Genomic DNA, 461,373 nt, shown 5'->3' with positions numbered 1-461,373 from the left:
TGCGGCACGCTGGCCCGCATCCATCGCCGTGACTTTCACCTTCACGCCAACCTGCGCCAGCTGCTGCTGAGTGAACTGCAACACTTTCTGCGCGGTGCTGTGGTTATGTGATGACCAAAGCGTAGTTTCAAACCCGTTCGGATAACCCGCCTCTTTCAGCAACGCACGGGCTTTGGCTGGATCGTAGCTGATGGCCGGATAGGTCTGCGCAAAGTCGACGGCAGGCGGCACGATGCCGGTAGCGGGCGTGGCGTAACCGGAGAAAGCCACCTTCGCCAGCGCCTGACGGTTGATGGCATATTCCAGCGCCTCACGTACCTTCGGGTTGTCGAACGGCTTCTGAGTGACGTTGAGGCTGATGTAACGCTGCATAATGGAAGGTGAGGTCACCACATCCAGCTTGCTGTTCTTTTCCAGCAGTTTCACCTGCTCATAAGGCACCGGGAAGGCAAAGTTTGCTTCGCCGGTCTGCAGCATCGCCGCACGGGTGTTGTTGTCCACCACCGGACGCCAGGTGATGCTGTCCAGCTTCGGATAGCCCGGCTTCCAGTAACCGTCCCACTTCTTCACTTTCACATAATCGGTCTGGTTCCAGGTTTCAAACACAAACGGGCCGGTTCCTACCGGATGGAAACCAATCTCTTTGCCATATTTTTTCAGCGCGGCTGGCGAAATCATCGCCGCCGCCGGATGGGCCAGGTTGTTGATAAAGGCAGAGAACGGCTCTTTCAGCGTCACTTTTACCGTCGTCGGATCCACGACTTCCGTACTGGCGATGCGTTTAAACAGGTTGTAGCGCTTGAGATGGTTATCCGGGTTGCTGGCACGATCGAGGTTGACCTTGACCGCTTCCGCATTGAAATCCGTGCCATCCTGGAACTTCACGCCAGGACGCAGCTTGATGGTATACGTCAGGCCGTCGGCGCTGGCCTGATAGCTCTCTGCCAGCACGTTAGTCAGTTTCATATCCTTATCGAAGCCAAACAGACCCTGATAGAAGGATTTCGCGACCGCCTGCGACAGTGTGTCATTGGCGTCATAGGGATCGAGCGTGGTGAAGTTGGACGCGACGGCAATCACCGCATCCTGTGCTGCCCAGGCGGGCAATGTCATTGCGCTGCTTAACACGCCAGCTGCCAGTAACCCTTTACGCATAGTCATCTGCATCTTGTTCTCCTGTAATCCCTGTCGGGTTGGTCGCCGGGGCGACATTGTCACTGTTCAGGTCGCGCTGATAATGTGGCGGGCGACGAAATGGCCCGGAGCCACCTCCATCAGCGGCGCCACTTCAGGTTCATCCCCTAACGCATGGATCGGGCTGGGGATCTCATCGACCAGTAAGGCGCGTTCACGACGCCGGTGAGCCGGATCGGCGACCGGCACCGCTGCCATGAGTTTTCGGGTGTAGGGATGCTGAGGCTGTTCAAACACCGCCTGACGCGGCCCCATCTCGACAATCTGACCGAGATACATCACCGCCACGCGGTGGCTGATACGCTCCACCACCGCCATATCGTGGGAAATAAACAGGAATGCGATGCCAAACTCGCGCTGCAGGTCGAGCATCAGATTAATAATCTGCGCCTGAATCGACACATCCAGCGCCGAGACGGACTCGTCGGCAATCACCACTTTGGGGTTCAGCGCCAGCGCGCGGGCTATACAGATGCGCTGACGCTGCCCGCCAGAAAATTCATGCGGATAACGCTGAGCATGTTCCGGCAGCAGTCCCACTTTATCCAGCAACCAGGCAACGCGCTGCTCCGCCTCGCGACGCGGCATCGCCTTGTGGACCAGCAGCGGCTCCATAATGGAGAAGCCGACCGTCAGCCGGGGATCCAGCGAGGCGTAGGGATCCTGGAAGATAAACTGAATATCACGCCGCAGATGGGCCAGCGCGGCACCGGAGAGATGATCTATTCGCTGGCCGTCAAACGTCAGCGTGCCGCCCTGACTGGCCACCAGCTTCAGCAGCGAGCGGCCGGTGGTCGATTTACCACAGCCAGACTCCCCCACCAGTGCAAGCGTCTCACCGGCATAGAGATCAAAACTGACTTTTTCGACGGCATGAACCCGGCTTTTAACCCGATTCAGCAGACCACCGCGAATATCAAAGCGGGTGACCAGATCGCGCACCTGCAAAATCGGCGGCTGCAGGCGGCGTACCGTATCCTGCGGCACATCATCAACGGCATCACTGTGCAGCAAGGGGAATTTGGCGGGCAAAGGCTGTCCCTGCATCGAGCCGAGCTTTGGCACCGCCGCCAGCAGCGCCTGGGTATAGGGCTGCTGTGGTGCGCTGAACAGCTCGGCGACCGGAGCATTTTCCACTACTTCGCCGCGATACATCACCTGAACCCGGTCGGCCATCTCGGCGACCACGCCCATATCGTGAGTGATAAAAATCACCCCCATCTGCATCTCTTTTTGCAGCACGCGGATGAGCTGCAGAATCTGCGCCTGAATGGTGACGTCAAGCGCGGTGGTCGGTTCATCGGCAATCAGTAACGCCGGCTTGCAGCAGAGCGCCATCGCAATCATCACGCGCTGGCGCATCCCACCCGACAACTGATGCGGAAAGCGGGATAAGACATTCTGCGCATCGGGAATGCGCACCAGATCCAGCATCCGGCGCGCCTCTGCCAGCGCCCCGGCGTGGCTCAGGCCCTGGTGCAGACGAATGGATTCGGCAATCTGCTCGCCCACGGAGAAGACCGGATTCAGTGAGGTCATCGGCTCCTGAAAGATCATCGCCATATCCGCGCCGCGCACCCGGCGCATCTGACCTTTTGAGGCGCGCATCAGATCCAGCACGTCGCCGTTGCGACGGCGCAATTGCACTTCTCCGCTGACGATTCCGCCCGCCTGCTCAATCAGTCTCATCAGCGCCAGCGAGGTGACCGATTTCCCCGAACCTGACTCCCCCACCAGCGCCAGCGTTTCGCCCCGAAACAGATCGAGTGACAAATGACGCACCGCATCCGTGACGGTGTCTTCGTGCTGAAAACGCACATTGAGATCGCGCACCGCGAGTACCTGTTCAGGGGCCAGCGGCGGTAACGTTTGCCTGTCGCTCATCACTGCTCCTTAACTTTCGCGATATATCGCGACGTCCGCCGCTTCGCCGACGCGCCCAACACCCCGATACATGCCTTCGCTGTTAAACGGCAGCGCCACGTTACCTGCACGATCCACCGCAATCAGCCCGCCGCTGCCACCCAGTTCCAGCACACTGTCATGAATGACATTAACCGTAGCCTGCTGCAGCGAACGTCCGGCGTAGCGCATCTGCGCAGCCACATCGTAGGCCGCCAGCGTGCGCATAAAGACTTCACCGGTGCCGGTACAGGAGACGGCCACGCTGTCGTTGCTGGCGTAGCAGCCCGCACCCGGTAGCGGTGAGTCGCCGACCCGCCCGGCCTGTTTATTGGTCATACCGCCCGTTGAGGTAGCTGCAGCCAGGTTGCCTGCCAGATCCAGCGCGACGGCGCCTACCGTACCGAACTTGCGGTCCGGATCGAGCGGGTCGTCGCTGTGCGCGGCACCATCGTGGTCCAGCACCGCGGTATCGCTGTTCAGCGCGCGCTGCAACTGCTCCCAGCGTTCCGGCGTTGAGAAGTAATCTTGTGCAACCATTTCCAGCCCGTTCGCTACGGCAAACTGCTCTGCACCCTCGCCGATAAACAGCACATGCTCGCTTTTTTCCAGCACGGCACGTGCCGCCAGCACCGGATTACGCACCCGCGTCACGCCCGCGACCGCGCCCACATCCAGCGTACGCCCATCCATGATGCAGGCATCAAGTTCATGAGTGCCCTGATGGGTGAACACCGCGCCTTTACCGGCGTTGAAAAGTGGACACTCCTCCAGCAGTCGCACGGCCTCCGTCACCGCATCCAGTGCGCTGCCACCCTGAGCCAGTATCTGCTGACCCTGAGTAACAATATCGTGTAGCGCCTGACGATAGTGTTGTTCTTTTTCAGCGCTCATTGCTGCGCGCGAAATTGCACCCGCGCCGCCGTGAATGGCGATCACTGCATTGACCATAACGCTTTACCCTGTGGTTGCATCAGGACGAAAAACACTGATTTAAAATGGTTTTCACCCATTTTGGGTGATTTTTGACTATAGAAAGCCTGCTAAGTGTTGTAAAGCGGAAACTGTTCCTGTGGTTATAACCTTTTCTTACCACCCTGATTCATTTTTGCCATAACAACCGGCGCGTCTGACCGACACCGATGTGACTCAGCGGCTAATCCGACTCATAATAGGCAGCATCTGAGTTAACCAGGCTGGACTGTTTATGGAAAGTTTTACTGCAGGTTTGATCTCCCTTGAGGAGGCGCAACAAAAAATGCTGTCACAGCTGACGCCCGTTACCGACTCACTGAGCGTGTCGCTGGCCGACGCGGTCGGCCGCATCACGGCAAAAGCCGTCACCTCCCCGATCGCCGTGCCGCCCTTTGATAACTCTGCGATGGATGGCTACGCCGTCAGGCTGGCCGATGTCAGCAGCGGCCAGCCGTTACCCGTCGCGGGCAAAGCCTTTGCGGGCGCGCCGTTCAGCGGTGAGTGGCCGCAAGGCAGCGTGATTCGCATCATGACCGGTGCCCCAGTGCCCGCAGGCTGTGAAGCGGTGGTGATGCAGGAACAGACCGAATCTCAGGGCGATGCGATTGTGATTACCGCGCCCGTGCGTCCAGGACAAAACATCCGCCTGACCGGCGACGACATTCAGCCAGGTCATGTGGTGCTGGAAGCGGGAACACGTCTGGGTGCCGCCGAGCTGCCGCTGCTGGCTTCGCTGGGTATCGCGCAGGTGAGCGTGCTACGTAAACTGCGGGTCGCTATCTTCTCCACCGGTGATGAGCTTCAGCCGGTCGGTGAGCCGCTGGCAGAGGGCCAGATTTACGACACTAACCGTTTTGCGGTCTCGCTGATGCTGCATAAGCTCAACTGTGAAGTCATCGACCTTGGCATCATCAAAGATGATCCTGCTGCCCTTCGCGCCGCATTTGAGGAAGCCGATCGGCAGGCGGATGTGGTGATCAGCACCGGCGGCGTCTCGGTCGGCGAAGCGGACTTCACTAAAAATATGCTGGAAGAGCTGGGCGCGATTAGTTTCTGGAAACTGGCGATTAAGCCTGGCAAGCCATTTGCCTTTGGTCGTCTTAACAGCAGCTGGTTCTGCGGTCTGCCCGGCAATCCGGTCTCCGCCGCCGTGACCTTCTATCAGCTGGTACAGCCGCTGCTTGCCACCCTTACCGGCCAGCAAAAATCCGCCTTGCCGCCCCGCCAGAAAGTGCGCAGCGCCTCGCGACTGAAAAAGTCGCCGGGCCGCCTCGACTTCCAGCGCGGCATCCTGCGCCAGAACGCACAGGGTGATCTGGAGGTGGAGACGACCGGAATGCAGGGTTCACACGTCTTCAGCTCTTTTGCCCAGGCGAACTGTTTCATCGTGCTGGAACGTGAACGCGGAAACGTTGAGCCGGGCGAATGGGTTGAGGTAGAACCGTTCAACGCCTTGCTGGAGGCATAAATGGTGCCTGAATTAAGCGATGAGGAGATACTGCGTTACAACCGGCAGATTGTCCTGCGCGGCTTTGATTTCGACGGTCAGGAGCGGCTCAAAGCGAGTCATGCGCTGGTTGTCGGGCTGGGAGGACTCGGCTGCGCCGCCGCGCCCTATCTGGCGTCTGCGGGCGTCGGCAACATGACACTGCTCGACTTCGATACCGTGTCGCACTCTAATCTGCAACGGCAGATTCTGCACCATGATGTGGATATTGGCCGCGCCAAAGTGGACTCTGCCGCGCAAAGCCTGGCCGCTATCAATCCGCACTGCCTGCTGCATCCGGTCAATGGACAGCTGGAGGACGCAGCGCTGCTGGCGTTGATTGCCCGGCAGCAGGTGGTGCTGGACTGCACCGACAATGTTGCGGTGCGTGAGCAGCTTAACCGGCTCTGTCGGCAGCAGCGGGTTCCTCTGGTCTCGGGCGCCGCAATTCGGATGGAAGGTCAGATCAGCGTATTTAACTGGCAGCCCGGCACGCCCTGCTATCGCTGCATCAGCCGCCTGTTTGGCGAACAGACCCTGAGTTGCGTGGAAGCGGGCGTCATGGCCCCGCTGGTTGGCGTCATTGGTGCAATGCAGGCGATGGAAGGGATTAAAGTACTGACCGCCTTTGGCACACCCGCCACCAGCCGGTTGCTGATGTACGATGCGATGAGCGCGGAGTTCCGCAGCATGAAAGTCGCGCAGGACGCGCACTGTGAAGTGTGTGGCGGTGGAGATTAACCTTCTGCAGATATCCGTTCGCAGACAGCTCAAAACTTAAAGCGAAGGGAGCATACGCCTGTAGCAAAGCATCGCGCCGCCCGGATAAAAACGCCGGGAGCGTTTTTTGAACAACGCAATGCGTTGGCCGGGTTACGAGCGCACCTCAGGGATGAGGTGCGTAATCGCCCGCGCTGAGCATGCCAGTGACGGGGTCTTTTGTGTCTTTGCGAAACACGTATGCTCCCTGAAGCCCGCTCAGCTGATAAGAGTGTGAATGCTTAGCGATCAGATTGAGATCTGCTTCAGGAACACGGGCAGATCGGAAAGTCGCTTAAACCATCCATGGATGCTCGGCCCACGCCGTCCATGGCGTGGGACGCTTTCCTCCTCTGCCCGTGTTCCCTGTGCCTTGAGCATTTGCGTTGCTGTCAGATAACCTATGAGCGTGGCAATCAGCCCAACCCACACCCTCTGACAATCAATAAGCATTCAGCTCTCTCATCAGCACAAAAAAAACGGGGTGGCCTGCGCCACCCCGTTTTTATCAGACGATACCCTGACTGCGCAGGTAATCTTCATAATTACCGGTGAAGTCCACCACCTTGTCTGCTTTCAGCTCAATCACGCGGGTTGCCAGCGAGCTGACAAATTCGCGGTCATGTGAAACAAACACCAGCGTGCCTTCATACATCTCCAGCGCCATATTGAGTGATTCAATCGACTCCATATCCAGGTGGTTGGTCGGCTCATCCATAATCAGAATGTTCGGTTTTTCCATCATCAGCTTACCGAACAGCATACGACCCTTCTCACCACCCGAAAGCACTTTCGCCGGCTTCTTAATATCATCCTGCGAAAACAGCAGACGACCCAGAATACCGCGAATGGTCTGCTCATCATCGCCAGGCTGTTTCCACTGACTCATCCAGTCAAATACTGTCAGGTCATTGGCAAAATCATCGGCATGATCCTGAGCGTAATAACCAATGCGTGCGTTCTCTGACCATTTAACAGTGCCATTATCTGGCGTAAGCTGACCCACCAGTGATTTCAACAGCGTCGACTTACCAATACCGTTGGCACCGATGACCGCCAGTTTCTCACCGACTTCCAGCAGCAGATTTAAATTCTTAAACAGCGGACCGTCATCAAAGCCTTTCGTTAAACCTTCCACTTCCAGCGCATTACGGAACAACTTCTTGTCCTGCTCAAAGCGGATAAATGGGTTCTGACGACTGGACGCTTTCACTTCATCCAGTTTAATTTTATCCATCTGCTTGGCGCGTGATGTCGCCTGACGCGATTTAGAGGCGTTAGCACTAAAACGACTGACGAACGATTGTAAGTCAGCAATCTGCGCTTTCTTCTTCGCGTTATCTGATAACAGACGTTCACGTGCCTGCGTTGCAGCGGTCATATATTCGTCATAATTACCGGAATAAACCCGCAGCTCGCCATAATCCAGATCGGCCATGTGAGTGCAGACCATATTAAGGAAATGACGGTCATGCGAAATGATAATCATGGTGCTGTCACGCTCGTTCAGCACCTGCTCCAGCCAGCGAATAGTGTCGATGTCCAGGTTGTTCGTCGGTTCGTCGAGTAACAAAATATCGGGATTTGAAAACAGCGCCTGTGCCAGCAACACACGCAATTTAAAGCCCGGCGCAATTTCGCTCATCGGGCCGTAATGTTGCTCAACCGGAATACCCACGCCGAGCAATAACTCACCGGCACGGGACTCGGCGCTATAGCCGTCCATCTCACCGTAGAGCGCTTCAAGATCGCCGACTTTATACCCCTCTTCTTCGCTCATCTCGGGCAAAGAATAAATACGGTCGCGCTCCTGCTTCACTTCCCATAATTCATGGTGACCCATGATTACGGTGTCCAGTACGCTGAATTCTTCAAAGGCAAACTGATCCTGACGCAGCTTACCGATACGCTCATTAGGATCGTAAGAGACGTTGCCGCCTGAAGGCACCAGATCGCCACCCAAAATCTTCATGAAGGTGGATTTTCCGCTGCCGTTCGCACCGATTAAACCGTAACGATTACCGCCGCCAAATTTAACGGAGATATTTTCGAACAGTGGCTTGCTGCCAAACTGCATGGTGATATTGCTGCTAACTAACACGGCATTGACCTTTGTGAAGAGAATGGATGAAAAAACGGCGGCTATTATGCCAGATGTGACGCAGCGCACGCCAGCGTCAGGCGTGGATTCCTGGCGGGGTGATTGATATCCCGGCAGAAATAAAAAAGCCGGAGGGCCATATTGGCCCCCCGGCTCCCACTTACAAGGATTGTGTTGATCAATCGATCAGGAAACTGTCCAGGCTTTTACCGGAATCCAGCGCTTTTTTAATCGCTGCCGGGGTACGGCCCTGGCCAGTCCAGGATTTCTGCTCACCATTTTCGTCGGTGTAAGAATATTTAGCCGGACGCGGCGCACGCTTGGTGCGTTTTTTTCCGCTCTCCAGCGCACCTAATAATTCATTAGGATCGATGCCGTCAGCCAGCAGCATTTCGCGATATTTAGACAGCTTTTCTTCTTTTTCGCGATTCTGTGTCTCTTCCGCTTCTGCTTCTTCGCGGCGCTCAGTAACGACTACCGTTAATTTTTCCAGGATCTCTTCAAGATCGGTCAGTGGCAGTTCACGAGCCTGGGCACGTAATGTGCGAATATTGTTCAGTACCTTAAATGCGTCACTCATCACAATGTCCTTGATTAAGGGGGGTTAATAAAACTGTAGCGCCAAGACTACCTAATTCAAATAAAAAAATAAATTATTTTTACGCTACAGATAATTCCTAAGTTTTAATTTCAGTTAAAATCTTACTATTAAATCGGCAGTGGCTGGTAATTTATTAACGCTGAATTAACAACAAATCGCCCTTTTACTCAACCGATGAAAACGATTTCAGCCTTGTTATACCGGCAACAGGCGTTAACGATTTTCGCTAAACGCGCACTACAGCGCGTCATTAATTGCAATTAAAGGTTCGTTGATAGCTGATTAAACGCGTGCCCTGATTGAGATCTCTGTCACACCAGCTTACAGATCATGCCTGAAAAACCGCCTCCCCCACCTTAAATAGTGCAAAATTATTACCGCTCGCGTGTTTTTTTTAATTATCCCTCAGCGTGCAGCCAGCCCTTTTTTAACGGTGAGATTTCCAGCAGCGTCAGATTATTCGCAGCCCGACCGGCTGTGCAATAACTGTAGGGTCTGACTCCGCCTGGTGAATGATCACGTGCTCTCACCTTAACAGTCGTAAGTTGCATTAAAGAATCGTCAAAGAAATAAATTCAGAAAGGTGACACGGCTCAGAATCCAGGATGGCCGGTAACGTAAAAATAATTGCCGGTCAAAAGCGCTGATAATATTCCGGCTAAGACTGGCTGTTTATTTTCTGCAGTCCGGACCGGACGCGTTGGGGCTGCGATGTATGCTAATTCAACGGCTTAGACCATTGAGATCTACATTGAGTGGGTGAGAACCCTTAACTTAACGCGGTTAAAAGGGAGAGATAAAGCGGTCACTGCGCACAGGCAGCGACCGCGAAAGGATTAATTCGCCTGTGTGGCCGGACCAAATACCGGATATTGAGGCATCTCAACGTTCTGATACGTTTCCCATCCGCCGCCCAGCGCTTTATAAAGCGCCACTAAATCCAGAGCGCTCTGCATTCTCGCCTGAGTCGCCTGCTCCTGAGCCTGTGCCAGCTGGCGCTGCGCATCCAGCACGTCAAGGAAGGTCGAAAGCCCCTGGCGGTAACTGTCGCTGGCGAGGTTAAAGGCCCGCTGCAGGGCGCCGGTCGTCTCATCCAGCGCAGTCACGCGCTGCTGGTCGGCGCGGTAGCTGACCAGCGCATTCTCGACATCCTGTAACGCCGTCAGCACAGTTTGACGGTAATCCAGCGCGGCGCTGGCCTGCTGCGCCCGCGCTAACTTGACGCTCGATACCAGTTGTCCACCCTGGAAAATCGGGATCGAAAGCGAGGGGCCATAACTGTAGAAATGGCTGCTCCAGTTATCCAGATAACTGGCGTCAGTGTTGCGGACGCCCAGCTGTCCGGTCAGCGACAGGCTTGGGAAGAGCTGCGCAACAGACACGCCGATCTCCGCGGTTTGAGCATGCAGCGTCGCTTCAGCCTGGCGAATATCAGGACGACGACGTGCCAGCGTGGAGGGAATACCAACCGGTACAAACTGCGGCAACGGCGGTAAGGCTTTAGGTGTGCTGAGTTCAGCATCCAGTGCACCCGGTGTTTTGCCGAGCAGCACCGCTAATCCGTTCATCGCCTGCCGTGCCTGCGATTGATACTGCGGCAGCTGGGCCTGAAGCGTGCTGAGCTGGGCACGGGCATTTTCTACATCAGTTAACGGAGCCAGACCATTACGCTGCTGACTTTGCGTCAGCTCGGTCGTCTGCTGCGCCACATTAATCTGCTCCTGCAGAGTCTGAACGGTGCTCTGCGCGCCTCGCAGCTGCAGCCAGGCTCGCGCAACTTCGGCCTCAAGTGAGACCAGCGCATCGTTACGCTGCTCTATCGCTGCCTGCTGCTGGGCATTGGCGGCCTCAACCTGACGGCGAACTTTGCCCCACAGGTCAAGCTCCCAGCTGGCATCGAAGCTGCCCTGATAGAGGTTAACCGGCTGGGTCAGGCCATTGAGCTGGCTGGCCACGTTGCTGTCGAGTTGATCGGTGGCGCCATTGGACTCAAGCAAGCCTTTCAGGCCGAGCTGCTGACGGGTGACTTTAGCCGAACCGCTCAGACTGGGGAACAGGCTGCCCTGGGCCTGCGTCAGCTGTTCACGCGCGCCCGCAATCCGCAGCACTGTCTGCTGCAGGCTCAGGTTCCCCGCTATCGCCCGCTCAATCAGGCTGTCGAGCTGCGGATCGTTAAAGCTCCGCCACCAGCGGGAATTAATTGCGGCGTTTTGTGGCTTTGACGCCTCCTGCGAATCCAGCGTGTTGTAGCTACCCGGCACGGCAGGTTTCGGTGCCTGATAGTCAGGCCCGACAGCGCAGCCCGCCAGCCCCAGGGCCAGCAGTAAGCTCAGGGGTTTCAGGCGATGAGTATAAAAAACCTTCATGTTAGTGTGCTCCTGCACTGCCTTCGCTCTTGATAGGCGACAGCAGCCAACAAAATGGAATCAAAATCAGGGCGACAATACTCAGGCCTGAGAAGACATCGATGTATGCGAGAATACGCGACTGCGCAATCATCTCCTGATAGAGCTGACCGGTTGCCAGCGTAATGGGATCGCCCACCGCCGACGTGAAGTCGCGTATCGCCTGCGCCCAGTGCTCAAGCGTAATGTTGAACGGCTCGTTAAGCGGCGTCATGTTGTGCACCATATGCGCCGACCGCGCCTGTGCGCGCTCGGTAATGGCCGCGGTCGAAAGCGAGATCCCAATGGATCCGGCCACGTTACGGAACATGGTAAAGAGCGCGGAGGCGTCCGCGTTAAGTCGCTGAGGAATGGTGACAAAGGCAATCGTAGTCAGCGGAACAAACAGGAAACCCAGCCCGATCGACTGTGCGCTACGCATCATCACCAGCGTTTTGAAATCGACATTCGGCGTCAGGGTAGCAGAATAGAAAAACGCCATGGCCAGACAGCTGAAACCAAAGGCGATGATGTATCGCGTCTGCACAATCGGCATCAGTTTCAGCACCAGTGGTATGGTCAGCACAATAAGCACCGCGCCGGGCGACAACACCAGCCCTGACCAGGTGGCGGTATAACCCAGATCCTGCTGCGCCAGCTGTGGCAACACCACAGAACTGCCATACAGAATCATCGCCATTCCCGCCATCAACAGCCCGGCCACCCAGAAGTTGCGGTCTTTCATTACCAGAATATCGACCACCGGCTTACGCGCATACATCAGCCAGTAAATGGCGCCAACGATGCCAACCAGCGCCAGAACAGCGAACAGTACGATAAAGTGCGAAGCGAACCAGTCCTCATCTTCTCCGCGATCCAGCATCACCTGCAGGCACCCCAGGCCTAAGGTAATCAGGCTGATCCCGATGTAATCGATCTTCAGCTTACCTTTGGCCCATTTACGCTCCCAAGGCGGATCTTCCAGCAGCTGATAGATCGCCAGCACAGTCAGCACGCCCACCGGAATGTTAATAAAGAACACCCAGCGCCAGCTGTAGTTGTCAGTGATCCAGCCACCCAATGTCGGGCCAATCACCGGCGCGACGATAATAGCGATGGAGGAGAGACCAAATGCCTTGCCGCGATCTTCTGCCTTGAAGTAGTCCAGCAGCACGGACTGCTGAACGGGCTGCAATCCGCCACCAAAAAAGCCCTGCAGCACGCGGAACAGAATGATTTGCCAGAGTTCAGTGGCGATGCCGCACAGGAACGAGCAAATGGTGAACATCACAATGCAAATCAGGAAAAACTGTTTACGGCCAAACAGCCGGCTGAAGAACGCAGAGATAGGCAGCACAATGCCGTTCGCCACCAGATAGGACGTCAGCACCCAGGTTGACTCATCATAACTGGAGGAGAGCGAACCGGCGATGTGCGGCAGCGCCACGTTAACGATGGTGGTGTCGAGGATCTCCATAAACACCGCCAGCGTCACCGTGATTGCCACTAACCACGGATTACTGGCCGGTTTCCAGCTCTGCGCCGTACTCATTCCACTGTTACCTCGGGTTCAACGGAGAGACCCAGCGGCAGCGGATGGTTCGGATCCAGGCCCTTGTCGATAACGATTTTCACTGGCACACGCTGAACAATTTTCACGTAGTTACCGGTGGCGTTTTCTGACGGGAAGGTCGAGAAGCGTGAGCCGGAGCCCATCTGAATGCTGTCGACGTGTCCTTCCAGCTTCATGTCCGGCCAGGCATCAACGCTGATTTTCACTTTATCGCCAGGATTCATGCGTTCCAGCTGAGACTCTTTGAAATTTGCAGTAACCCAGATCTCAGGCGAAACCAGCGAGAACAGAGAGGAACCGGCCTGCACCAGCGTGCCCAGCTGAACGTTACGCTTGGTGATAAACCCGTCATAGGGCGCGCGAACCTGGGTATAGGAGAGGTTAAGATCGGCCGTACTTAACTGTGCTTTCGCCTGCTCAACCTGTTGCTGACGCGCTTCAACATTGGTCTCCTGCTGACGAATCTGCAGGGCAACCTGTGAAGCGACTTCAACCTGGGCTTTCGCACTCTGTAACTGTGCCTGCGCCGAACGTAGCTGCGCAGACGCGCTGTCGATATTACGCTGGCTGGTCGCACGTGGATCGACGCCACGCTGGCGACGATAATCCGCCTGCGCATTCAGCATATTGGCTTCTGCTTTCGCCTGATCGGCCAGAGCCTGATCGCGCTGAGCCGGATACTGTACTTTTGACAGCGCCAGCTGGGCCTGCGCCTGATGCAGTTGTGCAACGGCTAAACCGAGCTGCGCGTTAGCCTGTTCACGCTGGGCACGGTTGTCGCTGGGATCAATCTCCACCAGCAGATCGCCCTTCTTCACCCGCTGGTTATCTTTCACCAGCAACTTCACGACATAGCCGGATGCTTTAGGCGCAATAGTAACGGCATCGCCTTCGGTAAAGGCGTCGTCGGTGGTTTCAATATTGCGGGTAGATAACCAGAACCAGAGACCGACAATCAGCATAATCACCACCACCACCGCCAGAATAATCAGCGGCTTTTTACCGGGGCGTTTACGCTCAGGCTGCTGGTCGTTGTCCTGATTTTCCTCTGACTGACGGTTTTGATCCGTCGTGTTTTCTGCGTCCTGCTGATGTGGATCGCGTTGATTGTTCTCGCTCATAGTTCCCATCACTGGCTAAGGCCCTGATTCCGGGCATAAAGGTCCTGTTAACCTTATATCGGAAATTGACAAAATCCAGTGCAACTTTACGAAACTTGAGGAATGCCGCACATCCTGCCACCTGACAGCGATAGCAGGATGTATCGGGCCTAATTGAGCAACCGCAGCAGTAGCCAGCCGCTGGCCATTGACCAGGCCAGCAAAGGAAGGGAAAAGAGATGAAATTGCCACCATACGGCACGATCTTTCGCCATACGCAGAGCAATCAGGTTAGCCAGTGAACCTGGCAGCAGACCGAATCCACCGATGTTGACCGCCCAGGCGAGCACATCGGTTGGCGGGACTTTTTGCAGCAGCAGAATCGTCGCCGGGACATTGCTGATCACCTGTGACAGACCAATCGCCAGCAGATAGAGCTGCCCCTGGCCGAAATGCGCCACCGCATCAAAGTGAGCCTGCATCACCGGCAGACGTGTCAGCAGGAAGACGTCAATAAACATGGCGATAAACACCGCCAGCAGGCTCCAGTCGATACGTTGCAGCACCGGACGCGCCATTACCATAAAGGTGGCGAGGATAACCAGCAGTATCCAGCCGGTGATTTCCAGCTCCAGACCGGCGATAAACAGCAGGTATAACACCACGCTGACAATAAACAGCGGCTTCTGCCACTCCGGCTGCTCCGGGTTGTCATGTTTATCAATCGTCCGCTTTGAAAAGCTAAACCAGGTCAGCACGACCAGGCTCAGCAGCAGCCAGGCGGCCAGCGGCAGCATCTGCACAATGAATGCAATAACGCTGAGCTTGCCGTGACTCCACAGCAGAATGTTTTGCGGATTGCCGACCGGCGTCAGCAGCGACCCGGCATTCACTGCCAGCGCCTCGAAAATGATCAGTCGCGAGATAGGTAAATGAGAGAACTTCCGCAGCGTTAATGTCAGCGGCACCAGAATAAACAGCGCAACATCGTTGGTTAAAAACGTGGAGAGCAACGCGGCAGCCAGTACCATAAATAGCGCCAGCGCACGTTCGTGCCGGAAACGCGCAATCAGGCGTCCTCCCAGCACGTCAAAGTAGCCGCTGGTTTCCAGCCCTTTGGTCAGAATCAATAACCCGGTGAGTGTGATAATGGTATGCCAGTCTACGGCTCCGGGCAGATCGGCCCAGCGGAAATCCGCCAGGAATGCCAGAACTACACCAATCACGATTAATAAATGCAAAATTGAGTCATGCAAAAAAGATCGAAGCAGTTGTGGCATGGTGAGGGTACGCCTTAGCGTTAACGGGTTTCGGAGAACTTCTTAAATACAGCCAGAGTTTCATCACTGACGTGATGTTCAATACCTTCTGAATCGCGTCGGGCCGTTTCGGGGCTGATGCCTAACGCCAGCAGAAAACTTTCAACAATATGATGACGGGCGCGACTCTCCTCTGCCAGCTTCTCCCCTTCACTGGTCAGGAAGACACCGCGGTAAGGGACCTGCTCAACCAGCCCGGCACTGCCAAGTCGTTTCAGCATTTTAGCCACTGTCGGTTGCGAAACGCCCAGACGGGCTGCCATATCGACCTGACGTGCTTCGCCAAATTCACCAATTAAATCAGAGATTAACTCAACGTAGTCATCAATTAACTCCCGACGATGCGCTTCACGCACCTGCCGAAAACCTTCGACATGCTCTTCAATATCTTTCAGTGGTCCTTTCGGCGCAGAAACCACGCTTTTAGCACGACGACTCATTCAGCTTCCTCATTATTATTTCCCGTACTGACGCTGCTGTACGGATTTAGCTGCGCTCATTGTAAACCAGCCACAAAGAAGCTCAAATTTTTCGTCATTAGCCTTGGCTAAACGATATAGCCAGTGCTATCTTTGTTGATAATGTAAGCAGCCAACGCATGATCCCTAGTGATCTTCTGTTGCTCTGGTGATGATGACGCTCTCACCCCACGCTGCTGATTACCGCGTCGATCAGGCTTGGGAGGTAATTCTATGAGCACTCTGAAATGTTGCTTAGATTGCAGCAAATGCTTCCAGACAGAGAAGAAAACAACCACGGAGTTTAAATCCTGGCTGTGCCTGCTGACGCGTTCCCCTTTCACACTGCGTCTGATGCTGATTGAAAAACTGCTGGGCCATAAGCCTGCCGAACCTCGCTGTCCGAATCTTATCTGGCGCGGCTAATCCTGATTCAGAGCCTTTTTGCCTGCGGTTGAAAGGCTCACGCCCCTCTGTTTGTTCTCTTTGTTTTTTCCCCTCATAAGAAACTGCCCTGAGGCTGAAAGGGGCATGCCTGCAGATCAGCGTCTGCCAGAGAATGAGACGGGAGACCGACAGGTAAGTCGGGGTGGCGGGTAAAATCAGCACAATAAAAAACGGCCCACAAGGGGCCGTTTTTTTGCAGGTCAGCTAAGCTAAACTTAGAAGCTGTAACCTACGCCAGCAATCCAGGTACCGACGTCAACGCTACGGATACGGCTCTGCTCGTAACCAACGTCAAGTGCGATGTCCTGCATTGGGTTAAACTGCATGCCTGCGCCGTAAGAGAAACCTACGTCGCTGGTGTCAGTTTTATCACGTGATGCAGTTTCGTTGCCCTGGTATTTACCATAGCCGATACCGACAACACCATAGATGCTAGCCCAGTCGTTCAGACGGAAAGCTGGACCACCGGTCACACCGTAGTACTGGCCTTTGTTGTAAACGCCATCTTCGGTACGATCTTTTTCAGTGTAGGTGAATGAACCGATCCAACCCAGTGGGTTAGAACCGTCTTCGTAGCGGTATTTCAGGTTGAAGCCGTTAGCTTTGTTCGCTACGCCCTGATAATCGCTCTGAGCATAGCCACCAGTTACGGTGCTCTGTGCCATTGCTGAACCTGCAGATACTGCCAGTACACAGGCTAATGCTGAAAGACATGCAATTTTTTTCATAACCACCTCAAATGTGAAAATACTTCTCTCCTGACAACGCTGAAAATATAACAAAAAATAGCGAGAAACTCTGCCCGGATTTTGTTGTCTAACAGAAAGTTTGGTGTAACAGGACGTTAATGCGACATACTATGTCATTCATTTTTCTTATAAAATCCGTCATCTTCCTGCAATAATCTTTTTGTGCTCAATTTGCCGTTTAAGTTAATTCCTAAAAAAACCTGACATTTCTTTACCTAAATGGCACTGATTTTGGCCAAAATTTGCGCAGTTAAGGCAAATTAAAAACGCTGACTCATGATTTTTTGCCTGACATTTCCTTTACACTGGCCCACTCGTTACGTTGATGACCAGGAAAAGTACACAGGATGTCTGCCTCTCCCGCTTCTAAAAATCTTGCGCCAATCGTGTTGCCAATTGCCGTACTGCTGATTGCGATGCTGTCGCTGCAGGGCGGTGCTTCTCTGGCAAAAAGCCTGTTTCCTTCTGTTGGGGCGACGGGAATCACCGCGCTGCGTCTGGGCTTTGGCACCCTGATACTCTGTGTCATCTTTAAACCCTGGCGTTTACGCTTTAGCCGGGAACAACGTCTGCCTTTGCTGATGTATGGTCTGGCGTTGGGCACCATGAACTTCACATTCTATCTGGCGATTCGCACTGTGCCGCTGGGCGTGGCGGTGGGACTGGAGTTTACCGGTCCACTGGCGCTGGCGCTGTTTGGATCGCGCAGACCACTGGATTTTGTCTGGGTGCTGCTGGCGGTGATTGGTTTGTGGTTCCTGCTGCCGTTTGGGACAGGGATGACCGCGATTGATCCATTGGGCGCAGCACTGGCCGTGAGTGCGGGTGCCTGCTGGGCAATCTATATCCTGGCGGGACAGCGGGCAGGTGCAGAACATGGTCCTGCGACAGTGGCTATCGGTTCGCTGATTGCTTCGGTGATTTTTGTACCGCTGGGGCTGACGTTTGCAGAAAGTGGCATCTGGACATGGGCCGTGATGCCGATCGCATTGCTGGTTGCCCTGCTCTCCAGCGCGATACCCTACTCACTGGAGATGATCGCCCTTACCCGCTTACCGGCGCGCATCTTCGGCACGCTGATGAGTCTGGAACCCGCCATGGCCGCTTTTTCCGGCATGCTGTTTTTGGGCGAAACGCTGACCGGCCTACAGTGGCTGGCGCTACTGGCAATCATCATCGCTTCGGCAGGCTCAACGCTGACCATGCGACCGAAAAAGAGCCAGTTAAGCAGCGTGGAATTATCAGATTCTGGTCAGAAATAAACGCCTTTAGCCTGCCTTTGTGGTGGGCTAAATAACAATCATGCTCATCATGAGAATTATTCTTAACCATTCCCTGTCCAGGTTCTGACTATTTTGAAACAGACGCTTACCTGTTATTTACATGTAAAATTAAAGCATTGATTTAATTAATTAAATACAAGCGCTTTTATTTTAACATTGCGTTAACCTCGTCTGTGCCTTCCCGCATTTAATAAAGACCTGCACTATTTCATCTATCGATAAAGTCGTTTCTGCAAAGCTGAAAAGCGCTGCTATACTTATCCGGTACTTGATTAGGACAACCATCAAAGAGAGGACTGAAACGATGAGTACCGCTAAACTGGTTAAAACTAAATCTGCTGACCTGATTTATACCCGTAATGACGTGGCCGAAGATGAGAAGAAAGCCACCATCGCGGTGTTGAACCGTCTGGTAGTCGAGTTTATTGACCTGTCATTGATTACTAAGCAGGCGCACTGGAACATGCGCGGTGCTAACTTCATCGGTGTACATGAAATGCTGGACGGCTTCCGTACTGCAATCACCGAGCATCAGGACACCATTGCTGAGCGTGTGGTACAGCTGGGCGGCGTTGCACTGGGCACCACGCAGGTTGTTAACGATACGACGCCGCTGAAAAGCTATCCGCTGAATATTCACAGCGTTCAGGATCACCTGAAAGCGCTGGCAGACCGTTATAGCGTCGTGGCTAATGATACCCGTAAAGCCATTACTGAAGTGAAAGATGAAGATACCGCTGACATCTTTACTGCGGCATCACGTGACCTGGACAAATTCCTGTGGTTCATCGAAGCCAACATTGAATAAAACTCAATGCAGTCAATCAGGCGGGGAAACCCGCCTTTTTTACGTCTGCGTTACCGCATTTTTATGACCCTGTTAACAGTTCTTCCTTCCTTCGCTTCACAGCCTTAACATCTGAGGCACACTACCGCTTGCACCAAAACAGCCATATGCACCAAAACTGAGCACCCAAATGGTGCAAAGGCAGAATTAACTGCAAAATCGTGTCAGCTATGTTATTTAACTCTCTGATTTCGCGAAACTTGCAAAGTTGGCATAATTATTTCATATGACAAGCCGCAAACGCAGGCCCTGCCGCCTGGTAGTAAAAAAAGGAAAAATGATGAAGTCACTGTTAAAAGTTTCTGTGGCCGCGCTGGCGCTGGCCTTCTCCCTCTCTTCCACTGCAGCAGATAAGAAGCTGGTTGTCGCTACCGATACCGCCTTTGTTCCGTTCGAATTCAAACAGGGTGACAAATATGTCGGCTTTGATGTGGATCTGTGGGATGCCATTGCGAAAGAGCTGAAGCTGGATTATACCCTGAAGCCAATGGACTTCAGCGGCATCATCCCTGCACTGCAAACGCGCAATGTCGATCTGGCCCTTGCGGGCATCACCATTACCGAAGAACGTAAAAAAGCGATCGAGTTTTCTGATGGCTATTACAAAAGCGGTTTGCAGGTAATGGTGCGTAACAATGAAAACGACATCAAAGGCATCAGCGATCTGAACGGTAAAGTCGTCGCAGTGAAAAGCGGCACCGGCTCTGTGGAATACGCAAAAGCCCACATCAAATCTAAAGACCTGCGTCAGTTCCCGAACATCGACAGCGCCTATATGGAGCTGGGCACCAACCGTGCGGACGCCGTGCTGCATGACACGCCAAACATTCTTTACTTCATCCACACCGCCGGTAAAAGCCGTTTTAAAGCGGTAGGCGATTCGATTGAAGCGCAGCAGTATGGTATCGCCTTCCCGAAAGGCAGCGACGATTTACGTGAAAAAGTAAACGGCGCACTGAAAACCCTGAAAGAGAACGGCACCTATAACACGCTCTATAAAAAATGGTTCGGCACCGAACCTAAATAATAATTTGCCCGTTATCTGATTTCAGCAGGGAAACTTTTTCCCTGCTTTTTTCCATCGCAACATATCTGGAGTGACACCATGGAGTTTGACTGGAGCGTCATCTGGCCCGCCATGCCAGCGCTGCTTGAAGGCGCTAAACTGACTTTAATAATCTCTGTTATTGGACTGGTTGGCGGCCTGTTTATCGGGCTGATTGCCGGTTTTGCCCGCGCTTACGGCGGCTGGATCACCAATAACATCGCACTGGTGTTTATCGAAATTATCCGCGGCACCCCTATCGTGGTGCAGGTGATGTTCATCTACTTTGCTCTGCCGATGGCGTTCCCCGACCTGCGCATTGATCCCTTCAGCGCAGCGGTAGTGACCATCATGATTAACTCTGGCGCTTATATCGCGGAGATTACGCGTGGTGCCGTGCTGTCGATTAATAAGGGCTTCCGCGAAGCCGGACTGGCGCTTGGCCTGTCGAGCCGTGAGACGCTGCGCTACGTGATTATGCCGCTGGCGCTTCGTCGTATGCTGCCACCGCTGGGCAACCAATGGATTGTCAGCATCAAAGATACCTCGCTGTTTATCGTTATTGGTGTGGCTGAACTGACGCGTCAGGGTCAGGAGATTATTGCCGGTAACTTCCGCGCTCTGGAAATCTGGAGCGCCGTCGCGATCATCTATCTGGTGATTACGCTGGTGCTGAGCTTTGTGCTGCGCCGCATTGAGAAAAGGGTGAAAATCCTGTGATTGAATTTAAAGATGTCTCCAAGCATTTTGGCCAGACCCAGGTGCTGCACAATATTGATCTGAAGATTAACCAGGGCGAAGTGGTGGTGATTATCGGCCCATCCGGTTCCGGTAAATCCACCCTTTTACGCTGCATTAACAAGCTGGAAGAGATCACCAGCGGCGAGCTGATTGTTGATGGCCTGCGCGTGAATGACCCGAAAGTTGATGACCGCCTGATTCGTCAGGAAGCGGGCATGGTATTCCAGCAGTTTCATCTGTTCCCACAGATGAGTGCGCTGGACAACGTTGCCTTTGGTCCTATCCGGGTGCGTGGCGCCAGTAAAGAAGCGGCACGCCAGCTGGCGCGTGAGTTGCTGGGCAAAGTGGGCCTGGCAGAGCGTGCACATCATTTTCCGTCTGAGCTGTCCGGCGGCCAGCAGCAGCGCGTGGCGATTGCCCGTGCGCTGGCGGTTAAGCCAAAGATGATGCTGTTCGATGAGCCAACCTCAGCGCTGGACCCGGAACTGCGTCATGAAGTCCTTAAAGTGATGCAGGATCTGGCGGAAGAAGGCATGACGATGGTGATTGTGACGCATGAAGTGGGCTTTGCACAGAAGGTCGCCTCGCGCCTGATCTTTATTGATAAAGGCCGGATTGCGGAAGATGGCGATCCTGACAGCCTGATCAGCAATCCACCCAGTGACCGTCTGCGCGAATTCCTGCAGCACGTCTCCTGATCAAAACGGGCCGCTAAGCGGCCCGTTTTTTTATGCCCCTGGCCGCAGTAATAGCGTGCCTGCACCGGGAAAACCCTAACTTCCCAGACGACTCAGCAGTTTGCTGCGCGGTGCGGCAGGCATAAAACTCCATGCCAGAAAGCGGCTCTGTTTCTGACCCTGGGCCATGTTCACCACCCGCACTTCAGCAACGTCGAGCGCCTGCAGCTGCTTTTCCAGTGCCGGCAAGTTCTCTTTGCGCGACACCAGCGAGGTAAACCAGCCGATCTGACGACCCAGCGCCACGCTCTCGGCGATCATCTTGCCGATAAACGCCTTTTCGCCACCGGGATACCACAGCTCATTGTGCTGCCCGCCAAAGTTAAGTGGCGCACTCTTGTCCAGTCCGAGATTGCGGACCTTGCGCTGCGAACCTGCCACTGCCTCATCCGGCGACGCGTGGAATGGCGGATTACACATCACCGCGCTGAAGAATTCCGTTTTGCTGACCACACCCGCCAGCACCGCATCGCTGTTTTTCTGACGACGCAGACGGATCTGGCGCGTCAGGCGTGGGTTAGCCGCAACGATGCGGTTAGCGGCTTTGATGGCGGCTTCATCAATTTCGGTGCCGGTAAAGCGCCAGCCATATTCTGCCGCACCAATCAGTGGATAGATGCAGTTTGCGCCGCAGCCAACATCGAGAATGTCCGCCATCGGGATAACGCCGTTGTTATCCAGCGCCAGCAGATCGGCCAGGTAGTGCAGATAATCGGCGCGTCCCGGTACTGGCGGGCAGAGTGAGCCGGGAGAAAGCTGCCAGTCGATGTCGTAAAAGAGTTTGATCAGCGCCTGGTTCAGCAGCATCACCGCCTCCGGGTCCGCAAAATCCACAGACTTCACGCCATAACCATTAGGCCGGACTTTAGCCTTCAGCGGCGGATGAGCAGCGGTTAACGCGGCAAAATCGTATTCGCCCTGATGGCGATTGCGGGCGTGGAAGGGCGACGTGCTGGCTGACTTTTTCATACGTTCTCTCAATTATTCAGGCGCGCGTACAATACGCTGTAGGCGGCGGAAAATAAACCCGCACCATCCGCTTACCGCTTTCCGATTCCGTCGGGTGATGCTGTCGGGCTAAGATAAATAAAATCACCTGCTGGAGACGTTATGACCCGGAAACGCTATTCCTATGAACCCCGTGCTGGTCACGGTCTGCCCCACGATCCGCTCAACGCCATTATCGGACCACGACCAATCGGCTGGATTAGCTCTGTCAGCGCCAGCGGCCAGCGCAATCTGGCCCCTTACAGCTTCTTTAACTGCTTCAACTATCATCCGCCAATTATCGGTTTCGCCAGCAGCGGCTGGAAAGACAGCGTGCAGAACATTGCGGACACCAAAGAGTTTGTCTGGAACCTGGCTACCCGCCCGCTGGCCGAAGCGATGAACGAAAGTTCTGCTTCACTGCCTGCCGATCAGGATGAGTTTGCTTTTGCCGGATTAACCCCGCTGTCAGCATCACAGGTTGGTGCAAGTCTGGTGGCGGAAAGCCCGGTCAACTTTGAGTGTCGTCTGACCCAGCTGATTCAGTTGCAGGATGCCAGTGGCAATCTGGTCGACAGCTGGCTGGTGCTGGGTGAAGCGGTCGCGATCCACATCGATGAATCGCTGCTGGAAGCGGGCATTTATCAGACCGCAAAAGCCGAGCCGATTCTGCGCGCAGGTGGTCCCAGCGCCTATTACGGCATCAGCGAAACACAACGCTTTGACCTGGTCCGTCCCGACGCACGCCCTAAATAATCCTCACCCCACAAGCGCATCGGTCCGGTGCGCCCTTATCTGCGCCACCGCACGGTCGATGTCGGGTGCCAGCCAGCGATCCTGCTGCCAGCGCTCAACCACCTGCCGCAGATGCTGCCAGGCGCGCCGCGTGCCGGCTGCCAGCTGTGATTCACCGTGAAACTCCAGCGCCTGCGCCGCCAGCAGATACTCAATCGCAATGATGTGATCGACGTTGCTGACCAGCTTCAGCAGCTTCAGCGCCGACCCGGTGCCAAGACTGATGTGATCCTCCTGTAATCCTGAGGTGACATAGTTGTCGAGTACCGCAGGCTGGGCCAGCTGACGGTTTTCCGCGCAGAGCGAGGCCGCGACGTACTGCGCAATCATCATGCCAGAATTGACGCCAGGCTCGGCCACCAGAAACGGCGGCAGGCCACTGACCAGCGGGTTTACCAGCCGATCCAGTCGTCGTTCGGCAATGCTCCCCAGTTCCGCCAGCGCAATCGCCAGCAGGTCACAGGCCATCGCCACCGATTCACCGTGCGGATGTGACTGTGACACCACGCGCCACTCCTGCGGCGTGCCCAGAATCAACGGATTGTCGGTACAGGCGTTGAGTTCAGTCTCCACCTGACGTGCGGCGTGATCAAACTGATCGCGGCAGGCGCCGTGCACCTGCGGCATCGACCGCAGACTCATCGCATCCTGAGTGCGGATGCCGACGCTCGCGTTCAGCAGCGGGCTGTCTCTCAGCAACTGGCGCAGACGTTCACCACTGCGCTGTATTCCCGGGCTGGCCTTGAGTGCCAGCACCTCTGGATCAAACGCCACCAGCTGACCGCGCAGCGCTTCAAAACTCATTGCGCCTGTCACATCCGCCCAGTCCAGCAGACGCCCGGCATCGTCCAGCGCCAGGCAGGCTAAGCCGGTCATGCAAGGCGTGCCGTTGACCAGGCTCAATCCCTCTTTGGCACCTGGCCGGTAAGGCGCTAAGCCTGCCTGGGTTAGCGCCTGCTGCGCGGGCATGATTTCGCCGTGCCACTCCACCTCGCCGATGCCGATCAGGGCCAGACCGATATGCGCCATGTGGGTCAGATAGCCCACCGATCCCTGGGACGGAACCTGAGGGGTAATCTGCAGATTCAGTAGCGCCAGCAGCTGCTGCACCAGCGCCACTGACACACCCGATTTGCCATGACTGTAGTTGGCAATCGCGGCACACAGAATGGCGCGCACCTCCGCTTTTTTAAGCACCGGCCCGACACCACAGGCATGGCTCAGTAAGGTATTGCGCGACAGCTGGCTCAGTTCATCTTCGGAAAGAGTAATGTTGCACAACGCCCCTAATCCGGTATTAATGCCGTAGGCTACCTGCCCCGCCGCGACGATGTTGCCGACGATTTCACGGCTCCGGGCAATTCGCTGCCAGGCGCTGTCGCTTAGCATCAGAGTCGCGCCATGCCGGGCGACCTTCACCAGCTCCTGCCATTTAAGCGGACCATCGCCCCAGACCCGCGTCTGACTCATGACGTCGCTCATACCACCGGCTCCACCTGATGATGGCTGGAAATAAACTGCTTAAAGCGCGCCGATCCCGCCTCGCCGAACATCGCCTCTGGCGTGCCCTGACAATCAATCGTGCCCTGATGCATAAACACGACCCGGTTTGAGACGTTGCGGGCAAAGCCCATCTCGTGCGTGACCACCAGCATGGTGCGCCCCTCTTCGGCCAGGCTGCGCATCACCTTCAGCACCTCACCCACCAGTTCCGGATCCAGTGCCGATGTCGGTTCATCAAACAGCATCACCTCCGGGTCCATCGCCAGCGCGCGGGCGATCGCCACCCGCTGCTGCTGGCCGCCCGAAAGCTGAGCGGGATAGAAGTCTTTGCGATTCAGCAGGCCAACCCGATCCAGCAGCTGTTCTGCCTGAGCGATGCAGGCTTTTTTATCGCGCTTCAGCACGTAGTGCGGCCCTTCAATAACGTTTTGCAGTACGGTGAGATGCGACCAGAGATTAAAGCTCTGAAACACCATCCCCAGCCGGGAACGCAGCCGTTCAATCTGACGCGGGTTAGCCGCCAGCTGGTGCCCGCGTGCATGACGCTTCATCTCAATGGTTTCACCGCCCACGCTGACGACGCCAGAATCAGGCGTCTCCAGCAGGTTGATACAGCGCAGCAGCGTACTTTTACCGGAGCCGCTGGCACCGAGAATAGAGATGACATCGCCCTGATGCGCCTGCAGCGAGATGCCCTTCAGCACCTCCATAGCGCCAAAGGATTTATGGATATCGCTGGCCGACAGCGTGACAGGTGGCAGTTCAGACATTTTTTTCTCCTCCGGGGATCGGCTTAGCGGCCGGTAACGGCTTTTTTTCCGGTTTATGAACCGGTGTCAGACGCCGCTCCAGCAGGGCATACAGTTGAACAATGATGAAGTTGAGGATCAGATAGATCGCCGCCGCACAGAGAAACACCTCCATAGTGCGGTAAGTACGCTGGATAATCTGCTGCGCGACCCCGGTGACATCCCACACCGTCACCAGACTCGCCAGCGCGGTTGATTTCACCAGCAGAATCGCTTCGGTGGAGTACGCAGGCAGCGCATAACGCAGCATCACCGGTGCGATAATGCGCCGCAGCAGCAGGCCGCGCGACATGCCGCATGCCATCCCCGCTTCCACCTGACCGGGCGGGACCGCCAGCAGCGCGCCGCGCAGGATCTCCGCCGTGTAGGCGGCGGTACAGAGGGACAGGGCCAGCACCGCGCAGGTAAAAGGCTCACGCAGAAACGGCCAGAAGACGCTGTGGCGGATCACCCCAAACTGTCCCAGCCCGTAGTAGATCAGGAACAACTGAATCATCAGCGGCGAGCCGCGAAACACCAGAATGTAGCCGCGGGCGAATGCACTCAGCAGCCGCCAGCGGCTCATGCGCAGCGCCAGAATACCGACCGCCAGCACGCCCCCGCAGAGAAAGGCGCTGATAAACAGGCCGAGCGTGACCGGCAGCGCCGCGCTGAGTTTCAGGAAGGTGTCAGTAAGGAACGCAAAATCAATCATAACTCTCCTTAATGCTGTGCAGCGGTGCGGCTTTGCCAGGCGCGACCCAGACGGGATTCGGCGCGCAGAAAGGCACGATTCGACAGCAGCGTCAGCAGCAGATAACAGGCACCGCCCACCAGGTAAAAGGAGAAGTAGTCCCGGGTGGAACCGGCTGCTATCTGGCTGGCACGCATGAGCTCGACAATGCCGGTCACCGATACCAGCGCGGAATCTTTCAGGCTCATCTGCCAGACGTTAGACAGGCCGGGCAGCGCATAGCGCGCCACCTGCGGCAACAGGATACGTTGCCGGATGCGCCAGCGCGGCATGCCAATGGCGACGGCGGCTTCGATCTCCCCTTTCGCCAGAGCCAGCCGCGCGGCACGATAGACTTCCGCCTGGTAAGAGCCGGAGATAAGCCCGATCGCCAATGCCCCGATCAGAAACGGCGGCGCTTCGATAAAACCGTCTGCGCCAAACAGTTGTCCGATCTGCGTGATCAGTCCCGATCCACCGAAGTAGAACAGGTAGATCACCAGCAATTCAGGGATACCCCGAAAGATCACCGAATAGCTTTCACCCAGCCAGCGTACCGCCCGGTGCGGGGATAACTTTGCGGCGGCCACGCCCGATCCCACCACCGCGCCGACCAGCAGCGCGCAAAACGACAGCAGCAACGTGGTCAGCGTGGCACTCAGAATCAACCGTCCCCAGCCGTCCGGGCCAAAACTCAGCAGGCTTATCATCAGTTACCTCACTCAGGGTGTGACGTCAGTTTTGAACCACTTCTCACTCAGCTTTTTCACTGTGCCATCGGCCAGCGCGGCTTTAATCGCCTGATCCAGTCGGGCTTTCAGATCGTTGTCGGCCATGCGTACACCCATCGCCTCGCCCTCACCCCAGATTGGGCCGCCCAGCTGAGGACCGCTGAAACTGAGGTTGCGGTTATCCGGTCGTGCCAGCATCGACTGCGCGAAAGTCACATCGTCAAACACCGCATCAATGCGTCCGGCCTGCAAATCAAGAATCGCATCGGCTGAGCTGGTGTATTCACGCACATCCGCCACCCCTTTGAAGTATTTGTCGATAAACGGCGTATAGACCGTGCCAGAGGCGATACCAATCGTTTTGCCCTTCAGCGCTGCTTTCAGGGGTGCGATGGCAGGCTCAATGGTTTTTTCATCGTCAGTGAGTTTGATGATCTTGCTGTCAGCGGGCAGCAGTGACCCTTTTACCGTGATAAAGGTGGCGGGTGTTGAGGCGTAAGGCGCGGTGAAATTCACCACTTTTTTGCGGTCGGGCGTAATCACAATCGCATCCATGATGACGTCATATTTTCCGGCATTCAGTCCGGCGATCATCCCATCCCAGTTCTGCACCACCAGCTTGCACTGGATCGCCATGCGCTGGCAGAGATCCGCCATCAGCTCCGGTTCGAAACCGCCCAGCTTGCCGCCCGGCAGGGTGAGGTTCCAGGGTTCATAACTGCCTTCAGTGGCAATGGTGATCGACTTCCACTCTTTAGCCTGGGCGCTGACGCCACAGAGCAGCAGACTGGAAACCAGCGTAGTAAGACATAAACGACGAAGAGTCAGAGGGTGTGTCATACGGTTCTCCTGAAGTAGCGGCCTGGTGATCGCCCTGATGAGATTTAACATAAACCCCACAAGATGATATGTCATGTATATACAAGTTAACGCAACGCAGTTCATTGCCGGCTTTTTCATTTTGTGAGCCAGACGGAATTTATTCAGATAGAGCACGCACTGCAGTACTTGTACATACAACCAAGCAAAGGTTATGCCAGCTCTGAAAAAGCGAAGAATGGAGGCGGTAGCAAGGGAGCAGCCACACAGGCTGCCCTCACCTGCACCCGATTAGCGCAGCGCTGCACCGGCGTGGCGCATCGCTGATTTACTGCGGTTTAGCCTGCGCCAGCATGGCATGAATCATCGCCTTCAGCACTTTCTGTAACTGAGCGGCACGCGCCTGCTGCCAGGCGTAAGGAGGCATCTCATCCATGTAGTTGAGCTGCGCCAGCTCCAGCTGGACGGCTTCAATATGCTGCTGCGGCTGTCCATAAGCGCGGGTGATGTAGCCGCCTTTAAAGCGTCCGTTAATCACCCAGCTGTAGTCGTTCTGTGCGCTGCATACTGCTTCAATCGCCGCGCTCATGGCAGGTGTACAGCTTGCACCGTCGTTGGTGCCAACATTGATATCGGGCAGACGGCCCTCAAACAGGCGGGGAATTTCGCTGGCGATGGAGTGAGCATCAAACAGCAGCGCATAACCATGCAGCGCTTTAAGCCGCGCCAGCTCCTGCTGAATCTGCTGATGATAAGGCTGCCAGATCTGATCGATGTAGCCCTGACGCGCCGTGGCATCAGGCGTTTTACCTGGCGCAAAGGTCGGCGTGCCGTCGAACAGCGTTTCCGGGAAAAGGCCAGTGGTGGCCGTCGTGTAGAGCGGCTGGTTATCGGGCGGACGGTTAAGATCAACCACAAAACGGGAGTAGCGGCCAATTAACACGCTGGCCCCGAGGTCACGCACAAAATCATACAGCAGCGGGATATGCCAGTCGGTGTCAGGCAGGCCGCGCGCGGCCTCACTTAATCCAGCCTCCACGTCGGGTGTCAGGTCGGTCCCGGCGTGAGGAATGCTGACCAGCAGCGGCAGGCTGCCCTGGGTGAAATAGAAAGGGTTCATTGTGGTTCTCCACGATAAATAACGGTACAGGGCAGCTCACCACCCAGCCAGTAAACCAGTTCCGCGGGACGAGCCAGCGGCCAGTGCACGAAGTTTGCTACTTTTCCCGCCTCCAGCGAGCCGTGACTGTCAGCCAGCCCCAGCGCTTTTGCTCCCCACAGGGTGACGCCCGCCAGCGCCTCTTCCGGTGTCATGCCAAACAGCGTGCAACCCATATTAAGCATCAGACGCAGCGACAGCGCAGGCGAGGTGCCAGGATTCGCATCGCTGGCCAGTGCCATCGGCACCCCATGTCGCCGGAAGCTTTCCACCGGCGGGCGCTGGGTCTCACGCAGCAGGTAAAACGCACCAGGCAGCAGCACCGCGACGGTGCCATGCTCTGCCATCACCCTGGCATCCTCTTCCGTGGCGTATTCAAGATGGTCCGCAGAGAGTGCGCCGTAGCGCGCCGCCAGTGCTGCGCCCCCCAGTGCCGAAAGCTGTTCCGCATGCAATTTCACCGGCATACCCAGCGCCACCGCCCGGTCAAACACCCGCGCCACCTGCGCAGGGGAAAAGGCGAGATGCTCACAGAACGCATCCACCGCATCCGCCAGCCCCAGCGCCTGTACCTGCGGCAGGAGTCGATCGCAGATGATATCGACCCAGCTATCCGGGTCGTGCTTAAACTCCGGCGGAAAGGCATGTGCTGCCAGACAGGTGGAACGCACATCGGCGGACACGCTCTCTCCCAGCTGGCGAATCGCCCGCAGCATCCGCAGTTCGCTCTCTTCATCCAGACCATAGCCGGACTTAATCTCCACGGTGGTGACGCCTTCGGCCAGCAGCCGATTGAGCCGCCAGCGAGCCGACGCCACCAGCTCCTCTTCCGTGGCCGCGCGGGTGGCGCGCACGGTGGAGAGAATGCCGCCGCCCTGCGCGGCGATCTCTGCGTAGCTGACGCCATTCAGGCGCTGTTCAAACTCCTGACTGCGGTCGCCGCCAAACACCAGATGGGTATGACAATCCACCAGCCCTGGCGTCACGATGCCGCCTGGCAGTTGATGATGCTGATCGGCGACGAACGCGGGCATCTCCGCCTGCGGGCCCACCCATACCAGTTTACCTGCCCGCACCACCAGCGCGCCTTGCGGAATCAGATGGTACTTTCCGTCACGCATGGTAACCAGGTCGGCCCCGGTCCATACCGTATCTACACGCATCTCTTCTGCCATCGCTGCCTAAGCCTCCACCGTTTACACTGTGCCTCAAAGTATGTATATGTATATACAACCACATCCGGAGAGGATCAACCATGGTAACTTTTTTTGCCCCGCGTGCACTGCTGGCAGAGGGCTGGCAGCAGCAGGTTCGTATCACAGTTAATCAGGCGGGTTTTATCGATGCCATTGCTCCGGATAGCCATGCGGAGAATGCTGTCCAGCTCAACGGCGAGGTAATTCCGGCGATCGCCAACCTGCACTCGCACGCCTTTCAGCGTGCCATGGCGGGGCTGGCAGAAGTCGCGGGCGATCCTCAGGACAGCTTCTGGACCTGGCGGGATTTGATGTACCGCATGGTGCAGCGCCTGACACCCCGGCAGGTGGGTGATATTGCCGCCCTGCTCTACATCGAAATGCTGAAGGGCGGCTACACCCAGGTGGCGGAGTTTCACTATCTGCATCACGACCCCAGCGGCGCACCCTATGGTGATGATGCGATGCTGCAACAGCTGATCGAGGCGGCGGAGATCGCCGGTATCGGTCAGACCCTGCTGCCGGTGCTCTACAGCTACAGCGGCTTTGGCAGTCAGCCTGCAACGGCGGGTCAGAAACGTTTTATCCAGCAGACCGACCAGTATCTGCAACAGCAGGCGCGGCTGGAGGAGTGGCAGCAGCAGCGGCCACTGCTGAATCGTGGCCTCTGTTTCCATTCGCTGCGGGCAGTAAGTGAAAGTCAGATGCACGACGTGCTGGCGGCCAGCGATCCTGGGCTGCCGGTCCATATCCATGTGGCTGAACAGCAGAAAGAGGTCAATGATTCACTGGCGTGGAGCGGCGAACGGCCGGTTGCCTGGCTGCTTAACCGCTTTAACGTGGATACGCGCTGGTGTCTGATCCACGCCACGCATCTGGATGAGAGCGAACTGTCACGCCTTGCCCGCAGCGGTGCGGTGGCGGGTCTCTGCCCGACCACCGAAGCCAACCTCGGTGACGGCATTTTTCCGGCGGTGGAGTATATCGCGCAGGGCGGACGCTGGGGCATTGGCTCCGACAGTCACGTCTCGCTGAGCACCCAGGAAGAGCTGCGCTGGCTGGAGTATGCGCAGCGCCTGCGCGACCAGCGCCGCAACCGAATCACCCTGCCTGACCAGCCCTCGGTAGGCGATCTGCTTTGGCAACAGGCTACAGCAGGGGGTGCGCAGGCGTGCGGCATTCAGCAGGGTACGCTGGCGGTGGGACAACGTGCTGACTGGCTGGTGCTGCGTGATGAGGCATGGCTCGGCAGCGTGGAATCACACGCCGTAATGAACCGCTGGCTGTTTGCCGGACAGCGCGATCAGATTCGCGACGTCTATGTTGCAGGTAAAGCCGTGGTGAAAGATGGCGTGCATCCGCACCAGGCAGCGTGTGCCGCACGCTTTGCTCAGGCAATGGCGGCGCTGCGATGATCGCCCGGTTCGCATATGCCGATCTGGCAGTCAGCCGCTGGCGCAACGGTGGCGGTGAGACCCGTGAGATTATCAGTTTCCCGCCCGGCGCAGATCGCTTTGGCTGGCGCGCCAGTATTGCGACCCTGGCGCAGGATGGCCCCTTCTCTCCCTTTCCGGAGATTGATCGGGTTATCACCCTGCTGCACGGCGATCCGGTGTTGTTAACCGCGCCCGGCGTGCAGCATCTGTTGACGCCGCAAAAGCCGTGGGCGTTTGCCGGCGAACTCGCCTTAACGGCACAACTGCAGGGCAGCGTCAGCGAAGATTTTAATATCATGACGCGACGTGGTGAATGGCAGGCAACGGTGGAGGTGGTGACCACAGAGGTCAGCGCGCTGCATGGCGTCGCCTGGGTGCTGGCTGGCGCATGGCAGACGGCTGACGGAGAAAAGCTGAGCGCGCAACAGGGGACGTGGTGGGTCGATGATGAGACACAACTCAGCCCGTGTGACACGGATGCCCGGCTGCTGTTTACCCGACTTAACCGTGTCCTCTGAAGCGGCCCAGCAGTTTGTAACGTGAGCCGGGATAGAGCAATCGCGCATAGGTCACGATTTTCGTGTCGCTCCAGGTCTGACGGCGAATCAGCAGGCAGGGTTCGTGCTCATCCAGCGACAAATGCTTACGCTGACGCGCATCGGGCAGCACCGCTTCAACGATGTGCTCACCCGCCGTCAGCGGCGCGACCCGCATGAGATAGGTGTACGGCGTCATCTTCTCATAATCCTGCGTCAGGTAGTCGGGCGCGACCAGCGGATTGACCAGACGATCCTCCAGCTGCACCGGCAGATCGTTTTCGTAGTGCACAATCAGCGAATGGAAGAGCGTCTGCCCGGTAGTGAGACCCAGTACGGCCGCCTGCTCGGGATCGGCTTTGTTCTGACCGAGGGTAAGGATTTTTGCGCTGTGCTGATGACCGCGCTGGGCAATCTCATCGGCGATGTTATGCACCTCCAGCATGGCGGTGTAGCCTTTCATCTCCGCCACAAAGGTCCCGACACCCTGCATCCGCACCAGAAATCCCTCACTGGTGAGCTCACGCAGCGCCCGGTTAATAGTCATGCGACTGACGCCCAGTTCATTGACCAGTTCACTTTCTGATGGCACACGCTGATTCGCTTTCCACAACCCTTCACGAATCTGGCTGACGATGGCCTGTTTCACCCGCTGATAGATCGGTGCAGGTTCATCGCTCATTGCCGCCGCCAGTTGTGCCAGTGCTGTATGCTCAACCATTTGCTGTTCCTTATGCTGAAAGTCCCCTGAGTTTACTGTCTCACTGCGTGAATGTATATACATCCAGCAGAGCACGCGATGCTCCGATGGTGCAGCCTCCGCATCCTGATGGTGCAGCTTCTCCCACATGCTAAACACCCGACCCGCAGCACATGGAGATTCGATTTTTGTGATCGGCCTGGCACGTCCTTTGCTTCCTTTGTTTGATTGTATAGACAAGCATAGACAAGATTTAATGCTTATGTTTCACTCGAATTATCCCGCTGGTTCAGGGCAAGGGAAGCAGCTTCGCCTCACCAGCACACTTGTATCGACAGGAGTAGGCTATGTCAGGTTCGTTTCAGGCATTGCGCCTGGTGCCAGGCGAGGTGGACCTCGCCACATTACGCGCTATCTATCAGGGTAATGTCACATTAAGTCTCGATGAGCGTGCGCGTCAGGCGATTGCAGCGGCGCAGCAAACCGTAGATGCCATTGTCGCCTCCGGTAACGTGGTGTATGGCATTAATACCGGCTTCGGCAAACTGGCGCAGACCCAAATTCCGGCCAGCCGGCTGGCGGATCTGCAGCGTAATCTGGTGTTGTCACACAGCGTCGGACTGGGCGATCTGCTGCCCGACAATGTCACCCGACTGGTGGTCGCAACCAAAATCATCAGTCTGGCGCGCGGTCACTCTGGCGTGCGAATCGAACTCGTTGAGGCGCTGCTTGCCCTGTTTAACGCGGGTGTGATGCCCTGCATCCCGGAAAAAGGCTCTGTCGGGGCTTCTGGCGATTTGGCGCCGCTGGCGCACATGTCGCTGATGCTGCTGGGTGAAGGTCAGGTACGGCTCGCTGGTAAGCTGATCCCGGCAACAGAAGGACTGGCAAGCGTCGGCCTGTCGCCGTTTGTGCTCGGTCCAAAAGAAGGACTGGCGCTGCTCAATGGCACCCAGGTTTCGACTGCGCTGGCGCTGCGTGGCCTGTTTGAAGGTGAAAATCTGTTTGCTGCCGGTCTGATGGCGGGTGCGCTCTCGCTGGAGGCGATCAAAGGCTCGCTGAAACCGTTCGACGCCCGTATTCATAAAGCGCGTGGTCAGCAGGGCCAGATTGCGGTCGCCGCCGCCGTCAGCGCTCTGATAGAGGGCAGTGAAATTCTGCAGTCGCATACCCATTGCGGCCGCGTGCAGGACCCCTACTCCATCCGCTGCGTGCCGCAGGTGATGGGTGCCTGCCTGGACAATTTCAGCCACGCGGCGCGGATTCTGGAAATCGAAGCAAACGCAGCCTCGGACAACCCGCTGGTGTTCAGCGACAGCGGCGATGTGATCTCCGGCGGCAACTTCCACGCCGAACCCGTGGCCTTTGCCGCAGATATCCTGGCGCTGGCCATTGCTGAAGTCGGCGCCATCTCCGAGCGGCGCCTGGCGCTGCTGCTGGACAGCGGCTTATCTGGCCTGCCGCCTTTCCTGGTGCGTGACGGTGGCGTGAACTCTGGCTTTATGATCGCCCAGGTCACCGCCGCCGCGCTCGCCTCTGAGAACAAATCGCTGGCCCATCCGGGCAGCGTAGACAGTCTGCCGACCTCCGCTAACCAGGAGGATCACGTCTCAATGGCGACCTATGCCGCCCGCCGTCTCGGCAGCATGTGCTTTAACAGCGCCGCGGTGGTCGGTATTGAAGCGATGGCCGCCGCGCAGGGTATTGAATTTAACCGGCCGCTGAAAAGCTCTGTGCTGATTGAGCAGGCCATCGACACCATTCGCGAGCAGGTCGCTTTCCTTGAGGAAGATCGCCTGCTGGCACCCGATATCGAGGCCATGCGTCAGTGGGCAAGTCGCGCTGACTGGCCTCAGGCATTGACCGCGCTGCTGCCGAGCATGCGCCCAACTTCTTGAATTAAGGAATCTCTTATGAGCGAAACTCTTTCTCAGGCTGTGGCACGTGAAATTCGTGCGCCACATGGCACCACACTGCACTGCGCTAACTGGCTGATTGAAGCGGCTTACCGCATGATTCAGAACAACCTCGATCCCGATGTGGCCGAGCGGCCGGAAGATCTGGTGGTTTACGGCGGCATCGGTAAAGCAGCGCGAAACTGGGCATGCTTCGAGCAGATCCTGCGTTCGCTGCGGGCGCTGCAACCGGATGAGACGCTGCTGATCCAGAGCGGCAAACCGGTCGGCATCTTCCGCACCCACGCGGATGCGCCGCGCGTCCTGCTGGCGAACTCTAATCTGGTGCCACACTGGGCGACCTGGGATCACTTCCACGAGCTGGATAAAGCGGGCCTGATGATGTACGGCCAGATGACCGCCGGTTCCTGGATCTATATCGGTGCACAGGGCATCGTGCAGGGCACCTATGAAACCTTTGTGGAAGCGGGACGTCAGCACTATAACAACGACCTCAGCGGACGCTGGATTCTCACCGCCGGGCTGGGCGGCATGGGCGGCGCGCAACCGCTGGCGGGTGTGCTGGCCGGTGCCTGCGTACTGGCGATTGAGTGCCAGGAGTCACGCATCGATTTCCGTCTGCGTACCCGCTACGTAGACTACAAAGCCACCACGCTGGACGAAGCGCTGGCCATCATCAGCGAAGCCACTGCTGCGAAAAAAGCGATTTCAGTCGGGCTGCTGGGCAATGCCGCTGAAATCCTGCCAGAGCTGGTGAAACGCGCCCGGGCGGGCGGGCCGAAGCCGGACATCGTGACCGACCAGACGTCGGCACATGACCCAATAAATGGTTATCTGCCGATTGGCTGGGATCTGGCGCGCTGGCAACAGGCGCGCGTTTCACAGCCGAAAGCGGTTGAGAAAGCCGCGCGTGCCTCTATGGCGGTTCACGTCCAGGCGATGCTCGACTTCTGTCATATGGGTATTCCGACCGTGGATTACGGCAACAACATCCGTCAGGTAGCGCTGGATGAGGGTGTCAGCAACGCCTTCGACTTCCCTGGCTTTGTCCCGGCCTATATCCGTCCGCTGTTCTGTGAAGGCAAAGGCCCGTTCCGCTGGGTGGCGTTGTCAGGCGACCCGGAGGATATCTACAAGACCGATGCCAAACTTAAAGAGCTGTTCCCGCACCACAAAACGCTGCATCGCTGGCTTGATATGGCGCAGGAGCGCATCGCTTTCCAGGGCCTGCCGGCACGTATCTGCTGGCTGGGACTGGGTGAGCGACACCTTGCCGGTCTGGCGTTCAATGAAATGGTGCGCAACGGCGAGCTGAAAGCGCCGGTGGTCATTGGCCGCGACCATCTCGACTGCGGTTCAGTTGCCTCACCAAACCGCGAGACCGAAGCGATGAAAGATGGCTCGGATGCGGTCTCTGACTGGCCGCTGCTTAACGCGCTGCTGAATACCGCGGGCGGCGCGACCTGGGTCAGCCTGCATCATGGCGGCGGTGTCGGCATGGGCTTCTCGCAGCACTCTGGCGTAGTGATTGTTGCCGATGGCAGCAAAGAGGCCGATGCGCGTCTTGGTCGTGTGTTATGGAATGACCCGGCCACCGGTGTCATGCGTCACGCCGATGCAGGTTATGAGCTGGCGCAGAGCTGTGCTGCAGAGCACGGCCTGAACCTGCCAATGCAAAAATAGTCTGATATCGTTCACTAAACGGGGCGCGCTGTGGCCTGCCCCGTTTTTCTGACTTTTCCATTGTAAAACCCCTCGCTGAAATCACTTCCTTATTACTTATTCCATTTTGATTTAGCCTATAGCCATATTTAGTCCCGACAGCGATAGACGCCGCGCCACCCAATCACTAAAGTGAAATCTTCTCATTCTGTATGGAGCGCGACGCTGCATGACCCTTTCTCCTTCCCTGCTTGAAGACGCCCTGCACTGGCGCCGTGAGTTTCATCGCCAGCCCGAATTAGGTTACCAGGAACAGCAAACCAGCCAGTTTATTGCTGAAGAATTAGCGCGGGCGGGGCTGCAGGTGTTTCGTGGGCTGGCGGGAACAGGAGTCATCGGTACGCTGGAAAACGGTTCCGGTCCGGTTATCGGGCTGCGTGCGGATATGGATGCATTGCCGATTACAGAGAAAGGCGACGCTGAGTGGCGATCTTCGACGCCTGGCGTCATGCACGCCTGCGGCCACGATGGTCACAGCGCTATCCTGCTGGCCGCCGCCCGACAGCTGGCTGCCACGCGTCAGTTTAGCGGCACGGTGCATTTCATCTTTCAGCCTGCCGAAGAGAATCTGGGCGGGGCGCGCAAAATGGTGGAAGAGGGATTGTTCCAGCGCTTTCCGATGGATGCGATCTACGCGATGCACAACTGGCCGGGGCTGCCGCTGGGGTCACTGGCTGTTAATCCTGGCGCAATGATGGCATCGCTGGATTCATTCGAAATTACCCTGCACGGTAAAAGCTGCCATGCGGCGATGCCGGAAAGCGGCGCCGATCCGATGGTGGTAGCGGCCGAGCTGATTCTGGCGCTGCAGACGATTCCCTCGCGTCGGCTCTCGCCCCTTGCCTCTGCGGTGGTCAGTGTGACGCAGATCCACGGGGGTGAAGCGATCAACGTGATTCCGGAACAGATTATGCTGCGCGGCACAGTGCGCTGCCTGCAGACCAGCGTGCGCGAAAAAGTACGCGGACTGATTGATGAGTTTGTGACGACTCTGCCACGTCCGTTTGGCGTCAGCGGCGAGATTAACTGGCTGCCGGGCTATCCGGTCACCGCTAACCATGCGGCCCCGGCTGAGCAGGTGCGCGACGTGGCGCTGGCAACGCTGGGCGCAGAACAGGTTCACTGGCAGGTCAATCCGTCGATGGCATCAGAAGATTTTGCCTGCATGATGGAAGCCTGTCCCGGCGCTTACTTCTGGCTGGGCGCGGATGGCGAGACGCCCTCCGCGCCGCTACATAACGCTCGCTATGATTTCAACGACGCGCTGCTGCCGATTGGCATCCGTTTCTGGCAGAACCTGGTTGAACAGGCGCTGCCAGCCGCCTGACTCAGTATCCGGCAGCGGCAATCTGCTGCCCGGCCGCCGCCAGCGAGTCGCACTGGCCGCTGGCGCGCAGGCAGCAGGCGAGCTGCAATCGCAGTGACGCAGGTACCGGGCGCTGCTGATTCAGCACCTCATCAATCCAGCGCGCCGTCACCTCTGCCGTCTTGTCCGCCGGCAGTTCAACCGCCACTTCAGGCTGACGCTCGACCCACACTTCCGCTTCCACGCCTGCGCCCTGAATCATACTGATCGCCGGGCAGCGCTGCGGATTCGCATAGACTTCCCCTTCGGTGCCATTGAGCAGTATCGCTGGCGCATCAATGTCACTGAAGAATTTCGCCACGCGCGGCACATACTCCGGATGCGACACGCTCGACAGCCGCAGCGCCGCACGCTCTGCAAACGGGGTTGCCAGTTTTGCCAGCGTATGTGCGCTGTTACGGACGCCCATCCGCCAGCGCAGTGAGAGCTGTTTCGCCATCGGCGGGCAGAGGTGATCGATAGTAATAAAAACGAGTTCGCCCTGTTCGAGTCTCGCCTGCGCCGCTTCTGCGGTGGTGACAGGTGTTACACCCAGCGCGGCAAACACCGCCTCACTGGTGATACGCGTCGCGTCGTCGCTGACGCCATGTACCACCACCGGGAAGCCGAGTTTCACCAGCAGCAACGCCAGCAACGGCGTCAGATTGCCCTGGCGGCGCGCGCCGTTGTAGCTGGGGATGACGATCGGCATCGGCCGGTTTTCTGGCGCTCGCAGCTGCATCATCTGTGCCTGCATCGCCTGATAAAAGCCGCGCATCTCGTCTTCGCCTTCGCCCTTGATACGCAGCGCAATCAGGATGCCGCCCAGTTCCAGATCCGGCACTTCACCCGCCAGCATTGCGCCATACAGCGCCACCGCGGTATCAAAATCGATGTCGCGGGCATGATTTTTACCGCGCCCAATCTCTTTAATGATTTTATTCAGTTCCATCACTCGCTTCCGGTTAAGTGCGCGGCTTAGCGCCGCGTGGGACGTCGTTTTCGCACCGTGTTTTTTGGCGCCACGGTGACCGGTATCGCTTCCGGCTCTGGCGTTTCCGGCTGCGCAATCGGGAAGATCGGCAACGCGGCTAATAACCGACTGCCGTAGGATTTGCTCAGCAGACGACGGTCGTAAATAACGATTTCGCCATAACATTGATGGCTGCGAATCAGGCGCCCGACCTGTTGAATCAGGGTGAATGAGGCGCTGGGTAAGCTCTGCACCTCAAACGGATAACGCTTCAGGCTTTTAAGCCACTCGCCTTCGGTCAAAATTACCGGACTGTCCACCGGGGGAAAAGCGATTTTGTGAATATGCACCTGACTCAGCAGATCGCCCTTCAGATCAAGCCCTTCGGCAAAGGACTGCAGGCCAATCAGAATACTGGTTTCCCCTTTGGTGACGCGCTGGCGATGCAAATCGACCAGCCGGCTGCGCGGCTGATCGCCCTGCACCAGCATCGAGAGCCGCAGGTCAGGCAGACAGGCGACAAACTGCTGCATGGCCCGGTTGCTGGCAAACAGCACCAGCACGCCTTTGTGCTTTTTCTCCGCCATCTGCTGACGGAAGAAACCGGCCATCTCCGCAATGTGCTCCGCTTCGTGCGTCATCAGCGGCTCGAAGCGCATCTGCGGGATCACCAGCCTGCCCTGCTCTACATGGTTAAACGGCGAGTCCAGCGCCACAAAACGATCGCCTGCTTTTTCGCTGAGTCCCGACATCTCCTGCAGGCGGTTGAAACTGTTGAGCGATCGCAGTGTGGCAGAGGTGACCACCACATGTGGGATTTTGCGCCACAGCAGCTTTTCCAGCTGATCGCTGACGCGAATACCGGCGCAGTGAAACAGCAGATGCGCCTGACCTTCGCGCAGCTCGCGGGTGATCCATTTCGATACCGGTGCGCCAGACGCTTTTTCCATCGCCGCCAGCCGCCACAATTTGCTCACCGACTCAAACCAGCCAAACTGACGATTGAGCTGCAGCAGATTGCGATGCAATCGCACCACGTCCACCTTGCCAGTCTGCTCACTGAGTGCATTGATCAGGCCTTCGCTCAAACCGCGCAGCGCGTCGCTGAGTTTGAACAGCCGGGCACAGAGATCCAGCAGCTCCTGCGGAAGCGCACCCAGCACAAAGCGAAATTCGCCCGGCTGGTTATGCGGTGGCAGCAGCGGATTCAGCGCCTGCGCGGTCACGGTCAGCAGTTCGCGCAGCTCATCACAGTGTGCTTTCAGCCGCTCAGGGTTAGCCAGCGGCGGCGGCGATTTTGGCCGCATCTGCGTCATGATGCTGTCAACCAGCTTGATAAACAGGTCAAGTTGCAGGCTGTTCCAGCCCGGCGTAATGTCGGCGCTCATCTCCAGCGCATCGCGGGCTACGTCGGGCAAATGGTGCCCTTCATCTAACACCAGCATCAGGTTTTTAGCCGGTGGCAGCACCGACTCATTCTCCATCGCCGCCATCACCAGCGCATGATTCGCCACCACCACATCCACCTGCTCGATTTCGCGTCGCGCCACAAAGAACGGGCATTCACGATACCAGTGGCAGTGCGCGCCCAGGCAGCTTGCTTTATCGGTAGAAAGGCGCTGCCACAGGCTGTCGCTGACGTTCTCTTCGCTGTGATCGCGCAGGCCATCCCACTGATAGCGGTCCAGGGATTTTTGTAAGCGGCCACACTGCGTCTGTTCCTCTTTGGTGCTGCTGACCGCATCATCGTCCAGATAGAGCAGCAGATCGCCCTGCTGATCGGCGTCGGCTGCCATCGCCGCCAGATTGCGCGGACAGACATAGCGCCCGCGGCCAAAAGCAGCGGTAAAGGTGAGGTCGGGGATGATTTTCTTCAACAGCGGCAGATCTTTGGTGAAGATCTGATCCTGCAACGCCACATTGGCGGTGCTGATGACCAGTTGCTTTTCCTGGGCGCGGCTGGCCGCAATGCCTGGGATCAGATAAGAAAGAGTTTTACCCACGCCGGTCGGCGCTTCAACCGCCAGATGGCGCGAATCGTCACCGGCCAGGCATTTTGCCACTTCGGCAATCATCTGGCGCTGCGGCGCGCGCGGGATGAAATCAGGCACCTGCTCCTGAAGCGCTTTATACCATTGCGCTATCTGGCTTTTTACTGCGGCTGTCAGGGCCATGATTTGCGTTACCACACTGAAAATATGGCCTGTATTTTTACACAGTATCCCGGCGGCGTCAGCTTTCACGCCGAATTTTTCGTGCGCTGTCGTAAATTTCAGTGCGTGCCCGGCGGCGGTGATTTACGCCAGCACTTTGTACATTACGGTGGTGGCGTCCAGCACGCCTGCGGTGGATTCCGCATAAAACGGGATCGATCCCGCTACCTGCCAGCCCAGCGAGCGATAGAGATCGCTGGCGACATCGCCGCTGCGCGTATCCAGCACCAGCAGGGTTTTGACGCGCTCGCGCGCCCGCTGCTCGGCGCGCTGCATCAGTTCACGGGCGATGCCCTGTCGGCGTGCCTGCGGATGCACCAGCAGTTTGCTGATCTCCGCCCGGTGTCGGCCGTTTGGCATGCCGCTGCTATTGATCATCACCGTCGCCACAATGCGACCCTGTTGACGCGCCACGATTAACTCGCTGTCGCCGCCTGTGATGCTGATGATTCGCTGCTGCCAGAATCGCGTCATCAACTCACTGTCTTCAGCATCAATAAACCCGACGCTGGCCCCATCTGCCACACAGCCCTGTAAAACATGGGTCAGTTCGGCCAGATTCTGTTGCGCCTGGGTGGCGCTGAGGGTTACGTACTCAATCATGGTTTCGCCACCACCAGTAGATAGCGCGCGCCGTCGGTCAGGTGCGCCTCAAAAGCGGATTTTCCTGTCAGATGAAAACGTAAACAGTCACCTGGCTGCAACGTCCACGCCTGAGATCCCATCGTGACGGTGAGACCGCCCTCACGCAGCCAGATATGCTGCTCCAGTCCATGGATGGGTGGTGCATCGTAATCGATACGCGCCCCAGGCCGTAACCTGCCCTCAACCAGTTCGCATCTGAAATGAAGTGCAGGAGGGGATATATTGCGGCGAATAAATCCGCTGGCCTCATCCTGCCACACCGGCTGATGCTGGCTGGTGACCAGCAAACTGGACTCCTCCTCCACCTCACTCAGCAGGCGTGACATCGTTAATCCGTAGGCGACACACAGACGGTTAAGCAGTGCAGCCGTAGGGCTGGTCTCGCCTCGCTCAATGCGCGATAATGTCGCACGACTGATGCCCGTGGCCACCGCAAGTTCATCCAGCGACCAGCCGCGTTGCAGGCGTAACTCTGACAGCCTCACAGCCAGTCGTTGCTCAGTATTCAGCTCAGACATTACTTTTCTCACTTATGGGAAACACTCTCTCAAATGAGATATAGCTGAAAAGGGCCGTATCAGTCAAGTTGTACATTGAGAAATGTATTGTACAACTTAGTTTGCTTCGTTATGGTAATTACACTCAGACCAATCGAAAGAGGAATTTATGACCTTATACAGTATCGGTGACGTCGCCGAGCGCTGTGGCATAAACCCAGTTACCCTGCGCGCCTGGCAGCGTCGTTATGGCTTACTGAAGCCGCAACGTACCGAAGGCGGACATCGTCAGTTTGATGAAGAGGATGTGCAGCGTATTGAAGAGATCATGCGCTGGATTGAAAGCGGCGTGCCGGTCGGTAAAGTAAAGGCATTGCTGGAAGGTGGCGATGTTGATGCACACGATGGCTGGACCACACTGCAGGATGAGCTAATCAGCGTATTACGTCATGTCAGACCCGCTAAACTGCGTAACAAAATTGCTGCGATTGGTCGCGAACATCCGATTGATGCGCTAATTGATCACGTTTTCATGCCTGTACGCCAGAAACTGAGTCTGGACCAGAATACTGCCCGAACCATGTGCAGCCTGCTGGATGGTTTGCTGATCGACTATGTCGCTTTCTGTCTGACCGGCAGCCGCAAAAAATCGGGAAAAGATGCGCTGATCATTGGCTGGGGTACCGACGATCGTACCCGTATCTGGCTGGAAGGCTGGCGTCTTTCACAGCATGGCTGGCGGATTGATGTGCTGGCTGAACCGCTTGATGTCCCGCGTCCTGAACTTTTTCCTGGCATGAATATGTTTGTATTTACCGGTAAAAAATTAACCCGTCGCCAGCAGGAACAGCTGTCACACTGGCAGGAACAGGGCTATGCCGTGCGGTTACATGAACCCGGCTGATAACAAAAAACGCACGCCGGGCGCTTTGCCTGCTGCCTTGCGCGCGCTATTATCCCCGCCTCACTGTTAACAAGTTCAGGTTTCCGTCATGAATGTCAAAAAAGCCTTTTTCGCCACGCTGTTTTTTATTATGGCGGTTGGCGGCACCAGCGGTCTCATGCTGGTGGGATACTCTCTCATCGTTCACTCACGCTAAGCCGACGTTGCAGGCGCTCAAAGAGGCGGTCGCTCACTATCGCCAGCAGCGCCACCAGTAGCGCTCCCTGAATCACGTAGGCTGTATTAAAGCCGCTTAGGCCGATAATCACTGGCGACCCGAGACTCTTTGCCCCGACCGTTGAGGCGATGGCCGCGGTACCGATGTTGATGATCACCGAGGTGCGTATCCCGGCAATGATCACCGGCGCAGCCAGCGCCAGCTCAATCTGCCACAGCCGCTGCCAGTTGCTCATGCCTACGCCAATAGCGATCTCCCGGCTGCTGGACGGTACGCTATCAATGCCCGCCAGGGTTCCCTGTAAAATCGGCAGTAAACCGTAGAGCAGCAGTGCCACCACGGCAGGCCAGGCACCAAAGCCCATCACCGGCACCGCAATGGCCAGCACGGCTACCGGCGGAATAGTCTGGCCCGCTGCCACGATAGTTTCTATCAGCGGCCGGAACGCACGCCCTGCCCGCCGGGTTACCAGCACGCCACTGCCAATGCCGATGACGATCGCCAGCAGGCTGGCGGTGATCACCAGAAACAGATGCGCCAGCGTCAACTGCCAGAAACTCTCCTGTTGATAGAGTGGCCGGGCCAGTTCCGGAAACCAGAGATGAAACAGCGGCCCACTCAAAGGCATGAGCGTCAGCAGCGCGCCATAGAGCAGTACCAGCCACAACAGCGGATCCCTTAGCCTGCGCATGTTAATGCCTCGCGCTGTCGCAGAAGGTCGCCAAAGTAGAGCACGCCCAGCGGCTGCTCCTGATCGTCAATGACCGGGAGTCTGTCTGTGCCCCGTGCAATAAACTGCGACAGGGCGTCGCGCAGCGTCAGCCCTGCAGCAATCGGTTCACCCGCCAGCCACTCGCCGCGTCGCACGGCATTACCCACCTGCTCCAGCGACAAGAGCCGTACGCCCATTTCGCTGCGGCCAAAGAAGTCGCGCACAAAATCATTTTTCGGCTGGGTCAGCAACTCAACCGGCCTGCCCTGCTGAACAATCTCACCGTTATCCATTAGCACGATGCGGTCCGCCAGCGTCAGTGCTTCGTCGATATCATGCGTCACCAGCACGATGGTTCGCCCCGACAGGCGATGAATACGCAGCATCTCCTGTTGCAGCACGCCGCGCGTCACCGGATCAAGCGCACCAAACGGCTCATCCATCAGCAGGACTTCCGGATCAGCCGCCAGCGCACGCGCCACGCCGACACGTTGCTGCTGACCGCCTGAGAGCTGATGCGGATAACGATTCAGCAGGTGCTCGTCGAGATTGAGCAGCGCCAGCAGCGTCGTGATGCGTTCGTTGATCTTTGCTCCGGACCAGCCCAGCAGCACCGGCACCGTGGCAATATTCTTTCGCACCGTCCAGTGTGGAAACAGCCCTATCGACTGAATAGCATAGCCCATGCGTTGCCTGAGCGAGCGGGCATCGAGCTGACGAATCGACTCACCGGCAAAGCGGATTTTACCACTGTCATACTCCACCAGCCGGTTAATCATCTTCAGGGTGGTCGATTTGCCGGAGCCGGAAGTGCCGAGCAGTACACAGAACTCCCCTTTTGCCACCTGCAGCGACAGATCTTTCACCGCCGCCTTGCCGTTAAACGCGCGGCAAACGCTATCAAACTCAATCATCTTCTCTCTCCAGCAGTGAGATCAGCAGGCGGAACAGCGCATCGATGACGACCGCCAGCGCAATCACCGGGATCACCCCAAGCAATACCAAATCAAGCGCGCTGCTTAACAGCCCCTGGAAAATAATCGCGCCAAAGCCGCCCGCGCCAATCAATGCCGCAACCACCGCCATGCCCAGCGTCTGCACCACGACGACCCGCAGGCCCGCCAGCCAGACCGGTAGCGCCAGCGGTACATCCACCGCGACAAACTGCTGCCAGCCACTCATGCCCGTGCCGCGCGCGCTTTCGCGCACCTCCTGCGGCACCTGTTGCAAGCCCACCACCACGCTGCGCACCAGCGGCAACAGGGCGTAGAGCACCAGCGCGATCAAGGCTGGAGCCATGCCGATGCCGCTAATGCCCCAGTCACTGAGCCACGGAAAATGCTGCGCCAGTCCGGCCAGTGGCGCAATCAGCAGACCAAACAGCGCTACTGACGGCACTGTCTGAATAACATTAAGGACGCCAAACACACTGCCTTGCCAGTCGGGTCTCCGGAAAAGCGTGACGCCCAGCGGCAGTGCAAACATTAAGGCTGGCAGTACTGTACCCACCAGCAGAGTGAGATGACGGCTCAGTGCCGCATCAAACACCGCGTGACGGTTGGCATACTCTTTCAGCAGGGAGAGATCGCTGAGCTGGCCGCTGAACAGCAGCAACAGCGGCAACAGCCAGACCTGCAGATTGAGCAGCAGCTGAGCCAGCCGATGGGAAGTGAGTTGACGCACCTGATCGGTAATCAGCAGCAGAATGAGTGCACCACTGCACCATAAGCCACTGGCAAAGCTGGTTCGTGCCAGACGGCTGCCCTGCTGACTGAGTAGTGTCGCCTGATGACCGCTGAGCCAGAGCATGGCGGCCAGCAGCAGCTCTGCCGCCAGCAGGGCCAGTATCAGCGTAGTACGCCCAGGCTGACGCCACAGCAGCAACCACAGCATCATCAGCGGCAGCAGTAACAGCCCGGCGTTGCTGACCTGCCAGCTCATCAGCGGTTCACCCGCCACCAGCCGGTTAGGAGCGAAGTTAAGAAACGGCAAGGTCACCAGCGCCAGACTCAACAGCGTCAGCAGCAACAATGCTACCGGCTGCTGAGCCGGGCGGCGTATCGCGTCCCGCGCTATCAGCATCGGTTACAGCAGCTTTTTCTGCTGCAGCCACTCAGTCGCTACGCTGCTCGCATCCTGACCGTCGACCGCGATTTTCGCATTGAGCTGTTGCAGCGTCTTCTCATCAAGCGCGCTGAAGACCGGCTTCAGCCAGTCGGCAATCTGTGGGTAGGCTTTCAGCACCGATTCGCGGATCACCGGCGTCGGCGCATAGATCGGCTGTACGCCTTTAGGATCGCTGAGCGTCTGCAGGCCCAGTGCCGCCACCGGACCGTCGGTGCCATAGGCCATCGCCGCGTTCACGCCCGACGTCTGCTGTGCTGCCGCGCTGATGGTGACAGCGGTATCGCCACCCGCCAGAGACAACAGCTGATCCTGCTTAAGGTCGAAGCCATAGGCTTTTTCAAAGGCCGGTAAGGCATCGCTGCGTTCGACAAATTCGGCTGAGGCCGCCAGTTTGAAGGTACCTCCTTTCTTCAGGAAAGCGCTGAGATCGGCCAGCGAGGTAAGCTGGTTCTTCTCCGCCAGGTCCTTACGCACGGCGATGGTCCAGGTGTTGTTGGCCGGAGCCGGTGTCAGCCACACCAGATGGTTTTTCTCCGCATCCAGTTTCTTCACCTTTTCGTAGCCTGCGCCGGCATTTTTCCAGGCACTGTCTTTTTCATCGTTAAAGAAGAATGCGCCGTTGCCGGTGTATTCCGGGTAGATGTCGAGTTCGCCCGCCGTAATGGCGCCACGGACGACCTGGGTCGTGCCGAGCTGGATTTTATTGACAGTTTTTACCCCATGCTTTTCCAGCACCTGAAGAATCACATTGCCCAGCAGCGATCCTTCGGTATCAATTTTTGAGCCGACCCGCACAGGATCGGCCGCGTGTGCCATCCCCATGCTAAGCAGCAACGCGCTGACGCCCATCCAACCCCGAACTCTGACCATGGCCTTTTCCTTATCGCATTTTCGCGTGTTGTTTTTGTGTTTCATGAGTGCGTGATGACTTACAAGGCGTCATGCGCCTGAGGGTGCAGGCTGCTCTCCTGCCGCTGAGAGTGTTGCTGGCAAGGCGTGCAGCGATAAATTATCTGCTTTAAAAGCGTAGCCTGGCATAGCGGTGATGCAGCTGACTTTATCGAAAATTAATAACGATTTGGGATTATAATATTATCTTATATAACTGAAATGAATTTACGTCTGGGCGTCTAAACGGCTATTCTCGGTAATCTGTTTAAAATAAAAGATACATAACATCATGTCCGATCTGACTTCTTCCGCCCATGTGGCAACAGCAGGGAGTTCGCCCGGTGGCGAAACACAGTGGATTCGTAGCGCAGCTGACGTCTCCCGATTAGTCAACAGCGGCGACAGCGCCCGTAATAATGCCCGCATTGTGGTGGCGATTGCGCTGGGAGGCGTTTTTCTCGACGCCTACGACCTGGGTGCGCTGGCCTTTGGCATCAAAGACATCACACGCGAGTTTAATCTCACCCCAGCCGGCACCGGCATGGTCGCCTCGGCCATTACCTTCGGGGCGATTATCGGCGCGCTGATTGGCGGCTATCTCACCGACAAAATTGGCCGTTATCGGGTCTTCATGGCCGATATGTTCTTTTTCGTGGTGGCGGCTATCGCCTGTGCATTTGCGCCCAATGAATATGTGCTGGCTGGCGCGCGCTTCGTAATGGGGCTGGGCGTCGGGATCGATCTGCCGGTGGCGATGGCCTTTCTGGCGGAGTTTTCAAAGCTGCGCGGTAAGGGGAATAAAGCGGCCAGCGTGGCGATGTGGTGTCCGACCTGGTACGCAGCAATCAGCATCTCTTATCTGCTGGTGCTGCTGCTCTATGCGGTGTTGCCCGAAAGTCACACCGACTGGCTCTGGCGGCTGATCCTCGGTTTTGGCGCCGTTCCGGCGATTGTCATCATCGCTATCCGCAGCCGTTACATGAGCGAATCCCCGGTGTGGGCAGCTAATCAGGGCGACCTGAAAGGGGCCGCGGCGATTTTACGCAGTGCGTGGAATATCAACGCTCAGGTCGCGTCCGACGCCGCACTGACCGCTGCCACGCCGGTGCGTAAGGCAAGCTGGCGTAACTATGGTGCGCTGCTGCAGGGCGTCTATCGCCGCCGTACGCTGCTGGCGACCATTACCTCTATCGCCTCGTCGTTTGCCTATAACGCTGTGGCGTTTGGACTGCCGGTGATTATCTCCAGCTTCTTTGCTCAGTCGATGCTCACCACCATTCTGGTGTCGCTGGCACTGAATCTGCTGTTTGCCTTTGTCGGCGGGATTCTGGCGGTGCGACTGGTGCCGCGTCTGGGTGCGTGGAAGATGTCAGTGGCGGGATATGGTTGTCAGTGTGTGGCGCTGCTTGGGCTGGCGCTGATTGGTCGCCCGGAAGGCGGTCAGGAGGCAGCAATGGCTATCGCCATGCTGGCGTTGTTCCTGTTTGGTCAGGGATTCGGGCCTGGCTCGCACACCATGACGTTTGCCTCACTCAGCTATCCCACTTCACTGCGCGGCGTGGGCGTGGGCTTCAACCAGACACTGATGCGCGGCAGTTCAACCGTTTCGCTGTTTCTGTTTCCGGTGCTGGTCGCGGCGCTGGGCACTGGCGTGTTCTGGGTGATCTTCCTGGCGCCGCTGGCCGGTCTTCTGGCGCTGCTGGCCATCCGCTGGGAGCCGTCGGGCTATGATGTGGATGCGGAGGATTTTGAGCTGCCGCGTTAAACAACATTCCAGGCGTGGCGCGCACGCAGGCTCAGGGAACAAACGTCCTCTGCAAAGATGCAAAAGACGCCATCCCTGGCCCGCGATGCTTTGCGATGGACGTTTGCGCCCATCGCTTTGAATTTCAAACCGTCTGACCGCACCTTAGTGCGGTTTTTTTATGCCGTGACAGCCGGAAATGGAAACTGCTCCAGATAATCCGGGATACGCGGGAAGGTATGCAAAAACCACGGCGTGAACTGCTGTGGCTGCTGCTGCATCTGCTGCTCGATCATCGCCATCGGACGATAATCAAAGGCATCCGCTTCCTGAGGATTAAGCTGCGGCAGGCTGTCACAGATCGCAAAAAAGACATGACCATATTCATGCTCTGTCAGGCCATTGCTCAGCTTCAGGTTATAGCTCAGTTCAAACACCGGCGTCAGTGCCACTGTCATACCCATCTCTTCACGCAGACGGCGCTCGGCGGCGTCGCGGGTCGATTCATGGGGATAAGGATGGCCACAACAGGTGTTACTCCATAAACCACCACAATGATACTTATCGCTGGCGCGCCGCTGCAATAACAGCTCCTGCCGGGAATTGAAGATGTAGACCGTCACCGCGCGGTGCAGCAATCCTTTTTCATGCACTTCCAGCTTTTCCATTTTGCCGGTGGGACGATCGAGGTGGTCAACGAGGATAACTTCAATAGCAGACATGGCGTTTCCTTGAGATTATTCCCAACTATTCTGGCACAGAATGCGCAGTTTGGGCGGATCATCGCGGATTTTTTACCCAGGTCCGTCAGAGATAAGCGGATGAAGCAGAGGGGAAATCAGGCCAGCAAGGCTGGCCTGGAAGAGAATTACAGTCGGAAGCTCTGAACAACCCGCTCAAGCTGGGTACTCTGTGATTCCATCGCCTGCGCGGCAGCGGAAACCTGCTCCACCAGCACGGCGTTCTGCTGTGTGGTGCCATCCAACTGGGTAATTGCCACGTTGACCTGTTCGATACCCATGCTCTGCTCACGGCTGGCTGACATGATTTCGCTCATCAGGGTGGTCACACTGCTCACGCCCTGCATGAGCTCATCCATGGTCTGACCCGCCTGTTCCACCAGCGCGCTGCCGGTATCAATGTTCGCCACTGACTCTTCGATTAACTTTTTAATCTCTCGTGCCGAGTTAGCTGAACGCTGTGCCAGGTTACGCACTTCCGATGCCACGACCGCAAACCCACGACCCTGTTCACCGGCACGTGCAGCTTCGACTGCGGCGTTCAGCGCCAGGATATTGGTCTGGAATGCGATGCTGTCGATTACGCTGATGATATCGACCACTTTACGGGACGAGTGATGAATCTCACCCATGGTGGTGACCACCTGACGGACCACTTCGGTGCCACGCGCAGCCACCTGGGAGGCATCGCCTGCCAGCTGGTTAGCATGCGTCGCGTTGTCGGCGTTCTGACGGACGGTGCCGGTCAGCTGTTCCATTGACGCGGCGGTTTCTACAATTGAGCTGGCCTGATCTTCAGTACGGGAGGAGAGATTGGCGTTACCACTGGCAATTTCCCGCGATGCGGCGGTGATCGCCAGCGCACTATCGCCCACCTGCTGGAGCAGCCCCTGCAGATAGCTGATGAACTGGTTAAAGCTCTGCGCGACGGCATTGAACTCAGGGCTGTTGCTGGCTGGCAGACGCTGCGTCAGATCGGCGCCCCCTTTCGACAGCGCTTCGATGTTGCTGTTCAGCACGTTAAGACGCTTCATCATGGCGCGGACAAAGCCCAGCGACACCAGCAGCAGGATTACCGCCAGAGGAATCTGCACCAGACCCAGTCGGGTCAGCATGTTATGCGACTGCGCTTTCAGCAGGCTGGTCGGCAGACTACTGGCGAGATACCACGGGCTGCCAGGAATCGCCTGAACGAACAGGGTCTGCTCGCCTTCGCTGCTGTCATAGGTGGTTTCCAGCGGCTGGTTGCCAACACCGTTCAGCAGTGCTTTCAACGGCGCCGCCATCGGCATCTGCACGTCAGCCAGGTTCTCCAGCTTCGGTGCGGCATTGACCAGTGCGCCATTACCCACGACTTTGCCGTCGGCTTCAACAATCAGCACGTTGCCATGAATGGTTTCACCCATCTGCTTCGCCAGCTGATTAAAGAACCCCAGCGTGACATCGATAGTGGCAACACCCCAGGCCGTGCCATTTTTGTAGATGGCCATAGCACAGTTAGTACGCGGCTGCGGACTGGCGGCATCCTGATAGGCTTTAGCCCAGGCACACTGCCCTTTTGCAGCAGCCATGCCATCTTTGTACCAGGGTTGCTCCCAGTATTTGTCGGCGGCGTCGGAGTTCCAGTAGGTATTGACCTGCAGTTCATTGCTGGCATTACGGGCAAAGAAGCTGCTGTCTTTCTCTTTGGCCGGATCACGACGGTTTGGCAGTGGCCAGATACCGCCACCAAACACATTGCTGTCCTGATACTGGTTTACCAGCGTCGGTAACAGGGTGTCGATAGTCGCGCTGTCCATAACGGAGGCCGCTTCGGTAATCGCACGCTGCTGAGCCTGCACGCGGTTCATCTGTTCAACGATGCCAGAGGCCAGTGAATCAACCTGATAGCGAACCAGACGGCTTTCGCTGTCGACGAGCTGTGGTGCGACGAACTGATTAATCACCCAGACTGTAACGAGTAAAAGCGCAACAAAGAATGCGATCATTGTTGCGGTAAAGCGGGATTGTGTTGTTTTGAACATCTTCATGCCCCTGCCCCTGGTACGGCGCGATTGCCTTATTCGGGTTAACGGCTCGCTTAAGGGGAACTTGAGATGGGCGGGATCACATATTTAAGAAATGTATGATTTATGTGAAATTTAATTTCACTCCGGGACTATCACCTCCCCGACAGCCGCCGGGGAAAGTGTCTACAGGCGCGTCATTGCTGAGCTACTCTGGCGAATCGACCACCTGCTGGCGTGGACGGAAAACGTGATCGTTACCGTCTGCTGTTAACAACTCCCGTAACTTCTGGCCGCCGTGTTCATCGGCCTGCGCGAACTGCCGCTCCGCTTCAGTAATCGGCGTTGTCCAGAGCAGCGTCGGGCGATCGCCATCACGCTTGGGCAGCGTGAACTGCCCTTTTTCGGTTGCCAGTTCATTCGCCAACAGGAAGCTTTCAAAGCCGACCGGTGCCACTTCTGACGCCAGCGTATGGCCCTCGCCCAGCCAGGTGAGACGCGCCCAGGGCAGATGTACAAATTCCGCCAGTGCGCTGGCCATCTGCACCGCATTGCCTTCCGTCATGATTTCACCGTCAACCGCCATACCCAGTTCGATACGTCGATACTGCGGTGCCAGCTCATCAAACAGATAATCGACCTGCGGCATGGGCCGGATACTCATGCCAAGCGTCAGGAAATACCAGACGCCCTGATGCCAGTGCTGCGAGATTGCCATTGGCGGCCAGCTACCCTGATCAATCGCGTAATATTTCACCGACTCCCCGAAGCGTGCCTGATAGCAGGCCATGAGATCCTGCTGGACCTTATCCCACTCGCTGCCGTCGTGCCATTCACGCCAGAACTGACGCTGATGCTCCGCACGGGCATAGTAGTCATTGGTCGATGCCGACCCCAGCGGAGCCGTCAGCCGGTTCTTTTTAATGCAGCCCGCAGAGAAGCTTACCTGTTTCTCCTGATAAAGGCTCCAGCCGGGTATCACCGCCAGCAGCTGACCGTAGTACCACAGTGCCGCCCCATCATCAGAAGGCTCCCACAGGATCTGCAGACCGGCCGGATCCAGCGCAGGCTCCGCCTCCAGATTACGGCAATATTCGGCGCTGAGCAGCGGCGCTCTGCCCTGCTCCATCGCCTCGCGATCTTCCTGCGCCGGTGCAGACAGCAGATTTCTTAGCCAGCAGCCGCGCACCGCATACTGACTGCGGAACAGGTCGGTTGGCCAGATGTAAAAATAGGCAGTGCGCTCATCCTGTTCGACAATCGCGGTCAGGGTGCGCTGCTGATTGTGGACTTCAGCAATCAGGGATTTGTACGTCATAGTGCCTCGACAAAGCCTGGAGGAATCCATTTTCCCCGAGAATAGAGCAGGATCCTGGCTACGGCGATATGAGACAAGGGTAATAGTCTCAAAGTGCATCTCAGGATGATGTAGAGCGAGGAGCTGATGAAGGATTCTTGTACCAAAAACACTTTTACACGACCCGGATAAACAGTGTGAAATTCCAGAGCGATGCGATTTAAAAAAAGACTAAGGTTTTAACACAGGATGAGACGATCATCGCCTCATGCTAATCATAAAACCATACAGGGCTTTCTAAAAAAATAGCGTCTTTTTGCATCGATAATGATCGGCCCTATGCGTAAATCCGACTGCCTGATGTTCCTATGCAGAAACTGAGCAAATATCAATCATAAAAAATCAGCTGTGGCTGACTGCATCCTTTTTTCAAATAGCTCGGAAATCCTCAAAGAAATGATATTACCCTTGAGATGAATTCATATCATGTAAAGCATGATATATATCATTTGAAGCTTAAGGCAAAAAAACGTTAAATATCCCTATCGAACTAAATCCATGTAACCAAAGCGGAAGGTTGAATCCGGCACATCTGATTATAGTAGTTTTGCAATCCCCGACCTGTATTGCAGAATGTCATTCTGCGCATCCTGAACGCTAATATTTTCAATAATAATACCATTAACAATTACCCTATTCCCCCGTAACACCGCAGGAAAAATGAAATAACCCGAAAGCGGACAAAGAAACGCGAATATCCATACCGGAAAGATGTTAAAAATATAACGCACCATCCTGAATCAGCGCTAAAAATAAAAAACTCACAATTTTTCGTTCATACAAACGAATTATGATATCCGGACACGCCTGATATCGTCTATAGCCTGGAGTTAAAGAAAATATTATGCGTTTACCTTTAAACAGCAAAGCGATCATGATCATGACGCTCATCTGCTTTGTATGGGGACTACAGCAGGTTGCAATCAAGGCTGCCGAAAAAGAGGTTTCACTCACTCTGCAGATTGCTATGCGATCCGGTCTCGCGGCATTAGTAATATACGTTTATGCAAAGATTAAAGGAGAAAAATTTTCAATGGAGAAAATAACACTCTTCGCAGGCGTTTGTGCAGGAGTCCTCTTTGCGCTGGAATTTTTTTTTCTTTCTGAAGGACTACGCTACTCCAGCGCATCGCATATGGCGGTACTTCTTTATACTGCTCCACTCTATTCTGCTGTAGGCTTGCATATTTTTTCTGCCGAAGAAAAACTTACTGCCCGACAGTGGCTTGGTGTGATGATTGCATTTTTTGGGCTGGTGGTAAGCATGATCAATACAGTCGCTCATGCTGGCTTTGACAGCATTAATTATGGCGATTTGTGCGGACTACTTGCTGGCCTGGCCTGGGGATGCACTACCGTAGTTATACGTACAACGCCACTTTCTGTGTGCTCAGCAAAACAGACCCTGCTGTATCAGCTTTCAGGTGCATTTATCATTCTAATGACCATATCGCTCTTTAATGATGGTTATCATTTCAAGCCAGGTACAGTGGCATATGGAAGCCTGATATTCCAGACATTAATTGTTTCAGTAATCAGTTATCTTGTGTGGTTCAGCCTGCTGCGAAATTATCAGGTAGCCTCACTTTCAATGTTGACATTTATGACACCTTTTTTCGGAATACTTTCGGGCATAATAATATTGCATGAAAAAGTTCAGGCCAACTTTATTGCTGGCACAGTACTGCTTATTACTGGCCTGCTTTTTATTACAGTAAAAACGCATCAACAGCATTCAAAAAAATAAGTCAGTAGAATGAATTACGATATTTTAAGTTATAATATAAACTGCACTGGAGGTAATAACATTATGATTCAGGTAACAAATTACTCTCACGGTGCGCCTCTCATCACATTGAGTGACAATGCCAGCTTTGAAATCATGAGAAATAGAAAATGGTTTAGTCTTGCAAAAAATCAACGTATTGAGATACTTCGATTTGGCGACGATACAGCAATAGCATGGAACGAAACCAGGTCACATATCGATTATTTTAAACATGGAAAAATCTTCAGGTGCAATCTTATTTCCTGGTATAGCCCCGACACCTGGGCTAAAAAAAAATATTAATATACATCAGGCAGACAACTCAGGAATCGCTTAAAAGCCATGATTTTTGGCCACTGCCTGTCGGATATTATGCAGTTGAAGTAACAGTGCTCTACGGGCATCAGCATGCCCGGGAAAGGAAAAATTAATTCTCCTCTTTCCGTCCATTCCTGGACAAGATTAATTCTTCCCATCGCAATACCAAGATGCCGGGAAGCTGCAATCAGAGCCAAATCAGAACGGTCAAAGGATATTCCTTTTAGATCAGTATCAATATCAAGCTGAAAAAAACTTGACCAATTTGCCCATTCATTTTCACCTGAGTTGAAACGATCGTGCAGAAAGATACAATCTGACAGTTTTTCGGGATTGTTATAAAGACCATGATTTCTGGCATACCGCGGAGTACAGACCGGCGTTATGGCTTCTTTCATGAAGATCTCTTCTGTATAGCTTTCAGAAAACGAAGGTTTTCCGAAGTATATTGCCAGGTCTACTCCCCGATTAGCCAGATTAATGGCTTCAAGTCCGGTCAGAATCTTCAGCTGAACGGCAGGATTCTGTTCTATAAACTTATTAAGATGAGGAAGAAGAAGGCACTGAACGATAGACGGATGTGAATAAACAGTCAGATCACCTGTAAGCCCGCTATTCCTTATGTAATTAACCTCTTGATTTAAAAGATTAAAAGAATTTTTTAGTGCCCATTGCATCCGTTCTCCTTCAGGCGTGAGAGCTATTTTACGATGGAGCCTGTAAAACAAGCTGAAACCCAGTTCTTTTTCAAGCTGGCTGATACGATGGCTCACCGCGCTTGGGCTAACGAATAACTCCTCGGCAGCAAGCGCAAATGATAATCGCCGTGCAACACACTCAAAAGTATGCAAGCGGGAGAGCTGATAGCCGGTCAGAGAATTAAGTATCGGAATGTTCTTGCTGTCAGAAAACACTTTTCCCCCAGAGTCGTTAGTCAAAAGAAAATACTTATTATAAACGCTCACGGATATGCCCAACTTATCCTTTGCTGGAAACCAGGCCTGGAGAAACAGCCATAATCTGTCTCAGCCTGTAAGCTTTATGGCTGGCCCGGAACGATCAATTGTTGAAACTGCTGTACAAAAGATTATCAGTGTAAGACATGCAGAAGCCTGAACAGACTATAAACGTCAGAGCATAACCTGCTTTTTCGTGGTCATAGCTTCAGGAAACGCTGCTTGCTCTCGCGTGACATTTTCGGTTCTGCGGGAAGCCATAAAAGCGCCTGTAGGGTTACTTTTAAAGCACTGAACCCGCGTCGTTATGCTGATAAAACTTAACCATCTGACTTACTTAAAAAACGAGTAAAAAAGATACCAGTCACCTCAGTGCGGATCTCTCCCCATCCTTACCATCGCCCGATACCACGCTCCGCGCTGAATCGACCATCTCAACCCCAACGCGATGACATTAATCTTCTGTTCAATGATCGCCTGCTCAAAGCGGCCGATTTCTCTACCGGACATCGCCTGCGCCCAGGCTGGCATTAACCCGAAGCCTGATTTCAGCATGATTTTCATCACTGGTTTCGCCTGCCAGCTCGGTGCAGGGGCGTTCATCAGCAATCGCGTCACTTCGGCGGTACGCTCATCAAAGCGCAGCTCTGCTCGCATCTGTTGCAGGTAATCCGCCACATCAACAACGCTTTTCGGCACCTTCTCCGCGCCCAGCGCCTCGGCAATCTGCGCCGCTTCCTGATAGTACTGATCCTGTTCGGCGCGGCTGAGCTGCGGATTTTTATAGCGCAGATGGGCCGCCAGAAAACGGCTGGTCTCCGCCACATGCACCCAGGTCAGCAGATGTGGATCGCTGGCGGCATAAGGTTTGCCTTCGCTGTCGACGCCGCTGACTTTCAGATGAATGCGTTTCACCCGCTCAATCAGCGTCCGGGCATCCTGCGAATTCCCGTAGGTGGTCACGGCGATAAACTGACTGGTGCGCCGCAGGCGGCCCATCATATCTTCGCGGAAATTGGAGTGATCCCAGACGCCCGCCAGCGCCGCTGGATGCAGCATCTGCAACAGCAGCGCGCTGATCCCGCCGCACATCATGGAGGTGAAATCACCGTGGACGCGCCAGATCACGCTGTCCGGGCCATACAGGCCGGGATCGCCTGGCGGTTGAGAGAGGTCAAATTCATTCATCGACAGACCATTAAGGCGGAAGACCTGCTGCTGAATGCGGTCACGCAGATTAATCATAGCGGCTCTGATAGTGGATATGATGCGACGCGTGATAGCAGGACGCTCACGACGCGCCGCATCACCTTCCCCTGCATTCAGGGGAAAGGCTGACGGTTATTTGTAGTTGAACTGCGCATCCTGAGTACGCACGGAATCGAGTCCAATCATCACGTTGAATTTGCCTGGCTCGGCAACATGCTGCATCTGCTGGTTCCAGAATTTAAGCGCATCGACGTCGATCTTAAAGGTCACGGTTTGCGACTCGCCTGCTTTCAGCATGATGCGTTTGAAACCACGCAGCTCCTGCACCGGACGGCTGATAGAGGCGACCGGATCGTTCAGATACATCTGGACCACCGTCGCACCATCACGCTTACCGCTGTTAGTTACCGTTACGCTGGCCTTAATGCTGCCATTACGCGGCATGGTCGGTGAAGACATTTTTACCGGCGACACGGTGAACGTGGTATAGCTCAGGCCGTAACCAAACGGATAGAGCGGGCCGTTAACCGCATCATAGTAGTGCGAGGTGTACTTGTTCGGCTTCGCAAAGTTGTAAGGCCGGCCAGTTGGCAGATGGTTGTAGTAAATCGGAATCTGACCCACTGAACGCGGGAAGGAGACCGGCAGTTTGCCCGATGGGTTATAGTCACCGAACAGCACATCGGCGATGGCGTTGCCACCTTCGGTGCCACTGAACCAGGTTTCCAGCACGGCATCAGCCATGCGATCTTCGTTCACTATCGACAGCGGGCGGCCGTTCATCAGTACAATCACCAGCGGCTTACCGGTAGCTTTGAGCGCGGCTAACAGCTTCTGCTGGCTCGGCGGGATCACCAGATCGCTGCGGCTGGAGGCTTCGTGCGCCATACCCTGCGCTTCACCCACGGCGGCGACCACCACATCGGCCTGCTTCGCTTTAGCGACCGCGTCATCAATCATCTGTTGCGGTGAACGCGTATCAACAGAAACAGCCTGCTCATAGAGGTTCAGGAAGTCCTGAATCCCTTTGTTGTCGGTGACGTTCGCGCCCTTCTCATACAGCAGCGTCGCTTTGCCTTCGGTGGCATTGCGCATGCCCTGCAGCAGCGAAACGGATTGCTTCGCCACGCCCGCCGCAGACCAGCTGCCCATAATGTCGCGCTGACTGTCTGCCAGCGGACCAATCAGGGCAATGGTGCCCGATTTTTTCAGCGGCAGCGTTTCCAGACGGTTTTTCAGCAACACGATGCTTTTACGCGCGACGTCGCGCGCTTCAGCCCGATGCAGACGGCTTTCCGCATTGGTATCCTGCGGGTCACTCTCTTTCGGACCTAAATGGCTGTAGGGATCGTTAAACAGGCCCATGTCATATTTGACGTTAAGCACATGCCGTGCCGCATCATCAATTTCAGCCATGGTAACGTCGCCGCTCTTCACCAGCGCAGGCAGATACTTGCTGTAATATTCGTCGCTCATGCTCATATCGACGCCCGACTTCAGAGCGATGCGCACCGCTTCCTGCGGATCGCTGGCGACGCCATGTTTGATCAGCTCTTTAATCGCACCGTGATCGCTGATGGTGATGCCTTTGAATTTCCACTTATCACGCAGCAGATCTTTCAGCAGCCAGCTGTCTGCCGTGGCCGGTACGCCATTGATGGAGTTGAGCGCCACCATCACGCCGCCGCTGCCCGCATCCAGTGAGGCTTTGTAGGGCGGCAGATAGTCCTGGAACATACGCTGCGGACTCATGTCCACGGTGTTGTAGTCGCGTCCCCCTTCCACTGCGCCATAGAGTGCGAAATGCTTCACGCTGGTCATGACGCTGTAGCGATCGGCCGCGCTTTTTCCCTGCATCGACTGCACCATGCTGCTACCCATTTCGCTGGTGAGATACGTATCCTCACCGAAACCTTCGGAACCACGACCCCAGCGCGGTTCGCGGCTGACATCCACCATCGGTGCCCATGTCATATTCAGCCCATCGTCGGCCGCTTCATAGGCGGAGACGCGCCCCACCTCTTTCACCGCATCCAGATCCCAGCTCGACGCCAGGGCTAAAGGAATCGGGAAAATGGTGCGCTGGCCATGAATAACGTCGTAGGCGAAAAACAGCGGGATTTTCAGGCGGCTGAGCTGCATCGCCTGATCCTGCATCGCGCGGATATCCTGACGGGTCACAGTATTAAAGATCGCGCCAACCTGACTCTTCTGAATCATGTCGCGAATCACTTCTTTCGGATTATCAGGTCCGACGCTGATTAAACGCAGCTGGCCGATTTTCTCGTCCAGCGTCATTTTTTTAAGCAGTTGGTTAACGAAGGCATCCCGCGCCTGTTCGGTCATCGGGTGGTTACCTTGCACTGTCTCAGCTAAAGCGGGTTGCATCGCGAGGGAGACAGCGAGACTAACAGAGCAAATCCATTTCATCAGGTTGGGTTCTCTTAAGTAACTGCGCAATATCGAATTAACAGGCGGCAGTGTGCCACAAGATGAGAATAGCAGGTAGCGGTCAGGGTCACACTGCGTTGTGGTCAGTTGACGTGCTACAGTTAGGACGCACTGATAAGACAAGGGAATTGCTCATGACACAAACCTCTGCCCTGCTTTCTGACCTGCGCCGCCTGGTCGGCCCCTCTCATCTGCTGACAGAACCTGAACAGACCGCCCGCTATCGCAAAGGCTTTCGCTCCGGCGAAGGTGACGCGCTGGCCGTGGCGTTTCCTGGTACGCTGCTGGAGCTCTGGCGGGTACTGCAAACGCTGGTGAATGCGGATGTCATCATCCTGATGCAGGCGGCCAATACCGGCCTGACCGAAGGGTCAACGCCGCATGGCGACGATTACGATCGCCCGCTGGTGATCGTCAGTACCCTGCGACTCGATAAGCTTCAGCTGATTGACAGTGGCCAGCAGGTGCTGGCGTTCCCCGGCAGTACACTCTATCAGCTGGAAAAAGCGCTGAAGCCGCTGGGGCGCGAGCCTCACTCGGTGATTGGCTCCTCCTGTATTGGTGCCTCGGTGCTGGGCGGCATCTGCAATAATTCCGGCGGATCGCTGATTAAGCGCGGCCCGGCCTACAGCGAAATGGCCCTGTTTGCTCAGATTGATGCACAGGGAAGACTGAAGCTGGTTAACCATCTCGGCATCGATCTGGGAACGTCGCCGGAAGAGATTCTGGGGCGACTGGATGACGATCGCTGGCAGCCTAAAGATGTGCAGCACGATGGCCGTCACGCTTCCGATCATGAATATGCAGACCGGGTGCGTGAAGTTGATGCCGATACGCCAGCGCGTTACAACGCTGATGCGCGTCGTCTGTTCGAAGCATCCGGCTGTGCCGGGAAACTGGCGGTCTTCGCGGTGCGACTTGATACCTTCCCCACTGAACCGCAGCAGCAGGTGTTTTACATCGGCACTAACGAACCCGCTGTGCTCAACGATATCCGCCGTCACATGCTGGCGCATTTTACTCATTTGCCGGTGGCGGGCGAATATATGCACCGCGACATCTATGACATTGCGGAAGTCTATGGCAAAGACACCTTCCTGATGATCGACAAGCTGGGCACCGATAAGATGCCGCTGTTTTTCACGCTGAAGGGGCGGATTGATGCCTGGCTGAACAAGCTCTCCTTCGTTAAACCGCACTTCAGCGATCGCCTGCTGCAGCGCCTGAGTAAACTGTTTCCGGCGCATCTGCCCAAACGCATGAAGCAGTATCGCGATAAATATGAACATCATCTGATGCTGAAGATGTCGGGCGACGGCGTGGCAGAAGCGCGTCAGTTCCTGCGTGACTACTTCCGCGAAGGCGGCGGCGAGTTCTTTGAGTGTGAAGGCAAAGAAGGTGCGCACGCCTTTCTGCATCGCTTCGCGGCGGCAGGTGCGGCCGTGCGCTACCACGCGGTGCATGCCGATGAGGTCGAGGATATTCTGGCGCTGGATATCGCCCTGCGTCGCAACGATGCGGACTGGTTTGAAACTCTGCCCGATGAGATTCGCGCATCTTTAAGCCATCGCCTCTACTATGGTCACTTCTTCTGTCATGTCTTCCATCAGGATTACATCGTCAGAAAAGGGGTCGATGTGCACGCGCTGAAAGCGCAGATGCTGGAGATCCTTCAGGCGCGCGGCGCGGAATATCCCGCTGAACATAACGTTGGGCATCTCTATCAGGCGAAACCGCAACTGGCGGCGTTCTATCGCCGGCTCGATCCGACTAACAGCTTCAATCCCGGCATTGGCAAAACCAGCAAGCAAAAAGGCTGGGCGGTGAAACAGGTTTAACTCGCTGTTATCTGTCAGCCTGCCCTTCTCTGCAGGCTGACGTTCAAAACAGCCGAACCAGCAGACCCCATAAAACCTGCAGACTATTTGGTTATTCAGTTAATGAAATAGTCATCACTTAATCCAGCCTGACTGCTTTCCCTGATTACCGATTGCCCTTACCTTGTCTGCTAATAATATTTTAATAAAAAATTAACCCATCCTCCCATATTGAACCCACATTATTTTATGTCTCTGGGTTATGCGCAACGCCTCACAAAAAACCACCCTGACAATTGATAATTCGCGTCGCGAAAAATATATTCACGACACAAAAATAAAAAACCACAAATATTAATTTACCTCAGGGCAGGATCTTCCATGTCTAAAAAAAACTACACATTAGCATTGATGGAAATAATAGCGCTGTCAGCAGGCGTAACGGCAATGTCATCAACGCCAGCCTATGCTGCCGGATTTGTTGACGACTCAACGCTGACAGGAAATGTTTTTTACTGGCAGCGACAGCGAGACCGAAAAGAGAGCGATCCCGCCAGTCAGCATCAGGGAGAGTACCAGGCTAATTTACACCATACTTCACTCAACAGTAACCTCGACTATCAGTCCGGCTATGCCGGGGACTGGATTGGCATGGACCTCGCCGTGTTTGGCGCCGTTGAACTTTCCAATAGCGGTCCCGCCGCACCCAATGAAATTGGCTTCAGTAAATCGCATTCCCGCTGGAATGAAAAATGGAATGGCGACAGCAGTGGCGCATCGGTTTATAAAGCCGCACTGAAATTAAAACATAACGACTACTGGTTACGCGCGGGTTATATCCAGCCAACCGGACAGACACTGATTGCGCCTCACTGGAGTTTCCTGCCCGGCACCTATCGCGGATTTGAAACGGGTGCACTTTATGATTTCCAGCAAGCAGGCGCATTATCACTCTCCTGGATGTGGACCGATAAATATAAAGCCCCCTGGTATCGTGATTTATATAATTTCCGGCAGGCTGATAATAAAACGCCTGTCAGCTACCTGCATTCATTCGGCATGAAATATGACTTCAAAAATAATCTGGTGCTTGAAGGTGCATTTGGTCAGGCCGCACATTATATGGATCAATATTTTGCCAAAGCATCCTGGTCTGCCAGCCCAGGTGGTAACGAACTGCGCACCAGCTATCAGTTTTATGGCGCACGCGACAAAGTCTCGGGGGGCGCCGCAAACCCGCGTGATGTCTATGATGGCCTGGCCTGGTTACAGGCGATCACCGTCGGTTATACCGTCGGCCCGGTGGATCTCCGACTTGAAGGCAGCTGGGTTAAAGCTGAAGGGAATCAGGGCTTTTTCCTGCAGCGCATGACGCCGGGCTACGCCACCTCCAACGGACGAATGGATATCTGGTGGGATTCGCGTTCTGACTGGAACGCCAATGGTGAAAAAGCGATCTTTGCGGGCGCGATGCTCGATTTATCGCCGTGGCAGCTGACGGGCTGGAAAGCCGGCGCATCTTACGTCTGGGGCTGGGATGCAAAACCCGCCACGCTCCCCACCGTTGACCAGAGTCAGCGACTGAGAGAGTCGGCCTGGAACCTTGATCTGATCTATCAAATCCAGCAGGGCCGGGCCAAAGACACCCAGTTCCATCTTCACTATACCCGCTACAAAAATCACAGCGACCTGCCCAGCTTCAGCAATGGATACAACAACATTTTCCAGGACGAGAAGGACATCAAATTTATTGTTATCGCGCCGTTTACGCTGTTCTGACGCCCTGCGGACTTTCGGAACTATTTTCACCATTAAGGATGAATCAACATGTTCAAGTTAAGCCTTATCGCGCTCACTCTGCTGAGCGTTACCGCCACAGGCCACGCCAGCTCGTCAGGGCAGAAGGTGGTTGATCAAATCAGCCAGTTTGGCGTGACCTATCAGGTAACAGACAACCAGGCGGGACTGCACGGTACAGATTGCGCCGCGTTAGGCGCCGATTTTGCCTCCTGTAACCGCGCCATTATCACGCTGACCAATAACGGCCCTGCACTGACCGACAAAAACTGGGCCATCTACATGAGCAACATCCGCCAGACGCTGCGGGTCGATAACGATCAGTTTACATTGACGCATCTGGTCGGAGACTTAACGCGACTGGAGCCCACAGAGAAATTCACGGGTATTGGCGCGGGCGAATCAGTGCAGATCCCCATCGTTAACGAATACTGGCAACTGTTCGTGACTGATGTGATGCCGCGCTGGTATGTCACCTCCGGTGAGGCGACGCCAAAAATTATTGCCAGCACTGACTACGAAGATCCCAGCCAGTTTGTATTGCCGCTGGATAACCACTGGCGACGCAGTGCCGATGACAATAACGTCCTGATGCAGCCTGTCAGCCGGTTTGAGAAAAACAGCGATGTCGCCACCCTGCCAGCCTCAGCATTGCGGGGGCAAATCACACCCACGCCGCTGGACGTTAAACTTCGTTCGCAGGATGCCGATCTCAGCCGTGGCGTCACCTTGTCACTGACTGGACTGAGCCGTGAAACCGCTGAGGCAGTGAGACAGCGTATGGCACTGCTTGGCCTCAAAGAATCGCCTGATGGATTCGCTATTACCACGCAGGTCAAACCGGGTCACTTTAGCGGCAAAAAAGCGATATCGGGCGCATACGACCTCGATATTACTTCCCGCCGTGCGAGCATAGTCGGCTACGACGCTGCCGGTGCGTTCTACGGTCTGATGTCGATTCTGTCACTGGTCCCCTCAGAGGGCGCGCCACGGATTGCCACGCTGGAAGCCCATGATGCGCCGCGCTTTGCTTATCGCGGTGCCTTCCTTGACGTTGCCCGTAACTTCCACAGTAAACAGGCGGTGATGCGACAGCTTGATCAGATGGCATCGTGGAAGATGAACCGTTTCCATTTCCACCTCAGTGATGATGAAGGCTGGCGGATTGAGATTCCCGGCTTACCGGAACTCACGGAAGTGGGTGCGAAACGCTGTCATGATCTTTCCGAACAAAAGTGTCTGCTGCCGCAACTGGGTTCCGGCCCCTTCAGTGATAACAATGGCAGCGGCTATTTCAGTCGCGCTGACTATATAGAGATTGTTAAATATGCGCAGGCGCGCCACATTCAGGTCATCCCGGAAATTGACATGCCCGCCCATGCCCGGGCGGCGGTCATCTCAATGGAAGCGCGCTATCAGCGGCTGATGAAGGAGGGGAAACCTGACGAGGCTAACGCCTGGCGCCTGATCGATCCGACCGATAACTCCAACACCACCTCAGTGCAGTTTTACGACCGTACCAGCTATCTCAACCCCTGCATTGAAAGTTCACAACGCTTCGTGGACAAAGTGATTGGTGAAATCAAGGCGATGCACCAGGAGGCAGGCCAGCCACTCAGCGTCTGGCATTTTGGCGGTGATGAAGCGAAGAATATCCGGCTGGGCGCAGGCTACTCTGACAAAAACAGTCCAAAACCGGGTACCGGTCTGCAAGACCTGAGCCGCGAAGATTTGCCATGGGCAAAATCACAGGCCTGTCAGGCACTGGTGAAAAGCGGCAAAGTGGAAGATCTGGCCCATCTGCCGAGCTATTTTGCCCTGACCGTGAACGAAATCGTGAACCGGCACGGTATTGGCAAAATGCAGGCCTGGCAGGATGGCCTGAAAGATGTCAAACATGCCGGAGAGTTCGCGACGCCGCGTGTCGCAGTCAACTTCTGGGATACCCTCTACTGGGGCGGTTTTGACAGCGCCGGTGACTGGTCACAGAAAGGGTACGACGTAGTCATCTCCAGCCCTGACTACCTCTATCTGGACTTCCCGTATGAAGTTAACCTACTGGAGCGCGGCTATTACTGGGGCACTCGCTTCAACGATGAGCGAAAAATCTTTGGCTTCGCACCGGACAACCTGCCGCAGAATGCTGAAACTTCGGTAGATCGCGACGGTAACGTTTTCAGCGCCAAATCCGCGAAACCCTGGAAAGGGGCTTATGGTATTTCGGCCCAGCTGTGGAGCGAGACCGTGCGCACTGACGATCAAATGGAGTACATGAACTATCCTCGCCTCCTTTCAGTCGCAGAACGCAGCTGGCACCGCGCCAGCTGGGAGCGGGACTATCAGCCGGGTGAGGAGTATACCGGTGGCAAAACACAACTTGTTGATCAGAAGGCGCTTCTGAACGACTGGCAGCGATTTGCCAACCTGCTGGGACAACGGGAACTGGCAAAACTGGATAAAGCGGGTATTGATTATCGCCTGCCCGTACCGGGAGCAAAAATTGCTGATGGTATTCTGTTGATGAACGTGGCATTGCCTGGCATTACGCTGGAATACAGCCGGGACAAGGGTGAGAACTGGCAGCGCTACGACGCCAACAGACCGCCGCAGGTCAACGGTACTGTCGCCATTCGGTCGGTGAGCAGCGATGGCCAGCGCACCAGCCGTGAGGAAACGTTGTAGTCAGCGGGAGTGAGAAAACAGGCTTAAAAGCCCGTGTTTTGGACATAAAAAAGGCCGACAGACGTCGGCCCTTTCACCTCTGAAACGGGTTCTTTTAAACCAGCTTCTCTTCGGGTACCGGCTCCACATCTGCTATCTGCTGACGGCGCTCAATAATCATGGTCTGCGGAGTGGAGAGCAGAATGCCCTCTTTACGCAGACGCGTCAGAATATCGAACAGCAGATCGCTCTTCGCTCCTGCTATCTGCCGCTGACCGGCAACATTACCGGTGACGCTCAGGACAATCCCTTGCTGGGTCAGATCTTTAAACGAAACCGATGGCTCAGGTGTTTCCAGAATACGTTCGTTTTCGTTATAAACTTCCAGCAGAATATCGCGCACCTTTACCGGATCGATATTTAGCGGGAAGGTCAGCGTAATGGTGACCACACCCTGCGCATTACCCATTGTCGCGTTGCGCACGTTCTGCGAGATAAACTGCGAGTTCGGCACAATCACGGTGGATTTGTCGCCCAGCTGAATCTCCGTGGCACGCACATTAATCCGGCGAATATCCCCTTCAATGCCGCTGATGCTCACCAGATCGCCGACTTTCACTGGCCGCTCGGTCAACAGAATCAGACCGGAGATAAAGTTCTTCACGATCTCCTGTAAGCCAAAACCGATACCAACCGACAACGCACTGACGATCCAGGCCAGCTTGTTCCACTGCAGCCCCATAATCGACAGGGTCAGCAGAATAATCAGCACATAACCGATGTTGCTGAACAGCGTCACCAGCGACACCCGCATCCCCACATCCATGGTGGTTTTTGGCAGGAAATCGGTATCAAGCCAGCGACGCACCGAACGCAGCACATAGATGCCGACAATCAGGCAAATTATCGCATTCACCATATGCGCTGGCACAATGTTCAGGGATTCGAGGCCTTTACCGCCCCAGAACTCAATGACTTTTTGCAGCAGCTCAATCGGCGTTGAAGAGGCAAAGGTGCCGTTGACCAGCGCCAGCGCCACCACCAGCACCAGGAAGGTTTTACCGATGGCCGTCAGCAGCGTAGCCGTTTGCTGCAAATGACGCTCATTGATGTTAAGTGAACTCTGAATGCGTCGACCGGTGGCATTACTGGTCGAAAAGAGACTCTCACAACCATCCTTGAGCAGGTGACTCAGGAAGTAGAACGAACCAAACAGCAGACCGCACCAGATCACTTCATAACTCAGGAAGCGCGCCAGCGTAACGTAACCGATCAGCAGCGACACGAGGATGGCAACCGCGGTCAGCGTCAGGCCCATCTGAATCAGCCCGACCAGCGTTGAGCGTGCTTCCGGCGGTGTGCCCGCTTGGGTCAGGCGACGGCGTACGCGGTTGGTGCGCATGCTGATCGCCAGTGCAGTACTGCCAATCAACAGTGCCGTCAGGCCGTTGGCAAAAATGGTGGTATTCAGACTGGTGCCGACGCTGTAGTTAAACGCCTCGACCGTCTGGAAGATAAACACCAGCACAGCGGTGATGGGTGGAAACGGCTTTAATGCCATCGCCACTTCATTGGAGATAGCCGGTAAGCGCCAGCTGGGCCTGCGGGTAGAGAGGAATGCGCGCCCCAGTCCGGCAATCAGGCCACAAAAGACGCTTAGCTGCACCAGACGATCAACAAAGTCCTGAACGTTTTCAGACACCTCATCCCGGCGCGTAAAGGCCAGAGAGAGAAAGTTAAAGGTGAGGACAACAGCCGCCAGCGTAGTCAGCGCTACCGCTGCCGCCAGGAAACTACGACGCAGCTTCCCTTCCGGCAGTTTATTAATGCTGATCCAGGCCAGAAACTCTTCGCAGTAGCGACGCCCCACCGTCATCACCAGCATTGCCGCCAGCAGCCAGAAGACACTACCCACGCGCCAGCCCGGCTCCCATGAGAGCGCGGCGGTGTCCTGCAACTCCTGCAGGAACTCCCCAATTTTCTCGCCCTCCAGATCCTGAGCGCTGAGCAGCGGTGACCAGAAGCGCGCACCGAGGATACTGCCGGAGTTAAGCGCCAGCTGGCTTTTCAGCTGATCACGACGCAGGTTAACAATCTGCGAAGAGAGCATCAGCGCGCCATTTTTAATGCCTTCGGCTTGTTTAATCTGGTCGTCGAGTTTGCTTTTCTGACTCCCCAGCGTGTTTCGCTTGCGCGTCACTTCCGGTGTTTCTTTCACACCGCTGTCGGCTTTAGGGGCCGGCCCAAGCACCTGTAACTGCGCTTCCACCTGCTGGCGATCGGGCACCAATGCCTGGCCAAGTGTATCGGCGTTACCTGACAGTTCCAGCGCCATTTCATTCAGCTGTGTCAGCTTGTTCTCGCCGGCATCGACGGAGACCTGACTTTTAATTTTATCGAGGATCTTCTGCATTTTCGGCAGTTCCACCGCAGCATTCAGCTTCGGCGGCGCATCCTGTTCCTGAGCAGGCGTGGCCGTATCATCCGCGGCCAGCGCCAGCGCCGGGGCAAACCCCACCAGCGCCAGCATTAACAATGCAAAAAAGGATCGTATAAACATATGAGTAAGATTCCGGCAGCTTAAATCAGGCGATCTTCCCTCGCCAGTCGCGCGTAGTGTAGGGCTTTGCAAGGGAGGGCAATATAGGAATAACGGGCATTTTTTGGGGCTGATTCCGGGCGGTCAGAGGCAAAAAAGGGCCTGAAGCCTCTGACCACATTCTATTCTGGCATCCTGCTCAGCCTGCAGGCAATGCCTGTCGCGCAATACAACATGTCGGCTATTTTTACTCGACGCCGGCACTGCTGGCACCATTGCTGGCGACCTGGCCCGACTTCTGTTTTTTATAAGCCAGTGCGGCCGCAGGGACCGGTGCCGCTTTACCGGTCTCGATCCAGCTACGCAGACGGTTAGCGTCGGCGAAGTGGGTATATTTGCCAAAGGCATCCAGTACCACCAGCGCCACCGGACGATTATTAATCATGGTACGCATCACCAGGCAGTGGCCTGCCTCATCCGTGTAACCGGTTTTGGTCAGCTGAATATGCCAGTCATTTTTATAGACCAGATGGTTGGTGTTGCGGAACGGCAGCGCATAGCTCGGATGAGCAAAAACCGCCGTCTCTTCTTTCGTGGTGCTAAGCGCGCCCAGCTCCGGATATTCCCGTGTGGCTTTGAGCAACTTAACCAGGTCCTGTGCACTTGAGACGTTTTGCGTCGACAAACCGGTCGGCTCGACATAGCGGGTCTGTTTCATGCCCAGCGATCGCGCTTTCGCGTTCATTGCCCGGATAAAGGCGTTATAACCGCCCGGATAGGCGTGCGCGAGACTGGCAGCAGCACGGTTTTCCGAGGACATCAGTGCCAGCAGCATCATATTACGGCGGCTGATCTGACTGTTGAGCTTCACGCGTGAGAAGACACCACGCATTTCCGGCGTCTGGCTGATATCGACAGGTATCATCTCGTTCATCGGCTGATGCGCATCCAGCACGACCATCGCCGTCATCAGCTTGGTGATCGACGCGATAGGCCTGACCCGATCCGGATGGCTGGAAAAGAGCACTTTATTGGTGGTGAGGTCGACAATCATCGCACTGCCAGAGGCGATCTGCGGCTGAGCGATAGGCGCAAGTTGCGACAGTGTGGTAGTCGCCTGCGCCGGAAGTGAAACAATCTGCCCTGAAACGAGCAGCGCCAGCGAAAGCAGAGTAAAACGAATTTTTGCAGGCATCGTAGAAAAAAACCCGGTTATGAAGATGTACTGTGTCAGACCGACACAGGCCGCCCGCCTCAGTAAACTCGCAGCGCGGGCTGGCAGCGGTATCATACCCGTAAGGTTAAGAAATTTCCTGGTGAGATTGTTTCCGGGCGTAAAAAGAGAACTGCCGCCAGAGCGGCGGCAGCGTTCTATCAGAAAAGATGCGGTCCATATCCCCACAGCACGACAGTTAATGCCAGTAACACTTCAAATACCAGCACGCCGATGGCCAGCGTTGAGCCGGAAAAGCGCAGACTCTCTTCGCGGTCGATATTCAGAAACAGGGGGATGCCGATATAGAGCAGATAGCCGGTGTAAAGCAGCGCCAGCGCACCTGCCAGCACACAGAGCCAGACCAGCGGATACAGTGCGACAAGTCCGCTCAGGAACAGCGGCGTAGCGACGTAACCGGCAAAGACCGTACAGCGCTGAACGCCGGGACGCTGAGGGTAATCCCGCGCCATCCAGTGAATCACGCGTCCCATTACCGCCACGCCACCCAGAATAATCAGATAGAATAGAATGCCCAGCCCGATCCCGGTCGCCAGGTTAAGTTGCACATATTGCCCGTCGCCCAGATTCCAGCCCAGCTGAGTTGTTCCGATAAAGGCGCAGATCACCGGGATCGCCGCCATCAGCAGAACATGATGGGTGTAATGGTGCGATACGCTTTCATTCTCTTGCTTAATATGACGCATTTCCTGGTTCGGATGCGCCAGAAGTCCCCAGACATGGTTCATACAGTCACTCCTCTGATGCGATGGGCCGCCCGGTGATGCATGCGTCTTTGGGGGCAGCGTCTTCTCAAGTATAAACGGCAGTAAAACTTTCGTGGTGACCGGACAAAAAAACAGCGTAAATAAACCCCTCCATCGTGCACGGGCGGAAGGGAGGCCAAATCGCGTATAGACTGAAAGAAACCATCACCCAATGCACAGGGAGAGTCATTTTGCATCTGGATATCAACGCATTAATTACACAGTACGGCTATCTGGCACTTTTTATTGGCTGTATTGCCGAAGGAGAAACATTTACATTGCTGGGCGGCGTGGCCGCGCATGAGGGGCTGCTGCGTTACGTGGGCGTGGTGCTGGCCGCGATGGGTGGCGGCATTGTCGGCGATCAGTTGCTCTACTGGGTAGGCCGCCGCTGGGGCACGCGCATCCTGCGCCGCTTTAAAAAGCATCAGGATAAAGTGGTCAAGGCGAACCGACTGATTAAACGCCGTCCCAGCCTGTTTGTAATTGGCGTGCGTTTTATGTATGGCTTCCGACTGATTGGCCCGATTATTATCGGTGCCAGCCGCCTTAATCCAATGAAATTTTTCATTCTTAACGTTATCGGAGCGGCCATCTGGGCCGTGATTTTCGTGACCCTCGGCTATTTCGCGGGCGGCATCATCGCGCCGTGGCTGCACAAACTCGATCAGCATCTGAAACATCTGCTGTGGCTGGTGGGCGCGGTCATCTTTGCCTTTGTGCTGCGCTGGTTCATCCGCCGCTGGCATAACCGTCGGGCCGATCAGGAATAAATGAAATAAACAACGCCGTTGCCAGCAGGCGTCACTGGCAGTGAACGTCAGCAGGATCGCCAGACACGTATCAGCGCCCGGGCACCCTGCTGACCACGTCGTCAGTTTCACCTTCCCTGTTCTACGCGCTTTCCCTTCCCTGCCTTATTCAACCTTACGTTAACCATCTGTGCCCAACCGAAGCCGCATCGAATAGCTCAGCTATAGTTAGCAGGGACACTGACAGGGAGATGAGAATGAGTAAGGTAAAACGTAAGATTGAAGACCACGGTGTCATTGGCGATTTGCGCACCTGTGCGCTGATCGCCAATGACGGCACCATTGATTATCTTTGCTGGCCTGAACTCGACAGCCCGTCGGTCTTTGCCGCCCTGCTCGATAGCGATGACGCCGGACTTTTCTCTCTGGCTCCTGACTGGCCCAATGCACGACGTCAGCAACTCTACCTGCCCGACACCAACATCCTGCAGACCCGCTGGCTGGATGATGAAGGCGTGGCAGAAATCACCGACTACATGCCGATTTGTGATGACAGGGATAAGATGCCGCGCCTGATCCGTCGGCTCAAAATGGTCCGCGGCAGTGCCACCTTTCAGATGCGCTGTTCGCCCCGCCACGACTATGCCCGGGCGCAGACCCGTGCAGAAGCGCATAATGGCTGTATCGACTTTCATGCTGAGGGCCAGCCGTCGCTGCGCCTTGCAGCCTCGGTGGTGATGACGCTGGAGGATGAGAGTGCGACAGCCCACTTCACGTTACAGCCCGGCGAATATGCGCAGTTCGAATTTGGCAGCGTGGATGATGCGCATATCGAAGCGCTGGCCACTGAACACTGCTTTGAAGAGACACTGAATTACTGGCGACACTGGAGCAGCCACAGCACCTATCAGGGACGCTGGCGTGAAATGGTGCAGCGTTCGGCGCTGGTCCTGAAGCTCCTGACTTCGTATCAGCACGGCTCCATTGCGGCGGCGGCAACGTTTGGTCTGCCTGAAGAACTGGGTGGCGAACGCAACTGGGACTATCGCGCCTCCTGGATCCGCGACGCGTCCTTCAGCATGTATGCGCTGATGCGGCTGGGTTATATCGATGAAGCTAAACACTTTACTCACTGGGTGGGTCGCTGCGTTGAAAACAGCCATCATGATGAGATGCGCCTGCAGGTGATGTACCGTCTCGACAGCGGCACTGAGTTGCATGAGATGGAATTACTGAATCTCTCCGGCTATGCCGACTCCCGACCGGTGCGCATCGGCAATGATGCCTGGCAGCAGACGCAACTCGATATCTATGGCGAACTGATGGATGCGGTCTATCTGGCCAACAAATATGGCGAGGCGATCTCTCAGCGCGGCTGGCAACATGTGGTCAAAATGATCGACTGGCTAAGCGATAACTGGGATCAGCCCGATGCCGGTATCTGGGAGATGCGCGGCGAACCGGAGCATTTCCTGCATTCACGTCTGATGTGCTGGGTAGCGATGGATCGTGCGCTGCGTCTCGGCATGAAGCGATCCCTGCCGATGCCTTACGAGCGCTGGGATCGGGCACGCCGTGAGATCCGCGAAGATATCTGGGCGAATTTCTGGAACAGCGAACGCGGTCACTTCTCTTCGACCCGGCATGGCGAATACCTTGACGCCTCCATGCTGCTGATGCCGCTGGTACGCTTTGTTGGTGCCACCGATCCGGACTGGATTGCCACACTGGATGCGATCAAAGCCAACCTGGTCAGTGATGGTATGGTGAGGCGTTACAATACGCATGAGACGCCCGCCGACGGTCTTAAAGGATCGGAAGGCTCGTTTGGCGCCTGCTCTTTCTGGTATGTCGAATGTCTGGCACGCGCAGGGCGGATTCAGGAGGCGCATTTTGAATTCGAGAAGTTGCTGAGCTACGCCAATCCGCTGGGCCTTTATGCCGAGGAGTTTGACAGTCACGGCCATGCGCTGGGGAATACACCGCAGGCGCTGACACATCTGGCGTTGATCAGTGCCGCCTTTTTCCTGAACCGCAAACTCAGTGGCGAACAGACGCAGTGGCAACCTTAATCGGTGGTAACCCCGGAAAGCCCCATTTTTACCCTCCTGATTCACGGAAATGCGCTAACATCCGCGCTGAAATTACGTAAAGTATTGCAGGGAGGTTAAAATCCCGATTCACAACGTCAGTTTAATGAACATATAATGCGCAGCAGGTCACATTGGCCAGCATGAATTCGACACACTGAACAGCCTGAAATATGGCGATAAAGAATTGTAAAATATGAAAATCATTCGCGCTTTCGCTTCAATCGCACTGGCTCTGGCGGCGTTCAGCCAGTCAGCCTTTGCTGTGGTTTACCCGTTGCCGCCGGCCAACAGCCGTCTGATCGGGGAAAATATCGAAATTACTGTTCCTGAAGACAGCAAACTGCCGCTGGAAGCTTTTGCGGCACAGTACCAGATGGGCCTCAGCAATATGCTGGAAGCCAATCCGGGCGTTGACGTTTATCTGCCAAAGGCTGGCAGCAAAATGATCATCCCACAGCAGCTGATCCTGCCTGACGCACCGCGTGAAGGCATTGTGATTAACAGCGCGGAGATGCGTCTTTACTACTACCCGAAGGGCAGCAAAACCGTCGTGGTTCTGCCAATTGGTATCGGTGAACTGGGTAAAGATACGCCGATCAGCTGGACTACCGCGGTAGAACGTAAGAAAGATGGCCCGACCTGGACGCCAACCAAAGGTATGCATGCGGACTACGCGGCTCGCGGCGAAACGCTGCCAGCGGTGTTCCCGGCAGGCCCGGATAACCCAATGGGCCTTTACGCGCTTTACATTGGTCGTCTCTATGCGATTCACGGCACCAACGCCAACTTCGGCATCGGCCTGCGCGTGAGCCATGGCTGTGTGCGTCTGCGTGCTGACGATATCAAATGGCTGTATCAGAATGTGCCGGTTGGCACACGCGTACAGTTCGTTGATCAGCCCGTGAAAGCGACTGTAGAGCCGGACGGTTCACGTTATGTGGAAGTGCATAACCCACTGTCGACCACTGAAGAGCAGTTCAACTCACGTGAGCTGGTGCCGATTACCCTGACTCAGGCCGTGAGCAAAATTGTGGTTGATGCCAGCGTGAATCAGGATCAGGTTAATGCCGCGATTCAGAGCCGTACCGGTATGCCAGTAAAAGTGAATGGTGTGGAAAACAATGTCCAGACTGCGCCGATTCCGGTACCCGAAAATTCACAGGCTGCTCCTCAGGAAGAGCCAATGACGCCGGTAACGCCACAGGGTGCAAGCAGCGATGCTACTCAGCCGCAGCAGCCGCAGCAGCCAGCCACTGAGCCAGCTGCACCTGCCGCGCCGGTAACACCTGCAGCGCCAGCAGCAGCGGCAAATACCAGCTCGTAATTGTCACTCTGCCTTCTGAAGCCAGCGCCTGTCGCTGGCTTTTTTATTGCCTGCATAAAGGCAAATTGACGAATATTTCTCCTCTCCTTCCCCACGTGACCATCATTAATCTGTCATATAAAGCGCGTATCACACTCCGTTAACCCGATGCATATCAGCATCCGGCATCAGCCATATGAGGTACACCATGAGCGAAAACAGTCTCTCCTCCTCATCAGCCCAGGGACGGCCCGATTTCAACGGCAAGGGCAGTCGCTTCAGCAAGCCGCTATTTTTTATTCTGCTGGTCGCCGGACTGGCCTTCGCCGGACTCAACCTGGTCAATGACGTCGAACAGACCAATATGCCGGTCACCAGCTATCTGCCGTTCTTTCTGCTGGGACTGGCGTTGCTGATTGCGCTCGGCTTTGAGTTCGTCAACGGTTTCCACGATACCGCCAATGCAGTTGCTACAGTGATTTACACTCACTCGCTCACGCCCGGCGTCGCGGTGGTCTGGTCCGGTTTCTGTAACTTTATGGGCGTGCTGCTCTCCAGCGGCGTGGTTGCATTTGGCATTATCTCGCTGCTGCCGGTCGAGCTGATCCTGCAGGCCAGCAGCGGCAACGGCTTCGCCATGGTCTATGCGTTGCTTTTCTCCGCCATTATCTGGAATCTCGGCACCTGGTATTTCGGCCTGCCGTCGTCGTCGTCGCATACCCTGATTGGCTCGATTATTGGCGTCGGGGTTGCCAACGCCATGCTGCACGGGCGCAGCGGTGTGAGCGGCGTAGACTGGGATCAGGCGCTGAAGGTGGGCTACGCTCTGCTACTGTCACCGGTGGTCGGCTTTGTCTGCGCCGGGCTGTTGCTCTGGGTAATGAAGATCTTTATCCGCAATCGGCAGCTTTATCAGGCGCCAAAAAGCGATCAACCACCACCGGTCTGGATTCGTGGCCTGCTAATCCTGACCTGTACCGGCGTCTCATTTGCGCACGGCTCCAACGATGGGCAGAAAGGGATGGGGCTGATTATGCTGATCCTGGTCGGTACCATGCCGATCGCCTACGCCCTCAACCGATCGCTGCCTGCCGATCAGATCCCACGCGTAGCCGCGCTGACTGAAGTGACCGCGCATCAGCTGTTGCAGCTGCAACCGGCGACGGCGAACCCGCCGGCGGCCCGCGACGTGCTGACCGGCTTTGTCGGCAGTAACCAGATGAATGCCGATGTGTTGCCGGCGCTGGCGAGGACGCTGAACGAGGTAGGCGATCAGATTCGCCGTTACGGCTCCATGGACAATATTCCTGCTCAGGCGGTGACCAACACCCGCAACCAGATGTATCTGGCCTCAGAGTCGATTAAGCATCTGCAAAACACGAAAGTTGCAATGCCACAGGAGACGGAACGCAACCTTAAGGCGGTGAAAGCGGAACTCGACAGCGCCACCCGCTTTATCCCGATGTGGGTGAAAGTGGTGGTGGCGATTGCGCTGGGTCTTGGCACCATGGTGGGCTGGCGCAGAATTGTGGTGACAGTGGGAGAACGAATTGGGAAAACGCACCTGAGCTATGCGCAGGGTGCCAGCGCCGAACTGGTGGCGATGATGACGATAGGCGCAGCGGATGGCTTTGGCCTGCCGGTGTCGACTACACATGTGCTGTCGTCTGGCGTGGCAGGCACCATGGCGGCCAACCGCTCAGGTCTGCAGTTTTCAACCTTGCGTAATCTGGCTGTCGCCTGGATATTAACACTGCCGGTTTCTATTCTGCTTTCCGCCCTGCTCTACTGGCTGTTTACCCATTTCTGATGCATCTCTGGCTCACCACCAGTCAGGGGGTGAGCCAATGCTGACCATAATCAGGCGCTGAGCCGTTGTTGCCCATAGAGCCGCAGCGTAATCAGTAATGCGCCCAGCACCATCATCGCAGCAGCCAGATAAACCGACTGCATTCCCCAGTGTCCGATAAACAGTCCCGCCACCGGGCCGGTTAAACCCAGCCCAAGATCGAGGAAAGCGGAATAGGTTCCCAGCGCCGAGCCCTGATCCTGACGCTCAACCCTTTTTACCGCCTCAACACCCAGCGCCGGAAAGACCAGCGAAAAACCGCTGCCGGTCAGGAATGCGCCCACGCCCACCAGCCAGGCGCTATCCGCCTGCCAGATAATCAGCAGTCCCAGACACTCCAGCAGAAAAGAGAATAGCGACACACGCAATCCACCAAAGCGGGTAATAAAGCGACCAAACCCCAGCCGCACCAGCACAAAACCCAGGCTGAACAGCGTTAGCGCATAGGCTGCGCCCTGCCAGTCACGACTGGCAAAATAGAGGGTAATAAAGGTCGCGATGACGCCAAAACCGATCGTGCCGAAGCCCAGCGCCAGACCATAAAGCCAGACGCGGGAGAAGACGCGGTGAAACGGAATGCGCTCGCCGACGCTGACGGTGACCGACGGTTTGCGGCTGGCCATCAGATAACCGGCGACGCCCATCAGCGCAATCAGTCCGGCAAATCCACTCATGCCAAATTGATTGTTGAGCAGCACGCCCAGCGGTGCACCCACAGCCATCGCCAGATACGTGGCGACACCGTTCCAGGAGATGACGCGCGCGGTCTGCAACGGCCCGACGATATTCATGCCCCACAGCGTAGAGCCCGTGCTGCTGAAGCTTTCGCCTACCCCGAGAAACAGTCGCCCGATAGCCAGCAGCGCCAGACTCAGCCACGGCCAGCTGCTCAGCATTGCGGCCACGATAGTCAGCACCCCGCTCATGCCGCAGCAGAGCAGTCCCAGCATCACCACCCGTTTTGGCCCCAGCCGATCGGCCAGACGGCCCGACTGCGGACGACTGAGCAGCGTCGCAAAATATTGAATGCTGATAATCAGTCCGGCAATAAAGGAGCTGAAGCCAAGATGATTTTTGACAAAGCCCGGCAGTACGGCCAGCGGCAGTCCGACGGAGAGATAACAGAAGAAAGTGAAGATAATAACGGAGAGGATTCGTTTGTTGAGCTGGCTGTTGCTCAGTACAGCGGTGTCAGACATAGCAGGCTAGTGGTATAGGAAATTTTGCCCACTATACCGTCAGGTCGCGAAGGGGTCGCCTGATTTTTTATCACAAACCGTGAACAATCGCGTGACGATCGATTGCCTGCGCAATATCGCCGGAGTTTTTTAACGCGCGGATTTCACTGAATAAGCCATCGGCTTCGCCATAGGCTTTGCGCAGATAACCCAGCCACTGTTTGATACGCGCCACGTGATAGAGGCCGGTATCGCCCTGCTTCTCCAGCCGGCTGTACTTCTGCAGTAACCGCACCACATCCGTCCAGGACATCGGTGGTTCGTTGTATTTCACCACCCGGCTCAGGTTGGGGATGTTCAGTGCACCACGGCCAATCATTACCGCACTGCAGCCCGTCACTGCCATACAATTTTGCGCGCTTTGCCAGTCCCAGATCTCGCCGTTGGCAATCACCGGAATGCGCAGCCGCTGACGAATCTCGCCAATTGCCTGCCAGTTGATCGCCTCTGCGCGATAGCCTTCTTCTTTGGTCCGCCCATGCACCGTCAGCTCGCTGGCTCCCGCCTGCTGAACCGCATCGGCAATCTCCAGACTGCGGGCACTGGAATCCCAGCCGAGCCGCACTTTTACCGTTACCGGTAAATCCGCAGGGACGGCTTCACGCATCGCTTTCGCGCCGCGATAAATCAGATCGGGATCTTTAAGAAGGGTCGCGCCGCCTCCGCTGCCGTTGACCAGTTTAGAGGGACACCCACAGTTGAGATCAACACCCCAGGAACCCAGCTCCACCGCGCGTGCGGCGTTCTCGGCTAACCATTCGGGATGCTGCCCCAGCAGCTGCATACGCACCCGCGTGCCTGAAGGCGTGCGGCTGGCGTTATGCAGTTCGGGGCAGAGACGGTAGAAAGATTTTACCGGCAGCAGTTGATCGACCACGCGCAAAAACTCAGTGATGCAGAGATCGTAGTCGTTCACTTCCGATAACAGCTGGCGCACCAGTGAATCCAGCACGCCCTCCATCGGCGCCAGTAAAACCCTCATACTCAGACGTTACCGGTACGCTTCGCGGCTGCCGGACGACGCGGACGCGACGCGGGCTTATCGCCCTGAGGCGCGGCCTGGCTCTGACGACGCGCCTGAGGACGCTTGTCGCCGGATGAAGATGAACGCGATGCGCCTGCACCCTGTCCGCCCTGACCACGACCCCGGCCGCCGCCACCTGCACCGCCGCGAGACTGCTGCTGACGACCATTAATGATCGGCTCCGCTTTGATGCTCGGATCGGGTTCATAACCTTCAACGGCCAGACGCGGGATTTCACGCTTCAGCAGACGCTCAATATCACGCAGCAGTTTATGCTCATCGACGCAGACCAGCGACAGTGCGACACCGGTCGCGGCTGCACGACCTGTACGGCCAATACGGTGAACATAATCTTCGGCGACGTTAGGCAGCTCGTAGTTCACGACGTGTGGCAGCTCTTCAATATCCAGGCCACGGGCCGCGATATCGGTCGCAACCAGCACGCGAATACCGCCTGACTTAAAGTCGGCCAGCGCACGGGTACGTGCACCCTGGCTCTTGTTGCCATGAATGGCTGCAGCGCTGATGCCATCTTTGCCCAGTTGCTCGGCAAGGTGGTTCGCGCCGTGTTTGGTACGGGTGAAGACCAGCACCTGCTGCCAGTTACCTTCGCCAATCAGCTGCGACAACAGTTCACGCTTGCGCTTCTTATCAACGAAAGCCACCTGCTGCGCAACCTGCTCAGAGGCGGTGTTGCGGCGAGCCACTTCAATCATTTCCGGATTGGTCAGCAGTTTCTCAGCCAGACCTTTAATCTCATCAGAGAAGGTGGCAGAGAACAGCAGGTTCTGACGTTTCGCCGGCAGGCGCGCCAGCACACGACGGATATCATGGATAAAGCCCATATCCAGCATGCGGTCCGCTTCATCCAGCACCAGAACTTCGACCTGTGACAGGTCAACGGCATTCTGTTGCGCCAGATCCAGCAGGCGGCCTGGTGTTGCGACCAGAATATCAACGCCGCCACGCAGCTTGACCATCTGGGGATTGATGCTGACACCACCAAACACCACCATCGAACGCAGCGAAAGATACTTGCTGTAGTCGCTGACGTTTTCACCGACCTGCGCCGCGAGTTCACGGGTTGGGGTCAGGATCAGGGCGCGCACCGGGCGACGACCGCGGATTGGCGTGGCAGTGGCTGAGAGTTTCTGTAACAGCGGTAAAGTAAAGCCGGCCGTTTTGCCGGTGCCGGTCTGGGCACTCGCCAGCAGATCGCGGCCAGCCAGCACCACAGGAATCGCCTGGCGCTGGATAGGTGTAGGTTCGCTGTAGCCTTGTTCGGCGACCGCGCGCAAAATATCGGCACTCAGGCCGAGAGAGTCAAAAGACATTACGTGATTTACTCCGGTCCGCTCTGGCCGTGATTCACGGTGTAGTTTTCAGAGGGATAATGACGCCAGCTGGGGCTGACGCGTGAAAAGGGCACAAACTACGATGCGTAAGCGAGCGAGTGTATCAGCTTTATAGACAGTGTGCGAGATAGCTCACATTTACTGACACAACTTAACCGCCTGAAAACAGGAAGGCCACCTTCCGGTGGCCTTCAACTTAACTACGTTTGTTTTCGATTCGCCGCGGCGGCTCTTTCGCCAGCAGCGAGACCAGCGCCGGACCCAGCAACATCACTACGCCGAGACAGGCCAGCAGCAGGTTGTTGTGGTAAATTCGCGACACCAGGAACAGTGTCATCATGGCAGCGCCAAAGTAGTAAGTGGTGGTCGCTTCTTCAAGATAATCGCCGAGAGTACGTAAACGTGGGATGCGCTGTGTTACCAGCATGGCAACAAAAACCAGTGCATACATCGCCACCAGCGTACTGCAGACATCAACCAGAGCCTTGTGCTTCCAGCCCCAGATCAGCGCAGCGATCACCAGTAAATGCATAGCAATATGCAATAACGTTTGACCCGTGATGATTTGAATACGATTAGACCATTTCATTCAGTTCTCCTGGCAGACCCAACAGGTCGCCCAAGTGCTACCGGCAGAAGCCGGAAACGATTTCCTCAATGTAAAACAATTTTCGGATAACGCCCTAATTATTGCCCTCTTTCACCACCCATTTGTGACAAAGACTACACTTTGATTCTGATGATGATGAAAAGGAGTGCGTCGCGAGTATGCCACAAAACACGCAAGGATTTTCAATAAAAGTCCTGACGATCAATACACACAAGGGTTTCGCCCCGTTTAATCGCCGATTCATCCTGCCCGAATTACGCGACGCCGTTCGCGCAACAGAGGCGGATGTGGTCTTTCTCCAGGAGGTAATGGGCACGCATGCTATCCACGCCCTTAATCATGAGGCGTGGCCCGATTCTCCGCATTATGAGTTTCTGGCCGACACCATATGGAACGATTTCGCCTATGGGCGAAATGCGGTCTATCCGGAGGGACATCATGGCAATGCGGTGCTGTCACGCTTCCCCATCACCGAATATGAAAACCGGGATATCTCGGTGGCAGGCAGTGAAAATCGCGGCATGCTGCATTGCCAGATTGCCCTGCCGGAACCGCACGGCACGCTGCATGTCATCTGCGTACATCTGGGCCTGAAAGAAGCGCATCGTCACGCGCAGATGAAGAAAATATGTGAAATGGTTAACTCGCTGCCGCCCGACGCACCGGTCGTCGTGGCGGGTGATTTCAACGACTGGCAGCGACGCGCTAACTCAATTTTAAAACAGGGTGCGGGTTTGAAAGAGGTATTCAGCATGAAAACCGGACGCCCGGCGCGGACCTTTCCGGCACGCTTCCCGATCCTGCGACTTGACCGCATCTATGTGCGCAACGCCACGGTCAGTCATCCGTGGGCGCTGCCACGTAAACCCTGGTCACATCTGTCGGACCATGCACCGCTGGCCGTGGAGATCCACCTATGAATTTTAGCTGGCAGGAAGGCAACCGGCTGCTGTTGCTGGAAAATGGCGAAGCGTTTTTCCCGCGCGTCTTTGGCGCGATTCAGCGGGCAGAACGCACGGTATTAATTGAAACCTTTATTCTGTTTGAGGATGAGGTAGGCAACGCTCTGCACCGTGAGCTGCTGGCTGCGGCACAGCGCGGCGTGCGGGTTGAAGTAATGGTCGATGGTTATGGCTCCGCTGAACTCTCAGATAAATTTGTGAACAGCCTGACCAGCGCGGGCGTACGTTTCATCTATTACGATCCCCGTCCGCTGGTGATGGGGATGCGCACCAACGTATTCCGCCGTCTGCACCGCAAAACCGTGGTGGTGGATGATGTCGTCGCCTTTGTGGGCGGCATCAACTTCTCGGCTGAGCACAACACCGATTATGGCCCGGAGGCAAAACAGGATTACTCAGTGCAGGTCAAAGGCCCGGTTGTGGCCGACATCGCACGCTATCTGCAACAGGCGATTGGCAGCGAGCAGCCTACCCGCCGCTGGTGGGGCTCGCGTTCTCATCGTCCGGCAGTGAACGCTACACCTGGCGATGCCCAGGTACTCTATGTCTATCGCGATAACGACGAGCATCGCGACGACATCGAAGTGCATTATCTGGAGATGCTGCGCGAGGCGAAGCGGGATGTCATTATTGCCAACGCCTACTTCTTTCCTGGCTACCGGCTGCTGCGTGAGATGCGTAATGCCGCACAGCGTGGCGTCCGGGTACGCCTGATCGTTCAGGGCGAGCCAGATATGCCGATAGTAAAAGTGGGTGCGGAGCTGCTCTATAACTATCTGGTCGATGGCGGCGTCGAAGTGTATGAATATATTCGTCGTCCGCTGCACGGCAAGATTGCTGTAAAAGACGATCACTGGGCCACCGTCGGCTCCAGCAATCTCGATCCGCTCAGCCTCTCTTTAAACCTGGAAGCCAACCTGATCATTCACGATCATCCCTTTAATCAGACGCTGCGTGACAACCTCGAAGCGCTGCTGGCCAACGATTGCAAGCGCGTCCAGGAGGAGCACCTGCCACCGCGAAACTGGTGGCAACTGAGTAAAAGCGTGGTGGTGTTTCACTTCCTGCGCCATTTCCCGGCCATCGCGGGCTGGCTTCCGGCGCATACGCCCTTGCTGGCTCAGGTGAGTCCGCCGGTACAACCTGAAATGGAAACGCAGGATCGCGTTGAAGCTGATAATCCGGGAGCAAAATCCTGATGGCAAAAAAACATCCACGCTGGCAACTGGCGAAAAAAATCCTCACCGTACTGTTTTTCATCGCGGTGGTGGTTTTGCTGGTGGTTTATGCCCGCAAAGTGAACTGGGAAGATGTTTATAACGTCATCGTTAATTACAACCGTTTTGTGGTGCTGACCGCCGCCGGACTGGTGGTGCTGAGTTACCTGGTGTATGGCTGCTATGACCTGATTGGCCGCGCCTACTGCGGCCACAAACTGGCGAAGCGTCAGGTGATGCTGGTGTCGTTTATCTGTTATGCCTTTAACCTGACGCTGAGCACCTGGGTCGGCGGCGTAGCGATGCGCTACCGGCTTTACTCCAGACTCGGTCTCGATAGCGGCACCATCACCCGCATCTTCTCCCTGAGCATCGCGACCAACTGGCTGGGCTATATTCTGCTGGCAGGCGTGGTGTTCAGTGCGGGCATGGTCTCGATCCCCAGCGGCTGGTTTATCGGCGAGACCACACTGCGGCTGATTGGCGGGGTTCTGCTGGTGCTGGTGGCGGTTTATCTCTGGGCCTGCGCTTTCTCAAAGCAGCGGCGCTGGACGGTAAAAGGCCAGACGCTGCAGCTGCCTTCGCTGCGCATGGCGCTGCTGCAGTTCGCAGTGTCCTGCGCCAACTGGATGGTGATGGGCGCGATTATCTGGCTGCTGCTGGGACGTGACACAGGCTATCCGATGGTGCTGGGCGTGCTGCTGATCAGCAGTATCGCGGGCGTAATCGTGCATATTCCGGCGGGTATTGGCGTGCTGGAAGCGGTTTTCCTGGCGCTGCTCAGCGGTCAGCACGTCTCGCATGGCACCATTATTGCGGGGCTGCTGGCGTATCGCGTGCTCTACTTTATCCTGCCGCTGCTGTTAGCGCTGGTGCTCTATCTGGGGCTGGAGAGTCGGGCGAAGCATCTGCGTCAGAAGAACGAACAGAAATTGCAGAAGTCGTAAAAAAAGGGAGGCGCAGATAATGCGCCTCCCTGCTAATGACTCACTGACTTAACGGCGGTTGCCGAAAATCCGCAGCAGCATCAGGAACAGGTTGATGAAGTCGAGATAGAGCGTCAGTGCACCCATAATCGAGTAGCGACGCAGGTTCTCCGTGTCGCGGGCATCGATCTGCTCACCAATATTTTTCAGCTTCTGCGTGTCATACGCCGTTAATCCCACGAACACCACCACGCCGATATAGGTAATCGCCCACATCAGCGCCGGGCTTTTCAGCCAGAAGTTCACCAGCGACGCCAGTACAATGCCAATCAGCGCCATAAACAGCAGGCTGCCAAAACGGCTCAGATCGCGTTTGGTGGTGTAGCCGTAGAAGCTCATCGCACCAAACATCCCCGCCGTAACAAAGAAGGTGCTGGCGATGGAGGAGTAGGTGTAAACCAGGAAGATACTCGCCATGGTCAAGCCGGTGAGGGCCGAATAGAGCATAAACAGTCCGGTAGCCACTGCCCCACTCAGGCGATGCACCATACCTGACAGGAAAAAGACCAGTGCCAGCTGCGCGATAATCAGCCCGAAGAAAGTGATGCGATTGGCAAACACCATCTCCATCACTGCAGGCGTGCGCGCAGCATACCAGGAGACAAACGCGGTCAGTAACAGACCACAGGTCATCCAGCCATAAACCTGCGCCATATAGGCTTGTAAACCGCGAGATGCGGATTGAACGATGGAATCATTTCTTGGATATCGGTCCATGATGCACCTCTTGTTAGACGGATGAACAGATGCGCTCCCAACCGGGAGACATGCCAGTGGCTAAGTGTGGCACAGCTCAGCTCAACTGCGCCACAACATGCCGCTTAACGGCGCGACAGGCACTGCTGATAGCGGCTGTCAACGCGCTGCGCAAACCACGCCGTGGTCAGATTACGGGTGATTTTCGGGCTTTCCAGCTTGATGCCCGGCAGCATTTCACGCGGGAGTTTGCGACCCGCCATTTTGTCCGCCAGGGTAAAGACCTGTTTCCAGAGTTCACTGTCGCTGAACGACGCTTTTTCCCCTTTCTCCAGATCGCGGCGAATATCGCTGTTGCTCATGTCGATCTGCTTCGACAGTGTGCGCACCGCGAGTTCAGTCCCCCCTGCCGCATCCGATCCATAAAGAATCAGATCCCCATCCAGCGCCAGCTTCATGCCGGTGGCGCGTGACACCGCCGCCTGGAAGGCCGCATTGCGACTGGCGTACCAGCCCGCATTGTAATCGGCAAAGCGGTAGAGCGGCTGACTGTAGTCAGCCGGGTAGCCGAGCAGATGCATAGTGCCGAAGTAGATTCCGCCGTGACGGGTAAAGACTTCGCGGCGGATGGTGCCATCGATCGGCCACGGGTAGCCTTTGGCGTGTGCTTCGGCAAACGCAATGCTGACCTGCATCGGCCCGCCGGTGTGGATAGGGTTGAGATTACCGAACAGCGTCTGGCCCATCGGCACCATGTCGATCAGGTCATCAAAGATAGCGCTGAGATCTTTTTCACTGCGCACCTTGTCCAGACGGGCCGCGTAACTTTCCCCGGTCGGCGACTTGATCAGCAGTGCGGTGCGCACCAGGAAGGCCGGCACATGCACCTGCGCCGCACGGCGGTTGATCTCGCCCCAGGCAATTTTTGGCAGGCCCGGTACGGTGGCCTCCGCGCTGAAGTTGCTCTCCTGATCCGCTACGGCGATGACTGCGCAGAGATTACTGGCGCTGGGATCGATCTGCTGCGTGCGGAAGGTGGTGTAGATGTCGTCACTCCATGCGGCTTTATTACTGACGTGCGACGGCAGCAGTCGCTGGATCTGCGCTTTGACATCTTCGGGCTGCCGCACGGGCGCCTCAGGGGTTTTCTTGCTGCTACAACCCGCCAGCACCAGTGCGGCGACCAGTGTCAGACGTTGCAGAATCGGGGTGGATGACATGCCTGTCCTCAGAATGAACGAAAGCCCTACTCTACCATTGCCAGCGTTTCGCAGGCAGGCGAGAACTGAACTAAGGTTACCTTTTTTAACGTTAAAGGAACTTACGATGTTTAAACTCTGGCCTGTTGCGGCCTTCAGCCTGTTATTAACCGGCTGCGGCGCCAATAATACGCCTGCCCAGGTGCAGTCACCGGGCGCGCCTACCTCCTCCTCGCTTAAGGTGCTGGAGACGGGTGCCAGCGTGATGCAGTCACGTCCGCCTATCGACGCCATTAACACCTATCTCGATGGCTTCCATTTTTATAACGGCGACAGGAACGGTCAGATGGAGGCGCACCACTATGTCACCGTGCTGAACGACGATGTGATGCAGGCGGTGATTTACGACGGCAATACGCGCGACGCACGGCTGATGGGCGTGGAGTACATTATCAGCGAACGGCTGTTTAAGACCCTGCCGCCGGAAGAGAAGAAACTGTGGCACAGCCATCAGTATGAGGTGAAATCGGGCACGCTGATTGCGCCGGGCTTACCCGCCGCCGCCGACCATGCCCTGATGACACGCATCGCGAACACCTACGGAAAGACCTGGCACACCTGGCACACGGATCGTGATAAAACGCTGCCAATTGGCATTCCGGCCTTGATGATGGGCTTTACAGCGGATGGTCAGATGGATTCGCGACTGCTGGCAGACCGCGATCGCCGCTTTGACGTCGACAGTAAACAGATCCGTGCCGAACGAGCGGATATCGTAGCGCATCCGGCGGCACCGGGCGCCAATGCCTGGGAAAAGGGTCAGGTTATTCAGCTGAAGCGCACCACTGGCGGTGGTGAACACAGCCACGGCCAGACCGGGTTTGGCCCGGCGGAGCAGCTAAAGCAGCCTTAAGCGACGTGATAAGCGTGTTTTCTGGCAGTGGCGTGTGGATACACAGAGGAGACTCAGCGGGCGAAAAGGGTCTGGCCCGCTGAGCCATTAACGCCGCCTTAGTCCCAGCGCTGAGCTGCCTGGTGATCGCTGTCGCGGGCGTCCACCCAGCGATCGCCCTGCTCAGTCGCTTCACGCTTCCAGAAGGGGGCGCGGGTTTTCAGGTAATCCATGATGAACTCTGCGGCAGAAAAGGCGCTGCTGCGATGCGCACTGGTCACACCCACCAGCACGATTTCATCGCCGGGAAACAGTTCGCCGACGCGATGAATCACGGTAACCCGCTGCAGTGGCCAGCGTTCGCGCGCCGCATCCACAATCTCCTGCAGCGCTTTTTCGGTCATGCCGGGATAGTGCTCCAGCGTCAACGCCGCCACGTTATCACCCAGATTGTGGTTGCGGACTTTGCCGGTAAAGGTTACCACCGCACCATCTTCATCACAGGCCGCCAGCCAGCGATACGCTTCCGCCATATCAAAGGGTGCAGGGCCAACGCGAATCTGCGTTTCCATCTCAGCCTCCGGTCACGGGCGGGAAAAAGGCGACTTCATCCCCGGCGTGCAGCGGATGCGTCATCGGCACCAGCGTCTGATTGACCGCCGCCAGCAGTTTGCCTGACTCCAGCGCCAGCGCCCAGCGATCGTTGCGGTCGGCCAGCGCACTGCGCAGCGTGGCCACATCCGGGTAATCAGCACCGACCTCAAGTGATGCCGTGCCGGTCAGCTCACGCACCTGGGCAAAAAACAGCACCTTAATCATGCGCGACCGCCTGGAAATCGCCGCTTTTACCGCCGCTCTTGCTGATTAAACGCAACTGATCGATGACGATATCTTTCTGTACCGCTTTGCACATGTCGTAGATGGTGAGGGCGGCAACCGAGGCGGCCGTCAGCGCTTCCATCTCGACGCCGGTTTTGCCGGTGAGGCGACAGAGCGTGGTAATTCGAACCCGATTATGATCCGGTTCCGCTTCCAGATTCACTTCCACTTTGCTCAGCATCAGCGGATGACAGAGCGGAATCAGCTCCCAGGTGCGTTTTGCTGCCTGAATCCCGGCGATGCGCGCCGTGGCAAAGACATCCCCTTTGTGGTGGCTGCCTTCCATAATCATCTGCAGCGTTTCAGGCTGCATCAGCACCAGCACTTCTGCCCGCGCTTCGCGCACGGTTTCAGCCTTGGCGGAGACATCCACCATGTGTGCTTCGCCCGCGGCGTTAATGTGTGTGAGTTGAGACATACTTACCGTTCTTACCGTTTCTTCAGATGTGAGACAAAATTACAGGGCGCGGTGCGCGCATCAAGCTGATCAGCAATAATCCGCTCCCAGGCAGTACGGCAGGCGCTTGTCGATCCCGGCACAGCCAGAATCAGCGTCCCATTGGCCAGACCGGCAACGGCGCGCGACTGCAATGTTGAACCGCCAATCTCTTCATAGGAGACCATCCGGAACAGTTCGCCAAAGCCGTCAATCTCGCGATCAAACAGTGGCAGCAGGGCTTCCGGCGTGCTGTTTTTCAGGTTAAAGCCGGTGCCGCCATTAATAATCACCACCTGTACATCTTCACTGGCGATCCAGCGCGACACGGTGGCGCGGATGCGGTAGAGATTATCCGGCACGATGGCGTGATCAACCACCTCATGGCCCGCTTCTGCTGCCGCCTCGCGCAGGTAGTCGCCGGAGGTATCGTTGCTGGCATCGCGACGATCTGACACCGTCATCACCGCCATCTGCAATGCCTGAAATTCGCTGGCTGGTTTACCCATACTTCCTCCTGAAATTAGCCGCCAATGTAAGAGAGATTCTGTGTGATGCCGGTGTTGCCCTGATGCAGGAAGTGGGTCTGCTTTTTCTGCCCCAGGCTGCTGGCAATGCGCGCCTGCAGTTCGGCCTGCTGCTCATCGGACGCCAGCAGGTCGCGCAGCGGTACGCCGCCGTCACCAAACAGGCACAGGTGAAGATTACCGTGCGCTGAGACACGCAGACGGTTGCAGCTGGCACAGAAATCTTTGGCGTAAGGCATGATCAGGCCAATCTCGCCGACATAATCGGGATGGTAAAAGACCTGCGCCGGCCCGTCACTGCGTCCACTTTCGCGGCGCTGCCAGCCCTGGGCGATCAGTTGATCGCGGATCACCATGCCGGAAACGTGCTGATCGCGGAACAGCGTGCCGCCGTCGCCGGTTTCCATCAGTTCGATAAAGCGCAGCTGGATCGGGCGGGTGCGGATCCAGTCGAGGAACGTCGCCAGATTACGGCTGTTGAGATCGCGCATCAACACACTATTGACTTTGACCTGGCGAAAACCGGCGTCCAGCGCGGCATCGATGCCGCTCATCACCTGATGGAATTTATCCTGACCGGTAATAGCGTGAAACTGACGGGCATCCAGACTGTCGACGCTGACGTTAAGTGCGGTTAAACCCGCATCGCGCCACTGCTTCACATCACGCGCCAGCCGGTAGCCGTTAGTGGTCACCGCGATCTGGCGGATAGAAGCGTTTTCACGGACCGCCGCAATGATGTCGGTGAAATCACGGCGCAGCGACGGCTCACCGCCGGTCAGCCGCACTTTTTCGGTGCCGGCAGCGGCGAAGGCCCGCGTGACACGGCGGATTTCATCCAGAGAGAGAAAGCTTTTGTTACGAATTCCCTGCGGTTTGTAGCCGTCAGGCAGGCAGTAGGTACAGCGGAAATTACAGACATCCGTGACCGACAGGCGCAGGTAATAGAACTTACGCGCGTATGCATCAGTAAATTGTGACACCAGAACACCTTTCCAGATTGGGAGATGCAGTCATTTCTTCCTGCACCCTGGCAGCTCGATGGCTACGGCCTGAACCCCCTATCCGCAGACTTAGGCATTCAGGCTTGAGTGTACGCTGACCCGTTGATCAGCGCGGTAAGCATGATGGTAGCGTGTATTTCGCCACTCTTCCATGTGCTCTTTTCGCTATATATTCTTATACATATCGAATTTTCACCGCATGTTAGCGACAGGATACGTTAAAATGCGATCCAGATTTTGACGCATGTCATCCGCGCGGGCTTAGCGTTTAGAGCCTCGCCACGCGAATGGATTTTAAGGAGAAGTATGAATCGCACACTGGCCGATCTTGATCGCGTTGTGGCACTGGGAGGCGGACACGGTTTAGGCCGCGTGATGTCTGCCCTTTCCCCGCTGGGCTCGCGTCTCACCGGTATCGTCACCACCACCGACAACGGCGGATCAACCGGCCGTATTCGCCGCTCCGAAGGCGGGATCGCCTGGGGCGACATGCGTAACTGCCTTAACCAGCTGATTGCGGAACCCAGCGTCGCCTCAGCGATGTTTGAGTATCGCTTTGCCGGTAACGGCGAACTGGCCGGACACAATCTCGGTAACCTTATGCTGCGGGCGCTGGATCATTTGAGTGTACGCCCGCTTGAAGCGATTAATATCATCCGCAACCTGCTGAAAGTGGATGCCTTTTTAATCCCGATGTCAGAACAGCCGGTGGATTTGGTGGCGATGGATGCCGAAGGTAATATGGTTTACGGTGAAACCGCCATTGACGAGATGAAACAGCCGCCACAGGAATTGATGCTGCATCCCAATGTCCAGCCCACGCGGGAAGCATTGCAGGCGATAGGTGGCGCGGATCTGATCCTGATTGGTCCAGGCAGTTTTTACACCAGCCTGATGCCGATTCTGCTGATGGAAGAGATGGCGCAGGCATTGCGTCGCACGCCCGCCACCATGGTGTTTATCGGCAATCTGGGCCGTGAGCTCAGTCCCGCTGCCGCCAGTCTGTCTGTGGCTGATAAGCTTCAGATGATGGAGCGTTACATTGGCAAGCGAGTCATTGATGCGGTGGTGGTCGGCCCGTCAGTGGCAACAGAGGGCATTGAAAACCGTTTGATTGTCCGTGAACCGCTGGAGGCCGCCGACATCAAATATCGTCACGACCGCCAGCTATTACGGGTGGCGCTGGAACACGCCATTCAGGGCTTTGACGGCGCTACGAGGCCGCAATAAACAGCGTTCGCAGCTCATGCAGCTGATCACGCACATTTGCAGCCTGTTCGAACTCCAGGTTCTGCGCGTGCTGCTGCATCTGCCCTTCCAGCTCGTGAATCTTTTTCTGCAGAGCCTGCGGCGTTAGCAGCTTGAAATCGGCCAGTGCCTGGGCTTCGCCAGGACGTGCCGGTTTCGCTTTGCCGCGGGTTTTCACTATGTTGTTACCCAGTTCCAGAATATCGGTGATCTTCTTGTTCAGCCCCTGCGGCACAATGCCGTTTTGCTCGTTGTGCAGTTGCTGCTTCTCACGGCGACGCTCGGTCTCTTCAATGGCGCGTGCCATCGACGGCGTAATTTTATCGCCGTAAAGAATCGCCTTACCGTTGATGTTACGCGCCGCACGACCAATGGTCTGAATCAGCGATCGTTCAGAACGCAGGAAGCCCTCTTTATCCGCATCCAGAATCGCGACCAGAGAGACTTCCGGCATATCCAGACCCTCACGCAGTAAGTTGATGCCCACCAGCACATCAAACTCCCCCAGACGTAAGTCGCGAATAATCTCCATACGCTCCACAGTGTCGATATCGGAGTGCAGATAACGCACCTTCTCGCCATGCTCCGTCAGATACTCGGTGAGATCTTCAGCCATGCGTTTGGTCAGCACCGTGACCAGCACACGTTCGTTGATTGCCACGCGCTGACGGATTTCTGACAGCAAATCGTCGACCTGCGTCCCGACCGGGCGCACTTCAATGATGGGGTCCAGCAGGCCGGTAGGACGTACCACCTGATCGACCACTTCGTCGCCCGATTTTTCCAGCTCATATTTGCCCGGCGTGGCAGAAACATAGATGGTCTGCGGCGCCAGTGCTTCAAACTCTTCAAACTTCATCGGACGGTTATCCAGCGCCGACGGCAGGCGGAAGCCATACTCAACCAGCGTCTCTTTACGCGCCCGGTCACCTTTGTACATGCCGCCAATCTGCGGAATGGTGACGTGTGACTCATCCACCACCAGCAGGCCATCCGCCGGCAGATAATCAAACAGTGTCGGCGGGGCTTCGCCCGGTCCGCGTGCGGAAAGATAGCGCGAGTAGTTCTCGATGCCAGAGCAGTAGCCCAGTTCGCTCATCATCTCCAGGTCAAACTGGGTACGCTGGGTAATGCGCTGCTCTTCCAGCAACTTATTATTCTCAAGCAGCACCCGGCGGCGGTCCGCCAGCTCGACTTTGATATCTTCCATTGCCTGCAGAATGCGCTCGCGTGGCGTGACATAGTGCGTCTTTGGGTAAATGGTAAAACGCGGCACCACAGAATCGATCTGACCGGTCAGCGGGTCAAACAGCGACAGACGCTCCACCTCTTCATCAAACAGTTCAACGCGCAGCGCAATATCGTCCGACTCTGCCGGGAAAATATCGATCACTTCACCACGCACGCGGAAAGTACCGCGCTGAAACGCCTGATCGTTACGGGTGTATTGCAATTCTGACAGGCGGCGCAGGATGCTACGCTGATCAATAATCATGCCGCGGGTGAGGTGCAGCATCATTTTCAGATAGAGATCGGGATCGCCCAGACCATAGATTGCCGAAACCGACGCGACGACGATAACGTCGCGCCGCTCCAGCAGCGCCTTGGTGGCCGAGAGACGCATCTGCTCAATGTGTTCGTTAACCGATGCATCTTTTTCAATAAAAGTGTCCGAGCTCGGTACATAGGCTTCAGGCTGGTAATAATCGTAATAAGAGACGAAAAACTCGACGGCGTTATCCGGGAAAAACTCTTTCATCTCGCCATAAAGCTGAGCGGCCAGCGTCTTGTTCGGGGCCAGCACCATTGTCGGGCGGTTGAGGTCGGCAATCACGTTGGCGACGGTAAAGGTCTTACCAGAACCCGTCACACCCAATAAGGTCTGATGGGCCAGTCCATCCTCCAGCCCCTCTTCCAGGCGACGGATCGCCTCAGGCTGATCGCCCGAAGGTTTGAAGGCGGAATTCAATTTAAAGGCTTTGGTCATGAATGCAGTTCCTGCTGGAGAAGTCGGCGGGCAGGCACTTATTTTACTCTGCTATGGTGATTTTGCCAGAAAATAATACTGGATATAAAAACAGTAATGATGCATTGTTAATGTCAGCACAATGAGACTTTTTGAACCGGCGACGTCGTAGCGATTGCACAAAGTCTGTTGCGCAATGTTATCCCCAGACCCGGATCAGATTTAACATTTGTCAATAGAGCGTCACAAAATTACAGTTCGGTTACCTGACAGATAATTCGCAGGCTTGTTTTTTGATAACCTACTGATTTAATTTACTTTAGGTCACAAGGCCAGATTCTCGTCATAATGTTACCAGGCCGCGTATTTCCTCGCTTCCAACTGGTTTTCATTACCTAATGCACAAGGTTATCCACAGGAATGGTGGATAAGTGATGGCAGCCCCGCCGCCATCAGCTGTGTATAATTTTTCCCTGCTCCTTCATCGCCTCGAAAATAATTTTTTTTGCGTTAAATTTCACGTCAGCCGCTGACGGAATATTCTGCATTTTTCATTGTCCACCTGATGTATCACGCAAATTTTCATCAATCCACTAAGATTCTTAATCAGACTTATTGCCTCTTAACACACCGTCTGCACCAGAAACAGCGCCCCGAGGCACTGCAAAAGTGCAGCGGCGTGACCACCGTGGGGAATTGATAAGTTTTTCTCAACTTTTACCCCTTAAACATGGCATCCCGGCCGGAATCAGGACCGTTTTTAGATCTGGCCTGAGAATTGCAGGAGTGACTGGCGTCAACGCGCTTCACGCGCACTGTGCTGCAATAGCGAGACAGCTGTTGCTGATGACTTGTTTGCCAGACGACAGAGAGCGGATGCAATCAGGCTAATGATCGGGAAGGAGAGTGTCAGATGCTGAGTCTACGTTCGGTCAATCAATTTTACGGTCAGAACCATATTCTGTGGGATGTGGATCTGGATCTGGCACCTGGCACCTGCACGGGCGTTCTGGGTCGTCAAGGCATGGGGAAAACCACGCTGGTCAACTGCATCATGGGCAGACTGCCGATTAACAGCGGCTCTATCTCCTGGAAAGAGGATGGCTCACCGCCGGAAGATCTTCTGCTGCAGCCCGCTGAACAGCGAGCGCAGATGGGCATTGGCTATGTGCCACAGGGCCGCCATATTTTTACGCAGATGAGCGTGGAAGATAACCTGCTGATTGCCCTGCTGGCGGGGGCCAGCCAGCGTGATCGCCATCGCGCCATTCCCGAAATGGTATTTGATTTGTTTCCGGCGCTTTATTCACTGCGACAGCAGCGCAGCGGCGATCTGCCGATCGATCAACAGCAACAGCTGGCCCTGGCGCGCGCACTGGTGCTGCAGCCCAAACTGCTGATTCTGGATGAGCCGACTGACGGGATGTCGCCGTGGCTGGAAGAGGAGATGGGCAACCTGATTCGTCGTCTTAATCTCGACTACGGGCTGACCATCCTGCTCCTTGAACAGCGACTGTCGCTGATCCGTCGCGTGGCAGACTATTTTCTGCTGCTGCACCGCGGTCGCAATGTGGCGCAGGGCAGCATGGAACAGCTGGATGACCACACCGTCGATAAGTGGCTGACGGTGGCCTGAGGCTTACGCCGGAAGCGTCAGGTAGTGACCACATGACGCCTGCTGCGCCGCATCGGTAAGATACGGAATCGTGCCCAGACAGGGCGCAGGCAGTCGGTTTTTCAGGCTGGAGAGATACTCGGGATAGCGTTTGCCAGGCGGTTCCACAGTGTTGGCGATCCACCCCACCAGCGGCAGGCCACGCGCCCGCACCGCCTCTGCGGTGAGCATCGCGTGGTTGATGCAGCCGAGCTTAATTCCCACCACCAGAATCACGGGCAGCTTTTCGCTGACTACCCAGTCTGCGTAGGTGTGTGTCTCTGACAGCGGCGTGTACCAGCCGCCCGCGCCCTCCACCAGAATCCAGTCCGCCAGTGGCTCCAGCGCCGCCAGACCGGCTGACAGGGCCAGATGGGTAATCGGTCTGCCCTCTTCAGCGCTGACGATATGCGGCGAGGTGGGTTCCATAAACGCCAGCGGATTCACCTGCTGATAGGTTAACGGCACACTGCTGAATCGCTGCAACGCCAGCGCATCGCTGTTGCGGATCCCCTCTGGCGTCATCTCACAGCCCGACGCAACCGGCTTATAGCCCGCACAGCGAAAGCCTGCTGTGGCAGCGGCCTGCAACAGTGCGCCGCTGGCGACAGTTTTACCGACTTCAGTGTCGGTGCCGGTAATAAAAAACCGTTTCATGAAAGCGTGACTCCATAAATTAAATGGTAACTCAGGCGATAACCGTGCCGATCGCGCGGCCAGTGCGCCTCTAACTGGTTAAGCCGTCGCCGGGTGAGTATCTGCCCGTCGCGGCCCTGATGCAGATGGGTCGCCCCAATCCCCTTCAGGGATCGCATGGCGCTGAGCGCATCGGGGAAATGCAGCGTCACCTCCTCTGAGCTGCAACGCAGTTGCTCTGCCTGGCAGGCTGCTGCAATCTGCGGCTCGCTAAGAAAGCGGTTGGCGTGCGGCAACGCATCCAGATGAGACCAGGCTTCATGAACCTCCTGCAGCGAACCGTCGCCCAGCGTGGAAAACAGCAGCGTGCCATTGGGTCGCAGCACCCGCCGGAACTGGCGCAGCGCGCCGGGCAAATCTTCACTCCACTGCACCGCCAGGTTGCTCCATACCAGGTCGATGCTGTTATCCGCCAGCGGCAGCGCGTCGATGTCGCCCGCCAGATAGCAGTGCGCCGCGTCGTTATCCCGCGCCTGTTGCAGCATCTGTGGCGAGAGATCCAGTGCCGTCACCTGTTTGCCGCGTTCGCGCCACAGCCTGCTGTACCAGCCGGTGCCACATCCGGCATCCAGCAGTTGAACCCCGCTGTGAGCCGGTGCGAGAGCCAGCAGCGCATCGCCGCTAAGGCGTTGCAGCGCCGCATGGGCATCGTAATGGCTGGCCGCCCGGCCAAAAGCGCGTGCAACCGCCTGCTTATCAATCCGCAGCGTCATGCAGCACCTCCAGTAACCGATCGATATCGTCCGGGCGATGTGCCGCCGTCAGGGTAATGCGCAGCCGTGCCGTTCCCGGCGGCACGGTGGGCGGCCGGATGGCGCTGACCCAGCAGCCCGCTTCAGCCAGACGCTGAGAGAGGGTCATCGCATCGCTATTTTCACCCACCAGCAGCGGCTGGATCGCACTCTCTGAGTTCATCAGTTGCCACGGCAGTGAGGCTGCGCCGCGCCGGAAATGCCGGATGTTCTGCTGCAGCTGCTGGCGCAATGCATCGCCCTGCTGAATGACCTGCAGCGCCGCCTGCAGTGCAACAGCCTGCGCGGCGGGCATCGCGGTGGAGTAGATCAGATGCCGGCTGAACTGCAGGAAATAGTCGGCAGTCTCCGCATCACAGAGCAGCGCGGCACCGCTGACGCCAAAGGCTTTGCCAAAAGTGACCACCAGCAGTTCCGGTTTAACGCCCTGCTGCCAGCAGCTGCCGCGCCCCTGCTCACCCACCACACCGATGCCGTGCGCATCATCCACCAGCAGCCAGCCCTCAGCCTGGCGCGTCTGTTGCACCAGTGCAGCCAACGGCGCGCTGTCACCATCCATGCTGAAAACGCCCTCGGTCACAACCAGCGTTTCCCCCTCGCAGGGTAATGCGAGCCGCGCCGCCAGACTCTCGGGTGCGTTGTGACTGAAACGACGCAGCTGCGCCGGGCTGTGGCTGGCAGCGTCGAGCAGCGAGGCATGGCTGAGCTTATCGGCCAGAATACGATCGTTTTTCTCACCCAGCAGATGAATCACCGCCTGATTAGCCGCGAAGCCAGAGATAAAAAGCAGCGCACGGTCGTAGCCGAGCCAGTCAGCCAGTTGCGCCTCGAGATCGGCGTGCTGACGGTGATAACCGGTGACATGCCCTGAAGCGCCCGCCCCCGCGCCTGCCAGCGCCGCACCCTGCTGCCAGCCGGCTATCACCGCCGGATGGCGGGTTAAGCCGAGATAGTCATTGCTGGAGAAGTGAAGATAGTTGCGGCCACCGCTCTGCAGTGTGCGGGTCGATTGCTCATCGATAACCCGACGCTGCCGCCAGCCATCAGCCGCACGGCGCTGCGCCAGCCCCTGCCGGAGTCGTTGCTGCCAGCTCATTACAGTGCCGCGTTGTAAAACTGTTCAGTGTCGGCATGAAACAGCTGCTCGCTGAGTTGCTGTTCCTGCTGCTGATCGCCATGGTGGGTGTGAGTATGTTCCGGGTTCAGCCCCAGTTTGCGGAACAGCACGCGGTCTTTATCCTCTTCCGGATTCGGTGTGGTCAGCAGTTTGCAGCCGTAGAAAATCGAGTTCGCCCCGGCCATAAAGCACATCGCCTGGGTCTGCTCGCTCATCTGCTCGCGGCCCGCGGAGAGACGCACATGCGAGGTCGGCATCATGATCCGCGCCACCGCGATGGTGCGGATAAAATCGAATGGTTCGACGTCATCGTTATCCGCCAGCGGTGTACCTTTCACTTTCACCAGCATGTTGATCGGCACGCTCTCCGGCGGTGTCGGCAGGTTGGCTAACTGCACCAGCAGACCGGCACGGTCGTTCACGGTTTCGCCCAGGCCAACGATGCCGCCTGAACAGACTTTGATCCCGGCGTCACGCACTTTACCCAGCGTATCCAGACGTTCCTGATAGCTGCGGGTGGTGATAATGGATCCATAGAATTCCGGTGAGGTGTCGAGGTTATGGTTGTAATAATCGAGGCCCGCGCCCGCCAGGCGCTGCGCCTGGTCGTCGCTGAGCGTGCCCAGCGTCATGCAGGTTTCCATCCCCATCGCCTTCACGCCTTCGACCATCTTTTCCAGGTAAGGCATATCGCGCTCGTGCGGGTTTTTCCACGCGGCTCCCATGCAGAAACGGGTTGAACCAGCGGCTTTGGCCTGACGCGCGGAGGTCAGCACCTCTTCCACTTCCATCAGACGCTCCGACTCCAGGCCGGTTTTATAGCGCGCGCTCTGCGGGCAGTATTTGCAATCTTCCGGACAGGCACCGGTTTTAATCGACAGCAGGGTACTGACCTGCACCTGGCGCGGGTCGAAGTGCTGACGATGCACCTGTTGCGCCTGAAACATCAGTTCGAGAAAAGGTTGATCAAACAGCGCTTGCGCCTGTGCAATTGTCCAGCGTTGAGCCATTACTTACTCCAGAAAAGGGTGTCATCCCGACGAAAAGCAGGGGTATACTTGTAAACTATATTTTTTTATTTTGGTTTACAACTCCGATGACTACCCCTGTTTTTTCCTCAGATGATGCCCGTTTTGACCGCCAGCATATCTGGCATCCCTACACCTCAATGCAGGATCCACTGCCCTGCTATCCGGTTGTTACCGCGCAGGGTTTTCAGCTGCAGATGGCCGATGGCCGTGAGCTGGTAGATGGGATGTCATCATGGTGGGCGGCGATCCACGGCTATAACCATCCGCGCCTGAACCGGGCGCTGACGGAGCAGGTCACACAGATGTCGCACGTGATGTTTGGCGGCATTACCCACCCGGCGGCGGTGGCGCTCTGTCGTCAGCTGGTGGCGATAACGCCTGAGCCGCTGGAGTGCGTCTTCCTGGCCGATTCCGGCTCGGTGGCGGTGGAAGTGTCGATGAAGATGGCGCTGCAGTACTGGCTGGGTCGGGGCGAAACCCGCCAGCAGTTCCTGACGCTGAAGCGCGGCTATCACGGTGATACTTTTGCCGCGATGTCGGTGTGCGATCCCGATAACTCAATGCACAGCCTGTGGCGCGGCTATCTGCCCGAGCATCACTTTGCGGCGGCTCCCGCCTGCGGTTTTGATGATGAGTGGGATGAGCGCGATTTCGATGATTTCGCCCGCCTGATTGAACAGCATCACCGGCAGCTGGCGGCGGTGATTCTGGAGCCAATAGTACAGGGAGCGGGCGGGATGCGTTTCTACCATCCACGCTATCTGCAGCAGGTGCGGGAAGCCTGCGATCGCTATGGCGTGCTGCTGATCGCCGATGAGATCGCAACCGGCTTTGGTCGCACCGGCAAACTCTTCGCCTGTGAACACGCGGGCATCACGCCGGATATACTCTGCGTCGGTAAAGCGCTGACCGGCGGCATGATGACGCTGGCGGCGACGCTGACCACCCGTGACGTGGCCGACACCATCAGTCGCAGCGCGGCAGGCTGTTTCATGCATGGCCCGACCTTTATGGGCAACCCGCTGGCCTGCGCGGTCGCGGCAGAAAGCCTGACCATGCTGGCGGAAGGAGACTGGCAGCATAAGGTGGCCGCCATCGAACAGCAGCTGCGCGCTGAGTTGCTGCCGCTACGCAACTCACCGCAGGTGGCTGATGTGCGCGTGCTGGGCGCAATTGGCGTGGTGGAAACGCATCTGGCGGTCAACATGGCGGCGCTGCAGCAGTTCTTTGTCGAACAGGGCGTCTGGATCCGGCCATTTGGTCGTCTGATCTACCTGATGCCGCCCTACATCATCACGCCACAGGCACTGAGTCAGCTGGTGCAGGCGATAGGCGGCGCGCTGGAACATTCGCAACATTTTGCTGCCTGAAGCGGGCTGACCGCTGGCACTGGTGGCGCTTTTGGTTATGATGAAAGGCTATTCATCGACAATTGAGGAGATGTGATGCGCGTTTTTAGTCAGGATTTTAATGACGGCGAGAAGATGCCTGAAAAGCATGTTTTCAACGGCATGGGTTATCAGGGCGAGAATATCTCTCCCCATCTTGCCTGGGAAGCGGCGCCGGAAGGCACCAAAAGTTTCGTGGTGACCTGCTACGATCCTGATGCGCCGACCGGTTCAGGCTGGTGGCATTGGGTGGTGGCGAATATTCCGGCCAGCACCACGTCACTGCCACAGGGTGTCGGTTCTGGCAAAGCGTCACTGCCAGCAGGCGCAATTCAGACCCGTACCGATTTCGGTCAGGCGGGCTACGGTGGCGCGGCGCCGCCGCAGGGTGAAACCCATCGCTACATTTTCACCGTACATGCGCTGGATGTGGAGACGATTGAGGTGGATGAAGGCGCCAGCGGCGCAATGGTCGGCTTTAATGTGCATTTCCACGCACTGGCGAGCGCCTCGCTGACCGTGAATTATCAGTAATTCAGTAAGACTGACCACTGACAAGCCTAAAGCTGAATGATCTGGCAGCAACGCGTTAGCTTAAATTGCAGGGAACAGGGTCAGAGGAGGAAAGCGTCCCGTGCCAGGGACAAAAACGCCGGGAGCGTTTTTGAACAACGCAACGCGTTGGCCCGGCAACGGGCGCACCTCAGGGATGAGGTGCGTAATTGCGCGGGTCGAGCATGCCATGGATGGCGGCTTTTGCGTCTTTCCGATCTGACCCTGTTCCCTGTGTCTGCAGGATCTCACAGCTGGCAGCCACGCCTCTCCCGCCCGGGAGAGGCATTTTTCGTGGTGCGTTACGCCTGCAACTGATGAATCACGACCCACATCGGGCCCTGCCCTACTGCATAACGTCCCAGCGGCTGTAACAGCCCTTTTGGTTCGCTAATCGCATAGACTTCGATGTGATGCGATTTCTGTCCCGCTGCCACCAGATAGCGTCCGCTGTGATCGATATTGAATCCGCGCGGCTGTGTTTCTGTCGGCTGGAACCCTTCCAGGGTCAGCTCGTCACCCAGCTCGCTGACGCTGAACACCGCCAGAGTGCTGCTGGTGCGATCGCAGGCGTAGAGGAAACGGCCATCCGGCGTCAGGTGAATATCCGCAGCCCAGCGCGTACCGTTGAAATCCGGTGGCATCATATCCAGCGTCTGCACGCTTTCTGCTTCACCTTCACCCGTATTTAATGCCCAGACCTCAACCGTGCTGTCGAGCTCATTTACGCAATAAGCGAACTGACCGCCCGGATGGAACTGCATGTGACGCGGGCCTGCACCTTCTACTGTCGTGACCTGCGCCTGCTTACGCGGCGTCAGCTGACCGTCAGCGCCCAGCGAGAACAGACAGATACGATCCTGCTTCAGTGCCGGTACATACAGGGTCTTATTGTCAGTGTCGATATTGGCCGAGTGGCAGCCATCCAGACCGTTGATCACCTGCAGCGGAGCCTGCGGAATGCCGTCATCGCCAATCGGGCTGACGCTGACGCAGGCATCATTGTAGGAGCCGCAGAACAGGAACCGGCCCTCACGATCGGTGGAAATGTGGGTCGGACTGCCGGGCAACGGTGCCTGACCCGCTTCGGTCAGCGTGCCATCAGCGGCAATCTTAAACGCCAGCACGCGAAAATTGGGACGCACGCCGACATAGAGAAAATCGCGTTTCGGACTCACCACCATCGGCTGAACCTGGCCGGCGACATCGGTCACCTGAAGCAACGTCAGCGCACCCTCATCATTCATCTGCCAGACGTGAATCTGCTGGCTCTCGGGACTGGCGGTGTAAACAACCTGTTTCATGCATTCTCCTTTTTTGCTGCCTTGTCATGATCTTTGAATCACTGTAGCGCGTTTTATTGCCCTACGCTGGAATCATTTGTGCCCTGTTTTTTGTCTCCGGGCCGTGGTCAGGTGTAGACTTCAGCCCCTGCAAACCTGGAAAAACGTGAGGATTAATGAGCTACCGTGTAATTGCCCTCGACCTCGACGGCACGCTGCTGACCCCAGCCAAGACGATTCTGCCGCAGTCAATCGATGTGTTAAACCAGGCCCGACAGGCGGGCGTTCATGTCGCTATCGTCACCGGACGCCATCACTGCGCTATTCATCCTTTTTATCAGGCGTTACAGCTGGATACCCCCGCAATCTGCTGTAATGGTACCTACCTGTATGATTACCAGGCAAAAAAGGTGCTGGCGTCCGATCCCATGGACCCGCAACTGGCGTTACAGGTCATTGAGATGCTGGACCAGCAGCGTATTCACGGGTTGCTCTACGTGGATGATGCAATGCTTTATCAGACGCCGACCGGTCACGTGATGCGCACCCTGAAGTGGGCCGAATCACTGCCTGCTCATCAGCGTCCGCTGTTCATTCAGGTGCCCGACTTAGCGCAGGCGGCGCGTGACGCCGGTTCGATCTGGAAGTTTGCCCTGTCGCACGACAATCATGAGGAACTGCAGCAGTTCGCCACCCGCGCCGAAGCGGAGCTGGGTCTGGCCTGCGAATGGTCATGGCACGATCAGGTGGATATTGCGAAAGGCGGCAATAGCAAAGGCAAACGGCTGGCGCAGTGGGTTGAATCACTGGGGCTGGACATGTCTGATGTGATCGCATTCGGAGATAACTACAACGATCTCAGCATGCTGGAAACGGCCGGGCTGGGTGTGGCGATGGGCAATGCCGACGACGCGATCAAAGCGCGGGCGAAGCGGGTGATCGGCACCAACCTTGAAACCGGTATTGCCGATACCCTCCGTCAGTACGTGTTGTAATCAGGGCGTCACGGAGACGCTTTTGATCTGGGCATAGAGCCACTGATCCGGCCGGATGCCCAGTTCATCACGCGCCCACGGCGTAATGCGCGCCCAGAGCTCGCTGATACCAATACGCAGCTTCACTTCCACCTGATCGCCGACCTCCAGCAGTTCTACCACCTGCGCCGGTAAAATGTTGCGGATGGAGCTGTGTTGCGGCGGTTGCAGCGCCAGCGAGACATCAGAAGAGGCGATGCGAATACGCAGTGGCGTTTTCACCGGCTGATTCACCCGGCTGACCCAGATATGCTGGTCGCCCAGCGACAGCGCGGTCATCGGATAGTCGGGATGCTGCTCAAGCACCAGCACCCGCAGTACGCTGGTCAGTTCGCTTACTGGCAGCCACGGCCGCATCGCGCTGCTGCTCCAGACCCGCTCAAGCGGACCAAAGGCCTTGACCTTGCCCGCATCCAGCACCAGCACGTTATCCGCCAGATGCAGGATCTCATCCAGACTGTGAGAAACGTAAAGCATCGGAATATCGACCTGTTTCGCCAGTTTTTGCAGATACGGCATCAGTTCACGTTTGCGCGGCAGATCCAGCGACGCCAGCGGCTCATCCAGCAGCAGCATGTCCGGTGCGGTCAACAGCGCACGGCCTATCGCGACCCGCTGCTTTTCCCCGCCAGACAGCGACAGCGGAAAGCGCGGCAGCAACGCCTCCAGACCCAGCAGCGACACCAGGCTGTCGAACTGCGCTTTCATTGCCGGCGCCATACCGTATTGCAGGTTGCCACGAACCCGATAGTGCGGGAACAGCCGCGCATCCTGAAACACGTAACCAATGCGTCGTTTTTCAGGCGGCAGCGCAATTTTCTGCTCCGCATCAAACAGCAGACGCTCGTTAAGCTGGATCCGCCCGCGCTGCGGCTGGGTCAGCCCGCTAATCGCGTTAATCAGGGACGTCTTACCGGCACCGGAAACACCAAAAATAGCGGTGATCCCTTTGGCCGGGATCTGCAGGTCAACCTCCAGCTGGTGATCGCCCTGCTGCTGCATAAAGTTAATTGATAGCATCAGCTTCCCATCCGCTTACGGCCTGCGCGAGCCAGCCATTCCGACGCCAGCAGTGACGCCAGCGCCAGCACGATAGCGATAACGCACAGGCGCGCCGCCGCGCCCTCTGCACCGGGAGTCTCTATCAGGGTAAACATCGCCAGCGGAAGCGTGCGCGTCTCGCCGGGAATATTGGAAACAAAGGTGATGGTGGCCCCGAATTCACCCAGCGAACGGGCAAACGCCAGCACCGTCCCGACAATCACGCCAGGCAGCGTCAGCGGCAGCGTGATAGTGAAAAAGACCCGCCAGCGCCCGGCACCCAGCGTGCGGGCCGCTTGCTCCAGCCGGATATCCACCGCCTCCAGCGCCAGCCGGATGGCACGCACCATCAACGGAAAGGCGATGACGGCAGACGCCAGTGCGGCGCCACGCCAGCTGAAAGCAAAGCTGAAACCGAACCAGTCGAAAAGCTTTTCGCCAATGATGCCGCGCCGGCCCAGGCTAATCAGCAGCAGATAACCCACCACCACCGGCGGCAGCACCAGCGGCAGGTGGATCAGGCTGTCGAGCAGCGCTTTGCCGGGAAAACGGCAGCGCACCAGAATCCAGGCCATCAGGATGCCAAACGGCAGACTGCCCAGCACGGCTATGCCAGAGACTTTAAGGCTAAGCAGTACCGCCTGCCATTCGGGATCGCTGAGTATCATTTCGTCGGTGTGAATCCGTAGTGTTTGAAGATAGCCGCGGCCTGCGGTCCTTTCAGATAATCATAAAACGCTTTAACAGTCGCATTGTCGTGCTCGTTCACGATCGCCATCGGATATTCCACCGGTTTATGGCTCTTTGCCGGAAAACGCCCGACCACCTGCACGTTGTCGCTGGCAACAGCGTCCGAGCCATAGACAATGCCATAAGGTGTTTCGTTTCGCTCCACCAGCGCCAGTGCCGCACGCACATTATTGGCTGGCGCTAACACAGGCGCAACGCTTTCCCAGGCGCCCAGCTTTTGCAGCGCCTCTTTGGCGTAGATGCCGGCCGGAACATGGTCCGGATCGCCAACCGCCAGACGTTCACCGTGCAGCAGTGTTTTCCAGTCGGTCTTTGCGTCCAGCGTCACCGCTTTAGCTGGCGCACTGCGTGGTGCAATCAGCACCAGATCGTTGCCCAGCAGCGTGTAGCGAGTGCGGGTGATCACGCTTTTTTTCGCCACCGCATCATCCATCCACTGCTGATCGGCAGAGATAAACAGGTCGGCAGGGGCACCCTGCTCCAGCTGGCGCGCCAGCGTTGACGATGAGGCGAATGAAGAGACCACCGTCACCCCTTTTTCCTGCTTGTATTGACTGGCAATATCCTGCATCGCGTTGGTCAGTGACGCTGCGGCAAACACGGTAATGTTATCGGCGGCCACAGCCTGCCCGGCCAGCGAAACAGTGATCAGCGCCGCTGCGCCCCAGCGAGTGTAATTCAATGACATGATGTTCTCCGGCTATACGTTGTGTAGTGGATAATATAACGCAATGACCGGGAGCTTCAGTAAATTATCGGCAGGAGGAACAAAAGGTTAAATCAGAGAGGAATAATAACGACCACGCCCGCGACGATGGCGGGCGTGGCAGCAATTAATTGTGCGAACGGGCTGAGGATTTTTCGCGATGACCAATTTTAGAAATGACGTTAAACACTTCACCCAGGCCATAAATCATACCCAGCATCAGCGCCATCACCACAGGCACCATCAGGACGGCGAAGGCGAGGCTTTTCAGTAATTCCAGCATGGAGAGTCTCACTCTGCTAACAAAAAAGTGATTGTAACGGGTCAGGAAAATTTTGCGCAGCCCTTTTCGTGCTTTTACTTTGGTCACAAAACGCCGCTATCATCGGCCTTCGCCTTAACCCTTTGCCGGAGCTGTCATGGAAGCCGAACTGTCCCTTCATATCCGTTTACAACAGAAACTGTTTGCCGATCCCCGGCGTATTGAGCTGCTGAAACGCGTGCAACAGACCGGATCGATCAGTCAGGGGGCGAAGCTGGCGGGCATCAGCTACAAAAGTGCCTGGGATGCGATCAATGAGATGAACCAGATGGCGGATGAAACGCTGGTGGCGCGGGCAACGGGCGGTAAAGGCGGCGGCGGTGCCACGCTGACCCGCTACGGTGAACGCCTGATACAGCTGTTTCAGCTGATGGAACAGATTCAGCAGAAAGCGTTCGATGCCCTGCAGCAGGATACGCTGCCGCTCGACAGTCTGCTGGCGGCCATCGCCCGCTTCTCTCTGCAGACCAGCGCCCGCAATCAACTGTTTGGCACCGTGATCAGCAACGATGCGCAGCAGGTGGTCCAGCATCTTATGATACAGCTGGCTGATGGCGTCACACAGCTCAATGTGGCGCTGACCCAGCGCAGCGCCGATCGTCTGCAACTGGCGGCAGGTAAAGAGGTGCTGGTACTGATTAAAGCCCCGTGGATCCGTATCAGCCGTGACGCCGCTGAAGAAGACAATCAGCTTCCAGTCACCGTCAGTGCCATCGAGCCCGGTGAGCAGATGAGCGAAGTGCTGATGCAGCTCGCCAGCGGTGAAACCCTGTGCGCCACCCTGAGTCACGATCAGCTGCAGCAGTTGAAGCTGCAGCCAGGCGACGCTGTGATTGCCAGTTTTAACGCGGAAAATGCCATTGTCGCTACCCTGCTCTAGCCGTTGATTTGACTTCATTACGGGCAATGGTTACAACTCAGTGACACGATGCAGAAAATGGAACAGATCATGGCTTCATTGCAAATTTTGCAAGGCACGTTTCATCTTAGCGATACACGGACACTGAACCTGAATCAGGTGGAACTGCAGCGCGGCGAAAGCTGGGCTTTTGTCGGTGCCAACGGCAGCGGTAAATCCTCTCTGGCGCGTGCGCTTTCCGGTGAACTGCCACCACTGGCCGGTTCCGTCAGCAGCGATTTCAGACGGCCGGTCCGGTTATCGCTGGAGCAGTTACAGACACTGGTGGCGCAGGAGTGGCAGCGCAACAACACCGATATGCTCAGCGAAGGCGAAGAAGATACCGGACTGACCGTGGCAGAGGTGATTCAGGCGGAGGTGCAGCAGCCCGATCGCTGCAAACAGCTTGCCCGGCAGTTTGGCATTGAACCGCTGCTGTCCCGTCGCTTCAAATATCTCTCCACCGGCGAAACCCGTAAAACCCTGCTCTGCCAGGCGCTGATGAGCGAGCCCGATCTGCTGATTCTGGATGAGCCATTTGACGGACTGGATGTGGCGTCACGCGCCAGCCTGACCGACACGCTGCGCAGCCTGCAGCATCCCGCGTTTACCCTGGTGCTGGTGCTCAATCGCTTTGACGACATTCCCGATTTCATTCAGCAGGTTGGCGTACTGGCAGAATGTACGCTCACCCACAGCGGGCCGCGCCAGTCTATTTTAACGGAAGCACTGGTCGCGCAGCTGGCACACAGCGAACAGCTGATGGGAATGGCGTTACCGGAGGCGGATGCGCCGGATCAGTTACCCTCACTGACAGATGATGCCCCGCGCGTTATTCTGCGCAACGGCACCGTCTCCTACAACGATCAGCCGGTGATTCAGGGGCTGAACTGGCAGGTCAACGCCGGCGAACACTGGCAGATCATCGGACCAAACGGTGCCGGAAAATCGACCCTGCTCAGCCTGGTGACCGGCGATCACCCGCAGGGCTACAGCAATGATTTAACCCTGTTTGGGCGCCGTCGCGGCAGCGGCGAAACCATCTGGGAGATCAAACAGCATATTGGCTATGTCAGCAGCAGCCTGCATCTTGATTACCGCGTCAGCACCAATGTGCGAACGGTCATTCTGTCGGGCTTCTTCGACTCTATCGGTCTCTATCAGGCGGCATCTGACCGGCAAAAAGCGCTGACACAGCAATGGTTTACGCTGTTGGGAATGGATAACCGGCTGGGCGATGCGCCGTTCCACTCACTCTCCTGGGGACAGCAGCGACTGGTGCTGATTGCCCGCGCGCTGGTTAAGCATCCGACGCTGCTGATTCTGGATGAGCCACTGCAGGGACTGGACCCGATTAACCGCCAGCTGGTGCGGCGCTTTGTGGATGTGCTGATTGGCGAAGGGCGGACTCAGTTGCTGTTCGTTTCGCATCACGCTGAAGATGCGCCCGCCTGTATCACACATCGCCTGAGCTTTGTTCCCGATAATGGCGGCTACGTTTTTCAGCAGGAAACGGTGCGCTAAAGCTTTCACATCACGTCCTTCAACGCCGCTACCGCGGCGTTTTAAAGCACATCGGTGTAAGCGCTACCATTCAGCACCGTCTTTAACCCCGTATAACCGCACACAATGCCTCGAAATAAGAATATTCAGCTTGTGTAAACGATACCATTTATCCAGACTTGATCACGCTTTCGGGCGCGCTGATGTGCTACTTTTTACCGATACCTCTTTGGCTTTTGACGCTTACCAGGATCTCACATGGAAAAATTCAACCCGGTCGATCACCCGCATCGCCGTTACAATCCACTGATTGATCAATGGATTTTAGTTTCACCTCATCGGGCCAAACGTCCGTGGCAAGGCGCGCAGGAAACCCCGGCGGTCAATACTTTACCGGCGCACGATCCGGACTGCTTCCTGTGTGCCGGAAATACCCGCATTACCGGCGATAAAAACCCGGACTATGCGGGCACGTACGTCTTTACCAACGACTTTGCCGCACTGATGACCGACACGCCTGACGCGCCCGAGAGCGACGATATCCTGATGCGCTGTGAAAGCGCACGCGGCACCAGTCGGGTCATCTGCTTCTCGCCCGATCACAGTAAAACGCTGCCGGAGATGTCACTGAGCGCGCTGGAGGAAGTGGTGCGAACCTGGCAGGCGCAGACCGCCGATCTGGGTCAGCACTACCCGTGGGTGCAGGTGTTTGAGAACAAAGGCGCGGCGATGGGCTGCTCCAACCCGCATCCGCACGGTCAGATCTGGGCCAACAGCTTCCTGCCAAATGAAGCGCAGCGTGAAGATGATCATCAGCGCGACTATTTCGCTAAACATGGCTCGCCGATGCTGGTCGATTATCTGGCCCGTGAGCAGCAGGATGGCAGCCGCACCGTGGTGGAAACCGAACACTGGCTGGCCGTGGTGCCATGGTGGGCGGCCTGGCCGTTTGAAACGCTGCTGCTGCCGAAAGCGCACGTTAAACAGCTGACGGACCTCAGCGAAGCCCAGAGCGCCGACCTGGCAAAAGCCATTAAGCTGCTGACCAGCCGCTACGACAATCTGTTCCAGTGCTCCTTCCCCTACTCAATGGGCTGGCACGGCGCGCCGTTTAATGGCGAAGCCAACGATCACTGGCAGCTGCACGCTCACTTCTATCCTCCGCTGCTGCGTTCAGCAACGGTGCGTAAATTTATGGTTGGCTATGAAATGCTGGCCGAAACCCAACGCGATTTAACGGCGGAACAGGCGGCGGAACGTCTGCGTTCTGTCAGCGACGTTCACTTCCGTGAGGCACAACAATGAGCTTAAAAACCATCACGCAGCAGCTTTTTTCTGACGCATTTGGCTACGCTGCCACCCATACCATTCAGGCACCGGGCCGCGTTAATCTGATTGGCGAGCACACTGACTATAACGACGGCTTCGTGCTGCCGTGCGCTATCGATTATCAGACGGTCATCGCCTGTGCCCGCCGTGACGATCGCCAGATTCGCGTGGTCGCTGCCGATTATGAGAATGCGCAGGACACGTTCTCGCTGGATGAAGAGATTGTCAGCGTGCAGGAACCGATGTGGGCCAACTATGTGCGTGGCGTGGTGAAACATCTGCAGAAGCGTCACGCCGATTTCGGCGGCATCGACATAGTGATCAGCGGCAATGTGCCACAGGGGGCGGGCCTCAGCTCATCGGCCTCGCTGGAAGTGGCGGTCGGCACCGTGGTACAGCAGCTCTATAACCTGCCGCTGGATGGCGCAGCCATCGCCGTTAATGGTCAGGAAGCGGAGAACCAGTTCGTTGGCTGTAACTGCGGCATCATGGACCAGTTGATCTCCGCACTGGGCCAGAAAGATCACGCTATGCTGCTCGACTGCCGCACCCTGGGCACCCGTCCGGTGTCGATGCCGGAAGATATCGCGGTGGTGATCATCAACTCCAACTTCCGTCGTACGCTGGTCGGCAGCGAATACAACACCCGCCGCGAGCAGTGTGAAGCGGGCGCGCGTTTCTTTAATAAGAAAGCGCTGCGTGACGTTGAACTGGCCGAGTTTGAAGCGGCACAGTCGCAGCTCGATCCACAGGTCGCCAAACGCGTGCGTCACGTTCTGACCGAGAACGCCCGTACCCTGGAAGCCGCCGATGCGCTGACGCAGGGCGACCTGACCCGTATGGGCCAGCTGATGGCCGACTCTCACGCCTCAATGCGTGACGATTTCGAAATCACCGTGCCGCCGATCGATACGCTGGTTGAGATCGTGAAAGCGCAGATTGGTGAGCGCGGCGGCGTCCGTATGACCGGCGGCGGCTTTGGTGGCTGCATCGTGGCACTGATGCCACTGGACCTCGTCGATCAGGTTAAAGCCGCCGTGGCAGAACAGTATGAAGCCGCGACCGGCATCAAAGAGACCTTCTACGTCTGTAAAGCCTCTGAAGGAGCCGGCCAATGCTGAATGACGTCAACTCCCATGCGCCCGACGGTCAGCCGTGGCGCATAACCGTGCTGCGCAATGCCAACGGCATGCTGGCAACTTTTATGGACTGGGGGGCGACCTGGCTCTCTGCCCGCGTACCGATGCAGGATGGCACGGTGCGTGAAGCGCTGCTCGGCTGCGCCACGCCCTCTGACTATCTGCACCAGGATGCCTATCTGGGCGCCACCGTGGGCCGCTACGCCAACCGCATCGCTGGCGCAAAACTCAATAAACTTAACCGTCAGCTGGTGCCTAACCAGGGCGTACATCAGCTGCATGGCGGACCGGAAGGCTTTGATAAACGCCGCTGGCAAATCGTCAGTCAGTCTGACAGCGAAGTGCATTACCGCATCGATTCACCGGATGGCGATCAGGGCTATCCGGGCAATCTGATTGCTGACGTGCGCTATCAGCTGGATGATCAGAACTGCCTGAGCATCAGTTATGAAGCGCGTTGCGATCAGTCCTGCCCGGTCAATCTGACCAACCATGCTTACTTTAATCTTGATGCGCATCATGGCGATGTCCGCCAGCATCGCTTACAACTGCACGCCGACCAGTATTTACCGGTCGACAGCGAAGGCATTCCGAATGCGCCGCTAAAAGCGGTCGCCGATACCAGCTTTGATTTCCGCAACGCTAAAGTCGTGGCGCAGGATTTCCTGGCAGATGACGACCAGCGTGCAGTAAAGGGCTATGACCACGCGTTTCTGCTGAACAGCGCCAGCGACGAGAGTCAGCCTGCGGCAGAACTCTGGTCAGAAGATGGAAAATTACAGCTCAGCGTGACTACCTCGGCCCCGGCGTTGCAGTTCTACTCCGGCAACTATCTGGCGGGCACCCGTGCCCGTGAGCAGGCGAGCTATAATGCCTTTCAGGGCATTGCGCTGGAGAGTGAATTTTTACCGGATTCGCCTAATCACGCTGAGTGGCCTCAGCCTGATTGCTGGCTGCAGCCGGGAGATCGCTGGGAATCGGTGACGCGTTATCGCTTCACGCCACGCTGAGCCTCCGGCTGAAAAACGCGCAGTGCGTCACACACAGGCTTACGCGCTGCCCGCTTTTCCGTTATGGTATGGCGCAATCAGCTCGTGTATCAGGCGGGCAGCAGCAGGTTTCCAATCTCACAGAAACATCACAGTATTAAGGAGTTAAGCTATGGCTGTAACTAAGCTGGTTCTGGTGCGACACGGCGAAAGCCAGTGGAACAACGAAAACCGCTTTACCGGTTGGTATGATGTTGACCTTTCTGAGAAAGGTCGTGGCGAAGCCAAATCAGCAGGTCAGCTGCTGAAGAAAGAGGGCTTTGTTTTTGATTTTGCTTACACCTCCGTACTGAAGCGTGCCATTCATACGCTGTGGAATGTGCTGGATGAGCTGGATCAGGCCTGGCTGCCGGTTGAGAAAACCTGGCGTCTGAACGAGCGTCACTATGGTGCGCTGCAGGGTCTGGATAAAGCTGAAACTGCCGCCAAATATGGCGACGAGCAGGTTAAGCAGTGGCGTCGCGGCTTTGCCGTCACCCCGCCAGAGCTGGATCGTTCAGATGAGCGCTTCCCGGGCCATGACCCGCGTTACGCGAAACTGACCCCAGAGCAGCTGCCAACCACCGAAAGCCTGGCGCTGACCATCGACCGCGTTATCCCTTACTGGAACGACACCATTCTGCCGCGCATCAAAAGCGGTGAGAAAGTGATCATTGCCGCACACGGCAACTCACTGCGTGCACTGGTAAAATATCTGGATAACCTGAGCGAAGATGAAATCCTCGAACTGAACATCCCTACCGGCGTACCGCTGGTGTATGAGTTCGATGAAAACTTCAAACCGCTGAAACGCTACTACCTGGGCGACCAGGACGAGATTGCCGCGAAAGCTGCAGCCGTTGCGAATCAGGGTAAAGCGAAGTAATTCCTCGCTGAAAGGCAAAAAGGCCAGACGAAAGTCTGGCCTTTTTTTATTGATGACAACGTCTGGCCAGGCAAATCAAGCGCGGCGCTGTTTAACCGCTGCCGCCAGCTGACGCAGCACCTTGTCAGTATCTTCCCAGCCAATGCAGGCGTCGGTAACACTTTTGCCATAGACCAGCGGCTCGCCGCTCTCAAGGCTCTGGTTACCTTCCACCAAATGACTCTCAATCATCACACCGACAATCGCCTGCTCACCGTTAATCAGCTGCTGTGCAACATCGTCTGCCACGACCATCTGACGCTGGAACTGTTTGCTGCTGTTGGCATGGCTGAAATCGATCATCACCTGCTGTGGCAGACCCGCTTTTGCCAGACCCTCTTTGACCTCAGCCACATGCGGCGCGCTGTAGTTTGGCTCTTTTCCGCCGCGCAGAATGATATGGCAATCACCGTTGCCGCTGGTTTCAACAATCGCGGAGTGACCATACTTCGTCACTGACAGGAAACAGTGTGGCGAACCTGCCGCGTTGATCGCATCGATCGCGACCTTAATGGTGCCATCGGTGCCGTTTTTGAAACCCACCGGACAGGAAAGACCCGATGCCAGCTCACGGTGAACCTGAGATTCTGTGGTACGCGCACCAATCGCGCCCCAGCTCATCAGGTCAGCCACGTATTGCGGGGTAATCATATCCAGAAACTCGCCCGCCGCCGGTAAACCGCTGTCGTTAATGTCCAGCAGCAGCTTACGCGCCAGACGCAGACCGTCGTTGAGCTGATAGCTATTGTCCATATACGGATCGTTGATCAGCCCTTTCCACCCCACCGTGGTGCGCGGCTTTTCAAAATAGACCCGCATCACCACTTCCAGCTCGCCTTTCAGCTCATCACGCAGCGCCAGCAGGCGATCGGCATACTCTTTCGCCGCGTCTGTGTCATGAATGGAGCAGGGACCAATCACCACCAGCAGGCGGTCATCCTTGCCCTGCAGGATCTGATGAATCGCCTGACGGGCCTGTGAAACGGTCTGTGCAGCACGATCGGTCGCCGGGAATTTTTCGAGCAGCGCAACCGGAGGTAACAGCTCTTTAATCTCTTTGATGCGTAAGTCATCGTTCTGGTAATTCATACTGATTCCATTTTATTTCTGGCCCGGCGCCCGCCGGACACAACCTGCCCAATGTAGCCCGAAGCGCCAGGGGTGTAAATTCCCGCTGCGGGTTAAATGTGCGGGTCATATTTGCATTAATCAGGTTAGCGACTAGACTTTTTACTGGTAAGCACTGAGGAACATCCCGCTTACCAGATTTAATCACCCTGTTTAAGCCAACCGGCGAATTTTATTTCGTCAGGGATTTTATTACCCGAAATTGCACCTCTGGGCTTAAAGCAACTTCATTTATTAACGGGAGTATAATGATGAAAAAGTTTGCCTTAGTTTTTTTGACAGCAGCAATGACACTGAGCAGCGGTGCGGTACTGGCTGCGGACAGCAGCAGCAACAATGGTACAGCTAATCAGGCGGCCAGTGCAGGTGCAGCAGCGGGCGGCGCAAATGAAAATCTGCCGCCAAACAAAGTTGATAACGATAAAATTAATAACACCGGCAACAACACTAATCCTGCAACGTCTGGCAGCACCACCAGCAATGGTAATATGTCTGCTAACGAAATGGACCAGAACGCCCAGTGTAAAGATGGCAAATGTCCGAACATTAATAAAAAAGTTCAGACTAAAGTGGGCGGCGGTGACGTAGATACCAAAACCGACGGCACCACCCAGTAATTCTGTTTAACCCGGCGCGCTTCGGCTCTCCGGGTTTTTCTCCCCTCTGCCCCACTCTTCCGCTATGCTAATCCTGTGAAATTTACAGGGAATCCTTCATGGCTGTTTTGCTTCTGATAGACGATCATCCGCTGGTTGAAGTGGCACTTGAAGCCGCCCTGAGCCAGTCACCTATTCCGGTTCAGCTCCTCTCTGCCAGCAGTGAAAAAGCCGCCCGTCCCCTGCTTCAGCAGTCACTGGACATTATCGTGCTGGATATCGGCCTGCCGGATAGTGATGGGCTGGAGTTCCTGCGTCGCCTGAAGATCCATCGACCCGATTGCCCGGTCCTCATCTACTCCGCGCAGCAGACCCGCCACTATGTGCGGCGCGCTCAGGCGCTGGGTGCCGCCGGTTATGTGGTGAAAAGCCAGCGTATGGCGCAGTTGCTCAGCGCTATCCTTGCCGTGCTCGGCGGACAGACGGCTTTCCCGGAGATGGATGATGAGCCTGAACTCCCGCTGACCCAGAAAGAGCGTCAGATTCTGGCCCTACTGGCCAGCGGGCTGTCTAATCTGCAAATTGCTGCCCAGTTGCACATCAGCAATAAAACGGTCAGCACCCATAAGAAAAATATTCTGGAAAAAACCGGCGCCCGCTCGGTGGTAGAACTGGCCGATCTGTGGAAGGCACAGCAGTGAGAGTTTTTCTGCTGATGCTGATGCTGCTGTGCGGCTCCGCGCTGGCTGAGGTGCGTCCGGTGAGCAGCGTCAATCTGCCGATGATGCTGCCGGTGACGCACGCGGAAACCATGCAGGGCAAAATTCTGCGCGTTGGCCTGCTGGAAGAGAACCACGCGCCCTGGACAATGCGCATCGGCAATGACCTCTATGGCATCAATGCCGACTATCTTTCCGCGCTGCGACAGCTGACCGGCGCGCAGTTCACCCTCAACCTGTACAGCGATCAGCGGCATCTCATGCAGGCACTGAGCAGCGGCCAGATTGATTTCGCGCTGGGCATGTGGGTCACGCCCCTGCCAGCCGGCACCCTGAGCAGCGATAACTGGTACAGCAGCCCGCTGCGGGTCTACCGCAATCAGCAAAACCAGCGTGCCGTGATGTTTAACAGCCAGAATGCCCAACTGGCGATCAGCGACAGCACGCTGGCCCAACTGCCGCCCGCGCTGGCGGCCCGCCACAGCTTCAGACGCTACAGCAGCGATCTGCAGGCGCTCTACACCCTGCTCAATCAGCAGAATGACTATGTGGTGGCAGATGAGACCAGCGCCGGTTTTTTGTTAAGCCAGCTTCAGCAGGGCCAGATTTACCAGATCGCCTCTCACATCGAGGCCGGACAGCTCAACCTGCGCGCGGTGGCACGTGATCCTCAGCTTATCAGCTGGATTAATCAGAGCCTGCGTCAGTTGCCAGCGGAACTGATGAACACGCTACAGGCGCGCTGGAGCAGTAACCTGCCGCGCTATCAGGATACGCAGACCCTGATGCTCAGCCCCGCTGAACGCGCCTGGATCGCCGATCATCCGCGCGTTACTTACACCGCCGAACCGGACAACTATCCCTGGAGCTACCGCGATGCCAGCGGCACCGCCAGAGGTTATGGCGTGGACTTGCTGAAAGCGATAGCACAGAGCACAGGATTGCAGTTTGAGCCGGTATGGGTCAGCAATCCCCGTCAGGCACGCACCCTGATTGAGCAAAAGCAGGCGATGCTGCAGCTGATGCAGCCGCTGAACGGCGATGCGATGCAGAGTACGTCGCTGCCGGTGTGGCGGGCGCTGTGGGGCATCTACAGCATCCAGTCTGACACGCTGGCGCACTGGCGCGACCTGCGCGGCAAACGGATTGGTGTATTGCAGGATGACCTGGCGCTGCGCCTGTTGCCTGCGGATCTGCAGCCCCTGCAGTTTGCCGACCGTAATAGCCTTTATGACGCGCTGGCAAAAGGGCAGATCGATGTGCTGGTCGATAATGTGCTTTCCGCCCGCTGGCGTATTGCCAGCCGCGATGATGCGCGCATCCACCTGGCCTTTGCCGCCAGCGACATCGCCTGGCCCATCGCGCTCGGCGTCACACCCGACCAGGCGGTGCTGCGCACGCTGCTGGATCGTGCTCTGCAGCAGATCCCGGCTGATACCCAGAGCCAGATGCGCGACAGCTGGTCTACCCCGCCGCAGCCCGGCAGCGTGATGGCAATGGGTTCGCTGCCAATGATGGTGCTGGCGGTGGCCGGTGCGGCCATTGTGCTGCTGTTGCTGCTGCTGGCTCGCCGTTACTGGCAACAGCGCCGCGAGCGTCAGCAGCGTGAACAGGCAGAGCATGCCAATGCGATGAAAAGCCAGTTTCTGGCAACCGTCAGTCATGAGCTGCGCACGCCGATGCAGGCTATCCTGGGGCTGCTTGAGCTGGAAAAACAGCAGCACAGCAGCCAGAACCTGACGCTGCTTCACAGCAGCGCTCAATCGTTGCTGACGCTGCTGAATGACCTGCAGGACCATGCCCGCATTGAGAGCAACAGTTTTACCCTGGCACCCCGTCCACTGGCGCTGGCGCAATGGCTCAGCCAGCAGCAGCACTTTTATCACCCGTTAATGCGCGGTGACGGGCCGCGTCTGATTGTCGAGGCGCTGACGCCGCTGCCTGACACGGTGCTCATCGATGCCGATCGCCTGCAGCAGGTGATCAACAACCTGATGACCAATGCGCTGAAATTTACGCGTCACGGCACGATTCACCTGACCCTGGCTGCCCAGGATCAACAGCTGATTCTCACAGTGAGCGACAGCGGCAGCGGTATCCCATCGGAGGAACAGCAGAAGTTGTTTGATCCCTGGTATCAGGCGCCGTCCGGAAAATCAGTTTCGGTGCAGGGCAGCGGCCTGGGGCTGTTTATCTGCCGCGAAATAGTGCTGCGGATGGGCGGCGATATCCGGCTCGCCTCAGAACCGGGGCTCGGCACTCAGGTCACTGTGACGCTGCCGCTTGAGATCTGCACGCCAGCAAACCACGTGGATGAATCCGCCCTGCCCGGTTTTCCGCAGCTGCGGGTGGCGATTGTGGATGACCACCCGACTAACCTGCTGGTGATGCAGCAGCAGCTGGCACGCTTTGCCATTCAGGCTGACATCTTTGAGCAGGGACGTGCGCTGCTGCAGGCCGATGCGCAGCAACCTTATGACCTGCTGTTTATCGACCAGATGATGCCGCGTCCCGACGGAACGCTGCTGCTGCGGATACTGCGTCGGCGTGACCGCCAGCGGAGACGGCAGGCGATGCGGGTACTCTGCTCGGCTGATGCGCAGCTGCTGTCGCGCTCGCTTGAGGAGCGGGAGCGGGTATTGATCAAACCGGTGCAGTTAGGCGATCTCAGCGCGTTGCTGGCAGAGTGGCAGCAAGCGTGGCAGGACGATCCGCTGGCGTCACTGGATGACAATCTGTGGCAACTGGCACAGCAGAATGACAAATTCCTCAGCCGTCTGAGCCAGACGCTGCACAGCACGGTTACGCAGGATCTTGCTGCGATGCAGGCGGCGCATGATCGTGCGGACTGGACGCCGTTCGCTGAGGCGGCACACAGGATGAAAGGAAGCTTTTTACTGGTGGGGCTGGAGCATGGCGCGCAGCTCAGCCAGCAACTGACGGAGCAGGTAAAACAGCATCAGGACCCGTCTGAGACGTGGCAATTACTGATATTATTAGCAAACAGGTTACTGAAAAAACTGGAAACTTATGGCACATACCCACACTCATAGCGGGCAGGATAGTAATCGCACGCGTCTGGCGGCCGCCTTCGGGGTGACCGTCGTCTTCATGGTTGCTGAAGTCATTGGCGGCTGGCTCTCTGGTTCACTGGCGCTGCTGGCGGACGCCGGGCATATGCTGACCGATGGAGCCGCACTGCTGATGGCCTTGCTGGCGGTCCATTTTTCACGCCGTAAACCCAATGCACGGCACACCTTTGGCCTGCTGCGCCTGACCACGGTAGCCGCATTTGTTAACGCCATTGCACTGCTCGGCATAACTGCGCTGATTGTCTGGGAAGCAGTGCGCCGCTTTGCCGACCCGCAACCGGTGACCGGCGGACTGATGCTGGGAATCGCGATCGGCGGCCTGCTCGCCAATCTGCTCTCGTTCTGGCTGCTGCATCATGGCAGCGGAGAGAAGAACCTCAACGTGCGGGCCGCGGCGCTGCATGTGATGGGTGACCTGCTCGGTTCAGTGGGCGCGATTGTGGCGGCAGTAATTATAATGCTGACCGGCTGGACGCCCATCGACCCGATACTGTCGTTGCTGGTGTCACTGCTGGTGCTACGCAGCGCCTGGTCGCTGCTGCGTGAGAGTCTGCAGGAGTTACTGGAAGGGGCACCGCATTCACTGGATGTGAACAAGCTGACACGGGATCTCACCCTGAACATCGCCGAGGTGCGTAATATTCACCATGTGCATCTGTGGCAGGTAGGCGAAAAGCCGATGCTGACGCTGCATGCGCAGGTGATCCCGCCTTACGATCATGATGCGCTGCTGCATCGCATTCACGACTATCTGCGCGAGAACTATCAGATCGCGCACGCGACAGTGCAGATGGAGTACCAGCCCTGCGCCGGTGCCGAGTGTGAACTCGGCTCAGGCAGTGCGGCTGCCACCGGCCATGACCACAGTCATTCTCACGACCACGATCATGGCCCTGCTCATGTTAAAGGCGACAAGCACACTCACTGAGCTGACAGCGCGCGGGAACCCTGTTGCCGCGCGCTGCGGATCCACATACGTGATCCGTTCAGCGCAATAAGCGTCAGAATCACATACTCCAGCGACATCGCATAGACACCCTGACGGGCGAAGATCATCACGCTAATCACATTGATGATGACCCACAGCAGCCAGTTCTCCACATATTTGCGCGTCATCAGCACCATCGCGGCAATAGACAGCACCATCATGCAGGAATCCCAGAACGGGAAGGCATCCGGCTGCAGCGCAGGCATCGCCACCGACAGGCCCAGACCGTTCATCAGCGTTACCGCCGCACGGGTTAACAGCGCAAACACCGGATCGATATAGAGGGTCATCAGCGCAATCGCAATCACACACCCTGCTGTCCAGGCCAGCGCTCCAGGCAGCGGCAGCCAGCGGATTTTCAGCGCCGCCTGATGATCTTCGGTCTGTCGGCTCCATGCGTACCAGCCATAGAGATTGGCGGCAAAGAAGAAGAGCTGCAGCAGCAGGCTGGCATAGAGCTGGATCTGAAAGAAGATCACCGCAAACAGCGTGACGTTAATCAGGCCAAACGGATAGTTGATAATTTTTTCCAGGCTGGCAAACCAGATACAGAGTAAGCCCGCCAGCGTGCCGATGGCCTCAATCCATGAGAGATCGTAGCCTCCGGCACCCAGAGGAATATGAACCAGAATATTATGTGTGCTGAAGAAGTCCATGCAGAGCACCTGTCCGGGAACGCTTAGGCGTTGCCCTTCACGTTGAGTTTAAGTTCCGCTGCAAAGGATAGCATGCGATTAAGCGGCAGTAACGCCGCCTCTCGCAGCGTCTCATCCACCTGAATCTCATGTTCCACCCCACCCGACTCCAGCGCCTCTGCGATGGCTTTAAGGCCGTTCATTGCCATCCAGGGACAGTGCGCGCAGCTGCGGCAGGTTGCCCCTTCACCTGCGGTCGGCGCTTCCAGCAGCTCTTTATCCGGCACCGCCTGCTGCATTTTGTAGAAGATGCCGCGGTCGGTCGCCACAATCATCTGCGGATGCGGCAGGGATTTCGCCGCCTGAATCAGCTGGCTGGTCGAGCCGACCGCGTCCGCCAGTTCGACAATCGCCTGCGGTGACTCAGGATGCACCAGCACCGCCGCATCGGGATAGAGCGCTTTCATGCGCTGCAGCGCCTGGGTTTTGAACTCGTCATGCACAATGCAGGCGCCCTGCCAGCACAACACATCTGCACCCGACATCCGGGTAACATAGCGACCAAGGTGACGATCCGGTGCCCAGATGATCTTTTCGCCGAGACTGTCGAGATGCTCAATCAGCTCTACCGCAATGCTGGAAGTGACCACCCAGTCGGCGCGGGCTTTGACGGCCGCCGAGGTATTGGCATAGACCACCACGGTGCGATCGGGATGCGCATCACAGAAGGCGTTAAACTCTTCAATGGGACAGCCGAGATCCAGTGAACACTCCGCCTGCAGGGTCGGCATCAGCACGGTTTTTTCGGGGCTGAGGATTTTGGCGGTTTCACCCATAAAGCGCACGCCCGCCACCAGCAGCGTGGTCGCCGAATGATTGCTGCCGAAACGCGCCATCTCCAGCGAGTCGGAGACGCAGCCGCCTGTCTCTTCCGCCAGCGCCTGAATTTCCGGATCGGTGTAATAGTGCGCCACCATCACCGCGTTTCGCGCTTTCAGCAGCGCTTTGATTTTCTCACGGTAAAACGTCTTCTCATCGTCACTCAGGCGGGCGGGTTTCGGTGGAAAAGGATAAACGGCGCTTTCAGGATCGAACATTACACTCATGACACAGCTCTCGTTTTGTCTAATTAACGAAAATCACCTGCGGAGGCGAATTTTGGCGATGAATCCGCCGTCGTGTTTTATATGCTAAACAAGATAACGGAAAAGCCACACTGTGTCGTGAGATTTTTACTCTGCCTGCGTTACAGCACCGACCCTGCCCGTCTGCGTTTCATCTGCCAGCACCAGCGTTTTCTGCGGCGCTTCCAGTGCCAGCAGGAAAGCTTTGGTCTCCAGGCCGCCCGCAAAGCCGGTCAGCTTGCCGTTGGCACCGATCACGCGATGGCACGGTGCGACAATGGAAAGTGGATTACGGCCGTTGGCCGCGCCGACCGCGCGCACCGCCTGTGGATGGCCGATCTCCCGTGCAATCTGGCTGTAGCTGCGCGTCTCACCAAACGGTATCGCCACCAGCGCCTGCCAGACTTTTTTCTGAAAGTCGGTGCCGACCATGTCGAACGGCAACGCAAAACAGCGTCGCGCACCGGTAAAGTACTCGCTGAGCTGACGCGCGGTTTCGATCAGAATGGGATGATCGTCATTGCGCGTTTGAGGTAAAAACCGGGTGCGTTTTGGATCGTCGTTTTCCCACAAAATCCCCGCCAGGCCGATATCGCTGGCGACCAGCTTCAGCTCGCCCACCGGGGTAACTATCTGTTTGAAGTAGTACATGGTGATTCTCCCGTCACGGTTCCGTCGTCCAGTATCGCACTTTTCATCAGCCTGACTGGCTGTTTTCGGTCATGGTTATAAACTGTTGTACTGTCCGAAAACAGCCAGTCTGCCGGGATTCCCCCCTGTAGGCTGCGCTTATTTACCGGAGAAATGCCATGCTCGATCCCGACATTGCCTATCAGGCGCTGACCTCACGTGATACCCGCTTCGACGGCGTTTTCTTTGTGGGCGTGACCTCAACCGGTATCTATTGCCGCCCAATTTGCCCGGTCAAAGCGCCGATGCAGAAAAACTGTCTTTTCTTCAGCAGCGCCGAGGCGGCGGAGAAAGCGCGCTTTCGCCCCTGCCTGCGCTGCCGGCCTGAGCTGGCACCCGGCAATGCGCCTGTCGATCAGCCGCATCGCGTGGCGGAGCAGCTGATTCAGCGCATTGAGGAAGGCATGCTGGAGGAGCGCGAAGGTCTGGAGGCGATTGCCGCTGAGTTCAGTCTCAGCCTGCGTCAGCTGCGCCGTATCGTGCAACATGAACTCGGCGTCTCACCACTGGAGCTGAAGCAGACACGGCGTATGCTGCTGGCCAAGCAGTTGCTGACAGAAACACAACTGCCGGTCACGGAGGTCGCCTACGCCAGTGGCTTCAGCAGTCTGCGCCGTTTTAATGATGTTTTCCAGGCTCGCTACCGCATGACGCCAAGCGCGCTGCGCCGCGACGATACAGGCGCGAAGCGTGCGCAGCCCGGCGACCGCGTGACGCTGCGGCTGGCCTATCGCCCGCCCTACGACTGGGCGGCGATGCTCTGGTTTTTGCAGACACACCTGATGAAGGAAGTTGAGGCAGTGGAAGATGGCTGCTGGCGACGCACCGTGGCGCTGGGACGTTATCGGGGCTGGGTCAGTGTATCCCATCTGCCGCAGAAGAACGCGCTGCAGGTGACGCTCTCAACCTCACTGACGCCGGTTCTGCCGCTGCTGCTGCGCCGCCTGCGCGATCTGTTTGACCTGGACGCGCAGCCGCAGCGTATCGCCGCCTGTCTGGCTCAGGACCCGCTGCTGGCACCCAGCCTGATTGCACATCCTGGTCTGCGTGTGCCGGGCGCCTTCGACGCTTTTGAACTTGGCGTGCGCGCTATTATCGGCCAGCAGGTGACCGTCAAAGCCGCCACCACAGTCAGCAGCCGATTTGCCGCCGCCTTTGGCGAGCCCTGTGAAACGCCCTTTGCCGACCTGACCCGCTACACCGCGCTTCCTGAACGCATCGCAGCGCTGACGGTGGATGACGTTGCGCCGATGGGCATCGTCAGCGCTGCCCGCTCCCGCGCCATCATCGCCTTTGCCACCGCCTGCGCCAGCGGCGATCTGCGTCTCAGTGCCGCGCAGCCGCCTGATGAGGTAATAAAAAAGCTGGTCAGCCTGCCGGGCATTGGTCCCTGGACCGCGCACTATATCGCGATGCGCGCCCTGCGCTGGCCGGATGCTTTTCCCAAAGAGGACATTGCCATCCGTAATAACCTGGGCGGCATGTCATCTAAAGAAGCAGAAGCGCGCTCGCAATCCTGGCGTCCCTGGCGCAGCTATGCGGTGATGCATATCTGGGAGAGCCTGGCAGTGGCGAAGGTGAAGAAAAAGCCGTGACGGTCAATGTAAGGATGCGGATTGTCTGCCCTGACCTGCATAGTCGGTATCGCAGAAACTAAAAATGCAGAGCCTCTTCCTGACTGATTACAGACTCGCACCCGACTGAATCTTCCAGCAACGAATAAGTTCGATGCGCAGGGAACAGGATCAGAGGAGGAAAGCGTCCCGCGCCAGGACGGCGCGGGCCGAGCAGGTCATGGATGACGGCTTTTGCGTCTTTCCGATCTGATCGTGTTCCCTAAGCAGTCTCGATCTCACAGCAATCCAGGTCAGACTTCACAACACCTTAAACGCCATTGGCTTTTTACATTCAACGCGAGTCTGTGATACAGCAGAAACGAAAAAAGCGCCCAAAGGGCGCTTCTTTCTTAATTGGTGGGTCGTGCAGGATTTCGGCCCTTCCAGGGCCTCGCCCTCCGGGTGATGCTGACGCATCAGCCTGAATCACCGGGCGATTCAGTCGAACCTGCTGCAGGTTCTCACCCTGCACGGTAAAGTCCGTGCCCCGGAAACGAAAAAAGCGCCCAAAGGGCGCTTCTTTCTTAATTGGTGGGTCGTGCAGGATTCGAACCTGCGACCAATTGATTAAAAGTCAACTGCTCTACCAACTGAGCTAACGACCCGCTGGGGGCTTACAACCGTTCAGCGCACCAGGCGTCTGAGATAAGATGGTGGGTCGTGCAGGATTCGAACCTGCGACCAATTGATTAAAAGTCAACTGCTCTACCAACTGAGCTAACGACCCATCTTAGGTTGTGAAGCAATGCTGAAGTGTTCTTCTTGAAACTGCGCGGTAAAAAGCGCGTCTGAAGGAGATGGTGGGTCGTGCAGGATTCGAACCTGCGACCAATTGATTAAAAGTCAACTGCTCTACCAACTGAGCTAACGACCCATCTTCAGGCTTACCAGACACTTTTCAATGTGTCCCGGCAACGGCGGCATATATTACTGATTTAGCGGGGTAGCGCAACTCTTATTTCTGCTAAACGCTTCAGTTGCTTACCTTTCATACGGCAAGACCAGAAATCACACGATATCTGGTCTGAACCGGACAAATTACAGACCGCTCAGACGTTTCTGAGCTTGTTTAGCAGATTCAGTGTCTGGATAAAGTTTGATCACCTGCTGGAAGACCGCTTTGGCTTTCGCCGTGTCTTTTTTCTCCTGCATGATCACACCCACTTTCAACAACGCTTCTGCAGCTTTCGGCGACTTCGGATAGTTTTTCACTACCGTGGCGTAATAATACGCCGCGTCGTCCTTTTTGCCTTTGTTGTAGTTCAGCTGACCCAGCCAGTAATTCGCATTCGGCTGATAGGTCGAATCAGGGTAACGTTTTACCCACGCCTGAAGCGCGCTGATCGCCTGGTCATACTGTTTCTTCTCCAGAATCAGCGCCACAGCCGCATTGTAATCGCTGTTCGCATCGCCGGTCTGCGCAGGTGCGCTCTCCGTTGATGCTGCCGCGCCTGCGGTTGCTGCTGCGCCTGTATCTGCTGCGGCATCGCTGCCGGCTGCCTGTTGCCCGCCGTTGCTGCTGGCGCTGCTCAGCGTGTCAATCTGCTGGTAAAGCTGCTTCTGCCGCTCAACCACCTGATTCAACTGATACGTGTTTTGCTGGATTTGCCCACGCAGCGCATCAATATCACGCTGGTTATCGCTCATCTGCTGCTGCAATTGCTGCATCAGCTGTGCCTGGGCATTAGAGATTCGTTCAAGAGTGGTGACACGGTCTTCGACCGAGCCGGAGCCAACGCTACTGATTGACGCTTGGGCATTAGCGGCCCAGGGGGCCGCTACGCCAATCAGTAACGACAGACTCAACAGATGACGTCTGAAGTTACTAACCATGTGATTCTCTTAGTAGACCAGAACGGCACGACGGTTTTTAGAATACGCTGCTTCGTCATGACCCAGAACGGCTGGCTTCTCTTTACCGTAAGAAACGATAGACATCTGATCAGCCGACACGCCTTTACCCTGCAGGTACATCTTAACGGCGTTAGCACGACGTTCGCCCAGGGCGATGTTGTATTCCGGCGTACCGCGCTCATCCGCATGACCTTCGATGGTCACTTTGTATGATGGGTTGCTGCGCAGGAAAGTTGCGTGCTGATCCAGCATCTGTGCGTAATCAGACTGAACGTCATATTTGTCCAGACCGAAGTACACGATGTTGTTCTGCTGCAGCTGCTGCATCTGCAGACGAGCCTGCTCGTCAGAAGACATGTTGCCGCCGTTGCCGTTCATGCCAGAATTTGCACCGTAAGCGCCATCAGCACCCATGCCAGTCTGGTCATTGTTGTTGTTTTTGTGTGAGCTACAAGCCGCTACTGCCAGAACCGGCAGAGCCAGCATCAAACCCTTCAGCACTTTGTTCAGTTGCATTTCAAAAATCCCATTATTGTTTATTGTTTGCGATGTCTGAAGTGTCAGACATTACAGATACGGCGACCAGGCAGGAAATTTTACCTGTCCATCAGTTGCCGGAAGACGCGCTTTGAAACGGCCGTCGGTTGAAACCAACTGCAACACGGAACCCATACCCTGAGTAGAGCTGTAGATTACCATTGTGCCATTTGGTGCCAGGCTCGGCGTTTCATCCAGGAACGTGTCCGTTAACGTTTGAACGGCTCCCGTTTCCAGATCCTGTTTGGCGACGTGTTGAGCACCACCGTTGGTGCTAATCATCACCATAGATTTACCATCTGTTGCCACATCCGCATCCTGGTTCTGACCGCCTTCCCAGGTAATACGCTGTGGCGTGCCGCCATTAATACCGACTTTATAAATCTGAGGGGCACCCGCCTGATCGGAGGTATAAGCCAGAGTCTGGCTGTCCGGGAACCAGGTCGGTTCAGTACTGTTATAACGACCATCCGTCACCTGACGCGTCTGACCTGACGCCAGATCCATCACATAGAGGTTCAGGCTACCGGTTTTAGAGAGTGCGAAAGCGAGCTTAGAACCATCTGGCGAGAATGCCGGAGCACCGTTGTGACGCGGATATGAGGCAACCTGACGGATGGCACCGTTAGAGAGCGTCTGGACCACCAGCGCGGACTTGCCGCTTTCAAAGGTCACGTAGGCCACTTTGCTGCCATCCGGAGACCAGGCTGGCGACATCAGTGGCTGTGGTGAACGATGCACGACGAACTGGTTATAGCCATCGTAGTCAGCGACGCGCAGCTCATAAGGGAACTGGCCACCGTTGGTCTGCACGACATAAGCGATGCGGGTGCGGAAAGCGCCCTTAATGCCTGTCAGCTTCTGGAACGTTTCGTCACTGGCAGTGTGAGCGGCATAGCGCAGCCACTGCTTTGTCACTTTATATGAGTTCTGTGCCAGCACTGTACCCGGCGCACCGCCGGTGTCAACCAGCTGGTAAGAGACCTGATAGCTGCCATCCGGGTTAGACGCGACCTGACCGACGACTACGGCGTCGATGCCGAGTGCACTCCAGGCGGCAGGCTGCACTTCCTGCGCGCTGGTTGGCTGCTGTGGCAGACGTGAGCGATCCAGTGGATTGAATTTGCCACTGTTGCGCAGGTCAGCCGCCACGATGCCGCCAACATCTTCCGGCGCGGCACCAGAACCGGCCCATTTAAACGGCACCACGCCAATCGGGCGCGCGGTATTCACACCCTGGGTGATCTCAATTCGAACTTCTGCATGCAGCATGGCTGCCCACAGCAGGATAAAAAAGCCTAACGTAACGCGAAGAGCTTGCTTCATTTTATCTCCCTTATCTGAACCTCAGTCCACGATAATTGGCACTGTTCCTGGAAACCACGAGTACAACATAAGTACGGCAAGCTAAACATAGATCAACTTGCCGACCGTGACTGCATTATTGCGGTTTAAAACGCATCGGGGCGTTTTTAAACACTTCGTAGACCGCCTGAGAAGGCGGCTTCGGAATACGTGCCTGTTTGGCAGCAGCAATCGCGGCCTGGCAGAGCGCGGGATCACCACCCTCTGACTTAACATCAATCAACAAGCCATCAGGCGCAAGTTTAATCCGCAAATCACAGGTTTTTCCGCGATACAGATCGGCATCGTAGAATCGGCTCTGAATCGCACTCACCACCTGACCCATGTAGGAGTTGATCTCAGCGCCCGATGCCCCCGCTTTCTTCTGGTTGCCCTGCCCCGCTGCGCCACCTGATGTGCCGCTTTTCGGTGCATTTTTACCGGAAGTGAGTCCACCCAGCAAATCATCAACATCGCTGTCATTGGCCGCATCGGCGGCAGCTTTCGCCTTCGCATCTGCTTTGGCTTTAGCGGCAGCCTCAGCCTTCGCTTTGGCAGCCGCATCGGCTTTCGCCTTAGCAGCCGCTTCCGCCTTCTCTTTAGCGGCCTCTTTCGCCGCCTCAGCTTTCTCTTTGGCAGCTTCTTTGGCGGCTTCGGCTTTTTCTTTAGCGGCTTCAGCGGCTTTCTCTTTTGCTGCCTCAGCAGCTTTTTCTTTCGCTTCTGCGGCTTTCTCTTTCGCTTCTTCGGCGGCTTTAGCTTTGGCATCCGCAGCCGCCTTCACTTTGGCCTCAGCCGCCGCTTTTGCATCCGCTTCCGACTTCGCCTTCGCCTCCGCAACGGCTTTCTCTTTTGCCGCAGCGGCAGCAGCGGCTTTCGCCTGTTGATCAGCCTGCTTCTTTGCTTCGGCTGCGGCCTGCTTCGCCTGCTCAGCAGTCGCTTTGGCCTGAGCATCCGCCTGTGCTTTCGCATCCGCTTTAGCTTTAGCTGCTGCCGCTTCGGCGGTTTTCTGCTGTTCCTGAGCCTGTTTCGCGGCGTCTTCTGCCGCTTTCTGCTGCTCAGCCTGCTGTTTAGCCTCTTCTTTCGCGGTTTCCTGCGCGGCTAAACGCTCTTTTTCCAGCGCTTTCAGACGCTGCTGTTCAGCAGCCTGTTTCTGTTGCAGCTCTTCTGCCTGCTGCTGCGCCTGCTTTTTACGCTGTTGCTCAGCCCGCTGGCTGTCGCTTTGCTGGTTCTGCTGACGATTGTATTGACTCACGACGGCACCGGGATCGACCATCACAGCATCAATATCGCTGCCTCCGCCACCCGCACTGCTGGGGTCAACGTGCTCATTAAACGAGCTCCAAATCAGCAGCGCGATCAACACGATATGCAGAATCACCGAAATGATTATCGCGCGCTTTAACTTCTCGTTTTGCTCGGTTGCCTTCGACACACTCGGTTCCCAAAAAACGGTTCGATTTTAAATCGGCTGCGTCATCAAACCGACAGATTTAACACCCGCCTGGTGCAGCAGGTTGAGCGCTTTAATGATTTCATCGTAAGGCACTTCTTTCGCGCCCCCAATCAAAAACACCGTCTTAGGATTTGCTTCCAGTCGACGCTGCGCTTCGCTGATCACCTGCTCGGGGGGGAGCTGATCCATTCGATCGTGATCCACGACCAGGCTGTACTGCCCCACGCCCGCCACTTCAACAATTACCGGCGGATTATCATCGCTGGAAACGGTTTTAGAGTCGGTCGCATCAGGCAGATCCACTTCCACGCTCTGGGTAATAATGGGTGCCGTTGCCATGAAGATCAGCAGCAGCACCAACAGGACGTCCAGTAGCGGAACGATGTTGATTTCCGACTTCAGGTCGCGGCGTTTGCGACCACGTACTCTGGCCATCATTAACCTCTATTTACTTAGCGCTATCGCTGGAGAAAGCCTGGCGATGCAGAATGGCAGTGAACTCTTCCATGAAGTTGTCGTAGCCCTGCTCCAGTTTGTTGACGCGCTGGTTCAGACGGTTGTACGCCATTACCGCCGGAATTGCCGCAAACAGACCGATTGCGGTTGCAATCAATGCTTCAGCGATACCCGGTGCCACCATCTGCAGTGTTGCCTGCTTCACCGCGCCCAGCGCGATAAAGGCGTGCATGATCCCCCAGACAGTACCGAACAGCCCGATATAGGGACTGATTGAACCGACAGTACCGAGGAACGGAATGTGGTTTTCCAGCGCTTCCAGCTCACGGTTCATTGAGATGCGCATCGCACGGCTTGCACCATCAATAACTGCCTCCGGCGCATGATTGTTAGCGCGGTGCAGTCGGGCGAACTCTTTAAAGCCGGAGTAGAAAATCTGCTCCGAGCCGCCCAGCTCTTCCCGACGCTCCTGGCTCTCCTGATACAGTCGGGAGAGTTCGATGCCGGACCAGAATTTGTCTTCAAATGCCTCAGCTTCTCTTCCCGCCGCATTCAGAATACGTGTGCGCTGAATAATGATGGCCCAGGAGGCAATAGAAAAGCCGATCAAAATCAACATGATAAGTTTGACCAGAAGGCTCGCCTTCAGGAACAAATCAAGAATGTTCATGTCAGTCACTGCTTGAACTCCGCGACAATAGACTTGGGAAGCGCAATCGGCTTCATTAGATGAGGGTTAATGCAGGCAATCAGGACCTCTGCCTCATTGAGCACTTTGCCTTCAGTATTCACGATACGCTGAGTGAACGTCATGGTAGCCCGAGTCATTGAGGTGACCTCGCTCTGGATCTCCAGAAGGTCATCAAGACGCGCCGCTGCAAGATAGTCCACCGTGATGCGCCGTACCACAAAAGCGATCTGCTGTTCTAACAGCATCTGCTGATTGAAATGGTGCTGTCGCAACATTTCGGTACGTGCTCGTTCATAAAAAGCGATATAGCTGGCGTGATAAACCACACCACCGGCATCAGTATCTTCGTAGTAGACCCGAACCGGCCAGCGAAACAGCGTTGTACTCACTCTACATCCCGGCCTCGTTTTAAACGTTGCTACTATACGCAAGAGAATTGGGGTTGGGAATGGCTCGTCAGAGCCAGGCGAAAATAATTATCGCTCGGTAACAAATGGAACGATTTCAGGAAGATTAATTGACCAGACGCTGACAAATATTCACTGACAGCGCTGGTGAGGCGGGGTGTTACAGGTTAAAACGGTAAAGCGCGATAAATAACACCAGCATGGCGGGTAACGGGCTAAACAGCGCCTGCCATCGGGTTTGCTGTGGCCGGAAGCCTGTACCGTGAATCACACCACTGCAGACCGCCCAGATCAGCACCAGACCCTGCAGCGCGGGCAGCTGACCCGCGTGGTTAGCAAAGCGGGTCGGGTCCCACATCACGCCGCCAGCCGCCAGCAGCGCCAGCAGCAGTGAAAGGGCCCGTAACGGGCCCTTATCCATCAGATCATACAGCATCCGAATTGGCGTACGCATCAGTGAGGCTCATCCTGCGCTTCAACGTGTTCAATCGCCAGCGCGGTCACGATACCAAAGGCACAGGCCAGCAACGTGCCGAGAATCCAGGCAAAATACCACATGCGACTTCTCCTTAATTAATAGAGTGAGTGACTGTTGCTTTCAATATGCTCTTTGGTAATACGACCAAACATCTTCCAGTAACACCAGGTGGTGTAAATCAGAATGATTGGAACAAAGATAGCGGCGGCAACGGTCATCGTTTGCAGCGTCAGCAGGCTGGACGTTGCATCCCACATCGTCAGGCTGGTACCCGGCACGGTGCTGGATGGCATGATGAACGGGAACATCGCAATGCCGGCGGTCATGATGACGCAGGCCAGCGTCAGTGAAGAGAACAGGAATGCCCAGGCGCCCTTCTCAACCCGCGAGCAAAGTATGGTCAGCAGCGGCAACACCACGCCCAGCAGCGGGAACAGCCACAGCACAGGATGGTTCTGGAAGTTGACCATCCAGGCACCTGCCTCACGCACTACCGTTTTACCCAGTGGGTTAGAGGCAGCAAAGTGATCCATCGTGCTGGTCACCACATAGCCATCAATACCATATTTCACCCAGACACCGGCCAGGATGAAGCAGGCCATCATCACCAGGGCGGCAAGTTGTGCTGCGGTGCGTGAACGCAGATGCAGTTCGCCCGTGGTGCGCATCTGCAGATAGGTTGCGCCCTGTGCCAGAATCATCGCTACGCTGACCACACCAGCCAGCAGGCCAAACGGATTCAGCAGCTGGAAGAAGTTGCCGGTGTAGAACAGACGCAGATACTCATCGGCATGGAACGGCACGCCCTGTAACAGGTTGCCAAACGCCACGCCAATGACCAGCGGCGGTACGAAGCTGCCGATGAAGATGCCCCAGTCCCAGGCACCGCGCCAGCGGTTGTCTTCAATCTTCGAGCGGTAATCGAAGCCAACCGGACGGAAGAACAGCGAGGCGAGCACCAGAATCATGGCAACGTAGAAGCCAGAAAAGGCCGCCGCATAGACCATCGGCCAGGCGGCAAACAGTGCGCCACCGGCAGTGATAAGCCAGACCTGGTTGCCGTCCCAGTGCGGGGCGATACTGTTAATCATAATGCGACGCTCAGTATCGGTGCGACCCAGAATGCGCGTCAGCATGCCGACGCCCATATCAAAACCATCTGCGACAGCAAAGCCGATTAGCAGCACGCCAATCAACAGCCACCAGACAAAGCGCAGAACTTCATAATCAAACATGGTCGCTCTCCTTATCCCCGAACCGGCTGCGTGGTTGCCGTGATCTGCTCATGATGATAACGCCCGGTTTTCAGGCTGCTCGGCCCAAGGCGGGCGAATTTGAACATCAGGTACATCTCAGCCACCAGGAACAGCGTGTAGAGTCCGCAAATCAGGATCATCGAGAACAACAGATCGCCTACAGTCAGAGAAGAGTTCGCCACCGCAGTCGGCAGAACTTCACCGATAGCCCAGGGCTGACGACCATACTCCGCGACGAACCAGCCGGATTCGATTGCGATCCACGGCAGCGGGATACCAAACAGCGCCGCTTTCAGTAACCAGCGATTTTTACCGATGCGGTTACGCAACACGCTCCAGAACGCCAGCGCGATAATGCCCAGCAGCAGAACACCACACAACACCATGATACGGAAGGCGAAATAAAGCGGGGCAACACGCGGGATAGAGTCCTGCGTCGCCTGTTTGATCTGCGCTTCTGTCGCATCCGCCACGTTATCGGTATAGCGTTTTAGCAGCAGACCGTAACCGAGATCCTGTTTGTGACTGTTGAACGCGTCCCGTACCGCCTGATCCTGACTGCCACCGCGCAGTTCGTTCAGCAAGGCGTAGGCTTTCATGCCGTTGCGGATGCGCACCTCATGCTGTGCCATTAACTCTTTCAGGCCCGTCACCGGCGTATCCGTGGATCGGGTGACGATCAGGCCCAGCAGCCAGGGGATCTGAATGGCGTACCGGTTCTCCTGAGTGGCCTGATCGGGCAAGCCAAACAGGGTAAAGGACGCCGGCGCCGGCTGGGTTTCCCACTCCGCTTCAATCGCGGCCAGCTTGGTTTTCTGCACGTCACCCATTTCATAACCAGACTCATCACCCAGCACGATCACTGACAGCACCGCCGCCATGCCAAAGCTGGCCGCGATAGCGAACGAGCGTTTAGCAAAGGCGAAGTCGCGGCCTTTCAGCATGTACCAGGCACTGATGCCCATGATAAACATCGCGCCTGTGGTGTAACCGGCCGCGACGGTGTGAACGAATTTCACCTGTGCCACCGGGTTCAGCACCAGCTCTGAGAAGCTGACCATCTCCATGCGCATGGTTTCAAAGTTGAACTCTGAAGCGATAGGGTTCTGCATCCAGCCGTTGGCGACCAGAATCCACAACGCAGACATATTCGAGCCCAGGGCGACCAGCCAGGTCACCGCCATGTGCTGCACTTTACCCAGCCGATCCCAGCCAAAAAAGAACAGGCCGACAAAGGTCGATTCCAGGAAGAACGCCATCAGACCTTCAATGGCGAGCGGCGCGCCGAAGATATCGCCGACGTAGTGAGAGTAATATGACCAGTTTGTCCCGAACTGAAATTCCATGGTCAGTCCGGTAGCGACGCCCAGCGCAAAGTTAATACCAAATAACTTGCCCCAGAACTTCGTCATATCTTTATAAATTTGTTTACCGCTCAGGACATAGACCGTTTCCATGATCGCCAGCAGAAACGCCATACCCAGCGTTAAAGGGACGAACAGAAAATGGTACATCGCCGTTAAGGCAAACTGTAACCGCGACAGCTCGACGATATCTAACATAAGGACTCCTTGCTCCTCGCTTTGTCTCCGTCACGCGCGCGATCAGATCGAACGTAATCGGAGTCAGGAACGACTGTTTATTGATTCCAGTTTTTTATTACCAGCAGAACAGGTCTGTGAGCTGCCCGAAAAGGCGAGTAACGAATGAAGCAGCTCTGAAAAATGTCAATCAGCGCTTTATTAACGGCTGCTTTAACAGGAGAAAAGTGGGTGTCATCCCGGGTTGAGCAGACGTATGAAAATTTGTGTAAAAGGCTGGATTGATGCAGCGCAATTTACGCCCTTAGCGTTGCGCTTTGCCAGAGATATAGTTGGATATAAAACGTGATTTATTGATCTGGATTAACGTAATAAGTTTCCAGATAGAGCTGGGTCAGTTTCCTGTTAAAAAATTGTCATTAATGAAATAAGACGTGAAGAAATAGTTTACCTTTGCCACTTTTTCTTAACGTGATAAACGGTGAGCAGGTTATTTAACAACGTATTCTTCGCTTTCACTGCCAGCATTATGCCCGTTGATAACGGACATAAAAAAAGCCACCCGAAGGTGGCTTAGTTTCAGATGACGCTGACTTATTTGGCCGGTAATACGGCTTTAACTGCATCACCGATATCAGCCAGGCTGCGAACGGTTTTCACGCCTGCCGCTTCCAGCGCAGCAAATTTCTCATCTGCTGTGCCTTTACCACCGGCAATGATGGCGCCTGCATGGCCCATACGCTTGCCTTTTGGCGCGGTTACGCCAGCAATATAGCCCACAACCGGTTTGGTCACGTGCTCTTTAATGAAGGCTGCGGCTTCTTCTTCAGCGCTACCGCCGATTTCACCGATCATCACGATAACTTCAGTCTGTGGATCATCCTGGAACATTTTCAGAATGTCGATGAAGTTAGAGCCTGGGATCGGGTCACCGCCGATGCCGACGCAGGTTGACTGGCCGTAGCCGATGTCAGTGGTCTGCTTAACCGCTTCATAGGTCAGCGTACCTGAACGCGATACGATACCAACGCGGCCCGGCTGGTGAATGTGGCCCGGCATGATGCCGATCTTACATTCGCCAGGGGTGATAACACCCGGGCAGTTTGGACCGATCATCCGCACGCCTGCTTCATCCAGCTTCACTTTCACGGTCAGCATATCCAGGGTCGGAATACCTTCGGTGATGGTGATGATCAGTTTGATGCCCGCTTCGATCGCTTCCAGGATGCCATCTTTACAGAATGGTGCGGGGACATAGATCACGGTGGCAGTTGCGCCCGTCGCTTCTACGGCTTCGCGCACGGTATTGAACACCGGCAGGCCGAGGTGAGTCGTGCCGCCTTTGCCTGGCGTCACGCCGCCAACCAGTTGGGTGCCGTAAGCCAGCGCCTGCTCAGAATGGAAAGTCCCCTGGCCACCGGTGAAACCCTGGCAAATGACTTTGGTGTTTTTGTCGATCAGAATGGACATTATTTACCCTCCGCGGCAGCAACAACACGCTGTGCGGCGTCTGTCAGGCTGGTTGCTGCAATGATGTTCAGACCGCTGTCCGCCAGTTTCTGGGCGCCCAGCTCGGCGTTGTTACCTTCCAGACGTACCACTACTGGCACGTTCACACCCACTTCAGCCACTGCACCGATGATGCCGTCGGCAATCAGGTCACAGCGTACGATACCGCCGAAGATGTTAACGAAAACGGCTTTAACCGCATCGTCAGACAGGATGATTTTGAAGGCTTCGGTTACGCGCTCTTTGGTCGCGCCGCCGCCGACATCAAGGAAGTTGGCTGGCTGACCGCCATGGTGCTTAACGATGTCCATGGTACCCATCGCCAGACCTGCGCCGTTAACCATACAACCGATGTTGCCTTCCAGCGCAACATAGTTCAGTTCCCACTGTGTCGCATGTGCTTCACGTGGATCTTCCTGGCTTGGGTCGCGCATTTCACGCAGTTCTGGCTGACGGAACAGGGCATTGCCATCGGCACCCAGTTTACCGTCCAGGCAGATCAGGTCGCCCTGCTTGGTAATCACCAGCGGGTTGATCTCAACCATCGCCAGATCGCGCTCCAGGAACAGTGTCGCCAGACCCATGAAGATCTTGGTGAACTGACCAACCAGCTTGCCAGTCAGGCCAAGTTTGAATGCCAGCTCACGGCCCTGGTAAGGCTGCGGACCGGTCAGCGGATCCAGCGCCATTTTATGGATCAGGTGCGGGGTCTCTTCCGCCACTTTTTCAATTTCCACGCCGCCTTCAGTCGACGCCATGAAAATGACGCGACGCGTTGCGCGATCGACCACAGCGCCCAGATAGAGCTCCTGGTCGATATCGGTCGCTGCTTCAACCAGAATCTGGTTTACCGGCTGGCCGTTTGCATCAGTTTGATAGGTCACCAGGCGTTTGCCCAGCCAGTTTTCAGCAAAGGCGCGAATCTCTTCTTTGCTGTTAACTACTTTCACACCGCCCGCTTTACCGCGGCCACCGGCATGAACCTGACATTTAACTACCCACGGGCCTGCGCCAATTTTAGAGGCAGCTTCTTCCGCTTCACGTGGTGTAGTACAGGCGTAACCCGTTGGTGCAGGCATGCCATACCGTGCAAACAGTTGTTTCGCCTGGTATTCGTGTAAGTTCATGATGTTCTATCCATTCAGGTCTGAAAAGAGTATTGAGGTTGGGCGCGCCAGGCGCGCCCGGTGAAAATCAGACATCCAGCAGCAGGCGCGCCGGATCTTCCAGCATCTCTTTCACTGCAACCAGATAACCAACTGATTCACGGCCATCGATCAGACGGTGGTCGTAGGAGAGCGCCAGATACATCATTGGCAGCACTACAACCTGACCATTGACCGCCATCGGGCGATCCTTGATGGCGTGCATGCCCAGGATGGCGCTCTGCGGTGGATTGATGATCGGGGTAGACATCAGTGAACCAAAGACGCCGCCGTTGGTAATGGTGAAGTTACCGCCGGTCAGATCTTCCACTGTCAGCTTGCCGTCACGGCCTTTCACTGCCAGCTCTTTGATTTTCTTCTCGATGTCCGCCATGCTCAGCGCATCAACGTCACGCAGGACTGGCGTAACCAGACCACGTGGTGTAGAGACCGCAATGCTGACGTCGAAGTAGTTGTGGTAAACCACATCTTCTCCATCGATAGAAGCGTTCACTTCCGGATAGCGTTTCAGCGCTTCAACAACCGCTTTGATGTAGAAGGACATAAAGCCCAGACGCACACCGTGACGCTTCTCGAACGCCTCACCATACTGCTTGCGCAGATCCATGATGGGCTTCATGTTGATTTCGTTGAAGGTGGTCAGCATCGCGGTGCTGTTCTTCGCTTCCAGCAGACGCTCGGCAACGCGCTTACGCAGACGCGTCATCGGCACGCGTTTTTCGCTGCGGTTAGCCACTGGCTGCTGCGCGGTAGCCGCATCAGCAGCAGGTGCTGCCGCTTTAGCAGCCTGCGGCTTGTTGGCCAGGTGTTTTTCAACATCTTCACGGGTCAGACGTCCGCCCACACCGCTGCCTTTAATCTGAGAGGCGTCGAGATTGTGCTCTGCAATCAGGCGGCGGATAGCCGGGCTGAGCGCATCGTTGCTCTCTTCTTCCAGTGACGCAGTCTGACGCTGAGCCGGGGTAGACTCTTTGCTTTCAGACTTCGCGCTGCTCTCTTTACCGGCGCTATTGCCCTCTTTCAGACGACCCAGGATCTGGCGGGAGGTAACAGTGGCACCCTCATCTTCCAGAACGGCTTCCAGGATACCGTCAGCAGAGGCTGGTACTTCCAGCACCACTTTATCGGTTTCGATTTCGACCAGCACTTCATCGCGAGTGACTGCATCGCCTGGTTTTTTGTGCCAGGTTGCCACTGAGGCATCGGCAACCGATTCAGGCAGGTCGGGAACGAGAATATCTACGCTACTCATTATCTTTCCTTTTAATTAATTAACGTTCAGCGCGTCATTAACCAGGTCTTGCTGCTGTTGTTGGTGTACGGACATGTAACCCACGGCCGGTGAGGCGGAGGCCGGGCGGCCTGCATAACGTAAAGTGGCACCAAATGGCACAACTTCACGGAAATGATGCTGGCTGCAGTACCAGGCGCCCTGATTCAGTGGCTCTTCCTGACACCAGACAAAATCCTGTACGTGAGAATACGCTTTCAATGCTTCCTGAACCGCTTGATGCGGGAACGGATAAAGCTGTTCGATGCGCACGATAGCCACATCGGTCTGCTCATTTTTACGACGCTGCTCAAGCAGGTCGTAATACACTTTACCGGAGCACAGTACGACGCGTTTAACGCCCTGCGGATCCAGATCATCGACTTCACCAATCGCAGGCTGGAAGCTGCCATTCGCCAGTTCATCCAGCGTGGAAATAGCCAGCGGATGGCGCAGCAGAGATTTTGGTGACATCACAATCAGTGGACGACGCATACCGCGCAGCGCCTGACGACGCAGCATATGGTAAACCTGTGCGGGTGTAGACGGCACGCAAACCTGCATGTTCTGCTCAGCGCAAAGTTGCAGATAACGCTCCAGACGCGCAGAGGAGTGCTCCGGGCCCTGACCTTCATAACCGTGCGGCAGCAGCATCACCAGGCCACACATACGGCCCCATTTCTGCTCACCGGAACTGATGAACTGGTCAATAACAACCTGTGCACCGTTGGCGAAGTCACCAAACTGCGCTTCCCAGATGGTCAGGATGCGCGGCTCTGCGGTGGCGTAGCCATATTCAAAGGCCAGTACCGCCTCTTCTGACAGCACGGAGTCCCACACTTTGAACTGACCCTGACCACTGTGCACATGATGCAGAGGAGTATAGGTTGAGCCGTTCGCCTGGTTATGAACCACCGCATGACGGTGGAAGAAAGTACCGCGACCGGTATCTTCGCCCGACAGGCGAACCGGAATACCTTCATCAACCAGCGTGGCGTAGGCCAGATTTTCCGCGCCGCCCCAGTCGAAGGCCTTTTCGCCTTCAGCCATCAGACGACGGTCGTTATAAATCTTGGCAACACGCGACTGCACTTCCACCTCTTCAGGCACCTGGCTGATACGCAGCGCCAGTTCCTTCAGACGTTTCATGTCGACCTGCGCCGGATAAGGCTCATCCCACTCATGATTCAGGTAAGGTGACCAGGTAAAGGAGTGGAGACTCATTGGACGCCATTCCGGCACCACGCACTCGCCCGCATCCAGCGCGTCACGGTAGAGATTGACCATTTCGGTCGCATCTTCCTGCGTGGCAACGGCTTCACCTTCCAGACGGTCGGCGTAGATTTTGCGCGGCGTCGGGTGTTTTTTGATTTTCTGATACATCAGCGGCTGGGTCGCACTTGGCTCATCCGCCTCGTTATGACCATGACGGCGATAGCAGACCAGATCGATAAACACATCGCGCTTAAAGGTGTTGCGGTAATCGAGCGCCAGACGGGTCACAAACGCGACCGCTTCCGGATCGTCAGCATTGACATGGAAAATCGGTGCCAGCACCATTTTGCCGATGTCGGTGCAGTAAGGGGTTGAACGCGCATCTTTCGGGTTGGACGTTGTAAAGCCAACCTGGTTGTTGATAACGATGCGAACCGTACCACCCACTTCATAACCGCGCGCCTGTGACATGTTCAGGGTTTCCTGAACCACGCCCTGACCAATTACGGCCGCATCACCATGAATGGTGATCGGTAAAACTTTATTGCTGGCTGGCTCATCCAGACGATCCAGACGGGCACGCACAGAACCCATAACCACCGGGCTGACGATCTCCAGGTGTGACGGGTTAAACGCCAGCGCCAGGTGAACCAGGCCGCCTTCGGTTTCCACGTCAGAGGAGAAGCCCATGTGGTACTTCACGTCACCGGTGCCCAGATGTTCTTTATGCTTACCGGCGAACTCGTCGAACAGATCCTGCGGCTTTTTGCCCAGCACGTTGATAAGCACGTTGAGACGACCACGGTGCGCCATACCCAGTACCACTTCACGGGTACCGCTCTTGCCGGCGTGACGAATCATTTCGCGCAGCATCGGAACCAGCGCATCGCCGCCTTCCAGCGAGAAGCGTTTGGCACCCGGGAATTTCGCCCCAAGGTATTTTTCCAGCCCTTCTGCCGCAGTCAGCTCTTTCAGGAAACCTTTTTTCTCTTCGTTGCTGAACGCTGCACGGCCCGCAACCGACTCAAGACGCTGCTGGATCCAGCGTTTTTCATCGGTGTTGTTGATGTGCATATATTCTGCACCAATCGAGCCGCAGTAAGTCTGCGTCAGCGCCTGGAAGAGATCGGCCAGCTTCATGGTGTCTTTGCCAATGGCAAATGAACCTACGTTAAAGCTTTCCTGAAAATCGGCCTCGGTCAGGTCGTGAAAAGCGGGATCGAGATCGGCGACACGGTCCTGTTTCCACAGGCCGAGCGGATCAAGATTGGCATGCTGATGACCGCGGAAACGAAACGCGTTAATCAGCTGCAGCACTTTCACTTGCTTGGAGTTGGTTTCCGGATCGGAGACAGATGAGGTGTAACGAGATGCATCTTTCGCCAGGCGACGGAAGTACTCACGTGTGGTGGAGTGAAACTGCTCAGGTTTCATTCCGGTGCCCGGTAACTGCTGGAACATCGAGCGCCACACTGCATCGACAGAGTCAGGATCGGTCAGGAAATCCTCATAGAGCTGCTCTATGTAAGACTGATTCGCGCCGGCCAGCCAGGAAGAGTCCAGCCAGGGCTTCATCGCGCTGTTCTGCATTGTGATCCCTTAAGCATTGCTATGCTTTTTTGAGGTTTCATTTGTTGCCGCTTTCGCGGTTTGCCGTAGTGAGTTCAGCGATACGAGCACTTTGCGCAGCGCGCGTGGCCCGTAAGGGAACCTTTGTAAACGTGGTAGTCACCGCGCTTACAGAGGCTTCCGTAAAACACCGGGAACCTGAGGTTCCCGGCGGAGATAACTTATGCGCCGCGCTGCAGCAGCATCGACTTGATATGGCCGATGGCGCGCGTCGGGTTAAGCCCTTTCGGACAGACACTCACACAGTTCATGATGCTGTGGCAGCGGAATACGCTGAAAGCATCATTCAGATTGTCGAGACGCGCTTCGGTTTCCGTGTCGCGGCTGTCAATCAGGAAGCGGTATGCTGCCAGCAGGCCAGCAGGACCGATGAACTTCTCAGGGTTCCACCAGAAAGATGGGCATGAGGTTGAGCAGCAGGCACAGAGAATACATTCATACAAACCATCCAGGTGTTCGCGCTCATCCGGTGACTGCAGATGCTCACGTGCTGGCGGGTTCTCGCCATCATTCAGCAGGAAAGGCTTAATTTTCTCATACTGTGCATAAAACTGGCTCATGTCTACGACCAGGTCACGCACTACCGGTAAACCTGGCAGCGGACGGATAACAATTTTCTGTTTGCCGTTGCCCAATGCCGAGACGGGCGTAATACAGGCCAGTCCGTTTTTACCGTTCATGTTGAGGCCATCAGAGCCGCAGACGCCTTCGCGGCAGGAGCGACGAAACGCCAGCGTTGGATCTTTCTCTTTCAGGCGAATCAGCGCATCCAGTAGCATCATGTCGCGACCGTCTTCCGACTCCAGGGTGTAATCCTGCATGCGCGGCTTGTCATCGACGTCCGGATTGTAGCGATAAATTGAAAACTCAAGTCTCATGATCGTCTCCGAAATTAGTAGGTACGCACTTTCGGCGGGAACGCCGCGCGCAGTTTCGGCTGCATGTTCACCTCACGGCGCGTCATGCTTTCGGTTTCCGGGACATAAAGACTGTGGCACAGCCAGTTTTCATCATCACGATCCGGGAAGTCGAAGCGACTGTGTGCACCGCGGCTCTCGGTGCGATAGTTAGCCGCTACCGCCGTGGCAAAAGCCGTCTCCATCAGGTTATCCAGCTCAAGGCACTCAATACGCTGCGTATTGAAATCTGGTGAGCGGTCATCCAGACGCGCTGACTTCAGACGCTCGCGAATCTCTTTCAGCTCTTCCAGACCCTGCGCCATTGCGTCGCCTTCGCGGAATACAGAGAAGTTGTTCTGCATGCAGCGTTGCAGCGCTTTACGAATCTCAACCGGGTCTTCACCGGTAGTATTGTTTTCCCAGCGGTTGAAGCGCGCCATCGCTACGGCAATCTCATCTTCAGAAGCATCGCGCAGGTCGCCCTGCTCTTTAATACTCTCCAGCAGATGCAGACCGGCTGCACGGCCAAAGACCACCAGGTCGAGCAGTGAGTTACCGCCCAGACGGTTGGCACCATGGACCGATACGCAGGCAATTTCACCGACAGCGAACAGGCCTGGAATCACCACATCTTCGCCCTGCTCATTCACGCGCAGTGCCTGACCGGTCACTTTGGTCGGAATACCGCCCATCATGTAGTGGCAGGTCGGGATGACCGGGATTGGCTCTTTAATCGGGTCAGCATGGGCAAAGGTGCGAGACAGCTCAAGGATGCCTGGCAGACGTGACTCAAGCACCTCTTTACCGAGGTGATCCAGTTTCAGCTTCAGATGCGGACCCCACGGGCCATCACAGCCGCGACCTTCACGGATCTCAATCATCATTGAACGCGCAACCACGTCGCGGCCCGCCAGATCTTTGGCATTCGGCGCATAACGCTCCATGAAGCGTTCGCCATGTTTGTTCAGCAGATAGCCGCCTTCACCACGACAGCCTTCTGTGACCAGCACGCCCGCACCGGCGATACCGGTTGGGTGGAACTGCCACATCTCCATATCCTGCACCGGCACGCCCGCACGCAGTGCCATACCGACGCCGTCACCGGTGTTGATATGCGCATTGGTGGTGGACTGGTAAATACGGCCTGCACCGCCGGTTGCCAGAATGGTCGCTTTCGCTTTGAAATAAACGGTTTCGCCGGTTTCGATGCAGATTGCGGTACATCCAACGACTGCGCCATCGGCATTTTTCACCAGATCCAGTGCATACCACTCAGAGAAGATGGTGGTTTTGTTTTTCAGGTTCTGCTGATAAAGCGTGTGCAGCAACGCGTGACCAGTACGGTCAGCTGCGGCCGCGGTACGTGCCGCCTGCTCGCCACCGAAATTCTTCGACTGACCACCAAACGGACGCTGATAAACACGACCATCTTCCAGACGCGAGAAAGGCAGGCCCATGTGCTCCAGTTCCAGAATCGCTTCCGGGCCGGTTTTGCACATATATTCAATCGCGTCCTGGTCACCGATGTAGTCGGACCCTTTGACGGTGTCGTACATATGCCATTCCCAGTTATCTTCATGGGTATTACCCAGCGCAACGGTAATACCGCCCTGCGCAGATACTGTGTGGGAACGGGTCGGGAAAACTTTAGATAACAGAGCGCAGGTCTGGCCGCCCTGGGAGATTTGCAGTGCGGCCCGCATTCCTGCGCCACCTGCGCCGATTACCACGGCATCGAACTCTCTGATTGGCAAACTCATTTACACACCCCACACCACAACAAAGCCATAAATCGCATACCACAACAGCGCCACGACAATCACAAACTGCAACAGCAAGCGAACCGGCAGCGATTTGACGTAGTCTGTTAACACCTGCCACATCCCGATCCAGCCATGGACCAGAATGGAGAACAGCGTCAGCAGCGTGAACACTTTGGTGAATGCGGACGCGAAGAAGCCACGCCACAGGTCATAGGTCAGCGTGTCTGTCATCACAACGAAACCGAGGATGTAGACGATGTAGAGCGTAATGAGGATTGCCGTTGCCCGCAGCAGCAGCCAGTCCTGAATGCCGTTGCGACCCAACGCGGATGCATTGCTTACCATACGAGGACTCCCGCCAGAATTGCCAGCACGACAGTGATCACAAAAGTCATATGAGCGGAACGCTTACCTGATTCCAGCGTTTCGGCCAGATAACCAAAATCCATCAACATATGACGAATCCCGCTCACCGCGTGATAGGCCAGCGCCGTTAAAATGCCCCACATGATGAACTTCGCGAAGAAGCCGTCCATGATGGATGCAGCGTGCTGGAAACCTTCAGGAGAAGAGAGAGAGAGACCGAGTAGCCACAGCAGGATGCCAATAGCAACCAATGTGATTACGCCGGAGACGCGGTGAAGAATGGACGTTATTGCAGTAACGGGAAACCGGATCGTCGAGAGATCCAAGTTGACAGGTCTTTGTTTTTTCACGGTTTTGCCCACACAGCTCTTTTTTATTTTGCTTCCTCCGGACCTGAGGCGGAGTCTAATCACAACGCGTGGCAGACTTTAACCGTCACCAATAAAGCAACATCCAGTGTTAATTGACGCGGTAGTAAACGCTGGGTGGCTCCTGGTGTCAGGGTGTTCCGGAGACCTGCCTGGAGTATAGGAGGATCACATTCTGATTACAATTCCCCTACAAACTCTTTGGTATATTTTAGGTAGAACAGTGATCATACTCACGATTTTCACAATTGATACAATTTTAATTATCTGATTTGACAATAGTTCAACAATTCAGTTACAAACTAAGCCTATAAATTCCTATGATGCACAAAAGTTATGGGGATACACTTTCCCCTAAGCGCAAGTTATGTAACATTGCGATAATGAGCTTTAAAAAGCATCAGGTTATTGGTTACCAAGAAGTTATGTCCTGACCGGATCTTTAACAACCGCGATATGCAGCATGTCCATGGCTCACCGGTTCCCGCTGGGAACGCGCCGCTCACTCTGTACCCTGCACCCGCTTTATCCCCGCAGAGTGATACTGTGTAGTTTTGCCAACCGCAACATGAACGCGTTTCAGGTGTCTAAAGATCCTTACCTACATAAGGCGCTATGGAGACGAAAATGACAGATAAAAAAGTAACGCTAACCCTGCAAGATGGAACATCTATTGAACTGGACGTGCTGAAAGGTACGCTGGGCCAGGATGTGGTTGATGTCCGCGCTCTGGGTTCAAGTGGCCTGTTCACCTTCGATCCCGGTTTTACGTCTACTGCGTCCTGCGAATCTGCCATCACCTTTATTGATGGTGATGAAGGTATCCTGCTGCACCGTGGTTTCCCTATTTCTGAGCTGGCGACCCACTCTAACTATCTGGAAGTCTGCTACATTCTGCTGAATGGCGAAGCACCGAACCAGAAACAGTTTGATGAGTTCCGCACCACTGTTACCCGCCACACCATGATTCATGAGCAGATTACCCGCCTGTTCCACGGCTTCCGTCGTGACTCACATCCGATGGCGGTTATGTGCGGTGTTACGGGTGCTCTGGCTGCGTTTTACCACGATTCGCTGGATGTAAACATTGAGCGCCACCGCGAAATCGCGGCATTCCGTCTGCTTTCCAAAATGCCGACCATGGCAGCAATGTGTTACAAATATTCTATCGGCCAGCCATTTGTTTATCCTCGCAACGACCTCTCCTATGCCGGTAACTTCCTGCACATGATGTTTGCTACCCCGTGCGAAGAGTACAAAGTGAATCCGGTCCTGGAACGCGCGATGGACCGCATTCTGATCCTGCATGCTGACCATGAGCAGAACGCCTCTACGTCGACCGTACGTACCGCCGGTTCAAGCGGCGCGAACCCGTTTGCCTGTATCGCCGCCGGGATCGCCTCCCTGTGGGGACCGGCGCACGGCGGTGCCAACGAAGCGACCCTGCGTATGCTGGAAGAGATCAGCACCGTTGAGCACATCCCGGAATTTGTTAAGCGCGCCAAAGACAAAAATGACTCATTCCGTCTGATGGGCTTTGGTCACCGCGTGTATAAAAACTACGATCCACGTGCGACCGTAATGCGCGATACCTGCCATGAAGTGCTGAATGAGCTGGGTATGAAGGATGACCTGCTGGAAGTGGCGATGGAGCTGGAACACATTGCGCTGAACGACCCGTACTTTATCGAGCGTAAACTCTATCCAAACGTGGACTTCTACTCCGGTATCATTCTGAAAGCGATGGGTATTCCATCCTCCATGTTTACGGTGATCTTCGCGATGGCCCGTACTGTTGGCTGGATTGCACACTGGAAAGAGATGCACGACGAAGGCATGAAGATTGCCCGTCCGCGTCAGCTCTACACCGGTTATACCGAGCGCGAATTCAGTTCACAGCTGAAGAAGTAAGATTCGGAGGGCGGAGATCTTTCCTCTCCGCCTTATGCTGTTTTAAAGACAGGGCAGTTGGTTTTGATACCGCGCCTGCGCATGAAACACGGTCAGATCGGAAAGTCGCTTAAACCCTCCCTGGCCGCTCGGCCCGCGCCGTCCCTGGCGCGGGACGCTTTCCTCCTCTGACGGTGTTCCCTGCGCGTTAAGCTATTTTATTGCTATAAGATTCACACGGGCCTGGCTCTGTCAGCCGTAAGAGCATTTTACCCTTTTGACTTTACTGTCTATCTCTGACACCCCGGACACCAGTAAAACGGCCGTGATGACAGCGTGCCCTTCTCAATCGCCGTGCCACAGCGCCGGCATTCTTTGCCCTGCCGATGAAACACCTCAAACTGAAACGCCGCTTCCTCATGATATTTCTTCATGGTGCCTCGCATCCGATAGGCATGACGCGGCACCGACAGCAGCGCCTCGCTGAAAGCAGTCAGCTGATCGTCACTGAGATCCTGCGCCCGATGATTTGGCAGCAACTGCGCCAGCCAGAGAATCTCGGCACGCAGATAGTTTCCCAGCCCGGCCAGAAAAGCCTGATCCAGCAGCAGACCACTGAACTGACGCCGCCGAAAACGGGGTGACAGCAGCCGCTCTCGCACCTCTTCAACCGTCAGCGCGCTGTTCAGCACATCCGGTCCGATGCGGGTCAGAAACGGATGTGCCGCCAGCGTATCAGCGTTAAGCAGTTCAATATCTGACGCGCTGTAAAGCAGAATCGCTTTACCCTTTGTAGCAAGCCGCACCCGCAACTGACGCGTGGTATTGAGTTCGGTATCGGGTTTCACAATGCGCCAGACACCATAAAGCTGGTTATGACTGTAGAGCGTCAGACCATTGCTGAAATGAGTCAGCAGCGCTTTACCCCGCGTCTCAATCGCCTGCACCTGCTCACCAATCAGTGAAGGTTCATAGGTCTTGAGCTGAGGAAACGCAAACCACGCTTCCGTTAAGGGCTGACCCACAATGGCGGCTTCAAGCTTATCCGCCACGCGGCGAATTTCCGGTCCTTCTGGCATCGTTCTTCCTCTTAATGGGTGGCGCCGCCAGCCTGTTTAATATCTTCGCCGGTCTCCAGCGTCACCTTCACCGCAATCTCCAGCGCCTGAATAATGGTCGCGACCGCCATGCTCGGCGCACCAGGATGTTGCGCTGCCTGTTCAGGCAGGTAAGGAATATGAATAAAGCCACCCCGCGCCGGACTCCCCTGCTGCTCAAGCCAGTGCAGCAGACCATACATCACCCGATTGCAGGTAAAGGTCCCGGCGGTCTGTGAGACCGACGCGGGGATCCCCGCGTCGCGCACTGCCGCCACAATCGCTTTGATGGGCAGACGGGAAAAATAGGCTGCCGGGCCGCCTGCCACAATCGGTTCGTCTACAGGCTGCTGGCCGGCGTTGTCCGGGATCCGGGCGTCATCGACATTGATACCGATACGTTCCACGGTAATGTCGCTGCGACCGCCCGCCTGCCCGACTGACACTACCGCGTCCGGTTTAACCTCTTCCAGTGCCTGATTCAGCACATTAAGTACCTCACTGAATACCACCGGCAGCTGTCGGATGACGATCGTCGCTCCGCCAATCTTTTTGCCTTCCAGCGCGCGCACCGCTTCCCAGGAGGGATTAATCGTTTCACCGCCAAAGGGTTCAAAAGCGGTCATCAGGACAGTTTTCATGCAGCCTCACAGAAACATCAGGAAATAGAGCAGGAAAATGTTAACGATTAACAGTAGCACACCGGTTGGAATCTGAGCCTTAATGACCGCGTTACGATCGGGCAGCTCCAGCAGCGCCGCCGGAACAATATTGAAGTTGGCCGCCATCGGCGTCATCAGCGTGCCGCAGTAACCGGAGAACATACCAATCGCCGCCATTACCGCCGGATTTCCGCCGTGCTGCAGCACCAGAATCGGAATGCCAACGCCTGCAGTAATAATCGGAAATGCCGCAAACGCGTTACCCATGACCATGGTTAACAGTGCCATCCCGACGGCATAGACGGTGACGGCGATAAAGCGGTTATCCACCGCCAGCCAGGTTTCAGTCAGATGCGAAATAGCACTGCCTACGCCCGCGGCGGTAAACAGCAGTCCCAGGGTGGCGAGAATCTGCGGCAGGATAAACGCCCAGCCAATTGAATCCAGCAGGCGACGGGTCTCCTGCATCGACTGTACCGGTTTTTCATGGGTCAGTTTTAACGCCACCAGCCAGCCAATCACACAGCCGGCCATCATTGAAAACAATGTCACCAGCGTGGCGTGATTACCGGGACCGAACACCGCATCCTGCAACCCCGGAATATTGTTGAACGCCAGCACACCGACCACGGTCACAACCGGAATCGCCAGTGCAGGCAGAAACAGCTTATTCCGCAGACGCTGTGCGCTTGCCTGTTTCTCTTCATTAGTGCGCTGATGATAACGACCCAGCCGGACACCCCCTAAACCCGCAATCAGCGCCATGATCACCACAATGACACCGATGGTGATGTGCAGCATTCGGGTGCCCGCCGCGTCCGAGCCCATCAGGCTGCTCATCAGCGCCGTCGTCCAGTCACCGACCAGAAAAACCAGGCCATATAAGGCCCAGAAGAGTCCGGTGGTAAAGCGACGCGGATTAGCGCGGTCACGCCATGAGAGGATAGCCACCACCAGCAGGATAATGCCCGCCAGCCACATCAGATATTGTTGCTGAAACATTACTGGCCTCCTTTGGCTTTCAGCGCCTGGCTGTTGAGCTGCTGCAGCTCACGTGCCAGCTGACGATCCAGACGAACCAGACGCGCTGAATGGATCAGGAACGCAGCAGCGGCAGTTGGAATGCCCCATAAGGCGATGTGCAGCGGCTCAGTCTGAATCCCGGCCGACGCCTGCATAAAGTTGTGCATAAAGATAATCGCGCCAAATGCCACGAAGATATCTTCACCAAAGAACAGGCCGACGTTATCGGTCGCCGCTGACATGGCGCGCAGCTTATGGCGCAGTTCAGGCGAGATCTCGCCATAGCGATTTTCTGTGGCGCCCTCCGCCATCGGTGCCAGTAACGGACGCACCATCTGCGGATGTCCGCCAAGACTGGTTAACCCCAGTGCCGCAGTAATTTCACGCACAAACAGGTAGACGATCAGCAGCCGTCCGGCGGTGGCGGTTTTAATCTGAGCAATCCACGCCTGCGCCCTTTCTTTTAGCCCGTGACGTTCCAGCAGGCCAATGACCGCCAGTGGCAGCAGCAGAATCAGCGGCAGGTTCCGGGTGTTAAGAAACCCTGCGCCGAGTTTTTCCAGAATGTCCGCCAGGGGCATCATCGCAGCCAGACCGGTGACAAATCCGGCGACAATCACCACCAGCACCGGATTAAAACGTAATACGAAGCCGACGATGATCGCGGCAATGCCCAGTAGTGGCCAGAGATTCACTGCAGTTTCCATGGATTTTCCCCGAGTTAAAAAACCCGGCATAAGCCGGGCTAAGTGTGATTATTCAGGCGCTGGTGACACGAATCTGCTGGTCGGCAAACGCATCACGTAACCGCTGTGCAAACTGCAGGGCATGCTCGCCGTCGCCATGTAAGCAGACAGTCTGCGCGTTCACCGCCACCCATTCTCCGGTGATACTTTTCACTTTGCCCTGCCGTACCATTGTCAGTGTCTGATCGATAGCCTGCTGTTCATTCTCAATCAGCGCGCCCGGCTGGTTGCGCGGCACCAGCGCACCGCTGCTGAGATAGCCACGGTCAGCAAACACCTCTTCCCGCGTGTGTAAACCGTAATGCGCCGCAGCACGGATCGATTCGCTATTCGCCAGCCCGACCACAATCAGCTGGCTGTCCACCGCCCTGATGGCGCGGGCAATGGCATCAGCCAGCACCGGGTCAGATGCAGCCTGGTTATAGAGCATGCCGTGTGGCTTAACATGCACCAGGCGCGCGCCCTCACTTTCTGCCAGACTTTTCAGCGCGCCAATCTGATAGATCATCTGGGCATAGACCGTTTCCGGCGGCAACTGCATGGCGCTGCGGCCAAAGTTCTCGCGATCGGGAAAGGCGGGATGCGCCCCGATGGCGACGCCGGATGCCTTTGCCCAGCGCACCGACTGCAGCATGGTCTGTGCATCACCGGCGTGAAAGCCACAGGCGATGTTGGCAGAGCTCACCAGTTGCAGCAGCGCTTCATCGCTGGCGCAGCCCTCACCCAGGTCGGCGTTTAAATCAATTTTCATTGAGTCCCCATTTCATCTGGTCCAGAGCGCGTTGCTGATGCTGACGGGCCAGCATCGCTTCCGGCAGGGTGCAGTGAATAAAGTGAATCGGCTCACCCAGACGGATTTGCGCCAGGTGATAAAGATCGGCTTCGATAACAGAAGCGATGCGCGGATAACCACCGGTAGTCTGGGCATCCGCCATCAATACGATGGGCTGTCCGTTCGGCGGCACCTGAATCACACCTGGCATCACGCCGTGTGACAGCAGCTCGCGCGGGCGCTCACGTTTAAGCTCACGTCCTTCCAGCCGGTATCCCATCCGGTTACTTTGCGGGCTGAGTTTCCATGCGGTGCGCCAGAACGCCTGCTGCGCTTCGGGACTGAATTCGTGATACTCCGGACCAGGCAAGGCGCGAATGCGGTTGCCCCACAGCAGTTGTCGTACCCCGACTTTGCGGTCGAACTGACGCGTCGGTTTCCCCAGCGGGACCTGATCGCCATCCTGCAAGGCGCGCCCATGAAATCCGCCAAATTTTGCTTTCAGGTCGGTACTGGCAGAGCCAAGCACCGCGGGGATGTCAAAACCACCCTGCACCGCCAGATAGCTGCGCATACCACGCTGCGGCATCGCCAGCGACAGGACCTGTCCGCGTTTCACTGGCGTGCGCCAGCCCGTCCAGACCGGCTGGCCGTCCAGCTCCGCATGACAGCCTGCACCCGTCAGCGCAAACCAGCCGTCGCGGGTAAACTCTGCTTTGAACTGGCCGAGCACCATCTCCAGCACCGCGCTGTCGGGCGCATTGCCTACCAGTACGTTGGCGGTGAACATGGCGGGATAATCCAGCACGCCACCGGGGCTGATGCCATACTGACGCCAGCCGTATCGACCCGCATCCTGAATAGTGGCCGCCAGCCCGGCCCGCAGAATGTTTAACATACGCCCTCCTGTTGCGGCACAAAGCGCACTCTGTCACCCGGACGGAGCAGCGTGGGCGGTTGCTGCAGCGGATCAAACAGCGCGGTGCGTGTCTGGCCGATCAACTGCCAGCCGCCGGGCGACGCCAGAGGGTAGACGCCGGTCTGGCTGCCACCGATACCCACGGATCCCGCGGGCACGGCCACCCTGGGCTCACTACGACGCGGAATGTGCAGGCGCGGATCCAGTCCGCCCAGATAGGGGAAACCCGGCTGAAAGCCAATAAAAAACACGACGTATTCGCTGCTGCTGTGCAGCTCAACCACCTGATGAGGCGTCAGCGCGGCATGTTCAGCCACCGCCGTCAGGTCGGGACCGGCCTCACCGCCGTAGATCACCGGGATCTCTACCAGACGCGACTCAGGTAATTGCGCTTCACTCTCTTCCCACCATCGCTGAAGTCGCTCAATCGCATCCAGCGCACTCTGCTGGGGATCACGCAAAATCAAGGTGATGTTGTTCATGCCGGGAATGACCTCCAGCACGCTCGCAGAGGACTGCAATCGCTGGTTAAGTCCCCAGATACGTTGCTGACTCTCCAGTGAGACCGGGGGTTCCAGCTCCAGCACGACAGCGCGTTCACCCAATAAATAACACCGTGCTCGTTGCAACAGCTACCTCCCGCTCAGTTGAGATCGCGACCGGCTGACCGTGCCGGATGCCCGAATCAGCCGATGGCTTATCTACATAAAGCAAATAGTTATGCGAAAGTGACAGGGATGTGTCAATAGATTTAGGTCCTGCGCAGGCACACAGGACCCGGGAAGGAGATCAGGCAGGATTGGGAATATCAATGAAAGTCACATCAAGCTCGTGTTGCTGCGCCAGCCACTCACCCAGCGCTTTTACGCCGCCGCGCTCGGTAGCGTGATGGCCTGCAGCAAAGAAGTGCAGCCCCTGCTCACGTGCGCTGTGAATGGTCTGTTCAGAGACTTCTCCGGTGATATAAGCATCGACGCCTGCGGCAGCGGCCTGGTCGATAAAGCCCTGGCCACCCCCGCTGCACCAGGCGATACGACGAATCAGCGCGGGCGCGTTATCGCCGCAATGCAGCGGTTCACGTCCCAGTCGGTCACCGATTCGACGTGCCAGCTGCTCACCGGAGATCGGCTCAGCCAGCTCACCCCAGAACACCAGCGGCATCACTTCACCCTTTATTTCAATATCCAGCAAGTTTGCCAGCTGGGCGTTGTTGCCCAGTTCAGGATGCGCGTCGAGCGGCAGGTGCCAGCCATAGAGATTAATATCATTAGCCAGCAGAGTGCGCAGACGACGACGCTTCATACCTTTAATCGCGGCCGGTTCACTTTTCCAGAAATAGCCATGATGGACAATAATCGCATCGGCCTGACGTGCCACCGCCTCGTCCAGCAGTGCCTGACAGGCCGTCACGCCGGTGATAATCGTTTTGACCTCGCTGCGTCCCTCAACCTGTAAACCGTTGGGGGCGTAGTCACTGAAGCTGTGGCTGTCGAGGTGCTGATTGATCAGCGTCTCTAATTCGTAATGTTTCATTCAGGCTCCTTCGAGGCCTCAGGCAGCGCTTTTGGCGCGCTCAAAGGCATCTAATGTCTTTTTACGGGCGGCCTTATGATCCACGATCGGTGCCGGATAATCGAGTTTCTTGTGATGCTTCTCCGCCCAGACGTGGGGCTGGTGAATGTCGCTGTCAGGGACGTCGGCCAGTTCCGGCAGATAGTGGCGGATAAAATCCCCCTTCTCGTCGAAGCGCTCGCCCTGTGTCGTCGGATTAAAGATGCGAAAATAGGGAGCCGCGTCAGTGCCCGTCGATGCTGCCCACTGCCAGCCGCCGTTGTTCGCGGCCAGATCGCCATCGATCAGTTGCTGCATAAAATAGCGTTCGCCTTCACGCCAGTCGATCAGCAGATCTTTGACCAGAAAACTGGCTGTGATCATTCTTAAGCGATTGTGCATCCAGCCCAGCGCCTTCATCTGACGCATCGCCGCATCGACAATCGGGTAACCCGTTCTACCCGCTTTCCAGGCGTCAAAGTGTGCGTCGTTACGCTGCCATTCAACGTTACGCGTCCAGTCGATAAACGGCTGATGCCGACAAAGCGCCGGGTAGGCAACCAGCAGATGGCGGTAGAACTCACGCCAGATCAGCTCGTTCAGCCAGGTAAATGCGCGGCTGTTGTCCAGTGCATCGGGATGCTCATGCAACACACGATGCAGGCATTGGCGGGGTGACAGCACGCCGGTCGCCAGATAAACCGACAGACGGCTGGTGGCATCCAGCGCCGGCAGGTCACGCTTCGCAGGGTAATCGATAACCGGTTTAGTGGCGAAATGACGTAAACGCTTCAGCGCAGCTGCTTCGCCTGCCGGGAACAGATCTTCATCAAAAGCCTTGGTCGGATAGTCAAAAGCAGGAATCGGGGTGACTTTCAGCGGCGAACCTTCACGCGGTTTCGGCGCTGGCACGCACTCCGGCAGACTCTGTTGCAAACGGCGGACAAACGCTTTGCTAAACGGCGTAAAAACCTTATACATCGAGCGGTCGCCGCTCTGCACGCTGCCGGGCGGCAGCAACAGGCTGTCATCAAAACCCTGACAAATGACGCCCGCATCATCAAGACGCTTTTCAGCCCGGGCATCGCGCTGGCGCTCGTTGACCTCATACTGATAGTTGTAGAAAAGCTGATCGACCTTTTGCTTTTCGCAGAATTCCGCCAGCGCATCAATACTGTCGCTGAAGGCATGACAGGCCTGATAGTGAAGTGGAATGCCCCGCTCAGCCAGGGCGCTCTGGACTTCCAGCAGACTGGCGTGAATAAACGCCGCCTGTTTTGGGGACATGTCATGCTGCTGCCACTGTTCTGGCGTGGAGAGGTAGAGCGCAATCACTTTTGCATCGCTGTCGCGGCAGGCGGCGTGCAGCGCCAGGTTGTCGTTGATGCGTAAATCGTTACGCAACCAGACCAGATGGGTGGTCATACTCCTCCTGAATTACTGTCCGTAGCGTAAGCACAAGGCTTCGGGATAGGGATCAAAATAGCGTTGCTGGGCCAGCCACGGATGCGGGTATTCGGCCATGTAGTGCTTAAGAATGGTGATCGGCACCAGCAAGGGTTGTGTGCCCTGACGATAGCGGTCAATCAGGGTTGCCAGCTCCTGGCGCTGCGGTGAGCTCAGATGGGTGCGGAAGTAGCCCTGCACATGCATCAGTACATTGGTGTGATTGCGACGTGAGGCGGGGCGTGACATCAGTTCCATCATACGATTGCGGTACTCGAAGGCAAAGGCGTCGAGCGACTCCCACTGGCTCATTGAGGCGACAAACGGTCCCAGTTCGCGATACTTCTCCTGCGAATGTGCCAGCATCATCAGTTTGTAGCGGCTGTGAAAGGCGATTAAAGCCTGACGGGTCAGGCCATTTTCCCACATCTGATTGAACTCGTGCAGCGCGCAGATACGACCAATAAAGTTTTCACGCAGAGCGGGATCGTGCAGACGACCATCTTCCTCCAGCGGCAGCCAGGGCATTTCGCGCTGCAGGAATTCAGCAAAAATACCAGTGCCCACTTTGCGGTTGTTATTGTTGTCAGGCTCATAGACCCGCACACGCTCCATGCCGCAGCTGGGGGACTTGGCGCACAGAATATAGCCGCAGAGATGATGCAGCGATTTTACCCGCTCGGCAGACCAGTCACGCATCTGCGTGGTGACCTCTTCTCCACCATCTTTGCTGAAGCAGAGATGCAGCTCATCGTCGCCCTGCTTTACCAGGCGTAATGCCGGGCGCGGCGTTGGCAAACCGATCGCCATTTCCGGACAGATCGGTTCAAAACGCACAAACGGGGTAAGATCGTCGGTCGCAAAAGTAAGACGCTTGTGCCCACCATCAAATCTGACGCGGTCGCCGAGCAGGCATGCACTGATTCCAACGGGGATTTTTTTGCTCATACTTGTACAACCTCAGAAATCTTGTAGAGGTTTAAGTGTAGCGCAAAATGGTCAGGAATAAAGGAGGAAAACGCGGTTCAGATCTGCTTATACTCAGAAAAAACGCAAAAAAAAGCCCGGTCAATTGACCAGGCCTGTTTTGTGGCAGTACGACTTACCAGAACGCGCCGCCACCAGCTTCAGACTGCGCCAGCCAGACCGGCTTTGCGCTGGTCTTGCACCAGACACGGTGCAGGTAACTGTAGAAACGTGCCCGGTCCTGTCGAAACAGCATGACAGGAAGCGCCAGCACGCCGAGAAAAACCACCAGCGTACGACGCGCGATAATTTTGTAACGTGGATAAGCCTGATACATGGTTCTCCTCCCGGTAAGCAAAAGTGTTTGAATGTGATCTGTGTCTGACTTTACGCCAGGTTGTGTAATTTTACTACTCATCTGACCACTTATTTGCCGCTATTTACACGGTTTAAGAATCAGCCTGTAATTAAGTTACAGATAAGTTATCGTCTGGTTACATGAGGGTTTAAACGCCCGGAAGGTGAAGCTCACGGACGGCAGCCTGTAATATTGATAAAATGGTAGTTCGGCCCCTATCCAAGGCAGGTATTGCGTGACCACGGTTTTGATCGTTGAAGATGAAAAAGAGATCCGTCGCTTTGTCCGGCTGGCGCTGGAAAATGAAGATCTTAAGGTGTTTGATGCCGATACGCTGCAGCGCGGACTGATTGAAGCGGCAACCCGTAAGCCCGATTTAGTGATCCTCGATCTTGGCCTGCCAGATGGGGATGGCACCGATTTTATCCGTGACCTGCGCCAGTGGAGCGCCATCCCGGTAATTGTATTGTCAGCGCGCAGCGATGAGCAGGATAAAATCGCCGCACTGGATGCAGGCGCGGATGACTATCTGACCAAACCTTTTGGTATTGGCGAACTGCTGGCGCGCGTCCGGGTTGCGCTGCGTCGTCATAGTGGCCAGCAACCTGATGCCAGAGTTCACTTTGCCGACGTCAGTGTCGATTTCGCCGCACGGCGGGTGCAGCGCGGCGGCAATGAGATTCACCTCACTCCAATAGAATTTCGTCTGTTGAGTATTCTGCTGAATAACGCCGGAAAGGTGCTGACACAGCGACAGCTGCTGAGCCAGGTGTGGGGACCCAATGCCGTGGAGCACAGCCACTATTTGCGCATCTATATGGGCCATCTGCGCCAGAAGCTGGAAGCGAATCCGACACAACCTGCCCATCTGCTGACCGAAACCGGGATCGGCTACCGTTTTATGCCATAAAAAAGGCGCCAGAGGCGCCTTTCATGACTGCAAACAAACTCAAATCATACTGAATCTGACCGCAACGGATAAACCCGAGGCACAGGGAACAGGGTCAGAGGAGGAAAGCGTCCCACGCCATGGATGGCGTGGGCCGAGCGTGTCATGGATGACGGCTTTTGCGTCTTTCCGATCTGACCCTGTTTCCTGTGCTGGCACGATCCCGCAACTAACCGGGGTAGAATTTGTCAGCAATCTAAAAGGCGCCAGAGGCGCCTTTTCTCATCCTGACTTATCAGGCGTTTTTCAGCACTTCACTGACAATCTCTACGGCTTCTTTCTCAATCTGCTCGCGATGTTCTGCGCCCAGGAAGCTTTCACAGTAGATTTTGTAGGCATCTTCGGTGCCTGAAGGACGGGCAGCAAACCAGCCATTCTCCGTCATCACTTTCAGACCGCCGATTGAGGCACCGTTACCTGGTGCCGCCGTCAGACGCGCGGTGATAGGATCACCCGCCAGCGTATCCGCGCTCACCATCTCTGGTGACAGCTTCGACAGTGCAGCTTTCTGCGCTGAAGTGGCGGATGCCTGCAGACGGTTGTAGCTTGGTGCGCCAAAACGCGCAGCCAGTTCATCATAATGCTGCTGCGGATTTTTACCGGTCACCGCTGTAATTTCAGCCGCCAGCAGACACATGATGATGCCATCTTTGTCCGTTGACCACGGCGTGCCGTCGAAACGCAGGAATGAAGCGCCAGCGCTCTCTTCACCGCCGAAACCGAAGCTGCCGTCATACAGACCATCAACAAACCATTTGAAACCAACCGGCACTTCCACCAGCTTGCGACCAATGTCGTTGACCACACGGTCAATCATGGCGCTGGACACCAGGGTTTTACCCACGGCAACATCCTGGCCCCACTGTGGACGATGCTGGAACAGATAGTTGATCGCAACCGCCAGATAGTGGTTTGGATTCATCAGACCCGCCGGGGTCACGATGCCGTGACGGTCATAATCGGGATCGTTGCCGAACGCCAGATCGAACTTGTCGCGGTAAGCCAGCAGGCCTGCCATTGCGCTTTCGGACGAACAGTCCATGCGCACAACGCCATCTTTATCCAGATGCATAAAGCGGAAGGTCTGATCGACTGCATCGTTTACCAGCGTCAGATCCAGCTTGTAATGCTCAGCAATACGCTGCCAGTAAGCAATACCTGAACCGCCCAGTGGATCAACACCCAGCTTCAGGCCAGCTTTCTGAATTGCCGGGAAATCGATAATCTCTGCCAGACCTTCAACGTAAGGCTGGATCAGATCTTTCTCGACCACGTGACCGCTCGCCATAGCCTGTTCAAGTGGCAGACGTTTCACCTCTTTCAGCCCATCTTTGATCAGCTGATTAGCGCGATCTTCCACCACTTTAGTGACGTTGGTATCCGCCGGTCCACCGTTAGGTGGATTGTACTTAATGCCGCCATCTTCCGGTGGGTTGTGCGAAGGTGTGATGACGATACCATCTGCCAGCGGGCCACCCGCTTTATTGTGCTCAAGAATGGCGTTGGAAATCGCAGGGGTTGGCGTATAGCCATTATCCTGCTGAACAATCACATCAACGCCGTTCGCCGCCAGGACTTCCAGAACAGACAGAATCGCCGGTTCTGACAGCGCATGAGTATCTTTACCGACGTAGCAAGGTCCGGTGATGCCGTTCTTTTTACGCTCTTCGGCAATTGCCTGAGCGATGGCCAGAATGTGCATCTCGTTGAAGCTCTGGCGCCCTGCACTGCCGCGATGGCCAGAGGTGCCAAATTTCACCGCATGTTCCGGGTTCGCCACATCGGGCTGCAGGACATAATATTGTGACGTTAATTGTGCAACGTTAATCAAATCGCTCTGCTGGGCGGGTTGCCCGGCACGTGGGTGATTGGCCATTGGCGCTGCTCCCTGACGCTTAAGTTTTTAAATGGTGCCGCAAACTTTCTCGGTCAGTTCCGCAGGGAACTGCATCGAGAGCATGATGTGTTCAACCATGCTGCATTTACGACCAGTATTGGTGTTGGTGATCACCCAGTACGGCGTGCCGGGCACATGCTTCGGCTTAGTATGGGTGCCATTCTGCAACAGCGTATGCTCATCGCCTGCAAAATAGACGCGGGTACGCCCCTGCAGCGATGCAGTAGCCTCAGCAAAGGCTGCGGTATCAAGACGATAGAGCGTTGACAAAATAAGCATAAAGCGATTCACCGCCCGCTTCTGCTCCGCATATTCATCGGAAAGCAGCAGCTCACGCACCGCGCGAACACGATCCTGCGGGCGGGAACCCACAGAGGCCTGGGACTCTTTCGCTGCCTCTTTTGACGCTGGCTGAGCAGGCGAAGCAGGTGCAGTCTGACCGGCCGTGAATTTCAGCATACGACGCAGAATGTCGGATGCGCTTTCACCAATGTGTTGCGTATGGCTGGCAATATAACGGTAGAGCTCTTCGTCAACTTCAATCGTTTTCATCTTATTCCGTACGGTTCTTTCTCATGACAGAACCACCTGTTTCCTGAAAAGCACTGAGTATAGTCAGGCAATTCAAAAGGTGTGTGGGTTCTAACATCAGGATTATAAAGTTAAATTCAGGCGGGTTGTTAGCAATCAAACGGTTTACGGGCAAAAGTCAGAATATGTCCTAATGCCACCGGAACCGGCGCACCTGAAAAGGTGAAACCATGATAACCTAAGCTCAGGTCTCAAACTTAAGAACTTTGCTATGATTTTGAACGCCCGTCTGCAAACTGAACAATCCCCTCCTGATTCCCTGCCCATCCTCCTTATCCATGGTCTGTTTGGCAGCCTGGATAACCTTGGTGTGCTGGCGCGCGGGCTGAAAGATGCCGGTCCCCTGCTGCAGGTTGATGTCCGTAACCACGGTCTTTCGCCACGACCCGACGAGATGAACTACGCTGTAATGGCGCAGGATATGGTCGACACGCTGGATGCACAGGGCATCGAACGCGTCGCGGTTATCGGTCACTCGATGGGCGGTAAAATCGCGATGACCATGAGCGCGCTGGTGCCGGATCGCATTGAGCGACTGGTGATGATCGATATCGCACCGGTGGACTACCAGACCCGCCGCCACGATGAGATTTTTGCCGGTATTCGTGCCGTCACTGATGCGGGCGTTTCATCCCGCAGCGAGGCAGCCCGCATTATGCGCACGCTGATTGATGAAGAAGGGGTTATCCAGTTTCTGCTGAAGTCATTTCAGGAGGGTGAGTGGCGCTTCAATGTGCCGGTACTGTGGGATAACTACACCACGATTTCTGGCTGGCAGCCGGTTCCTGCCTGGGATCATCCCGCGTTGTTTATTCGTGGCGGCGACTCAAGCTATCTGGATAACCGCTACCGCGACGTGTTACTTCAACAGTTTCCGGCGGCTCAGGCACATGTCATTGGCGGCGCCGGGCACTGGGTTCATGCAGAGAAACCTGATGCCGTTTTGCGCAGCATTCGTCGTTTTTTTGCGCTTTAAAAGCAAATAGATGGCGGTAAAAGTTTAGGATTGGCGTCGGGAGTACGCGTGAAGTATGATGGCGCGCTAAAATTTTGCCGCTGGTCAGTTTTGCTGCGGCAATGGCCAATAATTTATAATCTGCGCGGTGAGTGTCTGGCGCCCGCCCCCATTCAGTTTTACTAAGCCATGGCAAAAGAACAGACTGACCGCACGACGCTCGATCTCTTTGCTGATGAGCGCCGCCCCGGTCGACCCAAAACCAGTCCGCTTTCGCGTGATGAACAGCTGCGCATCAACAAGCGCAACCAGCTTAAACGTGACAAAGGACGCGGACTTCGTCGTGTCGAACTGAAAATGAACAGTGAAGCCGTCGATGCACTTAATACGCTGGCAGAACAGCGTAATCTCAGCCGCAGCGAACTGATTGAACAGATGCTGCTGGCGCAGCTCAAACTGGATTGATGCGGGCAAATCGCACGCAGGAGCAAATGTCGGGGCTTTAACCGTTCACCGGTTTTCTCTCGTCTGCTATTATTCGCTGAAATGTGCTGCGGCACACATCTCATCATCAGGATTTAAGAGGTTATTTTACTCATGGCACTCGTAGGCATCTTCTTTGGCAGCGATACCGGTAATACCGAAAACATTGCAAAAATGATCCAGAAACAGCTGGGTTCAGACGTTGCAGAAGTGCATGACATCGCGAAAAGCACAAAAGAAGATCTGGAAGCATTTGATATCCTGCTGCTGGGTATTCCAACCTGGTACTACGGTGAAGCACAGTGCGACTGGGATGACTTCTTCCCGACGCTGGAAGAGATCGACTTTAATGGCAAGCTGGTGGCGTTGTTTGGCTGCGGCGATCAGGAAGATTACGCAGAGTACTTCTGTGATGCGATGGGCACTATCCGCGACATTATTGAGCCACACGGTGCCGTGATTGTCGGACACTGGCCAACTGAGGGCTACCATTTCGAAGCCTCAAAAGGTCTGGCGGATGATACCCACTTCCTGGGTCTGGCTATCGACGAAGATCGTCAGCCTGAACTGACTAACCAGCGTGTTGATCAGTGGGTTAAGCAGATTTTTGATGAACTGCAACTGAAAGAGATCATCGAAGCGTGATGGTGTCTGACTCAATGTGAGCGCCAGCTCACATTGAGGTAATGGAAATTCCTATAGAAATAATAGCCACATTTTTTTAACTTTCTCCGTTTAATCTGTAGAATACCCGCATCGATCTTCCGCTTATTTTCTCACGCGGCAAGACTAAGCGATGTACAAACAGACATCTGCCAGAATTCTCCCCGGCCCGGTGACGCCTCCCCAGCAGCCCATGATGATTCAGGCACGCCCTCTGGTTTTCATTTCATCGCTTCAGTTCTATAATGAGACGCAAATGAGAATGAGTGTAGATCGACATTCAAGGCGACAAGCCACAAAAGTGAATATTAGTAACAGGACAAAATCCGCATGACTGACAACAACACCGCATTAAAGAAGGCTGGCCTGAAAGTGACACTGCCCAGACTGAAAATTCTGGAAGTGCTTCAGGAACCTGAGTGCCATCACGTCAGTGCGGAAGATTTGTATAAACGCCTGATTGATATCGGCGAAGAGATTGGACTGGCTACCGTTTACCGTGTGCTTAACCAGTTCGATGACGCGGGTATTGTGACGCGCCACAATTTCGAAGGCGGCAAATCGGTCTTCGAACTGACGCAGCAGCATCATCACGATCACCTGATTTGCCTGGATTGCGGCAAGGTTATTGAGTTCAGCGACGAGTCTATCGAAACGCGTCAGCGTGAAATCGCAACCCGCCACGGCATCAAGCTCACTAACCACAGCCTCTATCTTTACGGACACTGCACACTGGGCGATTGCCGGGAAAATGAAACCCTGCACGACCAGTAACGCGAGCTGAAATAAAAAAACCGGTGAATTCACCGGTTTTTTTTCGTCTGATGTCTGCTGTCAGTCAGGCGACCAGCGTCTCCTGCAGATAACGCCAGCGCGGAATAGAGCTACTGCAATCGAGAATGGCCAGCGAGATGCGGCTATTGTTATTGCCATTCATCATCTGCATTTCGCGATACTGCACGGTGATCTCTTTATCATGATGAGAGAGGATCACATGTTCGCAGGTGGCAATGCGCATCCCTTCCCGCTGCCCCTGCAACTGCCGGAAAAGATCCTCGACCTCGTTCAGATTGTACTCTTTGCCTTTAGGGGTCACCATGCGGAATTCAGGATGAAAATAGGACATCAGCAGCTCAAAACTGTCGTCTGATCCGGCGGGCTTATTAAAAATACGTTCAATGAGCTGATGTAAAACGACGACACTGTGTTTGGCTTCCTGGGCGAGAACGGTCATATTTTTTCCTTCTGTAACCCGCTGTGCAACCTCTGAGAGCGCATAGCCTACCTGAAAGCTGCTAATTCACATCCTGAAATTGATTAATTTTTTTAAACTCAGATTTCTCTCACAGTATGGCATTTAATGGATTGCAGTTAGTTCAGAACAAACGTCGGTAATGGTCGAAATAGGGACAATAAAAAAGGGCGATAAATCGCCCTTTTGTCATTTTATGAGGTCAGCCTCAACACGTTATTCGCCGGCTTTCGTCCAGGTATCACGAAGACCAACGGTACGGTTGAATACCAACTGCGAGGGCGTAGAGTAAACGCTGTCGGCGCAGAAATAACCTTCACGTTCAAACTGGAACGGTGTGGTCGGTTCTACATCGCGCAGGCTCGGTTCCACAAAGCCCTGTTTAATCGCCAGTGACTCAGGGTTGATTACCGCCAGGAAGTCCTCAGCCGCACCCGGGTTTGGCACGCTGAACAGGCGGTCATACAGACGGAACTCAGCAGGCTGCGCGTGATCGGCAGAGACCCAGTGAATCACGCCTTTGACCTTACGGCCATCAGCAGGATCTTTGCTCAGCGTTTCAACATCGCTGGTGCAATAGATGCAGGTGATGTTGCCCGCTTCATCTTTAGCAATTCGCTCAGCACGAATCACGTAGGCGTTGCGCAGGCGAACTTCTTTGCCCAGCACCAGACGTTTATATTGCTTGTTCGCCTCTTCACGGAAATCTGCACGGTCGATCCAGATCTCGCGGCTGAACGGCACTTCACGCGTGCCCATCTCCGGCTTACCCGGATGATTGGGCATGGTGAGGGTTTCGCTGTGACCCGCTGGCAGGTTTTCGATCACCACTTTTAGCGGATCGAGCACCGCCATGGCACGTGGTGCATTCTCGTTAAGATCATCGCGAATACAGGACTCCAGCGAGGCCATCTCCACGATGTTATCCTGTTTGGTCACGCCAATACGACGGCAGAACTCACGGATAGAGGCTGCGGTGTAACCGCGACGACGCAGACCTGAAACGGTCAGCATGCGCGGATCGTCCCAGCCTTCTACGTGCTTCTCGGTCACCAGCTGAGTGAGTTTGCGTTTCGACATCACCGCATACTCCAGATTCAGACGCGAGAACTCGTACTGGCGCGGATGAACCGGAATGGTGATGTTATCCAGCACCCAGTCATAGAGACGGCGGTTGTCCTGAAACTCCAGCGTACACAGTGAGTGCGTGATGCCTTCCAGCGCATCGGAGATGCAGTGGGTAAAGTCATACATCGGATAGATGCACCACTTGTTACCCGTCTGGTGGTGTTCTGCGAACTTGATGCGGTACAGCACCGGATCACGCATCACGATGAAACTAGAGGCCATGTCGATTTTGGCACGCAGACAGGCGCTGCCTTCGGCAAACTCACCGTTGCGCATTTTCTCAAACAGCGCCAGGTTCTCTTCCACGCTGCGATCGCGATAAGGGCTGTTTTTGCCAGGCTCTTTCAGGGTGCCGCGATATTCGCGAATCTCATCCGGACTGAGTTCATCAACGTAAGCCAGACCTTTAGAAATCAGCTCGATGGCATAATTGTAGAGCTGATCAAAATAGTTTGATGAGTAACAGACCTCACCGCTCCACTCAAAACCCAGCCACTGGACGTCACGCTTAATGGATTCAACAAATTCCATATCCTCTTTAACCGGATTGGTATCGTCGAAACGCAGGTTGCATTGCCCCTGATAATCCTGGGCGATGCCAAAATTCAGACAGATCGATTTCGCATGACCAATATGCAGATAGCCATTGGGCTCTGGCGGGAAACGGGTATGCACGCTGCTGTGCTTACCGCTCGCCAAATCTTCGTCAATGATCTGACGAATAAAGTTAGTTGGGCGGGCTTCAGCCTCACTCATCTCAAAAATCCTCAATACGAATAACGGGTGATTTGTACCACGAAGTAACGGAGTATGATCCACAAAGCGTCTGAGGGAAACAACCGTTTGTTAAGCCTTTAAAACAAAAAAGGCAGGAATCGCTTCCTGCCTGTGGGGTTCTGTTGCGGGGATTAGCCTTTCACTTCGTATAGCGGGGTTTCACCGGCTACCACCTGGCCGCGAGCCAGTAATGTCAGCCCTGCGAAGTCATCGCTGTTACTGACCACGACCGGACTCACCATTGAGCGGGCGTTCGCGTTCAGAAACGCCAGATCCATCTCCAGCACCGGCTGACCGGCGACCACGCTGGCCCCCTCTTCTGCCAGACGGGTAAAGCCTTTGCCTTCCAGCGCTACGGTATCCAGCCCCATATGCACCACAATCTCTACACCATTCTCCGTTTCCAGACAGAAGGCGTGATTGGTGTTGAAGATTTTAACCAGCGTACCCGCTATCGGTGCCACGACCCATTTGTCGCTGGGTTTGATCGCCAGACCGTCACCCACCGCTTTGCTGGCGAAGGCTTCATCCGGCACATCATCCAGTGCCACGACTTCACCGCTGACTGGTGCCAGCAGGGTTGCGATGACACGCTTCTCACTGTTCAGCACCGCCTGCGGTGCCACAGCCGGCTCAGTCGGTGCGCTGCTGGCTGTCGCTGCAGCAACCGGACCCTTGGTCAGCACTTTTTTCATGGCCGAGGCGATGCTTTCTGCCTGGGTGCCCACGATGATCTGCACGCTCTGTTTGTTAAGACGAATCACGCCGGACGCACCAAGACGCTTCGCCACACCTTCATTAACCTGAGCGGAATCATTCACATTAAGACGCAGACGGGTGATACAGGCATCGATGCTGGTTAAGTTCTCTGAACCACCCACTGCACTGATGTAACGGCGCGCCAGTGATTCAGTGGCCGTTTCACCATTGTCGGTTTTATCCACGTTGACGTCGTAACCATCACTTTCATCACCGTCAACCGCCAGCTCACGGCCTGGCGTCATCAGGTTGAATTTTTTAATCGTGAAGCGGAACACGACATAGTAGATAGCGAAGAAGACCAGCCCCTGCGGAATCAGCATGTACCAGTGTGTCGCGAGAGGATTACGGGTCGACAGCACCATATCCACCAGCCCGGCGCTGAAACCAAATCCGGCAATCCAGTGCATACTGGCAGCGATAAAGACAGAGAGACCGGTCAGAACGGCGTGGATCAGATAGAGCACCGGCGCCACGAACATAAAGGAGAATTCCAGCGGTTCGGTGATACCCGTAAAGAAGGCAGCAAACGCAGCAGCCAGCATAATACTCCCCACTTTGACGCGGTTCTCTGGACGCGCACAGTGGTAGATAGCCAGTGCTGCACCCGGCAGACCAAACATCATAATCGGGAAAAAGCCCGCCTGATAACGACCGGTAATCCCTACGGTTGCGGTTCCGTCAGCCAGTGACTGCGCACCGCCAAGGAATTTAGGAATGTCATTAATACCTGCAACGTCAAACCAGAACACGGAGTTCAGCGCGTGATGCAGACCGACCGGAATCAGCAGGCGGTTGAAGAAGGCATAGATGCCGGCACCGACAGAGCCCAGCTTCTGGATGTGTTCACCAAAGCTGACCAGGCCGTTAAACACCACTGGCCAGATGTACATCAGGATAAAAGCGACGAAGATCATCAGGAACGAGACCAGAATCGGCACCAGCCGCCGTCCGCTGAAGAAGGAGAGCGCTTTAGGCAGCTCAACATGGCTGAAGCGGTTATAGACTTCTGCTGACAGGATACCGACCAGAATACCGACAAACTGATTCTCAATTTTGCCAAACGCTGCAGGTACCTGAGCTAAAGGAATTTTCTGAATCATGGCCACCGCGGCCGGTGAGCAAAGCGTGGTGACCACCAGGAATCCGACAAAGCCGGTCAGGGCTGCCGCACCATCTTTATCTTTTGACATGCCATAGGCGATACCAATCGCAAACAGGACTGACATGTGCTCAATGATGGCAGAACCTGATTTGATCAGTAAGGCAGCCAGCGCATTGCCTGCACCCCAGCTGTCTGGATCAATCCAGTAGCCAACCCCCATTAGTATTGCTGCTGCTGGCAGGGTAGCGACCGGCACCATCAGTGCACGCCCCACCTTTTGTAAGTAACCTAACATAACCCTTCCCCCTATGAGCCTGACTTGTCGCTTTGCGCTGCTTAATGTTGTTGTGTCAGCTGCAAAGATCGTTAATACACTTCATATCACGCAGCGAAGTGTAATAATAAATTAATTCGCTTCGCAAATTAAAACCCTGCCAGATGTGATTTTTATCACTAAAAAACATCGTGTCATACGGCAACATCTGGCAATGACTGCAAACTTATTTTATGATCCGAAATATTGAATTGCGCTCCGCCCGTGGCGAGAATAGAAAATCTGCTCAGGCTGATGAGTAACGCAACGGTTTAGCGATCCCCTTTCCATTTCTAATGAGGTGAAACATGAGACTGATTCCTTTAGCGACGCCAACCCAGGTAGGCAAATGGGCCGCCCGACATATTGTTAACCGCATCAATGCATTTAATCCGACGGCGGATAAACCTTTTGTTCTGGGTCTGCCGACCGGCGGTACACCCCTGGAGGCATACAAGCACCTGATTGATATGCACAAAGCGGGCCAGGTCAGTTTTAAGCATGTCGTCACCTTCAATATGGACGAATATGTTGGCCTGCCGAAAGAGCATCCGGAAAGCTATCACAGTTTCATGTATCGCAATTTCTTTGATCACGTTGATATTCAACCGGAAAATATCAACCTGCTGAATGGTAATGCGCCGGATATTGACGCAGAATGTCGTCAGTACGAAGAGAAAATTCGCACGCTGGGTAAAATTCACCTGTTTATGGGCGGTGTCGGTAACGACGGTCATATCGCCTTTAACGAGCCGGCTTCTTCACTGGCCTCCCGTACCCGCATTAAAACCCTGACGCATGACACCCGCGTGGCAAACTCTCGCTTCTTTAACGGCGATGTTGATCAGGTGCCTAAATATGCCCTTACCGTGGGCGTCGGTACGCTGCTGGATGCAGAAGAAGTGATGATTCTGGTTACCGGCCATGTTAAAGCGCAGGCACTGCAGGCGGCGGTCGAAGGCAATGTGAATCATATGTGGACAATCAGCTGTCTGCAGCTGCATGCCAAATCGGTGGTGGTCTGTGATGAACCCGCCACCATGGAACTGAAAGTGAAAACCGTGAAATATTTCCGCGAAATGGAAGCGGAAAATATGAAAGGCGTGTAACAGAACATTGTCGTGCCCTGCTGTTACGCTGAGTGACAGCAGGCCAGGACGGGAGAAAAGAGATGTACGCATTAGTAAACGGTCGAATTTACAGTGGCCATGAGGTTCTGGACAATCATGCCGTCGTGGTGGCTGACGGGCTTATTGCACGCGTCTGCCCGCGTGAATCGCTCCCGGCCAATATTGAGCAGCGGGATATGGCGGGCGCGATGATTGCGCCAGGTTTTATCGATCTTCAGCTCAACGGCTGCGGCGGTGTGCAGTTCAATGACAGCCTGGATGCACTGAGTATCGAAACCCTGGAAACGATGCAGCGCGCCAATGAGAAGTCTGGCTGCACCAGCTTTTTACCGACGCTGATTACCAGCAGCGATGCCCTGATGAAGCGTGCGATTGAAACCATGCGCGCCTATCTGCAGAAACATCAGCATCAGGCCCTGGGTCTGCATCTGGAAGGGCCCTGGCTGAGTAAGGCGAAAAAAGGCACCCACGATCCGGCGCTGATTCGCCTGCCGGATGCTGCGATGGTGCAGTATCTTTGTGACAACGCAGACGTCATCACCAAAGTCACGCTGGCACCGGAAAACGCTGGCAGCGAGGTGATTCGTCAGCTGACAGACGCCGGAATCATCGTTTCAGCGGGTCACTCGAATGCGACTTATGAAGAGGCGAAAGCGGGTTTTTCTGCTGGCGTGCGTTTCGCAACGCACCTCTACAACGCCATGCCGACATTTGCCGGCCGTGAACCCGGGCTTATCGGTGCGCTGTTTGATTCACCTGATGTATACTGCGGCATTATTGCGGATGGTTTACATGTACATTACGCTAACGTACGGAATGCAAAGCGCATTAAAGGCGACAAACTGGTGCTGGTAACGGATGCCACTGCCCCCGCTGGTGCTGACATCAGCGAGTTTATTTTTGCAGGCAAAACAATCTATTATCGTGATGGGCTTTGTGTCGACGAAAACGGCACATTAAGTGGTTCTGCCCTGACGATGATCGAAGCGGTACAAAACAGCGTCGAGCATGTGGGTATCGCACTGGATGAAGCGTTGCGCATGGCATCACTTTATCCGGCACGGGCGATGGGCGTGGAAAGGCAGTTGGGCTCGATCGAAGCAGGAAAAATCGCGAACCTGACTGTGTTTACGCGCGACTTTAAAATCATTAAGACGTTTGTCAACGGAGACGACGTCCTGAGCGAGTAAGCACTGAATGACCACTGGCGGCCAGTCACAAATAGGAAATGTCGATCTTGTTAAGCAACTCAATAGCGCAGCGGTTTACCGGCTGATTGATCAACAGGGGCCGATATCGCGCATTCAGATTGCTGAACTCAGTCAGCTTGCCCCCGCCAGTGTCACCAAAATTACCCGCCAGTTGATTGAGCGCGGCCTGATCAAAGAGGTAGACCAGCAGGCCTCTACCGGTGGTCGCCGCGCCATTTCGATTATTACTGAAACCCGCCATTTCCATACCATCGGCGTCCGTCTCGGACGCAATGATGCCACCCTGACCCTGTTCGACCTCAGTGGTAAATCACTGGCGCAGGAAGATTACGCCCTGCCGGAACGCACTCAGGAGACGCTGGAACATGCGCTGTTTAACGCCATCAGCAGCTTCATTGAGCAGCACCAGCGCAAAATACGCGAGCTGATCGCGATTTCCGTTATCCTGCCAGGGCTGGTCGATCCGATTAACGGCGTCATCCGCTATATGCCGCATATTTCCGTCAGCCACTGGCCGCTGGTCGCCAGTCTGAAAAAACGTTTCAACGTCACGAGCTTTGTCGGTCACGATATCCGCAGTCTGGCCCTGGCCGAGCACTACTTCGGTGCAAGCCGTGACTGTGCAGACTCAATTCTGGTGCGCTTACACCGTGGCACCGGTGCCGGCATTATTGCTAACGGCCATATCTTTCTTGGCAGCAACGGCAACGTCGGCGAGATCGGCCATATTCAGGTCGATCCCCTTGGTGAACGCTGCCACTGCGGCAACTTTGGCTGCCTTGAAACCATTGCCGCCAACGGCGCCATTGAAAATCGCGTACGACATCTGTTGAGTCAGGGCCATCCCAGCACGCTGACGCTGGAGGCGAGCCAGATGTCCCATATCTGCAAAGCGGCCAATCAGGGTGATGCGCTGGCGTGTGAAGTGATCGAGCATGTTGGCCGTTATCTTGGCAAAGCGATCGCAATCGCAATCAACCTGTTTAATCCACAAAAAGTGGTGCTGGCGGGTGAGATCACAGAGGCCGAAAAAGTGCTGCTGCCCGCTATCGAAGGCTGCATCAATACCCAGGCCTTAGCCGCCTTTCGCAAAAATCTGCCGGTTGTGCGCTCCACCCTGGATCATCGTTCTGCCATTGGCGCGTTTGCGCTCGCCAAACGTGCCATGCTTAACGGCATTCTGCTGCAACATCTTCTGGAAGACTAAGCTAACCCGCTGCTGTGGCGGGCCACATCGGATCTGACTATGACCATTAAAAGCGTAATTTGTGATATCGATGGCGTGCTGATGCACGACAACACGGCCGTTCCCGGCGCGCAGGAATTTTTACAGCGCATTCTGGCCAAAGAGATGCCGCTGGTGGTGCTGACAAACTATCCCTCGCAAACCGAGCAGGATCTGGCTAACCGTTTTGCCTCGGCCGGTGTTGAGGTTCCTGAATCCGTTTTCTATACCTCGGCAATGGCCACAGCCGATTTCCTGCGCCGTCAGGAAGGCAAAAAGGCCTATGTCATTGGTGAGGGCGCGCTGATTCACGAACTCTACAAAGCGGGCTTTACGATTACTGATGTGAATCCCGACTTCGTGATTGTCGGTGAGACACGCTCGTTTAACTGGGACATGATGCATAAAGCGGCTTTTTTCGTGGCTAACGGCGCTCGCTTCATTGCCACTAACCCGGATACGCATGCGCGCGGTTTTATTCCTGCCTGTGGCGCGCTTTGTGCGGGTATCGAGAAAATCTCTGGTCGTCGCCCGTTTGTTGTTGGCAAACCCAGCCCCTACATCATGCGCGCCGCGCTGAACAAAATGCAGGCTCACTCTGAAGAGACGGTCATTGTTGGCGACAATCTGCGAACCGATATTCTGGCCGGTTTTCAGGCGGGTCTGGAGACGGTGCTGGTTCTCTCTGGCGTCTCCACGCTGACGGATATTGATGCTATGCCGTTCCGCCCGGACTGGATCTACCCTTCTGTTGCCGATATTGACCTGTTCTGATTCATTTCTCTTATGACGCATCCGGCTAATCTGTGATGCGTCCCCCTTTTTTTCCCCTGTTCCCGCGGGTTTCACTGCCTGTTTTTTGTTCATAAAAGCCATTCCATTGCTGATCCATCAACAAAACAACGTTTAAATTATCGTTTATTCAAAATTATTGCCATGTGAACAATATTTTTATCAGTAAATCACGATTCCTCTTGCATTGAATGCACTAAATAGCGCATTTTCTTATGTATCACGCAGCGACAGGCTGCCGGACAAACGTAAAAGATAACATCGCCGTAAGGTGAGCTCAGGAGTCAGTTATGTGTTCAATTTTTGGTGTGCTGGATCTGAAAACCGATCCTGTTGAGCTGCGCAAAAAAGCGCTGGAATGTTCACGCTTAATGCGTCATCGCGGCCCGGACTGGTCAGGCGTCTTCGCCGATGATCATGCTATTCTGGCGCATGAACGCCTCTCAATTGTTGACGTTAACAATGGCGCACAGCCGCTGTACAACGCCGATCACACCCACGTACTGGCGGTTAACGGCGAAATTTACAACCATCAGGCACTGCGCGCTGAACTCAGCGATCGCTACGAATTTCAGACCGGCTCTGACTGTGAAGTCATTCTGGCGCTCTATCAGGAGAAAGGTGTCGATTTCCTCGACGAGCTGGAAGGCATGTTCGCCTTTATCCTCTATGACACCGTTAAAAAAACCTGGCTGATTGGTCGCGACCACATTGGCATCATCCCGCTCTATATGGGTAACGATGAGCACGGCAACCTGTTTGTTGCTTCAGAAATGAAAGCGCTGGTGCCAGCCTGCCGTTCCATCAAAGAATTCCCGCCGGGAAGCTATCTCTCCAGCACCGATGGTGAAATCCGTCGTTACTGGCAGCGTGACTGGATGGAATACAAAAACGTTGAGCACAACACCACCGACGCCGCTGGCCTGAAGCATGCGCTGGAAGAGTCCGTGAAAAGCCACCTGATGTCAGATGTACCTTACGGTGTGCTGCTGTCAGGCGGTCTGGACTCCTCCATCATTTCAGCTGTGACCAAGCGTTTTGCAGCAAAGCGGGTTGAGGATCAGGACAAAAGTGATGCCTGGTGGCCGCAACTGCACTCCTTCGCAGTCGGACTGGAAGGTTCACCCGATTTAAAAGCGGCGAAAACCGTAGCGGAACATCTGGGCACCGTGCACCACGAAATTCATTTCACCGTTCAGGAAGGACTGGATGCGATTCGCGATGTGATTTATCACATTGAAACTTATGACGTCACCACTATTCGCGCCTCTACGCCGATGTATTTAATGTCGCGTAAAATCAAAGCGATGGGCATTAAGATGGTGCTGTCTGGCGAAGGCGCAGATGAAGTCTTCGGCGGCTATCTCTATTTCCATAAGGCGCCAAACGCCAAAGAGTTCCACGAAGAAAACGTGCGTAAACTGCAGGCGCTGCATATGTTCGACTGCGCCCGTGCTAACAAAGCGATGTCAGCCTGGGGCGTTGAGGCACGTGTACCCTTCCTGGATAAAAAATTCCTGGATGTGGCGATGCGGATTAACCCGGCCGACAAAATGTGTGGCAGCAACGGTAAAATGGAGAAGCACATTCTGCGTGAATGTTTCTCCTCTTACCTGCCAGAGAGCGTGGCGTGGCGTCAGAAAGAGCAGTTCTCGGATGGCGTGGGGTACAGCTGGATCGACTCACTGAAAGAAGTCGCGGCGAAGCAAATCAGCGATCAGCAGCTGGCAACCGCCCACTTCCGTTTCCCGTTCAACACGCCAGGTTCGAAAGAAGCGTATCTTTATCGTGAGATCTTCGAAGAGCTGTTCCCATTAGCGAGCGCGGCAGAATGTGTGCCTGGTGGTCCATCGGTCGCCTGCTCTTCTGCCAAAGCAATTGAGTGGGATGAAGCGTTTAAAAACATGGACGATCCATCCGGACGTGCCGTCGGTGTGCATCAGTCAGCTTACAAATAAGCAGGCAGAGAGCCGTCAGAATGGGCCCGCTGCGGCCCATTTTTTTTACGATTAGCGTTGTATTCACTGAAAAATTGCCGAATAAACCGCCAGGCTGGTTATAAGCCAGTCAAACAGCAATTATCTGGCAAAAAACGGTAAAAAACTTGTTGACGCTGTCTGGTCAACTCCGCATAATGCGCCCCGCAACGCCGATGAAGGTAACGCGAAAAAAAGATGGCTACGTAGCTCAGCTGGTTAGAGCACAGCACTCATAATGCTGGGGTCACAGGTTCGATTCCCGTCGTAGCCACCATCTTTTTTTGCGGGAGTGGCGAAATTGGTAGACGCACCAGATTTAGGTTCTGGCGCCGCAAGGTGTGCGAGTTCAAGTCTCGCCTCCCGCACCATTTCATTATTCGGCAGCGTGGATGGGATATCGCCAAGCGGTAAGGCACCGGTTTTTGATACCGGCATTCCCTGGTTCGAATCCAGGTATCCCAGCCAATTTCGATGATTCTTGTATGCTGAGAACGGACGAATGGGATATCGCCAAGCGGTAAGGCACCGGTTTTTGATACCGGCATTCCCTGGTTCGAATCCAGGTATCCCAGCCATCATTGAAAAATGCAGTACAATTAGGCTACGTAGCTCAGCTGGTTAGAGCACAGCACTCATAATGCTGGGGTCACAGGTTCGATTCCCGTCGTAGCCACCATATAATTGGGGTGTCGCCAAGCGGTAAGGCACTGGTTTCTGATACCAGCATTCCGGGGTTCGAATCCCTGCACCCCAGCCATACAAAGACAATTTGAAAAACACCATTATTGGGGTGTCGCCAAGCGGTAAGGCACTGGTTTCTGATACCAGCATTCCGGGGTTCGAATCCCTGCACCCCAGCCAAATTGCACAACCAGGCCCGCTTTTGCGGGCTTTGTTGTTTTTGTCCCTTCTGAAACGTTCCACGCTTCCTGATTGCCGGCCCGCCCTGCGGCGAGCCTCAATGCGCAATGGTCTATAAACCCAGTGCGTATCGTAATACCTGTCGCTTCAGGACACCGGAATGCTCGGCAGCAATCAGTCCGAGATTACGCGCGAAGCGCAGTGGTGCCAGCTGATTGCTGAAAGCAAAGTAAAAGAGATCCATTCCGCCCTGCATCAGCATATTGTCTTTACGACGCTGCCGGTGATAGCGCTGCAATATCCGCTCTGACGCCCAGTCTTCCGCCGCACCGCGTGCGCTGACCAGCACCTCAATCAACGCATCAATATCGCGATAGCCAAGATTCACGCCCTGCCCGGCCAGCGGGTTAATGGTATGCGCGGCATCGCCAACCAGCGCCAGTCCTGGCAGGACATAGCGTGAAGCATGGCGACGCACCAGCGGAAAACCCCCTGCCGCATGGGCTTTGAAACGTCCCAGCCGCGCCGGGAAGTGGCTGGCAATCTCTTTTTCCAGCCGGGCCATCGGCATCGTCTGCAGCTGACGCACTCTTGCAGGCGCGTCGTACCAGACCAGTGAGGCGCGATTGCCATACAGCGGCAGGAAGGCGCGCGGCCCCTGCGGCGTAAAGTGCTGCCAGGTGGCATCTCCTGCCGGATGTTCGCAGGTCACGCTGATCAGTAAACAGGACTGCGCATAGCTCCAGCCATGAATCCCGATTCCGGCCATCTGCCGCACCTGTGAGTTCGCACCATCTGCGCCAACCACCAGCCGGGTGTGTAAGGCCACGCCGTCGTTAAGATCAACGCGCCAGCCGCCATTTTCTGGCTGCAGATTTTCCAGCGTGGCCGGACAATAGCAGGTCACGCCCAGCGACTGCATCTCCTCCCACAACGCCCGCTGAAGCACGCTGTTCTCAACCATAAAACCCAGTTCAGGTAAGCCCAGCGAGGCAGCATCAAAACTTACCTGCGCCGCTTGCCACTCCCAGGTTTCCAGTCGCCGATAGGGCGCGCTGCGCATCGCGTCTACCCGCGGCCAGACGTTAAGTTGCTTCAGTAACGCTACCGAGGAGGATCCGATCGCTGAAATTCGCAAATCGGGATCGCTGTCGGCCTCAAATGGAGCGGGTTCGGCACGCTCAATGACCGCCACGCGAAAATGTTGCTGTGTCAGTCCACAGGCCAGCGCAGCACCGACCATGCCACCGCCGACAATCACGACATCAAACTGATTATCCTGCATTGCTTATATCCCTCTCTTATTCCCGCCAGCCTGCGCAACACGGGTCTGAATAGAGCAAAGTGTACCGGAAAACCCGAAGGCTGGCAGAAAAGCCCTCAGGCTGGTCACAACAGCATCAAAGCATTACAATACGCGCCCCTCACTTCACTGCACTGAATCAATGGCTAGCGCGATGACAAAAAAACTGCATATCAAAACCTGGGGATGTCAGATGAATGAGTATGATTCATCCAAGATGTCTGATCTGCTGAACACGACGCACGGCTACACGCTGACCGAGGTCCCTGAAGAGGCGGATATCCTGCTGCTTAACACCTGTTCTATTCGTGAAAAAGCGCAGGAGAAAGTGTTCCACCTGCTGGGACGCTGGAGAAAACTCAAAGAGCGCAATCCGGATGTCATTATCGGCGTTGGCGGCTGCGTCGCGTCGCAGGAAGGGGACCATATTCGCCAGCGTGCTCCCTGCGTCGATATCGTTTTTGGTCCGCAGACACTCCATCGTCTGCCGGAAATGATTAACACCGTGCGCGGCACCAAAAGTCCGGTGGTCGACATCAGTTTCCCGGAAATTGAGAAATTCGATCGCCTGCCGGATCCGCGCGCAGAAGGTCCCACAGCCTTTGTTTCTATCATGGAAGGCTGCAACAAATATTGTACTTTCTGCGTGGTTCCTTACACACGCGGCGAGGAAGTGAGCCGTCCCAGCGATGACATTTTGCTGGAAATCGCGCAGCTGGCGGCGCAGGGTGTGCGTGAAGTTAACCTGCTTGGCCAGAACGTCAACGCGTATCGTGGCGCCACCTTTGACGGTGAGATCTGTACCTTCGCCGAGCTGCTGCGCCTGGTCGCTGCTATCGACGGTATCGACCGTATTCGTTTCACCACCAGCCACCCGATTGAGTTTACTGACGACATTATCGAGGTCTACCGCGATACCCCGGAGCTGGTGAGTTTCCTGCATCTGCCCGTTCAGAGTGGATCGGACCGTATTCTGACGCTGATGAAGCGTGCGCACACCGCGCTGGAATATAAGGCGATTATCCGCAAGCTGCGCGCAGCGCGGCCCGATATTGAGATCAGTTCTGACTTCATCATCGGCTTCCCGGGTGAAACGCAGCAGGATTTCGAGCAGACCATGAAGCTTATCGCCGAGATCAATTTCGATGTCAGCTTCAGCTTTGTCTACTCTGCCCGTCCTGGCACGCCAGCCGCTGACCTGCCGGATGATGTCAGCGAAGAGGAGAAAAAGCAGCGTCTGTGGATCCTCCAGGACCGCATTAACCAGCAGGCACAGGCGATCAGTCGCCGCATGGTGGGCACCGTGCAGCGTATTCTGGTAGAAGGCATCTCCCGCAAGAACGTCATGGAAGTTTCCGGCCGCACCGAAAATAACCGTGTGGTTAATTTCGAAGGCTCGCCTGAGATGATTGGCCGTTTTGTGGATGTTGAAATTGTCGATGTCTACACCAACTCGCTGCGCGGCAAACTGGTGCGTACCGAAGAAGAGATGGGCCTGCGTATGGCGGAAAGCCCGGCCTCTGTGATTGCCCGTACCCGCAAAGAAAACGAAATCGGCGTGAGCCTGTTCCAGCCGTGATCCCTGCACTACCGGGCGGCAGCGCGCAGCGCGTTGTTGCCGCCAATTTCACGCCGCGACACTTGGTTTATGAAAGTGTCGCCCAAATATCTCTCCTTAAGCTTGCGCCCAGGCGTTACGGCATAAATAATTTCGTTATGGTGCACACGGTTAAGCCCAACGGTGCGTCAGACACATCCCATAACTGGCCCTGAGTGACCCAAAGGATTCGTTTGAATATCGAAACTCGTGAAATCGCCCTTGAACCGGCTGATAACCGTCGACTGATGAGCCTGTGCGGGCCTTTCGACGATAATGTGAAACAGCTTGAGCGTCGTCTGGGCATTGAGATCAATCGTCGCGACAATGTCTTTAAGCTGGTGGGACGTCCACTGTGCGTCAATGCCGCCGCAGATATTCTGAAAACCCTGTATGTCGACACCGCGCCGATGCGTGGTGAGATCCCGGATATTGAGCCTGACCAGATTCACCTGGCCATCAAAGAGAGCCGGGTACTGGAACAAACCGCCGAAAGCGTGCCGGAGTACGGTAAAGCGGTCAATATCAAGACTAAGCGTGGTGTGATTAAGCCGCGCACGCCGAACCAGGCGCAGTACATCGCTAACGTGCTCGACCACGACATCACCTTTGGCGTCGGCCCGGCGGGTACCGGTAAAACCTATCTGGCGGTGGCAGCCGCAGTGGATGCCCTGGAGCGTCAGGAGATTCGCCGCATCATGCTGACGCGCCCTGCCGTCGAAGCGGGTGAAAAACTCGGCTTCCTGCCTGGCGATCTGAGCCAGAAAGTCGACCCATATCTGCGTCCCCTCTACGATGCCCTATTTGAAATGCTCGGTTTTGAGCGGGTAGAAAAGCTGATGGAGCGCAACGTCATTGAGGTGGCTCCGCTGGCTTACATGCGTGGTCGTACCCTGAACGATGCGTTTATCATTCTTGATGAGAGCCAGAACACCACCATCGAGCAGATGAAGATGTTCCTGACGCGTATCGGCTTTAACTCCAAAGCGGTAATTACCGGCGACGTCACCCAGATTGACCTGCCACGTCACGTTAAGTCGGGCCTGCGGCATGCCATTGAAGTGCTGGCAGACGTTGAAGAGATTAGCTTTAACTTCTTCCACAGTGAAGATGTGGTGCGCCATCCGGTGGTTGCCCGCATTGTTACCGCCTATGAAGCCTGGGAAGCGGCCGATCAGACCCGTCGCGATCAGCAGGCTGAAGAGCGTAAACGTGAAGCACTGGCTGCACAGAGCACCTCGCAGGAGAGCAAATGAGTGAGGTCATTCTCGACCTGCAGGTCGCCTGTGAGAACACGGCGAACCTGCCGGATGAAAGCCTGTTTCATCGCTGGCTTTCCGCGGCTGTTACCCCTTTTCAGCCCGAAAGCGAAGTCACCGTCCGTCTGGTCGATGAAGCGGAGAGTCATGAGTTAAATCTGACTTATCGCGGCAAAGACAAGCCGACAAATGTGCTCTCCTTCCCGTTTGAAGCACCACCGGGTATTGAGTTACCTCTGCTGGGCGATCTGATCATCTGCCGCCAGGTGGTTGAGCAGGAAGCCGCAGAACAGGGCAAAAGCGTTGAAGCCCACTGGGCGCATATGGTGGTACACGGCACGTTGCATCTGCTGGGTTACGACCATATTGAAGACGACGAAGCGGACGAGATGGAAGGACTGGAGACCGAGATAATGCTTGCTCTTGGGTATCCTGATCCGTACATTTCGGAGAAAGAAGACGCCTGAATCCCGAATTCTGGCTATCCGGCTGTCAGCACGGTGTGCTGACAGCACCTATTCCTCACCAGAGAGATCTATAAAAACCGCCATGAGCGACGACCATTCTCAAAACAGCGATGCACCCAGTAGTAAAAAGGGATTTTTCTCCCTGTTGATCAACCAACTTTTTCACGGTGAACCGAAAAGCCGTGATGAGCTACTGGAGCTGATCCGCGACTCGAATAACAAAGAGCTGATTGACCAGGACACCCGCGACATGCTCGAAGGGGTTCTGGATATTGCGGAGCAGCGCGTGCGTGACATCATGATCCCGCGCTCGCAAATGATCACCCTGAAACGTAATCAGAGCCTCGAAGAGTGTCTGGATGTCATTATCGAATCCGCCCATTCCCGCTTCCCGGTGATCAGCGAAGACAAAGATCATGTGGAAGGGATTCTGATGGCGAAAGATCTGCTGCCGTTTATGAGCAGCGAATCTGAGCCTTTCAGCATTGAGAAAGTCCTGCGTCCTGCGGTGGTTGTGCCTGAAAGTAAGCGCGTTGACCGGATGCTGAAAGAGTTCCGCTCCCAGCGCTACCACATGGCGATCGTTATCGATGAGTTTGGTGGTGTCTCTGGTCTGGTGACCATTGAAGATATTCTGGAGCTGATTGTCGGTGAGATCGAAGATGAGTATGACGATGAAGAAGATCGTGATATCCGTCAGCTCAACCGTCACACCTTTACGGTGCGCGCTCTGACCGCCATTGAAGATTTCAATGAGGTGTTTGGCACGCAGTTCAGTGACGATGAAGTCGATACCATTGGTGGTCTGGTGATGCAGGGCTTCGGCCATCTGCCCGCGCGCGGTGAAAGCATTGAGATTGAGGGTTACCAGTTCAAGGTAGCAATGGCTGACAGCCGCCGCATTATCCAGGTTCACGTGACCATTCCGGAAAACTCGCCACAACCTCAACTGGAAGACGAATAAGTCTATGGCTTTAGCCTCACTCTACCCGCGCCAGCGGGTTCGCCTGCTGCTGGCTTTAATGACGGGTGCGCTGGGCACCCTCGCCTTCTCTCCTTACGATTTCTGGCCCGCCGCACTGCTGTCGCTGTGCGGCTTACAGCTCCTGACCCTCAACCGCTCAAGTCCGCAGGCTGCGGCAATCGGTTTTGTCTGGGGAGTTGGCTTATTCGGCAGCGGCATCAACTGGGTTTACGTCAGTGTCGCCACCTTTGGTGGCATGCCTGGCCCGGTGAATGTCTTTATCGTGGCATTGCTGGCGGCGTATCTGGCGATCTACCCGGCGCTGTTTGCCGGTGTACTGAATCGCATCTGGCCGCGCACAACGCTGTGGCGACTGGCGCTGGCCGCACCGGCTTTGTGGCAGATCACGGAATTCCTGCGCGGCTGGGTGCTGACCGGCTTTCCATGGCTGCAGTTTGGCTACAGCCAGATTGACGGCCCGTTAAAAGGTCTGGCCCCGCTGGCGGGGGTCGAGACCCTGACCTTCCTGCTGATGGTGGTGGCTGGCCTGCTGGCATATGCCCTGCAGCAGCGCAACGTCAGAAGTCTGGTCGCAGCATTGCTGCTGCTGGCCCTGCCGTGGCCGTTGCGCTATATCCAGTGGGTTCAGCCGATGCCCGAGCGTGCCGTCGAAGTGGCGCTGGTGCAGGGAAACATCCCGCAGTCGATGAAGTGGGATCCGCAGCAACTGCTCAACACCCTGCGCATTTATCACGGTCTGAGCCAGCCGCTAATGGGCAAAGCGCCGATTATTATCTGGCCTGAATCGGCGATTACCGATCTGGAAAGTAATCAGCAGCCGTTCCTGCATTCACTGGATGATGAACTGCGTGAACGCGGCAGTTCGCTGGTCACGGGTATCGTAGACTCCCGACTGGAGCAGAACCGCTATCACGATTACAACACCGTGATCGTGCTGGGTGGCAAGACGCCGTACAACTACTTCAGCGGCAATCGTTACCAGAAAAATCACCTGGTGCCATTTGGCGAATTTGTGCCGCTGGCCGATCTGCTGCGTCCGCTGGCTCCGTTCTTTGATCTGCCGATGTCGGCGTTCAGCCGTGGCAACTATCTCCAGCCGCAACTCCGCGTGGCGGGCTATAACCTGACCAGCGCCATTTGTTATGAGATCGTGCTGGGTGAACAGGTACGAGCCAACTTCCATCCCGACACCAGCTTCCTGCTGACCGTTTCGAACGATGCCTGGTTTGGCCACTCTATCGGCCCGTGGCAGCACTTCCAGATGGCGAGGATGCGGGCGCTGGAACTGGGTCGTCCACTGTTGCGCAGTACCAACAATGGCGTAACTGCAGTGGTCAATGCCAGTGGTGATGTTGAAGCCATGCTGCCGCAATTTACGCGCGATGTCCTGACCAGCAAAGTTACGCCTACGCAGGGAGAAACCCCGTACGCGCGGGCTGGCATCTGGCCTGTCTGGTCACTGACGCTGCTGGCGGCGTTGATTGCCCTGCTGCGCCGACGCCGATAACAGCGCAGAGGCGTCATGGCGAAGCGAATGCTTCGCCTGAGGTTGTTGAAAACGCGTGGTGCTCAGGGAGTAAACGCCTTGCCTTACGCAGAGTCGCAAACACCGCCAACCCTGGCTTGCTCAGCGCGGGCCATCCATGGCCCGCGCTGCGCTGCTAAAGGTGTTAGCTCCCCTCGCTTTACGTTTGTCTGCCGTCGGTGCGAGGTGCCAGTTTCGCCTTTTCTCCTTGTTATTCTCTGATTCTCCCACTTCCTGACCGCATACTCTGCTGCCTTTCTCACCCTGCACCGCTTTCTGGCACGATGATTGCAAAATGTTTCACTGTTTTTCGCTAACAGCCTGATTGCAGACGCTGCCGCGAGGCGGATTGCACCAAAACTGTCGCACCTCCTGCACCGTAAACGCGCAGTGTGAGAAATTTGCCTTTTTTTGGTGCGGATCACCTCGCAAAAAAGAAACTTTTTTGTTTCATTGCGTTAACAATCAGCTATGTTAGTGACTCTTCTGCGCCCATTTAATCCGCAGAATGAGCAGAAACGCAGCACAAAACAGACACAACATCATAATCAGCGCAGGTTATATCCTGTGCCTTTTTCATACGAAGGAGTTGGAACATGCAACTACGCAAAGTGGCATTATCTCTTCTGCTGATCGGTGCAGCGGCGGGAGCGGCCCAGGCGGAAGATCTCAGCGGCACCCTGAAGAAAATCAATGACAATGGCGTCATTGTGGTCGGGCATCGCGAATCATCAGTTCCCTTTTCTTATTATGACAACCAGCAAAAAGTCGTCGGCTATTCACAGGATTACTCAAACGCCATTGTGGAAGCCATCAAAGCGAAGCTGAATAAGCCTGACCTGCAGGTCAAAATGATTCCGATCACCTCACAAAACCGTATTCCACTGCTGCAAAACGGCACCTACGATTATGAGTGTGGCTCCACCACCAATAACCTTGAGCGCCAGAAACAGGCGGCTTTCTCTGACACCATTTTTGTTATTGGCACCCGTCTGCTGGTTAAGAAAGATGGCCCGATCAAAGATTTCGCCGACCTGAAAGGCAAAACCGTGGTGGTAACCTCAGGGACCACGTCTGAAGTGCTGCTGCACAAACTCAACGACGAACAAAAACTGGATATGCGCATCATCAGCGCAAAAGATCATGGCGACTCGTTCCGTACACTGGAAACCGGCCGTGCCGTGGCCTTTATGATGGATGATGCCCTACTGGCTGGCGAACGCGCTAAAGCCAAAAAGCCGGACAACTGGGAAATTTTAGGCACGCCACAGTCTAAAGAGGCCTATGGCTGCATGCTGCGTAAAGATGATCCGCAGTTCAAAGCGCTGGTAGATGAAACCATCGCCAAAGCCCAGACGTCGGGTCAGGCAGAAAAATGGTTCGATACCTGGTTCAAAAAGCCTATTCCGCCTAAGAACCTGAACATGAACTTTGAGCTGTCTGATGACATGAAAGCGCTGTTCAAAACGCCAAACGACAAAGCACTCAATTAACAAAAAAATACCCAATGGATTTCAGGTCACATTGAGTCGGCAGGAGAGCATGCATCCCGGGGAACCTACTCAGGTAGATGATTCGGATGCGTGGACATACATAGCCAACAAAATGCAGCCTGAAAGACGGCGGGTATAACAAGGGCGGCCTGGCTGCCCTCTCGATTGCTGAAACCGCGGCATGGACAGACAGACTGACACGGGTCGTTCCCCTGCGTCAGGACATAAAACGCCGTTCATCAATCTTCAGGGTAGCTTAGCTACCCTTTTTTTCCGGAGCTCGTTATGGGTATCGATTGGAACTGGGGCATATTTCTCGAACAGGCCCCGTTCGGTAACACGACCTACCTCGGCTGGCTGTGGTCCGGTTTTCAGGTGACGATAGCCGTCTCCTGCTGCGCCTGGATTATCGCTTTCTGCGTGGGTTCATTTTTTGGCATTCTGCGCACCGTGCCGAATCGCCTGCTGTCGACCATTGGCACCTGCTATGTCGAACTGTTTCGTAACATCCCGCTGATTGTCCAGTTCTTCTTCTGGTATCTGGTGGCGCCCGAGCTGGTGGGCGAGAATCTCGGCATGTGGTTTAAGTCTGAGCTGGACCCCAACATTCAGTTCTTCCTCTCTTCCATGATCTGTCTCGGCCTGTTTACCGCCGCCCGCGTTTGCGAGCAGGTGCGCGCGGCGATTCAGTCACTGCCGAGTGGACAGAAGAATGCTGGCCTGGCGATGGGATTAACACTGCCGCAGACTTACCGCTATGTATTGCTGCCGAATGCGTATCGCGTGATTGTTCCGCCGATGACCTCGGAAATGCTGAACCTGGTCAAGAACTCCGCTATCGCCTCCACCATTGGTCTGGTGGATATGGCAGCACAGGCGGGCAAGTTGCTCGACTATTCTGCTCACGCCTATGAATCCTTTACCGCCATTACGCTGGCCTACGTCGCGATTAACCTGGTGATTATGTTGTTGATGAGTCTGGTCGAGCGCAAAGTCCGGCTGCCAGGCAATGCGGGAGGCAAGTAATGTACGACTTTGACTGGAGTTCGATTGCGCCCAGCCTGCCCTATCTGCTTAACGGCTTAGTGATTACCTTTAAGATCACGATTACCGCCGTGGTCTTCGGCATTCTTTGGGGCACCCTGCTGGCGGTAATGCGTCTGTCGACCTTTAAGCCCATCAGCTGGTTCGCCAAAATATATGTCAATCTGTTCCGCTCAGTACCGCTGGTGATGGTGCTGCTGTGGTTCTATCTGGTGGTGCCGAGTTTCCTGCAACAGGTGCTGGGTCTGTCGCCTAAAACCGATATCCGCCTGATTTCAGCCATGGTCGCCTTTTCACTGTTCGAAGCGGCGTACTACTCAGAGATCATTCGTGCCGGCATCATCAGTATCTCACGCGGCCAGGGTAATGCCGCGCTGGCACTGGGTATGACGCAGTGGCAGGCCATGAAACTGATTATTCTGCCGCAGGCATTCCGGGCCATGGTTCCGCTGTTACTGACGCAGGGTATCGTGCTGTTCCAGGATACCTCTCTGGTTTATGTGTTAAGCCTGGCGGACTTCTTCCGTACCGCGTCGACTATCGGTGAGCGCGACGGCACCCAGGTTGAAATGGTTCTGTTTGCAGGTCTGGTCTACTTCGTTATCAGCCTGAGCGCATCGCTGTTGGTCAGCTATCTAAAAAGAAAAAGGACGGTTTAAATGATTAGCCTGAAAAATGTTTCTAAGTGGTATGGTCACTTTCAGGTGCTGACCGACTGCTCAACCGAAGTCAAAACCGGTGAAGTGGTGGTAGTGTGCGGCCCGTCCGGCTCCGGTAAATCGACGCTCATCAAAACCGTGAACGGACTTGAGCCTGTTCAGCAGGGTGTGATTTCCGTCAACGGCACCGAAGTGAACAACAAAAAAACCAATCTGGCGCAGCTTCGCAGTCAGGTCGGAATGGTGTTCCAGCACTTCGAGCTGTTCCCGCATTTGAGCATTATTAACAATCTGGTGCTGGCGCAGGTAAAAGTGCTGAAGCGAGACAAAGCGGCGGCCCGCGATAAAGGGCTGAAGCTGCTGAAGCGTGTGGGACTGTCAGCGCATGCTGAGAAGTTCCCCGGGCAACTCTCGGGTGGTCAGCAGCAGCGTGTAGCCATTGCGCGTGCGCTCTGCATGGATCCTATTGCGATGCTGTTTGATGAACCGACCTCCGCGCTGGATCCGGAAATGATCAATGAAGTGCTGGATGTGATGGTTGAACTGGCGCAGGAAGGGATGACGATGATGGTGGTGACACACGAGATGGGCTTTGCCCGTAAAGTCGCCAATCGCGTGATCTTTATGGATGAAGGGAAAATTATCGAAGACACCAACAAAGATGACTTCTTTAATAATCCGCAGTCTGACCGCGCTAAAGATTTCCTCGCTAAAATTCTGCACTAAACAACGTATGCGGGTCACTCAATGTGGCCCGCATAATGTTTGTTATCAGGGTTCAAAAGGCTGACGCTGGAACTGATCGTGGCCGCACTCCGGACAACGGGATAAGGTCTCAGGCGTATAGATTGCCCGGGTAAACTGGCACTTTTCACACACCAGATTGCCAAGACCGACCACTTCACCGCTCTGATAGACACCATGGTGATGCAGATCCTGAAAGACCTCACGCCACTCCAGCTGACTTTTATCCGTAATATCCGCCAGCTCTTTCCAGACGCTCTCGCGGATAATGCGCATAAACAGTGAGTCCGCCAGCGGTTCTTCAGCATCGCTGTAACTTCGGGCAAACTCGCCTAAATCACGGCGCACCGAACGCAGCGCCTGGTCAATCTCACTTTCTGACATATCATCGCGCACCAGCAACTGACTTCGCCGCCCGGCAATCAGCTCATCAAGGTTACGATCGCCCTGACGAAGACGTTCAGTCAATACGGCTAACGACTCGCGATACTCCTGAGCCACTTTATTCATTTTGTTCTCCTTTATGCAGACCCTCGCTGACTTAAGTTTAGTCGTAATGTTGCTTTTGCCGTGTCGTCTGTACAGTGAATTACAAAAGGGTGAAGAGGCTGACGCTTTCGGCAGAAATCGTGCCAGCAAAAGTGGGAAGTGTTGTTGATACGCGGCCTTATGGGTATGCTATGCGGATCTTAGAGCCAGAAAAATGTTTTTCATAAAGGACCACAGGCAGCCATGCAAGAGCAATACCGCCCGGAAGAAATTGAATCCCGTGTGCAGCAGCACTGGGATGAAAACGAAACGTTTAAAGTGACTGAGCAGGAAGGTAAAGAGAAATACTATTGCCTCTCCATGTTGCCCTATCCTTCTGGCCGCCTGCACATGGGTCACGTTCGTAACTACACCATCGGCGACGTAATCGCGCGCTATCAGCGTATGCTCGGCAAAAACGTACTACAGCCGATTGGCTGGGATGCTTTCGGCCTGCCTGCGGAAGGCGCTGCGGTTAAAAACAATACTGCACCTGCCCCGTGGACTTACGACAACATCGCCTACATGAAAAACCAGCTCAAACTGCTGGGCTTTGGCTATGACTGGAGTCGTGAACTGGCCACCTGCCAGCCTGAGTACTACCGCTGGGAACAGTGGTTCTTTACCAAACTGTATGAAAAAGGCCTGGTCTATAAAAAAACCTCCGCAGTGAACTGGTGCCCGAACGATCAGACGGTGCTGGCGAACGAGCAGGTGATCGATGGCTGTTGCTGGCGCTGCGACACCAAGGTTGAGCGTAAAGAGATCCCCCAGTGGTTTATCAAAATCACCGATTATGCGGAAGAGTTGCTGAACGATCTGGATACGCTGGAAGAGTGGCCTGAACAGGTCAAAACCATGCAGCGTAACTGGATTGGTCGTTCTGAAGGCGTCGAAATCACTTTCGACGTGGCAGAGAGCGAAGAGAAAGTTACTGTCTACACCACCCGCCCGGATACCTTTATCGGCGCAACCTATGTGGCTGTCGCAGCAGGCCATCCTCTGTCGACTCAGGCGTCGGTAAATAATCCGGCACTGGCCGATTTTATTGCTGAATGCCGTAATACCAAAGTGGCCGAAGCCGATATGGCGACCATGGAGAAGAAAGGCATGGCGACCGGCCTGTCTGTTATTCATCCGCTGACCGGTGAGCTGCTTCCGGTCTGGGTCGCCAACTTCGTCCTGATGGAATACGGCACCGGTGCCGTGATGGCGGTTCCGGCACACGACCAGCGTGACTGGGAGTTTGCCACTAAATACGATCTGTCGATCAAGCCGGTCATACTCAACCTGGATGGCTCCATTCCTGACGTCAGCGCTGCGGCGATGACGGATAAAGGCGCCCTGTTCAACTCGGGTGAGTTCAACGGCATGGATCACGCAACTGGCTTTAACGCTATCGCGGATTCACTCGCGGCAAAAGGCGTGGGCGTACGTAAAGTGAACTACCGTCTGCGCGACTGGGGTGTTTCCCGTCAGCGCTACTGGGGTGCACCTATCCCGATGGTGACGCTGGAAGATGGCACTGTGATGCCGACACCTGAAGACCAGCTGCCGGTTATCCTGCCGGAAGATGTGGTGATGGATGGCATTACCAGCCCGATCAAAGCGGATCCGGAGTGGGCGAAAACCACAGTAAACGGTCAGCCAGCGCTGCGTGAAACGGACACCTTTGACACCTTTATGGAGTCCTCCTGGTACTATGCGCGTTATACCTGCGCCAGCTACAAGGAAGGCATGCTGGACCCGGCCGCAGCAAACTACTGGCTGCCGGTCGATCAGTATGTGGGTGGTATCGAACACGCCATCATGCACCTGATGTATTTCCGCTTCTTCCACAAGCTGCTGCGTGACGCGGGCCTGGTGAACTCTAATGAGCCAGCAAAACGTCTGCTGTGCCAGGGCATGGTACTTGCTGATGCCTTCTACTACCTGGGCAACAACGGCGAACGTAACTGGGTTTCCCCGGTTGACGTTGAAGTTGAGCGTGACGAGAAAGGCCGCATTATTAAAGCGACCGACACGCAGGGCCGCGACGTGATCTACGCGGGCATGAGCAAAATGTCGAAGTCGAAAAACAACGGCATCGATCCACAGCTGATGGTTGAGCGTTACGGCGCCGATACCGTACGTCTGTTTATGATGTTTGCTTCGCCAGCAGATATGACGCTGGAGTGGCAGGAATCGGGCGTTGAAGGGGCTAACCGCTTCCTGAAACGTGTCTGGAAGCTGGTCTACGAGCACACCTCACAGGGTGCGACCGTGGCACTGGATGTGGACAGCCTGAATGACGAGCAGAAATCGCTGCGTCGTGACCTGCACAAAACCATCGCCAAAGTGGCGGATGATATCGGCCGTCGTCAGACCTTCAACACCGCTATTGCGGCAATCATGGAGCTGATGAACAAGCTGGCCCGCGCTCCGCAGGAGAGCGAGCAGGATCGCGCCCTGATGCAGGAAGCGCTGCTGGCTATCGTCCGTCTGCTCTATCCGTTTACCCCGCACGCCTGCTATGTTCTGTGGCAGACGCTGGGCGGCGAAGGCACCATTGATGAAGCGAGCTGGCCGGTTGCTGATGAAGCCGCTATGGTTGAAGATTCACTGCTGGTGGTGGTACAGGTTAACGGTAAAGTGCGCAGCAAAATCACCGTACCCGCCGATGCAACACAGGAACAGGTTCAGGCACGCGCTGCGCAGGAGCATCTGGTGGCGAAGTACCTGGACGGCGTGACTATCCGTAAAGTCATTTATGTACCGGGCAAACTGCTTAACCTGGTCGTAGGTTAAGTTCAGGAGGAACTGTGCGACATCCGATTATCAGGCTGTTTGTCATGCTGGCGGTGGTGATCACCGCTGGCTGTGGTTTTCATCCGCGCGGCACCACGCAGGTGCCCAGCGAACTGAAAACCCTGATTGTTTCAACCGGCGATCCTTATGGTCCGCTGGCACGTACTGTACGTCAGCAACTGCGCATCAACGATGTCACCATTGTTGAAGACAGCAAGCAGACCCGTACCGATATTCCGACACTGCGTCTGGGTCCTGAAATGTCAGGGCGTAACACAGCCTCGGTCTTTATCAGCGGCACCACTGCCGAGTATCAGCTGGTGATGACCCTCACTGCGCAGGTGCTGTTGCCGGGCAAAGGTATCTATCCCATCAGCACCACGGTTTATCGTTCGTTCTTCGATAACCCGAATGCGGCGCTGGCAAAAGATGCCGAGCAGGACCTGATTACGCAGGAGATGCGTCAGCGTGCAGCTGAACAGCTGGTTCGTAAGCTGCTGTCGGTGCATGCCGCGCAGATGAACAGCAAAGATACTCTGCCAGCGTCAGTGATTTCGGTGCCGGGTCAGGGTTCACAGGAAGCGCCCTCTTCCTCTGCTACCAGCCTGCAATGATCAGGATTTATCCTGAGCAACTCAGCGCGCAGCTCCGTGAGGGGCTGCGCGCCTGTTATTTGTTAGCCGGTAACGAACCGCTGCTGTTGCAGGAAAGCGCGGATGCCATCCGTGCCGCCGCAACCACACAGGGATTCGACGAACATTTTAGTTTTACGCTGGATGCCCAGACCGACTGGGAGAGCCTGTTCGTCAGCTGCCAGTCACTGAGTCTGTTTGCACAGCGTCAGACGATGACACTGCAATTCCCCGAGAATGGCCCCAACGCCGCCATGGCCGAGCAGCTGGTTAAGCTCTCTCAGCTGCTGCACGCCGATATTCTGCTGATCTGCCGGATGCCAAAGCTGACCAAAGCGCAGGAAAACAGCGCCTGGTTTAAGGCACTGGCTGCCTCTGCGGTTGTCGTGCCCTGCCAGACGCCAGAGCAGGCACAATTGCCACGCTGGGTGGTAAATAGCGCGAAAGCGCTGAAATTATCCGTGGATGACGCGGCAGTACAGCTGCTGTGTTACTGCTATGAGGGTAATCTGCTGGCGCTGGCGCAGGCGCTGGAGCGGCTCTCACTCCAGTGGCCGGACGGCAAGCTGACACTGCCACGGGTCGAAGAAGCAGTCAGTGATGCCGCGCACTTCACGCCCTTCCACTGGGTGGATGCCCTGCTGGCAGGTAAAAGTCGTCGCGCGCTGCATATCCTGCATCAGCTGGAGAAAGAAGAGAGCGAAGTCGTGATTCTGCTGCGTACGCTGCAGCGCGATTTGCTGACGCTGTTGCATCTGCAACGCCATCAGGCCCGGCAACCACTGCGCACGCTGATGGATCAGCAGCGTATCTGGCAAAACCGCCGCGCGCTGTTCACCGACGCACTCCAGCGACTGGATGCCACCCGTCTGCAACGCGCCATCCATCTGCTGAGTCAGATTGAGATCACCCTGAAGCAGGATTATGGTCAGTCAGTGTGGCCGCAGTTGCAAACCCTGACGCTGCTGCTCAGCAGTCGCGCTTTTCCGACGAGCTTTGCCCATGTCTGAGTTACACGCACTGTTTGGTGGCACCTTCGATCCGATCCATTTTGGCCATCTGCGCCCGGTGGAAGCGCTGGCTCAGCAGACCGGCTTACAGCGTGTGACGCTGCTGCCCAATAATGTGCCCCCGCATCGTCCACAACCGGAAGCCAGCGCGTCTCAGCGGGTTGCTATGCTGCGCTGCGCTATCCGTGGCTTACCGCTGTTTGAAATTGATACCCGGGAGCTGGAACGTGACACACCCTCCTGGACCGTGACCACCCTGGAAGCCTGGCGCGCAGAACGCAGTGCAGAGCAGCCGCTGGCCTTTATCATTGGTCAGGATTCCCTGCTGAGCCTGTCCAAATGGCATCGCTGGCAGGATCTGCTGTCACTCTGCCATCTGCTGGTCTGCCAGCGTCCCGGCTATCCGACCCGGTTCGACTCTCCAGAGATGCAGGCGTGGCTTGAGCAACACGTCGCTCAGGATATCCGGCAGCTGCATCAGCAGCCCGCGGGGCATATCTGGCTGGCGGAAACCCCACTCTATGATATTTCGGCGACCGAAATTCGCCGCCGTCGCCATCAAAATCAGCCCTGCGATGACCTGTTACCCGCTGCGGTTATCGACTATATCGACCGCGAAGGCTTATATCGCGACTGATCCGGGCATGCTATACTGCGCCGCTTAATTTTTTGGCTGCACTCTCCGGGCTTACAGCCGGCTCGTTACTACCAGATTCCAAGGGGAACCTTTTGCAAGGTAAAGCACTCCAAGAGTTCGTTATTGATAAGATTGATGATCTTAAAGGCCAGGACATTGTTACCATCGACGTTCAGGGCAAATCCAGCATCACCGATTACATGATCATCTGCACCGGTACCTCCACGCGTCATGTGACTTCGATCGCAGAACACGTTGAGCAGGAATCCCGTTTAGCTGGCCTGATGCCATTAGGCATTGAAGGTAAAAGCGCGGCAGACTGGGTCGTGGTTGATCTGGGCGATGTCATCGTGCATGTGATGCAGGAAGAGAGTCGCCAGCTGTATGAGCTGGAAAAACTCTGGAGCTAATCGGTGAAACTGCAACTCGTTGCCGTCGGCACCAAAATGCCTGACTGGGTGCAGACCGGTTTTATGGAATACCTGCGCCGCTTCCCGAAAGATATGCCGTTTGAGCTGATCGAAGTTACCGCAGGTAAGCGCAGTAAAAATGCTGATATCAAACGCATTCTTGAAAAAGAGGGTGAAGCGATGCTGGCGGCGGTCGGCAAAGGTAATCGCATCGTCACGCTGGATATTCCGGGCCAACCGTGGGAAACCCCGCAGCTGGCACAGCAGCTTGAACGCTGGAAGCTTGATGGTCGCGATGTCAGCCTGCTGATTGGCGGGCCCGAAGGCCTGGCCCCCGCCTGTAAAGCGGCGGCAGAACAGAGCTGGTCACTGTCAGCATTGACGTTGCCCCATCCGCTGGTGCGCGTGCTGGTAGCCGAAAGTCTGTATCGTGCCTGGAGTATAACGACAAATCATCCTTATCATCGTGAATGACCGATCAGCCCACATCAGACATGACAAGTAGCGGATGAAATTACAAAGCAACGCCTTTCGCGATTACAGCGCCGAACAGAAACTCTTTGTCCGTCGGGCGTTTATCGCCTTCGTCGGTATCTTACTGCTCTCGTCAATTCTGGTGGTTAACCTCTACCACCTGCAGATTCTTCGCTTTGATGATTACAGCACCCGCTCTAACCAGAACCGCATCAAACTGGTGCCTGTCGCGCCCAGTCGCGGCATAATTTACGATCGTACCGGCACCCCGCTGGCACTGAACCGCACCATCTATCAGGCTGAACTTGTCCCGGAAAAAGTCGATAACCTGCAACAGACGCTGGAAAACTTACGTCCGGTTCTTGAGCTGACGGATGAAGACCTCGAGAATTTCCAGAAAGAGCGTAAACGCTCACGTCGTTTCACCTCTATCCCGGTTAAAACCGGTCTGAATGAAGTGCAGGTGGCGCGCTTTGCGGTTAATCAGTACCGTTTCCCCGGCGTGGAAGTGAAAGGTTATCAGCGCCGCTACTATCCTTACGGTGCCACGCTGACGCATGTCGTCGGCTACGTGTCAAAAATCAACGACCGTGACGTTGCCCGCCTCGATAAAGAGGGCATATGGCCGAACTATGCCGCAACACACGATATCGGTAAGCTGGGGATTGAAGCGTATTACGAGAGTTTGCTGCACGGCAAAACCGGCTTTGAAGAGGTAGAGGTTAACAATCGTGGCCGCGTTATTCGCCAGTTGCATGAGGAGTCACCTCAGGCTGGACGTGATATCTATCTGACGATCGATCTCAAACTGCAGCAATATGTCGAGACTCTGCTGGCGGGAAGTCGCGCAGCAGTGGTGGTCAGCGACCCGCGCACCGGCGAAATTCTCGCCATGGTCTCTACGCCGAGCTACGATGCCAACTTATTTGTCGACGGTATTTCCAGTAAGGATTACCGTGGACTGCTGGAAGATGAAAACCGCCCGCTCTACAACCGCGCCATTCAGGCGGCTTACCCACCGGCTTCCACAGTCAAACCTTATGTCGCGGTTTCTGCCATGAGTGCGGGCGTGATCAACCGTAACACCAGTCTGTTTGATCCCGGCTGGTGGCAGCTTCCGGGTTCAGAAAAGCGTTTTCGTGACTGGAAAAAGTGGGGCCACGGCCGTCTGAACGTCACCAAAGCACTGGAAGAGTCTGCTGATACCTTCTTCTATCAGGTCGCCTACGACATGGGTATTGACCGCCTGTCGGAGTGGATGAACAAATTTGGTTATGGCAGCCGTACCGGCATCGATTTGCCGCAGGAGAGCGCCGGTAATATGCCTACCCGCGACTGGAAAATGAAACGGTTTAAAAAGCCGTGGTATCAGGGTGATACCATTCCGGTGGGGATCGGTCAGGGTTACTGGACGGCAACCCCGCTGCAGATGAACAAAGCGATGATGATTTTAATCAATGACGGTGTCGTCAAGGTGCCGCATATGCTGCGTGCTACCCGCGAAGGTCGTACCCTGGTGCCCTATCGTCAGCCGCCTGAGGCCCCTATTGGTGATATCCATTCCGGCTTCTGGGAAATCGCCAAAGATGGCATGTACGGCGTGGCGAATCGCCCTAATGGTACCGCGCACAAGAGTTTTGCTGATGCGCCCTATAAAATCGCCGCCAAGTCCGGTACAGCACAGGTCTTCGGCCTGAAAGAGAACGAAACGTATAACGCCCATAAAATTGCTGAACGATTACGCGACCATAAATTAATGACCGCGTTTGCCCCTTATGACAAACCTCGGGTCGCTGTGACCATTATCCTGGAAAACGGTGGCGCCGGTCCGGCTGTCGGCACCGTCATGCGCCAGATTCTGGATCACATTATGTTGGGTGATAACAATACAGTTCTGCCGGACGCCGCCCCTGTGCCGCCCGGTTATGAAGGTGAATAAACATGTCGATGCAAGATAGTCCGCAGAAACGATCGATCTGGATGCGCATCCACATCGATCCGATGTTTATGCTGATCATTCTCGCGCTGCTGACCTACAGCGCCGTGGTGATCTGGAGTGCCAGCGGACAGGATCCTGGCATGATGGAGCGTAAACTCGGGCAGATCGCGATGGGTCTGGTGATCATGATTGTGCTGGCGCAGGTGCCGCCGCGCGTTTATGAAGGCTGGGCGCCCTATCTCTATATTGTCTGCGTCATCCTGCTGGTGGCAGTGGATGCTTTTGGACAGATCAGTAAAGGGGCCCAGCGCTGGCTCGATCTCGGCTTTGTGCGTTTCCAGCCTTCGGAGATTGCCAAGATCGCGGTGCCGCTGATGGTGGCGCGCTTTATCAACCGCGATGTCTGTCCGCCGACGCTGAAAAATACCGGTATCGCGCTGATTCTGATCTTCCTGCCTACTCTGCTGGTGGCCGCACAGCCCGATCTCGGCACCTCGATTCTGATTGCCGCCTCGGGCCTGTTTGTGCTTTTCCTCTCAGGAATGAGCTGGAAACTGATTAGCGTGGCGGTACTGCTGGTCGCCGCCTTTATCCCGATTCTGTGGTTCTTCCTGATGCACGACTATCAGCGCGACCGCGTCATGATGCTGCTCGATCCGGAAACGGACCCGCTGGGTGCCGGTTATCACATCATCCAGTCGAAAATCGCGATTGGCTCGGGCGGACTGCGCGGAAAAGGCTGGCTGCAGGGCACCCAGTCTCAGCTGGAGTTTTTGCCGGAACGTCATACTGACTTTATCTTCGCCGTTCTGGCCGAAGAGTTAGGGCTGGTCGGCGTACTGCTGCTGCTGGCCCTCTATCTGCTGCTGATCATGCGGGGACTGGTGGTAGCAGCCCGGGCGCAGACCACCTTTGGCCGTGTTATGGCGGGCGGTTTAATGCTGATTTTATTCGTTTATGTTTTCGTTAATATTGGCATGGTTAGTGGTATCTTACCGGTAGTTGGCGTGCCGCTGCCGCTGGTCAGTTATGGCGGCTCCGCGCTTATCGTGCTTATGGCGGGATTTGGCATTGTGATGTCGATCCACACTCACCGAAAAATGTTATCTAAAAGTGTCTAAGAGGCTGCAGATGCGTAAGGAATGGCTTGGCGTTGCACTGGCATCACTGGTTCTGGCGGCCTGTACCACGCCCGAACCCCAAAATACGGCGCCGCCGCAACCGGCTTACAACGGACCGGTGGTAGAGATTCCAGGCGTTGAGCCACGTTATGAGCCAATCAATCCGGGCACCAGCCAGGATTACAGCGTTAACGGCAAAAATTATCGCATTATCAAAGATCCGTCGAACTACAGCGAAGTCGGTCTGGCAACCTGGTACGGTGAAGAGGCACAGGGCAACCGCACCGCCACCGGTGAAGCTTACGATCCCGATGCGCTGACTGCGGCTCACCCTACTCTGCCGCTGCCGAGCTATGTGCGCGTGACCAATATCGCGAATGGCCGTCAGATTGTGGTGCGCGTTAACGATCGCGGTCCCTACACGCCGGGACGCATTATCGACCTGTCGCGGGCTGCCGGTGATCGCCTGAATATCTCTAACAATTCGCGGGTACGCGTCGACTACATCAAGGTCGCACCCGACGGCACGCTCTCAGGTCCCGGCACCATCGGAACCGTGGTAGCCAAACAGAGCTACTCTCTGCCTGCCCGCCCGGATCTGAGTGGCGGCGCGGTGATGAACGGCGGCAGCGCAGCCCCTTCTGAACCGCCTGCACAGAATGTTGAAGCCATCAGCAACAGCACGCTGCAGAGCAGTGACAACATGGGCGCGCCAGTCCAGAGCAGCGGCTTTCTTGGCGCACCCCAGCCATTAGCGAACGGTGTACTGGAAGGTAACGAGCCGCCAGCCGCCGCACCTGCCAGTTCCGCACCCGCAGCAGCCAGTGCCTCGCCTGCAGCCAGCAGTGGTTCCGCCGATGGCTATGTGGTGCAGGTTGGTGCGCTGAACGATCCGGCGCGTGCGCAGCAGATGATGAAAAGCCTGAGCCAGCGTTATGGTGTGCCCGGCAAGGTTGAAAACGCGGGCAACAATGTCTATCGCGTACAGCTTGGTGGTTATACCTCCCGCGCCGAAGCGGCTGCGCTGCAACAGCGCCTGAGCAGTGAAGGCCAGGCCGCGTCATTTATTACGAACACACGTCGCTGAACCGTGGTTCAGAGCACTGCAGGTTACGTCTGCTAACAACCCAATCATCATGCCCGGTGCCAGAAAATCTGGCATTGGTTATGATGAGTGACATTTTTAACCTCAAACTCACGGATGTTGTAGTCCTACACATGAACACGCTGAAATCATCTCGTTTACTGAAACGCCTGACAGTGGGATCACTGATCGCTATCTCTCTCAGCCATGCTGCTATTGCTGATGACGTCAATCTCAAGACCATGATTCCGGGCGTGCCGGACATTGATGCCGAAGCGTATGTCCTCATCGACTACAACTCAGGCAAAGTGCTGGCAGAGAAAAACGCCGATGCACGCCGCGATCCTGCCAGTCTGACCAAGATGATGACCAGCTATGTCATTGGTCAGGCCGTGAAAGCGGGCAAAATTCATCAGGATGATCTGGTGACCGTCGGCCCGGATGCCTGGGCGACCGGCAACCCGGTGTTTAAAGGTTCTTCGCTGATGTTCCTGAAACCAGGCGATCGCGTGCCGGTTTCACAGCTGACCCGTGGCATTGTCCTGCAGTCCGGTAACGACGCCTGCGTTGCGATGGCTGACTATGTCGCTGGCAGTCAGGATGCCTTTGTTAACCTGATGAACAACTACGTCAAAGCGCTTGGCCTGCAGAATACCCACTTCGGGACCGTTCATGGCCTGGACGCGGAAGGTCAGTACAGCTCCGCGCGCGACATGGCGTTGATCGGCCAGGCGCTGATCCGCGACGTACCGGAAGAGTATGCTGTTTATAAAGAGAAAGAGTTCACCTTCAATAATATCCGTCAGATGAACCGTAATGGTCTGCTGTGGGATACCAACCTGAACGTGGATGGGATCAAAACCGGTCATACTAACTCAGCCGGTTACAACCTGGTGGCGTCAGCGACCGAAGGCCAGATGCGCCTGATCTCCGCTGTGATGGGCGGTCATACCTATAAAGGCCGTGAAACTGAGAGCAAGAAACTGCTCACCTGGGGCTTCCGTTTCTTTGAAACTGTTGCGCCACTGAAAGCAGGCAAAGAGTTCGCTTCTGAGCCAGTCTGGTTCGGTGATAATGACCGTGTACAACTGGGCGTGGAAAAAGATGCTTACCTGACCATTCCACGTGGCCGTATGAAAGATCTGAAAGCCAGCTATGTGCTGACCAATACAGAACTGCACGCGCCACTGAAGAAAAACCAGGTTGTGGGCAGCATCAACTTCCAGCTGGATGGCAAAACTATCGAACAGCGTCCGCTGGTGGTGCTGAACGAAGTTTCTGAGGGTGGTTTCTTTGGCCGTATCGTTGATTACATCAAACTGATGTTCCATCACTGGTTCGGTTAAGCGTAAGGGGTGATTGAAAAATCACCCTTCTGCCCCCATTACAGGATATTATGATGCTCCCGCTCAGGCGGGAGCCTGTTTTTTATGCACCGGAGTTAATATGAAAACCAAACTGAATGAGCTGCTCGAATTTCCTACCCCGTTTACCTACAAAGTAATGGGTCTGGCGCAACCGGAGCTGGTTGATCAAGTGGTTGAAGTGGTGCAACGTCATGCGCCCGGCGACTACAGCCCTGAAGTTAAGCCGAGCAGCAAAGGCAACTATCACTCCGTAAACATCACTATCACCGCCACCCACATCGAGCAGGTTGAACGCCTGTACGAAGAGCTGGGCAACATCGAAATCGTGCGGATGGTCCTGTAATTTACGGGTCGGCAAGGCGCCTCTGCCTGACGGTTTGCCGACGCTATTCTTAACGTTATTTCCTTTAGCGGGCTATCGTTTTGTCAGTTGAAACCCTCTTTGTCCGTCAGTCCGGTCTGTGCGACTGGCAATCTGTCTCCGACGCCATGCATCACTTCACCGACCAGCGCGATGACCAGAGTCGTGACGAAATCTGGCTGGTCGAGCATCCTCCGGTCTTTACGCAGGGTCAGGCGGGAAAAGCGGAGCATCTGCTGATGCCAGGCGATATTCCGGTGGTGCAGAGCGATCGTGGCGGTCAGGTGACCTATCACGGGCCGGGACAGCAGGTGATGTACGTCCTGATCAATGTGAAACGCCGTAAACTCGGCGTGCGCCAGCTGGTGACCATTCTGGAAGAGACGGTAATCGCGACGCTGGCAGAGTTCGGCGTCAGCGCCCGCGCCCGCGCGGATGCCCCTGGCGTTTATGTCGGGGAAGAGAAAATCTGTTCACTGGGATTACGCATCCGCAAAGGCTGTTCATTTCACGGCCTGGCGCTGAATGTGGCCATGGATTTATCTCCTTTCCTGCGCATCAATCCCTGTGGTTACGCCGGGATGAGCATGACCCAGTTGAAAAATTTTGAGCCAGAGGTGACAACGGAGCAGGTACGTTCTCCGCTGGTCAGCGCCTTTGCGCGGCTGTCAGGTTATGAAAATGTTGAATGGATATCAGGCGATCTCCCTGTTAAGCCTTAACGCAGAATGCGAATTTACAAATATGTAACGTATCCGTGCTGACTGTGGCTGCTTCGCAGGCGATGTGATGATATAATTTTTGCACTTTTTTCAAATAAAGTTGAAAGCCCCCTTCCCGGTTTGAGTGGGAACGCTTTCAAATCGCAATCCGACCGGAACCTGCTGATTTATGAGTAAACCAATTCAGATGGAACGCGGCGTCAAATATCGTGACGCAGACAAAATGGCGCTGATCCCGGTGAAAACCGTGGCTGTTGAACGGCAGGAGATGTTGCGTAAGCCGGAATGGATGAAAATCAAGCTGCCAGCTGACTCCAGTCGTATTCAGGGCATTAAAGCCGCGATGCGTAAAAACGGGCTGCACTCAGTCTGCGAAGAGGCCTCCTGCCCTAACCTTGCTGAATGCTTCAACCACGGTACTGCCACCTTTATGATTCTAGGTGCTATCTGTACCCGTCGTTGTCCGTTCTGCGATGTGGCACATGGCCGTCCTAATGCGCCTGATGCTAACGAACCGGCAAAACTGGCGCAGACGATTGCCGATATGGGCCTGCGCTACGTCGTGATCACCTCTGTTGACCGCGATGATTTACGTGATGGCGGTGCACAACATTTTGCAGACTGTATCCGCGCGATTCGCGAAAAAAATCCCACGATTAAAATTGAAACACTGGTTCCGGACTTCCGTGGCCGCATGGACCGTGCGCTGGAAATTCTCACCGCAACGCCACCGGATGTGTTTAACCACAATCTGGAAAACGTACCACGCGTCTACCGCCAGGTGCGGCCGGGCGCTAACTACGAATGGTCACTGAAATTGCTGGAGCGGTTCAAAGAAGCGCATCCGGATATCCCGACCAAATCGGGTCTGATGGTTGGGCTGGGTGAGACCAACGCCGAAATCGTGGAAGTGATGCGCGATCTGCGTCGCCACGGTGTCACCATGCTGACTCTGGGCCAGTATCTGCAGCCGAGCCGTCACCACCTGCCGGTTCAGCGCTACGTCAGCCCGGCTGAATTTGATGAGATGAAAGAAGAAGCGATGGCGATGGGCTTCACCCATGCCGCATGCGGTCCGTTTGTCCGCTCTTCCTATCATGCGGATATGCAGGCCAAAGGCGAAGAAGTGAAATAAGCCGGCCTCCGCTATCAGAAGCCTGAAAAACAAAAAACCAGACTGGAAACAGCCTGGTTTTTTTATGCGTGCCTGACGTTGCCTGAAATAAAAAGTAACAGTTATTTTCAGCAAATAACCGATTAATCTTTATGAACGACGCGTTCTGCCGGTACGTCTTCAGCGGTTGTTCGGGTTGCGCTGGTATCTTCGTCTTTCATGGCTTTTTTGAAGCCCTTAATCGCGGAGCCCAGATCGCCGCCCAGTGAGCGCAACTTGTTGGTACCAAAAAGCAGTACGATAAGCGCACCGATAATCAGCAGCTTGGCAATACTGATACCTTCCATATTTAACCTTTCAACTTATTCAAATCACGGTGACTGTTATTTACGCGCAGTTTGCCTGCGGCGACAACTGGAATCTGTAACAGAGTGAGATCTCAGAGAGGCCGATTAAGTATGCACAAGTGCCAGCACTCAGCGTTTTGCTCGCTTTGTCGTCATGGATTTTTATCCTTAGATCACTTGAGTTCAGGACGCGCAAAGCGCCGGTTCTCCAGTACCGGCAGCATCTGTCGGGCATAGACGACGCGTTCCGGGTCGAGTTCAGCAAACAGTAGTGTCGGGGACTCCGCGGCATTCGCCACCGCTACCCCCAGCGGGTCGACCACCAGACTGTTGCCAATATTGCGTGGGCCACACTCGCCCACCGCCACCATATAGCAGGTGTTCTCCAGCGCGCGGGCACGGGTCAGTAAATCCCAGTGCATCTCTTTCAGCGGGCCTTTCACCCATGCGGCAGGCAACACAAGCACTTCTGCACCGTCCAGCGCCAGTCGTCGTGCCAGTTCCGGGAAACGCACATCATAGCAGGTCATTAATCCGACTTTCATACCCGCAACCTCAATCAGCGGTGGAATGACATGGCCTGGATTGACCCGTTGCGATTCCTGCACGGCAAATGCATCGTACAGATGCAGCTTTTCATAGGTGGCAATAATTTCGCCGTTGCGGATAGCCACCAGTACATTGAGCGCTTTATGCTGGTCACTGGGGACATGGACGCTCATTATAGTGGTCAGCGCATTATGCTCACTGGCAGCCAGCAACTGTGTGATAAAAGGGCCATCCAGCGGCTGTGCGGCTTTCACCACTAAATCGGGATCGGTATTATCGCGCGCCAGAACAGCTTCTGGCAGGACCAGCAGATCCGCTTCTCCCTCTGCTGCCCGCTTCATCAGAGCCAGACAGCTATCAGCGTTCTCCTGCCATTCACGGCTGACCGCAAATTGTCCCAGTGCAACTTTCATCATCTCTTTCCTCCCCCAGCGACCAGAAGTGTCACTTCCCGCGTCACTCATCAGTGATTAAGCCCTTGCAGAGAATGCTCGCATCCAGAGCCGGCGATCGTTGTCTGTTCTCTTTAAAACGAACCTGATCGCCGCTTATTCCTGCGCTGTGCTTCGGCATTGTACAGCCAGTGCAGTGTCATCCTGTTTTCTTTTATACCGCCATAGCCTCTAAGCGCTATCGCTCGCCGCCCTTAATACCGCTAACAGCTTCAGTGCGTGTTCTGCGTGGACGCCGTCCCGATGGGTATGCAGAGAGTGTCTGCATCACGTGAGGTAACGGCGCTAATCAGCAGTCGGACAACTGTTTATGCTGTCCTGAAACCAGATAGGAAGCAGAAAGTGCTGGCAAAGAACAAATGCTGTGGTAGCAGGTCAGCAATAATCCCTGTCGCCAGCCTCAGGGATGAACAGCGGGAGATGATTGCCGAGGCACTGGTCATCGCCTCAGGACGGGAATTTAACCCGCTTGCAGATTTTTAATGAGATAACAGGGTGATTCAGCATAACCCTCGCGCGCGTAAAACTGATTCGCCTTGAGCCGTGACTGATGGCAATGGACTTCCATACGATCGCAGCCACGGCGGGCTGCCAGCGTTTCGGCATATTGGAGCAGTTGCTGGCCGACGCCTTTGCTGCGCTCACCTTCCGCAATACAGAAGTAACTGATGCGGGCGAAATCACCGGCCAGGGCCAGCTGAGGAATAAAATGAAGTGAAAGGAAACCCAGAACCTGACTGCCCAGTTCAGCCACTAACAGCGCTTCACTGGGATCGCTGCATAACTGCGCCAGACGCTGCTCAATGAAACTTTCAGTGCCGCCGTAGCCTAACTCACTCAGCAAGGCACTCAACGCAAAACTGTCTCTCAACTCCGCATGCCGTATGTTCATCCTGTCTCCTCACTCATCGGGTTCTGTAGCACTGTTATATAGCGTCGCAGGCTAAAAAGCTGCACAGCTGGTTGTTATAAATATGTTACGAGGATTTATTGTGAACCGCCGCGCAGTTTGTGCGCCCCTGGGGACAATTCAGAAGGTTACGATGTGAGGGATGAAGCGCAGATTACAGCCATAAAAAAACCCGCCATAAGGCGGGTTTTTAGAATTCTGACTGTTAACTTACAGACTGATAACGTTAGCAGCAGATGGGCCTTTAGCGCCGTCGGTGATTTCAAACTCTACGCGCTGACCTTCAGCCAGAGTTTTGAAGCCGTTGCTCTGGATTGCAGAGAAATGTACGAATACATCTTTGCTGCCATCTTCAGGAGTAATGAAACCGAATCCTTTAGATTCATTAAACCACTTAACGTTACCTTTGATCTTAGACATCTATATTACCTTTACATGAAAAATGGACACTAAACTGTGTCGGGGTCTAGTACAGCAATTGCTGAGGGATTTGTCCAGCATGATTTGATGAAAAAGTGATAAATATCGACTTTCCGTACATGCATCACACTTTCCTGCTTTTCGACTTGCGAAACACTCATCAGCAGGGATCAGACGTATGGCCTGTGCCTTCCACTAACCTGCTGGAAAGGCAAACCTTTTTGATCTTTAGCACCGTGACGTTTTGAGGTTAAAAAGGAAAATCTTATTAAGACGTATTCCTGTTATTACTGATAACGATCGTCTCAAAAGCGTTATTTTTTATCGTCCTGCGGGTAGTAAACCTCAGCATAAAAATCCGATTTCCCTGCTTCCGGAGGCCGCCGTAACGCGTCTGGTTATTTAATGTGCAATTGATCGCAAATTCCTATCCGCCGAAACGACTTTTTCTCAGACAATATTGAGACTGCTGTGCCATTGCCCCCAGTGAGAGCAGGCCACCTGCTGATATTTTCACCAAAAGCAGGCAAACCTTGAGAAAGATCAATGAAGTGCTTTTTAGTGTCCGGATTCGCATCTGGCAACAAACAATTAACGTTATGAGCAACTACTTTTCTTATGGCGAGCCGGAATAATATTACCCGGCAATAGATTACGTCCGCTTAACCGGTGAGGGGATAGCTTCCTTCCGGGCAAATGAAAAGGAGAGTGATGCACAGGATGGTGATGAAGATACGCTGCAGTCAGTGCGGAAGCACCCGATTCGTTTTTACGGAATATCACGAGGAAGAGCACAACGTTCATGGTGCCCGCTGTGCGAACTGTAAAAAATGCCTGGATTCCCAGGATCTGCTGCCCACGACGCCGATGGATCCCATTACACAGTGTCTGCTGGCCAGCCAGAAAACAGTTCGGGCACCTGATTAGGTGCCCGTTGTCGCTGAAGCTTTTACAAAAATCAGAAAATCAGTTTGAACACCCCTGTCAGGGTCAGCAGGCCGACGATAAAGATAATCGCGATAATCCACAGAATAATTTTCATTTCCTTTTCCCTCACTGATTAGACACGTTTCCTGTAGGCAGTATAGACAGGAATATTTATCGCGCCGCTTCACCCAGGCTTCAATTGGTCAAAAGTTCACCAATCCTGCTCTTTATTTGCTTTCTGGGATAGCGATCGCAACACCAGTTTTTACCGGCACTCTTTTTTCGTTTTAAAGAATACTCCTGGCTAAAATTTATGCGGCAAGGCAGGCCTCAATAGTGATGAGACTGAAATGAGTCGCGAGGAGATCTTATGAGCACGATTAATACCAGCATGGGCCGCTACAGCCTTAAGGCCAAAAACAGCGGTAACCACATCAGAGGTTCTTTCGCCATCAACGATGAAGGCGGCACGCAGCTCTCTATGCAGGAGTTTGACGAGCACTATCTTGATGATGTGGTGAATAACGTGATCTACCCGGTCACTGGCGGCAACCGTGAAATTGCACGTGCGCTGCGGGAAGAGATGGTGAAAGCCGGTTTTGAACCGCCTCACTAAGGCGTCAGAATTAAGTGACAGCCTGGGCCGCACTTGCGGCCCATTTTAGTTTTAACGTCGTGCACCCGGTCAAAACAGAGAGCCGCTGACAGATTTGCCAGCGACGACAGGTTAAATCACCCAGGAGAGCAACAGGCAACCCACCAGGCCACAAACCGAAATAATGGTTTCCAGCGCAGACCAGGAGCGAATGGTTTCGCCAATCGTCAGGTTGAAATACTCTTTGAACAGCCAGAATCCAGGGTCGTTAACGTGAGAGAAGATCACGCTGCCGGACCCCACGGCGATCACCATCAGTTCCGGGCTGGCGCCACTGGTAACAATCAGCGGTGCAACAATACCGCCGGCAGTAATCGCTGCTACCGTGGCAGAGCCCAGCGCAATACGCAGCACTGCGGCAATCGACCACGCCATAAAGATGGGTGACAGCTGCGTTGAGTGCATCATGCTGGCGATATATTTATCTACGCCACTGTCCACCAGCACCTGTTTAAAGGCACCGCCACCACCGATGATCAACAACATCATGGCAATGATTTTGATCGAGTCGGTCAGGGTATCCATCACCTGTTCCATCGTGCGGCCACGATTCAGTCCAAAGGTGAAGATGGCAATCAGCACCGCAATCAGGGTCGCCATGACCGGGTCGCCAAAGAACTCCGCATAGGGCAGCAGCACGTGGCCTTTTGGCAGCAGCATCTCCGCCACGGCACGCAGCGCCATCAGCACCACTGGTACCAGTGCCGTCCAGACACTCACGCCAAAGCTGGGCATTTCCGCTTCGGTAAACGTTTTCGGGTTATAGAGCCCCTGTGGAATCGGTTTATCGATATTTTTCAGGAAACGTGCGTAGACCGGACCTGCCAGAATCACCGTAGGGATACCCAGCAGCGTGCCAAACAGCAGCGTTTTACCCATGTCTGCGTTAAACAGCGTGGCAATGGCGGTTGGACCCGGATGGGGCGGAAGGAAACCGTGCGTCACGGACAGAGCAGCGGCCATCGGCACCCCGACATAGAGCAGCGGCACACGCGCCGACGCCGCCACGCTGAATACCAGCGGCAGCATCAGTACAAAGCCGACTTCATAGAACAGCGCAAATCCGACAATAAAACCGGTCAGCACCAGCGCCCACTGAATGTGCTTTGTGCCGAATTTCTCAATCAGGGTGGTCGCGATACGTTGCGCCCCGCCGCAATCGGCCAGCAGTTTACCGAGCATGGCACCAAAGCCCATGATCAACGCCAGGCTGCCCAGCGTGCCACCTACACCCGCTTTGATTGAGGTAATAACTTTATTCACCGGCATGCCCTGCATCACGCCGACGGCCAGCGCCACCAGGATCAGCGCGATAAATCCATTGAGCTTAAAGCGAATCATCAGCAGCAACAGTAGCGCGACGCCGATCGCCACATAGAGTAATGGCATAGCTTTTCTCCACCTTGTGCACCGAACGGAATACGGTGTCGATTTATTATCATGATCCCCGTAGGGCGACAAAACAGTGCCTTTGTAAGATGTTTACACATCCCGACAAACGCTGTTACCGATAACATGTTAAGGGTAACATCCGCAGGAAAGCATCACCCCGCCGACGGTGAATTTCTGTTTTGCGAAGGTGATCAACTTTTTGCCGATGCGTTATCAGAAAGTTTGCCAGTGTCGACGCCGCGCTTTTCGTTACACTCAGATTTTAGTGAAATGTAAAAAGGATGCACTGGTGAGTGAGAACCTGAGTGAGCTGTACAGTAATCAACGAACCCTTTTTGGCCGCGGTAGTCTCGATAAGCTGGTGCCGCTGCTGGCCGCCCGTTCACAGCCTACCCTGCTGTTTTGCGGACAATCTTTCCTGCAGGGCCCGGCCTACGCCCGGCTGAAAGCTGGCCTCAACGATCACATTATTGGCTACGAAATTGTCAGCCATGAAGCCTCACCCACTGAAATTGATGGCTGGGTTGCGCGCTGGCGCGGGCATGTTGATCGGGTAGTCGCGATTGGTGGAGGGAGTGTGCTGGATGCGGCGAAAGCGTTCAGTGCGATGGTACAACATCCTTTACCTGTCGCCCGTTATCTGGAAAAAGTGGGTGACACTGCCGTTCAGCCCATCACGTTGCCGCTGATTGCTGTTCCGACTACTGCCGGGACCGGCAGTGAAGTGACGCAAAATGCGGTGGTAACCGACCAGCAGGACATTCAAATCAAAGCGTCATTGCGCCACCCGGTCTTTGTGCCAGAGGTGGCGATTCTTGACCCGGATCTGCTGAAAGGTGCACCTGACTCTGTGCTGGCGACCTGCGGAATTGATGCCTTTACCCACCTGTTTGAAGCGTATCTCTCCAGCAAAGGCAATCTCTTCACCCGACAGCTGGCGCTGACCGGTCTGCGTCAGTTTATTCAGGCCTGGCCTGCACTCAATCGCGAGGATGCGGTTGGTGATGAGGCACGAGAAGCGATGATGATGGCGTCGTGGCTGGGAGGTGTCAGTCTCAGCAGTGCGGGTCTCGGCGTGATCCATGGTATTGCGGGAGAACTGGGGGCGATAAAACCGTTCCATCACGGAGAAGTATGCGGACGGCTTCTGTTTCCGTTCCTGGATCTGTTGTCTGATAGCGAGCAGCCGCTGCAGCGAAAGCTGATGGCCGAGCTACACCCACAACTTTTCAGCGAAACCACGGATTCACCGGCACAGTTTCTGAAGCAGTGGCTGCAGGCGCAGTCGATCACCCCGTTCTGGCAGGATGGCCCCACACTGAGCCGCACCGAGGTCGAGTGGATTCTGGCGCGTGCCAACAGCAAAAACTCGCTGGTAAATTACAGCCACGAACAGAAGCAGACGATGATTACGCAGGCCTGGCAAATCACGGCGTGATCAACGCGAATCTCGCTTCCCGGTTCCGGCAATTCTGACCTGCCAGCCCTGGCAGGTCAGGCATCCGCTCAGCGCAATTCTGTTGCATCCGCGCTCTGAGACGCGAGGCTAAGCCTCTCTGGCGCTAAAAGGCCCCTCACCTGCCAGCATCTGCTCAATCACCTGCAGCACGCCCTGCTCGTTGTTAGAGGGTGCTTCAAAGCGCGCCGCCTGCTTCACCCGCTCTGGCGCGTTGCCCATGGCAAAACTAAAGCCGGACTGTTTGAGCATCTCCAGATCGTTACCGCCATCGCCGAAGGCCAGCACCTGATCGTGCGTAATCCCCCAACGTTGAGCCAGCAGATCCAGACCGTGCGCTTTATGATTTCCCGGCACGATCAAATCTACCGAACCGTGACCGCTGGAGGTCGCCGCCACGCGGCCCTGATGCAAACGCTCAATATCCGCCATCAGTGCTTCTATGTGATCGTCAGACAGATTCAGTGCGAACTTAAACAGCCTGTCATCCTGCACCTCATTCAGATGATGAATCGGCTTCAGCCGGTGACAGTAGTGGCGCATCTTCTTAAGCCAGGTCTCTTCCATGCCCTCGAAGTAATACGCGCTGTCACGTCCACACAGCAGGTAACGCAGGCCGGGATAGTTGCCGTTTTGCAGAGTGTCGATGACCGCTTCCACATCACGTCGTTCAAAGGCACCGCAAAACATCTCCTCATCACGATCAATAATCCATGCGCCGTTCTCTGCCACAAAAGCGATATCGCTGGCGATCTCCGGGAAGAAGGATTTGAGCTGGTAATACTGATTGCCGCTGGCTACCACAAATTTGATGTCACGGGCGGTGAGTTGCTGATAGCAGTCGAGAAAACGGGATCGATTATACTGCTTGTTATCGTCCAGAAACGTGCCATCCATATCTACCGCAACCATCTTAACCGTCGTCATCATGACTCCTTACACAGGAAATTTCAGAGTGGAGTCTCAGGATAGCCGCTGGCGCAGCAAAACGGAAAGAAAGAGGGATGGCCTGAGCCATCCCCCGGGAATCAGTTCAGGGCGCTATTCAGCACCAGCGCGGTAATCACCCCGGTCGCGGCAGCAATCAGCACATAGTTGCCATCAATGTTTGCCCAGTGGTAACCACGTGGCGGTTCACGCAGACCGCGTTCATGCCAGTCGGCTACACGATAGTGGTCACCGCGATATTCTGGCGGAACAGGATGGCCGCGACGGAAGTCGTGCCCCTGCCAGGCGAAATGGTCCCGTTCATTGCGGCCCTCTCTGCCATGGCGTTTGTTATCCTGATCCGGGCGATGATTGCCCATATCATGATCGCGATTGTCGCGGCCGCGATTCTGGTCAGGACCGCGATTGTCAGGACGATGATCATCATTCTGATGTGGCACCGGCATACGCGGTGCGTCTCCGTGATCGTCTGCCCGTGAGGGCTGAGAAAAGAGTGTGCTGCATGTCAAAAGTGAAGCGATAAGCGTGAGTGTTGTTTTTTTCATGATACTGCCTCCGAAAATAACGGCTGTTCAGGCACCGTTGATCGGCATGATGGCAATAATTGTGGCGGGAGACATCTTCAAAAGTCTTAAAATCCGGTAACTTACACACTATTACGCTTGCTTAGCGCTTTCTTAACACGCGTCATATCCGGACAGCTTTCCTGACATAATCCAGATATCAAAGAGTCAGCCTGATAATCACGCATCAGGCTGACTGTTTAAGCGTTGAGATGCGTCAGGATGCTGAATCGCTCTCTGACGCGTTATCCGGTTATGGCGTACTGAGGATCACTGGCGCGTCCGGTAACCCGGTAAAGTGCGTCACAATGTGGTGATAATCAGCCGTCGGATCCAGATCCCTGAACAAATCCGGATAGAGATCTTTTGCCAGAATTTCCATTCCGATAATGTTGTAAGGGTGATTATAGAAATGGTGATAAACGCCATACACCCGCTTCTGTTTTATCGGTTCGATCTGCTCCAGACCGGTACGGCTCTGCAGGCGGTTAAAGGTGGCGGTCACGTCAGCCTGGCTGGCACCGTAGCCAAACGGCAGCACATTGCTGTTCGGGCGTTTGGAGCCGGTCATGATGTAGACGTCCGGCTTCATGGCGATAATCTTCTCCAGCGACACAAACCCTGAACTGCCGGGCAGTAACGCTGAGCCAATGTTTTTTCCACCGACCGCTTCTACGAGCGCGCCCCAGCCGTTATGACCGTGGGTAAAGCAGCAGTTATCGCTGTTGCCGGCAATTGGCTCAATAAACACTGTCGGCTTGTGCTGCACCTGCGCAATCTTCTGCTGAAGCATCTCCCAGCGCTGCTGGTAAAAATCGGCATAGGCTTTTGCCTCGGCTTCGCGGTTCAGAACGGTGCCCAGCACTTTCACACTCTTCAGGGTATTCTCTTTTGGATGGAGTTCATCATCCAGGAACAGCACCGGGATATGCAGATTTTTCAGGGTCGCCAGCACGCCTGACTGCATCAGGGCCGGTTTGGCACGCAGCTGGGCAATCATCATATCGGGCTGCTGAGCCAGCACGCTCTCCAGATTGACCTGTCCCTGATCGTTAAAGCCCATGTCCACAATGGATGCGGCCTGCGGCCAGCGCTGCTTCAGCAGGTCCCAGGTCTGAGTGTCCTGCTTTTTCGGCAGGTTGTTCCAGGCGACAACCCGCTGAAACGGATTCTGTCGATCCAGTAGTGCCAGCGACATCACGTCGCGCCCATCCTGCAAAATTACATGTTGCGGCTCTTTTTGCAGCGTAATTTTCTGGCCATCCATGTCGGTCACGGTGACCGGATAGGTGGTAGCCGCACAGGCCGTTGACAGTAAAAGTGTGGTAGCTGCAGCAATCCCGATTTTCATTTTTCTCCTGTCCCATAAAGGAATAATAATTATTCGCGTTTACTTTACCATGCGAATACGTAACAAATGTAAAAATTGCTGACCGGATGCTACTGGCAGAGAAGATCAGGAACGCGACTGCTGGCTGAAATCACGAAGCGATGGCGCAGAATTGCGGAGGAGGAGAGTAAGAACGGCGAGTAGCGGGCAGGAAAGCAGGCGCGTCTCAGCGTGACTGAGATGCGCCTGTTGCGTGTTACTTCACCAGCGAATAGAAGATTGCAGAGATAGCAATTAGTCCGATCAACACAACAAACAGGTTGCTGATGTGACCACTGTATTTACGCATCGCGGGCACCTTCTGGATGGCATACATCGGCATCAGGAACAGGATCATGGCAATAATCGGTCCGCCCAGTGTCTCAATCATGCCGAGAATATTCGGGTCCAGCGTCGCCACCAGCCATGTGGTCAGCAGCATAAAGAGTGCCGTCAGGCGATTCAGTCTGGCTGGCGCGATGGTCTTACCGCGACTGCGCAACGCCTTATTGACCATACCGTTAAATCCTTCGCGCGCACCCAGATAGTGACCCAGGAATGATTTGGTGATCGCCACAATGGCAATCAGCGGCCCCATCCACGCAATCATCGGCACCTGAAAATGGTTAGCCAGATAAGAAAGGATGGTGATGTTCTGCGCCTTGGCAGCGTGTAAATCTTCGGGCGACAGGCTCAGCACGCAGCTGAACACAAAGAACATCACCGTCACTACCATCATCAGGTGCGAACAGGCCAGAATGCGCGAACACTTTTTCTCAGCGGCATCGCCATACTCTTCGCGCTTCGCCAGCGCAAAGGAAGAGATGATAGGTGAATGGTTAAACGAGAAGACCATCACCGGAATCGCCAGCCACAGCGTCATCCACAGGCTGCTGCCCGCAGGCTGAACGTTAAGGGTCGACAGCGCCGCGCCGTGCCAGTGTGGAATCAGGTAGCAGGCCATCAGCATCAGTACCGCCACAAACGGGTAAACCAGCACGCTCATCGCTTTCACGATCATCTTCTCGCCGAAACGCACAATGGTCATCAGTCCGACAATCAGCAGCAGCGACAGCAGCACACGCGGCGGTGGCACCAGGCCAAGCTGATGCACCATCAGGCTCTCTACCGTATTGGTAATCGCCACGCTGTACATCAGCAGTATCGGGTAGATAGCGAAGAAATAGAGCAGCGTAATCAGCTTGCCCGCGCCGACGCCAAAATGCTCCTCGACCACTTCAGTGATATCACCGGCCGGATTTTTACCGGAGAGCACAAAGCGCGTCAGAGCGCGGTGCGCAAAGAAGGTCAGCGGAAAAGCCAGCACCGCCATAATGATCAGCGGGATCAGACCGCCGACACCCGCATTAATTGGCAGGAACAGTACACCCGCGCCAATTGCCGTGCCGTATAAACCCAGCATCCACATGGTGTCGGTTTTACGCCATCCCGTATCGACGTCACTCTCAAGCGCACCCAGCGTGCCCGTTTGCGTGGTTTTCATCAGATTTTCCGTGTTAAAAAGCCGCCATTAATTTGAGCCAACAGGCAGGAAAAGGTCTCTCCCGCTCTCCGCCTCTGCTGCAAGCGGATCAGTGAAGGGTGCCGCTGATCCGCCCGCGCATAGGTAATCGATTGCGTGCGCCACTTTTTACACTACATGACGATAAAACTTCAAGTAACGAAGATAAACTCGCATGTGTTGCGCAAAAATCCGTCACATCGTGCAAGGCGACTGCACGGCGATCATGCCATTTATGTGGCGGTTTTACCCCCTTAAAAAGGTGATCCCTGCAACGATTCAGCATAACGGACTACGCTTTACCTCACGCTGTCGCGATCACGCCGACAGATGCAAAGGAGATGAAAATGAAGATTGCCTGCCTGGGATGGGGATCGTTAATCTGGAAAACCGGCGACCTGCCAGTGGCCAGTCCGTGGCATCATGATGGTCCTGCGGTACCGATTGAATTTGTGCGCATCGCTGACGGCGGTGAACTCTCGACCGCAATCTGTCTGAACGCAAAACCGGTGCAGGTACTCTGGGCCTGGTTAAACACGGCGTCACTGGAGAGCGCCTGCCGTGCATTGCGCCTTCGTGAGGCGATTCCGGACAGCCGCGTCGATGGCATCGGCATGATTACGGTGACAGAGAACGCAACCGGACCGCTGGCGGTGTGGGCACAGACGAAAGGCATTGAAGGATTAATCTGGACCGGTCTGCCCGCCCGCATGGCGGGAACGGAAGGCCAGATCCCCACGCTGGATGACGCACGGCACTATTTGCAGAATCTCACCGGTGAAACACGCGAGCATGCGTTTCACTACATCGAACAGGTTCCGGCGCAGATCGATACGGTTTATCGTCGTGCCTTTGCCGATCTGGCCCGCTGGCAGCCCGATTCGGCCTCCGCCCCGGTCGCTACGATCCAGCTGCATCCGCCCTGTCAGCCCGGCTGATACAGGTCAGTCATATGCACCGCTCTGCTTACTCCTCAAAGGGTTACTACACTTCAGGCAGGTTGCGATTTCAGGTTCCCTGAGTCTTTCCCGCGGGTAGTCACGCCTTCTGGCCTGACCACCATTCCCTTGTCAGCAGGAGATGAAGAGATGAAAGCATTAACTTATCATGGTCCCCATAAAGTCAGTGTGGATAACGTGCCCGATCCGGGACTGGAAGCCGCCGATGATATTATCCTGCGTGTGACCGCTACCGCTATTTGCGGTTCAGACCTGCATCTCTATCGCGGCAAAATCCCGGGGACCGGGCATGGCGATATCTTCGGTCATGAGTTTATGGGTGAAGTGGTTGAGACCGGAAGCGCCGTGACCGCCGTGGCCAAAGGTGATCGGGTTGTCATCCCTTTTGTTATCGCCTGTGGCGACTGCTTTTTCTGCCTCATGAGTCAGTATGCCGCCTGTGAAAATACCAATAGCGGACGAGGCGCCATCCTGAACCGCAAAAACATCACGCCACCTGCGGCGCTGTTTGGGTTCAGCAAGCTTTATGGCGGTGTGCCTGGCGGCCAGGCGGAATATGTCCGTGTGCCCAAAGCCAATACAGGCCCGTTCAAAGTGCCGTCGGTGCTGTCGGATGAAAAAGTGCTGTTCCTGTCGGATATTCTGCCCACTGCCTGGCAGGCGGTGAAAAACGCTGAGGTCAAGCCGGGCTCCAGCCTGGCAATTTTCGGTGCCGGACCGGTTGGCCTGCTCAGTGCTGCCTGCGCCCGCCAGCAGGGTGCCGAACAGATCTACATGATTGACCATAATAATTACCGCTTAAACTTTGCCCGCGAACGTTACGGCGTAATCCCGATTAATTTCGATGAAATTGATGATCCGGCTGGCTGGATTATCGAACACAGTACCGGCAATCGCGGTGTAGATGCCGTAATTGATGCCGTCGGGTTTGAGGCAAAAGGCAGCATGACTGAGACCGTGCTCACCAATCTCAAGCTGGAAGGCAGTAGCGGCAAAGCATTGCGTCAGTGTATTGCTGCAGTGCGACGTGGCGGTATCGTCAGCGTGCCAGGCGTCTACGCAGGATTTATTCACGGCTTTCTGTTTGGCGATGCCTTCGACAAAGGGCTGACCTTTAAGATGGGACAGACGCATGTCCATGCTTATCTGCCTGACCTGCTGAAGCTGATTGAGCAGGGCCATCTGACGCCGGAAGAGATTATAACTCACCATCTCCCGCTGGAAGATGCCGCACGCGGCTACGATATTTTCGCAAAACGCGAAGAGGAGTGTCGCAAGGTGATTCTGGTGCCTGGCATGGCAGCCTCCCAGGCCACCATTTAGTCACATGAACCAGCAGGGCCACATTCCCTGCTCCCCGGCAGAGAACTCTGCCGGGGAATTCATTTCAAAACGGCTTACGCTCCAGACTGCTTCGCCACTCCCGCCGCTCCAGCAGATGTTCATCCGGCGAATCCGCCGTGTCCACCTGACTCCCCTGCTCGAGCAGTCGCGCACTGCGTGAATGGGGATGACTTTCACTGATCACCTGTTGTGAAAACGCGCCAAACGATAACAGCAAAAACAGTAATGTACTGGCCAGCCTCACTTTCATACGCATACCTCAATGAATTCGGTGTCGCTATGCTGCCTGAAGGGTTTTCATTTTCTGTCAGTAACAGGCAAAGTTATGTGGGTAGCGGGAACAAGCTGCGACGGGTTTACTCGCGGTTCAGGATAGCCCGTCAGTACAGCTCGAAAGTTTTCCCGCTTCCCGTCCCTATTCCCTTCAGGAGGATGCCAGTGAACATCAATCAGTTTGATCAGCCGGTCGGTGAAGCGTTGCCTGACTGGCAGCCGGTCGCCAGACCTCACGGCGTTCCTCTCCAGGGACAGCACTGCCTTCTTTTACCGCTTAGCGTGGAACATGCGGCGTCGCTGTTACAGGCCTTTATGCTGGCACCGGATGATCGCGACTGGACCTGGCTGAGCGCAGAGCGGCCCGCTTCGCTGATGCAGATGCAGCGCTGGATTGCGGATAAAGTTGCTGATAAAGCCCTGGTACCCTTCACTGTCTGCACGCCGAATCAGCAGCCCTGCGGTGTGGTCTGCTTCGCCAGCATTGAACCCGAACATGGCACCCTTGAAATCGGTCACGTCACCTGGTCGCCGCTGATGCAGCGTAGTGTTATCGGCAGCGAGGCGATTTTTCTGCTGCTGCAACAGGCTTTCTCGCTGGGGTATCGGCGAGTCGCGTGGCGCTGTGATTCAACCAATGTGGCGTCACGACGCGCAGCAGAACGGCTGGGGTTTCGATTTGAGGGCCGTTTTCGTCAGGTCATGACGCGAAAACAGCGTAATCGGGATACCGACTGGCTGTCGATGATTGATCGGGAATGGCCAGACGTTCAGCGCGCCCTGAACGCCTGGCTGAGCGCGGATAATTTCACCGCCGAAGGAGAGCAAAAGCGCTCACTCAGCGCCTGTTTCGCCGGTGCTCATCGGGGCGATACTGACGCGACAAGCCGGAAAGGTTAAGCAGGCACGGGCCATTAATGCAGCCGACGCACGCTCAGTGCCGCAGACCAGCGCTGCCGCTGACAGCGCGGACAGACGGCCGGCTGCCCGGCTTCTATCCTCTGTGTTTGCCCGCAATGCGTGCAGGCGTAAAGGGCGCTGATCGGCACCGTACTGTAATCCTGCCGATGCTCCGGCGGCAGTATGCTTAGCCCGGCGCGCATCTCATTATCATCATAGAAATAGAGGCTAAGCTGACCGTCGACCTCCACCAGCGCCAGCCGGACCTGTCCCAGATGCTCCACGCCGCTCTGCCGCAACTCCATAAAGAACTCATCTTCGGAAATATTCAGCCGATCCAGACTTTCCAGCACATACAACCCATCTTTAATCAGCGTAATGACGTCGCCCTGAATAAATCGTGAAAAGCGCGGGCTGTGTGCCGTCAGCCAGGTCGTCAGGCGGTAGAGGGCCAGAAGCACCACAAACACCATAATGACCGGCAACACCGGTACATCATCGTAAAATGTGACGTCACCCGATGCCGAGCCCAGTGTCAGGATGACCACCAGTTCGAACAGGGACAGCTGGCGCACGCCGCGTCGTCCAGACACTTTCAAAAAGGTGAATACCACCAGATATGCGATCAGGACCCGCGCCACCACCTCAAATAAAAAAGTGGCCGGTTGATCGTTGAGTAAGAAACGGTGCCAGTCGAATGAGAACATAGTCTGCTAAACATCCTGTTTTAAGGGAACGCGCATTATCGCAGCCCTCCGTTGATGACCCGCAGATTCAGGCCAGTGATAAGTAAATCTTGTCGCCAGCCCGCCAAAAGGCAAGCGAAGCTGTAACGTAAAAGCGGGTGAGTCTGACCTCTCTGCATGTGAAGGAAAAGGTTAATAAAGCTGAAAATAGCGCTGACGCTGTTCACGTTGCGCTTATCAAACAGATTATGAAACTTAACCAAAAAACATCCTGTTTCTGACTGGAATTCTTTTACCGCTACGCTTTTTTCTTTTTAATTCAATGAGTTGATTACCACACTCTCGCATCTATACTTTCCAGTAAGGCTTCCGTAAACCCGATAACATTCAGAGAAGTCAGCCTTTTTCCTGTCGATAGCGCCGCACATAGATACCTGCTATCTCTCGTCCAGACCGCCACAGGACCTGATGCCTGTCCTTCAGTGGTTGTGCCTTATGGCAAGGATCGCCCATCTGTTCAGACTGGTCATAACGACCAGTCTGCAATGCATACCTGTAACGCCCTGACCCGTTTCACGACGGCTCGTCAGAGAGAAACGTGTTGCTTTTTTTTCGGGAGATGCCATGACGCCTTTTACCAGTTTCTGGCAGGCCGGCTATGAAGGTGCCGACCATATCAATCCTGCCGGGATTGCGCTGTCGATGAACGATCTTAATCAGCATCAGGCACGTGTAGCAGAGGATTATGCCGCGCTGTCCCCCTTTTCTATTCGCACGGTACGCGAAAGCGTCGGCTGGCGCTTATGTGAACGCGATGGGCATTATGACTTTTCGACGGTCGCTGCGCGGATGCGGGCCGCAGAGCAGCAGGGCATCCAGCTGAGCTGGACAATCTGCCATTACGGCTGGCCCGCTGGCGTCAGCCTGTTTGATCACGATTTTATCAGTCGCTTTGCTGCGTTCTGCGGTGCGCTGGCCCGCTTTCTGGCGCCCTGGTATCAGCAGCCGCCGGTCTACTCCCCAATGAATGAAATCTCCTTTGTCAGTTGGGGCATCTCGGTCGGGCTGTTCGCCTGTGAGGCGATTCCGGCGCCGGATCGGGCGGATGCTGCCAAGCAGCAACTGGTTCGCGCCACTCTGGCCGCCTGTGATGCGATCTGGCTGGCCGATCCGCGCGCCCGTCTGCTGCACTGCGATCCGCTGATCCATATCGTGCCCGATCCTGCCGATCCCACCAGTGACGTGCTGGCACGTGAGATGTGCGATACCCAGTATCAGGCGTGGGACATGCTTAGCGGCAGGCGTAACCCGGAGCTGGGTGGCACACCGCGCTATCTCGATCTGATTGGCGTGAATTACTACCACGATAACCAGTGGGAACAGGGCTCAAACCTCCGCCTTTACTGGCATCTGGGCGACAACCGCCGCCAGCCACTGCATCAGATGCTGCAGCAAGTCTGGCAGCGTTACCAGCGGCCCATTCTGCTGGCGGAAACGAGTCATGTTGGCAGCGGACGTGGAGCCTGGATCAGCGAAATCACCGCCCAGGTAGCGCAGGCACAGCTAGCAGGCGTTGATCTGATCGGCGTCTGCCTCTATCCGATCCTCGATCGTCCCTTGTGGGAAGAGACAACCTTCTGGACCCGCAGCGGTTTATGGGATCTCGATCTGCTGGGGCCGGATCCTTACGCCCGCCAGTTACAGCAGCCTTATGCCGACGCTTTACGGCAGGCGCAGCGCTTTTTGCAGCACATTCAGTCCCCACTACAACGTCAGGAGCACACCATGAAACCACCTGTTCTCATTGTTTTCAGCCATTTACGCTGGGGATTTGTTTTCCAGCGTCCGCAGCAGCTTCTGACACGCCTGGCGCAGCACTATCGCGTGCTGTTTTTCGAGGAGCCGGTCCGGCAGTCGGGGCCACCGGGTCTGCATCAGAGTTCACCTGCCGCTAACATCACGGTCATCCAGCCACATACCGACAGCGACGCGCCCGGTTTTCATGACAGCCAGATCGCGCCACTGTTGCTGCTGCTGGCGCCACTTCTTGAGGAAGATGAACAGCCGCTGATCTGGTTCTATACGCCGATGGCGCTGCCGCTGCTGACGCCGTTTGATCCCTCGCTGGTAATTTACGACTGTATGGATGAGCTTTCCGCCTTCCGGAATGCGCCGCGCCAGTTGCAACAGCGCGAATCGGCACTGATGACCCGCGCCGATCTGGTCTTTACCGGCGGCACCAGTCTTTACGAAGCGAAGCGTGACAAACATTCTCAGGTCTATTGCTTTCCCAGCAGTGTCGATGCTGTTCATTTTGAGCAGGCACGCGATCGCACTAATCGTCATCCGTTGCAGGATACGATTCCACCGCAGCGTCTGGGATACTACGGCGTGCTTGATGAGCGCATCGACCTGTCGCTGATTGCGACGCTGGCAGACACCCACCCCGAATGGCAGATCATTATGGTTGGGCCGGTAGTAAAAATTGATCCCGCCAGCCTGCCACAGCGCGACAATATTCACTGGCTCGGCCAGCAGCCCTACCAGGCACTGCCGCAATTTCTGGCAGGCTGGGATGTTTGTCTGATGCCGTTCGCCATTAATGCCTCCACCCGCTTCATCTCGCCTACCAAGGTGCTGGAATATATGGCGGCGCAGCTGCCGATTGTCAGTACCGCGATTGTCGATGTGGCGCGCCACTACGCAGAGGAGGTGGCAGTAGCAGAAACTCACCCGGCGTTTATTGCCGCTTGTGAACAGGCAATGGCGATGGGTGCCGCTGAGCGGCTGGCGCTGATGGGACGGATGCAGACAAAAGTGGATGCCACCTCATGGGATCGCACCGCTGAGCAGATACATGGGCTGATCCAGCAGGCGCTCGCGCAACGTCAGCCTGCCCTGAAGTCAGCCAGTCAGGCCAGCGCACAGGCTAACGTCACACCTTTAACGCCGGCCATGCTGGAGAGCGAAGCGGTGCCCTGCCTGATTATCGGCGCCGGACCCACCGGGCTGAGCGCCGGTTATCACTATGGCGAAGGCGCAGTCCTGCTGGAGAAAAATAGCACCCCAGGCGGCTGGTGCCGCTCGATTGACGATCAGGGGTTCACCTTCGATTATGCTGGTCACATTATGTTCTCGCAGGACCCATATGTGTTGCAGCTCTATGAAATGCTGCTGGGCGACAATCTGCACTGGCAGGCACGTGAAGCCTGGGTCTACAGTGACGGCGTGTATACCCGCTATCCGTTCCAGTCTGCGCTGCACGGCTTACCCGTCGAAGTGGTAAAAGAGTGCGTGCTGGGGGCTATCGAGGCGCGTTATGGCGCAACGGCGACAGCTGCCGTGCCGCTGGATCGCGCGCGGGCGCGGCGGGATTGCTGTGCGGATGGCGCGATTCCTGATGAGGGCAGCAGCAGCGGCATGGTGGAAGGCGAAGAGGATTTCCAGCACTTCATTATGCGAACCTGGGGTAAAGGCATCGCACGTCACTTTGCCCTGCCCTACAACCAGAAGCTGTGGAAAGTGCCGCTGACAGATATGGAAACCTCGTGGCTGGGCGGACGCGTCCCACTGCCCGATCTGTCGCAGATCATCGATGGCGCACTACAACCACTGGCGAAACCGGTCGGCCCTAACGCCCGATTTGGCTATCCGCTGCGCGGCGGTTTCCAGGCACTGATGTCCGGCTTCCTGCCGCATCTGAAATGTACGCTGGAAACGGATACGACGCTGACCCGCATCTATTCGCAGGCGCATGTTGCGCTGCTGGCGGATGGTCGCCACTACCGTTATGAGCAGTTGATTAGCACCATGCCGCTACCTGAGCTGATTAAACTGATGGGCGATGAGGTGCCGGAGAGTGTGCAACGGGCGGCGCAGCAGCTGCAGTTTGTTTCGGTGCGCTGTGTGAATCTGGGCATTGGTCGCGCTGATCTGACCGAAAAGCACTGGATTTACTATCCTGGCGATACGCTGTTCCACCGCATCTTTGTGCAGGGTAATGCCAGCCCACACTGCAATCCGCCGGGCGGATTCGGCTTAACCTGCGAAATCACCTACAATGCGGCCAACCCACTGCCGCTGGAGGGCGATGCGCTGATTGAGCGCTGCCGTCAGGATTGCATCAGGGTCGGCATGATCACTGCGGACGATCCGCTGCTTTGTGCTTCAGAGGTTGATATGCCCTATGCCTACGTGGTCTATGACCATGCACGAAGCGATAACGTGGCGCTGATCCGTCAGTGGCTGCTGACTCAGGATATTCATCTGTCGGGTCGCTACAGCGAGTGGGAATATTACAATTCGGATCACGCGTTTCTGGCAGGTAAACGTGCAGCCGAAAATGTCCGGCTGCAGCATGTCCGCGCAGGAACCGTTGGCTGATTTTAAGCCGCCCGCTACGACAGTCGCTGGCTGCACTTCGCGGCTTTCAGCGACTGTAACTGATTCAGTCGCCGTTCTGCCTTCTGGCTGGCATTGTATTTCGCAATGCCATTACCCAGCCCGAAATCGCCGACAAACCCCAGTACGGTCAGTGCATCAAACTGGCCGGTTTGCTCAATGTCACTCTGCACGCTGTGCGCTTTCACGAGTTCCTGATCCAGTGCACTGCAGTTAAGTGTCGCCGTCTCTTCCGGCGTTACCGCCGCCGCCTGAGGATACTGTTTGGTGGCACAGCCGGTTAGTGCCAGCGCCAGCAGCACCGTTAAAACGCTCGGTTTACCCATTTCTTATTGCCTGTTTTTTGCTCAGTCAACGCTATTATCGGCAGCATACACAGAGAACATGAGTCTCTGACCTACCAATAATGGTCGAAACCGCTACGCTAATGTAGGATTCAGCGCGCTGCAGTCATAAGCAGCCTGCTACCGACCGGAAGTCACGCAGCGAACGAACATTATCCGTTCATCACTTCTGCCAGACCTTTCAGATAGTTAGCCAGTATGATGCTGCCACCAGCAGCGTGTTAAGAACAAAGCCAGACCGTTAATGCGTCCCAGGCCCTCGCATAGGCGAAGACAGGCACAGAAAATTTGCGCGTCGGGTTTATCAGCGTTTGTTCCAGATGAGGTTTTTCCATGCGTTTTAAAGGATTGAACATCGGGTTTTTCATTTTGATTCTGGCTATCGCCACCGTCGCTTTTTTTGACGTCCTTTCGCCCTATTTCTCGTCGATTTTATGGGCAGCGATTCTGGCGGTCATTTTCCATCCGCTGAAAACCTGGCTTCGTAATCGACTGGGTGATCGTAATGGCGTAGCGGCGTTAATTACCCTGCTCTGTATTTGCCTGATTGTGTTTACGCCGCTGGCGATCATTGCCTCCTCACTGGTGGTTGAAACCAACGCGGTCTATCACAAGCTGCAGACCAACTCGTCGCAGTTCCCGGTGGTCTTCGCCGATCTGTTGCAGCATCTGCCGCGCTGGGCGAAGCATTTTCTGGCTGAAAACAATCTGGATAACGCCGGGCAGATTCAGCAGAAGCTCTCCTCGTTTGCCCTTAAGGGCGGTCAGTATGTCGCGGGCAGCGCCTTTATTATCGGTAAAGGAACGTTCAGCTTCACCGTCGGCTTTGGCATCATGCTTTATCTGCTGTTCTTCCTGCTGAAAGATGGCTCCTATCTGGTACATCTGATTCTGGAAGCGCTGCCGCTTTCAACCTACGTGAAGCATCACCTGATGGTGAAGTTTGCCGCCGTGGCGCGCGCGACGGTGAAAGGCACGGTGGTAGTCGGTATCGTTCAGGGTATTCTCGGCGGGCTGGCCTTCTGGTTTACCGGCATCGACGGCAGCCTGCTGTGGGGTGCGCTGATGGCCTTCCTCTCCCTGATTCCGGCCGTCGGTTCCGCCATTATCTGGGTGCCTGCGGCGATCTTCTTCTTCGCCACTGGCGCACTGTGGAAAGGGCTGTTCCTGGTGGGTTTCTTCGTGGTGATTGTCGGTCTGGTGGATAATATCCTGCGTCCGCTGCTGGTCGGCAAAGACACCAAAATGCCTGACTATATGATCCTGATTGCCACGCTGGGCGGCATGGAAATCTACGGCATTAACGGTTTTGTTATCGGTCCGGTGATTGCTGCTCTGTTTATCGCCTGCTGGAATCTCCTCTCCGGACGCGACAACCGCGAGAATATCGAAGCCATCGACGAAGAGTTTATCGAAGAAGGCAAGAAACAGTCCGATGACGCCGCCGAGGCAGCAGCAGAAGCCGCGGCAGAAGCGGCTGCGGCATCAGCGGAAGCGGCTGCAGAAACGGAAAGCAAAGTCTCAGCGTTAGTCGCCTCGCAGAGAGAGAAAGCAGCCTTGAATAAGCCCTGACAGCGTCAGGCCATAAAAAAACCCACCTTTCGGTGGGTTTTTTTTAACTCTGAAACAGCAGCGAATTAGTTGGTCGCTTTGTTTTTCAGATCTTCAGCACCCTGCTTGGTTTTATCCCAGCCTTTCTCAGTGCCTTCTTTGGTTTTGTGCCAGCCCTTCTGTGTACCTTCGGTGATTTTGCTACCGGTGGTGTGGCTCTTGCCTTCAGCGGCGTGCTCAGACTTCAGCTTCAGCTCTTCGCCTTCGTTCTGGGTCTGATGCAGTTTTTCTTTCGCGGTATCAGCGCCTTTATGCGCTTCTGCAACGGTGTTGTCTGTAGTAGTAGCAGCAAATACTGGCGAGGCCAGCAAAATAGCAGACAGTGCAATAATTGATTTCTTCATAATTCCCTCTGTATTCATCGTTGCCGTGTAGGTTTTAATCCTGGCATAGCCTTCCCAGGAAAGATTTAAGAATAAACCAGGAATGAAAAAGGGCCAGTTTTCACCAGAAAAAGTGATTGATTGTAGATTTTTCGCCCACTACCAAAGCGCGAGCTGCGGATCGTCGTCTTTTTCAGGCTGATTTCGGGTCACGCGAGCAGGCGGCGCAGGCTGTTCCAGCTGTCGCGTAATCCACGCCAGTAACACCGTTACCACATACGCCTGCTGCTCAGCACTCAGCGGCTGATGCTGTCCGATATTGTGCCATTTACTCAGACAGCCACGACAGCATGTCGCGGTGGCGTGCTGGGCGATAAACACCGGATGGCCGCGCATGGGTGTCTGTTTGCCATCATTCTCAGGCTGGGCAGGCGCAAGGCGCTGTTCCACAAACCCTGCGGCGTGCTGTCTCACCACCGACTCGCCTTTGCTGTTGGCGTAATCATATTCAGCGCGTCCAAGGCGAAAACGCTGGCGGAACGGTGAGCGCGCCAGCCGGATAAAGAGATCGTCTGAAACCTTCATGCTAATACTCGTTACTCATATTTACGTCCCGCCAGATAACTGACGCCCTGCAGACCAAACGCCTCGCGATGCAGCTCATTCGGCTGCAGGTGAAATGTCTCACCGGGATGATAAGTCGTGTCGCCCTGTTCAGTACTGATAGTGATGTCACCACTGAGAATCAGTGCCAGCGCCTCAAAGGGATGGACGTGATTATCAAGCTGGGCTGACGCTGCACGTTCAACCAGCAGCGGCTCATCAAAGCCCTGTTCGGCTAACAATTTTCTGAATTCATGTTCGGTCATGGCAACACCTCAATGTGGAACAGACCCTAAGCAGTGTAGACGATCTTTATGGTTACTTATGGCACTCAACGGGTTACGTACCGTCGCGCAGGCAACGTTGTTGACCGGTCAGTCGGATGGTGTTCCTGCTCTCTTATTGTCGCTGGTTTGACATCAGGATGACAAAAAAGTGTGTTCACCATGAAAGAACAGGGCTATTGCTGATTAACTACCAATAGTCCAAAAGAGGCGTGGAGGCCCGTCGGGCACAGACGCTGCTGACTCAAACAGGACTCATTATGCTGCAATCAGACGAAAACGAACCCCGCAGCGACAGCCAGTGAATCGCAGCGTAGGCCAGTCGCATAGTGTGGCGTGGATAGCGTTATTGTCGGCGGTGGTGCCAGTAGGTTAAATGCGGCGGCAGCGTAACGGTGTGCGCACCCGACGATGGATTACTGAATGCCAACCGCCAGGCGTCTTCCCGGATGGAAACTAGTGCTGGTTGCCCATTTTTTCGGCGTAGTCGATATGTTCGGAAAGACTGGCAACCAGTTTTTTGGCCATTTCAATGGTCAGCCCCAGGAACAGCGTCTCCTGCGGGCCCTGTTCACGCGGGGCGTCGGGATCGATATAACCGAATTTGAGGACGAGTGCCTGATGCGAGCTCAGAGGACCGATATGCCAGCCGGTGATCGGATAGAAGGTAAAACGTGTAAATTCATTCACATTAATCCTGACTGTAAAAGCATAACGCTGATTGATAGTCAGGCCAGCTCTGATGATAAAACATGAGTGGAGTAGTGAGTCTGAACTAAATCGACAGGATTACAAGGGCAGCGGCAGAATAAGCGCAGCGTCAAAGGGTTCGCTTTGTGGCGGTGTCTGTTGCCTGTTCTGCCGGACCAATCCCGCGCATCTTCATGTGGACCCGCGGCAAAAACGGGCAGCTGCGTCAGTTACAGCGAAATAACACGGGTCAGGAACCGGATGACCGCCTGTGCAGCCTCTCCTGACCCGTCACGATCACAACCAGCCAGAGCGGCGCAGCCTGGCCCACAGCCCGCCGCAGGCCACCAGTGTCAGCCCGACAGCCAGCGGATAACCATACAGCGACTTCAGCTCTGGCATGTGCTCGAAGTTCATGCCATACATGCTGAATACAACTGTCGGGATCACCAGAATCGCGCCCCAGCCGGCCAGCTTTTTCACCACTTCATTCTGCTGCACCGTGACCAGCGCCAGATTGACCTGCATGGCGCTGGTCAGCATCTCGCGCATATCTTCCGCGTCGGTTACCACATGGCGGGCATGGTCCTGTACGTCACGGATATAGGCACGCAGCGGACGGGGTATCAAATCTTCATGCAGGTGAATCAGCTGATTGCAGATCTCTTCAACCGGTAGCGCCGCATTGCGCAGCGACAGCAGATGACGACGCATGGTGTAAACCGATTGCACCGACTTGCGGTCGAATTCGCTGGTAAAGAGATCGTTCTCCATCTGCCCGACCCGCTCATTCAGAGAGGTGGAGAGTTGAGCATACCGATCCACGACAAAATCGAGCAGGCAGTAAAGCGGATAGGCCGGACCAAATTTTAGCAGCGCCGGGTTTTCAGACGCCCGCTGTCGCACCGGGGTGTAGCTTTCCGATGCGCCGTGACGGATGCTGATCAGGAATTTTTTCCCAACAAAGAAATGGGACTCACCCAGCTCGCAGGTATCATCCTTAGCGCACACCGTCTTCACGACAATAAACAGTGAGTCGCCATAATGTTCGATTTTAGGTCGCTGATGGGCATTAAGCGCATCCTCAACCGCCAGTTCGTGGAGTCCAAACTCCTCTTTAATCTTCGCCATAAACTCAGCGTCTGGCTGCCACAGCCCAAGCCAGATAAACGCCTCCGGCTCTTTAATCACTTCACTGATATCATCGACCTGGACCTCTTCGCCCGCGCATCCCGGACGATACACCATGCTACTTACGATCATCTTCTGCATTCCTGTTGTGACAGTACATGGAGCTTAGCTAATGCCGGGCCTGTAACCGGATAAAAACCGTAAGGATTTGCTGCGGCGTTGCGCAATCTGCGGATTACCACTTTAGCCCAAGCCCGGTGGAGAAGATGCCTTCATTCAGGGTATCCGGTATGCCGCTGACCAGGTTGCGATGATAGCCAATATGCAGGGTTGACCAGGAAGTCAGGCTATAGCGCATTCCGACTTCCGCATCCAGCATAAATACCCCGTCATCGTCCAGCGAATGGCCGATGTCGCCATTGCTGTAAAGCGTGACCGACTTGCCCAGCAAATAGCGCTGATAGTTCCAGCGTACTGAGCCGCCAAAATGTCGCTCTTCCCTGTCATCGCTGTAGCCATACTCAAAGGCACCGCCCAGCAATGAGAGTGAGAACGCGCTGAGTTCAGTGTCCCACAGCTGATAGCCTGGCCCGGTACCGATCAGCGCCTGCCGGGAGAGATTCTCAACCCAGTCGCGCTTGTAGGTCGCGCGGGTCTGCCAGAAATACTGCTCCCTGACCAGGTAATCAAAGGCATAGCGCAGGCTGTAGTTACTGGTGTTGATGCTGTCGTTTTCCTGCTCGCGATTGAAGGTCGCGCCGATGTCATGCCGCCATTTTCCCTGGTTGAGTTTGGTGTTAAGCGCAAAACTGTAGTCATCCGTTTTGGTCGAGGCTTTTTTGACTTTGACGCCCGCATCGATGTTGCCGGTCCAGGCGAGCTGATCGGTGCGTACTTTGGCTTTCATAAACTCGTCAATACGCCTGAGGGAGACCTGCTGCTCCTGCTCGTTGCGCTCAACCCAGACATAGCCGGGATCGGACGAGCTGAGCCGCACCTGATAATGCTCACCGGTCTGTTTGTTTTCGACATTGACCGGATTCTCGCTGGCGAGCGTGCTGACCGCATTCCAGTCCAGCGTGACGGTCCCGGCATACTGTGTCTCTATACCCAGCTTGCCGTCACTGAGATAACGAATCGTGCCCGTCAGCCGGTCGCCATTATTCAGCCAGACGGTATCGGCTGCGGCCTGCTCTGCCCATCCGGCACAGCAGAAGATGACCAGCAGTCTGGTCAACAAGTTGGAACAACGCATGGCTTTCCCTGTAAAAGCGTTGTCCTGCATGGACGACGCGTCACCGCAAATTCTGACCCGACAATTAAGCCGATTCTGCGATGATAAGCAATCTGCCCAGGGTTATGACAGGTCGTGCAGTGCTTTACCGAGCGGCGGAGTCAGCGCGAAATCCATAAAGCTAACCCCCAGCCCTTCGCGTTCGGGCGAGCAGCCCATCACGCCGACAAAACGCCGCCCCTGACCCGGCCACGGGCAGAGTCGCAACAGCGGCCATATCTCTCCATCAGTGGAGTACTGGATCCTCAGCGCGGCATTTTCCAGCGTGGCTCGCATCCAGAACTGACGCGCATCGCCTGGAAAAACGCCGGTAGACCAGTCAGAAAACTCACGCGTGACCACGCTGCCAATGGCGGGCTGGTCATCGTTGAACTCAATACCCGCTTTAACCCAATGCGTTTCACTGTCCTGAATGAACAGACCAGCCTGATCATAGAGCTGACTGAATTCTGCCCTCACCTGCACCTGAACGGTGAAGTCGTTTTCTACCCAGAAGCCAAAGGCGTGGCCGCTGTGCCGTTCGAAGCCGTACCAGGTGCGCTGCCAGAAATCACTGTTTAATGCGGTTTCGAACTGCAACGTATTGCCATCCAGACTGTGTACCGGCGGCTGATTAATCCAGACGCCGCCTTCGGTGGTCAATGAACTGACTGCTGTCATAGGGACTCCTTTCTGTACGTTAAACCGCCCGCGATCAGGTTGCTCTACCGCAAGGCGATGGGTCTGATTATCATAGCCTTGTTGTTAAACGCGCGGCAGACTCACGCAGCTAATCTGATTAAAGTGATGTGGCAGATGAACAGGTCAGAATGCCTGATGCAACAGACAAATTCGCCTTATCTGCGGTTTCGCTTATTTTTCTTTCACACACTTATGAGGGGAAATAATATCGACCAGGACCAGTGCACTTAACTATTTCATTTTGTTAATCGCCTGGCTAAAAACGTATTTAACTACCAGGCTTGTTTTGTCTGAGGGCAACTTAACTCATCAAATATAAGGATTAAGCCACCATGGTAGATAAATCAGAGATTCTGGATCACGCACAGGTTGTTGATGTAAATGGCGAACATGTCGGTATTGTCGACCATTTTGAAGGCGACGACAAAATTAAACTGGCGAAAAGCGACCCTGAAGCAGGCGGCAAGCACCACATTATTCCATTCAGCTGGGTTAAAGAAGTGGATGACAATAAAGTCATTCTCTCTAAAGCCAAAGCGGATGTTGAAAGCGAGTGGCAGTCTGCATAAATCGTTAGCCGTGGCGCCTGCCACGGCTTATTTTTATTACTCCAGAAAACCGCTGTAAATGACAACGTCATTCCGCCCTTCCCGAATTTATTTAATCACTCTGCTTATATTAAACAGCGCGATACGCATCTCCCTGCACTCATTATACCCCTCCTGTTTATAACGCTTCAGATGTTGATATTTTCAGCATGGGACGAGGAATAACAGTGAAACACACCGTCAATCAGAGGATAGTTCTCTGAACCGGGCAATTCAAAATGCCACCATTCGGTTGCAATACTGCTGAAGCCACCGCCCAGCATGATGGCATTAAGCATTAGTCGGTTGCGCTGTGCCTGAACAGGCACCGCAGGATGATAAGGATGAGAGTACTCACTCATCTCATCGAAGCCGGTGCCCATATCCACGATCTCACCGCGCTCATCGATCAGCGTCACGTCTACCGCCGTTCCGCGACTGTGGTTTGATCCACGCGAAAGCGGCACAACATAGTCAGGATTCGGACAGGCCTGCCATAAAATAGCCTGCGCAGCAGGTGGCCGATATGCATCGAGGATCAGCATCTTATAGCCCGCCACACCGGCGATATTGATACATTTTGCCAGCGCTTTCGCCGCATCAACGTGCAGCAGACAACGCGCGTCGCGATAGATCGGCTTACCGGTGAGGTTGTCAGCGGTGGCATATTTGAGATCGATGGCTGACTGAGGAAAGGCCTCAGCGATATTAACAAGACTCTGACTTTCCATGATGGGGTGCTCCTTGTTCATAAAATTTTAGGGTTCAGGTATCTTTGCTAACGCATTCTTCCAGACCGTAATGAACGATCTATTTCCTTTACCAATTCTGAGGTATTTGCAGGCATTTGCCAGATTCTGTAGTCAATGAATCTTTCTGGCACTCCTGGACATCCTGCTTTTCAAAAAAAACAGTAGTCTAAAAAATTACATGCCTATCATTAACAAAAAATTACTTCAAAAAATCTCATTAAACTTACTTTTAGGCAAGAGTAATTTTACTGCCGGAATAAAATTAATATCAATGAGTTCTGCTTTTGGCATATAATGACCACTGTTATTCGACCAGCTTTTCAATACGCCATTAATAAAATCCACTTCACCCGCAAAAAACACATCTTTATCAAGACATATTGAAGTATGGCCCTGTATTGGTTTGATAATATCAGAAGCAAACGTCCGGTAACCATCAGGTACGCCACAGAAGACCTTTCCTGGCGAGAAAGAGGGAATAACAAATAAAAATCGCCCATGAGGTTTCGGGATATTAACTTTCCTTTCAGGCATCACAGGGACAAAAAAATAATCATTGTCAGACAACCTCCTTAGCTCAAGGATTTGCTCTGGGCCCGCAGGTTCTTGTAAGGATAAAAATGAATTGATTGTCTTCATTTTAGCACGATGATTAAATATATTTTTTAACTTATCACGTTGAGTGCTTGTTAACATAAACATTACCTTTTATAGAAAAATAAAAGCATCCACCAGAAAAAAATAAGAGAAACCTCACCCTGAAAACACCGCCATATTCTTCTTAAAAGCTAAAAAACCAAAAGAAGATATTTATGGAGTGTATGTTTTAACCCCAGCATTTTCAGGTGTGATATCAAACATGTTATTAAAATTATGCCTTAACGTTGCAATTTATGAACATCTGTTAAAAAGGGTATTTCCTTATCGGTATCTGGCGCAGGAACCTCTTTTAATTTATAGATAAACGCGCCGTATGTAGCACCCAGATAACGTATTTTTTCATAAGTATTTACTGGACAGACCTGAAAATAAACTTCTGGCGGATATAACACTTCACCTTCATCAATCCAGGCTGATATTTCTGCACCAGAGTATCCCTCCACGATAAAGACAACTTTTTTATCTCCTTCAGAAACAGATCGGGAATCATATTTTCCTGCGGAAAACTCTCTGGCAACAAGCTGATATGTGGTAGTGGAAAGAAATTGATCTGTGGTTACAACGGTAGAATGCTGACTGTAATAATCGAGCAAAGTCACAAACTGTGATGACGCCAGAACGCCACGAAACGTTGTCCCTTTTCTTTTTCTTTCCAATAGCAGATTTTTAAGCAGTAATGTTGAAAAGCCCGCAGACAACCTGCCCTGTAATCTCATGCTTCTTACAGTAAAATCAAGGCTAAACCCATAACCTCTGGCAGCTTCTTCGCTTTCACGCCTGAACTTTTCAATGACATCCTCCATACTCATGGTAAGTGGTTCAGACACAAGCCGCTGAACTGGATTGAGACGTCGTCTTAAGGGCGTATTATAGTAATTACCTGAAGTAACATAGGTTGCTACTAATGCCCTGTGAAGGGTTTTTATGGGGCTGATTGCTTTTTCTTTTTTTACAACCATCCGGTTTCGCACTATAAAATCCTTTTTACAATACCCTTTTGATATAGCCATACTTCTTATTTTTGACTGAATAACATTATCACTACCCCCGAAATCCCAGTTGCATTCTTCAAACTTAACTTCGCAGTTAGTATATTTTGGGAAATAACACATAATCAATGCCTGTAGTTCCAATGCCTTGTTTACCTGCAATGGATTGCCGGCCACACACTTTTTTTCATCCATACGTATCTCCTTAATAATTAACGGATAACAGGGCTGGCAGGAACATTCTCCCGGCACCTTATGAATAATCAGTAAAATGTTAAAAATTTAGCTTTCATCTAAGCACATAAGAGCTACCATCAACTGTTATAAACCCTGCTTTTTCAATGTGATATGAAAACTTAAGCCTCCTTAATCCAGGATGTCTTCCCATCGGAAATAGAAGTCTGTTACTAGCATTAATCCTGAGGATTTTTTTTATAAACTCCATGTCCTCTTCAAATTTTGACAGTGTTTCTTCGTCATATTCCCCTTTGATCAAAAGCTTTATAAGATAATTTGGTCTGAATGAAACCCCTATTAGCTTTATCATTTCAGTACATGGGAAGTCCATATACATCCGTACGCCTGTCTTCCCCACAAGAAGTATTTCGTTATAATTACCCGCACTGGAAACAATTTTTCTCAAGAATTCATTTGGATGACGTAAAATATTATAAGGACCAGACATTTTGAAACCATGATCATTAGGTCTTTCTATCCCTTTAAAAATACTTTCGGTCAATGCCGCTTTATCCAGAACACGTCCATGCGGAACATTACCTTCAAGCCCTGAAAAATTATTGAATCTCACATCACTATGATGCGTACCCAAAATATTTTGTACCGGAACACGAAGATTGAGTTGAATATCCAGAGGCACCCGACCTTCCATAATACCGTTAGAATTCGACACTGCACCTGTACAACAGGCAGATATAACATCCCATGATGATAGAACCACTTCTACAGTCTTTGTTAAAAAAGGTGAGTTTGTGTTCTTTTTTCCAATGGCAGAAACGCTTCCGCGGGAAGAGATACAGTGTGCGATCATTAAATCTGGTCTTGCTTTTTTATTTAATTCATAATCCCATGCCCGTAATATATCGCTATTAATCTTTTCTCTTTCGTTTCTAACCTGAGTTCTCTCACTGAATTTTTTTAAACATTTCTTTGAAATACTTCTATCAAAGTTTATCATTTTAAATCTCATGTTTAGTATAATTTTACACGGGTGATGCTAGCTTAGTGTTGCCAGCCACCTCAAAATAACAAAATCAAATCAGCTTTATTTTTTCAGAAAAAACATTACGTTCATTAAAGAGCATAATCCTTTTGGGACTTAATGATTTTCTTGTGCTGGCTTATCATTTTGGTTCACTGACAATACATACAAAGCATTTAAAGCAGACAAGGTTTTTGCAACAGACTCCAGAATTTCTTTACGGCTGCCTTCTTTATCCTCTGCTGAATATCTAAGCAGTTCTTCTGGTGGTACGCCTGAACTTTCCAGTTTTCTGCGTATTTTCCAGGAAAAGCTTTTCAGTTCAGAAATCGTTAAATATCCTCCTTTTTTCTGTTCTGCATTGGCCAGTTTTAAATCAAATTCGTCCAGATCGGCAGTAACCTCTTTGTAGTTCCACGTTGAGGGTAAAATGTTAGCCTTAGCCTGCAGTTTATACTTCCATTTCTGACTGACTGAATTATCAGGCCATGCATTTTCAAGACGCTGAGCAAGAATATCGCCCTTGCGAAGTAATTCATCGTTTGGACGATCCGCAATCCATGTCAATAATGACGCCGACTTATGCAATATTTCATCACGATGACTTTCCAGTTCTTCCTTATCTATCCCCTGCCATGCTAATGCTGTCAGTGCATCGTCACCCGGAAAATCCTGAAGTACCCCAGCAAGCTTTTCGGTAACTCCTGGTTTTTCCATGTATCTGATGCCGGACATTAACAGCATGGTCGCCAACATACCGCCAATAATACCTGCACATCCAGCCTGAATAAGATGCTTTCTTTTTATGCTGCTCCCCTGGACAGAGGAATTGGTTTTAATATTGATCGGAGATAATTCTGGCCGTATATCTTTATCAATTTTTAAATGTGCAAGGCTTAAAATCAAAGAAGAAGATGCTTTACTGCGAACCTGAAGAAAATAATGCATATTTTTTAAAGAGTTTCTGCAACGCGCATCCGTTTTCACCGCTTCGTCATAAAGCAGTGCAATACTTTCAGCAATACTACTGGCCACGGCCGTAAAATTATCATCACAGTCAAGCTGGTAAATACTGGTCACTACGTGTGTATTCAGCCATTCAAGCAGATATCGTCGTCGATCCGAATCGACGACCGGAGGCCAGCAATATTCGGATGCCTTGCCGCGCCATACTCTAACCAGGATATTGAGTCCCTGCGCCAGACCTCTCCATCCGTCCAGCTTTAAGCTCATCAGACAGAACCAACACCCACTCTGCAAATCATACCCATACTTACGCCAGTATGCCCGGCACTGGCTATCCAGCGTTTTCCATTCACTTTCACTCATCCTGCGAATATCTGCATTCTGCATGGACCAGTTGATTTCAAGAAACTCCGGGCTCTGTCTCGGATCTTTTTTATTAACTTTTAGCGCCTGAAAACCAGTGCCTGAGTTCATTTTCTTTTACTCTGTCGATCTGTAACGATGGCAAGATCTTTTCCCGTAACCTGCACCCGGATATGCAGGTTTCCGCTGCCGTCAGCTTCGAGCAAATAATCGGTCACCAAAGGCAACAGGCTTTGATTGATTACAGTATCAACATCACGCGCGCCACTTTGCCTGACATGACAGCGGTCAGCGATATACCTCACTACTGCAGGACTGTAACTGAGAGATCTCTTCTCACCGTCTCTGCCAGAAAAGCGCAGGCTGATTTTTCTGAGCTTAGCGTTGATAATATTATTAAGCGCCTGGGCACTGAGCGGTAAGTAAGGGAGCAGGGTCAGACGCCCCATAAACGCCGCTGGAAATACGCGGCTGAATTCAGGTCGTATCTGGCGGACTAATGCATTGATATCAGGAGATTCCTTTTCTCCTGCCGCCATAATTACATCATCAGCCAGATTACTGGTCAGAATGATGAAGGTGTTGCGAAAGTCGATAGTTTGCCCTTCACTGTCCTCCATGACCCCTTTGTCAAATACCTGATAGAAAAGTTCGATCACATCTCTGTGTGCTTTTTCAACTTCATCAATCAGAACAACGCTATAGGGTTGTCGACGCACAGCCTCAGTCAGTACACCACCCTGTCCATAGCCGACATAGCCAGGGGGAGAGCCTTTCAGGCCGGCGACAGAGTGTGCCTCCTGGTACTCAGACATATTCAGCGTTATCAGCCCTCTACTTCCGCCGTACAACATTTCTGCCAGGGCCAGTGCTGTTTCTGTTTTACCTGTCCCGGAAGGTCCGGCCAGCATAAAGACGCCCATTGGCTTTAACGGATCGGCAAGACCCGCCCGACTGGTTCGAATCTGCCGGACAATTGCCTCAAGCGCATGTGATTGTCCGGTAACCCGTTCGCACAAACGTTCATACAGAGTATTCAGCGGCCCCTGTTTTTGCTCCAGGATTTGTTCCACCGGAATCCCCGTCCACCCGGCAATAATTTCTGCAACGCATGCCGCATCAACACGCTCGAAGACCATAGGTTGCTGTTTGTGCATTACAGACAGTTTCTGCCGCAGGCTTGCTTGCTGCTCAGAATTTTGGCATTGAGCAATCCGGGCAACCAGGCTCTGCTGTTCTTTCCATACCGGAGTCAGAATGGTCAGGTCTTGTTTGATTTCAGCTTTACGTTGATCCAGCCAGGCAATACGTGTTGCACATCCACTGTCCAGAGAGAGGCTACGGCGCTCAAGTGAGATATTCCTCAGCATGACATTCAGATCTTCAATCTCTCGTGGCTCGTCGCTCTGGGATAAAGCCACCCTGGCACATGCCGTATCCAGCAGCGTGACTGACTTATCAGGCAACTGCCGGCCCGGAAGATAACGGGCAGAGAATTCAACAGCAGCCACGATTGCCGAATCAGGGACTGGAATACCATGATGACTGCTGATGGCGGGTACAATCGACCGCAGCATATTAATTGCCGTGTCCCGGTCGGGTTCCGTCACCCTGACTATCTGAAAGCGGCGGGCAAGCGCAGCATCCTTTTCAAAATATTTTTTGTACTCGGACCACGTTGTAGCACCGATCATGCGTAACTCTCCCCTTGCCAGGGCGGGTTTTAGCAGGTTGGCCGCATCGTTCTGGCCCGCAGTCCCTCCTGCTCCAACCAGCATATGTGCCTCATCAATAAAAAGAATGATCGGCACGGGGTGTGACTGAATGTCACAGAGCAGGCTTTGCAGCCGATTTTCAAATTCACCTTTTACGCTGGCTCCAGCCTGTAACAGGCTGAGATCAAGTGACATGATATCCATTTTTTTCAGTGCGTCTGGTACGGTACCGCTGACGATGCGCTGCGCTAATCCCTCAACCAGTGCTGTTTTACCGACGCCAGGTTCACCCGTCAGGATTGGATTGTTCTGACGCCGACGAAGTAATACATCTATCATCTGGCGGATTTCATTCTCACGCCCTGTAGCGGGATCCAGCTCTCCCCGGCGCGCTTTCTGAGTCAGATTATGGGTGTATTTCAGCAATGCAGGCCCACCAGATGGCACACCTTCTTCCGTGTTATCTTTTTTCTGGCCCGTACCTGAGTATTCAGCCATGAGTGCGTCAGCCTTCAGCACGTCACAATGCAGTGCCTGACGAACCTCTGTCGGAAGAGGCAACGTAACATCGTCCGGGTCAGCAAGCAGACAACCAATAAACGCCGTGGCAGGAAGATGCCGCTGATGCCAGCAAATGCTGGCATGCAGCCATGCTTTCTCAAGATGCCGGACAAGGGACTCAGACAGTACGGGTCCACAGGTATTGCCGCTGCGCTGCTGGTTCAGACTATGCGTCAGCGCGTCTGCCAGCTGGTCCCCTCTGAGCCCCGCCACCAAACACAGCTGTTCAAGCAATACCGTCTGAGTAGTGATTAGCGCCAGCAGTAAATGCTCAACACTCACCTCATGGTGAGTCCGGCTAACGGCCTGACTCACTGCCGCATTCAGGCAGTACCGCGCATCGGCAGAAAAGACTTCCGTAATTTTTTTCAAATACTGACTCATCTTTTTTTCCTGATTTTTATACTAAATGAACAGTTCATCCGACAGCTGGTCAGGGGCAACTTGCAATTTTTGCAGGAAGGCGGGAAAGCAGGTGTTTCTGCTGTTCAGAAAAGCGTCCATCGCCGGATTGAATGAGAGACGCTTGCTGCGCGCTATTATTCTCATCAAGTGCGTGTTCAAGCGCCTGCCATTGCCGCCAGGTCTCCTGAACATCAGCCTGGCTGGCTGGCTGATAGCGAACCATAATTTGTTTAATACCCTGCGCACGCAATAATGCAGCCTGGTCGGAAAAATCCTCCGCCTGATAAGTGTGCTGCCCTTCTGCTATATCGTTGAGGAAATCTGGCCAGGCACTCTCTCCTGTGTAGTTATATTCAAGGCTGAAGCCGGGAAACTGAATAAGCTGTGCCACCCGGCCGCAATGACCCGGCCGCCATCTGAAAAGCGCCTGTTCATCGAAGTTCATACTCTTCAGTACCCAGCGTTGATCGTCACAAAAAAGAGTAAGTTTTGTGCCGACAGGCATTAGCCCGGCACCACCAGGTACTGTGGCTGGCAGGCTATGCAGGCTCAGTTCTCTGGGCGTGCTCTCCAGCTGTTTCTGCTTATCTTCGAGACTTTTCTGCTGGGCTCTGAGCAGGGCTAATTTGTCATCCTTACGGGTTTTATCCCGCTCAGGCATGGGCAGCAAATCATCGGGATTGAGTTCCGCGTTTATCAGGGAGATAAACGATTGGCTCAGCTTTATATGCTGGCCTTCAAATTTGCCTGCTTCAGCACCGTTCTTACCGATAGCGAGAACATGTTTTGCTGAATCACGCATAAAGGAGGAAATATATTGGTGTGCGAGAGCCTGTTGTGCCGGATAGTCTATTCGCCTGGCGTTCTGCTCCAGTGGCCATAGCACCGTGCTTTGCCATTGATGCTGTAACCAGCATCCACTCTGTTGCATGGCATGAGCGATTATCAATTTTTTATCCTGCCCATACAGTGTCCAGACCGCGTCAACACCGGCATCTGGCGTCACAGAGATGAGGTTTTTACGCAATGCAGTGAAACGCTTACTCAGTGCAGGAAGTGGATTGTTTTCGTTTCCCTGAACAGGGGCAAACAGACCTGACGTCAGCAAGGGAGTATCTGATGGCGAATTAAGTGCATCTGATACGGCAGAATGTAAACTGCTCTGCCAATCCGTCCACGACTGTGCCTGTAAGCCCGCGTCAGTAATAACCTGAGCGCCCTTGCCCTTTTTAAGCCACTCCCCGAAGACAAAATCCAGCTCCCGCTTGCGCTGACTGAACTGTCGAACCAGCGTTCCTGAAACACTGTTCGTCTGCAATTCAACCAGCTTTCGCAGCTGTAACAGCCAGGGCGAAGCGTCAGCATGACTGATGTCTGCAAGCTGCTGATTTACCATACGCGCAAGGCCTGTTGCAGGACTGTTTCCCTGGGCAATATTGAGCAAGATATCAGACCACTGTTGCTCACTCAGATCCGAAACAGGCAGTCTGTTCAGCTGTATAATAAACTTAATCCAGGCCGACTGACGTAGTGCAGGCAGGCGTTGTTCAAACCGTGCCAAGGCGGGTAAGTCTATTTTTTTACCTGCTGCGTAGTGAATCTCTTTCAGCCAGCGGTAAATTTGTTGCGTCCCCTCCGCTGTCCAGATGCCATCAATGCTAACTTTGTCACCACTTCCTGGAAAAAAGCTTCCCGAACGTACAGGCGAAATCTGCTGAGTTGATGCCAGCAGCCATCGCCACTGTGGATCGTCACTGACAAGTTCACCCAGTAAACGTCTTAAACGGGATATCTGTTGTTCTCCTCCATTACGCAACAAAAGTGCACGCTGGAGCAGCAAACTCTGGCGTGGAGTCAGGGAAATATCGCTAGTCATCATTGTCAGGGCAGGAGATATCGGTGACTTTCCTGATGACGAAGCCAGTGAGTTGCCGTTCAGAAGGCTTTCTTTTGCCACAACAGCACGAGCAAGTTCCAGGATGAGTTCACGTTGTTTTTCCGGAACGGCCAGTTTGAAATCCTGGTGGTAACGGCTGATAACCTCGCGATCATCCTGATAATGAATCACCGAATAGGATAATATCCTATCCTCAATCTCGGCCTGGCGGGAATAAAGCACACTTATGAAAGGTAAATAGCGGACCGGATGCTGAAGAGCAGCATCAATCGATTCCAGCTGAGAAAGAGAGCTAATTACATCGCTGCTTTTATCGGTATCAACAACATGAAAGGTCATTGTCGCGCTAATCAACAGCAGAAATGTAACTATGCTCGCGATAAAAAGCGTTCCCCAGCGGCTCAAAAAGCCGCGGACAGGGCATGTGTATAATATTTTGCTGTTGCTACTGATAAATGGCAGCGTTCTGGAAAACAACTCTCCTGTAAAATAACTCTTTCTCTCATTTGATGTGTTGCTAACAGGTTCTGTTGCCGTAAACCAGATCCCGCCTAATGCCGGGACCGTAGAGTCTGAACTGACATCATCCCCACAGATGGACGCAATATATTGATGCAATACAGGCTGAAGCGACTGCATCTGCTCAGGCATGTCCAGCAGAAAAAGTGTATCAGCATCAGGCTTTGCTCCGGAAAACATGCTGATACGCACGTTATTTAGCCCCTCTCTCATGGCATCGAAAAGGGGACTGAGGAATGAGGGATCACGGCTATCAATCGCGGGAGGCGTAAGCCAGAAATATCCCAGAGGCTGGTGCTGTTGTTCTGGTGATAGCGCACTTATCCAGCGGCTGAATCCCGGGATATTTTCACACTCTGTCACCAGGACATAAACCGGCAAACGTCTTCTGGTTTTATTCAGCAACGGCTCCAGGCAAGCACGTATACGCCTCCCCCTGATGACAGGCGGCTCATCGCGAAGATTCAGCAATTCGGTAACAGAAATGCAGACGACAACGCCGGCCGGCGGCGGAGCCGCATGAAACCAGCTCGCAGTTCGTTTCCAGACTTTTTTCACACATCCGGACTCAGAAAATAGTCGGGGCAGTTCCAGAAATGACAGTGGCTGGAAAAACCACCACCGCAGGGTTCGGGCTGGCGTGATCTCCCGATTTTCCCGACATCCCGAAGCTGGCATCATCTCTGACCCCGACAGCAGGGTTGAATGACTGTTGCCTGCTGCGGTAATAAAAAACCAGGGATAGACCTTATTTATTCTTTTGGCTTTTTTTAATCTACGTACGCCCGATCTCCAGTGTGTATACAGGATCCGTTCTGTACGGGAAAATACATGGCGGGAAAAAAGCTTCTGAAAATAATCCTGTTTTTGCAAGGCGGATAACGATTTCCGAAGCAGACTAACCAGACAAACAGAAAAAATAAAAAAAAACCATAAAACAATGGCGTAAACAAGAGATATTTCCATCCATACTGACAGGAAAAGGCAAAAGATGAAAAGAATGCACAGCAAAACCGCCCAGATTATAACGGGAATTATCTTTTTTAACATATTAGTTCCGGATTAACAGATGCAGTCCTGAAAGAGTTGTCAGATAAAAAACAGCACCAAATAAAAACAATGATGTTTTGTTATGAAAAAAACGCAACCTCTGAAAAGACTGGCGCGAATTTAATTCGACGTCCGTTGCTATAATTCTCGCAACACCGGGCCAGGACTGCCATTCATCTGGAAGACATTTCCTTTCATCACTGATACGCAACTGTAATTCATCGCTCCTCTTATGAGCATACTTCCCCTGGAAACCCATGAGCAAACAAAAAAGGTAAACCTGCCTCAGGTCCTTATTCACTAAATCAATTCTATCAAGACGGGTGTAAAATTCCTCGCCCCCGATCGCCGTCCGGAACCTTTGACTTTGCAGCATGCTGGTGCGCCATTCATTTACCCAGTCCGGTGACGTTTTTAATACCATTTCATCAAGCCATACAATCACCGCAAAATGTGAATCCTCACAGTCCTGCAGGCTGTATAATAATTCTGAGTTCAGCATAGCCTTATCCAGCAATGTAATGCACTCATTTCTGAAATGATTACAGTCAGGATAATCCTCGGGCGTCAGACTGAACTTTATTCCCATACTGAACACAGGTAGATAATGATTTAACAGAGAATTCATTCTGCCCCCGTAAAAACCAGCTGCACTTCCAGGTCATCCGGCATTTCAGGAAAATAAAACGCAACCTCCCCATTTTCAGCTACAGAACGCCACTGGTCAGAATTGTGGTGTATGTGAAAATAATAATAATCGTTGCGAACAGGCACTCCCCGAGGTGGATTTTCGCAGGCGGTGAGCGCTACCCCTGGCAAAGCATGTCGAATCAATCCGTCAATCGTATTACCCGAGGCAAGCTTAAAGCCTGCCGCACTGAACTGACCACTTTGGCTCAGGATTTTTTCCGAAGTACGTAATAACAATAAAACATCGCCTTTCTTCAGTTCCTGATTTTTCGTTATCTCTCCACAAAATATGCCATTCTCATTTTTCAGCTTTATATACGTGCTGTCTTCAAGCACCAGGCTGTTCATAAGCATAGTTAACGTCGTTCTCACACGATAAAATGAGTCAAATAGTTTTTCATGATCATAATACAGGGCGATATTTTCCTCCCCTTTCCATTCTCCCAGACAATTACAACAATCACTGAATGAGGAAAGTTCGCCGACAAGCTGACTCAGTAAATTATAAATACTCCAGGGATGTACCTGAGCAGCCGCCATGTAATTTTTCAGCACGGGTAATGCGCGATTAAGAGAGCGCATAGTCATCAGTTGAATTAGCTGATCGCTCCGTTCCTGACGGCTGACCAGCTGTTCCGGACGCTTATATTCTTCGAGTTTCCGGGTTCTGGCTCCGATTTCGAACACAAGGCTCTCAATGAGCTTATGCAGTGAGGGGCTGCCACAGAGCGTAACGGCAGGAGGTGAAAACATTGAATCAAAGACCACTTGCTCACCCTCATGACACAACCTTACCAATGGGATGCATTCACAGTTGGTTGCGGCCTCTTTTTCCTCGCTCGTCAGCAACAAAACATTATATAAGATACGGTTTACTTCAGTTTCAGGACCGCTACCATGCACGTCTTTCATCAGAGGAGCATTTGCCATACTCAGCCAGCGAGTTACCACATGGCTGTTTTCCTTTTCTGGCAACGTCACATTACAGTGGGCAGCGTCAAACCGCGGTAATGCCAGCCATAACGTTAAAGGATGATCGCGAAGTTTCCAGGCATCACGAAAGTTTCTTTTTTGAATACGACAGTTTCCGGGGTACGTCAGATAATCTCCACCCGGAAGAAAGAAACTAATGCTATCAACACTCATGACATAATCGTTCAGAGCAGCCCTGTTCACAGACATCTCACTAATCCCGTAGTTATAAGGTTGCGCCTGCTGCCGATGACGGGCATGCAACCATGCATAATGGAGATCGAGCGACTGTAAATGTTGAGGTTGCAGATAAAGTCCAGAATGCCAATAGATCTGTTGTTCTTCAGCGTTCATTGTTTATCTGCTCCGCTATTTTTTGTCTCAGTCAGATCAATGTCAGGCAGGCTGACATCCGGAGCCTGGCTTTTCTGAACGTTTTTCTGTGTGCTGATAATTCCCTCACTTCCCAGCGTGATTGCCAGAGATAATGGTGAAAGTTCGCGATGCCAGACGGGATTCAGCCATCCTGTCTTGTATTTCCTTACAGGAATATCTTCCTGGATCTGGTGCTGTTTACCCGGGAATGGGTAGTACCCTGCAATCAGCGCCATGTATCGCGTGTGCATTGCCCTGTCGACATGCAACGTGGTTGTCTGTCCCGGCATCATGGTGTAACGATCAATCTGTAAAACTGCGTGGCCGTTTGCCGCATCCGTCCCGACTCCTGCCCCCGCAAACAGGCTCTTTACTTTCACAGGATTGATGAGTATCTGTTCAAGCGTTTCGGCTTTTGCAGCCTGAAGCACTAAAATAGTGCAACTGTTGGCCATGCCGTTGACCAGATTCAGGTCAGGCCTGGCATTTAGCGTTACGCTAATGGCTCCAGCTGAAAACGGCGCTGACAGATCTGGTTTCGCTGAATTTTGCAAACTGCTCTGATGTCCCGCACAACCTGACAACATCCATATCAGGCTGAAACAGCACAGATTTTTCCCTTTTATAATCATTCCTTCCCTGGCCCCGTTAGCACGTTATTAATATCCTGAAGAGTGTTGTTATCACTCAGCATCTCTTCCAGCCATTCCGTCAGCGTCATGTCAGCCCAGCGGGCAGCTCGCTCCATTAAAAATGGAACCGGACTCGAGGGCTCAGACTGACGAAAAAAATGAGCAATCGTTAACATCTGGGTGATCGCCAGATCGCGAGACATTTGCTGATTGCCTGATCCTGAAGCCAGCTCATTGGTTTTTAACACAGGCTGTTCGTCATTCCGTGCGAGAACATTAAGCGACATGACATCTTCGCTGGTTGGTGTCACTAACCCGGCCAGTCGTTGTGAAAATGCCTGCAGGTCATTAATTCCCTGAGCTGTCTGCCCTAGTGCTGGTCCTTCTTTTTGCGGATTCAGCGTCTGATATGTGGCTTCAAAATCTGCAAGACATACTGACAGCAGTAACAATTCATCAGACAGTCGTGCTAACTTTTCCGCTGACTGCCGGGAGGCCCAAAGGTGAAACGTTTCGGCTGAAAAATCCTCGCTGCCGCGTTCACCCGGAGCCATTGACGCCTGATGTTCATAAGCCAGTACCTTCCGCCAGTATTCGAGCGTGCTTTCAGGCTGACTGAGCAAAGGAAGCTGAATAATCAGATCAGACAGTTGCCGATCAAGCCGGCTGACGATGGCATGACTAATCAACAGGCCATCGTCATCATCTTTCCTGGGCCAGCCACTGTCCCAGTAACGGGCAACAAAACGATGCAGAAAAGCAAGGCCTTCCCTGATACCGACAATCCCGTATTGCTGGCTGGTCCCTTCAACCAGCCAACAGGCGACCTGCAAGTCTTTACTGGTTTCACGCAGTATTGATGCGCTAAGACGTATTACTTTTGGCCAGTCGGCTTTACGCAGGGGTGTCCGCCATTCGTCCTGTGGCAGAAAGTCCGGATCGCTCTCACGCGCCTGACGGATCTCTTCATATACAGATTCATATTCCATGCATCTGCCCGCTGGCTGCCCTCCGGGCAGGGGCAAGAGAAGCTCGTCTAAATCAATTTTCATCCCTATGCCCTTTCATGAAATCAGCACTGTGACGCAACCTGCGACAACCGTTCCACCATGGGCACAGATGTCCCCCATACGCGCCGCTGGCTTACCACCAATGAATACGCAGGTACTTCCCGCCACTAAACTGTCTGGTGGCCCCACACAGATGGCAAGCGATCCCACTGTCGCTGCAGGCACGCCGCCTATCAGCACCGTGGGTGTACCGGGCGTTGATACCGCCCCTCCCACATGAGGAATTGGCGGCACTCCCGGAGTGACCATCGGGCAGATATGCATATCGCCGACTCGTGCTGCTGGCTGTCCCATCATTCGTTCTCCTGCACCGGAAGCCAAAGAGAATAGAGTTGCCGTGCGCCAAAATCCGGCGTATCGGGTCCGGCAAGCCTGATGCTCAGGAGTCGCAACACGGTACAGAGCATCAGGGGCGTAAGATGTTCGTCAGCATATACAGCTTCATATTCCGGCTGCGTCAGGCTTCCCGTCCAGAAAATCGCCAGGCCAAGAGCACCTGCAGGTGTGGAAAACCCCAGCGATTCAGCCTGATGAAAAATACGCCAGCGGTAGTTATCCTCGTAGGTTTTAAGCCAGTTACTGATATCGGCTTCAAATGCATGGGTGGATTCACCCGGCGGCAGCGTGCTGACTGAATGCGGTAGCAGCCAGGCAATCAATTTCTCAGCCGTACACGCGTTTACCCAGTACCCAAGCGCGTCTTCCCAGTGCAAAGCGGTCAGCAGGCTATGCATGTTTTCATGCCAGGACGCCGAATCCCGAATCTTCGCAACCCCTTCCGGGGATAAAATCTTAGACACAGTCATTTTTGTCATCCTCAGCCAATCATGACCACGCCACCTTTGACCTGGGTCATGCCGCTTCCTTTGATCGTGACCATTGCACCACCCAGTTCTGCCGTGGCTGTCCCTTCAATTTTGATGGTGGTGCCGCTCAGCGTTATTCCGGCCGGGGTAATGGAGATTTTGCTGCTGCCCACTTTCAGCTCAACCGCCTGGGTTGACTCGATAACACAGCGCTTATCTGCCTTTATTGTGCTGCCTCCCCCGGATATGCTGAGTGAATGGCTTCCGTCTTTCAGATTTTGCTGCAGGTGACCATTAATTTTCAGGCTGTAATTCCCCTGCTGCAGACCCAGCGCCATGTTTCCCTGTTGAAGGAGGGTGTTAAAATCTCCCTGTTCCAGGGTCAGGTTACAATTTCCCTGATGCAGAATGAGTGCATCGTTTCCTTTGGTGATTTCCGTGGAGCGATCAGAGCCGATGGTCTCTTTAACCGCAGAAGTAACGGCCGTCGTCAGATTATTTTTGACCACCACATCCATATCTTTTTGGGCGACGAGAGTTAGCTTTTCTTCTCCTTTTTTGTCGTCAAAACGGAGCTGATGCCCCTCTTCCACTGAACCATTGAGAGAACTTCTTGATACAAATCCCGCCTGTTCTTTCTCACCGGGCAGGTTAAGCAAAGGAAGGTTCCTGCCGTTGGAGACGGTGCCGGTAACAAGCGGATTGTCAGGATTGCCGAGCAGGAAACTAACCACCACCTCACTGCCGATGCGGGGGATGAACATGGCACCGAAGCGCGCGCCGCTCCAGGGCTGAGATACCCTGACCCAGCAGGAACTGCTGTCATCATTCTTATTTTCGCTGTCCCAGGGGAACTGTATTTTTATGCGGCCGTACTCATCCGTATGCACATCTTCAGAGGCAGGACCGACCACAGTCGCCGTAAGTACTCCGGGTATGTCAGGTACGGGCGTGACACACTCAGGCCGCCACACTCTGGCGGTATCAAAAACTGACGCGTTACACTTAAAATCGGGTAAACCATCATCCAGGTTGCTGACAGCCTGAAATGTCAGGGAATGCATAATATATTCGCCTGCCTGATCAGGCAGCGACGTGAGACAGAACGTCTCGCCGCAACTTAGCCACCATGCCTGAATGCGGGCATGCGCATAGCGGGTCTGCGCTTCAAGCTGCTCCATTTTCAGCCGTGCAGCGCTTTGCAGCGTCTCCCGGTCACTCAGGTCATACGCATCAACGAAACTGATCCCCTGAGCACTGTATTCCAGGTTATTACACAGACATTCGCCCTCTGCGGTAGCCGCCTGTTCGAAACTGAACGCTTTATAATGAACAGAAGACACTGCCAGACTTACACGGGATGACCAGCTCGAAATGCCGCCATCCTCACCCTTTCCCGCTTCAGGCTGATAGGCCAGCTCAGGTGTTATTGCACGGTAGTGACCGGATGGATGATCGGCCAGGACAAGCGTATGTCGATCTTTGGTCTGGCAGAAGAAATAGTAAATTCCTTCCTGCTCAAGAAGTCGGCTGATAAAATCAAAGTCCGATTCACGGTATTGAATACAGTATTCATGCGGTGCATAACTGCCATGTAACCGCAGGTCAATATCGGTGATGTTATTCCCGCGTAACAAACGACACGCCAGGTCGGGTACCGTTATATTCTGATATACGGACAGATTACGGCCCATTTTCAGCAGAGCCAGGCGAGGCTGTAACCGTGCGTGCCAGGTACAGATCCCCCTGTCATCGCTTTCTTCTTCCATTTCTGTTACGACCCCCTGCACATAACGCGAGCGCTGTCCTGAACCAACATGGCAGGCAAGTTCCTCACCCAGCAAACTCGCCGTTTCTGACGATGTCAGTGTTGAACGAAAGCGGATTGTGAAGTCGTACGGCGCAGACAACTGTTCTTTACCTTCCAGGGACAACAGAACCAGAGACGATGCAGACTGTCCGACAAAACGGATAAAGCGATTTTCCTGACCTGATAACATTTATTTATTCCTGTTCACGGCACACGGGTAAATAAACACGATGAAAACCTGGTCCGGGCTGCCCGAGACAAAGATCCACACCGAGACATCCCCCCGGGACGCCGTGGCGATCATGTTTTGTAATTATTTCGACCGAGAATGCCAGTCCGGGACCAACATATTCGCGAATGCGTTTTAACAGGTCGGCATAGAATTTTCCGCCAGGCAGATACTGTGGCGCATGACTTAATGGCAACGGGCCCAATTCCACTGTAAAGCCGGAAGCCCTGTCTCTGCGCATCTGACCCAGCATAGGGGCCTGTCCCAGAGTCAGCCTGACATGACCAAGATGACAACACTGCTCAGAAGGAACCTTCAGCCATCCTCCGGTGAAAGAACGCACTCGGGCGGGAACGGAAAAAAGGTTTTCCAGCCATGTTTCAAGGTTCAGGGCTGACCGCACAGGGTGCATAAAAAGACCTGCGAAGGCTTCATTCTGAAGCGCAGGAGCAGACTGCATGACGCCAGCCAGCCCCAGCAACGCCTCGCTGAGAGGGCGTTGACTGTTCAACTCATACGAGGCGTAATAGTGATATTTAAGCCAGGCCAGATAACGCAGGGCATGCAATCTGTTATTAAACATATCAATAAATGCTTTCGCCGTTTTATCACCGTATCGGTAATAGCGCTCCAGCATCCATTCTGTATACGTCGTGGGTAGTGCTCCCAGAGCACCCGTCATTCCATACATCAGAACCTCAACCTGCCATACTCCCTCTTCCGTTCTGATAATTTGACCCACTTCGCCTGCTGGAGCGTCAAGTGAAAGAGGCGATACAAAACTGATATCACTGGTCAGCGATTTTGTTCCGTTACTCTCAGGTCGTTCCTTCAGGCGCCGCAACATCAGGCGAACCTGCTGGAAAAAGTTATATCGGCTGAAAATCGTACTTAAATCCACGACAGCCTCCCGCTCCGCACAGGCCACACTCGCCGGCTTTCCTGATGAAATTCGATGCAGGTTACGACCTGTGAAAAGCTGTTTACTGGTGCATAAAGCGAAAGAAAGTGCTCAATAAAACGACAGAATAGAAAATACTCAGGTTCTTCTGCGGCGGAACTTTGGAAAGTCACACAGATCTCAACCCCACGCGCCATTGACAGGGGATCGTTGCTCACCAGACGAGCGGTCACAGGTGTTACAACGACATGTTTGATTAATCCGATCAGCTGCTGAATAGCGGGATTATCATTAATGTTATATAGCGCAAATGTTTCTTTAAGGACCTGAACCCCGTTATCGCCGCTGATGAGCATATGATTGAGGGATAAATGCGAGATGAGCCGCCAGCGTGAAGCCTGTTTTACCGGCTGAGAGACGGTTCGCGTGGGCCGCGTGAGTGCCGTAATGGTCACTCCCGCTACTGCCAGATCCGACTCGAAATCCCCTTCAGGATTACCATTGCGTATGCTGGAGGGTATATCCCGGTCATAGCAGGTCAGTTCTATATTAATCAAGTCATTCTTCGGCGTCAGAGGCTTTTCACCGCGGTCGGAAAAAGCAATAAACAGGCGGTTTGCAGGGCCACTTTCATCAACGGTTTCACGCTGCATACACTGCCAGTATGTCCCCTGCTCTCCCCCTGTAACGGAATGCGACAGACCAAACAGCGGCGCGATATCCCTTGTGCTGATTTCATTACCCGTTTTGTGCGTGGCACAAACGCGGTTCACTGACCATATTCCTATAGCATCACCATGACGGATATCGGGTCTCACAGGATATTCCGCAGTATCATCGTGCGGAACCAGAGGTTCAGCGCGCATTGGAAAAAGGTTTACTGCCGGCGTACAGTGCAGCCGGAAAAAATGTCGGTCAACCGAGCAAGCAATTTTATCCAGCATTGCAACCATCGCGCACTGGCGAAAACGCAGCCTGAACAACATGACCTCATTCGATGTCACAGTGAGTCCTGCGGGCAGGCTGAAATCAATAAAATGGAACTTCTGAGGGAAATAAAAATAATCCTGAAGCAGAGCATAGACCGGTGATATACGGGGATCGCATTCGAGAATACTCTCTGCACGGTTAAATCCCACGACCTGAATATCAGATTCAGAAAGTAAATAATGCTTTTCTCCGCAAACCAGTGAAAAGGCTTCAATCTCATCATTTATCAGTGTGTAAAGTATATTCACTGCCAGACTGCTGCCATTAAGATAAAAGCGCAGTGAGGGTGAATTAAGGATTGCTCCCGGCCAGACCTGAAGCCGTAATTCCAGTTGCCAGCGCAGAGTGCTGTTATCAAACCTGAGACTTGTTTCCTCAAGCGTCATGGGCTCCATAATGACCGGGTAAAGCGTCCTGAAATGGCAGACATGCTCCTCTGATTGTCGGGTATAGAGCATTGTCCCGGCCTCAACCTCACAGCCAGTGGTCAGTCCGCTGATTCTTTTGTCAGGCTGCATCTGTACAATACATACCGACGGGTACGGCCGGAGAAACTGAGGAGCCAGAACGGTCAGCAGAGCTTCGGTTACTTCAGGCATATCCTCATCCAGACGCTGCTGAATTTGCGCAGTAACAAGTGCAAAAGACTCGATGATCCGCTCAACGTGCGGATCCTCGGACAGTCCATCTGACATGCCAAGACGTCGGGCAACCTTCGGAAAATGACGGGAAAACCGTTTTCCGTATTTTCTGAGATAGCTCAACTCATTCTGATAATAAGAAAGCAACTTCTTTGACAGCATGTCAGAAACCACTGTTAACGTAATGAGAAATGGCTGAGGACGTCATCCCATTCCAGATAAAAACGGATGGGAGCATTATTTTTTTCAGCCTCAATAATAAAGGAACTGCATCCATAACTTTCGTTTCCGGCGGACACCGTGACGTCTTTTAAACGCGGTTCGAAAAGCTGAAGCGCACGTAAAATGCGGGATTCAAGAATAATATTTCTATCACTTCTGGATATCCCTCCCGGAAACACATCGCTGATACCGTAGTTAATGACCGACTGACATATTTCAGGCATGTCTGAAACGTGGTAGTGCCGAGGCCTGGATGAGAGCAGCATCAATAGCTCCGCTGCGAGCACCCCGTCATCCGAAATAATTTCCGGGATTTCATCCTGGGCGACAGGATTATCATCAGACAGCAGCTGTAAAAGCATAATGTTCCCATAAGCAGCACGCTATAAAGCGCGCTGCCGCTTAACTTAAAGTTTGGTATTAGTGACTTGATTCCAGCCAACAGGACCCTGTTTACTGGTTGAACCTTCAGACGTAATCATACTGGTCTGGAACTTAACCGAGCCAAATACCATGGCAAGCTGCTCATCAGGTATACCGTTTGAATTATGCAGGCTGATGTTATGGCTGGTAAAAATGCAATTCTCAAATTCCCAGCGGCAAATTTCATTATCTTTATTGTCAGTTTTGACGTTCAGCGCAATAATCACTTTTTTAACGTTGGTTCCCTGCGCAACCATATCAACCAGTTGGGTTGATGTGGCATCCAGCGCCTTCGCAATAGAAATATCTTCAAAATGCACGCCGCTGCTATTCAGTTGCCCACTGCCATTATCAATACTGGCCTGGCTATGCACGCCCATTGATGCATGACCGATAGCAATCCACTGTTTATACTGTTTATCAGTTACAATTCCTTTTACACCGTCGATTTGCATAAATAGATTACTTGCACTGGACATATCTTCTCCTGGTTATAATACGTTTTTTATCAGCCTGCCGATGCAGGTAATTCAGCTACAAGCCGAAGCGACATCGTCAGTCCCTCAAGCTGGAAGTGAGGCCTCAGATAGGCCACGGCACGATAGCTTCCGGGACATCCCGGGACATCCACTACCTCAATCCGGGCTTCGCGCAGCGGATGGCTGGCCTTAATATGCAGGCCGACATTGTCAGAGCCCACCACATATTGATTAATCCAGTTTTGCAGGAAGTTCTGACATTCTGTTCTGGACATAAAACTGCCGACTTTATCCCGCACAATCGATTTAAGGTAATGAGCAAACCTTGATGTGGTCATAATGTACTGCAGCTGGTTTGATAACCGCGCATTCGCGTTTGCAAGGTTGGAGTCATATTTCCGCGGTTTATTTGCCGACTGCACAGCGAAAAAGGCGGCATAATCCGTTCCTTTGCAGTACACCAGAGGAATGAACCCGAGGTCTGCTAACTCTTTTTCACGGCGGTCGGAGATAGCCACTTCCGTTGGACACTGCAATACCTTCTCGCCGGTATGCGAAATGTAGTTATACACCGGCATCGACTTCACCAGACCACCACCTTCAACACCGCGAATAGCCGCACACCATCCATGATCTTCAAAAGCAGAAATCATTCGGCCGGCCAGTTCATAGGCGGCATTGATCCACAGATAGCTGGCTCCCTCACGGCTCTCGTCGATTTTCTCTTCGAAATTGAACATCTCTACTGGTGTTGTTTTGGCACCATAAGGCAGGCGACCTATAACCCGGGGAAGTGTGAGTCCAACGTAGCGGGCGTCGTCGCTCTGTCGGAAAGAACGCCAGCGGATATAGTCTGACGTGTCAAAAAGCTTGCCGAGATCCCGGGGACGCGGCATCTCCTGAAAGTTATTCATACCAAACATGCCGGCATCCGCTGCCGTGAGGAAAGGGGCGTGAGCTGCCGCCGCCACATGAGAAATCTGCTCCAGCAGATATAAATCTTCCGGCATGGCGTCGAATTCAAAATCGCCCACAAATGCGGAGTACGGCTCTCCACCAAAAGTGCCGTATTCGCTCTCATAGACGCTTTTGAACAGGACTGACTGGTCAAAATCAGAGGCAGATTTAAAATCGCGGATCAGCTCTTTTTTGGTACAATTCAACACCCGGACTTTCGTGTTTTCCGTAACGCTGCTCTGAACCAGCTTCTGCAGACCCCGCCACGAAGATTCCATTTTCTGAAACGCTGGCGCCTGCATGATTTTGCTGATCTGCGCCGAAAGAAGGGCATCAATGACTGTGATGCGCTCCTCAATGCTACCCACCAGGTCATTACTTACAACAACAGCGCCTGTTGCCACCTCACTGAGGAAACTATCAAGCTGAGACCTCAGCTTGCTGCGATCAGACTCACGCCTGATAGCCTGGGTATTGTCAATTATCTGATCAAGGTAATCGGCACTGACCGCCTCTGTGACTGCAGCCTGCATTTCCTCAGCACTCATTCTGCCTCTTCTCCCACATTATCAACTTTCGTTTCTGAAGGCTGATTGGCCAGCAGTTCCGCCAGTTGTTCTTTCAGGCGATCATTACTGGCTGTACGGTTGCGTAAATCACTCAGTTGCTCCCGCAGCTCAAGTAGTTTTTTCAGAGGCTCCACCTGTAGAGCTATATTTTCAGGAGCGAAATCCTCAATAGAATTGAAACGCAGTGCGACCGACAGCTTTCCATCGTCATTATTCAGTTCATTATCAACCAGCATTTCGATTTCAGGCTTCATGCCCTGCATCACTTCATTAAAATTGTCTTTATCAATCTGAACAAAGCGTCGCTCACGAAGGGGCTTTTTTTCATCCGAAAATTCGCCCATCACACCAATAACCAGTGGCAACTCTTTCTGGGTTTCCGCGCCACCAACTTCAACGTCATAGGTAATATGCACGCGTGGCGGCCGGGCCTTGCCCAGTTTACTTTGGGTTTCTGACATGAATTAAACTCACAGACATTAAGATCTCAAGAGAAAATTAGATTTTTAATATTTAAAAAATCCGCTCAGTTCACCAGCAAAATCGGTAGCAAGCTAAAAACAGCCCCATAGAAAAGACAATGGAATTTGGTGACATCTCAAATAAGTTGAATTCGGCGTATTAACCTCGCTTTTGAATTTTACCCACGCTCAGTGTTGACGTTCATAATCCTCGCTGTAACTTTGCTCTGGTTTATTAACATGATCAGATTCCTGAAGAGGACATTTGGTTCCACTGCAGTGGGTGTCCCAGCATGTATTAGTTCTCTGACATTTATCATGCCCGCAAGCCAGAGGATAAAATTAAACAGATAACTTTAATAGCTCACTTCGCCCTGAAAAAGCATGTTAACGTCAAAACCTTCACCTATCGTATTAAGCGAAGCAATTTCACACTGCGAGCAAGAATAAAAGGAATAATTAAAAAAATCACCTGCTTATTACCTTCCTTTAAACGCCCTAATAAAAAACCAGCCATCCACCCAAAAAATCATTATTACCAGCCGGATCCATATTATGTAATTTCATTCATCATCTCGTTAATGCGAAACTAATGTAACTAAATTTTTTTCCTGACACCACCTTTAAGTTCAGGAACCTTAAACAAAGACACAATCAAAAATGAACCAACTTTAAATTAATGTTAAATAAAGGTTGGCGCATCACTCACTGAAGAACAGCTTTCGAGCATGTATAATCAGATTACACAGAAAAAATGACCAGCAACAAAGAATTGAAAATCATACAACATGAAAAGAATATGTTATTTTTACAGCCAGCTCCTGAATAAAAATCAACAAAATCACCTTAAAAAATATTCGTATATTTTAAAAAATAGTTTTAACCCCTGATTATAATAGCTTCTGCCTTATAAATTTATGCAGGCTACATATTGATGGTGTGTTGACCGAAATCCTGAGTACGGTTAGCAGCTGATGAGACTTCCGGTATACAGCCTGTGGCAGAGCTCCCGGGCCAAAACACCGGCTTCTGTCTCGCGGAGAATACTGAAGATTGGTGTGTAGGAAAAATACTTCTTCAAAGGATCTTCTCCAGTGACTTATGAATACATCACTATTCATGGTCAGCAGGTCAGCAGGTCAGCAGGTCAGCAGGTCAGCAGGTCAGCAGGTCAGCAGGTCAGCAGGTCAATCATCGATAAATTGCTCAGCATTGCAAAACTTGCACACCTCAATTTGTGATCCCATACAACTCCAGCTATTTTAGGATCTGAAAATCACGTTTTGTGAGACCACGTTTTTACAGAGGCACTGTTATGGACAACTACTGGGACACAAAAAGACTCTCAAACTACTTTCTGACGATGGCAAATCTTGAAGCTAATCAGTTAGTTAATATAGCTACTTCACTTTCTCAATTTCACCTCAAGGATGCTCTTGTAAAACTGAAATTCCAGGATGAGGTGCGCGAGTTCGCTCGTTTACAGATCCATACCATTCGTACTTCAAATTCTGACGATCAGTGTCAGGAGTGCATTCAGAATCTTAAGCAGGAAAGTCAGCATCTCAAGATTCAGGACAGAATGCTTAGGACCGGTGAAGCTGTCGTATCGTCTTCGGTGCAGTTTTATCATGACCATGAAAAGGTCATTGGATATGTCATCAATGGGATCGGCGTGGTGTTAAGTGGCTTGCAAATCGTGGCTGGTGTCGGTCTGATTGTAGGTTCTGTCACTACAGGTAATATTTTAGGTGTTGTAGCGGGTTCGACCCTGGTGATGAATGGAGTGGGATCAGGGATTGAGAGCATAGGAAAACTCAGCGGTGTGCCTCACCCATCGAACCCAATAAGAGATAAATATGAAGATGTTGCAGATTTTTTTGGTTTTGATAAGCGACTCGGCTTGTTAGCCTATCAGGTAGTTGATTTGACAACATCATACTATGGCATTTTCAAACTGACTTTAAAGCCAGAAGCATGGCGGCTATACAAATATCTGCCAACAGACTATTACCGCAAGGTTCAGGTTATGAGTAAACCAGCACTTGCCTTAAAAGGCGCTGGAGCAGCCTATAAGGGGGCTGGAGTAGGTTTGAACCTATACCAAATGCAAAATAGCCCTGCTCAAAACTAACCTCTGGTTTTTCTGATAAACCTGTTAGCTTTCCAGGAGAGGTTCAGAGGAGTCACAAAATAGACCACAAGAAATGCAAACGTCAGAACAATAATATATGGAATGGCATTTGAAGCATCCGCATTGAAAATGCCATCCAGTCCAATCAGTAGCAAAATAACAAGAGCAATGACACCGCCCCAGAAGCGTTTACTCAAATCAATAACGAGGCTTTGTAGTGTATCTTTTTTTGATTCGTCTTTTTTAATGATGCTCTTGAGCTTACCGATATCTTTAGCAGAGAAGCCGTTATTATAGAGTTCTTGCTCAAATTCGTTCATCTGATTCATCCTGAATAACGTTGCGATACGTGCGAAATATAGCACAGTGAACGAGACACATGCTAACCAACCTGCTTACCTGGCCAGCACTGGTATCAACGTTTCCTCACCTCAGAAGGCTCTGCCTGAACATCATATCCATGCAATTGCGCATGATATTAAAATGCTATATGCAAAAAACAGCATGCACAATAAGGAGATCGTAAGCACAGAAAAATACTAACCTATCCAAACAGCCATGCGAGTAATGCGGGCAATTCGTTTTTTGAACATAAATAAGAGTAAAATGTTGAGGTATCAAACTGACAATAGAGAAAAAAAAGTCTCAGTATGCAAAAAATAGGAGAGAATTTGGTACGCCCTACAGGATTCGAACCTGTGACCTACGGCTTAGAAGGCCGGTGCTCTATCCAACTGAGCTAAGGGCGCATGGAGATGGCACGGATTATACGTCGGGAAGCGGGTACGTCAACGTTTTTGCCGTTTCCCCGCAGCGAAGTGCTGCGGGAATAACCAATTGGCGTCAGTGACGACTGCGCCATTCGCTGAGCGACACGAGTTTACTGCTGCCGGTCAATTCTCCTTCCAGCTCAATCCCTTGTGATGTGAAGCGCGCGTTGTATTGCTCACGAAGTGCGTGCAGTTCCTGACTGTCCGGTTCCAGCTGGCGCAGAAAGCCCAGCGCGAGTAGCAGCTGCTGGCGGCTGATAAGCGGTGAAAAACCGGCGCGACTGAGAATCGTATGCCAGCGCTGGCTGTTCTCCTCGCTGCCATCAACAATCAACACCTGCCAGATCAGCAGTACCGCTGCGCCATTATGCAGATGCGTTTCATTATCGTGGCTGAGATAGTCGGTAAACTCTTTCGCGGCCTCTTTTCCCATCATAGAGATCATTGATTCCACCTGTACCGGTGGCAGCTGCAGTCGTTTGCTGAGCCGCTGGGCGGCGTGGCGTGAGCCCGCGGTGAGCAGCTGAAATCCAGCGACAAATACCACCGCCAGAGTCGCAAGCATTATCCAAATCATTACATCGTCCCCGGATTGTCCTGCAGATATCATACGCATGCAGGCTGGCATCGTCGCGACGAAAACATCGGAAAGCGCATACACGGCTGAAACTGTAACTGACAGCAGCCCACGCTTCTGACAAAATAGCGCCCTTCCCCGATTCAACACAACACAGTGGATTTCCTCTCTGATGGCAGCAAAAATTATTGACGGTAAAACGATTGCGCAGCAGGTGCGCGTTGAGGTTGCGGAAAAAGTGAAGCAGCGTCTGGCGGCCGGAAAACGTGCCCCAGGTCTGGCAGTGGTTCTGGTGGGTGAAAATCCGGCTTCGCAGATCTATGTGGCCAGCAAACGCCGCGCCTGTGAAGAGGTTGGTTTCCACTCCCGCTCTTACGATCTGCCTGCCACCACCCGCGAGGCTGATCTGCTGGAGCTGATCGATAAGCTCAATCAGGATGATGAAATCGATGGCATTCTGGTACAGCTGCCGCTGCCAGCGGGCATCGATAACGTGAAAGTGCTGGAGCGGATTACGCCTGACAAAGATGTCGATGGGTTCCACCCTTATAACGTTGGCCGCCTGTGTCAGCGTGCACCAACCCTGCGTCCCTGCACGCCACGCGGTATCGTCACGCTGCTGGAGCGCTACAACATTGACACTTATGGCCTGAACGCTGTGGTGGTCGGGGCATCCAACATCGTTGGTCGTCCGATGAGCATGGAGCTCTTGCTCGCGGGCTGTACGACAACGGTTACCCATCGCTTTACCAAAGATCTGCGTCATCACATTGAGCACGCCGATCTGCTGGTCGTTGCTGTGGGCAAGCCAGGCTTTATTCCGGGCGACTGGATCAAACCCGGTGCCATCGTTATCGACGTGGGCATTAACCGTCTGGAGAGCGGCAAAGTCGTAGGCGACGTTGACTATGACAGCGCATCAGCGCGCGCATCTTACATTACCCCGGTGCCGGGCGGTGTGGGTCCAATGACAGTAGCAACATTGATTCAAAACACGCTGCAGGCGTGCGAAGAGTTTCATGATAAAGAGGTTTTTTAAATGACAAGTTTTTCACTGTGTAAATTCCCGCATGTCGATCTGTGTGACCTGTTAAAGCTGGAAGGCTGGGTTCAGAGCGGTGCACAGGCGAAAGTCGTGATTGCCGAGGGTGAAGTGAAGGTGAATGGCGCGGTTGAAACCCGTAAGCGCTGCAAGATCGTAGCCGGTCAGACCGTGGAATTTGCCGGTTTCCGCATCACTGTGGTCGAGTAATTCCGGAGCGTCCCTGCGGGGACGCTATTACAGCGGTTCATCCTCCTTCACACGCGTCTCCCCTTCCCGTTGCTCCAGTGCAATATGATTCACCGCCGTATGCTGCGCAATCAGCGTTGCAAGTCGGGGTGAATGGCTGGTGATCCAGAGCTGACTGTACTCGCTGGCTTCGGCGATTAACCGCGCCAGCGCAGGCAACAAATCCTCATGCAGGCTGTTTTCCGGTTCATTCAGTGCCATAAAGGCGGGTGGACGCGGGCTGAGCAGCGCCACAACCAGACAGAGAAACCGCAGCGTGCCATCAGAAAACTCCGCGCTCTCCAGCGGACGCAGAATGCCATGACGGGACATCAGCATCTGAAAACGGCCGTTCTGCACCTCGACGTCAAACTGGCAGTCGGGAAACGCCTGCGCCATAACCTCAAACAACAGTTCTGAATGACCACGCTCCACGATGGTCGCCCAGGCCGCTGCCAGATTGCGGCCATCGTGAGCGAGCACCGGCGCACGCACGCCAATCTGCGGCGCACGAATCGGTGAGCCGGGCCAGACCGCGAACTCGTGGTAGAAGCGCCACTGCTGCAGACGTTCACGCAGTTGCGAAAGCTCCGGATAAAGATGGGGTTCGCCAAGCTGACCAAACAGCGACTCCTCCGGATGCAATACTGCCGGATAGGCGACGCGCTCACCTTCAACGTTGTGCAGAAAGGCGGTCTGGTTTTCGCGCTGCATGATGCAGGCAGAAGGACGACGTCGCTGGCCGCTGAGCCAGAGCCGCTCCTGCTTCACCAGCGGATCCAGATTGAACAGGCTGGTCGACAGTGGCTCGGGAAAACCAATCTCCAGCTGGTAATCCATATCATCCATTACCACCGCCAGCTCCAGTCGCTTTGGATCGTGTCGGCGATCGCCCCGGCGTAAACCACCGGCCCACATCGCTTTCTGGATGCCGCCTTCTTCAGCCAGCGCCAGCGCCAGACGACCGCTGGCAGCCTCATGCAGCAACCGCACCGCTTTATAGAGGTTGGATTTACCGCAGCCGTTGGGACCGCTCACCACATTCAGCTGCTGAAGCGATAGCGTCAGGTTCCGTATTGAGCGGAAGCCGCGGATCTGAATCTGTTCAATCGCCATAATAAAAAAGGGCGATTGCTCGCCCTCTCCGGTTTATTTTCGACGCCAGCTGGACCCTTGTGGCCCATCTTCGACGATGACACCCAGCGCGTTAAGTTTGTCACGCGCGATATCCGCTTCTGCCCAGGCTTTGGCAGCGCGTGCATCGGCACGAGCCTTCACCCAATGCTCAATCTCGGCAACTTCTTCGTCATTCACCTGCGCGCCGCTTTGCAGGAACAGCTCAGGATCCTGCTGCAGGATACCCAGCACGTTAGCCATTTCGCGCAGTTTAGACGCCAGCGCATGTGCTGAAGCACCATCTTCGCTTTTCAGACGGTTGACTTCACGCGCCATATCGAACAGCACAGAGTAGGCTTCCGGGGTGTTGAAATCATCATCCATCGCGCTGCGGAAACGCGCTTCAAACGCGTCGCCGCCGCTTGCAGGTACGCTGCTGTCGGTGTGGCGCAGCGCCGTATAGAGACGCTCCAGCGCCGCACGCGCCTGATTCAGGTTATCTTCGCCGTAATTAAGCTGGCTGCGATAGTGACCGGACATCAGGAAGTAACGCACTGTTTCCGCATCGTAATGTTGCAGCACGTCACGCACGGTAAAGAAGTTGCCGAGTGATTTGGACATCTTCTCACGGTCAACCATCACCATGCCGGAGTGCATCCAGTAATTGACGTAAGGGCCGTCATGGGCGCAGCTCGACTGAGCGATTTCGTTTTCATGGTGCGGGAACATCAGGTCTGAACCGCCGCCATGGATATCGAAATGCGTACCCAGTTGTTTGCAGTTCATCGCAGAACACTCAATGTGCCAGCCAGGACGGCCGTTGCCCCACGGCGATGACCAGGCTGGCTCATCCGCTTTGGACATTTTCCACAGCACGAAATCCATCGGGTTGCGCTTCACATCGGCCACTTCAACACGTGCGCCCGCCTGCAGTTGCTCCAGATCCTGACGCGACAGCGCGCCGTAATCGGTATCGCTGAGCACATCGAACATCACGTCGCCATTGTCCGCTACATAGGCGTGACCGCGAGCAATCAGTTTTTCCACCAGCTCGATAATCTCAGCGATGTGACGGGTCGCGCGCGGCTCCTCATCGGGCGGCAGGATCCCCAGCGCAGCGAAGTCATTGTGCATCTCGCCGATCATGCAGTTGGTCAGGGTTTCGATGCTCTCGCCGTTTTCGTTGGCGCGTTTGATGATTTTGTCATCAATGTCAGTGATGTTACGGACATAATTAAGCTGATAACCGAGGTAACGCAGGTAGCGCGCCACGACGTCAAATGCCACGAACGTCCGCCCATGACCAATGTGACAGAGGTCATACACCGTGATGCCGCAAACATACATCCCGATTTTACCGGCATGAATGGGTTTGAATTCCTCTTTCTGTCGACTCAGGGTGTTATAAATCTTAAGCATTGAACGGTTCCGTTTTCGCGTGTGGTTGGCACTTTTAAGTATCCAGACATTGTGCCGTATTTTTATCGCTCGCGCGACGCAAAGCAAGCCAACTGCGCCGTGCTGCTGACGCGTCATTGGAAATTATGATATAAGAACGGTCGACAAAAAGAGGTACGCCAATCGACACCGCGACCTCAGCAACTGATGACAACCTTTACAGGACGACAAAAATGGTAACTTTCCAGACGAACCATGGCGATATCGTAATCAAAACTTTCGATGATAAAGCGCCGGCAACCGTACAGAACTTCCTGGATTACTGCCGTGAAGGTTTTTACGACAACACCATTTTCCACCGCGTAATCAACGGCTTTATGATTCAGGGCGGCGGCTTCGAGCCGGGCATGAAGCAGAAAGAAACCAAAGCCGAAATTCAGAATGAAGCGAACAACGGTCTGAAAAACACCAAAGGTACGCTGGCAATGGCACGTACTTCTGCGCCGCACTCTGCCACCGCACAGTTCTTCATCAACGTAGCTGACAACGACTTCCTGAACTTCCGTGACGAAAGCGTTCAGGGCTGGGGCTACTGCGTGTTCGCTGAAGTGGTTGAAGGCATGGATGTGGTCGAGAAAATCAAAGCAGTCTCTACTGGCCGCAGCGGCATGCATCAGGATGTGCCAAAAGATGACGTCGTTATCCAGAAAGTGACCGTCAGCGAGTAATGTCGCGCACGCTGTTTATCGCAGATCTCCATCTGTGTCAGGAAGAACCGGCGATTACCGCCGGTTTTCTGCATTTTTTACAGCGCGAAGCGCCCCACTGCGACGCGCTCTATATTCTCGGCGATCTGTTCGAAGCCTGGATTGGTGACGACGATCCCAATCCTCTGCATCAGCAGATTGCCCGCGCCCTGCGCGCCCTCCCGGTTCCGGTCTTCTTCATCCATGGCAATCGGGATTTCCTGATTGGCCGACGCTTTGCGCGCGCAAGCGGCATGACGCTGCTGCCGGAAGAGCAGGTGCTGACGCTCTACGGCCATCGGCTGCTCATCATGCACGGTGATACGCTCTGCACCGACGATGCGGGTTATCTGCGCTTTCGTGCCAAAGTGCACAATCCGTGGATCCAGCGACTGTTCCTGGCGCTGCCGTTGAGGATCCGCAAACGCATTGCGGCCCGGATGCGCGCCGACAGTAAACAGGCAAACCAGCACAAATCCCAGACCATCATGGATGTAAACCAGGAGGCAGTCACTGCCGCTATGCTGCGCCAGCAGGTGCCGCTGTTGATCCACGGTCATACCCATCGCCCGGCCATTCATACGCTGAACCTGCAGGGTGAAACGGCGGAACGCGCGGTGCTGGGTGCCTGGCACAGCCGGGGTTCCATGATTCAGCTCGACGCCAGCGGCATTCAGCTCATCGATTTCGACTTCTAATCTGCGGTTAATTCGCGGACGTTAGCGGGACGCAACCGTTTTCCTTGCGTGCTTCTCATGCTATTCTCGGTGCCCTTCAAAACCTGTCCGCCCGGCCAGGTCTGTTTGTCTATTCACAGGAGTTGACCGCATGTCATCCAACGCCCCGGCCCGCATCGCCATTGTTATGGGTTCCAGAAGTGACTGGGCCACCATGCAGTTCGCCGCTGAGATCCTCACCAGCCTGGACGTCCCTTTTCATGTTGAAGTAGTCTCTGCGCACCGTACCCCGGATAAACTGTTCAGCTTTGCCGAAACGGCAGCCGATAACGGTTTTCAGGTGATTATTGCTGGCGCAGGTGGCGCAGCACATCTGCCAGGTATGCTGGCGGCAAAAACTCTGGTGCCAGTGCTGGGTGTACCGGTGCAGAGCGCTGCACTAAGCGGCGTGGATAGCCTCTATTCAATTGTGCAGATGCCGCGCGGCATTCCGGTCGGAACGCTGGCGATTGGCAAAGCAGGCGCAGCCAATGCCGCGCTGCTGGCCGCACAGATTCTGGCGCTGCATGACAGTGGGCTGGCGTCACGCCTGACGACCTGGCGTCAGAGTCAGACCGATGAGGTGCTGAACCATCCTGATCCGCGGGTGGATGCATGAAGCCGGTTTGCGTACTGGGCAACGGCCAGCTGGGTCGTATGCTGCGTCAGGCAGGTGAACCATTGGGGATCGCGGTCTATCCGGTGGGTCTGGAGGCGGATCCTGCTTCCCTGCCCATCGCTGACAGTGTGATCACCGCCGAAATCGAACGCTGGCCGGAGACCGCGCTGACGCGCGAACTGGCGAGCCATCCGGCCTTTGTTAACCGTGATATTTTTCCGCGTCTGGCCGATCGTCTGACGCAGAAACAGTTGCTGGACCAACTGGGGCTTGCCACCGCGCCATGGCAGTTGCTGGCCGATAAAAGCGAATGGCCGGCAGTGTTTGACTCGCTGGGCGAACTGGCCATCGTGAAAAGCCGCACCGGCGGTTACGACGGGCGAGGTCAGTGGCGTCTGCGTGCTGATGAGACGCATCAGCTACCCGAAGCGTGTTACGGCGAATGTATCGTTGAGCAGGGCATCAACTTTTCCGGTGAAGTCTCACTGGTGGGCGCACGCGGTCACGATGGCACCGTTGTATTCTATCCGCTGACGCATAACCTGCATCAGGATGGCATTCTGCGCACCAGTGTAGCGTTTCCGCAGGCAGACCAGGCTCAGCAGCAGCAGCAGGCTGAATCGATGCTCAGCGCCATTATGCAGGCACTGAATTACGTTGGCGTAATGGCAATGGAGTGTTTCGTTACGCCTGATGGGCTGCTGATTAATGAGCTGGCGCCCCGCGTGCACAACAGTGGTCACTGGACGCAGAACGGTGCGTCGATCAGCCAGTTTGAGCTGCATCTGCGCGCCATTCTTGGTCTGGCATTGCCACAGCCGGTGGTGTTTGCGCCGTCGGTAATGGTTAATCTGATCGGCACCGATGTGAATCTCAGCTGGCTGCAGCAGCCGCTGGTGCATCTGCACTGGTACGACAAAGAAGTGCGACCGGGCCGTAAAGTGGGTCATCTGAATCTGACCGACAGCGATGCCGGGCGGCTCAAAACAGCACTGAATGCGCTGGTGCCCCAGCTCCCGGAAGAGTACGCCAGCGGCATCGCCTGGGCCGTTGAAAAGCTGTAGTTTCCCGTTACCCGCTTGCGGGTTCTGGGGGCGTTCCGGATAAAGGTCAAAGGCGGCCTCATGCCGCCTTAGTCAGCCCTGCTTTATGCCGCATCAAACTTCCTGAACAACGCCTTCCCTTTCAGTAACCGAATCCCAAGCCAGCCACCGCACAGCGATAACAGCAACGCGCCGCATAACGGCAGTGCCAGCCATAATGTCCAGTCAGGCTGCCACGGGAAATCGAAAATCTTTGTCTGTAATCCCCATAGCGCCGCTTCTGCTCCCATCGCGGCCGCCACGCCCGAGACGACGCCGAGCAGGGCAAACTCACACCACAGCGTGGTGCGTAGCAGTCTTTTGCCCGCACCCAGCGTGCGGTAGACCACCAGCTCCTGCCTGCGTTGCCGCATTCCGACCTGAATCTGCGCCAGCAGCAGTAACACACCGCAGGCAGTGACCAGTACCACCATGATCTCCAGCGCCCGGCTGACCTGCGTCAGTACCTGACCTATCTGCTGCATGATGCTGCCGATATCCAGCAGACTCAGCGCCGGAAAAGCACGATTCAGCTGCGCCAGCAGATCCGGGTTCGCCTCCATGCGGAAGCTGGTGAGCCAGGTCTGCGGCTGGCTGTCGAGCGCACCCGGCGGGAAGATAAAGAAGAAGTTCGGCTTCAGGCTTTCCCAGTCCACTTTACGCAGGCTGGTAATACGCGCGCTGAACGTCTGCGTATCGCCGTCGAACGTCAGGGTATCGCCGAGCTTCAGCCCCAGCCGATCCGCCAGTTCCACTTCCATCGACACTTCACCCGCTTTTGGTGGCCAGTTGCCTGCCACCAGCGGATTGTGATCCGGGCGATCGGCCAGTTCCGTCAGGTTGAGCTCACGGTTCAGGGCGTTATCCAGCTTCGGATCGGCCGGTTTGCCATTGAGTTCACTAAGCCGTACCCGCGCAATCGGGTAAAAGGTCCCGGGCGTGATCTGATGCGACTGCAGGAAGTCACGCACCTGCGGCACCTGGTCCGCCGTCATGTTCAACAGGAAGAAGTTCGGGCTATCCGCCGGTAACTGCTGCTGCCAGCGATCCAGCAGATCGCCACGCATTACCAGCAGCAGCGCCAGCAGCATAAATGACAGTGAAAAAGCGGCGAGCTGGCTCAGCGTCATGCCAGGCTGGCGCAGCAGCCGGTTGATCGCCAGCCGCAGCGCCAGATTGCGCACCACCAGCCGACGCAATAGAAGCAGAGTTCCCCAGCCGAGTAACGCCAGTAATCCTGCCAGCACCACCACACCCGCCAGCAGCGCCCAGAGCATTTTACTGCCGCCGATCAGCAGCGCTAACAGCGTCACGACCACCGCAATCATCACTGGAATATAGAACTTCAGCGGCCAGAGGTTTGCCACGGCATCGCGCCGCAGCACCCGCAGCGGCTGGGTTGCCAGCAGCAGACGATAGGGACGCAGTCCCACCAGCAGCGAAATCACAAATAATGAACCCACTGCCCAGATCCATGGCCAGACGCTGGCTGCCGGTAAGCTGGCAGGCAATACCGGTTTCAGCATCGCCATCAGGATCGCTTCCACGCCCTGCCCCACCAGGCCACCGGCAATCGCCGCCAGCAGCAGCACCGCCAGCCACTGACCGATGATTAAGCGCTGCAACGCGCCGTGCGTCGCACCCAGGGTTTTCAGCACCGCCACCAGATCGTAGCGGCTGCGGCAGTAGTGACTCATGGCGACCGCCACGGCTGCAATCGCCAGCATCAGCGTCAGCAAGGCCGAGAGCAGCAGGAACTGCTGCGCGCGCTGCATCGAACGGCCCAGCGCATCTTCCGTGTTCTCCACGCTGATCCAGCGCTGATCCGCCTTCAGCTGCGGCTCAATCCAGCGGTCATAGCTGGTCAGCTGGTCAGGATTACCAGAGAATTTATAGCGCCAGGTGATGCGGCTGCCCGGCTGAATTGCACCGGTTTTCGCCGCATCTGCCAGGTTAATCAGCAGACGTGGCGCCATCTCAAACGGGTTAAAGCCGCCATCCGGCTCCTGAATTACCTCACCGCTGATGCGCAGCTGGGTATCTCCCACTTCCAGCGTGTCGCCCACTTTCAGATTGAGCAGCGCCATCAGGCGCGGTGCTGCCAGCGCGGTGCCTGCCTGCGGTCTCAGCCCCGGAGGTTGCGTCTGTAAGGTGCCAAACATCGGATAGCGATCATCGACCGCTTTGACTGAGGCGAGTTGTGGCGACTGCCCGGCAAAGGTCATGGTCATGAAAGTCAGTTGAGAACTGACCGTCAGGCCGTTTTCCTTCGCTTTTTCCAGCCAGGCTTCCGGGGCAGCATCAGTGCTACGCAGCGTGCGGTCACCCGCCATAAAATCACGACTCTGCTGATTCAGCCCTTTTTCCATGCGATCGCTGATTGAGCCCAGCGCCAGTACACAGGCTACCGCCAGCGTCAGAGCCAGCCAGACGATCAGCAGTGAGGGGGAGCGCCACTCGCGCCAGAACCAGCGCCAGATCATTGCTCCTCCCACAATTTTCCGTCACGCAGCCGCAATCGACGGTCGCAACGCGCCGCCAGCTGTTCATCATGCGTCACCAGAATCAGCGTGGTGGCGAAGTCGCGATTAAGAGAAAACAGCAGGTCGGCAATACGGTCACCCGTTTTACGATCGAGATTGCCGGTGGGCTCATCGGCAAACAGCAGGCCCGGACGACCGCTGAAGGCGCGGGCCAGCGCGACCCGCTGCTGTTCCCCGCCGGACAGCTGGGCGGGCAGATGATGCAGACGCTCACCCAGCCCGAGTAGCGTCAACAGTTCACGCGCCTGTTCGCGGCTCTGGCGATCGCTGTCGCCGCGCAACAGTGATGGCAGTTGAACGTTTTCCTGCGCATTCAGAGTCGGTACCAGCATAAATGACTGAAACACAAAACCAACCTGCCGGGCACGCAGTGCTGCACGCTGCTCTTCATTCATCTGGTGCAGCGGCTGACCCAGCAGATGGACTTCACCGCTGCTGCCATCGTCCAGCCCGGCCAGAATGCCCAGCAGGGTAGACTTGCCGGAACCCGACTCGCCAATCAGCGCAATGGTCTCGGCTGGTTTGACAACCAACTCAACTCCGGTGAGGATGGTTAACTGATGCTCTCCCTGACCGACGGACTTAGTAAGATGATGAACTTCAACAATGTTTTCCGCTGGCATTATCCCTTCCTGTTATTGATTCTTCTGCTGGTATCCCGTCTTGCTGCTGCAGATACCCTGATGGTGCTGGGCGACAGCCTGAGTGCGGGCTATCGCATGTCTGCCACTGCGGCCTGGCCCAGCCTGCTTGATAAGCAGTGGCAGCAGAAACCGAAAGTGGTCAACGCCAGCATCAGCGGTGATACTGCTGCCCAGGGACTGGCGCGACTGCCTGCGCTATTAAAACAGCATAAGCCGCAATGGGTGTTAATCGAACTGGGCGGTAACGATGGTCTGCGCGGTTTCCCGCCCGACGCTATCGCACAGAATCTGAGTAAAGTGATCGACGATGTTAAAGCCGCTAATGCGAAACCCTTGCTGATGCAGATCCGTCTGCCCGCCAACTATGGCCGCCGCTACACCGAGGCGTTCAGCGGCATCTATCCGGAGCTCGCACAGCAGCATGCCATTCCTCTGGTGCCCTTTTTTATGGAGCAGGTCTATCTGAAACCCGAATGGATGCAGCAGGATGGTATTCATCCGAATCCTGATGCTCAGCCGTTTATCTCTGCGTTAATGGCAAAAGAACTGGCCCCCTTAGTTAAGCAGCCGTAACGCGCCAGGATGCGCAAATAGGGTAAATAAATGCAAAAAACTATTCTGATTACAGGTTGTTCAAGCGGCATTGGCCTGGTCGCCGCCCACGATTTACTGGCGCGAGGTTACCGGGTGATCGCCGCCTGCCGCAAAGCCGAAGATGTCGCGCGTATGAACACGCTGGGTTTTACCGGGCTACAGCTCGATCTGGACGATCCGCAGAGCGTGGATCAGGCAGCAGATGCGATACTCGCGTTATGCGATAACCGTCTGGATGCGCTGTTTAACAACGCCGGGTTTGGCCTCTATGGACCGCTTCGTACCCTCTCCCGTCAGCAACTTGAACAGCAGTTTTCCAGCAACTTTTTCGGTGTACATCAATTAACGCTGCGGCTGTTACCTGCGTTACAAGCCAGCGGCGATGGCCGCATTGTGAATACCAGTTCGGTGCTGGGACTGATCTCCACGCCAGGCCGGGGCGCGTACGCTGCCAGTAAATATGCACTGGAAGCCTGGAGCGATGCACTGCGGCTGGAAGTGCGCAGCAGTGGCATTCGGGTCAGTCTGATAGAACCGGGACCGATTGAGACGCGCTTTACCGATAATGTGACGCAGGGCGAACAGCATAATCCGGTGCGTAACCCCGGCATCGCGGCACGCTTCACCCTGCCACCGGAAGCCATTCTGCCTAAACTTCGTCACGCACTCGAGAGTAAACATCCACGTTTACGCTACCCGGTGACACTGGTCGCACACGTAATGAGCCTGTTGAAACGGTTACTGCCTGGCTGGATGCTGGATCGCATTTTGCGCAGCCATTAATCAGGCCTGCGTAATAGCGCTTGAAGCCGGGCCAGTTGGCCCCATATTCTTAGAACACTTTTTGCAAAGAGACTTATCCATGTCACCACAAGCTTCTATCATCGACATCAACGAATCTAACCTGCAGCAGACCCTTGAGCAGTCGATGCAGCTGCCGGTGCTGTTCTACTTCTGGTCTGAGCGCAGCCAGCACTGTCTGGAGCTGACGCCGGTGCTGGAGCGTCTTGCCCAGGAGTACGCGGGTCAGTTTATCCTCGCAAAGCTGGATTGTGACAAAGAGCAACGGGTGGCCTCGCAGTTTGGTCTGCGTTCAATTCCGACCGTCTACCTGTTCCAGGATGGCCAGCCGGTCGACGGCTTCCAGGGACCACAGCCAGAAGAAGCGATCCGCGCCCTGCTGGAAAAAGTGCTGCCGCGCGAAGAAGAGCTGAAAGCGCAACAGGCGATGGCGCTGATGCAGGAAGAGAAACCGCTGGAGGCGCTGCCACTGTTAAAAGATGCGTGGCAGTTGAGCAACCAGTCCAGCGAAATTGGTTTCCTGCTGGCGGAGGTGCTGATTACCCTGAACCGCAGCGATGAAGCGGAGGCAGTGCTGAAAGTGGTGCCGCTGCAGGACCAGGATACCCGTTATCAGAGCCTGATGGCGCAGATCGATCTGCTGAAACAGGCTGCGGATACGCCGGAGATTCAGCAGCTGCAATCCGAGCTGGAAGCGGATCCGACTAACGCCGGACTGGCTGCTAAACTCTCGTTACAGCTGCATCAGGTGGGTCGTAATGAAGAAGCACTGGAACTGCTGTTCAGCTTCCTGAAATGCGATCTTAATGCCGCTGATGGCCAGGCGCGCAAAATGCTACAGGAAATTCTGGCCGCGCTGGGGACCGGCGATGCACTGGCTGCGCGCTATCGTCGCCAGCTCTACTCCCTGCTGTATTAAACAGCAGCACCACGGGCCGAAGCGACTCGGCCCGTTAATCTGACAATGCGGAGGTTGTATGATTACTGTTATTCCTGCCCTGATTATTCTGGCACTGGTAGCGGTCTGGGCGACCGTTAAAATCGTGCCACAAGGTTTTCAATGGACGGTCGAGCGCTTTGGCCGTTATACCCGCACCCTGCAGCCAGGATTAAGTCTGGTAGTGCCGTTCATGGATCGTGTCGGTCGTAAGATCAACATGATGGAACAGGTACTGGATATTCCCTCGCAGGAGATCATTTCTAAAGACAACGCCAACGTCACCATCGACGCCGTCTGCTTTATTCAGGTCGTTGACCCTGCGCGTGCCGCCTATGAAGTCAGCAATCTTGAGCAGGCTATCCTGAACCTCACCATGACCAACATGCGTACTGTTCTTGGCAGTATGGAGCTGGACGAAATGCTGTCACAGCGCGACAGCATCAACACCCGCCTGCTGCACATCGTGGATGAAGCGACGAATCCGTGGGGCGTTAAGATCACCCGTATCGAGATTCGTGACGTGCGTCCGCCGCAGGAACTGATTGGCGCGATGAATGCGCAGATGAAAGCGGAGCGAACCAAACGCGCCGACATTCTCACAGCCGAAGGCGTACGGCAGGCGGCAATCCTGCGCGCTGAAGGGGAAAAGCAGTCGCAAATCCTTAAAGCCGAAGGTGAACGTACGTCGGCATTCCTTCAGGCAGAGGCGCGTGAGCGTCAGGCTGAGGCAGAAGCTAACGCCACGAAAATGGTCTCTGAAGCGATCGCAGCAGGCGATATTCAGGCGATCAACTACTTCGTGGCACAAAAATACACCGATGCGCTGCAAAAAATCGGTGAGGGGAATAACAGCAAAGTCGTCATGATGCCGCTGGAGGCAAGCAGTCTGCTGGGTTCAATTGCAGGCATCGGTGAACTGCTGAAGGACTCACGCACTGAGTCGAAACGCTGATGCTGGCCGACATTATCGCGCACCCGCACTGGTTCTGGCTGACGCTGGGTGGATTACTGCTGGCGGCTGAGATGCTGGGCACCAGCGGTTATCTGCTGTGGAGCGGTCTGGCGGCGGTTATTGTCGGCCTCATTGAATGGTTTATGCCAGTGAGCTGGACGGCACAGGGCTCCCTGTTTGCCGCGATGACGCTGGTGTGTGTTTTTTTGTGGTATCGCTGGATGCGCCACCGCGAGGCGCATCAAAAACCCAACGCTCTGAACCAGCGCGGCAGCCAGATGATCGGGTTGCAGCTTACACTGGATACCGCCCTGCACAACCGCACCGGCCATGTGCGCATCGGGGACAGCAGCTGGCGTGTTGAGGCAGATCGGGATCTGCCTGCGGGCACAGCGGTGGTCGTGGTGGGTGTTGAGGGCATCACACTGCGTATTCAGCCACGCTGACCGCAGCATCCGGCCAGATTATTGATGATGGGACACTCGGCACTGTCATCGCCGGGACAGGCGTCCGCCAGCGCCAGCAGGCGTGCGCGCATGGTGTGGAGTTCTTCAATGTGCGCCGCGATTTCATCAGCTTTCTGCAGCGTGCGGGCTTTGACATCAGCACTGTGGCGCGAGGGATTATTGAAAAACGCCACCAGCTCACGACACTCATCCAGCGTGAACCCCACCTGACGCGCCTGACGTAACAGGTTTAGCTCGTCAATGTGATGACCGCTATACGTGCGGTAACCATTTTCACTGCGCAACGGCGGTGTCACCACGCCTTTCTCTTCGTAAAAGCGAATCGCCTTGCTGGTCAGCCCGGTCTTTTTCGCCACATCGCTGATGTTCATTTGCGTCCCCTTGACCTTCCCCTTGATGGAAGGTTTATGCTTAAGCATGAATCGGAACTGACCAATTCGTCAAATGGGATTACAGAAGGAGTTGATTATGTCACACACTATTTCCCTGGCACTCGACGGCTTATCCTGCGGTCACTGTGTCAAACGCGTCAAAGAGGCACTGGAACAACGCGACGATGTTGATTTGGCTGAGGTCACTCAACAGGAAGCGCAGGTTTCTGGTCAGGCGGATGCGGCCGCGCTGATTGCTACTGTGGAACAGGCGGGTTATCACGCCACGCTGAAAACAGCAGACGCCTCCCCAAAGTCTGAACCGTTGACAGCATCGGAGCCGCCGCCGGAGGCGCTGACAACGGAGACCGCTTCTCATCCGGCAGAAAAAGCGTTGCCTGCCCATATGCTGCTGATTGAAGGCATGACCTGTGCCAGTTGCGTCAGTCGTGTTGAAAAAGCGCTGCAGCAGGTTACCGGTGTCAGCCAGGCACGGGTCAATCTCGGTGAACGCAGCGCGCTGGTGCTGGGTAATGCTGACCCGCACCAGCTTGTGGCTGCCGTCGATGCCGCAGGTTATGGCGCACAGGTCGTTGATGACGAGCAGGAGCGACGTGAAAAACAGCAGCACAGCGCTCGCCGTGCCATGCGGCGTTTCAGCTGGCAGGCTGCTGTCGCCCTGGCGTTTGGCGTGCCACTGATGATCTGGGGCATGGTGGGCAACAACATGATGCTCACCGACAGCAACCACACCACCTGGCTGGCGCTGGGCGTCGTAACCCTGCTGATCATGGTCGTGACCGGCAGCCACTTTTATCGCAGTGCCTGGCGCAGTTTACGCAATGGCAGCGCCACCATGGATACGCTGGTGGCACTCGGCACAGGCGCCGCCTGGGTCTACTCCTTTAGCGTGGTGCTGTGGCCCGACTTTTTCCCGCCGCAGGCACGCCATCTCTATTTTGAAGCCAGCGTCATGATTCTGGGACTGATCAATCTGGGGCATGCGCTGGAGCAGCGGGCGCGTCAGCGATCGTCTAAGGCGCTGGAACGCCTGCTTGATCTGACGCCGGCCCAGGCGCGGCTGGTCGATCAACAGGGTGACCGGCTGATCCCGGTAAGCGACGTCCAGCCTGGCATGACGCTGCGCCTGGTCACCGGCGATCGGGTTCCGGTCGATGGTGAAATCGTCACGGGTGAAGCCTGGTTTGATGAAGCGATGCTTACCGGCGAAGCGGTGCCGCAAAGCAAAAATCCGGGTGCGGCGATCTTCGCCGGCACGCTGGTGCAGGACGGCTCGGTTGAATTTACCGCCCGGGCCACCGGGAATCACACCACCCTGTCGCGCATTATCCGGCTGGTACGTCAGGCACAGAGCAGCAAACCGGATGTGGGACGTCTGGCCGATCGTATCTCTGCTGTTTTTGTTCCGGTCGTGGTGCTGATTGCACTGCTCAGCGGCGCAGTGTGGTATCTGTTCGGGCCACAGCCACACATCGCTTACATGCTGGTAATCGCGACTACCGTCCTGATTATTGCCTGCCCCTGTGCGCTGGGACTGGCGACACCGATGTCAATTATTGCCGGTGTTGGACGTGCCGCTGAACTGGGCGTGCTGGTCCGCGACGCCGATGCCCTGCAGCGCGCCAGCCAAATCGACACGCTGGTGTTTGATAAAACCGGTACTCTCACCGCCGGTAAGCCGCAGGTCAGCGAGGTGCTGGTCTGGGGTGATGCCAGCCGTGAATCCGTGTTAGCGACTGCGGCCGCGCTGGAGTTTTCCTCGGGTCATCCGCTGGCGAAAGCGATTGTCGCTGAAGCGAAACTGACGCAACCGCCTCAGTTAGCGCAATTTCGTACAATACGCGGTAAAGGGGTCAGCGGTAATCTGGATGGCAGAACGCTGCTGCTGGGTAATGCTGCACTGTTACACGACAGCGGCATTGATTATCAGGTGGCAGAAGCAGAAATTGCGCGCCTGACACAACAGGGGGCAACGCCGGTGTTACTGGCGGAACAGGGCCAGCTAACCGGTCTGATTGCGCTCCGCGATCAGCTTCGGCCAGAAAGTGGCGCCGCCCTGAAGCGGCTGCATCAGCAGGGTTATCGCCTGATTATGCTGACCGGTGACCATGAAAATACCGCGCGCGCCATTGCAGCCGAAGCCGGTATTGATGAAGTCATTGCTGGCGTGTTGCCGGATGGCAAAGCGGCTGCCATTGAAGCCTTACAGCAACAGGGCCGCCGCGTTGCGATGGTCGGTGATGGTATCAATGACGCGCCTGCGCTGGCGCAGGCCGAAGTGGGCATTGCCATGGGCGGCGGCAGCGATGTCGCCGTGGAAACGGCAGGCATTACATTAATGCGTGCCGACCTGAACAGCGTGGCGGATGCGTTAGCGCTCGCTTCTGCGACACTGCGCAATATCCGGCAGAACCTGTTTGGCGCATTTATCTATAACAGCATCGGTATTCCGGTGGCTGCGGGTGTGCTCTATCCGCTGACCGGTACTCTGCTTAGCCCGATTGTGGCGGGTGCAGCGATGGCGCTCTCCTCTATAACGGTGGTCAGCAATGCAAACCGCCTGCTGCGTTACCAGCCGCCGCGCCAGTAATCGCCGTTTCAGCGCTGTTTTTCGTTCTCTGAAGTCGCTAGCATGGCGTTTTGAACCGCAAGGATTGGGAATGACAGGCAACATCTGGCGCTCACTGCGCGGCTTTATCAGCCAACTTTTTCCCGCCAGTTACCGCTGGCCTGCGATGGATGTCCGGCTTGGCGATCGTCAGTTGCATCTGGTGGGCAGCATCCATATGGGAACGCGCGACATGCAACCGTTGCCGCCGCGCCTGCTGCATCGGTTGCAGCAGGCGGATGCGCTCATAGTGGAAGCGGATATTACGCAGGGTGGATCACCCTTTGATCACCGGGGCGATCGTCCAGCACTCGCGACACGGCTGGAGAGCAGTACGATGCAAACGCTCACCGCACTGTGTCAGGAGATGAGTCTCAACCTGAGCCTGCTGGATAACCTGCCCGCCTGGCAGGTGGCGCTGATGTTACAGGCACAGCAGGCGCAAAGACTGGGATTGCGACCTGACTACGGCATCGATTATCAGTTGCTGCAGGCAGCAAAAGATCTGAACAAGCCGGTGATTGAACTGGAAGGCGCAGATGCACAGATCGCCCTGCTGACCGCACTGCCGGATGACGGTATGGCGCTGTTACAGGATACGCTGCTGCACTGGCATACCAATGCGCGACTGCTGCAGATGATGGTGAGCTGGTGGCTCGATACGCCGCCACGCCAGCCGGAAATTACCCTGCCCGCCACGTTTAGTCAGGCGCTGAATGATACGTTGATCGGTCAGCGCAATGCACAATGGTGTCACAGCCTGCGAGGGCTCGCGGCAGGAAACTATGTGGTCGCGGTCGGCGCGCTGCATCTGTACGGCGAAGCTAATCTGCCTGAGATGCTGAAGAAGCCCTGAAAAAAAGAGAGCCGATAATGTTATCGGCCCGTCAAAGAGGAATTTGTTTATGATTTTGGTTATCGCCAGCAATCAGATTGCGGGCGCGAGGCCAATTTTACGCAAAGAACAAAATTTCGCCACCTTTTTCAATGGATCTGCGCAATAAGATTTTTCTTAGTAAGGAGCCCGTATGACGCCCGCCGTAAAATTGCTGGAAAAACAAAAAGTCAGCTTCATCCTGCACCCCTATGAGCATGACAGTCACGAAACGCATTTTGGTGATGAAGCCGTGCGCAAACTCAATCTGGATGCGCGGCAGGTGTATAAAACACTGCTGGTGGCGCTGAATGGCGAGGCGAAACAGCTGGCGGTGGCGATTACGCCAGTTTCGACACAGCTGGATCTCAAGAAGGTGGCAAAAGCGCTGGGCGCGAAGAAAGCGGATATGGCTGACCCGCAGCTGGCGCAGCGGGTCACGGGTTATCTGGTGGGCGGTATCAGTCCACTGGGGCAGAAAAAACGGCTGCCTACGGTGATTGACCATTCTGCCAGCGCATTTGACGCCATGTTTATTTCAGGCGGTAAGCGTGGACTGGATATCGAACTGGCACCACAGGATCTTTCGCGGCTGCTGGACGCCCCGTTTGCGGATATCGCCCGCCACGATTAAACCCGTGGCTGGGCGCAAAGCTGATCGATCATCCAGCGGCCCGCCGGGCCAGGTGGCGTGCGTCGCGACCACACCACCTCAATGGCGATATGCTGCGGCCAGCCCGGCATCGACAGCTCTTTCAGGACGTCATGTCCAAACTGCTTCACCAGCCAGCGCGGCAAAACAGTCCAGCCAAATCCCTGCTCCGCCATCTCTAACAGCAGTAAGTACGTGGGTGCCGACCAGATTCGTCCCATCGGCGCGGGTTCAGAGTCCTCAACCCAGGTGTTTAGCCGCAGGTGACGAACGCCTTCCAGCTCGCTTTCGCTTACGGTACTAAGCTGCGCCAGCGGATGATCGCGATGTAAAAAGACGGCCATCTGCGCTTCAACCTGCAGTCGTGCTACCGCAATATCCACCGGCAGATTAGGCTGTGCCCGCACCACACCCAGATGGACCCGCCCGGCCTGCAGCAGATCCAGCACATCGCCATCCTCGGCAATCATGACCTCCAGTTCAATCTCCGGATAACGGGCATCAAATTGCCTGAGCAGATGCTCGTGGTGATCGGTTTGCCAGAAATCGGACATAGCAAAACTCAGCCGGGGCTCAACGCCCTGCGACAGACGTATCGCCAGCGCATCCAGCCGCTCACTGGCGGCGAGGATTTGCTGAACCTGAGGAATAACACGGCGTCCCTGCTCGGTCAGGATGGGTTGACGACCGGCGCGATCAAACAGCACGAAACCGAGATCATCTTCTAAATTTGCCACTGCTGCGCTGATGGTGGACTGACTTTTACCCAGCGCGCGCGCCGCCGCAGAGAAAGAACCGCTCGCCACGGTCTGCATAAAAGCCTCAAGGGATTCCGGGGAGTAACGCATCTGAACCATCGCTTTTTTCGATAGGTGTTCATTTTATCTTAGCATTCTGACGTGTGAAAATGCGCCGCATTATTCAAGGAGAATTAACAATGCGTACCCGCTCAATTAAAGAACGTATTCTTCATGCTGTCTGCTTTGAAACGCTGGCGATTCTGACCGTTTCGCCGCTGGCGGCATGGGTGATGGATAAGCCGCTGTTTCAGATGGGATCGCTGGCGATTATGCTCTCAACGGTCGCGATGCTATGGAACATGATTTATAACAGCGGATTTGACAGGCTCTATGCGCCGGGCCAGAAACGCGGACCCGGCGTGCGTGTGTTACATGCACTGGGGTTTGAAGGCGGATTTATCCTGATTGGTCTGCCGATTGCCGCCTGGATGCTGGATATTTCTCTGGGTCAGGCATTGCTGGTCGAAGTGGCCTTTTTCCTCTTCTTCCTGCCCTACACCATGGCCTACAACTGGGTATGGGACAAACTGCGCGAGCGCTGGATCAAGCGTCACACCTGCCGGGCGTAAGGAAGACGGGAGGCGTAAGCGCCTCCCGGTGAGTTCAATGCGTGGCGGCTGTCTGGTTCCCCCACGGCCAGATCCACGCCAGAATCATTTTGGGATAATTACGCTTCCGCGCTTTTTCCGCCGCCTCATCCCGCGCCTTAATCTGCTCATCCGTCAAATGCACGATCTGCCCTTTCGGCTCATAGTCGCTGGCTTTCACTGGCGAATGCGCCTTAATGAAGTCGCGCAGCACCTGCGCATCAACGGCTCCACTGTTGGCATACCCGGGGTGATTATCCAGACGCGGGTAACCGTCGCCACCTGCTGCATTGAAGCTGTTGGTCGCCATGCGATAAATCTGCGTGTCCTGCAGCGGTTTACCGTTAATGCTGACGTTGCTGACCTGCTTACCGTCGGTGGTCAGGCTGATGCCGGCAAACTGCGCGTAGCCGCCTGAATCAGGCTGAATATTAGCAACGACATCCAGATATTTTTTGATCTCCGCACCGGTCAGGGTGACCGAAACCACCTGATTGCCAAATGGCTGAACCTGCAACAGGTCACGCCAGTTCAGCTTGCCTGCTTTCAGTGAGGTACGAATACCGCCACCGCTCATCACCGCAAAATCGGCTTTGGTGAACGCCATCTGGGCGCGCAGAATCAGCTGGCCCAGATTCGTCTGCTCAAAGCGAACCTGCTCTTTTTCACCACTGAAATTGCCGTCAGCGCTACCAACATTCACGATTAACTTCGCCTCTGCACGTTTCTGGAACGGCATCAGCAACTTCATCATGGCGGTGTTTTTCGGGATCTCTTCCTGCCAGGTCAGCCAGGTTTCGCTGCCATCTGCATTCTTTATCTTATGTTTGAGGTTAACCGGCACCAGCTGATAAGCCTCCAGCGTCACCTGACCATTACGGAAGGTGAAGTCGCCGCGGCCGACATATTTGCCCCACTTGTCAGCCTGCATAATCCAGATACCATTTTGCTTATCCGGCTCACACGGCTGGCCTGGCTGATAATTTTTTACGCTGACGTTCTCTTTTTCCATGCAGACCGCATCATGCGAATGACCGCCGACAATCAGGTCGATCGTTCCGGCAGGCAGGCTGCGCGCCAGCGTGACATCACCTATGCCGTTGCTGCCGTGTTTACCGTCGTCATAGTGGCCCAGATGGGTCAGCGCGACAATCACGTCCGGCTTCTCGGTGGCGCGCAATTCAGCCACCGCTTTCACCGTTTCAGCGACCGGATCGCGGAACTCGGTATCTGTCAGTCCGGCCGGATTAGCCAGTTTCGCCGTGTCCGGGGTGATAAGCCCGACCACCGCGATCTTTAATCCGAGACGGTTGAATACCGCCCAGGGTTTGAACAGGCGCTGACCGGTGCTTTTTTGATACACGTTGGCGGCCAGTAGCGGGAATCTCGCCCACTTCTCCTGCTTACGCAGGACCGCGATCGGCTTGTCGAATTCATGGTTGCCCAGCGCCATCGCATCATAGCCAATGAGATTCATCGCGCGGAAATCGGGTTCAGCGTCCAGCTCATCGGACTCCGGCACGCCCGTGTTCACATCACCGGCAGAGAGGATCAATGCGCCACCGCCGCGGGACTGAACATCGTAGCGCATGGTATCCATCAGGGTTTTCTGCGCGGCCAGACCATACTCACCCTGTTCATTAAACCAGAAGTGACCGTGCTCATCGTTGGTGTGCAGCAGACTGAAACGATAGGTGCGATCGGCCTGGGCAGCCTGTGAAAACAGCGGCATCACGGCCACCAGCAGTGCCACGCCCACCCCTGTCCATTTAGATAACAACACTGTGACTCTCCTTAATTTATCGTCTGGCCCGACTTTCTGCCGCTTTGCCCCACTGTGTCGCACATTCCCCCGGCGAACTCAAGGCCAATGCACATTCATCTGCCTGACACGCCCTGATCTTTTTATTTCTGATCCGCCTTTGATGAGCAGGACAGCCCTGCAAAGCGGCGTTAGTGCGATAACGCGCTTTACCAGTGACCCTGTCCGGTTATTGGTGGAGAGTGCAGATACAGGCAGTAAACGCTATTGCTGACCTCCCTGCTGACTGCTGTAAAAAGTGCCGCTGACAGAATTTAACTGCTCTGCACACACATTTATCTCTTTTTCACGCCAGAACGGCATCATTTACTGCATCTGATATTTATTTCTCATCCCCGGGTCTGAAGCGTCAAATCAGTGAATATTGCGGATAATGAATAAAAACACCCACTCAACTGTACATTTGACTTTTTTTCGTGGTTTTTTAAGGTATTCCCGCAAATTGCTCAGCGAAAGAATAGATTTTGTTTTAAACTCATTTGTTACAAGCGGACACATTTGTATACAGGGAGACAGGCATGCATCACACCACACCGCTGATCACTACCATTGTCGGAGCACTGGTTCTGGCATTTCTCCTTGGGATGCTGGCAAATCGCCTGCGAATTTCTCCCCTGGTCGGCTACCTGATAGCTGGCGTGCTGGCCGGTCCCTTTACTCCCGGCTTTGTTGCAGATACGAATCTGGCCCCTGAACTGGCAGAACTCGGCGTTATCCTGCTGATGTTTGGTGTCGGCCTGCACTTCTCGATGAAAGATCTGATGTCGGTAAAGTCGATCGCCATTCCCGGTGCCATCGCACAGATCGCGGTCGCGACGTTACTGGGAATGGGATTATCGTGGACGATGGGATGGTCATGGATGACGGGCCTGGTGTTTGGTCTGTGCCTCTCTACCGCCAGTACCGTGGTGTTACTGCGCGCGTTAGAGGAGCGACAGCTGATCGACAGCCAGCGTGGACAGATAGCGATTGGCTGGTTGATCGTTGAAGATCTGGTGATGGTACTGACGCTGGTGCTGCTGCCTGCGATTGCCGGCATGATGGAACAGGGTAACGCCAGCGCCGGACTGCTGGTCTGGGACCTGCTGTGGACGATTGGCAAAGTCGCCGCCTTTATGGTGCTGATGATGGTGGTGGGACGCCGTGCTGTGCCCTGGATTCTCGCCCGCAGCGCCGCCACTGGCTCACGCGAGCTGTTTACACTGGCGGTGTTAGCACTGGCACTGGGCATCGCCTTTGGTGCGGTTGAATTCTTTGATGTGTCGTTTGCGCTGGGCGCTTTCTTCGCCGGTATGGTGCTGAACGAGTCGGAACTGAGCCACCGCGCTGCGCGCGATACCCTGCCGTTGCGCGATGCGTTTGCCGTACTGTTCTTTGTGTCGGTCGGCATGCTGTTTGACCCGTCGATTCTGATCACGCAGCCGCTGGCGGTGCTGGGCGCGCTGGTGATTATTGTTGTGGGTAAGTCAGTCGCTGCCTGGCTGCTGGTGTCGCTGCTTGGCCATTCGCGTCGTACGGCTCTGACCATTTCGGTCAGCCTGGCGCAGATTGGTGAGTTCGCCTTTATTCTGGCCGGCCTGGGTATTTCGCTGGGGCTGCTGAATGATGAGGGCCGCAATCTGGTGCTGGCCGCCGCCATCCTGTCGATTATGCTGAACCCGATTCTGTTTACCCTGCTTGAGCGTTTCCTGGCGAAAACGGAGACAATGGAAGAGCAGACGCTGGAAGAAGCAATTGAAGAAGAGAAGCAGATCCCGGTCGATTTCTGCAATCACGCCGTGATTGTGGGTTATGGTCGTGTTGGCAGCCTGATTGGCCAGAAGCTGCTTGAAGCCAATGTTCCGCTGGTGGTGGTTGAGAATTCCCGCACGCGTGTTGAAGCACTGCGCGAGCAAGGCATCAAAGCCGTGCTGGGAAATGCGGCTCGCGCGGACACCATGGAACTGGCCCGACTCGACTGCGCCCGCTGGCTGTTGCTGACCATCCCGAATGGATATGAGGCGGGAGAAGTGGTCACCGCCGCGCGTGAAAAGCATCAGAATATCGAGATTATCGCCCGCGCCCACTATGACGATGAAGTGGAGTACATCATGGAACGTGGCGCCACTCGCGTGGTGATGGGTGAGCGTGAGATTGCCAGCAGTATGCTGCAAATCCTGCAGGATGAGATGACGCAGGGCGAGGATTTACAGCCCTGCGACGTAGTGCGCTGATTAAGTCTGGCCCGTATAGCTGTGATACCGAGACGGCACAGGGAACAGGTTCAGAGCGGAAAGACGCAAAAGCCGTCATCCATGACATGCTCGGCCCGCGCCGTCCTGGCGCGGGACGCTTTCCTCTTCTGACCCTGTTCCCTGCGCGTTGAATTAATCCATTGCTGTCAGATTCACCCTCATTTAAGTTTGCAAACTGTCTGCCGCCCTGTGGCGACCCGCTTTACCGATCCCAGTAAGACTCTTCCAGACTGTCTTCCCGCTCCGGCAGGCCGCGGGTTAAACGCGGCGAATGCTGATTCAGCACCTGATAGCTGACACGGTTGGCATACTTACACACCTGCGCCAGCGACGAATAGGTCAGATACGGACGCGCATGTTTGCTGGAGTTCGGCACATTCAGGCTGTGATAGTTATTGGCGGTGATGTCATGCAGTAACGCCGCCAGCGCCCCATCACCGGCACCGTTGGTGTTCATGATCTTTTCCGGTCCACCCATGTAAGGCGCGATGTGCGAGAAAACACGCAGCGGCTGCTGGCAATCCTGCTGGCGCATTACGCGGCTGAACTCGTACTGGTTGAACTCAGCAATCGCACCCGGCAACAGCGGATGATTGGTTTTACGTTTGAACTCGTCTTCGGTGTAGCCCGCCATGTAAAGCCCAATCGGGCCGGCGGTGCAGAGCACCAGATCCACCCAATCCAGCGCCATATTGGAAGCGAGCAGTGGATCGGCTTCGCCGGTCAGCGCCAGCGCTTCCTCTTCATTCATGGCCACGATGCTGACATGATCACGCAGGAAGTCCCGCCAGAACTCAGGATTGTCGCCAATCACATGTTTGGTGCCCAGCGTCAGCACCACCGGCACGTTGTGACGTTTGGCATACTCAATCGCCCGTAACGTCGCCTGCGGCATCGGCTCACCTTCGGCGCAGCGCACCAGGTAAGAGGTCAGTACCAGGGCAGAGGCACCGGCAATCACCTCTTCCGGCACGTTATCCGGATGTAACTGGTTCATCTGGCCTGGGCTGATAGCAAACGTTCGCTCGCCATGTTCACCAATCAGCGTAAAGCAGCGGCCAATAGCGCCATCGACACCCTGCAGATAGTTGAGATCGACCCGGCTTGACGTGTTACAGAGATAACGATAGGCGTAGCCGCCAATCTGGATGTTATTGCACATAACACCCAGCAGCACCGAGCGGTCATCAGCCAGTACCGAGAAGTTATGCAGCGTGTTACCGATGGTGCCACCGGCAAACTGATGGGTGATCAGCGCTTCGCGCATCAGCTCGTTATAGAGCGCTTCCGCGACGGCATTATCGATGACCAGCGAGTGCCCGGCACTCAGGCCGTAGCGCTCAAGAAAAGCGTCATCGACTTTGGCTTCGATATCCACCAGCGTCTGGTCGATACCCACCACCCAGCTGCCGGCATCAACGTCGTGTTGTGCGGGTTGTAACAGGGGATCGCGTGCGCTGACGGGAAAGTAGTGTTTGGATTTGCGTTTGCCGGGAAATTTCATCGGGAGGTGCCGTCTGGAAAAACAGGCGGAGAATGATATCACACTCTCCGCCTGCGCTTTAACGGCGTGCGTCGACCAGTTGCGCCATCATGTCGATATGCGCCTCATCGGCGTTCAGCGCAGGGATATACTCAAACTTCTCACCACCGGCATGCATAAAGATCTCGCCGTTTTCGCCACTGATCTCCTCAAGCGTCTCCAGACAGTCAGAGGAGAAGCCCGGACTCATCACCTGAACATGCCTGATCCCTTTGGCGGGCAGGCTTTCCATGGTTTTGTCGGTGTAAGGCATCAGCCAGGGTTCACGACCAAAACGTGACTGGAAGGTCATCATGTACTGACCGTCACGCAGACCCAGCGCTTTAACCAGGGCCGCTGTGGTATCCGCACAGCGCTGCGGGTAGTCATCGCCTTCGTTGGCAAAACGCTGCGGAATGCCGTGGAACGATAACACCAGCAGATCGGGCTGACCGTGCCGCTCAAATGAGCGCTCCACCGTCGCTTTCAGCGCGGCGATATAGGCCGGATGCTCGGCATAGTCGCGAATAAACTGTACGTCAGGCAGCGAACGGTAATCTTTGAATACGGCGGTCAGACCATCCCACACTGAGGCCACAGTGGAGCAGGAGAATTGCGGGTAGAGTGGCAGCACAATCAGGCGGGTCACACCCTGCGCCATCAGCTTATCGACTGCACTTTTCAGGCTCGGGTTACCATAGCTCATGCCCAGCTCGACGGGCATATCAACACGGGCCGCCAGGGCATCGCGCTGACGCATGCTGTAAACCAGTAGCGGTGATCCCCCTTCCATCCAGACCGATGCGTAGAGTTTAGAGACGCGTGGCGAGCGAAACGGCAGAATGACAGCATTGAGAACCGGCCACCAGAGCCAGCGCGGCGCATCAACCACGCGCGGATCGCCTAAAAATTGTTTCAGATAGCGTTTAACTGCAGGTGTGGTTGGGGCGTCTGGCGTACCTAAATTTACCAATAACACGCCGGGCTTATCTTGCCTCATTGGAGTTCCTTGATGACAGCGGGGATGCGTGAAAACGGGGAAATTGTAGCGGAATTAGTGGGAGGTAAAATCGATTACTGCAAAAGGGGCCAGTAATACCGGCCCCGTTGAGCTTAGCCGAGGATCTTAGCCAGCTCAGCACTCACTTCGGTCACCTTACGGGTCCCGTCGATTTTGTGATAGGCGGTGTTGCCCGCTTCCGCTTCTTTGCTGTAGTAAGCAATCAGTGGCGCGGTCATCTGATGGTATTCCACCAGGCGCTTACGCACGGTCTCTTCCTGATCGTCTTTACGCGTGGTCAGCTCTTCGCCGGTCAGATCATCTTTGCCTTCCACTTTCGGTGGATTAAAGGTGACGTGATAAACGCGGCCAGATGGGGTGTGAACACGACGGCCCACGATGCGTTCAACGATCAGTTCGTCCGGTACGGCAAACTCCAGCACGTGATCAACCTTGATCCCGGCCTCTTTCATTGCATCTGCCTGAGGAATGGTGCGCGGGAAACCGTCCAGCAGGAAACCGTTTTTGCAGTCTTCCTGAGTGATACGCTCTTTGACCAGCGCAATCACCAGCTCATCGGTCACCAGTTTGCCAGCATCCATAATGGCTTTCGCCTGGTTGCCCAGCTCGCTGCCTGCTTTTACTGCTGCACGCAACATGTCGCCGGTGGAGATTTGCGGAATACCGTACTTCTCCATGATGAATTGGGCCTGAGTCCCCTTACCTGCGCCCGGAGCTCCGAGCAGAATAATACGCATTGCGTAAATCCCCTTGCGAATCGCATTGATCTATCTTAGAAGCGGAAGAACATACCATTATGACCCGCTCATCACAAGGAAGGGCGCGGATCGCGCAGGGTGACTTTAGCGGCTTTCTGGCCCTGACCCCGACCCGCCCGGCCTGACTGACGCTTTTTCAGATTTACCACCTGCGCTGAGCAGAAATTGCAGTCGCCGACTCAGATGATGCGTCATATTCACGCTTTTTTTGCCGCTGCCCCGCACGTTAGCATTCAGCTGCAGCCTCGCCAGCTGCGGCCATTTCACCACATCGTCCGCATCTGACAGCGCAGAGATCAGCGAGGCCGGAACATTAAAGCTGGCGAACGGCAAACCAGGCTGATGACAGGAGTTCAGCGGCAGCGGGGATGACAGGGAAAGCGCATCGACGGTGGCAGCATTGTAGGGGCGCCACAGCGGATCGTCGAAGCGGCGCAGCGCCTCGTACGTGGCGTTAAGAGTCAGTCCCTGTTCAAATAGCCGCAGTTCGCTGCGCACCAGCGTACTGAAGTCATGGGTCCGCAACGCTACGAGCACCAGATCGCTGCAGATCTCAGCGTGGCGATCCAGCCGGGTAACAAACAGATGGGATTCATCGATCAGTCTTTGATGCAGCACGCTGGCGAAGCTCTCGCTCGCCTCAGTCACGCCCTGATTCTGGCAATCCTGTAAGGGACGCACGCGGCCATTCGGCAATTCGATATGAGGAACCAGCATAATGCTGCCTGCTATCAGCGGAACCGCTGGCAGGTTACTAAGTTCGGTGATCGGATAACGCGAGGCGTAGCGCTGCTGATTACGTGCCTGCTCCTGACGCAGAAAAAGCTGAGAAAGCAGGACCTGCGCTACATGCAGTGAGGGCGCTAAGAAGAGATCGAATTGCTCCAGCCGGTAAAAGCGTGAGAGCGCCAGGCGTAACCGATGGCGCGCCTCTGCTGACGTTTCAGAGGATAAAGGGCTGTGAGCCATGGTTGTCTCGCTTCATGGAGTGTGCGGCGTGAGCGCAGGTTAAGCGAGGCGGAATATCGCTGAAAAAAACACAGATATAAGGCTGAGTCAACCCGCCAGAATTTGCTTTACAGAGTAGGTCAATGCGGCTGGACTTTAAAATGATATAAATTAACAATCCCTGTTAGGTTTCTGCACAGGAGATAGGGATGAACGGACTGCCACCACTCAGAGCGCTGCACTATTTTCACCAGGCAGCCTTACACAGCAGCTTTAGTGTGGCGGCTGAACATCTGCATGTGACCCACAGCGCCATCAGCCATCAGATTCGCCAGCTGGAGAGCTGGATGGGTAAGCCGCTGTTTGTCCGTAGTCATGGCCGCGTGAAACTGACCGCACACGGCGACCGGCTGCTTCTGAGCTGTCAGCAGGCATTCAGTGAGTTACGCAGCAGCTGCGAGACTATTCGCACCGGCCTGCTTCAGCAAATCCGCGTCTCCTGTGCTCCCAGCTTTTTGTCACAATGGCTGATCCCCCGAATCGCCAGCTTTTACCAACGCTATCCGGAGATTGAAGTTCACTTTCTGCCGCTCGCTGAGATCGCGCAACTGCGCAGCGAACATGTGGATGTACTGATCCTCAGCCATGGCGATCCACCTGAACCCGATTTAGACGCCACGCTGGTCAGCGAGGATGAGATTGGACCGCTTTGCGCACCGCATTTTGCCACGCAACTGCGGGTCGGAGAGGATCTGGTAGCACTGCCTCTGCTCCATGCAGATACCCGACGGCACGCCTGGTCAGAGTGGGCGGTCCAGACCGGAGTCAGGGGTCGCTTTAATAGCGGTAAACATTTTGAGACGCTGTCGCTGGGCATTCAGGCCGCACGAAGTGGTCTGGGTGTTCTGATGGCACCGCGTTTGCTGGTTCGCAAAGAGCTGGAAGATGGCACGCTGATCGCCCCGCTGGGCTTTGTTCCCGTGGAGCGTGCGACCTGGATGATGACGAAGCAGAGCCGTCGTCAGGATACAGAGATCCGTGTGTTTCGTGACTGGCTGCAGGAGGCCGCACAGCCATAAAAAAAGCCGGTGAAAACCACCGGCCTGTTGCCGTTATGCGGTCAGCAGCTGGTTCATGCGGCGGATAAACTGGTTTGGATCGTCCAGCGTACCGCGCTCTGCCAGCAACGCCTGATCCAGCAGCAGCTCAATCCACTCACCGAAGCGAGCTTCATCCTGCGTATCCGCAACACGTTTCACCAGCGGATGATCCGGGTTGATTTCAAACAGGTACTTCACTTCCGGCACTTCCTGTCCGGCCGCCGCAAACAGCTTCGCCATCTGCGTGGTCATCTCGTTGGCATCGGTAGTCACAATCGCTGGCGTGTCGGTCAGACGATGGGTCAGACGCACCTCTTTCACGCGTTCGCCCAGCAGATTTTTCACACGCTCAACAAATGGCTCCAGCGCTTTTTCCGCTTCTTTCTGCTCTTCGGTCTCTTCATCCGCCAGCTTGCTCAGCGACTCATCCGCTTTGCTGACCGACTGGAAGGTCTTACCGTCGAACTCAGTGAGGTAGCTCATCATCCATTCGTCGATGCGGTCAGAGAGCAGCAGCACCTCGATGCCTTTTTTGCGGAACAGCTCCAGGTGCGGGCTGCTCTTCGCAGCGGCATAGCTGTCAGCAGTGATGTAGTAAATCTTCTCCTGACCTTCCACCATGCGGCTGACGTAGTCTTCCAGTGAAATGGTCTGTGCTGAACCTTCGCTCTGGGTGGTGGCGAAGCGCAGCAGTTTCGCAATCGTTTCCTGGTTGGCGTTATCTTCCGCCGGACCCTCTTTCAGCACCAGGCCGAATTCATTCCAGAAGGTCTGGTATTTCTCGTTGTCATCTTTCGCCAGTCTTTCCAGCATCTGCAGAGTACGCTTCGTCAGCGCAGCACGCAGGCTCTGGGTCACGCGGCTATCCTGCAGGATCTCGCGGGAGACGTTGAGCGGCAGATCACTGGAGTCAATCAGACCACGCACAAAGCGCAGGTAGTTCGGCATAAACTGCTCAGCATCGTCCATGATAAAGACGCGCTGCACGTAGAGTTTCAGGCCATGTTTCTGATCGCGGTTCCACATATCAAATGGCGCACGCGCCGGAATGTAGAGCAGGCTGGTGTACTCCTGCTTACCTTCCACCCGATTGTGGCTCCAGGCGACCGGATCGCTGTAGTCATGGGCGATATGTTTGTAGAACTCGTTGTACTCGTCGTCGCTGATCTCAGCTTTGTTACGGGTCCACAGCGCCTGGGCTTTGTTGATTTTCTCCCAGTGAGTTCCCTCGCCCTCTTCATCTTTGCTCTCGATCTCAACCGGCAGCGCGATGTGATCGGAATATTTGCTGATGATGCTGCGAACGCGCCATGCGTCCAGGAACTCATCTTCGCCTTCGCGCAGATGCAGCGTGATCTCAGTACCACGATCGGCTTTCTCGATCTCAGCCAGGGTATATTCACCCTCGCCCGCAGATTCCCAGAACACACCTTCATCGGCAGATGCGCCCGCAGCGCGGGTACGAACGGTGACTTTATCTGCCACGATAAAGGCAGAGTAGAAGCCCACACCGAACTGACCGATCAGCTGGCTGTCTTTAGCCTGGTCGGAGCCGAGGGATTCCAGGAAGGATTTGGTGCCCGATTTGGCGATAGTGCCGAGGTTTTCAATGACCTCATCGCGACGCATACCGATACCATTGTCGCTGAGCGTGAGGGTACGGTTGTCCTTATCAACAGAGAGACGAACGCGCAGCTCGCCGTCACCTTCATACAGGCTGGAATCTGACAGCGCGCGGAAACGCAGTTTGTCTGCCGCATCCGAGGCGTTGGAAATCAGCTCACGCAGGAAAATCTCTTTGTTTGAATAGAGAGAATGGATCATCAGGTGCAGAAGTTGTTTTACTTCCGACTGAAAGCCACGGGTCTCTTGTCCTTTCATGGTCATTGCTACCTCAACAAAACAGGTTGAACAAACGTTGTTGAGGTTGATGTGGGGATGACGCGGGGGTTTTCAAGCCGGTGTCTTTCACAACACCGGCAAGTGATTAAAATTTAAACTTCTGTCGACCTGCCAGCGAGTGGGACAGCGTGGTGCCATCGACCATCTCCAGCTCTCCGCCCACCGGCACACCGTGCGCGATACGGCTGGCGTCAACGCCATACTGACCACAGAGTTCCGCAATGTAGTTTGCGGTCGCCTCGCCTTCCACCGTCGGATTGGTCGCGAGGATCACTTCCTGCAGCGTTTCACTCTCCAGTCGCTGTTCCAGACGATCCAGGCCGATATCTGCCGGACCAATGCCGTCGAGCGGCGACAGATGTCCCATCAGCACAAAGTAGCGGCCGCCAAACTGGCCGGTCTGCTCAATGGCGTGAATATCTGCCGGGCTTTCCACTACGCAGATTTGACCATTCTGCTGACGCCGTGGATTGGCGCAGATGGTGCAAATTTCCTGCTCGGTGAATGTCCGGCAATCAGCACAGTGACCAATCTCCGACATCGCCCGGGTCAGCGCCTGCGCCAGGCGCATACCACCGCTGCGATCGCGCTGCAGCAGCTGAAAAGCCATGCGCTGTGCCGATTTCGGCCCAACGCCGGGCAGACAGCGCAGCGACTCCATCAATGATTCAAGCAGTGGACTGGTTTGCATCAGAACGGCATCTTAAAGCCTGGTGGCAGCTGCATACCCGAAGAGACAGACGCCATCTTCTCTTTCTGGGTTTCATCAATGCGACGTGCCGCATCGTTGAACGCCGCAGCGATCAGATCTTCCAGCATATCTTTGTCATCTTCCAGCAGGCTGGGATCGACTTCCACGCGACGGCAGTTGTGCGCGCCGTTAATGGTCACTTTTACCAGGCCAGCACCCGATTCGCCGGTCACTTCAATCGCGGCGATCTCTTCCTGAACCTTGGCCATTTTGTCCTGCATCTGCTGGGCCTGTTTCATCAGGTTGCCCAATCCGCCTTTACCACCAAACATAGTTTTCTCTCTCAGCTAAGGCTACAACGCTATCGTTACGATAGCAGCAGCGTGTTCAAACAGGTCGGATACTCTCCTCATCCAGATCAGCATCGAAAAATCGCTGCAGCGTCTGGATGTGGGTATCACAGGTGATCGACTGACGCGCCTGCGCCAGTTTCTCTTCGTAAATGGCCTGACGCCACTCCAGTGGCGTCAACACCGATGAATTATCGTCTTCAACGACCGAGAGTTCAACTTTCTGCCCGGCACGCTCACTCAGTGCATCGCATAACACCTGCTGCGCCGACGGTGAATTCAGATGACGCTGACTGCTGCGTAAATGCAGGCAGACCCCGTTTTCGGTGGTCTCTTTCCAGGCATTTAATGCCAGCTGCTGCACCAGTTTTGGCAGCGGCAGAGTCGCAATCTCTGCGGCCCAGGGATCGCGCTGTTGCGCTTCTTCCGCCAGTCGCGCCGCCAGCTCAGGGGTTTTCTCATGCTCCAGCGCAGAACGCAAGGCCTTCGGCGTCGCGACCGGCTCTGCCACTTCAACCTGCTGATTAACGGCTTTCCAGCGGTACGCTTCCTCTTTTACCGGCGCGGCAGGCTCGCGATCGCGGATACGCTGCTGACTGCGCTCGGTAACCGAAGCCAGCCGCTCCAGTGCCGAGTTGGCCGGCCGCGCACCTGGCGCCGCCGGCTCACTCTTTTTTGGTTTGTTCGCTCCCTGACGCAACAACTGCGTGCGCGCCTGGAGGAGCTGGCTGGTGGAGCTTGAAAGTGGCGCTTCCGGTGCCGCATCCGGCGGCGGCGCGGGTTGCGGAGCTGCATCGGGCGCGGCCATCTGCGGCTGAGCGGCAACGTGCTGTTGCGGCGCAGGCATCGGCTGCTGAGGCTGCTGCGCCACAGGTGACGCTGTCTGAGCAGGTGACGATGTGGCGGGCTGTGCTGCCGCGTGTCGTGCGACAGGTGAAGGCCCGGAAGGTGCCGGTGCCGTCTGCGCCGGCGCGACAGGTGCCATCTGCTGGGTTAGCGCGGGACGGGCAATCGGTTCTGCCACCGCCGCTTTGGGGTGGAACGCCAGTGCGCGCAGCAGCGTCATCTCCACGCCCATGCGGCGATCGGGCGCAATCGGCAGATCTTTGCGGCCCATCAACAGCGTCTGATAATAGAGTTGCAGATCTGCGGGCGGCACCACGCGAGCCAGTTCACGCAGTCGCAGAGCGTTGCTCTCGTCATCATCGCTGAGCGAAGCCGGCAGCAGTTGCACCATTGCAATCTGGTGCAGCAGGCGCAGCATCTCCACCAGCAACGCCTCCCATTCCACACCGCGTGAAGCCGCCTGGCTCAGCAGTGTCATGACCTGCTGACCGTCACCGTCCACCAGCGCTTCCAGTAGCCCAAGCGGCTGTTCATCATCCAGCGTGCCGAGCATGACGCTGACCGTGCTGCTGGTCACCGCGCCCTGCCCCATGGCAATCGCCTGATCGGTGAGGCTCAGCGCATCGCGCATACTGCCATCGGCGGCGCGCGCCAGCAGCTGAAGCGCCCGGGTTTCGCTCTCAATCTGTTCCTGCTTCAGCACATGCTCGAGCTGCTGGCGGATTTGATCAACATCCAGCGCTTTGAGATGGAACTGCAGGCAACGCGAAAGAATCGTCACCGGCAGTTTCTGCGGATCGGTAGTCGCCAGCAGAAACTTAACGTGTGAAGGCGGCTCTTCCAGCGTCTTTAACAGCGCATTGAAGCTGTGACGCGACAGCATATGCACTTCATCAATCAGATAGACTTTGAAGCGTCCACGGGCCGGGGCGTACTGCACGTTGTCGAGCAGATCGCGGGTGTCTTCAACCTTGGTACGCGATGCGGCGTCAATCTCGATCAGATCGACAAAGCGGCCCTGCTCAATTTCACGGCAGTTATCACACTGACCACAGGGCGTGGCGGTGATACCGGTTTCGCAGTTAAGGCCTTTGGCCAGCAGACGCGCAATGGTGGTTTTCCCCACGCCGCGGGTGCCGGAGAAGAGATAAGCATGATGGATGCGTCCCAGAGACAATCCATTCGCCAGCGCCGTCAGAACATGTTCCTGACCGACAACATCAGCAAAAGCCTGGGGACGCCATTTTCGCGCAAGTACCTGATAGCTCATGTGGATTCGACGAAGTTGGATGGAAAGATGAGCGCAGACGCTCTGCAACCCCTGTATAAGATTGCAGTAGTCTATCAGCTACGCTTTTGGCTGGCACTCGTTATCTTGACGCCAGAGGCGTGACGGCCTCGCCGGGTGGCAAGGCCGAAAGAGTGGCTTAGTGGCCGGGGAATTTGACCAGGCTGTAACTCTCAACGCCCAGGGCATTGAGACGCGATTCACCGGTCAGATCGAACAGGTTAATAATGAAAGCCGCGTCTTTCACTTCACCGCCTGCACGACGGATCAGTTTAACGGTCGCTTCGATGGTCCCACCGGTCGCCAGCAGGTCATCAACCACCAGCACCAGATCGCCCGGCTGGATGGCATCTTTGTGCAATTCCAGCTGATCGGTGCCATATTCCAGCTCATAAGCTTCACTGTAAACCTCACGCGGCAGTTTGCCGGGCTTACGCACCGGAACAAAACCGACACCGAGGCCTAATGCCACCGGGGCACCAAACAGGAAACCGCGCGCTTCCGTACCCACCACTTTAGTGATGCCTTTATTACGGTAACGCTCAACCAGCAGCGCAATCGACGCGGCATAGGCTTTGGGATCTTCCAGCAGGCTGGTGACATCGCGGAACAGGATGCCTGGCTTAGGATAATCGGGAATACTTTTAATGCTGTTTTTAATGAATTCAAGCTGCTGCGCAGTGTCGGTCATAATGATACGCCTGGTAAAAAATTCTGTTTCGCGCAGCTTCAAAAGCGCTAATACCTGGTAAAAGGCTCAGCGGAAGTCAATTCACAAAGGGAAGCCACGCACGAAGACGCCCAAATCTAAGCAAATGACCGGCTAAATGCAACTTTATCGCGGCGACTTGGGTGCGTCCGCTGCTTCTGCCACCACCGGAATACGCCACATAAACAGCAGCAGCGCCGCCAGCATGATCAGCAGCATGATGCGTACCCAGAGCTGATGCACCAGGAAAAGCGAAAGACTAAATGTTGCGACTATCAGGCAGATAGCACGGACTTTGGCGCCCGGTGGCATTGCGCGATGCTGTTGCCAGTGACGCAGATAGCGGCCAAATGGCGATTTCCACAGCAGCCAGTGATGGAAGCGCGGCGATGACCGCGCAAAACACCAGGCCGCAAGCAGCATGAATGGCGTGGTAGGTAATAAAGGTAATACAATGCCCAGCGTCCCCAGCACAATCGCCAGCCAGCCGAGGGTTAATAACAGAATGCGTTGCATGAATCCCGCCCAGCTCTTTCCTCATCCGACTACGTTAGCACAACCGGACGTCACGCGATGAGTGCGATCGCTTTGCAACAGCGCCTGCAACAGCTTCTGATCGACCTGCGTCAGGAGATTGCGCGTCATCCGGATGGTGAGTGCCGTATGCCACGCTTTGACTCGCAGCTTTTTCACACCAAAGGCACGCGGCTGGCAGATTACCTGCTGGAAGTGGAACAGAATTTCGCCCGACTGTGCGACAGCGTCAACGATCTGGCGCGCAGTGCCTGGCTGGCTGAACACCTGGTGGATCAGATTGCTGCCCTGCAACGCGAGGCGAGTACCCAAAAGCTGCGTACCCAACGTGAACAGCCGGTTAAGAACCCACGCGCCTCAAAATATCAGGAGTACCGTGAATTTGAACGGCGCTTACTGGCGATGATCGATCAGCGTGAACAGCGGCTGGCACTGGCCGAAACGCTGGCGGTCCAGCGTCAGCTGAAGCAGGATCTGGAAACACTAGAGGGAAGACTGGCGCGCTGTCGTCAGGCGATTCGCTCTGTCGAATGGGGCGCTTCCCTGCGCGGCGGTGAGCACAGCGAATAAAGCGCAGCGTGAGAAAAGCGCTTCTATACTGAGTGCAATTCTGCCTGGAGACGAACCATGGGTTTACTGAGCTGGCTAATTTGCGGGCTACTGCTGGGCCTGTTAAAGCGTCTGCTGATACCGGGTCGGCCCGGTGGCCTGATGGCGACCCTGACGCTGTCGATGATCGGCGCACTGATCGGCGGCTATATCGCCGCCTATTTTGAACTGGGCTCGCTGGCAACGCTGCATGCTGGCGCCCTGGGCATAGCGATTGTCGGCGCGTTACTGATGCTGCTGGTCGCGGCCCGATTACGTATTTAGGAGACAAGATGTCACTGGAAAACGCCCCTGACGACGTCAAACTGGCTGTTGATCTGATTCAGCTACTGGAAGAGCATCAATTGCCGGTTGAGACCGTGCTCTCCGCGCTGGCTATGGTGCAGCGCGATTTCGAGAACAAGCGCGATAGCCAGCCGACCTAACAGGAAGCCGTCAGCGTCGGACTGAGGCGCAGCATATCGATAAAGGCGTTGGTCAGAACGGGTGCGTCTGCGGCTAAATCAAAACTGTCCGGCGAAAACAGCCAGCTTTCCATCATACCGTTGACGTAACCGCGCATAATCAGGGCAGCCTGACGCGTGCTGAGAGTGCCCGGAAGTTGTCCGGCGTCAATGCACTGGCGCAGGACATCTTCAATTTTATCGTAGCATTCCAGCAGTAAGCTTTGTTGCATATTCTTCAGTGCTGACATTTCGCCCACAAACTCGCATTTATGGAAAATGATCTCCATCAACGCGCGTCGCTGTGGATCCTTTGCAGTCGCTTCAAAGATATAGACCAGCATTGCGCGCAACACAGAGAGTGGATCGCCAGGGTATTTTGTCTGATACTCAAGTTCCACATCGTCCAGACCCGCATCACAACGAAGCCATATTTCGTGTAATACATCGGCTTTGTTTTTGAAATGCCAGTAGATTGCCCCGCGCGTAACGCTGGCTGCGGTGGCGATATCTGCCAGTGAGGTGGCTGAGACGCCCTGCTGCGAAAAGAGAACAATAGCGGCATCAAGAATTTGATGCCGTGTTTCAAGTGCTTGCGCTTTGGTTTTTCGTGCCATAGTGGGCTTTTTTTACAAACAGGTAAGTTTACATACATTTGTGAATGTATGTACCATAGCATGACCTGCGCCTTGCCACAGCAATGGGTTTTTCATTTTGTGATCCATTGACCAATTGATACCGGACACTAGAGGTTTATTTATGAATAAAATCAGAGGATTATCGCCTCTGGCGGCCGTCCTGATGCTATCAGGCAGCTTTTTGTTAACAGGATGTGACAACAATAAATCCCAACAAGCCGCCCAGCAACCGCCAGCCGTAGGTGTTGTTACACTGAAAACGGAACCCCTTAAGATTTCAACTGAATTACCAGGCCGCACCTCGGCATACCGTGTGGCTGAAGTCCGTCCGCAGGTGTCCGGTATTATTCTGAAGCGTAACTTTATTGAAGGAAGCGACGTTAAAGCAGGTCAGTCTCTCTATCAGATCGATCCGGCTACCTATCAGGCAGCCTATGACAGCGCCAAAGGTGATTTAACGCAGGCGCAGGCTAACGCACATATCGCTCAGCTGACCGTCAAACGTTATAAACCTCTGCTCGGCACCAAATATATCAGTCAGCAGGATTATGACACCGCTGTTGCTACAGCCGCGCAAAACGAGGCTGCAGTTCAGGTAGCAAAAGCCAATGTCGAAACGGCCCGCATTAATCTGGCTTACACCAAAGTCACCTCGCCTATCAGTGGCCGCATCGGTAAATCGTCGGTAACGGAAGGTGCGCTGGTACAAAGCGCACAAACCACCGCACTGGCCACCGTGCAGCAACTTGATCCCATGTATGTCGACGTCACCCAGTCGAGCGAAGATTTTATGCGCTTACGTTCAGAACTGGAGTCGGGTCAGCTGAAGCAGAGCGAGGGCAAAGCCAACGTGACACTGCTGATGCAGAACGGCAGCAGCTATCCACAGCCTGGTACGCTGGAGTTCTCTGACGTCACCGTTGATGAAACCACCGGTTCTATCACCCTGCGCGCCATTGTCCCGAACCCGAACCATACCCTGTTACCGGGCATGTTTGTTCGTGCGCGTCTGGATGAAGGCACCAATCCTGATGCATTGCTGGTTCCGCAACAGGCGGTAACCCGTACCCCAACGGGTCAGGCAACGGTCATGGTCGTGGGTGCAGATAACAAAGTTGAAGCGCGTCAGGTCACCACCTCTCAGGCGATTGGCGACAAATGGTTAGTCACTGACGGTGTTAAAGCGGGTGAACGTGTGATCAGCACCGGTCTGCAGCGTGCCAAGCCGGGCGCACAGGTGACCCCACAAGAAGTCTCAGACGATGCGAAAGCGGCACCCGATTCAAAGCCGCAGTCTGACAAGTCACCGTCATAACAGGAGCCGTTGATTCATGGCTAAGTTCTTTATCGATCGACCCATCTTTGCGTGGGTGCTTGCCATCATCATCATGCTGGTCGGTGCGCTGTCGATTCTCAAACTTCCGATCGAGCAATATCCCAATGTTGCCCCGCCGGCGATTGAGATTCAGGCCACCTACCCTGGTGCGGATGCTAAAACGCTGCAGGACTCGGTGACCCAGGTTATCGAACAAAACATGAACGGTATCGATGGACTGATGTATATGTCCTCGAGCAGCGATTCATCCGGTACGCTGACCCTGACCATCTCCTTTGAGTCGGGTACAGATGCAGATATCGCGCAGGTTCAGGTGCAGAACAAACTGCAGCTGGCGACGCCGCTGCTGCCGCAGGAAGTGCAGCAACAGGGGATTCAGGTTAAGAAATCGTCCAGTAGCTTCCTGATGGTTGCGGGCTTCATCAGCGACGATGACAACATGACGCAGAATGACATTTCTGACTTTATTTCGTCATCAATCAAAGATCCGATCAGCCGTACCAAAGGCGTGGGTGATACCCAGGTATTTGGTGCGCAGTACGCGATGCGTATCTGGATGGATCCGCACAAGCTGAACAACTACAACCTGACGCCGGTTGATGTGATCAGTGCGCTGAACACTCAGAACACCCAGGTCGCTGCCGGTCAGTTAGGTGGTACGCCGCCGGTGCCAGGACAGCAGCTCAACGCCTCAATCATTGCGCAAACCCGTCTGACCTCAACGGATGAGTTCGGCAAAATCCTGCTCAAAGTGAACGAAGATGGTTCTCAGGTTCGTCTGCGTGATGTGGCAAGGATTGAACTCGGTGCAGAAAACTACGAAATCGTTGCCCGTTATAATGGCAAGCCTGCGTCCGGTATCGGTATCAAGCTGGCCACCGGTGCGAATGCGCTGGATACCGCCAATGCGGTGAAAGAAGAACTGGCCAAATTACAGCCGACCTTCCCGGCCGGATTGAAAGTGGTCTATCCGTATGACACCACACCTTTCGTTAAGATCTCGATTTTCGAAGTGGTGAAAACGCTGATCGAAGCGATTGTGCTGGTGTTCCTGGTGATGTATCTGTTTCTGCAGAACTTCCGCGCCACGCTCATTCCGACTATCGCTGTGCCCGTGGTACTGCTGGGTACGTTTGCCGTTATCAACGCATTTGGTTATTCGATAAACACCCTGACGATGTTCGGGATGGTGCTGGCCATCGGCTTGCTGGTGGATGACGCCATCGTGGTGGTTGAGAACGTTGAGCGCGTGATGGCGGAAGAAGGATTACCGCCAAAAGAAGCAACGAAGCGTTCAATGGAGCAGATTCAGGGCGCACTTGTCGGTATCGCGCTGGTACTGGCCGCTGTATTTATTCCGATGGCGTTCTTTGGTGGCTCGACCGGCGTTATCTATCGCCAGTTCTCCATTACTATCGTTTCGGCGATGGCGCTATCGGTGCTGGTCGCCTTTATTCTGACGCCGGCACTCTGTGCCACCATGCTGAAACCGATCAAAAAAGGCGATCACGGGAAAACCACCGGTTTCTTCGGCTGGTTCAACCGTATATTCGACAAAAGCACCAGTCACTATGTGGATGGTGTCGGCCACATGGTTCGCAGTACGGGTCGCTACATGCTGATCTATCTGGTCATCGTGGTCGGAATGGCGTTTCTGTTTATGCGACTGCCCTCTTCATTCTTACCGGAAGAGGATCAGGGTCTGCTGCTGGCTCAGGCGCAGCTGCCTGCAGGCGCAACGCAGGAGCGTACTCAGAAAGTGCTGGATCAGGTCACGGACTACTTCCTGACGCAGGAGAAAGACACGGTTAAATCGGTGTTCACCGTTAACGGCTTCGGCTTTGCTGGTCGTGGACAGAATACCGGTATCGCCTTCGTCAGTCTCAAGCCGTGGGATGAGCGTACCGGCGCAGACATGAAAGTTCCGGCGATTGCTGGCCGCGCCATGAAGGCGCTGGGCGCAATCAAAGATGCGATGGTCATTCCGTTCAACCTGCCCGCTATCATTGAACTGGGTAACGCGACTGGCTTCGATTTTGAGCTCATCGATCAGAATAACCTGGGTCACGATAAGCTGACGGAAGCGCGTAATCAGCTGTTTGGTATGATTGCACAGCATCCTGATACGCTGGTTGGCGTGCGCCCGAACGGTATGGAAGATACACCGCAGTACAAGCTGACGATCGATCAGGAAAAAGCGCAGGCACTGGGCGTATCACTCAGTGATATCAACACTACGCTGGCGGCTTCCTGGGGTGGCTCTTACGTGAACGACTTCATTGACCGCGGTCGTGTGAAAAAAGTTTACGTGATGGGTAAAGCGGACTCTCGCATGTTGCCGGACGACATTGGTAAATGGTTCGTGCGCAACAGCAGTGGAACCATGGTGCCCTTCTCTGCCTTCTCGTCAGCGAAATGGCAGTATGGTTCACCGCGCCTTGAGCGTTACAACGGCCTGCCTGCGATGGAAATCCTGGGACAGGCAGCTCCCGGTAAAAGTTCGGGTGCGGCAATGGATCTGATGGAAGAGCTGGCGGCGAAACTGCCTGCCGGTATCGGCTATGACTGGACTGGCATGTCCTATCAGGAACGCTTGTCCGGTAATCAGGCTCCTGCGCTCTATGCTATCTCGCTGATTGTGGTCTTCCTGTGTCTCGCCGCACTGTACGAGAGCTGGTCGATTCCCTTCTCGGTTATGCTGGTTGTCCCGCTCGGGGTCATTGGTGCACTGCTCTTTACCACTCTGCGTGGCTTAAGTAATGACGTCTACTTTGTTGTCGGGTTACTGACCACCATCGGCCTCTCGACCAAGAACGCCATCCTTATTGTCGAATTTGCTAAAGATTTGATGGATAAAGAGGGCAAAGGGCTGATTGAAGCTGCGCTGGAAGCGTGTCGTATGCGTCTGCGTCCTATCCTGATGACGTCACTGGCGTTTATTCTCGGGGTACTGCCGCTGGCGATCAGTACCGGTGCTGGCTCCGGTTCGCAGAACGCGGTAGGTACAGGCGTAATCGGTGGTATGGTTACCGCGACCATCCTGGCAATCTTCTTTGTGCCGGTGTTCTTTGTGGTAGTACGCCGCCGCTTTGGCAAGAAAAAAGAAGAATCAGCGAACAGTCATCCGGTTGAACATAACCAGACTCACTAAGCTGTAAATCATCTGAGGCCGCGCAAGCGGCCTTTTTTATGCCTGCGATTCCACCCTCCTTCTCTCCTGCCACTTCACCTGAACCAGCGCTACGACAGTTGCAATCTCAAAAGGTGCGGCGCATAATAATGTTATATTATAACATTACATAGGCGTGCATTATGAAAGCGAATATTCATCCTCACTATCGTCACGTGGTCTTCCATGACACATCCGCGGATGTGTGGTTCAAAATCGGATCCACCATTAAAACCGATCGCACAGTTGAGTTCGAAGGCGAAACACTGCCCTACGTCACTCTGGACGTGTCATCCGCCTCGCATGTTTTCTACACCGGCAAACAGAAAGATTTTGCTAAAGAAGGCAGCACCGCACGCTTTAACCAGCGTTTCGGTTCTTTCCTGGCCGCAAAGAAGAGGTAACTCATGAAGGTATTAAGCTCTCTGCGCTCCGCCAAAAATCGCCATCGGGATTGCAAAGTGGTGCGCAGGAAAGGACGTGTTTACGTCATCTGTAAAACAAATCCACGCTTTAAGGCTGTACAGGGAAGGAAGAAGAAACGCTAGTTTGTGTCGTGATGACTGGCCGGGCTCGCCCGGCCTTTTTTATGCCTATTGCATACTCTTCAGCATCGCATTCACGTTATGTTTAAAGGCCGCCTGATAAGTCGCCGCCGGGCCAGAAGCCGTGGATAACGCTTCCGGATAGAGCTCACCACCTGGCTCAGCACCGGTCGCGCTGGCTATCTGTTTCACTAACCGCGGGTCCGTCTGATTCTCGATGAAATAGCGGTTAATGTGCTGCTGTTTGAGCTGGTTGATTAAGCTCCCCACGTTGCTGGCACTCGCTTCTGCTTCAGTAGAGAATCCGACGGGTGCCAGAAACGTTACGCCATATCGCTGTCCAAAGTAACCAAACGCATCGTGACTGGTCAGCACTTTACGTTTGTCGACTGGAATAGCATCAAAGGCCGTTTTTGCCCAGCTATCCAGCGCCTGCAGTTGCTGTATGTAATTCTGCCCACGCTTGCGGATTGCTGGTGCATCTTCAGGGTCGGCTTTGACCAGCGCATTCATCACGTTGGTCGCGTAGATAACGCCGTTCTGCATGCTGTTCCAGGCGTGTGGATCGGTCACCGTTTTGCCCTCCTCCTCCATGCTGCGGGTAGTCACACCCGTTGAAGCGACCACGGGCTGCCCGCGATATCCCGACGCGCTGACCAGGCGATCCATCCACCCTTCCAGCCCCAGTCCGCTGACAAACACCAGATCGGCCTTCGCCAATGCCTGGCTGTCCTGTGGCGTCGGTTCAAACGTATGGGGATCGCCATTCGGTCCCACCAGACTTTTTACGTTGACATGATCGCCGCCGACCTGTTTGACGATATCTGCCAGCACAGTAAAACTGGCCACGACATCCACCGTTTTTGCCATTGCAAATGGCGTGGCAAACAGCGCAGCGAGCGCCAGGCTAACCGGTAATTTTTTCATAGATACCCCTTAAGATTAATGGCGGCGCAAAATCCCGCCGCATGGCCCTGCAAGAATGGAGAAAAAAAACAGCATGGCGGCGCTCAGCACCACAGCGGGACCGGCCGGTAATGAAAAGTGCCAGGAGAGCATCAGGCCAGCCAGGGCTGAAAGCATTGCCATGAAAATGGCGATAGCCAGCATCGCGGCAAGATGGCGACTCCAGAAACGGGCGCTGGCAGCGGGCAGCATCATTAATCCCACCGACATCAGCGTGCCCAGCACCTGAAAGCCCGCCACCAGATTCAGCACCACCAGCATTAAAAACAGACCATGCACCAGCGGTGCACTCCATTTTCCCTGCGCCCGCAGGAAGTCACTGTCAAAGGCATCGATGACCAGCGGACGATAAATGATCGCCAGCATAATCAGCGTAAAGGCGGCGATGCCGCCAACCAGCAACAGTGCAGCGTTGTCCACCGCCAGCAGCGAGCCAAACAGCACGTGCAGCAGATCCACGCTTGAGCCGCGCAGTGAGACCAGCGTGACGCCCAGCGCCAGCGAACCGAGATAAAACCCGGCAAAACTGGCATCCTCTTTTAAGGGCGTGTATCGACTCACCGCGCCCGAGAGCAGCGCCACGGCTAAACCTGCGATCAGGCCGCCGATACCCATCGCGACCAGTGACAGTCCGGAGATCAGATAGCCAATAGCCGCACCCGGCAACACGGCATGTGATAATGCATCGCCAATCAGACTCATACGGCGCAGCGAAAGAAATACGCCGAGTGGCGTGGCACTGATAGCCAGCGCGACGCAGGCAACCAGTGCGCGCCGCATAAACCCAAACTCAATAAAAGGCTGTATCAACGTCACGGCGCATAACTCCGCAGAGGGGGATCAGGGAGCCAGGTGCAACTGACCTCCGTATCATCCATCGACATCACATTACTGAAGTAGCGAGCGACCAGTGGACGGTCGTGCAGCACCACCAGCAGCGTTGTTCCAGCCTGCTGTTGCTGTTCCAGTATCGACATCAGTAATGTTACCGTCTGACTATCAATGCCGTTAAAAGGCTCATCCAGTAGCCAGAGCTGGCTGCGCTGCAACATCAGTCGCGCAAACAAGACGCGCTGAAGCTGTCCGCCCGATAAGGTCGCGGGCTGCGCATCTGCATAATCACGCATCTGAACCGCCTCCAGCGCCTGCCAGATTTCCCGACGCAGTTCCCGGTTGATGCCGCCGAACCAGCCGCAGCGAGGCCAGCAGCCAATTGAAACCAGTTCAAATACCGTCAGGGGAAAGCGCGTCTCCAGTTCAGTACGCTGTGGCATCCAGCCAATAGCCCGCCGCGAAACCTGCAGCTCGCAGCGCCCCGCTATTGGTGGCAGCAAGCCCGCGATGGTTTTTAACAGTGTTGATTTGCCGCTACCATTCGCGCCGACCAGGGCTGTCATCGAGCCAGCGCTGAGCTGACCATTGATGGCGGGGGTAACAGCCTGTCCCTGATAGCCCGCGCGAAGTGCGTTGAACCGGATCATGCGCTGATCCCCCATTTTATCGCCACAGCAAGCAGCGCAATGAACAGCAGTGCGATAGCCAGTCGCCCACCTAATGACATAAGTAATCCACTCTGACGCATCACTTCACCAATATGTTATAACATAACAATAATATATCGGATATTGTTGTTGCACCTATGCGCGAATGTGTATCAAAAGATAAATAACACCAGGTGTCACTGGCAGTCGCAGACATGCGATGCAGCCTGCTCACACCACTGGCGCAGGTTAACAATTAACGGTTTTGTGCTCTGCTGGCTTGCAAACTGGTTGCAGAAATCCAATGATAGGTTTATTAACGGTTATAAGCGGACCAGATATGTTGTCACGAATTGAATGTGATATTGCTGTAGGCGAATCAGACTGCACAAAATTAGCGGAGATTGTTCAGCGGAATATTCTCAAAATAACAGATTTGCTGGTAGGGGATTTACGCTGGTATTCGCAGAATGCGCAGTTAGTTCCTGGCAGTTTAAAAATTATTTGTGTTGAATATCAGGATCTGGATAGTTTTAAATTACTTTACGATTTTGACTGGAATTTATTTAGTCCTTGTCAGGATTTAAATGAAACAGTAACGCAATCGGAGCAGGTGAAGTTTCGCATTGTGCCCGGTGCACTTGAGTTTGATGCGATTGACAATGCACAACCCTCCCCCAGCGATGAATTGTAATATTTAGTAATGGAGGTGAGCAGAACTAATGGTTTTACACTATCTTTAAGATATCCCGTTTAATAACTGCCCGAATAATCGCTTCCCGGCGGCGTTATCGTGACTCGCTGCCCTGCGGCAACTGTGCTAGCTATGGAGGGGAAAAAGATGGACGAATACTCACCGAAACGGCATGATATTGCCCAGCTTAAATACCTATGTGAAAGCCTGTTTGACGACAGCATGGCAACATTAACCGACAGCCATCATGGCTGGGTAAATGATCCCACTTCTGAAAGCAATCTGCAGCTTAACGATTTGATTGAGCACATCGCCTCTTTCACCATGAATTACAAAATTAAGCACGTTGAAGATGAAGCGCTGATTTCGCAAATCGATGAATATCTTGATGATACCTTTATGTTATTCAGCAACTATGGTGTCAATAGTCCGGATCTTCAACGGTGGCAACGTTCAGCTAAACGCTTATTTAATCTGTTCACTGAAGAGTGCGCTTTTCTCCAGCAACCGAGCCATTCATTATAGTACAGACATGAGAACGGTTTATTTATGAACAAAACCCTGACTAAAACTGATTATTTGATGCGACTACGGCGTTGCCGTTCACTGGATACCCTGGAAAGGGTCATTGAAAAAAATAAGTATGAATTACCTGAAGATGAGTTAGCGGTATTTTACTCGGCAGCTGACCATCGTCTGGCAGAACTGACGATGAACAAGCTTTACGATAAAGTCCCGGGTTCAGTCTGGAAATTTGTCCGCTAGTTTTATTGATTAGTACTTAGCTTTACACTTTTTAGTACCGGATATTCCTGCCTGCCGTCAAACCAATCGGCTAGGCGGGTTTTGCCTGTCTGCAGTTTCTGTGAAGGGATATTGCGAGGGAGAAAGTGGTGGGGGCCCTGCCAGCTACATCCCGGCACACGCGTCACCTGCTACGGCTGCTTCCTTCCGGATCTGACCGAGTTCACAAGCTAGCATTGCGGGAGAACCAACAGGGCCCCCATTGACAAGCCCTCTTTACGAGAGCGGGGGCATTATCTGGGAAGGAGGGTGCAATTGCAAGCGTAGTCGGGACAACCGTTGTTTTCTTGAACAACCGCTGCTATAACGCTTTCACTGCTTTCTCCCCATGCTAAAGTTAAGACCCTATTCCTGATGAAATAAGCAGATGAAATAAACACATGGATCAGCCTGACACCTTTCAGCAACGCATCTGGCAAATTGTTGCCGCTATTCCGTATGGCCATGTCACTACCTATGGCGATGTGGCGCTGCTGGCAGGTTCTCCGCGGGCGGCACGTCAGGTCGGCGGCGTGCTCAGTCGGTTACCTGAAGGTACTGCCCTTCCCTGGCATCGCGTCGTCAATCGTCACGGTAAAATTTCACTGCAGGGCGACCGTCTGTTCAGACAGCGCGATGCACTGGAAGCCGAAGGCATAGAGGTAAGTGATGAGGGACAGCTTGATATCGGAACGTATCGCTGGGATTTCAGGCAGTAAAAGGGGCGACAAGGTCGCCCCGAAAAGTGATTAAATATGGGTTGGTGCAGGAACAGCTGCAGACGGCGTCACCTGAGTCGGTGAGGTCGAAGGAACGGTGGTCGCTGCCCCCGGCTGGGTTGGCATCGCCATTGATGGCACGGGTACCAGCAGCAGTTCAGCTTTAGTGCCACCCTGGTTGATCACCGGCTTCACGCCTTCAGTGACAAAAGCCAGCTTGCCGTCGATTGAGATCGCTGCGCTTAACAGAATGCGCGCATTAGGCTGGATGTCGGCCGGGTTAAACGGCAGCACGAACTGGAACGGTGCCTGTTTACCTTCAGTACGCACCACGCGTTGCGACAGCACTTTTGATGGTGCGTCGGATACAGAGGCATCAGACAGGGTTACCGTTAACACCGCATCCGGCGGCAGCGCAATGCGCTGGCGGATAAATACAGAGCCACTTACGTTAGGCTGCGCAATTGCCGCGGTCTGGCCTGCAACCGCAGAACCCAGAGTGGGGGTCGGAACGGGTTTACTCTTATCGGCGCATCCCGCAACAGCAAGCGCCATAATTACACCACTACACACATGCCTGAGTTTCATTGATGTCGTCTCCATTTGATCAAAATGATTGTCGGCAGCGAATCCTGCTTACAGCGTTTCACTCGCCGTATGTCCTTAATGTTGGCACAAAAATGAAATTTTGCCTGGCTCAGCTAAAGCGGAAAGTCTGATTGACGTTAACTGGTCCGATCTTTCACACTGAGCAGGTCACTTTATTGAGGAATGCGCCATGAGTCAGGCACTGCAAAATCTGCTGAATCTGTTAAATCTGGAAAAACTCGAAGAGGGTCTATATCGCGGCCAGAGCGAAGATCTGGGTCTGCGCCAGGTTTTTGGCGGTCAGGTGGTCGGTCAGGCGCTTTATGCCGCTAAGCAAACCGTTCCGCCAGATCGCGTTATCCACTCTTTCCACAGCTACTTTTTGCGGCCCGGCGATAGCCAGAAAGCGATTATCTATGATGTTGAAACGCTGCGTGATGGCAAAAGTTTCAGTGCCCGGCGGGTAAGTGCCATTCAGAATGGACAGCCGATTTTTTACATGACCGCATCGTTTCAGTCGCCGGAAAGCGGATTTGAACATCAAAATCCGATGCCTGAAGTCGTCGGGCCTGAAAACCTGTTAACTGAACAGGCGATGGCGCAGAAAATGGCACATCTTCTGCCAGAAAAGCTACGCGAGAAATTCATTGCTGAACGTCCGCTGGAGATCCGTCCGGTACAGATTCACAACCCGTTGCGGGGACATGTGGCTAAGCCTGAGCGCCAGGTCTGGATCCGTGCCACTGGCCCACTACCTGACGACTTACGTATTCATCAGTACCTGCTCGGCTATGCTTCCGATCTCAATTTCCTGCCGGTCGCGCTTCAGCCGCACGGCAAAGGCTTTTTAGAACCGGACATGCAGGTCGCCACGATCGACCATTCCATGTGGTTCCATCGCCCGTTCGACTTCACTGAATGGCTGCTCTACAGCGTAGTCAGTACCTCGGCTTCTGGCGCACGCGGTTTTGTCCGGGGTGAGTTTTACAATCAGCAAGGTGTGCTGGTGGCGTCGACGGTTCAGGAAGGCGTGATGCGTCAGCGCAGCGAATAAAAAAAGGGGCGATTTCTCGCCCCCGATTAATCTTTTCCGTACTGACACATTACTGGTTGTAAGCGTTCTCGCCGTGGCTGTTTACATCCAGACCTTCACGCTCATGCTCTTCCGGTACACGCAGACCAACAATCAGGTCAGCCAGCTTGAAGCCGATAAAGGCGACAACACCCGACCAGACGATAGTCAGGCCGACGCTGAACAGCTGCACCCAGACCTGATGGCCCATGGTAACGCCCTGTGCATAGCCCACGCCGCCCAGTGAAGAGGAAGCAAACACGCCAGTCAGAATACAGCCTACAATTCCGCAGACGCCGTGTACGCCGAACACATCGCAGGGATCATCCACACGCAGCCATTTCTTCAGGGTGGTCACACCCCACAATCCTGCCAGGCCGCCAACCAGACCGATGATCAAGGATCCGCCCACGCCAACGTAACCACAGGCTGGGGTAATCGCTACCAGACCGGCAATAAAGCCTGAACAGGCACCCAGCAGAGAAGGCTTACCACGTACCGCCCACTCGCCAAAGGTCCATGCCAGGACTGCGCCCGCGGTTGCGACGACGGTGTTCAGGAAGGCCAATGCCGCGATTTCATTTGCTGCAGACGCAGAACCGGCGTTGAAGCCGAACCAGCCAACATAAAGAATCGCGGTGCCGGTGAAGACCATTGGCAGGTTGTGTGGCTTAAAGGCCTCTTTACCAAAGCCAGCACGTTTGCCTACCAGATAAGCGCCCACCAGACCTGCTACTGCGGCGTTAATATGCACTACTGTACCGCCAGCAAAGTCCAGCGCACCATCCTGAGCCAGGAAACCGCCCGCCCACACCATGTGCGCGATAGGTAAATAGGAGAGCGTCAGCCAGACACCGACAAAAATCAGTACTGCAGAGAAGCGGATACGTTCAGCGATCGCACCGACAATCAGGCCCACGGTGATACAGGCAAATGAGGCCTGGAAAGCGACGTGGATATACTGATAGAAACTGCCCATTACGGCGGTAAGTTGAATGTTTTTCAGCATGGCCCAGCCAAAGCCACCAAAGAAAGCATTGCCTTCACTGAACGCCAGGGAGTAGCCGTAGACCACCCACAATACGCAAACCAGCGAGAAGGTCACCGCGACCTGGGTCAGCATCGACAGAACGTTTTTGCCGCGAATCAGACCACCGTAAAACAGCGCGATACCTGGAATTGACATAAACAGCACCAGCGCGGTGCAAATCATCATAAATGCGTTATCAGCCTTGTCCGCAACGGCAGGCGCAGCCATCGCGAGTGAGGGTAACAGTGCCAGGCTGGTGAGGCCCAACTTAGCTAACATTTTATTCATTTTTATTCCATCCCATCACAGTACTGAGTCTTGATTACAGAGCGGCTTCATCGGTCTCGCCGGTACGAATACGGATGACGCGCTGCAGTTCAGCCACGAAAATCTTACCGTCGCCAATTTTGCCGGTGTAAGCCGCTTTACTGATGACATCCACCACTTCGTCCAGCTGATCATCGGCAATCGCGATATCAATTTTGACTTTTGGCAGGAAATTTACGCTGTATTCTGCGCCACGATAAAGCTCTGCATGGCCTTTCTGACGGCCAAACCCCTTCACTTCGGAGACGGTCAGTCCCTGAATGCCGATAGAGGATAAAGCTTCACGTACATCCTCCAGCTTGAATGGCTTAATTACGACGGTGACCAGCTTCATTGGATCCCCTCCAGCGAGTAAATTGGTAACGTTTATGGACACGAAGGGATATAAGCAAAGCCTGTGCCAGAGTGTAAAACTGACGTTAATCAGTGAGTCAGGCGAGACGCGGCAAGGCATGGTTTTAACCGTAGCGGAAACCTGAAGCCTGGATGAAGGGGAATACTGCCAGGGACTGCACTCCTTTGGTGCTTAAGGCGTCAAAGGAGTGCATTTGTACAGATTATTCTGATAAACATGCTCAAAAAAGGTGCAGCTCAACCTTCAGATGTTACAGGCACGCCCGACGCCAGATTTTCACCTGCCTGTTGTAGCTGATACATCTGCCAGTAGCGTCCCTGCATCGCCAGCAGTTGCTGATGGGTACCCTGCTCCACCACACGACCGCGATGCAGCACCAGGATCTTGTCCGCTTCCACAATCGTTGATAGTCGGTGCGCAATCACCACCAGCGTACTGTGCTGACGAAGCGTCGCAAGTGTCTGCTGAATCGCCTGTTCGGTACCGGAGTCGATATTGGCTGTTGCCTCGTCGAGGATAAGTATCTGCGGCAGATCAACCAGTACCCGGGCCAGCGCCAGCAGCTGCTTCTGTCCGACCGACAAATTATTGCCCTGCTCGCCCAGCCGGGTATGAATTCCCTCTGGTAAAGCCTGCGCCAGTGGCGCCAGCTGTACCTGCTGGAGCACCTGCCAGACAGCCTCTTCGCTGATGTCGCGGCCCAGCCGGACATTGGCCAGCAGCGTATCGGCCAGGACGACCGGATCCTGCTGCACCATCGCGATACCGTGTCGCAGCACGGCATGACTCAGGTCACCAATAGGCCGGTCATCAATCCGGATTTCGCCGCGCGTCACCGGGTAGTAGCCCATCAGCAAATTAGCCAGAGTACTCTTGCCGCTGCCGGTATGGCCCACCAGTGCCACGAATTCACGCGGTGCGACGTCAAGATTGATATCACTGAGTACATCGCGGTTTTCACGGTAGGCAAAACTGAGATTGTTCAGGGTGATACGACCTGAAGCCAGTGGCTGCGGGTCGATGCCATATTGCTGCTGCGTAGCATCCATCAGCTCGAAAATACGCTCACCAGAAACCACCGCCTGTTGCAGCATCGATTGCTGCGTGGTCAGCTCAATCAGCGGCTCATTCAGGCGGCCCAGGTAAGTAATAAAGGCATACAACACCCCGACTTCAAACACGCCAGGCACCGAGAAGCTGAACAGGATCAGCAACCCACACAGTACCATCGCTGAAAACAGGCTCAACAGAGGGCGCAGCAGAAAGCCATCAAGACGCAGCGTCTCCATTCGCGCCAGATAGTGGGAGCGACTCGCTTCGCCCATACGCTCACCAAATCGCGCCTGCTGGCGAAACTGCTGAATCACGCTCATGCCGCTGATCACTTCGTTAAAGCCGTTGTTAATGTCTGCCAGATAACTACGAACCCGTCGGGCAATCGGCGTGCTGTAGCGCTGATAGATAAACATGACTATCAGTACCAGCGGGAAGATCATCATCGCCACCAGTGCCATGCGCCAGTCAAGGCTGAACATCGCTACCATCATGGCGCCAACGAGTGCAGCACTGCGCAGTACAGTGGAGACCACCGTGACGTAGAGATCACGGATGACTTCGGTGTCGTTCGTCACACGCGAAATGATTTGACCGACCGGCTGGGTATCAAAGGCGCTCAGCGGCTGACAGAGTGCTGCATTCATCACGTCACAGCGCAACTGCTGGACCACACCAATTGCGGCACGGTTGAATAACAGCGCCTGCCAGTAGTGCAGCCCGGCGGCCAGTAACTGAAGCAGAATAAAACTCACCACCAGTCCGGCAACGATACCCCAGGGCATCTGATGCTTCGCCACCAGGTTATCAATAAAATAGCTGACCAGCACCGGGCCGGTCACTTCCGCTGCGGCAGCAATCCAGAGCATGCCAACCGCCAGCGACAGAGATTTGCGCCATGGCTTGCCGTAGCTCAGCAGACGCTTCAGGGTTGGCCACAAGCGTGCAGACTTAGCCATGCGGCACTCCTTTCTCATTTTCATCATCATCCAGTGCCGCTTCGAGTTGCTGATACCGGTACATATCACGATACCAGCCAGCACTGCTGGCCAGCGCATCGTGATCGCCTCGCTGCATCACGCTGCCCTGTTGCAGCACCAGAATTTCACTGGCTTCTGTCAGCGCCGACAGGCGGTGTGCGCTGATAATCAGTGTTTTCCCCTGCCCCCAGATGCGCAGATTATGCAGGATTTCGTGTTCGGTACGTCCATCCACTGCAGAAAGTGCGTCGTCCAGAATCAGGATTTCGGCATTCAGCAGGAGTGCCCTGGCAATCGAAAGACGCTGCTTCTGTCCACCGGACAGCATGACGCCGCGCTCCCCGACTTCCGTTTCATAACCCTGCGGCAGACGCAGGATATCGTCATGAACACAGGCCAGCATAGCTGCACGTTCTATCTCCAGCTGGGTTGCGCCCGGTTTCCCCAATGCAATATTGTTCGCCACACTGTCTGAGAACAGGAACGGTGTCTGGCTGACTACGGCCAGACGGCTGCGCCAGCTGTCCAGCCGTAACTGCGGCAGCGGGATCTGATGGTAGCGGATGTCACCCTGCTGAATATCAAAGTGACGCTGAATCAGGCTGAGCAGTGTGCTTTTGCCACTGCCGGTTGGCCCGCACAGTCCCAGCATTTCACCGGGTTTCAACTGGAAGATGATATCGCTTAGCACCGGACCTGTGCTGGCCGGATAGTGAAAGGCGCGAATAGCGACCTGCAGCATGCCGGGTTGGTGGGGTAAAGATTTATCGCCATCTTCCACCGCTGGCGCTTCTGCCAGCAGCGCACTGATGCGGCTCCAGGCGGCGCTGCCGCGTTCGACAATATTAAACATCCACGCCAGCGCCAGCATTGGCCAAATCATCAGGCCGAGATACATCACAAAACTGGTGAGCTGTCCCAGCGTCATCTGATCATGCCACACCATCCAGCTGCCGCCGCCAATCGCCAGCAGGTTTGAGAAACCGATCGCGATGTAGATTGTGGGATCGAAACGGGCATCGACCCGCGCGACGCGCAGGTTTTTTTCCCCGGTATCACGGGCGATGTCGGAAAATTGCTGCGACTGATGCTGTTCCAGACCAAAGGCTTTGATCATCCGGATGCTGGTCAGGCTCTCCTGCGTCTGATCGTTGAGGCTGGAGAAGGCCGCCTGTGCCAGCTTAAAGCGGTGGTGCAACTGATTGCCGTAACGATGGATCACGATAGCCATAATCGGCATCGGCACCAGCGCCAGCAGCGTCAGTTGCCAGCTGATCTGAGTACTCATCACCAGTAACACCACACATCCCATCACCAGCGAATCGACCAGCGTCAGTACCCCTTCTCCGGCCGCAAACACCACCCGGTCCACGTCGTTGGTGGCGCGCGCGATCAGGTCGCCGGTGCGGTGACGCAGGTAAAATGCCGGTTGCTGACGACTCAACTGGCGATAAAAATCTTCGCGCAGTTCAACCGCCAGCTGGTAGGAGGCACCAAACAACAGGACGCGCCAGACATAGCGCAGCAGATAGACCACGATTGCCGTTGCCAGCATGATCCCAATCCACATCATGATGCGGCTGGAACTCATGTTGTCACGTGTTACACCATCGACAATCACGCCGACTACATGCGGCGGCAGCAACTGCAGAATAGCAATAACAATAAGCAGGATGACCGCGCCCAGATAGCGCCGCCACTCCCGCAGGAAATACCAACTTAACTGACTGAATAATCGCACAACGCTGCTCTCAATCTCAGGCCCTCAGAGGGCGACAGGTAAAGCCGTGGTGTATTTAATCTCTTCCATGGCGAAGCTGGATGTCACATCAATCAGGCCGGGCACCCCATTGACTACTCGCTTGTAAAAAGCATCATAGCTTTTCATATCGGCCACCTGAATGCGCAGCAGGTAATCATACTCCCCTGCCATGCGGTAAAAGGCCATGACCTCCGGCATGCTACTCACCACGGAGACAAAAGTCTGATACCAGTCGCGGCTGTGCTGCTGGGTTTTCACAAACATAAATGCCGTCAGTGACAGTCCGATTTTATCACCATCCAGCAACGCTACCCGAGCGCGAATAATGCCATCATCTTCCAGTTTTTTCAGGCGCTTCCAGCAGGGTGTGGTGGTAAGGTTGACGGCATCCGCCAATGCCTGCAGTGACAGGGTACAGTCCTGCTGCAGTAGCGCGAGCAATTTGAGGTCAGTTTTATCTAACATTCGGGGCTCCGAGAGAATCATTTTCTCCATTACCGCGATTTTAGCGGTAATTTTGCAATCTCTTTTTCCTGCACGTGCCATAAAATAGTCTCATTATTTTTTATCGGACGCCTGAGATGCACACTTGCTGGATTCGTCACGCTATCAACGAAATTAATGCTGACTTTCAACGATCGGCAGAGACCCACTTGATCCGGTTCGATCTGGCGGATTTTCCCGGCATCTGGTTCTATCTGAAAGATGAGAGCACCCATCCCAGTGGCAGTCTTAAACATCGGCTGGCACGATCTCTGTTTCTTTACGGCCTTTCTAATGGCTGGATTAAACAGGATACGCCGATTATAGAAGCCTCGTCAGGCAGCACTGCCGTTTCTGAGGCGTACTTCGCAAGGCTGCTGGGCCTGCCGTTTATTGCAGTGATGCCCGCCAGTACAGCGAAGCGTAAAATTGAGCAGATCGCGTTTTATGGCGGACAGTGCCATTTTGTCGAGGATCCCTGCCAGCTTTACGCAGAGTCTGAACGGCTGGCGCGGCAGCTGAATGGCCATTTTATGGATCAGTTTACTTACGCTGAACGCGCGACAGACTGGCGTGGCAATAACAACATTGCAGAGAGCATCTTTCGTCAGATGCAGCACGAGCCCTATCCCATTCCCCATACTGTCATCATGAGTGCAGGCACCGGCGGCACTTCAGCGACCCTGGGCCGCTATATTCGTTACCAGGGACTGGAAACGAAAATGCTGGTAGTGGATCCGCAGCATTCTGTCTTTTTCGACTACTGGAGGCAGCGTGATGCCACTCTGACCAGCACGCGCGGCAGCATGATCGAGGGGATTGGCCGTCCACGGGTAGAACCCTCGTTTATGCCTGACGTGATCGATGAAATGATAAAAGTGCCGGATGGTGCGACGCTGGCCGCCATGCTGAAACTGGAAAAGATTCTGGGACGCAAACCTGGCGCCTCTACCGGCACTAATTTCTGGGGCATGATGCAGGTGGCGAAACGCTTACGGGCGGCAAATCAGCAAGGGGCGCTGGTGACACTGCTTTGCGACAGTGGCGAACGTTATCCCGATAGCTACTATCAGCCAGAGTGGGTAGCAAAACATATTGGCGATATCACGCCGTGGCAGCGCGAGCTGGAATAAAAAACCGGACATCCTGTCCGGTGCACGGCAATCCTCAGCATTCGGGGGAATACGCGAGGTCAGGTGTAGCCAGCCAGTGATTTAAATAGTGAGACACTGCCTGTGTCTCGCAATGCCCTAATACGGGTAAATGCGGAAGTGCGGCTTTCAATTGCGCCATCGCATTGCCCATGATGAAGCCCTGCCCGACCTGCGCCAGCATCTCGCGATCGTTCATCGCATCACCAAACGCCATACATTCCGCCATTGTCAGCGACAGGTGATCACATAACAGCGCCAGCGCGCTGCCTTTGTTGCAGTGAGCGGGCAAGACCTCCAGCGTGTCCACCCCAGAGAAGCAGATCGTAGCCTGCTCGCCCAATGCGGCATCCAGCGAGATCTTTAGCCGACACAGATTCTGATGCTGATCAATAAAGCAGATTTTTGTCACCTGATGCGCAGGCAGCTTTTTAAGATCGCACAGCTGATAGCCGAATCCGCTCATCTGATGGGCCAGCAGCAGCTCCGGAGCAGGTCGATCGGTAAACCACCCCTGATCGTTGAAAATATGGATTGTCGCGGTGGTATCCCAGTGGCGGTGGATGACCTCTTCAGCGACGGCAGGAGGCAGATCACGTGCGAAGATAAGATTGCCAGACCGATCGTGTACGCGGGTGCCATTACCGGTGATCAGCCATGCGGGAAGTGTCATTTTTTCCCGCAGGATCTGCATTTCCTGCAGATGGCGGCCCGTTGCCAGCGCGAGATTAACACCACGCAGATGCAATGCCTGCAAACTCTCCAGAGTCTGCTGACCCAGCTGATGATTCGGCAGCAACAATGTGCCATCCATATCGAACGCGGCTAAACGCACCATGATTCCCCTCTTGATGAAAGATGGCTTTACTATTGCCTGTAAATTGCGGAACTAATAGTGAATACTTAAAAAAAACTGTTCCGGGTTTAGCATGCGCCAACTTAATCGCCTTAATCAGTTTCAACGTCTGTGGCAGCAGAGTCTGGGCGCCGCTCAGCAGACCTGCGTGGCAGAGATGGCACGCCACTGCATCTGCAGCGAACGCCATCTGCGAACGTTGCTGTCACAGTGGCAGCACGCAGGCTGGCTTCACTGGCATGGCGAGCCAGGCCGTGGCAAGCAGGGGCAATTAACGTTTCTGCAAACGCCTGAACAATTACGACAGCAGTTGCTGCAACGCCAGCTTGATGCCGGAGAGGCGGCGGAGGCTTTGCAGTTGCTGGATCTGGCACCGGAAAGGCTAATCAATATGCTGCGGCCACTCATGGGTGGCCAGTGGCAGAACGATACGCCGGTTCTGCGCATTCCCTACTATCGCCCGATGGAAAGCACTGAGCCGCGCCAGATTGCCGGACGGGCTGAACAGCATCTGGTGCGCCAGATCTACTCAGGACTGACCCGGTTTGAGCAGGATGAGCCGGTGGGCGATTTGGCACACCACTGGCAACATGATGAGGCATCATGTTGCTGGTTATTCTGGTTACGTCCTCAGCTAATGTGGCACAACGACGAGCCAGTGCAGGCCGCACAACTGGTGACGCAATTCCGTCAGCTGTTGCACGATACGCGCGTGCGTGTATTGCTGGCTGATGTGATTAGCGTGGATGCCCCCCATCCGCTTGCGCTGCGGTTTATCCTGCGACGCCCTGACTTCTGGCTGCCTCATCGCCTTGCCCATCTGTTATGCCTGTTGCCTAATCCTGATGATGCTGTCATTGGCAGCGGCCCATGGAAACTGGCGCACTTTAGTCCTGAGCTGGTCAGGATTGAAAGTCATTCCCGCTGGCATCTGCAGCGGCCGCTGTTGCAAGCCGTGGAGTACTGGATTACGCCTCAGTTGTTTGATCCTGCTCTCGGCAGTAGCTGTCGTCATCCGGTGCAAATTGCCATAGGGGATGCCGATGAACTCAGGACGTTACAACCGGTGAGCAGCAGCATCAGTCTCGGCTTCTGTTATCTGGTCTGCCGACCACGAGCCGGATTTACGCGCGATCAGGCACGTACGCTTTTTCAGCTAATTCAGCAAAGCGGCATCGTCAGCCGGTTGCCACTGGATGAAGGATTAATCACGCCCAGCAGCGAACTGTTACCTGGCTGGGATGTGCCGCGGATTAATCATGTCCCGGTCCCCTTGCCGGCGACACTGACGCTGCATTATCAGTTACCGGTTGAATTACACCAGATGTCACAGGCGCTGGTTGCCCTCTTAAAACGGCACGGTTGCAGCCTGAACGTGGTGTTTCACCCGGTAAAAAACTGGCACCGCATCGAGCAACTCGATGAAGCAGATATCGTGATGGGTGACAGGCTGATTGGCGATGCGCCGGTCTTTACATTGGCCAACTGGTTGCAGAGCGATCCGCTATGGCGGCCGCTGTGGGTCACACCAGAGGGCGAAGACGTCCAGGCGCAACTGCTGGCTATTCAGCAGATCGCGGACAGCAACATTCGTACTCACACGCTTCACCAGCTTTATCATCAGCTGATGATGAAGGGCATTCTGCTGCCGCTGTTCAATTATCGCTACCAAATCCACGCACCGCCTGGCGTTGAAGGCATTGAGCTCAACACCCTGGGCTGGTTCGATTTCAGTCGCGCCTGGATTCCACCGCCCATTGATCCGCCTTGCAGCTGTTCAGCAGCGGACTGAGGCATTACCATAAGCGCAAAATTAATGACCAGGAAAACACCATGAAACGCGCTGTTGTAGTTTTCAGCGGTGGACAAGACTCCACTACCTGTCTGATTCAGGCCTTAGAGCAATATGATGAGGTTCACTGCGTCACGTTCGATTATGGACAACGCCACCGGGAAGAGATTGAGGTTGCCCGGGATCTGGCCAGTAAACTGGGCGCGCGCGCGCATAAAGTACTGGATGTGACCATGCTGAACGAACTCGCCGTCAGCAGCCTGACACGGGATAACATTCCGGTGCCGGCTTACAATCCTGAGGCCAGTGGTTTACCCAGTACGTTCGTGCCGGGCCGCAATATTCTCTTTCTGACGCTGGCCTCGGTTTACGCCTACCAGGTTGAAGCGGAAGCGGTGATCACTGGCGTCTGTGAGACCGATTTCTCTGGCTATCCCGATTGCCGTGATGAGTTTGTCAAAGCGCTGAACCATGCGGTGTCGCTTGGCATGGCGCGCGAGGTTCGTTTTGAGACGCCGCTGATGTGGCTCAACAAAGCGGAAACCTGGGCGCTGGCGGACTACTGGCAGCAGCTTTCGCTGGTACGTGAGCAGACGCTGACCTGCTATAACGGCGTGAAAGGTGACGGATGTGGTGAGTGTGCTGCCTGCAATTTAAGGGCTAATGGCTTGCAGGGGTATCTCAACGATCGTGATAGCGTAATGGCCGCGATGAAAGCTAAGAGCGGCCTTAGTTAAGGCACTCTGGCGTGGCGGCAGAGAATTTAGTTTGCCGCCTTTACCCGGTTTATGCCATCAGACGCATCAGTCGCTCGCGTAATTCTCCTTCCAGCGCAACCGCCTTCTGGGTCCGCAAATCAATACAGACAAACGTGAGTGCAGCATCCGCCACGACGGTTTCCTGACCTGCCAGCAAAACCCGCTGCGCAATAATGCCGCTTTTACCATTCAACTGCGTGATTGCACTGTCGATAGTGAGTACGTCGCCCAGCACGGCCGGGCGACGATAATTGATGTTGATGTTGACCACCACAAAAGCCAGTTTCTGTTCCTGCAACCAGTGGAATGCTTCAACCTCTTCCAGCCATTCCCAGCGAGCTTCCTCAAGAAACTCAAGATAGCGTGCATTGTTGACGTGCTGATAGACATCCAGATGATAGCCGCGCACTTTTATGGTGGTCTGCATGGTCATGCTCTCCTGCTACTGTAAGTTAACTGGTTGGACCTGTTCACTTTAGCAGAGTCGCCTGCTCAGCGCGGCTTAAGCATCACAGATGTGTACTGCCTCACAATTTCAGCCTGCCCGCATTCCGCTCTATCAACGCGTTGCCAATGCCCGGCACTTCGCTAAGTTGCTGAATTGCGCTAAAGGGCCCGTACTGTTCGCGATAGCTCACAATCGCCTGGGCTTTTTTCAACCCTACGCCATTCATGACGGCAGTGAGCTGTTCCGCTGTCGCGTCATTGATACTGACCTGCTCCTGCTGTGGCTGTAAGGGTGATGCCGGCTTTGACGCGGATAGTGCGCTCTGCGTGACAGCGTCGCTGGCAGATTCAGGGGCCGCAGAGACGCTGGTATGACAGAGTGCACCACCCAGCGCGAGGGAAAGATAAAGGGCAACGAGTTTAGGTTTAGCCATGCTGTGTTTCTCCTTGTGTGTAAACAGCAGCGACAGCGTGTCACCGCTGCGCACAAGGCACAAAAGTGGAATTGCAGAAATGGAAAAGGCCGCGAATGCGGCCTTTGATTGTTACTGTTGTTGCACTGTTTCTGCGAGGCTTACTGCATTTGTGCAGCAGCGCCGTACTTAATTTTGGCTTCTTTACGCAGGTTTTGCAGCAACGCTTCAAACGTCAGCTGTGCATTATTCTGCGTGACGCCTTTGACCATTTCGTCAATCTGCGCCTGCGGCATGCTACCCGTTTTAACTTTATCAACCGCCACCAGTACCACGTTGCCCTGCATATCTTCGCTCACACCCCATGAAGGTTTATTTTCCGCGGGCTGAGGGAGATTAAAGGCCGCCTGTGCAACAGGATCCTGCGCGTTACGGTCAACAGTTTTGCTGGCGCTCAGGGTCAGACCCGCGGCAGTCAGCGCATCCTGCTTACCGGCTTTGAGATCGGTCAGGAGTTTATCCGCCTGGGCTTTCGCCTGCTGCGTCGCTTTATCATGCTTAAGCGTGTCCGTGATCTGCGCCTTAACCTGATCCAGCGGTTTTACCGCTTCTGGTTTGTGCTCACTGATACGCAGCACAAAGGCACGATCGCCATCAACAGTGATGATATCGGAGTTGTTGCCCGGCGCGCCGTTTTGCCCCACAAGGCCACCATTAAAGATCGCCTGCTTCACCGCATCGAAGTTCAGTGCGTCTGGCAGCGTATCCTGGCTGAACCAGCCGGTCTCTTTCGCTTTCAGACCCGAAGCCTGCTCCGCACCCGCCAGTGACTCATTGTCATTGCTGGCTGCTTCGCTGACTTTCTGTTGCAGTTTGTAGAAGGCATCAACGCCCTTTTCCTGCTTCACTTTCGCGGCAATGGCGCTGCGAACGTCATTCAGCGGCTTAACCTGCTCTGGCTGAATATCGTCGAGACGAACGACCAGGAAACCCACTGAGGATTTGATCACGCCTGACATCTGGCCTTTCTGAGTCAGACCCGCATTTTTCAGCTCATCCGGCGTCGTTGAAGGTTCCAGCCAGCCCATATCACCGCCCTTACGCGCAGAAATAGGGTCGATTGATTTGGCTTTCGCCACATCCGCGAAGCTGGCGCCACCTTTCAGCTGGGCCAGTACCGCATTGGCATCGGCTTCAGTTTTAGTCTGAATCACGCTGTAACGCGTACGCTGCGGCTGTGTATAGTCTGCTTTATGCTGGTCGTACCAGGCCTGAATATCCGCTTCGCTGGCATCCTGTTGCATGCTGGCCGCATCCATCAGGATATAGCTGACACGGAACTGTTCCGGCGCCATAAAACTGGTTTTATGCTGCTGATAATACTGACTGATTTCATCGTCGGTGACGGTTTGCTTCGCCGCCAGCGCGTTGACGTCCAGCGTCGCCTGACGAATGTCACGCTGTTGTGAAACCAGGTCCACCAGTTTACTGGCTTCGCCTTTGAGCGTGAAATCGGTGTTAGCAACGGCATTAATCAGCTGCTGATTAGAAAGTTGCTTACGCAATGCTTCAGCGTACTGGTCAGCACTGAAACCCATGTTGCCGATCAGAGCCAGATATTTCGCATTGTCGAATTTGCCGTTGGTCTGGAAAGCCTGCTGATTGAAGATAGCCTGCTTAACCTGATCGTCACTGATGCTGAGGTGGAGATCTTTGATGTAGCTGTCAAGCAGCGCCTGATCGATTAACTGCGACAGCGCCTGCTGGCGGATCTGCTGCATGTAGCCATCGTTGCTGGCTAACTGCGAGAACTGGTCGCCCAGCATCTGCTGCTGACGGCTGCGTTCGCTGTTGAACGCCTGCTCCAGCTGTCCACGGCTGATCTCCTGACCATTGACTTTGGCCGCATAATCGTTATTGCCGCCAATCAGATAGTTGCCAACGCCCGTCAGCACAAAGGAGACCATAATCAGTCCCAGAATAATCTTGAGCACGACATTGTTCGACGCCGCGCGTAAATTGTCCATCATGGTATGGCAACACTCCGCTGTAGTGTGAATGTAAAGCTCGGTCGCAATTCGCCACTCGCTGGCGACTCACGCAACTGCAGGCTTAGCTGGCAGTCTCAATCCGGTCCAGGTCCATCTTACGGCCCGATTCTCACCGGTTAAAACAAAAAAAAGGCACATCAGATTGATGTGCCCGTATGTTACATGAGAACGGGTTAATCGTCCTCTAATCCACTGAAGAAAATGCGTCAATGAATCTATTCGTTGTTATTAATTGACAGCGTCTTTCAATGCTTTACCAGCACGGAAACCGGGAACTTTACCGGCCGGAATGGTGATCTCTTTACCGGTTTGCGGATTACGACCGGTACGTGCAGCGCGGTCACGCACAGAGAATGTGCCGAAACCCACCAGAGCCACTTCATCACCCTCTTTCAGCGCATCTGAAACTGAGCCCATAAATGCATCTAAAACACGTCCTGCAGCAGCTTTAGAAATATCAGCATCGGCAGCAATTTTGTCGATCAATTGTGACTTATTCACTCTATTCATCCCCTCTTTTATTATTTCACATCGCACCCTGCATCCAGCCAGGTCCGAGCGCGCAGCAAGTTATATCAAGCCAGTGACGCCGAAACAACGTAATTTCTCTGAGAACGTCGCGTCGGCAGCCACCTAAATTAGCGGCACAAAAAAAAGCTGGCAAGCGCCAATTGCCTTGCCAGCTCCGCTTTTTAACGGTTTATGCCGTTAATCACTATTTTGCTGTCGCGACCAGCATGCCGTATGGCGCATTTTCCAGTGCCAGATTCAGCACCTCTTCAATGCGTTTCACCGGATGAATCTCCAGATCGGCAATCACGTTCTGTGGAATTTCTTCCAGATCACGCTTGTTGTCGTCCGGGATCAGCACAGTTTTAATACCGCCACGGTGTGCTGCCAGCAGTTTTTCTTTCAGCCCACCAATCGGCAGTACCTGACCACGAAGGGTAATCTCACCGGTCATGGCGACATCTGCACGAACCGGGTTACCGGTCAGACAGGAAACCAGCGCAGTACACATGGCGATACCGGCACTTGGACCATCTTTCGGTGTGGCGCCTTCTGGCACGTGAACGTGAATATCACGTTTTTCGTAGAAGTCACCATTGATGCCAAGCTTCTCGGCACGGGCACGCACTACGGTCAGTGCAGCCTGAATCGACTCCTGCATCACTTCACCCAGAGAACCGGTGTAGGTCAGTTTGCCTTTACCCGGCACGCAGGCGGTTTCAATGGTCAGCAGATCGCCACCCACTTCCGTCCAGGCCAGGCCAGTAACCTGACCGACACGGTTTTCACTGTCAGCACGGCCATAGTCAAAGCGCTGTACGCCCAGGAAGTCCTTGAGGTTTTCGCCATTGATGGTGATGTGCTTCTTAGTCTTGTCCATCAGCAGTGATTTCACCGCTTTACGACACAACTTCGACAGCTCACGCTCAAGGCTACGCACACCGGCTTCACGGGTGTAGTAACGGATAATGCCGACAATCGCGCTATCTTCAACCGTAATTTCGCTGGCTTTCAGGGCGTTACGTTCAATCTGCTTAGTCAGCAGATGCTGCTTAGCGATATTCAGCTTTTCATCTTCGGTGTAACCCGACAGACGAATCACTTCCATACGATCCAGCAGCGGTGCCGGAATGTTCATTGAGTTCGACGTTGCCACAAACATCACATCAGAGAGGTCATAGTCGACTTCCAGATAGTGGTCGTTGAACGCAATGTTCTGCTCAGGATCAAGCACTTCCAGCAGGGCAGACGCAGGATCGCCACGCATGTCAGAAGACATTTTGTCGATCTCATCCAGCAGGAACAGCGGGTTTTTAACCCCCACTTTCGCCATTTTCTGGATTAATTTACCCGGCATAGAGCCGATGTAAGTACGGCGGTGACCACGGATTTCTGCTTCATCACGCACGCCACCCAGCGCCATACGCACATATTTACGTCCGGTCGCTTTCGCGATCGACTGACCCAGAGAAGTTTTACCTACCCCTGGCGGTCCGACGAGGCAGAGAATCGGCCCTTTGATTTTGCTGACGCGACTTTGAACCGCAAGATACTCAAGAATACGATCCTTCACGCGCTCCAGGCCGTAATGGTCGGTATCCAGCGTCTCCTGCGCTTTACGCAGATCTTTCTTCACTTTGCTGCGCGCGTTCCACGGAACCTGAACCATCCAGTCGATGTAGCCGCGAACCACGGTGGCTTCAGCGGACATCGGGGACATCATTTTCAGCTTCTGCAGTTCAGCTTCCGCTTTCTCGCGCGCTTCTTCCGGCATTTTGGCCGCGTCGATTTTGCGTTTTAACGCTTCGTACTCATCAGGCGCGTCATCCATCTCGCCCAGCTCTTTCTGAATCGCCTTCATCTGCTCATTCAGATAGTACTCGCGCTGGCTCTTCTCCATCTGCTTCTTAACACGGTTGCGAATACGCTTCTCAACCTGCAGCAGATCGATTTCAGATTCCATCATCGCCATCAGATATTCCAGACGCTCGTTGACGTCGGACATCTCCAGCACAGACTGTTTGTCTGCCAGTTTCAGTGGCATATGTGCTGCGACGGTGTCGGCAAGGCGGGCCGCATCGTCAATATTGTTCAGCGAGGTTAAAACCTCTGGTGGGATCTTTTTATTGAGTTTGATGTAGCCTTCAAACTGATTGATCGCCGTGCGCACCAGCACTTCCTGCTCGCGCTCTTCGATCTCTGGCGAAACCAGATATTCAGCTTGTGCCACAAAATGGTCACCGTTATCGGCCAGCGTCGTAATGTGGGCGCGCTGTAAACCTTCGACCAGAACTTTGACGGTGCCGTCCGGCAGTTTCAGCATTTGCAATACTGAGGCAACGGTCCCTACTGAAAAGAGATCGTTAATGCCAGGTTCATCCGTTGAAGCCTCTTTCTGTGCGACCAGCATGATTTTTTTATCATGATCCATTGCGGCTTCAAGGCACCGAATTGATTTTTCCCGGCCAACAAACAACGGAATTACCATGTGCGGATAAACCACCACGTCGCGCAGCGGCAACACGGGGATTTCAATGCGTTCAGAACGCTCAGGATTCATAGAGCTCTCTCTTTGTTTAATGTCCGCCAGGTGATGGGAACCGCATCAGGCAGGTATGCAGTTAAACCCACAGGTATCTGAGTATATGGGGATGCTTATCCGACATTCAACGTCACAGAGGCGAGAAAAGCAAAAGGGGAAACATTTTCCCCTTTTTTATTATGACAACATGGACGATCTGTTTAATTATTCGCCAGACGCCTGCGCTTCATGCTTACCATAGATCAACATGGGCTCAGACTGACCTTCAATAACTGATTCATCAATCACTACTTTTTCCACGTCGTCCATGGAAGGCAGATCATACATCGTTTCCAGCAATGCGCCTTCTACGATGGAACGCAGACCACGTGCACCGGTTTTACGTGACATCGCTTTCTTCGCAATGGCAGTTAACGCCTCGTCACGGAACTCCAGCTCAACGCCTTCCAGGTTAAACAGCGCCTGGTACTGTTTCGTCAGGGCGTTTTTAGGTTCACGCAGAATCTGAATCAGTGCTTCTTCGCTCAGTTCGCTCAGAGTGGCAACCACTGGCAGACGACCGATGAACTCAGGAATCAGACCAAATTTGATCAAATCCTCAGGTTCACACTGTGAAAGCAATTCGCCTTCGCTGGCTTTCTGCGACTTCCCTTTCACGGTGGCGCCGAAACCGATACCGGATCCGGTTTCAACACGCTGGGAAATCACTTTGTCCAGGCCGGCAAATGCGCCGCCGCAGATAAACAGAATTTTCGAGGTATCAACCTGCAAAAACTCCTGCTGCGGATGCTTACGTCCACCCTGCGGTGGAACGGCAGCGACGGTGCCTTCAATCAGCTTAAGCAGAGCCTGCTGTACGCCTTCACCTGACACGTCACGGGTAATCGACGGGTTATCTGACTTGCGTGAGATTTTGTCGATTTCATCGATATAAACGATGCCGCGCTGTGCTTTCTGAACGTCGTAATCACACTTCTGCAGCAGTTTCTGGATGATGTTTTCAACGTCCTCACCCACATAACCGGCTTCAGTCAGCGTGGTGGCGTCAGCCATGGTGAACGGCACATCCAGCAGGCGTGCAAGGGTTTCTGCCAGCAGCGTTTTACCACTACCGGTGGGACCAATCAGCAGAATGTTACTTTTGCCCAGTTCAATGCCATTGCTGGTATCGCCGTTGCGCAAACGCTTGTAGTGGTTGTAAACGGCAACCGCCAGCACTTTCTTCGCTCTTTCCTGGCCGATGACATAATCATCAAGGTGATGGCGAATTTCATGTGGGGTTGGCAACGCACTACGTTCACGATGCGGCGCAACTTCTTTAATCTCTTCGCGAATGATGTCGTTGCACAGGTCAACACATTCATCGCAGATATACACTGACGGCCCGGCAATCAGCTTTCGCACTTCATGCTGGCTTTTGCCGCAAAAAGAGCAGTACAGCAACTTTCCTGAACCGTCTTTGCGCTTATCTGTCATCAGTTAACCTCTTCTAGTTCTCAGGCCATACACGCGTACGGCTCAGGCCGTGCAGAGACGGCCGAAATTCATTCAACCCATAATAGTACCGTTACCCTGTTAACTATAGACCAGGGACAACGGTAAGTCGGGTCTTATTGGCGATGCGTCAGAATTGAATCGACTAATCCATACTCTACCGCTTCACTTGCAGAGAGGAAACGATCACGCTCGGTATCGCGCTCAATTTCTTCCAGCGTTTTACCGGTATGCTCAGCCATCAGCTCATTCATACGCTGCTTAACTTTCAGGATCTCGCGCGCATGGATCTCAATATCTGACGCCTGGCCCTGATAGCCGCCCAGCGGCTGGTGGATCATTACACGTGAGTTTGGCAGACAGAAACGTTTACCTTTGGTACCCGCCGTCAGCAGGAACGCACCCATTGAACAGGCCTGTCCCATACAGATGGTGCTGACATCCGGTTTAATAAATTTCATGGTGTCGTAGATCGACATACCGGCCGTGATCACACCGCCAGGTGAGTTGATGTACAGATAGATATCTTTTTCCGGATTTTCAGCTTCCAGAAACAGCATCTGCGCCACGATCAGATTTGCCATGTGGTCTTCAACCTGGCCGGTCAGAAAAATGACACGCTCTTTCAGCAGACGGGAGTAGATGTCGTATGAACGCTCACCACGCGAAGTTTGTTCAACCACCATTGGCACCAGCGCATTGTGCGGTGCAGTATATTCACGATCGCCACTGTATGACATTACCGTCTCCTGGATAAATTTCATTGGCAACATTCTGTACCGATTCTACGTAAGACGCGCGGGAAACTCCACGTCGCACCTTTTCCGACACCTTCAGGACGGTTAATCAGCCAGCCTCACTCTCATTTCTGCATACTCCCACTATCTGGGGATGCTGCACGCATGTTTCAAGCATAACAATCTTTTCCCTGTTCGCTAACCCGGAAAAAGCGATGCGTGAATAATTTGCCGATTAATTAAACAAATAGCAGCGAAGAGTGCCGTTCTGTACGCAAAACACAAAAAAGCCCGTGACTTTTCAGTCACGGGCTTAGCACAGACGGTTAAATGTGAGATCAGGCCTGAGCGGTCTGATTCATCAGATCCTGGAAGTTGGTCTCTTTCTCAGTCACTTTAGCTTTCGCCAGGACTGCTTCAACCGCTTGCTCTTCCAGCGCGACGTTGCGCATATTGTTCATCAGCTCGTTATTCTTGCTGTAGAACTCGATCACTTCCTGCGGATCTTCATACGCAGAAGCCATCTCTTCGATCATGGTGCTTACGCGTGCTTCGTCAGCTTTCAGCTCATGGGTACGAATCACTTCGCCCAGCAGCAGACCGACAACAACACGGCGTTTAGCCTGCTCTTCGAACAGTTCGCGTGGCAGTTCCAGCGCCTGCTGTTCGTTGCCACCGAAACGCTGTGCAGCCTGACGACGCAGAACGTCGATTTCGCTGTCAACCAGCGCAGCTGGCACGTCGATTTCGTTAGCTTCAACCAGACCGTCGATCGCCTGCGTTTTGATGCGGTTACGGATAGCGCCTTTCAGCTCGCGATCCATGTTCTTACGCACTTCGGTACGCAGACCGGCAACTGAACCATCTTCAACGCCGAAACGTTTGATGAACTCTTCAGTCAGCTCTGGCAGTTCGCGCGTTTCAACTTTCTTCAGCACGATCTCGAACTTCGCATCTTTCCCTTTCAGGGTTTCTGCGTGGTAGTCGTCCGGGAATTTCACATCGATAGTGAAAGTCTCGCCCGCTTTGTGACCCACAACGCCTTCTTCAAAGCCTGGGATCATGCGGCCCTGGCCCATGGCCAGAACGAAATCAGTGGCTTTGCCGCCTTCGAACTCTTCACCGTCAACAGAACCGTTGAAATCGATAGTGGCACGATCTTCCGGGCCTGCAGCAGCGTCGCTTTCGATCCAGTTGGCCTGCTGCTTACGCAGCGTGTCCAGCATGGTATCAACGTCAGCGTCAGTGACTTCAACGACTGGTTTTTCGACTTCGATGTTTTCCAGGCCTTTCAGCTCAACTTCCGGATAAACTTCGAATTCAACCGCGTAAGTGAAATCCTGACCTTCTTTGTACTCACCTGGCACGTAGTTTGGTGCGCCAGCCGGGTTAATTTTTTCTTTGATGATGGCGTCAACGAAGTTGCGCGTCATCAGCTCGCCCAGCACGTCCTGACGGACAGAAGCGCCATAACGCTGCGCAACGATGTTCATCGGCACTTTGCCTTTACGGAAACCATCGATACGGACTTTCCTGGCAACGTCAACCAGTTCTTTTTTTACTGCACTTTCGATGCTGTCAGCTGCAACAGTAATCGTAATGCGACGGCCCAGGCCCTGAGTGGTTTCTACAGAAACTTGCATCTTGTTACCTCAAAAAATCACGTGCTCGGTCAACTTCAGACACCACACATAGTGAAATGCGCCGTATCCAACAACCGGGACGGCTTCCGTGAAGAGAACCTGATCCCTGTTACCAGAAGCGTCCCGAAGACATTCCGGAAAAATAGACGCAGCATTATAGCGGCATCGCTGGAATGAGTCGAGGACGCTAACTCACCACTTTTCAGCAGGTTTGCTGCTTTTTTGAGCCAGGGATCGCGTTTTTCACTAAATAAAAGAAAAAACGGCCCGCAGGCCGTTTTGGAGAAGGGAGGTCAGGCGAGTGTACCGGCACCGCGGCAGTTAGGCGAAGCCAGTACGGTATCCTGCAATCCTTCCCACTCTTTCAGTGTGTAAGTATGCAGGGCTAAAGCATGAACGCTGCCCGCTAATTCAGCCGCCAGCTCGCCATAAATTAAGCGATGACGCGCCAGAAAGCGCTGGCCTGCAAAACAGTCGCTGACAATGACCACTTTGAAGTGACTTTCTGAGCCGGCAGGAACGTTGTGCCGGTAGCTTTCGTCATGCACTTCCAGATGAGCTGGCTGAAATGCCACACGCAGCTTTTCTTCTATTTGTTCGCGGATCATGGCTATTACTCCTCAATGGCGAGCGCTGTGCCCCATCTCATTCAATCTTAGTCGCTTTTAGTGCGCTTACCCGTCAGCAGAGGCTAAATATTGCATTTTATGTCAGCCCGCCTCCGACGCGCATAATAACGTAGCTGAAACGAACAGCAAACTAACCTGTCAGAGAAGGGGCTTAAAACGGTTTCAGACACAATTTCACCGGCAACAGGGCTTTTTTCACTGCCGGGCAATGCTATGATGCCTCCAGTTTTTGCAAACCAACCCCCTGACACCAACGAGAAAAAGTATGTTGAAAAAACTGTTATTCCCACTGTTGGCTGCGTTCATTTTAGCCGGCTGTGCAACCAGCAATAATACCCTGACAATCCAGCCTAAAATTCAGTTGCCACAGCAGGACCCGGGCCTGATGGGCGTAACCGTCAGCATCAACGGTGCCGACCAGCGTAAAGATCAGGCGCTGGCAAAAGTAAACCGTGATGGTCAGCTAGTGACCTTAACACCTTCGCGCGATCTGCGTTTCCTGCTGCAGGAAGTGCTGGAGAAGCAGATGACCGCTCGCGGTTATATGGTTGGTCCTAATGGCGCGGTAGACCTTCAGATTGTGGTTAACAACCTCTATGCTGACGTGACGCAGGGCAATGTGCGCTATAGCATCACCACCAAAGCGGACATCTCGATCATTGCGACCGCAAAAAACGGCAACAAACAGGTTAAAAACTACCGCCAGACTTACAGCGTAGAAGGCGCGTTCAACGCCAGTAACCAGAAGATCACCAACGCGGTTAACTCCACCATGAGCGATGTGATCGCGGATATGGCGCAGGACACCAGCGTCAACGACTTCATCAAGCAAAACGCCCGTTAACACCCTCTCTCTTCTGCCCTGCCTTGTGCAGGGCATTTTGTTATCTGCAGGATCCGCATGAACCACTACCTTCGCCTCTTCAGCCAGAAAAACGCCGCCGTATTGTTGCTCCTTGGGTTCGCTTCGGGATTGCCGCTGGCACTGACATCGGGCACGTTGCAGGCGTGGATGACGGTGGAAAATGTCGATTTAAAAACCATTGGCTTCTTTTCGCTGGTCGGCCAGGCCTACGTCTTTAAATTTCTCTGGTCACCCATGATGGACCGCTATACGCCGCCGTTTCTGGGCCGCCGCCGCGGCTGGTTGCTGCTCAGTCAGCTGGCGCTGGTGGGGGGGATTTTCGCGATGGGATTTCTGCAACCAGGACGCGATCTGACCCTGATGGCCGCGCTGGCGGTGCTGATCGCTTTCTGCTCCGCCTCTCAGGATATTGTCTTTGATGCCTGGAAAACGGATATCCTGCCACCTGAAGAACGTGGCAGCGGTGCCGCGATTACCGTGCTGGGTTATCGTCTGGCGATGCTGATTTCAGGCGGACTGGCGTTGTGGCTGGCTGACCGCTATCTGGGCTGGCAGGCAACCTACTGGCTGATGGCGCTGATGATGGTGCCGGGTATTATCGCGACGCTTGCGGCCAGCGAGCCCGACACACGCATCTCTACCCCACATTCGCTGCGTCAGGCGGTTGTTGATCCCCTTAAGGATTTTTTCCAGCGTAACAACGCCTGGTTGCTGATTACCCTGATTATTCTTTACAAGCTGGGCGATGCATTCGCCGCCTCGCTGACCACCACCTTTTTGATTCGTGGCGTCGGCTTCAATGCCGGTGACGTCGGCCTGGTCAACAAGACGCTGGGCCTGCTGGCGACGATTATCGGGGCGCTCTATGGCGGTGTTCTGATGCAGCGTCTGAGTCTGTTCCGGGCACTGATGATTTTCGGCGTGCTGCAGGCAGTCTCAAACTTTGGTTACTGGCTGCTGGCGGTGACCGACAAACAATTGTGGAGTATGGCCAGCGCGGTTTTTGTTGAAAACCTGTGCGGCGGCATGGGCACGGCGGCCTTCGTGGCCCTGTTAATGACCCTTTGCAACAAATCCTTCTCTGCAACACAGTTTGCCCTGCTGTCGGCGCTCTCAGCCGTTGGTCGGGTCTATGTTGGCCCGGCTGCGGGCTGGCTGGTTGAACTCTGGGGCTGGCCAACATTTTATGCTTTTACGGTATTTGCGGGACTGCCTGGGCTGCTACTGCTGACTTTTTGTCGACACACACTGAATCAGGTCGAGCAAAGTGGCAATTTCCTCACACGAAGCTACTATCCTCATGGTTATCGCTGGACTAATCGTCTGTTTGCAGCCGGATGCGGCGTACTGGCTCTCTGGCTGGTAGCGCTGGCACTGAATGCACTGGGACTGACTGCGCTGGCACCGCTGCTGACCCGCCTGTTCGAGCTGGGCATGACCCTCTCCTTACTGGCGGTGCTTGCCGGGGTGTTGCTGGACTACCGGGCGCTGAAGAAAACGCCGGTGTTACCTGCATCAGATGCTTAAGTAAAATCGATAGGTTAACGAGCGGCGACTTATTTTATGCCATGCCGATAAGTCGCCATCATTTATCATCGCGTGTTATTTTTAAAAAATAAGAATATGACCTGAGGAGGCGTAGCGGAAATACTAAAAACCGGTGAGCAATTACTTTAGTTAAATTTCATCGCGCAAATGATGCAGACTTGTTAAATATTTGGGAGTTAAAAGTAAGGGTTATTCCTTTCCCTGATTTTTTTACGGTTACTTCCATTGGTTTTTGTTATATTGATGCCAACTGCTTGTCTGCGTTAATTATTTGTCACCTGGCGCAACATCTGTGACACCCTTAGCAAAAGGTGTCAACACGTATCTGACACATCCTTAAGCTGGTTTACACTGCATAAACCTTCCCGTAAAATGCGCGCACACTTAAACGACAATAGAGCCCTTTGTCATTGAGGTCGTTAAATGAGACTCAGTAAATACAATAAAAGTTTGGGGATTTTGTCATTAATTGCAGGCACTTTATTAATGAGTGGCTGCGATAGTGCATTGTTAAATCCCAAAGGACAGATTGCACTGGAGCAACGTTCGCTGATACTGACTGCCTTTGGCCTGATGTTGATCGTCGTGATTCCCGCAGTCCTGATGGCCGTGGTGTTTGCCTGGAAATATCGGGCATCCAACACGAATGCGAAGTACAGCCCTAACTGGTCACACTCTAACAAAGTGGAAGCCGTGGTCTGGACCATTCCGATCCTGATCATTATCTTCCTCAGTGTGCTGACCTGGAAATCGACCCACGCACTGGAGCCCAGCAAACCGCTGCAATCTGATGTGAAACCGGTTGAGATCGATGTGGTTGCACTGGACTGGAAATGGTTGTTCATTTACCCGGAGCAGGGTATTGCGACCGTGAACCAGATTGCCTTCCCGGCAAACACTCCGGTGAACTTCAAAATTACGTCTAACTCCGTCATGAATTCTTTCTTCATCCCAACGCTCGGCAGCCAGATTTATGCGATGGCTGGTATGCAGACCAAACTGCATCTGATTGCGAATGAGCCGGGAATTTTCGACGGTATCTCTGCGAACTTCAGTGGTCGTGGTTTCTCTGGCATGAAGTTTAAAGCCATTGCAACCAAAGACGATGCGGAATTCCAGCAGTGGGTGGCTAAAGTTAAAGCAGCCCCTAACACGCTGACTACTATGGATGATTTCGAGAAAGTGGCTGTGCCAAGCGAAAATCACCCGGTGGAATATTTCTCTTCAGCTGATCCTAAATTGTTCATGCAAGTCATCGACAAGTTCAAGATGAGCCACGGGAAAATGGACATGCCACAGCATGAAGGTATGGACATGAGTCACGCCGCTTCCGCGGGAGCCGAGGAATAATACGATGTTCGGAAAATTAACACTTGATGCAGTGCCGTACCATGAGCCGATTATCATGGTTACGGTTGCCGCTATCCTGATAGGTGGTGCGGCGCTGGTCGCTGCGATTACCTATTTTGGTAAGTGGAAATATCTGTGGTCTGAATGGCTGACGTCAATCGACCACAAACGCCTGGGTATCATGTACATCATCATGGCATTCGTCATGCTGATTCGTGGTTTCGCTGATGCCATTATGATGCGTACCCAGCAGGTTATGGCTTCGGCCGGTGAAGCGGGCATTCTGCCACCGCACCACTACGACCAGATCTTTACCGCGCACGGCGTGATTATGATCTTCTTCGTGGCGATGCCTTTCGTGGTTGGCCTGATGAACATCGCCGTTCCGTTGCAGATTGGTGCACGTGACGTCGCGTTCCCGTTCCTGAACAACCTGAGCTTCTGGTTTACTGCGGTCGGTGTGATCCTGGTTAACCTGTCGCTGGGCGTGGGCGAGTTCGCACAGACCGGCTGGCTGGCTTATCCGCCGCTTTCCGGCGCGGAGTACAGTCCCGGCGTCGGGGTCGATTACTGGATCTGGAGCCTTCAGCTTTCAGGTATTGGTACGACCTTAACCGGTATTAACTTCTTCGTGACTATCCTGAAGATGCGCGCACCGGGCATGAGCCTGTTCAAAATGCCGGTCTTTACCTGGACCGCGCTGTGCACCAACGTCCTGATCATCGCTGCGTTCCCGGTTCTGACCGTGACCCTGGCGCTGTTGACCCTTGATCGTTATCTCGGCTTCCATTTCTTCACCAATGAAATGGGCGGGAACATGATGATGTACGTCAACCTGATCTGGGTCTGGGGCCATCCGGAAGTGTATATCCTGGTACTGCCGGTGTTTGGTGTGTTCGCAGAGATTACCGCGACCTTCTCCAAAAAACGTCTGTTTGGTTATACCTCTCTGGTGTGGGCGACCATCGCCATTACCGTGCTGTCGTTTATCGTCTGGTTGCACCACTTCTTCACCATGGGTGCAGGTGCCAACGTTAACGCCTTCTTCGGTATCATGACGATGATCATCGCGATTCCGACCGGGGTTAAAATCTTTAACTGGCTGTTCACCATGTATCAGGGCCGCATTCAGATGCACTCTGCCATGTTGTGGACCGTTGGCTTCCTGGTAACCTTCTCTGTAGGGGGTATGACCGGCGTACTGCTGGCCGTTCCGGGCGCTGACTTTATTCTGCACAACAGCCTGTTCCTGATTGCTCACTTCCACAACGTTATCATCGGTGGTGTGGTCTTCGGTTGTATGGCAGGCGTGACCTACTGGTTCCCGAAAGCATTCGGCTTCACCCTGAACGAAACCTGGGGTAAGCGCGCATTCTGGTTCTGGATCATTGGCTTCTTCGTTGCCTTTATGCCGCTGTACGCACTGGGCTTCATGGGCATGACCCGTCGTCTGAGCCAGGATATCGATCCACAGTTCCACCCTCTTCTGGTGGTTGCGGCGGTCGGTGCTGGTCTGATTGCAATGGGTATCCTGTGTCAGCTGACCATGTTCTACGTTTCAGTACGTGACCGTGATCAGAACCGTGATGTGACAGGTGACCCGTGGGGCGGTCGTACGCTGGAGTGGGCAACCTCTTCACCACCACCGTTCTATAACTTTGCTGTCATCCCACATGTGCATGAGCGTGATGCTTTCTGGGAAATGAAAGAGAAAGGCGAAGCGTACAAACAGCCGGCATCTTATGAAGAGATTCATATGCCGAAAAACAGTGGTGCTGCAATCGTCATCTGCGCATTTGCTACTGTAATGGGCTTCGCGCTGATCTGGCATATCTGGTGGATGGCTGGTCTTTCCTTCCTCGGCATGATCGTTACCTGGATCGTGAAGAGCTTCGACGAAGACGTGGATTACTACGTTCCGGTTGCTGAAGTTCAGAAGATTGAAAACCAGCACTTTGACGAAATCAGCAAAGCAGGTCTGAAATAATGTCAACTGAAACTCTTAAACATCACCACGACGCCCATGCGGAGCATGGGCATCACGATGCAGGAGCCAATAAAGTCTTTGGCTTCTGGATCTACCTGATGAGTGACTGCATTATCTTCGCAACCCTGTTTGCGACCTATGCTGTCATGGTCAACAACACTGCCGGTGGCCCGGCAGGTAAAGATATCTTTGAGCTGCCGTTTGTTCTGGTAGAAACCGCCCTGCTGCTGTTGAGTTCGATCACTTACGGCATGGCTGTTATCTCCATGAACAAGGAGCAAAAAGGTGCCGTTATCGGCTGGCTGGCGCTGACCTTCCTGTTCGGTCTGGGCTTCATCGGGATGGAAATCTATGAATTCCATCACCTGATTGCTGAAGGCTTTGGTCCGGATCGCAGTGGCTTCCTGTCTGGCTTCTTTACGCTGGTCGGTACTCACGGTCTGCACGTGACCTCCGGTCTGATCTGGATGCTGGTTCTGATGTTCCAGGTTTCTAAACGTGGCCTGAACGCGACTAACCGCACCCGTATCATGTGTCTGAGCCTGTTCTGGCACTTCCTGGACGTGGTCTGGATTTGCGTCTTCACCGTTGTTTACCTGATGGGAGCCATGTAATGAGTCATTCTGTTAACGAACATGGCGCTTCACACGGTAGCGTGAAGTCCTACATGATCGGCTTCATCCTCTCTATCATCCTGACGGCCATCCCGTTCTGGATGGTAATGGATGGCAGTGCATCTCACGGTACTATCCTCGGTGTTGTTCTGGTTTGTGCGGTAATCCAGGTGCTGGTTCACCTGGTCTACTTCCTGCACTTAGACAGCAAATCTGAGGGTGGCTGGAACATGGTAGCCATTGTTTTCTCGGCCATCATCATCCTGATTGTCGTAGTGGGCTCACTGTGGATCATGTGGAACCTCAACTACAACATGATGCCTCACTAAAGAGTCACGCGTAATGTTTAAGCAATACCTGCAAGTTACAAAACCAGGAATTATTTTCGGGAATTTAATTTCTGTGATCGGCGGATTTCTGTTGGCTTCCAAAGGCAACACAGATTACGCCCTGTTTCTCATCACCCTGGTGGGCGTGTCACTGGTGGTTGCATCGGGTTGTGTTTTCAACAACGTGATTGACCGCGACATTGACATCAAGATGGAGAGAACCAGGAATCGGGTGCTGGTAAAAGGCCTCATCTCCGCGAAAGTAAGCCTGGTTTATGCCACTGTGCTGGGTATTGCCGGCTTTGCGTTGCTCTACTTCGGTGCTAATCCGCTGGCCATGTGGCTGGCGGTGATGGGCTTCGTGGTGTACGTGGGTATCTACAGTCTTTACATGAAGCGTAATTCCGTTTACGGAACGCTGATTGGCAGTCTGTCAGGTGCTGCGCCGCCGGTTATCGGCTACTGTGCAGTCTCTAACCAGTTTGATGCTGGTGCGTTAATCCTGCTGGCGATCTTTAGCCTGTGGCAGATGCCGCATTCGTACGCGATTGCTATCTTCCGCTTTAAAGATTATCAGGCAGCGAACATCCCGGTTCTGCCGGTGGTGAAAGGCATTTCCGTGGCTAAGAATCATATTACGCTCTATATTCTGGCGTTTATGATTGCCACGCTGATGCTGACGCTGGGTGGCTACGCGGGTTACAAATATCTGGTTGTGGCTGCTGCGGTCAGCGTCTGGTGGCTGGGCATGGCGTTATCGGGTTACAAAACCGCAGATGACCGTGTCTGGGCACGCAAGCTGTTTGTCTTTTCTATCGTGACCATCACCGCGCTGAGCGTGATGATGTCGGTAGATTCGCTGGCTCCGGCTTCAAAGGACCTGCTGACTTACGTCTGGTAACTGGCACCGATACAGCATGAAAAGGGCGCGATTATCGCGCCCTTTCTTTTTGTTACCACTGCTTAAAAACTATTGTTTTACCCGCCCTGCCCCGCCACCTAGAATAAAAGCAGCACATTAACAGAGGTTGGAATGAACGATAATAAAATGACTCCGGTGGAGCTGCGCGCCACATGGGGCCTCGGTACGGTCTTTTCCCTGCGCATGCTGGGAATGTTTATGGTCCTGCCGGTACTGACCACTTATGGCATGGCATTACAGGGCGCAAGTGAAACCTTAATCGGTCTGGCAATTGGCATCTATGGCCTTGCCCAGGCAATCTTTCAGATTCCTTTTGGTCTGCTCTCCGACCGCATCGGCCGTAAGCCGTTAATTGTCGGCGGACTGTTGTTGTTTGTTCTGGGCAGCGTTATCGCCGCCTGCACCGACTCCATCTGGGGCATTATTCTGGGTCGTGCGCTGCAGGGTTCAGGCGCGATTGCGGCTGCCGTAATGGCCCTGTTATCCGATTTAACCCGTGAGCAGAACCGCACCAAAGCAATGGCGTTTATCGGCATCAGTTTTGGCGTGACCTTCGCGATTGCCATGGTTGTCGGCCCGATTGTTACGCACGCGCTGGGTCTGCATGCGCTGTTCTGGATGATTGCGATTCTGGCGTCGCTGGGTATCGTGATTACCCTGCTTGTGGTGCCGTCCGCTTCACATCATGTCCTGAACCGTGAATCGGGTATGGTGAAAGGCAGCTTCCGCAAAGTATTGGCTAACCCGCGTCTGGTAAAGCTCAATATCGGTATTTTCTGCCTGCATGTTCTGCTGATGTCGAGCTTTGTCGCCTTGCCAGGGCAGTTTGAACAGGCTGGATTCCCGGCCCCTGAGCACTGGAAAGTTTATCTTTCCACTATGCTTATCGCCTTTGCCGGCGTGGTGCCGTTTATTATTTATGCCGAAGTGAAGCGTCGTATGAAGCGCGTGTTTGTCGGCTGCGTCGGGATGATTGTCATTGCTGAGATTGTACTGTGGGGCGCGGAAGGTCATTTCTGGACGCTGGTCGTGGGTGTTCAGCTCTTCTTCTTCGCCTTCAATCTGATGGAAGCCATCCTGCCTTCACTGATCAGTAAAGAGTCCCCTGCAGGTTATAAAGGTACGGCGATGGGGATCTACTCCACCAGCCAGTTCCTGGGTGTGGCCGTTGGTGGCAGTATGGGTGGCTGGGTATTTGGTCATTTCGATGCTCAGACCGTGTTCCTGGTTGGCGCGATGGTGGCTGCGGCCTGGCTGTTTGTCAGCATGACGATGCAGGAGCCGCCTTATGTCAGTAGCCTGCGCATCGTGCTGAGTGATGCGGCTCTGGCTGTGCCAAATCTGGAGCAGCGCCTGAAAGCGCAGCCTGGCGTTAACTCCGTGTTTATCGTGCCGGAAGAGAAAAGCGCGTATATCAAAATTGATAGTAAGGTCACCAGCCGCCCTGAACTGGAAGCGCTGCTGGGGAGTTGCTAGCTTAAAAAAGTTTGGTGATAACGTCAGCTCGTTTCGCTTCAGGATCGAGCTGGCGCAGGGGGCAAGGTCAGATCGGAAAGTCGCAAAAGTCGCCATCCATGGCGCGGGACGCTTTCCTCCTCTGGCCGTATTCCCTTCGCCTCCTAAGCTTTTGAGTTGCTGAATGGTTCACCCGCATTTAAGTTTCTAAGCAACCTCCAACCCGCATAACCATTCTTACAGACAACTCAGAAATTCAAAGCGATGGGAGCCTGTGCCTGTAGCAAAGCATCGCGGGCCATGGATGGCCCGCGCTGAGCCGCTATGGATGGCGCTTTTGCGTCTTTGCGAAAGGCACAGGCTCCCTGAGCAAGTGCGTGATCGCACAGACGCCCTACAGCTCACACCCACTTCTTCAAAGAGATGCAAGCCAGCGCACGATGCCACTGACGTCACAAACCACGCCTTTATTCAGACGGCTCAAAAATTTGGTTCGATGCAGCGCTGCTCCTGCCAGAAAACATAAAACCCGGCATTAGCCGGGTTTATATCACTGCATTCATGCTGAAAACTCAGCCAATCCCGCTTAATCGCGGAAGTTTTTAAACTGGAACGGCTGGCCCAGATTACTGCCGCGCACGATCGCCATCGCGCCCTGCAAATCATCACGTGCTTTGCCGGTCACACGCAATGCTTCACCCTGAATCTGGGTCTGCACTTTCAGCTTGCTGTCTTTAATCAGCTTCACCAGCTTCTTCGCGACGTCGCTTTCAATGCCTTTCTTCAGTTTGGCATCGACCGCCCAGCTTTTGCCACTATGCTCAATCTCTTCGGGCACCTCTAAGGCGCCGCCTTCAATCCCGCGCTTCAGTAACTTCTCACGCAAAATATCGACCAGCTGCTTAACCTGAAAATCAGACTCGCTGGTGATCTTGATGGTTTCATTCTTTTCGTTGAGCTCAAACTCGGCGCTCACGTTGCGGAAATCGAAGCGGGTAGACACTTCACGGTTGGCATTCTCCACCGCATTGCGAATTTCCTGCAGATCGACCTCTGAAACGATATCGAAAGATGGCATCTCTTCTTCTCCTGACGCTAAAGTGACATGCATAATACGCGTCTTAAGGTGCTAAATAAAATCAGGCTGCACACAACGCTATAATGAAAGTGTGACAATGAATAATAGATGGATAGCCCGCCAGCGGGAGGCAGCATGAAAATTACCGTGTTAGGTTGCGGTGCGCTGGGACAGGTCTGGCTGACAGCACTGGCCCGCCAGGGACATGAGGTACAGGGATGGTTGCGGGTGCCACAGCCCTACTGTTCAGCCAATGTGGTTGACCCACAAGGCAACATATCGAACCGCACGTTTATTGCCAATGATCCGCTGTTTCTGGCGGAAAGCCAGCTGCTGCTCGTCACGCTCAAAGCCCCGCAGGTCTCGCCTGCGGTGAAAAACCTGGAGAGCGTGCTGCAGAAGAACTGCCCGGTGCTGCTGCTGCACAACGGCATGGGGACGCTTGAAGAGCTGAAAGGGCTGACTCAGCCACTGCTGCGCGGCGTCACTACCCATGCGGCGATGCGCGATGGCACCGTCATCAAACACATTGCCAGTGGTATCACCCATATCGGCCCCGGCAACCGTAAAAGCGCCGCTTATAGCGATCTCGCCGATATCCTGCACCCTGCCCTGCCCGACGTTGCCTGGCATGACAATATCCGGGCCGCCTGCTGGCGCAAACTGGCCGTTAATTGCGTCATCAACCCGCTCAGCGTGGAGTATGCGTGTCAGAACGGTGCACTGCGTGCTTATCCGGAACAGATCGCGCAACTGTGTGAAGAGATCAGTTGGGTCATGGAGCGCGAAGGCCAGAGCATAGCCAGTGAAAGCCTTCAGGACATCATCTTCGACGTGATTGAAAGCACTGCGGCCAACACCTCTTCAATGCTGCAGGATGTTCGCGCGCAACGGCTCACCGAAATCGACTATATCAGCGGCTTTCTGCTGCGCCGCGCCCGGACGCACGGCCTGGTGCTGACGGAGAACACCCGTCTGTATGACATTGTAAAACGCAAGGAGTCCCATTATGACCGCGAACGCATCGGTGCTGGTTTGCCTGGCACATGGCAGTGAAGAAACCGAAGCTGTCACCACTATCGACCTGCTGGTTCGGGCCGGGCTAAACGTTGTTACCGCCAGCGTCGAAAGCGATGGCAGCCGGGAGATCGTCTGCTCTCGCGGTGTGCGTCTGCTGGCTGACGTCACACTGGTTGAAGTCGCCGACAATGACTTCGCCGCCATCGTCCTGCCTGGTGGCCTTAAAGGGGCTGAGACTTTCCGTGACAGTCCGCTGTTAGTCGAAACGGTGCGTCAGTTTCATCTCAATGAGAAAATTGTCGCCGCGATATGCGCAGCGGCAGGCACCGTATTGATCCCCCACGATCTCTTCCCGGTCGGTAACATGACCGGATTCCCCGGCTTAAAAGAGACCATTCCGGCAGATAAGTGGATGGAGCGCCGTGTCGTCTGGGATCCGCGCGTTAATCTGCTGACCAGTCAGGGACCCGGCACGGCAATGGATTTTGCGCTGAAGCTGATTGATCTGCTGGTGGGAAAAGAGATGGCGCGCGAGGTTGCCGCACAGCTGGTGCTGGCTCCCGGCATTTATGACTATCAGGCTTAAACAGCCTGTTTATTTTAAATCAATCTGTTTAAAGATAAGCCAGCCAGACCTGAACAGGATCTGACTGGCTATCAGGCGTCACTACGGGCGGTAAACTTTAACGTTCTTAAAGCCCTGCTCATGCAGATAGAGCGCCTGAAGACGGCTCATCACACCGCGATCGCAATAGAGTAGCCAGGTGCGATTCTGATCGAGATCGCCAAACTGCGTACTGAGTTTATAGAACGGCAGCGATTTCACTTCCGTCGCGTTTAGCGTCAGAGGCTTCTCTTCCTGCTCATCGATAGATCGGATATCCAGCACCACATCGTTCTCACTCAGCAAGGCGACGGTCTCAACTTCCACCACCTCCTCTTCTGTCTGCTCAGCGATGGTGCGGATATCGACGTTGGTCGCTTCTTCGATAACCCGATCGAGAATCGTGAAGTCGAAATTCTGCTCTTCCGCCTCAATCTTCGCTTTCACCGCCTTCACGGTCGGGCTTTTTGAGATCACGCCGCAATATTCCGGCATGGTGCTGGCGAAATCTTCGGTGCCGATTTCACGGGCAATTCGGATAATGTGCTCTTTGTCATGAGAGATCAGCGGACGCAGAATCAGCGTATCCGACGCGTTATCGATCAGACGCAGGTTGGTCAGCGTCTGGCTCGACACCTGGCCTACCGCTTCACCGGTGACCAGTGCCTGTACGCCGTAGCGCTCAGCAATCGTCGAGGCAGCCCGCACCATCATGCGTTTCAGCACTACGCCCATCTGGCCGTCATCCACTTTCTCGAGGATCTCACCGACGACCGGCTCAAAATTGATCGCTACAAAGCGTACGCGGTGTGAGCGACCAAAACGATTCCACAGATAGTGCGCAACCTGACGGACGCCAATCTCATGGGCGGCTCCACCAAGGTTAAAGAAGCAGTAATGCACACGGCTGCCGCGACGCAGCAGCATATAGCTGGAGACGCCGGAGTCGAAACCGCCGGAAATCAGCGACAGCACATCTTCCTGCGTGCCAATCGGGAAGCCACCCAGGCCTTCGTAGCGCGCAGTCACCAGCGTCAGACGATTCTCTTCAACTTCCAGATTCACCGTCACGTCCGGATTTTTAAGCTGCACGCGGGCGCTTTCGATATGCTGGTTCAGACCGCCGCCTACATAGCGCTCCACATCCTGCGAACTGAAGCTATGCTTGCCACGACGCTTAACACGCACACAGAAACTCTTTCCTTCCAGACTGTCGCGATACTGCGCTAACGTCTGTTCAAAGATGTGATGAATATCCGTGTACTCGCGATCTTCGACCGCTAAAACGTGATGAATACCGGGAATGCGGGCGAGTTCATCGGGAATAATGTCCGCCAGCGCTGCATTTTTTGACCGCACTTCAATGTGATCCCAGTAGCGCACAACGGCGATGTCGTCGCTGACGGTTTTCAGGACGTTGCGAATATTGCTGGCAAGAATCTTGATAAAGCGCAAACGCACCGACGGACTCTTGATGGTGATTTCAGGAAATAACTTGATGATAAACTTCATGGCGACACAGCTTCGTTGGGCAAATAAGTGCTAAAACAGGCGGCACTTAGCTGGTAAAATCACAAAATTGCGGGCTGCAAGGCGCAACCGCATCCGAGGCGCGGGAGTATATCACCTTTGTCAGGTGACTGCTTCTTCATCAGCCGCCGCATTGATTATTTTGCTAATCATTGGGTCTCAGCTACCATGACCGATTGCGAGATAATGTCCCAACCGTGAGTCGACACGAAATATGCCGAAAAAAGCCGAACAGCCAGCCAGCTTTGAAACGTCATTGCAGCAGCTGGAGCAGATTGTCAGCCGTCTGGAAAGTGGTGAACTGCCGCTTGAAGAAGCCCTGAACGAATTTGAGCGCGGCGTGCAGCTGGCGCGAAATGGCCAGCAGACGCTGCAGCAGGCTGAACAGCGGGTTCGTATTCTGCTGAACGATGATAAAGAGGCCGACCTCACCGCTTTCACGCCGGAAAACGACTAATGGATTTCGCCCGATTACTCGACGTTTATCAGCAGCAGGTGAACGCTGCCCTGACGCGTTTTATAGAGCCACTTCCTTTTCAGAGTTCTCCTCTGGTGAATGCCATGCATTATGGGGCATTATTAGGCGGTAAACGCCTGCGTCCTTTTCTGGTCTACGCTACCGGTGAAATGCTCCACGCCGACCCGGCGAGTCTGGATGCGCCCGCCGCCGCGGTTGAATGCATCCATGCGTACTCTCTGATACATGACGATCTCCCTGCGATGGACGATGACGCACTGCGTCGCGGGCAGCCAACCTGTCACATTAAATATGGCGAAGATACGGCGATTCTGGCGGGCGACGCCCTGCAGACGCTGGCCTTCTCTATCCTGGCAGATGAAGCGATGCCGGGTGTCAGTGCCGAATACCGTCTGATGATGCTCTCCGAACTGGCTAAGGCCAGCGGCGTAGCCGGGATGTGTGGCGGACAGGCGCTGGATTTAGCGGCGGAAGGCAAATCTGTCGATCTGGACCAGCTTGAACAGATCCACCGCCACAAAACCGGTGCGCTGATCCGCTCAGCGGTCCGGTTAGGCGCGTTAACGGCAGGCGATGCGGGCCGTGAAGCGCTGCCGCTGCTCGACCGCTATGCTGAGGCTATTGGTCTCGCGTTTCAGGTGCAGGACGACATTCTCGATGTCGTAGGCGATACGGCCGTGATCGGAAAACGCCAGGGTGCCGATCAGGATCTGGGAAAAAGCACCTATCCTTCATTGTTAGGCCTTGAAAATGCCCGTGCAAAAGCGCGGGATTTGTATCAGGAAGCTCTTGATGCTTTAGAATTGCTCGCTGCGCACTCTTATAACACTACAGCACTGCAGGCGCTGGCGAGCTTCATAATTGAACGCGACAAATAACTTCCATAATGAGTCTCTGATGAGTTTTGATATTGCTAAATACCCGACACTGGCGCTGGCAAACACGGTTCAGGAGCTGCGCGCCCTGCCCAAAGAGAAGTTGCCTGCGCTGTGTGATGAACTGCGTCAGTATCTGTTAGACAGTGTAAGCCGCTCCAGCGGCCATTTTGCGTCGGGTCTGGGCGTAGTCGAACTGACGGTCGCGCTGCATTATGTCTATAACACCCCCTTTGACCATCTGGTGTGGGATGTGGGTCATCAGGCTTATCCGCATAAAATTCTGACCGGGCGCCGCGATCGCATCGGCACCATTCGTCAGAAAAATGGCGTGCACCCGTTTCCGTGGCGCGGTGAAAGTGAATATGACGTCTTAAGCGTTGGACACTCATCGACCTCGATCAGTGCCGGTCTCGGCATGGCCGCGGCGGCTGAACGTGAAGGCCAGGGCCGTCGCACCGCCTGTATTATCGGCGATGGCGCCATCACGGCGGGCATGGCGTTTGAAGCGATGAACCATGCCGGTGATATCAAGCCAGACATGCTGGTCATCCTTAACGACAACGAGATGTCGATCTCTGAAAACGTCGGTGCGCTGAATAACCGCCTGGCGCAGATCCTGTCAGGTAAAACCTACGCGCGACTGCGCGAAGGCAGCAAGCGTGTGCTGACCAGCCTGCCGCCGATTAAAGAGCTGGTAAGACGCACCGAAGAACACCTCAAAGGCATGGTCGTGCCGGGTACGCTGTTTGAAGAGCTGGGCTTTAACTACATCGGCCCGGTTGACGGCCACGATGTGCTGACGCTGGTGAATACGCTGAGCAACATGCGCAGCCTGAAAGGGCCGCAGTTCCTGCATATCATGACGAAGAAAGGCAAAGGCTACGCGCCGGCAGAGGAAGATCCGATTGCCTGGCACGCCGTGCCTAAATTTGACCCGGCGATTGGCGAACTGCCAAAAAGTGCGGAAGGTCTGCCGAGCTACTCCAAAATCTTTGGTAACTGGCTGTGCGAAATGGCTGCCGACGATCCGAAGCTGATGGCGATTACCCCGGCGATGCGTGAAGGCTCCGGCATGGTGGCCTTCTCCCGTGAGTTCCCGAAACAGTATTTTGATGTGGCAATCGCCGAGCAGCATGCGGTGACCTTTGCAGCGGGTATGGCGATTGGCGGCTATAAACCGATTGTTGCCATCTACTCGACGTTCCTGCAGCGTGCCTATGATCAGCTGATTCATGACGTCGCCATCCAGAAACTGCCGGTCCTGTTTGCCATTGATCGCGGTGGTATTGTGGGTGCGGACGGTCAGACTCACCAGGGCGCGTTTGATCTCGCCTATCTGCGCTGTGTGCCGGATATGGTGATCATGACCCCAAGCGATGAGAATGAGTGTCGGCAGATGCTCTACACCGGCTATCACTATCAGGCTGGCCCAAGTGCAGTGCGTTATCCGCGCGGCACCGGTGTCGGTACGCCGCTGGCACCCCTGCAGAGCCTGCCGCTGGGTAAAGCGGTCGTGAAACGCCAGGGTGAAAAGCTGGCAATTCTGAACTTCGGCACTCTGTTGCCAGAAGCTGCCGCCACAGCGGAAGCACTGAATGCGACCCTGGTCGATATGCGCTTTGTAAAGCCGCTGGATGAAGCGCTGATTGCTGAGCTCGCTGCCACGCACGACTCACTGATTACGCTGGAAGAAGGCGCAATCAAAGGCGGTGCAGGCAGTGGCGTGAATGAATTTATCATGGCGAAACGTCTGGCTGTTCCTGTGCTGAACATCGGTCTGCCGGATGAATTTATCCCGCAGGGTACGCAGGATGAAGTGCGTCATGACTATCTGCTTGACGCGGAAGGCATTCAGCAACAGATCGCCCGCTGGCTGGCGCAGTAACCTCCCTTCGCTGCGCTCCCCCTCAGGGAGCGCAACATCCTGCTATGCTGTAACCTTTGCACTTTCGCAGGAGCCTTCACCATGAATACGATTCAACTCGGTAGCACCGATCTGCAGGTGTCTCGTCTCTGTCTCGGTTGTATGACCTATGGCGAGCCAACGCGCGGCAACCACGCCTGGACGCTGCCAGAAGCGAGCAGCCGTCCACTGATTCAGCAGGCACTGGATGCAGGTATCAACTTCTTCGATACGGCTAACAGCTACTCTGATGGCAGCAGCGAAGAGATTCTGGGCCGGGCACTAAAAGATTTTGCCCGCCGTGAAGAGGTTGTTGTCGCCACCAAAGTCTATTTCCCCCTGACTAATCTTTCACAGGGCCTGTCGCGCAAGAATATCCTGCAATCCATTGATGACAGCCTGCAGCGCCTCGGCATGGAGTATGTCGATCTGCTGCAGATTCACCGCTGGGACTACAACACCCCGCTGGAGGAGACGCTGGAAGCGCTACATGACGTCGTGCAGTCTGGCAAAGCCCGCTACATCGGTGCCTCGTCAATGCACGCCAGCCAGTTTGCTCAGGCGTTGCAGATGCAGTCTGAACAGGGCTGGCACCGCTTTGTCAGCATGCAGGATCAGTACAACCTGATTCAGCGCGAAGAGGAACGGGAAATGCATCCTCTCTGTCTGAAGGAGCAGATCGCCGTGCTGCCCTGGAGTCCGCTGGCGCGCGGCAAGCTGACCCGCCCGTGGGGTGAAAACACCGCGCGCTCTGCCTCTGACCAGGTAATGGCAAAGCTTTATGACAACACCGAAGAGAACGATGCCGCGATTGCAGAACGACTGGCGATGGTGGCGGAAGGTAAAGGCGTAACGCGGGCGCAGGTGGCCCTGGCCTGGCTGCTGAGCAAACCTGCCGTCACGGCACCGATTATTGGCGCGTCCCGTGCTGAGCAGTTTGACGATCTGGTTAAGGCGGTGGATGTCACGCTGAGTGACGAGGAAATTACCCTGCTGGAAGAGCTCTATCAGCCACATCAGGCGGTAGGATTCGAGTAAACCTGACGTGACGCCCTTCCCGGGCGTCACCTCTTATCAGGCGTTTAGCATGGCGGTTAAGCCGCCAGCCAGACCCCGATTCCATAGAGCATGGCAGCGGAAATCACGCCAGCAATAATGTCATCAACCATAATGCCCATGCCGCCATGCACATTGCGGTCAAACCAGCGAATCGGCCATGGCTTCCACATATCAAGAATACGGAACAGCACAAAGCCCCCCAGCACCCATTGCCAGCTGTTGACCGGAATCGCCATCAGCGTAATCCACATGCCGATAAACTCATCCCAGACAATACTGCCGTGATCGTGTACGCCCATATCTTTGGCGGTGCGATGGCAGAGATAAACGCCGACGCAGATACCCACCAGCACCACCAGCGAATAGAGATCCTGCGGCAGGAAAGTCATCAGCCACCAGAATGGGATGGCCGCCAGCGATCCCATGGTGCCCGGCACAACCGGGCTTAATCCGCTGCCGAAACCGGTCGCCAGCAAATGCCAGGGATTGCTCATCCGCAGGCGACGTTTGGCCACGTCGTTATTTAGCATCAAAGTGATCAAACCCTTTGTGACGGAAGGTGGCGGGCTTGCCATTATCCAGCAGCGTCAAGCCTTCCGACTCCGGTGCTATTTGTCCGATGCAGGTATAAGGCACGCCCAGATGACCCAGCGCCACATCCAGCGCGCCGCGATTAACTTCAGGCACGGTGAAGCAGAGTTCGTAGTCTTCGCCGCCACTCAGCGCCCAGCGCAGTACCTGCTCAGGCTCGAAGTGGTCGCGCAGGGCCGCCGACAGCGGCAACGCATCCAGGTTAAGCCGCGCGCCGCAGCCGCTGGCTTTCAGCACATGGCCGAGATCGGAAATCAGACCGTCGGAAATATCCACTGCAGAGGAAGCCAGCGAACGCAGTGCCTGACCCTGCAGAATGCGCGGCATCGGACGCAGATGACGTTTAATCAGCGCTTCATGCACTGCCGGATCGTTGATGCGACAGTGATGCTGCAGCAACGCCAGACCCGCCGCGCTGTCACCCAGCGTACCGGTCACGAAGATCCAGTCGCCCGGCTTCGCGCCGGATCGTTTCAGGGCGCGGCCCTGCGGCAACAGACCGTGAATCGCCAGCGTCAGACTCAGCGGGCCACGTGTGGTGTCACCACCCACCAGCTGCATATCGTAATATTCCAGCAGTTCAAACAGGCTTTCACTAAAGGCCGAGAGCCAGCTTTCATCGACCTGCGGCAACGTTAAGGCCAGCGTCAGCCAGGCGGGATCGGCGCCCATAGCAGCAAGGTCGCTGAGATTCACAGCCAGGGCTTTGTAACCCAGATCGGCAGGATGAATATCCCGTAAGAAGTGCACACCCGCGACCAGGGTATCGGTGCTGATCGCCAGCGTCTGTTTTTCCGGCACGCTAAGTAACGCACAATCGTCACCGATGCCGAGTTCGACATCACGGCGGCTGCGTGTTCTGCGGTTGAAGTAGCGTGCGATGAGTTCAAATTCACCACAAGACATAATTGCGTTCCGCTTAACCCTTAATGAAAAAAGGCCGGCAAGCCGGCCTTTTTGTTTATTTGCGAGTGGGTCGAATTTGTGGACCGGCTTTATCCAGCACGCCGTTAACAAATTTATGACTGTCTTCGGCACCGAAGACTTTCGCCAGCTCAATCCCTTCGTTGATGGCCACTTTATAAGGCACATCGTTACGTTTGCTCAGCTCATACAGCGAGATGCGCAGGATAGCTTTTTCTACCTGGCCCAGCTCTTCGAGCTGACGCGACAGATAGGGCTTCATCAGTCCATCCAGATACGCACTGTTGGTCGCCACACCGGACAGCAGTTCGCGGAAGTAGGTAATGTCGACGTCTTTGACGTCCTGTTCCGCCAGAAACTGGTATTCCACATCGGCAATGTCGTTATTCGACAACTGCCAGGAGTAAAGCGCCTGAACAGCGCACTCACGGGCGCGACGACGAGCAGCAGGTTTCACAAAATTCCCCTTACAAAAATCAGGCTTTAATGGCTTTCAATACGTTGATCATTTCGAGCGCAGTCAGAGCCGCTTCAGCACCTTTGTTACCCGCTTTGGTGCCGGCACGCTCAATGGCCTGCTCGATGCTTTCAGTGGTCAGCACGCCAAACGCGACAGGAATCTCGCTGTTCATGGCAACGCTGGCGATACCGGAGCTGGCTTCACCCGCCACATATTCGAAGTGGGCAGTGCCTCCACGAATGACGGTGCCGAGTGCGATAATCGCATCATATTTGCCGGAGTTAGCCAGCGCACGGGCTGCCAGAGGCAGTTCGTAGGCACCTGGCACCCAGACTACGGTGATATTGTCATCTTTGACCTGGCCGATACGTTTCAGGGCATCAACTGCGCCATCCAGCAGGCTGTCATTAATGAAGTTGTTAAAACGCGCAATAACGATGGCAACATTGGCCTCAGGCGTTGCAACAGCAGCTTCGATAACTTTCATACTTATCCTTTCAGGGGTTTGGTTAGCCCCGCGCAGGGGGGCGGATTCTATCATACTCTTGGGCGGCGTGCTCTCGCTTTTCCGACCGTGTTATTGGGGTGTCAGGGTCAGGCGTAAATCGTCACCGACCTGCCGGACGTCGCTGAAACGGAAGGCAGGCGCGTCAGCGAGCGAGCTGAGCCCCGGCAGCTGACACAGGCCACGTCCTTCATGACCCAACAGCTTAGGTGCCAGATAAACAATCAGTTCATCGACCAGTCCGGCCTGCAACAGCGCCCCGGCCAGTGAGGCACCCGCTTCAACCCAGACGCTGTTAATCTGTTTCTGTCCCAGCAGCATCATCATCGCCACCAGATCCAGCTGCTGTTCGCGCAGCGGCACGGCAATCTGCGTCACCTCAGCGGGCCAGTGTTGCTGATCCGGCTGATGACGCATCAGCCAGGTTTCGCCCGGCTGAGAAATGAGCCGATGTTGCGGCGTGACGCGATTCTGACTGTCAACAATCACCCGCACCGGCTGACGCAGTTGCTGTTCATCAAGCAGTGACTGGCTCTCCGGATCAAGTTCAGACCAGCGCACCGTCAGCGAGGGATCGTCCGCCAGCACCGTAGCGCTGCTGCTGAGGATTGCGGCGCTTTGCGCACGCAGACGCTGGACATCCCGGCGGGCCGCAGCCGACGTTATCCACTGGCTTTCACCGCTGGCCATTGCCGTGCGGCCATCCAGTGACGCGCCCAGCTTGAGCTGAATCCAGGGAAAGCCGGTGCGCATCCGCTTGAGGAAGCCGCGATTCAGCGCTTCCGCTTCCGGCATCATCAGGCCGTGGCTGACCGCAATGCCTGACTGATGCAGACGGTGCAGCCCGCGTCCTGCGACCTGCGGATTGGGGTCCTGCATCGCAGCCACAACACGGCTAACGCCAGCAGCAATCAGCGCATCACAACAGGGCGGTGTGCGACCATGATGGCTGCAGGGCTCCAGCGTGACATACGCGGTTGCACCACGGGCTTTTTCGCCCGCCATGCGCAGGGCGTGAACTTCGGCATGCGGTTCACCGGCACGCTGATGCCAGCCCTCGCCTGCTACTTCGCCATCGCGCACAATCACGCAGCCGACATTGGGGTTCGGCATGGTCGTAAAACGACCGCGTCGCGCCAGTTCCAGCGCGCGCGCCATGTAAAGTTCATCCATGGTTTAATCCTGTAACCGGGCGATCTCTTCGCCAAAATCACGAATATCTTCAAAGCTGCGGTAAACTGAGGCGAAGCGAATATAGGCCACTTTGTCGAGCTTCTTCAGCTCATCCATCACCAGATTGCCAATCAGTTTACTGGGGATCTCACGTTCGCCAGTCGCGCGCAACTGCGTTTTAATATGGTTCACAGCGCTTTCAACCGCATCGGCACTCACCGGACGTTTCTCAAGCGCTTTCATCATCCCGCTGGCCATTTTGTCTTCATTAAAAGGCTCGCGCACATCATTGCTCTTCACCACGCGTGGCATCACCAGTTCCGCCACCTCAAAGGTGGTGAAGCGTTCATGACACACCAGGCACTGGCGGCGGCGACGCACCGAAGAGCCTTCACTAACCAGACGAGAATCAATCACTTTGGTGTCCACAGCGGAGCAGAATGGGCAATGCATGACGTTTCCTGACGCGAGAGTGATGGGTCTGACAGTGTAGCGCGAACTGCGAATCAACAAAATCTCTTCCGTGCCTTTACCGGGCTTCTCATCGCAGGATAAACGCGGCTAAATTTCGTCTGCGGCAAAAGGGACTACGCTTTAAGAGCTGCAAATAAAATTTTCCACTAACACTCTGGAGGTTGTATGGGTCTGTTTAACTTTGTGAAAGAAGCCGGTGAAAAACTCTGGGACGCGGTAAACGGCGGAGATGACCAGAATAAAAAGCTGCAGGATCACATTAACAAGCTCGGCTTGCCTGACAGCGACAAGGTCGACGTCAAGGTCAATGGCGACACCGTGACCGTGACCGGTGATGGCCTGTCCCAGGAGCTGAAAGAAAAGATTCTGGTTGCTGCAGGTAACGTTGCAGGCATCACGAAAGTTGAAGACAAGGTGACCGTGACAGATACCGCGGTCGAGTCAGAGCTGTACACCGTGAAAAAAGGCGATACGCTGAGCGCGATTTCCAAACAGGTTTACGGCAACGCTAACGAATATAACAAGATTTTCGAAGCGAATAAGCCAATGCTCTCGCATCCTGATAAGATCTATCCTGGCCAGGTTTTACGTATTCCAAAATAACGGACAAGGATAACTTATGAGCAGGATGGTTTGGATTCCGGTGGCGCTCTCTCTGGTAACGCTGAACGGCTGCAGCACCACGGCAGGCAATCCGCAGGTCAGAGAGCTGCATCAGGAAGTGAGTCAGCTAAATCAGCAGATGCAGCACCTGACCACGCAGGCCAGTGCACTGGAAGTCCAGGGACAGCTTAACAGTCAGTTGCAACAAGGCGCATGGCTGGTGCCGCAGGCGAAAACGCCAGTGGCGCTGCAAACCCAGCTCGGCACACTGCGACTGACGCTGTCGCCTGTGACCGCTGAAGCCAGCGGCTCGCGGGCAACCCTGACTGTGCGTTCAATGGACGACCGCCCTCTGCCCGCCCTGCATGCGACGGTGATCTGGGGTGAGCTTGACCCGGCGACCGGTAAACCGCTGAACAGCGACAGTCTGAGTCAGACCGTCACGGTGCCTGCCTCGTTGCTGCCCCAGCATTCGACCAGCATCCCGCTGCGGCTCAGTGGCCTGACACCGGAGCAATTGGGTTATGTCCGCGTGCATAACGTAACCGGGGATGCGCCGACTCAGACTTCCCCTGCCGCACCCGCTAACCCATAGCCGCGGTGCAAAAAAAACGGGCAGCCTGTTGGCTGCCCGTTTTTATTTCTGACGCGTGATTAAGGCAGGATAGAAGGCTGATCGGCGCCCTCTTTCTCGACTTTCTGCACCATCATATGTTCACGCTTCATGCCCAGCTTCAGCGCCAGCGCCGAAGAGACATAAATGGATGAAATCGTACCAATCGTCACACCAATCAGCATGGTCAGTGAGAAGCCTTTCAGCAACGCACCACCAAACACGAACAGGATGAGGATCATCGCCAGCGTCGTCAGCGAGGTAATCAGGGTACGGCTTAACGTCTGTGTCAGTGACACGTTCGTAATATCGTAAGAGCTGCCGCGACGGATCTTACGGAAGTTTTCACGAATACGGTCAGAGACCACAATTTTATCGTTAAGCGAGTAGCCAATCACCGACATCAGCGAGGCAACAATTGTCAGGTCGATTTCAATGCGGAACAGCGCCAGCAGGCCGCAGGTGATGATCACGTCATGCGCCAGCGCCAGCACGGTACCCAGCGCCAGACGCCACTCAAAGCGGAAACCGATATAGATCAGAATCGCAATCAGTGCAGACAGCAGCGCCATCGCACCCGCCTGCGCCAGGTCGCTACCCACACTCGGGCCAACGAACTCAATGCGCTTAACGGTCGCGTTTTGCTGCGTAGTCTGGTTAATCACCGACACCACTTTATTGCCTAACTCAGTACCCGCCGGGCCGGTCACCGGTGCCATACGCACCATGACGTCACGGCTGCTGCCAAAGTTCTGCACCAGCGGCTCGTCAAAGCCCGCTTTCACCAGATCACCACGCAGGACTTCAAGGTCGGCCGGTTTTTCCAGCGCGATCTCAATCACCGTACCACCGGTGAAATCGAGGCCCCAGTTAAAACCACGCACACCCACGATCGCAATCGCGGCAAGAATCAGCAGTCCTGAAATGATGAAGGCCAGCTTATCCCAGCGCATAAAGTCGACGACTTTACGCCCGTGGTTTAACTGCTCAATGTTATATTCCTGTGCCACAACGCACTCCTCAGATAGACAGCTTGTTGATGCGTTTGCCACCGTAAACCAGGTTAACAATGGCACGGGTACCGATAATCGCGGTGAACATTGAGGTCGCGATACCAATTGCGGTGGTAATAGCAAAGCCTTTGATCGAACCGGTGCCGACCGCGTAAAGAATGATAACTTTGATCAGGGTGGTCACGTTCGCATCGACAATACTGGAGAAGGCGCCTTTGTAGCCCTCATGAATTGCCTGCTGAACCGAGCGCCCGTTACGCAGCTCTTCTTTAATACGTTCGTTAATCAGTACGTTAGCATCGACTGCTACCGCCAGTGTTAACACGATACCGGCAATACCCGGCATGGTCAGGGTCGCACCAGGCAGCAGGGACATGACGCCGACAATCAGCACCAGGTTAACCAGCAGCGCACTCGTCGCAATCAGACCAAACTTCTTGTAGAACACCACCATAAACAGGATCGAGGCGAGCAGACCCCACAGGCAGGCTTCCAGACCCTGAGTAATGTTTTGCTGACCCATGGTCGGCCCGATCGTACGCTCTTCCACAATCTGGATGGGCGCAATCAACGCACCGGCACGCAGCAGCAGCGACAGCTGACGCGCTTCGTTCGGGTTGTTGATACCGGTGATGCGGAAGCTGTTCCCCAGGCGAGACTGGATATTAGCGACGTTAATCACCTCTTCCTGTTTCACCAGAATTGAACGGCCGTTAGCATCTTTTTTACCGCTGTCCTTATACTCCACAAACAGGGTCGCCATCGGCTTGCCGATGTTGTCCTTGGTGAAGTTGGACATGATGTTACCGCCTGCGCTATCAAGTGAAATGTTCACCTGTGGCTGGTTGTACTCATCCATGCTGGACGTCGAGTCGGTGATGTGGTCACCGGTCAGGATCACCCGCTTGTAGAGCACGACCGGCTGGCCATCACGCATGTCTTTAACTTCTGAGTCACCCGGAACACGGCCACTGGCCGCCGCAGTAGGATCTACGCTGGTGTTCACCAGACGGAATTCCAGCGTCGCGGTTGCGCCCAGAATCTCTTTGGCACGCGCCGTATCCTGAATACCCGGCAGCTCAACCACGATGCGATCGGAGCCCTGACGCTGAACCAGTGGTTCCGCCACGCCAAGCTGGTTTACACGGTTACGCAGAATCGTAATGTTCTGCTGAACCGCATATTCACGCGCTTCGCTGAGACGGGCATCGCTCATGGTGGCACGCAGCGCATCGCTGCCGCTGCTGTTGATCACCAGATCCTGATGACGCGATGAGAGCCAGGAGATCGCCGCATCACGACTGGCAGCGTCACGGAAACGAATTTCCACGCCGTAGTTCGCGATTTTGTTGACGGTGGTATAAGGGATATTTTTGGTGCGCAGATCGCTACGCAGCGTGTCAGCATTCTGCTCCTGCAGCTTGCTGAGCGCGGTGTCCATGTCCACTTCCATCAGGAAGTGCACACCACCACGCAGGTCGAGACCGAGTTTCATCGGCTCTGCTGACAGCATGCTCAGCCAGCGCGGCGTGGCTGGCGCAAGGTTCAGCGCGACAACGTAGTTCTCACCCAGCGCTTTCATGATGGCTTCACGGGCGCGTAACTGCACATCCGTATTGTTGAAGCGCGCGGTAATCGCACCATTTTCCAGCGCAACAGATTTGCTCTGGATATTGTCTTGTTTTAATGCGGACTGAATTTGATCCAACGTCTGCTCACTGGCGGCGCTTCCGCGCGCACCAGTGATTTGAACGGCCGGATCCTCACCATACAGGTTGGGAAGCGCATAGAGCAGGCCGACGAGAATCACGACGACCAGCATCACATACTTCCACAAAGGATAACGATTTAACACGGCAGTTCCCTTAGGGAAGAAAGAATTACAGCGCCTTGATAGTGCCTTTAGGCAGCACGGCAGCGACGAAATCACGTTTAACGACGACTTCATTGGTGTCATTCAGCGCGATAGCGACGTATCCCGTGTCAGAGACTTTCGTTACGCGGCCTACCAGGCCACCGCTGGTCAGCACTTCATCACCCTTAGAGATGGAATCCATCAGCTTCTTGTGCTCTTTCGCACGTTTCTGCTGCGGACGCAGGATCATGAAGTAGAAAATCAGACCAAACACCACCAGCATGATCACCAGAGAATACGGACTTCCCTGAGACGGTGCGCCAGCTGCAGCCACGGCGTCAGAAATGAATAAGCTCATTAAATTTCCCTCATTGATGAATTATCAGACGTTAATGGCGGAACTTCTTTGCCCGTCCGTTGGTAAAACTCAGTTACAAAGTGTTCTAATTTACCCTCTTCAATGGCCTGGCGTAAACCTGCCATCAGACGCTGGTAATAGCGCAAATTGTGGATAGTGTTCAGACGCGCGCCCAGTATTTCGTTACAACGGTCGAGATGATACAAGTAGGCGCGGCTATAATTGCGACAGGTGTAACAATCACACTCCGCATCCAGCGGCGCAGTGTCATCTTTGTATCGGGCGTTGCGGATTTTCACCACACCCTCAGTCACAAACAGGTGACCATTTCGGGCATTACGGGTAGGCATCACGCAGTCAAACATATCGACGCCGCGACGGACGCCTTCAACCAGATCTTCTGGCTTGCCGACACCCATCAGATAACGTGGTTTATCCTGCGGAAGCTGCGGACAGACGTGCTCAAGAATACGGTGCATGTCCTGCTTGGGCTCACCCACCGCCAGGCCGCCCACAGCGTACCCATCAAAGCCAATCTCTACCAGACCTTTCACCGAGACATCTCGTAAATCTTCGTAAACCGAGCCCTGGATAATGCCAAACAACGCATTTTTATTCCCCAGGCTGTCGAAACGATCACGGCTGCGTCGCGCCCAGCGCAGCGACATCTCCATGGAGCGTTTGGCATAGTCCCAGTCCGCCGGATAGGGCGTACATTCATCGAAGATCATGACGATGTCGGAACCGAGGTCATACTGAATCTCCATCGATTTTTCCGGATCGAGGAAGATCGGGTCGCCATTGATCGGGTTACGGAAGTGAACGCCCGCTTCGGTGATTTTGCGGATGTCACCCAGGCTGAAGACCTGGAAGCCGCCGGAGTCGGTCAGAATCGGCCCTTTCCACTGCATAAAATCATGCAGATCGCCATGCAGTTTCATGATCTCCTGGCCCGGACGCAGCCAGAGGTGGAAGGTATTGCCCAGAATGATCTGTGCGCCAGTCTCCTGCACTTCTTCCGGCGTCATGCCTTTCACGGTGCCATAGGTGCCGACAGGCATAAACGCAGGGGTTTCCACCACACCGCGATCAAAAATCAGACGGCCACGGCGTGCGCGCCCGTCTGTAGTATCAAGTTCAAATTTCACAAAGCCCCCATTGGAGAAACAGTCCAATGTATACAACCTTCACGCTATTAAGGCGGTTCCGGCTATCGGTTAATAAATCAGTCGCCCACTTTTTCCAGCGGCGCCTGCGGATTTTTGCTGATAAACATCGCGTCACCATAACTGAAGAAACGATATTGCTCAGCCACGGCTGCGTGATACGCCGCCATGGTGTGCTGATAACCGGCGAATGCCGAGACCAGCATAATCAGCGTCGATTCGGGCAAATGGAAGTTGGTGATCAGCGCATCGATCACCTGATACTCATAGCCCGGATAGATGAAAATCTGGGTATCGTCGAAGAACGGCGCAATCAGAGCATCCTGACTCGCTTTGGCGGCGCTCTCCAGCGAACGGACGGAGGTGGTGCCGACGGCGACCACCTTATTGCCGCGCGCTTTACAGGCCAGCACCGCGTCAACAACTTCCTGCGGCACTTCGGCATATTCTGCGTGCATGTGATGCTCTTCGATGGTCTCGACACGCACCGGCTGGAAAGTCCCCGCCCCAACATGCAGCGTCACAAACGCCATTTCAACGCCCTTCTCTTTCAGCGCCTGAAGCAGCGGTTCATCGAAATGCAGACCGGCGGTCGGGGCCGCGACGGCACCCGGACGGGCGCTGTAAACCGTCTGATAAAGCTCGCGATCCGCCTCTTCATCCGGACGGTCAATATAGGGCGGCAGCGGCATATGGCCGACGCTGTTGAGAATGTCGAGCACCGCGCGCTCATCATCAAAGACAATCTCAAATAGCGCATCGTGGCGTGCCACCATCGTCGCTTTCACGCTCTCATCTTCACCCAGAAGCAGTTCTGCGCCCGGCTTTGGTGCTTTCGAGGCGCGCACATGTGCCAGTACGCGCTTATCGTCGAGCATCCGCTCTACCAGCATTTCGATTTTGCCACCGCTGGCTTTACGGCCAAAGACGCGCGCCGGAATCACGCGGGTGTTGTTGAACACCAGCAGATCGCCTGGATTCAGCTTATCCAGCACGTCGGTGAAAACACCGTGCGACAAGGCCCCGCTGGGGCCATCGAGCGACAGCAGGCGACAGCCACTGCGCTGCGCCTGGGGATAGTGAGCAATCAGGGATTCGGGCAGTTCAAAAGCAAAATCAGCGACACGCATTGAAATGTTCTTTCTCAGGCAAAAACAGGCGGCACAGTTTAGCGGAAAAACGACCAATTCTGAACAACTGGCTGCGCTAAGGCAGTTCAGCCTATAATGCGGCATGAACTTTCTTGCGCATCTCCATCTGGCTAAGCTGGCCAACAGCTCCTTACTCGGCAATTTAATGGCCGACTTTGTGCGTGGCAACCCGCACCAGCACTGGTCTGCACCTGTTGCAGACGGCATTCTGATGCATCGTCGTCTGGATGTGATGACCGATGGGCTGCCGGAAGTGCGCAGCGCCCGTCAGCTGTTCCGTGCGGAAACGTATCGCGTGGCACCCATCACACTGGATGTCATCTGGGACCATTTTTTGGCGCGTCACTGGCAGCGTTTCACACCCGAGCAGACGCTGGTGCAGTTTTCTGCCGCCGCCGAGCGCGAAATCCTGCCGCAACTGCCAGATACCCCCACTGAATTTCAGGAACTCAATGCTGTGATGTGGCGTGAGCGCTGGTTTGAGCATTATGCCCAGCCTGCACGGCTTGAGCGGGTGCTGCACGGCATGGCCAGCCGCCGTCCACGCCTGGCGGCACTGCGCGACTCCTACCATGATTTCACCGAACATTATGATCAGCTGGAAGCGCTGTTTTTTATTTTTTATCCGCGTTTAATGGCGCTGGCGACCAGCAGAACCCTGTAAAACCCGATCCTCTGCTGCCGGGCTGGCGGATGCCAGCTTTCGTCTGAATAAAAAGCCGCTTTCCTGACTTCCCGCCATCTTGCCATTGCTGCTTATCTGCGGCTTAATGAAGCCTTTCTTAACAATAGCTAAGAAAACATTACAGCCAGACCGCCTGCTCAGGCGCACCTTCCGTTCGTTATGGCAAAAAAATCATAAGAGGAAAAGATGTCATCCGCTTCGCATTCTGAAATAGACGCGCGTTATCGTTACGCCTGCGACATTGCCCGTGCTGCGGGCAGCCGGGCTTTGTCATGGTATCAACAGCGTCAGACATTGGTAGTGGAACACAAAAGGGATTTGCAGGATGTGGTCAGCGAGGCTGATCGTAACGTTGAGGCATTAATTAAGTCGTTAATTGCCGAGCGTTTTCCTGAGGATGCCGTCTATGGCGAAGAGAGCGGCGGCGAGGTCCAGGGCGCGCCTTTTATCTGGGTCGTTGATCCGATCGATGGCACCGCCTGCTTCGTCAATGGCCTGCCTAACTGGTGCGTCTCGCTGGCCGTCGTCTGTGAGGGCGAACCGGTGATCGGCGTGGTCTGCGATCCTAACCATCAGGAGCTGTTTCATGCACGAGCGGGCCAGGGCGCGTGGGTTAATGAGAGCCGTCTGCAGGCCCATGACGCGCAGCATCTCAACGAGGGGTTACTCGGCATCAGCAACTCCAGCCGCACACCGGGTGAAAGTACCTCGCGGTTGATTCGCGGCTTAACAGAACAGGGTGGCATGTTTATTCGTATCGGTTCTGGTGCGCTTACCAGCGCCTGGGCGGCCGCCGGGCGGCTGATTGGCTACTATGAAGCGCATATGCATCCCTGGGACAGTCTGCCGGGCATCGTCCTGATGCGTGAAGCAGGCGGTGTCACCAATGATTACCTGCGTAATGACGGAATGAAAAACGGCAACCCGGTGTTGCTGTCCAATGCAGCCCTTTACCCGAAAATAAAAGCGCTGACCGGCAATCTGGCGCTGGAGGAATAAATGACGATGCCTGCCCTGTACCGCTGCGCGCTGATCCTCAGTTCTCTCTGGCTGCTAAGCCCGGCGTCACAGGCGGCGGATTACCAGCTGGAGAAAGTAGTCGAACTGAGCCGTCACGGTGTTCGTCCGCCCACGCCCGGCAATCGCAAAGAGATCGAAGCCGCCAGCCAGCAACCCTGGACGCAGTGGACCACTGCCGATGGTGAGCTGACCGGCCATGGCTACAGCGCTGTGGTGAATAAAGGACGCTGGGAAGGCGATCGCTATCGTCAGCTCGGGCTGCTGAGCACGGGCTGTCCTGACGCGGCTGAGGTCTACGTTCGCGCCAGTCCGCTTCAGCGCACCCGCGCCACCGCCGCGGCGCTGACGGACGGCGCATTTCCCGGCTGCGGCGTGCCCGTGCATCACGTAGCAGGCGATGCCGATCCCCTGTTTCAGAGCGAAAAGCTGACCATCACCCGGACCGATCCCGCTCAGGAGCTCGCCGCGAAACAGCAGAAAGCAGCCGATCTGGCCCGGCTGCAACAGCAGCTGCAGCCGGCGATTCAGCAACTGAAAGCTGCCGTCTGCCCGCCCGCAACAGATTGCCCGTTGTTTGATGCGCCCTGGGCGTTTCGGCAGACGCGCAACGGCAATACTTACGTTTACGGGCTGAGTGTGATGGCGAGCATGGTGGAGACGCTGCGACTGGGTTACAGCGAAAACCTGCCGTTTGATCAGCTCGCCTGGGGACACATCACCTCGGCCGCGCAGATCACCTCGCTGCTTCCATTGCTGACGGCAAACTACGATCTGAGCAACGATATCCTTTATCTGGCTCAGCACCGTGGCTCAATACTGCTTAACGCCCTGCTGTCAGAAATTGCGTCTGACAGCTCGCCAACCCGCTGGCTGATTCTGGTGGCGCATGACACCAACATCGCAATGGTGCGCACTCTGATGGACTTTAGCTGGCAGTTACCCGGCTATTCACGCGGCAACATTCCGCCGGGCAGCAGTCTGGTGCTGGAGCGCTGGCGCGACACTCACAGTGGCAAATGTTTTTTGCGACTCTATTTTCAGGCGCAGAGTCTGGATGGTATCCGACAGCTGCAACCAATTGATGATAAACATCCGTTATTACATCAGGAATGGCATCAGTCAGACTGCAGAGTTACCCATGTCGGCGTGCTCTGCCCTTATCAATCCACGCTGACTCAGCTGCGGAAAAACCTGGATAACAGCGCTGTGATGCCGGTTTCGGTTATATTGCCCTGAGTCTGTGGCTAATGAAATTAAGGCTGCAGTCTCAATGCGGCCTTAATAATGTTAACCACGGTTAATTAACGCCACTCCGACCTATTCTTATTTAAAACGACTGACTATCAGCGCTACCCGTTTTGTTTTACGATAGTTACGTCAATCATCCCTTTATTAACTATTTTCCTGTAATCCTTGAGTATTTCGGCGACTGGTTTCGCCGTTTTTTATTTCTGCCTTTATTACCCTTCGTGCCCGATTAGCTGCACCCTCTCCTGCTCAGGCTCTCTTGCGTCCCTGTCCCCGGTTTGCATCCTCCGTGATATTCACTGCTCTTTGAAATAATCATTCCCGGAACTATTTGCTGAAATAATGTGATGCATGACCTTATTTCGCTGATACACAATAAGTGCCGAATAAAAGGAGTTCGTGTTGTGGCGGGGATCACATAAATAATCAGATGCGGGGAAAATTTGAGAGGGGAAATAGCGTGTTCTGCTCCCCCATAAATCGGGAGAGCAGAACAGAGTATTAGCGGGTTTTACGCACCAGCTTATAACCCAGCAGCAATACCACTATCCACACCATACCCACATAGAGTGAAATACGGGTATCGGGGAAATATCCAATCAGCCCGATGATAAAGCAGAGGAAGGCAACGCCGACACCCGCCGTCCAGCTGCCACCTGGCAGTGCAAACTTCAGCTTACTGGCCGCCTCTTTGCCAATATTGCGACGGAACGCGATCTGCGACAGCAGAATCATGATCCAGACCCATACAGTTGCAAAGGTCGCCAGCGACGCGATCACCAGGAAGACTTTTTCGGGCATCAGGTAGTTGAGATAGACCGCAATCAGCATGGCAAACATCATCACGACAACCGTCACCCACGGAATCCCGCGTGAAGAGACCTTCATAAAGACTTTAGGCGCATGGCCTTGCTGCGCCATTCCGTGCAGCATGCGACCCACACCAAACACATCGCTGTTAATCGCCGAGAGTGACGCGGTCAGCACCACAAAATTGAGGATAGAGGCGGCGGCGGCGATGCCAAGATGCTGGAATGTCAGCACAAACGGGCTGCCCGACGTGCCTACCTGATTCCATGGGTAGATGGACATAATCACAAACAGCGTACCGACATAGAACACCAGAATGCGCCACGGCACTGAGTTAATCGCACGCGGAATCGACTTCTCCGGATCTTTCGCTTCACCCGCCGTAATCCCGATGATCTCAATGCCGCCGTAGGCGAACATCACCATCTGCAGCGACAGCAGCATGCCGACCACGCCGTGCGCGAAGAAGCCGCCATTGGTCCATAAATTATGGATGCCGGTCGGCTGGCCGCCGTTGCCAATCCCCCAGATGATCATGCCGAAACCGGCCAGAATCATCACAATGATGGTGGCGACTTTGAAGAAGGAGAACCAGAACTCCACTTCACCGAACACTTTCACGCTCATCAGATTGACGGCACCGATGATCAGCACCACGCTCAGCACCCAAATCCAGTGCGGCACCTCGGGGAACCAGACGCCCATATAGATGCCGAACGCGGTGACATCTGCAATCGCGACAATCAGGATCTCAAAACAGTAGGTCCAGCCGGTAATGTAACCCGCCATCGGCCCAAGATAGTCCTGCGCATAGCGTGAAAAGGAACTGGCCTGAGGATTATTAACGGACATCTCACCCAGCGCACGCATGATGATGTAAGCCACGGCCCCACCGATGATATAGGCGAGCAGCACGCTCGGGCCGGCCATTTTTATCGCGTCGGCGGAACCGTAAAACAGCCCGGTGCCAATCGCCGATCCCAGCGCCATAAAACGGATGTGGCGCGTGCTCAGTCCGCGTTTGAGCTTGTTGGTTTCTTGCATAACAACCTGTACCTGTGAAATGAAAAAACCACGGGCAGGCCCGTGGTTAAAGAAAAATCAGTGCGTTCTGTTACGAGTGAACGGCAACCTGTTCCGGCCCCTTCACCCGATCAACAACAGCGGCAATCAGCAGCATCACCAGCGACGGCGGCAACCAGGCGAGACCCTGATCGGCCAGCGGCAGATGCTGACTGAAAGCGGGCAGCAAATCTTTAAACCCGGTGGTTTTAATCGCATCAACAATGCCAAACAGCAGGCTTACCAGCATCGCTGGCGCGATAATCCGGCTGCTCTTGTTCCACCAGTTAAGGGTGAAACTCAGTACAACCAGCACGATACAAGGCGGGTAAATCGCCGTGAGTACCGGGATGGAGATCTGAATCAGGTGGCTCAGGCCGAGGTTCGACACCACCATCGAGAACAGACCCAGAATAAACACCAGCGTTTTATACGATAACGGCAGGTATTGCGCAAAAAATTCCGCACAGGCACAGGTCAGGCCAACGGCGGTCACCATGCAGGCAACAAAAATCAGTGCGGCCAGGAAGAGACTGCCCATATTGCCAAAGGTGTGCTGAACATACGCATGCAGAATCGCTGCGCCGTTGGCGTTTTGATCAACCAGCGCACCGCTGCCCGCGCCCAGCTTAAACAGGCAAAGGTAGACCAGCGTCAGGCCCAGACCCGCGATCAGGCCTGCCAGCACGGTATAGCGCGTCAGCAGCGCGGCATTGTCGACGCCACGCGAACGGGCGGCGTTGACAATCACGATGCCAAAAACCAGCGCGCCCAGCGTATCCATCGTCAGATAGCCGTTAACGAAACCGCTTGAGAACGCCGCATGCTGATAATCAACGGTCGCGGGAATGGTGCCACCCGCCGGCCACACCAGTGCAGCCACGCCCAGCACGGTCAGCGCGATAATTTTCAAGGGCGCAAGGAAGTGACCTACAGTGTCGAGCAGTTTGCCCGGATAAAGCGATACACCAATCACCAGCGCGAAGTAGATCAGGCTGTAGATAAACAGGGGCAGCGCACCATCGCCGGTCAGCGGCGCAATACCCATCTCAAATGAAACCGTTGCCGTACGCGGGGTGGCAAACAGCGGCCCAACAGCCAGATAGCACACGGTAGCCAGCACAATGCCCGCAACCTTGCCAATCGGAGTGCTGAGTGCATCCACGCCGCCGCCGACGCGAGCCAGCGCGATCACGGTCATCACCGGTAACCCGACTGCGGTAATCAGAAAACCAATTGCGGCGGTCCAGACGTGTTCACCAGACTGAATACCGACCATTGGCGGGAAAATGATGTTGCCCGCGCCAACAAACAGGGCGAATGTCATAAAGCCCAGCGCGAGAATGTCCTTCGAAGTTAAACGATGTGTCATACGGCCTGTCACTGATGTTGCGGTGGAAGTTGGGTTAGTGTTGTCCCCTCGCTGCGTGTAAACCGCGATCTGGCTGACAATGTCAGCGCATTATGCTCGTCGCAGGGTAAAGCGCAGGTGATTTAAGCTGCTTTTATTCTGTTCACAGAGGGATGGATCGACAACGGCGCTAAGTAAAACGTTTATAGCGGTGAAAGGCAATACGGGATCGGAAAACCAGAAGGTTATACCACCATTTTTCCCAAAGGCAGTAGATAGCGTTAATTTTTGCTGCTGGGACACAAGATGATGTGCCTAAATAATAGACAGAGCGTGAGAAATCCCCGCATAAACGGGGTTTCAGATACACAAAAGGCGCGTTTTACGCGCCTGTCTGCACAACGTTACAGCACTACCAGACCTGATTCGCGATATCCACCACCAAACGAATTTTCTGCCACTGCTGCGCTTCACTCAGGCTGTTGCCCTCTTCAGTTGAGGCAAAACCGCATTGCGGGCTGAGGCAAATCTGATCCAGGCTGACGTACTGCGCCGCCTCTTCCAGCCGGATTTTCACCTGCGCCGGATCTTCCAGTTCACCCACCTTAGTGGTGATTAAACCCAGCACCACCTGCTGATGACCCGGTTTAATGTAACGCAGTGGCTCAAAGCCGCCGGACCGGGCATTGTCATACTCCAGGAAGAACGCATCCACGTTGACGCTGCCGAACAGGATTTCTGCCACCGGCCCGTAGCCCCCCTCTGAGATCCAGGTGGAGCGGAAGTTCCCGCGGCAGACATGCAGACCCACCGTCAGATCGGCAGGCTTATCCTCCAGCGCTTTATTCAGTACCTGAGCGTAAATCTGTGCCAGCTGATCCGGATCGTCGCCGCGTTCGCGGATATCGCGCTTCTGATCTTCAGAGCAGAGATAAGCCCAGACGGTGTCATCCAGCTGCAGATAGCGGCAGCCCGCATCATAAAAGGCTTGAATCGCCGCTTTGTAGGTCTGCGCCAGATCCTCGAAGTAGTCCGCCAGATCGGGATAGACCTCTGCATCAATCACTTTGCGGCCACCGCGGAAGTGTAAAACGCTGGGGCTGGGAATGGTCATTTTTGGCACCGCATCCCCGGCAATACTCTGCAGGAAACGGAAATGCGCCAGCATCGGATGATCCGCCGGGAAACCGAGTTTGCTCACCACTTTCACGCCATGCGCTTTGGTCTGCACGCCATTAAACTGGATGCCCTGTTCCGCTTCATAGCGCTCAACGCCATTCAGGCCATAGAAGAAGTCGAAGTGCCACCAGCCGCGACGAAACTCGCCATCGGTGACCACCTTCAGGCCATTTTCACGTTGCTTCGCTACCACATCGCGAATCGCCTCATCTTCGACCTGCTGCAGGGCCGCCGCATCAATCTCTCCGGCAGCAAACGCTTCGCGCGCCTGCTTAATCGCAGCGGGACGCAGAAAACTGCCAACGGTGTCGGCACGGAACGGGGCGGTTTCTCTTTGCATGATCACTCCTGTCTCTCCTGCCGGTAATAACGACAGGAAATCATTGCTCTCTGAAATAAATAGCCATCTGGATGGCTACATGTCTGAAAACAGAGTGTCATGAGTGGCATGCATCTGCAACTGAAGAAAATTCAGGGATGATGAAAAAAATTCAACCGGGATTAACGCAGGGCGGCGCGCGCCTCTGCCATCTGGCTGTCTGAGAGCGGCAGATAGCCCGCTTCGCTGACCCGCCGCTGTCCTTGTGGTGAAAGAACCTGCTGCAGAAATGCCGCCACCAGCGGCGGCAGTGGTTTACCGGGTGCTTTATTAACATAGAGATAGAGTGGGCGCGCCCAGGGATAACGGCCGCTACGAATAGCATCGGCATCCGGGGCAATCGCCTGGCCCTGATCATTCGTCACCGCCAGCATTTTTACGCCGCTGAGATGAAAGCCAAAACTGGCGTAGCCGATGCTGCGCGAATTACCGGCCACCGCCTGCACCACCGCGGCCGAGCCAGGAAACTCCGCTACGTCGCTGCGGAAATCGCCTTTGCAGAGCACCTGCTGTTTGAAGAAACCCCAGGTGCCGGAGGCGGAATTACGTCCATAGCGCTGAATGGGGCGTTTGTTCCATTGCGCGCCGGTTAAACCGAGATCACCCCAGCGCAGCGGCACACTGTGTGCGCCACACAGACGGGTAACGGAGAAGATGGCGTCGAGCTGACGCGGTTCAATCTGCTGCAGCGGGTTACGCTGATTCACCACCACCACCAGCGCATCCATTGCCACCGGCACCGCCAGCGGCGGATAGCCGTAGCGCGCCTCAAAAGCCTGACGCTCATCGGCCTGCATCGGGCGGCTCATCGGACCGAGCTGTGCGGCACCTGCTGCCAGCGCGGTCGGCGCGGTTGAGGAACCGGAGGCCTGAACCTGCACATTGACGCCCGGCGCCTGCCGACTAAAATCCTCGCCCCACAGGGTCATAAGATAGCCAAGCGTATCTGAGCCGACACTGCTGAGATTGCCGGAGAGCGTGCCGTGCTGGGCCAGCGCCAGGCCCGGTAGCAGCGTAACAATCAATACAAGAAGAATGCGCATCAGGAAGATCCGGCAGCCATTAATGAACGGCATTCTCCTGCATCACGCTGCTGACAATCAACCTCGCGGGCAGCGTAAACGTAAAACAGGTCTCTTTGTGCGGCACGCTGGTGATGTCGAGCCGAGCGTTGTGGTGACTCAGCGCATGTTTCACTATCGCCAGACCCAGCCCGCTGCCACCAGTGGCACGTGAACGCGCTTTATCGACGCGGTAGAAACGCTCGGTCAGACGGGGAATATGTTCTGAAGCAATACCCGGCCCGTTGTCGCAAACCCGGAAGGTGGCGCCCTGTTTGCCGCGCAGCCAGCTGATATCAATCCGCGTGCCATCCGGCGTGTGATTTACCGCGTTATAAACCAGATTGGAGATAGCACTGCGAAGCTGTTCATCGTTGCCGAACACTTTCAGATGGGGATCGGTATGGAAATGAATATCGTGACGACCGCCACTTAGCGTCGCCGCCTCATGCTGCAGCAGCTTCAGCATGACCGGCACATCCACCTTCTCTTTCAGATCGATGGCAGGCGCGGCTTCAATGCGCGACAGCGTCAGCAGCTGTTTGACCAGGCTGTCCATACGACGCGTCTGCTCAGACATCGTGTGCAGCGCTTTGCTGCGCGAAGGCTCGCTCATCACCGAGTCGTTCATCATCTCCAGATAGCCCTGCAGCACCGTGAGCGGCGTACGTAACTCATGGCTGACGTTGGCAAAAAAGTTGCGGCGCGCCCCTTCCAGCTGATGCATCTGCGTCACATCACGCGCCACCAGCAGCCACTGCCCCTCGCTGTAGGGCATAACGCGGAATTCCATGTGAAGTTTGTTGTTCAGCACCAGCGTCAGGGGCTTGTCAAAATCGCGCTGGCGCAGATAGCGTGAGAACTCCGGATAACGCAGCAGATTGAGGATGTTCTGGCCATTATCTTCCGGCCAGCGCAGACCCAGGTGCTGTTGCGCCAGACCGTTACACCAGAAAATAGTGCCCTCTTCCGTGGTCAGGATCACCGCATCCGGCAGCGACTCGGCACCGCTGCGGAAACGTTTGATCAGATTACCGAGTTCACGTCGCCGCCGCCGGTTGCGCAGCTGCATCTGGTAAAGACCATAAAACAGCGGTTCCCAGCTGGCACGCCCGGCGGGTGGCGTCATGGTGCGGTCGAGCCACAGCCAGTGCGACAGCCGCATCAGATTGTGGAAATGCCATAACAGCACCATGACCACGCTCAGCAGCAGCCACCAGGGCAAACCGCCAGACAGCAGGCCCAGCAGCACCGCAGGCAGACAGGCCAGCAGCAGTTCTGTCAGTAATCTCTTCCAGGAGAGGCGTTCCAGCACGGTAAAGGCTCCGTTTAGTAGCGGGCAGAGAAACGATACCCTGTTCCACGGACGGTTTGTACCATGCGGTCGTGGCCGGAGACTTCCAGCGCTTTACGTAAACGGCGGATGTGAACATCAACAGTGCGATCTTCCACATACACATTGGTGCCCCAGACGTGGTTCAGCAGCTGTTCGCGGCTGTACACGCGTTCCGGGTGAGTCATAAAGAAGTGCAGCAGCTTATATTCGGTCGGGCCCATCTCCAGCGGCGTGGTTTCGGACATCACGCGATGTGAAGAAGGATCCAGACTCAGTCCCTGCATCTCAATCACCTCTTCCACCGCCATCGGTGAAATACGGCGCATCACCGCTTTAATTCGCGCCATCAGCTCTTTGGGTGAAAAGGGCTTGGTAATGTAATCATCGGCGCCCACTTCCAGGCCACGCACCCGATCTTCCTCTTCGCCACGCGCGGTGAGCATCATCACCGGGATATCCCGCGTCATCGCCTCGCGTTTCAGATGCTTGATAAACTGAATACCGCTGCCACCAGGTAACATCCAGTCCAGTAAAATCAGATCGGGCCAGGGTTCAATCAGCCTGCCCACGGCACTGTCATAATCTTCCGCCTCAATTGGCTGATAGTCGTTCTGCTCCAGAACAAAACACAACATTTCACGGATGGGGGCTTCATCCTCCACAACCAAAATGCGCTTAGCCATTATTACTCCTGCTGATTATGACGGCTGTCACTGAGATTCGCGGCGCCATTATGCGTCAGATTTGTGACACTTTTATGAAAAACATAACCTGCCTGTAACGCCGTTGGTAATCATTTATGACAGCGCAGCGACAATTTTTCGCTTTGGCCGCAGAGCCAGTATAATCGCCGGGCGAATCACAACGGCAGGGACTCATCATGCGCATCATTCATACTGCGGACTGGCATCTGGGGCAGTTCTTTTACAACAAAAGTCGGGCAGCCGAACATCAGGCGTTTCTCGACTGGCTGTTGATCCAGATTGAACAGCATCAGGTGGATGCGTTGATTATTGCAGGCGATCTGTTTGATACCGGCACGCCGCCCAGCTACGCCCGCGAGATGTTTAACCGCTTTGTGGTGGCGCTGCAGCCCACCGGTTGTCAGCTGATTGTGCTGGCGGGCAACCACGATTCCGTGGCGACGCTGAATGAGTCACGCGAACTGCTCGCCTGTCTCAACACCCGGGTAATCGCCACCCCCCAGGAGCAGGATGATGTGTTGCTGCTGAACACACGCCAGGGCGAACCAGGTACACTGCTCTGTGCCATTCCCTATCTGCGACCGCGCGATATTCTGCGCAGCCGGGCGGGTCAGTCAGGGCGCGATAAACAGACCTCGCTGCTGGAGGCGATTGCCCATCACTATCAGCAGCGCTTTGCCGCCGCCCAGGCGCTGGGCCATGCATTGCCGATTATCGCTACCGGACATCTCACCACCGTCGGGGTCAGCCAGAGCGATTCGGTGCGTGACATCTACATCGGTACGCTTGATGCCTTCCCCGCCAGTGCCTTTCCGGCCGCTGACTACATTGCACTGGGCCATATTCATCGCGCCCAGCGCGTGGCGGGCAGCGAGCATATCCGCTATAGCGGCTCGCCCATTCCGCTGAGTTTTGATGAGCTGGGCAGCGAAAAAAGCGTCTTTCTGCTGGAGCTTGCGGCAAGCGGCCTGCAATCCGTTACGCCGCTGGTGGTGCCGCAGGCGCAGCCGATGCAGGTGCTGAAAGGATCGCTGGCACAGATTGCGGAACAGTTACACGCCTTCAGCACGGCTGAGCAGGAGAAGCCAACCTGGCTCGACATCGAAGTCACCACGCAGGAGTACCTCAGCGATCTGCAGCATCAGGTCGAAACCCTGACCGCCACGCTGCCGGTTGAAGTCCTGCTGCTGCGCCGCAGCCGCGAGCAGCGGCAGCAGAGCCTGGCGCGGCTCGACAACGAAACCCTGAGTGAACTGAAAGTGGAAGAGGTCTTTGCCCGCCGGCTCGCGCTGGATGAGAAGCTGCAACCTGCGCAAATCGACGAGATGACCACCCTGTTCCGCCAGACGCTGGCCGCCATGGAAGAGACCCAATGAAGATCCTCACGCTACGGTTTAAAAACCTCAATGCTCTGCGCGATGAATGGTTCATCGACTTCCGCGCCGAGCCTTTTGCCAGCAATGGTCTGTTTGCCATAACCGGCGCGACCGGCGCGGGTAAAACCACCCTGCTGGACGCCATTTGTCTGGCGCTCTATCACCAGACGCCGCGCCTGGGCGCGATTTCCCAGAGCCAGAATGCGCTGATGACGCGCGACTGTGCCGAATGTCTGGCTGAAGTAGAGTTTGAGATCAAAGGCGAAGCCTGGCGCGCCTTCTGGAGCCAGAACCGTGCGCGTGGCACCGCCGACGGTAAGCTGCAGGCCCCGCGCGTTGAGCTGGCGCGCTGCGCCGACAACACCATTGTTGCCGATAAAGTCGGTGACAAGCTGAAGATGATCGAAACCCTCTCCGGGCTTGATTTCGAACGTTTTACCCGCTCAATGATGCTGTCGCAGGGCCAGTTTGCCGCCTTCCTCAACGCTAAAGCCAGTGAGCGTGCCGAACTGCTGGAGGAGCTGACCGGCACCGAAATTTACGGCCTGATCTCCGCCGCTATCTACGAGCGTCACAAAGAGGCGAAAACGCAGCTGGATATGTTGCGCAGTCAGGCGGGTGCGATGGCACTGCTGGATAGTGACGCGCGTGACGCCCTGCAACAGCAGCTCACCGATCTGACCGACGCGGAACAGCGGCTCAGCGCGCACTATCAACAGGCGCAGCAGCAGCAGCAGTGGCAGCAGCAGGCGCAGCAGTTACAGCAGGAGAGTGAGCAGGCTGATGCCGCGTTGCAGCAGGCCCAGTCCGCCTCCCAGGCGGCAGAGACGGACCGCCAGCGGCTGGCTCGCAGCGAACCGGCTGAAAAGCTGCGGATAAAACTGCAGCAGCGCGATGCATTACGCACCGAACAGCAGCAGGTCGTGAGCCACTGCCAGCAACTGACCGCATCGGCGCAGCAGGCGCAGAACCAACAGCAGCAGCATCAGCAAAATTACGCAGCTGCTCAGACGGCCCGCCAGCAGGCGCTTCAGGAACAGCAGCAGCAGGAGAACCTGCTGACGGAACAGGTATTACCGCTGGATCAGCGAATCATGACGCTGCAGCAGCACTTTGCAGAGCAACAGCAGGAAAATGCCCGCCAGCAACAGCAGGCTGACCAGACGCAGACCAGACTGGCGGAGCAGAAGCGTCAGGTCACGTCAGTGCAGCAGGCGATGACTGAACAGCATCAGTTACGTGAGCAGCTTGCCGATCTGGCGCATTGGGGCGCTTCACTGCCGGTATGGCAGGAGAACTTTGCCCTGCTGGCACAGCGTGAGGCGACGCTGGCCGAACTGCAGCAGCAGTGCGAACAGCAACAAAAACAGATCGACGCGCAGCAGGCGAAACAGCAACAGCAGGCACAGCAGGCCCTGCCGCGCCAGCAGGCGGAGCAACAGGCGCACCAGGCGTTGTTGCAGGCGGAGCAGGCACTCACTTCGCTTCATGAACAGCATCCGCCCGCTGCACTGCGGCAGGCATTAAGCCAGTTGCAGACCAGCCGTCCGGCCCGTCAGCAACTGTTGCTGCTCTCCACGCAGTGGCAGCCACTGCATCAGCAGCTGAATCAGCGCCAGCAGCGGCTGACCGCGCTTGAAAAAGCGCAACAGCAGAGCGAAGCGGAACTTCAGACTCTGCGTGAAACGTGGAAACGCGAAAAGCAGCAGTTGGATGACGTTGAAAAAATTTGTGCGCTGGAGCAGCAGATTATCGATCTCAGCGATTACCGCGCCCGGCTCACCCCCGATCAGCCGTGCCCGCTGTGCGGCTCCTGCACCCATCCGGCCATTGAAACCTACAGCACGCTGGAAGTGAGTGCTAACCAGCAGCGCCGGGCTGCGCTGCTGCAGCAAACTGAGACATTGCGTGAAGCAGGAACGGCAAAAAGCGAACAGCTAAAGCAATCTGCCGTTCAGCAGCAGACCCTGCGTGACGAAATCGCGGAAATGCAGCGTCAGCTTGACCAGCTTGAGCAGCAATGGCAGGCACTAAGCGGTGAGCTGGCACTTACCTTCACCCTTGCCGACCGCGAAGCGTTAGCCGCGTGGCAGCAGCAGCAAAGCGAACACGAAAGCCAGCTTGAGCAACAGCGGCAGGCACAGGAAGCCGCCGAACAGGCACGTCAGGCCGCGAAAGATCACCATCTTCAGCAGTTGCAGGCCTGGCAGCAACATCTGCAGGCAGAGCAACTGGCGCAGCAGTCGCTGATCAGCCTGCAGCAGGCGCTGGATGCGCTGCACCAGCGGAAGCAGCAGGAACAGCAGGCCATGGCGCAGTTGCAATCCCGTTTAGCCCAACAGTTCAGCGCCCACAACCTTGCCCTTCCCGATGCCGCGAATCGCGACACGTGGCTGGCGGAACAGCAGAGGCGCTGGCAGCGCTGGCAGGAGAGTGAGCAGTTGCTCGCTAACCTGCAGCCGCAACTGTTAAAAGGCGAAACCCAGCTCACCGCCCTGCAACAGCAGGCAGAGCAGGAACAGCAGCAACTGGCCATCCGTCAACAGCAACAACAGCAGAGCCAGAGACAGTTAGGTGAAATGCGTCAGCAGCGTCAGGCGCTGTTTGGCGATCGCGAGGTCACCCTCGCCCGTCAGCAGATGCAGGCCCGTATTCAGCAGTCTGATGAACAGCTGACGCAGCAGCTCGCTGCCCTGCAGCAGGCGCAGGCTGAGGTCAGTCGACTGCAGGGTGAGCTGTCGGGACTGGAAAATCAGCGTCAGACGCTCAGCGGCAAACTGGCTGAAGCGGAAAGTGCATTGCAGCAGTCACTGGAGAGCGCCGGATTCGCGGATGAAGCCAGCCTGCGCGCGGCGCTATTGGATGAGCAGACCGCGCTGCAACTGCGTCAGCAGCTGCAGCAGCTCGACCAGCAATGCCAGCAGCAGCAGGCGCGACTGGCAGATCTGCGTCAGCGGCTCAGTGTCCATCAGCAGGCGAAGCCTGACGCGATGCCGGAATCCGCCGAAGCGCTGGCACAGCAGCTTGAGCAGTTACGGCTGGCCCTGCGCGACAACGCCAGCCTGCAGGGCAAGGTTCAGCAGCAGCTGCACAGCGATGCCAGCCTTCGCGCCCGTCAGCAGAGCCTGATGACGCAGATTGAACAGGATGGTGTGGTGCTGGCGCAGTGGAGCCGGCTCAACGATCTGATCGGTTCCGCGACCGGCGACAAGTTCCGGCGCTTCGCCCAGGGGTTAACGCTGGATCATCTGGTAGCGCTCGCTAACAGGCAGCTTGATCGGCTGCATGGCCGCTATCTGCTGCAACGCCGGGCGCAGGATCTGCTGGAGCTGGATGTCGTCGATACCTGGCAGGCCGACGCGGCGCGCGATACCCGCACGTTGTCAGGTGGCGAGAGTTTCCTGGTCAGTCTGGCGCTGGCGCTGGCGTTATCGGATCTGGTCAGCCACAAAACGCGTATCGAATCGCTGTTTCTGGATGAGGGATTCGGCACGCTGGATGCTCAGACGCTGGATACCGCGCTGGATGCGCTGGACGCGCTTAACGCCAGCGGTAAAACCATTGGGGTGATCAGCCACGTGGAAGCGATGAAAGAGCGTATTCCGGTGCAGATTAAAGTCCGTAAGATGAATGGGTTAGGCTACAGCCAGCTGGAACTGCCGCAGGGATAACGGGCGCCAGCGCGCCCGTCTGAGTCTGATCAGCGGGCGCTAACCAGCGTGTAGCGTGGGCCGGTAAGTAACCCGCCCTGCTCGTTCTGGGACAGCAGTCGATTGCTGGTCAGTCCGGCCACGGTGTGCGCTTTATCAGTGACGTTGCTGGCAATCTGTTTGATCGCCGCGTTCACCAGCATCCCCACCAGTCCGCCATTGTTATTGTTGTTATCTTCACTGTCGCTGGCAGTGGCCTTACCCTGCCAGATCTCTTTGCCGCTGCGCAAATCCACCAGCCGTGCCTGGGCCGTCACGGTCGTCACGCTGTCAATGACCCGATAGCTGCTGCCATATTCGCTGATCGAGACATAGAGCGCGCTGTCGGCATGGAAAATCTCATTCAGACGCTTCGCGCTGACCGCCTGGGCGTCAGTGGCGCTGGTCACGCCATTCTGCTGAAAGGTCTCTTCAACAACCGCCACCGGGAAGACGTAGTAACCGGCTTCGGCCAGCGGACGCGTCACCAGCGAGTTCAGGCTGTGAGCAGCGTTGATATCCGGTGATTTATTATCCGCAGGCAACACCAGAATTGAGGCGGGCTTGCTGGCACGAAACGCGCTGTAATCATAAGGTTTTTTCGGGTGCGCACAGCCGGTCAGCAACAACACCATCAGCGCGCCGCTCAGGGCAATCAGTTTTTTCACTGAACCACTCCTTGTTTTTTACTCATCAGAAAATCCATGTAAGGTGCCGATTCGGGAAACAGCTGCTTCTCGATGGCAAACTGCTCAAAGGCTTTATTGGTGTCGCCGGTTTTGGCAAAGAGCAGACCCAGCTGGGCATGCAGGCCAGGCGCAACCGGCTGGTTAACAGCACGGGCTTTTTCGATATCCAGATTCAGCGCATCAATCTGCTTCAGCGGATCGCTGCCCGGCTGATAGTAGCTGTAGACCTGCTGCTGATAATCGCCCCAGTAGTAGATCGTCTTCGGTGCTTTTGGCGCACAGCCGGCCAGCAGCGCTGCGGCAATCAGCAGGCTGCTCAATGTCATCATCTTCATTTACTGCTTCCTTATTTAGCCGGACGCCATGCGCCGTTGTTGATTCCATCCACTAAATGATCGACCGCTTCACGAATCGCCAGATCCATAACTTTGCCGTTCAGCGTTGAGTCATAGCTGCTGGTGCCGCCAAAGCCGATGACTTCACGCGCCGAAAGCTGGTACTCGCCTGCGCCCTGGGAGCTGTAGACCACTTCAGAAGTGGTGACATCCACCACGTTCAGATTCACTTTGGCATAGGCGACCTGCGTTTTGCCGCGGCCCAGAATGCCCCACAGCTGCTGATCGCCCACCTCTTTGCGGCCAAATTCGGTGATATCACCGGTGATGATGTAGTTCGCACCTTTGATATTCTGCTGGCTGCGTTTGAAATCCGACTCCTGCTGCAGCTCTTTCAGGTTGCTGCGATCCAGCACGCTGAAACGGTTGGTCTGCTGCAGATGGGTAATCAGAATGGTTTTCGACTGATTGCCCAGCCTGTCGACGCCATCAGAGAAGATGCCGTTCATGTACGAGGAGCGATTATCAAACTGGCCTACCGCAATCGGGCTGCGCACGCCCTGGTAAACCGGCTGACTGGCTGCGCGAACCTGCGGGGCCTGAATAGCGCGGGAAGATTCGGTGGCACAGCCGCTGATCAGCGACGCCATTAACAGGGAGAGTGCCGCAAAGGCATAATTTTTCTGCATTTCTAATCCATGAAGTAAAAGAGACGTAATCCGCGCCAGGGCGGTAAATTCTGGTTCTGTCGACAGTCGGAGTAATGCCATAGCATTCATGATGCCGGTCTGTAGACTGTCGGCAGCAGACAGGAAGATCTTTAAGGAAAATTGGCCAGTTAAATGAATTTAATTAATATGAAGATGAGAATATTGCTGGGGATGATTATTGCAGTGTCGCTCAGCGCCTGTCAGCAACCTGTGACAAAGCAACAGGATAGTGTGGCAAATCTTTGTCAGCCTGCGAAAGATCCGGACAGCAAATCCTGTCACTGGACTAATCAAATGCAGCCGGTGCTCAACAGGCAGTTCACGGATGCGGCGCGTTATGCGGGCCAGCAATGTCTGGTACGGATGGAGTGGCAGGAGCACAGCAGACATTATGCGGTGACCCAGACTCAGGGTGATGAAGCGCTCTGCCTGCGTGCCTGGCAGCTGGTGGCGCAGACCCGCGATCTGCCGCCGCCACCGGAGCCCGGGCAACCGGCGTGGTTCGGCTTTGCGCCGCGCGGTTAGCTGGCCAGACCTTCCTGACGCCACTGGCGCGGACTGATGCCAAACCAGCGGCGAAACGCGCGTGAGAACGCACTGACTTCCGAATAGCCCAGCAGCAGCGCCATCTCTGAGATCGGCAGCTGCTTTTGCTGCAGATAATATGTCGCCATTTCGCAGCGCACCTGATCCACCAGCGCGGTAAAGCTACTGCCCTCTTCGCGCAGCCGCCGCTGCAGTGACCAGCTCGACAGCCCGAGTTTATCCGCCACCTCTTCCAGCACAGGCTCACCCTGCATCAGCGATAAATTAACCTGCGATCGCGCCTGTTCAATCATGCTTTGCTGTGACGTACCACGATTAAGCCGCCGGATCGCATCCTGCATCACCATTAACAGGATCGGATCGCTCTCTGGCATTGCGCGCAGCAGATCGCGCTTCGGGATCACCAGCGAATTAAACGGCTGATCGAACCAGACCGGCGCATCAAACACTTTACAGTGATCGTGCCACTGGCCGGGACGCGGATGTTCAAAATGAACTTCACGAGGTGCCCAGTGCCTGCCTGCCACGTGACGGATCAGATTCATAAACATGCCAAGTGTAAGCTCGGCATCCTGACGGCGCGACAGGATTGCGCCGTGTCGCACCTGGTAGTCGAGCCGCCAGCACTCCCCCTTATCCACCAGCCGGGTTAAGGTGTCGTGCTGATGCCAGGGAAACGCATTGACCACATTGTGCAGCGCCTGCTCCAGCGTGTCGGAACACAAGCCGATGTAGCCAATCAGGCCTAATGACTGCGGTTTAAACTGCCTGCCGTAGTGCAAACCGAAGTTATCAAAACCAGAGTGACGCGCCGCCTCTTCCAGTACCCGACAGTAATTAACCAGTCCCAGACTCAGCGTCGGGCTGGCCAGGCGCTCCGGATCAATGCCGCTGATGCCGAAGATGCGATCAACATCGCCGCCCTGGGTATGAATAAAGTCGCTTAAGCCGGTCGCCGCCGCTGCCAGCACGCCGTGATTGCCTGCGCCCGCCGCTGCAGAACAGGCCGCAAAGGCATCAGGCTTTATCAGTGTCGGATTCATGGTCGCCTCTGTCAGAATTCAGGTGGATCACCCGTCACATGATCAGAGCAAATTCCATACCAGGTCCCCGATGCCTGCCACGCCGCCTGTGGGGGCGTCAGGCTGCGCGTGAGCATAGCATCGGGCACTGCGGCGGCGCAGTCACGCCCGCCGCTGGTGCATCAGACGCCAACCGGCAGCTGCTGACCGTCCAGATAGCGGCGGCAAAGACGAACCGAATGGCTGGCCCACTCCGGACCCAGACTGTGCGCCATTTCAGTCTCGGCATGGGATCCCACCCATGCAGTGAGCTGGATGCGACGCTGGATCAGCAGCGCGGGTAACATGGCCATCTCCGCGTCGCTGATATGCGCCACCTGCTCGTAACCGCGAATCCAGTGATCGATCCACTCTGGCGCGCGCGGATGATGCTCAACAAAACTGATCGCCGCCGCCAGATCGTGCAGATACCAGCCAAGTCCGCAGTCATCGAAGTCGATCACCCGCGTTTCACCCTTGTGCAGCAGCAGATTGGTGAGTCGCAGATCGGCGTGGATCAGGCCATAACGATCAGATCCTTTGCCAAACTGCGCCATCGACGCACCCACCTGACTTATCGCCTGCTCGACCACGCCGTGATCGGCGGGATTCAGATTAGGCGCATCCTGCCAGCGTCCCCAGTGACTCTCGCTACTCGTCATGGTGTGGTGATCCCAGATAATCCGCTGGAAACCCGCAGGCGGCTGCCACTGTTTACTGTGCTGATGCAGCCGCGCGGTAATCGTGCCCAGCTGCTGAAAAGCGCGGGGATCGACGTCGGTGGTTGGCATCTCGCCATCAATCCAGTGAAACAACACTACGTACCGCTCACCGCCATCCGGCAGTCGCAGCGTCAGTACGGTTTCACCCTCTTTGTCCGGCACCGCTTCCGGCACCATAATGCCGGTTTCACGCAGCGCATCGAGCCACAGCAGCTCACTCACAATGTCCGCTTTTTGATGGTAATCGCCGCGATGCAGCCGCAGCGCATAACGCCGGCCTGCTGCCTGCAAGAGGAATGTGGCATTCTCTGAGCGGCACAGCAGGCTGAGATCTCCCTGTAGCGCGGCGGGATAGCAGGCCAGCGCCTGCTGCGCCATCAGGGTGAGTTGGGAATCAGTCAGGTTGTCATATTGTTTAGCGCTCATCAGTCCGGCTCCTTTTCACTTGCGTTATCTCAGCATGCGTTGCCAGAAGGTGAGCTGCTTGACCTCAGAAGAGACAAAGTTGACCGCAGCGTGCATCCGGCCCGGTTGTTGCCTGTGAGTTGACCGTGGAGGACAGAAGTCACTGCGCCCGCGTCAAGTCGTGGTGAGTAATGCAACGGCATTATCACCTTACTTTAGTCGTAATGGCGGTGTAACGCCGCGTGCGACCAACAACGACGGGGATAACAGTATGACAAACAGACTCAAGCCCACGCTGGGCACCCTGCACCTGTGGGGGATTGCGGTTGGCCTGGTGATCTCAGGCGAATATTTCGGCTGGAGTTACGGCTGGGCTGTGGCAGGCACGCTGGGATTTCTGGTCACTACCGCGCTGATCGCCACACTCTATACCTGCTTTATCTTTAGCTTCACCGAACTGACCACTGCGATCCCTCATGCGGGCGGGCCGTTTGCCTACAGTCGTCGCGCCTTTGGCGAAACCGGCGGACTGATTGCCGGTCTGGCGACGCTGATTGAGTTTGTCTTTGCGCCACCGGCGATCGCCATGGCGATTGGGGCTTATCTCAATGTGCAGTATCCCCAGCTCAACCCAAAAACCGCAGCGGTCGGGGCTTACCTGGTGTTCATGACGCTGAATATTCTGGGTGTAAAACTGGCGGCGATGTTCGAACTGGTTGTCACCGTGCTGGCTGTCATTGAGCTGCTGGTGTTTATGGGCGTGGTCTCACCCGGCTTTAGCCTGGCGAATTTTGCTGCGCACGGCTGGGCAGGCAGCGACACCTTCGGCATGCCCGCCTTCTCCGGTATTTTCGCCGCCATTCCCTTCGCCATCTGGTTCTTCCTTGCCATTGAAGGTGCAGCGATGGCCGCCGAAGAGGCAAAAGATCCCACCCGAACCATTCCCCGCGCCTACATCAGCGGGATTCTGACGCTGGTGGTGCTGGCGATTGGCGTGATGCTGATGGCAGGCGGCGCGGGCGACTGGCGCAAACTCTCGGACATAAACGATCCGCTGCCGCAGGCGATGAAAATGATTGTCGGCGAACACTCTAACTGGATGCATATGCTGGTGTGGATTGGCCTGTTTGGTCTGATTGCCAGCTTCCACGGCATTATTCTCGGCTATTCACGGCAGTTTTTTGCTCTGGCACGCGCGGGCTATCTGCCGCCTTCTCTGGCAAAACTGTCACGTTTCCAGACCCCGCATCGGGCGATTATTCTCGGTGGCGTACTGGGCATCGCGGCGATTTACAGCGATGGCGTGATTAATCTGCAGGGAATGACGCTGACGGCGGCGATGATCACCATGGCGGTGTTTGGCGCGATTGTGATGTACATCATGAGCATGCTGAGCCTGTTTAAACTCCGCCGCAGCGCGCCGGAAATGCCCCGCAGTTTCCGCGCGCCGGGCTATCCGATTGTTCCGGGCATCGCCCTGCTGCTGTCGGTGGTCTGTCTGCTGGCGATGCTGTGGTTTAACCCGGTGATTGGCGCACTGTTCTTTGCCATCATGCTGGTCGGCTATATTTACTTCCTCGCCACCAAAGCGCAGCGCGACCGGGCGCCACAGGACACGATGCTGGTGGGCGAATAAACGCGGCGCGGCAAGGTGCCGCGCTGTGGGTTACGTTCAGCGCCTGAAATCCAGGCGCTGAACGTCAGCGGATGTGCGGGACACTCAGCCGTTAAGCGGCCAGAGCCACGCCGCACCGCGTACGCCGCTGGAGTCGCCATGCTGCGCCTTCAGCACCGGCGTTTCACACTCCCCGCCAAACACCCACTGCTTCATCAGCACCGGCACAGTCTGATAGAGCCGATCCACATTGCTCATCCCGCCGCCCAGCACGATCACGTCAGGATCGATCAGGTTCACCACCTGCGCCAGCGATTTTGCCAGACGCAGTTCATAGCGGCTCATTGCCAGTTCGGCGATCGGATCCTGCTGCGCCAGCAGCGAGACGATCTCCGCACCTTTGCGATGTACGCCGCTAAGCCGCTGATAGTCGATACCAAAACCGGTGCCTGAAACAAAGGTTTCGATACAGCCCTGCTGCCCGCAATAACAGGGCACTTCCTGACGATAACGCAGCTCATCTTCATCCATCCATGGCAGCGGATTGTGGCCCCACTCACCGGCATTACCGTTGCCACCGATGCGCGATTCACCGTTAATCGCGATACCTGCACCCGATCCGGTACCGATAATCACGGCAAACACCAGCGACTGTCCGGCACCGGCACCGTCGACCGCTTCCGATACGGCCAGGCAATTCGCGTCGTTGGCGATGCGCACTTCCCGGTTCAGCGCCTGAGCCAGATCTTTATCCAGCGGCTGGCCGTTAAGCCAGGTGGAGTTCGCATTCTTCACCCGCTTACTGAAAGGCGAAAGCGAGCCGGGAATGCCCAGGCCGACCGTACCGGTCTCGCCAGTTTTCTGCTCCGCCAGCGTGACCAGATCAACAATTGCCTGCACCGTTGCCTGATAGTCGTCACGCGGGGTATTCACGCGGTGACGGAACAGCTCCTCTCCCTTATCTGACAATGCAATCACTTCTGTCTTGGTGCCACCCAGATCTATGCCTATGCGCAAGGTTACTTCCTCGTTATTCGTTCAGGTGAGAGATACAGTAAAAGGCGGCTGCCTTAAAGGCAATGAAACCACTCCGATGTTTCGCTATCATGCGCGCTGACTCTCGCAGACTTGTGCGCCCGATCGCGCCACGGTAAGGAATCCCGATGTTGTGGTTTAAAAATATGATGGTTTATCGTCTGAATCGTGACATTCCGCTGTCCGCAGATGAGATGGAAAAACAGCTCGACGCCTTCACTTTTTCACCGTGTGGCAGTCAGGATATGAGCAAGACCGGCTGGGTCTCGCCGATGGGTAACCGCAGCGACGCGCTGACCCACGAGAACAAAGGCCAGATTGTGATTTGCGCCCGCAAAGAAGAAAAAATCCTGCCTTCGCCGGTCGTCAAACAGGCGCTGGAAGCAAAAATCGACAAGCTGGAATCTGAGCAGAGCCGCAAGCTCAAAAAGACCGAAAAAGATTCGCTGAAAGATGAAGTGCTGCATAGCCTGCTGCCGCGTGCTTTCAGCCGTTTCAGCCAGACCTATTTGTGGATCGACACGGTCAATAACCTGATTATGGTGGACTGTGCCAGCGCGAAAAAAGCGGAAGATACCCTGGCGCTGCTGCGCAAAAGCCTGGGTTCACTGCCGGTGGTGCCACTGACGCTGGAAAATCCGATTGAACTGACGCTGACCCAATGGGTGCGTTCAGGCGACCTGCCAGCCGGGTTTGCGCTGATGGATGAAGCGGAGCTGAAAGCCCTGCTGGAAGATGGCGGCGTCATCCGCTGCAAGAAGCAGGATCTGGTGTGCGATGAGATTGCCAACCATATCGAAGCCGGCAAGGTCGTGACCAAACTGGCGCTCGACTGGCAGGAGCGTATTCAGTTCGTGCTGGCCGATGATGGTTCAGTGAAGCGTCTGAAGTTCAGCGACACATTGCGCGACCAGAACGACGATATCGACCGCGAAGATTTCGCGCAGCGCTTTGATGCCGACTTTATTCTGATGACCAGCGAACTGGCAGCACTGACCAGTAATCTGGTGGAAGCGTTAGGCGGCGAAGCCCAGCGTTAAGCATTATCAGGGCGGCGCCGTTCCGCCCTGAAGTTTTGGCATACTTTGTCGATAACCGGGTCTTTGGCAAAGGAATTCCACTTATGTCCCGCTTATTTCGGCACCTGTTTTTATTTTGCACACTGTCGCTTCTTTCACTCTCTGCACGCAGTCAGCCCGCCTCGGATGATCCGCCCAGCGTCAGCCGTTTCGATGCGGTGCGCATCAATGATCGCCTGAATGTGATGGTGGCTATTCCCGGTAAAAACGGGGGCGCAATGCAGGTCTGGCAGGCTTATGATTGCCAAAAACCTTATGCCGAAGCGCTTTACCGCCACATGGTCGATGCAGAAGGCAGCCCACAAGGCCGGTTTTACGGCAATGAATATGGCCGCTACAGCGCACCTCAGCCTGGCTCAAATCAGGATCCGGCTGTTCTGAAAAAAATCTGCGGATTACCCGAAAGGTCAGTGCTATGGGAAAAAATTGAATCTGCTGATAAGTATGGTGCCACGACACTGATTGACGTTGCCAGCCTGAAGCGTGAGGCAGAGATATTGCGGGTCCGGGTCGGCACTGATTATGCGGCCAGCGATTTCGATCCACCCTATGATGCGCCCTACAGTCTAAAGGTCGAAAATTACCGTTTTAACTGCGAAACCGGTGTCAGTACACCGTTATCCGCATTTGATATTGATGACAACGGTTACGTAACCGATTCACTGGATGGAGGCCAGCTGGCGCGCCGTAAAACCGCTTTTGATCTGACGCCGCTGCTGCAAAAAACTTTTGCCCAGCTCTGTACGCTGCCAGATGTTAAGAGATTTCATGCACTGGGCCACTTCAGACCCGCTTCGCATAAATCGCCCGGTTCGATGGCACAACAGATGCTACCCGACCTGAATGGCAATCCGGCCTCGGTGCTGGCCGCCGTCCCGCTTGCCCCTGCCCTGCAGCAACAACTGAAAACCCTGGTCCATCCCTGGGCCACACCGCGTTTTCAGCAGCTCAGCTGGGTCGAAAATAGTCGGGAAGGTCGCGTCAGCGTGCATATGGTGGCGGATGACGCTGGATTTATTCGCAAGCTGGAGGATTACGGTATCTGGAAAGTGCAGCGTCTGACGATTGCCAATGATATCCAGCTCGCCTATACCATGTCGATTTCCTATTCCCCTTCGCGGTTAAAACAACTTAGTTCGACGCTGCGTTATCCGCTAACCGCCGGACAGCACTATCAGAACGACGCGGTGAGTGAGAGTAGCGTGGGCAAGGATGAGGACAGTCATCAGCGGGAAACCTGTGCCGTCTCCAGCGGTGGCGACGCGCGAGAGATTAACCCGGCATTTAGCGGACGCTATCTGAAGGTAACCTGTACCATTGCGACAGACAAACAGCCTGTCACCGTCATAGAGAGTGCCTGGCTTGAAGACCTGCGGATTTTAGCGCCACTAAGGGCAAAAACAGGTGATAAACCGATGGGCGCTATCACCCTGAGTGATGTGAAGATTATTCGCTAGAAAAAAGGGCCGCTTAGCGGCCCTTTTTTTAATCTTTATCTTTCAGGTAACGGCAGAGATAGGAACTTGGCTCGCCAACCTGCAGATGAAACTCGCTGTGACCCGGCACATTAAACACCGAACCCGCTTCAAACCATTTCCACTCGGTCTCACCTGGCAGCAACACCTTAAGCGAGCCGCTAACGACGGTCATCTCTTCCGGCTGGCCGGTACCAAATGTGTATTCACCTTCAGACATCACGCCGACGCTGGCACGACCGGTGCTCGCACTGTCAAAACCAATAGATTTAACTTTTCCGTCAAAATACTCACTAACGTTGAGCATAATAGTTCTCCAGAGCACATGTTGTGTGTCTGGCAGTGTAGAAGGGAACCCGCTGATCTGTCACGCGAAATGATAGTCGTTTGTGATCTGTTCCGGCGGGAGAGATCAGACGCGCAGAGCGAAAAAGCGTTAAGCCAGTATTCCAGGCAGCTTTGTTGTGCGTCGGCAAGGGGATGTCGGGAATAAAGAGGCGATGGGCATAACTCAGGCAACGTACTGACAAACGGCGAAATGACGCTGAATATCAGGCTGGCCTCCCTGCCAGCCGCAATGCTTTACTCTTTTTCGACGTCTTCGTAGCGCGCTTTAGCATCGTGCGCTTCTTCTTCCGTCTCATGCTCACTGATTAATGAATTCGGTTTGGGATGATCAGCACGCAATTCATAAAAGGTTACCTTATTACCTTCAGGCCCCTTTTCAACAGTCACAATTTTCGCTTCACGCGGGTACGGCGGTCTGGTAGGCATACTGTGTCCCTCTTGTCTGAACAACATTCCACAGGACAGGCTGCTGCCTGTCATAGGATAAGTATAGACAATGCCATCTGAAGCGGGATCAAAGCGGGAAAAATCTGAGGGTTAGCTGGCGCGCGCCAGAGAAAGTGACAGCAGAATCTCTTCCACCACACACTCCGGTGCCTGCATGGCATTCACCTGATGATGGGCCGCCGCCTGGTAAAGGTGCGCGCGTTCACGCAGTACATCACTCATCTCGTCAGCAATCGGACGTCCGGTTAAGGTCGGACGCTGGGCCGCTTCAGGTTCGCTTTCCAGTCGCTCTGCCAGCACTTCGGGGGACGCGCTGAGCCAGATCACCTGCCCCTGCTCCTGCATAAAACGGCAGTTCTCTTCAGCCAGGATCATGCCACCGCCCGTGGCAATGACCGTCCTGGGGGCCGTGACTGCTTTCAGCGACTCCGTTTCACGGGCGCGGAAACCTTCCCAGCCTTCCGCCTCGACAATCTCCGTCACGCTGCGTTGCGTGCTGAGTTGCAGATGGTGATCGGTATCCGTAAAGGCGTAGCCCAGCGCCTGCGATAACGCCTCGCCGACCGTGGTTTTGCCGCAACCGCGAGCGCCAATCAAAAAGATGGGTAGTGACATCAGGGCCGTTCCTCCGCCTGACCGCGCGATGCGGCTGCATGGTTAGCTGATTAATGCGACGCATCATAACTGGAAATTATTATGGCCTCCACCTGTCAGGCATGATTTACGCTTTTTCCTCACATGAACAGCGATAATCTCTCTATTTTCAAGGGGAAATGCATGCACGTTTTGTGCATCAGGTGAGTAACCGGGCGCTAAAAAACGCATAAAACGGCGGCTGAAATGGGCTGGCAATATTTGCTTACCGCCCGGATTTTACTTTTCGTGTTGACGACCCCATATACTGATAACAATCGCCACAGGAGAGTCATCATGCAACGCGAAGAACAACAACTGATTGATGGGCTGTTCAGCCGTCTGAAACAGGCCGAAAGCCAGGCCGTGGCACGCGATGCCGCTGCCGAACAATTGATTAACCAGCATCTTCAGGCGCAGCCAGGCGCGCCTTACTACATGACGCAGGCAATCCTGATTCAGGAAGCGGCGCTGAAAAAACTCAATGAGAAAGTGTCAGCGCTGGAAAGCCAGGTGGCACAGTTGCAGCAACAGCAGCAGCAGCCTGCACAGAGCAGCGGCGGCTTCCTGTCGGGACTGTTTGGCAGCGGTTCGCGTCAGCAGCCTCCCGTTCAGCAGCCGCAGCAACAGTCGCCGTGGAACAGTGCGCCGCAGCAACCGGCACAGCAGCAGTATGTCCCTGCCCAGGCACCCGCGCCACGCGGCACCGGTTTCCTTGGTGGCGCTCTGCAAACTGCCGTGGGCGTCGCGGGTGGTGTCGTGATGGCCGACATGCTGACCAGCATGTTCCACCATTCACAGCCGGAAGAGATTGTGAATATCATCAATGAGCCGCCGCTGCCGGAGGTGAATGATAATCTCAACACCTTCAACGGTGGCGATGACAATGCCGATAACTTTAACGGCGGTAACGACAGCGCCTTCCTCGACCAGAACACGGGCTGGGACAGCAATTATGCCGACAACAGCGATCTCAACGATTTTGGCGGCAACGATTTCGACGACGACGACAGCTTCGTTTAAGTTGAGCGTTTTTGCTGGGTGAGCCAGCTATCCAGTTCATTCGCAAACTGCTGGCGGTCACGCGGACTCATCGTCGCGGGGCCGCCGGTCTGCACGCCGCTTGACCGCAGCGTATCCATAAAATCACGCATCGTCAGGCGTTCGCGTATCGTCGCCGGTGAGTAACGCTCGCCGCGCGGATTCAGCGCTGCTGCCCCCTTCTCAATCACCTCAGCCGCCAGCGGAATATCGGCGGTGATCACCAGATCGCCGGGCTGACAACGTCTGACAATCTCATTGTCCGCCACATCAAAGCCAGCAGGCACCTGCAGCGTGCGCAGATACGGCGATGGCGGCACGCGCAAAAACTGGTTCGCCACAAAAGTGACCGTGGTCGCGGTACGATCCGCCGCACGGTAGAGCACCTCTTTGATCACATTCGGACAGGCATCGGCATCGACCCAGATAAACATCATGATTCCTTACAGTCAGAGAAGCCTGAGATCTTGCCGGGTTCCTCTTAAATGGCAAATTTAATTTGCGCCACGCTTTCCAGCGCGCTTGCAGCTGACTTGTTATTCGGGCTGGCTGAAGTAAGCTAGCTCACTGAGAAAAACGAATAATGTCCTAAGGAGATGGCGATGCTGGCAAAGAAAATCGGATTTATCGGCGGGGGAAACATGGCGAAAGCCATTATCGGCGGACTGGTCAACAGCGGCAAAATCGCCCCGTCTGATATCTTCGTTTACGATCGCAAAGCTGAGACCAACCAGGCGATGGCAGAGCAGTATGGCATCAACGCAGCAGAGAGCGCGGATGCGCTGGCGCGTGAAGTGGACATCCTGTTCGGCGCAGTAAAACCGAATGTCATTCTGAAAGTATTAAAAGAGCTGGCAGGCAGCCTGAAAAAAGAGGCGCTGGTGGTGTCGATTGCCGCTGGCGTGACGCTGGACTCGCTCTCATCCGTGCTGGGTTACGATCGCAAAATTGTCCGCGCAATGCCGAATACGCCCTCACTGGTGAGCGAAGGCATGACCTCGGTAACGCCTAACGTGCTGGTTGAGCAGGCGGAGATCGACGAAGTCGTGGCGATTTTTGAGAGCTTCGGCAAAGCGGCCGTAGTGGATGAATATCTGATTCACTCTGTGGTCGGCGTGAGCGGTTCTGCACCGGCCTACGTGTTTATGTTTATCGAGGCGATGGCGGATGCAGCCGTACTGGGTGGCATGCCGCGTGCTCAGGCCTATCAGTTTGCTGCGCAGGCGGTGAAAGGCGCGGCGCAGATGGTGCTGACCACCGGTAAACATCCGGCTGAACTCAAAGATATGGTCTGCTCTCCAGGCGGCACCACCATTGAAGCGGTGAAAGTGCTGGAAGAAAAAGGGATGCGCTCGGCAGTGATGGAAGCGATGCAGCAGTGCATGGCGAAGTCAGAGAAACTGAGTCGCAGCTAACCGGTGAGAAAGTACGCAGGGCGGCCCGTCAGCCTGGTCCGCCCTGCGTGCAGCTTAACTGATTTTCGCCTGACAGCGCGCCACCGCGTCAGAAAGCGTCATGGGGTGCTGCATCTGCTCCACCAGCTCAGCGGTCAGCGTATACATACCGCATGAGCAGATCGCCGCCAGTTGCCCCTGCTGACCATAAAACGCCATAAACTTTTTATCCTCCAGCGAACCGATTAGCTGGAATTCATCCCATTCTGCCGCGTGGCCAACATACTCATAACGAGTGCCATACTGGGTCGTCCAGAAGAACGGGACCCGATCAAAAGCGACGTTTTGATCCAGCATATTCCATGCGGCAGTCTGTCCCTGCTGATGTGCAACGCGATAGTGCTCAATACGCAGCGGCCCCTGTGCCGCCGGATAGGTGGCGATATCCCCCGCCACCCAGATATTATCAGCGACCCGCAACTGATCATCCGCCTGCAGGCTGCCATCCTCTGCCAGCGGCAGATCGTGAATAAAGTCGGTGGCCGGTTTAACCCCGGTCGCGAACAGCACAACGGTAGCATCCAGCTTGCGTCCGCCCTTCAGCTGCACGCCATTTACCTTCTGGTCACCCTGCAGCGCTTCGATCTCGCCCTGCACCCACTTCACGCCGTTTTGCTCATGAAGCTGGTAGAAATAGCGACCAATCTGCTCGCCAAACCGTTTAGCAAAAGGCAGTGCCTGGCGGGCAATGACTGTGACGTCAATATCGCGGTTACGCAGTGCCGACGCCAGTTCGGTACCGATAAAACTGTTGCCGATAATCACGATTTTATGGCTGGCATCCACCGCCTGAAGCAGCTCATCGGTCTGCGCTTTGCTGCGCAGCAGATGAACCCCGTCAAGATCGCTGCCCGGCAAATCGGGAAGAACAGGCGTCGCGCCGCTGGCGATCAACAGTTTGTCGAACGCAAGCGTACCGCCATCCTCGAAGATTAACCGCTGCTGCTGTGCATCCAGCCGGCTCACTGTAGCCTGGAGTCGTTCAACGTGGTCCATCACATCCGCTTTCAGCAGCTGCGGCACTTCGTTAATATCCATTTTTCCCGACGGCACAAATTTGGTCAGCGCGGTGCGGTCATAGGGTGCATCTGCTTCACGCTCGACCAGTATCAGGCGGCCTTTAAAACCTTCATGACGCAGACGCCATAGCGCTGCGCTACCCGCCGCGCCGCCACCTAATACCACATAGACCGGTGCATCTGCCCCGCTGCCAATGGGTGCTGCGGGTGACATCGCTTTGGGGTTTATCAGTACCCGGCCCTCTTCAATGCGAAGCGGGTACTGTTTGAGATCGGCTAACGCCAGCGGTTCACACATTTTGCCATCGGCGATATCAAACGCGGCTTTATGCCACGGGCAGACCAGCCGATCGCCGCAAATCGCGCCCTGTTCAAGCGGTGCGCCAGCGTGTGGACATTTCGCCTGAAAAGCACGGACGTTGTCACCGTCGCGAATCAATAATAGATCAACATCGCCGAGCGTCTTTTTAACCGGCTGTCGCTGCGGCAGATCGTTCAGGTCGACGGTAAATTGATAGTTCACGGCATGGCTCCTTTCACTGTTTCTGGTCTTATGCTGCACGGCAAAAAAGCCCGCTGCGCAATCCCCTACAAACAGTAAGTGTGGCAAAGGAACCGGGAAGCCTGATGAGGAATCTGTTTCAGAAAGATAACCTGCTGTTGTGGCAGGTAATTTAATCGGCGTTGAGGGGGAAGTGAATCCGCATCGGGCGGCAGATAGAAGCGGCCACCTGCGTGGCCGTGGGCATCATCAGCTCTTTTTCAGGCACTGACTCATAAAGGTTTTACGGGCATCGCCTGCCAGTTTTTTATCACCGGCTTCACCGTTACAGCTTTTCATTTTCATCTGCTGCGGTGACATCTGCGACATCTTGCTGTCCTTTTTCAGGCATTCACTCATAAAGGTTTTGCGCGCATCCCCTTTGAGATCCTGTGATTTCGCATGCTGGTTGCACATCGTCATTTTCTCCTGCTGCGGAGTTTTCTCCGCAGCACCTGCCAGCCCGCTGACCAGCAGGCCTGCCATCATCATCGCCATTAAACCGACTTTCATCTTGATAACTCCACAGTGGATTGTCCTCTATTATTCTGGCAGCGAATAAGCAAAGCAGAAAATGTTTGAGGTCAAAGTGATGGGAAGATCCCATTCCCGACCTGTTCCGGGATCAATACTGGCGGGGATGATGGAGCAGCTTTTCAATGTAATTGCGCAGCAGGCGTGCATCGTTATCATCAGCATCAGCCACGTTGTCCATAGCGCTTTCAATGCTGGTGGTGATTGCCAGATGTTGTTGCGGCTCCAGCTTGCGAACCAGCGCAGTGACAACGATCTCCAGTGCTTCAATCTGCGCCATTTGCTCTTTCGCTGTCGCCTCTTTTTCAGCCAGCTTTACCAGTAACTCAGCAATCAGGTTTTTCATGCTGTTGTCTCAGCGGTGGAGAAAAGCTGAAATTATCACCACGCTGGCTAAAAAAACAGAGGGCGACAGCCATTTTTTCAGTGGCTTAGCCCACATTTATCCCATCTGTTCAGCCATTTACGGTTATTTTGCTGGCGAAACGTTTTGTGGGGTTGCACTGCCGCGGTTAAATGTCGCTTGCCTGAAATGAAACAGAGAAGCTTAACGAGGATTTACGAATCCGTGACCCGGCCCGCCACCGTGTCCGCCCCAACCGCCGCCGGGAGGCGGGAAAATACATCCACTTAATGCAGTCACTAATCCCACAACAGCCACCAGCTTAATGATTCGTACCCTATCTACCTCAGAGTGAAAAAATCGGGCTGAGTGTATGAAGCCGCTGGCATGGCGACAAGTGAGATTCCTCTGCTTCAGGCGGCTATTCATCTTTGCTGACCAGACTTAACGTTTTACCGCCAGTATGTCGTCGTATTCTCAACATCCCGGTGAGTTTGTTAACAGGACTATTTGTGTAAATCGGGAGGGTGAACACTTTACAGACTGACGAATTTTGCGCATTGTGAGCGCATTACATTTACAGGATAAAATCATGACTCTCTCTCTGGCTACTTTCAGTGACATCCTCTCCCGGCGCGACTGGGAGAACCCGGTCGTGACCTCGCTGCATCGTCTGGATGCCCATCCGCCATTCGCCAGCTGGCGCGATGAAGCGGCGGCGCGCGATGATCATCCTTCGGCGTCACGGCAATGTCTCAACGGAGAGTGGGGATTTAGTTACTTTGCTCAGCCTGAAGCGGTGCCTGCCAGCTGGTTATTGCAGGATCTGCCGGATGCCAGCACGATTCCGGTCCCGGCTAACTGGCAGATGCACGGCTTCGATGCGCCCATTTACACCAACGTACAATATCCGATTCCCGTTAATCCTCCGCTGGTTCCCGCCGGGAATCCCACCGGATGTTACTCGCTCACATTCACGACTGACACAGCCTGGCTCGATTCGGGACAGACACGCATCATTTTTGACGGCGTAAATTCGGCTTTTCACCTGTGGTGCAATGGGCGCTGGATTGGCTACTCTCAGGACAGCCGCCTGCCCGCCGAATTTGACCTGAGTCCTCATCTGCGACCGGGCAAAAACCGGCTGGCGGTGATGGTGCTGCGCTGGAGCGACGGCAGCTATCTGGAAGATCAGGATATGTGGCGGATGAGCGGCATTTTCCGCGATGTCACATTACTGCATAAACCGCAGGTGCATCTGGCCGACGTTCAGCTGGAAACCCGGCTCAGCCCGGAGTTTACCCGTGCCGAGCTACGCGCCCAGGTCCGCGTCGCCTTACCGCCGGACGCCACCTCGCGCTATCAGCTGCGCCTGACGCTGTGGCAGGGTAAACAGCAGGTTGCGCAGTGTCAGCAGCCGCTGGGCAGCGCGATCATTGACGAACGGGGTCACTATCCTGAACGCGCCCTGATCAGCCTGCCGGTTGAACAGCCCGCGCTGTGGAGCGCCGAAACGCCCCACCTCTATCGTGCGACGCTGGCGCTGCTGGATGGCGATCAGCAGCTGGTCGAAGTGGAAGCTTACGATGTTGGCTTCCGTCAGGTCACCATCGACAACGGCCTGCTCTGCCTCAACGGCAAACCGCTGCTGATCCGGGGCACCAACCGTCACGAGCACCATCCGGAGCACGGTCAGGTAGTGGATGAGGCGACGATGCGCCGCGACATCGAGCTGATGAAGCAGCACAATTTCAATGCGGTCCGCTGTTCGCACTACCCTAATCATCCGCTCTGGTACCGGTTGTGTGACCAGTACGGGCTTTATGTCGTGGATGAGGCCAATATCGAAACCCACGGCATGCAGCCGATGAACCGGCTCTCCGATGATCCCCGCTGGTTCGCGGCCTACAGCGAACGTGTCACGCGCATGGTGCAGCGCGATCGTAATCACTGCAGCATTATCATCTGGTCGCTGGGCAACGAGTCAGGACATGGCGCCACCCATGACGCGCTCTACCGCTGGGTGAAAAGCAGCGATCCAACCCGTCCGGTGCAGTATGAAGGCGGCGGTGCAGATACCGCCGCAACCGATATTATCTGCCCGATGTATGCCAGGGTTGATGAAGATCAGCCGTTCCCGGCAGTGCCGAAATGGTCGCTGAAGAAGTGGATCGGTCTGCCGGGCGAAACGCGTCCGTTGATCCTGTGTGAATACGCGCATGCCATGGGCAACAGTTTCGGCGGTTTTGCGAAGTACTGGGAGGCCTTCCGTCAGTTCCCGCGACTGCAGGGCGGCTTCGTCTGGGACTGGGTGGATCAAAGCCTGACCCGCCATGATGAACAGGGCAACTCCTGGCAGACTTACGGCGGTGATTTTGGCGATAAGCCTAACGATCGTCAGTTCTGTATGAACGGGCTGGTGTTTGCCGATCGCACGCCACATCCAGCGCTTTATGAAGCGCAGCGCGCCCAGCAGTTTTATCAGTTTACCGTTGATCCCCGCGATCCGCTGAGCGTTACGATCAGCAGCGACTATCTGTTCCGCCACAGTGACAATGAAGTGCTGCGATGGTCCATTGAGCAGGAAGGAGAGGTGGTGACAGAAGGCGAAATAGTGCTGGATATCACCGCGCAGGGTCAGCAGCGAATCACGCTGCCCACACCGCCCGCGTTATACGGCGAATGCTGGCTGAACGTCGCGATTCATCAGATCAACGCCACACCCTGGAGCGTTGCTGGCTGGCGCGTCGCCTGGCACCAGTGGACGCTGCCCTCGGCGCTGGTAATGCCATCACAGCCAGAGGCTGCCGAAGCACCTGTGCTGCACAATGATGCCAGTGACATTGTTGTCACTCATCAGCAGCAACGCTGGCATTTTTCACGCCACAGCGGCGAACTGACGCAGTGGTTTGTCAATGAGGAGCCGACGCTGCTCTCCCCTCTTCAGGACTGCTTTATCCGCGCGCCGCTGGACAATGACATCGGCACCAGCGAAGCGGAACGGGTTGATCCTGATGCCTGGGTTGAACGCTGGAAAACGGCGGGTTATGACCAGATGAGCAGCAGTCTGGTATCGATCACGGCGAATACGTTGTCGCAGGCAGTGCAGATTGAGACGCTGCATGGCTGGCTCGCCAACGGTGAGCTCGCGTTCATCAGCCGTAAACGTTATGTGATCAACGCGCAGGGTGAGTTACAGCTGCAGCTGTCGGTTGAGCAGTCGCGCGGATTGCCACCGCCCGCACGCATCGGCTTGCGCTGTGAGCTGGCACACATCCCGCAGCAGGTTAGCTGGCTGGGCCTGGGTCCGCATGAAAACTATCCCGACCGCCAGCTGGCCGCGCAGTTTTCCCGCTGGCAGCTGCCGCTGGATCAGCTATCAACGCCCTACGTTTTCCCCAGCGAGAATGGTCAGCGTGGCGGTACGCGTCAGCTCGACAGCGGCAGCTGGCAGGTCAGCGGCGACTTCGCTTTCTCGCTGAGCCGCTTCAGTCTGGAGCAGCTACGGGAGACTTCACACCGCCACCTGCTGCATCCTGAAACGGGCTGCTGGCTGCATCTGGATGCGTTTCACATGGGCGTTGGCGGCGATGACTCCTGGAGCCCCAGCGTCAGTCCTGAGTTTTTACTGACTCAGCAGCGCTGGCAGGCTGAGCTGACGATTTCTCAGCCAGGGGCAGCTCGGTCTTCGGACGCCGGTAAAAACGCTTCAGAAACAGCACATTAATCAGCACCACCACGGCGGTGGCAAAAAAGACCCAGCGGAAACCTGCCACCGCCGACACCGCAGCCCCCAGTAGCGGGCCTGCGACATTGCCGAGATACATAAACGACTGGTTATAGCCGAAGATTCGTCCGGTGATGTTGTCGCGCGAATGACGTACCAGAAGCGTCTGCACCGCAGGCATCATTGCGCCATCGGCGAAGCCCAGCAGAAACCGCAATATCCCCAGCTGTGTCGTGCTGGTCACAAACGACATCGCAACAAACAGCAGCAGCGAGATAACCATTGTCGCCAGCAGGATACGCTGCGTGCCGATGCGATCGCCGAGTCGCCCCAGCCGGGGTGCCGCCAGCAGCGCTGAGACGCCTGGCAGCGCGGCAATCACGCCACTCAGAAAAGCGATATTCTCCGCAGTTGGAGCCAGTTCACGCACAAACAACGTCAGAATCGGGTTCACCGACCCGTTGCACATCTGAATCACCATGGTGGTAAAAAAGAGGCAGAGCATCAGCTTTGGGTTATCCAGCGAGCGGAAAACCTCGCGTCCGCTGAGCTTATCTTTTTTACTGACCGGGATATAACCGGTCTCTTTAATCAGGAACAGCGTCACCAGAAAGCTGACCATCAACAGCACCGCAGTGACAATAAACACCGTACGCAAACCGACCCAGTCGGCCAGCAGCCCGCCCAGCATGGGCCCCAGAATCACCCCGCCAATCTGACCGGTTGAGACACAGCTCAGCGCCCAGCCGCTTCGTTCACGCGGAACCTGAGCCGCCACCAGCGCCATGGCGTTGGGGATATATCCGGAGGTTAGCCCCATCAGGGCACGCAGCAGCAGCAACTGCCAGGCCTCCGTGACAAAAGCCTGCAGCAGGATCACCACGCCCATGCCAAAAGCCGCACGCAGCAGCATCAGTTTACGACCTTTGCGATCGGCCAGGCTGCCCCATAGCGGCGCCACCGCCGCCGAGACCACAAAGGTGATACTGAAGGTAAGACCCGACCAGAGGCTCAGTGATTCGCCACCGGTTACGCCTAGCTGTTCAAGGTAGAGCGGCAGAAACGGGATAATCTGACTAATCGCCAGTCCGGTAAAAAAGCAGCCAAACCAGACCGAGATCAGGTTTATCTTCCAGGGTTCAATAGTGCGTGGCATGAGCAGACGATATAAAGAGAGGGAAGGCTCAGTCTAACGCACGCATTCTCAGCGTGACCGACAAAACATGGCACAGAGAGTGAAAGAACGGATTCTGCTTTGATTCGGCTCAATTACCGGCACAAATTTCACCGACGCAGGAATTCAGAGTGCGAAGCGCGCGGATGACATACGGCACTGAAACGCGCTTCTTAAACGCCCCCTCATCAATATGGAAAAATATGTCATTCTGTTACTGACAACCCCGCTCCCCGCTTCTATGTTTAAAAAACCGCCAGCCGTGGCGGTGTGGCGATCATTCTGATCGGTGCGACGTCCTCCGCAAAAAACGGTGCAGACCATCCGGCTACGCTGAGGCAAACCAGCTTATTTCATACAGATACGCCCTTACTCAGCAGTAAGGGGCATTGGCGTGTTTCAGCGGAGGTGGGGAAATGAGAGTACAACCAAATAGCGCCAGCCGTGCAATCAGCGACTATTTTAAAAGCCCGGCCTGGCGGACACCGCCAGAGTCCGATCTGCTGGCGGTGATCCTGCGTGAAATAATGGAAGCGGGCGAGCCCGCCACCAGTAAAGTGCTGATTGCGCGGGTGATCGATAAACTGGAAGTAGAGGGCGACGAGATGCAGTTGCAGCGTTATCGCACCTTGCTGGCTCAGTTGATCGACACGCAGCCGGAGCCGTAAATCAACCCGGCGTCTACTTCACCCAGCGTAACTTATCCGCTTCGCTGACGCTGGCACGTCCGCTGCTGCGCTGAAACAGGCAGAGCTCCCGTCCCCGCTTATTTTTCATGTGCTGCTGCGGGTAGCGTCCCTCCAGCAACAGTGCACTGTAACCTGTGTTGTCGTCATATTCGATCGGTTCGCCCAGCACCCTGACTTTGCTCAGGTGGCTGGCGTTGACGCACGCCTGAACTATCACCTCGCGGCTCTTTTTCCAGGCGTCTTCACTGGACGCATGCGCCAGTGTGCTGCTGAGTAACAACGTGGGCAGAAATGCCACTATGCGTTTCATCTTCTTCTTCGCTCCTGTTCCGGTCCGCGGACGCTAAAAAAATTCCCGCCGGGGCGGGAATAAACAAGACGAGCACTATCTATTGTGTGACGAGGAAGTTTCTCAAACGCGCAGCTATCCTCGCCTGCTGTTATGACAAGCCTATGACATTCTGGCCATTAGCCACAATAAACTGAGCTGATATTGCCATTTTTATCGGCCAGGAAATTAAGCCGGTTGAGATTAAAGTCCATGGTGACGGCTGAATTATAGGGGATCGGACGCACCTGCTGTTCGAAGTGCTGACCCTGCAGTGCGGTCAACGGTTTGCCGATATAGTGTTGAAACTGTGAGGCGCCGCAGCGGTCAGCGTCGGGATCCTGCGCCACACGGGCAGTGTCGGGTTGAGAGGCAGATTGACAGGCGGTTAATGCGAACAGACCGACTACCAGCAGCCCTTTTCCATAAAATCTCACGTTTATTCTCCTGTTGGACGTGTAACACCTTGCCCAAGAGTAGCAAAACGCGCCGTCAGACCTGAACCCTCAAAAGGTAAAGTTGTTACAGCAGGATTAAGCCAACTGCTGGGCAGGCGTCCTTTTGAGATTAATCGCACTCTCAGCCAAAAAAAGCCACCGTGAATCTCTACACTTTCTTAAGAATTTTCTTACCCAGCCCCGTGGAGGTCATAATGGAACTGATTATTTTTGTTGTCTGCGCAATGCTAATGACCGCCCTGGCGGTCAAAGTGCGTTAAGCCATCTCAGGCTGATTTTGCGCCGTTCTTTCCAGCAGCGTTCTGAATGCAGCCAGTGGCATCGGCCGGCCAAGGAAGTAACCTTGCCCTTCTTCGCATGAGAGCTGTTTTAGCTGGTTTAACTGCGCTTCTGTCTCAATGCCTTCTGCTGTGATCGTCAGGGCAAAGGCGCGAGCCAGCGCAATAATCCCCGCGACCACCGACTGTGCCTGCTGCGACTCCGGGAAATCTTTCATCCAGGAACGATCGATCTTCAGGCCATTAAACGGGAAGGTTTTCAGGTAGCCCAGCGCGGCATAGCCGGTGCCGAAATCATCAACAGTCAACCGGACACCCAGCGAACGTAATCCCTGCATGATTTCCAGCGCATGCTGTGGGTGTTCAAAGGTAACGTTCTCAGTAATTTCGAGCTCCAGCCGGGTTGCCGGCAGGCCACTTTTCTCGAGCGCGTTCGCGACCCGTTGCACCAGGTCGCTGGTGCGAAACTCCATTGGCGATATATTGACTGAAACATAGCGTTCGCCGCCCCACCCCAGAGCATCCTCACAGGCGCGCATCAGCACCCAGTCGCTGATGGTGGCGATCAGACCGCTCTCTTCCGCCAGTGGAATGAAGTGGTCGGGCGTTATCCATTGATCCGGGGCAATCTGCCAGCGAATCAGGGCCTCAGCGCCCGCCAGCTGCCCCGTCAGCAGTTGATAGCGTGGCTGATAGTGCAGGCGAAACTCATTGTTCTTCAGCGCTTTCTCAATCCGCCGCGCCATTTCACGTTTATCTTCCCGCTGGCTGGTCATCTCATTGGCATACCAGACCCACTGATTGCGTCCCGCGTCACGCGCTTCATTCAGCGCAATATCTGCCATTTCCAGCAGCGCTTCCGGGTGGCTGGCATCCTGAGGTGCACAGGCAATCCCCATGCTGATGGTAAGATAGTGGACATGCTGGCCGGTGCTGATCGGTTGCTGAACCTCATGCACCAGCTGAGCACAACGCTGAGCGACCCGCTCACGGTTCGCTTCACGTAATACCAGCACAAACTCATCGCCACTCAGCCGCGCCACCAGCTCCTGCGGACCAATACAGCGCTTCAGTCGCTGTGCTATCTGGCTCAGCACTTCGTCGCCTGCTGCATGACCCCAGGTTTCGTTAATCGGCCGGAACTGATCAAGATCGAGGGTGACCAGCGTCAGCGGCGCGGAGCCATCCGTTATTGCAAGGTGTAGCGTCAGAAACTCCAGCAGCTGCATGCGGTTCGACAGGCCGGTTAGGACGTCGTGACGCGACAGGAACTGAATGCGCGCCTCAGCTTCCATACCCTGAGTGATATCCGATACCGTACCGCGAAACCCGATGCGTTTCGCGTCGTGCCAGATGGTTTTTGCCACCAGCTGGCCGATGCGACGATTGCCGTGCGCAGACATGAACTGACAGCGCAGCGGCATCTGCTGTCCGTCCTCCTCCTGACGTCGCAGCCAGGCAACCAGCGAATGGCTGGGATGCGTCAGCAGATGATCGATGTGACGCCCCAGCCAGTGCGTAATGTCATGGCCGGTAACGGTATGAAAGCGCGCTGACAGATAGATTAGCCGGCCCTCTGCATCCGTCTCCCAGATCCAGTCTGACGCCGCCTCAGCGAGATCGCGAAACCGCGCTTCGCTGTTGGCAAGCTCCTGCTGACTGATCGCCAGCATAGCGAAACGCCGATCAGAGATAATTGCATTTGAGAGCGCATGGCGACTGACGCGACGGGTAATTATGGCGATGATGATCGCCATCAACATCAGCAGTGGCAGCAAAAACCAGATCAGGCCCATGCCAGGCATCTTTGAGGTCCAGCGCAGCACAATCGGGTCGCCCATCGGCAACGTTAACATCATCCGGGGTTCACGCAGGGCATCCTCCTCACTGGCTGGCGCGCGCAGTTCGCGTACATCCAGCGATGTTCCCAGCGCCTTTAATTTTTCAGGCGTAAACAGACTCACAAATATCATGATGGACGGAGGCCCCGCCACTGGCGTCACCGCCCTCACTTTGCCACTGGTGATAGGGGCAGCAACCACGATGGCGGGCAGATGATTGATCAGCACATCACGATGCATCGCTTTGTTGTTAAGCTGACGTGCCGCCGCAATAAATGCAGAGGTCTCTTTGCCCAGCCAGGCCTCCAGCGGCGTATCCACCAGTTTGCCGTTAATGACTGAATAACGGGTGTGGCCTTTACCATCGACCACGAAAACACCCTCGTAGTGATACTCCTCATACAGGCCTGGACCAAAGTTCTCTTCGTCAAACGCCCAGACTTTGTCCACACTGACATGGAGATTTTGCCAGGCTTCGCCCCAGAACGCATAATCCCGGATATCCGTTACCATCGCCTCCTGACGACTTTTCCACGCCTGCTGCATCAGCAGCCGGTCATGCTCAACCGATACGCTGTTTTGCCGCTGCGCAATCGTCAGCACCATCAGCATCGAGAGCGCCAGCACGCCAAACAGCAGCAGCGAAAGGACACGCAGGCTGCGCCGCGTAAAGCGGACAGTGCGATCTTCAGCAACATGTCTGAATGGCAACGCGGGTGGCGCCGGAGGATTAAAAGTCATTAAGAGTGCCCACTACACAACCAGGGGTTGAGATGAAAGGCCGGCAATACCACACAGGGTGCTGACCCGATTAGTTTCCTCAGTTATCGGCTCGGGCGCTCGGGTGTTTAGTCTGCGGTAAACATTTTGCGCTTAAATATTGTGTTACAGGCTGACTCGACAGCGATCGGGGGCATTGCTACTATGCGCTTACCTTCGCTGGCTGAGTCGCCTATGAACATCAATTCCGACAGAGTGACCCTGACGCTGTTCTACGTCGGCAGCTTTGTGGTCTATTACCTGGTTACCATGCTGATCACCCTGTTCCCTAATTACGGCGTGCTGCGTAATGACGGCCTGCTGGTGCCCGTGCTCTGTCTGTTTGAATTTGCTGTGATCTACCCGCTTTATCGCTTCTACTGCCAGCGCCGTACCGATTTACCGCTGGGTGAACTTTATACCCTGCAAACCCTGCTCTTTACCGGCGCGTTGTTTGTCCTGATGGCAGCACAGATGCAATTTATGCAGCCGGAAGGCTGGCTGGTGATGCAGGCGCAGCAGGGACGTAATTCGCTGCTTATCCTGCTGTTGACCGCCGTGTTGCTGGCGCCGGTTTTTGAAGAGGTGCTGTTCCGCGGTTTTCTGTTACAGGGTTTTCTGCTGTGGGCGCCGCGCAGCCGCTTCGCCTGTATGCTGCTCACCTCGCTGCTGTTTGCGGTAATGCATACGCAGTATGTGCACTGGCAGACGCTTATCGCCCTGACGCTGTTTTCACTGCTGCTCTGCTATGCCCGGCTGCGGAGCAACAGTCTGGCGCTGCCCATCTTCCTCCACACCCTGAATAACCTGATTGCGCTGCTGCCCGCCTGGTATTTCGCGGGTTAATGCAGGCATCAATCCTCTTCTTACACGCTGACAGACGCCGGCATGACCCTGCGGACGGACCATAGCTCACACTGACAATGCCGCACCGTCACGTTTGTCTATACTGGATGTTAAAAAGGGATAAAAAGCACCGCAGTCCGTACCACCAGACCGTGCAAAGGAGAGGAACTATGTTGATAGGATTTGTGTTGTTAGTGAGCGCGTGCGGCTACGATGCCTGCGAAGCGCTGCCGGTCTCGGAGCGCATCTATCCGACAAAGGTCGACTGCGAAACGATGGCGAACCGCATTCATAAAGTCAGGCCGAATGTGGTCCTGCTTTGCGGAGAGGTCCATCGCTAATTCAGGACCAGGTTCAATAAAGCGGCGCTGTAACATTGCAAGCTGGCGCTTTAGCGTACAAAATATAAGCTGTTGTTAACCATTACCGTAGTGAATCCCATGAAAACATCACGCCCCCGTCGTCCTGGTGGACGCTGGGTATACTATCTTTTGTATGATGGCATTCTGTGGCCCTGCCCCGTCCGATGGGAGTGGGAGAGCAGCTATGGCGGCTGGTTGCCATTTTACTACACGCCAACCTTTGAATTTGTGGTGGGCGATCCCCGCAAAGCGTATCGCATTGCGCGCAGTGACGTGCGGGCTAAACAACGGCGTGAAGATGCCTTTGTCTGAATAACACGATTATCCCGGCAGACATGAGGCTGTGAGCCGGCAGAGCTCCCCTTCCAGCGCAATCATCACCATCAAAACGTTGCACGGCGTGTGACGCCCGGTCCCCTTCATCGACTCATGCCCAGATCATGGCGGCCCAGCGAATCAACAGCAGACCACCGCAAATGCATAAAAGAACCAGCACCATCTTCCAGTACTTTTTGGCCGCCCGGTATCTTGTCACCTCGGTTTCCTCTCATCAGAAAGCGAAGATGCGCCAGAAGGCGCATCAGTTTCGGTCAGTAACAGGACCGAGGGGATAGCATAACGTCCGGGCCACCAAAAGGCGACCCGTCGCCGGCATCAGTTGTTCAGGGTGTAATCCAGCGTAATTTCCGCATTCAGAACCTGAGAAACCGGGCAGCCTGCTTTGGCTTTATTGATAATCTCGTCGAAAGTTGACGCATCAATGCCTGGCAGAGAGATGGTGCTGGTCAGCGCCACTTTGGTGATGGCAAAGCCGTCGCCTTTTTTGTCCAGCGACACGTCGGCCGTGGTATCAATGCTTTCCGGCGGATGACCCGCGTTACCCAGCATCAGCGACAGCGCCATAGAGAAACAGGCTGCATGCGCTGCACCAATCAGTTCTTCCGGGTTGGTGCCTTTACCGCCTTCAAAACGGGTATTAAAGCCATAAGGTTGCTGGCTCAGCACGCCGCTCTCGGTGCTGACGGTGCCTTTACCTTTGATATCGCCTTCCCAGTGCGCCGAACCTTTCTTGTGAATGGTCATGTCATTCCTCCTGTTGGTAAAGAAGCTAAGTATAGACAATACATTCATTTTCGCAGGCTAATTCACCGCACGCGGACGTGGCTTTGTGCTTGCTGGGGCCAGCAACGCCTCCGCCTGGACCAGTGAATCGCGGGTGATTTCACTAATGGATTTTGCGCCGGTCAGTGTCATGGCAACGCGCATCTCCTTCTCAATCAGGTTCAGCAGGTTTTCAACACCGCGCTGACCGTGGGTCGCCAGCGCATAAATAAAGGCCCTTCCCAGCAGCACGCTGTCTGCGCCCAGCGCGATCATTCTCACCACATCCAGCCCGTTACGAATGCCACTGTCCGCCAGAATCGTGATGTCACCTTTGACGGCATCGGCAATCGCGGGCAGCGCCCGCGCCGAAGAGAGCACACCATCCAGCTGACGTCCGCCATGATTCGAGACCACGATGCCGTCTGCGCCAAAGCGCACCGCATCCCGCGCATCTTCCGGATCGAGAATACCTTTGATCACCATCGGTCCGTCCCAGAACTCGCGGATCCACTCCAGATCTTTCCAGCTGATCGAGGGATCAAAGTTGTTCGCCAGCCAGCCGATATAATCTTCCAGCCCGGTCGGCTTACCCAGATAGGCGGAGATATTCCCCAGATCGTGTGGACGCCCCTGCAGGCCCACATCCAGTGCCCATTGTGGATGAGTAACCGCCTGCCAGTATCGACGCAGCGCCGCATGATTACCGCTCATCCCGGAGTGCGCATCGCGATAGCGTGCACCCGGCGTCGGCATATCCACGGTAAACACCAGCGTTGAGCAACCGGCGGCTTTGGCGCGTTCCAGCGCATTGCGCATAAACCCGCGATCACGCAGCACATAGAGCTGGAACCACATTGGGCGGTTGATCTGCGGGGCCACCTCTTCAATCGGGCAAACCGAGACTGTCGACAGCGTAAACGGAATGCCTTTCAGGGCGGCAGCGCGCGCGGCCTGTACTTCGCCCCGACGGGCATACATGCCGCACAGACCGACCGGTGCGAGCGCAACCGGCATCGACAACGTTTCATTAAATAATTTCGTCTCAAGGCTCAGTTCCGACATGTTCTTCAGGATGCGCTGACGCAACGCCACGTCAGACAGGTCCTCCACGTTACGTCGCAGGGTATGCTCGGCGTAGGCACCGCCATCAAGATAGTGAAACAGGAACGGCGGCAGGATACGTTGCGCGGCGGCGCGATAGTCACTGGCAGCTGAGATAATCATCAGTCAGATTCCTTAGGGTTGCGTATGTCGTTATCCGGTAAACGGGTGATGCGCGCCTGACGCGCTTCATCTTCATGCAGGCTTTTCATGGTGGTGTGCACAAAACCCAGATGGTGCATCGCCGCCTGACGGGCCGCTTCGGCGTCGCCCGCAAGGATTGCATCAAGCAGCGCCTGATGCTGTTCCGTCAGGCGGCCGAAAATCGCAGGCTGGGTGTACATGCGCTGACGGGTCTGCATCACCGATGACTGCAGCAGCTCAAAAAAACCGCGCATGGTCTGCAGCAGCACCACATTGTGCGACGCCTCGGCAATCGCCAGGTGGAAGCGCACATCCGCCTGCGCGGCGAGATCGGGATCGTCACTCTCCTTGAGTTTCAGGGTGGCGTCGAAAGCGAACTGCAGCTTCTCTTTGTCGCTGTCGGTGGCGCGCAGTGCGGCATGCCAGGCGGTGCTGGCCTCGATGGCATGGCGCGCCTCCAGAATGTCGTAACGGTAGTCGGGATCGTCGCGCAGTAACTGACGAATCGGCTCGACGATGCGTTGCTCCGACCAGGGTGCCAGCTGCTGACGGAGCCAGGTGCCGCCGCCACGTCGGCTGATCAGCATTCCGCTGCTGATCAGCTGCTGTATCGCTTCCCGCAACGAGGAGCGGGAGACGCCAAGCTCCGCAGAGAGCTGACGTTCGGCGGGCAGTCGCATACCCGGTTCAAGCTGATGTTCGGTGATATACGCCCGGAGGCGCATCACCAGCGGATCGACATGGCTGTTCATGGGATCATCCACGGGAAAACATAGGCCTGAAGTGTGGTAATCACACCGACCATACAGGTGAAAATCAGACTGTGTTTAACGGTAAACCGGAACAGGTCGGACTCTTTCCCCACCAGCCCGACCGCTGCACAGGCGATGGCGATCGACTGCGGCGAGATCATCTTACCGGTCACGCCGCCGGTGGTATTCGCCGCCACCAGCAAAATATCGGAGACCCCAATCTGCTGGGCAGTGGTGGCCTGTAACGCGGCAAACAGTGCATTCGATGAGGTATCTGATCCGGTCAGGAAGACACCCAGCCAGCCGAGGAACGGCGAGAAGAAGGTAAAGGCATGGCCGGTATGTGCCAGCGCCAGTGCCAGCGTCGCAGAGAGGCCGGAATAGTTGGAGATAAACGCAAACGCCAGCACCATTCCGATGGAGTAGATTGGCAGCGCCAGCTCTTTCAGCGTTTCACCAAAGGTCTGCAACGCCGCCTTTGGTTTCATGCGCAGGAACAGCATAGCGATGATGGCTGCGATTAAAATGGCGGTACCCGTGGCGGAAACCAGATCCAGTTTATAGATTGCCGGATAAGGCGTCGCACTGCTGACGACCGGTGGCATCCGCGCCACCAGCTCATTCAGCATCGGAACCGGCACAGCCAGCACCCAGTCATAGAGCGCACCGCCTTTGGCAAACAGCGCTTTAAACGGCGGAATGCTCCAGAGCGTGACGGTGGCAGTAAGAAACAGGAACGGCATCCAGGCACGGATCACCTGGCCCAGCCGATACTTCTGCGGAGGCAGCAGCGGATCGCCCTGCTTCGCCTCTGCATCGGCAAACCGAAAGATACGCACCGGTTTCCAGACCCGCAGGAATAGCGTCAGCGAAACCAGCGAGGCGAGTGAAGAGATAATATCGGGCAGTTCAGGCCCCAGGAAGTTGGAGCTGAGGAACTGGGCAATGGCAAAGGATCCGCCCGCGACAACCACCGCTGGCCAGGTCTCTTTCACGCCTCGCCAGCCATCCATGATCGCCATGATCCAGAACAGCACAATCAGGGTCAGCAGCGGCAGCTGGCGTCCGGCCATCTGACCGATGGCAAAACTGTCCAGTCCGGTTACCTGACCCGCCACAATAATCGGAATGCCCATCGCACCAAAGGCGACTGGCGCGGTGTTTACAATCAGGCAGAGGCCGGCGGCGTAGAGTGGATTAAAGCCGAGTCCCACCAGCAGCGCGGCAGTAATCGCCACTGGCGCACCAAAGCCTGCAGCGCCCTCCAGGAAAGCCCCAAATGAGAAGCCGACAATCAGCATCTGCAGACGCTGATCGGGCGTAATCGAGAGGATAGAGGCGCGGATAATATCGAACTGGCCGGTTTTGACTGAGATCTTGTAGACGAATACCGCCGCGACAATAATCCAGGCAATCGGCCACAATCCATAGAGAAAGCCATAACCCACGGCGGCCAGCGCCTGTGCAACCGGCATCTGATAGAGAAACAACGCCACCAACAGCGCCAGCACCACTGTAGTGGTAGCCGCCAGATAGCCTTTCATCTTCAGCTTAATCAGCGCAAAGAAGAAAAAGAGAATCGGGATCAGAGCAACAAGGCTTGAGAGCCAGATATTACCCAGCGGATCGTAGTTTTGTTGCCAGATCTGCATGCCAGTATCTCCAGAGGAAGAGGTGACGAAGCATGTAGCCGCAGCGCTGCATGCCCTGTGCCCCGAATTGGTCAGACCAAAATGCTTTATCGGGGCTTGTGGCAAGAGATGGTTAATGTATTGTTAATCCGTGGCAATAGAAGTTGCGCGAATATTTCTGGAGTGTGAACCAGAGAAAATTATTGCTTTGATTGGTCCGACCAAAATCAGCTACTCACGCCGGGAAAGGCCCGCTGATAGCTGCGTGGATGGAAACGCAGAGTCAGGACGACCAGCAGCAGCGTAACCGCCGCCTGCAGAATCCAGATGCTGGCGAACTGGCCGGTGAACGCATGCAGCTGACCGGCGATAAACGGCATGCTGCCCGCAATAATAAAGCCGACGCCCTGCATAAAGGCCACCAGCCGTGCGCCAGTCTGGGGTTTATCAAGATGATCCAGCGCCAGCACCAGTGCCAGCGGAAACGCCCCGCCCAGTCCGACGCCCGCAATCCCCGCCCAGAGCCACGGCACCCCTTGTGGCGCAAGCAGAAAGCCGAGCATGCCGCTGAGCTGCATCGCCAGCGTGAACAGCAACAGCGGACGACGATCGCGGCCCCGAGCCAGCAACGGCAACAGCAGCGCACCCGAGACCTGACAGGCGATCATCATACCAAGCAGTGAACCGCCCGCCTGTGTGCTCCAGCCGAGCTGATGATAAAAGTCAGGCAGCCAGGCAACACAGATGGCATATCCTCCGTTCACCAGTCCAAAGCTCAGCGCCAGCGTCCAGGCACGGGTTTTTCGCCACAGCGAAGGCATCTCTGCTGCCTCTGTCCGGGCTGTGGGCGGCGCGGTGGTGATAAACAGCCAGACCAGAATAGCCAGCACCACCGGCAGCGCCCAGCTACTCAGCGCGCCCTGCCAGCCAAAATGTGCGCTCAGCCACGGCGAGATAGCCGCGCCAATTCCGCCGCCACCCATCAGCGCGGCGGCCCAGAGTCCGGTCACGCCGGCGCTCCGGCTGCCAAAACGCTGACGGATCAATCCCGGCATTGCCATCTGTACAATGCCAATGCCTGCCCCACCCGGCACGGCAGTCAGCACCAGCCAGCGGCCATCAGTAACCAACAGCCGACTCACCAGCGCCAGCAACAGCAGTACCAGACCGCCGAGCAGCAGTCTGCGCACCGCAAAACGCTGCATCAGCGGGGCGCTGATTAACGCAATCGCGCCCATCATCATCATCGGCACCGCAGGTAGCAGCGATGCCGCCAGTGACGACAGACCAATGCTCTGCCGCAACTGGCCGAGTAACGGACTGACCGAGGTCATCAGTGGTCGCATATTGAGTCCTGCCAGCACCAGCGCCGCCAGCAGCAGATTGTTCTCTCTCTTCATCTGAGATCCAAGCAGTTAAAGGTTGCCAGCCTGGCAGCAGTCGCTACTATCTGGAAATGAAATATTACTCTGCCAGGTAGTGGAAAAATGAATCGTCAGCCCATGTTTACCCCGCAGCAGTTGCTTAGCTTTGTGGCGGTGTGCGAAACCTTCAGCTTTACCCGCGCCGCCGACAGAGTGCACCTGTCGCAATCCACTGTCAGCCAGCAGGTGCGGCGTCTTGAAGAGATGTTAGGAAAGGAACTGCTGGTTCGCACCTCGCATCAGGTGCAGATCACCGAAGAGGGCGAAAAACTTTTAGGCTACGCCCGCCGGATTATTGCTCTGAATGGCGAAGCGCACGATGTGCTGAGTGACCAGTGGCGCGACGGCGTGTTGCGCCTTGGCGTGCCGGAGGATTTCGCTGCACCCACTGCCGGCCTGCTGGCGCACTTCAGCCGCGACCATCCGCAGTTGCGGCTGGATGTGATGAGTGGCATGCAGGTGGAGTTGCGTCGCGCCTGGCAGCGTGAAGAGCTCGACATCATGCTGATCAAGCAGCCTTACGGCGAGCGTCCGATGGCGTCGCGTCCCGAACCCCTGCTGTGGCTCGACAGCGCGGAGTGGCCCTGCTTTGAACAGACGCCGGTGCCGCTGGTGCTGTTTCCCCAGCAGGGGCTCTATCGTGACGAGGTGTGCCAGACGCTGGATGCGCTGGGTCGAAGCTGGCGCATTAGCTACAGCAGCGCCAGCCTGGTCGCGCTGGCCGCCGCCAGTGCGCAGGGACTGGGACTCACGTTACTGCCCGCCAGCTGCCGCCTGCCGCAACATCGGGTGCTGGGTCCTGAGCAGGGACTGCCGTTGATTGATACCTTTGAACTGGCACTGTTCTGCCGCCAGCCGCAGGATCCGTTGCAGCGCGAACTGGCAGAGTCACTGGCGGCCTTTGGCCAGCTGCGCTGGCAGTGAGATATCGAATAGTCGTCAGTGGAAAATAACGCAGCAGGGTGAAGCGTCGTTTGTCAGATTAATGTCTTGTTCACTTTGCAGGAGCCTCTGATGCCTATTTCCTCTTCACCGAGCCGCCGCGATTTCCTTGGACAAGGTGTTCGCTGGACCGCCGCAGGCGGCTTACTGGCCGCCGGTCTCGGGCAGGCCAGTGCCGCCACGTCCTCACCTTCACCCGCTATCAATCCCGACCAGCCCGCCGCCCTGCCACAGCAGGATCATTACCTGCTGCGCAATGTGAGGCTGGAAGAAGGGTTTATTCGCGAGGATGACGAAATCGTCGCGACCCGGACCGGACGTTATGACATCAGCGTACGCGACGGTAAAATTGACCAGCTGGTGCCCGCAGGCCAGGGCGACAGCACGCTGCCGTCCTGGGACGCACAGGATGCCCTGCTGCTGCCCGCCACGCAGGATATGCACATTCACCTGGATAAAACCTTCTACGGCGGCCCGTGGCAGGCTCCGCGTCCCCGTCAGGGCAAAACCATCATGGATATGATTGCGCGCGAACAAGTCCTGATTCCGCAACTGCTGCCGCACTCCGAGGCTCGCGCTGAAGCCTTGATCGCTCTGTTGCACGCCAAAGGCACCACTCGCGCCCGCAGCCACTGCAACATCGATCCGGTCAGCGGCCTTAGGAGCCTGGAACATCTGCAGGCAGCATTAGCCCGGCACCCCGATTTTCCCTGCGAGATCGTTGCTTTCCCGCAGCACGGCCTGCTGCACTCCAGGGTTGACGGGCTGATGCGCGAAGCAATGCAGCACGGCGTAGAGTATGTCGGCGGGCTGGATCCCACCAATGTTGATGGTGAGATGGAGAGGTCATTGGATGCGATGTTCCAGATTGCGCTCGACTACCAGCGCGGCGTGGATATTCATCTGCATGAAACCTCCCCTGCTGGCGTGGCGGCGATTCAGTACATGATTGACACCGTGGCGAAGAATCCGGTGCTAAAAGGCAAAGTGACGCTGAGCCACGGTTTCGCGCTGGCGACCCTGACCGGCAGTGCGCTGGACAGGATGATCGAAGGGCTGGCGGAGCAGCAGTTCAGCGTCGCCTCAACGCTGCCGATCGGCAAGCTCACCATGCCAGTTCCACAGCTACAGAAAGCGGGTGTGAAAGTGATGACCGGCACAGACAGCGTCATCGATCACTGGTCACCCTTTGGCACGGGCAGCATGCTGGAAAAAGCGAATCTTTACGCACAACTCTATCGCGGCTCGGATGAATTCTCGCTGTCGCGGGCGCTGGCGATTGCCACAGGCGACCGGCTGCCACTCTCTGCTCAGGGTCAACGCCAGTGGCCCGTGACGGGCGATGACGCGAGTATGATGCTGGTGGCGGCGAGCTGTTCCGCCGAAGCCGTAGCCCGAATTTCGCCGGTGGTCGCGACCTTCTCGCGCGGTAAACCGGTCTTTGCACTGGCCTCAGCCTGACACAGCAAAACCGCATTGGGTTAACAGACGACCAACTGACGTGAAGTGATGGGAGCCTGCGCCTGAAGCAAAGCATAGCAGGCCACCACCCGTTTCACTGAGCCAGACTCAATCGGCCGCGAGCCAGCCCTCCCCCAAAAACAACAGAGCCTCCACAAGGGAGGCTCTGCATTTACCTGAGCGAAGTGCGGGTTACGCGCTTTTGGCCCATTGATTATTCGACATTAGTTCCATTGCCAGCGCGTATAAGCGACGATCTTCCTGATCACAGGGCTCATCTTCCGCATAACACGCAATCATCGAAGCGATCTTATCAGCCGATAAGCCCTCTCCATGAATATGCAGTGTCAGTACGGCGCGGCCTACTATTTTAAGCACATTTTCATGTGGTCCCTGGATGCGTTTACTCAATGCAAATACCCTCTACCGGTCGTTGTACCAGGAATATGGCGCGCTAAATATAAAGCAATTAGCTCAGGATTTTTATCGGCATGGAGAGCGATATTTTTTAATGATTAATTCTATTACTGGAGTGATTATTAAGGAATCATCTGATTAACAATGAAATAAATATTTAAAAACGAAGGCTTATATAGCAATGCATGGTCCTGGTAAATTATCACTTTGAAATGAAAAGCTTTACATTTAGCGAATCGATTAAAAAAAACCGTCTTTTCCAGGCAAACTTCAGTCTATTCCTAAGCGTGCCGGCAGAGATAGTTTCATACCGTTAACCATCGAGGTTCCCGTTGCTGTCAGGCGTGCTTTCTGCCAGACTTGCCCCGCAATAATGCCCTACACTTTCAGCCTCAGAGGCCGCGCCCGTGACCGCTTTTTCTACCCTCAATTCGCTTCCCGACAGCCAGCTCGATAACCTGCGCGAGATGGGCTACACCAGCATGACGCCCGTGCAGGCTGCTACGCTGCCCGCCATACTACAGGGACGCGACGTGCGTGCGCAGGCGAAAACCGGCAGCGGTAAAACGGCTGCCTTTGGTATTGGATTACTGCACCATATTGACAGCACCCGCTTTCAGACTCAGGCACTCATCCTGTGTCCAACCCGGGAACTGGCCGATCAGGTGGGCAACGTGCTGCGCCAGCTGGCCCGCTTCACCCGAAACATCAAAGTCCTCACCTTGTGTGGCGGACAACCGATGAGTGCACAGCGTGACTCGCTGGTGCATCCACCGCATATCGTGGTCGGCACGCCGGGTCGTATCCTCGACCACATCAACCGCGAAAACCTCAAACTGGACCAGCTCAACACGCTGGTACTGGATGAGGCAGATCGGATGCTGGAGATGGGTTTCCTCAATGATATGGAAACTATCATTGAGGCGACGCCCGCCTCGCGGCAGACGCTGCTCTTTTCCGCTACGTGGCCCGACGGCATCACCGCCATCAGTACCCGCTTCCAGCGTGATGCGCTGAGCGTGGTAACTGAAGAAGTCAGCGAACTGCCTTCAATTGACCAGCAGTTCTTTGAAGCCAGCCACAATGAAAAACTGGGTCTGCTCATCGCGCTGCTTAGCGACCGTCAGCCCTCATCCTGTGTGGTCTTCTGCAACACCAAACGTGAATGTGACGATGTCGCTGCGGCGCTTAACGCGCGTGATATCAGCGCCCTGCCATTGCATGGTGACCTGGAACAGCGCGATCGCGAACGTGTGCTGATCCGTTTTGCTAACGGCAGTGGACGCGTACTGGTTGCCACCGATGTCGCCGCGCGCGGACTGGATATCAAATCACTGGCGATGGTGGTCAACTACCAGCTTGCCTGGGATCCTGAAATCCACCTGCACCGCATCGGTCGTACAGCACGTGCAGGCGAACATGGCGTTGCCGTCAGCCTGGTTGCTGCCGATGAAATGGCGCGCGCACATGCACTGGAGGATTTCCTGCAGCAAAAACTGCCGTGGGTTTCTGCCAGCACGCTGAAAAAAGGCAGCAGCAAGCCTCTGCCTGCCGCCATGATGACATTGTGTATTGATGGTGGTCGTAAAGCCAAGATGCGTCCGGGAGACATTCTGGGTGCGCTGACCGGTGAAGCGGGTTATCGCGCCGATCAGATCGGTAAAATCGTTCTGACCCCAACCCATGCCTACGTGGCGATTGAAGCGAACCACGCTAAAGCGGCACTGGTGAAACTCAAGCAGGGCAAAATCAAAGGCAAAACCTGCCGGGCGATTCTGCTGAAGGACTGAATAAAATCGGGCGAGGTTATTACCTCGCCCGATTTCTTATGGCTCTTCGATTTGTGTCACATGCAGCGTGGTTTTATCCCCTTTGCCCTGTACCTTACCACTGACACGTACTTTGTCTTCCGCGGAGTAGGTTTTACCATCAAAGGTCTTCTTCGGTGCGATAATCGGTAACGTACCGGTGTTGTCGCGGAACTGATAGCGCTCGCCCTGCTCTTTCTTTACGATGTAACCTTCCAGCGTCACATACCCGCCCTGACGGAAATCGCGGATCTGATCAATATGTGTCTGACCGGTATCTTCTGAGCCTTTATAGCCCGCATCCTGCTTGTGCTGCGGCGGTGGCGCATCACCCGCTTTGTATCCGCCCTCTTCAGCCGCCACACCCGCGCTCATCATCACCAGCAACGACGCTAAAATCACTTTTTTCATTTCACACTCCTTTATTGGAAAGGTGTCCATGTTGAACCTTCAGGGTTAAGCCTGGCACAATAATTGGCGTCCGTTTTATTTCACCTTTCTCTTCTCACCTTTTTCCGTTTGCTGCCGATAACCTGTTCACACCCTATTTCACCAGCTGCGTTAATGCAGAGGCAACCATGGATAATTTTCAGAAAGAGATCGATGAGAGAGCGAACCTCGCATTATCGAACAAGTTTGAGCTGCTGCTGTTTCGCTTAGGTTCTGATCAGCTGAAAGGCAAGTCTGAGCTGTTTGGCATTAACGTCTTCAAGCTGCGTGAAATTGTACCAATGCAGACCATCACCAAAGCCGCGGGAATGAGTTCGCCGCTGCTGGGTATGGCCAGTATTCGCGGTCAGTTCATTCCGGTCATCGACCTGCCTGCTGTGGCAGGTTGCGTACCCGAAACGGGCCTTAACCTGCTGCTGGTCACCGAGTATGCCCGTAACACCCAGGCATTTGCCGTGGAATCCGTGGATAACATCGTGCGTCTCGACTGGAGCCAGGTCCATACCGCTGAAGCCGGTATCGGCGGTCGCAACATTACCAGCATCGCCTGCCTGGACACCGATAAGCAGGGCAGCGAGCTGGCGATGGTGCTGGACGTTGAGCAAATCCTGTATGACATCATCCCGTCGTCACGCGGCGTCGAGCCTGAAGCGGCCAAACCGCGCGCCTTCAACTATCGCCCGGGTGCGGTTGCGATTGTGGCAGAAGATTCCAAAGTCGCGCGTCAGCTGCTGGAGCAGGGACTGAAGAGCATGGGCATTCCGGCGCTGATGTTTAACACCGGCCTTGATGCCTGGGAAAAAATTAAGCAGCTAAGCCAGGAAGTGCAGGCTTCAGGCGAGTCGATTCACGACAAAATTGCCCTGGTACTGACCGATCTGGAGATGCCTGAGATGGATGGCTTTACGCTGACCCGCAACATCAAGCGTGACCCGATTCTGAAAACGCTGCCGGTCGTGATCCACTCCTCACTCTCTGGAAGCGCCAACGAAGACCACGTGCGTAAAGTGGGAGCCGACGGCTATGTGGCAAAGTTTGAGCTGAATGAACTTTCAGACGTGATTTTCAACGTTCTCGATACCGCCCGTTAAGTGAACACGGGCCGCAAAGAATGCCCGGCACACTTTTACTTTTTTGATCAGCGGAATCGCTGACCTGACCAGGAAACGACTATGCACATTGAAACTTTACCTGTTACGCCCGCACCTGCGACGCCTTCTCCTCAAAAGGTATTGCGTGGCCGTTTACGTCAGCTGGCCTGGATTAGCGCCGTCAGTTTAAGCGTCGCGTTCTGGGTAGGCCTCTACTTTTTAGTTTTCTGAATCCATTCATGTTTGTCTGGATCGGGCTGTCAGCACCACTGCTGACAGCCCTTTTTTTTGCCTGAATTCCGCCTCCGCTCGTTTGTTAACCTTTTCTGATGCTTTTCACTGATTATTTATTCACGCTGCGTGATTACTTAAAAATTATTAAAGATACAACTCCGCACTCCGATAACTGTATGCGCGAGATCACATTTTGCCTGCGGCTGTGACCACAGACTTCAGCACGGCTTTGCGTACAACAGCAGGGAATCTGAGTGTTGCTAATAAATTGATTAATAAAATAACGGGGAAAAGAACATGTTCAGCATCAGGAATATGAAGGTCGGAATGCGGCTTGCAGCAGCCTTTGGCATTATTGTGACGTTACTGATAGTGATTGGTGTGACATCTATTACCAGAATTAACAATATCAATACGGCGATCTCGTCGATCGTTGATGATCGCTATGTGAAAGTACGACTGGCATTTGATGTGCGCGATGGCGTCAACGATCAGATCAAATACCTGCGCGGCATGGTGATCGACACGACACATCCGGAAAATAATGTGAAACGTTATGGTCAGCTGGATGAAGCCACGCAACGTACCAACCGCGCCATGAAAAGGATTGAAGACATTCAGGTCACGCCAATCGGTAAGAAAAAGATCGCCGGTCTGCTGGCCTCTTCTCAGGCATTTGAAAAGGTCAAAGCCGAATTAATTACCCTGGTAAAAGCGGGCAACTTTGATGCAGCAAGCATCTATGTGTTGAAATCAATGACGGCTACCCAGAATAAATTCCTGCAGGATGCCGTGGATTTTGCCAACTCTCAGGATGCACAGCTGCGGACTGAAGGTCAGGGTATTGTGGAAAATGGCCAGTCTGCTATCTCCATCACGCTGATTTTCTCCGCACTGGCCATTCTTGCTTCTATCATGCTGGGCTACTTCCTGACCCGTTCAATCGTGCGTCCACTGGTTGCAGCTGTTGATGTCGCTGAACGTGTGGCGGCCGGCGATCTGAGTACCCAGATGCAGGTGACCTCACGCGATGAAACAGGTGTTCTGATGCAGGCATTGCAGCGGATGAACGATAACCTGCTGTCAATTGTGACGGAAGTGCGTACCGGCTCCGACACTATCGCGGTTGCATCAACGCAGATTTCCAGCGGCAACCTTGATCTCTCAACCCGAACTGAGCAGCAGGCCAGCTCCCTGGAAGAGACCGCCTCTGCGATGGAGCAGATGACGTCGACGGTGAAACACAATGCCGACAACGCGCGTGAAGCTAATCACCTGGTTTCCACCACCTCAAGCGTGGCACGTGAAGGTGGCGTGGTCATGGAGCAGGTCATCGAGAAGATGGAAGCCATCGCCCTCTCCTCACGCAAAATTGTCGATATTATCAGCGTTATCGACTCGATTGCCTTTCAGACCAATATCCTGTCCCTTAACGCCGCCGTAGAAGCCGCGCGCGCGGGTGAACAGGGTCGTGGCTTTGCCGTCGTGGCGAGTGAAGTGCGTAATCTGGCACAGCGCTCAGCTTCCGCAGCCAAAGAGATTAAGGTGCTGATTGAAGATTCTGTCGCTAAAGTCGATGAAGGCAGCAAACTGGTGACGCATGCAGGTTCAACCATCGGTGAAGTGGTGAACAGCGTGCAGAGCGTGGCAAACATTATGAGCGAAATCACGATCGCCAGCAGCGAACAGAGCAGCGGCATCCATGAAATCAATCAGGCGATTACTCAGATGGAAGCGGTAACGCAGCAGAACGCCGCGCTGGTACAGGAAGCCTCTGCCGCCTCTCAGGCACTGCAGGATCAGGCCGAGCGCATGGCACAGGCGATGAGCGTGTTCAATACCGGCAAGCTTTCTCTGCAACCCGTACTGCGTTAATCCTTCTTAACGGCCCGCCCCGGCGGGTCTTTTTTTGCACGATGATGGAGAGCGGATAGATTTCAGGCTGTTAACACTGTTCCGAGACAAAGAAAGCTGACGCCACCCGACGCGTGCAGGAAGGGGTTAAGGTTTGAGGTTTGAGGTTTGAGGTTTGAGGTTTGAGGTTTGAGGTTTGAGGTTTGAGGTTTGAGGTTTGAGGTTTGAGGTTTGAGGTTTGAGGTTTGAGGTTTGAGGTTTGAGGTTTGAGGATAAGAATAGCGGACACAAAAAAGGCCGCCAGAGGCGACCTTTTATTACTATAAATGCAACAACGCTATAAAGCTCACTAGCCTTTATCAGAGCGCGCGAAGCTGGCTCTGAGTTGCAATCCTTGCCATGTTCACCTGAACGACGACAGATTTGCAGAAAATGCATTTCGCTCCATGCGGATTGGCTCTTGTAACATCAAAATGTGATGTACGAAACTGTGAGCCATTACAGTGAGGACACTTAAAAGTAATTTTCAGTCCTTAGAGACCAACAACGTTCGCAGCAGCTGGGCCTTTGGCGCCATTTTCTACTGTGAATTCAACTTGCTGACCTTCATCTAATGAACGGAAATCGGTGCCCTGGATTGCAGAGAAATGTACGAATACATCTTTGCTGCCGTCTGCAGGAGAAATGAAACCGAAGCCTTTCTCTGCGTTAAACCATTTAACGGTACCGCGAATTTTGTTAGACATGCTTAAATCCTTAATATATCGAGCCTTCCGGCATAATGGCCTGAGAACAGATTTTAATCAGAACGTAAGAGAAGACTCAAAAAGAAGGGATGTCTCGCGACAAACTTAGAGATGAGAACTGCTTTGGTTACTTACTTTGATAGTGTCTGTTAATCAAACCGACGATTCATTAGGCCACACTTCTCACAGTGACGCAACTCCTAATTCAAATTAATCGTAATCCGTCGACTGGAGAACATGAAAGCGCGAGACTCTCTCAGGGAAGCAACCTGGCAGGGCTCTGCAGCGATGCGTTCCTGCCGACATAAAGAGAAGTGGAGATACCCACAGAGCAAAAAAGGGCGAGGCTCACGCCTCGCCCAAAACATGCCGATTATCAGTCGTAGTAAGGAACCTTACGGTCCACGCCGTTGATATTGATCAGCACAAAACCGGTTGGCGCGGTCTTATTCGCCGGTGTACCCGCCGCAGTCGCCAGCGTCACCACCCCTTTCTCGTTGGCACCGATACCCGCCAGTCCATTGTGCATGCCGAAACGTGCAGCGGGTTTCAGGTTGCTGATTTTGGTGATGTCATCAACCATCGTCATATCTGACTGGAACAGCGAGCAGGAACCGGTATCAAACCGGGTTGGACCCGTGGTCTTCAGATTGAACATGGTCTCGCCGCTATTGGCTTTCAGCTTGACCCAGATTACGGCATAGGTGGTCCCTACCCGGCCATAACGAATGTCCAGCACAGAAGGTTGTCCCATATGATAAGCATCGGCCCAGACCGTCTCCAGTCGCTGCAGGTTGATCAGGGTTTTACCGGTGGCCGGCATATTTACCGGTGAACCGGCGGTGCCGGACGGCGTGGTGGCATCCGCTTTACCGATCAGCTCCATCACCCATTGCTGGTTAGGCGCCGGGAAATAGAGCTGCCCCAGCCGATACCAGTTATCGGTAGCGGTGTTGTTCACCACTTTATAGCCGCTGTAATAGCCGGCACGCAGTGAACCGGTCATGAACGTGCCGTAGTTCTCATCCCGACGGTAGCCATATTCAAAAGTCGATAGCCATTTGTTTCCGGCTATATCATTGGTGATTTTCGCCCCCGCCTGCAGGTTGATATGACGCATCACCACGCGGGCATTGTTGAGATTGAGCGGCGTGGCGCAATCTTCAATGTTAAGCGTTTCGATGTTCCAGCCCCCGTCCGACAGATCACCCGGGTTAGTCGTGTGCTCAATCCAGACGTTGCGCATGACTCCCTGTGTGACGCGCGGCATGTAGAGCGTGGCGTCCCCATAGCCCGACTGGAAGTTAGCATTACACAGCTCAATCGCTGTTGAGTGGTCCCAGTTTCCCTTTGGTGTATTTGACCAGCCGACATCAAACACACGGGAATAGGTACTGGAGCTGTAGATCTGATCGAATTTACTGTCGAGCGTATCCTGCAGTTTAAAGACAGTTCCCCCGGTGCTTTGAGCCTTGAAGCAGAAGATATTGACGATCTGGCCTCCAACAATCGTATTTTCAAAGAATGGCTGAATGTTGCTGCACTGTTCAGGCGTGACGGTGACTTTGAGAGAGGTGTCGACAGTTCCGGCGTTAGCCTGTCCGTGCCAGCAAATGCCTTTAATGACGATTTTGCGCGCATTCACCTTGAATACCGTATTCGCGCTTTTGTCAGAGACAATGGTGGTGCGGGGTGACGATCCGAGTTCGGTATCATCACCGCTGATACCAAAGAACGGCAACTCCGTATCGGTGAGATCGATGGGTGAAATCAGGAAGCGGCCACCCGGAAATCGCACCGGCATCGCTTTCACGTAGGTGTTGTAGGTCTGGGTCCATGCCAGCATCCGCTTGAAAGCATCAGTATCATCGGTGACGCCATCTCCTTTCGCACCGAAGTGCAGAATGTTCACTTCCGTAGGATCGTTGATGGTGCGTTTCCAGTAGAAACCGTTGCCTATCGCCACCGTACCGCCATCATCTTTTAGCGGTGTCGTACTCAGGAAACCGACAAAGTCTGCGCCACCCCGGAAGCTGGAGTCCTTATCGTAATAGCGTTTAAGGCTGGCGACTTCACCTGATTTTGGTGGAACAGTGGTACGCAGTTCAGCAAAAGAGTTAACTTCGATCATAGAATCCTCCTCAGGATCACAGAGATATCGCGCTGAAATCAGCGCACTACTTAGCCGCAGCCGGATGGCCGCAAAGGGAGTCCCACATGTCGTTGTGGGTGTTGATGGCGCGCACCGTACGAACGTCCATTTTTTGCGCGTCATCGCCGTAGGTATAAAGAGGGGAAAAAAGTACGCAGGCAGAGTCGGTAATCGCTACCGGCTCAGGGTTTGTGGTATTTCGACTGCTGCAGCTTGTCACGAGCAGTAGCGTCATCAAGGCTATGGTTGTCGGTCGCCACACGGTTAGCCTCCTCGCGGTTGTGTTGTTGCTGTTGCGCCACCGCGCTAACGCGAGACGCCTCCTGTTGCGCGTTATCGACGTCAGAACGTGCTTTTTGCTGCACTTTGCCGATTTTTTTGCCGCCGAAATAACTGGCGCCCAGCGCCGCAATCACGCCAGCGAGTGCGGCCAGCCAGTGCCAGCTGCCGCCCAGTAAGGTGGTAATGAGAGTCATGGTTTCGCTCCTCCCGCCTGCTCCTTCGCGGTGAGCAGGTTTTTCTGACGAACAAACTGGGCAATCACCCCCATCGCCACCATGAACGCGCCCACGAGCCCCAGGTAGTTGTGTGGCAGAATCGATTTCACGTCTTCCGGCAGCACGTTCCAGGCATCAACGGCGGCAGAGGGGAATGACTGCGCCCAGGCGCTGAGCATGGAGCCCAACGACGCAAGCCAGACAGACCAGGTTTTGAAGAGCAGGCGGGCATGAGAGACAAACTGCAGGGTGGTAAAGCGCTGCAGCAGCAGCAGAATGATGATTGCCGTCAGCACGGCAATGAGAAACATGAGCCATCTCATAGCAGCCCCCTGTAAATCGCATAGGTGCCGGTGCGCATCATCTCCGCATGACGCCGGGCCCGGCCCGGCGTCTGACGCGCCCAGAGGCTGTTCATCATCGCGTCAGCCGCATCACTAAACTGTTCAGCGATGATGGAGGTGAGCATGTTTTTGAACTGCAGGACGCCCTCCACGCCCAGTTGATACGTCATGCTCAGCAACACATCGGTGCGAGCGTCATTGCACTTTGTCAGCGCATCGCGCAGCAGCTCCCTGCCCTGCATCTCCTGAACTTTGTTTTCCAGAATGCACTGCTTCCAGACATCACCGACGCGCCGTGGCACGCGGAAAGTGTAATTACTGAGCGACGCCCCTTTTGGCCCAATGCGTATGCCGCCCGCCACCGTGGGGAAACCCAGCGTGTCGAGATAAGGTGTGTCGACATATCCCTCTTCAAAATTCAGTACTGCGATGATCTGGCTCATACGGACTCCTCAATGACGAATTAAGGCCTTCAGCCTTGTGAAAATAAATACATAACGCCCGCTGATCATTAACAAGCCCGGCACAGCAAAAGGCCTTGCTGAAGCTGCAGCAAAACTAAACAGTAATTCAGCAGATTGCGCCCAATGAGAGCTGGAGATAACAAAGCCTTAGCCGGAACGAAAAACGGCGCGCGCTTCGTGCTTCAGCTCACGGCGTAGAGATGAACATGCGGAAGACAGCAATTGTCGAAACTGGGTGTTTCCTGACTGGTCACGCGGGGTGTTGTGATTGCGCGATCAACGCGCGGGGCGACCTGACGCTGGCAGATTTGCTCTGCACGCCTCAGGGTTGGTGGTTCAGCTGGAAAGTTCAGTGCCTGATCGATGCTCTGTTGCAGGCTGCTGAGAGGCTGGCGCCGCCGATGGCGACGCGTACGTGCGTTGCCAGTGAAAACGCTTTTGCCATAGTGAATAATCGCCATAACTCCTCCTGTGAATGAGTATTTGGCGATGGGGTGGCAGGCGCGAGCTTTCGGGAAACCGAAGGGACCCGAATGTCGTATATCGCGGTCGCACGCTCACCGCCCGGCTGCGTAAGCAGCCAGGTGGAAAGTAAGCGAGGGGAAATAAACGGCATCTGACGACGCTGCATTTGCGCATCCACCCCATCCCAAAGTTCACTGACTTTTGGGTGGTATGATTCGCGCTTGTGCAGCGCCTGAATTGTTTAAGAGCGGGTCATCCCTGAAAAGAACGTCTTCGTTCATCCATGTCCAAATTATTAACAGGTTCTTATGCTTTATCAAACACTGTTGGTTAATTTTTTATTTACCGCTGGTTAAATTTATGAATTTATGCCGATTATTTTTTTGCAGCTCTCCGGAGAAAAGCGGCAGAAACGGCTTTAGCCGAGAATTTGATAGTGTCGCGCCTGGCTCATAATCACTTTTGCGAGCACCTTCAGGCTGGTGACCTCATCACGATTGAGATACCACGTTTCATAGCGTTTATTATCTGATATCACTGCAATTTTTTTATGCTGCAGCTGCAGGCGTTTGAGGTAGAGCTGCTCGTCGAGGGTAAAAATATAGATACCATCGCCGTCAAACATCCGCACGCTGATATCCACAAACAGCTGATCGCGCGGTGCAAAGGTGTCAGCCATAGAATCACTGTTGATAGCGATCAACCGAATGTTTTCCGCCGGACGGCCGTTGAACAGAACCCGTGCCTCATCCAGACCATATTCAATCGCCTGGATAGTCTCGACAAACTCATCGCGCGCGGGCAGGCCCGCAGCACTGCGCTGACCAATGTCGAGGCTATCAATACGAAACACACTCTTTTGGCCAGTGAGTGTACTCATCGCTACAGGTTCAGTGGATTGCTCCATGCCGTACTGGAGCCACTCTACCCTGACGCCCAGCAATTGACTGAGTGCCAGTAAATTGCCGCCATCAGGCACTGACTGCGCGTTAAACCACTTCCACACGCCTGGCGTTGAAATTTTACAGCCTTGCTGCTGCAGAGCTCTGGCAACCTGTTTGTTTCGTCCATGTCCGACAATGCCGGCACTCTCACAGGCCGCTATCAGCCTGGCGGTGAAAGCTTGTCTTGTACTTTCTTTTTTAACCATTAGTTAATAATCAGCCATAGAAGAGATACTGGATGTTATTTTCGTTATTGCTACCAGTTCATTTTATATTACCGCTCGTTTACTACCTAACCGCTTTATCAAGCATTGCTAACTATCATTATCCGCTTCAGCCTGCGGCTAAACAAAAAATATTGCCTCAGGCCGCTTGCAGCCCCGGCTTTCAGGAATGTTCCGTAAGAAATTGCGTGAATATCAGGCAGCATAATTGCCAGGGATGACGAGAACAGAACAGAAAATGATCTGATGCGCAGAAAATCCTATCTTTCACTGGTCCGAAAAATCGGGATAAAAAAAACGGGAGCCTTTGAAAGACTCCCGCTTTGTTAAAAATTATCGTCGTTATGGGCGGAGCGTATCGTCTCCCCACGCTATCCATTTATAGGTGGTCAGCGCCTCTAACCCCATGGGGCCACGGGCATGCAATTTCTGTGTACTGACCGCCACTTCCGCGCCCAGGCCAAATTGACCCCCATCGGTGAAGCGGGTGCTGGCGTTGACATAAACCGCTGACGAGTCGACCTGACGAACAAAACGCGCGGCATTACGCGTATTACGGGTGAGGATAGCATCTGAGTGCTGTGTGCCGTGCGTACGAATGTGATCGATCGCCTCATCCATATCCGCCACCAATTTAACGTTAAGATCCAGCGACAGCCACTCGTTATTGTATTGCTGAGGATTCACGGGTTTCACCGGGGCGGGGCCATGCTGAAGTTGTGCCAGCACGTTGCTGTCAGCATGCAGCGCGATTCCTTCCTGCGCCATTCGCGCGCTGAAAGCTGGCAGAAAACGTTCGGCCATCGCCTGGTCCACCAGCAGCGTTTCCAGTGAGTTACAGGCGCTGGGACGCTGTTTCTTGGCGTTGACGATCACATCAAGTGCCGGTTCAATCTCCATCGTCTCATCAATGTAGATATGGCAGACGCCAATGCCGCCGGTAATCACCGGAATGGTGGAGTTCTCGCGACACAGTTTATGCAGCCCGGCTCCGCCGCGCGGGATTAGCATGTCGACGTAGCGATCCAGCTTCAGCAGCTGATTCACCAGCTCGCGGTCAGGATTTTCAATCGCCTGGACAATGGCTACCGGTAAACCGTGCTGCTTCAGCGCTTTCTGAATGACCCGAACGGTGGCCGCATTGGTGCGCCAGGTCTCTTTGCCGCCACGCAGAATAGCGGCGTTGCCGGTTTTCAGGCACAGACTGGCGACGTCAACCGTCACATTAGGGCGCGCCTCATAAATCACCGCAACGACGCCCAGCGGCACGCGACGGCGTTCAATGCGCAGCCCGCTGTCGAGCTGACCACCGTCGATTAACTGCCCTACCGGATCGGCAAGCTGACAAACCTGGCGCACATCGCTGGCGATGCTGCTGAGGCGTTGCGGATTAAGCGTCAGTCGATCTAATAACGCGGCGCTCATGCCGTTCTGACGCGCATCGGCTAAATCCAGCTCGTTAGCCGCCAGAATGTCAGCGCTCTCGGCTTCCAACCGGTCAGCAATGGTCATCAGAACATCGTTCTTTTCTGCCGTTGACAGATCGGCCACGGTATACGCTGCGGCACGCGCCGCTTTTCCCATCTCTTCAAGCATTGTCCGCTCCTTAACTGACGATCATGTCGTCGCGGTGAACCGCCACCGGGCCATATTCATATCCCAGGATCTCGCTGATCTGCTGACTGTGATGACCGGCGATCATTCGCATCGCGTCGCTGTTGTAGCGTGAAACGCCGTGAGCGATATCCCGGCCCTGCAGGCTGCGAATGCGGATCACTTCACCGCGAGAGAAATTCCCCTGGATCGCCCGGATCCCTTTCGGCAGCAGCGAACTGCCACGTTCGATAATGGCTGCCAGTGCACCGTCATCGACGGTGATCTCACCCGCCGGTGGCGCACCGAAAATCCAGCGTTTACGGTTTTCCAGTGGCGATTGCTGCGCATGGAAGCGCGTACCGACCGGCTTACCATCAATCACATCGCTGATCACGCCGCTGCGGCTGCCCGAGGCGATGATCACATCGATACCGGCACGACAGGCAACATCCGCCGCCTGAAGCTTAGTCGACATGCCGCCAGTGCCGAGCCCGGAAACACTGTCGCCCGCCAGGGCGCGCAACGCATCATCAATGATATGCACATCACTGATCAGCTCAGCCTCAGGATTGTTACGGGGATCGGCGGTAAAAAGCCCCTGCTGATCGGTCAGGAGCAGCAGCTTGTCGGCGCCGCCGAGCATCGCCGCCAGCGCAGAGAGATTGTCGTTGTCGCCCACTTTGATTTCAGCGGTGGCGACAGCATCGTTCTCATTGATCACCGGCACAATATGGTTATCCAGCAGCGCACGCAGCGTGTCGCGGGCGTTCAGAAAGCGTTCGCGATCTTCCATGTCGGCACGGGTCAACAGCATCTGACCAATATGAATACCGTAGATAGAAAATAACTGTTCCCACAGCTGAATCAGACGACTCTGCCCCACCGCAGCCAGCAGCTGCTTTGAGGCGATGGTCGGTGGCAGTTCGGGGTAGCCCAGATGTTCGCGTCCGGCGGCCATTGCGCCAGAAGTCACGATCACAATGCGGTGGCCTGCGGCGTGCTGCTGCGCACACTGACGAACCAGTTCCACCATGTGCGCCCTGTTCAACCGGCGAGATCCGCCGGTGAGAACGCTGGTACCCAACTTGACCACTAAGGTCTGACTGCCACTCATATTTCCTGCCGTAGAGAAAAATTTTTACGAAAGGACGTTTTAACAGGAGTCGATAAGGAAGCCAACAGCCAGCGGGGGAAAAGCACGAAATTACGCGGACAAGGAGGTAGACCAAAAGTTCATGGTTAACAAGAAATCATGAAAAGTGTCATAAAAAGTTCATCACTGACGGGTAAAAAGTCCGTGTTTTACAAAAACTTTCATTTTTTTACGGTGTTCACATTGGGATTGATAGCAAATGAAGAAAAGCACACTGGCCATGCTCCTCTCCACGCTGACGCTGGCTTCTGCCGCGCAGGCTGCCGAAATCTATAACAAAGATGGCAACAAACTGGATTTGTACGGCAAAGTTAAAGCTGAGCACTACATCAGCGATAATGCCAGCCAGGATGGAGACAAGTCCTATACCCGTATCGGCTTTAAGGGTCAGACACAGATTAACGACCTGATGACCGGTTATGGTCAGTGGGAATATCAGTACAACGTTAACAACTCCGAAGGCAGTGACGCCAACAACGGCAATAAAACCCGCCTCGGGTTTGCTGGTCTGAAATTCTCTCAGTACGGTTCGGTAGATTATGGCCGTAACTACGGTGTGCTGTATGACGTTGAAGCCTGGACTGACGTGTTCCCGGAATTCGGCGGTGACGGTACAGCCCGCTCTGATAACTTTATGACACAGCGCGCCACCGGTGTTGCGACTTATCGTAACAATAACTTCTTTGGTCTGGTCGATGGCCTGAAATTTGCGCTGCAGTACCAGGGCAAAAATGACGCGTCCAGCACCAACACCCGTACTGATATTAACCGTCAGAATGGCGACGGCTACGGTGCGTCTCTCGGCTATGCTCTGGGTGATTCTGGTGTGAGCCTGATGAGTGCCATCACCTCATCTGACCGCACCAACCAGCAACAGGCGCGCGCTTATGGCGGCGGTGACCGTGCGGATTCCTGGGGCGCAGGCGTGAAGTATGATGCTAACAGTGTCTACCTGGCCGCAATCTACACCGATACCCGCAACATGACGCCAATTAGCGGTACCAACCGTGCCACCGGCGCAGCGGTTGCGGGCGCAGCCAACAAAGCGCAGAACATCGAACTGGTGGCGCAGTATCAGTTTGATTTCGGCCTGCGTCCGTCTATCGGTTATGTACAGACCAAAGGCAAAGATATCGAAAACGGTATCGGCGATGCGGATCTGGTGAAATATATCGATGTGGGCGCGACCTACTACTTCAACAAAAATATGTCCGCCTTCGTTGATTACAAAATTAACCAGCTGGATGACGACAATGCGCTGTCGCTTAACAACGACGACATTGTGGCGATGGGTGTGACTTACCAGTTCTGATTTCAGGCTCGCAAACCGGGCAGATTTGGAGCTGGCAGCAACGCATAAATTCAACACGCAGGGAACACGGTCAGAAGAGGAAAGCGTCCCGCGCCAGGACGGCGCGGGCCGAGCGTGCCATGGATGGCGGCTTTTGCGTCTTTCCGATCTGACCGTGTTCTCTGAGAAGGCTCGATCCAACAGCGGGTCAGACTTCAACAAAAATGGCGAGTTTTTAAACTCGCCATTTTTTTCGTCTTTATTTCACTACACTACCCTATCAGGCGCTCAGCTTCACCGGTTTCTCATCGAAATCGCTGGCTGGGATCAGATCCAGCTCGAACTCTTTCAGCATCGCTTTCAGGCGGGTATGGAAATTCCGTAAGGTCTCTTCCACGCGCGCCGTGTTCTCTTTCCCTTTAATGGTTGCCACCGACCAGTCACCCTCTTTATCGAACAGACCGATATGGTAGACATAGGTAAAGTGGTCAGCCTGTGCTTCCAGCTCCATCCACCAGCCCCAGAACTCTCGCAGTTCCGGTGCCGGTTTCACATTGACGCAGGCAGCCAGGCAGTCGAAGAAGAAACGGGTTTCGCCACATTTCCCATCGCGAATATAAGGCCCAAGCTCCGTAAAGCGCTTAAGCAGGCGACTGCGGGGATGACCACTTGGTAACGTCATGCTGATTCTCCATAGGTTTTGACCGCTATACAGCCTTGATTTCCGGACGGCCAGCACGACGCCACACCGCATGGGCCCGATGACGTCATATTTCACTTAGCGGCAGCCCGGAAGAATTCCGCTACTAGTTGTAGCAAATACTGTAAATTTTGCCAGTCACCTTTTTAAACGCTTTTCCAGCCAGTCACAAATTTCATTCAGCGCCTTATCAAAACTGGCCATCACCGGCTTCACCGGAATCCGCAACGCTTTGCCGTCTGAGGAAGAGTTTGCGATAAGCCTGCTCTCCTCTTCCGGGCTGAAGAGATCGTTTTGCCAGTAGCCCGACAGCATCGGCGTGGGCGTCCGGCGGCCCAGTAATCCCTGGGTTTTAAGCGAATAGCGGTTGAGTTCAGTGCGCAGCGCACTGTCGGAGGCGGTGGCCATACCCAGCCGGCTCGCCAGCATATCCATATACATATCCGGGATCGCATCCTGCAACGCCGTCTGGGTCAGCAGAGCATGCACAATCGGGCCCAGACAGGCGACCCCACGCAACCGCTGCGATTCCAGATAGGCCAGCCGCACGGCCACGTTAGCGCCAAAGCGATAACCGAATGCCGCCACGCGGGTATGGTCGACCCAGGGCACATTGATTAGATCGCGCAGCACCTGCTGATGCAGAAAACTGGTGTCCTGATTCAGCGTCCATTTCACCGAGTTGCCCACTGACGGCACATCAATTGTCAGCATAGCAATGCCACGCGGGGCAAGGTAATCATGGAACAGGCGATAGTGATCGCTCTGTAACGAGTCGAGTGCGCCGCAAAACAGTACGGTGGGATAAGGCGCTTCAACATCCGGCGGCATATGCAGAAAGCCGCTGACCGGACTGCCGCCCGGAATAGCAAACGTCAGGATTTTCAGTTCGCCAGGCAACCGCTGAGTCGCCTCTTCATAGGCACGATTGGCCAGCGTCTGTGCCTGGTCAGCCAGTTCATCGCCTTTTATATAGGGATAAGCCGCAACGCTATAAAGATGGGCCGCATGTAGCCAGTCGTCGCCCGCCTCGCTGTCGTCGGATGCCTCCAGCGCTTTCTGCTGCCAGATGCCCGCCTGCTTAGACCATTCGAAATGCCAGTTGCCGCCGCGAAAACCAATCACGGTGTCGAGCAGCGTCTCATCAGTATGTTCAGCGTTGCTGATGGCAATACGTGCCAGCACTTCACTGATCTCCTGCGGCGTCAGGCCTCGCCATGTCCACATCAGCTTATTCAGCATGCGATACCAGCCGCGCTGGCTGTCACCCTCCAGGGCAGAGTGGACATTCGGGGTAGCGTGATGTTGGCGGCGAACCAGGGAAGAGGTTTCAGGATGTTTAAAGCGCGGCTTGAATAGCTCCTCGCTGAGATTTTTGCTCGACATACTCACTTCTCCTGCAACAGAACGGCGATGGCTAAGTGTACTGTACGGCAATTCGGGGTGCGAGGCTCAGAATGCACAACGCCCGGAAAACCGGGCGTTGTCTGATGTATATCAATCAGTTTTTTACAATCGGCGGGATATAAACGACACCCATATCCCACGGCTGCTCGATCCAGGTATCCTGCGGAATATCGACGATGTAATCATCAACCAGTGAACGACCGGCGGGTTTAGCGAAAATGGTGCAGAAACGCGCTTTCGGATACATTTCGCGAATCGCCTGCGCGGTGCCGCCCGTATCGACCAGGTCGTCGATTACGATAAAGCCTTCACCGTCGCCTTCTGCGCGCTTCAGGACTTTCATTTCACGCTGATGATCGTGGTCATAGCTGGAGATGCAGACGGTATCAACGTAGCGGATACCCAGTTCACGTGCCAGCAGCGAAGCCGGTACCAGACCGCCGCGGCTCACCGCGATAATGCCTGTCCACTGTTCAACAGGGAGCAGACGCTGGGCCAGTTTGCGGGCATGAATCTGAAGCATGTCCCAGGTAACGACGTATTTTTCGCTCATAAATAGAAATCCCAGCCAACCGAGGTGGCGTAAAAATGTGCAACGGGGAAAAGGTTGCGCGAGATTATAAGGAGTTGACGCACTAAAAACCAGCACCCGTGCGCCGGTTGCGGCTTTTTAGCGCGTCTGAGAGCGCACCCGGTAAAAAACAGTGATATTCTCAGGACTGGCTCGTCAGATTCTCTGACGGCGATTTTTCACTGGAAACTCGCGATGTCCGGCCTCGCCGGTACACTGACACAGGAGACCTGTCGTGTCTGAATTGTCTCAACTCTCTCCACAGCCGCTGTGGGATATTTTCGCTAAGATCTGCTCTATTCCCCATCCCTCTTTTCACGAAGAAGCGCTGGCGAACTACATCACTGGCTGGGCTAAAGAGCAGGGCTTCTGGTGTGAGCGCGATCAGGTCGGCAACATCCTGATTCGTAAGCCCGCCACTGCAGGCATGGAAAACCGTACTCCGGTCGCGCTGCAGGCGCATCTGGATATGGTGCCGCAGAAAAATAACGACACCGTTCATGACTTCACCAAAGATCCTATTCAGCCGTGGATTGATGGCGAGTGGGTGAAAGCGCGCGGCACCACGCTGGGCGCCGACAACGGCATCGGCATGGCTTCTGCGCTGGCGGTACTGGCTGATAACAGCCTGACGCATGGTCCGCTGGAAGTGCTGCTGACCATGACCGAAGAGACCGGCATGGATGGCGCTTTCGGTCTGCAACCCAACTGGCTGCAGGCTGAGATCCTGATCAACACCGACTCTGAAGAGGAAGGTGAAATCTATATGGGTTGCGCAGGCGGTATCGATTTCGTCTCCACCCTGCCGCTGACCCGTGAAGCCGTGCCTGCTGAGTTCCAGACTCTGAAGCTGACGCTGAAAGGGCTGCGTGGCGGTCACTCCGGTGCCGATATTCATATGGGTCTGGGCAACGCTAACAAACTGCTGGCGCGTTTCCTGGCGGCCCACGCGGCTGAACTGGATCTGCGTCTGCTGGCGTTCAGCGGCGGTACGCTGCGTAATGCAATTCCGCGTGAAGCCTTCGCTACCGTCGCGGTAGAAAGCCACAAAGCAGATGCGCTGAAATCAGCGGCAGCGCAGTTCCTGAGCGCCATCAAAAACGAGCACGGCATCAAAGAGCCGAACATTGCACTGGTCACCGAGCCGCTGGCGCATCAGGGCGATGCCCTGAGCACTGACAGCCGCGATCGCTTCCTGAACCTGCTGAACAGCACGCCAAACGGCGTGATCCGCAATTCAGACGTGGCGAAAGGCGTGGTCGAAACCTCACTGAATATCGGTGTAGTAACGATGGAAGCCGATCACGCAGAGATTAACTGCCTGATTCGTTCGCTGATCGACACCGGCCGTGATTATGTGGTGCAGATGCTGACCTCGCTGGGCCAGCTGGCCGGCGCGCAGACGAAAGCGAAAGGCGGCTACCCAGGCTGGCAGCCGGATGCAGACTCCGCCATCATGGCGCTGACCCGTCAGACGTATATTGCGCTGTTTGATAAAACCCCTAACATTCAGGTGATTCACGCCGGTCTGGAGTGTGGTCTGTTCAAAAAGCCGTATCCGGACATGGATATGGTCTCGATTGGGCCGACCATCACCGGGCCGCATTCGCCGGATGAGCAGGTTCACATCGAAAGCGTGGGTCTTTACTGGAAACTGCTGACCACCCTGCTGAATGTGGTGCCAGAAAAGTAATTCTGTCACAAAAAAAGTCAACCAGGCTCCGGCCTGACGCCGGTTACTTAAGTGACCGGCACTTTTTTATTCTTAGCGTTTTAACATCTTTACGTCCACTGCATTATCCTCTACATCTGGTTTACCGGGATTCTCATATAGAAATAAATTTCATGACCAATCCGGTAAATTATTACGGTAATGTGATACAAGTCTTATGCATCCCTTATTACCAGAGTATTATATTTCCCGTGAAAATATAAATACTCAATAATACAAGGAATGTATCATAATGGGCGCATTACAGTTTCCCTGCACAATATTTACCACCCGGAAAAAGATGGACGACTACAGTGCTGATGATATGCGCTGCGGCGATCTGACTGAGGCACAATTAAAATCCCAATACCGGCTGGATTACATTTCTGATCGGGTTGATCCCTGGACCCTGACTCTGCGTTCCTCACTGGATCGTCCTCAATCCCTGTTCTGCTGTAATCTGCGTAGCCAGGGTCGAACGATTCCCGCCAGCAGTGTGCTGAAATGCTATTTGATGAATTTCGATCGTTATCCCGTAAATTTTCCCTGAGCGGGCCATACAGTCACCTGATCGAAAAAATGATCACGCATATGCAGAACAATAGCGGTAAGACCTTCCGTGATATGGCGTTGGATCAGGCTTTGAAAGAACATATTATCAGGGATAAAAGTGAAAACAGCACTCGCTTATTGCTGGAGAAACATCTTAAAAAAGAAATGGATTGGAAGAATAGGATCTATCCATTGACAAAAAAAGAATTACGGGAAGTCATTCTAAGGGGAAGACTACCAAAATTTGACAGGTTACAGGATAATTATAACGGCATGGGGATTACCGTTCATGATATCTCGGCAGCGCATATCACCATAAAATCACTGCATATTGATAATAACCATTATCGGGCAACGGTGCATTATAAAGTACAGGATCACTTTGGTCTCGACAGTGCTGATATAGTAAAAACAAAATTCAGCCAGTTTCATTTTTTCCGTATCTGGTTTGTTCTTCAAAGATACAATAAGTTTGGTTTTAAACCTTTCATGACGAATATGGAAACTACTATAGAAATCATAGGTAATCTCAATGAAAAATAGAATGAAAATTCTTATTTTACTGACGATTTGTGGCTTCATGCTGGCTGGTTACTTTCTATGGGCCGAACGCCGTCCTGTTGAAATCGTCAACATTCATGGAACCGGAAATTTCAGTGACATTTTAGTAAAAAATTTTCCGATTACTGATCGTGGAAAAATTAACTGGTGGTTAAAAAATAAAGACGCCCTGAAACGACAATATGACATTCCTAAACCGGCCTCCTACGGTAATTATACGGTAAGCATCTGGTTGTTTGGAGAAGGGTACAAAGAAGATGATAAATATGACCGCCTCTGTTTTTCTGACATGAAGCCACCCATGAATTGCATTGAAAAGGACAGGGTTTTTATAATCAGTTACAGCAAAAACAGTGGCATTACATTTACTGTCGATGATGGAGAATACAGCCTGGAAGATGACGGTAAAATAACAAAGCTAGAAAGTCATTAACTGTCCTGACAGGATAGTGGGCAGCTATTAAATCGGCTATTAGCCAGTTATCACTTCAACTTTAAAATAGTCATGAACAATATAGCCAGGAGTCTTAATAATATCGGAAGCTATAATGAAGAGCATTATTACAAAAGACGAGCCTACTGCTTGCTGTTGCAGGGGTATCGATGGCTGGCTATTTTTTGGTTAGCCTCACATCCGCCTGAGATCATTGCTATTCATAAAGGTAGTAGCGGCTTCAGTGCTGTTTTAGTAAAAAATTTTCCTTTTCCCATTTTGTCATCTCCCAGCTCCCGTTACCATCGCGGGCTCCGGGATAGACGCTGAGCTGGCATCTGACTCTTAAGTACCTTCTACCCGGCTCTAACCTGTTTTTATAGCAGCGAATTTTTCTCAGCATAATTCGCTGCTTTTTCCACCCTTTCCCCCGCTATTCCGCCACGTTCTCACGCTTCGCTGGTCACAGCCGCCATTATGTCCAGATGTCTGGATGGCTAATAAGATTTCGTGCTAGCTTATGCGCTTTCGGCTGTTGCTGTGCCTGAAGGTTCAGGAAAAAATGCGGCCAGTGATTCTTCAGGAGAGTAATGACATGCCAGGGGTAAACTGCCTTGAGATGCGTAATATCTCCATCGCTTTTGGCGGGTTTGCCGCGCTATCGTCGGTGGATTTCCGCAGTGACGGCCATTCGATACATGCACTGACCGGCGCTAACGGCGCGGGCAAGTCAACGCTGATGGCGATCCTTTCCGGCGCGCACAGTCACTACAGCGGCGAGATCCTGCTGGATGGTGAGCCGGTCTCTATCCGCACGCCACGCGATGCGAAACAGCTGGGTATCCATCTGGTTCAGCAGGAAGTGGACGTGGCGCTGGTGCCGCAACTCAGCGTGGCGGAAAACATTCTGCTGGATCGGCTGGCAGAGCCAGGCCACCGCTATCGCTGGGGCGAGATTCGCCGTCAGGCCCGGGCCTTACTGGCTCAGCTCGACGTGGCGCTGGACGTTAACCGGCTGGTTGAGCGCTGCACTCTGGCGGAAAAACAGCAAATACTGCTGGCGCGGGCGCTGTCGCATCACTGCCGCTTCCTGATTCTCGACGAACCCACTGCCCCGCTGGATCAGCACGAAAGCGAGCGGCTATTTGCCGTGGTGCGTCGTCTTAAAGCAAGCGGTATCGGCGTGGTGTTTATCTCTCACCGTATCCATGAACTCAAAGCGATCTGCGACCAGCTGACGGTGCTGCGTGATGGCCGGTTAATCGAAACCGGCCCGATGGCGGCGCTGAGCGGTGAACAGATCGTGGAGAAGATGCTCGGCCATCAGCTGACCGATATCTTCCCGGCCCGCCGTGAACAACAGGCACAGCCGCTGCTGCTGACGGTGGAAGGATTGCACGATGAGCAGCTGCTGCAGGATATCTCGCTGCGGCTGCATAAAGGTGAAATTCTTGGGGTTGCCGGACTGGCCGGTGCCGGCAAAACCGAGCTCTGCAAAGCGCTGTTTGGTGCCAGCAAAAGCCGCGTCAGTGGCGGTGAACTGCACGGTCAGCCGTGGCAACCCCGTTCGCCGCACGACTCGGTCAGTCGCCGTATGGCGCTGGTGCCGGAAGAGCGTCGCAAAGAGGGGATCTTTATTGATGAATCCGTCGCAATGAACCTCAGCGTCAGCGCCGACGACAGCTTTTCGCGCTGGAGCCTGTTTGGTCATCGCCAGGCGTGGCGCTGGGCAGAACAGGTTATACGGCAGTTGCAGGTGCGCACCACCGGTCCGGCACAGACACTGCGACGTCTCTCCGGCGGCAACCAGCAAAAGGTGGCCATTGGCAAATGGCTGCGCAACAACGCGGATGTGCTGATCTTCGATGAGCCGACCAAAGGCGTGGACATTAAAGCCAAAACCGAGCTGTTCACCCTGATCGATAACCTGGCGCGCGAAGGGAAAGGCATTATTTACGCGTCGGGTGAATTTTCTGAACTGGTCGGTTTATGCGACCGGATTTGCGTGCTCTGGGATGGACGCATCGTGGCCGAGCTGGCTGCACGCGACGTCACTGAAGAGACGCTTTTGCTCTATTCCACCGGAGGAACCCCTGCGTGAGCAGCAAAGAAACCAGCCTGAACCTGACACCCTCGCCATGGCGTCACCAGTTGTTCGACTTTCTCTACAAATGGGGCATGTTGCTCACGGTGGTAATCCTGATTGCCGCCTTTGGCCTGGCCTCCGACAGCTTCCTTGAACCCAATAACATCATCAATATTCTGCGATCGATTGCCATTGTTACGGTGATTGCAATTGGCGTGTCGATATCACTGACTGTGGGCGGCTTTGATCTGTCGGTCGGCTCGACCGCCTCACTGGCGAATGCGTTAGTGATTTCACTGTTTGTCTGGTACGGCTTCGGCACCACCACCGCGATCCTGATTACCCTGGCGCTCTGCACGCTGGTCGGTCTGTTTAACGCCTTCCTGATTGTGATCCTGCGTATCCCCGACATGCTGGCGACGCTGGCAACGCTGTTTGTGATTCAGGGTGTGGCGATGACCTACAGCTTTGGCGGATCGATTACCGAGAACATGGTGCTGCCGAGCGGTGGTATGGCGGAAGGCACTATTCCGGCGACATTTGGCCTGCTCGGCCAGGTGCCAACCATTGTCATCATCATGCTGGTGGTGACCGTCGCCGCGCAGCTGGCGCTATCACTGACCAAACATGGTCGCCGGATGTACGCGCTGGGTGGCAATCCGGAAGCGGCGCGCCTCTCCGGCATCCGCACCACACGCTATCGGGTGCTGGCTTATGTGATCGCCTCACTGCTGGCCGGTCTGGGCGGCATCCTGCTCGCCTCGCGTATCGGTTCATCGCAGGTTAACGCCGGAAGCGGCTACCTGATGGACGCTGTCGCGGCGGCATGGATCGGCTTCTCGCTGGCCGGCTCCGGCAAGCCCAATGCGCTGGGCACGCTGGTCGGCGCGGTGATTCTCGGCGTGCTGCAGAACGGTCTGGTGATGCTCTCTGTTCCCTACTACGCGATGGACATTATTAAAGGGCTGGTGCTGGCTTTAGCACTGGCGATCACCTATATCCAGCGCCGCTGAGGCGCGTTTACCGGAGTTGATAACAATGCAAAAAATAACACTCTCGCTGCTGGCCCTGAGCCTGCTGAACGCCAGCGCTGCCTTCGCGGAGACCGTCACGCCGGTGCCTGCGGCTATCGCCAGCCATGATGGCCCGATCCGTATTGCGGTGATCCGCAACCTTGGTTCCGATGACAACACCACCCAGTTTGTTGCTGGTGCCATTCAACAGGGGCGCCAGCTGGGCTTTAAAGTCAGCACCTTCCTGAGCAACGGCGACGATGCGCGCTTCCAGGATTTCGTGAATCAGGCGATCAGCCAGAAATATGACGGCATCGTGCTGTCGCACGGTAAAGCGCCCTACGCCAGCGGCCTGGTGAAGCGCATTGCCGATGCGGGCATCAAGCTGTCAGTGTTTGATACGCCGGTAGATAGTCCGATTCCGGGCGTCACCGTCACCGCGCAGGATGACGCCTCACTGGCGCAGCTGTCGCTGGGTCAGCTTATCCATGATTTCAACGGCAAGGCGAACATCGTCAAGCTGTGGGTTGCCGGTTTCCCGCCGATGGAACGCCGTCAGGTGGTGTATGAAAAACTGCTGAAAGAGAACCCGGGCATTCATCAGCTGGAGTCGATTGGCGCAGTTTCAACGGACGTACAGGGCGACACCGCCAACAAAATTGGTGCGATTCTGGCGAAATACCCGAAAGGCAAAATAGACGCAATCTGGGGTGCCTGGGATGCCTTCAGCCAGGGCGCTTACAAAGCGCTGCAGGAGAATGGCCGGACCGAGATCAAGCTCTACAGCATTGATGTCTCGAATCAGGATTTGCAGCTGATGCGTGAGAAGAACAGCCCGTGGATGCAGACGGTGGCGGTCGATCCTAAAACCATCGGCGCGGTGAATATGCGCCTGGTGGCGAAAAAGATTGCCGGTGAAGAGACGCCAGCGACGTACCAGTTTAAAGCCGCGTCAATCTCTCAGCAGCAGCTCGGCAGCCAGCCTGGTGCGGTGAACGTCGCGTCGCTGAACAAAATCATTCCGGGCTGGGGCAGCAATGAGGATTTCGTCGCGCCGTGGTTTGCTACCCTGGCGGCGAAATATAAGAAATAATCCGGCGTCAGCCTTGCCGAACGGTGAGGCTGACCGTTACAGACCCAGCAGCAGTTGACGCTCAAGCTGGGGATCGACCATGGTGACATGCAGTCCCACCAGCCGCACGCCGCGCCCGGCACGACGCTCATCCCAGGTTTTCCGGGCGATGGCAATCATGTCTTCTTTATTCAGTACCGGCCAGATATGCTCCTGGGTCGTCTGCTGAAAATCACTGAACTTGAGTTTAACGCCCTGACGCGCCACCTGCCTGTCGGGTCGGATCTGCGTCAGCCGGCGATCCAGCTCGGCATAGAGAAAATCGATTATCTCCAGGCAGGCATCCCAGTCGCTGATATCTTCTGCCAGCGTGCGTTCCACCCCCAGCGATTTACGCTCGCGCTCCACAATGACGCTGCGGTCATCAATGCCATTGCTGCGCTCCCACAGCACCCGGCCAAACTTACCAAAGCGCTTTAACAGTAGCGCCAGATCGGCCTTCTGCACGTCACCGCAGGTCACCAGCCCCATCTCCTCAAGCTTTTTGGCCGAGACTTTGCCAACACCGGGGATCTTCGCCAGCGGCAGCGTCAGCAAAAAACCGGCCATCTCCGGCGGCGTAATCACGAACTGCCCATCGGGCTTATTCAGGTCAGAGGCAATCTTTGCCAGAAACTTAATCGGCGCGATGCCCGCTGAAGCGGTCAGCCCGGTTTCACGGTAGATGGTGGCGCGGATCGCCTGCGCCATCAGTGTGGCAGAGCCGTGACAGTGCGGGCTGTCGGTGACATCCAGATAGGCTTCATCAAGGGAGAGCGGTTCAATCAGCGGGGTGTAGCGGGTAAAGATGTCGCGAATTTGTGCGGAGGCTTCTTTGTAGGCATCGAAACGTCCTGGCAACAAACGGAGATGCGGGCATAGCTTGAGGGCCATGCCAGTTGGCATCGCGCTGCGCACGCCATATTTGCGGGCCGGATAGTTGGCGGTGCTGATGACGCCACGACGTTCACGGCTGCCACCAATCGCGATCGGGATGTCGCGCAGCTGGGGATTATCACGCATCTCCACCGCGGCATAGAAGCAGTCCATATCGACATGAATGATTTTACGCATACCCCCTCCGGCACTGGATAAGTATACAGTTGGCAGGGGTAACTGCAATATTTGTCGCGCCCACAATTAAAGTTTACAAATTTGTGGCCGAATATCCTTCAGTAAATCGCGAATCTGGCTGCCAGCGTCTTGCTAAAAAAACAGACAATGTTTAATGTTGCGCTGCGATAGCGGACAGTTCCGATAATGCAAACAGAGACGCACAATTTGCGTCATGTTCTATTCACCTCAAGGTATACACAGCATGGGCAAAATCGCACTCCTGTTTGCGATGATTTTACTGCCAGCCCTCAGCATGGCAATGACACCCGAACCCGTCCAGACAGCGGCTCCGGTCAGCAAAGAATTAAAGAAACAGTTACTGGGTACCCCGGTCTATATCCAGATCTTCAAGGAAGAACGCACCCTCGAACTCTACGGCAAAATCGGTAATGAATATCGCCTGCTGGATACCTACCGCATCTGTAACTTTTCTGGCGGCCTCGGCCCGAAACGCCGTGAAGGCGATTTCAAAAGCCCGGAAGGTTTTTACAACGTGAAGCTGAATCAGCTGAAGCCGGATAGCCGTTTTTATCGCGCGATCAACATTGGCTTCCCGAATCAGTTCGATCGTAATCAGGGCTACAGCGGCAACTACCTGATGATTCATGGCGACTGTAAGTCAATTGGCTGCTATGCCATGACGAACGCCTATATGGATGAGATTTTTACTTATGTGAACGCGGCGCTGCGTAATGGCCAGCAGGATGTCAGCATCAGCATCTATCCGTTCCGCATGACTGACAGCAACATGCAGCGTCACCGCTACTCCAGCGATGCCAGTTTCTGGCAGCAGCTCCAGCCCGGATACGCTTATTTTGCTAAATATCACCAGCCGCCGACGGTCAACGTCGCCAGCGGTAAATATGTGATGAACAGCAGCCCGGCACCGGTTTTAGCCAGTCCCGAAGCGGCCTCCCGTTCATTCCTGGCGCTCTCCAAGGCAGAATAACGCCCATTCACCTGGCGCAATCCGCTGCCAGGTTTCATTGGCCGTCAGTGGCTGCGTAGCAATCACCGTCACCACGTCATGCGGCGTGGTGTGCTGCTGAAAATCAACCTCCACATCCTGATCCAGTAACTGCGCCCGGCCAAAGGGTGCACGACGGGTGATCCAGAAGAGGTTGGTGGAGCAAAAGGCCATCAGATATCGCCCGTCTGACAGCAGCATGTTAAACACGCCCTTCTGCCGCAGCGTGCCAGCCAGCTCCCCGATAAAACGAAACACCGCAGGCCAGTTGCCCGGCGTGCGTGGATAGCGCGTCGCCAGCTGATGCAGGATCCAGCAAAACGCCTTCTCGCTGTCCGTTTCGCCTACCGGCCGGAATGTGCCGGTCTCCAGTTGCCGATACCCCTTGAGCTGTCCGTTGTGCGCATAGGTCCAGTGACGGCCCCACAGCTCACGGGTAAACGGATGGGTGTTTTCCAGCGACACCTGACCACGATTCGCCTGGCGGATATGCGCCACCACCGAATGTGATTTTATCGGGTATTCCTGCACCAGACGCGCAATCGGTGAGTTAAAGCTCGGCAGCGGATCTTTAAACGTACGGCAGCCTTTATCTTCGTAAAAGGTAATGCCCCAGCCATCTTTGTGAGGCCCGGTCCCACCGCCACGCTGAACCAGTCCGGTAAAGCTGAAACAGATATCCGTGGGAACATTGGCGCTCATCCCGAGCAATTCGCACATAGCCACCGCCTCTGATTAAGTGGCCTCCGCCTGTGGGAGGCCAGCGCTGTTACTTCACCATCTCTTTTTCGATCAGCAGCATCAGGATGTGGATCACTTTAATGTGGATCTCCTGAATGCGATCGGCATAACCAAAGTGCGGCACCCGGATTTCAATGTCGGCACTGCCTGCCATCTTACCGCCATCTTTACCGGTCAGGGTGATCACTTTCATTCCCTGCGCACGGGCAGCTTCAATCGCTTTAATGATATTGGCAGAGTTACCGGAGGTTGAGAGGCCCAGCAGCACATCGCCCGGACGCCCTACTGCTTCTATGTAGCGCGAAAAGACATAGTCATAACCAAAATCATTACTGACGCAGGAGAGGTGGCTGACGTCAGAGATGGCAATCGCCGGATAGCCAGGACGATTTTCACGGTAGCGACCGGTCAGCTCTTCGGCGAAGTGCATCGCATCGCAATGTGAACCGCCGTTACCGCACGAAAGTACCTTTCCGCCAGCCTTAAAGCTGTCAGCCAGCAGTACCGCAGCACGCTGGATCGCATGGATATTGGCATCGTCGCTGAGGAATTTATTCAGCGTATCAGCAGCTTCATTGAGCTCAGAGCGGATGATGTCCTGGTACATAGGGATGTCCTTTTTTAGGAGAGGTTAATCGCAGCAAGTTTAACGGAATGGCCGGTCAGCGCAAAGCGTCATGCCACGTTGGTCCGGACTGTAACGCGGAATATTGTTGCCGAAGGTGCTGCAAAAATGGGCTAAAACAGGTTTTTGTGAGGCAGGTTGTAATTGCGATGTAAACAAATTGATAAATGCTCTCAACTGCTCTAAACCTCTCTGTATAACAGGTCAGACCTCTTACTACTTGGAGCGGTTCATTATGATGGTTGTTTCGATACTTGCCACGGTGGCGCTGATTGGCGCCCTGTTCTACCACCGCCTGTCGTTACGGCTCAGCAGCGCCATTCTGTTGCTGTGGACTGCGGCGATGGCTGTTGCGCATCTCTGGACGCCATGGCTGCTGCTGCCACTGGCGATCATTCTGCTGCCGTTTAACCTGCCGTCGCTGCGTCGCAGCCTTTTTTCAACGCCGATCTTTCAGCGCTTCCAGAAAGTGATGCCGCCGATGTCGCGCACCGAGAAAGAGGCGATCGATGCGGGTACCACCTGGTGGGAAGGCGATCTGTTCCAGGGCAAACCGGACTGGCAGAAGCTGCACAACTATCCTCAGCCACGCCTGACTGCCGAGGAGCAGGCCTTTCTTGATGGCCCGGTCGAAGAAGCGTGCCGCATGGCCAACGATTTCCAGATCACCCATGAGCTGGCCGATATGCCGCCGGAACTCTGGGCATATCTGAAAGAGCATCGTTTCTTCGCGATGATCATTAAAAAAGAGTATGGCGGCCTCGATTTCTCCGCCTATGCACAAGCCTGTGTGCTGCAAAAACTGTCGGGCGTCTCCGGGATTCTGGCAATTACTGTGGGTGTGCCTAACTCGCTGGGTCCGGGCGAACTGCTGCAGCACTATGGCACCGAAGAGCAGAAAAATCATTACCTGCCCCGGCTGGCACGCGGCGATGAGATCCCCTGCTTTGCGCTGACCAGCCCGGAAGCAGGTTCAGATGCCGGCGCGATCCCCGATACTGGCGTCGTCTGCATGGGCGAATGGAAAGGTCAGCAGGTGCTGGGTATGCACCTGACCTGGAACAAGCGCTACATTACACTGGCACCGATCGCCACCGTGCTGGGCCTGGCGTTTAAACTTTCCGACCCGGATCATCTGCTCAGCGACAATGAGAATCCTGGTATTACCTGTGCGCTGATTCCGACCAACACGCCCGGTGTGGAAATTGGCCATCGCCACTTCCCGCTTAACGTGCCGTTCCAGAACGGGCCGACACGCGGCAACGATATCTTTGTGCCGATTGACTATATTATCGGCGGTCCGGAAATGGCCGGCCAGGGCTGGCGGATGCTGGTGGAATGTCTGTCAGTGGGTCGCGGCATTACGCTGCCATCGAACTCAACCGGCAGCCTGAAAAGTGTGGCGCTGGCAACAGGTGCTTATGCCCATATCCGCCGCCAGTTCCGCGTCTCAATCGGTAAGATGGAAGGGATTGAAGAGCCGCTGGCGCGCATTGCGGGTAATGCTTATGTGATGGATGCGGCCGCTACGCTGATCACAGCCGGCATTATGCAGGGTGAAAAACCGGCGGTGCTGTCGGCGATTGTGAAATATCACTGCACCCATCGCGGTCAGCGCGCCATTATCGACGCTATGGATATTGCCGGCGGTAAAGGCATTATGCTCGGGAACAGTAACTTCCTGGCCCGTGCCTATCAGGGTGCGCCGATCGCTATCACCGTGGAAGGCGCGAACATTCTGACGCGCAGCATGATTATCTTTGGTCAGGGCGCAATTCGCTGCCATCCTTATGTGCTGCAGGAGATGGCGGCGGCAGCCAGCAACGATGTGAATGCGTTTGATCAGGCGCTGTTCAGCCATATCGGTCATGTGGGCAGCAGCACGATGCGCAGCCTGTGGCTGGGCTTAACTGCCGGACGCACCAGCGCCAGCCCGACCCGCGATGGCACCCGCCGTTATTACCAGCACCTGAACCGCATCAGTGCCAACCTGGCGTTGCTCTCTGATGTGTCGATGGCGGTGCTGGGTGGCAGCCTGAAACGTCGCGAGCGTATCTCGGCGCGTCTGGGCGATGTGTTGAGTCAGCTCTATCTGGCCTCCGCAACCCTGAAACGCTATGACGATGAAGGTCGCAACGAAGCCGATCTGCCGCTGGTTCACTGGGGCGTACAGGATGCACTGCATCAGGCAGAAGTGGCTATTGACGATCTGCTGCGTAACTTCCCGAACCGTCTGGTGGCGGGCGCCTTGCGGATGACGATTTTCGCTGGCGGTCATCACTGCCCTGCTCCGTCTGACCGTCTTGATCATCAGCTGGCAAAAATGCTGCAGCAGCCGTCAGCCACCCGCAGCCGACTGGGCCGTGGCATGTACCTGACGCCGAGCAAACATAACCCTGCCGGTCAGCTGGAACAGGCGCTGCAGGATGTGATGGCGGCAGAAGTGATTCATGACAGGCTGTGCAAACAGACGAAGCAGCACCTCTCCTTTACCCGTCTGGACGCGCTGGCGAAGCGTGCGCTGGATCAGGGCTGGATTGATGCCAAAGAGGCGGAAGTGTTGCAGCGTGCCGAAGTCAGCCGTCTGCGTTCGATTAACGTCGATGAGTTTGAGCCGGAGGCACTGGCAGTACCGGTGCCAGAGAAAGCCCCTCAGCCTGCATCACGCGCGAGTGAGGCGGCATAGGGTTAGCGTTGCATCGGCTCAGGGAGCATACGCCTTCCGTAAAGACGCAAAAACGCCATCCATGGCATGCTCAGCGCGGGCCATCCATGGCCCGCGATGCTTTATTCCAGGCGTATGGTCCCATCGCTTGAAGTTCAGCGCTCTTCATCAGTAGGGCGGCACTATGCCAAATCAGGGGAAATCTGGCCGCAATAATTAAGCCCAAAGCGCAGGGAACAGGGTCAGAAGAGGAAAGCGTCCCGCGTCAGGACGACGCGGGACGAGCGAGCCAGGGATGGCTTTAGCGACTTTCCGATCTGTCCCTGTTACCGGCGCGGGCACACTCTTATAGCCAGCTTTTGATTTACCTGAAAGCCGACATCATGTCGGCTTTTTTTATCCTGCCTGACGGATGCGGGCAATCAGCGCATCCACATCTTCGACGTGATCGGCTGCCAGAATCAGCGTACGACCCAGGTTAATCGCATTACGGATGCAGTCAGTGCGCATCGCCGGATCGGCAATCAGCTTCATATCCGCCACATGTGACATTCCCACCGTGCGGCGAATCAGCTCAGTGCCGCAGTAACCGATGGTATCAGCCCATACTTTACGCAGAAACGCTTCCGCATAGCCTGGATAAGCCAGCGCCTCATCGCGGGTTTTCTCTGCCGCAAGCGCCAGGAAGCCTGAAGCAAAGGTCGTCCAGAGGGTATGCACATCGCTGAGGCGCTGCTCGCGGGCATCGGCGGCCTCGCGCGGAGACAGCAGACCTGGCAGGCCGCAGTAGTTAATCAGCAGGTTGCCTGCCGCAGTACCAACATCAAAACCGATGGGACCAAAATAGCCAAATTCCGCATCAATCGCTTTCAGGCTGCCGTCAGCAACGAAAATCGAGCCGCTGTGAATATCCCCATGCAGCAGTGCTTCGGCGTGAGCAAAGAAACGATGCTTAAGACCGCCCACCGCGATGCGCAGGGCATCATCATTACGCAGGCTGGCGACCAGTGGTTCAAGCGCTTCAGGATAGCTGTTGCGCTCATGATTGGTGTAGGGATCGTTGAAGAAAAGATCTTCAGTGATTTCACACATTTCCGGATTGATGAAACGCGCCACTTCCGCTTTTTTCTGATGCGGATGCAGGATGAAATCGGACGTATGAAACAGGGTTTGCGCCAGATAGTTGCCTAACTGCTGAGCCGCTTCCGGGTAGTCAGCGCCTTTCACGAGCTCGCTACGCCAGATGCGATGGCTGGAGAGATCTTCCATCACCATCACCGCCAGCTCCGCATCGTAATGGGTGATCTTCACCGTGTGCTGCGGACAATATTTGTAGTGCTCGACCAGCGTCTGCGCTTCCAGCCGCGCCCGATCCAGCGTCAGCGGCCAGGACTCCCCCACGCAGCGCACATAAGGCAGTGCCTGCTTGACGATAACGCGACTGATGCCCTGATCGTCATAAATCTTAAACACCAGGTTGAGGTTGCCATCACCAATCTCTTCTGCGCTGCTCAGCGCGGCAGGATTGTCCACGCCGCCAAATTGTCGGGCATATTCCACAGCATCAGCAGCAGTAAAGGTACGGTATTGCGACATTGCCTGTTCCTCATCATTCGAAGGGGGTCACTCAGGTGTAATAAGCCGTTCAGACGTCTATACATCCGTTCAGCATGTTGGCACAATACGCATCATTAACGCAACATGGATTTCACCCACAATGCAGACACTTCAAACCACCAGCTTACAGGTTCGTGACAATCAGCTCTGGATTCTGGATCAGCAGGCACTGCCGCAGCAGAAGAACTGGCTGCCCGCGCACAGCGTGCCTCAACTGATTGAACATATTCATGCACTGCGGGTGCGCGGTGCGCCGCTAATCGGCCTCTCTGCCTCGCTGCTGCTGGCGCTGCTGGCAGAACAGGGGCAGCCGCGCGCTGAACTGGCTCAGGCGCTGGAGACCCTGCGCGCCGCCCGCCCTACCGCCGTCAACCTGATGAACAATCTTGATCGGATGAAAGGGGCGCTGGCCCAGCGGGACTTTGCGCCTGCGCTGGCTCAGGAAGCCTGGCGGCTGGTGCAGGAGGATAAGCAACTGTGTGATGCCATCGCTGATGCGGGTTGCACGCTGGTGAAACCTAATAGCCAGCTGCTGACTCACTGTAATACCGGCGGGCTGGCAACGGCGGGTGTGGGTACCGCGCTGGGCGTCATTGCCCGTGCCCATCAGCAGGGCCTGATTAAGAATGTGTGGGTTGATGAGACCCGTCCGCTGTTACAGGGCGGCCGCTTAACCGCCTGGGAACTGGGCGAGCTGGCGGTTCCCTACACCCTGATTACCGACTCCATGGCCGCCAGCCTGATGGCCCGTGGCGACGTAGATGCGGTGTGGGTCGGCGCTGACCGCATTGCCGCCAATGGCGATGTCGCCAATAAGATCGGCACCTACAGCCTGGCGGTGCTGGCGCATTATCATCAGATCCCGTTCTACGTGGCGGCCCCGCATACCACGCTGGATCGCAGCTGTCCTGACGGCGCAGCGATTCCCATTGAGCAGCGCGCCGCCAGTGAAGTGACGGGCGTTGCCGGCAGTTTTGGCAGCGTGCAGTGGGCGCCAGAAGCAGCCTGGGTTTATAACCCGGCGTTTGACGTGACGCCAGCGGCGCTGATCAGCGGCTGGGTGCTGGACACCGGCGTGGTGACGCCTGACCAGGTGCAGGACGGCATCTTCCAGCCGCAGTAATGGTCTGCGAGGCGTTTGCCGCTATGGAGACGCCTCGCATAACAGGCTGACAGATTACGCCAGACGCGGATAGGCATCCGCTATCTTATCGCCGGTAAAGTTCGCCACCCAGCCTTCCTGATTGTCGAAAATACGGATAGCCGTGAAGTGGGGTGACGACCCCATATCAAACCAGTGCGGCGTTCCCGCTGGCACTGAGATCAGATCGTTTTTTTCGCAGAGGATCTGCAGGATCTCGCCATCCAGATGCAGGCAGAACAGCCCGGCACCCTCGACAAAGAAACGCACTTCATCTTCGCCGTGCGTATGTTCATTGAGAAATTTCTCCCGCAGCACGGTTTTCTGCGGGTTATCAGCACGCATGCTGATCACATCCCAGCTCTGATAGCCCTTTTCCGCCACCAGCCGATCAATCGCATGCTGATAGGCGTTGATCACCGTTTCGGGATCCGGATTTTCACCCAAATCACGATCGGCTTCCCAGCGCTCGAAACGGACACCTTTGGCATTCAGGCGGTCACGAATCGCTTCCGCGTCAGTGCTGTGCCACACCGGCTGGCTGGCTTCACGGTCGGTAAAAATAGTCAGTGCGCTCATGCTAAATCGACTCCGGGTTAATCTGGGAAAAATCCGTCACCTGACGATGGCGGCTCTCATTGTCCGCATCGCCACGCAGTAATTGCAACGTCTGCCAGCCCGCCTCTGCGGCGGCATCCAGCTCCTGATGAATATCGGAGAGGAACAGCAGCTGCTCCGCTGGCTGGCCAATGTCAGCAGCGATAGTGCGATAAGCCGCGACGTCGCGTTTGGCGCCGACGTGGGTGTCAAAATAGCCACTGAACAGGCCAGTAATATCACCTTCGTCGCTGTAGCCAAATAACAATTTCTGCGCCGCAACCGAGCCGGAGGAATATACATAAAGTTCAATGCCCTGCGCCTTCCAGCGGCTGAGCGCAGGCACGACGTCGGGATAGAGATGACCGGTAAAACTGCCGTTCACGTAGCCATCACGCCAGATCATGCCCTGCAGCGCCTTCAGGCCGGTCGATTTGCGATCCTGGTCCATAAAGCCCAGCAGAATATCTGTGACGCCAGCCAGATCGGCCTGCAGCTGACCAGCTTCTTCGCGCACCGACTGCAGTGCGGCCGCCACGTCCGGCTGGTGCGCATTTTCACGCAGGAAATCCGGCAGATGCTTGCGGGCATAGGGAAAAAGGATGTTATGTACAAAGCGGATATCGCTGGTAGTGCCTTCGATATCAGTAACAATGGCGCGAATCATGCTTTCTCCAGCAGGCGACGTTGACGTTCACATTCAAATAAAAATTCCAGACCTTCCAGATGACGGCGGGCTTCGCTGACATCCCGGCCCCAGCAGGTTAAGCCGTGGCCGCGCAGCAGAAAGCCGTAACGCAGCGGAAAACGTGCGGCGTAATCTTCAATTTCTGACGCCAGCGCCGCGATATCCTGGCTATTGTCGAACACGGGAATCGCCAGCGTATCCAGGTGAGTATGCTGACCACTTAACGATTTTTGCATCTCATAGCCGTGCAGCAATAGCGCCGCACCCTGCTCCACCCGCGACAGCACGGTCGAATTCACCGTGTGGGTGTGCAGTACCGCGCCCGCCTCAGGAAAGAGGCGATAGATCATCGTGTGCAGGCCGGTTTCTGCCGACGGCTTACGGCCAGAGAGCGACTGACTGGTGGCGATATCGACCTCAATAAAGTCATCCCGCGTCAGCGTGCCTTTATCTTTGCCCGATTCACTCAGCAGGCAGACATGTTCATCGCGGCGCACGGACATATTTCCGCCGGTGGCCGGTGCCCAGCCTTTTTCGCCAATCCAGTGACAGGCGGCGACCAGCTGATCTAACGGAAGACTCTGCGACATAAAGGTTCCTTGCGGTGAAATTAGATCACAGGTGGCTCAGATAATGATAATGAAAATACAACAGCTCAAAAATGTTAAACAGCAAGCAAGCGTACGTGACTTTCGAATCATCTTCTCCGGGTCCTGCCAAATGATCCGTGTGTCAGCAAGGCGGCAAGCGCGCTTATCCCCGGGAGCTGACACTCGTCAGTGACCGGGGTAAGCAAGCGTAGCCAACGCCGCTGCCGCGCGGAGCATGTCGGCAGGACAAGGCGGCAAGTGCGCGCATCCCCGAGAGCTGACACTCGTCAGTGACCGGGGTAAGCAAGCGCAGCCAACGCAGAAGAGATGTGGAGCATGACGCATTTAGCCGTCTAAGCGTCTTGATTGCCAAATACTACCATCCTGTTTATAGTGGCACAAACACCGGGTGACACCGCATCAATTTTCGCGCTTAAGGCCTGACACCATGACGCAGCACAACCTGATCCCCGAGAGTAAACTTCCCCTACTCGGCACCACGATTTTCAGCCAGATGAGTGCGCTGGCGCAGCAGCATAACGCCATCAATCTCTCTCAGGGCTTTCCCGATTTCAGCGGCCCGGACTATCTGCAGCAGCGGCTGGCGTATCACGTCAGCCAGGGCGCGAACCAGTATGCGCCGATGACCGGTGCGCTGCCGTTACGCGAGGCGATAGCGGAGAAAACCGCGCGACTTTATGATTACCGTCCGGATGTTGACGCGGAGATTACGGTGACGGCGGGCGCGACCGAAGCGCTCTATGCGGCGATTACCGCACTGGTGCGGCCGGGCGATGAGGTGATCTGCTTTGATCCCAGCTACGACAGCTATGCGCCTGCGGTGGAGTTGTCTGGCGGCGTGATGAAACGCATTACGCTGCAGCCGCCCGCTTTTCGGGTGGACTGGCAGGCGTTTGCTGCGCTGCTGAGTGACAAAACCCGGCTGGTGATTCTGAATACGCCGCACAACCCTACCGCTACCGTCTGGCAGCAATCCGATTTCGCCGCGCTGTGGCAGGCGATTTCGGCGCACCCGGTTTATGTGCTGAGCGACGAAGTTTATGAGCACATCTGCTTCGATGAGGCAGGCCACGCCAGTGTGCTGGCCCATCCTGATTTGCGTCAGCGCGCCATCGCGGTGTCGTCGTTTGGCAAGACGTTCCACATGACCGGCTGGAAAGTGGGCTATTGCATTGCGCCTGCGGCGATCAGCGCTGAACTGCGCAAAGTGCATCAATACCTGACCTTCTCGGTGAATACCCCGGCGCAGCTGGCAATCGCCGATATGCTGCGTGAGCATCCGGAACACTATCTTGAGCTGCCAGCGTTCTATTGCGATCGCCGCGATCGGCTGGCCACGGCGCTGAGCAACAGCCGCTTTAAGGTTCTGCCCTGCGAAGGCACCTACTTTTTACTGGTCGATTACAGCGCCATCTCCGATCGGGATGATGTCAGTTTCTGCCAGTGGCTGACCCGTGAAGTCGGCGTCGCCGCGATACCCCTGTCGGTGTTCTGCGCCGATGCTTTCCCCCATAAACTGATCCGCCTCTGTTTTGCCAAACAGCCGGCGACATTAGATGCCGCCGCGGAGCGCTTATGTCAGCTTTGAAAATCACGCTATTGCAGGAGACGCTGAGCTGGATGGATGGCGAGGCCAACCTGCGCCATTTTGACGCGCAACTGGCCGGACTTACCGGACGCGATCTGATTATCCTGCCAGAGATGTTTACGACCGGCTTTGCGATGGAGGCGGCGAAAAGCTCGCTGCCAGAGGCGCAGGTGGTTGAGTGGCTGCACCAGCATGCCCGCAGTACCGATGCCCTGGTCGGCGGCAGCGCGGCAATTCAGACAGAACACGGCGCGGTAAACCGCTTTCTGCTGGTCGAACCGGATGGCACGCTGCATCAGTATGACAAGCGTCACCTGTTCCGTATGGCGGACGAGCATCACCACTATCAGCCCGGCGAACAGCGGCAGGTGTTTGAGTGGCGCGGCTGGCGCATTCTGCCGCAAATCTGTTACGACCTGCGCTTCCCGGTCTTCTCGCGCAACCGCAATGATTACGATCTGGCGCTCTATGTCGCCAACTGGCCTGCGCCACGTGCGCTGCACTGGCAGGCGCTGCTGTTAGCGCGGGCGATTGAAAATCAGGCTTACGTGGCAGGCTGTAACCGCGTTGGCAGCGATGGCAATCAGCATCACTACAGTGGCGACAGCCAGATTATTTCACCGCAGGGGGAGATCCTCAGCGCGGCCGAGCCGCATCAGCGCGCCCGGCTGGATGCCGAGCTGTCACTGGACGCGCTTCAGGCTTACCGCGAGCGCTTCCCGGCCTGGCAGGATGCAGACCGGTTTTCGCTGTAAACCACCGCCGGTTAACTGCCGCGATAGGTTGACCAGGACCAGGGCGAAATCAGAAATGGCAGATGAAAATGGCTGCCCGCCTCAGCGATCATAAAATCGATCTGTGCACTGACGTAGAGCGCATCCCGACCGGCGACGGCAAAATAGTCGCCGATTTCCGCCGTTAAACGGTAGTGGCCCGGCGTCAGCGGCTCAGGCGTCAGATCTTTCAGACGCCCGTCGCTGTCCGTTTCACCCTGTGAAATCGGAAACCAGCCTTCCGGGCTGTTCTGCTCCAGTGAAATCGCCACGCCGCTGGCCGGTTTACCCAGCGCCGTGTCGAGAATATGGGTGGTCACAGTGCTCATTGAATCGTCTCCTTAAGGCGTAACAGGGTAATTTCACGCAGTTGATCCAGCGCCTCCTGCTGCTCGGTAACATCGCTATTCTGCAACCGACGCTGCAACTCTGCGAGCATCTGTTCGCCGCTGCGCCCTTTGGCACGAATCAGAAACACCCGGCCAAAACGCGCTTCATAAGCCTTATTCCCCTGCTGCATCGCCTGTTGCAGAGCATAATCGGCCTGCTGCATCGCGGACTGCTCCCCACGCGACAGTACAGACTCTTTGTCCGCGCCGTTCGCGCGTTCGCCAATGCGGGGATGGGCCGACAAGGCCGCTTCCAGCTCGGGCTGCTGCCACTGGCGAGCCAGCGCATCGGCAGTGGCCAGTAGCGCCTCAATGGTGGCAAAAGGCCGGCCCGCCACCATCGACTGCTGCCAGTGCGGGATCGCCACACAGTGCCGGATGGCCGACTGCGCCTCGTCAGCTGACAGCTGATTAAATGTGGCTAACTCCATATTTTAACTCCGTCCGGCAATCAGCGAGACCGCTTCCAGATAAGCCTGCAGCGCAGGGGCCACATCGTCAAGCGCCACCGACTCTGCCGGATGATGACTGATGCCGCGATGGTTACGCACAAATAACATGCCGACCGGCCAGCGTTCAGCGATAGCGATAGCGTCGTGCCCGGCCCCGCTCGGCAGTGACAGACTGCGACCCTGCACCGTTTCCACTGCATGGCTCAGCGCCTGTTGCAGCGCGGAGTCACAGGCGGTAGCACCGATGCGATAATATTCGTTCGACTCGAAGCGAAGTCCACGACGCAGCGCAATCGCCTCAGCCTGCGTTAGCAGGCTGGAGAGCAGCGTCTCCAGCGGATTATCCAGCGGACCGCGCACGTCCAGCGACAGCGATACCTCGCCGGGGATCACATTCACTGCACCCGGCGCGCAGTTAATCGTGCCCACAGTCGCGACCAGCTGCGGATCCTGCTCACGGGTGGCCTGCTCGATAAACACCATCCACTCGGCGGCGGCGGCCAGCGCATCTTTGCGATGCGTCATCGGCACCGTTCCCGCATGGCCCGCTTCGCCGGTGAAACGACAGTTGAGGCGGCGCGCACCGTTAATCGCCGTGACCACACCCAGCGCCAGATCTTCCTGCTCCAGACAGGGGCCTTGTTCGATGTGCAGCTCAAGATATCCGACGATATCCTCAACCCGCCGCGCCGCAGATGCGATCCTGTCGCTGTCGAGACCAACATCGGCCATCGCCTGCGCGACAGTAATGCCGTTGCCGTCGGGATGTGTCACCCAGCTTTGCGGCCAGCTGCCGGTAATCCCGCGACTGCCCAGCAGCGTAATGCCAAAACGGGTGCCCTCTTCGTCGCCAAAGCCAATCACCTCAATGGCCAGCGGCAGGCGGCGCTGATGTTCATTTAGCCACTGTACGGTTTCAATGGCGCTGAGCACGCCCAGCATCCCGTCGTAGCGGCCGGCGTTGCGCACCGTGTCGAGATGGGAGCCGAGCAGCAGCGCAGGCGCACCCGCTTCTGCCGCCTCATAGCGCCCACAGATATTGCCGACTTCATCCTGCCACACCTGCATCCCCGCTGCCTGCATCCACTCACCGACGCAGGCGTTGGCGCGCAGATGTTCCGCCGACAGGTAGACGCGGGTCAGGCCCTCAGCCGTTTCGCTGATCGCTGCCAGCGCATCACAGCGCGCCATCACGCGCTGTGCAGCGGCCTGAGCTTCGCTGGCACTCATCATCATGCCTGGCTCCCGTAGTGATCCCAGGCGGCCTGCGCACCCGCGCCCTGCGGCGTGCGATAACCAACATGAGTCAGCACTGTTTCCAGCGCCGATAGCGTCTGCATCACGCAATCTTTGCGCGCGTTGTAACCCATGGTGCCGATGCGCCACACCTTGCCATGCAGCGGACCAAATGAGGTGCCAATCTCAATGCCGAAATCCTCCAGCATCAGTTTGCGCACCTGATCGCCGTTGACACCTGACGGGATCATCACGCCCAGCACGTTGTTCATCTTGTTTTTCAGATCGCCAAAGGTCTCCAGCCCCATTCCCTGAATGCCTTTCAGCATCGCTTCACCATGCAGTTTGTGACGGGCGATGCCGTTATCCAGCCCTTCCTGCAGGATCAGACGGGCACACTCGCGGGCGCCAAACAGCGCACTGGTCGCTTCGGTGTGATGGTTAAGCCGCTCCGGCCCCCAGTAATCCATGATCATGCCGAGATCAAAATAGTTGGAGTAGATCATTTCATCATCTCCATCCTGATGCGCCTCGGTGCGGATCCCCTGCTCCACGCATTTGCGTTTGCGGATCACCGCTTCCATCTCTGCGCTCAGGGTGATCGGCGACGTGCCCGATGGGCCGCCCAGGCATTTCTGCATCCCCGCCGATACGGCATCCAGTCCCCAGGCATCCGTTTCCAGCGGGTTGCCCGCCAGCGACGCGGTGGCATCGGTGTAGAACAGCACGCCGTACTGTTTGCAGATCGCCCCCAGCTGCTCAAGTGGCTGCAGCATGGTGGTCGAGGTATCGCCCTGCACGGTCAGCAGCAGGCGTGGCCGCACTTTTTTGATCGCATCTTCAATCTGGTCCGGGGTAAAGACTTCGCCCCACGGCACTTCGATGGTGTGAACGTCCGCACGACAGCGGCGGGCAATTTCGCACAGCAGATGACCGAAGCGGCCAAACACCGGGACCAGCACTTTGTCGCCAGGGCGGATAGCGGAGAGCAGTATCGATTCGATGCCGGCACGAGAGGTGCCATCAATCAGCAGCGTCCAGCGGTTCTCTGTGCGGAACACGCCGCGATAGAGCGCCATCACTTCGTTCATGTAGTGGGTCATCGCGGGATCGTACTGACCCAGCAGCTGGCTCGACATGGCGCGCAGCACGCGGGGATCGGCGTTGATCGGTCCCGGTCCCATCAGCAGACGCTGTGGCGGATTGAGTTGCGGGTATTGTGTTATATCCATCATCATTTCCTTTTCTGATGCCCGACAGGCTATTTTATTTGCCATTCTGGCCCCGGGCAGTGCTCACACAGGCTGCTTTAGCAACCTGAACGCCCGTAAGGGCGGCCCTGAAGGGGCGAGCACAGCGAGTCATCCTCACGTACTTCGTGTACGCTCCGGTTGTTCCGCGCTGTCCGTGGTCAGACTGTCTGCAACAATAAACGCCTGTCAAACTAAACATTTAGAGACGAACCGAAGAGATAAACTGCTTCAGCTCCGGCGTCTGCGGCTGGGCGAACAGCGTTTTACTGTCGCCCTGCTCCCAGACGCGCCCCTGATGCATAAAGACCACACGATCGCCCACGTCGCGGGCAAAGCTCATTTCATGGGTGACGAGGATCAGCGTCATTCCCTCTGCCGCCAGCTGCTCCAGAACTTTAAGCACTTCGCCCACCAGTTCAGGATCGAGCGCGGAGGTAATCTCATCACAGAGTAAAACTTTCGGCGTCATCGCCAGCGCACGGGCGATCGCCACGCGCTGCTGCTGACCGCCAGAGAGGCTGGCAGGATAGTAGTTAAGACGTTCACCCAGCCCGACTTTCTCCAGCATCTGCGCCGCCAGCGCACGGCACTCGGCCTCGCTTTTCTTCAGCACCCGGCGCGGCGCCAGCATCACGTTCTCCAGCGCCGTCATGTGCGGGAATAGATTGAAGCTCTGAAATACCATTCCGACCGAGCGGCTGATTTCACGCGCCTGCGAATCACGGTCAGTAATCGTCATCCCGCCGAGCTTGATGCTGCCCTCCTGATAGCCTTCCAGCCCGTTCATACAGCGCAGCAACGTGCTTTTGCCGGATCCACTGCGACCAATGATCGAGATCACCTCGCCCATGTCGATATCCAGATCCACGCCTTTCAACACATGGTTGTCGCCGTAATATTTTTGCACCTGATTAATGGTGATGAGCGGCATTGAATTTTTTCTCCAGATACTGGCTGTAGCGAGACAGCGGATAACACATCAGGAAGTAGCCCAGCGCCACCAGCCCAAAGACTTTAAACGGCTGATAGGTCACATTGTTCAGAATGGTGCCCGCCTTAGTCAGCTCAATGAAGCCGATAATTGAGGCCAGCGCGGTGCCCTTGATCACCTGCACGGCAAAGCCCACGGTCGGCGCGATACCGATGCGGATCGCCTGAGGTGCCACCACCCGCCATAGCGTCTGACCAAAGGTCAGGCCGAGGCAGCGCGACGCTTCCCACTGCCCTTTCGGCAGGGCGCGAATGCTGCCGTACCAGATGTCCACCAGAAAGGCGCTGGTGTAGAAGGTCAATGCCAGCGAAGCTGCGGTCCAGGGCGCGACATCAATGCCGAATAGCCCGACGCCGAAAAATGCCAGGAACAGCTGCATCAGCAGCGGCGTGCCCTGAAACAGCGCCGTGTAACCGCGTATCACGCGCGTCAGCCACTTGCGTTGCAGCAGACGCAGAAACAGCAGTGGCAGCGTTACCAGCGTTCCGCCGGCAAAGGCCACCAGCGACAGTAACAGGGTCCAGCGCGCCGCCAGCAGCAGGTTGCGCAGGATGTCCCAGTCAGTAAAGGTCGTCATCATGATGGCTGCACTCCAAACCATTTACGGCCAATTGCCAGCAGCAGATGGCGCATCGCAATCGACAACGCCAGGTAGATCAGCGTGGTCACCAGATAGACCTCAAAACTTAAGAAGGTACGCGACTGAATCAGGTTAGCGGCGAAGGTCAGCTCCTCATAAGAAACCTGGGACACCACCGACGACCCCAGCATCACGATGATGCACTGACTGACCAGCGCCGGGTAAATGCGCTGCAGTGCAGGCGGCAACACCACCCGCAAAAACGTCTGGCTGCGGGTTAATCCCAGCACCCGGCCTGCTTCCCACTGCCCTTTGGGTGTTACCTGAATTCCGGCGCGGATGATCTCGGTACTGTAAGCGCCAAGGTTGATCAGCATCGCCAGCAGCGCCGCCTCGCCAGCGGTAAGTTTCAGCCCCAGCGCAGGCAGACCGAAAACAATAAAGAACAGTTGCACCACAAACGGCGTATTGCGGATCAGCTCGACATAGATGCCCCACAGGCGGCTCATCCAGCTGGGTTTGCCGCTGCGCAGCGCCGCGCCCGCAATGCCCAGCGCCACACCACCGGTCGTCGCCAGCACCGTCAGCTGGAGGGTGACCCACAGACCGGAGAGCAGCTCCGGCCAGTAGGGCCACAGGGCGGGAAAGTTAAGTTGCCCGGTCATGAATCCGTCCTCAGGCGCCGAGGTTGGCGGGCAGCGGCGCTTTGAGCCACTCTTCTGACAGTTTATTCAGAGTGCCATCTTTGATGCCCTGCTCAATCAGCGCATTGACTTTCGCTTTCAGCGCAGGCTCATCTTTCTTCAGGCCGATAAAGCAGGGTGAATCTTTCAGCATAAACTGCGCGACAGGCGCTTTAGCCGGATTCTGGCGTGCAATCGCGGCGACCACCAGGTTACCGGTGGCGACATATTGCACCTGACCGGAGAGATAGGCAGACAACGTGGTGTTGTTATCTTCATAGCGTTTTATCTGCGCATCTTTCGGCGCAACGTCGCTGAGCACCATGTCTTCTACCGCACCGCGCGTGACGCCAATCGACTTGCCGCTCAGCGCCGACGCCGCTTTGATCTCATCACCTTTCGGACCAAATACGCCCAGGAAGAACGGCGCATAGGCACGTGTAAAGTCGATCACTTTCTCACGCTCGGCATTTTTACCCATGCTGGAGATAACCAGATCGACCTTGTCAGTTTGCAGATAAGGCACGCGGTTGGCACTGCTGACCGGCACCAGCTGCAACTTAAGTTTCATCTGCTTTGCCAGATATTTCGCCGTGTCGATGTCATACCCCTGCGGCTGAAGGTCAGTGCCGACCGAGCCAAAGGGTGGGAAATCCTGCGGCACAGCGACGCGGATGACACCGCGCTTCTGGATGTCCTGCAGTTGATCGGCCAGCGCACTTCCCGCCTGAGCCATCAGTAATGCTGCAGCTGCTACCGCCATTAAAACTTTTTTCATTATGCACCCCGGTGAGATTAACGTGAAACAAAAGATTCTTTGACATGCAATCTGCAACTAATGTGCCAATCCGGGCGGCAACAAAAAAAGGGTTAAGCGGCAGAGAGTTCAGCAGAATGCGGGCGTAATCGGAGCGACTACGCCGGGGAAGCGGCGTTCTGAAATGGGGCAAAGCACCAAAACGGTGCCTGCTAACGGTGCTCCAGTTCGTCGAACTGCTGATAAAGGTCAGCGATCTGATGAATCCGCTGACGTCCCTGAGCCAGCATTTCATGCAGCAGGGCATTGGCGATCAGGTTAACCAGACTCATGGCGGCACTGTAACTGTCGAAGGCGGAGACGCTGTCCAGCGGCGTACAGAGTTGCCAGCGCGCCAGCGCAATCACCGTCTGCGCCTGCGGCTCACACAGCGCCAGCAGCGGGATACCGGCTGCCTGCAACTGCTGCATCAGCGGGCGAATGATGCGTGGACGACGACGAAAGGCCATCACGATGACCATGTCGTCCGGTGTGATATCCACCAGCTCCTCTGCCAGCGTCTGGCCCGGCTGCGGCAGAATATGCACCTGTGAACGCGCCTGCACCAGTTGCTGGCGCAGGTGCAGCGCCACCGGGTAGGCATTGCGCATACCGATGATAAAGACGCGTTTTGCCTGCGACAGCTGCTGAATAACCTCGTTAAAGTGCTGTGCATCCAGGCTGTTAACCCACTGCGTCAGATTCGCCATCTCCTGCTTATAGTGGCGTGCCAGCAAGGTATTGCCCTGCACGGCATCACGATTATCTGTCAGCGGCATGCCGCTCTGACGCAGGATGCGTAACTCATCGCGCATATCCTTGTACTTTTCGTAGCCCAGTCGCTTAAACAGCCTGCTGACCGTGGCTTTCGACACACCACTGAGCCGCGCCAGCTCGGCGCTGTTGTAGCTGATCAGGTCATCGAAATGGTCAAACACGAAGTCAGCAATGCGCTGTTCCTGTGGCGAGAGCTGGGGATAGTGACTTCTGAGTCGTTCATCAAGCTGTTGCATAAGGCGTCCTGTAACTTTTGTTTCAGCACTTTTGTTTAGCAAAACCTAGCACAATTTACGCCAGGTTAACCGGCGCATTGTCATCGCAGGGTGAAAACTGGAACAGCTCTTGCTTTGTTATGCGTACTGTCACCCGAAGAATGAGAAAACGATGATTCAAAGCAATATGGCCCCGCAGGGGATGGCGGTGACGCCGCACCATCTGGCGAGTGAAAGCGCACTCGCGGTACTGCGTGATGGCGGTAATGCCATTGAAGCGATGGTGGCCGCCGCCGCAACTATCGCGGTGGTCTATCCACACATGAATGGACTGGGCGGCGACGGTTTCTGGCTGATTCTGCCGCCCGGTGGTGATCCTGTCGCTATCGACGCCAGCGGCGCAGCAGGTTCACTGGCTCACCGCGATTTTTACGCCGATCACCCGAAAATTCCACATCGCGGACCGAAAGCGGCGCTGACCGTAGCCGGTACAGTCAGTGGCTGGCAGGAGGCACTGATGCTCTCTAAGGAGATGGGCACCCCGCCGCTGCCGCTGGCTCGTCTGCTGCGTGATGCCATTCGCTACGCCGCCGACGGCATTCCGGTGACCGCTTCACAGAGCGCCGCCACCGCGACGTTTCGCAGTGAGTTGCAGCATCAGCCCGGCTTCAGCGCCACGTTTATGCCTGACGGCGAGGTGCCGCAGCCCGGCAGCCGTTTTACCCAGCCCGCACTGGCGAACACCCTGAGTCAGCTCACCGAAGAGGGACTCGACAGTTTTTATCGCGGCCCGCTGGCTCATCATCTGGCCGACGAGATGGCGACACTGGGCATGCCGGTGACGCTGAACGATCTGCAGCAGCATCGCGCCCGCCGCACAACGCCACTGCACCTCGCACACAGTGAAGGCGACATCTGGAATATCGCCCCGCCGACGCAGGGCATGGTGTCGCTGGCCATCCTCGGCATCACCGACCGGCTGGCGATGGCGGAGGCTGATGACGCGCAGACGGTGCACCGCATCGTTGAAGCCACCAAGAAAGCCTTTGCGCTGCGGGACAAACACATCACCGATCCGCGTCACGTTACCGAAGATCTGCAGGCGCTGCTGGATAGCGATCACCTTGCCACACTCGCCAGCCAAATCACCGATGGTGAGGCGGCAGCCTGGGGGAGCGGACGCGGCCCGGGCGATACCGTCTGGATGGGCGTGATGGACAGCAGCGGTCTGGCGGTCTCCTTTATTCAAAGCATCTATCACGAGTTTGGCAGTGGTGTGGTGCTGCCCGGCACCGGTATTACCTGGCAGAACCGTGGCGCGGCGTTTAGCCTGGATCCTGACCACTTACTCGCCCTTGCGCCCGGCAAGCAGCCGTTTCATACCCTGAATCCCGCCGCTGCACGCCTGAAAGATGGCCGGACAATGGTGTATGGCGCCATGGGCGGAGATGGACAGCCGCAGACCCAGGCGGCGATTTTTACCCGCCATGTCATTCAGGGCCTGCCGTTACAGCAGGCGGTCAGTGCGCCGCGCTGGCTGCTGGGCCGGACCTGGGGTCAATCGTCCGACTCACTGAAACTGGAAGGCCGTTTTGACGACGAAACGGTATTGATGCTGCGTCTGTGGGGACATGAGGTGGAGCTGCTGCCGGACTTCAGTGAATCCGTTGGCCATGCGGGCGCCATCGTGCGTCACAGCAACGGCATGTTTGAGGGCGCAAGCGATCCGCGCAGTAACGGCAGCGCTGCCGGTTTTTAACAGGAGCGAATCATGAATCAACACGACTGGGCCAGCTACATCGGCCATATGGAGCAGATACTGCAACTGGAACTGGATGACGCCCGCTGCGCTGAACTGCTGATCCAGCTGTCGCGTATCGCGGAGATGGCGGCACCGCTGATGGCGTTTCCGCTGGACGATCGGCTGGAAGTGGCAGGAGTATACCAGGCATGAGATTAGGTGATGTTTCGATTCAGAGCCTGCAGCGGGCGATCCAGCAGGGTGAGATCAGCGCGGTGGAGGTAGCGAAGAGCACGCTGCAGGCCGTTGAGCAGCATAATCCGGCGCTGAATGCCTGGACGGAAGTGACCGGGCCGCGCATGTTAAAAGAGGCCAGCGCGATTGATGCGCAGCGGCAGCGCGGCGAAACCCTGCCACCGCTGGCGGGCATCCCGTATGCGGTGAAAAACCTGTTTGATGTGGCGGGTCACAGCACACTGGCCGGTGCCAGCCTGTTCCGCGATCGCCCTGCGGCCCAGGCAGATGCGTTTGCCGTGGAGAAACTGCGTCACGCGGGCGCACTGCTGTCGGGCATGCTGAACATGGATGCCTATGCCTATGGTTTTACCACCGAAAACAGCCACTATGGTGCGACGCACAATCCGCGCGATCTGAGCCGCGTGGCGGGCGGCTCTTCAGGCGGTTCAGCCGCCGCCGTGGCCGCCGGGCTGGTCCACTTTTCACTGGGCACCGACACCAACGGCTCGATTCGGGTGCCCGCGTCGCTGTGCGGTATTTTTGGTCTTAAGCCAACTTTTGGTCGTCTGTCACGCAGCGGCAGCCATCCGTTTGTCGCCAGCCTTGATCACATCGGCCCACTGGCGCGCCGGGTTGAGGACCTGGCACTGGTGTATGACCTGTTGCAGGGTGCAGACCACGCTGACGCGTTTCAGGCTGACCGTCCACTGGCCGAGACGCTGCCAGGGCTGTCACAGGGCAGCGAAGGATTGCGCTGTGGCGTACTGGGTGGTTTTTTTGCCCGCTGGTGCGATGAGGATGCCCGCGCGGCCGTCGCGGCAGTTGCAGCCGCGCTTGAGGCTCAGGAAGAGGTGCTGATGCCGGAGGCGGAGCTGGCCCGCTCGGCGGCGTTTATCATGACCGCCGCCGAGGGCGGCAATCACTATTTGCCTGCCCTGCGCCAGATGCCGGAGCAGTTTGAACCGAACTCACGTGAGCGTCTGCTGGCCGGTGCCATGATGCCTGGTGCCTGGTATGTGCAGGCACAGCGTTTCCGTCGCCATTTTCAGCAGCAGGTGTTACCGCTGTTTGATCGGTTCGATGTGCTGATCGCCCCAGCGACGCCCTGCAGCGCGATTACTATCGGTCAGCAAACCCTGACGATTCAGGGTGAGTCGCTGCCCGCCAAGGCGAGCATGGGAATGCTGACGCAGCCGATCTCCTTCCTGGGATTGCCGGTCTGTACCGTGCCGCTGGCGACCCGAAGTGGCCTGCCGATTGGATTACAGCTTATCGCCCGTCCGTTTAATGAAGAGGCAGTACTACGCGCCGCCTGGGCACTGGAACAACAGGGCATTACGATGCCGCAAATGAATATGGCAGGAGCGTGATGAACAGAGAGATTAATTTACCGCAGGTGCTCACCGAGGTAACGGCGCAGTTTTATCGCTACGAGCAGGCGCTGGTCAGCAATGACGTGGAAGAACTGGATGCGCTCTTCTGGCATGACCCGCGAACCGTGCGTCTTGGGGCGGGTGAGAATCTGTATGGCATTGATGAAATTCGGGCCTTCCGTGCCGCGCGTCCTTCAGCCGGTCTGAACCGGACGCTACGGAACACCGTGATTACGACTTTTGGCGAGGATTATGCGGTCTGCAGCACCGAATTTACCCGCCCTGGTAGCGATAAGATTGGTCGTCAGCAGCAGACCTGGGTACGAATGCCCCACGGCTGGTGCATCGTGGCGGCGCAGGTCAGTCTGATGAGCTGACGGCATCCGGCGCTGCTCCCGTTCAGAACGGGGCAAGCGCCGGAACTGGCTTAAGGTGCCGGGTGAGTTGCGATCCAGTGGTCAGCAATCTGCTGGCGGGTACAGATCCAGACGTCGTCGTGCTGCTGGATGTGATCGAGGAAGTTCTGCAACGCGCGGAATTTGCCAGGGCGACCCAGCAGGCGGCAATGCATGCCGACCGACATCATCTTCGGCGCCGTCTCTCCCTCTTCATACAGCACATCGAAGGTGTCGCGCAGATAGGTGAAGAACTGTTCGGCGGTGTTAAACCCCTGCGGCGAGGCAAAGCGCATATCGTTGCACTCAAGGGTGTAAGGAATAACCAGGTGCGGTTTTACCGTGCCATCCTGGCAGGTAACCTGCGTCCAGAACGGCAGATCATCGCCGTAGTAGTCACTGTCGTAGCTGAACCCACCCTGCTCCACCACCAGCCGACGGGTGTTCGGGCTGTCGCGCCCGGTGTACCAGCCTGTTGGCGCTTTCCCAAACAGATCCACCAGCACATCCACTGCCTGCTGCATATGCTGACGTTCAGTTTTTGCATCCATGCCCTGATAGTGGATCCAGCGCCAGCCGTGGCTGACCACATCGTAGTCCGCCTGTTTAATCGCCTCGACAATTTCCGGATGACGCGCCAGCGCCATCGCCACACCAAACACGGTTAGCGGCAGACCACGTTTCTGAAATTCATTGTGGATGCGCCAGAAGCCGGCGCGGGAGCCGTACTCATACAGCGACTCCATCGACATGTGACGATCGGTATAGCTGGCTGCACCGATGATGTCGGAGAGGAACTGCTCTGAGCCCGCATCGCCATGCAGCACACTGTTTTCTGCACCCTCTTCGTAATTCAGGACAAACTGCACTGCCACACGGGCGTTATTGGGCCAGGCGGCGTGCGGCGGATTGGCGCCATAACCGATTAAATCGCGCGGATAGTTTTTGTTAAAGCTGTACTCTTTCTTCTCTGCAGCGTCAGTCATTACTCCACCTGTTTTGATTCGGGAAAGTTCCGTTAGTTTAGATGTTGAAACGCACCTGAGAGAGGTTTCTGCAAAGGCCAGGCCAGATCGCCATGTTTGCTGGTGCCAAAACCAAGCGCCACCAGCGACTCGACCATTTTCACCGCTGCGCTGACGCCATCAATCACCGGCAGGCCCAGCTCCTGGGTCAGCGAAGCCGCCAGCGTCGCCATTCCGCCACAACCCAGCACAATCGCCCCGCTGCCATCTTCCCGTTTCGCCTGAATACAGCGCTGCCGCACTTTTTCCTGCGCCAGACCGCTGCCATCCTCCAGCGCCAGTACCGGCAGATCGATGGCATGCAGCGCGGCACAGTGATGGGTAAAACCATACTGCTGCAACAGATGACGCGCAATCACCAGCGTGCGCGGCAGCGTGGTGACAATGGAGAAACGTGTCGCCAGCAGCGTGGCGGTGTGCATCGCCGCCTCCGCAATGCCGATTACCGGCCCGCTGGCCAGCTCGCGTGCGGCCAGTAAACCCGGATCGCCGAAGCAGGCAATGACATGTCCGCTGACACCCTGCTCCCTGCCCAGCTTGATCTGCTCCAGCACGCCGATGGCGGCGATCGCCTCATCGAAGTGCCCTTCAATGGAGGGCACGCCCTGCGACGGCGAAACCGCCAGAATTTCGGTGCCCGGCGCGGCGACCGCACGCGCGGCCTGAGCGATAGTTTCGGTCATCGCCAGACTGGTGTTGGGATTAATGACCTGAATCAGACTCATGAAGCGACTCCAGAGACTGAGGCAAACAGTCGGGAGAAATCGGGCAGGGTTTCTCCGCTGCGCTCAAAGTGCAGGCTGGAAACGATGTGCTCAAAGTGATGCTGAAGCGCGAGAGTCAGCGGTTCCAGCGCACGAGCGCGCAGTAACGCCAGAAGATTTGCGTGATCGTCACAGCGACAGCCGCGCTGCCAGGGCGCGCCCCAGGCGGCAATTACCAGTGAGGAGCGCTGAGTCAGGCTGGTCACCATGCCGGTGAGCACCTGATTACCGGAGATCGCCTGTAGCTGAATATGAAACGCGGCGGAAAGCCGGATGGCTGCCGGACCATCATGATCGGCGTGCGCCTGGTTTTCCTGTGCAATGAGCTGCTCCAGTGCCGCCAGATGCGGAGGCTGCAGATGCGCCAGTACCGCAGGCAGATTGACGCACTCCATTAAACTGCGGGTTGAGAAGATGTCACGTGCCTCTTCAACGCCGGGTGTCGCCACCTGCGCACCACGTTTGGGCGTCAGGGTGACCATCTGCACCGCCGCGAGGCGCTGCAGCACTTTGCGGATGCCGGTGCGACTCACCCCAAAGACCGCGGAAAGTGCCTCTTCCGGCAATTTACTGCCCGGCGGCAGCTGGTGCTCAACAATAGCGTTCATCAACGCCTGGTAAATCCCTTCATCTTTGTCCTGCAGATGAGTGGCGTCTCGCTGGCCTGTTTTACTCGTCATTACCTGCTCCGGTCGCTCGCTGTGTGCCACTATCGTATACGTGAAAAATAAATATTGTATACAAGAAAACAGATCTGGCCTGAATCCTGCAATGCCGTCTTACCAGATTATTCATTCCACTTTCAGGTACAGGAGCAGGTTTCATGCCAAAACAATCAACGGTGGCCAGCGCGGCCTCTGAAGCCAGTGCACGTTACAGCCCACGGCTTTGTAACGAAGACCTGGCACCGACTCGCAATCAGAACTGGTCGTGGTACAACATCTTCTCTTTCTGGATGTCCGATGTGCACAGCATGGGCGGCTATGTGGTAGCCGCCAGTTTCTTCACGCTGGGATTAGCCAGCTGGCAGGTGCTGCTCTGCCTGCTGGCCGGGATTTGCATCGTGCAAATCTGTGCCAACCTGGTGGCGAAACCGAGCCAGATGGCGGGTGTCCCTTATGCGGTGATCTGTCGTCAGGCGTTTGGCGTGTTTGGTGCCAATATTCCGGCGGTGATTCGCGGGCTGATCGCGTTCGCCTGGTATGGCATTCAGACCTATCTGGCGGCGAATGCACTGATGCTGGTGCTGCTGAAGTTTGCGCCGTCGCTGACATCAATGACCGTGCCACACTGGCTGGGCCTGTCGCTGCTGGGCTGGTGCTGTTTCGGCATTATGTGGTTACTGCAGGCGATGGTGTTCTGGCACGGCATGAACGCCATTAAGCGGTTTATTGATGTCGCTGGACCGGCGGTCTATGTGGTGATGGTGGCACTGGCGGGCTGGATTGTATACAAGACCGGTTTCGATGGCATCTCCTTTACCCTCGCCAGCAAATCGCTGACCGCAGGCGAACAGACCTGGCAGATGATTACGGCCACGGCGCTGGTGGTCTCTTACTTCTCCGGGCCGCTGTTAAACTTCGGTGATTTTTCACGCTACGGCAAGAATATGTCCGAGATTCGTCGCGGCAACCGCTGGGGCCTGCCGTTTAACTTCCTGCTGTTCTCAGTGGTGACGGTGGTGATTGTCTCGGGCACCCAGTCGCTGTTTGGCAAAATGATTACCGATCCCATCGAAACCGTAAGCATGGTCGGCAACGATCTGGCGGTCGCGATTGGTCTGCTGACCATGATTACCGCCACTATCGGCATCAACATCGTGGCGAACTTCGTTTCACCCGCGTTTGACTTCTCGAACTGTTCCCCACAGAAAATCAGCTTCCGCACCGGTGGGATGATCGCCGCCGTTGGTTCAGTGCTGTTAACGCCGTGGAACCTGTTCCAGTCGCCTGAGCTGATTCACTACACACTGGATGTGCTGGGATCCTTTATCGGGCCGCTGTTCGGGATTCTGTTAACCGATTTCTATCTGATTAAGCGTGGCCGTATCTCAGTCGACGATCTGTTTAATGACACGCCATCTGGTCGTTACTGGTATCGCGGTGGCTTTAACCCCAAAGCAATTGGCGCGCTGCTGCCGTCGGTAGCGATTTGCCTGGTGATTAGTTTTATCCCTTCCCTGCATCAGGTGGCGAACTTCAGCTGGTTCATTGGTGCTGGTCTGGCGGCGGGCTGCTATCGCTTTATCGCCCGTGAAGATCGTGAAGCTGAAGATGTGACCCGCGCGCATGGCGAGGTAGTGGCGCAGAAGAACCAGGCCGTCGCTGAATAGCAGACAGCAAAAAGCCGATTCATTTCTGAATCGGCTTTTTTAAAGAGATTGGCGGAACGGACGGGGCTCGAACCCGCGACCCCCTGCGTGACAGGCAGGTATTCTAACCAACTGAACTACCGCTCCGCGCTTTGTTCCCCGTCGAGAACGAGGCGCATAGTAATGGCAGGTTGTTACGGCGTCAACGCTTTTTCCAGGTGAATAAATCGTTTGCTGTTTTTTTCAGCTTGGCGTTGATTTTATCCACAAAAACAGGCCATTCAGCCACGCCACAGACAGCTGCCACCCTTTTTCATCACCAGATCCAGACGGGACTCATGGGCAACCACTTCCTCTTCGCTGGCCGTGACCACGCGCAGTGCAGAGGCGGGACGGACGATGCGCTGAATGCTCTCTCCCTGCGCCTCACGGGCACTTTCACTTTCCGATAAGAACGAGAGCGACGTCTGACCACCGGTCATGGTCAGGAAGACTTCCGCCAGAATCTCGGCATCGAGCAGTGCGCCGTGCAGAGTACGCTTGGTGTTGTCTATTTCATAACGCGAGCAGAGCGCATCAAGGCTGTTACGCTTGCCGGGAAACATACGACGCGCCAGCGCCAGGCTATCGGTAATTTTGCAGAAGGTTTCGGTTTTCTCAATGCCACGGTTCAGCTTTGAGAACTCGTAGTCCATAAAGCCGATATCAAACGGTGCGTTGTGAATGACTAATTCAGCACCGCGAATGTAGTCGAGAAACTCATCAGCGATTTCGCTGAACGCGGGCTTGTCGGCAAGAAATTCATCTGCAATCCCATGGACACCAAAGGCTTCAGGATCGACCAGCCGATCGGGCTTGAGATACATATGAAAATTGTTGCCGGTCAGGCGACGGTTAATCACCTCCACCGCACCAATCTCAATGATGCGGTGCCCCTCATAATGTACCCCGATCATGTTCATGCCGGTGGTTTCAGTATCGAGAACGATCTGGCGGTTATTTGCAGTGCTCATAAGACCCGTTTTATGTCAGACTTAGCGTTTTTGAGAGGAAGTCTACCAGAGATGCGCAAACAGGTAGAAATATTCACCGATGGATCCTGCCTCGGAAATCCCGGTCCCGGCGGTTATGGTGCGATTTTACGCTACGGTCAGCATGAAAAGACGTTCAGCGCGGGCTATCACCTTACCACCAATAACCGGATGGAGTTGATGGCGGCGATTGTTTCGCTTGAAGCGTTGACTCAACCCTGCGATGTGGTGCTCAGCACCGACAGTCAGTATGTGCGCCAGGGAATCACCAGCTGGATTCATAACTGGAAAAAGCGTGGCTGGAAAACCGCCGATAAAAAGCCAGTAAAGAATGTCGATCTCTGGCAGCGTCTCGACTTAGCACTCAGCACCCACAAAATTCAGTGGGAGTGGGTTAAAGGGCATGCCGGACATCCGGAAAATGAACGCTGCGACGTGCTGGCCCGCACTGCAGCTGAAAACCCTGCCTTTGAAGATATCGGTTATAAAGCCGAGTCCTGATCCTCTGCCTTGCGGAACTGACGCGTCGCGTTGACCGTCTGGCGGATCTTGCTGGTACTCAGGCTCTTCTTTGCCCGTGTCGGCAGCAGCGGGAAGGTGCGTTTACGTGCCACCACAATATTCAGGCAGCCCAGCGCCGGTAAGTGGGCGCTGATCAGTTTCCCGCCCTGTCGATGCCACGGCAGCACCTGAAACCGGGTGCGATAAACCACTTCATAATTCAGCAGCCCCAGCCAGTCGAGCAACCGCATCTGGCTGAACATCCGTCCGCTCCACGGCGCCTTGCGAGTTAATCCCGGCACCATTTTGCTCACGCCAAGCAGGCTGAAGGGATTAAAACCGCTGATGATCATCCAGCCATCATCGATTAACACCCTGTCCACTTCGCGCAATACCCGATGAGGATCCTGGCTCCAGGCGAGCGTATGGGCCATCAGACAGGCATCCACCGACTTCGACTCAAACGGCAACTGCATCGGGTCGGCCAGTACCTGCAACTGCTCACCTTTACTGCCCACATTGACCTGATGTGAAATAGCACAATTTTCTGTGTTGATTTCTGCGCTGAGATTGCCAAGCTTAAGCATATGAAAGCCATATAGCTTTCCGAGGTAAGGCTGAAGCTGCTGCGTTAACGCGTCGCGGAAATACTCTCCCCACGGCATATCGCGCCATGACAGCGGAGCGTTCAGAATCTGGCGTGATTTAGCGGGCTTCATGCTTTACGCTCTTCCTTTTACTACGACCTGCGAGAGGTGATGATGAATCTTACCAGTATTCCTGCGTTGCAGGACAACTACATCTGGGCACTGACGGATGATCAAGGTAAATGCCTGATTGTCGATCCCGGCGAAGCCCAACCGGTGTTAGAAAAAATGGCGTCCAACGGCTGGGAGCCGGTCGCCATCCTGCTGACTCACCACCATAACGATCATACCGGTGGAGTGAAAACCCTGTGTGAGCATTTCCCGCAACTGGAGGTGTACGGCCCTCAGGAAACCGAGGCCAAAGGAGCCAGAACGATCGTCAGCGAAGGGGATAAAGTCACGGTTCTGGGGCTGACTTTCGACGTGATTCATACCCCTGGTCACACTTTAGGACATATCTCATATTACAGCGCCCCTTATCTTTTCTGCGGAGACACCCTCTTTTCAGGTGGCTGTGGACGCCTTTTTGAGGGCACAGCAGAGCAAATGTATGATTCGTTTCAAAAGCTTAATCAGCTACCAGGAGAAACCTTAGTCTGTTGCGCGCATGAATATACTTTATCCAATTTGAAGTTTGCTGCGGCTATTCTGCCTCATGACCCGCAAATAATGGCCGAATATCAGAAAATTAAGGACTTACGCGCTGAAAATGGCATTAGTCTGCCTGTAAAACTGGCGCACGAACGGTCAATTAATTTATTTCTCCGTTCGCAAGACGTTGATTTACAACGCGCTTTAAACGTTAATGTTTCTGATGAACCGCTATGGCATACATTTGCTGTTCTACGCGAGAAGAAAGACGCTTTTTGATTTTTCGGGTTGTGTTGTGAAAAGTCGTCACGTATAGTTGCTCGTCTTTTAAGCGAACTATTGACACACATATGAAGGCTAAAGCGATATTACTCGCCTCAGTCTTGCTGGTGGGATGTCAGGCGTCCAGGAACGATGCCAATATTCCCGAACAGCATGCACAGAGTCTGTCTTCAGCTGGTCAAGGTGAAAATGGAAAGTACGGAGACGAGTTTTTGTCGCCGCGATGGCAGGAAGATGGAACTGGCCTCGCAGCAGACGCAGATCTCTGGAGTTTCATTAGTGACGAGTTGAAGATGGGGATTCCGGAAAACCCGGCAATCCGCGAACAAAAAAGAAAATTTTTAAAAAATAAGAGCTATCTCCACGATGTAACATTACGGGCAGAGCCGTACATGTACTGGATAGTCGAGCAGATACAGAAACGTAAAATGCCGATGGAACTGGTACTGCTACCCATAGTGGAGAGCGCTTTTGACCCCCGGGCAACGTCATCCGCCAATGCCGCTGGCATCTGGCAGATTGTTGCAGCTACGGGTCGAAACTATGGTTTGAAACAAAACCAGTATTACGATGGGCGACGTGATGTGGTCGCATCCACGAAAGTTGCGCTGGATATGATGCAGCGTCTTAACACTATGTTTGACGGTGACTGGTTATTAACCATCGCCGCCTATAACAGTGGTGAAGGACGTGTGCTTAAAGCGATTAAGCAGAACAAGGCGCGCGGTAAGCCGACTGACTTCTGGCATTTATCGCTGCCACGCGAAACAACCGTGTATGTGCCTAAAATGTTAGCTCTGAGTGAACTGCTCAAAAATAACAAGCGTTACGGTATCAAACTGCCGACACCTAATGAAAGTCGTGCTCTGGCGCGAGTGGAAGTGGGTCAGCAGATACAGCTGACGCAGGCTGCCGAAATGGCAGGTATGTCGCTCACGAAACTGAAGAGCTTCAATACCGGCTACAAAGGCGGTGCAACAGCGCCAAACGGCCCGCACTATATTATGGTGCCGAAGTCGAACGTCGCTAAACTGCGTAACTCACTGGCTTCCGGTGACATCGCAGCAGTACAGCCGACGCAGCTTGCAAAAGCCAGCGCGAGTGGCGGGTATAAAGTGCGACGTGGGGATACGCTTTCTGGTATCGCCGCTAAACTTGGCGTCAGCGTCTCGACACTGAAGCAGGAAAACAACCTGCGCGGTGCTGATATCCGACCGGGTCAGACTCTGACTATCGGTTCGAATGGCACCCGACTGGCTGATAACGGCAACAGCATCACCTACCGTGTTCGCAAGGGTGATTCTCTTGACAGTATTGCCCGTCATCACGGCGTCAATATTAAAGACGTGATGCGCTGGAACAGTGTGCTGGACAATGCGAAAGATATTCAACCCGGCGATAACTTAACGCTGTTTGTGAATAATAACGCAACCCCTGATACCTGATACGTTGAAAAGGCTGACAATTGTCAGCCTTTTTCTTTTATGCATCTGCCGCCGTCTACGCATTCCCCTCCCCTTCCCTTGCCTTCTGCTGGCAGCCTTAATGTCTCTTACTCACGTCCTGAACTGAACTCCACCAGTAGCGGATTATGGTCGGACGCGCGCGTGACCAGTACGGATGCTTCGCTCACTCTGAGATCGCGATAGAAGACGAAATCCAGCGGGCGGCCAAACGCTTTACGACGATGGTCGGCAGTAAACATGACTTCTTCCAGTTTCATCCGCTGTGCAAACCGGTAGAGCGCATTGATGCGCTGACGGCTCCATGCATTAAAATCACCGGCCATAATTACCGGTCCCTGGTGGTGCATAATCTGCTCACCAATAGGTCCCAGCTGTTTACTGTAAACGTCCACACCGAGGCTGAAGTTAACCGCATGGATGTTGACGACCATCAGCATATCACCGGCCGGCAGAGGGTAAGCCGTGACCAGTGCCGATTTTGACAGCCTCAGCAGAGGTTCTCGCTCACGTAACGGACAACAATAGACCGGGTGCGCAGAGGCAAGTGTCATCACTCCAGAGGGGTGCTGAGGCAGCACAAAGGCGGGCACCTGATCGGCAGCCAGATAGTTACTGGTCGCAAACTCCACCAGTTCAGGTGTGGTCTGCGCCTCCTGCAGTAATACAAGATGTGCATCCTTACCAAATCCTTCCAGTACTGACATCCAATCCGCGCGTTGCTGCTTAAAGATGTTCCATACCAGGACCTTGAGATTTGGATGCGCAGGCAACGGGGCGCCGGGAGGCAGTGCCTGACCGAGATGGAGCATCGCGCCAGGTGGAAAGATCTGTTCCACTGGTTGTCCTGCTACATATCGCATTGCATAAGTTTTTTTGCGCACTTTCCCGCCTGGCTGATGATTCAAAAATACAGTTAACACCTGTCTGTTATAGGGATTCTAGACCGGGGTTTCAATGGATGCAGGTGAATGTCGGAATTCATCACGCATTTCCAGCATAAAGCAGCCCTTTTTCGCTCGCTAAGCAAATCGAGGCAGATCGGGAGGCGACATTGTCTTTGTCATCATTGAGCCCTGACAGTGGGCAGACAATTAATCAGCTCTGTCTTTGGGTAAGGATATTAGCCGTCTTTCGGACTTTATGATCGATTGTGAAGTGGCGGAGGGAGCACCGTTGCAGTCACTACGTCTGCCGGTCGGGATGCGCCTTAATGCGGTTGACTGCTACGACACTGGGGTGAGCCAGCCTGTGTGCGGGCTTTTATCGTTTTCTTACTGAGTGGACAGCTGAGCAGCGACAGCGTATGTGAACGCTTAAGAGGCTGGCATTGTCGGCGTTTAACCGAACACATTCGTAATGGTGGAATCGACAACGGGATTATTGCTTTATGTTCAGATTATCAGCTGTCGTTAACATGATCCTGCAGATCGATGGGAATCAGTGCGCGAACTTCCCGGGCTGATTTAGCTGCAATGGAAAAAGCCCTGACCGTTAAGTCAGGGCTTTCCAATTAAGTGGCGGAACGGACGGGGCTCGAACCCGCGACCCCCTGCGTGACAGGCAGGTATTCTAACCAACTGAACTACCGCTCCACCGATTCTTTCACGGTTCTCAGCAACCGGCTGAGAGCCGTCTGTTCCTG

The 461,373-nt window shown here is 55.1% G+C and carries 433 protein-coding genes, 13 tRNA genes, 2 other RNA genes, 1 pseudogene, 1 riboswitch and 1 other annotated feature (1 of these 451 only partly in view); of the genes and pseudogenes, 185 read left to right on the top strand and 264 right to left on the bottom strand.

Annotation, left to right across the window (positions count from 1 at the left end; translation table 11 throughout):
• The 3 genes in view from gsiB to LQK91_RS08975 are tightly spaced (at most 54 nt apart) and all read right to left on the bottom strand, a layout consistent with a single transcriptional unit that may run on beyond the window.
• Nucleotides 1-1,167, bottom strand: the 5' portion of a protein-coding gene (gene gsiB / locus LQK91_RS08985; protein ID WP_105099359.1) for a glutathione ABC transporter substrate-binding protein GsiB. Its footprint begins 369 nt before the window's first position; 1,167 of the gene's 1,536 nt are visible here — the first part of the coding sequence; its start codon is at nt 1,165-1,167; the stop codon falls past the left edge of the window.
• Between the two features lie 54 nt (nt 1,168-1,221).
• On the bottom strand, nt 1,222-3,078 hold the full coding sequence (locus tag LQK91_RS08980) for a dipeptide ABC transporter ATP-binding protein (RefSeq protein ID WP_105099360.1): 1,857 nt from the start codon (nt 3,076-3,078) through the stop codon (nt 1,222-1,224).
• A gap of 9 nt (nt 3,079-3,087) precedes the next feature.
• Complete coding sequence (locus LQK91_RS08975) at nt 3,088-4,047, bottom strand: isoaspartyl peptidase/L-asparaginase family protein (protein ID WP_003852309.1); 960 nt, start codon at nt 4,045-4,047, stop codon at nt 3,088-3,090.
• 256 nt (nt 4,048-4,303) lie between these two features.
• On the opposite strand from LQK91_RS08975, the gene moeA reads away from it, so the two are divergent.
• Together moeA and moeB are read left to right on the top strand one after the other, a co-directional pair.
• Nucleotides 4,304-5,539, top strand: coding sequence for a molybdopterin molybdotransferase MoeA (gene moeA / locus LQK91_RS08970; protein ID WP_039659277.1), 1,236 nt, complete (start codon nt 4,304-4,306; stop codon nt 5,537-5,539).
• On the top strand, nt 5,540-6,298 hold the full coding sequence (gene moeB / locus LQK91_RS08965; RefSeq protein WP_105099361.1) for a molybdopterin-synthase adenylyltransferase MoeB: 759 nt from the start codon (nt 5,540-5,542) through the stop codon (nt 6,296-6,298).
• A gap of 526 nt (nt 6,299-6,824) precedes the next feature.
• On the opposite strand, the gene LQK91_RS08960 is transcribed toward moeB, so the two are convergent.
• The 7 genes from LQK91_RS08960 to mntR all read right to left on the bottom strand — a co-directional run bounded on the left by LQK91_RS08960 (nt 6,825) and on the right by mntR (nt 15,834).
• A complete protein-coding gene (locus tag LQK91_RS08960) occupies nt 6,825-8,417 on the bottom strand; it encodes an ABC-F family ATPase (RefSeq protein ID WP_105099363.1) in 1,593 nt (530 codons plus the stop codon).
• Nucleotides 8,418-8,595: 178 nt separating this feature from the next.
• Nucleotides 8,596-8,997: an H-NS family nucleoid-associated regulatory protein gene (locus LQK91_RS08955; protein WP_003850507.1), complete on the bottom strand. Its 402-nt coding sequence runs from the start codon at nt 8,995-8,997 to the stop codon at nt 8,596-8,598.
• Nucleotides 8,998-9,854: 857 nt separating this feature from the next.
• Nucleotides 9,855-11,384: an efflux transporter outer membrane subunit gene (locus LQK91_RS08950; RefSeq protein WP_003850508.1), complete on the bottom strand. Its 1,530-nt coding sequence runs from the start codon at nt 11,382-11,384 to the stop codon at nt 9,855-9,857.
• A gap of 1 nt (nt 11,385) precedes the next feature.
• Nucleotides 11,386-12,954, bottom strand: coding sequence for a DHA2 family efflux MFS transporter permease subunit (locus LQK91_RS08945; RefSeq protein WP_003850509.1), 1,569 nt, complete (start codon nt 12,952-12,954; stop codon nt 11,386-11,388).
• Entirely contained in the window at nt 12,951-14,096 is a 1,146-nt protein-coding gene (locus tag LQK91_RS08940) for an HlyD family secretion protein (RefSeq protein WP_105099364.1), read from the bottom strand. The genes LQK91_RS08945 and LQK91_RS08940 overlap by 4 nt, the downstream gene beginning before the upstream one ends.
• Before the next feature lie 149 nt (nt 14,097-14,245).
• A complete protein-coding gene (locus LQK91_RS08935; RefSeq protein WP_003850511.1) occupies nt 14,246-15,355 on the bottom strand; it encodes an SLC13 family permease in 1,110 nt (369 codons plus the stop codon).
• 20 nt (nt 15,356-15,375) lie between these two features.
• Entirely contained in the window at nt 15,376-15,834 is a 459-nt protein-coding gene (gene mntR / locus LQK91_RS08930) for a manganese-binding transcriptional regulator MntR (RefSeq protein ID WP_003850512.1), read from the bottom strand.
• 252 nt (nt 15,835-16,086) lie between these two features.
• On the opposite strand from mntR, the gene LQK91_RS08925 reads away from it, so the two are divergent.
• Nucleotides 16,087-16,278, top strand: a complete 192-nt coding sequence (locus LQK91_RS08925; protein WP_003850513.1) for a hypothetical protein — start codon at nt 16,087-16,089, stop codon at nt 16,276-16,278.
• A 236-nt stretch (nt 16,279-16,514) separates the two neighbouring features.
• Here the strand turns inward: LQK91_RS08925 and ompX are convergent, their stop codons facing one another.
• Nucleotides 16,515-17,027: an outer membrane protein OmpX gene (gene ompX / locus LQK91_RS08920; RefSeq protein ID WP_008925816.1), complete on the bottom strand. Its 513-nt coding sequence runs from the start codon at nt 17,025-17,027 to the stop codon at nt 16,515-16,517.
• 368 nt (nt 17,028-17,395) lie between these two features.
• Between ompX and rhtA the strand changes: the two genes are divergently transcribed.
• The 5 genes from rhtA to glnQ all read left to right on the top strand — a co-directional run bounded on the left by rhtA (nt 17,396) and on the right by glnQ (nt 21,662).
• The gene (gene rhtA, locus LQK91_RS08915) at nt 17,396-18,310 is read left to right on the top strand and encodes a threonine/homoserine exporter RhtA (RefSeq protein WP_003851733.1); all 915 of its coding nucleotides are present in this window, start codon (nt 17,396-17,398) and stop codon (nt 18,308-18,310) included.
• Nucleotides 18,311-18,635: 325 nt separating this feature from the next.
• Complete coding sequence (dps, locus tag LQK91_RS08910; RefSeq protein ID WP_003851735.1) at nt 18,636-19,139, top strand: DNA starvation/stationary phase protection protein Dps; 504 nt, start codon at nt 18,636-18,638, stop codon at nt 19,137-19,139.
• A gap of 319 nt (nt 19,140-19,458) precedes the next feature.
• The gene (glnH, locus tag LQK91_RS08905; RefSeq protein WP_105099365.1) at nt 19,459-20,205 is read left to right on the top strand and encodes a glutamine ABC transporter substrate-binding protein GlnH; all 747 of its coding nucleotides are present in this window, start codon (nt 19,459-19,461) and stop codon (nt 20,203-20,205) included.
• A 78-nt stretch (nt 20,206-20,283) separates the two neighbouring features.
• Entirely contained in the window at nt 20,284-20,943 is a 660-nt protein-coding gene (gene glnP / locus LQK91_RS08900; RefSeq protein WP_003851740.1) for a glutamine ABC transporter permease GlnP, read from the top strand.
• Complete coding sequence (gene glnQ, locus LQK91_RS08895) at nt 20,940-21,662, top strand: glutamine ABC transporter ATP-binding protein GlnQ (protein WP_003851741.1); 723 nt, start codon at nt 20,940-20,942, stop codon at nt 21,660-21,662. Before glnP ends, glnQ begins: the two co-directional genes overlap by 4 nt.
• A gap of 75 nt (nt 21,663-21,737) precedes the next feature.
• On the opposite strand, the gene rlmF is transcribed toward glnQ, so the two are convergent.
• Complete coding sequence (gene rlmF, locus LQK91_RS08890; protein ID WP_105099366.1) at nt 21,738-22,670, bottom strand: 23S rRNA (adenine(1618)-N(6))-methyltransferase RlmF; 933 nt, start codon at nt 22,668-22,670, stop codon at nt 21,738-21,740.
• Nucleotides 22,671-22,811: 141 nt separating this feature from the next.
• Here rlmF and LQK91_RS08885 point away from each other — a divergent pair, with 141 nt between their 5' ends.
• Nucleotides 22,812-23,444 (top strand): flavin reductase family protein, encoded by a 633-nt coding sequence (locus tag LQK91_RS08885; RefSeq protein WP_039659265.1) that lies wholly within the window; start codon nt 22,812-22,814, stop codon nt 23,442-23,444.
• Nucleotides 23,445-23,447: 3 nt separating this feature from the next.
• On the opposite strand, the gene LQK91_RS08880 is transcribed toward LQK91_RS08885, so the two are convergent.
• From LQK91_RS08880 to hutI, 7 genes are all read right to left on the bottom strand, one after another.
• Nucleotides 23,448-24,953, bottom strand: coding sequence for an HAL/PAL/TAL family ammonia-lyase (locus LQK91_RS08880; RefSeq protein WP_105099470.1), 1,506 nt, complete (start codon nt 24,951-24,953; stop codon nt 23,448-23,450).
• 8 nt (nt 24,954-24,961) lie between these two features.
• The gene (locus LQK91_RS08875; protein ID WP_003851746.1) at nt 24,962-25,756 is read right to left on the bottom strand and encodes an ABC transporter ATP-binding protein; all 795 of its coding nucleotides are present in this window, start codon (nt 25,754-25,756) and stop codon (nt 24,962-24,964) included.
• Nucleotides 25,749-26,489: an ABC transporter permease gene (locus tag LQK91_RS08870; RefSeq protein WP_008925091.1), complete on the bottom strand. Its 741-nt coding sequence runs from the start codon at nt 26,487-26,489 to the stop codon at nt 25,749-25,751. The genes LQK91_RS08875 and LQK91_RS08870 overlap by 8 nt, the downstream gene beginning before the upstream one ends.
• Before the next feature lie 8 nt (nt 26,490-26,497).
• Nucleotides 26,498-27,217 carry an ABC transporter permease gene (locus tag LQK91_RS08865; protein ID WP_003851749.1) on the bottom strand — a complete coding sequence of 240 codons (720 nt, stop codon included), beginning with the start codon at nt 27,215-27,217 and terminating at the stop codon, nt 26,498-26,500.
• A 12-nt stretch (nt 27,218-27,229) separates the two neighbouring features.
• Nucleotides 27,230-28,078, bottom strand: a complete 849-nt coding sequence (locus tag LQK91_RS08860) for a transporter substrate-binding domain-containing protein (RefSeq protein WP_105099367.1) — start codon at nt 28,076-28,078, stop codon at nt 27,230-27,232.
• A gap of 307 nt (nt 28,079-28,385) precedes the next feature.
• Nucleotides 28,386-29,177, bottom strand: a complete 792-nt coding sequence (gene hutG / locus LQK91_RS08855) for an N-formylglutamate deformylase (RefSeq protein WP_008925089.1) — start codon at nt 29,175-29,177, stop codon at nt 28,386-28,388.
• Nucleotides 29,174-30,391, bottom strand: a complete 1,218-nt coding sequence (hutI, locus tag LQK91_RS08850; RefSeq protein WP_105099368.1) for an imidazolonepropionase — start codon at nt 30,389-30,391, stop codon at nt 29,174-29,176. Before hutI ends, hutG begins: the two co-directional genes overlap by 4 nt.
• 80 nt (nt 30,392-30,471) lie before the next feature.
• On the opposite strand from hutI, the gene LQK91_RS08845 reads away from it, so the two are divergent.
• Complete coding sequence (locus LQK91_RS08845) at nt 30,472-31,827, top strand: formimidoylglutamate deiminase (protein ID WP_105099369.1); 1,356 nt, start codon at nt 30,472-30,474, stop codon at nt 31,825-31,827.
• Nucleotides 31,824-32,366, top strand: coding sequence for a HutD/Ves family protein (locus LQK91_RS08840; protein ID WP_008925086.1), 543 nt, complete (start codon nt 31,824-31,826; stop codon nt 32,364-32,366). Before LQK91_RS08845 ends, LQK91_RS08840 begins: the two co-directional genes overlap by 4 nt.
• On the opposite strand, the gene hutC is transcribed toward LQK91_RS08840, so the two are convergent.
• The gene (hutC, locus tag LQK91_RS08835) at nt 32,350-33,105 is read right to left on the bottom strand and encodes a histidine utilization repressor (RefSeq protein WP_003851761.1); all 756 of its coding nucleotides are present in this window, start codon (nt 33,103-33,105) and stop codon (nt 32,350-32,352) included. The two genes, LQK91_RS08840 and hutC, sit on opposite strands and share 17 nt — an antisense overlap.
• 326 nt (nt 33,106-33,431) lie before the next feature.
• On the opposite strand from hutC, the gene hutH reads away from it, so the two are divergent.
• From hutH to LQK91_RS08820, 3 genes are all read left to right on the top strand, one after another.
• Nucleotides 33,432-34,982, top strand: a complete 1,551-nt coding sequence (hutH, locus tag LQK91_RS08830; protein WP_039659252.1) for a histidine ammonia-lyase — start codon at nt 33,432-33,434, stop codon at nt 34,980-34,982.
• A 15-nt stretch (nt 34,983-34,997) separates the two neighbouring features.
• On the top strand, nt 34,998-36,683 hold the full coding sequence (gene hutU / locus LQK91_RS08825) for a urocanate hydratase (RefSeq protein WP_003851765.1): 1,686 nt from the start codon (nt 34,998-35,000) through the stop codon (nt 36,681-36,683).
• Between the two features lie 208 nt (nt 36,684-36,891).
• Nucleotides 36,892-38,049: a M20 aminoacylase family protein gene (locus tag LQK91_RS08820; RefSeq protein WP_105099370.1), complete on the top strand. Its 1,158-nt coding sequence runs from the start codon at nt 36,892-36,894 to the stop codon at nt 38,047-38,049.
• A 1-nt stretch (nt 38,050) separates the two neighbouring features.
• Here LQK91_RS08820 and ybiB read toward each other — a convergent pair whose 3' ends face one another.
• From ybiB to LQK91_RS08800, 4 genes are all read right to left on the bottom strand, one after another.
• Nucleotides 38,051-39,019 (bottom strand): DNA-binding protein YbiB, encoded by a 969-nt coding sequence (ybiB, locus tag LQK91_RS08815; RefSeq protein WP_105099371.1) that lies wholly within the window; start codon nt 39,017-39,019, stop codon nt 38,051-38,053.
• 26 nt (nt 39,020-39,045) lie between these two features.
• A complete protein-coding gene (dinG, locus tag LQK91_RS08810) occupies nt 39,046-41,214 on the bottom strand; it encodes an ATP-dependent DNA helicase DinG (RefSeq protein ID WP_105099471.1) in 2,169 nt (722 codons plus the stop codon).
• A 123-nt stretch (nt 41,215-41,337) separates the two neighbouring features.
• On the bottom strand, nt 41,338-41,856 hold the full coding sequence (locus LQK91_RS08805; RefSeq protein ID WP_105099372.1) for a GNAT family N-acetyltransferase: 519 nt from the start codon (nt 41,854-41,856) through the stop codon (nt 41,338-41,340).
• Entirely contained in the window at nt 41,853-42,416 is a 564-nt protein-coding gene (locus tag LQK91_RS08800) for a helix-turn-helix domain-containing protein (RefSeq protein WP_105099373.1), read from the bottom strand. The genes LQK91_RS08805 and LQK91_RS08800 overlap by 4 nt, the downstream gene beginning before the upstream one ends.
• Before the next feature lie 148 nt (nt 42,417-42,564).
• Here LQK91_RS08800 and LQK91_RS08795 point away from each other — a divergent pair, with 148 nt between their 5' ends.
• On the top strand, nt 42,565-43,299 hold the full coding sequence (locus tag LQK91_RS08795) for a MerR family transcriptional regulator (protein WP_003851779.1): 735 nt from the start codon (nt 42,565-42,567) through the stop codon (nt 43,297-43,299).
• Nucleotides 43,300-43,475: 176 nt separating this feature from the next.
• On the opposite strand, the gene LQK91_RS08785 is transcribed toward LQK91_RS08795, so the two are convergent.
• From LQK91_RS08785 to osmF, 4 genes are read right to left on the bottom strand one after another with little or no spacing between them, the layout of a single operon-like run.
• On the bottom strand, nt 43,476-44,207 hold the full coding sequence (locus tag LQK91_RS08785) for an ABC transporter permease (protein WP_003851780.1): 732 nt from the start codon (nt 44,205-44,207) through the stop codon (nt 43,476-43,478).
• Entirely contained in the window at nt 44,195-45,142 is a 948-nt protein-coding gene (locus LQK91_RS08780; protein ID WP_105099374.1) for an ABC transporter ATP-binding protein, read from the bottom strand. The genes LQK91_RS08785 and LQK91_RS08780 overlap by 13 nt, the downstream gene beginning before the upstream one ends.
• Nucleotides 45,135-46,310, bottom strand: a complete 1,176-nt coding sequence (locus LQK91_RS08775; RefSeq protein WP_105099375.1) for an ABC transporter permease — start codon at nt 46,308-46,310, stop codon at nt 45,135-45,137. The genes LQK91_RS08780 and LQK91_RS08775 overlap by 8 nt, the downstream gene beginning before the upstream one ends.
• 3 nt (nt 46,311-46,313) lie before the next feature.
• Nucleotides 46,314-47,225, bottom strand: a complete 912-nt coding sequence (gene osmF, locus LQK91_RS08770) for a glycine betaine ABC transporter substrate-binding protein OsmF (RefSeq protein WP_105099376.1) — start codon at nt 47,223-47,225, stop codon at nt 46,314-46,316.
• 310 nt (nt 47,226-47,535) lie between these two features.
• Between osmF and LQK91_RS08765 the strand changes: the two genes are divergently transcribed.
• Nucleotides 47,536-49,011, top strand: coding sequence for an MFS transporter (locus LQK91_RS08765; RefSeq protein WP_003851786.1), 1,476 nt, complete (start codon nt 47,536-47,538; stop codon nt 49,009-49,011).
• A gap of 158 nt (nt 49,012-49,169) precedes the next feature.
• On the opposite strand, the gene idi is transcribed toward LQK91_RS08765, so the two are convergent.
• The 3 genes from idi to LQK91_RS08750 form a co-directional block, all read right to left on the bottom strand.
• A complete protein-coding gene (gene idi / locus LQK91_RS08760; protein WP_008925075.1) occupies nt 49,170-49,712 on the bottom strand; it encodes an isopentenyl-diphosphate Delta-isomerase in 543 nt (180 codons plus the stop codon).
• A 146-nt stretch (nt 49,713-49,858) separates the two neighbouring features.
• Nucleotides 49,859-51,754, bottom strand: a complete 1,896-nt coding sequence (locus LQK91_RS08755) for a methyl-accepting chemotaxis protein (RefSeq protein ID WP_105099472.1) — start codon at nt 51,752-51,754, stop codon at nt 49,859-49,861.
• 190 nt (nt 51,755-51,944) lie between these two features.
• Nucleotides 51,945-53,054, bottom strand: coding sequence for a suppressor of fused domain protein (locus LQK91_RS08750; protein WP_105099377.1), 1,110 nt, complete (start codon nt 53,052-53,054; stop codon nt 51,945-51,947).
• 883 nt (nt 53,055-53,937) lie between these two features.
• On the opposite strand from LQK91_RS08750, the gene LQK91_RS08745 reads away from it, so the two are divergent.
• Nucleotides 53,938-54,840 (top strand): DMT family transporter, encoded by a 903-nt coding sequence (locus tag LQK91_RS08745; protein ID WP_105099378.1) that lies wholly within the window; start codon nt 53,938-53,940, stop codon nt 54,838-54,840.
• A 320-nt stretch (nt 54,841-55,160) separates the two neighbouring features.
• Here the strand turns inward: LQK91_RS08745 and dsdC are convergent, their stop codons facing one another.
• From dsdC to bglX, 3 genes are all read right to left on the bottom strand, one after another.
• On the bottom strand, nt 55,161-56,093 hold the full coding sequence (dsdC, locus tag LQK91_RS08740; protein WP_050540831.1) for a DNA-binding transcriptional regulator DsdC: 933 nt from the start codon (nt 56,091-56,093) through the stop codon (nt 55,161-55,163).
• Nucleotides 56,094-56,504: 411 nt separating this feature from the next.
• Nucleotides 56,505-57,380, bottom strand: coding sequence for an oxygenase MpaB family protein (locus LQK91_RS08735; RefSeq protein WP_105099379.1), 876 nt, complete (start codon nt 57,378-57,380; stop codon nt 56,505-56,507).
• Between the two features lie 96 nt (nt 57,381-57,476).
• A complete protein-coding gene (bglX, locus tag LQK91_RS08730) occupies nt 57,477-59,774 on the bottom strand; it encodes a beta-glucosidase BglX (protein WP_105099380.1) in 2,298 nt (765 codons plus the stop codon).
• Between the two features lie 155 nt (nt 59,775-59,929).
• Between bglX and dld the strand changes: the two genes are divergently transcribed.
• The 3 genes from dld to LQK91_RS08715 all read left to right on the top strand — a co-directional run bounded on the left by dld (nt 59,930) and on the right by LQK91_RS08715 (nt 66,091).
• Nucleotides 59,930-61,633 carry a D-lactate dehydrogenase gene (dld, locus tag LQK91_RS08725; RefSeq protein ID WP_003851802.1) on the top strand — a complete coding sequence of 568 codons (1,704 nt, stop codon included), beginning with the start codon at nt 59,930-59,932 and terminating at the stop codon, nt 61,631-61,633.
• A gap of 360 nt (nt 61,634-61,993) precedes the next feature.
• The gene (gene chiP, locus LQK91_RS08720; protein WP_105099381.1) at nt 61,994-63,391 is read left to right on the top strand and encodes a chitoporin ChiP; all 1,398 of its coding nucleotides are present in this window, start codon (nt 61,994-61,996) and stop codon (nt 63,389-63,391) included.
• Between the two features lie 48 nt (nt 63,392-63,439).
• Nucleotides 63,440-66,091 carry a beta-N-acetylhexosaminidase gene (locus LQK91_RS08715; protein ID WP_105099382.1) on the top strand — a complete coding sequence of 884 codons (2,652 nt, stop codon included), beginning with the start codon at nt 63,440-63,442 and terminating at the stop codon, nt 66,089-66,091.
• Between the two features lie 94 nt (nt 66,092-66,185).
• Here LQK91_RS08715 and LQK91_RS08710 read toward each other — a convergent pair whose 3' ends face one another.
• From LQK91_RS08710 to LQK91_RS08700, 3 genes are all read right to left on the bottom strand, one after another.
• Nucleotides 66,186-68,630 (bottom strand): DUF3772 domain-containing protein, encoded by a 2,445-nt coding sequence (locus LQK91_RS08710; RefSeq protein ID WP_008925066.1) that lies wholly within the window; start codon nt 68,628-68,630, stop codon nt 66,186-66,188.
• A 226-nt stretch (nt 68,631-68,856) separates the two neighbouring features.
• On the bottom strand, nt 68,857-69,804 hold the full coding sequence (pbpG, locus tag LQK91_RS08705; protein WP_003851808.1) for a D-alanyl-D-alanine endopeptidase: 948 nt from the start codon (nt 69,802-69,804) through the stop codon (nt 68,857-68,859).
• Nucleotides 69,805-69,983: 179 nt separating this feature from the next.
• Nucleotides 69,984-70,571 (bottom strand): Yip1 family protein, encoded by a 588-nt coding sequence (locus LQK91_RS08700; RefSeq protein WP_008925064.1) that lies wholly within the window; start codon nt 70,569-70,571, stop codon nt 69,984-69,986.
• Nucleotides 70,572-70,780: 209 nt separating this feature from the next.
• On the opposite strand from LQK91_RS08700, the gene LQK91_RS08695 reads away from it, so the two are divergent.
• From LQK91_RS08695 to LQK91_RS08680, 4 genes are all read left to right on the top strand, one after another.
• Complete coding sequence (locus LQK91_RS08695) at nt 70,781-71,362, top strand: DedA family protein (protein ID WP_105099383.1); 582 nt, start codon at nt 70,781-70,783, stop codon at nt 71,360-71,362.
• Between the two features lie 236 nt (nt 71,363-71,598).
• The gene (locus tag LQK91_RS08690; protein WP_039659229.1) at nt 71,599-73,413 is read left to right on the top strand and encodes a glycoside hydrolase family 15 protein; all 1,815 of its coding nucleotides are present in this window, start codon (nt 71,599-71,601) and stop codon (nt 73,411-73,413) included.
• Nucleotides 73,414-73,627: 214 nt separating this feature from the next.
• Entirely contained in the window at nt 73,628-74,758 is a 1,131-nt protein-coding gene (locus tag LQK91_RS08685) for a L,D-transpeptidase family protein (protein ID WP_105099384.1), read from the top strand.
• 187 nt (nt 74,759-74,945) lie between these two features.
• Nucleotides 74,946-76,547: an inorganic phosphate transporter gene (locus LQK91_RS08680; RefSeq protein WP_003851818.1), complete on the top strand. Its 1,602-nt coding sequence runs from the start codon at nt 74,946-74,948 to the stop codon at nt 76,545-76,547.
• A gap of 50 nt (nt 76,548-76,597) precedes the next feature.
• Here the strand turns inward: LQK91_RS08680 and LQK91_RS08675 are convergent, their stop codons facing one another.
• From LQK91_RS08675 to LQK91_RS08660, 4 genes are all read right to left on the bottom strand, one after another.
• Nucleotides 76,598-77,785, bottom strand: coding sequence for an MFS transporter (locus LQK91_RS08675; protein ID WP_008925062.1), 1,188 nt, complete (start codon nt 77,783-77,785; stop codon nt 76,598-76,600).
• 70 nt (nt 77,786-77,855) lie between these two features.
• The gene (gene dusC / locus LQK91_RS08670) at nt 77,856-78,806 is read right to left on the bottom strand and encodes a tRNA dihydrouridine(16) synthase DusC (protein ID WP_003851824.1); all 951 of its coding nucleotides are present in this window, start codon (nt 78,804-78,806) and stop codon (nt 77,856-77,858) included.
• Between the two features lie 2 nt (nt 78,807-78,808).
• The gene (gene rhlE / locus LQK91_RS08665; RefSeq protein ID WP_003851827.1) at nt 78,809-80,182 is read right to left on the bottom strand and encodes an ATP-dependent RNA helicase RhlE; all 1,374 of its coding nucleotides are present in this window, start codon (nt 80,180-80,182) and stop codon (nt 78,809-78,811) included.
• Between the two features lie 217 nt (nt 80,183-80,399).
• A complete protein-coding gene (locus LQK91_RS08660) occupies nt 80,400-80,792 on the bottom strand; it encodes a YbhQ family protein (RefSeq protein WP_003851829.1) in 393 nt (130 codons plus the stop codon).
• A 179-nt stretch (nt 80,793-80,971) separates the two neighbouring features.
• Between LQK91_RS08660 and LQK91_RS08655 the strand changes: the two genes are divergently transcribed.
• From LQK91_RS08655 to LQK91_RS08645, 3 genes are read left to right on the top strand one after another with little or no spacing between them, the layout of a single operon-like run.
• Nucleotides 80,972-81,733 (top strand): endonuclease/exonuclease/phosphatase family protein, encoded by a 762-nt coding sequence (locus tag LQK91_RS08655; protein ID WP_003851831.1) that lies wholly within the window; start codon nt 80,972-80,974, stop codon nt 81,731-81,733.
• Nucleotides 81,730-82,974 (top strand): cardiolipin synthase ClsB, encoded by a 1,245-nt coding sequence (clsB, locus tag LQK91_RS08650; protein ID WP_003851832.1) that lies wholly within the window; start codon nt 81,730-81,732, stop codon nt 82,972-82,974. The genes LQK91_RS08655 and clsB overlap by 4 nt, the downstream gene beginning before the upstream one ends.
• The gene (locus tag LQK91_RS08645) at nt 82,974-83,939 is read left to right on the top strand and encodes a lysylphosphatidylglycerol synthase domain-containing protein (RefSeq protein WP_003851834.1); all 966 of its coding nucleotides are present in this window, start codon (nt 82,974-82,976) and stop codon (nt 83,937-83,939) included. Before clsB ends, LQK91_RS08645 begins: the two co-directional genes overlap by 1 nt.
• A 48-nt stretch (nt 83,940-83,987) precedes the next feature.
• On the opposite strand, the gene LQK91_RS08640 is transcribed toward LQK91_RS08645, so the two are convergent.
• Both LQK91_RS08640 and LQK91_RS08635 read right to left on the bottom strand, forming a co-directional pair.
• A complete protein-coding gene (locus tag LQK91_RS08640) occupies nt 83,988-84,695 on the bottom strand; it encodes a Bax inhibitor-1/YccA family protein (protein WP_033762576.1) in 708 nt (235 codons plus the stop codon).
• 104 nt (nt 84,696-84,799) lie between these two features.
• Complete coding sequence (locus tag LQK91_RS08635) at nt 84,800-85,894, bottom strand: DUF1615 domain-containing protein (RefSeq protein ID WP_105099385.1); 1,095 nt, start codon at nt 85,892-85,894, stop codon at nt 84,800-84,802.
• 106 nt (nt 85,895-86,000) lie between these two features.
• Between LQK91_RS08635 and LQK91_RS08630 the strand changes: the two genes are divergently transcribed.
• Nucleotides 86,001-86,786 carry an OBAP family protein gene (locus LQK91_RS08630; RefSeq protein ID WP_008925055.1) on the top strand — a complete coding sequence of 262 codons (786 nt, stop codon included), beginning with the start codon at nt 86,001-86,003 and terminating at the stop codon, nt 86,784-86,786.
• Nucleotides 86,787-86,884: 98 nt separating this feature from the next.
• Here LQK91_RS08630 and moaE read toward each other — a convergent pair whose 3' ends face one another.
• The 5 genes from moaE to moaA form a co-directional block, all read right to left on the bottom strand.
• The gene (gene moaE, locus LQK91_RS08625; protein WP_105099386.1) at nt 86,885-87,337 is read right to left on the bottom strand and encodes a molybdopterin synthase catalytic subunit MoaE; all 453 of its coding nucleotides are present in this window, start codon (nt 87,335-87,337) and stop codon (nt 86,885-86,887) included.
• A gap of 1 nt (nt 87,338) precedes the next feature.
• Nucleotides 87,339-87,584: a molybdopterin synthase sulfur carrier subunit gene (moaD, locus tag LQK91_RS08620; RefSeq protein ID WP_003851844.1), complete on the bottom strand. Its 246-nt coding sequence runs from the start codon at nt 87,582-87,584 to the stop codon at nt 87,339-87,341.
• Complete coding sequence (gene moaC, locus LQK91_RS08615) at nt 87,577-88,062, bottom strand: cyclic pyranopterin monophosphate synthase MoaC (RefSeq protein ID WP_008925053.1); 486 nt, start codon at nt 88,060-88,062, stop codon at nt 87,577-87,579. The genes moaD and moaC overlap by 8 nt, the downstream gene beginning before the upstream one ends.
• An 11-nt stretch (nt 88,063-88,073) precedes the next feature.
• Nucleotides 88,074-88,589, bottom strand: a complete 516-nt coding sequence (gene moaB, locus LQK91_RS08610; RefSeq protein WP_008925052.1) for a molybdenum cofactor biosynthesis protein B — start codon at nt 88,587-88,589, stop codon at nt 88,074-88,076.
• Between the two features lie 14 nt (nt 88,590-88,603).
• Nucleotides 88,604-89,590, bottom strand: a complete 987-nt coding sequence (moaA, locus tag LQK91_RS08605) for a GTP 3',8-cyclase MoaA (RefSeq protein WP_003851849.1) — start codon at nt 89,588-89,590, stop codon at nt 88,604-88,606.
• Nucleotides 89,580-89,713: riboswitch (molybdenum cofactor riboswitch) on the bottom strand. (Overlaps the previous gene by 11 nt.)
• Nucleotides 89,714-89,917: 204 nt before the next feature.
• On the opposite strand from moaA, the gene LQK91_RS08600 reads away from it, so the two are divergent.
• The gene (locus LQK91_RS08600; RefSeq protein ID WP_105099387.1) at nt 89,918-90,841 is read left to right on the top strand and encodes a gluconeogenesis factor YvcK family protein; all 924 of its coding nucleotides are present in this window, start codon (nt 89,918-89,920) and stop codon (nt 90,839-90,841) included.
• Here the strand turns inward: LQK91_RS08600 and uvrB are convergent.
• On the bottom strand, nt 90,825-92,846 hold the full coding sequence (gene uvrB / locus LQK91_RS08595) for an excinuclease ABC subunit UvrB (protein ID WP_003851852.1): 2,022 nt from the start codon (nt 92,844-92,846) through the stop codon (nt 90,825-90,827). The genes LQK91_RS08600 and uvrB overlap by 17 nt on opposite strands.
• An 892-nt stretch (nt 92,847-93,738) precedes the next feature.
• On the opposite strand from uvrB, the gene LQK91_RS08590 reads away from it, so the two are divergent.
• Nucleotides 93,739-94,461 (top strand): ABC transporter ATP-binding protein, encoded by a 723-nt coding sequence (locus LQK91_RS08590; protein ID WP_003851859.1) that lies wholly within the window; start codon nt 93,739-93,741, stop codon nt 94,459-94,461.
• Between the two features lie 3 nt (nt 94,462-94,464).
• Here the strand turns inward: LQK91_RS08590 and bioD are convergent, their stop codons facing one another.
• From bioD to bioB, 4 genes are read right to left on the bottom strand one after another with little or no spacing between them, the layout of a single operon-like run.
• Nucleotides 94,465-95,136, bottom strand: coding sequence for a dethiobiotin synthase (gene bioD / locus LQK91_RS08585; RefSeq protein ID WP_105099388.1), 672 nt, complete (start codon nt 95,134-95,136; stop codon nt 94,465-94,467).
• Nucleotides 95,133-95,888, bottom strand: a complete 756-nt coding sequence (bioC, locus tag LQK91_RS08580; RefSeq protein WP_003851863.1) for a malonyl-ACP O-methyltransferase BioC — start codon at nt 95,886-95,888, stop codon at nt 95,133-95,135. Before bioC ends, bioD begins: the two co-directional genes overlap by 4 nt.
• Nucleotides 95,872-97,023, bottom strand: coding sequence for an 8-amino-7-oxononanoate synthase (gene bioF / locus LQK91_RS08575; RefSeq protein WP_105099389.1), 1,152 nt, complete (start codon nt 97,021-97,023; stop codon nt 95,872-95,874). Before bioF ends, bioC begins: the two co-directional genes overlap by 17 nt.
• Complete coding sequence (gene bioB, locus LQK91_RS08570; protein ID WP_105099390.1) at nt 97,023-98,054, bottom strand: biotin synthase BioB; 1,032 nt, start codon at nt 98,052-98,054, stop codon at nt 97,023-97,025. The genes bioF and bioB overlap by 1 nt, the downstream gene beginning before the upstream one ends.
• Before the next feature lie 86 nt (nt 98,055-98,140).
• Here bioB and bioA point away from each other — a divergent pair, with 86 nt between their 5' ends.
• Both bioA and LQK91_RS08560 read left to right on the top strand, forming a co-directional pair.
• Entirely contained in the window at nt 98,141-99,445 is a 1,305-nt protein-coding gene (bioA, locus tag LQK91_RS08565) for an adenosylmethionine--8-amino-7-oxononanoate transaminase (RefSeq protein ID WP_105099391.1), read from the top strand.
• 75 nt (nt 99,446-99,520) lie between these two features.
• Nucleotides 99,521-99,997 (top strand): kinase inhibitor, encoded by a 477-nt coding sequence (locus tag LQK91_RS08560; protein ID WP_105099392.1) that lies wholly within the window; start codon nt 99,521-99,523, stop codon nt 99,995-99,997.
• A gap of 320 nt (nt 99,998-100,317) precedes the next feature.
• Here LQK91_RS08560 and pgl read toward each other — a convergent pair whose 3' ends face one another.
• On the bottom strand, nt 100,318-101,319 hold the full coding sequence (gene pgl / locus LQK91_RS08555) for a 6-phosphogluconolactonase (RefSeq protein WP_003851874.1): 1,002 nt from the start codon (nt 101,317-101,319) through the stop codon (nt 100,318-100,320).
• Between the two features lie 155 nt (nt 101,320-101,474).
• Between pgl and LQK91_RS08550 the strand changes: the two genes are divergently transcribed.
• Nucleotides 101,475-102,293, top strand: coding sequence for a pyridoxal phosphatase (locus LQK91_RS08550; protein WP_003851875.1), 819 nt, complete (start codon nt 101,475-101,477; stop codon nt 102,291-102,293).
• Here LQK91_RS08550 and modC read toward each other — a convergent pair whose 3' ends face one another.
• The 4 genes from modC to LQK91_RS08530 all read right to left on the bottom strand — a co-directional run bounded on the left by modC (nt 102,294) and on the right by LQK91_RS08530 (nt 105,112).
• Nucleotides 102,294-103,352 carry a molybdenum ABC transporter ATP-binding protein ModC gene (gene modC, locus LQK91_RS08545; RefSeq protein ID WP_105099393.1) on the bottom strand — a complete coding sequence of 353 codons (1,059 nt, stop codon included), beginning with the start codon at nt 103,350-103,352 and terminating at the stop codon, nt 102,294-102,296.
• Complete coding sequence (gene modB, locus LQK91_RS08540) at nt 103,352-104,041, bottom strand: molybdate ABC transporter permease subunit (RefSeq protein WP_008925044.1); 690 nt, start codon at nt 104,039-104,041, stop codon at nt 103,352-103,354. The genes modC and modB overlap by 1 nt, the downstream gene beginning before the upstream one ends.
• A complete protein-coding gene (gene modA, locus LQK91_RS08535) occupies nt 104,038-104,811 on the bottom strand; it encodes a molybdate ABC transporter substrate-binding protein (protein ID WP_003851881.1) in 774 nt (257 codons plus the stop codon). Before modA ends, modB begins: the two co-directional genes overlap by 4 nt.
• A 145-nt stretch (nt 104,812-104,956) precedes the next feature.
• Complete coding sequence (locus tag LQK91_RS08530; RefSeq protein WP_008925042.1) at nt 104,957-105,112, bottom strand: AcrZ family multidrug efflux pump-associated protein; 156 nt, start codon at nt 105,110-105,112, stop codon at nt 104,957-104,959.
• A 136-nt stretch (nt 105,113-105,248) separates the two neighbouring features.
• Here LQK91_RS08530 and modE point away from each other — a divergent pair, with 136 nt between their 5' ends.
• The 6 genes from modE (at nt 105,249) to gpmA (ending at nt 111,934) form a co-directional block, all read left to right on the top strand.
• Nucleotides 105,249-106,031, top strand: a complete 783-nt coding sequence (modE, locus tag LQK91_RS08525; protein ID WP_105099394.1) for a molybdenum-dependent transcriptional regulator — start codon at nt 105,249-105,251, stop codon at nt 106,029-106,031.
• Between the two features lie 69 nt (nt 106,032-106,100).
• Entirely contained in the window at nt 106,101-107,573 is a 1,473-nt protein-coding gene (gene modF, locus LQK91_RS08520) for a molybdate ABC transporter ATP-binding protein ModF (RefSeq protein ID WP_105099473.1), read from the top strand.
• A gap of 237 nt (nt 107,574-107,810) precedes the next feature.
• Complete coding sequence (gene galT, locus LQK91_RS08515) at nt 107,811-108,857, top strand: galactose-1-phosphate uridylyltransferase (protein ID WP_039659199.1); 1,047 nt, start codon at nt 107,811-107,813, stop codon at nt 108,855-108,857.
• Nucleotides 108,854-110,002 carry a galactokinase gene (galK, locus tag LQK91_RS08510; RefSeq protein ID WP_105099395.1) on the top strand — a complete coding sequence of 383 codons (1,149 nt, stop codon included), beginning with the start codon at nt 108,854-108,856 and terminating at the stop codon, nt 110,000-110,002. Before galT ends, galK begins: the two co-directional genes overlap by 4 nt.
• Nucleotides 109,996-111,030, top strand: coding sequence for a galactose-1-epimerase (galM, locus tag LQK91_RS08505; protein WP_105099396.1), 1,035 nt, complete (start codon nt 109,996-109,998; stop codon nt 111,028-111,030). Before galK ends, galM begins: the two co-directional genes overlap by 7 nt.
• A gap of 151 nt (nt 111,031-111,181) precedes the next feature.
• Nucleotides 111,182-111,934 carry a 2,3-diphosphoglycerate-dependent phosphoglycerate mutase gene (gene gpmA / locus LQK91_RS08500; RefSeq protein ID WP_003851893.1) on the top strand — a complete coding sequence of 251 codons (753 nt, stop codon included), beginning with the start codon at nt 111,182-111,184 and terminating at the stop codon, nt 111,932-111,934.
• A 75-nt stretch (nt 111,935-112,009) separates the two neighbouring features.
• Here the strand turns inward: gpmA and aroG are convergent, their stop codons facing one another.
• On the bottom strand, nt 112,010-113,062 hold the full coding sequence (gene aroG / locus LQK91_RS08495; RefSeq protein WP_105099397.1) for a 3-deoxy-7-phosphoheptulonate synthase AroG: 1,053 nt from the start codon (nt 113,060-113,062) through the stop codon (nt 112,010-112,012).
• A gap of 287 nt (nt 113,063-113,349) precedes the next feature.
• Here aroG and LQK91_RS08490 point away from each other — a divergent pair, with 287 nt between their 5' ends.
• The 4 genes from LQK91_RS08490 (at nt 113,350) to zitB (ending at nt 118,436) form a co-directional block, all read left to right on the top strand.
• Nucleotides 113,350-113,718, top strand: coding sequence for a YbgS-like family protein (locus tag LQK91_RS08490; RefSeq protein ID WP_003851898.1), 369 nt, complete (start codon nt 113,350-113,352; stop codon nt 113,716-113,718).
• A gap of 98 nt (nt 113,719-113,816) precedes the next feature.
• Nucleotides 113,817-114,398 (top strand): response regulator transcription factor, encoded by a 582-nt coding sequence (locus LQK91_RS08485; RefSeq protein ID WP_008925036.1) that lies wholly within the window; start codon nt 113,817-113,819, stop codon nt 114,396-114,398.
• A gap of 14 nt (nt 114,399-114,412) precedes the next feature.
• The gene (locus LQK91_RS08480) at nt 114,413-117,469 is read left to right on the top strand and encodes a hybrid sensor histidine kinase/response regulator (protein ID WP_231001616.1); all 3,057 of its coding nucleotides are present in this window, start codon (nt 114,413-114,415) and stop codon (nt 117,467-117,469) included.
• A complete protein-coding gene (gene zitB / locus LQK91_RS08475; protein WP_105099399.1) occupies nt 117,447-118,436 on the top strand; it encodes a CDF family zinc transporter ZitB in 990 nt (329 codons plus the stop codon). The genes LQK91_RS08480 and zitB overlap by 23 nt, the downstream gene beginning before the upstream one ends.
• Here zitB and pnuC read toward each other — a convergent pair.
• The 3 genes from pnuC to LQK91_RS08460 all read right to left on the bottom strand — a co-directional run bounded on the left by pnuC (nt 118,430) and on the right by LQK91_RS08460 (nt 120,906).
• Entirely contained in the window at nt 118,430-119,152 is a 723-nt protein-coding gene (gene pnuC / locus LQK91_RS08470; protein ID WP_003851908.1) for a nicotinamide riboside transporter PnuC, read from the bottom strand. The two genes, zitB and pnuC, sit on opposite strands and share 7 nt — an antisense overlap.
• A 23-nt stretch (nt 119,153-119,175) precedes the next feature.
• Entirely contained in the window at nt 119,176-120,237 is a 1,062-nt protein-coding gene (gene nadA / locus LQK91_RS08465) for a quinolinate synthase NadA (RefSeq protein WP_008925032.1), read from the bottom strand.
• Between the two features lie 126 nt (nt 120,238-120,363).
• The gene (locus LQK91_RS08460) at nt 120,364-120,906 is read right to left on the bottom strand and encodes a methylated-DNA--[protein]-cysteine S-methyltransferase (RefSeq protein ID WP_105099400.1); all 543 of its coding nucleotides are present in this window, start codon (nt 120,904-120,906) and stop codon (nt 120,364-120,366) included.
• A 158-nt stretch (nt 120,907-121,064) separates the two neighbouring features.
• Here LQK91_RS08460 and LQK91_RS08455 point away from each other — a divergent pair, with 158 nt between their 5' ends.
• Nucleotides 121,065-122,540, top strand: coding sequence for an AlkA N-terminal domain-containing protein (locus LQK91_RS08455; RefSeq protein WP_105099401.1), 1,476 nt, complete (start codon nt 121,065-121,067; stop codon nt 122,538-122,540).
• 376 nt (nt 122,541-122,916) lie between these two features.
• Here the strand turns inward: LQK91_RS08455 and LQK91_RS08450 are convergent.
• The 23 genes from LQK91_RS08450 to sdhC all read right to left on the bottom strand — a co-directional run bounded on the left by LQK91_RS08450 (nt 122,917) and on the right by sdhC (nt 142,757).
• A non-coding RNA gene (locus tag LQK91_RS08450) (RtT sRNA) lies at nt 122,917-123,047 on the bottom strand.
• 43 nt (nt 123,048-123,090) lie between these two features.
• Nucleotides 123,091-123,166, bottom strand: a tRNA-Lys gene (locus LQK91_RS08445).
• 46 nt (nt 123,167-123,212) lie between these two features.
• Nucleotides 123,213-123,288, bottom strand: a tRNA-Lys gene (locus LQK91_RS08440).
• Between the two features lie 71 nt (nt 123,289-123,359).
• Nucleotides 123,360-123,435: transfer RNA gene (locus tag LQK91_RS08435), tRNA-Lys, on the bottom strand.
• Nucleotides 123,436-123,599: 164 nt separating this feature from the next.
• Complete coding sequence (cpoB, locus tag LQK91_RS08430) at nt 123,600-124,394, bottom strand: cell division protein CpoB (protein ID WP_003853134.1); 795 nt, start codon at nt 124,392-124,394, stop codon at nt 123,600-123,602.
• 9 nt (nt 124,395-124,403) lie between these two features.
• Entirely contained in the window at nt 124,404-124,931 is a 528-nt protein-coding gene (pal, locus tag LQK91_RS08425; protein WP_003853135.1) for a peptidoglycan-associated lipoprotein Pal, read from the bottom strand.
• 51 nt (nt 124,932-124,982) lie between these two features.
• Nucleotides 124,983-126,278: a Tol-Pal system beta propeller repeat protein TolB gene (gene tolB, locus LQK91_RS08420; RefSeq protein WP_003853138.1), complete on the bottom strand. Its 1,296-nt coding sequence runs from the start codon at nt 126,276-126,278 to the stop codon at nt 124,983-124,985.
• Nucleotides 126,279-126,393: 115 nt separating this feature from the next.
• Nucleotides 126,394-127,728, bottom strand: coding sequence for a cell envelope integrity protein TolA (gene tolA / locus LQK91_RS08415; RefSeq protein ID WP_008925030.1), 1,335 nt, complete (start codon nt 127,726-127,728; stop codon nt 126,394-126,396).
• Between the two features lie 27 nt (nt 127,729-127,755).
• The gene (gene tolR / locus LQK91_RS08410; RefSeq protein ID WP_003853140.1) at nt 127,756-128,184 is read right to left on the bottom strand and encodes a colicin uptake protein TolR; all 429 of its coding nucleotides are present in this window, start codon (nt 128,182-128,184) and stop codon (nt 127,756-127,758) included.
• A 13-nt stretch (nt 128,185-128,197) separates the two neighbouring features.
• On the bottom strand, nt 128,198-128,884 hold the full coding sequence (gene tolQ, locus LQK91_RS08405) for a Tol-Pal system protein TolQ (RefSeq protein WP_003853142.1): 687 nt from the start codon (nt 128,882-128,884) through the stop codon (nt 128,198-128,200).
• Complete coding sequence (ybgC, locus tag LQK91_RS08400) at nt 128,881-129,285, bottom strand: tol-pal system-associated acyl-CoA thioesterase (RefSeq protein WP_008925029.1); 405 nt, start codon at nt 129,283-129,285, stop codon at nt 128,881-128,883. Before ybgC ends, tolQ begins: the two co-directional genes overlap by 4 nt.
• 178 nt (nt 129,286-129,463) lie before the next feature.
• Entirely contained in the window at nt 129,464-129,757 is a 294-nt protein-coding gene (gene ybgE / locus LQK91_RS08395; protein ID WP_105099402.1) for a cyd operon protein YbgE, read from the bottom strand.
• Complete coding sequence (cydX, locus tag LQK91_RS08390; protein ID WP_072040350.1) at nt 129,757-129,861, bottom strand: cytochrome bd-I oxidase subunit CydX; 105 nt, start codon at nt 129,859-129,861, stop codon at nt 129,757-129,759. Before cydX ends, ybgE begins: the two co-directional genes overlap by 1 nt.
• A gap of 15 nt (nt 129,862-129,876) precedes the next feature.
• Nucleotides 129,877-131,016, bottom strand: coding sequence for a cytochrome d ubiquinol oxidase subunit II (gene cydB, locus LQK91_RS08385; RefSeq protein WP_105099403.1), 1,140 nt, complete (start codon nt 131,014-131,016; stop codon nt 129,877-129,879).
• An 11-nt stretch (nt 131,017-131,027) separates the two neighbouring features.
• Nucleotides 131,028-132,599 carry a cytochrome ubiquinol oxidase subunit I gene (gene cydA, locus LQK91_RS08380; protein WP_105099404.1) on the bottom strand — a complete coding sequence of 524 codons (1,572 nt, stop codon included), beginning with the start codon at nt 132,597-132,599 and terminating at the stop codon, nt 131,028-131,030.
• Nucleotides 132,600-133,172: 573 nt separating this feature from the next.
• The gene (gene sucD, locus LQK91_RS08375) at nt 133,173-134,048 is read right to left on the bottom strand and encodes a succinate--CoA ligase subunit alpha (protein WP_003853148.1); all 876 of its coding nucleotides are present in this window, start codon (nt 134,046-134,048) and stop codon (nt 133,173-133,175) included.
• Complete coding sequence (sucC, locus tag LQK91_RS08370) at nt 134,048-135,214, bottom strand: ADP-forming succinate--CoA ligase subunit beta (RefSeq protein ID WP_003853151.1); 1,167 nt, start codon at nt 135,212-135,214, stop codon at nt 134,048-134,050. The genes sucD and sucC overlap by 1 nt, the downstream gene beginning before the upstream one ends.
• Nucleotides 135,215-135,281: 67 nt before the next feature.
• Nucleotides 135,282-136,505 carry a 2-oxoglutarate dehydrogenase complex dihydrolipoyllysine-residue succinyltransferase gene (gene odhB / locus LQK91_RS08365; RefSeq protein ID WP_003853153.1) on the bottom strand — a complete coding sequence of 408 codons (1,224 nt, stop codon included), beginning with the start codon at nt 136,503-136,505 and terminating at the stop codon, nt 135,282-135,284.
• 15 nt (nt 136,506-136,520) lie between these two features.
• Complete coding sequence (gene sucA / locus LQK91_RS08360; protein WP_003853155.1) at nt 136,521-139,328, bottom strand: 2-oxoglutarate dehydrogenase E1 component; 2,808 nt, start codon at nt 139,326-139,328, stop codon at nt 136,521-136,523.
• Between the two features lie 200 nt (nt 139,329-139,528).
• Entirely contained in the window at nt 139,529-140,245 is a 717-nt protein-coding gene (locus LQK91_RS08355; RefSeq protein WP_003853156.1) for a succinate dehydrogenase iron-sulfur subunit, read from the bottom strand.
• Between the two features lie 14 nt (nt 140,246-140,259).
• On the bottom strand, nt 140,260-142,026 hold the full coding sequence (gene sdhA, locus LQK91_RS08350) for a succinate dehydrogenase flavoprotein subunit (protein ID WP_039659182.1): 1,767 nt from the start codon (nt 142,024-142,026) through the stop codon (nt 140,260-140,262).
• On the bottom strand, nt 142,027-142,374 hold the full coding sequence (gene sdhD, locus LQK91_RS08345) for a succinate dehydrogenase membrane anchor subunit (protein ID WP_008925023.1): 348 nt from the start codon (nt 142,372-142,374) through the stop codon (nt 142,027-142,029).
• A complete protein-coding gene (sdhC, locus tag LQK91_RS08340) occupies nt 142,368-142,757 on the bottom strand; it encodes a succinate dehydrogenase cytochrome b556 subunit (protein WP_033742984.1) in 390 nt (129 codons plus the stop codon). Before sdhC ends, sdhD begins: the two co-directional genes overlap by 7 nt.
• 633 nt (nt 142,758-143,390) lie before the next feature.
• Here sdhC and LQK91_RS08335 point away from each other — a divergent pair.
• Nucleotides 143,391-144,674 carry a citrate synthase gene (locus LQK91_RS08335; protein ID WP_003853167.1) on the top strand — a complete coding sequence of 428 codons (1,284 nt, stop codon included), beginning with the start codon at nt 143,391-143,393 and terminating at the stop codon, nt 144,672-144,674.
• Nucleotides 144,675-144,943: 269 nt separating this feature from the next.
• On the opposite strand, the gene nei is transcribed toward LQK91_RS08335, so the two are convergent.
• The 11 genes from nei to LQK91_RS08280 form a co-directional block, all read right to left on the bottom strand.
• Nucleotides 144,944-145,732: an endonuclease VIII gene (gene nei, locus LQK91_RS08330; RefSeq protein ID WP_105099405.1), complete on the bottom strand. Its 789-nt coding sequence runs from the start codon at nt 145,730-145,732 to the stop codon at nt 144,944-144,946.
• An 11-nt stretch (nt 145,733-145,743) separates the two neighbouring features.
• Nucleotides 145,744-146,391, bottom strand: coding sequence for a pyroglutamyl-peptidase I (gene pcp, locus LQK91_RS08325; RefSeq protein WP_008925020.1), 648 nt, complete (start codon nt 146,389-146,391; stop codon nt 145,744-145,746).
• A gap of 6 nt (nt 146,392-146,397) precedes the next feature.
• Nucleotides 146,398-147,414 carry a DUF979 domain-containing protein gene (locus tag LQK91_RS08320; protein ID WP_033762882.1) on the bottom strand — a complete coding sequence of 339 codons (1,017 nt, stop codon included), beginning with the start codon at nt 147,412-147,414 and terminating at the stop codon, nt 146,398-146,400.
• Entirely contained in the window at nt 147,414-148,142 is a 729-nt protein-coding gene (locus LQK91_RS08315) for a DUF969 domain-containing protein (RefSeq protein ID WP_105099406.1), read from the bottom strand. Before LQK91_RS08315 ends, LQK91_RS08320 begins: the two co-directional genes overlap by 1 nt.
• Nucleotides 148,143-148,194: 52 nt before the next feature.
• Nucleotides 148,195-148,932, bottom strand: coding sequence for a 5-oxoprolinase subunit PxpA (pxpA, locus tag LQK91_RS08310; protein ID WP_008925017.1), 738 nt, complete (start codon nt 148,930-148,932; stop codon nt 148,195-148,197).
• Nucleotides 148,922-149,851: a 5-oxoprolinase subunit PxpC gene (gene pxpC, locus LQK91_RS08305; RefSeq protein WP_105099407.1), complete on the bottom strand. Its 930-nt coding sequence runs from the start codon at nt 149,849-149,851 to the stop codon at nt 148,922-148,924. The genes pxpA and pxpC overlap by 11 nt, the downstream gene beginning before the upstream one ends.
• Nucleotides 149,845-150,501, bottom strand: coding sequence for a 5-oxoprolinase subunit PxpB (gene pxpB, locus LQK91_RS08300; protein ID WP_105099408.1), 657 nt, complete (start codon nt 150,499-150,501; stop codon nt 149,845-149,847). The genes pxpC and pxpB overlap by 7 nt, the downstream gene beginning before the upstream one ends.
• Nucleotides 150,502-150,661: 160 nt before the next feature.
• The gene (locus LQK91_RS08295) at nt 150,662-151,405 is read right to left on the bottom strand and encodes a type 2 GTP cyclohydrolase I (protein ID WP_105099409.1); all 744 of its coding nucleotides are present in this window, start codon (nt 151,403-151,405) and stop codon (nt 150,662-150,664) included.
• 18 nt (nt 151,406-151,423) lie between these two features.
• Complete coding sequence (gene phrB, locus LQK91_RS08290; protein ID WP_008925013.1) at nt 151,424-152,848, bottom strand: deoxyribodipyrimidine photo-lyase; 1,425 nt, start codon at nt 152,846-152,848, stop codon at nt 151,424-151,426.
• Nucleotides 152,849-152,860: 12 nt separating this feature from the next.
• Entirely contained in the window at nt 152,861-153,817 is a 957-nt protein-coding gene (locus LQK91_RS08285) for a YbgA family protein (protein WP_008925012.1), read from the bottom strand.
• A gap of 154 nt (nt 153,818-153,971) precedes the next feature.
• Complete coding sequence (locus tag LQK91_RS08280; RefSeq protein ID WP_003853189.1) at nt 153,972-154,172, bottom strand: YbfA family protein; 201 nt, start codon at nt 154,170-154,172, stop codon at nt 153,972-153,974.
• A 256-nt stretch (nt 154,173-154,428) separates the two neighbouring features.
• Here LQK91_RS08280 and kdpE point away from each other — a divergent pair, with 256 nt between their 5' ends.
• Nucleotides 154,429-155,103: a two-component system response regulator KdpE gene (gene kdpE / locus LQK91_RS08275; RefSeq protein WP_003853190.1), complete on the top strand. Its 675-nt coding sequence runs from the start codon at nt 154,429-154,431 to the stop codon at nt 155,101-155,103.
• Between the two features lie 274 nt (nt 155,104-155,377).
• Here kdpE and pgm read toward each other — a convergent pair whose 3' ends face one another.
• Nucleotides 155,378-157,018 (bottom strand): phosphoglucomutase (alpha-D-glucose-1,6-bisphosphate-dependent), encoded by a 1,641-nt coding sequence (gene pgm / locus LQK91_RS08270; RefSeq protein WP_008925011.1) that lies wholly within the window; start codon nt 157,016-157,018, stop codon nt 155,378-155,380.
• 27 nt (nt 157,019-157,045) lie between these two features.
• Nucleotides 157,046-157,591 carry a replication initiation negative regulator SeqA gene (seqA, locus tag LQK91_RS08265; RefSeq protein ID WP_008925010.1) on the bottom strand — a complete coding sequence of 182 codons (546 nt, stop codon included), beginning with the start codon at nt 157,589-157,591 and terminating at the stop codon, nt 157,046-157,048.
• A 250-nt stretch (nt 157,592-157,841) separates the two neighbouring features.
• Here seqA and ybfF point away from each other — a divergent pair, with 250 nt between their 5' ends.
• The 4 genes from ybfF to fur all read left to right on the top strand — a co-directional run bounded on the left by ybfF (nt 157,842) and on the right by fur (nt 160,505).
• Nucleotides 157,842-158,606: an esterase gene (gene ybfF, locus LQK91_RS08260; protein WP_105099410.1), complete on the top strand. Its 765-nt coding sequence runs from the start codon at nt 157,842-157,844 to the stop codon at nt 158,604-158,606.
• Between the two features lie 168 nt (nt 158,607-158,774).
• Complete coding sequence (gene ybfE / locus LQK91_RS08255; RefSeq protein ID WP_003852811.1) at nt 158,775-159,050, top strand: LexA regulated protein; 276 nt, start codon at nt 158,775-158,777, stop codon at nt 159,048-159,050.
• A 132-nt stretch (nt 159,051-159,182) separates the two neighbouring features.
• Complete coding sequence (fldA, locus tag LQK91_RS08250; protein WP_003852808.1) at nt 159,183-159,713, top strand: flavodoxin FldA; 531 nt, start codon at nt 159,183-159,185, stop codon at nt 159,711-159,713.
• Between the two features lie 348 nt (nt 159,714-160,061).
• Entirely contained in the window at nt 160,062-160,505 is a 444-nt protein-coding gene (gene fur, locus LQK91_RS08245) for a ferric iron uptake transcriptional regulator (protein ID WP_003852805.1), read from the top strand.
• A gap of 64 nt (nt 160,506-160,569) precedes the next feature.
• On the opposite strand, the gene LQK91_RS08240 is transcribed toward fur, so the two are convergent.
• The 3 genes from LQK91_RS08240 to nagE form a co-directional block, all read right to left on the bottom strand.
• A complete protein-coding gene (locus LQK91_RS08240; RefSeq protein ID WP_003852803.1) occupies nt 160,570-160,965 on the bottom strand; it encodes a hypothetical protein in 396 nt (131 codons plus the stop codon).
• 234 nt (nt 160,966-161,199) lie between these two features.
• Nucleotides 161,200-162,867: a glutamine--tRNA ligase gene (glnS, locus tag LQK91_RS08235; protein WP_105099411.1), complete on the bottom strand. Its 1,668-nt coding sequence runs from the start codon at nt 162,865-162,867 to the stop codon at nt 161,200-161,202.
• 152 nt (nt 162,868-163,019) lie between these two features.
• Nucleotides 163,020-165,047: an N-acetylglucosamine-specific PTS transporter subunit IIBC gene (gene nagE, locus LQK91_RS08230; protein ID WP_105099412.1), complete on the bottom strand. Its 2,028-nt coding sequence runs from the start codon at nt 165,045-165,047 to the stop codon at nt 163,020-163,022.
• Nucleotides 165,048-165,373: 326 nt separating this feature from the next.
• Between nagE and nagB the strand changes: the two genes are divergently transcribed.
• The 12 genes from nagB to LQK91_RS08170 all read left to right on the top strand — a co-directional run bounded on the left by nagB (nt 165,374) and on the right by LQK91_RS08170 (nt 172,263).
• Complete coding sequence (gene nagB, locus LQK91_RS08225) at nt 165,374-166,174, top strand: glucosamine-6-phosphate deaminase (RefSeq protein WP_003852796.1); 801 nt, start codon at nt 165,374-165,376, stop codon at nt 166,172-166,174.
• A gap of 62 nt (nt 166,175-166,236) precedes the next feature.
• On the top strand, nt 166,237-167,385 hold the full coding sequence (gene nagA / locus LQK91_RS08220; RefSeq protein WP_105099413.1) for an N-acetylglucosamine-6-phosphate deacetylase: 1,149 nt from the start codon (nt 166,237-166,239) through the stop codon (nt 167,383-167,385).
• Between the two features lie 7 nt (nt 167,386-167,392).
• Complete coding sequence (gene nagC, locus LQK91_RS08215) at nt 167,393-168,613, top strand: DNA-binding transcriptional regulator NagC (protein WP_003852792.1); 1,221 nt, start codon at nt 167,393-167,395, stop codon at nt 168,611-168,613.
• A gap of 39 nt (nt 168,614-168,652) precedes the next feature.
• Nucleotides 168,653-169,405 (top strand): HAD-IIA family hydrolase, encoded by a 753-nt coding sequence (locus LQK91_RS08210; RefSeq protein WP_003852790.1) that lies wholly within the window; start codon nt 168,653-168,655, stop codon nt 169,403-169,405.
• Between the two features lie 308 nt (nt 169,406-169,713).
• Nucleotides 169,714-171,381: an asparagine synthase B gene (gene asnB, locus LQK91_RS08205; protein WP_003852788.1), complete on the top strand. Its 1,668-nt coding sequence runs from the start codon at nt 169,714-169,716 to the stop codon at nt 171,379-171,381.
• Between the two features lie 218 nt (nt 171,382-171,599).
• Nucleotides 171,600-171,676, top strand: a tRNA-Met gene (locus LQK91_RS08200).
• A 9-nt stretch (nt 171,677-171,685) separates the two neighbouring features.
• Nucleotides 171,686-171,770, top strand: a tRNA-Leu gene (locus LQK91_RS08195).
• A gap of 22 nt (nt 171,771-171,792) precedes the next feature.
• A tRNA-Gln gene (locus LQK91_RS08190) sits at nt 171,793-171,867 on the top strand.
• A 35-nt stretch (nt 171,868-171,902) separates the two neighbouring features.
• Nucleotides 171,903-171,977, top strand: a tRNA-Gln gene (locus LQK91_RS08185).
• 24 nt (nt 171,978-172,001) lie between these two features.
• Nucleotides 172,002-172,078, top strand: a tRNA-Met gene (locus LQK91_RS08180).
• 6 nt (nt 172,079-172,084) lie between these two features.
• Nucleotides 172,085-172,159: transfer RNA gene (locus LQK91_RS08175), tRNA-Gln, on the top strand.
• 29 nt (nt 172,160-172,188) lie between these two features.
• Nucleotides 172,189-172,263, top strand: a tRNA-Gln gene (locus tag LQK91_RS08170).
• Between the two features lie 112 nt (nt 172,264-172,375).
• Here the strand turns inward: LQK91_RS08170 and ubiF are convergent.
• On the bottom strand, nt 172,376-173,548 hold the full coding sequence (ubiF, locus tag LQK91_RS08165) for a 3-demethoxyubiquinol 3-hydroxylase (RefSeq protein ID WP_105099414.1): 1,173 nt from the start codon (nt 173,546-173,548) through the stop codon (nt 172,376-172,378).
• 172 nt (nt 173,549-173,720) lie between these two features.
• Here ubiF and miaB point away from each other — a divergent pair, with 172 nt between their 5' ends.
• The 9 genes from miaB to LQK91_RS08120 all read left to right on the top strand — a co-directional run bounded on the left by miaB (nt 173,721) and on the right by LQK91_RS08120 (nt 183,321).
• Complete coding sequence (miaB, locus tag LQK91_RS08160; RefSeq protein WP_003853992.1) at nt 173,721-175,145, top strand: tRNA (N6-isopentenyl adenosine(37)-C2)-methylthiotransferase MiaB; 1,425 nt, start codon at nt 173,721-173,723, stop codon at nt 175,143-175,145.
• A gap of 212 nt (nt 175,146-175,357) precedes the next feature.
• The gene (locus LQK91_RS08155; protein WP_003853995.1) at nt 175,358-176,419 is read left to right on the top strand and encodes a PhoH family protein; all 1,062 of its coding nucleotides are present in this window, start codon (nt 175,358-175,360) and stop codon (nt 176,417-176,419) included.
• A complete protein-coding gene (gene ybeY / locus LQK91_RS08150; RefSeq protein WP_003853997.1) occupies nt 176,416-176,889 on the top strand; it encodes an rRNA maturation RNase YbeY in 474 nt (157 codons plus the stop codon). The genes LQK91_RS08155 and ybeY overlap by 4 nt, the downstream gene beginning before the upstream one ends.
• Before the next feature lie 82 nt (nt 176,890-176,971).
• On the top strand, nt 176,972-177,853 hold the full coding sequence (gene corC, locus LQK91_RS08145) for a CNNM family magnesium/cobalt transport protein CorC (protein WP_008925004.1): 882 nt from the start codon (nt 176,972-176,974) through the stop codon (nt 177,851-177,853).
• 4 nt (nt 177,854-177,857) lie between these two features.
• The gene (gene lnt, locus LQK91_RS08140; RefSeq protein ID WP_105099415.1) at nt 177,858-179,381 is read left to right on the top strand and encodes an apolipoprotein N-acyltransferase; all 1,524 of its coding nucleotides are present in this window, start codon (nt 177,858-177,860) and stop codon (nt 179,379-179,381) included.
• Nucleotides 179,382-179,995: 614 nt separating this feature from the next.
• Entirely contained in the window at nt 179,996-180,892 is an 897-nt protein-coding gene (locus tag LQK91_RS08135) for an amino acid ABC transporter substrate-binding protein (protein ID WP_003854004.1), read from the top strand.
• Nucleotides 180,893-181,177: 285 nt separating this feature from the next.
• Nucleotides 181,178-181,918 carry an amino acid ABC transporter permease gene (locus LQK91_RS08130; RefSeq protein WP_003854005.1) on the top strand — a complete coding sequence of 247 codons (741 nt, stop codon included), beginning with the start codon at nt 181,178-181,180 and terminating at the stop codon, nt 181,916-181,918.
• Nucleotides 181,918-182,595, top strand: coding sequence for a glutamate/aspartate ABC transporter permease GltK (gltK, locus tag LQK91_RS08125; RefSeq protein WP_003854008.1), 678 nt, complete (start codon nt 181,918-181,920; stop codon nt 182,593-182,595). The genes LQK91_RS08130 and gltK overlap by 1 nt, the downstream gene beginning before the upstream one ends.
• Nucleotides 182,596-183,321 (top strand): amino acid ABC transporter ATP-binding protein, encoded by a 726-nt coding sequence (locus tag LQK91_RS08120; RefSeq protein WP_003854011.1) that lies wholly within the window; start codon nt 182,596-182,598, stop codon nt 183,319-183,321.
• A 45-nt stretch (nt 183,322-183,366) separates the two neighbouring features.
• On the opposite strand, the gene LQK91_RS08115 is transcribed toward LQK91_RS08120, so the two are convergent.
• Nucleotides 183,367-183,849 carry a zinc ribbon-containing protein gene (locus LQK91_RS08115; protein ID WP_003854013.1) on the bottom strand — a complete coding sequence of 161 codons (483 nt, stop codon included), beginning with the start codon at nt 183,847-183,849 and terminating at the stop codon, nt 183,367-183,369.
• A gap of 222 nt (nt 183,850-184,071) precedes the next feature.
• Between LQK91_RS08115 and leuS the strand changes: the two genes are divergently transcribed.
• The 13 genes from leuS (at nt 184,072) to lipA (ending at nt 197,546) form a co-directional block, all read left to right on the top strand.
• On the top strand, nt 184,072-186,654 hold the full coding sequence (leuS, locus tag LQK91_RS08110) for a leucine--tRNA ligase (RefSeq protein WP_105099416.1): 2,583 nt from the start codon (nt 184,072-184,074) through the stop codon (nt 186,652-186,654).
• Between the two features lie 14 nt (nt 186,655-186,668).
• On the top strand, nt 186,669-187,268 hold the full coding sequence (lptE, locus tag LQK91_RS08105; RefSeq protein WP_003854016.1) for an LPS assembly lipoprotein LptE: 600 nt from the start codon (nt 186,669-186,671) through the stop codon (nt 187,266-187,268).
• Nucleotides 187,265-188,296 carry a DNA polymerase III subunit delta gene (gene holA / locus LQK91_RS08100; RefSeq protein ID WP_105099417.1) on the top strand — a complete coding sequence of 344 codons (1,032 nt, stop codon included), beginning with the start codon at nt 187,265-187,267 and terminating at the stop codon, nt 188,294-188,296. Before lptE ends, holA begins: the two co-directional genes overlap by 4 nt.
• Nucleotides 188,289-188,933 (top strand): nicotinate-nucleotide adenylyltransferase, encoded by a 645-nt coding sequence (gene nadD, locus LQK91_RS08095; RefSeq protein ID WP_003854019.1) that lies wholly within the window; start codon nt 188,289-188,291, stop codon nt 188,931-188,933. The genes holA and nadD overlap by 8 nt, the downstream gene beginning before the upstream one ends.
• A 92-nt stretch (nt 188,934-189,025) precedes the next feature.
• The gene (rsfS, locus tag LQK91_RS08090; RefSeq protein ID WP_003854023.1) at nt 189,026-189,343 is read left to right on the top strand and encodes a ribosome silencing factor; all 318 of its coding nucleotides are present in this window, start codon (nt 189,026-189,028) and stop codon (nt 189,341-189,343) included.
• 3 nt (nt 189,344-189,346) lie between these two features.
• A complete protein-coding gene (gene rlmH, locus LQK91_RS08085) occupies nt 189,347-189,817 on the top strand; it encodes a 23S rRNA (pseudouridine(1915)-N(3))-methyltransferase RlmH (RefSeq protein ID WP_003854025.1) in 471 nt (156 codons plus the stop codon).
• Nucleotides 189,818-189,851: 34 nt separating this feature from the next.
• A complete protein-coding gene (gene mrdA / locus LQK91_RS08080) occupies nt 189,852-191,756 on the top strand; it encodes a peptidoglycan DD-transpeptidase MrdA (RefSeq protein ID WP_003854026.1) in 1,905 nt (634 codons plus the stop codon).
• Nucleotides 191,757-191,764: 8 nt separating this feature from the next.
• A complete protein-coding gene (gene mrdB, locus LQK91_RS08075; protein ID WP_033743010.1) occupies nt 191,765-192,877 on the top strand; it encodes a peptidoglycan glycosyltransferase MrdB in 1,113 nt (370 codons plus the stop codon).
• Nucleotides 192,878-192,887: 10 nt separating this feature from the next.
• Nucleotides 192,888-193,964, top strand: a complete 1,077-nt coding sequence (rlpA, locus tag LQK91_RS08070; protein ID WP_105099418.1) for an endolytic peptidoglycan transglycosylase RlpA — start codon at nt 192,888-192,890, stop codon at nt 193,962-193,964.
• Between the two features lie 131 nt (nt 193,965-194,095).
• Complete coding sequence (gene dacA / locus LQK91_RS08065; protein WP_003854029.1) at nt 194,096-195,307, top strand: D-alanyl-D-alanine carboxypeptidase DacA; 1,212 nt, start codon at nt 194,096-194,098, stop codon at nt 195,305-195,307.
• A gap of 100 nt (nt 195,308-195,407) precedes the next feature.
• Nucleotides 195,408-195,671, top strand: a complete 264-nt coding sequence (gene ybeD / locus LQK91_RS08060; protein WP_003854030.1) for a DUF493 family protein YbeD — start codon at nt 195,408-195,410, stop codon at nt 195,669-195,671.
• Between the two features lie 80 nt (nt 195,672-195,751).
• Nucleotides 195,752-196,411, top strand: coding sequence for a lipoyl(octanoyl) transferase LipB (lipB, locus tag LQK91_RS08055; RefSeq protein ID WP_105099419.1), 660 nt, complete (start codon nt 195,752-195,754; stop codon nt 196,409-196,411).
• 169 nt (nt 196,412-196,580) lie between these two features.
• The gene (lipA, locus tag LQK91_RS08050; RefSeq protein ID WP_003854032.1) at nt 196,581-197,546 is read left to right on the top strand and encodes a lipoyl synthase; all 966 of its coding nucleotides are present in this window, start codon (nt 196,581-196,583) and stop codon (nt 197,544-197,546) included.
• A 122-nt stretch (nt 197,547-197,668) separates the two neighbouring features.
• Here the strand turns inward: lipA and tatE are convergent, their stop codons facing one another.
• The 4 genes from tatE to cspE (LQK91_RS08030) all read right to left on the bottom strand — a co-directional run bounded on the left by tatE (nt 197,669) and on the right by cspE (LQK91_RS08030) (nt 200,203).
• The gene (tatE, locus tag LQK91_RS08045; protein ID WP_003854033.1) at nt 197,669-197,872 is read right to left on the bottom strand and encodes a twin-arginine translocase subunit TatE; all 204 of its coding nucleotides are present in this window, start codon (nt 197,870-197,872) and stop codon (nt 197,669-197,671) included.
• A 173-nt stretch (nt 197,873-198,045) separates the two neighbouring features.
• Complete coding sequence (locus LQK91_RS08040) at nt 198,046-198,834, bottom strand: deaminated glutathione amidase (RefSeq protein ID WP_033742974.1); 789 nt, start codon at nt 198,832-198,834, stop codon at nt 198,046-198,048.
• Nucleotides 198,835-199,333: 499 nt separating this feature from the next.
• Nucleotides 199,334-199,765, bottom strand: a complete 432-nt coding sequence (locus LQK91_RS08035; RefSeq protein ID WP_003854037.1) for a GNAT family N-acetyltransferase — start codon at nt 199,763-199,765, stop codon at nt 199,334-199,336.
• Between the two features lie 228 nt (nt 199,766-199,993).
• Nucleotides 199,994-200,203: a transcription antiterminator/RNA stability regulator CspE gene (gene cspE, locus LQK91_RS08030; protein WP_006118399.1), complete on the bottom strand. Its 210-nt coding sequence runs from the start codon at nt 200,201-200,203 to the stop codon at nt 199,994-199,996.
• Between the two features lie 1,297 nt (nt 200,204-201,500).
• On the opposite strand from cspE (LQK91_RS08030), the gene LQK91_RS08025 reads away from it, so the two are divergent.
• Nucleotides 201,501-201,746 (top strand): hypothetical protein, encoded by a 246-nt coding sequence (locus LQK91_RS08025; protein ID WP_003854040.1) that lies wholly within the window; start codon nt 201,501-201,503, stop codon nt 201,744-201,746.
• 111 nt (nt 201,747-201,857) lie between these two features.
• Here LQK91_RS08025 and gntT read toward each other — a convergent pair whose 3' ends face one another.
• Complete coding sequence (gntT, locus tag LQK91_RS08020; protein ID WP_003854041.1) at nt 201,858-203,174, bottom strand: gluconate transporter; 1,317 nt, start codon at nt 203,172-203,174, stop codon at nt 201,858-201,860.
• Nucleotides 203,175-203,466: 292 nt separating this feature from the next.
• Between gntT and LQK91_RS08015 the strand changes: the two genes are divergently transcribed.
• Complete coding sequence (locus LQK91_RS08015) at nt 203,467-204,615, top strand: iron-containing alcohol dehydrogenase (protein ID WP_105099474.1); 1,149 nt, start codon at nt 203,467-203,469, stop codon at nt 204,613-204,615.
• A 108-nt stretch (nt 204,616-204,723) separates the two neighbouring features.
• Here the strand turns inward: LQK91_RS08015 and LQK91_RS08010 are convergent, their stop codons facing one another.
• The 4 genes from LQK91_RS08010 to LQK91_RS07995 all read right to left on the bottom strand — a co-directional run bounded on the left by LQK91_RS08010 (nt 204,724) and on the right by LQK91_RS07995 (nt 209,017).
• Nucleotides 204,724-205,560 carry a Cof-type HAD-IIB family hydrolase gene (locus LQK91_RS08010; RefSeq protein WP_105099420.1) on the bottom strand — a complete coding sequence of 279 codons (837 nt, stop codon included), beginning with the start codon at nt 205,558-205,560 and terminating at the stop codon, nt 204,724-204,726.
• A 101-nt stretch (nt 205,561-205,661) separates the two neighbouring features.
• On the bottom strand, nt 205,662-206,126 hold the full coding sequence (locus LQK91_RS08005; RefSeq protein WP_033763066.1) for an RcnB family protein: 465 nt from the start codon (nt 206,124-206,126) through the stop codon (nt 205,662-205,664).
• Nucleotides 206,127-206,397: 271 nt separating this feature from the next.
• The gene (locus tag LQK91_RS08000; protein ID WP_105099421.1) at nt 206,398-207,495 is read right to left on the bottom strand and encodes an ABC transporter substrate-binding protein; all 1,098 of its coding nucleotides are present in this window, start codon (nt 207,493-207,495) and stop codon (nt 206,398-206,400) included.
• A 235-nt stretch (nt 207,496-207,730) separates the two neighbouring features.
• Nucleotides 207,731-209,017, bottom strand: a complete 1,287-nt coding sequence (locus tag LQK91_RS07995; protein WP_008924991.1) for an HAAAP family serine/threonine permease — start codon at nt 209,015-209,017, stop codon at nt 207,731-207,733.
• Nucleotides 209,018-209,382: 365 nt separating this feature from the next.
• Between LQK91_RS07995 and LQK91_RS07990 the strand changes: the two genes are divergently transcribed.
• Both LQK91_RS07990 and LQK91_RS07985 read left to right on the top strand, forming a co-directional pair.
• A complete protein-coding gene (locus LQK91_RS07990) occupies nt 209,383-209,973 on the top strand; it encodes a hypothetical protein (protein WP_105099422.1) in 591 nt (196 codons plus the stop codon).
• Nucleotides 209,974-210,123: 150 nt separating this feature from the next.
• On the top strand, nt 210,124-211,317 hold the full coding sequence (locus LQK91_RS07985) for a zinc-dependent alcohol dehydrogenase (protein ID WP_003854051.1): 1,194 nt from the start codon (nt 210,124-210,126) through the stop codon (nt 211,315-211,317).
• 64 nt (nt 211,318-211,381) lie between these two features.
• On the opposite strand, the gene LQK91_RS07980 is transcribed toward LQK91_RS07985, so the two are convergent.
• Nucleotides 211,382-211,588 carry a hypothetical protein gene (locus LQK91_RS07980; RefSeq protein ID WP_003854053.1) on the bottom strand — a complete coding sequence of 69 codons (207 nt, stop codon included), beginning with the start codon at nt 211,586-211,588 and terminating at the stop codon, nt 211,382-211,384.
• A gap of 188 nt (nt 211,589-211,776) precedes the next feature.
• Here LQK91_RS07980 and LQK91_RS07975 point away from each other — a divergent pair, with 188 nt between their 5' ends.
• Complete coding sequence (locus LQK91_RS07975; RefSeq protein ID WP_003854055.1) at nt 211,777-212,511, top strand: GNAT family N-acetyltransferase; 735 nt, start codon at nt 211,777-211,779, stop codon at nt 212,509-212,511.
• A 14-nt stretch (nt 212,512-212,525) separates the two neighbouring features.
• Here the strand turns inward: LQK91_RS07975 and LQK91_RS07970 are convergent, their stop codons facing one another.
• On the bottom strand, nt 212,526-213,218 hold the full coding sequence (locus tag LQK91_RS07970) for a YetF domain-containing protein (RefSeq protein WP_003854056.1): 693 nt from the start codon (nt 213,216-213,218) through the stop codon (nt 212,526-212,528).
• A 603-nt stretch (nt 213,219-213,821) separates the two neighbouring features.
• Here LQK91_RS07970 and LQK91_RS07965 point away from each other — a divergent pair.
• A complete protein-coding gene (locus LQK91_RS07965; protein WP_105099423.1) occupies nt 213,822-217,580 on the top strand; it encodes an NAD(P)-binding protein in 3,759 nt (1,252 codons plus the stop codon).
• A gap of 14 nt (nt 217,581-217,594) precedes the next feature.
• Here the strand turns inward: LQK91_RS07965 and LQK91_RS07960 are convergent, their stop codons facing one another.
• Entirely contained in the window at nt 217,595-217,924 is a 330-nt protein-coding gene (locus tag LQK91_RS07960; protein WP_003854059.1) for a hypothetical protein, read from the bottom strand.
• A gap of 351 nt (nt 217,925-218,275) precedes the next feature.
• Here LQK91_RS07960 and LQK91_RS07955 point away from each other — a divergent pair, with 351 nt between their 5' ends.
• Complete coding sequence (locus LQK91_RS07955) at nt 218,276-219,514, top strand: AI-2E family transporter (RefSeq protein ID WP_003854064.1); 1,239 nt, start codon at nt 218,276-218,278, stop codon at nt 219,512-219,514.
• Between the two features lie 65 nt (nt 219,515-219,579).
• Here the strand turns inward: LQK91_RS07955 and LQK91_RS07950 are convergent, their stop codons facing one another.
• From LQK91_RS07950 to LQK91_RS07920, 7 genes are all read right to left on the bottom strand, one after another.
• A complete protein-coding gene (locus tag LQK91_RS07950) occupies nt 219,580-219,897 on the bottom strand; it encodes a hypothetical protein (RefSeq protein WP_003854066.1) in 318 nt (105 codons plus the stop codon).
• Between the two features lie 138 nt (nt 219,898-220,035).
• Nucleotides 220,036-220,461 (bottom strand): DUF4186 domain-containing protein, encoded by a 426-nt coding sequence (locus tag LQK91_RS07945; protein ID WP_008924986.1) that lies wholly within the window; start codon nt 220,459-220,461, stop codon nt 220,036-220,038.
• Between the two features lie 11 nt (nt 220,462-220,472).
• A complete protein-coding gene (locus LQK91_RS07940; protein ID WP_003854069.1) occupies nt 220,473-220,745 on the bottom strand; it encodes a cupin domain-containing protein in 273 nt (90 codons plus the stop codon).
• A 474-nt stretch (nt 220,746-221,219) separates the two neighbouring features.
• On the bottom strand, nt 221,220-221,453 hold the full coding sequence (locus LQK91_RS07935; protein WP_003854071.1) for a hypothetical protein: 234 nt from the start codon (nt 221,451-221,453) through the stop codon (nt 221,220-221,222).
• A 297-nt stretch (nt 221,454-221,750) separates the two neighbouring features.
• Complete coding sequence (gene corA, locus LQK91_RS07930) at nt 221,751-222,716, bottom strand: magnesium/cobalt transporter CorA (RefSeq protein WP_003854075.1); 966 nt, start codon at nt 222,714-222,716, stop codon at nt 221,751-221,753.
• A 103-nt stretch (nt 222,717-222,819) separates the two neighbouring features.
• Nucleotides 222,820-223,839: a DUF481 domain-containing protein gene (locus LQK91_RS07925; protein ID WP_008924985.1), complete on the bottom strand. Its 1,020-nt coding sequence runs from the start codon at nt 223,837-223,839 to the stop codon at nt 222,820-222,822.
• Between the two features lie 102 nt (nt 223,840-223,941).
• Nucleotides 223,942-224,538: a DUF1349 domain-containing protein gene (locus LQK91_RS07920; RefSeq protein ID WP_003854078.1), complete on the bottom strand. Its 597-nt coding sequence runs from the start codon at nt 224,536-224,538 to the stop codon at nt 223,942-223,944.
• Nucleotides 224,539-224,891: 353 nt separating this feature from the next.
• Between LQK91_RS07920 and LQK91_RS07915 the strand changes: the two genes are divergently transcribed.
• Nucleotides 224,892-225,128, top strand: coding sequence for a DUF2171 domain-containing protein (locus LQK91_RS07915; RefSeq protein WP_003854080.1), 237 nt, complete (start codon nt 224,892-224,894; stop codon nt 225,126-225,128).
• Nucleotides 225,129-225,295: 167 nt separating this feature from the next.
• Here LQK91_RS07915 and ddpX read toward each other — a convergent pair whose 3' ends face one another.
• The 20 genes from ddpX to tssB all read right to left on the bottom strand — a co-directional run bounded on the left by ddpX (nt 225,296) and on the right by tssB (nt 248,469).
• A complete protein-coding gene (gene ddpX / locus LQK91_RS07910) occupies nt 225,296-225,877 on the bottom strand; it encodes a D-alanyl-D-alanine dipeptidase (RefSeq protein WP_008924983.1) in 582 nt (193 codons plus the stop codon).
• A gap of 225 nt (nt 225,878-226,102) precedes the next feature.
• Nucleotides 226,103-226,594: a hypothetical protein gene (locus tag LQK91_RS07905; RefSeq protein ID WP_008924982.1), complete on the bottom strand. Its 492-nt coding sequence runs from the start codon at nt 226,592-226,594 to the stop codon at nt 226,103-226,105.
• A gap of 182 nt (nt 226,595-226,776) precedes the next feature.
• On the bottom strand, nt 226,777-227,742 hold the full coding sequence (locus LQK91_RS07900) for a hypothetical protein (RefSeq protein ID WP_008924981.1): 966 nt from the start codon (nt 227,740-227,742) through the stop codon (nt 226,777-226,779).
• A 94-nt stretch (nt 227,743-227,836) separates the two neighbouring features.
• Nucleotides 227,837-228,742, bottom strand: coding sequence for a hypothetical protein (locus LQK91_RS07895; RefSeq protein ID WP_008924980.1), 906 nt, complete (start codon nt 228,740-228,742; stop codon nt 227,837-227,839).
• Between the two features lie 141 nt (nt 228,743-228,883).
• Complete coding sequence (locus LQK91_RS07890) at nt 228,884-230,206, bottom strand: VasL domain-containing protein (protein WP_105099424.1); 1,323 nt, start codon at nt 230,204-230,206, stop codon at nt 228,884-228,886.
• Nucleotides 230,203-232,755 carry a type VI secretion system ATPase TssH gene (gene tssH / locus LQK91_RS07885; protein ID WP_105099425.1) on the bottom strand — a complete coding sequence of 851 codons (2,553 nt, stop codon included), beginning with the start codon at nt 232,753-232,755 and terminating at the stop codon, nt 230,203-230,205. The genes LQK91_RS07890 and tssH overlap by 4 nt, the downstream gene beginning before the upstream one ends.
• Nucleotides 232,756-232,804: 49 nt before the next feature.
• Nucleotides 232,805-236,242 carry a type VI secretion system protein gene (locus LQK91_RS07880; RefSeq protein WP_105099426.1) on the bottom strand — a complete coding sequence of 1,146 codons (3,438 nt, stop codon included), beginning with the start codon at nt 236,240-236,242 and terminating at the stop codon, nt 232,805-232,807.
• Between the two features lies 1 nt (nt 236,243).
• Entirely contained in the window at nt 236,244-236,870 is a 627-nt protein-coding gene (locus tag LQK91_RS07875; protein ID WP_105099427.1) for a DotU family type IV/VI secretion system protein, read from the bottom strand.
• On the bottom strand, nt 236,867-238,258 hold the full coding sequence (gene tssK, locus LQK91_RS07870) for a type VI secretion system baseplate subunit TssK (protein ID WP_105099428.1): 1,392 nt from the start codon (nt 238,256-238,258) through the stop codon (nt 236,867-236,869). Before tssK ends, LQK91_RS07875 begins: the two co-directional genes overlap by 4 nt.
• Nucleotides 238,255-238,911: a type VI secretion lipoprotein TssJ gene (locus tag LQK91_RS07865; RefSeq protein ID WP_039659126.1), complete on the bottom strand. Its 657-nt coding sequence runs from the start codon at nt 238,909-238,911 to the stop codon at nt 238,255-238,257. Before LQK91_RS07865 ends, tssK begins: the two co-directional genes overlap by 4 nt.
• Nucleotides 238,908-239,963 carry a type VI secretion system protein TssA gene (gene tssA, locus LQK91_RS07860; protein ID WP_008924973.1) on the bottom strand — a complete coding sequence of 352 codons (1,056 nt, stop codon included), beginning with the start codon at nt 239,961-239,963 and terminating at the stop codon, nt 238,908-238,910. The genes LQK91_RS07865 and tssA overlap by 4 nt, the downstream gene beginning before the upstream one ends.
• A 12-nt stretch (nt 239,964-239,975) precedes the next feature.
• Nucleotides 239,976-240,275: a PAAR domain-containing protein gene (locus tag LQK91_RS07855; RefSeq protein WP_181162220.1), complete on the bottom strand. Its 300-nt coding sequence runs from the start codon at nt 240,273-240,275 to the stop codon at nt 239,976-239,978.
• A complete protein-coding gene (locus LQK91_RS07850) occupies nt 240,275-240,787 on the bottom strand; it encodes a DUF6931 family protein (protein ID WP_008924971.1) in 513 nt (170 codons plus the stop codon). Before LQK91_RS07850 ends, LQK91_RS07855 begins: the two co-directional genes overlap by 1 nt.
• Before the next feature lie 11 nt (nt 240,788-240,798).
• Nucleotides 240,799-242,787, bottom strand: a complete 1,989-nt coding sequence (locus LQK91_RS07845) for a type VI secretion system Vgr family protein (RefSeq protein WP_105099429.1) — start codon at nt 242,785-242,787, stop codon at nt 240,799-240,801.
• Between the two features lie 4 nt (nt 242,788-242,791).
• Complete coding sequence (gene tssG / locus LQK91_RS07840; protein WP_105099475.1) at nt 242,792-243,727, bottom strand: type VI secretion system baseplate subunit TssG; 936 nt, start codon at nt 243,725-243,727, stop codon at nt 242,792-242,794.
• Entirely contained in the window at nt 243,718-245,520 is a 1,803-nt protein-coding gene (gene tssF, locus LQK91_RS07835; protein ID WP_078804173.1) for a type VI secretion system baseplate subunit TssF, read from the bottom strand. The genes tssG and tssF overlap by 10 nt, the downstream gene beginning before the upstream one ends.
• A 14-nt stretch (nt 245,521-245,534) precedes the next feature.
• Entirely contained in the window at nt 245,535-245,942 is a 408-nt protein-coding gene (locus tag LQK91_RS07830; protein ID WP_105099430.1) for a GPW/gp25 family protein, read from the bottom strand.
• 45 nt (nt 245,943-245,987) lie between these two features.
• Nucleotides 245,988-246,482 (bottom strand): Hcp family type VI secretion system effector, encoded by a 495-nt coding sequence (locus LQK91_RS07825; RefSeq protein ID WP_008924967.1) that lies wholly within the window; start codon nt 246,480-246,482, stop codon nt 245,988-245,990.
• A gap of 29 nt (nt 246,483-246,511) precedes the next feature.
• Nucleotides 246,512-247,987 (bottom strand): type VI secretion system contractile sheath large subunit, encoded by a 1,476-nt coding sequence (gene tssC / locus LQK91_RS07820; RefSeq protein WP_003854103.1) that lies wholly within the window; start codon nt 247,985-247,987, stop codon nt 246,512-246,514.
• The gene (gene tssB, locus LQK91_RS07815; RefSeq protein ID WP_003854105.1) at nt 247,984-248,469 is read right to left on the bottom strand and encodes a type VI secretion system contractile sheath small subunit; all 486 of its coding nucleotides are present in this window, start codon (nt 248,467-248,469) and stop codon (nt 247,984-247,986) included. The genes tssC and tssB overlap by 4 nt, the downstream gene beginning before the upstream one ends.
• Before the next feature lie 311 nt (nt 248,470-248,780).
• Between tssB and LQK91_RS22070 the strand changes: the two genes are divergently transcribed.
• The gene (locus LQK91_RS22070) at nt 248,781-249,062 is read left to right on the top strand and encodes an IS1 family transposase (RefSeq protein WP_078804315.1); all 282 of its coding nucleotides are present in this window, start codon (nt 248,781-248,783) and stop codon (nt 249,060-249,062) included.
• A gap of 722 nt (nt 249,063-249,784) precedes the next feature.
• Nucleotides 249,785-250,603 carry a DUF4225 domain-containing protein gene (locus LQK91_RS07810; RefSeq protein WP_039659120.1) on the top strand — a complete coding sequence of 273 codons (819 nt, stop codon included), beginning with the start codon at nt 249,785-249,787 and terminating at the stop codon, nt 250,601-250,603.
• Here the strand turns inward: LQK91_RS07810 and LQK91_RS07805 are convergent.
• From LQK91_RS07805 to LQK91_RS07795, 3 genes are all read right to left on the bottom strand, one after another.
• A complete protein-coding gene (locus LQK91_RS07805) occupies nt 250,600-250,923 on the bottom strand; it encodes a hypothetical protein (RefSeq protein WP_008924965.1) in 324 nt (107 codons plus the stop codon). The genes LQK91_RS07810 and LQK91_RS07805 overlap by 4 nt on opposite strands.
• A 352-nt stretch (nt 250,924-251,275) precedes the next feature.
• Nucleotides 251,276-251,352 (bottom strand) — tRNA-Arg (locus tag LQK91_RS07800).
• Between the two features lie 94 nt (nt 251,353-251,446).
• Nucleotides 251,447-251,950, bottom strand: a complete 504-nt coding sequence (locus LQK91_RS07795; RefSeq protein WP_008924930.1) for a DUF1198 family protein — start codon at nt 251,948-251,950, stop codon at nt 251,447-251,449.
• A gap of 172 nt (nt 251,951-252,122) precedes the next feature.
• Between LQK91_RS07795 and folD the strand changes: the two genes are divergently transcribed.
• Together folD and ybcJ are read left to right on the top strand one after the other, a co-directional pair.
• A complete protein-coding gene (gene folD, locus LQK91_RS07790; protein ID WP_105099431.1) occupies nt 252,123-252,989 on the top strand; it encodes a bifunctional methylenetetrahydrofolate dehydrogenase/methenyltetrahydrofolate cyclohydrolase FolD in 867 nt (288 codons plus the stop codon).
• On the top strand, nt 252,990-253,202 hold the full coding sequence (gene ybcJ, locus LQK91_RS07785) for a ribosome-associated protein YbcJ (RefSeq protein ID WP_105099432.1): 213 nt from the start codon (nt 252,990-252,992) through the stop codon (nt 253,200-253,202).
• A gap of 27 nt (nt 253,203-253,229) precedes the next feature.
• On the opposite strand, the gene LQK91_RS07780 is transcribed toward ybcJ, so the two are convergent.
• Nucleotides 253,230-254,336, bottom strand: coding sequence for an AAA family ATPase (locus LQK91_RS07780; protein WP_003849451.1), 1,107 nt, complete (start codon nt 254,334-254,336; stop codon nt 253,230-253,232).
• A gap of 33 nt (nt 254,337-254,369) precedes the next feature.
• Nucleotides 254,370-255,755, bottom strand: coding sequence for a cysteine--tRNA ligase (gene cysS, locus LQK91_RS07775; protein ID WP_078804170.1), 1,386 nt, complete (start codon nt 255,753-255,755; stop codon nt 254,370-254,372).
• Between the two features lie 212 nt (nt 255,756-255,967).
• Between cysS and ppiB the strand changes: the two genes are divergently transcribed.
• The 4 genes from ppiB to purK all read left to right on the top strand — a co-directional run bounded on the left by ppiB (nt 255,968) and on the right by purK (nt 258,879).
• On the top strand, nt 255,968-256,462 hold the full coding sequence (gene ppiB / locus LQK91_RS07770) for a peptidylprolyl isomerase B (protein ID WP_003849447.1): 495 nt from the start codon (nt 255,968-255,970) through the stop codon (nt 256,460-256,462).
• The gene (gene lpxH, locus LQK91_RS07765; protein ID WP_003849446.1) at nt 256,462-257,178 is read left to right on the top strand and encodes a UDP-2,3-diacylglucosamine diphosphatase; all 717 of its coding nucleotides are present in this window, start codon (nt 256,462-256,464) and stop codon (nt 257,176-257,178) included. The genes ppiB and lpxH overlap by 1 nt, the downstream gene beginning before the upstream one ends.
• Before the next feature lie 130 nt (nt 257,179-257,308).
• Nucleotides 257,309-257,815 (top strand): 5-(carboxyamino)imidazole ribonucleotide mutase, encoded by a 507-nt coding sequence (gene purE / locus LQK91_RS07760; protein ID WP_003849444.1) that lies wholly within the window; start codon nt 257,309-257,311, stop codon nt 257,813-257,815.
• Complete coding sequence (gene purK, locus LQK91_RS07755; protein WP_078804169.1) at nt 257,812-258,879, top strand: 5-(carboxyamino)imidazole ribonucleotide synthase; 1,068 nt, start codon at nt 257,812-257,814, stop codon at nt 258,877-258,879. Before purE ends, purK begins: the two co-directional genes overlap by 4 nt.
• A gap of 83 nt (nt 258,880-258,962) precedes the next feature.
• Here the strand turns inward: purK and ybbP are convergent, their stop codons facing one another.
• Both ybbP and ybbA read right to left on the bottom strand, forming a co-directional pair.
• The gene (ybbP, locus tag LQK91_RS07750; RefSeq protein WP_078804168.1) at nt 258,963-261,380 is read right to left on the bottom strand and encodes a putative ABC transporter permease subunit YbbP; all 2,418 of its coding nucleotides are present in this window, start codon (nt 261,378-261,380) and stop codon (nt 258,963-258,965) included.
• Nucleotides 261,377-262,063: a putative ABC transporter ATP-binding protein YbbA gene (ybbA, locus tag LQK91_RS07745; protein ID WP_010259059.1), complete on the bottom strand. Its 687-nt coding sequence runs from the start codon at nt 262,061-262,063 to the stop codon at nt 261,377-261,379. Before ybbA ends, ybbP begins: the two co-directional genes overlap by 4 nt.
• On the opposite strand from ybbA, the gene tesA reads away from it, so the two are divergent.
• The 5 genes from tesA to LQK91_RS07720 all read left to right on the top strand — a co-directional run bounded on the left by tesA (nt 262,031) and on the right by LQK91_RS07720 (nt 265,817).
• A complete protein-coding gene (gene tesA / locus LQK91_RS07740; RefSeq protein WP_181162210.1) occupies nt 262,031-262,657 on the top strand; it encodes a multifunctional acyl-CoA thioesterase I/protease I/lysophospholipase L1 in 627 nt (208 codons plus the stop codon). The two genes, ybbA and tesA, sit on opposite strands and share 33 nt — an antisense overlap.
• Nucleotides 262,658-262,687: 30 nt before the next feature.
• Nucleotides 262,688-263,461 (top strand): SDR family oxidoreductase, encoded by a 774-nt coding sequence (locus LQK91_RS07735; protein ID WP_039659110.1) that lies wholly within the window; start codon nt 262,688-262,690, stop codon nt 263,459-263,461.
• Between the two features lie 79 nt (nt 263,462-263,540).
• On the top strand, nt 263,541-264,398 hold the full coding sequence (locus LQK91_RS07730; RefSeq protein ID WP_039659108.1) for a co-chaperone YbbN: 858 nt from the start codon (nt 263,541-263,543) through the stop codon (nt 264,396-264,398).
• Between the two features lie 58 nt (nt 264,399-264,456).
• The gene (locus LQK91_RS07725; RefSeq protein WP_003849430.1) at nt 264,457-265,371 is read left to right on the top strand and encodes an SPFH domain-containing protein; all 915 of its coding nucleotides are present in this window, start codon (nt 264,457-264,459) and stop codon (nt 265,369-265,371) included.
• On the top strand, nt 265,371-265,817 hold the full coding sequence (locus tag LQK91_RS07720; RefSeq protein WP_003849428.1) for an NfeD family protein: 447 nt from the start codon (nt 265,371-265,373) through the stop codon (nt 265,815-265,817). Before LQK91_RS07725 ends, LQK91_RS07720 begins: the two co-directional genes overlap by 1 nt.
• Here LQK91_RS07720 and cueR read toward each other — a convergent pair.
• A complete protein-coding gene (gene cueR / locus LQK91_RS07715) occupies nt 265,805-266,209 on the bottom strand; it encodes a Cu(I)-responsive transcriptional regulator (RefSeq protein WP_003849426.1) in 405 nt (134 codons plus the stop codon). The two genes, LQK91_RS07720 and cueR, sit on opposite strands and share 13 nt — an antisense overlap.
• A 97-nt stretch (nt 266,210-266,306) precedes the next feature.
• On the opposite strand from cueR, the gene copA reads away from it, so the two are divergent.
• From copA to ybaK, 3 genes are all read left to right on the top strand, one after another.
• Nucleotides 266,307-268,820: a copper-exporting P-type ATPase CopA gene (gene copA, locus LQK91_RS07710; protein WP_039659105.1), complete on the top strand. Its 2,514-nt coding sequence runs from the start codon at nt 266,307-266,309 to the stop codon at nt 268,818-268,820.
• 70 nt (nt 268,821-268,890) lie between these two features.
• Nucleotides 268,891-269,694 (top strand): TraB/GumN family protein, encoded by an 804-nt coding sequence (locus LQK91_RS07705; protein ID WP_039659103.1) that lies wholly within the window; start codon nt 268,891-268,893, stop codon nt 269,692-269,694.
• Between the two features lie 172 nt (nt 269,695-269,866).
• Nucleotides 269,867-270,346: a Cys-tRNA(Pro)/Cys-tRNA(Cys) deacylase YbaK gene (gene ybaK, locus LQK91_RS07700; protein WP_039659101.1), complete on the top strand. Its 480-nt coding sequence runs from the start codon at nt 269,867-269,869 to the stop codon at nt 270,344-270,346.
• Here the strand turns inward: ybaK and LQK91_RS07695 are convergent.
• Nucleotides 270,343-271,212, bottom strand: coding sequence for a LysR family transcriptional regulator (locus tag LQK91_RS07695; protein WP_039659289.1), 870 nt, complete (start codon nt 271,210-271,212; stop codon nt 270,343-270,345). The genes ybaK and LQK91_RS07695 overlap by 4 nt on opposite strands.
• 89 nt (nt 271,213-271,301) lie before the next feature.
• Between LQK91_RS07695 and LQK91_RS07690 the strand changes: the two genes are divergently transcribed.
• On the top strand, nt 271,302-271,733 hold the full coding sequence (locus tag LQK91_RS07690; protein WP_039659099.1) for a multidrug/biocide efflux PACE transporter: 432 nt from the start codon (nt 271,302-271,304) through the stop codon (nt 271,731-271,733).
• 34 nt (nt 271,734-271,767) lie between these two features.
• On the opposite strand, the gene ushA is transcribed toward LQK91_RS07690, so the two are convergent.
• A complete protein-coding gene (gene ushA, locus LQK91_RS07685) occupies nt 271,768-273,534 on the bottom strand; it encodes a bifunctional UDP-sugar hydrolase/5'-nucleotidase UshA (protein WP_039659098.1) in 1,767 nt (588 codons plus the stop codon).
• Nucleotides 273,535-274,091: 557 nt separating this feature from the next.
• Here ushA and ybaL point away from each other — a divergent pair.
• The gene (gene ybaL / locus LQK91_RS07680; RefSeq protein ID WP_039659097.1) at nt 274,092-275,786 is read left to right on the top strand and encodes a YbaL family putative K(+) efflux transporter; all 1,695 of its coding nucleotides are present in this window, start codon (nt 274,092-274,094) and stop codon (nt 275,784-275,786) included.
• Between the two features lie 223 nt (nt 275,787-276,009).
• On the opposite strand, the gene LQK91_RS07675 is transcribed toward ybaL, so the two are convergent.
• From LQK91_RS07675 to LQK91_RS07660, 4 genes are all read right to left on the bottom strand, one after another.
• Entirely contained in the window at nt 276,010-277,311 is a 1,302-nt protein-coding gene (locus LQK91_RS07675; RefSeq protein ID WP_003850408.1) for an inosine/guanosine kinase, read from the bottom strand.
• Between the two features lie 58 nt (nt 277,312-277,369).
• Nucleotides 277,370-278,329 carry a ferrochelatase gene (gene hemH, locus LQK91_RS07670; RefSeq protein WP_003850410.1) on the bottom strand — a complete coding sequence of 320 codons (960 nt, stop codon included), beginning with the start codon at nt 278,327-278,329 and terminating at the stop codon, nt 277,370-277,372.
• 113 nt (nt 278,330-278,442) lie between these two features.
• Nucleotides 278,443-279,087, bottom strand: coding sequence for an adenylate kinase (gene adk, locus LQK91_RS07665; RefSeq protein WP_003850412.1), 645 nt, complete (start codon nt 279,085-279,087; stop codon nt 278,443-278,445).
• A 105-nt stretch (nt 279,088-279,192) separates the two neighbouring features.
• Nucleotides 279,193-280,077 carry a DUF6024 family protein gene (locus LQK91_RS07660; protein ID WP_039659095.1) on the bottom strand — a complete coding sequence of 295 codons (885 nt, stop codon included), beginning with the start codon at nt 280,075-280,077 and terminating at the stop codon, nt 279,193-279,195.
• A gap of 188 nt (nt 280,078-280,265) precedes the next feature.
• Here LQK91_RS07660 and LQK91_RS07655 point away from each other — a divergent pair, with 188 nt between their 5' ends.
• Nucleotides 280,266-281,135: a LysR substrate-binding domain-containing protein gene (locus LQK91_RS07655; protein WP_003850416.1), complete on the top strand. Its 870-nt coding sequence runs from the start codon at nt 280,266-280,268 to the stop codon at nt 281,133-281,135.
• 33 nt (nt 281,136-281,168) lie between these two features.
• On the opposite strand, the gene htpG is transcribed toward LQK91_RS07655, so the two are convergent.
• The 6 genes from htpG to LQK91_RS07625 all read right to left on the bottom strand — a co-directional run bounded on the left by htpG (nt 281,169) and on the right by LQK91_RS07625 (nt 287,458).
• Nucleotides 281,169-283,043, bottom strand: a complete 1,875-nt coding sequence (gene htpG, locus LQK91_RS07650; protein WP_008924917.1) for a molecular chaperone HtpG — start codon at nt 283,041-283,043, stop codon at nt 281,169-281,171.
• Between the two features lie 100 nt (nt 283,044-283,143).
• Complete coding sequence (recR, locus tag LQK91_RS07645) at nt 283,144-283,749, bottom strand: recombination mediator RecR (protein ID WP_003850420.1); 606 nt, start codon at nt 283,747-283,749, stop codon at nt 283,144-283,146.
• Nucleotides 283,749-284,081, bottom strand: a complete 333-nt coding sequence (locus LQK91_RS07640; RefSeq protein WP_003850423.1) for a YbaB/EbfC family nucleoid-associated protein — start codon at nt 284,079-284,081, stop codon at nt 283,749-283,751. Before LQK91_RS07640 ends, recR begins: the two co-directional genes overlap by 1 nt.
• A 55-nt stretch (nt 284,082-284,136) precedes the next feature.
• On the bottom strand, nt 284,137-286,215 hold the full coding sequence (gene dnaX, locus LQK91_RS07635) for a DNA polymerase III subunit gamma/tau (RefSeq protein ID WP_105099433.1): 2,079 nt from the start codon (nt 286,213-286,215) through the stop codon (nt 284,137-284,139).
• Nucleotides 284,734-284,795: a sequence feature (DnaX frameshifting element), on the bottom strand. It overlaps the preceding gene by 62 nt.
• A gap of 157 nt (nt 286,216-286,372) precedes the next feature.
• Entirely contained in the window at nt 286,373-286,924 is a 552-nt protein-coding gene (gene apt, locus LQK91_RS07630; RefSeq protein ID WP_008924915.1) for an adenine phosphoribosyltransferase, read from the bottom strand.
• Nucleotides 286,925-287,068: 144 nt separating this feature from the next.
• Nucleotides 287,069-287,458 carry a DUF454 family protein gene (locus LQK91_RS07625; RefSeq protein WP_003850431.1) on the bottom strand — a complete coding sequence of 130 codons (390 nt, stop codon included), beginning with the start codon at nt 287,456-287,458 and terminating at the stop codon, nt 287,069-287,071.
• A gap of 57 nt (nt 287,459-287,515) precedes the next feature.
• Between LQK91_RS07625 and priC the strand changes: the two genes are divergently transcribed.
• Genes priC through rsmS form a run of 3 tightly spaced genes read left to right on the top strand, consistent with a single transcriptional unit; the run spans nt 287,516 to nt 288,510 of the window.
• On the top strand, nt 287,516-288,046 hold the full coding sequence (priC, locus tag LQK91_RS07620) for a primosomal replication protein PriC (protein WP_003850432.1): 531 nt from the start codon (nt 287,516-287,518) through the stop codon (nt 288,044-288,046).
• A gap of 57 nt (nt 288,047-288,103) precedes the next feature.
• Nucleotides 288,104-288,349 carry a membrane protein gene (locus LQK91_RS07615; RefSeq protein WP_008924913.1) on the top strand — a complete coding sequence of 82 codons (246 nt, stop codon included), beginning with the start codon at nt 288,104-288,106 and terminating at the stop codon, nt 288,347-288,349.
• 8 nt (nt 288,350-288,357) lie between these two features.
• Nucleotides 288,358-288,510, top strand: a complete 153-nt coding sequence (gene rsmS, locus LQK91_RS07610) for a pleiotropic regulatory protein RsmS (protein ID WP_003850436.1) — start codon at nt 288,358-288,360, stop codon at nt 288,508-288,510.
• Here rsmS and acrR read toward each other — a convergent pair.
• Entirely contained in the window at nt 288,507-289,145 is a 639-nt protein-coding gene (gene acrR / locus LQK91_RS07605; RefSeq protein WP_003850439.1) for a multidrug efflux transporter transcriptional repressor AcrR, read from the bottom strand. The genes rsmS and acrR overlap by 4 nt on opposite strands.
• 142 nt (nt 289,146-289,287) lie before the next feature.
• Here acrR and LQK91_RS07600 point away from each other — a divergent pair, with 142 nt between their 5' ends.
• From LQK91_RS07600 to ykgO, 4 genes are all read left to right on the top strand, one after another.
• Nucleotides 289,288-290,481, top strand: coding sequence for an efflux RND transporter periplasmic adaptor subunit (locus LQK91_RS07600; RefSeq protein WP_003850440.1), 1,194 nt, complete (start codon nt 289,288-289,290; stop codon nt 290,479-290,481).
• A gap of 16 nt (nt 290,482-290,497) precedes the next feature.
• Nucleotides 290,498-293,653 (top strand): multidrug efflux RND transporter permease subunit AcrB, encoded by a 3,156-nt coding sequence (locus tag LQK91_RS07595; RefSeq protein WP_003850443.1) that lies wholly within the window; start codon nt 290,498-290,500, stop codon nt 293,651-293,653.
• A 161-nt stretch (nt 293,654-293,814) separates the two neighbouring features.
• Nucleotides 293,815-294,075, top strand: a complete 261-nt coding sequence (locus LQK91_RS07590) for a type B 50S ribosomal protein L31 (RefSeq protein ID WP_008924911.1) — start codon at nt 293,815-293,817, stop codon at nt 294,073-294,075.
• A gap of 3 nt (nt 294,076-294,078) precedes the next feature.
• Nucleotides 294,079-294,219: a type B 50S ribosomal protein L36 gene (ykgO, locus tag LQK91_RS07585; RefSeq protein WP_003850445.1), complete on the top strand. Its 141-nt coding sequence runs from the start codon at nt 294,079-294,081 to the stop codon at nt 294,217-294,219.
• A gap of 45 nt (nt 294,220-294,264) precedes the next feature.
• Here ykgO and LQK91_RS07580 read toward each other — a convergent pair whose 3' ends face one another.
• The 3 genes from LQK91_RS07580 to LQK91_RS07570 are packed head-to-tail and all read right to left on the bottom strand — an operon-like array spanning nt 294,265 to nt 296,663.
• Nucleotides 294,265-295,143, bottom strand: a complete 879-nt coding sequence (locus LQK91_RS07580) for a metal ABC transporter substrate-binding protein (RefSeq protein WP_003850447.1) — start codon at nt 295,141-295,143, stop codon at nt 294,265-294,267.
• A gap of 15 nt (nt 295,144-295,158) precedes the next feature.
• Nucleotides 295,159-295,998, bottom strand: coding sequence for a metal ABC transporter permease (locus LQK91_RS07575; RefSeq protein WP_003850449.1), 840 nt, complete (start codon nt 295,996-295,998; stop codon nt 295,159-295,161).
• Entirely contained in the window at nt 295,995-296,663 is a 669-nt protein-coding gene (locus tag LQK91_RS07570; protein ID WP_008924910.1) for a metal ABC transporter ATP-binding protein, read from the bottom strand. The genes LQK91_RS07575 and LQK91_RS07570 overlap by 4 nt, the downstream gene beginning before the upstream one ends.
• Nucleotides 296,664-297,003: 340 nt before the next feature.
• Between LQK91_RS07570 and LQK91_RS07565 the strand changes: the two genes are divergently transcribed.
• From LQK91_RS07565 to LQK91_RS07555, 3 genes are all read left to right on the top strand, one after another.
• Entirely contained in the window at nt 297,004-297,357 is a 354-nt protein-coding gene (locus tag LQK91_RS07565) for a hypothetical protein (RefSeq protein WP_003850454.1), read from the top strand.
• 147 nt (nt 297,358-297,504) lie between these two features.
• Nucleotides 297,505-297,882, top strand: coding sequence for an Hha toxicity modulator TomB (gene tomB, locus LQK91_RS07560; protein WP_003850455.1), 378 nt, complete (start codon nt 297,505-297,507; stop codon nt 297,880-297,882).
• A 24-nt stretch (nt 297,883-297,906) separates the two neighbouring features.
• A complete protein-coding gene (locus LQK91_RS07555) occupies nt 297,907-298,122 on the top strand; it encodes an HHA domain-containing protein (protein WP_003850458.1) in 216 nt (71 codons plus the stop codon).
• Nucleotides 298,123-298,257: 135 nt separating this feature from the next.
• On the opposite strand, the gene ffs is transcribed toward LQK91_RS07555, so the two are convergent.
• Nucleotides 298,258-298,354: signal recognition particle sRNA small type (ffs, locus tag LQK91_RS07550), an RNA gene on the bottom strand.
• Nucleotides 298,355-298,541: 187 nt separating this feature from the next.
• Between ffs and LQK91_RS07545 the strand changes: the two genes are divergently transcribed.
• Nucleotides 298,542-298,859 (top strand): MGMT family protein, encoded by a 318-nt coding sequence (locus tag LQK91_RS07545; protein WP_039659087.1) that lies wholly within the window; start codon nt 298,542-298,544, stop codon nt 298,857-298,859.
• A gap of 30 nt (nt 298,860-298,889) precedes the next feature.
• Here the strand turns inward: LQK91_RS07545 and LQK91_RS07540 are convergent, their stop codons facing one another.
• Nucleotides 298,890-299,447, bottom strand: a complete 558-nt coding sequence (locus LQK91_RS07540; protein WP_008924908.1) for a YbaY family lipoprotein — start codon at nt 299,445-299,447, stop codon at nt 298,890-298,892.
• A gap of 190 nt (nt 299,448-299,637) precedes the next feature.
• Here LQK91_RS07540 and tesB point away from each other — a divergent pair, with 190 nt between their 5' ends.
• The gene (tesB, locus tag LQK91_RS07535) at nt 299,638-300,501 is read left to right on the top strand and encodes an acyl-CoA thioesterase II (protein WP_003850463.1); all 864 of its coding nucleotides are present in this window, start codon (nt 299,638-299,640) and stop codon (nt 300,499-300,501) included.
• Nucleotides 300,502-300,550: 49 nt separating this feature from the next.
• Here tesB and amtB read toward each other — a convergent pair whose 3' ends face one another.
• The 5 genes from amtB to LQK91_RS07510 form a co-directional block, all read right to left on the bottom strand.
• The gene (amtB, locus tag LQK91_RS07530; RefSeq protein WP_003850465.1) at nt 300,551-301,837 is read right to left on the bottom strand and encodes an ammonium transporter AmtB; all 1,287 of its coding nucleotides are present in this window, start codon (nt 301,835-301,837) and stop codon (nt 300,551-300,553) included.
• Nucleotides 301,838-301,871: 34 nt separating this feature from the next.
• Nucleotides 301,872-302,210, bottom strand: a complete 339-nt coding sequence (glnK, locus tag LQK91_RS07525; RefSeq protein ID WP_003850469.1) for a P-II family nitrogen regulator — start codon at nt 302,208-302,210, stop codon at nt 301,872-301,874.
• A gap of 257 nt (nt 302,211-302,467) precedes the next feature.
• Complete coding sequence (locus tag LQK91_RS07520) at nt 302,468-304,243, bottom strand: SmdB family multidrug efflux ABC transporter permease/ATP-binding protein (protein WP_008924906.1); 1,776 nt, start codon at nt 304,241-304,243, stop codon at nt 302,468-302,470.
• Complete coding sequence (locus LQK91_RS07515) at nt 304,236-306,005, bottom strand: SmdA family multidrug ABC transporter permease/ATP-binding protein (RefSeq protein ID WP_105099434.1); 1,770 nt, start codon at nt 306,003-306,005, stop codon at nt 304,236-304,238. Before LQK91_RS07515 ends, LQK91_RS07520 begins: the two co-directional genes overlap by 8 nt.
• 24 nt (nt 306,006-306,029) lie before the next feature.
• The gene (locus tag LQK91_RS07510; RefSeq protein WP_033742960.1) at nt 306,030-306,491 is read right to left on the bottom strand and encodes an Lrp/AsnC family transcriptional regulator; all 462 of its coding nucleotides are present in this window, start codon (nt 306,489-306,491) and stop codon (nt 306,030-306,032) included.
• A 116-nt stretch (nt 306,492-306,607) separates the two neighbouring features.
• On the opposite strand from LQK91_RS07510, the gene LQK91_RS07505 reads away from it, so the two are divergent.
• Entirely contained in the window at nt 306,608-307,642 is a 1,035-nt protein-coding gene (locus LQK91_RS07505) for a PLP-dependent cysteine synthase family protein (protein ID WP_008924903.1), read from the top strand.
• Nucleotides 307,643-307,676: 34 nt separating this feature from the next.
• Here the strand turns inward: LQK91_RS07505 and cof are convergent, their stop codons facing one another.
• Complete coding sequence (cof, locus tag LQK91_RS07500) at nt 307,677-308,498, bottom strand: HMP-PP phosphatase (RefSeq protein ID WP_039659081.1); 822 nt, start codon at nt 308,496-308,498, stop codon at nt 307,677-307,679.
• Nucleotides 308,499-308,589: 91 nt separating this feature from the next.
• On the opposite strand from cof, the gene LQK91_RS07495 reads away from it, so the two are divergent.
• Both LQK91_RS07495 and queC read left to right on the top strand, forming a co-directional pair.
• Complete coding sequence (locus LQK91_RS07495; RefSeq protein ID WP_105099435.1) at nt 308,590-310,308, top strand: SgrR family transcriptional regulator; 1,719 nt, start codon at nt 308,590-308,592, stop codon at nt 310,306-310,308.
• A gap of 41 nt (nt 310,309-310,349) precedes the next feature.
• Nucleotides 310,350-311,045 (top strand): 7-cyano-7-deazaguanine synthase QueC, encoded by a 696-nt coding sequence (gene queC, locus LQK91_RS07490; RefSeq protein ID WP_008924900.1) that lies wholly within the window; start codon nt 310,350-310,352, stop codon nt 311,043-311,045.
• A 49-nt stretch (nt 311,046-311,094) separates the two neighbouring features.
• Here queC and LQK91_RS07485 read toward each other — a convergent pair whose 3' ends face one another.
• The 9 genes from LQK91_RS07485 to bolA form a co-directional block, all read right to left on the bottom strand.
• Complete coding sequence (locus LQK91_RS07485; protein ID WP_003850485.1) at nt 311,095-311,493, bottom strand: acyl-CoA thioesterase; 399 nt, start codon at nt 311,491-311,493, stop codon at nt 311,095-311,097.
• A gap of 100 nt (nt 311,494-311,593) precedes the next feature.
• Nucleotides 311,594-311,947 carry a ComEA family DNA-binding protein gene (locus LQK91_RS07480; protein ID WP_008924899.1) on the bottom strand — a complete coding sequence of 118 codons (354 nt, stop codon included), beginning with the start codon at nt 311,945-311,947 and terminating at the stop codon, nt 311,594-311,596.
• Nucleotides 311,948-312,087: 140 nt separating this feature from the next.
• Complete coding sequence (ppiD, locus tag LQK91_RS07475; RefSeq protein ID WP_008924898.1) at nt 312,088-313,956, bottom strand: peptidylprolyl isomerase; 1,869 nt, start codon at nt 313,954-313,956, stop codon at nt 312,088-312,090.
• A gap of 249 nt (nt 313,957-314,205) precedes the next feature.
• On the bottom strand, nt 314,206-314,478 hold the full coding sequence (gene hupB, locus LQK91_RS07470; RefSeq protein WP_033731763.1) for a nucleoid-associated protein HU-beta: 273 nt from the start codon (nt 314,476-314,478) through the stop codon (nt 314,206-314,208).
• Nucleotides 314,479-314,692: 214 nt separating this feature from the next.
• Nucleotides 314,693-317,047, bottom strand: coding sequence for an endopeptidase La (gene lon / locus LQK91_RS07465; protein WP_105099436.1), 2,355 nt, complete (start codon nt 317,045-317,047; stop codon nt 314,693-314,695).
• Between the two features lie 186 nt (nt 317,048-317,233).
• Nucleotides 317,234-318,505, bottom strand: a complete 1,272-nt coding sequence (gene clpX / locus LQK91_RS07460) for an ATP-dependent protease ATP-binding subunit ClpX (RefSeq protein ID WP_003850494.1) — start codon at nt 318,503-318,505, stop codon at nt 317,234-317,236.
• A 134-nt stretch (nt 318,506-318,639) separates the two neighbouring features.
• Nucleotides 318,640-319,263: an ATP-dependent Clp endopeptidase proteolytic subunit ClpP gene (gene clpP / locus LQK91_RS07455; RefSeq protein ID WP_003850496.1), complete on the bottom strand. Its 624-nt coding sequence runs from the start codon at nt 319,261-319,263 to the stop codon at nt 318,640-318,642.
• A gap of 335 nt (nt 319,264-319,598) precedes the next feature.
• Nucleotides 319,599-320,903 (bottom strand): trigger factor, encoded by a 1,305-nt coding sequence (gene tig, locus LQK91_RS07450; RefSeq protein ID WP_039659077.1) that lies wholly within the window; start codon nt 320,901-320,903, stop codon nt 319,599-319,601.
• 293 nt (nt 320,904-321,196) lie between these two features.
• Nucleotides 321,197-321,511 carry a transcriptional regulator BolA gene (gene bolA / locus LQK91_RS07445; protein ID WP_008924895.1) on the bottom strand — a complete coding sequence of 105 codons (315 nt, stop codon included), beginning with the start codon at nt 321,509-321,511 and terminating at the stop codon, nt 321,197-321,199.
• 286 nt (nt 321,512-321,797) lie between these two features.
• Here bolA and LQK91_RS07440 point away from each other — a divergent pair, with 286 nt between their 5' ends.
• The 8 genes from LQK91_RS07440 to LQK91_RS07405 all read left to right on the top strand — a co-directional run bounded on the left by LQK91_RS07440 (nt 321,798) and on the right by LQK91_RS07405 (nt 330,623).
• On the top strand, nt 321,798-322,376 hold the full coding sequence (locus LQK91_RS07440) for a lipoprotein (protein ID WP_008924894.1): 579 nt from the start codon (nt 321,798-321,800) through the stop codon (nt 322,374-322,376).
• Nucleotides 322,377-322,433: 57 nt separating this feature from the next.
• Entirely contained in the window at nt 322,434-323,924 is a 1,491-nt protein-coding gene (ampG, locus tag LQK91_RS07435) for a muropeptide MFS transporter AmpG (RefSeq protein WP_008924893.1), read from the top strand.
• A 444-nt stretch (nt 323,925-324,368) separates the two neighbouring features.
• A complete protein-coding gene (gene cyoA / locus LQK91_RS07430; protein ID WP_008924892.1) occupies nt 324,369-325,295 on the top strand; it encodes a cytochrome o ubiquinol oxidase subunit II in 927 nt (308 codons plus the stop codon).
• 4 nt (nt 325,296-325,299) lie between these two features.
• Entirely contained in the window at nt 325,300-327,282 is a 1,983-nt protein-coding gene (gene cyoB, locus LQK91_RS07425; RefSeq protein ID WP_008924891.1) for a cytochrome o ubiquinol oxidase subunit I, read from the top strand.
• Nucleotides 327,282-327,896, top strand: coding sequence for a cytochrome o ubiquinol oxidase subunit III (locus LQK91_RS07420; RefSeq protein WP_008924890.1), 615 nt, complete (start codon nt 327,282-327,284; stop codon nt 327,894-327,896). Before cyoB ends, LQK91_RS07420 begins: the two co-directional genes overlap by 1 nt.
• Entirely contained in the window at nt 327,896-328,225 is a 330-nt protein-coding gene (locus tag LQK91_RS07415; RefSeq protein ID WP_008924889.1) for a cytochrome o ubiquinol oxidase subunit IV, read from the top strand. The genes LQK91_RS07420 and LQK91_RS07415 overlap by 1 nt, the downstream gene beginning before the upstream one ends.
• Before the next feature lie 13 nt (nt 328,226-328,238).
• Entirely contained in the window at nt 328,239-329,126 is an 888-nt protein-coding gene (cyoE, locus tag LQK91_RS07410) for a heme o synthase (RefSeq protein ID WP_008924888.1), read from the top strand.
• 132 nt (nt 329,127-329,258) lie between these two features.
• Nucleotides 329,259-330,623, top strand: a complete 1,365-nt coding sequence (locus LQK91_RS07405) for an MFS transporter (protein ID WP_008924887.1) — start codon at nt 329,259-329,261, stop codon at nt 330,621-330,623.
• Nucleotides 330,624-331,188: 565 nt separating this feature from the next.
• On the opposite strand, the gene LQK91_RS07400 is transcribed toward LQK91_RS07405, so the two are convergent.
• Nucleotides 331,189-331,680, bottom strand: a complete 492-nt coding sequence (locus LQK91_RS07400; protein ID WP_003852530.1) for a YajQ family cyclic di-GMP-binding protein — start codon at nt 331,678-331,680, stop codon at nt 331,189-331,191.
• 135 nt (nt 331,681-331,815) lie between these two features.
• On the opposite strand from LQK91_RS07400, the gene panE reads away from it, so the two are divergent.
• Both panE and yajL read left to right on the top strand, forming a co-directional pair.
• A complete protein-coding gene (panE, locus tag LQK91_RS07395; RefSeq protein ID WP_039659075.1) occupies nt 331,816-332,736 on the top strand; it encodes a 2-dehydropantoate 2-reductase in 921 nt (306 codons plus the stop codon).
• Nucleotides 332,690-333,286, top strand: coding sequence for a protein deglycase YajL (yajL, locus tag LQK91_RS07390; RefSeq protein ID WP_003852527.1), 597 nt, complete (start codon nt 332,690-332,692; stop codon nt 333,284-333,286). The genes panE and yajL overlap by 47 nt, the downstream gene beginning before the upstream one ends.
• 81 nt (nt 333,287-333,367) lie before the next feature.
• Here the strand turns inward: yajL and thiI are convergent, their stop codons facing one another.
• Nucleotides 333,368-334,816: a tRNA uracil 4-sulfurtransferase ThiI gene (gene thiI, locus LQK91_RS07385; protein ID WP_003852525.1), complete on the bottom strand. Its 1,449-nt coding sequence runs from the start codon at nt 334,814-334,816 to the stop codon at nt 333,368-333,370.
• A 232-nt stretch (nt 334,817-335,048) separates the two neighbouring features.
• Here thiI and xseB point away from each other — a divergent pair, with 232 nt between their 5' ends.
• From xseB to LQK91_RS07365, 4 genes are all read left to right on the top strand, one after another.
• Nucleotides 335,049-335,291, top strand: a complete 243-nt coding sequence (xseB, locus tag LQK91_RS07380) for an exodeoxyribonuclease VII small subunit (RefSeq protein WP_003852524.1) — start codon at nt 335,049-335,051, stop codon at nt 335,289-335,291.
• Nucleotides 335,291-336,190, top strand: a complete 900-nt coding sequence (ispA, locus tag LQK91_RS07375) for a (2E,6E)-farnesyl diphosphate synthase (protein WP_003852522.1) — start codon at nt 335,291-335,293, stop codon at nt 336,188-336,190. Before xseB ends, ispA begins: the two co-directional genes overlap by 1 nt.
• 19 nt (nt 336,191-336,209) lie before the next feature.
• A complete protein-coding gene (dxs, locus tag LQK91_RS07370; protein WP_008924885.1) occupies nt 336,210-338,075 on the top strand; it encodes a 1-deoxy-D-xylulose-5-phosphate synthase in 1,866 nt (621 codons plus the stop codon).
• 81 nt (nt 338,076-338,156) lie between these two features.
• Entirely contained in the window at nt 338,157-339,131 is a 975-nt protein-coding gene (locus LQK91_RS07365; protein WP_105099437.1) for an aldo/keto reductase, read from the top strand.
• Between the two features lie 56 nt (nt 339,132-339,187).
• Here the strand turns inward: LQK91_RS07365 and pgpA are convergent, their stop codons facing one another.
• The 6 genes from pgpA to nrdR all read right to left on the bottom strand — a co-directional run bounded on the left by pgpA (nt 339,188) and on the right by nrdR (nt 343,258).
• Nucleotides 339,188-339,682, bottom strand: coding sequence for a phosphatidylglycerophosphatase A (gene pgpA, locus LQK91_RS07360; RefSeq protein ID WP_003852520.1), 495 nt, complete (start codon nt 339,680-339,682; stop codon nt 339,188-339,190).
• On the bottom strand, nt 339,672-340,649 hold the full coding sequence (thiL, locus tag LQK91_RS07355; RefSeq protein WP_003852519.1) for a thiamine-phosphate kinase: 978 nt from the start codon (nt 340,647-340,649) through the stop codon (nt 339,672-339,674). Before thiL ends, pgpA begins: the two co-directional genes overlap by 11 nt.
• Before the next feature lie 55 nt (nt 340,650-340,704).
• Nucleotides 340,705-341,124: a transcription antitermination factor NusB gene (nusB, locus tag LQK91_RS07350; RefSeq protein WP_003852517.1), complete on the bottom strand. Its 420-nt coding sequence runs from the start codon at nt 341,122-341,124 to the stop codon at nt 340,705-340,707.
• Nucleotides 341,125-341,143: 19 nt separating this feature from the next.
• Nucleotides 341,144-341,614, bottom strand: a complete 471-nt coding sequence (ribH, locus tag LQK91_RS07345) for a 6,7-dimethyl-8-ribityllumazine synthase (protein ID WP_003852516.1) — start codon at nt 341,612-341,614, stop codon at nt 341,144-341,146.
• Between the two features lie 90 nt (nt 341,615-341,704).
• Nucleotides 341,705-342,805, bottom strand: coding sequence for a bifunctional diaminohydroxyphosphoribosylaminopyrimidine deaminase/5-amino-6-(5-phosphoribosylamino)uracil reductase RibD (gene ribD / locus LQK91_RS07340; protein ID WP_003852515.1), 1,101 nt, complete (start codon nt 342,803-342,805; stop codon nt 341,705-341,707).
• Between the two features lie 3 nt (nt 342,806-342,808).
• A complete protein-coding gene (gene nrdR, locus LQK91_RS07335; RefSeq protein ID WP_003852514.1) occupies nt 342,809-343,258 on the bottom strand; it encodes a transcriptional regulator NrdR in 450 nt (149 codons plus the stop codon).
• Nucleotides 343,259-343,444: 186 nt separating this feature from the next.
• On the opposite strand from nrdR, the gene lysM reads away from it, so the two are divergent.
• Both lysM and LQK91_RS07325 read left to right on the top strand, forming a co-directional pair.
• On the top strand, nt 343,445-343,882 hold the full coding sequence (lysM, locus tag LQK91_RS07330) for a peptidoglycan-binding protein LysM (protein WP_105099438.1): 438 nt from the start codon (nt 343,445-343,447) through the stop codon (nt 343,880-343,882).
• A gap of 16 nt (nt 343,883-343,898) precedes the next feature.
• Complete coding sequence (locus LQK91_RS07325; RefSeq protein WP_105099439.1) at nt 343,899-344,477, top strand: DUF3251 domain-containing protein; 579 nt, start codon at nt 343,899-343,901, stop codon at nt 344,475-344,477.
• Nucleotides 344,478-344,536: 59 nt separating this feature from the next.
• On the opposite strand, the gene secF is transcribed toward LQK91_RS07325, so the two are convergent.
• The 5 genes from secF to queA form a co-directional block, all read right to left on the bottom strand.
• Nucleotides 344,537-345,505 carry a protein translocase subunit SecF gene (secF, locus tag LQK91_RS07320; protein ID WP_003852511.1) on the bottom strand — a complete coding sequence of 323 codons (969 nt, stop codon included), beginning with the start codon at nt 345,503-345,505 and terminating at the stop codon, nt 344,537-344,539.
• Between the two features lie 10 nt (nt 345,506-345,515).
• Nucleotides 345,516-347,363 (bottom strand): protein translocase subunit SecD, encoded by a 1,848-nt coding sequence (gene secD / locus LQK91_RS07315; RefSeq protein ID WP_071778534.1) that lies wholly within the window; start codon nt 347,361-347,363, stop codon nt 345,516-345,518.
• Between the two features lie 25 nt (nt 347,364-347,388).
• A complete protein-coding gene (yajC, locus tag LQK91_RS07310) occupies nt 347,389-347,721 on the bottom strand; it encodes a preprotein translocase subunit YajC (protein ID WP_003852509.1) in 333 nt (110 codons plus the stop codon).
• On the bottom strand, nt 347,721-348,869 hold the full coding sequence (gene tgt, locus LQK91_RS07305) for a tRNA guanosine(34) transglycosylase Tgt (protein ID WP_003852508.1): 1,149 nt from the start codon (nt 348,867-348,869) through the stop codon (nt 347,721-347,723). The genes yajC and tgt overlap by 1 nt, the downstream gene beginning before the upstream one ends.
• A gap of 77 nt (nt 348,870-348,946) precedes the next feature.
• Nucleotides 348,947-350,017 (bottom strand): tRNA preQ1(34) S-adenosylmethionine ribosyltransferase-isomerase QueA, encoded by a 1,071-nt coding sequence (queA, locus tag LQK91_RS07300; RefSeq protein ID WP_003852507.1) that lies wholly within the window; start codon nt 350,015-350,017, stop codon nt 348,947-348,949.
• A gap of 103 nt (nt 350,018-350,120) precedes the next feature.
• Here queA and LQK91_RS07295 point away from each other — a divergent pair, with 103 nt between their 5' ends.
• The 3 genes from LQK91_RS07295 to LQK91_RS07285 all read left to right on the top strand — a co-directional run bounded on the left by LQK91_RS07295 (nt 350,121) and on the right by LQK91_RS07285 (nt 352,979).
• Nucleotides 350,121-350,702 carry an ACP phosphodiesterase gene (locus tag LQK91_RS07295; RefSeq protein WP_105099440.1) on the top strand — a complete coding sequence of 194 codons (582 nt, stop codon included), beginning with the start codon at nt 350,121-350,123 and terminating at the stop codon, nt 350,700-350,702.
• Nucleotides 350,703-350,909: 207 nt separating this feature from the next.
• Nucleotides 350,910-351,722, top strand: coding sequence for an inositol monophosphatase family protein (locus LQK91_RS07290; protein WP_003852505.1), 813 nt, complete (start codon nt 350,910-350,912; stop codon nt 351,720-351,722).
• Nucleotides 351,723-352,979 (top strand): histidine-type phosphatase, encoded by a 1,257-nt coding sequence (locus LQK91_RS07285; RefSeq protein ID WP_105099441.1) that lies wholly within the window; start codon nt 351,723-351,725, stop codon nt 352,977-352,979.
• Between the two features lie 513 nt (nt 352,980-353,492).
• On the opposite strand, the gene proY is transcribed toward LQK91_RS07285, so the two are convergent.
• The 6 genes from proY to phoB form a co-directional block, all read right to left on the bottom strand.
• Complete coding sequence (gene proY / locus LQK91_RS07280) at nt 353,493-354,845, bottom strand: proline-specific permease ProY (RefSeq protein WP_105099442.1); 1,353 nt, start codon at nt 354,843-354,845, stop codon at nt 353,493-353,495.
• Between the two features lie 70 nt (nt 354,846-354,915).
• A complete protein-coding gene (brnQ, locus tag LQK91_RS07275) occupies nt 354,916-356,235 on the bottom strand; it encodes a branched-chain amino acid transporter carrier protein BrnQ (protein ID WP_008924876.1) in 1,320 nt (439 codons plus the stop codon).
• 391 nt (nt 356,236-356,626) lie between these two features.
• Nucleotides 356,627-357,733, bottom strand: a complete 1,107-nt coding sequence (locus LQK91_RS07270) for a cobalamin-independent methionine synthase II family protein (protein WP_078804150.1) — start codon at nt 357,731-357,733, stop codon at nt 356,627-356,629.
• Nucleotides 357,734-357,894: 161 nt separating this feature from the next.
• On the bottom strand, nt 357,895-358,815 hold the full coding sequence (locus LQK91_RS07265; RefSeq protein ID WP_008924874.1) for a PstS family phosphate ABC transporter substrate-binding protein: 921 nt from the start codon (nt 358,813-358,815) through the stop codon (nt 357,895-357,897).
• Nucleotides 358,816-358,834: 19 nt separating this feature from the next.
• A complete protein-coding gene (gene phoR, locus LQK91_RS07260; protein WP_008924873.1) occupies nt 358,835-360,148 on the bottom strand; it encodes a phosphate regulon sensor histidine kinase PhoR in 1,314 nt (437 codons plus the stop codon).
• 14 nt (nt 360,149-360,162) lie between these two features.
• Complete coding sequence (phoB, locus tag LQK91_RS07255; protein ID WP_008924872.1) at nt 360,163-360,852, bottom strand: phosphate response regulator transcription factor PhoB; 690 nt, start codon at nt 360,850-360,852, stop codon at nt 360,163-360,165.
• 197 nt (nt 360,853-361,049) lie between these two features.
• On the opposite strand from phoB, the gene sbcD reads away from it, so the two are divergent.
• Together sbcD and LQK91_RS07245 are read left to right on the top strand one after the other, a co-directional pair.
• Nucleotides 361,050-362,249, top strand: a complete 1,200-nt coding sequence (sbcD, locus tag LQK91_RS07250; RefSeq protein WP_008924871.1) for an exonuclease subunit SbcD — start codon at nt 361,050-361,052, stop codon at nt 362,247-362,249.
• Entirely contained in the window at nt 362,246-365,920 is a 3,675-nt protein-coding gene (locus tag LQK91_RS07245; protein ID WP_105099443.1) for an AAA family ATPase, read from the top strand. Before sbcD ends, LQK91_RS07245 begins: the two co-directional genes overlap by 4 nt.
• A 29-nt stretch (nt 365,921-365,949) precedes the next feature.
• Here LQK91_RS07245 and LQK91_RS07240 read toward each other — a convergent pair whose 3' ends face one another.
• The 3 genes from LQK91_RS07240 to LQK91_RS07230 are packed head-to-tail and all read right to left on the bottom strand — an operon-like array spanning nt 365,950 to nt 367,651.
• Nucleotides 365,950-366,606 (bottom strand): DUF799 domain-containing protein, encoded by a 657-nt coding sequence (locus tag LQK91_RS07240; protein WP_003852482.1) that lies wholly within the window; start codon nt 366,604-366,606, stop codon nt 365,950-365,952.
• Complete coding sequence (locus LQK91_RS07235) at nt 366,603-366,962, bottom strand: DUF4810 domain-containing protein (protein WP_008924868.1); 360 nt, start codon at nt 366,960-366,962, stop codon at nt 366,603-366,605. The genes LQK91_RS07240 and LQK91_RS07235 overlap by 4 nt, the downstream gene beginning before the upstream one ends.
• A gap of 11 nt (nt 366,963-366,973) precedes the next feature.
• A complete protein-coding gene (locus tag LQK91_RS07230; RefSeq protein ID WP_008924867.1) occupies nt 366,974-367,651 on the bottom strand; it encodes a CsgG/HfaB family protein in 678 nt (225 codons plus the stop codon).
• A gap of 168 nt (nt 367,652-367,819) precedes the next feature.
• On the opposite strand from LQK91_RS07230, the gene LQK91_RS07225 reads away from it, so the two are divergent.
• The gene (locus LQK91_RS07225; RefSeq protein ID WP_231001609.1) at nt 367,820-368,197 is read left to right on the top strand and encodes a cell envelope integrity TolA C-terminal domain-containing protein; all 378 of its coding nucleotides are present in this window, start codon (nt 367,820-367,822) and stop codon (nt 368,195-368,197) included.
• Here the strand turns inward: LQK91_RS07225 and qhpR are convergent.
• Both qhpR and LQK91_RS07215 read right to left on the bottom strand, forming a co-directional pair.
• On the bottom strand, nt 368,194-369,261 hold the full coding sequence (gene qhpR, locus LQK91_RS07220; RefSeq protein ID WP_003852478.1) for an AraC-like transcriptional regulator QhpR: 1,068 nt from the start codon (nt 369,259-369,261) through the stop codon (nt 368,194-368,196). The two genes, LQK91_RS07225 and qhpR, sit on opposite strands and share 4 nt — an antisense overlap.
• A gap of 161 nt (nt 369,262-369,422) precedes the next feature.
• A complete protein-coding gene (locus LQK91_RS07215) occupies nt 369,423-370,427 on the bottom strand; it encodes a phosphotransferase enzyme family protein (RefSeq protein ID WP_105099445.1) in 1,005 nt (334 codons plus the stop codon).
• Between the two features lie 250 nt (nt 370,428-370,677).
• Here LQK91_RS07215 and eat point away from each other — a divergent pair, with 250 nt between their 5' ends.
• Nucleotides 370,678-372,042 carry an ethanolamine permease gene (eat, locus tag LQK91_RS07210; protein WP_008924864.1) on the top strand — a complete coding sequence of 455 codons (1,365 nt, stop codon included), beginning with the start codon at nt 370,678-370,680 and terminating at the stop codon, nt 372,040-372,042.
• Nucleotides 372,043-372,126: 84 nt separating this feature from the next.
• Here eat and mak read toward each other — a convergent pair whose 3' ends face one another.
• Nucleotides 372,127-373,038, bottom strand: coding sequence for a fructokinase (gene mak / locus LQK91_RS07205; RefSeq protein WP_003850052.1), 912 nt, complete (start codon nt 373,036-373,038; stop codon nt 372,127-372,129).
• 146 nt (nt 373,039-373,184) lie between these two features.
• Here mak and rdgC point away from each other — a divergent pair, with 146 nt between their 5' ends.
• Both rdgC and LQK91_RS07195 read left to right on the top strand, forming a co-directional pair.
• A complete protein-coding gene (gene rdgC / locus LQK91_RS07200) occupies nt 373,185-374,096 on the top strand; it encodes a recombination-associated protein RdgC (protein ID WP_003850053.1) in 912 nt (303 codons plus the stop codon).
• An 83-nt stretch (nt 374,097-374,179) separates the two neighbouring features.
• Nucleotides 374,180-375,592 (top strand): hypothetical protein, encoded by a 1,413-nt coding sequence (locus LQK91_RS07195; protein WP_105099446.1) that lies wholly within the window; start codon nt 374,180-374,182, stop codon nt 375,590-375,592.
• Between the two features lie 28 nt (nt 375,593-375,620).
• Here LQK91_RS07195 and ppnP read toward each other — a convergent pair whose 3' ends face one another.
• The 3 genes from ppnP to aroL form a co-directional block, all read right to left on the bottom strand.
• Nucleotides 375,621-375,917, bottom strand: a complete 297-nt coding sequence (gene ppnP / locus LQK91_RS07190; protein WP_003850060.1) for a pyrimidine/purine nucleoside phosphorylase — start codon at nt 375,915-375,917, stop codon at nt 375,621-375,623.
• Nucleotides 375,918-376,192: 275 nt separating this feature from the next.
• Entirely contained in the window at nt 376,193-376,384 is a 192-nt protein-coding gene (locus LQK91_RS07185) for a YaiA family protein (protein WP_003850063.1), read from the bottom strand.
• A gap of 111 nt (nt 376,385-376,495) precedes the next feature.
• Nucleotides 376,496-377,020 (bottom strand): shikimate kinase AroL, encoded by a 525-nt coding sequence (gene aroL, locus LQK91_RS07180; RefSeq protein ID WP_003850067.1) that lies wholly within the window; start codon nt 377,018-377,020, stop codon nt 376,496-376,498.
• A 315-nt stretch (nt 377,021-377,335) separates the two neighbouring features.
• Here aroL and LQK91_RS07175 point away from each other — a divergent pair, with 315 nt between their 5' ends.
• Nucleotides 377,336-378,061 carry a DUF2076 domain-containing protein gene (locus tag LQK91_RS07175; RefSeq protein WP_105099447.1) on the top strand — a complete coding sequence of 242 codons (726 nt, stop codon included), beginning with the start codon at nt 377,336-377,338 and terminating at the stop codon, nt 378,059-378,061.
• Here the strand turns inward: LQK91_RS07175 and LQK91_RS07170 are convergent.
• A complete protein-coding gene (locus LQK91_RS07170) occupies nt 378,058-378,513 on the bottom strand; it encodes a YaiI/YqxD family protein (protein ID WP_003850071.1) in 456 nt (151 codons plus the stop codon). The two genes, LQK91_RS07175 and LQK91_RS07170, sit on opposite strands and share 4 nt — an antisense overlap.
• A gap of 168 nt (nt 378,514-378,681) precedes the next feature.
• On the opposite strand from LQK91_RS07170, the gene proC reads away from it, so the two are divergent.
• Nucleotides 378,682-379,494 carry a pyrroline-5-carboxylate reductase gene (proC, locus tag LQK91_RS07165; protein ID WP_003850072.1) on the top strand — a complete coding sequence of 271 codons (813 nt, stop codon included), beginning with the start codon at nt 378,682-378,684 and terminating at the stop codon, nt 379,492-379,494.
• Nucleotides 379,495-379,548: 54 nt separating this feature from the next.
• Here the strand turns inward: proC and LQK91_RS07160 are convergent, their stop codons facing one another.
• The 3 genes from LQK91_RS07160 to iraP all read right to left on the bottom strand — a co-directional run bounded on the left by LQK91_RS07160 (nt 379,549) and on the right by iraP (nt 381,973).
• Complete coding sequence (locus LQK91_RS07160; RefSeq protein WP_105099448.1) at nt 379,549-381,075, bottom strand: FAD-dependent oxidoreductase; 1,527 nt, start codon at nt 381,073-381,075, stop codon at nt 379,549-379,551.
• Nucleotides 381,076-381,303: 228 nt separating this feature from the next.
• The gene (locus LQK91_RS07155; protein WP_003850074.1) at nt 381,304-381,606 is read right to left on the bottom strand and encodes a PsiF family protein; all 303 of its coding nucleotides are present in this window, start codon (nt 381,604-381,606) and stop codon (nt 381,304-381,306) included.
• A 112-nt stretch (nt 381,607-381,718) separates the two neighbouring features.
• Nucleotides 381,719-381,973, bottom strand: a complete 255-nt coding sequence (iraP, locus tag LQK91_RS07150) for an anti-adapter protein IraP (protein ID WP_003850075.1) — start codon at nt 381,971-381,973, stop codon at nt 381,719-381,721.
• Here iraP and LQK91_RS07145 point away from each other — a divergent pair.
• Both LQK91_RS07145 and LQK91_RS07140 read left to right on the top strand, forming a co-directional pair.
• The gene (locus LQK91_RS07145; RefSeq protein ID WP_003850076.1) at nt 381,972-382,163 is read left to right on the top strand and encodes a hypothetical protein; all 192 of its coding nucleotides are present in this window, start codon (nt 381,972-381,974) and stop codon (nt 382,161-382,163) included. The two genes, iraP and LQK91_RS07145, sit on opposite strands and share 2 nt — an antisense overlap.
• 399 nt (nt 382,164-382,562) lie before the next feature.
• The gene (locus tag LQK91_RS07140; RefSeq protein ID WP_146257621.1) at nt 382,563-385,697 is read left to right on the top strand and encodes a beta-galactosidase; all 3,135 of its coding nucleotides are present in this window, start codon (nt 382,563-382,565) and stop codon (nt 385,695-385,697) included.
• Here LQK91_RS07140 and LQK91_RS07135 read toward each other — a convergent pair.
• Complete coding sequence (locus LQK91_RS07135; RefSeq protein ID WP_071591687.1) at nt 385,582-386,853, bottom strand: multidrug efflux MFS transporter; 1,272 nt, start codon at nt 386,851-386,853, stop codon at nt 385,582-385,584. The two genes, LQK91_RS07140 and LQK91_RS07135, sit on opposite strands and share 116 nt — an antisense overlap.
• 434 nt (nt 386,854-387,287) lie before the next feature.
• Between LQK91_RS07135 and LQK91_RS07130 the strand changes: the two genes are divergently transcribed.
• Nucleotides 387,288-387,539 (top strand): biofilm development regulator YmgB/AriR family protein, encoded by a 252-nt coding sequence (locus LQK91_RS07130; protein WP_003850078.1) that lies wholly within the window; start codon nt 387,288-387,290, stop codon nt 387,537-387,539.
• A gap of 13 nt (nt 387,540-387,552) precedes the next feature.
• Here the strand turns inward: LQK91_RS07130 and LQK91_RS07125 are convergent, their stop codons facing one another.
• The 3 genes from LQK91_RS07125 to LQK91_RS07115 form a co-directional block, all read right to left on the bottom strand.
• A complete protein-coding gene (locus LQK91_RS07125; protein WP_105099449.1) occupies nt 387,553-387,870 on the bottom strand; it encodes a hypothetical protein in 318 nt (105 codons plus the stop codon).
• 158 nt (nt 387,871-388,028) lie between these two features.
• Nucleotides 388,029-388,325: an I78 family peptidase inhibitor gene (locus tag LQK91_RS07120; protein WP_003850080.1), complete on the bottom strand. Its 297-nt coding sequence runs from the start codon at nt 388,323-388,325 to the stop codon at nt 388,029-388,031.
• A gap of 277 nt (nt 388,326-388,602) precedes the next feature.
• Nucleotides 388,603-391,206, bottom strand: a complete 2,604-nt coding sequence (locus tag LQK91_RS07115) for a bifunctional diguanylate cyclase/phosphodiesterase (RefSeq protein WP_008924858.1) — start codon at nt 391,204-391,206, stop codon at nt 388,603-388,605.
• Nucleotides 391,207-391,419: 213 nt separating this feature from the next.
• On the opposite strand from LQK91_RS07115, the gene LQK91_RS07110 reads away from it, so the two are divergent.
• From LQK91_RS07110 to LQK91_RS07100, 3 genes are all read left to right on the top strand, one after another.
• Nucleotides 391,420-392,070, top strand: a complete 651-nt coding sequence (locus LQK91_RS07110; RefSeq protein ID WP_003850082.1) for a CPBP family intramembrane glutamic endopeptidase — start codon at nt 391,420-391,422, stop codon at nt 392,068-392,070.
• A gap of 170 nt (nt 392,071-392,240) precedes the next feature.
• The gene (locus LQK91_RS07105) at nt 392,241-392,411 is read left to right on the top strand and encodes a hypothetical protein (protein WP_003850083.1); all 171 of its coding nucleotides are present in this window, start codon (nt 392,241-392,243) and stop codon (nt 392,409-392,411) included.
• Between the two features lie 99 nt (nt 392,412-392,510).
• A complete protein-coding gene (locus LQK91_RS07100) occupies nt 392,511-392,744 on the top strand; it encodes a hypothetical protein (protein ID WP_008924857.1) in 234 nt (77 codons plus the stop codon).
• Nucleotides 392,745-392,859: 115 nt separating this feature from the next.
• On the opposite strand, the gene yniD is transcribed toward LQK91_RS07100, so the two are convergent.
• The 6 genes from yniD to LQK91_RS07070 all read right to left on the bottom strand — a co-directional run bounded on the left by yniD (nt 392,860) and on the right by LQK91_RS07070 (nt 398,564).
• On the bottom strand, nt 392,860-392,967 hold the full coding sequence (gene yniD / locus LQK91_RS07095; RefSeq protein WP_085980552.1) for a small membrane protein YniD: 108 nt from the start codon (nt 392,965-392,967) through the stop codon (nt 392,860-392,862).
• Nucleotides 392,968-393,086: 119 nt separating this feature from the next.
• Nucleotides 393,087-393,515 (bottom strand): OsmC family protein, encoded by a 429-nt coding sequence (locus LQK91_RS07090; protein ID WP_003850085.1) that lies wholly within the window; start codon nt 393,513-393,515, stop codon nt 393,087-393,089.
• 57 nt (nt 393,516-393,572) lie between these two features.
• Nucleotides 393,573-394,760, bottom strand: coding sequence for an FMN-dependent L-lactate dehydrogenase LldD (gene lldD, locus LQK91_RS07085; RefSeq protein ID WP_105099450.1), 1,188 nt, complete (start codon nt 394,758-394,760; stop codon nt 393,573-393,575).
• On the bottom strand, nt 394,760-395,533 hold the full coding sequence (gene lldR / locus LQK91_RS07080) for a transcriptional regulator LldR (RefSeq protein ID WP_105099451.1): 774 nt from the start codon (nt 395,531-395,533) through the stop codon (nt 394,760-394,762). The genes lldD and lldR overlap by 1 nt, the downstream gene beginning before the upstream one ends.
• On the bottom strand, nt 395,530-397,185 hold the full coding sequence (gene lldP, locus LQK91_RS07075; RefSeq protein WP_003850089.1) for an L-lactate permease: 1,656 nt from the start codon (nt 397,183-397,185) through the stop codon (nt 395,530-395,532). The genes lldR and lldP overlap by 4 nt, the downstream gene beginning before the upstream one ends.
• A 206-nt stretch (nt 397,186-397,391) precedes the next feature.
• Entirely contained in the window at nt 397,392-398,564 is a 1,173-nt protein-coding gene (locus LQK91_RS07070; protein ID WP_105099452.1) for a cyanate transporter, read from the bottom strand.
• Between the two features lie 87 nt (nt 398,565-398,651).
• Here LQK91_RS07070 and LQK91_RS07065 point away from each other — a divergent pair, with 87 nt between their 5' ends.
• Together LQK91_RS07065 and LQK91_RS07060 are read left to right on the top strand one after the other, a co-directional pair.
• Nucleotides 398,652-399,512: a LysR family transcriptional regulator gene (locus LQK91_RS07065; protein ID WP_003850092.1), complete on the top strand. Its 861-nt coding sequence runs from the start codon at nt 398,652-398,654 to the stop codon at nt 399,510-399,512.
• Nucleotides 399,513-399,602: 90 nt separating this feature from the next.
• Nucleotides 399,603-400,991, top strand: coding sequence for an amidohydrolase family protein (locus tag LQK91_RS07060; protein WP_105099453.1), 1,389 nt, complete (start codon nt 399,603-399,605; stop codon nt 400,989-400,991).
• 192 nt (nt 400,992-401,183) lie between these two features.
• On the opposite strand, the gene LQK91_RS07055 is transcribed toward LQK91_RS07060, so the two are convergent.
• The gene (locus LQK91_RS07055) at nt 401,184-401,402 is read right to left on the bottom strand and encodes a hypothetical protein (RefSeq protein WP_008924853.1); all 219 of its coding nucleotides are present in this window, start codon (nt 401,400-401,402) and stop codon (nt 401,184-401,186) included.
• Nucleotides 401,403-401,815: 413 nt separating this feature from the next.
• Between LQK91_RS07055 and dbpA the strand changes: the two genes are divergently transcribed.
• Nucleotides 401,816-403,198, top strand: a complete 1,383-nt coding sequence (gene dbpA / locus LQK91_RS07050) for an ATP-dependent RNA helicase DbpA (RefSeq protein ID WP_008924852.1) — start codon at nt 401,816-401,818, stop codon at nt 403,196-403,198.
• Nucleotides 403,199-403,234: 36 nt separating this feature from the next.
• Here the strand turns inward: dbpA and LQK91_RS07045 are convergent, their stop codons facing one another.
• Nucleotides 403,235-403,627, bottom strand: coding sequence for a YgiW/YdeI family stress tolerance OB fold protein (locus LQK91_RS07045; RefSeq protein WP_105099454.1), 393 nt, complete (start codon nt 403,625-403,627; stop codon nt 403,235-403,237).
• 167 nt (nt 403,628-403,794) lie between these two features.
• On the opposite strand from LQK91_RS07045, the gene LQK91_RS07040 reads away from it, so the two are divergent.
• The 3 genes from LQK91_RS07040 to LQK91_RS07030 all read left to right on the top strand — a co-directional run bounded on the left by LQK91_RS07040 (nt 403,795) and on the right by LQK91_RS07030 (nt 406,866).
• Nucleotides 403,795-404,757, top strand: a complete 963-nt coding sequence (locus tag LQK91_RS07040; protein ID WP_003850102.1) for a chemotaxis protein — start codon at nt 403,795-403,797, stop codon at nt 404,755-404,757.
• 81 nt (nt 404,758-404,838) lie between these two features.
• Nucleotides 404,839-404,988: a hypothetical protein gene (locus LQK91_RS07035; protein ID WP_003850104.1), complete on the top strand. Its 150-nt coding sequence runs from the start codon at nt 404,839-404,841 to the stop codon at nt 404,986-404,988.
• Nucleotides 404,989-405,288: 300 nt separating this feature from the next.
• Entirely contained in the window at nt 405,289-406,866 is a 1,578-nt protein-coding gene (locus LQK91_RS07030; protein WP_033761898.1) for a methyl-accepting chemotaxis protein, read from the top strand.
• Nucleotides 406,867-407,204: 338 nt separating this feature from the next.
• Here LQK91_RS07030 and LQK91_RS07025 read toward each other — a convergent pair whose 3' ends face one another.
• The 10 genes from LQK91_RS07025 to proB all read right to left on the bottom strand — a co-directional run bounded on the left by LQK91_RS07025 (nt 407,205) and on the right by proB (nt 415,391).
• Nucleotides 407,205-407,375 carry a cold-shock protein gene (locus LQK91_RS07025; RefSeq protein WP_085980553.1) on the bottom strand — a complete coding sequence of 57 codons (171 nt, stop codon included), beginning with the start codon at nt 407,373-407,375 and terminating at the stop codon, nt 407,205-407,207.
• Between the two features lie 3 nt (nt 407,376-407,378).
• A complete protein-coding gene (gene cspE, locus LQK91_RS07020) occupies nt 407,379-407,591 on the bottom strand; it encodes a transcription antiterminator/RNA stability regulator CspE (RefSeq protein ID WP_003854408.1) in 213 nt (70 codons plus the stop codon).
• A 376-nt stretch (nt 407,592-407,967) separates the two neighbouring features.
• Nucleotides 407,968-409,722, bottom strand: a complete 1,755-nt coding sequence (locus LQK91_RS07015) for a glycosyl hydrolase family 28-related protein (RefSeq protein WP_105099456.1) — start codon at nt 409,720-409,722, stop codon at nt 407,968-407,970.
• Nucleotides 409,723-409,925: 203 nt separating this feature from the next.
• Nucleotides 409,926-410,219 carry a hypothetical protein gene (locus tag LQK91_RS07010; protein WP_105099457.1) on the bottom strand — a complete coding sequence of 98 codons (294 nt, stop codon included), beginning with the start codon at nt 410,217-410,219 and terminating at the stop codon, nt 409,926-409,928.
• On the bottom strand, nt 410,216-410,563 hold the full coding sequence (locus LQK91_RS07005; RefSeq protein ID WP_008924848.1) for a hypothetical protein: 348 nt from the start codon (nt 410,561-410,563) through the stop codon (nt 410,216-410,218). The genes LQK91_RS07010 and LQK91_RS07005 overlap by 4 nt, the downstream gene beginning before the upstream one ends.
• A complete protein-coding gene (locus LQK91_RS07000; protein ID WP_003854415.1) occupies nt 410,560-411,027 on the bottom strand; it encodes a glycoside hydrolase family protein in 468 nt (155 codons plus the stop codon). Before LQK91_RS07000 ends, LQK91_RS07005 begins: the two co-directional genes overlap by 4 nt.
• Nucleotides 411,028-411,230: 203 nt before the next feature.
• Entirely contained in the window at nt 411,231-411,509 is a 279-nt protein-coding gene (locus tag LQK91_RS06995; RefSeq protein ID WP_003854417.1) for a hypothetical protein, read from the bottom strand.
• A gap of 422 nt (nt 411,510-411,931) precedes the next feature.
• Nucleotides 411,932-412,663 (bottom strand): S24 family peptidase, encoded by a 732-nt coding sequence (locus tag LQK91_RS06990; protein WP_008924846.1) that lies wholly within the window; start codon nt 412,661-412,663, stop codon nt 411,932-411,934.
• Nucleotides 412,664-413,023: 360 nt separating this feature from the next.
• Complete coding sequence (gene proA / locus LQK91_RS06985) at nt 413,024-414,277, bottom strand: glutamate-5-semialdehyde dehydrogenase (RefSeq protein WP_105099458.1); 1,254 nt, start codon at nt 414,275-414,277, stop codon at nt 413,024-413,026.
• Between the two features lie 10 nt (nt 414,278-414,287).
• Nucleotides 414,288-415,391, bottom strand: coding sequence for a glutamate 5-kinase (proB, locus tag LQK91_RS06980; protein WP_008924844.1), 1,104 nt, complete (start codon nt 415,389-415,391; stop codon nt 414,288-414,290).
• A gap of 238 nt (nt 415,392-415,629) precedes the next feature.
• Here proB and ompC point away from each other — a divergent pair, with 238 nt between their 5' ends.
• The gene (gene ompC / locus LQK91_RS06975; RefSeq protein WP_003854421.1) at nt 415,630-416,742 is read left to right on the top strand and encodes a porin OmpC; all 1,113 of its coding nucleotides are present in this window, start codon (nt 415,630-415,632) and stop codon (nt 416,740-416,742) included.
• 259 nt (nt 416,743-417,001) lie between these two features.
• Here ompC and crl read toward each other — a convergent pair whose 3' ends face one another.
• From crl to gpt, 3 genes are all read right to left on the bottom strand, one after another.
• Nucleotides 417,002-417,403: a sigma factor-binding protein Crl gene (gene crl / locus LQK91_RS06970; RefSeq protein ID WP_003851176.1), complete on the bottom strand. Its 402-nt coding sequence runs from the start codon at nt 417,401-417,403 to the stop codon at nt 417,002-417,004.
• 156 nt (nt 417,404-417,559) lie between these two features.
• Entirely contained in the window at nt 417,560-418,807 is a 1,248-nt protein-coding gene (gene frsA / locus LQK91_RS06965) for an esterase FrsA (protein ID WP_105099459.1), read from the bottom strand.
• Between the two features lie 115 nt (nt 418,808-418,922).
• Nucleotides 418,923-419,381, bottom strand: a complete 459-nt coding sequence (gpt, locus tag LQK91_RS06960; protein ID WP_003851171.1) for a xanthine phosphoribosyltransferase — start codon at nt 419,379-419,381, stop codon at nt 418,923-418,925.
• Nucleotides 419,382-419,634: 253 nt separating this feature from the next.
• Here gpt and pepD point away from each other — a divergent pair, with 253 nt between their 5' ends.
• The 6 genes and pseudogenes from pepD (at nt 419,635) to LQK91_RS06930 (ending at nt 426,848) form a co-directional block, all read left to right on the top strand.
• Nucleotides 419,635-421,092, top strand: coding sequence for a beta-Ala-His dipeptidase (gene pepD / locus LQK91_RS06955; protein WP_003851169.1), 1,458 nt, complete (start codon nt 419,635-419,637; stop codon nt 421,090-421,092).
• Nucleotides 421,093-421,363: 271 nt separating this feature from the next.
• A pseudogene (locus tag LQK91_RS06950) lies at nt 421,364-422,205 on the top strand (YPO3983 family protein).
• Nucleotide 422,206: 1 nt separating this feature from the next.
• Nucleotides 422,207-422,656, top strand: a complete 450-nt coding sequence (locus LQK91_RS06945; RefSeq protein WP_231001608.1) for a DUF943 family protein — start codon at nt 422,207-422,209, stop codon at nt 422,654-422,656.
• Nucleotides 422,657-423,251: 595 nt separating this feature from the next.
• Entirely contained in the window at nt 423,252-424,757 is a 1,506-nt protein-coding gene (locus LQK91_RS06940; protein WP_105099476.1) for a sugar ABC transporter ATP-binding protein, read from the top strand.
• On the top strand, nt 424,754-425,755 hold the full coding sequence (locus tag LQK91_RS06935) for an ABC transporter permease (protein WP_105099461.1): 1,002 nt from the start codon (nt 424,754-424,756) through the stop codon (nt 425,753-425,755). Before LQK91_RS06940 ends, LQK91_RS06935 begins: the two co-directional genes overlap by 4 nt.
• A 25-nt stretch (nt 425,756-425,780) precedes the next feature.
• The gene (locus LQK91_RS06930; protein ID WP_039659017.1) at nt 425,781-426,848 is read left to right on the top strand and encodes a sugar ABC transporter substrate-binding protein; all 1,068 of its coding nucleotides are present in this window, start codon (nt 425,781-425,783) and stop codon (nt 426,846-426,848) included.
• Nucleotides 426,849-426,884: 36 nt separating this feature from the next.
• On the opposite strand, the gene dinB is transcribed toward LQK91_RS06930, so the two are convergent.
• Nucleotides 426,885-427,940 carry a DNA polymerase IV gene (dinB, locus tag LQK91_RS06925; RefSeq protein ID WP_008924836.1) on the bottom strand — a complete coding sequence of 352 codons (1,056 nt, stop codon included), beginning with the start codon at nt 427,938-427,940 and terminating at the stop codon, nt 426,885-426,887.
• Between the two features lie 244 nt (nt 427,941-428,184).
• Between dinB and dpaA the strand changes: the two genes are divergently transcribed.
• Nucleotides 428,185-428,931, top strand: a complete 747-nt coding sequence (dpaA, locus tag LQK91_RS06920) for a peptidoglycan meso-diaminopimelic acid protein amidase (RefSeq protein WP_008924835.1) — start codon at nt 428,185-428,187, stop codon at nt 428,929-428,931.
• On the opposite strand, the gene LQK91_RS06915 is transcribed toward dpaA, so the two are convergent.
• Nucleotides 428,902-429,669, bottom strand: coding sequence for a class II glutamine amidotransferase (locus LQK91_RS06915; protein ID WP_003851154.1), 768 nt, complete (start codon nt 429,667-429,669; stop codon nt 428,902-428,904). The two genes, dpaA and LQK91_RS06915, sit on opposite strands and share 30 nt — an antisense overlap.
• A 49-nt stretch (nt 429,670-429,718) precedes the next feature.
• Nucleotides 429,719-430,297: a D-sedoheptulose 7-phosphate isomerase gene (gene lpcA, locus LQK91_RS06910; protein ID WP_003851153.1), complete on the bottom strand. Its 579-nt coding sequence runs from the start codon at nt 430,295-430,297 to the stop codon at nt 429,719-429,721.
• A gap of 253 nt (nt 430,298-430,550) precedes the next feature.
• Between lpcA and fadE the strand changes: the two genes are divergently transcribed.
• Nucleotides 430,551-433,001 (top strand): acyl-CoA dehydrogenase FadE, encoded by a 2,451-nt coding sequence (gene fadE, locus LQK91_RS06905; RefSeq protein WP_105099462.1) that lies wholly within the window; start codon nt 430,551-430,553, stop codon nt 432,999-433,001.
• 375 nt (nt 433,002-433,376) lie between these two features.
• On the opposite strand, the gene mtnK is transcribed toward fadE, so the two are convergent.
• Nucleotides 433,377-434,576, bottom strand: a complete 1,200-nt coding sequence (mtnK, locus tag LQK91_RS06900; RefSeq protein WP_003852584.1) for an S-methyl-5-thioribose kinase — start codon at nt 434,574-434,576, stop codon at nt 433,377-433,379.
• Between the two features lie 121 nt (nt 434,577-434,697).
• Between mtnK and mtnA the strand changes: the two genes are divergently transcribed.
• A complete protein-coding gene (mtnA, locus tag LQK91_RS06895; protein WP_003852582.1) occupies nt 434,698-435,720 on the top strand; it encodes an S-methyl-5-thioribose-1-phosphate isomerase in 1,023 nt (340 codons plus the stop codon).
• Between the two features lie 54 nt (nt 435,721-435,774).
• On the opposite strand, the gene LQK91_RS06890 is transcribed toward mtnA, so the two are convergent.
• The 3 genes from LQK91_RS06890 to LQK91_RS06880 are packed head-to-tail and all read right to left on the bottom strand — an operon-like array spanning nt 435,775 to nt 437,613.
• The gene (locus tag LQK91_RS06890) at nt 435,775-436,317 is read right to left on the bottom strand and encodes a 1,2-dihydroxy-3-keto-5-methylthiopentene dioxygenase (RefSeq protein WP_003852580.1); all 543 of its coding nucleotides are present in this window, start codon (nt 436,315-436,317) and stop codon (nt 435,775-435,777) included.
• Nucleotide 436,318: 1 nt separating this feature from the next.
• Nucleotides 436,319-437,002: an acireductone synthase gene (gene mtnC / locus LQK91_RS06885; RefSeq protein ID WP_003852578.1), complete on the bottom strand. Its 684-nt coding sequence runs from the start codon at nt 437,000-437,002 to the stop codon at nt 436,319-436,321.
• Entirely contained in the window at nt 436,999-437,613 is a 615-nt protein-coding gene (locus LQK91_RS06880) for a methylthioribulose 1-phosphate dehydratase (RefSeq protein ID WP_003852577.1), read from the bottom strand. Before LQK91_RS06880 ends, mtnC begins: the two co-directional genes overlap by 4 nt.
• 448 nt (nt 437,614-438,061) lie before the next feature.
• On the opposite strand from LQK91_RS06880, the gene LQK91_RS06875 reads away from it, so the two are divergent.
• Both LQK91_RS06875 and LQK91_RS06870 read left to right on the top strand, forming a co-directional pair.
• Complete coding sequence (locus LQK91_RS06875) at nt 438,062-439,222, top strand: pyridoxal phosphate-dependent aminotransferase (RefSeq protein ID WP_003852576.1); 1,161 nt, start codon at nt 438,062-438,064, stop codon at nt 439,220-439,222.
• Nucleotides 439,210-439,977 carry an amidohydrolase gene (locus LQK91_RS06870; RefSeq protein WP_003852575.1) on the top strand — a complete coding sequence of 256 codons (768 nt, stop codon included), beginning with the start codon at nt 439,210-439,212 and terminating at the stop codon, nt 439,975-439,977. The genes LQK91_RS06875 and LQK91_RS06870 overlap by 13 nt, the downstream gene beginning before the upstream one ends.
• Nucleotides 439,978-439,988: 11 nt before the next feature.
• On the opposite strand, the gene uraH is transcribed toward LQK91_RS06870, so the two are convergent.
• The 9 genes from uraH to hpxU form a co-directional block, all read right to left on the bottom strand.
• Nucleotides 439,989-440,324 (bottom strand): hydroxyisourate hydrolase, encoded by a 336-nt coding sequence (gene uraH, locus LQK91_RS06865; RefSeq protein WP_003852574.1) that lies wholly within the window; start codon nt 440,322-440,324, stop codon nt 439,989-439,991.
• Nucleotides 440,321-440,815 carry a 2-oxo-4-hydroxy-4-carboxy-5-ureidoimidazoline decarboxylase gene (gene uraD, locus LQK91_RS06860; RefSeq protein ID WP_003852573.1) on the bottom strand — a complete coding sequence of 165 codons (495 nt, stop codon included), beginning with the start codon at nt 440,813-440,815 and terminating at the stop codon, nt 440,321-440,323. Before uraD ends, uraH begins: the two co-directional genes overlap by 4 nt.
• Before the next feature lie 3 nt (nt 440,816-440,818).
• Nucleotides 440,819-442,072, bottom strand: coding sequence for an allantoate amidohydrolase (gene hpxK, locus LQK91_RS06855; RefSeq protein WP_003852572.1), 1,254 nt, complete (start codon nt 442,070-442,072; stop codon nt 440,819-440,821).
• Entirely contained in the window at nt 442,069-443,304 is a 1,236-nt protein-coding gene (locus tag LQK91_RS06850) for a pyridoxal-phosphate-dependent aminotransferase family protein (RefSeq protein ID WP_003852571.1), read from the bottom strand. Before LQK91_RS06850 ends, hpxK begins: the two co-directional genes overlap by 4 nt.
• A gap of 220 nt (nt 443,305-443,524) precedes the next feature.
• A complete protein-coding gene (locus tag LQK91_RS06845; RefSeq protein ID WP_003852570.1) occupies nt 443,525-444,256 on the bottom strand; it encodes an amino acid ABC transporter ATP-binding protein in 732 nt (243 codons plus the stop codon).
• Nucleotides 444,237-444,893, bottom strand: coding sequence for an amino acid ABC transporter permease (locus tag LQK91_RS06840; RefSeq protein WP_033742952.1), 657 nt, complete (start codon nt 444,891-444,893; stop codon nt 444,237-444,239). Before LQK91_RS06840 ends, LQK91_RS06845 begins: the two co-directional genes overlap by 20 nt.
• Nucleotides 444,893-445,561, bottom strand: coding sequence for an amino acid ABC transporter permease (locus LQK91_RS06835; protein WP_008924825.1), 669 nt, complete (start codon nt 445,559-445,561; stop codon nt 444,893-444,895). The genes LQK91_RS06840 and LQK91_RS06835 overlap by 1 nt, the downstream gene beginning before the upstream one ends.
• 10 nt (nt 445,562-445,571) lie before the next feature.
• A complete protein-coding gene (locus LQK91_RS06830) occupies nt 445,572-446,357 on the bottom strand; it encodes a transporter substrate-binding domain-containing protein (protein ID WP_003852569.1) in 786 nt (261 codons plus the stop codon).
• A gap of 191 nt (nt 446,358-446,548) precedes the next feature.
• A complete protein-coding gene (gene hpxU / locus LQK91_RS06825) occupies nt 446,549-447,388 on the bottom strand; it encodes a MurR/RpiR family transcriptional regulator HpxU (protein ID WP_003852567.1) in 840 nt (279 codons plus the stop codon).
• 151 nt (nt 447,389-447,539) lie between these two features.
• Here hpxU and LQK91_RS06820 point away from each other — a divergent pair, with 151 nt between their 5' ends.
• From LQK91_RS06820 to hpxZ, 4 genes are read left to right on the top strand one after another with little or no spacing between them, the layout of a single operon-like run.
• Nucleotides 447,540-449,126 carry a gamma-glutamyltransferase family protein gene (locus tag LQK91_RS06820; RefSeq protein ID WP_105099463.1) on the top strand — a complete coding sequence of 529 codons (1,587 nt, stop codon included), beginning with the start codon at nt 447,540-447,542 and terminating at the stop codon, nt 449,124-449,126.
• 12 nt (nt 449,127-449,138) lie between these two features.
• Nucleotides 449,139-449,321: an oxalurate catabolism protein HpxX gene (gene hpxX / locus LQK91_RS06815; protein WP_105099464.1), complete on the top strand. Its 183-nt coding sequence runs from the start codon at nt 449,139-449,141 to the stop codon at nt 449,319-449,321.
• Nucleotides 449,318-450,715, top strand: a complete 1,398-nt coding sequence (locus LQK91_RS06810) for an AtzE family amidohydrolase (RefSeq protein ID WP_105099465.1) — start codon at nt 449,318-449,320, stop codon at nt 450,713-450,715. Before hpxX ends, LQK91_RS06810 begins: the two co-directional genes overlap by 4 nt.
• Nucleotides 450,715-451,095, top strand: coding sequence for an oxalurate catabolism protein HpxZ (hpxZ, locus tag LQK91_RS06805; RefSeq protein ID WP_003852558.1), 381 nt, complete (start codon nt 450,715-450,717; stop codon nt 451,093-451,095). The genes LQK91_RS06810 and hpxZ overlap by 1 nt, the downstream gene beginning before the upstream one ends.
• Nucleotides 451,096-451,145: 50 nt before the next feature.
• Here the strand turns inward: hpxZ and puuE are convergent, their stop codons facing one another.
• Genes puuE through LQK91_RS06790 form a run of 3 tightly spaced genes read right to left on the bottom strand, consistent with a single transcriptional unit; the run spans nt 451,146 to nt 453,582 of the window.
• The gene (gene puuE / locus LQK91_RS06800) at nt 451,146-452,099 is read right to left on the bottom strand and encodes an allantoinase PuuE (RefSeq protein ID WP_039658999.1); all 954 of its coding nucleotides are present in this window, start codon (nt 452,097-452,099) and stop codon (nt 451,146-451,148) included.
• 32 nt (nt 452,100-452,131) lie between these two features.
• A complete protein-coding gene (gene hpxA / locus LQK91_RS06795) occupies nt 452,132-452,863 on the bottom strand; it encodes an allantoin racemase (protein WP_003852554.1) in 732 nt (243 codons plus the stop codon).
• Nucleotides 452,860-453,582, bottom strand: a complete 723-nt coding sequence (locus tag LQK91_RS06790; RefSeq protein ID WP_105099466.1) for a GntR family transcriptional regulator — start codon at nt 453,580-453,582, stop codon at nt 452,860-452,862. Before LQK91_RS06790 ends, hpxA begins: the two co-directional genes overlap by 4 nt.
• A gap of 143 nt (nt 453,583-453,725) precedes the next feature.
• Here LQK91_RS06790 and LQK91_RS06785 point away from each other — a divergent pair, with 143 nt between their 5' ends.
• Nucleotides 453,726-455,234 carry an NCS1 family nucleobase:cation symporter-1 gene (locus tag LQK91_RS06785; RefSeq protein ID WP_003852551.1) on the top strand — a complete coding sequence of 503 codons (1,509 nt, stop codon included), beginning with the start codon at nt 453,726-453,728 and terminating at the stop codon, nt 455,232-455,234.
• Between the two features lie 49 nt (nt 455,235-455,283).
• Here LQK91_RS06785 and LQK91_RS06780 read toward each other — a convergent pair.
• Together LQK91_RS06780 and dnaQ are read right to left on the bottom strand one after the other, a co-directional pair.
• A tRNA-Asp gene (locus LQK91_RS06780) sits at nt 455,284-455,360 on the bottom strand.
• A 134-nt stretch (nt 455,361-455,494) separates the two neighbouring features.
• Complete coding sequence (dnaQ, locus tag LQK91_RS06775) at nt 455,495-456,226, bottom strand: DNA polymerase III subunit epsilon (protein ID WP_003852550.1); 732 nt, start codon at nt 456,224-456,226, stop codon at nt 455,495-455,497.
• Nucleotides 456,227-456,277: 51 nt separating this feature from the next.
• On the opposite strand from dnaQ, the gene rnhA reads away from it, so the two are divergent.
• The gene (rnhA, locus tag LQK91_RS06770) at nt 456,278-456,745 is read left to right on the top strand and encodes a ribonuclease HI (protein WP_003852549.1); all 468 of its coding nucleotides are present in this window, start codon (nt 456,278-456,280) and stop codon (nt 456,743-456,745) included.
• On the opposite strand, the gene LQK91_RS06765 is transcribed toward rnhA, so the two are convergent.
• Nucleotides 456,727-457,464 (bottom strand): class I SAM-dependent methyltransferase, encoded by a 738-nt coding sequence (locus tag LQK91_RS06765; protein ID WP_003852547.1) that lies wholly within the window; start codon nt 457,462-457,464, stop codon nt 456,727-456,729. The genes rnhA and LQK91_RS06765 overlap by 19 nt on opposite strands.
• A 42-nt stretch (nt 457,465-457,506) precedes the next feature.
• Between LQK91_RS06765 and gloB the strand changes: the two genes are divergently transcribed.
• Both gloB and mltD read left to right on the top strand, forming a co-directional pair.
• The gene (gene gloB / locus LQK91_RS06760) at nt 457,507-458,262 is read left to right on the top strand and encodes a hydroxyacylglutathione hydrolase (protein WP_003852545.1); all 756 of its coding nucleotides are present in this window, start codon (nt 457,507-457,509) and stop codon (nt 458,260-458,262) included.
• A 71-nt stretch (nt 458,263-458,333) separates the two neighbouring features.
• Entirely contained in the window at nt 458,334-459,710 is a 1,377-nt protein-coding gene (gene mltD / locus LQK91_RS06755; protein WP_033742950.1) for a murein transglycosylase D, read from the top strand.
• Between the two features lie 107 nt (nt 459,711-459,817).
• Here mltD and LQK91_RS06750 read toward each other — a convergent pair whose 3' ends face one another.
• Both LQK91_RS06750 and LQK91_RS06745 read right to left on the bottom strand, forming a co-directional pair.
• Nucleotides 459,818-460,612: an endonuclease/exonuclease/phosphatase family protein gene (locus LQK91_RS06750; RefSeq protein ID WP_105099467.1), complete on the bottom strand. Its 795-nt coding sequence runs from the start codon at nt 460,610-460,612 to the stop codon at nt 459,818-459,820.
• Between the two features lie 634 nt (nt 460,613-461,246).
• Nucleotides 461,247-461,323: transfer RNA gene (locus tag LQK91_RS06745), tRNA-Asp, on the bottom strand.
• Nucleotides 461,324-461,373: the final 50 nt, after the last annotated feature.

It is taken from the genome of Pantoea sp. MHSD4 (assembly GCF_021043305.1).
In the GTDB taxonomy this organism is placed as follows: Bacteria; Pseudomonadota; Gammaproteobacteria; order Enterobacterales; family Enterobacteriaceae; genus Pantoea; species Pantoea eucalypti.
This window is presented reverse-complemented; position numbering and strand designations above follow the sequence as displayed.

Bases quoted from the DNA above. Each gene is read 5' to 3' on its own strand.
- ybaK (WP_039659101.1), top strand. From the start codon at position 269,867: ATGACGCCCGCCGTAAAATTGCTGGAAAAACAAAAAGTCAGCTTCATC.
- LQK91_RS08000 (WP_105099421.1), bottom strand. From the start codon at position 207,495: ATGAAAATCGGGATTGCTGCAGCTACCACACTTTTACTGTCAACGGCC.
- LQK91_RS07640 (WP_003850423.1), bottom strand. From the start codon at position 284,081: ATGTTTGGTGGTAAAGGCGGATTGGGCAACCTGATGAAACAGGCCCAG.
- bioD (WP_105099388.1), bottom strand. From the start codon at position 95,136: ATGAAACGGTTTTTTATTACCGGCACCGACACTGAAGTCGGTAAAACT.
- mrdA (WP_003854026.1), top strand. From the start codon at position 189,852: ATGAAATTACAAAGCAACGCCTTTCGCGATTACAGCGCCGAACAGAAA.
- dinB (WP_008924836.1), bottom strand. From the start codon at position 427,940: ATGCGTAAAATCATTCATGTCGATATGGACTGCTTCTATGCCGCGGTG.
- lon (WP_105099436.1), bottom strand. From the start codon at position 317,047: ATGAATCCTGAGCGTTCTGAACGCATTGAAATCCCCGTGTTGCCGCTG.
- dpaA (WP_008924835.1), top strand. From the start codon at position 428,185: ATGGGCAAAATCGCACTCCTGTTTGCGATGATTTTACTGCCAGCCCTC.
- ribD (WP_003852515.1), bottom strand. From the start codon at position 342,805: ATGGATGAACTTTACATGGCGCGCGCGCTGGAACTGGCGCGACGCGGT.
- hpxK (WP_003852572.1), bottom strand. From the start codon at position 442,072: ATGATGATGAGTGCCAGCGAAGCTCAGGCCGCTGCACAGCGCGTGATG.
- LQK91_RS07555 (WP_003850458.1), top strand. From the start codon at position 297,907: ATGAACAAAACCCTGACTAAAACTGATTATTTGATGCGACTACGGCGT.
- LQK91_RS07570 (WP_008924910.1), bottom strand. From the start codon at position 296,663: ATGATCCGGTTCAACGCACTTCGCGCGGGCTATCAGGGACAGGCTGTT.
- queC (WP_008924900.1), top strand. From the start codon at position 310,350: ATGAAACGCGCTGTTGTAGTTTTCAGCGGTGGACAAGACTCCACTACC.
- LQK91_RS08780 (WP_105099374.1), bottom strand. From the start codon at position 45,142: ATGATTGAGTTTGATAGCGTTTGCCGCGCGTTTAACGGCAAGGCGGCG.
- rdgC (WP_003850053.1), top strand. From the start codon at position 373,185: ATGTTGTGGTTTAAAAATATGATGGTTTATCGTCTGAATCGTGACATT.
- LQK91_RS07290 (WP_003852505.1), top strand. From the start codon at position 350,910: ATGTCATCCGCTTCGCATTCTGAAATAGACGCGCGTTATCGTTACGCC.
- LQK91_RS07090 (WP_003850085.1), bottom strand. From the start codon at position 393,515: ATGACCATTCACAAGAAAGGTTCGGCGCACTGGGAAGGCGATATCAAA.
- LQK91_RS08870 (WP_008925091.1), bottom strand. From the start codon at position 26,489: ATGATTGATTTTGCGTTCCTTACTGACACCTTCCTGAAACTCAGCGCG.
- hpxA (WP_003852554.1), bottom strand. From the start codon at position 452,863: ATGAGTCTGATTCAGGTCATTAATCCCAACACCAGTCTGGCGATGACC.
- LQK91_RS08715 (WP_105099382.1), top strand. From the start codon at position 63,440: ATGTTCAAGTTAAGCCTTATCGCGCTCACTCTGCTGAGCGTTACCGCC.
- LQK91_RS08355 (WP_003853156.1), bottom strand. From the start codon at position 140,245: ATGAGACTTGAGTTTTCAATTTATCGCTACAATCCGGACGTCGATGAC.
- LQK91_RS08925 (WP_003850513.1), top strand. From the start codon at position 16,087: ATGAGCACTCTGAAATGTTGCTTAGATTGCAGCAAATGCTTCCAGACA.
- gpt (WP_003851171.1), bottom strand. From the start codon at position 419,381: ATGAGCGAAAAATACGTCGTTACCTGGGACATGCTTCAGATTCATGCC.
- brnQ (WP_008924876.1), bottom strand. From the start codon at position 356,235: ATGACACATCGTTTAACTTCGAAGGACATTCTCGCGCTGGGCTTTATG.
- hemH (WP_003850410.1), bottom strand. From the start codon at position 278,329: ATGAGGCAAGATAAGCCCGGCGTGTTATTGGTAAATTTAGGTACGCCA.
- LQK91_RS08735 (WP_105099379.1), bottom strand. From the start codon at position 57,380: ATGATTAATCTGCGTGACCGCATTCAGCAGCAGGTCTTCCGCCTTAAT.
- dld (WP_003851802.1), top strand. From the start codon at position 59,930: ATGACACAAACCTCTGCCCTGCTTTCTGACCTGCGCCGCCTGGTCGGC.
- LQK91_RS06785 (WP_003852551.1), top strand. From the start codon at position 453,726: ATGCCAAAACAATCAACGGTGGCCAGCGCGGCCTCTGAAGCCAGTGCA.
- LQK91_RS07215 (WP_105099445.1), bottom strand. From the start codon at position 370,427: ATGAGCGCTAAACAATATGACAACCTGACTGATTCCCAACTCACCCTG.
- LQK91_RS07720 (WP_003849428.1), top strand. From the start codon at position 265,371: ATGCTGGCCGACATTATCGCGCACCCGCACTGGTTCTGGCTGACGCTG.
- LQK91_RS08935 (WP_003850511.1), bottom strand. From the start codon at position 15,355: ATGCCACAACTGCTTCGATCTTTTTTGCATGACTCAATTTTGCATTTA.
- puuE (WP_039658999.1), bottom strand. From the start codon at position 452,099: ATGACTGACGCTGCAGAGAAGAAAGAGTACAGCTTTAACAAAAACTAT.
- LQK91_RS08750 (WP_105099377.1), bottom strand. From the start codon at position 53,054: ATGACGTACAAATCCCTGATTGCTGAAGTCCACAATCAGCAGCGCACC.
- LQK91_RS07540 (WP_008924908.1), bottom strand. From the start codon at position 299,447: ATGAAACTCAGGCATGTGTGTAGTGGTGTAATTATGGCGCTTGCTGTT.
- moaD (WP_003851844.1), bottom strand. From the start codon at position 87,584: ATGATTAAGGTGCTGTTTTTTGCCCAGGTGCGTGAGCTGACCGGCACG.
- LQK91_RS07850 (WP_008924971.1), bottom strand. From the start codon at position 240,787: ATGACTGTGTCTAAGATTTTATCCCCGGAAGGGGTTGCGAAGATTCGG.
- hpxX (WP_105099464.1), top strand. From the start codon at position 449,139: ATGAATCAACACGACTGGGCCAGCTACATCGGCCATATGGAGCAGATA.
- nadA (WP_008925032.1), bottom strand. From the start codon at position 120,237: ATGAGTGTAATGTTCGATCCTGAAAGCGCCGTTTATCCTTTTCCACCG.
- pbpG (WP_003851808.1), bottom strand. From the start codon at position 69,804: ATGCCTGCAAAAATTCGTTTTACTCTGCTTTCGCTGGCGCTGCTCGTT.
- proC (WP_003850072.1), top strand. From the start codon at position 378,682: ATGCTGGCAAAGAAAATCGGATTTATCGGCGGGGGAAACATGGCGAAA.
- LQK91_RS07195 (WP_105099446.1), top strand. From the start codon at position 374,180: ATGTCCCGCTTATTTCGGCACCTGTTTTTATTTTGCACACTGTCGCTT.
- LQK91_RS06930 (WP_039659017.1), top strand. From the start codon at position 425,781: ATGCAAAAAATAACACTCTCGCTGCTGGCCCTGAGCCTGCTGAACGCC.
- LQK91_RS07580 (WP_003850447.1), bottom strand. From the start codon at position 295,143: ATGAAAAAATTACCGGTTAGCCTGGCGCTCGCTGCGCTGTTTGCCACG.
- rlmF (WP_105099366.1), bottom strand. From the start codon at position 22,670: ATGAAAAAGTCAGCCAGCACGTCGCCCTTCCACGCCCGCAATCGCCAT.
- LQK91_RS08035 (WP_003854037.1), bottom strand. From the start codon at position 199,765: ATGAACATACGGCATGCGGAGTTGAGAGACAGTTTTGCGTTGAGTGCC.
- LQK91_RS08645 (WP_003851834.1), top strand. From the start codon at position 82,974: ATGGCAAAAAAACATCCACGCTGGCAACTGGCGAAAAAAATCCTCACC.
- LQK91_RS08980 (WP_105099360.1), bottom strand. From the start codon at position 3,078: ATGAGCGACAGGCAAACGTTACCGCCGCTGGCCCCTGAACAGGTACTC.
- LQK91_RS07175 (WP_105099447.1), top strand. From the start codon at position 377,336: ATGCAACGCGAAGAACAACAACTGATTGATGGGCTGTTCAGCCGTCTG.
- crl (WP_003851176.1), bottom strand. From the start codon at position 417,403: ATGACGTTACCAAGTGGTCATCCCCGCAGTCGCCTGCTTAAGCGCTTT.
- LQK91_RS07285 (WP_105099441.1), top strand. From the start codon at position 351,723: ATGACGATGCCTGCCCTGTACCGCTGCGCGCTGATCCTCAGTTCTCTC.
- dnaQ (WP_003852550.1), bottom strand. From the start codon at position 456,226: ATGAGCACTGCAAATAACCGCCAGATCGTTCTCGATACTGAAACCACC.
- LQK91_RS07070 (WP_105099452.1), bottom strand. From the start codon at position 398,564: ATGAAGAGAGAGAACAATCTGCTGCTGGCGGCGCTGGTGCTGGCAGGA.
- ampG (WP_008924893.1), top strand. From the start codon at position 322,434: ATGAACCACTACCTTCGCCTCTTCAGCCAGAAAAACGCCGCCGTATTG.
- mntR (WP_003850512.1), bottom strand. From the start codon at position 15,834: ATGAGTCGTCGTGCTAAAAGCGTGGTTTCTGCGCCGAAAGGACCACTG.
- ppiB (WP_003849447.1), top strand. From the start codon at position 255,968: ATGGTAACTTTCCAGACGAACCATGGCGATATCGTAATCAAAACTTTC.
- LQK91_RS07825 (WP_008924967.1), bottom strand. From the start codon at position 246,482: ATGTCCAGTGCAAGTAATCTATTTATGCAAATCGACGGTGTAAAAGGA.
- LQK91_RS07980 (WP_003854053.1), bottom strand. From the start codon at position 211,588: ATGAAAGTGAGGCTGGCCAGTACATTACTGTTTTTGCTGTTATCGTTT.
- dnaX (WP_105099433.1), bottom strand. From the start codon at position 286,215: ATGAGCTATCAGGTACTTGCGCGAAAATGGCGTCCCCAGGCTTTTGCT.
- pgm (WP_008925011.1), bottom strand. From the start codon at position 157,018: ATGGCCAATCACCCACGTGCCGGGCAACCCGCCCAGCAGAGCGATTTG.
- LQK91_RS08335 (WP_003853167.1), top strand. From the start codon at position 143,391: ATGACAGATAAAAAAGTAACGCTAACCCTGCAAGATGGAACATCTATT.
- cydB (WP_105099403.1), bottom strand. From the start codon at position 131,016: ATGTTTGATTATGAAGTTCTGCGCTTTGTCTGGTGGCTGTTGATTGGC.
- LQK91_RS06915 (WP_003851154.1), bottom strand. From the start codon at position 429,669: ATGTGCGAATTGCTCGGGATGAGCGCCAATGTTCCCACGGATATCTGT.
- LQK91_RS07905 (WP_008924982.1), bottom strand. From the start codon at position 226,594: ATGTTAACAAGCACTCAACGTGATAAGTTAAAAAATATATTTAATCAT.
- LQK91_RS08630 (WP_008925055.1), top strand. From the start codon at position 86,001: ATGTTTAAACTCTGGCCTGTTGCGGCCTTCAGCCTGTTATTAACCGGC.
- LQK91_RS07725 (WP_003849430.1), top strand. From the start codon at position 264,457: ATGATTACTGTTATTCCTGCCCTGATTATTCTGGCACTGGTAGCGGTC.
- LQK91_RS07810 (WP_039659120.1), top strand. From the start codon at position 249,785: ATGGACAACTACTGGGACACAAAAAGACTCTCAAACTACTTTCTGACG.
- dps (WP_003851735.1), top strand. From the start codon at position 18,636: ATGAGTACCGCTAAACTGGTTAAAACTAAATCTGCTGACCTGATTTAT.
- LQK91_RS07855 (WP_181162220.1), bottom strand. From the start codon at position 240,275: ATGGGACAGCCAGCAGCACGAGTCGGCGATATGCATATCTGCCCGATG.
- LQK91_RS08640 (WP_033762576.1), bottom strand. From the start codon at position 84,695: ATGGACCGATATCCAAGAAATGATTCCATCGTTCAATCCGCATCTCGC.
- uvrB (WP_003851852.1), bottom strand. From the start codon at position 92,846: ATGACCAAAGCCTTTAAATTGAATTCCGCCTTCAAACCTTCGGGCGAT.
- sdhD (WP_008925023.1), bottom strand. From the start codon at position 142,374: ATGGTAAGCAATGCATCCGCGTTGGGTCGCAACGGCATTCAGGACTGG.
- LQK91_RS08005 (WP_033763066.1), bottom strand. From the start codon at position 206,126: ATGAAAAAAACAACACTCACGCTTATCGCTTCACTTTTGACATGCAGC.
- LQK91_RS07940 (WP_003854069.1), bottom strand. From the start codon at position 220,745: ATGACCGAACATGAATTCAGAAAATTGTTAGCCGAACAGGGCTTTGAT.
- LQK91_RS08490 (WP_003851898.1), top strand. From the start codon at position 113,350: ATGATGAAAAAGTTTGCCTTAGTTTTTTTGACAGCAGCAATGACACTG.
- LQK91_RS08675 (WP_008925062.1), bottom strand. From the start codon at position 77,785: ATGTCTGACACCGCTGTACTGAGCAACAGCCAGCTCAACAAACGAATC.
- pgpA (WP_003852520.1), bottom strand. From the start codon at position 339,682: ATGCTAAATAACGACGTGGCCAAACGTCGCCTGCGGATGAGCAATCCC.
- dinG (WP_105099471.1), bottom strand. From the start codon at position 41,214: ATGGCCCTGACAGCCGCAGTAAAAAGCCAGATAGCGCAATGGTATAAA.
- cof (WP_039659081.1), bottom strand. From the start codon at position 308,498: ATGGTGCGTTTAGCCGCGTTCGATATGGATGGCACATTGTTGCTGCCG.
- LQK91_RS07890 (WP_105099424.1), bottom strand. From the start codon at position 230,206: ATGAACTCAGGCACTGGTTTTCAGGCGCTAAAAGTTAATAAAAAAGAT.
- LQK91_RS06840 (WP_033742952.1), bottom strand. From the start codon at position 444,893: ATGACGACCTTTACTGACTGGGACATCCTGCGCAACCTGCTGCTGGCG.
- LQK91_RS07805 (WP_008924965.1), bottom strand. From the start codon at position 250,923: ATGAACGAATTTGAGCAAGAACTCTATAATAACGGCTTCTCTGCTAAA.
- LQK91_RS08840 (WP_008925086.1), top strand. From the start codon at position 31,824: ATGATCGCCCGGTTCGCATATGCCGATCTGGCAGTCAGCCGCTGGCGC.
- tssC (WP_003854103.1), bottom strand. From the start codon at position 247,987: ATGAGTGCTGAGGAAATGCAGGCTGCAGTCACAGAGGCGGTCAGTGCC.
- nagB (WP_003852796.1), top strand. From the start codon at position 165,374: ATGAGACTGATTCCTTTAGCGACGCCAACCCAGGTAGGCAAATGGGCC.
- LQK91_RS07945 (WP_008924986.1), bottom strand. From the start codon at position 220,461: ATGAAGGTTTCAGACGATCTCTTTATCCGGCTGGCGCGCTCACCGTTC.
- LQK91_RS07225 (WP_231001609.1), top strand. From the start codon at position 367,820: ATGAAGATGAGAATATTGCTGGGGATGATTATTGCAGTGTCGCTCAGC.
- priC (WP_003850432.1), top strand. From the start codon at position 287,516: ATGAGTGCGATCGCTTTGCAACAGCGCCTGCAACAGCTTCTGATCGAC.
- LQK91_RS08040 (WP_033742974.1), bottom strand. From the start codon at position 198,834: ATGAAAGTTGCACTGGGACAATTTGCGGTCAGCCGTGAATGGCAGGAG.
- LQK91_RS07590 (WP_008924911.1), top strand. From the start codon at position 293,815: ATGAAAGCGAATATTCATCCTCACTATCGTCACGTGGTCTTCCATGAC.
- apt (WP_008924915.1), bottom strand. From the start codon at position 286,924: ATGACCGACACTGCGCAGCAGCTTGAATTCATTAAAAACAGCATTAAA.
- xseB (WP_003852524.1), top strand. From the start codon at position 335,049: ATGCCGAAAAAAGCCGAACAGCCAGCCAGCTTTGAAACGTCATTGCAG.
- proB (WP_008924844.1), bottom strand. From the start codon at position 415,391: ATGAGTGGCAGTCAGACCTTAGTGGTCAAGTTGGGTACCAGCGTTCTC.
- LQK91_RS07660 (WP_039659095.1), bottom strand. From the start codon at position 280,077: ATGGCTCACAGCCCTTTATCCTCTGAAACGTCAGCAGAGGCGCGCCAT.
- LQK91_RS07735 (WP_039659110.1), top strand. From the start codon at position 262,688: ATGCAAAAAACTATTCTGATTACAGGTTGTTCAAGCGGCATTGGCCTG.
- nagA (WP_105099413.1), top strand. From the start codon at position 166,237: ATGTACGCATTAGTAAACGGTCGAATTTACAGTGGCCATGAGGTTCTG.
- mtnK (WP_003852584.1), bottom strand. From the start codon at position 434,576: ATGTCGCAATACCGTACCTTTACTGCTGCTGATGCTGTGGAATATGCC.
- hpxZ (WP_003852558.1), top strand. From the start codon at position 450,715: ATGAACAGAGAGATTAATTTACCGCAGGTGCTCACCGAGGTAACGGCG.
- LQK91_RS08845 (WP_105099369.1), top strand. From the start codon at position 30,472: ATGGTAACTTTTTTTGCCCCGCGTGCACTGCTGGCAGAGGGCTGGCAG.
- LQK91_RS07545 (WP_039659087.1), top strand. From the start codon at position 298,542: ATGGATCAGCCTGACACCTTTCAGCAACGCATCTGGCAAATTGTTGCC.
- LQK91_RS07325 (WP_105099439.1), top strand. From the start codon at position 343,899: ATGAGCAGGATGGTTTGGATTCCGGTGGCGCTCTCTCTGGTAACGCTG.
- uraH (WP_003852574.1), bottom strand. From the start codon at position 440,324: ATGAGCACTGTGACCACCCATATTCTCGACACGGCGCTGGGTAAACCG.
- LQK91_RS07010 (WP_105099457.1), bottom strand. From the start codon at position 410,219: ATGACTCTCATTACCACCTTACTGGGCGGCAGCTGGCACTGGCTGGCC.
- purE (WP_003849444.1), top strand. From the start codon at position 257,309: ATGTCATCCAACGCCCCGGCCCGCATCGCCATTGTTATGGGTTCCAGA.
- LQK91_RS07440 (WP_008924894.1), top strand. From the start codon at position 321,798: ATGTTGAAAAAACTGTTATTCCCACTGTTGGCTGCGTTCATTTTAGCC.
- LQK91_RS08785 (WP_003851780.1), bottom strand. From the start codon at position 44,207: ATGCGCAGGCTAAGGGATCCGCTGTTGTGGCTGGTACTGCTCTATGGC.
- tesA (WP_181162210.1), top strand. From the start codon at position 262,031: ATGATGAACTTCAACAATGTTTTCCGCTGGCATTATCCCTTCCTGTTA.
- modE (WP_105099394.1), top strand. From the start codon at position 105,249: ATGGAAGCCGAACTGTCCCTTCATATCCGTTTACAACAGAAACTGTTT.
- fur (WP_003852805.1), top strand. From the start codon at position 160,062: ATGACTGACAACAACACCGCATTAAAGAAGGCTGGCCTGAAAGTGACA.
- LQK91_RS08940 (WP_105099364.1), bottom strand. From the start codon at position 14,096: ATGAGCGAGAACAATCAACGCGATCCACATCAGCAGGACGCAGAAAAC.
- pxpC (WP_105099407.1), bottom strand. From the start codon at position 149,851: ATGTTAAACATTCTGCGGGCCGGGCTGGCGGCCACTATTCAGGATGCG.
- LQK91_RS07780 (WP_003849451.1), bottom strand. From the start codon at position 254,336: ATGGCGATTGAACAGATTCAGATCCGCGGCTTCCGCTCAATACGGAAC.
- LQK91_RS06875 (WP_003852576.1), top strand. From the start codon at position 438,062: ATGACGCAGCACAACCTGATCCCCGAGAGTAAACTTCCCCTACTCGGC.
- fldA (WP_003852808.1), top strand. From the start codon at position 159,183: ATGGCACTCGTAGGCATCTTCTTTGGCAGCGATACCGGTAATACCGAA.
- ribH (WP_003852516.1), bottom strand. From the start codon at position 341,614: ATGAAAGTTATCGAAGCTGCTGTTGCAACGCCTGAGGCCAATGTTGCC.
- bioC (WP_003851863.1), bottom strand. From the start codon at position 95,888: ATGACGCTGCGGATTGATAAGCAGGCGGTTGCACGCGCTTTTGGCCGG.
- LQK91_RS07035 (WP_003850104.1), top strand. From the start codon at position 404,839: ATGCACATTGAAACTTTACCTGTTACGCCCGCACCTGCGACGCCTTCT.
- chiP (WP_105099381.1), top strand. From the start codon at position 61,994: ATGTCTAAAAAAAACTACACATTAGCATTGATGGAAATAATAGCGCTG.
- lnt (WP_105099415.1), top strand. From the start codon at position 177,858: ATGGCTTTAGCCTCACTCTACCCGCGCCAGCGGGTTCGCCTGCTGCTG.
- pnuC (WP_003851908.1), bottom strand. From the start codon at position 119,152: ATGGACTTCTTCAGCACACATAATATTCTGGTTCATATTCCTCTGGGT.
- LQK91_RS07115 (WP_008924858.1), bottom strand. From the start codon at position 391,206: ATGACTTTTAATCCTCCGGCGCCACCCGCGTTGCCATTCAGACATGTT.
- LQK91_RS08320 (WP_033762882.1), bottom strand. From the start codon at position 147,414: ATGTTTCAGCAACAATATCTGATGTGGCTGGCGGGCATTATCCTGCTG.
- LQK91_RS08590 (WP_003851859.1), top strand. From the start codon at position 93,739: ATGCTGAGTCTACGTTCGGTCAATCAATTTTACGGTCAGAACCATATT.
- cspE (WP_006118399.1), bottom strand. From the start codon at position 200,203: ATGTCTAAGATCAAAGGTAACGTTAAGTGGTTTAATGAATCTAAAGGA.
- sbcD (WP_008924871.1), top strand. From the start codon at position 361,050: ATGCGCATCATTCATACTGCGGACTGGCATCTGGGGCAGTTCTTTTAC.
- nei (WP_105099405.1), bottom strand. From the start codon at position 145,732: ATGCCAGAAGGACCGGAAATTCGCCGCGTGGCGGATAAGCTTGAAGCC.
- LQK91_RS08660 (WP_003851829.1), bottom strand. From the start codon at position 80,792: ATGAAATGGTCTAATCGTATTCAAATCATCACGGGTCAAACGTTATTG.
- LQK91_RS06765 (WP_003852547.1), bottom strand. From the start codon at position 457,464: ATGAAGCCCGCTAAATCACGCCAGATTCTGAACGCTCCGCTGTCATGG.
- clpP (WP_003850496.1), bottom strand. From the start codon at position 319,263: ATGTCATACAGTGGCGATCGTGAATATACTGCACCGCACAATGCGCTG.
- miaB (WP_003853992.1), top strand. From the start codon at position 173,721: ATGACAAAAAAACTGCATATCAAAACCTGGGGATGTCAGATGAATGAG.
- LQK91_RS07950 (WP_003854066.1), bottom strand. From the start codon at position 219,897: ATGAAGAAATCAATTATTGCACTGTCTGCTATTTTGCTGGCCTCGCCA.
- purK (WP_078804169.1), top strand. From the start codon at position 257,812: ATGAAGCCGGTTTGCGTACTGGGCAACGGCCAGCTGGGTCGTATGCTG.
- modB (WP_008925044.1), bottom strand. From the start codon at position 104,041: ATGATACTCAGCGATCCCGAATGGCAGGCGGTACTGCTTAGCCTTAAA.
- mtnA (WP_003852582.1), top strand. From the start codon at position 434,698: ATGCAGACACTTCAAACCACCAGCTTACAGGTTCGTGACAATCAGCTC.
- lipA (WP_003854032.1), top strand. From the start codon at position 196,581: ATGAGTAAACCAATTCAGATGGAACGCGGCGTCAAATATCGTGACGCA.
- LQK91_RS06830 (WP_003852569.1), bottom strand. From the start codon at position 446,357: ATGAAAAAAGTTTTAATGGCGGTAGCAGCTGCAGCATTACTGATGGCT.
- ybaL (WP_039659097.1), top strand. From the start codon at position 274,092: ATGCATCACACCACACCGCTGATCACTACCATTGTCGGAGCACTGGTT.
- aroG (WP_105099397.1), bottom strand. From the start codon at position 113,062: ATGAATTACCAGAACGATGACTTACGCATCAAAGAGATTAAAGAGCTG.
- LQK91_RS08860 (WP_105099367.1), bottom strand. From the start codon at position 28,078: ATGACACACCCTCTGACTCTTCGTCGTTTATGTCTTACTACGCTGGTT.
- bioB (WP_105099390.1), bottom strand. From the start codon at position 98,054: ATGGCTCAACGCTGGACAATTGCACAGGCGCAAGCGCTGTTTGATCAA.
- LQK91_RS08120 (WP_003854011.1), top strand. From the start codon at position 182,596: ATGATTAGCCTGAAAAATGTTTCTAAGTGGTATGGTCACTTTCAGGTG.
- LQK91_RS07995 (WP_008924991.1), bottom strand. From the start codon at position 209,017: ATGAAAACCACGCAAACGGGCACGCTGGGTGCGCTTGAGAGTGACGTC.
- LQK91_RS07510 (WP_033742960.1), bottom strand. From the start codon at position 306,491: ATGTTAGATAAAACTGACCTCAAATTGCTCGCGCTACTGCAGCAGGAC.
- LQK91_RS07140 (WP_146257621.1), top strand. From the start codon at position 382,563: ATGACTCTCTCTCTGGCTACTTTCAGTGACATCCTCTCCCGGCGCGAC.
- cspE (WP_003854408.1), bottom strand. From the start codon at position 407,591: ATGTCTAACAAAATTCGCGGTACCGTTAAATGGTTTAACGCAGAGAAA.
- LQK91_RS07880 (WP_105099426.1), bottom strand. From the start codon at position 236,242: ATGTTAAAAAAGATAATTCCCGTTATAATCTGGGCGGTTTTGCTGTGC.
- LQK91_RS08945 (WP_003850509.1), bottom strand. From the start codon at position 12,954: ATGAGTACGGCGCAGAGCTGGAAACCGGCCAGTAATCCGTGGTTAGTG.
- ybiB (WP_105099371.1), bottom strand. From the start codon at position 39,019: ATGGAACTGAATAAAATCATTAAAGAGATTGGGCGCGGTAAAAATCAT.
- LQK91_RS08485 (WP_008925036.1), top strand. From the start codon at position 113,817: ATGGCTGTTTTGCTTCTGATAGACGATCATCCGCTGGTTGAAGTGGCA.
- folD (WP_105099431.1), top strand. From the start codon at position 252,123: ATGGCAGCAAAAATTATTGACGGTAAAACGATTGCGCAGCAGGTGCGC.
- LQK91_RS08805 (WP_105099372.1), bottom strand. From the start codon at position 41,856: ATGATTGAGTACGTAACCCTCAGCGCCACCCAGGCGCAACAGAATCTG.
- ybbP (WP_078804168.1), bottom strand. From the start codon at position 261,380: ATGATCTGGCGCTGGTTCTGGCGCGAGTGGCGCTCCCCCTCACTGCTG.
- modF (WP_105099473.1), top strand. From the start codon at position 106,101: ATGGCTTCATTGCAAATTTTGCAAGGCACGTTTCATCTTAGCGATACA.
- LQK91_RS07600 (WP_003850440.1), top strand. From the start codon at position 289,288: ATGAATAAAATCAGAGGATTATCGCCTCTGGCGGCCGTCCTGATGCTA.
- LQK91_RS07925 (WP_008924985.1), bottom strand. From the start codon at position 223,839: ATGCGTTGTTCCAACTTGTTGACCAGACTGCTGGTCATCTTCTGCTGT.
- cyoB (WP_008924891.1), top strand. From the start codon at position 325,300: ATGTTCGGAAAATTAACACTTGATGCAGTGCCGTACCATGAGCCGATT.
- LQK91_RS08875 (WP_003851746.1), bottom strand. From the start codon at position 25,756: ATGTCTGAACTGCCACCTGTCACGCTGTCGGCCAGCGATATCCATAAA.
- LQK91_RS07675 (WP_003850408.1), bottom strand. From the start codon at position 277,311: ATGAAATTTCCCGGCAAACGCAAATCCAAACACTACTTTCCCGTCAGC.
- LQK91_RS08820 (WP_105099370.1), top strand. From the start codon at position 36,892: ATGACCCTTTCTCCTTCCCTGCTTGAAGACGCCCTGCACTGGCGCCGT.
- LQK91_RS07915 (WP_003854080.1), top strand. From the start codon at position 224,892: ATGGTAGATAAATCAGAGATTCTGGATCACGCACAGGTTGTTGATGTA.
- LQK91_RS07110 (WP_003850082.1), top strand. From the start codon at position 391,420: ATGAACATCAATTCCGACAGAGTGACCCTGACGCTGTTCTACGTCGGC.
- ybeY (WP_003853997.1), top strand. From the start codon at position 176,416: ATGAGTGAGGTCATTCTCGACCTGCAGGTCGCCTGTGAGAACACGGCG.
- htpG (WP_008924917.1), bottom strand. From the start codon at position 283,043: ATGACCATGAAAGGACAAGAGACCCGTGGCTTTCAGTCGGAAGTAAAA.
- ubiF (WP_105099414.1), bottom strand. From the start codon at position 173,548: ATGCAGGATAATCAGTTTGATGTCGTGATTGTCGGCGGTGGCATGGTC.
- tssK (WP_105099428.1), bottom strand. From the start codon at position 238,258: ATGAACGCTGAAGAACAACAGATCTATTGGCATTCTGGACTTTATCTG.
- LQK91_RS07295 (WP_105099440.1), top strand. From the start codon at position 350,121: ATGAACTTTCTTGCGCATCTCCATCTGGCTAAGCTGGCCAACAGCTCC.
- LQK91_RS07615 (WP_008924913.1), top strand. From the start codon at position 288,104: ATGGGTTTACTGAGCTGGCTAATTTGCGGGCTACTGCTGGGCCTGTTA.
- galM (WP_105099396.1), top strand. From the start codon at position 109,996: ATGCTGAATGACGTCAACTCCCATGCGCCCGACGGTCAGCCGTGGCGC.
- ybcJ (WP_105099432.1), top strand. From the start codon at position 252,990: ATGACAAGTTTTTCACTGTGTAAATTCCCGCATGTCGATCTGTGTGAC.
- frsA (WP_105099459.1), bottom strand. From the start codon at position 418,807: ATGTCGAGCAAAAATCTCAGCGAGGAGCTATTCAAGCCGCGCTTTAAA.
- cpoB (WP_003853134.1), bottom strand. From the start codon at position 124,394: ATGGTTAGTAACTTCAGACGTCATCTGTTGAGTCTGTCGTTACTGATT.
- LQK91_RS07955 (WP_003854064.1), top strand. From the start codon at position 218,276: ATGCGTTTTAAAGGATTGAACATCGGGTTTTTCATTTTGATTCTGGCT.
- LQK91_RS08795 (WP_003851779.1), top strand. From the start codon at position 42,565: ATGACCTTATACAGTATCGGTGACGTCGCCGAGCGCTGTGGCATAAAC.
- LQK91_RS07270 (WP_078804150.1), bottom strand. From the start codon at position 357,733: ATGCAAAGAGAAACCGCCCCGTTCCGTGCCGACACCGTTGGCAGTTTT.
- idi (WP_008925075.1), bottom strand. From the start codon at position 49,712: ATGTCTGCTATTGAAGTTATCCTCGTTGACCACCTCGATCGTCCCACC.
- sucA (WP_003853155.1), bottom strand. From the start codon at position 139,328: ATGCAGAACAGCGCGATGAAGCCCTGGCTGGACTCTTCCTGGCTGGCC.
- rhtA (WP_003851733.1), top strand. From the start codon at position 17,396: ATGTCTGCCTCTCCCGCTTCTAAAAATCTTGCGCCAATCGTGTTGCCA.
- LQK91_RS06945 (WP_231001608.1), top strand. From the start codon at position 422,207: ATGAAAATTCTTATTTTACTGACGATTTGTGGCTTCATGCTGGCTGGT.
- LQK91_RS08745 (WP_105099378.1), top strand. From the start codon at position 53,938: ATGCGTTTACCTTTAAACAGCAAAGCGATCATGATCATGACGCTCATC.
- ybgE (WP_105099402.1), bottom strand. From the start codon at position 129,757: ATGCGTACGCCAATTCGGATGCTGTATGATCTGATGGATAAGGGCCCG.
- glnH (WP_105099365.1), top strand. From the start codon at position 19,459: ATGAAGTCACTGTTAAAAGTTTCTGTGGCCGCGCTGGCGCTGGCCTTC.
- ispA (WP_003852522.1), top strand. From the start codon at position 335,291: ATGGATTTCGCCCGATTACTCGACGTTTATCAGCAGCAGGTGAACGCT.
- LQK91_RS08655 (WP_003851831.1), top strand. From the start codon at position 80,972: ATGCCACAAAACACGCAAGGATTTTCAATAAAAGTCCTGACGATCAAT.
- hpxU (WP_003852567.1), bottom strand. From the start codon at position 447,388: ATGCAACAGCTTGATGAACGACTCAGAAGTCACTATCCCCAGCTCTCG.
- pgl (WP_003851874.1), bottom strand. From the start codon at position 101,319: ATGAAACAGGTTGTTTACACCGCCAGTCCCGAGAGCCAGCAGATTCAC.
- LQK91_RS08455 (WP_105099401.1), top strand. From the start codon at position 121,065: ATGCTCGATCCCGACATTGCCTATCAGGCGCTGACCTCACGTGATACC.
- lldP (WP_003850089.1), bottom strand. From the start codon at position 397,185: ATGCAGATCTGGCAACAAAACTACGATCCGCTGGGTAATATCTGGCTC.
- LQK91_RS06845 (WP_003852570.1), bottom strand. From the start codon at position 444,256: ATGCCGCTCATCACCATTAATCAGGTGCAAAAATATTACGGCGACAAC.
- LQK91_RS07505 (WP_008924903.1), top strand. From the start codon at position 306,608: ATGCACACTTGCTGGATTCGTCACGCTATCAACGAAATTAATGCTGAC.
- cysS (WP_078804170.1), bottom strand. From the start codon at position 255,755: ATGCTTAAGATTTATAACACCCTGAGTCGACAGAAAGAGGAATTCAAA.
- LQK91_RS07565 (WP_003850454.1), top strand. From the start codon at position 297,004: ATGTTGTCACGAATTGAATGTGATATTGCTGTAGGCGAATCAGACTGC.
- leuS (WP_105099416.1), top strand. From the start codon at position 184,072: ATGCAAGAGCAATACCGCCCGGAAGAAATTGAATCCCGTGTGCAGCAG.
- bolA (WP_008924895.1), bottom strand. From the start codon at position 321,511: ATGATCCGCGAACAAATAGAAGAAAAGCTGCGTGTGGCATTTCAGCCA.
- LQK91_RS08285 (WP_008925012.1), bottom strand. From the start codon at position 153,817: ATGAGCAAAAAAATCCCCGTTGGAATCAGTGCATGCCTGCTCGGCGAC.
- yajC (WP_003852509.1), bottom strand. From the start codon at position 347,721: ATGAGCTTATTCATTTCTGACGCCGTGGCTGCAGCTGGCGCACCGTCT.
- LQK91_RS07230 (WP_008924867.1), bottom strand. From the start codon at position 367,651: ATGCAGAAAAATTATGCCTTTGCGGCACTCTCCCTGTTAATGGCGTCG.
- ybbA (WP_010259059.1), bottom strand. From the start codon at position 262,063: ATGCCAGCGGAAAACATTGTTGAAGTTCATCATCTTACTAAGTCCGTC.
- LQK91_RS07185 (WP_003850063.1), bottom strand. From the start codon at position 376,384: ATGCCTACCAGACCGCCGTACCCGCGTGAAGCGAAAATTGTGACTGTT.
- hutU (WP_003851765.1), top strand. From the start codon at position 34,998: ATGAGCGAAACTCTTTCTCAGGCTGTGGCACGTGAAATTCGTGCGCCA.
- LQK91_RS07705 (WP_039659103.1), top strand. From the start codon at position 268,891: ATGACAGGCAACATCTGGCGCTCACTGCGCGGCTTTATCAGCCAACTT.
- LQK91_RS08685 (WP_105099384.1), top strand. From the start codon at position 73,628: ATGAAAATCATTCGCGCTTTCGCTTCAATCGCACTGGCTCTGGCGGCG.
- gloB (WP_003852545.1), top strand. From the start codon at position 457,507: ATGAATCTTACCAGTATTCCTGCGTTGCAGGACAACTACATCTGGGCA.
- moeB (WP_105099361.1), top strand. From the start codon at position 5,540: ATGGTGCCTGAATTAAGCGATGAGGAGATACTGCGTTACAACCGGCAG.
- LQK91_RS06850 (WP_003852571.1), bottom strand. From the start codon at position 443,304: ATGGATATAACACAATACCCGCAACTCAATCCGCCACAGCGTCTGCTG.
- LQK91_RS07060 (WP_105099453.1), top strand. From the start codon at position 399,603: ATGCCTATTTCCTCTTCACCGAGCCGCCGCGATTTCCTTGGACAAGGT.
- tatE (WP_003854033.1), bottom strand. From the start codon at position 197,872: ATGGAAGGTATCAGTATTGCCAAGCTGCTGATTATCGGTGCGCTTATC.
- tomB (WP_003850455.1), top strand. From the start codon at position 297,505: ATGGACGAATACTCACCGAAACGGCATGATATTGCCCAGCTTAAATAC.
- glnP (WP_003851740.1), top strand. From the start codon at position 20,284: ATGGAGTTTGACTGGAGCGTCATCTGGCCCGCCATGCCAGCGCTGCTT.
- LQK91_RS08135 (WP_003854004.1), top strand. From the start codon at position 179,996: ATGCAACTACGCAAAGTGGCATTATCTCTTCTGCTGATCGGTGCAGCG.
- ppiD (WP_008924898.1), bottom strand. From the start codon at position 313,956: ATGATGGACAATTTACGCGCGGCGTCGAACAATGTCGTGCTCAAGATT.
- hutC (WP_003851761.1), bottom strand. From the start codon at position 33,105: ATGGTTGAGCATACAGCACTGGCACAACTGGCGGCGGCAATGAGCGAT.
- dacA (WP_003854029.1), top strand. From the start codon at position 194,096: ATGAACACGCTGAAATCATCTCGTTTACTGAAACGCCTGACAGTGGGA.
- LQK91_RS08115 (WP_003854013.1), bottom strand. From the start codon at position 183,849: ATGAATAAAGTGGCTCAGGAGTATCGCGAGTCGTTAGCCGTATTGACT.
- tssB (WP_003854105.1), bottom strand. From the start codon at position 248,469: ATGTCAGAAACCCAAAGTAAACTGGGCAAGGCCCGGCCGCCACGCGTG.
- LQK91_RS07145 (WP_003850076.1), top strand. From the start codon at position 381,972: ATGCTGTTGTCTCAGCGGTGGAGAAAAGCTGAAATTATCACCACGCTG.
- odhB (WP_003853153.1), bottom strand. From the start codon at position 136,505: ATGAGTAGCGTAGATATTCTCGTTCCCGACCTGCCTGAATCGGTTGCC.
- LQK91_RS07015 (WP_105099456.1), bottom strand. From the start codon at position 409,722: ATGATCGAAGTTAACTCTTTTGCTGAACTGCGTACCACTGTTCCACCA.
- ybfE (WP_003852811.1), top strand. From the start codon at position 158,775: ATGGCAAAAGAACAGACTGACCGCACGACGCTCGATCTCTTTGCTGAT.
- acrR (WP_003850439.1), bottom strand. From the start codon at position 289,145: ATGGCACGAAAAACCAAAGCGCAAGCACTTGAAACACGGCATCAAATT.
- rsmS (WP_003850436.1), top strand. From the start codon at position 288,358: ATGTCACTGGAAAACGCCCCTGACGACGTCAAACTGGCTGTTGATCTG.
- sucD (WP_003853148.1), bottom strand. From the start codon at position 134,048: ATGTCCATTCTGATCGACAAAAACACCAAAGTCATTTGCCAGGGTTTC.
- LQK91_RS08280 (WP_003853189.1), bottom strand. From the start codon at position 154,172: ATGTATCAGGCTTATCCACGTTACAAAATTATCGCGCGTCGTACGCTG.
- lldD (WP_105099450.1), bottom strand. From the start codon at position 394,760: ATGATTATCTCAGCTGCCAGTGACTATCGCGCCGCCGCGCAACGTATC.
- holA (WP_105099417.1), top strand. From the start codon at position 187,265: ATGATCAGGATTTATCCTGAGCAACTCAGCGCGCAGCTCCGTGAGGGG.
- LQK91_RS06890 (WP_003852580.1), bottom strand. From the start codon at position 436,317: ATGAGCGCACTGACTATTTTTACCGACCGTGAAGCCAGCCAGCCGGTG.
- LQK91_RS07795 (WP_008924930.1), bottom strand. From the start codon at position 251,950: ATGATTTGGATAATGCTTGCGACTCTGGCGGTGGTATTTGTCGCTGGA.
- LQK91_RS08680 (WP_003851818.1), top strand. From the start codon at position 74,946: ATGAGCGAAAACAGTCTCTCCTCCTCATCAGCCCAGGGACGGCCCGAT.
- LQK91_RS07065 (WP_003850092.1), top strand. From the start codon at position 398,652: ATGAATCGTCAGCCCATGTTTACCCCGCAGCAGTTGCTTAGCTTTGTG.
- LQK91_RS07495 (WP_105099435.1), top strand. From the start codon at position 308,590: ATGCGCCAACTTAATCGCCTTAATCAGTTTCAACGTCTGTGGCAGCAG.
- tig (WP_039659077.1), bottom strand. From the start codon at position 320,903: ATGCAAGTTTCTGTAGAAACCACTCAGGGCCTGGGCCGTCGCATTACG.
- lysM (WP_105099438.1), top strand. From the start codon at position 343,445: ATGGGTCTGTTTAACTTTGTGAAAGAAGCCGGTGAAAAACTCTGGGAC.
- tssH (WP_105099425.1), bottom strand. From the start codon at position 232,755: ATGAGTCAGTATTTGAAAAAAATTACGGAAGTCTTTTCTGCCGATGCG.
- ybeD (WP_003854030.1), top strand. From the start codon at position 195,408: ATGAAAACCAAACTGAATGAGCTGCTCGAATTTCCTACCCCGTTTACC.
- LQK91_RS07100 (WP_008924857.1), top strand. From the start codon at position 392,511: ATGAAAACATCACGCCCCCGTCGTCCTGGTGGACGCTGGGTATACTAT.
- glnS (WP_105099411.1), bottom strand. From the start codon at position 162,867: ATGAGTGAGGCTGAAGCCCGCCCAACTAACTTTATTCGTCAGATCATT.
- LQK91_RS07830 (WP_105099430.1), bottom strand. From the start codon at position 245,942: ATGCTTTTACAGCTGCTGTCTGATGATAATCCTGTCGCCCAGGATGAA.
- LQK91_RS08755 (WP_105099472.1), bottom strand. From the start codon at position 51,754: ATGTTCAAAACAACACAATCCCGCTTTACCGCAACAATGATCGCATTC.
- LQK91_RS06790 (WP_105099466.1), bottom strand. From the start codon at position 453,582: ATGACGAGTAAAACAGGCCAGCGAGACGCCACTCATCTGCAGGACAAA.
- LQK91_RS06820 (WP_105099463.1), top strand. From the start codon at position 447,540: ATGATTCAAAGCAATATGGCCCCGCAGGGGATGGCGGTGACGCCGCAC.
- glnK (WP_003850469.1), bottom strand. From the start codon at position 302,210: ATGAAGCTGGTCACCGTCGTAATTAAGCCATTCAAGCTGGAGGATGTA.
- LQK91_RS07155 (WP_003850074.1), bottom strand. From the start codon at position 381,606: ATGAAAGTCGGTTTAATGGCGATGATGATGGCAGGCCTGCTGGTCAGC.
- cyoA (WP_008924892.1), top strand. From the start codon at position 324,369: ATGAGACTCAGTAAATACAATAAAAGTTTGGGGATTTTGTCATTAATT.
- LQK91_RS07005 (WP_008924848.1), bottom strand. From the start codon at position 410,563: ATGAGATGGCTCATGTTTCTCATTGCCGTGCTGACGGCAATCATCATT.
- LQK91_RS07520 (WP_008924906.1), bottom strand. From the start codon at position 304,243: ATGGCTAAGTCTGCACGCTTGTGGCCAACCCTGAAGCGTCTGCTGAGC.
- corC (WP_008925004.1), top strand. From the start codon at position 176,972: ATGAGCGACGACCATTCTCAAAACAGCGATGCACCCAGTAGTAAAAAG.
- ddpX (WP_008924983.1), bottom strand. From the start codon at position 225,877: ATGGAAAGTCAGAGTCTTGTTAATATCGCTGAGGCCTTTCCTCAGTCA.
- zitB (WP_105099399.1), top strand. From the start codon at position 117,447: ATGGCACATACCCACACTCATAGCGGGCAGGATAGTAATCGCACGCGT.
- seqA (WP_008925010.1), bottom strand. From the start codon at position 157,591: ATGAAAACGATTGAAGTTGACGAAGAGCTCTACCGTTATATTGCCAGC.
- adk (WP_003850412.1), bottom strand. From the start codon at position 279,087: ATGCGTATTATTCTGCTCGGAGCTCCGGGCGCAGGTAAGGGGACTCAG.
- bioA (WP_105099391.1), top strand. From the start codon at position 98,141: ATGACTACCCCTGTTTTTTCCTCAGATGATGCCCGTTTTGACCGCCAG.
- LQK91_RS07415 (WP_008924889.1), top strand. From the start codon at position 327,896: ATGAGTCATTCTGTTAACGAACATGGCGCTTCACACGGTAGCGTGAAG.
- modC (WP_105099393.1), bottom strand. From the start codon at position 103,352: ATGCTATCAATTAACTTTATGCAGCAGCAGGGCGATCACCAGCTGGAG.
- LQK91_RS07990 (WP_105099422.1), top strand. From the start codon at position 209,383: ATGAAGATTGCCTGCCTGGGATGGGGATCGTTAATCTGGAAAACCGGC.
- LQK91_RS07130 (WP_003850078.1), top strand. From the start codon at position 387,288: ATGAGAGTACAACCAAATAGCGCCAGCCGTGCAATCAGCGACTATTTT.
- pxpA (WP_008925017.1), bottom strand. From the start codon at position 148,932: ATGAAAATTGATTTAAACGCCGACCTGGGTGAGGGCTGCGCCAGCGAT.
- lldR (WP_105099451.1), bottom strand. From the start codon at position 395,533: ATGAACAGCCATGTCGATCCGCTGGTGATGCGCCTCCGGGCGTATATC.
- bioF (WP_105099389.1), bottom strand. From the start codon at position 97,023: ATGAGCTGGCAGCAACGACTCCGGCAGGGGCTGGCGCAGCGCCGTGCG.
- fadE (WP_105099462.1), top strand. From the start codon at position 430,551: ATGATGGTTGTTTCGATACTTGCCACGGTGGCGCTGATTGGCGCCCTG.
- LQK91_RS08600 (WP_105099387.1), top strand. From the start codon at position 89,918: ATGAATCGCACACTGGCCGATCTTGATCGCGTTGTGGCACTGGGAGGC.
- LQK91_RS08550 (WP_003851875.1), top strand. From the start codon at position 101,475: ATGAGCTACCGTGTAATTGCCCTCGACCTCGACGGCACGCTGCTGACC.
- LQK91_RS07235 (WP_008924868.1), bottom strand. From the start codon at position 366,962: ATGAAGATGATGACATTGAGCAGCCTGCTGATTGCCGCAGCGCTGCTG.
- rlpA (WP_105099418.1), top strand. From the start codon at position 192,888: ATGCGTAAGGAATGGCTTGGCGTTGCACTGGCATCACTGGTTCTGGCG.
- galK (WP_105099395.1), top strand. From the start codon at position 108,854: ATGAGCTTAAAAACCATCACGCAGCAGCTTTTTTCTGACGCATTTGGC.
- LQK91_RS07105 (WP_003850083.1), top strand. From the start codon at position 392,241: ATGTTGATAGGATTTGTGTTGTTAGTGAGCGCGTGCGGCTACGATGCC.
- panE (WP_039659075.1), top strand. From the start codon at position 331,816: ATGAAAATTACCGTGTTAGGTTGCGGTGCGCTGGGACAGGTCTGGCTG.
- LQK91_RS08480 (WP_231001616.1), top strand. From the start codon at position 114,413: ATGCTGATGCTGCTGTGCGGCTCCGCGCTGGCTGAGGTGCGTCCGGTG.
- LQK91_RS06995 (WP_003854417.1), bottom strand. From the start codon at position 411,509: ATGGCGATTATTCACTATGGCAAAAGCGTTTTCACTGGCAACGCACGT.
- hutG (WP_008925089.1), bottom strand. From the start codon at position 29,177: ATGAACCCTTTCTATTTCACCCAGGGCAGCCTGCCGCTGCTGGTCAGC.
- LQK91_RS08130 (WP_003854005.1), top strand. From the start codon at position 181,178: ATGGGTATCGATTGGAACTGGGGCATATTTCTCGAACAGGCCCCGTTC.
- gltK (WP_003854008.1), top strand. From the start codon at position 181,918: ATGTACGACTTTGACTGGAGTTCGATTGCGCCCAGCCTGCCCTATCTG.
- LQK91_RS08775 (WP_105099375.1), bottom strand. From the start codon at position 46,310: ATGCTGATAGCGCGGGACGCGATACGCCGCCCGGCTCAGCAGCCGGTA.
- LQK91_RS06990 (WP_008924846.1), bottom strand. From the start codon at position 412,663: ATGGTTAAAAAAGAAAGTACAAGACAAGCTTTCACCGCCAGGCTGATA.
- LQK91_RS06940 (WP_105099476.1), top strand. From the start codon at position 423,252: ATGCCAGGGGTAAACTGCCTTGAGATGCGTAATATCTCCATCGCTTTT.
- LQK91_RS07655 (WP_003850416.1), top strand. From the start codon at position 280,266: ATGAACGGACTGCCACCACTCAGAGCGCTGCACTATTTTCACCAGGCA.
- hutI (WP_105099368.1), bottom strand. From the start codon at position 30,391: ATGGCAGAAGAGATGCGTGTAGATACGGTATGGACCGGGGCCGACCTG.
- LQK91_RS08010 (WP_105099420.1), bottom strand. From the start codon at position 205,560: ATGACGACGGTTAAGATGGTTGCGGTAGATATGGATGGCACGTTTCTG.
- aroL (WP_003850067.1), bottom strand. From the start codon at position 377,020: ATGTCACTACCCATCTTTTTGATTGGCGCTCGCGGTTGCGGCAAAACC.
- ykgO (WP_003850445.1), top strand. From the start codon at position 294,079: ATGAAGGTATTAAGCTCTCTGCGCTCCGCCAAAAATCGCCATCGGGAT.
- LQK91_RS07265 (WP_008924874.1), bottom strand. From the start codon at position 358,815: ATGCGCATTCTTCTTGTATTGATTGTTACGCTGCTACCGGGCCTGGCG.
- LQK91_RS07405 (WP_008924887.1), top strand. From the start codon at position 329,259: ATGAACGATAATAAAATGACTCCGGTGGAGCTGCGCGCCACATGGGGC.
- phrB (WP_008925013.1), bottom strand. From the start codon at position 152,848: ATGACCACCCATCTGGTCTGGTTGCGTAACGATTTACGCATCAACGAC.
- moeA (WP_039659277.1), top strand. From the start codon at position 4,304: ATGGAAAGTTTTACTGCAGGTTTGATCTCCCTTGAGGAGGCGCAACAA.
- LQK91_RS07920 (WP_003854078.1), bottom strand. From the start codon at position 224,538: ATGACAGCAGTCAGTTCATTGACCACCGAAGGCGGCGTCTGGATTAAT.
- LQK91_RS07895 (WP_008924980.1), bottom strand. From the start codon at position 228,742: ATGATAAACTTTGATAGAAGTATTTCAAAGAAATGTTTAAAAAAATTC.
- tolR (WP_003853140.1), bottom strand. From the start codon at position 128,184: ATGGCCAGAGTACGTGGTCGCAAACGCCGCGACCTGAAGTCGGAAATC.
- LQK91_RS08950 (WP_003850508.1), bottom strand. From the start codon at position 11,384: ATGAAGGTTTTTTATACTCATCGCCTGAAACCCCTGAGCTTACTGCTG.
- LQK91_RS07960 (WP_003854059.1), bottom strand. From the start codon at position 217,924: ATGGGTAAACCGAGCGTTTTAACGGTGCTGCTGGCGCTGGCACTAACC.
- LQK91_RS07695 (WP_039659289.1), bottom strand. From the start codon at position 271,212: ATGCGTTACTCCCCGGAATCCCTTGAGGCTTTTATGCAGACCGTGGCG.
- moaC (WP_008925053.1), bottom strand. From the start codon at position 88,062: ATGTCTCAACTCACACACATTAACGCCGCGGGCGAAGCACACATGGTG.
- mltD (WP_033742950.1), top strand. From the start codon at position 458,334: ATGAAGGCTAAAGCGATATTACTCGCCTCAGTCTTGCTGGTGGGATGT.
- LQK91_RS08460 (WP_105099400.1), bottom strand. From the start codon at position 120,906: ATGTACTACTTCAAACAGATAGTTACCCCGGTGGGCGAGCTGAAGCTG.
- dusC (WP_003851824.1), bottom strand. From the start codon at position 78,806: ATGAGGGTTTTACTGGCGCCGATGGAGGGCGTGCTGGATTCACTGGTG.
- LQK91_RS08295 (WP_105099409.1), bottom strand. From the start codon at position 151,405: ATGAAACATTACGAATTAGAGACGCTGATCAATCAGCACCTCGACAGC.
- LQK91_RS08210 (WP_003852790.1), top strand. From the start codon at position 168,653: ATGACCATTAAAAGCGTAATTTGTGATATCGATGGCGTGCTGATGCAC.
- LQK91_RS06880 (WP_003852577.1), bottom strand. From the start codon at position 437,613: ATGTCGCAGAGTCTTCCGTTAGATCAGCTGGTCGCCGCCTGTCACTGG.
- cueR (WP_003849426.1), bottom strand. From the start codon at position 266,209: ATGAACATCAGCGATGTGGCGAAAAAGACCGGGCTGACCAGCAAGGCG.
- LQK91_RS08700 (WP_008925064.1), bottom strand. From the start codon at position 70,571: ATGAACCATGTCTGGGGACTTCTGGCGCATCCGAACCAGGAAATGCGT.
- amtB (WP_003850465.1), bottom strand. From the start codon at position 301,837: ATGAATAAAATGTTAGCTAAGTTGGGCCTCACCAGCCTGGCACTGTTA.
- ompX (WP_008925816.1), bottom strand. From the start codon at position 17,027: ATGAAAAAAATTGCATGTCTTTCAGCATTAGCCTGTGTACTGGCAGTA.
- LQK91_RS08885 (WP_039659265.1), top strand. From the start codon at position 22,812: ATGACCCGGAAACGCTATTCCTATGAACCCCGTGCTGGTCACGGTCTG.
- LQK91_RS08955 (WP_003850507.1), bottom strand. From the start codon at position 8,997: ATGAGTGACGCATTTAAGGTACTGAACAATATTCGCACATTACGTGCC.
- osmF (WP_105099376.1), bottom strand. From the start codon at position 47,225: ATGGTCAGAGTTCGGGGTTGGATGGGCGTCAGCGCGTTGCTGCTTAGC.
- LQK91_RS07135 (WP_071591687.1), bottom strand. From the start codon at position 386,853: ATGCCACGCACTATTGAACCCTGGAAGATAAACCTGATCTCGGTCTGG.
- ybfF (WP_105099410.1), top strand. From the start codon at position 157,842: ATGATTTTGAACGCCCGTCTGCAAACTGAACAATCCCCTCCTGATTCC.
- LQK91_RS07480 (WP_008924899.1), bottom strand. From the start codon at position 311,947: ATGGCTAAACCTAAACTCGTTGCCCTTTATCTTTCCCTCGCGCTGGGT.
- LQK91_RS07900 (WP_008924981.1), bottom strand. From the start codon at position 227,742: ATGGATGAAAAAAAGTGTGTGGCCGGCAATCCATTGCAGGTAAACAAG.
- LQK91_RS08635 (WP_105099385.1), bottom strand. From the start codon at position 85,894: ATGTCATCCACCCCGATTCTGCAACGTCTGACACTGGTCGCCGCACTG.
- moaB (WP_008925052.1), bottom strand. From the start codon at position 88,589: ATGGGTAAACCAGCCAGCGAATTTCAGGCATTGCAGATGGCGGTGATG.
- gntT (WP_003854041.1), bottom strand. From the start codon at position 203,174: ATGCCATTACTCTATGTGGCGATCGGCGTCGCGCTACTGTTGCTGCTG.
- LQK91_RS07730 (WP_039659108.1), top strand. From the start codon at position 263,541: ATGTCACCACAAGCTTCTATCATCGACATCAACGAATCTAACCTGCAG.
- LQK91_RS08800 (WP_105099373.1), bottom strand. From the start codon at position 42,416: ATGTCTGAGCTGAATACTGAGCAACGACTGGCTGTGAGGCTGTCAGAG.
- rnhA (WP_003852549.1), top strand. From the start codon at position 456,278: ATGCGCAAACAGGTAGAAATATTCACCGATGGATCCTGCCTCGGAAAT.
- LQK91_RS07420 (WP_008924890.1), top strand. From the start codon at position 327,282: ATGTCAACTGAAACTCTTAAACATCACCACGACGCCCATGCGGAGCAT.
- corA (WP_003854075.1), bottom strand. From the start codon at position 222,716: ATGATCGTAAGTAGCATGGTGTATCGTCCGGGATGCGCGGGCGAAGAG.
- recR (WP_003850420.1), bottom strand. From the start codon at position 283,749: ATGCAAACCAGTCCACTGCTTGAATCATTGATGGAGTCGCTGCGCTGT.
- LQK91_RS07040 (WP_003850102.1), top strand. From the start codon at position 403,795: ATGGATAATTTTCAGAAAGAGATCGATGAGAGAGCGAACCTCGCATTA.
- LQK91_RS08975 (WP_003852309.1), bottom strand. From the start codon at position 4,047: ATGGTCAATGCAGTGATCGCCATTCACGGCGGCGCGGGTGCAATTTCG.
- LQK91_RS07690 (WP_039659099.1), top strand. From the start codon at position 271,302: ATGCGTACCCGCTCAATTAAAGAACGTATTCTTCATGCTGTCTGCTTT.
- lpxH (WP_003849446.1), top strand. From the start codon at position 256,462: ATGTCGCGCACGCTGTTTATCGCAGATCTCCATCTGTGTCAGGAAGAA.
- LQK91_RS06835 (WP_008924825.1), bottom strand. From the start codon at position 445,561: ATGACCGGGCAACTTAACTTTCCCGCCCTGTGGCCCTACTGGCCGGAG.
- pal (WP_003853135.1), bottom strand. From the start codon at position 124,931: ATGCAACTGAACAAAGTGCTGAAGGGTTTGATGCTGGCTCTGCCGGTT.
- nagE (WP_105099412.1), bottom strand. From the start codon at position 165,047: ATGTTAGGTTACTTACAAAAGGTGGGGCGTGCACTGATGGTGCCGGTC.
- LQK91_RS08765 (WP_003851786.1), top strand. From the start codon at position 47,536: ATGTCCGATCTGACTTCTTCCGCCCATGTGGCAACAGCAGGGAGTTCG.
- LQK91_RS08710 (WP_008925066.1), bottom strand. From the start codon at position 68,630: ATGTTTATACGATCCTTTTTTGCATTGTTAATGCTGGCGCTGGTGGGG.
- cydA (WP_105099404.1), bottom strand. From the start codon at position 132,599: ATGTTAGATATCGTCGAGCTGTCGCGGTTACAGTTTGCCTTAACGGCG.
- tesB (WP_003850463.1), top strand. From the start codon at position 299,638: ATGAGTCAGGCACTGCAAAATCTGCTGAATCTGTTAAATCTGGAAAAA.
- iraP (WP_003850075.1), bottom strand. From the start codon at position 381,973: ATGAAAAACCTGATTGCTGAGTTACTGGTAAAGCTGGCTGAAAAAGAG.
- LQK91_RS08865 (WP_003851749.1), bottom strand. From the start codon at position 27,217: ATGATAAGCCTGCTGAGTTTTGGCCCGGACGGCTGGGGACGGTTGATT.
- queA (WP_003852507.1), bottom strand. From the start codon at position 350,017: ATGCGTGTCGCTGATTTTGCTTTTGAACTGCCCGAATCCCTGATTGCT.
- LQK91_RS07625 (WP_003850431.1), bottom strand. From the start codon at position 287,458: ATGCAACGCATTCTGTTATTAACCCTCGGCTGGCTGGCGATTGTGCTG.
- hutH (WP_039659252.1), top strand. From the start codon at position 33,432: ATGTCAGGTTCGTTTCAGGCATTGCGCCTGGTGCCAGGCGAGGTGGAC.
- LQK91_RS07000 (WP_003854415.1), bottom strand. From the start codon at position 411,027: ATGAGCCAGATCATCGCAGTACTGAATTTTGAAGAGGGATATGTCGAC.
- LQK91_RS08530 (WP_008925042.1), bottom strand. From the start codon at position 105,112: ATGCTGGAATTACTGAAAAGCCTCGCCTTCGCCGTCCTGATGGTGCCT.
- LQK91_RS08560 (WP_105099392.1), top strand. From the start codon at position 99,521: ATGCGCGTTTTTAGTCAGGATTTTAATGACGGCGAGAAGATGCCTGAA.
- LQK91_RS07245 (WP_105099443.1), top strand. From the start codon at position 362,246: ATGAAGATCCTCACGCTACGGTTTAAAAACCTCAATGCTCTGCGCGAT.
- cyoE (WP_008924888.1), top strand. From the start codon at position 328,239: ATGTTTAAGCAATACCTGCAAGTTACAAAACCAGGAATTATTTTCGGG.
- LQK91_RS07965 (WP_105099423.1), top strand. From the start codon at position 213,822: ATGACGCCTTTTACCAGTTTCTGGCAGGCCGGCTATGAAGGTGCCGAC.
- tolB (WP_003853138.1), bottom strand. From the start codon at position 126,278: ATGAAGCAAGCTCTTCGCGTTACGTTAGGCTTTTTTATCCTGCTGTGG.
- LQK91_RS07030 (WP_033761898.1), top strand. From the start codon at position 405,289: ATGTTCAGCATCAGGAATATGAAGGTCGGAATGCGGCTTGCAGCAGCC.
- dxs (WP_008924885.1), top strand. From the start codon at position 336,210: ATGAGTTTTGATATTGCTAAATACCCGACACTGGCGCTGGCAAACACG.
- LQK91_RS07365 (WP_105099437.1), top strand. From the start codon at position 338,157: ATGAATACGATTCAACTCGGTAGCACCGATCTGCAGGTGTCTCGTCTC.
- rhlE (WP_003851827.1), bottom strand. From the start codon at position 80,182: ATGTCTTTTGACTCTCTCGGCCTGAGTGCCGATATTTTGCGCGCGGTC.
- LQK91_RS07170 (WP_003850071.1), bottom strand. From the start codon at position 378,513: ATGTTTATCTGGGTCGATGCCGATGCCTGTCCGAATGTGATCAAAGAG.
- proY (WP_105099442.1), bottom strand. From the start codon at position 354,845: ATGCAAGAAACCAACAAGCTCAAACGCGGACTGAGCACGCGCCACATC.
- LQK91_RS07595 (WP_003850443.1), top strand. From the start codon at position 290,498: ATGGCTAAGTTCTTTATCGATCGACCCATCTTTGCGTGGGTGCTTGCC.
- ppnP (WP_003850060.1), bottom strand. From the start codon at position 375,917: ATGCTCAACGTTAGTGAGTATTTTGACGGAAAAGTTAAATCTATTGGT.
- clpX (WP_003850494.1), bottom strand. From the start codon at position 318,505: ATGACAGATAAGCGCAAAGACGGTTCAGGAAAGTTGCTGTACTGCTCT.
- uraD (WP_003852573.1), bottom strand. From the start codon at position 440,815: ATGGAGTTAGCCACATTTAATCAGCTGTCAGCTGACGAGGCGCAGTCG.
- pcp (WP_008925020.1), bottom strand. From the start codon at position 146,391: ATGAAAACTGTCCTGATGACCGCTTTTGAACCCTTTGGCGGTGAAACG.
- gpmA (WP_003851893.1), top strand. From the start codon at position 111,182: ATGGCTGTAACTAAGCTGGTTCTGGTGCGACACGGCGAAAGCCAGTGG.
- ompC (WP_003854421.1), top strand. From the start codon at position 415,630: ATGAAGAAAAGCACACTGGCCATGCTCCTCTCCACGCTGACGCTGGCT.
- LQK91_RS07865 (WP_039659126.1), bottom strand. From the start codon at position 238,911: ATGATTATAAAAGGGAAAAATCTGTGCTGTTTCAGCCTGATATGGATG.
- LQK91_RS08315 (WP_105099406.1), bottom strand. From the start codon at position 148,142: ATGGAAACTGCAGTGAATCTCTGGCCACTACTGGGCATTGCCGCGATC.
- eat (WP_008924864.1), top strand. From the start codon at position 370,678: ATGACAAACAGACTCAAGCCCACGCTGGGCACCCTGCACCTGTGGGGG.
- LQK91_RS07045 (WP_105099454.1), bottom strand. From the start codon at position 403,627: ATGAAAAAAGTGATTTTAGCGTCGTTGCTGGTGATGATGAGCGCGGGT.
- nagC (WP_003852792.1), top strand. From the start codon at position 167,393: ATGACCACTGGCGGCCAGTCACAAATAGGAAATGTCGATCTTGTTAAG.
- proA (WP_105099458.1), bottom strand. From the start codon at position 414,277: ATGCTTGAAGAGATGGGAAAAGCGGCGCGTGCCGCAGCGTATACCGTG.
- LQK91_RS08025 (WP_003854040.1), top strand. From the start codon at position 201,501: ATGAGCACGATTAATACCAGCATGGGCCGCTACAGCCTTAAGGCCAAA.
- LQK91_RS07485 (WP_003850485.1), bottom strand. From the start codon at position 311,493: ATGCAGACCACCATAAAAGTGCGCGGCTATCATCTGGATGTCTATCAG.
- sucC (WP_003853151.1), bottom strand. From the start codon at position 135,214: ATGAACTTACACGAATACCAGGCGAAACAACTGTTTGCACGGTATGGC.
- LQK91_RS08240 (WP_003852803.1), bottom strand. From the start codon at position 160,965: ATGACCGTTCTCGCCCAGGAAGCCAAACACAGTGTCGTCGTTTTACAT.
- lpcA (WP_003851153.1), bottom strand. From the start codon at position 430,297: ATGTACCAGGACATCATCCGCTCTGAGCTCAATGAAGCTGCTGATACG.
- LQK91_RS07970 (WP_003854056.1), bottom strand. From the start codon at position 213,218: ATGTTCTCATTCGACTGGCACCGTTTCTTACTCAACGATCAACCGGCC.
- thiL (WP_003852519.1), bottom strand. From the start codon at position 340,649: ATGTCTTGTGGTGAATTTGAACTCATCGCACGCTACTTCAACCGCAGA.
- LQK91_RS06870 (WP_003852575.1), top strand. From the start codon at position 439,210: ATGTCAGCTTTGAAAATCACGCTATTGCAGGAGACGCTGAGCTGGATG.
- qhpR (WP_003852478.1), bottom strand. From the start codon at position 369,261: ATGAATCCGACACTGATAAAGCCTGATGCCTTTGCGGCCTGTTCTGCA.
- nadD (WP_003854019.1), top strand. From the start codon at position 188,289: ATGTCTGAGTTACACGCACTGTTTGGTGGCACCTTCGATCCGATCCAT.
- LQK91_RS08690 (WP_039659229.1), top strand. From the start codon at position 71,599: ATGAGTAAGGTAAAACGTAAGATTGAAGACCACGGTGTCATTGGCGAT.
- LQK91_RS08880 (WP_105099470.1), bottom strand. From the start codon at position 24,953: ATGAGTCAGACGCGGGTCTGGGGCGATGGTCCGCTTAAATGGCAGGAG.
- tssF (WP_078804173.1), bottom strand. From the start codon at position 245,520: ATGCTGTCAAAGAAGTTGCTTTCTTATTATCAGAATGAGTTGAGCTAT.
- LQK91_RS07985 (WP_003854051.1), top strand. From the start codon at position 210,124: ATGAAAGCATTAACTTATCATGGTCCCCATAAAGTCAGTGTGGATAAC.
- nrdR (WP_003852514.1), bottom strand. From the start codon at position 343,258: ATGCATTGCCCATTCTGCTCCGCTGTGGACACCAAAGTGATTGATTCT.
- phoB (WP_008924872.1), bottom strand. From the start codon at position 360,852: ATGGCTAAGCGCATTTTGGTTGTGGAGGATGAAGCCCCCATCCGTGAA.
- tssA (WP_008924973.1), bottom strand. From the start codon at position 239,963: ATGAAAATTGATTTAGACGAGCTTCTCTTGCCCCTGCCCGGAGGGCAG.
- mrdB (WP_033743010.1), top strand. From the start codon at position 191,765: ATGCAAGATAGTCCGCAGAAACGATCGATCTGGATGCGCATCCACATC.
- galT (WP_039659199.1), top strand. From the start codon at position 107,811: ATGGAAAAATTCAACCCGGTCGATCACCCGCATCGCCGTTACAATCCA.
- copA (WP_039659105.1), top strand. From the start codon at position 266,307: ATGTCACACACTATTTCCCTGGCACTCGACGGCTTATCCTGCGGTCAC.
- bglX (WP_105099380.1), bottom strand. From the start codon at position 59,774: ATGAAATGGATTTGCTCTGTTAGTCTCGCTGTCTCCCTCGCGATGCAA.
- LQK91_RS07125 (WP_105099449.1), bottom strand. From the start codon at position 387,870: ATGAAACGCATAGTGGCATTTCTGCCCACGTTGTTACTCAGCAGCACA.
- thiI (WP_003852525.1), bottom strand. From the start codon at position 334,816: ATGAAGTTTATCATCAAGTTATTTCCTGAAATCACCATCAAGAGTCCG.
- LQK91_RS07875 (WP_105099427.1), bottom strand. From the start codon at position 236,870: ATGAATTCTCTGTTAAATCATTATCTACCTGTGTTCAGTATGGGAATA.
- sdhA (WP_039659182.1), bottom strand. From the start codon at position 142,026: ATGAGTTTGCCAATCAGAGAGTTCGATGCCGTGGTAATCGGCGCAGGT.
- LQK91_RS06810 (WP_105099465.1), top strand. From the start codon at position 449,318: ATGAGATTAGGTGATGTTTCGATTCAGAGCCTGCAGCGGGCGATCCAG.
- LQK91_RS07400 (WP_003852530.1), bottom strand. From the start codon at position 331,680: ATGCCATCTTTCGATATCGTTTCAGAGGTCGATCTGCAGGAAATTCGC.
- clsB (WP_003851832.1), top strand. From the start codon at position 81,730: ATGAATTTTAGCTGGCAGGAAGGCAACCGGCTGCTGTTGCTGGAAAAT.
- modA (WP_003851881.1), bottom strand. From the start codon at position 104,811: ATGTCATTGAATTACACTCGCTGGGGCGCAGCGGCGCTGATCACTGTT.
- asnB (WP_003852788.1), top strand. From the start codon at position 169,714: ATGTGTTCAATTTTTGGTGTGCTGGATCTGAAAACCGATCCTGTTGAG.
- cydX (WP_072040350.1), bottom strand. From the start codon at position 129,861: ATGTGGTATTTTGCCTGGATTCTCGGCACGTTGCTGGCCTGTGCCTTT.
- LQK91_RS07845 (WP_105099429.1), bottom strand. From the start codon at position 242,787: ATGTTATCAGGTCAGGAAAATCGCTTTATCCGTTTTGTCGGACAGTCT.
- mtnC (WP_003852578.1), bottom strand. From the start codon at position 437,002: ATGATTCGCGCCATTGTTACTGATATCGAAGGCACTACCAGCGATATC.
- yajL (WP_003852527.1), top strand. From the start codon at position 332,690: ATGACCGCGAACGCATCGGTGCTGGTTTGCCTGGCACATGGCAGTGAA.
- moaE (WP_105099386.1), bottom strand. From the start codon at position 87,337: ATGGAAACGCAGATTCGCGTTGGCCCTGCACCCTTTGATATGGCGGAA.